Genomic DNA, 459417 nt, shown 5'->3' with positions numbered 1-459417 from the left:
CATGAGTGCACTTGGTTACTACATTACGCCCGCGCTTATCGGCGGTGCCAAGGATCAAATGATAAGTTCGGTTATTGCCTACTATGCGACGGGTGCTGCGAACTGGGGCATGGCAGGCGCACTCGGCCTAGTACTCCTGATAGCGACGATCCTGCTCTATATCGTCTATCTGCGGCTTTCTTCTGAGGAGGCTCGGACATGAAGCCGTTGACCATCGCAAAGCTAGTCTTCGGAGCAGCCGTCGTTTTCTTTCTGATGGCTCCCTTGATCGCAATCTTGCCGTTGGCCTTTACCAACAGCGTGTTCCTCAACTACCCGATCCCAAGCTTCTCTCTCCGGTGGTTTCACGAACTTCTCACGGCAGACGCCTGGCGCCGTTCGATCTTCAATAGCCTGGTAATCGGTGCTGGAACGACGGTCCTTGCTACTATTCTCGGGACAATTGGCTCTCTGGGTCTTCGCGGAAAGAAGATTTCGTTACTATTTGGGTTCATCCGTACTGTCTTCTTGCTGCCCATGGTCGTCCCAGCGGTTGTGCTGGGGGTAGGGATGCAGCTTATGTTCGCCCAGTACGGTCTCGCCAATACGTATCTCGGCGTCATCATTGCTCATTCGGTTCTCGCTATACCGTTTGTCGTGGTCAACGTGACGGCATCTCTGCAGGGGATCGATCATCGCTTGGAGCACGCTGCGGCGAGCATGGGAGCAGCGCCCCACGTGGTATTGCGAACCGTGACTCTTCCCCTGGCAATGCCGGGGATCGTTTCCGGTGCCGTTTTTGCGTTTGCAACGTCATTGGACGAGGTCGTCCTGACATTGTTCGTGGCCGGACCTAACCAACGCACCCTTGCCCGTCAGATGTTCTCTACAATCAGGGAGAATATCAGTCCGGCCATCGCTGCCGCAGCATTCGTCTTCATCGCAGGCACCGTCATCATCGCCTTGCTGGTGAACATTGGGAGGAGGGCACAGAACGCCTGAGCAGGTGCAAGCTTCTGCCTAGTCATCATTGACCAAGACACTGAGACCCACGGAGATGTCTTTCTGATCCCGCGCACCCCGGCGGAGCGGGAGAAGGCCAGAGCGACGGCTGAGACAGCAAAGAGATGGCTCATCTCGGTTCCTAAAGTTGGGAGCGACGCGCCGTCAGATCAGCAATCAGGGCATCCAGCGCAGCGCTGGTCTCCACTTGCTTCTCGAACAGGCCTTCCATCGCCTCGGGTGATCGTGAACGGCACCGGGGCCATAGCGAAGCCAGAACCTGTTGGGTTTTAGCGCGGTGGTTGCTAGTATTGCCTGAGAGACCGTCACCTGGTGGAGACCAAGCATGGCCAAAATGCCCGACCAAAAAAGTGGTGATAGTCCGGTCGGAATGCACACCGCGTCTGGCATCTCTGCTTCCTCAGCGAAGGGTGCGACCTCTCCAAACGCCCTTCATGCGATTGTCAGGTCTCTAGGACGCAATCTCACATTTGCAGTCATATTTGCCGCCTTGACCGCCGTGGTCTTAACGGTGCTGATAGCTATACTGGACTGAAATTTGTCTCCGCGCGGCCCGGAGGGACTCGAACCCCCAACCAAGCGGTTATGAGCCGCCAGCACGCTCCGCGCCAGCGGCCGGCAGTCGCCGTCAGGAACGCCGCAACTTTTTGGAACGCCTGTCGTCTGCAAGTTCTCTGCGATCATCTCCCGTCAGTCTCGTTCAGCCAGATTCCTCGTCATGCTGTCATATCTACTGACCCAGTTGGACCCACACCGCGCCGTTCCTACTGCGCCCGGAGAGACGCCAGTTGGGAAAGCTGGTCTGTCCTGCGGCCGGAAGTCGCGACCGGGTCAAGCCGTGCCCGCCCAACTTGCCGGGATAGCCCTCGGCGGATGACCACAACGGCTCAGCCGAAACCCGGCAAGTGCCCACGCCGAAATCGGAAGACGAGCGCCCCAGCGCACCGACCCTGAAAAGCGCACGCCGGATCCCCTGCAAGGAACCGTTCAATCGCGTGCAGGAGCAGTATTTAACTGTCGGGCGCACCATAACTATGTGATATTATTGACTTAATTAGAAGTAGGGGTTTCATTAGCGTTGCGGGGCGCGACCGGCAGCCGCCGGCTGCCCCGCCTTAAAGCTAGGAAAGGATGGTCCGATGGCAGGCGATCGCAGGAATAGCAGAAGGAGGCCGCCCAGAAAGACGAGCGCCGCGGAATACCGCCGAGACCCTGACGTTCCGGACCTCGAGTTGCGCATAGGCTCGAAGGGCCATCGCTCTTGGACGATGCTGGGCCGGTTCGGCGGCGCAGGGAACACCACTCGTCGAGTTGTGGGAAATGCCCACAAGATGTCGGTGAAGGAGGCCCGTGAATTAGTTCTCCATGGAAGGAGATGAATAGGGCAGGCGTCGATCCGGCCGCGGAAAAGCTCCGTGTCCGACTCGAAGCGGAAAGGCTGGGCCGAGCGACCTTCCGACAAGCCATGAGCGACTACGTGGCGTGGCTGCCTGAGCGGAAGCGCAACCGCAACGCCAAAAAGGATCAAGGGACACTCACGCGCGAGTTCCTCGATCCGCAGCGAAATCCCTGGATCGACAAGCCGCTCCGGGAGGTCACCGGTGTCGAGGTGCAGCGGGTGATCGAAGCGATCCGCGACCGCCCCGCTGCGGCCAGCGCCTACGAGGCATTCGGCTTGCTGAAGAGGTTCTTCGAGTGGGTGATCGCGCCTAAGCGCCGGGCCGAGCTTGGCGTCATGGAGTCGCCGCTGACCAAGCTCACTAACGAGGAGATGAAGCTCCAGAAGAACAAGCGGCATAGAAAACACGACGCCGATGAGGTCCGAGCCTACTGGGCCCGCGCCGAGACAACCGCCTATCCCTGGGGCGAGTACTTCAAAGCGCTCATGCTGACCGGCCAGCGTAACCGGGACGTCCGCTTGGTGCAGTGGTGTGAATTCGATCTTGAGAAGCGCACGTGGACGATCCCCGCGGTGCGCTTCAAATCCGACCGCGACGAACTCGTGATGCTCTCCGTGCCGGTGATACAACTGCTCGACCGCATCAAGAGGCGCCAGTCAGAGAATCATGGGCCCTTCGTGTTCTCTACCACGGACGGGTGGAAACCGATCCAGGGAGCCAGCAAGGCGACGGAGGTATTCAGGAAAAGGATGGGCGAGATCTATGCCGAGAAGCACGGCAAGCCAATGAAACACTGGGTCCCGGCCTGCTGGCCATGCGCGTCGGGACCGTAGTGGGGATCTCGAGGCGGTCGCGAGCCGCGTGGCCGACTGGGGCGCGGGGCGATAGCCCGACACGCAGCAGGCCGGAGGTCACCGGGAACGAGCCGCACCATTTCTCGATGCCGAGAGCGTAGATGTTTGCGATCACCAGTTCATGTCGGCCTTTTGAAGGACATGTCCTCGGATCCTTTGGTGCGACTGTTGTCGTGCATCGACCGGAGGACTCAGCAGGTCGATTTGGCGACAAACTGTTGTCACGCCTAGCGGAGGGCGCCCGACGTGCGATAGGACGTTTTCGCCATCGAAGCTGGATCGGAATCCGATGTTGTGATTTAGTCTGCAAGACTTTCAGTAGGATAGGAACCGCTGCCATTCCCAATCAGCGGGGCCATAACTCCCAATCGGCCGAGGTTTCCCGGCACCGCATCGGCTCCATCTGAATTTCCCGATCGGGAAATTTTTCCAAACACAGATCATCGGGCGCTCATGATTTTCCCGATCGGGAAAATTGTACTCGACAGGGCGGCTGATGTGCTGTTATTTTCCCGATCGGGAAATAAAGATGGCAAAACAAGTCAGAAGTCCAGCCGATATCGGCGCCCTAGTACGCAGCGCACGCAAGGAGCAAAACTTGCGACAGGACGAGCTTGCCGGGGTCTCTGGAGTTGGCCTAAGGTTCATCGTGGACCTCGAAGCCGGCAAGCCGACAGCTCAGATAGGAAAGGTTTTGCAGGTTCTGCAAACGCTGGGTTGTTCGATTGATATTCTAGCCCCCGGTGAACGTAGAAAATGACGGTTAGGGTTCTCAATGTCTGGTGGGGTGGTCGCATTGTCGGGCAATTCACCCAAGATAAGTATGGCGATATCGGCTTCGCATACGCTGAAGCTTGGCTTGATGACGAAAAGACGCCTCCACTGTCGGCCTCACTTCCGAAGCGTCCACAATGTTTTTCTCGCCGTGAATGCCGGCCATTTTTCGGCGGCCTGCTGCCAGAAGAAAGCCAGCGTCTTGTTGCGGCGCAGGCGTTGGGTGTTTCACCTGCCAACGACTTCGCGCTTCTTGATCGCTTGGGCGGCGACGTCGCCGGCGCGCTTCAGCTTTTGCCTGAAGATCAGGAACCCATCGGGGCAGAACCGATTGCGGATCAGCAAACGGCACCTCTGGATGAGGCAGGAATCGTTCGGATATTGGACGTACTTCCGACACGGCCGCTATTGGCCGGCCAGGAAGGCTTGAGGCTATCGCTTGCGGGCGCCCAATCAAAAGTTCCAGTTGTTCTAGTCGATGGCCAAGTCGCCCTACCGCTTCCAGGCCAGGCGACTACGCACATCTTGAAACCACCAATCGCGCGCTTTCCGGGGACCAGCGAGAATGAAGCCTTCGTGATGAGGCTTGCTGCCGCAATCGGGCTCGACGTTGCTCCCGTCGAACCGAGGTCCGCGAATGGTCGCCCTTTCCTTTTGGTCGAGCGATACGATCGCTACTGCGATGCCGACGGTGTGGTTCGCCGTATCCATCAGGAAGACTTTTGCCAAGCACTCGGTGTGCCACCTGAAACTAAGTATGCAAGCGAGGGCGGGCCGACCTTTAGGGATTGTTTTGAGTTATTGCGGCGGGTATCTGAGCGGCCGGGTCCGGACATCGCAAAGCTTTTGGATGCTGCGATTTTCAATCTCATTGTCGGAAATGCGGATGCCCACGGCAAGAATTTCTCGATCCTTTATGATGATCGTGGACCGCGAATGGCTCCGCTGTACGATCTGCTATCCACGGTGGCCTATCCAGACCTTTCTCCGAAGATGGCTATGCGAATCGGCAAACGCGCAACGCTTTCGGAAATGGACGCCGCTGGTTGGCAGGCTTTCTCGAAGGAGACAGGTGTCGGCTTACTCTTAGTACGCCGTCGGGTGAAAGAACTATCAGATGCCACAGGGGACGCGATTCCCCGATTGTCAGAAAAGATGTCTCCACTTGCCACAAATGCTGCGACGTTAGATCACGTAGCCGATTCGATCGCAGACCGTGCCAAACTCGTGGCCCTGAGCATCTAACTCAACAGCGCCAACCATCTCCGCAGGCATAACCCAAATATTGAGTTGTGACCCCGGTCGCAGCGCGTGCGGCCGGCTTGCGGTGAAACCTCCTAAAACCAGGCGTAGCTGCAGAGCAGCGTCGCGCGAGGGCTTTGTCAAGGTGAAAAGGGTGACGACGTCCCGAAGCTGGCCATGCTCAGAGAGGCAGCTCGCGAGCACACGGACGCGTTCCTTGTTGCCACCGACATGATTGATGCCGATCAGCGGGAGGCTACGCCGGGGATGCGCGAGCAGCCCTAGCGGACAGCGGTTCAAACGTCGGCCCCTCTTGGAGGACGTCAACGCCCGCGATAGTGTGCGAAAAAGTCTGGCTGGGGGCCGAATGGACACGCTCAACATCGCGTCGCTTGTATTCTTCATCGTGGTGTGGATTGCGATTGAGCCGCTATTGGCGCTCGGGTGGCCACGGCCCAACGATAGCTTGTCCGTGGATATGGTGCGGGTCCGAGCCGCGTGGATGCGCGAGACGCTGACCCGCGACAACAATTTCATCGGCGACGCCGCGATCCTGGGCCACACGATCAATTCCGCGTCCTTCTTCGGCTCAGCAAACCTGATCGTGATCGTGGGCCTCAGCGGCTCTTTGTTCATGGAGCCCAACTACGGAAACGGTGACGGCCTGATCGCTATGTTCGCGGCCAAGGACCCCGCATGGCTCTTCCAAACCAAGGTTTTGCTGATTATCGCCACACTCCTCAGAGGACTATCGGATTTCATCTGGGCGGTGAGGCAGCTGAACTACTGTCTGGCCGCAATCGGCGCCAGCCCGTCGCGACAAGAAGAGCGCGACATCGCGGCCTGGACCGAGGCGCTCACGCTGGTCCTGAACCCGGCGCTCCGATCATTTAGCGTCGGCGTGAGGTCGTACTACTTCACTGTAGCGGCGGCCTTCTGGTTCCTGGGTCCGCTCCCGTTTCTGATGGCGACGGTACTCGGCGTGGGCCTGCTGATTTGGCGCCAATCTTGGTCGGATACGGCGAAAGGGATCATGGCGATCCGCAAGCTGCTGGATTGACTTTGTGGCGGGTCACGGCCGACGGAGGGCAATAGTGGGAGAGCGCGAACGGAGCTTCTCTTCACCCCGCGCAGCCTGTCAAGCTTTGGGTGGAGACGATGCCGATGGGTCCGACTTCAAGGGCGACCTGGAAGCGGCGGAAAGCCTTTTCCGTTTTGGTGACCAAAACGATACCAGCCCGGGGGTTAGAGCCGCTCCGATCGGCGCCACGTCGCGAACATTACTGCTGGAGCCTTCATTCTGGACATTCATCGCCGTTTCCTCCTGCCTCACAACGTGCAGGAGGCGGGGCGGTTCACACACTGCCTATTTCCGAAGCGCTTTTCCATCGATTGAAAGATGGGCGCTTAGATCGAGCCAGGTCACCTTACGCTTTCAGGTTCCTGAGTGCTGGCGGAAGCAGTCCGGTCGAGAAATCCTGATAAGAGACAGGCCGAAAAAACGGTAGATCGCGAGAGTGCCCACGGAAGTGGATCTGCCGTCTGCTGTCGCCGGGTCGGGGCCGCCATGGACCATCGCCGGAGAAACTTCGACGCCGGTCCCGAACCCGTTCACGAACAGGCGCCCCGCGAGCATTTCAAGCTTCGGAACAAGACGACGAGCATCGGCTTCATCATCGTGATTGACGAACAGCGCGACCGTCAACTGCCCCTCCAGTGCGTCGATGACCGTCTCGATATCCGTGAAGTCCCGGCAATGCACGACGATGCCCGCGGCGCTGAATACTTCGTTTTGAAGTTCCTCATGTGCGAGGAAGCCCGACGCCGTTGTCTCGAAGAGCGCTGCCGCAATTGCGGATCGAGGGTACCGCTTTGGGAATGCGACTGTTTCGGATGTTGGTGCGGCTGTTTGCTGGAAGGGGCCGCGCGCCGTCGCACTGTACGACGACGGAATTGCTCCAACCGCTATTCCTGGCTCGATGCGCATGTTCAGATACAACCGGCAATCTCATTGCTGGTCTATGCCTGCGCGTTGTTTGTGACCTCCGTGTGTGATGTGGAGTGAGCATAGGAAATCCCGAGAGCGCTTCTGAGTTCTGACACTCCATAGGCCAGGACCAGAAGCAGCACGAGGATCGCAATCAAAAGCCAGACCCAACCGCGGTTACGATATCGGCGAGGAGTGGTGCGCAGGTCCAGATCGTTGTTCTCGCTATCCTTCGGCATACGGCTTCCCTGTAATATTTCTGGATCAACAAGCGGCGGACAAACCTGTTCCGATGATCAGACTTCAGTCCGTGCCGCGACCAAGTCACGTTCGGCTCGTAGGGTTGGTGTGGGACCTAAGTCCGGGAGCGGGTCCAGACTTCAGCCCGATGTGTCGTTGGCCATTTTCTCTATTTTCAATAGCATCGACGCAAGAATGCAATTTGGAGAAAGCAATGCGTATTTTGACTTTAGCATCTGTTGCGGCGTTTTCCGTCGCTGTTGCTGCTAGCCCCATTGGGTTTGCCGGTTTCGATACGAGCGCCTTTGCGAAGAGTGGAGGGAATGGTGGTGGAAATGGCGGCGGGAACGGCGGCGGCAATGGGGGCGGTAACGGCGGCGGCCAGGGTAACAGCGGCAACCACGGCGGCGGCAACAGCAATAGCAAAGCCGGCGGCCATAGCCAGACCGGGAACACGAAGTCGCAGGGCGGCCTCAAAGGAAAGTCAGGTGATGCCGGTAGCAAGGCGCAATCAACAAAGGGCAGCAAGGAGACTGTTGCCACGCGCGAAAAAAATACCTCGGCACAGCTAGCTGGTCTGAACTCCCTCAATCGGAGTTACAAGGCCTACATGCACACATCCGATCCCCGTATGACCGCGATCGCAGCCTACGCTATGGCCTATGCCCAATACGAGATCGACAACGGCACCGAACCCTCTGTCGACGATCCAGTTCTCGGCGACCAGGCTCTGGAGGACGCACTGGCGTCAGCAACGAAGAGCGGCGAAGTAAGCCCCGGTGTTCTCGAGCGGGCCAAGACCATCCTTGGAGTTGGCGAGGAAGACGGAAAGATCGATCAAATCCGAGCGTCGCTGGAGCAGTCTGAAGAGACAACTCCTGACGAATAAACGCCCATGAGGAAGGCGGTCGATGCCATTCAGCCTCGACCGCCCTTGATGCGGGAAAGGTCAACCCCTCCGCCGTCTACATCATTTGCTCTGTCATCGAGAGCAAAGGGCGCCATGAGAATGCCAATGACATTCCGGCTGACCACAGGATCATCGGAAGCATCACAGCGTCTGCGAACACTTTGCCCACGTCATCGGTGTCGAAGTCCCGTGCAAGAAGGACCGCGCCCCATTCCGACGTAGATTGCTCCGGGGCCGCCTGTTCGGCGGCGATACTCCCAAGCAGCGCGCTGGTAACGGCTTGCTCCGGCGTAGCGTAGTCACCTGAAATAATTGGGGTAGGGCTTATGCTCTCTTGTTTTTTGGGCATGGAAACGTACTCTGTTGACCACCGATAAAGGCCCGTGGTCGCGCGAAGTTGCATGACGGTTTTGTCAAATCCGACGCCCATTAACGCAGATCAGCCAAGCAGCCAGCTCTCAAAAAGAAGGCTCATTTGAGATGGGCCATCCAAGAGGGGGAATTAACAGGGAGTTGAGGGACTAGCGGCCCTCAGGTCGCACTATAAGGGATTCCTTGCGAAGGCTTCGTGGAATAAGATGCATTTCAACACGGGACCGGATGCTTAGACTTGCCCGAGTTGGCGCTAGTGAAGAGACGAGGCGGCCGCCCGCTGTATGCATCAGCCTGACACGCACGTGTCCTCACAAGGATGTTGCGGATGCCTGCAACACAAGTCTCGCAGACATTGAATGGCGATCTTCTTCGGCGACATCTCGCTGAAATCCTCAGCCGTAACGAATGGTCTCGAGACAAGCTTCGCGCCTTTCAACGAGAAAGACTTCAGTCGATACTACGACACGCCGTCCAAGCCTCTCCTTACTACCGTGAAACGCTCGGCGATCTCGTTGCCCGCAGGACAGCCTTCGGGGAGTACCCCATTCTCACCAAGCGCGCGTTGATGCAAAACTTTGACCGGATCGTAACCGATCCGCGATTGAGCAGGGGCGCTGTCGACGATCATCTCTCTGGCGAACACCCGGGCGCGGCGATGTTCGGAGAGTACCGTGTGGCTGCGACCGGAGGAACGAGCGGCGAGAGAGGATTCGCGGTGTTCGACCAAGAAGGATGGCTGTCGGCGATCGCAAACACGCTGCGCTTTCAAAAAATGGTTGGTATCGACGAGGATACGAACAGTATGGGAATATTCGCGTCCTCTCCCGTGCATATTTCACACCGAATAGGAGCGGAGATACGCGCCTTGCGCCCGTCAGCGCCGCGGCTCAATGTGTTAATGCCGCTGTCGGAAGTGGTTAGCGGCCTCAACACCTACCAGCCGCAAGTGATCTCGACGTATCCCTCGTATGTAAAGGTGTTGGCCAACGAGCAACTCGCGGGTCGTTTGCATATCAAACCGCGACTGATCCGGACGAGCGCCGAAACTCTGACAGAAGACGTGCGAAGACTTGCCGCCAAAGCATGGGGAGCCGTGATTGCAAACAGCTACACCTGCACCGAGGCGGGGGCCATGGGACATGAGTGTGAATTGGCCAATGGACTGCACTTGGCAGAGGACGCTTTTGTGTTTGAGGTGGTCGACGCGAATGGTCGCCCAGTTCCAAATGGAACCCGCGGCGCGAAATTGCTCGTCACAAGTTTGACCAACCGCGTTCTGCCTTTAGTGCGCTACGAAATTTCCGATGTCGTCACTCTTGCGACTGAACCGTGCCGGTGTGGGCTCCCGTTCTGGCGGATCGCTTCCATTGACGGTAGAGCGGAAGAGATGCTTCGTTTTGGGAGCGTAGACGGCGGTATGGTCGAGGTCCACGCTCATCGGCTCCGCTCACCTCTGACAGCGACCCCAGGTGTACGACAATATCAATTCGCCCAGCTGCCAGACGGACTGGAGATCACGATATCGCTTTTCCCAGAGACCGATCCTGACGTCGTTGGGGAGAGTATCCGCCGCTCCGTTGACGCAGAACTGGCAAAGGTGGGCGCGCGCGCTGGCAAGCTCCTTATCAGGACAGTGGATGTGATCATGCGCTCAGGCGCGGGCGCAAAGGAGAAGCTGGTCGTCACGCCTACCATATCAGATACGTGATCCCAGGCTGCCTCGATCCAAGGTGGCACCATGACTGCTGAGGCTAGGCATACGTGACGCCAGGGGTCATGGACCGCAAAGCGCCGAAGGCAGACGTCACGAAGTCGGCAGTAGAGTTCGCGCAGGAACCTCGTCACAATTAATTAGATGGAGTATTCTCGCCTTCTTGCAGGCACCGTGGGGATTGGATGTCGGGCGAAAGCCGTAGTGGAAAACGGTGCACGCTCGGCAGGATCATGGGGGACAGTACATTGGAGGGGTGCAACACAGAGGAAACAAGCGTCATCGCTAGGCAGCGGGTCGAAGTGTTGAAGCGCGAGCTTGCCGAGGCGCTCGAACAACAGACGGCAACAAGCGAGATACTGCGCGCCATCTCGACTTCGCCCACCGCTGTAAAGGCGGTGTTCGACACGATCGCGCAGCGTGCCGCCCGACTTTGCGGTGCTCAATATTGCCACGTGTTTCGCTATGATGGCGAATTGTTGCATTTCGTGGCGCATAACGGGCTGGAACCCGAAGCAGCTGTGCCTCCAGCCCCGCCGCATCGAGGCAGTACCGCGGGGCGTTCGATCCTCAGCCGATCGGTGGAGCAGATAGAGGACTGGCGCGTCGATCCCGAATACACGGCCCATATCGTCATGGGCGCTCAATCCTCGAACTATAGAAGCCTGGTGGCTGTACCGATCATGCGCGAGGATGCCCCGATCGGAACCATTGTCGTCGCACGGCCCGATCCTGGATTTTTTCCTGATCGCCAGATCGCACTTCTCAAGACCTTCGCAAACCAGGCAGGGATAGCGATCGAGAATGCTCGGCTGTTTACGGATTTGGAAGAGCGGAACCTCGAGCTTAAAGAATCACTGCAACAGCAAACGGCAACGGCGGATGTTCTCAAGGTCATCAGTCGGTCCGCTTTTGACCTCCAGACCGTCCTTGACACCCTTGTCGAATCCGCCGAGCGGCTGTGCGAGGCTCACGACGCGGCGATATTCCTGAAACAGGGAGACATGCTCCACCTGCAAGCACACCATGGCCCAATTCCAATCGACTTCCCTGGTTGGCCAGTATCACGGGGCTGGGCGACCGGGCGAGCCGTGGTTGATCGAAAGCCCGTCCATGTGCCTGATTTGACGGCCGTGCCCGACGAATTCCCGGACGGTTACAGCATGGCAGTCCGCATGGGCCATCGGACAATTCTGGCAGTTCCTTTGCTGCGGCAGGGCGAAGCAATTGGCGGCATCGCCATTCGTCGGACGGAAGTCAGGCCGTTTACCAAAAGGCAGATCGAGGTTGTCCAGACCTTTGCCGACCAGGCGGTCATTGCGATCGAGAACGTGCGGTTGTTCGAGGAAGTGAAGGCTCGAACGGCAGACCTATCCGAGGCGCTGGCGCAGCAGACCGCGACAGCTGACGTTCTGAAGGTCATCAGCCGCTCCGCATTCGATCTGCAGGCAGTCCTCGATACTCTGGTAGCGTCCGCTGCACGTCTTTGCGAGGCAGATATTGCTACGTTGACTCGACCGATGGGAGATGCCCACTACCCTGTCGCGGGTTTTGGATTTTCGCAGGAATTCGACCACTATTTTCGAGCCCTCCCGCTGGAACCGGGGCGCGGGAGCATCGTTGGTCGAACTCTCTCCGAGGTCCGACCGGTCCAGGTTGCCGATGTCCTTGACGATCCAGAGTACGCAATGCCCGAGGCCCAGAGGCTTGGCGGGTTTCGCACCGTCCTTGGGGTGCCGCTCTTGCGGGAAGGAAGTCCGATCGGAGTGCTCGCATTGACCCGCTCAATCGTACGGCGCTTCACCGACAAGCAGATCGAGTTGGCATCGACCTTCGCCGACCAGGCCGTTATCGCCATCGAAAACGTGCGTCTCTTCAAGGAGGTGCAGGCGAGAACGGAGGAACTGTCGCGGTCGCTCGAGGAACTCAAAACCGCGCAGGACAGGTTGATCCAGACGGAGAAGCTCGCCTCGCTCGGACAACTCACCGCCGGCATCGCGCACGAGATTAAGAACCCGCTGAACTTCGTCAACAATTTCTCGGCGCTGTCGGTCGAATTGCTCGATGAGCTTCGGCAGGTGTTCGACAGCATGGTAGCCGACGACGCGACGCGCGCCGAGATCGACGAGCGCACAGCGATGCTCAAGGGCAATCTCGAAAGGATCATCGAGCACGGCAAGCGGGCCGATTCGATCGTCAAGAACATGCTCTTGCACTCACGTCAGGGTGCAGGCGAGCGCCGACCAGCCGATATCAACACCATTGTCGAGGAGAGTCTCGGTCTCGCCTATCATGGTGCTCGAGCCGAAAAGCAGGGTTTCAACATCACACTGGAGAAATCGCTCGATCCCACAGCCGGGGAGGTTGATCTTTATCCGCAGGAGATTACGCGCGTGCTTCTCAATCTGATCTCCAACGGCTTCTATGCGACCAGCAAACGCGCCGCCTCAGAGCGCGGGGACAGCTATGAGCCGACGCTTGCCGCGACGACCAAAAATCTCGGCGACAGCGTCGAGATTACAATCCGCGACAATGGCCTTGGCATTCCGGCGGAGCTGCACGAGCGGATATTCGATCCTTTTTTCACGACCAAGCCTGCTGGCGAGGGGACGGGCCTCGGCCTTTCGCTCAGCCACGATATCATCGTCAAGCAACATGCCGGTTCGATCGAAATGGAGACGGAGCCTGGTCGATATACCGAGTTTCGCATCCGGTTGCCGCGATCGCGGCAGTGATTGCAATACCGGAGGGCAAATCATGAGCCTCCTTATACTGGTGGTCGATGACGAACCTGACATCGAATTGCTTTTCAAGCAGCAATTCCGCCATGACCTGCGCGCAGGTCGCTTCTTGATGGAGTTTGCTCGTTCGGCGGCTTCAGCACTCGAACGGATCGCAAATGCGGCCGACGTGACGCTCATTCTCATATTGTCCGATGTCAACATGCCGGGGATGAGCGGGCTCGAATTGCTGCCCAAGGCGAGGAGCTTGCGGCCTGACGTGCCGGTAATCATGATCACCGCCTACGGCGATCCCGAGACCAAGCGAAGGGCCATCCAAGACGGCGCAGAAGCGCTGTTGACCAAACCGATCGACTTTGCCGTATTACGAGAAGAAATCGACATGCGAATTGGGCGGGCCGCATGAGTACAAGCATACTCGTTGTGGATGACGAGCCGGACCTGGAGATGCTTCTCGTCCAGAAATTCCGGAAGGAGATTCTCGCCGGCACGCTGCGTTTCTTGTTTGCCCGCGACGGCATCGATGCGTTGGCCATGCTTGCGGCCAACAACGATGTGGATATCGTTCTGAGCGACATCAACATGCCGCGCATGGATGGTCTTTCCCTGCTGGCGAAGCTTCAGCAGAGGGACGAGGATTTGTCCACGATAATCGTTTCCGCCTACAGCGATATGGCCAATATCCGGATCGCGATGAACCGCGGCGCATATGATTTCGTAACGAAGCCGATCGATTTTCCCGACTTAGAGGCGACGATCGTCAAGACGATCCACCACATCGAGGCGTTGCGTGAGGCGCAGCGCAAGCAATCAGCGGCTGAGGCGGCGCGTGCATCGCTTTCCCGTTATTTTTCGCCGAATCTCGCTGAAAGCCTGGCCCGCAGCGCCGATTCTCTTGATCTTGGTGGAAGGCGGAGGGATGTTGCGTCGCTCTTTACCGATCTGACGGGGTTCACCACGCTGGTGGAAACGATCGAGCCGAACGTACTCGGGCAACTCCTCAACGATTACATCGTTGGTATGACCGACATAGTGTTCGCCCATGACGGTACCGTCGCCAAGATTATTGGCGACGCAATCCATGTGCTGTTCGGCGCACCTGTCGAACAACCGAACCATGCCAGTCGCGCGATCTCCTGCTCATTCGCTCTTGACGCCTTCGCACGGTCTTTCCGTGAACACTGGTGCAGCAAGGGAATAACCCTTGGTCATACTCGGATCGGTGCCCATTCCGGCACGGCAGTGGTCGGCAACTTCGGTGGAGGAAAGTTCTTCGAATACAGCGCCTATGGTGACACCATCAACGTTGCCGCACGCTTGGAATCGGCGAACAAGGCGCTTGGCACGCGTATCTGCGTGAGTGCTAGCCTCGCGGCAAGCATGCAGGGATTCTGCGGCCGCCCTGTTGGCGACCTCCTGCTCAGAGGCAGGGTGGAGGCGATCCGCGCGTTCGAGCCGCTTGAGGCCGAAAGTTATGCCGCCGACGCAACGCAGGCGTACATGGTTGCCTTCGAAGAATTGGAAACCGGCGATCCTCGTGCCGTAGCTTCATTCGCTGCCCTGGTTGCTCGCAACCCCGAGGACCCGCTTGCTGTCTTTCACCTGAAGCGGCTGATGAACGGCGAATTCAGCACGACCATCAACCTCAAAAATGTCCACTAATCGTCGAGCCCTTCACATGCCACCAATTTCCCCAACGGGCTCTAGCAATAGTGAATTTCCAATAGCAAGCAGGCCGCCGTCGAACTGAACGGTCCACGAAAGGCCTCGGGCAGCCGGCGGCAGTCGCATCCGCCAGATCAGGATCGGCAGCATCTACCCCGCCACCATGGGCATGCTGCCGACCTTCCTTGCCAAGATCGCCCGCAAGTATCCCGATGTCCGCATCCACATCGCGTCGGGCAATACCGGCGAGATCATCCGCGGCCTGGAGACCGGCCAACTCAATCTAGGCTTCATCCGCCCGGTGGAAAACATCGGCTCCTTGCGCTTCGTCTCGCTTGCGCATGAGCGCTATTACCTGGCGGTCGGCCATGCCAATCCGCTGGCAGCCAGGGACGAGATCACGATCGACGATCTGCGCACTCAGAAGATCATCGCCTTCAACCGGCAGAACCTGTCGTTTACATGGGTAATCGCGGCGCGATCTCCTCCTCATGTGAAGAGGACCCAACCGCTGGCCGCGATGACATCATCGACATCGCACGGTCGCTGGCAAGGGCAGGAGGACGCTCGTGACCTGCGACTACAAGACACCGTTCGACTTTGGCGAAGAGGTGATCATCTGTAGCAAAATCGTGCCATGACGGTTGGCTATTACCGCTAACGTCATTTTAGTTGCAATGTACGCTCTTGGCCGCATAGCGGACTTCATCGCCATTGCAGAGTATAGGCTCGACCGTTACGATTGCTGCGCTCAGGCTAAGCCAACCAAGAGTGGCGGCAAAACAATGCCGGCAAATGGATTCAAGAACCTGTCAGAACGAATAAGTAGCTTTCCAACGCCGGTAGCAGGGCTGGCGCTTGGCATCGCGAGCCTTGGCTTGTCGTGGGAAAATCTGCTTCCTGGCGTTGGGCTTGCCGAAACCGGTGCCGTGATTGCTGCGTTTCTGCTCATCCTGCTGAGCGTGCGGTTCGTCCTTCACCCGAAAACGCTTTCCCGCGACCTCGCCAATCCCGTGGTGGGCGGTGTAGTCGCTACCTATGCAATGGCGTGGATGCTTGTCTCGATAAGTCTCTGGCAGTCCAGTCATCTGGCCGGGGCGTTGCTATGGTTGTTCGGGCTGTGCATGCATGTTGTCTTCTTGGCGTTGTTTGCCAGAAACAGAATGGCGGTTCGGTTCGAACTGCCGCATATGGTGCCAAGTTGGTTTATTCCCCCGGTCGGCGTCATTGTCGCCGCCGTGTCCTATCGAGGCCCGCACGAAGGACCTTTGTTCTTGTTGGCGGTTACTGCATTGTACTTCGGAATGGTTATCTACGCGCTGATGCTGCCGGTAATGTTTTACCGGTTCATCTTTGCGGAGAACGTTGCGGTTACAGCGATGCCGACGCTTGCGGTCCTCGCGGCCCCGGCCAGCCTGTCGCTGACAGGATATTTGTCGTTGGTCGACGACCCACAACCATTGCCAGTTATTCTGCTGATGGGAATCTCGGTGCTGATGACTGCCATTGTGTATGTCGCGTTCGTACGATTGCTTGCGCTCCCGTTCTCGCCCGGGTTTTCGGCTTACACTTTCCCCTTGGTCATCGGGGCGACGGCGCTTTTCAAAACGGCCGATCAGCTAGAGGTCTGGCAAATCCGACAGAAACTAATCGACCAAACCCACGGGCTGGCGGTCTTCGAATTGCTGATTGCGACCGCAGTTGTCGTCTACGTGATTGCACGGTTCGGTCAATTCGCGTGGACACACTGGTGGCAAGTGCCTCAACCCGACTTGATGGAGGCATAGTCACGGAAAGATTGCCTAGGTAAGTCGGAAGCAACCGCACGAGCGTTGAGGGATAGCGAAGCCAGAACCTTGTTGGGTTTTAGCGCTGTGGTTGCTAGTATTGCCTAAGAGACCGTCAGCCGGTGGAGACCAAGCATGGCCAAAACGCCTCACCAAAAAAGTGGTGATAGTTCGGTCGGAATGCACACTGTGTCTGGCATCTCTGATCCCTCAGCGAAGGGTGCGGCCTCTCCAAACGCGCTTCACGCGATTGTCAGGTCTCTAGGACGCAATCTCACATTTGCAGTCATATTTGCCGCCTTAACCGCCGTGGTCATAACAGTGCTGATAGCTATACCGGACTGAAATTTGTCTCCGCGCGGAGTAAGTTACGCATGGTCACTCTTATGGCGTGCGCTTTCGGGGCTCTCGCCCTTGCAAGCATTCGAGTTGCTTCGTGCATAACACGCGCGAGCTCTAGGTGTCGGTCCGTGAAGGTGCACCCCGATCTTGGGTCAGCGGGAGCTGGAATTTTCCGAGGCTCAGGCTCAGTTCGGCGGGGGTGAAGGCTCAAGGAACGCAGGTGGATTGCGGTCGCGATCTCGATACCCCAAAGCTGTGTGAATCTGGCTGACTACCGCCGCGCCTTCGCCCACAGCTGCTGCTACCCGCTTGGTGGAGCCCGCTCTTACATCTCCAATGGCAAAAATGTTCGGTATGCTGGTTTCGAGGGCCAGAGCTGCGCGGCCCACCTCTTGTTCGACGAAGGGATCGAAAGCAGCTCCCGTTACGATGAATCCGGCGCGGTCCGTAGTAATGTGCGGGCATAGCCAGCCGGTGTTAGGATCAGCACCAATGAACATGAAGAGCTGGCGGACTTCGAATTCCGTCTCTCTTGCGGACTTCAAGTTTCTGATCTTCACTGCCAGAAGCGACGCATCCCCCGATAAGGAGGTTACCTCGCATCCGACGTGCATCACGACATTCGGGAGGGCGGCAATCCGCTCAATCAGGTAGGTCGACATCGTATCCGCGAGGTCCCTTCGTATCACCAGATGGAGACGGCTGACCTTGGGGGCCAAATAGGCGATTGCCTGACCAGCAGAGTTGCCCCCACCGACGACGACAATATCCCGGTTCTCACACCACTTTGCTTCGATGGGCGTTGCCCAGTACGACACCCCGGCACCCTCGAAGTCTGAGACATTCGAGATACTTGGTCTGCGATATCGTGCTCCAGATGCAACCACGACCGTTCTCGCCATTATTGCTCGCCGGTCGGTCGTGCGGAGATTGATTAGACCACCGCGCCGACTCCCGGGAACGGGCGGTGACATCTCAGAAATTCTCAAGGGCAGGGCAACTTCGGCGCCGAACTTCAGGGCCTGATTGAGTGCTCGACCGGCCAGGGCTTGGCCCGAGATACCGGTCGGAAAGCCCAGGTAGTTTTCGATGCGGGAAGAACTACCTGCTTGTCCTCCTGCAGAACGTTCGTCCAGGACGATAACGCTCAGGCCTTCAGAGGCGGCATAGACCGCCGCAGCCAGTCCTGAGGGACCCGCCCCGACGATCGCAGTGTCGTACACCATCTCCGGGTCCAGCTCCGGTGTAATCCCCAGACAGCATGCTACCTCCGCGTCGGTGGGCTTTTTCAGGACAGTCCCGTTTGGGCAGACCATGACCGGTAGATCGCTGGTCTGGATACCCAGGCGCTCCACCAGATCGTGACCCTCGCCATCGCTGGAGGCATCGACCACAACGTAGGGGTATCCGCTCCGAGAGAGGAAGATTTGAAGGGCACGCAAATCCGAGTTTCCATCGTGTCCAATCAGCACGGTGCCGGAATTCCCGGTGTCGATGAGCGCCACGCGTCGAAGAATGTAGGCCCGCATGATGATTTCGCCGACCTCGGCCGAGCCGATGATGAGCGCCTTGACGTGCGTGGCGTCAAAGGGGATGGCGACGCAACCATGGTGGCCAGCCCGTGAAGCCGCCATAGCAGGCCGCCCCGACAATTGATTGAGTTCGCCTGAGAAGTGGCCCACCCCATGCGACACGATTGCGGTCTCCGAGTGGGAGCCAATTTTCCCGAAGACATCAAGCCGCCCAGAAAGAACCAGCCAAGCCGGGACTTGCCGGTCACCAATCGATGAGACCTGTTCTCCAGGACCAAACGTCTTTGGCTCTCCGCTGGCGAATCTTTTGGCTACTTCTATCTGCAACGGGGTCAGGACGGGAAACAGCTGGGCTTGGCGAGAGTGGACGTCCATGCACTCAACCTCCTGTCTTAATAAAACTGCGGAATCGGTCCGACCTGAGGGGTCTGATCAGGAAGGTCAATCATTGTCTCATCCACGTAGCACCAACCCCAGCCTTCCGGTGGATCGTAGCCTTCGATGATGGGATGGCCCGTGCTCCGAAAATGCGCCGTCGCATGCTTGCCGATTGATTGATCGCAGCATCCAACGTGTCCGCATTCACGGCATAGTCGCAAGTGGACCCAAGCTTGCCCGGTTGCCAGGCATTCTTCACACCCCATAGTCTGGGGCCTGACGGATCGAACGGAGTTCTGATGGCTGCAACGCGTCATTTGAAATCCTATCCTATCGTTGGATCTCAGGTAACATACCTGAGAACGCTACTTTGGACAGTCATACGCAAGGGTTATGGTGACCGCTTCACTTGCCGTCCATCGAACCGAGACGGGTTAGACTGCCTCACTCGACCGTGTGCTACCCATTTGAAACGTAAGAATGCAGAAATTGCGAAAGACGAGCGCTTTTGGGTGAAGATTATGGGCAAACCCACGTTGGCTTTGCGGGTAAAGCCTTGGCCACGCGATTGGCAGTTCAGCACATGGCAAACCGGGGTAAAGTCGCGACGGAGCGCGAAGCGGTGAACGCCCCTGGTTGCCTCAGCTGCCTCATTATTGAACGCCGCCTTGACAAACGTGTGGTTGAAAGTCGTTGCTCGCGGACAGATTTTACTGTTGTTGTTTCGGCTGCCGCGTCTCGCGCGGCAGCCTTCAATATTAAAGTGCGCGGAGATCTTCAGCCGCTGTTTTACCAGAACGCCGATCCTGCTTCGGTTCGTAACTGACTTTCTGACCATCCTTAAGGCCTGAAAGCCCGGAACGCTCTACCGCCGAGATGTGCACGAACACATCGGGAGAGCCATTATCGGGGGCGATGAAACCATAGCCCTTTTCAGAGTTGAACCATTTCACTGTACCAGTAGCCAATGTAAGTCCTCGGTTGATTTGCGATTGGCAAAATAGTCACGAAGGCCCGTTTGGCAAGATGCACGGTTTAGTTTGGGGGAGTTGGCCCAACGGAAATATCCGAAGACGAGGGAACATGGACAAAACATTACGGGCGCTCAACCCGATTGGGGAGCGCCCGTATGTTTGCTAGCGACAAAAACCAACTGCGTGGCAGGCCGCTTGCTTGAGTCGTCCATCTATCGATGGAATCCGCGTCTCGCAACGCCAGTTACCGCAGCGCAGCTATGCATTGCCCGTCGTTTTCGTCCTCGCCGCCAACCACCGTCGTCAGAAGTCAACTACGACTGACCGAGCGCTGCGGTTGGCCGGTCCGTGATACACCGCCTCTATGTTGTTCCCGTCTGGGTCAAGCAGGAAGGCGGCGTAGTATCCTGGGTGATATGATCGTTCGCCCGGTTTACCGTTGTCGCTACCGCCGTTGGCGATGCCCGCGCTGTGGAATGCGTCGACAGTGGCACGATCCTTTGCCTGAAAGGCCAAATGATGCCGCCCAGTCAGCTCCCCGAGGGCAGCGTCGCTGTCTCGGGATGAAATGAAGAGTTCGTCAGCCCAGAAATAGTCATCGGCCTCACCACCAATTGGAATTTCGAGCACCTCTAACAGTGGGAGGTAAAAGGCGCGGCTTGCCGAAAGATCGGCGACGACCAATTGGATGTGATCGATTAGTCGGCCGCGATGAAGTTGGGCAGTGTCCATTTCGACGCCTCCAATTCGGCAAGATAACGAAACGGCAGGGTGCGGTTTCGGTTCCATGTTTCGCCGTGATTTCGGTGGAAGTCGACATCCCCTTATTGTCGTTGCCGCTCGAGCGCAGCGTTGCACGATTCATAAATCCCCAAGGGTGGCAGACGATCAGGGGCCGGTGGTCCAAGCGGTGAAAATCGGAAAGTGATCGGAGGTGTCGATCAGCGGCTGGTCGTCATCGAAGTTGCCGTTACTGGCCGCATCGTAGGTATTCAGGCTCCTGCCGCCGCCGCGCGTGCCGTAAGCCGTCAATTGAACCAATATCACTTGAGCGCGCTGCGTGATTATCAAGTTGGCCCCGGTTGCTTTGGAACAAACCCAACGCCAAATCCGAACACGCGGCCAATCTTTTCCAACGTTTCGAGCGTGGGGTTCGCGGAGCCGGCTTCGATCTCCGCAACTTGTCGCCTAGTAAGCGACAGCATCTTGGCAAATTCCTCCTGCGTCATGCCGAACCCTTTGCGGATCTCCGCCACAGCACCGGGCAGCCTCAGGTCCCCAGTTCGAGCACGCTTCGCAAGTGTTCTCCGGTTTTCAAGAATCTCCTCTTTCGTCGGCTTCTTCCATCGAGCCATTTAGCGGTCCTTCGCCATCATTGACACGCCGCCAGACCGCTGTCCGCCATCGCTAGACAGCTGCAGGGGCAGATCGGAAGCGCGCGAACCCCCAGCAAGGCTGAGGTGATCGGCCAGCTTTCGCCTTGCGTGCCCCTGGGGCATAAGATCCAAGAGGAAGGGTGGCCAGCTGCGGCTGTATCGATTTTCGAGGTCAACGGGATAACGGACTGACAAGGCACGATGGTCGCGGACCGTTTTGCCGGTCGCGAATTCCGCCGACGCCATCGTGACGAAATAATCGAGATCGTAATCGACGATCGACGCGCCCTGGAAGCCGGCCGCGTCGTCCTTGAATTCTAGGGTCGCGGCGTGATGCCACTCGTCATCAAAATGGGTTTGGAGCGTTAGGCGCATTAATTGACCCTTTTAATGGTTCAAATAATGCATTTCTAGAAATTATTCAACCCATCAAAGTGGGTTGAATGACTACCTCCAAAACTGCCAGCTACCTGTGCGAGGCTGTGAAACCTTTGAAACTACGCCAACTCTCCTACTTCAAAGCGGTGGCCGAGGAACTGCACTTCGGCCGGGCGGCAGCCAGGATGCACATTGCCCAGCCGGCCTTAAGCAATCATGTGATGTCGCTGGAAAGGGAGCTTGGCTGTCCGGTGTTCATCCGCTCGACGAGACGGGTGGAACTGACCAGGGCAGGGGAGACCTTTTACTATCGCTGTGTGCGGATCCTGAGCGACATCGACCTGACCACGGAACTGACCCGGGCAGCCGGCGGCAGTCGTATCCGCCAGATCAGGATCGGCAGCATCTATCCGGCCACCATGGGCATGCTGCCGACCTTCCTTGCCAAGATCGCCCGCAAGTTTCCCCATGTCCACATCTACCGCTGGCCCTGATGATATCGTCGACATCGCACGGTCGCTGGCAAGGGCAGGGCGGTAAGGCACCTTCCGCGACTTCGACGACTGTGTTCTTGCAGCTCTGAGCTGTCGCGGACAAGTCCGATTGGTCTGTTAGGACTTGAAGGTTAATTGCGGTATCAGTGGCCGCCTTATTATGGACGTGCTCAAAGATGAGACTGGAGGGAAGGTGCGGCCGAGGGAGTTTGACCGCACTGCGCGCGATCTCGTCGTCAATGGCTTCTGCTCTCCTGACGCCATAGAAAGTGCACTGCGAAGAAAGCCTTTGGCCAATCAAGGAGGGTGCAATGCAGCGAAGCGGCGAGCTCGATTTCAGAACGATGTCCAAAGCCGTTCGGGCGTGGTTTCTTTACTACGAAGAAAGCCCTGATGAGAGGGCGTCGAACGTGCTATCCAGCGCGGCGATAGAATTTTACAACGACGGCTATCGTAATGCTGAGGACATCGCAGCGATGCTGATCGGCACCTACGTCGGACTGTATTCGACGAGAGTTAACGCTCCAACCTCGCTGGCCATCCACTAGGTAATTTGGGCACTCGAAGCCGACATCGCGCGCTTTGCCAACTTCGACCGGATTGCCTCAAGTGATTTGACGCTGAGCGAAAATTGCCGGCAGAGCATCTCCTGTGTCCCGTCGTCAGGGGGCAACTTGCCTGCCAGCGCAACAAATATCTTTCCCGTCCTCCACGCGTCGAGCGAGCTCGAATGGACTGTTTTCCGCCTTAGGCCGTCTGGCATTTCTCGGTCGATGCCTAGCCATGCACTCAGACTTGTGACGCCAGGCGTCACGGGCTGGCGCGCGGGAAGGGCGTGCTTTGCCATACGGTAGGTACAAACTATCCGTCCTGGATATTCGATAATCGATGGGTCACCTTCGCCGAGCATAAGCAAGTCGCCAGTCATATCGTGGGCGACAACGAGCCTTCCGGCCAGCAAGTTCGCAATCTCCTCTTTGACTTCCGTGAATTTCGGGGCAGATCGCACCTTTCGGTCTCCTATCCCGTGCTTCACTCTCGCGAAATAGCTAATCGGGCGCTCGGGATTGATCAGCCAATGGTGCTCTCGCACGAACGCACCGTGACTAAACTCGCAAACGGAAATCTCTACGGGCCGCTGGTTTTTGTTACCGTCGCCTTCGATATCCAAAGCTAGGAAATCACCTTTGGCTAGCTCGGAGAGGCGAAGCATTCTGTATCCTGGGAAACATTTCGAGGGCGGCCAATACTTACAGAAAAAGTCTGCGGAGACCAACTGCCCTGACAGGCGGCCATGCGTCAGACAGCGCTGATCATGTTTTTGCCGTGGTCAAGATTCCACTGCGGGCCTTCGACAAGTGGCGCCGGAGAAGCGTCGACAGAGCCAGCGCCTTACGGATATGACGACACTCATTACGACATATGACGCCGCCGCCACTCGCGAGCTTCCTGGCGGCGATTGCCTAATCCGCAGCCGAGGACTAGGTGGCCTTCACGTTTCGGTGTTTTCACCATCATGTGTGTAACAAGGTCGGGCTTTCTCACGTAGTTCCGGTAAGTAGTATATTCAGTGGAATATATTGCTCCAAGCAAGCGGACCTAGTGTGTCACGTCAGGTGAGGAGAAGCGAATATGTTTACCAGACGTCTGTTGTTTCTTAGTGCGGGGCTCTCTGTCGTGGCATCGCGCTTTGGCTGGGATGAGGGAGAGGCAGTCGCAGCGCAATTCTTCCCTGTCTCACATTCCGATGCAGAGTGGAGAAAGATTCTCACGGCCGACCAGTACTCGGTGCTGAGGCAGGAGGGGACCGAGTATCCCTTCACCAGCCCACTGTTGAACGAACACCGCAAGGGCAATTTCGCCTGTGCGGGCTGCGATCAGAACGCCTTCTCCTCGACCACGAAGTTCGAAAGCGGCACCGGCTGGCCAAGCTTCTGGGCACCGCTCAAGGGGGCGGTATCGACTAGCCAGGACAGTTCAGGGAGCATTGTGCGTACCGAGGTTCACTGCAGCCGTTGTGGCGGCCATCTCGGCCACGTCTTCGACGACGGTCCAAAGCCGACCGGGCTGCGATACTGCATGAACGGCGTTGCCATGACTTTTCACCCGGCCTGATGCTTGCGAGATAGACTTATGCTCCTTTTCATCCTTGCCTATCTCGGCGGTGCGCTGACGATTGTCAGTCCCTGTATATTGCCGGTATTGCCTTTCGTTTTCGCGCGCGTAGGCCAGCCCTTCCTTCGCAGCACATCCAATGCTCGTTGGCATGGCAGCGACCTTGGCGGCCGTGGCAACACTTGCTGCGGTTGGTGGCGGTTGGGCGGTGCGGGCCAATGAGTACGGCCGCCTTACTACCGCGGCTGAATGAATGGGGCCGGACTGGAAATTGGACCGTCGGTGCAGAAGACCGGGCTGAACGATATGAACGGCAGCATCTATTACCGCTTCCACGCCCGAGACCTGCATCTGGTTCTCGGGCCGGGAGCGGACGGAAAACCAGTTCGGTTCCAGGTGATGATCGACGGCAAGCGTCCGGGTGACAGCCATGGTGTCGATATCGACTCGGAAGGAAACGGTACGGTGACAGGTCAGCGGCTCTATCGACCCGTGCGCGAAGCCGGATCGGTCGCGGACCACACGTTTAAAATTCGGTTCTTGGATCCAGGTGTCCAAGCTTATGCGTTTACATTTGGCTAGAGGAGATCGCTACGATGCACATTTCTGACAAGAAAGCAGGAAGTTCTCTGCGTCTCATTATTCTCGGCGCGGCGGTGTTTTCGAGTGTCGGCGCCTGTTTGGTACTGCCGGCGTCGGCCACGGAGGAGGCAACGGTGATCCCGGCGCCGGTCGAGGACGAGCCGGTCAGCGCCGCGTCCGAAACCGCCGTTCTCGCCGCAGGCTGCTTCTGGGGCGTCCAGGGCGTTTTCCAGCATGTGAAAGGGGTCGTGAGCGCGACCTCGGGCTACGCCGGTGGCCCGCAGTCCTCGGCACAGTACGAGACGGTCAGCACGGGCTCGACGGGGCATGCTGAATCCGTGGAGGTCGTCTTTGATCCAAGTAAGGTCAGCTACGGCCATCTGCTACAGATCTACTTTTCGGTAGCGCACGACCCAACGCAACTCAATCGCCAGGGGCCGGATACGGGCACCCAGTATCGCTCGGCGTTCTTCCCGCAGACCGACGCGCAGACCAAGGTCGCCAAAGCCTACATCGACCAGTTGAACCATGCCCGCGTCTATGATGCTGCGATCGTCACCAAGATCGAGCCAGGCAAGAGCTTCTATCCGGCAGAGGCCTATCATCAGAATTTTCTGACGAACAATCCGACCTACCCGTATATCGTGATCAACGATCTTCCAAAGATCGAGAACCTCAAGCGGCTATTTCCTGAGGACTTCCGGCGCGATCCGGTTCTGGTCGCAGCCGGTGGCAATTGACGGCGCGGGCTAGCCGAGCTTTACGGAGCGCGGATGCCGGAGGCAGTCAGCAATGGCAAAACGGCATCCACCATGAATTTCAAGGCCGCAGCGTCTTTCGCGTCGTCCAGTGATGCCTCGAACTCCGCGAGTTCTATCCCCGCGATCTGTTGTGCCGGAATCCTTTCAAAGATGCCACTCAACGGAAGAAGAAATCGATAGCTTCGTTCAGTTCGTGCGAAATATTCGACGCTTATAGGCGGCCACTCTGAAGCTGCGAGGCCGCGCGCTGAGCATCCGTGGGAATTTCAACAAATGAAAAGTACGCCGCCGAACGCAGTGCTCGGTGCCCGGATGAAACTGGTTGCGAGCTCTCGGCAACACCCAGGCCGACGAATACGAAGTTTTGTAGCATTTCCTAGGGCGTAGCCTTGGTGTAGATTTGTCCGCACAATCCAGAATCCCGATCAATCCCGCGGCAGTTTCCATAGAGGCAATCTACAGCTGAGCAGGCGACAGCGGGGAGAGAGGCTAGTTCAAGGTGGGACATGATTGTCGCTCGTCGACATATTACGCGACGATGGCCGCATTTCATCGCAATCGCTTTGTCCTTCTTTCTTGATTGCGGATTACCAAAGCTTGCGGTCGCAGATCCTGTTACTGACGATGGTCGCGCTTTGATGGCGGCAATCGGGAAGAACGATTATCTTGTCGCTCGCACGATCTTACGTCGCGGGAATGTTGACGGAAATGGATATGCTGACGGGCGGTTCAAGCGGAGCTTTTTGAAGGAAGCTTTGCTGACGCAGGCTGATGATCGTTTGATTGACCTGCTGATGGAGAATGGCGCGAACCAAGAGGGATGGGACTATTTCGCCGGTCGCTCCTCGGGTGCCTATGCTGTCGCCGTCGGAGGCGTCAAAAGACGCGGTGCAGAATCTACGCTTCGGATCATACGGGCGCTCAGGAGTAAAAAGTTCGAACATATCCGCGGGGTGAAAGAGAACGTAAGCCTCCTTTCAGTTAACGGGCTTCCACGCCCAGATTTTCTATCCATCGTTGACGAGTTGGCTGCCGATGGAGTTGACCTGAAGGGAGAGTTTCGCAACGGAACGCTCAAGATGGTTCGAGTTTTCGATACGGGCTTGGAGGCCACTTGGCCGGATCTTCTCAAGATAATTGATGTCAATGAGGCCGACGCATCCGGCAATACCATTGCGAGCGTATACGCCGGGGCCAATTGCACGGTGGAGAGTTGGCAGGAAGACAATCCAAACTGGTTTTGCAACGAGGATCCCGCCAGGTTGAGGAAGATTGAAACCGCCGTCCTTTCGCCAGCGTTTAAGGGAGACACTCTTCTCCAAAAGGCCGGAGGCTGGACGACGTTTGACCATCTGGGCTTCACATCCGGTCAAATTGGGAGGAATTGCTTCAGCATTCCACGCGACGTCAGTCCTGTTCAGGATGACATTCGGGACTTCCTGAATGCCACCTTTTCTACAGAACTGTCGCAGTGGACACCTGTGAAAGACCCGTCATGTTCGGTGCGCGTTTCTACCCTCATTTGCAAATGCCCGCGGCCGTAAGCCAGGTTTGCAAAAGATGCTTACCACGAGAGATGCCTTATCGCCCACCGGGCACCCTTGTGCCTATATTTTCAGCCCATGAGGCCAGTAACCTGGCCAGGCGTCTAGCCTACTCGGCGACCCACCACCGTTCTGAACGGTGAAGCACTGGACTCCGACGAGGAAATGCACCCCACTTCGGCAAACTGCAGAACCCACTATGTGGTCGGGGAGGGAAGCTGCATGTCGGCAATGTCTTCATGCTTGCCTTTGATCTTCTCTTCGATGGGCACGCTATCCGCAGCCCGGAACTCATCGCACGGCACAGTTGCGTGCAAACTCTTTTGGGGCACTGCACTGCGACTGACGGCAAGGGCAGTGACTGAAGCCAGGACCGCGGCCAGAAGAAACATGCGCTTCATTGGTATCGCCCCAAATTGCCAAAGACCTCAGGATACAATCGCGATGTGAAGAGCTCAAAGCGCAACATCCCGGCGCCCCGGGACACATCTGAAATGGAAAAGGCCCGACACATCATGCGCCGAGCCTTTCATTGGGCTGGTCACTAGTTGGGACTGGATTCCAGCTTGCGCTGACCGGCTGAATGGTCATCGCATTCCCAGAACTGCTGAGCCTGCTTTAGGTTCCCTGTGATGAGAAAGCGAAAGCCCGGCAGGGAGGGGTCCCGCCGGGCCTACTGTGGACCAGCATTTGGGCGATGCATTGATCCTTGTAGCGTGTTGGGATTTGCTACGGTGGGGAAAACTGATGGCGGCGGGAAAAGTTCCAGCTGGCTGCGAAAAGCTCGGTGAGCGTTATGATAATTCGAGATGAACGCAAAAGACGCAATTAAATCAATTAGATGTCGCGGATATATCAGGGCCGCGATTGCGACCATCGCCACAAGCATCCATTTGGACGCCGGCCTGCCTAGTTGAGGGCCACAGAATTGAATCTTGACCAGACGTGATCAGCGATCGGCTCCTTGATCCCCGCCACCAAGCCCTTGATACGTTGGGCATCGGTGGTTCCAAGCAAAGCGGAAGCGACTGATGAATTCGCAAGAGGAAATTGCAGGGCGGCGCTTGCCAAGCTGACGCCTGACTCCCGGGCAATTTCCTGCGCTGTCTTCGCAAAAGGCGCTAGAGGATCCGAGACGTCACGCTCTGCATTCTCCTCAAGAAGCGTTCCCCCGTTCAGAATCCCTGCAACGATCAGGGGCGTTGCTGTTCGCTGGCACAGTCCCAAGAGGCGAGTTCCGGCGGTCCGATCGATCAACGTGTAGCGGCCCGTGAGCATGATGCAGTCGAGCTTGGACCGCTGCATTATGTCAAGGCATACGCCGACATCGTTCACGCCGATGCCGAAGGCGGCAATGTCTCCATTCGCCTTTAGTTCGTCCAGCGCCTTGACACCACTTTCAAGGAACTTGGCAAGGTGCCGTCGATAGTCCGCGCGACCAAGGGTAGGGGCCTCGAGATCATCAGCCAGTAGAATGTCGATTGATGACAATCCCAACCTGGCCATGCTGAACTCGAAGGAGCGCATCACGCCTTCGTAGGAGTAATCGTACGCGATGTCGAAAGGCATCACATTCGAGGGACGCCCGCCGACCGGCGTCAGGATCTTGCCGACCTTGGTAGACAGGACGTAGGACGACCGTTCATGTGTTCTGAGGAAGTCGCCGAGCCGCCGTTCGGAAAGCCCCAGCCCGTATCCGGGAGCTGTGTCAAAATAGCGGATCCCGCAATCCCAGACCGCTTCCAGAACAGCCTCGCAATCCAGAACACTGCCGAGGTCGCCAATGCGGCTGGCGCCATACCCGATTTCTGACAGTCTGAGCGGCGAGGCGCCAAGTTGGCGAAACTTCATTGACGATTGATCCGAGGATAGCGCTGGTTGACCACCTCGGTCCCAAACTTTGGAATGTTGAAGCGGGTGTAGAGCCCGAAGTAGTAGCCGTCAAGGAATAGGCGATCTTCAACTCCGGAAAGGCGATATTGGACGTCGTCCGCTTCGTTTCCGGAAGCTGATAGTGAATGCAGTAGCGAAGACCGTCCTTGTGCAGATCCTACAATGCGTTCAAAGGGGTGTCTTTACGTGCCGTCCGCTGCATCCGGCGACCCACGGCGGCGATTGCCTTAGGTCGGGGCCATGACGACAGACTACGATCGCTGTTCGTCGAGTTGATGGCCGTATCAAGCGCGTTGAACCCACACACGCGGGGAGGCTACCTCCATCGAAGGTAGCTGCTCGTCGACCATGTTGCTTCCGGGCGCTGACCGTTGTGATAATGTCGCACCGGAGGCGCCGATGGACCACGATTTCATCGCATCGATCTACGAAGCAGCAGTCATTCCCGAGCTGTGGAAGGGTCGCGGACTGCTCGATCAACTGGCACGCCGCAGCCATGCCCACGACGGTGTTCTGATGGGCGTCCCGCCGGAAGGTGATGTCCGTTGGATCGGGAACGACTCCGCCGTTCCGAAGATGAAGGTCTACATCGCAGAGAACTGGGGCGCAAAGAATCCATATCTCCTGAGCGAGGAGCGAACCCGCAGGTTCTCGGAACCGCGATTCCTGATGGACACGGACATCATGACCTACGAGGAAATGATGGCGAGCGAGTACTATCAGGGCTTCATGCGACCGCATGGATGCTTCTGGCATGCCGGAACGGGCATAACTTCACCTTCTGGAGATATCATCAAGCTCTCGATCCATCGCAGTTTCGAGGAGGGCCCGCTCCCGAGCAAGGTCACCGCATCGCTGACGGAGATAAGGCCACACCTTGCTCGCGCCGCTCTCCTGGCGTCGCGGCTGAAGTTCGAGCAGATCAAGTCGACAGTCGACGCAATGGAAGCGCTTGGCATTTGGGCTGGTGCCCTCAAGAACGGTCGGCTGGTCGTAGCCAATCAGAGTTTCCAACGCCTGATCCCGAGTACCATGCGCGACTGTCGACATCGGCTGGTCATCGACCAGAAGACAGCCGACGCCCGCTGGGAGTCGCTGCTCGAAGCGGGCGTCACCAAATACGGCGGCTCCTTCCCGATCGCCGAACAGGAGGATCAGCTTGCAATGGTCGTCCACGCGCTTCCGATAGCCGGAGCCGCGAACGACATCTTCAATGCAGCCGATCTGCTGATGGCCATCACGCCCCTGTCGAAGGAGGCAACGGTCGACGAAGGCATTCTTGCTGGGCTCTACGACCTCACTCCTGCTGAAGCGTCCGTCGCCCGCGAGATCGGCCTCGGCAAGAGCGTCGACGAAGTGGCGAAGGCCCGCGCAGTCTCCGTGGGCACGATACGAACCCAGCTTCACTCGGTCTTCGACAAGACGGGTTCGAAGCGGCAGGCTGAGCTCGCTCGGCTGATTTTCGGACTCGCCAAGTGCGGCGACTGAAGCGTTCGTCTATCAAATGATATATGCGCGCCAACCCAGCTTTTGATAGCCTGCGCTGTGGTGGCTGGAGGGGTGCCCTTGCGGCGTTGACGAGGGATTTCGCCGGAAGGTGTCCGGCCACCGATTTGGACAGGAATGCCCGTGCTGGCCCGTTCGAGCTGTGGCCGTTCCGCGCGCCTCGTGGCGCCGTTTGTCGGTCCAGGTCGAACGCGGTTTTGCTTCTGCTGACAACTGGAGGTTATCATGAGACCGATCATTGCCTTGGCAGTGCTTGCTGCCGTCCCCACCATGGCCCTCGCTCAGGCTGCGCCCAAAGGCGCCGCGCCAATTCCGGCGGCCGAGATCAGGGAAATTGTTCTCCGGGAAGACATATAATTTCACCGAGAAAGGCCACAAGGGCGAGAAAGAACCGATCTCCTGGTACCTTGGCGCCGACGGCAAGATGCTGGGTTATACCGGAAACGGACCATCCCATGCCGCAGGCACTTGGTCGACAGCGGACGGGAAGCTTTGTGTCTCGGATCAGTGGGCCGGAGCATGGGGAACGAACCATTCCGACGAATGTCAGCTCTGGGCGCGCGATACCGCGAAGCCGAAGGTTCTATACCGCGCGGAGCCGAGCAAGGGCGGAAGCTGGACGAAGTTCACGCCGAAGCTGTCCAGCGGCGACACGATCACCCCGAAGATCGAGGCCTTGAAGGTAAAGCTGGCAAAGCAGTAGTAAACCGGACCTTCGCTCCCTGTCTTTTTCGGACGCGTGCGCTGGACTCCCGAAAACAAGGGAGTCTGGCGAATGTCCTAAGTCTCCTCATTCCGCTCCATGAATGGGTAACGCAGCTTCCCGGAACTGGGTCATCTACCGGTCGTGATCACCATCCGGAAGCGTGCCGCTCCACTCATCATCCGCTCATAAGCCTCTGCCGCCCGCTCCAGCGGCATCGTTTCGATCATCGGACGAACGTTGGCGAGAGCGCTGAATGCCAGGGTGTCTTCCGAGTCGCTCGACGTCCCGGATGGCCATCCCTGAATTCCGCGACGTCCGCCAATTAACAGGAATGGCGAGACTTCGATTGGCTCGGATGACGCGCCAAGCACGATCATCTTGCCATTGACCGCCAGCCCACCAAGCACCTCGCTCATCGCCTTCGAATTGGTGACGGTCGACAGGATCACGCGGGCTCCGCCCAGCTTTCCCAATTCGGCCGCAACGTCTTGGGTGGTGCTGTCGAGATAGCGATGAGCACCGAGCTCACGCGCCAATGGCTCCTTGTCGGCTCCCCGCGCGATAGCGACCGTGCGGCAACCCATTTTCGCGGCGAATTGTACGCCGAGATGACCGAGTCCGCCGATGCCGAGCACGGCAACCGTGTCGCCTGCCCGAACACCGCTGTTGCGCAACGCGTTGTAGGTCGTGATCCCGGCGCATAGCAGTGGAGCGGCCTCGGCTGCATCGAGCTCATCAGGGATTGCGGCTAGGGCTTCAAATGGTGCGATCATATACTCTGCATAGCCGCCGTCGTAACTGATGCCGGGAATTTGTGCGTTCTGGCAGGTTACGAAATCGCCGCGCCGACAGGACGGGCAATGCCCACAATGGCCGCCGTGCCAACCAACACCCACCCGTTGACCGGGCTTCCAGTTGGGCACGCGCTCACCGACCTTATCGATCACGCCGACCACCTCGTGACCAGGCACGCGTGGGTAGGCGATGCCGGGAAACGCTCCCATCACGGTGAAACTGTCACTGTGGCATACTCCGCATGCCTGAACCCTGATCAAGACCTGGCCAGCGGTCGGGGTCGGAATCTCGCGTTCGACCATTTGCAATGATTGATTTGCGGCTTTTACTTCAACACAGCGCATGCTCGGCATTGAACCCTCCTCAGATTTCGTTTTGCCAAGTTCCACGTGTCGCGACGTCGCCACAGCAACAGGCCTTGGTCCGCGTGGCGGCATCTAGCGCGATCGACAGCCTCTTCAATCTGGTGACTGGCGCAAAGTATAAGGACGAGGGAGCAACGAGGTGACGGTGACCAATGAACGCTGTCGTTCCTAGCCGAGACAATGCAACTATTGCAGGTCAGCAATACGCGCCTGTCCAGGACTAATCAACGCTACCTTCACCTGCGCCGTCGGCCAATGGAACCTGTTTCGCCGAACATCACTTGCAGGGTATCTTGCCTGTAAGCATAAGGGTTTTCATCGTAATTGTTCTCGAGACATAATGAAGATGGACGCTCCTGCCGATGTGCCATCATCCCGTAGCAAACCGGCTGCCTTCACTGGTGGGGCGGCAATCGGCGCACTTGGCGGTCTAATTGGACTCGGAGGCGCGGAGTTCAGGCTTCCTCTTCTGATCGGAGCTTTCAACTTTGCGGCCCTGGAGGCCGTCATCCTCAACAAGGCGATGAGCCTGGTTGTCGTGGCGTCGGCGCTTCCGTTCCGCGCGGCGACGGTACCGTTCAGCGAAATCGGTTCCCACTGGCCGATCGTGGTAAATCTGCTGGCCGGAAGCTTGGCGGGCGCATGGTTCGGGGCCGGATGGGCGACGCGCCTCAAGTCCGAGACCCTCTACAAGATCATCGCCGCGCTTCTGGTCGCCATCGCTCTGGTCCTGATCGTCGGTCACAATGCCACTGCAGGCGAGCCGCTTCTAACGGGTGGTGCCCAGCTAGTCGCGGGCGTCGTTGCAGGCTTCGTGATTGGTCTCGTGGCGTCCCTTCTCGGAGTAGCGGGCGGCGAACTGCTGATCCCGACGCTCGTGCTTTTGTTCGGTGCGGACATCAAGCTGGCCGGATCGCTGTCGCTCTCCGTCAGCCTGCCGACAATGCTCGTTGGCTTCACGCGATACAGCCGTGATCAGAGCTTTTCGGTACTGGGACGCAACAAAATGTTCGTGATGGTCATGGCGGCGGGATCGATCGTCGGCACGTTCATCGGCGGCTTGCTGCTGGGGATCGTTCCGAACGCGGTTCTTCTGCCCGCGCTCGCTGTCATCCTGCTTCTCTCCGCCGTCAAGGTCTGGCGGCACAGGTAGCCGTCAGATCGACTTCAACTGCACTCTCTGTTCGAGCTTGGCAGCGTCTTCCTTCGCTCGCTGTAGCGATCCGTGAGGTAGGACGAGGCGTCGCGGGTGAGCAAGGTGAACTTTACGAGTTCCTCGCAGACGTCGACAACACGGTCGTAGTAGGACGACGGCTTCATCCGTCCGTCGGCGTCGAACTCCTGATAGGCCTTGGCGACCGAGGACTGGTTGGGGATCGTGATCATCCGCATCCAGCGGCCGAGGATGCGAAGCTGGCCGACGGCATTGAATGACTGCGAGCCGCCAGATACCTGCATTACCGCGAGCGTCTTTCCCTGCGTTGGCCGCACCGACCCGACGGCAAGGGGAATCAAGTCGATCTGGGACTTCATGACGCCAGTCATCGCGCCATGGCGCTCGGGGCTGACCCATACCTGGCCTTCGGACCATTCGGAAAGTTCACGAAGTTCCTGCACCTTGGGATGGCTGACGGGAGCTTCATCTGGCAGGGGGAGGCCCTTGGGATCGAACACCCGAACCTCGCAACCCAGTCGCTCCAGCAGACGGCGCGCCTCGTGAGCGAGAAACCTGCTGTAGGAAACCTCACGGAGCGATCCATAGAGGATCAGGATGCGCGGCTTGTGTGTCGAGAACCGCGGGCGGAGCGCTTCGAGGTCAGGCTGGGGGAGATGCCGCTCCTCGAGAGCGGGGAATTCCTCAGACAACGCGCTTTCCCTTCTCGTCGAGAACCTTCTCGCCGTCTTCCTTGGTGAAGGCACCTTTGTGAGTGTCCGGCAGGATATCGAGCACAGCTTCAGACGGCCGGCTCAACCTCGTGCCGAGCGGCGTGACGACGAACGGACGGTTGATCAAGATCGGGTCCTTGAGCATGGCGTCGAGCAATTGGTCGTTGGTCAACGAAGGATTGTCGAGACCAAGTTCTTCGTAGGGCGTTCCTTTCTCGCGGATCGCCTGACGCACGGTGAGGCCCGCGTCTGCGATCATTTTCACCAGTTCGGCTCGTGACGGCGGCGTCTTGAGGTATTCGACTACACGCGGCTCGATGCCCGCATTGCGGATCATCTCAAGCGTGTTCCGCGACGTCCCGCATGCGGGATTGTGGTAGATCGTGACGTCCATGGTCATGTCCTTTCTGTGATGGTGTTTCGGGATACGGCGGGTGCGGCCTCGTACCAGCCCTTGGTGCGGTTCACGATCCAGACCACCGACAACATCACGGGGACCTCGATGAGGACCCCGACAACAGTCGCGAGCGCGGCTCCGGACTGGAAGCCGAACAGGCTGATGGCGGCCGCGACCGCAAGCTCGAAGAAATTGCTGGCTCCGATGAGCGCAGACGGACCGGCGACGCAATGCTGTTCGCCCGATATCCGGTTCAGCAGGTAGGCCAGTCCCGAGTTGAAGTAGACCTGGATCAGGATCGGCACCGCGAGCAAGCCGATGACGGCGGGCTGCGCTATGATTTGCTCGCCCTGGAACCCGAAGAGCAGGATCAAGGTGGCAAGGAGGGAGAGAAGCGAAAGGGGTTGCAGCCTTGCCAGCAAACTGTCCAGGGATCGCGTCGTGCCATCAGCAGTCAGGCGCTTACGAACGATCTGGGAGATGGCGACCGGGATGAGGATATAGAGGACCACCGATATCGCCAGAGTATCCCAGGGGACCGTGATCGCCGAAAGGCCCAATAGCAGTCCGACGATCGGTGCGAAAGCGACGATCATGATGGCGTCATTGAGGGCTACCTGTGACAGGGTGAAGTGGGGTTCGCCCTTCGTGAGGTTCGACCACACGAACACCATGGCGGTGCACGGCGCAGCCGCCAGAATGATCAGACCAGCAATGTATGAGTCAATCTGGTCGGCCGGGAGCAGTGGGCGGAAAAGCCATCCGACGAACAGCCAACCGAGAAGTGCCATCGAGAATGGCTTGACGGCCCAGTTGACGAAGAGGGTGACCCCGATCCCGCGCCAATAGCTGCCGACCTTCGCCAGAGAACCGAAATCGATCTTCAGCAGCATCGGGATGACCATCAGCCAGATTAATATCGCGACCGGGATGTTTACCTTGGCGACTTCGGCCGCACCGATGCCATGGAACACGCCAGGCATGACATGGCCGAGCGCGATTCCAACCACGATGCAGAGGAAGACCCAGACGGTCAGATATCGTTCGAACGTGGACATATCACTCGGCCTTTGCGGGTTTGACGGACGCGCCTTCGAGCGAACCGATCTGCCGGACATGCTGTTCGAGCGCCATGCGGTCGATGGAAGCCAGCGGCAGGTTGATGAAGGCGGTAATGCGGTTCTTGAGGAAGCGCGCGGCCTGCGCGAAGGCGCGTTGGATGTCGACCTCGCTTCCGACCACGGCGGCAGGGTCCGCGACGCCCCAGTGCGCGGTCATCGGGTGACCGATCCAGACCGGGCAGGCTTCTCCAGCGGCGCTGTCGCAGACCGTGAAGATGAAATCCATCTCGGGTGCTCCGGGTTTAGCGAAGACGTCCCAGCTTTTCGATGAGAAACCCGTCGAGGGATAGCCGAGGGCGTCCAGCTCCTTGAGCGCATGCGGGTTGACTTCGCCCTTGGGCTGGCTGCCGGCGGAGAATGCCCTGAAGCGACCAGCGCCTTCCTTGTTGAGTATGGACTCAGCGAGGATCGAGCGTGCGGAATTGCCCGTGCACAGGAAGAGCACGTTGTAAGTCTTGTCGGTCATGGTCGTGTTCCGTGGTTAGGTCGCAGGCCGCCTGGTCAGTTTCATGATCGTCGCCGACGCGGGACAGAGCCCCGAGAGCTGGCGGGTGGAAAGGATCGCTTGGGGAACTTGATCGCGGCCAATAGCCGTAAAGCCGAGGTGCTCGAAAAACCGTGCAGCGTTGGTGGTCGCGAGATAGACGGCGGATCCGTTTGGCGTTCGCGTGATCGTCATTGCCGCGAGGCGGCGGCCATATCCCTGTGACCTGAACGCCGGTAGGATCACCATAGACCGCAGGAGAACAGCATCGTGCGAGGCCGCTTCGATCCCGGAGTAGCCAATGATCTGGTTCTCGGTGTCAGCGAGCCGGAAGAATGATCGCCCCGGTTCGCCGATGTCGTCGATCGGTAGCCCAGCTGCCGCAAGACCGGTCGTCAGCTCGTCAGAAACACTGATCGGATCGAGTTTCAGTTCACGCACGGCCCGGTCTCCGGCAAACAGCAGGGTGTGAGGTCGGCGATCAGCGGAGCGCACAGCTCTGCATTTCCGCCGCAGCAGTCCTTGAGCAGAAAGAGCGTGAGTTCGCGGAAACCTTCCAGATCCGCCCGGTAGATGATGGACCTGCTGCGTCGCTCGCTCTTGACGATGCCCGCCCTCGAAAGGGTCGCAAGATGGGCAGACATGGTGTTCTGGGGGACATCCACCATTCGCGCCAATTCCCCGGCCGGAATGCCGTCCGGCTCGGACTTCACAAGCAAGCGGAAGGTTTCTAGTCTTGTCGTCTGCGCCAGGGCGGCAAGCGCCGCAATTGCCAATTTCGATTCCATATATCCAGAATAACGGATGTATTTTTAGTGTCAACTGCTACCTGCGGACACGCGGCGTACCGATACGTTCATCGACGAAATGGCGTCGCAACTAGTGTCTCGCCAAGCGTGATCTGCCGAGCTCTGCCACCGAGTTTGAGGGCCTTAAAGCGCCTTGGTCATTGACGGGTTAGACGATCAGCACTATGCGGTCCAGGCGTCTGAGAAAAGGATCCGAGCAGGCGTCACCGTCCGGTGAATAGCGCGGCGCCGGCAACGGCAACGCCCAACACTCCAGTCCGCACGTCAATGGGAACCGCGCCTGGACGGCACATTCCTTTCAATTACTCGTTCATCAGGCAGAAGAGAAAGAATGTTATCGTACAATCCGCTCGAAACCCAATCCTTTGACGCGTTCCTGTTCGACATGGACGGAACGATCCTCGATTCCAGTGCTGCGTCAGAGCGCGTCTGGGGAGGCTGGGCAAGGGACAACGGAATTCCGACACCGCCCTATCATGGTCGGCGGGTGGAGGACACGATGGTTGACCTGAGGGCTTCGGGAATTGATCCGAAAAGGGCCGCCGCCGAAATCACAGAACGCGAGCTCGCGGATCTCGACGGCGTTGTTCCAATCCCCGGAGCGCTCGAGTTCCTGACATCGCTTCCAAGTGGGAAATGGGCGGTAGTGACCTCTGCTCCGAAGGAGCTCGCATTGAGGCGTATTGCAGCCGCCGGCTTGCCGCAACCGATGGCCATCATTGCCGCGGAGAATGTAATTCGAGGAAAACCGAAGCCCGACCCGTTTCTTGCCGGCGCCGAACTTCTTTCCGTTTCTCCCACGCGATGCCTGGTCTTCGAGGATGCTGACGCGGGGATACATGCCGCGGAGGCTGCTGGTGCCTCTGTTGTTGTTATTACCCACACCAACAGTGCGACCCTCCAGAACCGGCCGGCCGTGCCTGACTACTTGGGTCTGCGTGCCCTGGTGGTGGGAGCGTCACTGGCAGTTGCGCGGACCCAGCGCTGAGTGCAATGACCGCGGGGAGCGCGGACCATAGGCTGTTACCGGGTTCGGCCAGCGATCACTTAGACAAACGTTGGCTCGGGATCTGGGTCGATCTTAAGGCGTTTCGCTCCCCGGGAGCGACCTTCAGGCCATTGGACGCCGAAACGCGTTGATCGCAGATTCTTTAGCTGTCAAATATTGGCTCCGGTGAAGATTTCGAACGGCAGCATATGCTGTGAGACGACTGGCGTGCGGTGCGTGTCCAGCGATCGGCGGCGAGGTCCAGGATGCAAAGCTGACAATCGGCGTCGACGTAGCCTTGGAGCGGGCTGGTACATATGACGGGTACGAAGACGGAGGGGACAAACGTTGATCTGGCTATGCCCTGCCAAGATGCTTCGGCCAGAATTCCTGATGTACTTTTGCGGCTTCGTCTTGAAGGTTCGTCGGACCAACCACGGTGACGACGCGCGCGCCGGTTTGCAAAATCGACCGGCTCGGCACGTTCAACCCGATCCCAGCGATCTCGCCAAGCCGCGTTTCCGAGCACGCAAACACCATGCGCCCGATACCCGACCAATAAATTGCCCCCGAGCACATCGCGCAAGGCTCCGTGCTGGTGTAAATCGTGCAGTGATCGAGAAAAGCAGTATCGTAGTGCTTCGCCGCCAGCTTAACCAAATTCATCTCGGCGTGGTTGGTCATGTCGTGGCCGGTATAGACACTGTTTTCAGCGCGCAGGATTATGTCGCCGTCCTTGACCAGCAGCGACCCAAACGGTTCGTCGCCGTGTTCCACCGCGGATTTCGAAAGTGCAATTGCCTCGTGCAAAAATGGCTCGTGGTTTTCCATCGAAACCTCCCCAAACACTAGAGCGGCTTGAATTTGACTTGAATCGAAGGGATTTCCAAGATGCTGCTAATGATCCTGGCGGATAATTTGGCGTTCCGCGCTTGGATGGGCGACACCGTGGGCGGGTAACGAGTGCCGATAGCCACCATGCTCTCCTTGAGAGGTTGCCTAGGCCGCATGTTGTCGATGATTTTGGTTTCCGCTCCCGCCCCGATAGTCAAAGACATGCCGACGTGATGCCCCATCACGTCAAGCTCTCTTCAACCGCGTATTCCTTTGCCCATTGTCATATCGGGTTGAATTGTTTTCTTGAGCTTTCACTTTAATCGCCTGATGGCAAAGTCACCGCCATCCAAGGCACACCTTGCAGAGGAAAATGACGACGGTTTAGGTGAAATCAAGGTCTCGAGCATACTGCCACGATGGTTCCAAGCGGCCATCCCATCGTCGCGCCGTTACGGCTGAGTACCGGTTGACGGATTTGCCGGAGCGGCGGCCGGCGGGGTTACGGGAATCACTGGCTTCGGAAAAGATCGAGAAATCGGGGGCGTTGTGGATGCTGTTGAAGTTGGGTCGGTTGCAGTGCCACCCCTCTGGATCCATGCAAATGCAGCTACCAAAATGATGGCGGCCAGAGCAATCCAGGGACCCCAGGCTCCGCCTCACGGCGAGGCAAACTCATCGGTTTTCCGCCAAGCGATCACGTCTACCCGGATATCGCACAAGCGCGGCAGTGTCCTATCTTCAAAAGTGGTTCTCCGAGGTGTCGTGCCGGCAGCTACCCATCCTTCCCAAACGGCATTCATTTCGTCAAAACCCATGAGATCCCGAAGCCAGATATTTGCTTGAATCAGTTCGTCCCTATCGGTGCCCGCCTCTTTGAGAAGGGCATCAATGCGATGAAGAATTTCGGTCGTCTGCGCACTTACGCTGTCCCCCGCGGCGGAGCTGGCGATCTGGCCGATAATATGGACTGTTTGGAGTGGCGACTCCTCGTCCACGGACGAGTGCTCGATAGCCATCGGCCGGTATCCTTGTTTCACTTGGCATGCCGGTTGCTGCCGAAGGTCAGATTGCAGCCATCGCGCCAGTTGAACAGGCTGTTTTATTTTTCGCGGCTATAACGGGTCGTTATGGGCGGTCCGCCATGGCGGTGTGCCGTGACACGAACTCGACAAGATAACGGACGCCCTCGGATGCCTCGGACTGGGCATAGAATCCAATCTCGATCCGCACTGCGCCAGGTAGGTCGGCGGCCTTGTCCAGCGCACGGCATCCCTCGGGGATAGTGGCTTCAAGCATAGGACCGACACCAATGCCGACCCTTACCGCCGTTGCCATCGCGACCAACGTTGAAGCAACGCATGCCGTCTTCCATTTTATGTTCCGCTGCGACAACGTCGCGATGGTGCGGACATTCCAGGGGCAGCTCTCATCAAACATGATCACCGGGAGCGGCCTGCTTGCGTCGACCACGAAATCCGATCTGACGACCCAGGTGAGATACTCGGTCCAGATCAGGATGGGTTTCCGATTGAGGACGGTGATATCGCAAACAACGATATCGAGTTTCCCTTCTTCAAACATCTCTGCCAGACGCCGGTTGGGCTCGACGATTATGTCGATGTCGACCTTGGGGTTCTGAGCCCTGAAGTCACGAAGGATATTTATCAGTCGACTGGCGGCGAAGTCCTCGACGACTCCGAGACGGATGCGCCCTTGAAGTATCTTTCCGGTGAGCCGACGGCCGACCTCGTCGGAAAGGACCACGATCTCTCGGGCGTAGGCCACCATGATCTGGCCGTGAGCGGTGAGCTCAAGTCCCTTGGACGACCGGGAAAAGAGCGTTACTCCGACGAGCTCCTCGAGCTTGCGGATCTGCATGCTCACTGCCGCTTGAGTTCGGTGCAATTTGGCAGCAGCGCCGTTGACCGTGCCGATTTCGGCGACCGTCAGGAACGCCCGCAACAAATATGAATCGAGATCAAGCATTAGGCGGGTTCTTCGTCTGCGTTAAACCAGCCGTGCGACGGTCTCCGTCTTCGGCTAAGCGTGGACATTGTACGATCTGAAGTTCATGCGCAACGGCCAGAAGCTTTGCCGTCGTCTGTAATGTCATAATCGCCCCCCACGTCCAGCTTATAAGGTTTTCTGAACGGACACGCTGCTGAATGCTGCAATGGGAGCGACTTGAGTATCAGAAATCGTTATAGGCCCTCACGAAATATCAAGGTTGTAAAGCCTTTTGGCTCGGCGAATGATGGCATCTCGGATCAAACGGGGGAGCTTATCTTGACGATTGACCAGGATTTTCTGGAGGACCTACGCCGTCGCTTCGGCAATGCCGCCGGCGGTGAAATGCAGGATCCACATTTTCGCGAAGTTGCTGCAAGCGTCTTCAAGGATGGCGACAGCCGCAAATGGCCGTTTGCCGATCCGGCGACCTTCCTTGGCGCGTCCTTCATCGAGAACGGCATCAGGCCGGAGGTTTTGGAGGCCCTCGATGTAGCTCTTATCGGCGTGCCAATGGACCTTGGCGTAACCAATCGAGCCGGATCACGGTTGGGCCCGAGGGCTGTCCGGGCGATCGAACGTGTCGGACCCTACGAGCATGTTCTTCGGGTCGCGCCGATGGGCAAGCTCAAGGTCGCTGATGTCGGTGACGTTCCGATGAGAAGCCGCTTTGATCTCGCCGGTTGCCACGCGGACATCGAGGCCTGCTACCGCATGGTCGCCAATACCGGAGTGATCCCCTTGTCCGTGGGGGGTGACCATTCCATTTCCGGCGCGATCCTCAAGGGATTTGCAAGCCGTACTCCCGTTGGAATGATCCACATCGATGCCCATTGTGATACGGCCGGGCCATATGAGGGCTCGAAGTTCCATCACGGCGCCCCGTTCCGGGAGGCTGTCCTCGCCGGTGTCCTCGATCCCAAGAGAACGATCCAGATCGGCATTCGAGGAGGAGCCGAATACCTCTGGGAATTCTCTTTCGCTTCGGGCATGACGGTTATACACGCCGAGGAAGTCGCGGAGATGGGCATCAAGGCCGTCATCGCGCGCGCCCTCGAGGTTGTCGGTTCCGGCCCGACATATATCAGTTTTGATGTCGACAGCCTGGATCCCGCCTTTGCGCCGGGAACTGGAACACCGGAGGTTGGTGGACTGCTTCCGAGAGAAGTTCTCGCCATGCTGCGCGGGTTCCGAGGCGTTAATCTCGTCGGCGGCGACGTGGTGGAGGTCGCACCGCAGTATGACGCGACTACCAATACTGCCCAGATAGCCGCACAGGTGCTGTTCGAACTGCTTTGCCTTGCCATGTTCAGTCCGTCCGCACGCAAGCGGGCCGCCTGAAACAGTCGGACCTGTCTTCAAAATCCAGAACCAAGAAAAAGGGAACATAAAATGAATATGAGCAAACTAGGAAGAGCCATCGCTGCTGCTGCCGCATTCACTCTGGTCGGACTGTCGGCACATGCCGACGACCTCGCCGACATCAAGGCCGCCGGCCAAATCAGTGTCGGCATTTTCTCTGATTTCCCTCCATTCTCGTCGGCCAGCGCCGACATGAGCCTCAAGGGATATGATGTCGATGTCGCCCAGAGCATTGCCGACAATCTTGGTGTGAAGCTCAACCTCGTAAGCGTCACCGGACAAAACCGAATTGCCTATCTGAACGACAAGCGCGTCGATATTCTGATGAGCGTCGGCTTTTCCAAGGAGCGTGCCGAGGTCATCGATTTTGCTGCTGCCTACGCCCCGTACTACATCGCGGTCATAGGCCCGGCAGCTGTCTCGATCAAAGGCAAGGATGACCTCGCCGACAAGACAATTGCGGTTAACCGCGGCACGCTCGAAGACACCTCGTTGACGGCTGCAGCACCGGCATCGGCAACGATCCAGCGCTTCGAAAACTACAATTCCGTCATACAGGCCTTCATTTCTGGTCAGACCGAGTTGATGGTGGTCGGAAACGATGTTGGAGCGCAGGTCCTGGCACGCCAGGACGCGTTGAAACCCGAGCAAAAGTTCCAGCTCTTGACGTCGCCTTCGCACATCGCCCTCCGCAAGGGCGAGGAGGGTCTCAAGAGCTCCGTCAATGACGTCGTTGCCAAGATGATCTCCGAGGGGAAACTCGACGCAAGCTCGAAGGCCTGGTTGAAGACGCCACTCAACCCTGAAAATCTCAAGGATTGATCGAAATGAGTGCTCTCCGCCGTGAAAGGATTGGCGATGTCCTATAGCCTTGGGTTCGACTGGCTCTGGGGCGGTGCGGGAGCGCTCGCATATGGTGCGGGCATGACGCTTTTCCTGATTGCCTGCACCACCGTCTTCGGGACGGTGCTCAGTGTCTTCGGTGCTGCTGCGCGAAGAGGTCGGTTCGGCTGGTTGCGACGGGCAGTTGGCATCTATGTTGAAGTGATCCGAAACACGCCGTTTCTTGTCCAGCTGTTCTTCATCTTCTTTGGCCTTCCAAGCATTGGAATCCATCTCGATCCTGTAACAGCGGCAATACTCGCCATGACCCTCAACATGGCGGCCTATACGACCGAGGTCATAGGCGCGGGCCTCGATGCGATCCCGAAAGGGCAAAGCGAAGCGGCCCTGGCGCTGGGGCTGAAGCCGAGACACGTGTTTTTCAAAGTCGTCCTGCCCCAGGCGCTAAAGGTAATCTTCCCGGCCCTGACAAGCCAGATCGTCATCATGATGCTGGAATCAGCCGTGGTCTCACAGATTTCCGTTCGGGAACTGGCGCAGGAGGCCGATCTTTTGCAGGCCCGCACGTTTCGTTCATTTGAGACTTATCTGGTCGTAACGATGATCTATCTTGCCATGTCGGCAAGCCTCAGGCGGTTGCTGATCGCTGGCGGTCGTCGGTTTCTTGGGGCGGGAATATCATGATCGAGTTCACGTTCTGGGATATTTTGCGCAATCTTGCCTTCGCGACTCGTTGGACGGTTCTCTTGTCGATCGCCGCCTTTGTCGGCGGGGCAACGGTCGGCATGGCAATCCTCTTTGCTCGGATATCGCAATCCTTTTGGCCACGGCGGTTCGCGTCAGGCTACATAGCGCTTTTCCAGGGAACACCTCTGCTCATGCAGCTTTTCCTGATGTTCTTTGGATTGCCCATGTTGGGATTCCGGATTGAGCCTTGGACGGCTGCCGTGTGCGGGCTGACGCTTTATGCCAGTGCCTATCTGGCCGAGATATGGCGCAGCGGTGTTGAGGCACTTCCGCGTGGCCAGTGGGACGCGGGCGCAAGCCTTGGTCTGCACCGCCTGCAGGAACTTCGGCTTATCATCCTGCCACAGGCTTTCCGGATAACTCGCGCGCCGACCGTCGGGTTTCTGGTGCAGCTGATCAAGAGCACCGCCTTGACGTCCATTCTCGGCTTTGAGGAACTGATGAGGACAGCAAATGCGATCAACAACGCCACGTTCGAGCCCTTCAAGGTTTACGGCCTCGTTGCTGCAATCTTCTTTGCCCTGTGCTATCCGTTGACCGAGTACGCGCGAAAGCTCGAGAGAGACGCCCCAATTCGTTGATAACGGCTTAGGGAGAGACCTTACGGATTTCCTGTATCGCACCAGCCATAGATTGGGACCATCCGTTAGCTGGGCTTCCTGCCGGCCTCTATTTTGCCGGCCTTGACTTTGCCTCCGCGCTCAACTCAGGCAGCATTTTGGCGATCGCGGCTCCTCGCCTAATCGAACGCATCGCAAGACATTTATGACGGCGTCCAACATGGGCGGAGGCGTCGCCGTCAGCCAATTTCTGGTACACGCCATCTGCGTCCGTTTCATCCCCTTGGCGACATTGCCGTTGAGCGACGCAAAGGGCTCCCGTGATGGCAGCCGCGACAATCGGATCTCCGTCATCTTCTCCGCTTCAGGTTACTGTCAGCAACCCTCTCCAAAACGCGCGCTTGCAGTGGAGTGGTGAAGCTGATGAAAATGCCCGGACATATGAGCTCGCTGCGGCCGAGGATCGGAAGCGTCCCGCTCTGCATACTGGCAAGCGGCTACATCCTCCTATTCTGCAACAACACGTTCTGGCGGAAGGCAACCGACTATCTCGGAAGCGGAAGCGGTTCGCTATGGGCGTTGTACCTCGCGATGCTGGCCCTGTTCGTCGCCGTAATTACTCCATTTTCGACCAAGTACCTCGTCAAGCCGGTTTTGATCTTCCTGATCCTCGTCGCCGCCTTGGCGTCCCATTTCACTGACACGTTTGGGGCGCTTTTCGACAGTGACATGATCCGCAACGCGATGGAGACAACGCCTGCGGAAGCGCAACACCTGATCACGTCCGAATTCATTGTTCACGTTGCCATCTTCGGGATCCTGCCATCTCTTGTGATCGTCTGGGCGAAGGTTGATCACCGCCCGTTCATGAGAAAGGTTTTCTGGAACCTGACAGCAATCCTCGCCTCACTCGCGATCTTCGGAATCTGTGGCGTGACCTACTCGCGGGAGTATACCGCTGCCGTCAGACAACGGCGAGACATCGCAAAGAGCGTCAATCCCGTCGCGCCGATTGTCAGCACCGCCCGCTACTTCATGAGCGCCGGGAAAGAGGCAGCACTCGTTGTTCAGACCGTCGGAGCAGACGCCACAGTCAAACCGTCAGAACCGCCGATCAACAAGCCGCGGGTTACGATAATTGTCGCCGGCGAGACTGCGCGCGCGGAGAATTTTTCGCTTGGTGGATATCCCCGCGAAACCAATCCGCGCCTCAAGGCCGCAAATGTCATCTATTTTCCAAATACAACCAGCTGCGGCACGGCTACCGCGACCTCTATTCCCTGCATGTTTTCGCGGTTCACTCGTGCGGATTTCACCCACGCAAAGGCTATGGCGAATGAATCACTTCTAGACGTGCTGGCTCATGCAGGAATTGGCGTTGCCTGGTTCGACAACAATACGGGCAGTAAGGGCGTTGCTGATCGTGTCCAATACCTCGACTTGGCGAATTCGAAAGATCCGCGATTCTGCCAGGGAGGCGAGTGCCTGGACGGCATCTTCCTGGACAAGCTTGATGGCTGGTTGGACCATGTCAAAGGCGATAGCGTTCTGGTACTCCATCAGCTGGGCAGCCACGGACCCGCTTACTATCTACGATATCCCGAACATCAAGGTAGGTTCGTTCCCGACTGCCGTACCCCTGAGCTTGGCAAGTGTTCGACCGGGAAGATCGTCAATGCCTATGACAATTCGATCCTCTATACGGACGACTTCATCGCGACCGTCATCGACCGCCTCAAGTCCCGTTCGGGCAAGATGGCGACGGGCCTGATCTACATGTCCGATCATGGGGAGTCCCTCGGCGAGAAGGGGCTCTACCTTCATGGAACACCGTACATGTTTGCTCCCTCGCAGCAGACGCACGTGCCGTTCCTAACGTGGTTTGACAACGACTTCAGTAAGTCGATGGATCTGGACACGGATTGCCTCCGAAGAGAGGCACTTGGCACGACGTCTCACGACAACCTGTTCCACAGCGTGCTCGGTATGATGAACGTGGAGACGTCGGTTTACGACAAGCGGCTCGACGTATTCGCAAAGTGCAGAAGTCGAAATTCGTGAACATCGTTTCCACGCGACAGCAACACAACAGATAGGAGCGCGATCGGGTGAATGTGCTTGTCGTCGAGGACAACATCGACATCGGGGACGCGGTATCGTCTCATATCGTGGCTGATGGGCATTGCGTTGACTGGTGTGTGAACCTGAAGGACGCTGCCTGTCGACTGACATCGAAGAAGTATGACCTGGTGCTTCTGGACCTGTGGCTGCCGGACGGCAATGGCCTATCCCTCCTGCGAGCTATCCGAAGGGAAGGTGACAAGACCCCGGTTATCATCATGACGGCGCAGGACCAATACAGCGATCGACTGGCGGGAATTGAGGGTGGGGCGGACGATTTCCTCGTCAAACCTTTCGACCTAGACGAACTCTCCGCACGAATGAAGAAGATCAGGCGATGAGGCGGGCGTATCACGCAATGAAATGGCCGTTTGGCAAAGCGCGCGCGAGTGAACTCGGCAGTTGCCGATCGGTCAATGTCCTTTGCTTTGCCGCTGTTGGCTACCGCAGGTCTCTTCCATTTCTTGCTTGAAGTCGGTGAGGACGACAGCGGGCTTGGGATCAGACTTTCCTCCTTTCGTCGAAACGCGCGGAGGATGTTGGCCTGCCTCTCGGACCTTCCTGGATCACGACGGCGATGGGGACGCCTCTGTGGAGTGGCGGTTGTTCAGTGCATTACCATGGGCACGGTTGGTCTTTCTGTGGTTTCACGCCGACCGGTCGAAGCCCTGTCCCTTCCTGTTTTGCTTGCAGGCGACTGGCTATCCAGCAACAGCCTGACGTTATAGGCCCGTGGCGACGTTGTGACCGGTCTTTGGCGGTCGGCAATGCAAGTTTTGCGAGCGGTCACGCCATGGTTTCGGGGGCAACCTATCTGGCACAGGCAATTGTCGCCTCCCGATTCCTAGGTGTGCCAGCTTAGTACGTGTGGTGCTCGCGGCTCTTTGGGCGTTCGCGTGCTTGCTCGCCTTCAGGCGTTGCATTCCGCCAGCGGTGTCAATGGCGTCGCTTTCAGGTAGCCGTCAGAATACCGTGACAAATTCGCGGCGCGCCGGGTGTGCAGGGGAAAAGCACGCCCTTTTGACATTGCTATACATTTGGAGCGGACATGACCGATAAGTCTAGCCGTCTTGTGCTGCATACAAATTCGCGTGACGAGGTGTTTGCCGACGAACGCAATGCTGTTGAGGATTTCTCATTCAACTCCACCGTCGCGAATGTCTTCGATGACATGGTGAGCCGCTCGGTCCCGTTCTACGGAGAGATGCAGCGGATGGTTTGCGAGTTGGCCCGGGACTTTGCTCAGCCTCAGTCCAACCTCTACGACATTGGTTGCTCGACGGCCACGACGCTCCTCGCACTCGACCATGTCGTCGACAACCACGTGGACTTCGTCGGTATCGACAATGCCCCGGAGATGCTCAAAAAAGCTGCCGAGAAGATCGAGGAGTCGGGAACAAACCGATCTATCGAGCTCGTCACAGGCGACCTTCACCGCGGCTTCTCCGTGGAAAACGCCAGCGTCGTGACGATGTTGTTAACTTTGCAATTTGTACGTCCGCTCTTCCGCGAGCGGGTCATGAAAACGATCTACGACGGTCTTAACGAACACGGATGCTTGCTGCTGATCGAGAAGTTGACCAGCGAGGACACGACCTTCAACAGGCTCTTCATCGACCACTATTACGACTTCAAGCGGCGTAACGGGTATTCCTCGATCGAAATATCAAAGAAGAGGGAGGCGTTGGAAAACGTTCTCATCCCTTACCGCCTCGAGGAGAACACCCAATTGCTCAAGGAGGTGGGCTTCAAGAGCACGGAAGTGTTCTTCCGTTGGTATAATTTCTGCGGCATCGTCGCGGTTAAGTGAGACAAGAAGCCATGAAGGATCTCATGCTGTCGATCGGGAATTTCTTTTTCAAGTATCGAAACCAGGCGTTTCCACTCATCATCGTCGCATTGTTTGTCGCTGTGCCGCCGGCCGCAACGGTTCTGGGCAGCGCGACGCTCGAACAGTGGAAAGACGCCGCCGCACTGCTCATCATATCCGCCGGTTTGATACTGCGCGCAACCGTGATCGGTTATGCCTATATCAAGCGTGGCGGCCTGAATAAGCGGGTCTATGCCAAGGACCTGGTCACGGAAGGCATGTTCGGTGTTTGCCGCAACCCGTTGTACGTTGGGAACATGCTCATCTACTCCGGGCTCTTCCTGTTCCACGGCAATCCAGTGGTCGTTGCCGTCGGATGCTTGTTGTTCGGGTTTATCTACCAGTGCATCATTTACGCGGAAGAGGAGTTCTTGGCCGACAAGTTCGGGGAGGCCTACAGCGCGTACTGCCGGGACGTCCCCAGGTGGGGGCTCAAGCTGAGTGCATTCTCGGCATCCACGGAAGGAATGGCATTCAATATCAGGCGCGTTATTGCCAAGGACTACTCGACGATGTCGTCAACGCTGATCGCGCTGTTGGCTACCGAGTTCTACAGGGTGGCGGCAGATTCCATATCGGATCAGGAGCTCTCTTATGCGATGGTACTTGTCGGGCTTTTCGTTGCGGTGATTGTGCTTACTGGTCTGGTGAGCTCGATGAAGAAAATGGGTGTCTTTGACGAACTGAAAGCCGCACGCTGAAATCTTCTTCGTGTGAGTTTCCTCGGGCCGAACTGCAGGGCTGGCTAAGGTTCTGGAGTTCGGTTTTGAGTTTTGGAGGCGCGCGAGAGTGTCCTCGCACTGGGCGATCTTGAAGACCGTATCGACTGGCCGGCTGCCGGTTTTCACCGACGAGCCGACGACGCCGAGCATTGTCTGCCTGCCAGGCGTTCTGTCGTGAACGGCTTCCACATATGGTACCCCCCGGGTGACGGTAACTGAGCGCTTAGGGGCAGCCGGAATGCGAAGGAACGTTAAAGTGCCCGGTGTGGTGCTACTAACCTGGTACTTTGAACAGCGCGCGTGCACGATCGACCAGCTTGCGCCCGACGGAGCGTCTCGGCATTTCAAAAATGATGTTGAAGAGGCGGCGGTAGCTGTCGTCGGGAGAGGTAAGTGCTGTAGCGCCGTGCCAGGCCGACGACGTGTTCTTGAAGAGAAAGCTGTGGTTGTCGGTGATACGAGCCGCAGTGCTCGTCTCGAAGTCCGCGAAATCGGGATTCATAGCTTCGATCTTCTTGCCGCCGAGTACCAGCGTGGCGCCCCCCCACTCGGGATTCCAATCATCGCTCGTATTGAAATAGAGAATATGCGTCCCGATCTTTGGTGGGGTGTCGAGATGCGGCGAGACCTCGGATCCCCGCGAGCCAACGTGCCAGGCATAGCGCGGGATGAATGTGGAAACTCCGAGCGCACGGCGAATGAAACGTTGGTATTCTTTGCTCGTCTCTAGTTCGTCCAAGAAACCCTGCCAGGCCGTGGGCAGTTGTTCGCGACCGACAACGCCACCCGCTTCCGCTGGCCTGTCTCTATGATAGATCGAGTCCTCGTAGGCCAGATAGTGGCGGTTGTGTGGGCGCTGACCATGAGATCGACGTATATTGTTGTGGTGTTCGAACAGCTCAAGCGATGGGAAGTTGGTATAGAGGGACTGAAATCCCTCCTGGGTCAAAAAGCCTCCAATGTTCTCCCAAGGAAAGGGTGCCCTTTTCCTGAACGCGTCAAGGTCGAACTGCCGCAGCAGTTCGTAGTCAATAAAAGTCCCCTTCATAAAATGCCCCTCCGCTGCCTCTTTCCCCAAACCAGTATTTCAAAAATTGCGTAAATTGCTGACCCGAACCTGAAGGGGGCGTCGTAGGATGTTGATTTGCTCGCGCTGATTCAGAATTGCTGCTGTTGCGGGCGAGGCTTCGGCTCATTCACTGGCGGATCAGCATATGCAGCATCGACTCCAGTGCGCGAACCTCGCCCTGAGGGCCCTGACGAGGTGAAGGTTGTTGGGGACATTCTTCCGATTCGGCTACGATCGCGATTTCGCTCGGCCCCTTGTCCGGAATGGACGGCCCAGGCGGAGAGTCCAAAGTCACTATATGCGGCGACCTGGCCTGCCCCTTGGCGGCCGCCAAGTAGAATTAACGATCATGGCGCGTCGCTTCTGGTGTGATGCCGTTCTGTGCGGTCGGCGTGTCTTCTGCGTGCAGTTCGAAATGTCGGCCATTTCCCGGAAAGTGACGTTCCTGAAACGGTTATATGGGTCAGGCGGTTGGTGGGCGTCATCTCGATGCGAACGGAGTCCCTCGGAAGCGATGGCGGGTGCCACGACAGGCGACCGTGTTTCGACCGGCCAAAGGCCTTTCGGCTTCTAGTTCTAAGAGATCGCCACCGCCGGGGCAGAGTTCGCCGATCTTCGAGGACGGCACCCCGTCGTACTGTGCAAGACGGATGGATTGGCGAGTCGGCCGAAAAATCCAGCCTAACCCCTTAGCCCGAAATGAACTTCCAGATTTTCCCAGCTCTTATCCATGGCATATGCTGCCGAAAGACGAGGGATACCCACATGGCCAAAATAGTAAGATAGCTGCCGCTCGGCGGCTTCTTCGTCGCGCCCAGCTATCCGACTGACGTACAGTGCTGAAGCAAGTCCCGTACGATCTGCACCTGCCTGGCAGTGAATCAGGATAGGCTTCGGAAGGCTTGCCATGAGCGCTACAAGACGGTCGGCCTGCTCAGGTGTGAGAACCTGGGAGGCCGACATCGGGTAGTCAACATGCTCGACGCCAAGTTTGCCCGCGGTCGCGAGTTCCGCGGAATACCATGTTCCCTTGTCGCCACTCGCACGCAAGTTGATGATCGATTTGATATCGTGGCTGGAGACATATCTCTCAAGTTGCCGGGGAGTTGGTTGAGCCGAGCGATACAATTGCCCTTCAATCACTGTGTGGAAATTGCCGGAAAGTTGAAGATAAAGCGGATAGCAACCGACCGCCGTTCCCACAGCAATCAGGCAAGCGAAAATCACCGAAGTACGTTTTGACATCAATGTTCCGCAGGTTTTGACAACTCACGGCCAAATGCCAGCCGAAGCTGACGGAGGCCTGAAGGACCGGGACTAGAGTGCTGGAAGCTGCACCGAAATCTTGACGCCAGGACTATTATCCTCAATCTCGATCCGCGCCCCGTGCAGATCGGCTATCGCCTTCACAAGGCTTAGTCCGAGACCGCTTCCCGGCCTCGTCCGGCTTTTGTCGAGGCGGTAGAGCCGTCGGAATACCTTGTCGCGCTCGGGGGCGGGTATACCGGGACCAGTGTCGGCTACCGTGATGACCGCGATCGGACCATCGCGCCGCAGGGAAACGTTGATAACGGTGTCCGGAGGGCAATGCGCAATGGCGTTCTCAACCAGATTTACGACCATTTGAACCAGCAGTTCGCGGTCTCCATTGATGTATGTCTCTCGGCACGGCTCGACGATCAGCCGTTGGTGATTGTCCTGCGCGACATCGGTGTAGACGTCCTCCACGAGATCAAGGAGTTCGCCGAGTCCTACCAAGCTGAAGCTCAGGCGGCGCGCGCCTGCTTCAATCTGTGAAATGCGCAACAGCGCTTCAAACGTCGCGTTTATCTGATCGCACTCGTCATGCGCCTCGTCGAGAAACCTCGCGACGTCATCTTGTTCGCCGTGTGCTTGGCGTGCCTCCTCCAGGGTCAGCCGCAGGCGGTTGAGTGGTGTCTTCAGTTCGTGTGCGATGTCCGCGCTAACCTGGCGCATGCCTTCGACCAGTCCTGCAAGCCGAACGAGTGCGTCATTGATCTGCTTGAAGACGTGGTCGAGATCATCATCTGCGTTTCGCAGCGGTATCCGGCTTTCCAGCTGCCCATTTGACACTTCCAGCATCGTCCGGGCAACGCCATCCAGGCGCTTTTGCGCCCGGCTTGCAAGGAATATGCCTCCGCCGACCGCCGCAAGGACAGCGAGGACCGCAGCCCAGATCAGGCTGACGAGCACCGTCCTCAGCATGGAGTCCATCTGCGCGAAGCTCCTGCCGACAACGAGCGTATTCTGGCCCAGTTTGGCTCCCTGCAGCCGGTAGACGGTGCTACCCTTCAAGCCGAGATCGGCCGATGTCACGGTAAAGACGCCCTCCGGAAGTATCGGCGCCTTGAAATTGCCAGCCAGTTTCTTCCCGGACCCATCAATCAAGGAGTAGACACCGTCGTCAGCCGGTTTGAGATTAGAATAGCTGTCGAGGGTGGTGACCAAGTCCTCAATGTCGTCAGGCGCATAGGTCGAGGAAACGACCTGGAACGTGTCGTTTAGCGCGGTGTCGAGCTGGGCGTTGAGGCCGTTGCGGAGCAGGTGATACATGATGCCACCAGTTGCTACCACTGTCAGGATGAACAGCAGCGCGAACGATAGCGCCAGGCGAAACGGCGTGCTTCGTCTGAGGTTAGTTAGGCGCATGCAGGCTATATCCGGTATGACGGACCGTGTGCAGCAACTGCGCTTGAAACGGCTTATCAATTTTGGCGCGAAGGCGGCTGATGTGCGTTTCAACGACGCTGGTTTTGGGATCGAAGTGGAAATCCCAGACCTTTTCGAGCAGCATGGTCTTCGTAAGCACGCGACCTTCTCCTCGCATCAGGACTTCGAGCAGTGTGAATTCCCTTGGTTGAAGCTCGATTGCCTGTCCAGCGCGCCTTGCCTGCCGTCGGATCAGGTCGAGTTCAAGGTCGGCCACCTTTAGGACCGTCTTCTGCTCTTGCACGGGAGGGCGTCGCAAGAGCGCATTGACCCTTGCGAGCAACTCCGAGAAGGCGAACGGCTTCACCAGATAGTCGTCGCCGCCCGCGTCGAGCCCCTCGACCCGATCATCCACGCCGCCGACCGACGTGAGAAACAGGGCAGGGGTGCTGACCCTGGCAGCGCGCAGCGACCGGACGATCGACAAACCGTCCAATCCCGGAAGCATGCGGTCGACGATGACGACATCGTACTCTTCCCGTTGTGCCTGGAAGAGGCCGTCTCGCCCATCCTTCATGACATCGCAAACATGTCCCGCCTCTCCGAAGCCCTTGGCAAGGAAGTCAGCTGTCTTGCGATCGTCTTCGATAACTAAAATCCGCATCAGATTCGCGTGCCATAGTTACCTGACCGCTGTCTGAACCATTGGCTTTTCGCCAATCTTTCGGAAAGCACACGGATCCGAAACGTGACGGATCTCGCGACCTTACGAAACCGTATGGTTGTGGCAAGGCGCCTGTATACGACGACGCATAGTGTCCCGCTACTGCCGCTCTGGGCAGCGGAGAAATCCTCAAAGGACACTCATCATGAAAACGATTGTTGCCGCCGCTGTTCTCAACGGGGTCGCTGCGCTTGGCTTCCTCGCTCTCTCCATTCCTGCGCATTCGGCCGTTCCCTGTGAAGAAATGCTGAAGGACATGCGCGCTGCCAAGGCCGGGGCGAAGCTCAGTGACGCAGACGTGCAAAAGGTCAACGACCTCGAAACGAAAGCGGTTGAACGCTGCAATGCAGACGATGACATCCGTTCGGACAAGTTCCTTGCCGACGCAATGAAGATCATGGGCAAGTAAAGGAGCGGGCAGATGAAAGCGCTGGCACAGACCGCCCCCGTAAACCGGGTCCCCGAGGTCACCATTGATTTCTGGTTGATCAAACTCATGGCCGTAACAATGGGCGAGACGGCAGCGGACTATCTCGCAGTCAACCTCGGCCTGGGCCTGACGGTGACGTCGGTCATCATGACAGTGGTCCTCGTCGCGGTCGTGGCAATGCAATTCGCACAGAAGCGCTATGTGCCTGCGAGTTATTGGGCGGCGGTTGTGCTGATCAGTATTGTCGGTACGCTTATCACGGACAATCTGGTTGATAATTTCGGGGTTCCGCTCGAGGCAACCACCATTGGATTGTCAATCGCACTCGCTGTGACGTTTTCGGTCTGGCTTGCGGTCGAACGCACACTGTCGATCCACACGATCTATACGATGCGACGCGAGGCGTTCTATTGGCTGGCTATCCTCTTCACATTTGCATTGGGCACGGCGGCGGGGGACCTGATCGCGGAAACGTTTGACTTCGGCTACCTGACCACAGCCCTCCTCTTTGTGGTGGTCATTTGCGTTATTACTGCGGGCTATGCCCTCGCGGGCCTTAATTCAATCGTGGCGTTCTGGCTTGCCTACATATTTACCCGCCCGTTGGGTGCCTCTTTGGGTGATCTGCTGTCACAACCACTTGAATACGGCGGGTTGGGCTTCGGAACGACCTACACGAGCCTGCTCTTCCTCGGGCTGATCGTCGGTATCGTGATCTATATGACGCTGTCCCAAAGCTCGAGCGAGCCGACAGAAGCAACCCGTTAACTGTCGCAAAAGGTAATCGTCGGTATGATTTGCCGGTTCAGGTGTTTGTCAGGCTGATGATGGATACGCGACAATCTCAGGCTTCATTCGTTGAGATTTGAATATGGCGCACATGGGCCAGTCCTCTTATACGCCAGCCCCTCCGGCTACGGCAGTACTCGCACTAATCGGCGCATGGTTCGCGTTGCTGGCCACGTTTTATCTCCATCCTTCCCTTGACGTCGAGGTGTCCTCGTTCTTCTTCACCGGCCCACTTTGTGAGGCAGCTCTTCCAGATTTTGTCTGCGGGTACTTCCCACTTCGTCGACTGCAGGTCGTCGAACACGTAAGGCAGATCCTGTACGTGCTTCCATACGCAGCAGCAGCGCTGATTGTCGTGGTCGGTGCGAGTGGCATTCTTTCAAGGGAAATTCGCAATCGCATTCCGATGGGCAGGCTGGTGGTTGCGATCGTAAGCCTTTGCTTGGGGCCGGGGCTAATTGTAAACGGGTTTCTGAAATCCTATTCGGGCAGACCTCGGCCTGTACAGACGAGCCTCTTCGGCGGCCCCTTCGATTTTGCAGCAGCCGGGACGTTCGTTGGCGAGTGTGCGAAGAACTGTTCCTTTGTCTCTGGCGAAGCCTCCGGGGCAGGGTGGCTGCTCTGTCTTCTCTTCCTGCTGCCGTCCCGTATTCGCCTGTGGGTTGGACCGCCATTGGTCGCAGGCTCGTTGATAATGGCAGGTTTGCGTGTCGCAGTGGGTGCACACTACGCGTCTGATGCCTTGCTTGGCTGGCTCTTGGCGATCATTCTCTTCATGGCATTGCTGATTGTCGAAGCCCGGATTGCCGACAAGCTGAAAGTCGGCTGGCCGCGGTGAACGCCCAGCCTATACGGCGCGGCGTGTTAATCCGGGAGTTCTGGCGGGTTCGCTCGAAAGCCTGTCGTAGCCGCTGCCGACAATCGATGGTCATATCGAGCTATCTCGCACACATGGGGTTTGTGCACACATGGGGTTTGTATTGAAGCACTCTCGCATTCAACAAACGGCTCGCATGTGCTAGGGACAGACTATGAAAATCCTGATCGTTGAAGACAATAAGGAACTTGCCGACTGGCTCGGCAAGGCGCTTCGGCAAGCCCAGTATGCAGTGGACATCGCCTTCGACGGCGAAGATGCCGAGTTGATGCTCAAGGTCGCGAGCTATTCGGTCGTCATTCTTGACCTCTCCCTTCCCAAGATCGATGGCATGACGCTGTTGAAACGCATTCGTCAAAATGGCGAGAAGGTGCCCGTGATTATTCTGACGGCCAATGCCAGCCTTGACGGTCGGGTGGCCGGGCTTGATGGCGGCGCGGACGACTACCTCGCAAAGCCCTTCGAAATCGCGGAACTGGAAGCCAGGATCAGAGCGGTCGTACGACGCGGGCAAGACAGGGCCGCGCCTGAAATCATGGTGGGCGATCTGAGATTTGCTGGCTCAACGCGTCAGTTCTTCATCGGCGGTGAACCGCTAGCCCTTACTCCGCGCGAACACGCGGTGCTGGAATACTTGGTTATGAAGGTGGGAACCACGGTGTCAAAGGCCACGCTGTCCGAAAGCGTATTCGGTTTCGATGACGAGGCCGACCCGACTGCAATCGAGATTTATGTTCACCGTCTGCGCAAGAAGCTTGAGAGAAGCTCAGCGCAGATCGCGACGTTGCGTGGTCTAGGCTATCTGCTCCGAGATGCACAGTGATATGCAGCTGGCGTGGTACAACTATCCGCGGTCGGTTTTCAGGCGGCTTCGCGAAAGCCTGCGAGCGCAACTGCTTGCGTGGGTGATCCTGACGCTCTTCGGCGCGATCTGTTTCAATCTTTACGACAGCTTCCGAACCGCAGACGCCGCATCGAAGCTTGTTACAGACCATACGTTGCTTGCCTCGGCCCGCGTCATCGCGGAAGCAGTGCGCGTTGACGCAGGAGGTACAGTTGAGGTTGATATCCCGCCTGCGGCAATCGAAATGTTCGATACCGGATACGGGGATCAAGTCTTCTACCAAGTCATTACGGCCTGGGGAAATCTCGTCGCGGGCTTCCCCGAACTACCGTTGCCGACCGTCGAGCGGGTAGGGCAGGATCGTGCCTTTCGTAACGCCGGGATACGAGCGCTGACGTTGAATCACCCGGTCGTTGGCCTCCCCAAAGACGGCGAAATCGCCGTGACGGTTGCGGTCACCCACAACGCTCAGTATGCGTTGCGGCGCCGTCTGTGGTTCTCGGATTTCACGAAGCAGGTTGTCCTCGTACTCCTCGCGGGCGTTGTCACGATTATTGGTCTCCAGCGTGGGCTCGCTCCCGTGCTTAGGTTGCGCGATGCGGTTCGTGAGAGGGGTCGAGATCGGCTCGACCCCTTGTCACCGTCGATGGTACAATCCGAGCTGCGCCCACTGGTTCTCGCGCTCAACGACCATATGGAGCGGGTCCAGAACCAAATGGCCGCTCAAAGGCGATTTGTCTCGAACGCAGCACATCAACTCCGCACGCCCCTTGCGCTCATTTCAACGCAGGCCAGCGTTGCGGCAAGGGAGAAAAATACAGAGCGCCGCGATGAGGCCCTGCAGGCGCTTCGCAACAGCACGCACCAGATATCGCGGCTTGCCAGTCAGCTCCTGACCCTGTCGCGGGCAGAGCCTGGAAGCAGACGGCCACGGACAGACGTTGTCGATCTCGTCGCCGTTGCAAGGGAGGTACTCGGCACGCAAGCCGAGGAAGCGCTTCGCCGTGGCATCGACATCGGGCTGGAGGAAAATGGTTCAGTCGATGTTGAGGGCGACGGCACCATGTTGCGGGAGATGCTGGTAAACCTCGTTGACAACGCCATCCGCTACACGCCTGCGCCTGGCCGGGTCACTGTGGGTGTAACGCGACAAAATGGGACAGCCGTGCTTCGTGTCGAGGACAACGGGCCGGGAATTCACCCAATGGAGCGCGAGCACGTCCTCGAGCGCTTCTATCGCATTATCGGCACCGAAGGGGAGGGAAGCGGCTTGGGGCTAGCCATCGTTCTTGAGGTTGCGACGGGTGCTGGTGGAACCGTTTGGCTGGATGGTGCCAAGGGTGGCGGACTGGTGGTAACGGTTAGGCTGCCTGCAAGAGCCAAACACTGAGCGTGTTAGCAGGCCCCAACATGCTCAGCCTCGCAGGAGACCAGGCTGACAGGGCAAGGTCGTCAAGTTGAAGGCCCTTCAGCCACCCGGAGGCTGGACTGTCCAACAGATGGTTGGCTAGGACCAAAAAAATAGGGCCATCGACAGTCGAGGCCCAAGGTGTGGAGGTTTGAAACCTCCAGAGGGGAACGGTCGGCGCATGGGATGGGAGGTATTACCCACGTTAACCACCGACTACACAACATATACGGGCATTCTGTCGATAAAGCAATGGACCGGATCCATCCCTGGGGAACTCTGCGCAGCTGAATAACACGCATAGGTAAGCATCGATCCGTCCTGGTTATCGATGCTGGCGCTGCATTGACGATAAGCGACGACACACTGCGCTTGTCTACGTCAGCAGGTGGCCCTTGCGGAGGGTTTATCAGAAAGGGTCCTACAAGGGGCTGGCTGCCCACGAGGAAAGATGCTGCCCCAGTTGCAGCGCTGGATCAGTGGGCGGGTCGGAGACCTCGTAGCTTTGATTCTTCAGACATGCCGTCGCCTGGCACCGAATTTGAACGACGACTCTCTGCGAAGGAGGAATCTCTAAGCGTTTACAGGTGTCTGATGATCGCCATCTATTGCTCTAAATCAACAGGTTATTGCGGTTGACGTAAGAAATAGATGAGGCCGGGCCCGTACGAACCCAGCCCCATGGTCCTTGGGAGGACTAGCTGCTTATTGCGTGTCGATGTGCTGTTGCGGCCGCCATTTCGCGAGCCTGTTTTCGATCAACGTCATGATGAATTCGGCGAAAAGCGTAACGACCATCACAAGCAGGATCGCGGCATACATTCCAGCAGCATCGAATGTTCCTTTTGCGATTGAAATCAGCTGGCCGATGCCGAACCGAGCTCCGACGAACTCGCCAACAATCGCACCGATAATCGCGAAGCCGAAGGATACGTGCAGGCTGGCGAAGATCCAGCTCATGGCGGAAGGAATCACGACTGTGCGCGTTACTTGCCAGTCAGATGCTCCCAGGATGCGAGCATTGGCAATCATGTTGCGATCTGCCTCGCGGACGCCCTGGAAGGCGTTGGCGAACACCACGAAGAACACCATGATGAAGGCGAGGGCAACCTTGGACGGTAGCCCAAGGCCCATGATCATGATGAAGATTGGCGCGAGAACAACACGCGGGATCGAGTTGATCGCCTTGATATAGACCGAGAAAATGTCCGACAGGAACTTGTTGCGGCCAAGGCCGATGCCGACGAATACGCCGGTGATCGATCCCGCGAAGAACCCGATCAGGGCTTCTTCCATTGTGACCCAGAGATTGTACCAGAGCGAGCCTTCGGTGGTCCCCTGGGTCGCCCATTCGTAGAGCCGCTGCATCACCTCGCTGGGGCTCGAATAGAAGAACGGATCTATCCAGTGCATGTTGGAGGAGAGCTCCCACATGCCGACGACGGCTACCAGGATAAATACCTGCCAGAAGAGAACGAGGTTCTTCCGGCGCTTTATGGCTTTCAGCGCAGTAGCTTCAATTTCGGCATCAGAGGTGCCGGCGGAGAAGATTGGCGCGGTTCGGGCCTCGAAAGTCGTGTATGCCATGTCTGATTTCCTCCCTTAGGCTGCTTCGCTTGCGCGCCTATAGCTGGTCTCGACCTCTTGCCGCAGGTCGTCCCAGATCGTCTTGCAGTAGTCGATGAAGGTCTGGTCATAACGGATCTCAGACACAACGCGCGGGCGGGGCAGGTCGATCGTGTAAACCGACTTCACGGTCGCCGGACCTGCGGTCAGCACGTAGACCTTGTCGGCGAGCGCGACGGCCTCTTCGAGGTCGTGGGTGACGAAAATGACCGACGCCTTGCGGTCCGCCCAAAGCTTCAGGAGTTCTTCGTGCATTACAGTGCGGGTCTGGACGTCCAAGGCCGAGAACGGCTCGTCCATCAGCAGGATTTCAGGTTCGTTGATGAACGTCTGCGCGAGCGAAACGCGCTTGCGCATTCCACCGGACAACTGATGGGGATAGTGATGGATGAACTTGGATAGCCCGACGCGTGCGAGCCAATCCTTTGCACCCTTCTCGGCTTCAGTCCGCGACTTGCCACGGAAGAGCGGGCCGGACATGACGTTGTCGAGGACATTCTTCCAGGGAAAGAGAGCGTCGGTCTGGAACACGAAGCCAACACGCGGGTCTATGCCGTTGATTGGGCCGCCCATCAAGCGAACTTCACCTGCACTAGGCTTCGCAAGACCTGTGACCAGATTGAGAGTGGTCGACTTGCCGCAACCCGTTGGGCCGACGACCGCAACGAACTCTCCGCGGCCAACCGTCATGTTGAAATCGCGCAGTGCCGTCAATGACTTTCCGGTCGGGGAAACAAAGCGACGGCTGACATTGATCAGCTCGATCGCGGGGATCTGCTTGTTGTCCTGATTCATGGTGATACCTGTGCGTGGTTTTGGGGGCGCACACGCGATGCCCAGGGTGGGAGCCACTTCCGACTGGACGGAAGTGGCGCAACGTGACTTACTTTACGTTCTTTACGAACTCAGTCGTGTAAGTCTTTGACAAGTCGATCTGCTTGCCTTTGACGTTCTTCGAGAATTCCGAAAGGACCGCCAGGACTGTCTTGGGGCCGTCTTCCGGCATCACGCCGTCTGGCGTGAACATTCCCTTGCCCTGGTCGAGTGCCTTGACGTACCCGTCCTTGTCGCCGACGTAGAAGTCCTTAGGCATCTTTTCAGCGATCTCGGCCGCCGAGTGCGTGTTGATGTAGCGGAGTGTCTTCACGAACGCATTGGCCAGCTTCTGGGCCTCGTCCTTGTGAGCATCCGCCCAAGAGGTTTCGACGTAGAACGATGCCGCCGGATAGGTGCCGCCAAGCGCCTGTCGCGTAGCCTCGACGGTTCGCATGTCGACGAGGACAGTTGCTTCTCCTGTCTTCAACATGCGCGAGATCGTCGGCTCGGTCGTCATCCCACCCTGGATCTGATCCTGCTGCATGGCGGCGATGAATGTCGCGCCTGCGCCTACCGGGATGGTGACGACGTCGCCGGGCTGCAACCCAGCCTTCGAGGCCATGTAGAGGGTCAAGAAATTGGTGGACGAGCCAAGGCCCGTTACGCCAAGGCTCTTACCTTTGAAGTCTGCCGGCGACTTGATGTCCGGTTGCTTCGTGGAGACGAGCTCAACTTCGCCTGGTGCCTGGCTGAACTGGACGATGGACTCGACGAACTTGCCCTTGGCCTGAAGGTCGACGCAGTGGTCGTAGAAACCAACAACGCCCTGGACGGCACCGGCTAGCAATTGGTTCTCGGCGTCGACGCCTGCGGCTTCATTCAGAAGCTCGACGTCCAGGCCTTCATCCTTGAAGTATCCGAGGGACTCGGCGAGCTTTGCGGGCAGGTAGATCTGCTTCTCGTAACCGCCAACCATGATGGTGATCTTGTCAGCGGCGCGGGCCGTGGATGCACCAAACGACGCGGCGGCGATCATTGCGGAAACAGCGATGCTATTAAAAAGACTGCGTGACGAACGCATTAAGGTCTCCTCCAGTATGAGTTACGCATCGCCTGTCATCACGATACAAGTGCTTCCTCCACGATGCAGCTCGTTGGTAGCCGCTCGAAGCTTTCAACTAGCTTTCAGTGGTTCGGCTAGCGCGATAGGGCCTTCGTAGAAAGGCACAATCTTACGAAAGCGTATAATCGTGGACAGAGTGCGGAGATTTTAAGGGCCGGTGTTATTTGCGATTGCCACGACCCCCGAGGCCTCGATGAGTTTTCGTTCCCGCCCAGAAAACATCACACGCCCGGCACGTGCCGGCCCAGGCCCCACACCTTTCTGATCAATCTCGATCGGTCAACGGATCGGGGAAAACGCATGGCGTTTCTTCTCAGCCGCATCGGACTCGCTTTCGAAAGGGTATCGGCGATAGATGGGCCAAGTTCCAGCATCCGATCGACTTCGACGAACGCGGCCCGCGACACCGACGCAGACCAAATCCCTACGAGATTGGCTGTTTTCTCGGCCACGTCGAGTGGTAATCCACTCGTTTTCAACGGAGCTCCGCGGTAGAATTCACGCGGCCATTTCAGTTCGGTGCGGGCTTGATGCCGCCGATGCCCATACTGGGCCGTTCGTTGTTGTAGGTTGATAGCCACTGCGTGGCAAATTTCGGTGCCCCCTCAATGCCTTCGATGATGTGTTGGTCGAGCCATTCATGTCGGACGGTTCGGTTATAGCGTTCGACATAGGCATTCTGCTTCGGCTTGCCCGGTTTGGATGCGGCTCAATGCAATCCCCCGTTTCTCCACCCATTCCATGAGCTTGCCGCGCCAGTCGATATCGATTTCAGCAGGACGACCGTGGGCGCTTTGGTTGCCTTCTAGCGACGGCAACATCAACGACTTTAAGACTGCTTTGTCTCGCGGTGACATGAGCCTCGTCGGCTGTAGCCGGCTGCCGACGGTTTGACGACGCTATCCCGCTCGTCGCCTTTGGCAACACTATCTCGAAGATCGCTCCCCGACCTTGATGGTTCTTGCCAGAAAGCTCCCCTCCAGCACGCTCTACGATACGGCGAGAAAGAGAAAGGCCCAAACCCATACCCGAAACTTTAGTCGTCGAGAATGGGACAAAGAGGTTCTGCAGCATAATCTCCTCGATACCAGGTCCCCGATCCCGTACTCGGATAGAAATACGATTGTCAGTACGCCGAGCGCTGATCGCGACAATCCGGTCTTCGGCGTCAAGATGCTCGCCCACCTCCAACGCATTGCGAACGAGATTGTAAACGACCTGTTCGAATTCAACTCTGCCGATTTTGCAAAGCAGCGGTTCCTCGTCGAAATCGAGTGCGAGTTCGAAACCACACTCTGCGAATAAAGCTTCCATGAGGGTGGCAACCTCACGTATCGCCGCAATTATGTCGGTGCAGGCGGTGTCTGTTGGCTTCGGGCTTACGAAGCTTCGAACATTTCTGATGATTTCGCTCGCTCTCTGCGCGTCTTTCACGTTCGAGGAAAGAATACTCGTCACGTTCGTCTGGGGTGTCGACATGGCATCCATCAACTTCACACCAGTTTGGCTGTTAATGAGAATGGCTGTCAGTGGCTGAATCAGCTCGTGAGCAATTGCCGCCGCCATTTCCCCAATCGCGTAGACTCGCGACGCATGTTCGTGCCGCTTTTCCAGTTCAAGGCGGTTTATATTCGCTTTTGCGAGTCGCTCGGCCTCTCGCAGGCGCCGCGTGACCTGGCCTTGGTGGAGAGCATAGGAAGACAGACCCGCTATAAGTATGGAGAATGTGGAGAAGACGTACAGCATGCTGTTGTCGAAAATCGCGTCCAAGGCGATTGGTTTTTCGACATTGATGCTCGTTTTCAAGAAATTGTCGTTTGGGTTTTGATATATATCGCCGATATAAACCTCAATACGGCGTTCTATTGTTGATAGTATAAGCGAATTGTTCCTTTTTGTGGATACATTGGAGAACAAAGTCAATTCTCCTGACGTCCAGGTAACCTTTGGGCAATTATCTACTAAAGATGGCTTGAGCATTTCTCGAGAATCGATCGTTATTATGACAGAGAAATGATTTTTGTAGTTACGGACGTGCTCAATAATGTAGTATTTGTTCTGTAATTTACTATCAACAACAACTTGCACTTGACCATGGTGGCCTCCTAAAGCCTCAAGCAGCTTTGCAGATTTCAGTATCGGGCTCTCCCTTTCGGTGGGCACTTGCACGATAGGTTTCAGTCGCACCTTCTCGTCCGGCTCCATTTCATACCACGCTATGCCAGATATTTGCGGGTACCGGGCGTGGAGGTTCTCCGCGAGATTCGTAAAAGACGCGATAGAACGGCTACGTGGAGCGTCCGCTACCATCGTAAGTGATTGCATGAAGCCAAAGTTCTGGCTGTTCCGACTAACTGCCAGACGCTCAAGGCTTTGGGCGTAGGAAGCAATGTTGTTCTCAACTTTGTCTATATGGAAAAATATCAATACTACTGTAACTAGAAACTGCAGAGCGACCCAAATCAGGATGGCGGGCAATGCCAAATTAACTGCGGTTCTCAATCGCTGGGAAGCAAACAAGCTTGCAATCTCTGAAGTTAGAATAAAGTTACAGGTCGTCGGGAGCGAAGGTGGCGCTGACGACGAATGCACGCATCGGTATATTTACCTAGATACAACCTCTAACAATTGCTGACTTAAGAATTTATTCTCGATGCGGCAGATGATGATGGAATGAAATGGCTCAGCGAAATCCTCGATCGTGAAGGGTCGGGGAAGGAGACTGTCCTTCATTGGTTTAAGAAGGTCGAGCAGGATATAGCCCGGCTTCAAAGGTCAGTCCGTCGACCTGCATACTCGGTAGTATCGCATCCCTCACCGATTCATCGTCCTCATTGAGATGCAGCGGATTTCGGCGGCGTCTCGGTGTCTTTCTTCCTCACCCAAGTCAGCTACCTATACGGATGCTAACATCTGAATATGGACGAACTCAGCAACGGACCGTGTGCCCAGTTTGGTGGAAATGTTGGCGCGATGTGCATCGACGGTTCGGGTGGAAATAGCAAGCACCTTCGCAATCTCTTTGGTGCCGAATCCGCGACACAACAAGTCGAATACCTCCCGCTCTCTCAGCGTGAGCTGATGCACCAGAAGGCTCGCTTCGTCGCGTTCCAGGAGTGTTTCCAGTTGTGCAAATGCTGGCTTGAGCGCTTCCCGTAGCTCGTCGCCACCAATGGGCTTGCATAGGAAATCGACCGCGCCGGCGCGAAATGCCGCTCGGCAACTCTCAAGATCTCTGGTTCCGGTGACGACAATGATGGGCCAGTAAATGCACGCCTTGGTCAACTCCGTTTGCAGTTCCAACCCACCCTTCGTCGGCATATGTAGATCAAGCAAGATACAGCCCGGCTTCAAATTCGGCAGACTGGAAAGAAAAGCGTTGCAGTCGGGAAAACCCATGGCGATCAACCCGTCGACGTGCAAATTCAGCAGTATCGCATCCCTGATCGATTCATCATCATCGATGAGATAGACCGGATTTCGCTGAACCATTTACGAATACCATCACAACTGCATTAAAAATGAAATCTCAGGAAGATACCGCGTTTCCATCTGCAATTGGTAGAGGCGCCGGGTAGGTAAACATACCGATGCGCATGTTGCTGAGCTGCTAAAGCCGTCTATTTGAGGGGACCGATCTCGGCGCGCCCAGCGTTGCGGCGCTTGCCTTTAGTCTTCGCGCATTGCTGAAGTTGGGTGGTAGCGTTGCAAGGGGACAGCAGCGTCACAAGACTTTCTGTTTGTAAGCTTGCACGACCGCCTGAACCCTGTTGTATGCATTCAACTTGCGCATAGCCGATTTTAGGTACGCGTTAATTGTTGATCCGGACAGGGACAGGATGATCGCAGTTTCTTCACTGGTCTTACCCGCCGCCGCCCAGCGCAGGCACTCGATCTCGCGTTGAGATAACGGCGATCTTTGTCTTGAGGCAACGGATTGCCTGAAGTAACTGTTAATTGCAGCAAGGCACTTCATCAGTACAGAATTGCTATTATGGTATTGATGCGGGTTTGACGTAAATATTAATAGATATTTACTGTCTTCCGGGTCGTATATGCAGAAAGCGTAAAGTTTGTTTCCCAAATTGGACATGATGAATACTGAATCGTTGCAATTTTCTATTCTGGTTTCTAGCTCCATTTCCATCGGCAACGTCGAAAACTTGACAAGATCCAGGAGTTTCGTTTGGAAAACGCTTTCCTTGCATATTTGAAGAATGGCGTCCTTTGACCAATCTGTGCCAATAAGCATGTCAGAAAAATTGGCAGTGCCAGCGTCGGGAAATTTGAGGACGGCATACGATCTGAAATGCTCCTCGTCGCATATCTTTTTTAGATCGGCGCAGAGCGTAGCAGTGCAAGGGTGCTTAACGAACAGCGTCATACGGAAATGCACCTAGTTACTTGGCCGGAATCCGCACCACACCCGCCATTCGGCTGTAGTCTGCAAAGGCGGCCCGCGTCTGAAGTAGCCCATCAAAAACCGCTTGGAAATGTTCTCTAAATTCGCATTTGAAATCTCCTTGCCGGTGGATGTGGCACAGCATTCTTACATCCCGCTTTCCCACTTGTATGTTCGTAGCTTTACCTACGTGGATCGGCGCGGCTTAGCGCGAACCTCTGCTGCTGTCTCAGCGCTCATCGGCGCGTTTGGAGCTGCTGGCGTCTTCTCTCATTGGCAGCCCCGGTGCAGTGGACTCGCCAAGACACCTCGGTTCCAGTCGATAAGGCCATGCACCGAAGTCTGTTCTACCAGGCGCTTAACCCCAATGGGTAAGGCCTTGCTGTCAGTTGCTCATCGGAGTGGCATTGAATTTCTCCTTGGTGAGCGGATCTGCGGTCTGAGCCCATAGCAGCCGGATCCGGACAGCTCGCCGTGCTTCAGAAGGAACTTCGCATACCCGCCACGCAAGATGCCCTCGCTTCTCGACTGATGACAATTCCGGGTGTCGGCGCAATTTGCGCCACAGCGCTGGAAGCATGAGCGCCGCCGCGGAGCAGGCTGTAGACTGCCGCGTCAATCACTCGGTGAGACCGGCTTTGCGCAGGCCGTCCACAACGCGCTCGAAATCGGCAGGGTTCTTGTAGGGCAGCACTTTGCGCCTGTGCTCCAGTGAATAATCAGGATTGATGCGGAACACTCCGTCCCACTCCTCGCGCGCCTCCGCGAAGCGGCCCAAGTGACCATAGCTCGCCGCTAGCAACACGCGTGAGATGTCGGTGCCGGGATTGCGCACAAGCCGACGCTTCAGGAAGGCAACGGCTTCCTCGTACCTGCCCAACTGAAACATCGCCTGCGCGTGGAAGTGCAGGAAGATGTCGGGATAATATGGATTCAGCGCAACTGCGCGCTCGAAACAGACGAGGGCCTCGTCGGACCGGCCCGCATAATGCAGAGCGTTGCCGAGGCTTTCATGGCCCTCGGCAAGATTGGGGGCAAGCGCGATCACGCGTTCAGCCTCGCGGATGGCCACGTCAAGTCGTCGCAGGTACAAGTTGGTGACGCCCAGCGCCCAATGCGCGTAGGGATATCGATCGTCGAGCGCGACCGCCTGCGTCGCAGAAACGATCGCCTGTTGCAGTGACTTCGAGGGCGATTGGCTCCACTGGTTGACGTAGGCCAGTGCCTGCGCCACGGCGAGGAACGCGTGGGCCGGGGCAAAGTTGGGGTCCAGATCGATGGCGCGCTGCAACAATTGCTGGCCCTCAACATTCTGCTCTCTCGTGAGCCGCCACATGTGTTCACGACCCCGCAGGAAGCAGTCATAGGCCTCCAGATTTTGTGTCTGCTCGGCCGCGAGGCGCTGCTGGTCTCCCGCCGTCAGCTTGAGTTCCAAAGCACCGACGATCTGCTGCGTGACGTCATCCTGCACCGCGAAGATATCGCTCAGGTCGCGATCGAAACGCTCAGCCCACTGATGCCCGCCAGTGGTCGCATCGATGAGCTGCGCGGTGATCCTTACCTTATTGCCTGATTTGCGAACGCTTCCCTCCAGCACGTAACGCACGTTGAGATTGCGCCCCACCTCCTGCACGTTCACGCTCCGGCCCTTGAAAGTAAATGATGAGTTGCGAGCAATGACAAACAGCTGCGACAGCTTCGATAGCGCAGTAATGATATCTTCGGAGATGCCGTCGGCGAAGTACTCCTGCTCGGCATCGCCGCTCATGTTGACGAAGGGCAGCACGGCAATCGAAAGCTCAGGCGGCGATTCGGCCGGAGCATGAGCCACGGCGCCTGCGCTTACTGCTGGCTTTGCCTCCGCAGCGGCACTGACCTGAAGCGAATAGACCCGGATGGGCTCGGCGATGTTCTTGAGCTGCATCACTCCAAGATCGCTGACGGAGAGATCGAGCCTCGCCTTGACCTGGCGATAGGCATCCTCGGACAGGCAAATGGCGCTGGGGGTCGCGATACCCTCGAGACGGGAGGCAATGTTGACGCCATCACCCATCAGGTCGCCATCGCTTTCCTCTACTACGTCCCCCAGATGGATGCCGATCCGGAACTCGATGCGCCGATCCTGCTGAACGCCGGCATTGCGCTCGGCCATGCCATTCTGTACCTCGATGGCGCAGCGCACGGCATCGACAACGCTGCGGAATTCGACCAGCGCTCCATCTCCGGTGCGCTTGATAACGCGGCCATTGTGCACGGCGATGGTTGGATCGATCAGGTCGCTGCGCAGTGCCCGCAACCTTGCAAGGGTGCGATCTTCGTCCTCGCTGGCGAGCCGGCTATATCCGACTACATCAGCGGCCAGAATTGCAGCCAGCTTGCGATTCTCGCTCATAGGGTCATCCCCCATCTCCACGATAGCAGGAAGACAGAGACAGGAGAACGTCCGCTCGGAGCGATCTCTTCTGAGATCAGGTTCTCTGGTGCATCTGCGACCTACAACCTGTTCGCCGACGATGTCTGCTTTGGAGCAACGGCAAAGCTTGCAGCAACGGACGCGTCAATCGTGGCAGGAGGCCGCAATTTTCCTGGCGGCAGCCTGGACAAGCCCGAGCCGTTTCAGCTCGAGGCGTGCGTCGGGAAGGGCGCGATGAGCCGGATTGACAGGTTCCGACTGGGCGATGACATCGGCGACGAAACCCGGAATATCGACGTTTGCGCTATCGGCGCCAAGGATGGCAGACGCCACCTCGATGAAGAGATCGTCTGATTTCCGAAGCCGCAATGCATGGCGTGGCTTTCCTCCACCCCGAAGCAGTGCGCTGAGCCACTTCCCGTCCCAGGAGGGCGAACTCGCATAAAGCTCGTGCCCCGAAAGCTCTGCCATCAATTCCCCCACGACGAGTTCGATGTCGCTTCCATCTTTCTGCAGGCGGTCGCGCGAAATACCGTGAATCTTTTCTGCATCTGCGGACCAGTCCGTCCATCCGGACTTCGGTTTGATCAGGAATGACCGCGAGCGCCCATCCTCGAAGACCCAGGCGATCTCGACGGGGTAGCTGTGCTTGCTGAGGGAGGAGGCTTCGAAGTCGAGGAATACGATCATCGCCAGTAGGTAGGGCGTGATGGAAATGGTCGCAATCCCGAGTCCGCTGTCGGAGCCCTTTCTCTTCGATCGGCAGATGGCTCGCCCTGCTCGAAGGCGTGCACGTCACTCACGACCATAGTTGGGGCACGTTAGCTCACCAGCAGTGTTTTTCGGTTTGCTGGTAGGGATGGGCAGCATTCTTGCGTGTCGCGTCCAGTGCCGGACTACCTATAGCCGAGTCGAAGCGGTTGGGCCCTGGCTGTCGCGGGGTTTGCCTAGCTGCTTGAGTTTGATGAGCTAGCATCGCACGATTTGAGCACAAGGCATCGATGGGTGCTTCGACCATCTCGGCGGTGCCGAAATCAAAACATCGTTTCTTGGCAACTCGCGATGCAGTTGAGTGTATTGCTGATTGTTAATAAAAGTATAAAGTGTATTGACTTCAAGTTGAATTTTCCGTTGCAAATCAATGCGCGATGAGCAACCCGTCAGACGTTATGCTCATTGGATAGACGGGCCTTTTCCACTTCCTCTAGCGGCAGAATGCCAAACGTGTGATGGACGGCCGGTTCATATTGGTTGTGAACTGCATCAACGCCCGCCGTGATCGCACTCCTCCATGACGGCCCTCGACCCCACGCCTCACGCAAAGCGGCAGCCAGTTCCCGACCATAGGCAGTTTCTTGCAGTGCCTCGAAAAGCATTCCGGCCTGGCGCAAGTCTTTGTCCTTCTTTGCCCGCCCACCGGCATCATTGAGGCGACGACCAGCGACAATCAGCTTATGGACCGCGAACCGCGACGGATCGGGCACAACGACTGAGACACCGGCACCATGCAGCAGGATCGTTCGGACCGGATCACGGATCAGGAAATCCATGTATCGGAGCGGTTCCGCCGCAGCTCCGCCGAGCGCGGGCATGTTCGCCGGTTGATCAGCGTATTCCTCCGATCCCCGGTTTGTCGTCAGGAACTCGACGCGGTAGCCGCTATCATTCCGGAAAGCATTAGAGCGGGGCGATCCGGATATGTGCGGGAGCGCCCGGAATGACGGATCGATCCCTTGCAGCAGTTCCACAACTGGCGGCATGGAATCTGCCACTTCTCCCGAGATCGCGTAATCTTGGGCAATGTCGGCATCACCCGTCAGGATCGCGGCCATTGGTAGGCGCACGCCAAGGTATGCCGCATAGCATTGAAAGGCGACCGTTCCCACCAAGACGCCACGAAGCCGGAAAAGACCGGCTGCAGCCAGCGCCTCGACGACCGCGCCCGTGAAACGATCCGGCGCGATCATACCGGCTTCGCGCGTCAGGGCTGATACCATTTTTCGCCGGTTCTGGTAATCGTCCTTTTCAGCCCTGAACGTTGCGACCCGAGCGGAGATTTCGGTATCGTCAGCAGGTCCGACATAACGCCGCTTTTGACCGCCCGCGCCGTCTGGTTCATCGAAATACCAGTATTTGCGATTATCGACTGTTACCGGGACGAAGCGACCCGTCGGAGGAAAGTCGGCCGACCATTGAGCATCGAACGTCCGCTGTTGGAGTTCCGCTACCATCGTGCGAAACATGAGGTCAATTTGCTTCATGAGATCGGCTCCTATACCAGTTCCACAAATCTAGTATAGCCAACTCGTTTGGGCAACCTGCATCGCCCAGCTGGCGGTCTATACTGTTTCCGCAAATCTAGTATAGTCGCCGTTTGGCCGCGCTGATGGACCTCGATCGGGTACTCAAGGATCGTGGCCGAACTCGCGGGTGCCGTCAAAGGCGATGTAGTCCTCATGGCCTACTCCCGGCCATGTCTCACGCCATTTGTATCGCGGCGCTGGGCCATTCTCCCCTTGGCCAAAGTGTCAACATTTGTCGTTCTTGTTCGTCGGCGGATTAGCGCTTCTTTCGGCGGCGTCCCCAAACAATTCGCCGTCAGTTCAAGAAAAATTCGTTGACCGTTTCAGCGAAATCAAGGGTTCCCTATTCTGTCAACTTATTAGCCCAAGATAACCGGTATCAAGTCCTCGGAGCTATGGATCCCAATGGGTTCGCGGCCCTTGGCGCACGAATTAATTGATGCAAATTAGCAACCTCTAATTTATAATCGTGCCTTGCGATGTTTGCGGCAGGGGGGCGTCATGAAAATTGGCCGGAGCATGCTTGCGGGTGCGGGCTTCCTAGCCCTTGGTTGTGTCCCAGGATGGGCTTGGGCTCAACAGGTAACGGGTACGCCAGGGTCTCCCGGAGCCACCACCACCATTACCGGAAAACAACTTCCCTCGCCCGATCCGAATTTTGGCGGCGCAATAAAGCAGAAGGCGTCGGAATCGACACCATGGTGGGCCCCGCGCATCGTGCCACCAAAAGGGGCGCCCAACGTGCTGCTCATCATGACGGACGATCAGGGGTTCGGTGCACCGAGCACCTTTGGTGGGGTGATCCCTACGCCCGCGATGGATCGCATCGCGAAGGAAGGGCTGCGCTTCACGAATTTCCACTCCACGTCGCTCTGTTCGCCGACGAGGGCTGCGCTGATCACCGGACGCAACCATCATTCGGTCGGCTTCGGGGTCGTGGGTGAAATCGCGACGGGGTATCCCGGCTACGATTCCATTATCCCGATCGAGAAGGGCACCATCGGCACCATCCTGAAGGAAAACGGTTATGCCACGTCGTGGTTCGGCAAGAACCACAATACGCCGTCCTATCAGTCGAGCCAGGCGGGACCCTTCAACCAGTGGCCGAACGGCATGGGCTTCGACTACTTCTACGGCTTCGTCGGTGGCGATGCTAGCCAGTGGCAACCGAACCTGTATCGCAACACCACAGCCATCTACCCTTTCGAAGGCAATCCGGGCTGGAACCTCGAGACGGCAATGGCCGATGAAGCGATCGGATACATCAAGCAATTGAAGGAGATTGCCCCCGGTAAGCCATGGCTCGTCTACTACGTGCCGGGCGCAACCCACGCGCCTCATCATCCGACGCCAGAATGGATCAAGAAGATCAGTGACATGCATTTGTTCGACGACGGCTGGAACAAGGTGCGGGAGACGATCTTCGCCAACCAGAAGCGGCTCGGCATCATGCCTCAGGATGCCAGGCTGACCCCTTGGCCGGACGGCCTGCCGCAATGGGATTCCTTGAGTTTCGATGAGAAGAAGCTGTTCATCCGTCAAGCGGATATCTACGGCGCCTATCTTGCCTATGCCGACCACGAGATTGGGCGCGTCGTCCAGGCGGTCGATGACCTCGGCGAACTCGACAACACGTTGATCATCTATATCGGCGGCGACAATGGGGCGAGCGCGGAGGGCATGGTCAACGGCACTCCGAACGAGTTCACGACCTTCAACGGTGTCTCGGTGCCGGTCAAGGACCAGTTCCTCTGGTATCCCTTCTGGGGCTCGGAGCGAACCTTCCCGCACTATGCGGCCGGGTGGGCCTGGGCGATGGATACACCGTTCAAGTGGGTCAAGCAGGTGCCCTCGCATTTCGGGGGAACCTCGCAGGGCGTCGTCATGTCGTGGCCCGGCCATATCACCGACGCCGGCGGCGTGCGCCGTCAGTTCCACCACGTGATCGATATCGTGCCGACCATACTCGAGGCATCAGGCATTTCGGCGCCGGACATGATCAATGGCATTCCACAGAGTCCGATCGAGGGTGTCAGCATGGTCTACACCTGGGACAAGGCCAACGCGAATACTCCGACACGGCACGAGACCCAATATTTCGAGATGCTCGGCAACCGCGCCATCTATCACGACGGCTGGGTGGCGGCGACGACGCCGGCCACGCTGCCATGGGAACTCAGCACCAAGACGCCGCCTGATGTGATTACCGGCTACAACTGGGAACTCTACAATGTCGTCGATGATCCGACAGAGGCCAACGATCTGGCGTCAGCCTCGCCCGACAAGCTGAAACAGATGCAGGACCTCTTCTACTCCGAGGCAAAGAAGTACAACGTGCTGCCGCTCGACAACTCGACGCTTACCCGCTGGAATACGCCACGCCCGAACCTCACGGCCGGTCGAACGGAATTCAGCTATTCCGGAGAACTGAGCGGCGTGCCAGCGAGTGCGGCCCCCGACATCATGAACAAATCCTACACAATCACCGCCGATGTCGATATTCCCGAGGGCGGTGCGGAGGGCATGATCGTCACGGAAGGCGGCCGCTTCGGCGGCTACGGCCTGTTCCTGAGCAAGGGCGATTTCGGCGTTGGCCGGGGCAGGGTGGTCTTCCTCTACAACTTGCTCGACCTCAAGCGGACCATGTGGGAAGGCCCCGAACTGGAAGTAGGCAAACACCGGGTCACCTTTGACTACAAGGCGGACGGCACCAATCTCGGTACAGGCGGCATGGGCGTCCTCTCCGTCGACGGAAAGGAGGTGGCCCGCAACTCCCTGGAACATGGCATTCCGGTGACTTTTCCCGAGGACGAGACCTTCGACGTCGGCCTTGATACGCGCACAGGCGTGGCGCTCTTGGAATATCGCTACGACACACCATTCAAGTTCACCGGCAAGATCGACAAGCTGACCTTTGAGCTCGGGAGAAGCAACCAATGAGCCTCAAGCACACGATCATCACCCTTGGCATCACCCTTGGTGTAGCCGCGAACCTCGGCATTCTGACGTCGTCGACGTCGATCGCCGAGGATGCCATCACCGCGCCAGCGACGAAGTCCATTGGCACCTCGAGCACGCAGAAGACGGAACTGGTTCCGTCGCTTATCGTAATGAACTCCGATGGTGCGACCTTAAAGGGCGACACGCTGACGCTGACGAGCATTTCCAACAACTCGATCCTGTTCGCCGACCGACCGGTGCGCTCCGCCGGACATGCGCTGACCACGCACTTGCTGGAAGAGTGGGCTCAGGGCGGAAGCTTCGAGAAGGATCCGCCAAACGCCACCGTCTCGGTGCTGAACAAGGACGCGTCGAGCGTTGAGGACGCCGTCGTCGTCTTGAAGGAACCGAAGCTCGAGGGCGCGAACCTGACGTTCAAAGTGGATATACTGGAGGGCAGCCTCGCCAAGGCAGATGGCCCGGCATCGATTTTCATCGACATTATTGGCATGCCGAGGACCCCGCGATCGTTTGCGGGTGTGGCACGACGAACTGCTTATCGGGGAGCATGGTACGGAGCGGCTGCCGCTGGTGCGGCCGCGGCCGCCTACGACCGTCCCTATTACCGGCCCTACTACCCGCCGCCAGCCTGCGGATACTATCCGCTGCCACCGTGCTAGTGTTGCCACGTCCTCGTGACCCAGCTGTCCGAGAGGAGGATCGGCGTGATGAACAGGGCACTGGCTGTCGCGGCCATCGGTGAAATTGTGACTGGCCTGGCGCTGGTCGCCATTCCCGCGCTCGTCGGTGAACTTCTGCTTGGGGAGGCCCTGGTCGGCGTGGCGGCGGCCGCCGCGCGTGTCGCCGGCATCGCGCTGATCGGACTGGGGATCGCCTGTTGGCGGAGCAAACCCCTTGAGGGCATGCTCTCTTACAGTATCCTTGTGACCTTCTATCTCGCCTATCTCGGTTTAGCTCACGGAATGACCGGTATTCTGCTTTGGCCAGCTGTGGTCCTGCATGCTGTCCTTTCGCTTTTGCTGGCACGTATCTGGTGGGGCGGTGCGATCAAGTGAGTTTCGCCGCGACAGTCTGGCCAAGCGGTATTTGAATGCGACCATCTCGACCCACGGTCGTGGCGGGTTCGGCTCAGTCGGCATGTTTACAGTCGCATATGTCCGTTTCTTCAAGCAAATTCTCGACCGGCTACTCAAGGATTGATCGAGCGAGCGGACACCAGTACGCCCGTGTTATTGTAGATAAACTCGGCCCTTCGGTTATTGTCCCGCTCCAACATGAACCAATCCAATGTTTCGACCTGGAAGGTCAGTATTCCGAAAACCGCTTTCCCGGTGGTGTCGCCTGATGCAGCCATGGGCACTTGTGTGTCATTGCCCAATGCGTCTCCGGGCGGTCCACCTGTATAGGTTCTACGGGTCCACTCCGACAGCTTTGTCCAAGCCTCCTCTGCCTGCTCACTGAAAGGTCCATGAAGCGTCGCCGTCCCCTTTAGACGAAGCTGCAATCTGGTTCGGCTGCAGAATCCAAGAACCGTGACACAGGCATTTGATTTTATCTCGCTCCACTTTCGGCTTCGAATGTCGGTATGGAACTCCAAGAGGCGGCCACGTCTGTCTGCCTTTCGCAGCACGACCATGCGTGCTTGCGGCCGCAACGATGTGTCGACCGAACACAGGCTCACCTGCCTGAAACTTGACTCTGGACTGAGGGCACCTTTCTCAAGTTCGCTCCACGCCGATGCTTCCACCTCGAGCAGGCTTGCTTCTTCTTCGATATCCAAATTATTGGCTCCTGCCAGAACCTTGGGGGCTCATGCTCGCTCTATCCTTTAATAGCGCGCCTGTGATCCGAGAAGAAAACAGTTCTTCGCGTGATTGTCGGTAGAAAAATTATGTCTTCGAAGACGCGCCTCAATGGCTTTTGAGATCGTGGCCGGCAGACAGTTCGTAATGGAACTGTCATAAATGGCGCGAGCTGATTCGACATGACCGAGATCACCGGCGCTCTTTTTGTCAGGACGCAACATATTGATGACAACTCCACTCCGACCGGCGCTTGGCAGCTCCCCTGAAGATACGGTCGAACAGGCAGGCGCACTGTGCTTTCGCCAGGTTGAGTCTGGTGGCGAGCCTGAGGTCTTGCTTATTTCCAGCCGTCGTACCGGAGACTGGGGTATTCCCAAAGGGCACATGGAATCTGGGGAGACTGCATCCGAGGGTGCCGTGCGCGAAGCTTTTGAGGAGGCAGGCGTTCGTGGCATCGTGACGAGAGATCCGGTTGGATCCTTCAGTTACCAAAAATCCGGAACCTCTTCGATCTTTCGTGTTCGCTTGTATCGCATTCGCGTTACCACGACCTTCGACGATTTTCCCGAGAAGGGTCAACGCATCCTACGTTGGCTACCCGCATCGATTGCGGCGAATGAGGTTGCCCATCCGGACTTGCGCCGTCTGATTTCGATCGCCCTTTCTGTCACTGACTGCCACACCAAAGTTTAGGAGCCTTGTTTCGGCGGGTAATGCAAAGCTGTTCAAAGCCCCCAGATGACAGCCTCTTCATGGCGCTTGATGAGGTGGCGGAGATCCTGAAAGCCGGTTCGGATGAAGGAGGCGAATTGTTCGACGGCGGGCGTCCTTGGGGCGTCCGTCCTCTTCAGGATCGCCAGCGCCCGCTCCGGGTGGGGAATGTTCACGGGCAGGGCAGTGATCGTCTTTTCCTTGCGTTGCGCGAAAACGACGCTGTGCGGCATCACGGTCAGCGCATCTGCCGATTTCAGATAGTTGATCACTGCCATAAGCGACCCGCCTGAATAGCGGATCTTGATCTCGGTCGCGCCGAAGGAGAGCAGCAGCGCGCGAAGGTCCGTCATCAGTGGACTTCCGGGCGGCGGGGCGATCCAGGGATAATCAAGCAGATGGCTCGGCTGCGGCCGGCGTTTCAAGAGCAGCGGATGCGTCACGCGGCAGGCAATGACGTTGCGGCCGGGCAGGATTTGCTGGAATTCCAGCCCGGAGCCCTCGTCGAGAATGTCGATCGGGCAGATGGCAAGGTCGATCTGGTCGGCTTTCAATGCGGCGCGCAGATCTGGGAAATAGCCGTAGCTTTGATCTATGCGCACATCGGGATGGTGTGCCTGGAATTCTGCGCAGAGCCCGGCGATCAGGGCATCCATGAAGAACGGCGTACCGCCGACGCGCACGACGCCGCTCTTGCCAACTCGGAAGCTTTCAAGGAGATCGGAAGCCTTGCGGGAGGCGGCCAGCATGACGAAGCCATGCTCTGCCAGTGCCAGGCCGAAGGGCGTCGGCTGCAGCGGTCGCCGGCCTTTGATGAACAGCGGTTCGCCGACGCGTTTTTCCAGCATGGAAAGTGTGCGCGATACGGCTGGCTGGGCGAGCCCGAGCAGGGCCGCGCCCTCCGTCACGCCGCCAGTCTTGACGACGGCAGCAAGCTGGATCAGGTGACGTTCATCGATCTTCATAACGATCTGTTATATTGAGCTGAAGCAAAATCATCAATCCATCCGCTTCCGGTTGTTATGATGGATTTATCAGACGGCGGAATGGGGAGGTGGAGCATGTCGTTGGGTGCCAAAGCGCTCACATTCAGCGAAGCGACATCGTCGGAAGCCTTCGCCGAGCGTTTTTCTACTGGTCCAGACAGCAATCTGCCGCGGCTGATCGCTGCCGCCGTAACCCATGTGCACGATCTCATCAAACAGTTCCGCCCGACCCAGGACGAGTGGCGCAAGGTCATCACCTTCCTGACGGAGGTCGGGCACGCGTCGGATGAGCGCCGCCAGGAATGGGTGCTGCTCTCCGACCTCATCGGCGCCTCCGCGCTGGTGGAAGAGATCAACACCCGCCGGCCGAAAGGCGCAACGCCGAACACCATTCGCGGCCCATTCTTTCGCAACGACACACCGGAGCGCGCCTGCGGATCCTCCATCTCGCTCGATGGCATCGGGGAGCCGCTCGCCGTCTCGGTACGGGTGAATGATCTCGATGGGCTGCCGATCGGCGGCGCCGAGGTCGTGACCTGGCAGGCCAATTCCGAGGGATTTTACGAGAACCAGCAGCCCGACCTTCAGCCCGAACACAATCTACGCGGCCTGTTCCACACGGATGCGCAGGGCCACTTTGACTACCGTTCTGTCGTGCCCTCGGGCTACGGTGTACCGGATGATGGTCCGGTCGGGAGACTTTTTGCCGATACCGGCTATCCGCTGCGCCGCCCGGCGCACCTGCATTTTGTCATCCGCGCCAAGGGATTCGAGACGATCACCACCCATATTTATGATGCCAGCGACCCGCATCTTTCCGAGGATGCGCTGTTCGGCGTGCGGCCGGAACTTGTTTCCCGTTTCGAGCCCGCCGACGTCGATGGTAGGCACGGCAAGGCCGCAGACCTCACCTTTGTCATGGTTCGCGCCAAGCCGGGGAGGGTGTCATGACCCAACCCTTTTCCTATGCCGGCAGCCCGGCCCGCATCATCTTTGGTGAAGGCGCGAGAAGCCAGGTGGGCCGGTGGATCGAGAAAACCGGCTGCAGGCGGGCACTCATTCTCTCGACCCCGCAACAGAGGGCGGATGCCGAGGCTCTGGCCCGTGAGATCGGCAACCTTGCCTGCGGCGTGTTTTCGGGTGCCACCATGCACACTCCGGTCGATGTGACGGAAGCAGCGGTGAAGGTGGCGGCTGAGACGCTGGCGGATTGTGTCGTCTCTCTCGGTGGCGGATCCACCACCGGCCTCGGCAAGGCGATCGCCTATCGAACCGACCTTCCGCAGATCGTCGTACCGACCACCTACGCCGGTTCGGAGGTCACGCCGATCCTCGGCCAGACGGAAGCCGGCCGCAAGACGACGATACGCGATGCGAAAATCCTGCCGGAGGTCGTCATTTACGATCCGGCACTGACCCTCGGCCTGCCGGTCGCCATGAGCATCACCAGCGGGCTCAATGCCATGGCCCATGCAATGGAAGGACTTTATGCGCAGGACCGCAATCCGATCTCGACGCTGATGGCGCTGGAGGGCCTGCGCGCCCTTGCCCGCAGCTTGCCGGAGATCGTCAACGCACCTCGCGATGTAAAAGCCCGCAGCGACGCGCTCTATGGTGCCTGGCTCTGCGGCACGGTGCTTGGCACGGTCGGCATGGCGCTGCACCACAAGATCTGCCACACGCTCGGCGGCTCGTTCGATACGCCGCATGCAGAAACCCACGCGGTCATGCTGCCACATACAGTCGCCTTCAACGCCACTGCAGCCGCTTTGGAACTTGCCCCAGCTGCGGAGATTTTCGGCGGATCGATCGGTGGCGGGCTCTGGGATTTCGCAAAGGCGATCGGTGCGCCGTTGTCCTTGAAGGAACTCGGGTTGAGCGCGGCCGATCTTGATCGCGCCGCGTCAATTGCGGTCGAAAATCCCTACTGGAATCCACGGCCGATCGACAAGACGTCGATCCGGGCCTTGTTGCAGGACGCCTTCGAGGGGAGGCGGCCGACAGAGTGATATTTGCATGCCGCTTTGCGCGCTCTTTGGGAGGAGAGGACAATGGGAGGAAGCATGTTTACCAGACGCGATTTTCTGAAGACGACGGCCGCCGGCGGGGCCGTTCTCGCCACATCGGGCCTTGCCGCCCCGGCGATCGCCCAGAACGTTGCGATCAAGCTCGGCTATGTCAGCCCGCAGACCGGCCCGCTCGCCGCCTTCGGCGAAGCCGACAAGTTCGTCATAGATGCCTTCCTGGCAACGACCAAGGGTATGGGCCTCAATTACGAGGTGGTGGTAAAGGACAGCCAGTCCAACCCCAACCGTGCGGCGGAAGTGGCAAAGGAACTGATCGTCGACACCGAGATCAACCTCATGCTGGTCTCCTCGACCCCGGAAACGACAAACCCGGTCTCGACCACTTGCGAGGCCGAGGAGATGCCCTGCATCTCGACCGTCGCGCCCTGGCAGCCCTGGTTCATCGGCCAGCAGGGCAATCCCGGCGACCCGGCCTCATGGAAGCCGTTCAACTATGCCTACCACTTCTTCTGGGGGCTCGAGGATATCATCGCCGTCTTCACCGGCATGTGGGGCCAGATAGAGACCAACAAGAAGGTCGGCGGCCTCTTCCCGAACGATGGCGACGGCAATGCCTGGGGCGACAAGGTGGTAGGCTTCCCGCCCGTCTTGGAAAAGCTCGGCTATGGGCTGACCGATACCGGCCGCTACCAGAACCTAACGGACGATTTTTCCGCACAGATCAATGCCTTCAAGCAGGCCGGAACCGATATCCTGACCGGCGTGATGATCCCGCCTGATCTCACCACTTTCTGGAACCAGGCCAAGCAGCAGGGCCTGAAGCCGAAGATCGCTTCGATCGGCAAGGCGCTTCTCTTCCCGCAAACGGTGGAGGCGCTGGGCGATGCCGGTCACAACCTGTCGACCGAAGTCTGGTGGACGCCGAGCCATCCGTTCAAGTCGTCGCTGACGGGCGAAACGGCTGCGACCGTTGCAGAGGCCTTCACCAAGGCGACGGGACGTCCCTGGACGCAGCCGATCGGCTTTGCCCACGCCCTGTTCGAGCTAGCGGTCGATGTGATGAAGCGCGCCGAGGACGTGGGCGATGGCGGTGCGGTGGCCAAGGCCATCGGCGAGACCAAGCTCGATACACTCGTTGGTCCAGTTGCCTGGGGCAGCGACAAGCTGCCGCCTTTTGTCCAGAAGAATATTGCCAAGACGCCGCTGGTCGGCGGCCAGTGGCGACTGAAATCGGGCGGCGGGTATGATCTCGTGGTTGTCGAAAACAGCCTGGCGCCGAATGTGCCGCTGGGCGGCAAGCTGGAGGCATTGGCCTAGGCTCTTCTCGGGGAGGAGGGGAACCGGAATTTTTGGATTTGCTCTTGCCTCTCCCCGCGCGGGGAGAGGTGGCCCGTCAGGCCGGATAAGGGGTTTTCCCGGAAAGCCACATAAAGAACCGAGAACGTGATGCCCATACTCGAACTCAACGCTGTATCAAAATCCTTCGGCGCGCTCGTCGTTGCCGAAAACATCGGCTTTTGCGTGGAGCCGGGCGAGGCGCTCGGCGTCATTGGGCCGAATGGCGCCGGCAAATCGACCCTCTTCAATCTGATCAGCGGCAATCTTTCCGTCGCGACCGGCTCCATCCACTTCGATGGCCGTGACGTCACCCGTCAGCCCCCGATGCAGCGCTGCCTGGCCGGCATGGGCCGTACTTTCCAGATCCCGCAGCCTTTCGATCAGTTGACTGTTTATGAAAACCTTCTTGTCGCTGGCGCTTTTGGTGCGCAGGCGAGGGAAAGCGAGGTCGCCGGTCTTTGCGCTGATATTCTCGTGGAAACCGGTCTGATTGCCAAGGCCAACATGCCCGCGGGCTCGCTTACCCTCCTTGAACGCAAGCGGCTGGAGCTTGCCCGCGCGCTCGCCACAAAGCCGAAGCTTTTGCTGCTCGATGAAATCGCCGGCGGGCTGACCGAGGGCGAATGCCGCCAGCTGGTTGCCACCATCAAGCGCGTGCATCAGCGCGGCATCGCCGTCATCTGGATCGAGCATGTGCTGCACGCCTTGACCGCAGTCGCCGAGCGCATCCTCGTGTTGAATTTTGGCCGGGTGATCGGGGTCGGCGATCCGGAGACGATCATGGCCTCCAGCGAAGTACGCGAAATCTATCTGGGAATGGAGGTCTGATGCCAAGCCTCGTCGAAACCCGAGCCCTCACTGCCTTCTATGGCGATTTCCAGGCAATCTTCGGTGTCGATATCAGGCTCGACGCCGGTGAGACCGTCGCCGTGATTGGCGCAAACGGCGCCGGTAAATCGACCCTGATGCGCTCGATCGCGGGCATCATCACCAATCGCGCCGAGATGATCCTGCATCGCGGCGAGCCGATCGGCGCGCTTGCCGCCCCCGATGTCGTGCGCCGCGGCATCGCGCTGGTGCCGGAGGGACGAAAGCTGTTTTCCTCTCTCACCGTCGAGGAAAACCTGCAGGTCGGCGCTTACGGCCGCTCGGTGGACGGTCCCTGGACCCTCGACAGCATCTACCGGCTTTTTCCAATCCTGAAAGAGCGCCGACGCAATCCGGCGACCGCGCTGTCTGGCGGCCAGCAGCAGATGGTGGCAATCGGCCGGGCGCTGATGTCGAACCCGGATATCCTGCTTTGCGACGAGCTGAGCCTCGGTCTTGCGCCCGTCGTCATCAAGGATATCTACGCCGCCTTCTCCAAGATTAGTGCCGCGGGCGCTGCCATCATCATCGTCGAGCAGGATATCGCCCAGGCGTTGAAGGTTGCCGACCGCGTCTATTGCATGATGGAGGGCCGCGTTACGCTGTCCGGTCAACCTGCGGAGTTCGATCGCGCCGATATCCATGCGGCCTATTTCGGAGCAGAGCCCAATGAGCTTCATTGATACGCTTCTGCAGGGTGTGCTGCTCGGCGGCCTTTATGCCCTTTTTGCCGCGGGCCTGAGCCTTGTTTTCGGCATTATGCGCCTCGTCAATCTGGCCCACGGCGACCTTATCGTGCTCGCGGCCTTCCTCATCCTTGTGATCGTCTCCACGCTCGGGCTCGATCCCTTCGTCGCCGCCGTTGTTGCAGCCCCGCTGATGTTCGCCCTCGGCTGGGTGCTGCAATATCACCTGCTGAACCGCACTCTGGGCAAGGATATCCTGCCGCCGCTGCTCGTCACCTTCGGCCTGTCGATCGTCGTCCAGAACGGCCTCCTGGAAGGGTTCACCGCCGATAGCCGCCGCATCTCGGCCGGTGCGTTGGAAACGGCGTCTGTCAGTCTCGGCAACATCAGTGCCGGTGTGATGCCGCTGATCACCTTCGCGTCCGCGATATTGGTCATTGTCGCGCTCAACCAGCTGATCTATCGCACAGCGCTTGGGCGCGCCTTCCGCGCCACCTCCGATGACGTAGTGACCGCAAGTCTCATGGGTATCCGGCCGAACTCGATCTTCGCCATCGCCACCGGGCTTGCGATGGTGATCGTTACGATCGCGGCGCTCTATCTCGGCACGCGCGCGAATTTTGACCCGACGGCGGGGCCGGCGCGGCTGATCTACGCCTTCGAGGCTGTCATCATCGGCGGGCTTGGGTCACTCTGGGGCACGCTTGCCGGTGGCATCATCCTCGGTGTCGCTCAGACCGTCGGCGCGGCTATCAATCCGGAATGGCAGATCCTTGTCGGGCATATCGCCTTCCTTCTCGTGCTTCTCTTCCGGCCGCGCGGCCTGTTTCCCCGAGCAGCGGACTGAGACGCCATGACCCCAGGTCTTGAAACGATGACGACCGAGATCGAAGCGCCCGCGGGCTGGCGGGTGGAAACGCGCACACGGCTTTCCACCATATTCGCCGTCATTTCCCTCGTAGCGGTCGTGGCGCTGACGGCGGCTCCCTTCCTTGTCTCGCGCGGGGTGATTCAGGATCTGTTCTTCATTCTCACCATGCTGGCGCTGGCGCAGAACTGGAACCTGCCTGCCGGCTATGCGGGTCTGATCTCCGTCGGTCAGCAGCTCTTTGTCGGGTGTGGTGCCTATGCTCTGTTCGGCCTGGTGATCCTTGCGGGTCTCGATCCCATCCTCGCCATCCCGCTTGCCGGTTTCTTCGCCATGATCATCGCCGTACCCACGGCCTTCTTCGCCTTCCGGCTTTATGGTCCCTATTTTGCGATAGGCACCTGGGTCATCGCAGAAGTCGGGCGGCTGCTTTTTGCGCAGTGGAAGATGCTCGGCGGCGGCACTGGCACCTCGCTGCCACGCGAAGCGACACGGGAGATGCTCGGCATCTCGCTGCTTCAGGACTGGTTCGGCATGCGCGCGTCCGCGGCTGCCGACGCGCTAGCATACTGGTTGGCGTTGGCGCTCGCGGCGCTGACGATCGCCTTCGTTTACAAGTTGCTGCGCTCCAAGCAGGGCCTCGGGCTCGCGGCCGTGCGCGACAACGAAACGGCGGCCCGAGCGCTCGGCGTCGATGCGCGGAAGCTCAAGACTGCGATCTACCTGCTGACGGCGTTTCTCACCGGCATCGTCGGCGCGCTCATCTACCTGCAGAAGGCGCGGATTTCGCCCGATGCCGCCTTCTCGCTCACCGATTGGACGGCCTATGTCGTCTTCATCGTTGTTATCGGTGGCATCGGCACGATCGAAGGTCCGATCCTCGGCGTCATCATCTTCTTTCTGCTGCAGAATGCCTTTTCGAACTACGGCTCCTGGTATCTGATGGCGCTTGGTGGGCTGGCCATCGTCACCATGCTTTTTGCGCCCAGGGGGCTCTGGGGGCTGATCTGCGACCGCACCGGTTGGCAACTCTTTCCGGTCCGCCGCCTGCTGAAGGGCGGACCACTCAGACAGGATGACAAGGGAGGGCCGAATGGCTGACATCACCACCGACGTTTTGATCATTGGAACGGGACCCGCGGGCTCGGCGACAGCCGCGCTGCTTGCTAGCTATGGGCTCGAGCCGCTGGTGGTCAACCGCTACCGCTGGCTGGCAAACACGCCGCGCGCGCACATCACCAACCAGCGCACCATGGAGGTTCTTCGTGATCTCGGCCGCGACGTGGAAGATGAGGCCTACATGTTCGCGACCGAGCAGGATCTGATGGGCCAGAACGTGTTCTGCACCGCCGTTGCGGGGGAGGAGATTGGCCGCATGCAGAGCTGGGGCAACCATCCGCTCTCGCGTGCCGAGCATATCCTGTCCTCGCCCGGGCGCATGAACGACCTGCCGCAGACCTATATGGAGCCGCTGCTCTTCAAGACGGCCTGTTCGCGTGGCGCGCAGTCGCGCATGTCAACCCAGTATCTGAACCATGTGCAGGATACCGAGGGCGTCACCACCACCTGTCTCGACCGGTTGACCGGCAAGGAAATCACCATCCGCTCAAAATTCCTGATCGGTGCCGATGGCGGCAACTCCAAGGTCGCCGAACATGCGGGTCTCTCCTTCGAAGGAAAGATGGGTGTCGCCGGCTCGATGAACATCCTGTTCGAGGCCGATCTTTCCCGCCATGTCGCCCATCGTCCCTCGGTACTTTACTGGGTGCTGCAGCCGGGCGCGGATGTCGGCGGCATCGGCATGGGGCTCGTGCGCATGGTGCGGCCGTGGAACGAATGGCTGATCGTCTGGGGTTATGACATCAACCAGCCGGCGCCTGAGGTCGACGAGGCCTTCGCGACCAAAGTTGTGCGCGAGCTGACGGGCGTTGCCGACCTCCAGCCCAAGATCAAGTCGGTCTCCACCTGGACGGTCAACAACATGTATGCGACGACGCTTTCGAATGGCCGCGTCTTCTGCATGGGCGATGCCGCCCATCGCCATCCGCCGTCGAATGGTCTCGGTTCCAACACCTCGATCCAGGACGGTTTCAACCTCGCCTGGAAGCTCGCCATGGTCATCAAGGGGCAGGCCGGAATGGGACTGCTCGACAGCTATCAGGCGGAGCGTGCGCCGGTCGCCAGGCAGATCGTCACCCGCGCCAACAAGTCGATTGAGGAATTCGGTCCAATCTTCAAGGCGCTTGGCCTGCTCGATTCCGTTGATCCGGTGAAGATGCAGCAAAACATGGATGCGCGCTGCGACGACACCGCCGAGGCCGAGCGCCAGCGCGCCGCAATCCGCGAGGCAATCGCCTACAAGGTCTATGAATTCGATGCCCATGGTGTCGAGATGAACCACCGCTATGACTCGACTGCTGTCGTCAAGGATGGCCAACCGGAACCGGCCTTCGGGAAGGACGCCGAGTTGCATTTCCAGCAGACGACATGGCCCGGCGCCCGGTTGCCACATGCCTGGCTGTTTGGTGCCGATGGTGGCAAGGTGTCGAGCCTTGATCTCACCGGCCACGGCGTCTTCACCATCCTGACCGGCATCGGCGGCGATGGCTGGGTGGCGGCGGCAAAGGCATTGTCGAAGGAATTCGGCCTGCCGATCACCGTTCACAAGATAGGCCCACGGCAGGCATGGCAGGATCTGACCGGTGACTGGGCCCGCATCCGCGAGGTCCGCGATTCCGGTGCTGTGTTCGTGCGGCCGGATCACCATGTTGCCTGGCGCGCAGATGCGGCGGTCGCCGATCCCGAAGGCGCCCTGCGCCGCGTGTTGAAGACCATCCTGGATCGGTGAGGTGATCATGAACGCCAAGGAAAAGAGCTATTTCACCGAGGAAAATTCCGTCGAGGTGGTCACAAGCCGAAACGCCGATGCGAAGAGCGCGCGCTTGAAGGAGGTGATGGAGGTCGTCACCCGCAAGCTGCACGAGGCGGTAAAGGAACTGGAGCCGACGCAGGAGGAGTGGATGGAGGCGATCCTCTTCCTCACCCGCACCGGCCATATGTGCAACGAATGGCGGCAGGAGTTCATCCTCCTGTCAGATGTGCTCGGCGTCTCGATGCTGGTCGATGCGATCAACAACAGAAAGCCCTCGGGCGCCTCCGAGAGTACCGTCCTTGGACCATTCCATGTCGCGGATGCGCCGGAACTACCGATGGGTGCCAATATCTGCCTCGACGAGAAGGGCGAGGACATGGTGATCAGCGGCCGCATCCTCGATACCGCGGGCCGGCCGATTGAAAATGCGGTCATCGATGTTTGGCAGGCGAATGACGAGGGATTCTACGACGTGCAGCAGAAGGGAATTCAGCCGGATTTCAACCTGCGCGGCATTTTCCGCACCGGTGCTGATGGACATTACTGGTTTCGCGCGGTGAAGCCGAAATACTATCCGATCCCGGACGACGGCCCGGTCGGCCAACTGCTTGGCCATCTCGGTCGCCATCCCTATCGGCCGGCCCACTTGCACTATATTGTCAAGGCAGACGGGTTCGAAACACTCACCACCCACATCTTCGATCCGGATGATCCCTATATCCATTCGGATGCGGTCTTCGGCGTCAAGGAAAGCCTGCTCGCAAAATTCTGCCTGATGAACGATCCTGTTCGGGCACACGAACTCGGGTTCCGGGATAAGTTCTGGCAGGTGGAACACGATTTCGTACTGGCTCCAAATCCGCGTCTATGAGCCGGAAGCGGGTCCCCGCCGCGGCAGTATTCACGACGATCGCGCTCTACCGCGCCTTTAGGCGAAGACACTGATGGAAGTGGCGCGCAACCTTCGTGCTTACGCGGCTTTACTCTCATGAGGGGCAGGAGTGCCTTTCGGCTTGCCATACAAGTCGATATTGGCATCGCCCCACTGCTTCAGGGCGAGGAGGATCGGCTCCATGCTGCGGCCAAGCGGAGACAGGCTGTATTCCACTTTCGGCGGCACCTGCGCATAGACCTTTCGTTCGATCAACCGATCCTCTTCGAGCTCGCGAAGCTGGTTCGTCAGCATGCGGGGAGTGACGTTCTGCAGCTGCCGCCGGATCTCGTTGAACCGAAGCGTGCCAGAAAGAAGGTGGAAGAGCACCACAGACTTCCATTTACCATCGATGAGGCCAATCGCAGCCTCGACCGAGCAACCCGGCGAGCAATCGAACCGGGAATGACGAACCTTGCCCATCTACAGTATCCTTCTTGATACTACGTGCATATTTTGTGCGTATTGCACTTTCGCGAATGTACGCCAGCTTATGCCTCATATCAAACAGCAAGAAGCAGGAGCTGAACATGAAGGCTGTGGCGTACAAGGCAGCAGGATCCATCGAGCGCAAGGATGCCCTGATCGACGTCGAACTTCCCCGTCCGACGGCGTCCGGCCGCGATATTCTCGTCGAAGTCAAGGCCGTGTCGGTGAATCCGGTCGACACCAAGATCCGCAGAAGCGTAAATCCTGCGCGCGATGAATGGAAAATTCTGGGTTGGGATGCCGTCGGCAAGGTTATCGAGACTGGCCCGGACGCGGGCGACTTCTCAGTCGGTGACGAAGTGTTCTACGCAGGCTCCCTGATCCGACCCGGCGCCAACAGCCAGTTCCACGTCGTCGACGAACGTATCGTCGGACTGAAGCCGAAGACGCTGTCCAATGCCGAGGCTGCAGCCCTGCCTCTCACGGCTATCACCGCCTGGGAAATGCTCTTCGACCGGCTCGACATCCGCAGGCTGGTGCCAGGCGCCGCCAACGCCATCGTCATTATCGGCGGAGCGGGCGGCGTGGGGTCTATCGCAATCCAGCTCGCACGCGCTCTGACTGATGTCACTGTCATCGCAACCGCATCTCGGCCGGAAACGCAGGAATGGGTGAAGTCGTTGGGTGCTCACCATGTGATCGATCATTCAAAACCGATCGCCGAACAGGTGGCCGCCCTCGGCATCGGTGCCCCGGCCTATGTCTTCTCGACGACAGAGACCAACCGTCATCTGAAGGAAATCATCGAGCTGATCGCTCCGCAGGGGCGCTTCGGCTTGATTGACGATCCTGAAACCCTGGACGTGACAGGTTTCAAGCGAAAGGCGGTCTCGATACACTGGGAGCTGATGTTCACGCGTTCGATCTATCAGACGGCAGACATGGCGGAGCAGGGGAAGCTGTTGAACGAGGTCTCCCGTCTCGTCGACGATGGCAAGATTCGCACGACCTTGACGGAGACACTATCGCCGATCAACGCAGCAAACCTGCAAAAGGCGCACGCCGGGATCGAGAGCGGTAAGACCAGGGGCAAGATCGTTCTTGAGGGCTTCTGAACCACCGTAGGGGATCTCCATGGTGGGATCCGCCACCCAGCCATGTCGAGCCAGATCTCGCCAGGGGCTGGGATGTTAGGTCTTACCAGACCTCATTTTCTACTGCAGGTGCATTGATCCACGCTTGTTCTTCTGGAGACCGAGAAGAGTTGGCGTCATAACCCTCCAGCAATTCATCGAGCGTATATTTGGGTTGACGCACCTTCATTATCTTAAGGGCACTCGATGCAGGTTCTGCGATAACCTGCCTTCCCTTTACCGAAACGATCATCTCTTGGCCCTCTGTTAGACCGAGCATGTTGCGAGCAGCGGCCGGCACAGTTAGGACCAACGAGCCGCCAGCCTTCTTTAGCTTGGAGGTTGTCGAAAAGTCTTTCCTCGCCGATTGACCTCTTGTTGTCGCCATTGGCTTCGCTTCATCAATTTAGAACATTTATACAACATTGGAATGAGTAGGTCGCAAGATGCGCAAGTCGGACGCGTGAATAGCGCTTCAGTGCCTCCATTTCCCACTCATGATACGGAAACAGCAGCAATAGTTCCGGCTTACTCAGTGAGGCGTTCGCCTTTCAAATCTGCTAAGACTCGAGGCGTTGCTGGGTCTGCTGGTCAAAGAAATGGACCTTTGACGTTGCGAAGGATAGTTTTACGCGCTGGTCAGGAACAAGCTCGACACGATCTCGGACCACCCATGTCAGCTCCTTTCCTTCCACATCGACGGCTATGTGAGTTTCCGAGCCAGTCGGTTCGACAACCTTTACGGTAGCTGCGACACCATCCTCGCCGCCCAACGAAATGTCTTCGGGACGAATTCCGAGTGTCACGGGCCTTCCGGCCGATGCACTGGGAGCGCGCGACAGGACTGCACGCGATCCGCCCGACAGGGTAAGTGCTGGGCTGGCTCCATGCTGCAGGGTTCCCTCCAGGAAATTCATCGCAGGCGAACCCAGGAAGCCAGCGACGAATACGTTCCGCGGTCGATCATATAACTCGAGCGGGCTGCCGATCTGCTCGACGCGCCCTCCTTGCAGAACAACGATCTTGTCGGCCATGGTCATGGCTTCGATCTGATCGTGCGTGACGTAGACGATCGTCGTTTTCAGCCGCTGGTGAAGCGCCTTGATCTCCGCGCGCATCTTGACACGGAGCTTGGCGTCGAGGTTCGAGAGAGGTTCGTCGAACAAAAACACCTTGGGATCGCGGACGATGGCGCGCCCCATGGCAACGCGCTGTCGTTGACCACCAGACAATTGCGCGGGCTTCCGCTCGAGCAGAGGCTGCAGTCCAAGGATGGCTGCCGCCTCGCTGACTTTTTTGTCGATCTCCGGCCGCTTCACACCTGCGAGCTCGAGGGCGAAGCCCATGTTCTGGGCAACCGTCATCTGCGGATAGAGCGCATAGTTCTGGAAGACCATCGCGATGTTGCGATCCTTTGGCTGCAGATCGTTGACGACCCTGCCGTCGATGCTGATCTGCCCAGACGAAATCTCCTCGAGGCCGGCGATCATGCGCAACAACGTCGACTTGCCGCAGCCGGAAGGACCGACGAGAATGACGAACTCGCCGTTGGCGATGTCGACGTCGACGCCGTGGATGATATCAACCGCCCCGTAGGACTTCTTGACGTTCTTGATGTTCAATCCGGACATTTCGGAACCCCTAAACTAGCGCTTTGCGCGAACGCGCAGCGCCTGATGCGGTTTGCGCGGGATGACGACACCGAAGGCAGCGTCCGGTTTTCCTCCGCGTGTCACCGCACCGTGGCGCACAGGATGCGTCACTGGAGCCTTGACCTTTTCGGCGGGAGTGATCGTCATTTCCCAGGTATCGATGAGGTCGACCTCGTAGCTGTCGCCGTCCATGGGCAGCCCGGACGACCAGATCACCGGCTGATGTTCGCCAAAGTAGATCAGACGGAAATCGCCGTCGCCATCACGCGCGCCAGACACGCGCGACCACGGCCACTGCGTGACCGGACCGATCGGGTCGAGACCATTCTTGACATCGGCGTCGAGAAGGTCGCGAAGGAAACCGATCCGCTTCCAGGCTTCGCCATGAAGCTCGCCGCCCTTCGCCCACCAGATCAAGTCCTCCGGATGGGAATAGGTCTCGCCGTGGCCCGTGTAGCCGCCGCGTGTCGCCGTGATCCAGTAGCGGTGAACGAGTTCCCGAGCAGTGAGGTTGCCCCAGGACTCCAGAATGTCGCCTTCATATTCGGGCTCGTCGTTCACCACGGGCTTGCCATAAGTGTCACGCCATTCCTGGGTACGCTTGACGTCCGGGTTCTGGATGCAGGTGTGGGTAACCCATGGCTTGCGATGATCGTAGTTCGAGTTGACGTCGCCATTGTGGATCGAGCGCAGGTGCTGGTAGGGATCGTTTTCCTCCAGAATGTGGAAGTAGCGATCCCACTGCGCCATCGGCTTGGTGTCGATCAGGAAGTCGTACTCGTTGGCAAGCGACCACCATACATTCCTGTAGGCCGACAGGCGCGCGGCAAGATAGGCGACGTAGCGGTAGTCCTGTTCGGCGGACATGTCCGCATAGCCCCAGCGGTCATACGGGTGGAACATGATGATGTCGGCTTCAATGCCCAGCGCGCACAAGGCTGCGACCTGCTTGTCGAAATGCTGGAAGAGGACAGGATTTGGACGGTCGAAGTTTTCCTTGCCATCGGCGCCATTCTCGAAGGAGGCATAAAGGGGCTCGTTGACGTTATAGGGATAGTCCTTCGGGAAGACGCCCATGCGGATCTTGTTGAACTTTGTCTTCTTCAACGTATCGAGGGTCTGCTGCTGCATCTCAAGCGGCTGGTGCGTCCAGGCATAGCAGGTCGTGCCAAACGAGAAGAAGGGCGTCCCGTCCGCGTAAGCGAAGTGGAACTTGTTGCGCACCCGGACAGGGCCATGGTTGCCCGACGAAGGTGCTGTGGCGACCAGGGCTCCAGTCTTTCCATCAAGCACCGCGGTCTGCGAGCGGGTGCGGAACGACCATTCGCCCTCGATATCAGGCATGAAGCGAACGCGATAGGTCCCATTGCCGTCGTAAAAGCCTGGAACCCTGACCTCCCGGCTCTTGTGCGTGAAGATGGCATCGAATGCCACGTCGAGATAGGGGTTGCCGTCGGAGGGACCTTGGAAAGAGGCCTCGAACACGCCCCATTTTTCGACTGTTGCATTGGACATTGAATTCTCTCCTCGTAGAATAAGCTTTCAGCCCTTGACCGCACCTGATGTGAGGCCGGACACGAAGTAGCGCTGGAACATCAGGTATACGATCGTCGCCGGCAGGACGGTCATGACGATGGCTGCGTTGAGTTGCCCGTAATTGCTCGAGAACTGCCCCTGGAAGGACATGAGGCCGAGTGGCAGCGTCCACATCTTCTGGTCTTGCAGAAGGACCAGTGCCATGGCGAATTCGTTCCAGGTGGAGACGAAATCAAGGATGAGCAGCGCCGCGAGTACCGGCAGACAGACCGGAAGGAATATCCGCCTGAAGATCGTGAAGTGCGTGGCGCCGTCGATGAGGGCGGCTTCCGACAACTCCTTCGGGATCCCCTTGAAGAAGCCGTGCAGGATGAAGACCTGATAGGGAACGCCGAAGGCGATATAGGGAAGGATGACGCCCGGATATGTGTCGATCAGCCCGAACGAATTCACCAGGGTGAAGAGAGGGGCGAGCATGACCTGGAACGGGATCATTGTGCCGAAGACCACAAGCAGCAATAGAGCCTTGCTGAACCTAAGCTTGATCTTGGCCAGCGCATAGGCCGCCATCGCCGACAGCATCAGGCCAAGCGGTACCTTGATGACGGTAATGATGACGCTGTTGAAGAACGAGTTGGCGAAGTTTCCCCGGCTCCAGGCGCCACTGTAGTTGTCGAAGGCAAGCTCGGTCGGCGGCACGAACGCGCCGGTACTTGTCACGGCGGCAGGCGTCTTCAGCGATGTGAAGACGATGAAGACGAACGGAGCGACCCAGATCAGCGCCACGATCACCAGTGCGATCCACAGGCCAATCAGAATGGGGTCACGCTTCATCGACGACGGATGCGCTTTGAGGTGCACAACGGCGGGATCGGTCGGAATTGCTGTCACGATTCAACCTCCTCGTGCTTCTGTGTCCATCGAAGGTAGGGAATGACGACCGTCATTGTGATCAGCAACAGAACGACCGAGATGGCTGCGCCGCGACCAAAATCAAAAATCTGCATGGCCTGCGTGAACGCCCATAACGCCAGCATCTGCGTGGATTGGGCCGGGCCGCCGCCGGTCAAACCATAAACAATATCAAAGGCCTTGAGCGACGAGATAATGGAAAGCACGAGCACGATGGTGATGGTCGGACGCAGGGCCGGCAGCGTCACGTGCTTGAACACGGCAAAGCGCCCGGCGCCATCGATGCGTGCGGCTTCGACAAGCGTCAGCGAAACGTTCTGCAGACCGGCGAGGAACAGGACCATCGAAAAGCCGACCGTCTGCCAGATATAGGCGACGAAGACGGAGTAGAGGGCGATGTCCTTGTTACCCAGCCAGTCCTTGATCCAAGCCTGCATGCCCCAGGACGTCAGCACCTGGCTGAACAGACCGAAGAACGGGTCATACATCCACTTCCACATGGTCGCCACAGCGATTGGGGCGATGATGACGGGAAGATAGAAGATGGCTCTGAGGCTGTTGCGTCCGAAGATCTTCTGATTGAGGCTAAGTGCAAGAAGTAGCCCGACCATTGGTGGAAAGACCAGACTCATCAAGGTCCAGATCACCGTGTTGCGGAAGGCAACCCAGAAGACAGGATCGCGCGTAAAGATTGCCGTGTAGTTGGCAAGTCCGACGAACTGGCGGTTCGCATCTAAACCGTTCCATTTCTGAAAGCTCAGAAGCACGACGTTCAGCATCGGATAGAGCGCGAATACCGCGTAGATCGCCAGGGCCGGAACGAGCAGAATGAGCGCTTGGGTTCGCGGATCGTGTGTCGTTTGACGTAGTGACATGTTCTCCTCCTGGCAGCGAAGCGACCCCGCCAGCTCATTGAACGGTGCACCAGCCGATCGACGGTCAGTCAGATCGGCTGGCGCTCTGGGAGGAACTAGGTCCGGCTGGCGATGAAGCTCTGGAGCTGCTTGGCAGCGTCTGCCGGCTCAACATTGCCGGAGGCGACTTCGTTGATGATGCGGAAATACTCCGTCGTAACATCAAGCGGGAAAGCCTGGTCACCGTTCATGTAGACGTTGCTGTACTTCTTGAAGATGTCGAGCCACTCGGCCTCAAGAGGCTTCTGGTTCGTGTACTTGACGTTCTTGTTGACCGAGATCGAGCTGATCTGGCCAACCAGATCCTGCTGAACCTTGTCGGACAGGAAGTAGTCGAGGAACTTGGCCGCCATGTCAGGGCTTTTGCTCTTCGTGCTGACATAGTTGTACTCGGCAAACCCATAGAGACGATCGGTGTTCGTCGGGAAGGGGAAGATGCCGTAGTCATCGAGGTTTGCGCCGCTGCCGTCGAGCTGGCCGACAAGCCAGTCACCTTCGAGCATCATCGCCGCACGCCCGGCCGTGAAGAGGCTATAGGACTGCTTGTTGTCGATGCCCATGAACGGCTGCAGTGTGTAGTCCTTCGTCCACTTGGCGAATTCGGCGAATGCGTCGGTTGCGCACTGCTCCTTCGTCCAATCGACCTTCATCGCCTTCAGAGCATCGTGCTTGTCGGCGCCGCACTTAGTTTCGAGGATAACGTCCATCAGGCGCATGACGTGCCAGTTGACGGTTCCGCCGAACGTGAAGGCAGGAATGCCCGCAGCCTTCAGCTTCTCTGCAGCGGCAAGGAGATCCTCATAGGTCTTCGGCTCTTCCTTGATGCCGGCCTGCTCGAAGAGCTTCTTGTTGTAATAGACGGCCTCGCCCTTGAAAGTGAACGGAACGCCATGCTTGCCGCCGGGGTAGAGATCGGCGAAAGCCGCGGCGGAGGGGAGCAGTTCGTCGTTCCACTTGTATTCCGTGTAGTACTTGTCGAGAGGCAACGAGAGACCGGCCTTCACGTATTCGCCGCCAAGGCCAAGCCCTGCCCAACTGAAATAGATGTCCGGGCCCTTGTCGGATCCCGCAGCCACACGCAATGCGGTCTTATGCTCGTCGACTGCGCGTTGGACGATTTCTACATGAGTTCCGGGGTTGGCGGCCTCGAAATCGCTGGCGATTTTCTTGAGGGCAACATTTGCGGCGTTGTTATCGAAGTTAAGCGTCCAGAGGGTGATGTCTTCGGCCAGTGCGGGCGTCGCCGACAGCGCGGCAACAGCCATTGCAACGATGCTCGCAGATTTCAATTTTGCAGTCAGGGTCAGCATTACCGTCCTCCTCTTGTAAGCTGAGGACCTTCTTACAGATAGTGATCGACATGTCAACTGGTATGATGAGCTAACCATCGTGCCGGGTTAGAAAGGCTGAAATTGCTTCGATCACGATGACCGCAGAGGCGGCTCCAGGATCGATATGCCCCAACACCCTGTCGCCCAGTCGGGAGGAACGCCCTTTTGCGGCAACCATGTCACGGGTTGCTTCGCAGCCATCGCGTGCCGCGCGAACCGCCGCGTCAAGGCATGCCGAGATGTTCGCCCCCGTCCGCCTCGCTTCCATCGCGGCGTCCGCCGCCGGCCTCCAGGCGTCGATCATGGTCTTCTCACCGGTCTCGGCCTTGCCCCTGTCCTGAATTCCCTGTGCCATCGCCCTGAAAGCATCCAGGAAGTCGTCGTCCGATAGCGTATGCTTGTCTTTAACGGCAGTTCCTGCACGCATGAATGCGGTCGCATACAATGGACCAGAGGATGCTCCGACTGCATTCAAGAATGCTTTGGCCGCGGTGTTGAAAAGAAAGGTCGGGGCGGCTTCGACCTCGTCGAGCTGGAGAACAGCCTTGGATGCCGCTTGCCAGCCGGCATCCATGGCGAGACCATGATCTCCATCGCCGATCACACCGTCCAGTTCGCACAGCCGGTCGCGATTCTTCGCGACTTCCTCCGCGGTCAGCGAAAACATTTGCTGCAGTTCTCTGGTCGCTATCGCCATCTGCTCACTTTCGAAACATTGCGCAGTCGCAGGGATGATCGATCAATTCCTGCAGCTCGTCGTCGAGGTGCATCACCGTGATCGATGCCCCGGCCATTTCGAGCGATGTGCAGTAGTTTCCAACAAGTGACGTGTGGATCAGCAGGCCGGCGTCTTCAAGACGGGCCTTCACGCGTCGCATCATGATGTAGAGCTCCATCATCGGCGTCGAACCGAGTGAGTTGACCAGCACCGCCACACGATCACCAGCCTCCGCGGCTCCCATCTCCCCAAGAATGCCGTCCAGCAACTGGTCGGTGACCTCGTCGGCCGATCTCAGTGGACCGCGAGCCACACCGGGTTCTCCGTGGATACCCATGCCGATCTCCATCTCGTCTTCGCCGATGAGGAAATTGGGCTTCAGCGTCTGCGGAAGCGAGCAAGGCGAGAGAGCAACCCCCATCGTATAGGTTCGGGAGTTCGCGTGACGAGCGACACGTTCGACATCCTCAAGGGAATACATGAGATCGCACGCCGCACCCGCCGCCTTGAATATGAAGACGTTACCCGCCACGCCACGCCGCTTGTCGCCCTGTTCGGGAGGAGCGGAAGCGACGTCATCCGTCGTCAAGACAGTTCGCACCTCGATGTCATCGAGACCGAGCAGTTCGGCCGCCATGTCGAAATTCATGACGTCGCCAGCGTAGTTCCCGTACATGAAAAGCACGCCGGCGCCACCATCTGCGGCCTTGGCACATGCGACGATCGGGTCGGGCGGTGGCGATGCGAAGACGTTCCCAATCGCCGCAGCGTCGGCAAGTCCCTTGCCCACATATCCGAGAAAGGTCGGCTCGTGTCCGGAACCACCCCCGATGACAAGACCGACCTTTCCATTTCGCGGGCCGTTCTTGGCGACGATTGCGCGAGGCATGTCTTCAACCGCGTACAGGTGCTCGGGATGCGCCGCCAGGACGCCCTCCAGCATTTCGTCGACGGCATCCGCACCGGAATTTATTAGTTTCTTGGTCTTCACGCCAACCTCCCCGATCGAGCTCCGGTACGATAGATGCAGCCGCCGCGCTCGAGGTCAATCGGACAGCGAAAGGATAGCGGTGCCGAACGGCGGCAGCCCGAGCTTCAGGCCGCCACATTCCACCGCCTGTTCGTTGCTTGTCACGTTGACGGCGTGGAGCTGCGAGCCCGCCGGGCCAATGCTGGCGAACGCAAGAACCCTGGAAGGCGAGCTCGAGATGCATTCTTGCCATTCTGTTCCCGCCAACGCTGCGAGCGCGCGAACGGCGCCGTACAATGGACGCGGATCGCCTTTTCTGCCTGGTTCATCCGCACCTGCGATCAATCCGAACGGTCCCGTCAGCGCAGAGAGCGTGAGGCACTCCAGATCCGCACCCAGAACGCTTGTCGCATAGGCTAGGGCAAAGGCAGCGGCAAACTGTCCATTGTGCCGAGGATCACGGTTGGCCATCGGGATACGCCCGCCCGACGGATTATCCATTGTACGGCTGCCGTAGGGATTCTGCCGCATCGGGATTGTCGAAGGACCGATCCGGTAGGGCTTGTCGCCGTAGATCGCACGCACCGAGCGGGTAATGAAGGGCAGGGCCTCCAACGTCTGCATCACGCTGAGATCGTCGGCCGCATGCACGATCGGATTCGTGCAATGGCTGATAAACGCAAGCTGCCCCTCCGGCACACGCTTGCGGTTGAGTTCGGTGAAGTAGCTGAGCATGCCGCCGCCGATCCGGATGCCCGCAAATGCGGCATGGGCAGCAGCGTAGACGTCTTCCAGCGGCGGACAGTCGGGCCATTTGCTTCCAGGCGGCGTCGACTGCCGATCGACGGAGGGCGAGATCATGATCGCGTCCGGCCTGAAGCCGGCCGAGCGCATGTCTCGTGCAATGGTCGCCGTTTCATCCGCCGGGGCTTGCCTGCACGGAAGCGCTATCTCCAACGTCGAGCGACCGGGATGCGTCGCGGCGATGTCAGCGAACCGCTTCAGCGCTTCCACCCCATGACCAGCACCTGGATCGAAATGGAAGAGCAGCTCCTGTGGGGCTATCTCCGCGAGGAAAGGTTGCGCGGACAGACAAGCCTCGGCCTCCTCGGGCGTGATGATCAGGCCGATCGCCGGCATCGCGCCGGTCCGTCCGCCAAGGCGGAGTTTGACCACTTCTGCCGAGGCGCCGGCCGTTGGGTGCCCCTCTGGGCGGCTGTCCTTGATGATCAGCGATATCTTCTGCCGGACGGGCTGACCAGCGGGTATTTGATAGGGCCAGGGAAGGGCAAGCGGTCTGACGTAGGTCTTGTAGGACGCATCCGACCAGTTTCTCTGGTCCTCCATCTCGAAGGTGTCGCCCTCCATCCGGCATTCGGCGCTGACGCCGGGCATCGCCACGTAGGTAATGGCGCGCATGTCCTTGAACGGCTGCCAAGGTTCGATGAAGTCAGGAAACCGCGTCACCTCCGTCGCGCCGTCGACGTGTTCTACCGTGGCGGGTGCGCCGCCCAAGCCTACGATCGGATGAAGAATGCAGAAGCCGCAGCGGTTGGTCTCGAAGCCGGTTTCCGACGCAGCTTCGGCTTCGAAGTCGAGGCGGTCGCTCTGTCCAACGATGCGGACGTCAACGACGAGACCGGTGTCCCCCGGCCCTTGGCATCGAGCGCGATAGGTTACTTCGAACGCACCTCCGTCGTGCTCGATCGCCAGATCTTCGATTTCCGGGCTGTAGGTACCCCAGTCGCGGTCACGAACAAGGTAGGAGACTGCCCGCAGCACCTCTGTTCCATCGTAACGGATCGTTCGAAGGTTACCGCCGACGAGGTCGACTTCGAGCTTTTTGGCACTGAGCCGGACCGGTGTCGTCTCGGCGTCACGGGTGCCGTAAAGAAGGAAGGGGTCGCCGGTCATCGCAGCATTGCTCCGACATCTACGGTCTGACCGCTGGCTGCGCTTTCATACGCTCCTTCGACAAGGGCAAAGGTCTTCAGATTGTCTGCCCCTGACGTCGAATGCTCCGCGCCCTGCTTCAGTTTGTCGACCCAGTGCTGCTGGATCGCGTAGACGCTTTCCTGGATGTTGTGCCAGGGGCGCGAGGCCCACGACAGTAGTATCGGAGATACGTCATCGGTCGCAGTCCCGTTGGCGTTTGTGACCTCGAGCTGGTAGCCTTGCGTCAGACGGATTGTTCCCTCGGAACCATCGATTTCGATCAATGTTTCGGGGAAGGGCTCCCTGGAAAGTTTCGTAGCGTAGCTGACGTCGACAATCGATGTCGCGCCGCTTTCGTGATCGAGGAGGATCGTCGCTACATCCTCGCCCTTGATGTTCGGGTTGACGCGTTTGGTCCTTGCGCTGACGGTGGCGACGTCGCCAAGGATGTAGCGAGCGATGTCCAGCGTATGGATCCCGAGGTCCTCGATGATGAACCGCTCTCCCTCAGCCAGATAGGGCTGGCCCGAAAAGACATCGTAGCCGGAACGGAAGGAGAAGCGGCCCCAGAATGGCGTTCCGATCGATCCCTCGTCCAGAACCTTGCGGACAGCCTGGATCGGCCTCTGCCAGCGAAAGTTCTCGTGGACCATCAGCGGAATACCTGCGGCGCGGCAGGCTGCAACCATTGCCTTGGCATCGGCGAGCGTCTTGGCGAACGGCTTCTGGCAGATCGCAGGCACCTTGTGCTGCGCCGCCATTTCAACAAGGATCCGATGGCTTTGAACCGTCGTGGCGATGTCGACGAAATCAAAGCCGCCGTCCGAGAACAAGGCGTTCGCGTCACTGTAGCGCCGCTCAATGCCAAACTGATCGCCGACGATCTTCAGCCTTTCAGGATCGCGATCGCAGATCGCAACGATCCTGGCGCCGTCGACATCGTTCCAGGCGTGCATCTGGTTGATCGCGAAGAATCCGCAACCGATCAATGCGCCGTTCAATTCAGACATTTCAACCTGCCTTTGCCATTTGCATCAGAGTAACGCGCTGTTGCAGGCGGCGCTGCGCCTGGTCGACGACAACAGCGATGATGATCACCAGTCCCTTGATGACCATCTGCCAGAAGGACGAAACGCCCATCATCACCAGCCCGTCTGACAGGATTCCGATGACGAAGGCGCCGATGATGGTCCCGCCGATAGTTCCGCGACCACCCGACATCGAGGTGCCACCAAGGACGGCTGCCGCGATCGCGTTAAGCTCGAAGCTCTCGCCCGTCGCCGGATGGGAGGCCATCAGCTCTGACGAGATGATGACGCCGACAATTGCCGCGCAGAGCCCGGAAAACATGTAGACGAAGATCTTCACGATATCGACGCGGATGCCCGACATGCGGGCTGCGCGTTCATTGCCCCCGACGGCGAAGATGTGGCGCCCGATCGGGGTGGAACGCGCGACGTAGGCAGCCAGCAACGCCAACGCAATCAGGATCCAGATCGATACCGGCAGTCCGAGGATGCGCCCTGCACCGAAGAAGTCGAAGCCGGTCGTTGAATATTCAGGGCGACCAACGAGGTTTGGAAAGGTCTGCCCGTCCGAGGAGAGCAGGGCGAGGCCCCGGGCAATGTAGAGCGTGCCGAGCGTCGCGATAAAGGGAGCGACATTCAGCTTGGTAATCAGCAGACCGTTGATGAGGCCAATCAGTAACCCGATCGATAGCGTGATCAGCACAATCTCGAAAAGGTTGAAGTAGATCGTATAGCCGATTGGAAGCTCGATGCCGTAGAGGATCAATCCGCCGGCCACCATGCCGCAAAGCCCGACGATCGATCCCACGGACAGGTCGATGCCGCCGGTGATGATCACGAAGGTCATCCCCATGGCAAGGAAGGCATTCAACGCCACATGCTTCGACATCAGGATCATGTTCGCCGTTGACGTGAAGTTCGGGGCGAAGATCGCAAAGAAGATGATAACCGCGAAAAGTGCGATGAAGGTTCTGAGCTTCATCAGAGTGAGAAGAACAGAGCCGTTCGCGCTGGCCTGTGCGGAAGTGGATGATGTGGCCGCCGTCATGACGCGCGTTTCCCTTGATGTCCGTGTCCCTTGGCCGAAGCCGCGATGATCGCGTCCTCCGTCGCCTCGGCCCTGTTAAAAACCTCGACCAGTTGGCCGTTGCTCAGAACTGCTATGCGATCAGAAAGCGCCATGACCTCTTCGAGGTCTGAGGTCGAGAACAGAATGGCTAGTCCTTCGGCCGCCAGCCGGCGCATGGTGCGGAAGACGTCAGCCTTGGCGCCGACGTCGATACCCCGGCTCGGCTCGTCCATGAGCAGGACCTTCGGATTGGTCATCAAGGCCTTTCCGATCACCACCTTCTGCTGGTTGCCACCCGACATCGACGTCACCTCGAAGTCCGGATTGGGCGCCTTGATCGATAGTTCCCGTATGGCGTCGCGAATGGCATCCTTCTCTGCCGTCGCATTGATGTGGAAAAACCGCGCGAAGCGGTTAAGGCTCGCAAGCGACAGGTTGCCGGCGATCGACAGGACCTGGACCAGGCCTTCCCGCTGCCGGTCTTCAGGGATCAGCGCCAGCCCCTTGCGGATTCGGCGGGTGACGTCGCGCGCGTGGATCTCTTCGCCATCAATGAAGATCTTCCCTGTCGAGTGCATGTGGCGTCCGAGCACGCACTCGAAGAACTCGCTGCGTCCAGCGCCCATCAGGCCATAGATTCCAAGGATCTCTCCTGATTTGACTGAAAGCGAGACATGATCGACAGCAAGGCCTCCCGTCGGTCGGGGGAGGCTGATGTCCTCCGCACGGAACATCTCCTTGCCGACCGCATGATCCACGGATTTTGCGAAGTCCTTGGCGTCGGAGCCGATCATGGAGCGCACGATCCAGCGCGTGTCGATGTCACGGACCACAGCCTGGCCGGTGATCTGGCCGTCACGCAGTACCGTGATGTAGTCTCCGATGCGCATCAGTTCTTCCAGCCGATGCGAGATGTAGACGATGGCGACGCCTTGAGCCTTGAGTTCCGCGATCACCTTGAAGAGGATTTCGACTTCCGCGGCCGAAAGCGCCGACGTCGGTTCGTCCATGATGAGGATGCGCGCATTGAGCGACATCGCTTTGGCGATTTCAACGAGTTGCTGCTGGCCGATGGGAAGGTCCTCGACCATCGTTTCCGCGTTGATTCCGGCGTCCAATCGTTTCAGAAGTGCGCTTGCCTTCTCGACCTGCGCCTTGTGGTCGATGCCGCGAAGGCCGCGGGTCATCTCGCGGGTCGCGAAGATGTTTTCTGCGACAGACATGTTGGCGAAGAGATTGAGCTCCTGGAAGATCATCCCGATGCCGTGCGCCTGAGCGTCGGCCGGGCTGTCGAAGGAGACCTGTTCGCCGTCAAGGATAATCTTGCCGAGCGTCGGACGCTCGACACCAGCGATGATCTTCATCAGCGTCGACTTGCCGGCGCCGTTTTCGCCGACCAGGACGTTCACCGCGCCACGACGAAGCTCGAGACTGGCGCGCTTGACTGCAACGATGCCCGAATAGACCTTCGACACGTCCTCGAGACGCAGGATGATATCGTCCCTGGATATCTCGCTCACGCTCATGATCCCACCGTCAGTTCCGAAGGTGTGACAAGCGGAGGCTGCCCTTCGCCAGGCAAGGGATATGCTCCAATCACGGTCACGGTCTTGCCGACCAGCCCGTCGCGCGGCACAGCGGCAAGGAAGGCCGCGTTGGCCTTCTCGTTGAATGCCTTGCCGAACTGGGCCCATTCGATCTGGTTTTTGAATTCGTTGAAATTGACGAAGTCCAGCGTGTCGCGCAAGGCGGTGCCGCGAAGTGCCGGGCCGATCTGGACCTTCGCGTCAGCCTTGCCGTCGCCGTTGGTATCGACATCAAGTGTTGCCGCGCGTGAGGCGGTATCAGCGGTGATCACCTTTCCGGTGAACTTGACCGCATAGGTCCAAGGTGAACTGCTTTGCTTGCGCGGATTGCCATATTTCTCACCGGCCTGATCCGGGCTGGAGGTCGCAAGCTGCGCGACGTCCTTCAGCTCTCCCGCCTTCTTTTCGAAGTAGGGAACGACCTGCGGCTGCCAGATCGCGTCGACCCTTGCTTTCGGATCAAAGGCGTCCTTGGCAGCGGCCGCGGCCTTTTCCTCCGCAGTCGGTGTCTTGATGATCTTGCAGCCAGGCAGCGCCGCAACAATCACCGCAGCGAGCAAAGCGCCCTTCATTCTCCACATGCGACAGGCCCCGATAACAGCAACAACGCGCAGAGGGCGCCATCGACGCCCTCTGCATTGGATTAAGCAACGATCAGTTCGTGAGGGCAAAAGTCTCAAGCTTGCCAGAGTTGTCGGAATTGATGAGAACGCAGTCCATCAACTGCTTCTCTTCCTTTGGCATCGTCTTGTTCTTGATGTAGGCGTCTGCCTGCTCGACCGCGAGCTGTGCCTGAGCGTAGGCAGGCTGCAGCACGGTGGCCTTGATGCCGCCAGCCCGGATCGAGTCACGGACATCGTTCGAGCCATCGAACCCGACGACAATCACGTCCTTGCGGCCGGCTGCCTGCAGGGCTGCGATTGCGCCCATGGCCATCGTGTCGTTGCCTGAGATCACGCCCTTGATGTCAGGGTTGGCTTGCAGGATGGTTTCCATCTTCGAATAGGCTTCTGTCTGGCTCCAGTTCGCCGACTGCTTGGCAACCAACTTCAGATCCGGATAGTCGTCGATGACGTCGTGATAGCCCTGGGAGCGGATACCGGCGTTCGTATCGGACTCCTTGCCGACCAGCTCGACATAGTTGCCCTTCTCACCCATCAGCTTGACGAATTCCTGAGCGCCAAGCTGGGCACCCTGGTAGTTGTTGGAGACGATCTGGGCGACAGCCACGCCAGTGGCATTGATTTCGCGGTCGATCAGGAAGGAGGGGATGCCTGCATCCTTGGCCTTCTTGACGGCAGCGACCGATGCATCCGCACCCGCGTTGTCGAGGATGATTGCCTTGGCGCCACGACCGATCGCCGTGTCAATCATTTCGGACTGCTTGTTGGCATCATCGTCATGGGTCATGACGAGAGCTTCGTAGCCAAGCTCCTTGGCCTTGGCTTCAGCCCCCACGGCTTCCGCCTTGAAGAAGGGGTTGTCATGGGCGGGCGTGATGATGGCGATCAAGTCCGCGGAGAAGGCCGGAATGGCCGTTCCGAGCGCCAGCGCACCAGCAAAGGCGGCAAGTGTCAGTCTGCGTGTCAGTCTCATAGTTGTCCTCCCGAGTATGAATGGACCCCAACTCCCATGGGGCGGTTAGAGGGGAGGCTGCTGCCTCCCCAATTTGCGTCAGGTGATGCGCCGGATGCTTTCGGCGATCTCCTTTGGTTCGAAGACTTTTTTCCAATCGTCGCGCATCAGGGCAGGGATTCCGAATTCGATGGCCTTGTTGCAGGCATCCGAAAACACGCCCTGGACCTCACCGAAGATCACCGCGCCGAGAACGTTCATGTGTCCAAGTAGGAAGTCGCGGGCAGCTTCTTCAGGAACGCCGCGCGCAACGCATTCGTCCATGGCCTGCTTCATGACGACGAGGAGCGAGGCGCAGACGGTCTCGGAAAGGCCCGGCTCCAGCATCGCCAACTGGTCGACGGTGACCCGGTGCGACCGCATGACCGGAGCCCAGATGACCTTGGCGATTTCTTCTCCAAGGCCATAGGCACTTTCCGGTCCCTGCATCAGGGCCGATACAATGTGCTGCTTCGCAAAGAGGCCACCAAAGTGGTCCTTCTTGGCCTGCATCTCGGTCTCATCATTGAAGATCGGCGGATGGCAGGGATGGGTGACGAAGTAGGTAAGGTCGTCCCGCTTCGGCAGATGGCCCGCGAAGGGAGCTGCCGCGTCGAGGGCTACGACCATGGTCCCCGGCTTCAGCTTGTCGACGATGCCCGAAGCCACCTTGCCAATCGCCGTATCGGGGACAGCCAGGATGACGACCTCTGCCCCTTCGAGACCAGCATCGGGAGCGACGCAATCGACGCCGAGATCGTCTTTCAACCGCGCCTTGCCGGCGTCGCTAACCTCGATATGGCGGACGTCGAAGCGCGAACCTTTCAAGTTCTTTGCAAGACGGTAGCCCATTTTGCCACCGGCGCCGAAGAGGGCAATTGTGGTCATGTTTCCTCACCTTTTCTGTGATCTGGATAGGAGCATAATCTGGTATGATGAGTCAATCACCATATCAGCGTAACATTAGTTGTGGGGCGCTTTCTGGGAGTCGAGCCGATCGATGGCCTCGACATTTCCCGCCGAGGCGCCCTTGGGGTCGAACTCGGCCGCAAGCCAGACATCGACGATCGACTTGGCGAGTTCGGGTCCGATGACGCGCGCACCCATGGTGATGATCTGGGCGTTGTTCGACTTGGCCGCGCGTTCAGCCGAGTAGGTGTCATGAGTAAGGGCGGCACGGATCCCCGGGACCTTGTTTGCGGAGATGCAAACCCCAATGCCGGTACCGCAGATCAGGATACCGCGGTGATGCTCACCGTCGACGATCGTCTGTGCGAGCTTCTGCGAGAGGTCAGCGTAGAAGCCGGACTGGCTCAGGTCGTGAACTTCCAGATCGGCCTTGCCGGCAAGGTGAGCGGCGATAACGTCGAGCAGCGGCTTGCCGGCGCTATCGGCGCCAATTGCGATCTTCATGGCAGTTTCCTTTCACTAGCGTTTAGGCAAATGGATCAGCGTTCGATCGCCGCGGCGACGCGGCGCAGAATGTCGAGATAACCGTCAACGGACCAAGCCGACCGGCCTATGAACAGGCCATCGATATGCGCCTGTGCGATCAGTTCCTCGCAGTTTTGCGGATTGACGCTGCCGCCGTAGAGGACAGGCACCTGGCGGCCCAGAACCCCCATGGCAACATCGGCGATTTTGCCATGGCGCTCAGATGCGTAGTCTGCCGTGGCCGGAATGCCATTGACGCCGATCGCCCAGACGGGCTCGTAGGCAAGCAGGACTTGCGCGTCAGCCATGTCGGCTACAGGTGCCAGGGCCGCCTCAACCTGCTTTCGCAAGACCGCGTCGGCCAGCCCGGATTGGCGCTGGTGCAATGTCTCGCCGATGCAAATCAGGGGCGTCAGGCCATGGCGAACGGCGGCAGCCACCTTGAAGCCGACGGTTTCGTCGGTTTCTCCGAAGTATTCCCGGCGTTCCGAGTGGCCAAGCTCCACCAGGTCTAGTTCGCAGTCCTTGAGCATCGGCGCGGAAACCTCGCCAGTCCATGCACCCGCATCCTCCCAGTGCATGTTCTGCGCGCCAACTTTGACGGAGGTGCCCGAAAGAGCTCGCTTGACTTCGCGCACCGCTGTGAAGGCTGGGATGACGAACCGCTGTATCAGGGGATCGCTGTCGCGATCGGCCTCCGCCAGGCGGCTGGCGAAAGCGAGTGCTTCCGCCAGGGTCTTGTTCATCTTGAAGCTTGTACCGACCCAAAAAGCCATTTCAGCTCGTCCTTCCGTCGCGGATCTGCGCGAAATAGCCGTCCGTTCCGATCTGCCCGCCCTTGAGCGCGATCTGGAGCCCGTCCGTTGGCGGGTAGCTTCCGTGCGCCAGGCAAAGCGGTGAACCGGGTGTCTGAGGAAGCGGGAGGAGGGTGGTCAGAGCCTCTACCTTCAGCTGTCTTAGGGCGTGGCTTGACGTATCGCCGCCGGCGATGACCGCGCGAGAAAGTCCTTCGCGCTCGACCATCTGGCGCAGTATCGTCCCTAGCGCTCGCCCAAGGGTGTGGCGGGCACCGGATATCCTGTCGATATCGCCGCCGACATCGGCCGCAGGGCCGAGGGCTGTATGGAGAATGACGCTCCGTCCCTCCTTGAGCCTCTCGACGCCATTTTGGACGGCCGCGTCGATCGCGCGTTCGCCGTCCTCCGATACGAGTGCCAGAGGATCGAGCGCAATGTCTGCGAAGCCGTCTTCCTTCGCCTGTCTGATCTGACGCTCAGTCGTGGGCGACACGCTTCCGGAAACAACCGCGAGGCGGTCGACCGGCCCAACTTCGGGAAAGTCCCAGGTTCCGGCAATGGCGCCGCTTTGTCGCCAGGCATTGAGAAGCGCGTACTCTATTCCGGACGACCCAGCGAGGAAGCTCCCGAACTGACCTGCCAGGCGAACGAGCTGGCGACCCGCGGCAGCTTGCGTCGCCTCCGAATCCACGTCGATGAGAAGAATTCCGCCTGCCTCCGCGGCCAATCGATCGACGCGCAGGTCGGCATCGGCCGACGCGATCGTTGCAAGGTCCGCCAAGGCAACAGGCAGTCGGGTCTGCTTGGACAGATGAACAGCCAGATCGGCCTCTCCCATAGGGGTGACCGGATGGCGGCTCATGACCGGGTGACGATCTATCCGATAGACGCTGCCCTGGTAGGCGGCAAAAAGATTGCCGAACGCCGTGTACCGCTTCAGTTGCGGTGCACCGACAACGACCGGCACGACGGTCTGCCCGAAAGTTTCGCGTCCAATGTCGATGGCTTTTCCGATGCTCCCTGTCTCGGGACTGGAGTCGAACGTCGAGCAGACCTTGTAATGACAGAAATTCGCCCGAAGCGACTTCAGCCATTCGAAGACCGGGGTGAGGTGCGACTGCATCCATTCCGGCGTCTGGCTGCGGCTCGTCCCGGCAAGACCGATCGCCTTGCAGTCCTTGAAGCGAGCAATCATTTCGGGCGAGGGGATGTCGAGAAAGAGTGCCGTTGCAACACCGTGCGAGGCCAACGCCTCCATGACGTCGGTTGAACCGGTGAAGTCATCGCCATAATAGCTCACGAGAAGGTCTTCCATCGCGGTCAGGCGCCCTTTCCGTCGCTGAACTTGGCGATCGAGGCAGCCAATTCAGGATGGTCCTGTGCGTAGGTCTCGAGCGGGATGCCGGCCACAGCCGCCTGCCAGGCCTGCTGCACAGCGCGGACGCCGGAGGCCGGGCCACCTGGATGGCTGACGATGCCACCGCCGCAGAGATAGAGGAGATCTGTGGTGCGGCCCGTTCGTTGATACGTCTCGGGCGCCTGGCCACCCCACTGGCCGGAACCGGCAACCGGCAGCGGGCAGTCGGATGCATCAAAGAGGGGCGTACTGACAGCCTTGAACGACGAAACGAAACTCTCGTCCGGCTCCCAATATTTGACCCTGATGCCGTTGATCTGGAACTGGTCGACGCCGAGCAGGCGCCAAAATTGCTGGTAGACCCGGAAGTCCATGCCGGCGCCGGGATGCCGCGTGAGCACGTCCCAACCGTTGCGGTGGGCATGCAGCACGAGATTTGACCGCTTTCGCAGGAAGCTCATGCCGCCGAAGCCGATCGAATTGATGTTGACGACGGCGCAGTTGCCGCCGGCCTTGGCGACGATGTCGTGATTGCGCATCATTTCGTCGGGGTCGGCGTGCGAGATGCCGAAGGCATACATCACCTTCTTGCCGGTCCTTTGCTCGTGATCAAGAATCCGCGGCATGATGGCAGCGACGCGTTCCTTGAGCGGCGAGTAGGCCGGGCTCATCAGCTTCTCGTCGTCCTTGATGAAATCGACACCAGATTCGATGAGTTCGCCGACGAGTTCTGCGGTTTCGTGCGGACGAAGTCCGAGCGCCGGCTTGACGATCGTTCCAATGATCGGGCGCCCTTCGACACCGGTCAGGCGGCGGCTGCCGGGAATGCCGAATTGCGGTCCGGGATGTGCTGCTCTGAAGGCTTCAGGCAGCTTCATGTCCACGATACGGATGCCGGTCATGCCCTTGATCGAATAGACGCCGCCGATCGCGATGGTCATCAGGGCTGACAGATCGGTTCCGATCGCATCGAGGGGAAAGGCGATGTCGACGTCGGCGCGACCAAGGCGCGTGCCGGGGGAAGCCTCGGGCCAGGTCGGCTGGGTGCTGTCATCAAGAGGGCGGATCGCCAGCACGCGCGCGGCGACACGCGACTTCAGTTCCTCGGTCTCTCCCGGGACCGGAACGAAGGTTCCCGTCGACTGATCGCTTGCGATCTTGTCCGCCATGGCCTCGATGCTGCCAGGGGTCTCGATGCGGTAAGTCAGCGTGATCATCATGAAGTGCCAGTTGCTCCTCTCGCCAGATCAATTTGTCATGGCGTCAACTTATGATCTGGTATAATGAGTATTCCATATGATGGGAAGCGAAATTTTACAAACGGAAATTGGGGCGCTTTGCGCAAAGCGCGGAAAGTAGTAGGAGGAGGTGATACTTGAGTCAGCGAGAGCTTATGAGCCAACCCATCGAACAGATCGTACGTCGGAAGCTGTCCGACGAGGTCTTTGATCGACTAGAGCGGATGATCACGTCTGGCGAGTTGCAGCCGGGTGACGAGATGCCTTCCGAGCGTGTTCTAATGGAGCGCTTTGGGGTTGGCCGACCGGCCATCCGTGAGGCCATGCAGTCGCTTGCCAACAAGGGGCTGGTCAACATTTCGCACGGAGAACGCGCGAGGGTTCTGAAGCTTACGGCCAGGTCCATATTTCAGCAGGTCGACCTGACGGCGAAGATCATGCTCTCGCAGTCGTCGGACTCGCTTGAGCATCTCAAGAGCGCGCGGATATTCTTCGAGCGCGGCATGGCACGCGAAGCCGCCCAGCGGGCCTCGGCGACAGACATCAGCGATCTTAGGGAGATCATAGAGCGCCAGCGCGACTGCCTTGGTCATGCCGAGGAGTTCATAAATGCTGACATGGGCTTCCACACCCGCATCGCGCAGATTTCCGGCAATCCGATCTATGTCGCTGTCAGCGAAGCGATGCTTGCTTGGCTGAAGGAATACCACACGGAAATGCTGATCTGGACGGGCAAGGAGAAGTTCACCTTGGCTGAACACGAGGAAATCGTGAATCGCCTGGAGGCCAATGATATCGACGGGTCGGAAACCGCGATCCTCAAGCACCTCGAACGCTCGAGTGCACTCTACGCAAAGTGAGGTTTTGCAGAGCCGCTATACGCGCAGACCTCTCCGGCGACCTCACATTGCCGACCAATCGCCTTGTGCCGATAGTCGATCGCGGTCCCACCTTTGAGCGCAAAGACCTTCTCCGCCGCGATAAGGGGCAAAAGCCTTACGGGTAGTGCGACTTGCGCGGTGTCCCGAGAGGTAGGTAGAGTGACGGTAGCCGTGCTCGCCGAGAGTCCGCGCGCCACATGCAATCCTCAAGCTCTCGGCTGACACCGAACTTGACCGTAAATCAAAACTGTCATTTTCGTTTTACGGCCATGATGATGCCTCGAGCACGAGGCGCGATGGACGAGCACTCGCTTAGCCCTGCTCTTTCCCGGCCAGAAACCTATTGACTATTTAGAACATATCATGAACATTCGCCTTTATGTCCAGGCGCAAAGGCGAGCTCACTCCGGCAGAAATCGACCGGACGTATCCACACCAGATAGAGCTGTTTGCCGAGCTGTTCCTCGGTAAACTCGAGCAGGCGGCGGTCTGCCACGCAAACCATCTGCCTGCGCGGACGTCAGGTCGAATGCGAGGATCGGAATTACAGTGTCTTTTGCTTCGCTGCAAAGCCGCACGCGGAGCGTTTGATGCAGGAATTTGGCGGCGAGCCGTTGGATCGGCGCGACAGGGGAGGGCGCAAACTGGATGAGTGGTTTAACGCCAAGCTACGCTATGGAAGTGATCTACTACGCGACGAGCACACGTTGCTCCGTTTCTTATTTGGCGCAGGCACTCTCAACGCGTCTTCTGAGTTCAGAGCCACCTGCATCGTAACACGGTTAATCGAAACCGGTGGACAAAGACCGCAGCTGGCTACCCGCTGAAAGTGGTGGCGTTAAAGTGAACCTTTAAGCAAGAGACCGAAGACGTGCCATGACATCGTTCAGATTCATTCATGCCGCCGACCTGCATTTGGGCAGTCCCTTCAAGGGGCTGTCGGTAAAGGATGAGCAGCTCGCGGCGCTCTTTTCGAGGGCGACCAGACAGGCGGTAACGCTGCTCGTCAGCCGTGCGGTCGAACTCGCCGTCGACTTCGTCGTCATTGCTGGAGACATCTATGACGGGGACTGGAAGGACAACAAGGTCGGTCTGTTCTTCAATCGTGAAATGGGTCGGCTGCAGCGGGCGGGCATTCCAGTCTACCTGATACGTGGAAACCACGATGCTGCGAGCGTGATCACCAAGACGATCACACTACCCGACAACGTGCACGAATTTGCAACGAGCAAGCCTTCCACCTTCCTCATCGACGAGAAGAAGGTCGCCCTCCATGGACAGGGTTTTACGGACCGGGCGGCATACGAAAATCTAGCAATCGGGTATCCTTCGGCAATTGCAGGCTGGTACAACATAGGAGTTCTGCACACCTCAATGACTGGGCGCGAGGGGCATGAGGCCTATGCGCCGTGCTCGGTCGACGATCTGCGATCGCGTGCTTACGATTATTGGGCGCTTGGCCATGTTCATGAATTTGAAATAGTCGCATCCGATCCTCTGGTTGTCTTCCCAGGCAATCTCCAGGGTCGAAGCATCCGTGAGCAAGGCGCAAAGGGTGCAGTACTTGTTACTGTCGATGATGGCATCGCAACCGTTGATCGCCTTATCGTGGACAGCGCCCGATTCATTTCAATCGGTATCGACGTTAGCGAAGACGATCTCGATGTCGATGTATTGAAGCGGATTGAGGAAGAAGCGATCCGCTTGTCGGCGGAATTCGACGGCAAGCCAGTCGCTGCACGCATCCGGATTTCTGGGGCCTGTGCCTTCTACGACGACCTGGCGCGTGATCGAGCGCAGTGGCAGGATGAGGTGCTCGCGGCATGCCAGCGGGCGTACAGTGACATCTGGATCGAGAAACTTGAGCTGCGGCTCTCCTCCTCGGTGCCCGTCGCGGCGACCCCCTTTGCAGGAATTGAGCTTTTCAGGGCGTTAGAGGATCATGGGGAAGATGCTATCCATGTCGATGAGATCCTGATGGAGATCTTGCCGAAGATGCCCGGAGGTCTCGCTACCAACGACAGCCCGCTTGGCCTGACAAATGTCGAACTGGTGAAAGAGGCACGTGAGCTGCTTCTGGCACGAATGGCGACGGCAGGCTGAATCATGCGCTTCGATCGGCTTGATCTTCTCCGATACGGCTCACTTTCGGACCGATCCATCCCGTTTCGGCCGGATGCAAAGTTGCACATCGTTTATGGACCGAATGAGGCGGGCAAGTCCACCTTACTCCGTGCCCTGTCTGATCTCTTGTTCGGCTTTCAGAACGAAGTTGCCGGATTGCACAAGTTCGAGCCATCCATCCTCAGAGTCGGCGCGAGCCTAACGCGACGTGACGGCGCATCGATCGATTTCCGGCGCCGCAAGGGTCGCAAGGCAACATTGGTCTCCAATTCGGAACAAGAGGTGCCTCTCGCGGACGATATTCTTTCTCCCTTTATTGGCGGGGTGAACCGATCAGTCTTTGAAAAGGCTTTCGGAATGGATTCTGCCAGGCTCCGCCACGGGGGAGAGGAGATGGCGACGGGAGATGGCGAGATCGGCCGCCTCCTGTTCTCGGCCGCTTCCGGACTGACGGGGCTCACCCAGCTGCGCAAGAGCTTGGACGGTGAGGCTGACGCGATCTTCTCTCAGCGAAAGTCGAAGGACCGGGCCTTCTATCAGGCGCTCGATCGTCACGAGGCTGCGCGGCAGTCCGAGAAAGTTCATGAGCTCCGTTCGCCCGACTGGAAGCGCCTCTCTGATGAAATCCGTGAGGTCGAGCGCCAGTTGGAAGAGCTTGGGCACGCGCGCCTGCGAACGAAAACGCGACTTGATCTTCTACAGAACCTGCGCATGCTCGAACCGCTTCTGACCGATGTCGATGTAGAGTTGGCCGGACTGGCGGAATTTGACGAGATCGCCGCAGTGCCGAAGGAGATCGAGCAGCAGCTCGAAAACCAACTGGAGCGTCTCCATGAACTCGCCGCGCGAGAAGCTGCTTCTCTTGCGACGAGCGAGCGCATTCGGGACGAGTTTGAGGCACTGCGGCTCGACCCTGCTGTTTTGAACCAGCGAGACCTGATCCACGAGCTTCTCACGGAGAAGGTGGCGTATTCTCAAGCGAAGGCCGATTTCTCGAGAGTCCGGGCAGAGGTAGCGGATTTCGATCTTGAGCTTGCTGGCCTTGGTCGAAGGGCAGGGCACCGGGGTTCGGTCGAGACGCTCATCCAGACACAGCCGGCTGATGCTCAAATCAATCGTCTCAATAGTCTTATCCGCGATGGAAACGAGCTGAAACGCACCGAGACGAGCCTACGGCAGCGCCTGGAAGACCAGACCTCGGAATTCAGCCGTATGCAACGAACCGAAAGCGGTGGCATGCTTCAAGATGTCGGGCCTCTACAGGAACGTCTTGGTGCCCTCCAGCCAGATATCCGATCGCTCGAACGGATTGACGAAATTGATACCGCGCTGGCAAGGGCACGCCAGGATATCAGCGAAGCGAAGGCTCGCCTGGCTCCTCCAGTCCAGGATCTCGAAGCGCTTCTGAAGCTCCCGCTTCCGGACGAAGTTGAATTGGAGAAACACCGCCCAAATCTTGTAGCAGCTGCCGACCGTGTGAAACGTGCCCAGGAAAAGCGGACAGAGCGCCGCTTGGAGCGCGAGGACGTAGTACAGCTCATTTCGGACCTCGAAGATGATCGGCAACTCATTACCCGTTCGATGATCGAAGAAGCGAGGGCTGTTCGCGATGCGGCCATTCAAGGACTTCAGTCTGGTAATCTCTGGGACGGCGCGTTGCCAGTGCTCGTTCGCGAGGCGGACAAACTGTCGGACGGTGCACTTTCGCAAGCTGAAAGAACCGCCCGCCACTCGGCGTTGACGCTGAGGCTGGCTCGACTTGATGGTGACATTGGTACCTGTGATATCGAACTCGAGGCCGCACGGGATCACCAGGAAGGTGTATTGGCCGCATTCACAGGACTTTTCGATCATGCAGGAATCCCGGTTCTCGAAATAGACCAAATGGGCAAATGGCTCCGCGGCATAAATGCCATCGCCAAGAAGCGCGAGAACGTCCGGGACCTGGAAGATCAGCTTCGCATTGTTCAAAGCCGGAATGTCCAAGTTACATCTGAACTTGCGAGCATCGCAGCAGCCATCCGGCTCGAAGCAAAGCTTGCCGGTCCGCTTTCCTCGAACGTCAGGCTCGTGGAGACAAAGCTGGCCGAACTGGCAAAGGCCTGGGATGAGCGGCGCATCGTCCGCGCCCGACAGGAGGCGCTGGAGGGCGACATCGCTGACGGTGAGCGCAAGATCGCTATCTTGGCTACGGAAGTTGATGAGTGGCGGTCGCAATTTGCTGAAACATGCGTTGCTTTCGGGCTTGATGGTGCTCCAACCTTGGAGATGGCTGAAGCTGCAATCCAGGTCTGGAAGGAAATCCCACGCTGTTACGCCGAAAGACAGAACAGACAGCGCCGTGTCGACGGCATGGCACGTAACATAGATCAATTCGAGGAGAAGCTGTCGGGCGTCTGCAAATCGATCGGTGATGATCTTTCCAAACTCGCTCCGTTACTCGCTGTCGATACCTTGCACAAACGAATGACCGACGCACAATCCGCCGAGGATCGTAATCGGCATCTCGCTACAAGCCGAGAACGAGTGTCCGCGGAACTTCAGCAGATAGCCGAAGAAAGCCAGTCGATCAGCCAGGATGTGGCTGCTCAGTTGGCTCGTCTGAATGTCGAGATAGACGGCAGGACACTTCTCGAGCGTCTCGGAAGGCGTCGTGCCGTGGTCGAGAAGCTTGACGACAGTCGGCGGAGGCTGTCGCTGCATTCCAGGGGCATCAGCGAAGACGACATCCGGATAAAACTTTACAATTTCGATCGAGTCGCCGCCGATTTGGAGATCGAGACGCTTGCGGCCGAGGATACCCAACAGTTCGACATGTTCGGCAAGCTCAAGGGAAGACTCGCTGAGCTGGCATCGACAAAAGAGGCGCTCGAGACCGGACTGAGCGCGGAGGAGGCTGCTTTCGACAAAGCATCTGCGGAACAAGAGACACAGGATCTGGCACGGCAGTGGGCAGTTCTGAGGCTCGCCTCAAAACTGCTATCAACCTCTTTGGAACGCTACAGGGAGTCACAGGCAGATCCGCTGCTCGCACGGGCAAGCGAGTACTTCTCCACATTGACGAATGGATCTTTCGTTCGCTTGGTGCAGGAATTCGACGATCAGGATGCGGTAAGGCTAAAAGCAGAACGATCCGACGGCGAGCGGCTTCCGACGAAAGCCCTCAGCGAAGGATCCGCAGATCAGCTTTACCTAGCGTTCCGCCTGGCGTTCATTGAGGACTTCTGCAGTCGCAACGAGCCACTTCCTTTCATAACAGACGATATATTTCAGTCCTTCGATGACGAGCGCAAGGCTTCCGGCTTGAAAACTCTTGCGTCCGGAGGACGGGCGTTCCAGCCGATCTTGTTCACGCACGAGGGCAAGATTGTCGAAATCGCGAATGACTTGCTGCGGGGTGATGTTGATGTCATCAGCTTCGATCGCGTCGCGTCTAGCCTGACAGACGCGTCGAGATGAATCGCTGCAATCCAGAACCCATGGTCAGAACCCGAAATCGTTCAGATCTTCGGCGTTCGCGCTATCCTCGATTCCAATGCGATCCGTCTCTCAATCCCTATCATCCACACGGATGTGGGCGGCACGCCTGCCAAGAAACTTCAAATGCCCCACCCTTCGATTAACATAATGTGTATTATAGTAATTGAGATTATAGTAAGGGCAGGGGGCATTCGCTAGCGAATGCCGCAAAACTCAGGGTTTCTTGCTTGCCTCCGAGCGGTTTGTTAGTTCCTTGATCCCAGTTCATTGTCGTCGAGCGGCAACCGGATACATCTGACGCCGCTCCGTCCACTGTCTTAAAAGCAACATCAGGAATGGAGAGATCGAGCCTGCGTGCGGGTTCGAGATCGTCATCTAGCTCGCGGCACACCATCTTTGCAAACCGTTGCGCTTCCAGCGATGGACTGGCGCGCACAGGACTGCGGTCTATATAGCGGTCCTGTTCGCGGCCTTGACTTCGCGCGTTTTGGCGTCAGCACCGATCAGGGAGCCGATCTTGTCGTCACAAAGTCAACGCATACTCAGCGAGGTATCTAATCACACAGCCGGTTTGATCTGAAGTTTCCATGGCATCTTGGGATCGTATGCTGATTCATGGATCGCTAGGCCGCTTCCTTCGATGTCCATCTGCATCGTGGCCACAAGCCAATCCGAAGGCATCACGCAGGGCAGGATGGCGATAAGCTCGTTCTCCGTGGACAGACCGCTGCGCGTCTGCTGGTCCTCGCGGTCCAGCGTCCAAAGGTACCGTTTCATAAGAATTCTTCAGTCCATGTTTTTCAGTCGGGCGGGCGGTTTACAAGCCGACACGTCTGAAAGCAAGGCACCGGTTGACCGAAGGCTCTTGTCGGCTTCTCGCCCTCATGACTGGTGCAACGGTGTCGCTTACCGACATCGGCAGTCGCCGTAGCACCTCGCTCGACCATCGCTCCTCCTCGCACCGGGTTTTCGGGAGGGCTTCTTCGTTGTCCCCGACAAGATTAGGGGCAAGCGCGCGGATATCGTATGTGAGGTCGACGTCTTCCGAAAAATCGTCTAATGGCGGGGTAGGCCCTCGAGTGCGAAGTCCGCCCCTGAAGACAAGGCTCTCACCGAGCACCGTGGCGTGGAGTGTTCGAAGCGCCCAGACGACCCCGCGTCCTTTTCAAGCAAGTGGACTGGACGCTTCGATCTATCTGACCCAATTGCGAGAACCTCTCGCTTGTCCGCGGATGAGAGCCTGGAAGTGATCAGGCATGCGCCGCCTTTCCGACGCTTCGTGCGAGCCAGGTCGGAAACTGGGGTGCTGCAGCAACAAGCTCGTTGAACGCCTCGGGGGGCAGTTTCCGCTTGATGCTCGAAAGAGCGTCCTCTGCTCGCTCCGGCCCCAGCCAGGCGAGCGCGCGTACAGCGACGCCGGCCGGCCGGCTAGCGAGCGACAACTGCCAGCGAGGGACGTGCTTGAGCTCGACCTTTTGGCTTCCAACGTTCATCGTTCGGCTGCGGCCAGAGGTCAGGTAGATGGAGCGAACCGGAACCTGCGTCGTGAGCCCAAGGGCATTGGCCGCCGCCGCTCCATTCGAAACGATGACCTCGCCACGTTGATGTGCGATTGCCTTGACCGCTTGCTCGACGGTCGGCGGCCTGCTTCCGAACCGGCCTTTGATAGTTTTCATATAAATACCACGCCCAGTCCTGATCAGTTCGCCACGCTCATGCAGGCGCGACAAAGCCTGGTCCACTGCGGCCCGGTTTCCGAGATGCAGGAGGCTTTTTGCGGACAGGGCCATACCCTCCGGCAATTGCTCGGCATAAGCAAGAATTTGAGATGTCAGTCGTCGCATGGTACATCTCCTGTCAGAAAAATATTCAAGTTTCGGACACTCTGCAAGTGAGTCGATCAATGCATTTTACGCCTCGCAAGTGGCGCGGCCGGGCAATCTGCGCTACCCTCTCAAACATTTCGGTGGGCCCGCCCGTGTTTGTTCTTTTGCGGGAGTCTCTATAGATAAGAGCGAGAGAATGGCTCAGGAGGGCCTCGACGATAACGGTCATCCACTTGCAGGCGCTGATCGCGCCCATTGAGAAGCGGGCGGAAGATGCCGCGAAATCTCCTGAGGATGCTGGCCGCCATCTCGTGGAGCTGGCATTGTATTCGCTGACGGTACTCTCGCCCCTGAATACGCGGGCGATGAAGAAGCTGAAGAAGCCGCATCCGCTTGAGTTCCAACTGTCCTGCTTACGTTCTCGGCTACCATGGCTGCGATAAGGCGGGGGCATGGTTGCGCTCACCGGTGCTTCACTCCTACATCCGAAAAGGCGTATGTCTGGGTCGGTTCCGGTATCTACTTTTGGCAAAACGATCCTGAGCGGGCGCTCGAATGGGCCACGGCCAAAGTTGGATCAGGTGCCTATAGCGAGCCGTTCGTGCTCGGTGCAATTATCGATCTCGGTAACTGCCTTGACCTGATTACCCGCAAGTACGCACCTGATCCAAACCAGCTACTCATGCTGAAAAGCCAGATCAAAGCTATCGGCGGCAAAATGCCGGTGAACTCTGATGCCAAGGGCGACAAGAATTCTGACAAGCTGGTTCGCAAACTCGATTGCGCCGTCATCAATTACGTTCACGAAATCGCCAAAGAGGCCGATCTCCCAATCTTACGGCGTTCGGTCAATCCAATCTGAGGATAGGTGGCTTCATGCATCGTCCTTGCAAGTGATAACCCATTGGGATCATTAGCAAGTCGCACTCCATTCTAGAACCCGCCCGGCTACAACCACTGTGGCGGAGGAGTAGGAATGTCCGTTTTGGCGCAAAGTTAAAATGTCACTTTGGGTCACCACACGGCACGACGACCAGCCGTTGACCTCTCTCAATCGGTTCGACTGATCCGCGCGCTTGCCTGAGCAAGGAAGGGCTTGAAAGCGGCTGCGATCTTCGCAAGAAATCCCTTGCTGAACGATCCCAAAATCTCTGCATTCGGGTCGTAGTAAAAGGACTGCTCGGCTATGTCGTGATTGAATTCAGAGACGGTAACCCACGCATCTTTCCACTCACGGATTCCAGCGCGGCGACATTCGAGCTGGGGAATCTCCAAGGCGGTTTGATCGGAACGGGGGGCGGTGCCTGAGATAGCCAATAAGATCAGGTTTGTCTGATTTCCTTTTGGGATTGCCAGAACCATGCAAACCGGGCGTGACTTTCTGCCCTCAGTTTCTCCCTTGTCGCGCTGCCATGTCCACAGATAAGGATAGCGGATGATCGAACCATTGGCCGGAGCCTCAGCCATTGATCTCGCTTCCTTCCGCTATCAGCCGGTCCAGTTCGGGACCGATCAACTTAGCCAATTCGGGGGGGGCTTCATGGGGGCCATAGACCCTGCGCGGATCACCTTTTTGTTTCATGGCCTCGAAATCGTCGTAGGTCATGAGGACGTAGCGGGCCTTGCGATGTTGAGTAATAGCGACTGGCTGGCGATCTGCCGCCATGGTCACGGTCTTAATATCGCGCAGTAATTCTACGGTTGAGAATTTTTCCATCGTGGGCCGCTCCTTCGAATTATGCGAAATATACGATTTATCTGATTATTTTGCAAGGGCAACGCTCGCTGCGCTACGGGTGCCGATGCTCGCTTGAAGACCGTCGATTTGTTGCGGCGACGAACCACGCGCGATCCGGTCGATCACGGACTGCCGGAACCCGGCCGATGGCCATGCGATCAAGCTGTGGCAACACCTGCCGGAGCATCGCGCCAGGCGCAGGCCGCGACATGCCAGGCGTAAAATGCATTGATCGGTTCACTTGCAAAGTGCCCGAAACTTGAATCCGACGGTCGTCGCGAGCCGAGCTCTCGCGTTGCATTCGGTGGGTGATGACACATCGATGGGAATCGTGAAGGAGGCCTGTCACAACGCCTGCTCTCATCCGAGGGCAAGCGAGAGGTTCTCGCAATTGCGTCAGATCGATCGAAGCGTCCAGTCCACTTGCTCGAAAAGGTCGTCTGGGTCGTCTGGGCGCGTCGAACACTCTACGCCACGGCGCTCGGTAAGAGCCTTGTCTTCAAAGGCGGGACTTCGCTCTCGAATGCCTCCGGCGCCATTCGACGATTCTCGGAAGACGTCGATCTCACATACGACATCCGCGCGCTTGCCCCTGATCTTGTCGGGGACAGCGAAGAGACGCTCCCGAAAACCGACCGGGCAGCTTTCCTAATCGTTCGAATCATCCAGCACCACTACGGTGTCGGCTATAGCCGCCACCGACTGATCATGCGTTATAAGTAATATTCCCCGCCTGATAGACAGCGACCTAATCAACTTCAAAATCTCGGCCTTCGTTCTTTCGTCCAGAGCGGAGGTGGCTTCATCAAAAATGAGTATGTCCGCATCGCGATAAATCGCTCTTGCGATCGCGAGCCGTTGGCGTTCGCCACCGGACAGTTTGAAACCCCGTTCCCCAATCTCGGTGTCGTAACCATCGGGAAGTCCTGAAACAAGATCGGCAATTTCCGTTGCTCTGATGGCTGCTTCCATCTTCGCCTGATCGGGGTCGGACGTTAGGCTAACATTGAAACCGAAACTCTCCCGAAACATCACCGTATCTTGCGGGACAACCGCGATCCTTCGTCGCAGTTCAAAGCCGTTGACCTCGTTGATATCCACGCCGTTCGCACCGATTCTGCCCCCGCTTAGGGGCAACGACTTCAAAATGAGGCGGACCAGTGTTGATTTTCCGCTTCCAGATTTTCCAAGCAGTGCAGTGATCTTGCCTTTTTCGATCCGCAAGCTGGCATTGCGGAGCGCCCACCGACCGTCAGTGTACTTATAGCTCACATCGTCGACGTCGATCGCCGAGATAGCGCCAACTGGGCCTAGGTGACGCTGATCTAAATCCTTCTGCTCCGCAAAAACCTCCAGAAACCGCTTCACAGATTCAAAGGACTGCCTGGTATCGCGGTAGGAGAAACTAAAGCCTTCCATCGTGCGGAAGAGCTGCAGGATGTAGGCGTTCGTGAGTACAAGAGCGCCGACGGACAACTCCCCTGCTGTGGAACGCGTAGCTGACAGCCACAGAGCGACCCCGAATCCAAAAAGCAGAACGGCGGATAGAGTGATACCAAGAAAGCCGCGGCTGGAATAGAATTTCCGGAAGCGCAGATGAACATCGTTCAACCGGTCACGATATGATTTGACGATCTCATTTTCGATGACGAGCGTCTTTATCCCTTCGGCGTTCAATATGGCATCACCAGCGGCGCCCTGGGCATCAATCGAGACGTTCAGGGCCATTTTTAGCCGTCTACTCGCCCATTCGGCACCAACGATGAGGGTTAGAACGTAGAGAGCAATCGTAGCAAGGATAATTGCGGATATGTCGGCATCAACAAATGTGAAGACGGCGACTGATGTGATCAGGATCTCAAAAAGCAACGGAGATAATTGAGTAAACACCATTCCGCTGAGAGTTTGCATCCCTGACAAACCTTGGCCGACGATGGAATCAAGTCTCCCCATTGAGCGGTTGACGTGAAAACTGACCGGAAGGTTCAGCAGATGTTGAAGGTAGGTTTCTCGGACCGAATTCAATATTTGATTCTCGGCGGGCTGATAGATGAGCCACCGCTGCTCATTCAGGAATTTGGAGATTCCGAGCGCGATGAGGGAGAACAGGACGAAGCTCAATGCTCCTGTGGATAGCGACCTTTCCGACGAGAGCGCGTCAATGGCTTTTGAAAAAAGCACCGGCGATGCTGCCTGCAAAACGCTCGCAAGGAAAGAAAGCATAACGCTGACAAAGAGGAATACGAAAATCGTTCGGCTGCGTTGGAGCTCAACAATGGAACGCAACAATGCTTTTGCTGCCGCCTTTTGATCGACACGCCCAGAAGAGGAATCTAAGGCAGATGAACTACCCGACTGCCGCGGAGCGATATTCATTGGCAAATAGTCCTTCCGCAATTTCAACGATAGGATCCGCGATGGGCGCTCTCGCTTCAAGGACCCGTGAAAGCGCTTTGCTGTGATGGATCAGACACTGCCGTAGTTCAGAACTTGCGAGTAGATCGGCGATCTCTCTTTCCAAGTGCGCGACGTCTTGTGGGTCATCGACCTTCAGGACATTGATCCGATCCACGAGTTGACTTCCAAAATACACCTTCCCATAGATTTCTCCGCTAAGGATCAACGGTGAGCCGCAGGCTATTACCTCGCGCGGAACCTGTGGCGTGTGGAATGTTATTGGGAAGCGATTTTCCAGAAACGCGACTGCGGAGCAAGATCGGATAAAACCTGACACCCGCCATGGAGCTATCGGCGGCAAGACAATAGAACGGCCCCGCATATATTGTTTCTCGGAAAGATACTTGAAAGCATGGGCAAACCTCTTTGGTGTGGCGCTCCACAAGGCCCGATAGGACACCTTGGTACCCTTGCTTGCCAGAGATTCGAGTGCGTCAATAAGGTTGTAGGTGCCCTTAACCTCTGCGATTTTCCCATAGGAGCCAATCGCGGGCTCATCATTTTCCAGGCCCGCTCGGTTCCACGCGACCAGCTTTTGATAGATGTCGTCATCGAAACCGTAGTTCGAAAACCACTCCTCCGACCTAGCGACAAGTGCCGGTAAATCGAGATCTTGGGAGGGTATGTAAAACGAGCTGTGCAGGGCTCTGCCCTTTGCTCTGAAGATGGCCTCTGTCCTGACGCCGGCTTGTTTCAATAGATTCTCAGTTTGAGCGTTCTTTCCCGTTATGACGGCCGCAATCTCAGACAGAAATTTATCATATGCAGTGCCCAAGGTCGCGACGTTGTGCAGCCGGCCGAGATCGCTGCCTGCATGCCTGAGGACCACCGGGATATTGTACATCCTTCCCAGCAATGATGCCGCGACACCGTAAGGTTCGAAGTACCAGCCGATGATTAGGTTCGGAACAGCGCGCTTGATGCTTTCAATGCCCGCGCCAAGCATTTGGGTTAGAAACGGAGGCGCCCACGGGACATAAGATTGAGTAGGAATGCGCTCCACACTATGGATTGTGCCGCCTCGCTGCTGAAAGCGTTCGATCTCGTCATCCGCTTCCATTGTCATCTGGCGGAACCCGTACTCCATTGCATCTGCATTGGAGATGACGTCGATGGAGTGCCCGGCATCTAGAAAATCACAGGCGGCGAGCCAGGTGCTGCGGGACACGCCCCCTTGAATGGGCGGAATTTTTCCCAAAAGGAGCACATGCATTTGAAATCTCCTCGGCCGCCCCACCTCGGCCATGTCGGCCGAGGTGGACGGCAAATGCATAAGCGTTTAGTGGACAGTGCAGCTCTGGCCAGAGCAACTGTTGCAACCGCTGCACCCTCTGCAGGCGACTGCGTCCGGATCACCATCGGGCCGCGGCCAGTAGGCCGCAGGAGCCGGTTCGTTGAACACCGCCTCGTAGTCAACGAGGAATGCGAGGTAGTGCTCTAAGGTGTTTTCCGACATCTGGCCTTCGACTTCAGGCACGTGGTGCAGGAACCTACCAGCTACAGCATCGCAGAAGGCGGCATATTCGCGAGTGAAGATGACGAAGGTATGCCACAATTCATCGACAGCGCCGGTCATGCCGTAGCGCTTGCCGTGCTGTGTCGCAGTCCCGCAAAGCGCCAGAAAGCGCAGCATTTCGCGTCGATGGTCCTGGGCGATTTCCATCGAAAGCCCTTCTTCCTTGCAATAGCGGGCAAGAATCGGTGCGAGGGCGAAGCCTTCGGCAACATCCGTCCGGCGGCGAGCATCTTCATTGAAGCCCTCGATAGTCGATGCATAGCCGACGACTTGTCTCGGTGGAGCTTCAGCATCAGCGCGTTGCGTCGCATCGGGGGCCTCGGCGACCGCATTGCAGTCTTCGATTGCTTCTTGAAGCATCGTTCAATCTCCTGATTCATCAAATCTCAAAGGTTAGCTCGTCAGTGTACGGTGCAGGATCCTCCACCACCGCAACCGCTGCACGCGCTGCACCCTCTGCAGGCGACAGCGTCCGGATCACCATCGGGCCGCGGCCAGTAGGCCGCAGGAGCCGGTTCGTTGAACACCGCCTCGTAGTCAACGAGGAATGCGAGGTAGTGCTCAAAGGTGTTTTCCGACATCTGGCCTTCGACTTCAGGCACGTGGTGCAGGAACCTTCCAGCTACAGCATCGCAGAAGGCGGCGTATTCGCGAGTGAAGATGACGAAGGTATGCCACAATTCATCGACAGCGCCGGTCATGCCGTAGCGCTTGCCGTGCAGTGTCGCAGTCCCGCAAAGCGCCAGAAAGCGCAGCATTTCGCGTCGATGGTCCTGGGCGATTTCCATCGAAAGCCCTTCTTCCTTGCAATAACGGGCAAGAATCGGTGCAAGGGCGAACCGATCTGCAATCTCGGCACGCCGCTGCGCATCTTCGACGTAACCCGGAATGACCTGTGCATGGCCGCTTGTGTGCGTACCGGAACTGTCTTTCTCCGGCGAGGCAACGGGCGATATGGGAGGCATGGCAGCAGCCAGCTCGCCTGAAATTCGCGTCTGTGTCATTTCTTTCCTCCTTCACTGACCTTCTCAGTGCAAGGGGATGTTGACACATCTTTTGAATTACGAAATGTCTATTTCAATATTTTAATGAAATAATTAGAATATAACTAGGATATATCCAGGTTATATACTTGCTTCTTCCGATGATTGTCAACAAATGAATGGTATAGTTCCGTAAGGTCTGAGGAATAATACTTCCGGAATTCTCTGTTCATTCTGTATATTTTTGCATATTCCCGTTTGATGACCATTGCTTTCATCTTGCCGATATACTCTGCGATCAAGGAGATATCTTCCCTCAGGTGAAAACTCTGGTATCGAAAAGGTCGCGTGCGCCTCAGCTCTCGAAGAAAACAGCCGTAGAAATGTTCCCTCATCAGCCGAGCTGCAAAGATCTCAAGAGCTTCGTCAACAGACTTGGCTGTAATATCGTTACCCTCAGCAATGTATTCAATAATACAGTCGTCGACAGATGTGTCTGCTGGCCTGCTTGCTATATTAATTCTCAAATTAAGCTGGTAGATGTGATAAAGTATATCATAGCTGTCGATCAGCGTATTTAAGCTGATCAGCGACGGCACAAAACCTCTTGATTTGTTGTACTCCACTAAGTCTTCCGCTGCCAAGCGGATCAGCGCCTCTCGGACCGGAAGGGCGCTAACTTTATGGAGTGTGGCCAGACTTTGAATATGGATAAAGGTGTTTGGCGGAAGTCGCCCGTCGAAGACTTGCTCTCTAATCGCGAGATACACATGGTGGTCAGCGCTATTCACTTTGATCCCCCTTTCAAGGCCTAAGGATCGCAAAGAGCGTTCAGCGTTGGTCAAAGCTCATAACTTGGAGCCGGGGCGCCAACCGATTGAATATTGTCTCAAGGATTTCCAGTTTTCATATCCGCAGAACTACCAATGCGAGTATAATTGACACCATTCGCGTACGGTGATGAGCTCCTGCATTCGGGAGAGATGGCATTGGGGTCCCTTCACCAATCGTTCCTCCTGTCCCAATCAACAAGGTCCACTCGCCCATCCACCGGTCCCGGTAGGGACGATGGTTGCCCATCGCCCCCCGGCCAGATCCGTACGTGCGGCACTACCGCATACGGCTCCTATCGGATGTCTTGACGGTGAGCCGAGCATCTGGATGCGGATGCACCAGCCGACATGGTGGCAGGTACTTGCGAAGCAGCCTTTGGAAACGATCCCAAGACAATCGGTTTCGCTGGCTTCGACGCATCAGAGCGTGTCGCCAAGCGCGACCAACTTCCCAGCGGAACCCACCCAGTCTTCTTAGATTGCCAGGAACCGCATGGTAGTTCAAATACCCCTGTAACACTTGCCGTAGCCACCGACCTACTACTGCCACCGGTTCATGGCGGCGTCGCATTAGCGTTCCCCGAATGGCCTCCAGCGTCGTGCGCATGCGCTTCTTGATCGTCAGACGGACAATCTTGAAGCCCCCATCATTGCGCCGTCTGCCACAGCAATGTGTGAATCCCAGAAAGTCGAAGGTCTCTGGCTTGCGGATACCACGCTCCCGGCAGTTTCGCGCAGCATACCGCCCAAAGCGTATTAGCCGCGTCTTTTCCGGGTGTAGCTGCAAACCAAACTGCGCGAGACGCTCCCGCAATGCTTGCATGAAACGCTGCGCCTCTCCTTCGTACTGGAACCCAATCACGCTGTCGTCGGCATAACGTACAATGATCACGTCGCCTTTAGCATCTCGAGTACGCCATTGCTGGACCCATAAATCCAATGCGTAATGCAGATAGATATTCGATAGCACCGGGCTAATTACAGAGCCCTGAGGAGTTCCTCGCGTTGATGCTACGCGACGGTCATCCTCAATCGTGCCCGCTTTCAACCATTTGTGGATCAGACGTATCAGCCGGCGGTCACCAACTCGATGCGACAGGAAACGAAGCATCCACTCGTGATCGATTTCATCGTAAAACGAGCGAATGTCTGCATCCAGTATCCAGTTGATCTTCCGCTTGTCGATCCCAACCCACAAGGCGTCCAGCGCGTCATGCTGTCCTCTTCCTTGTCGGAACCCATATGAGAAGCCGAGGAAGTCTTGCTCATAGATCGCGTTCAGAACCGTGGATACGGCCATCTGCACGACCTTTTCTTCCAGCGCTGCAATGCCGAGGGGACGGAGTCTTCCGTCATTCTTCGGAATGTAGACCCGTCGGGACGGTTGTGCACGATATGCACCGGATTGGATCTCCCGGTGCAGTTCGTGCACGCGCCCTTCGAGAGTCTTCTCATAGTCGTACCACGTCACTCCATCCACACCGCTCGCCGCCTGCTTGCGAAGCGCATGAAAGCTCTTCACCAATAGCGCCGGAGTGATGTGGTGCATCAACGCCGTGAAACGCATCTTCGGGTTCCGCTTGGCGGCTTCCCGTACACCTTCAATCCCCATCGAAGCGTGTCTTATCCGGCTCTGTGTCCGGCACGCTGGAGTCTCGAAGGCGTTCCCTCCGATTACACCCCTTCCCTCCGTTGCCTCCGCAGGATCGTCTCCTTTGTTCGGCAACATCTGCGGTACTATGGGCGTATCCGACTTCTCATCCGCGTTGACGACTGGATTGTGATCAACGACCTTCCCAGTCCCGTCCAGTCCATTCGCACTGGACACTGATGAGATCTCGCTGCTTCCGTATGAAAGACTTCCCGACATGCACAGGGTCTCCGACCGCGCGGGATCGGGGCATGGCTTGCGATTGACGCCATGCACCGTGTTGCCTTCCGCTTCGCTTAACAGCGTCGGCATCCCGAATTGATCATTTCGCGGCTCAATGGCCGGCCTGCCGGTTTCCCCTGTCAACGCTTCGACGCACACCTCGCGATGTGCCCCGCATGACTCGGGGTCAGAGTGATTCGCCACTTCTTCTCTGTATTGAACTTTCATCAACTATCTTTCATCGGCTTTGCAGCCGCACTAAGCGCGATTTTCGATGCGCATTGACGACGGCAATACCGATGAACGTGCGCGCATTGGTACCGAGATCCGGCTCTATCCGGCCGCAGTAGTCTTGGAGTTGAACGGCAGCAGGTCGACGATTTCGGCCGCTTCGCCCCGCTGCGGCAGCTAACTGGGGTGATACTCCTCGGCCTGCTGATGGCTCGGCATTCGCCGCCACCTTCGAAGATCAACAAAGCTGAGGGAGTAGAAGGGCAGGGGGCATGACTTGGGAATTGACCGTCGAGCAGATCGCGAGGACCTGGTGTCAGATCCGATCATCGATCTCGTCCGGGAGCTACACGCTGCCGAGAAGGGTAGTGAAGATTACGAGAAGCTGCGCGAGATCGTCAGGCAGCTTGCGCTCAAAGCCAACGGGGTTCTCTACCGGATTGCTGCGAACAGGACCGCCGCGCAATTGCCACCCGGCGCGTTCGCGGAGGAAGATGGAGATCCTGAGGAGAAGCCAATCGAGGGGGCACCCGATCGATTTCAGGATCGCTCTACACGGCAAAAGAACCCCGCAGTGTGAGCCGCGGGGTCAAGGCAGAGATAAGGAACGGAAGATGCCAGAGGGCTTCAAGGCCGTCTCCCGCAGCCTGTTGCACCCAGTGTCGTCGCCGGCGGAACTTGGCACAAGCTGCAATTTGCACCCGACGGCCGAAAGCATTACGTTGATATCAGGAACGGAGAGCGATCAACGATGCTGCTGCGGAAGTATCACGAGAACAAGGAAGCCCTGATGAACATCGGCAAAGAAGCTCTTGCCGAGAGGCGTCGGCTGGGCCTGCCGATCTCTGCCAAGGACCTCGAAAACGAGCGCAAGGATCGCGCCGAACACGAGCAGGAAGAGCGCATTCCCGCTGCCATGGGGCAGTGATCGCTTCATGCCGGAACTGTCGGCATCATCCTCGGAGGCCCGAACGGCTCCGGCAAATCCTCAGCGTTTGCGAAGCTCAAGCTCGAAGGTGTCTGGATCAACGCCGATGAGATCGCGCGGGCATTGCCCGAATCCGACGATAAGATCACATTCCCAGTGTGTGAGTTCATGCTGAACCGCGACTTTTGTGGCTCATCAAGCTAGCCGGCATGTCTGATCTGCGCGAGCAGTTTCTTTCAGAAGACTTCGGCCGGGGTTCGATAGCCAAGGCATTTGCGGGGTGTTGCGTTAAGCCGGTTGCAGATCTCGATCAGATCGGCATCTGTGACCGATAATGGATCGACCTCTCTCGAAAGCCATTTCCGGACGCGGCCATTGGTATTCTCGACGGTGCCTTTCTGCCACGGCGATTGCGGGTCGCAGAACATGGGGTAATCGCGGCGCGATCGTCCCAGGTCATTTCAAAAGATGATAGCTATCGGGGTGGTTGCTCCCGATAAGATGGGAAAACGGGCTCACGATTGGAACCGGGCCCAAACATCGAAGGAGAGCAACCATGGACCAATATATCGGGCCGACATACGCTTGCTTTCACATCGAATTGAAGCGCTGAGCAAAGACTGAGAACTCGCAATATAGCCGATCCGAATCCGTGCAATGACGATGTGCCCGGAGCTCATTCGACGCGTTTAAACATGCTTGACTCGCAATGCGCGATTAGACAACCAGGTTTGGGTGCCGATGCTCGCCTGAAGATACGGCCAATCCGTAAACTCCGTGCCACGGTCGAAGGTGATCGAGCGACGGGCTAGATGAGGTAGGGCCTTGAGGGCCTGTATGAGGCCGTCCATGACCGGACGTGACTGACGGTCGTTGTTACGCAGGAAGATCGCAAATCGGCTAACGCGCTCGACGAGCGACGTGACGTTGGCCTTTCCAAACTTCTTGCGGAACTGGATAAGATCACATTCCCAGTGCCCAAACTGTTTGCGGTCAGCGACAGTGTCGGGACGACGCAAAATGTTCAGATCCGAGCTAAAGCGTTGACCGTGCTTGCGTCTGGCATGTCTTGGCCTGCGCCTGGCACGACGCTCCGGCAGATGTCGCCACAGCTTGATCGCCTGGCCGTCGGCCGAGTATGCGAATTTGTAGATCGTCTCGTGGCTCACCGAGATCGGATGGTGCTCCAGGCGCATCCGACCGGCAATCTGCTGCGGTGACCAGCCGTCTACGATCCGCTCGATCACCGATTGCCGGACATGCGAGAAGCGCGCGAGCTTGCGCAGCTTTAACCGGCGATCACAGGCCATCTGATGCGCGGTCACGCAGTAGTAGCCGCTGAGATCAGGAACTTCCTTGTCGACGAATATGTTGCGCCGGACTTCGCGAAAGATCATCGAACGATGCCTTCCGAGCTTCTCTGCAATGGCGTCAATACTGAGCCCAGCCAACCTCCAACGGGCAATCTTACGGCGTTCGTCCAATCCAATCTGAGAGTAGGTGCGCTTCATTGCATCGTCCTTGCAATTGATAACCCATTGGGATCATTAGCAAGTCGCACTTCATTCTAGAACCCACCCGGCTACACCCCGTGTGGCGGCAAGGTTGAAATGTCCGCCGGTTTGCAAAGTAGAAATGTCACCTTGGGCGGGTCTTCAGCCATTTAGAAATGCGACACTCACCATGTCCACTTGCACTGAGGCAAGCCCCCGACCGGACCGGCTGGGCCAGGTTGCAAGGGAAGGGAGGGGGCGGGTGATAGACGCTATCGCGCCGGTTGCTTGGTCGTGATCGCTTCTTTGAAACAAGGCCGGCCGGACCATCCCGGTCATAGGCCCGCAGCAGTCGATGGACCTGACTTCGACTGAGGTCGAGCCGTTCGGCAGCCTGGACAACGCTTAGGCGTTGGTCACGGATCTTCTGGATAAGTTCAAGACGATGCAACTCTTTCTGCGACATGGTGATCAAACAAGACATCACGACTCCGACCGTTCATGGTCTCGACCAGGCTGAAGATCGTCATCCTTGCTCCCAACGTTGGATTTGACCAGTGCGTCGAAAGGCGAGACTGTCGCATCTCTAACTGGCCCAACTGTCGCATTACTAAATAGCTCTGTGACTTCTAATGTAAATGCAACAAGGGCTTAAAGGCTACTACAGGGCAGGGAGATCAGCCCCCGATCCGACCGGCTGGGCCGGGTTGAAAGGGCGGAGCGGGGGCGGGTGATAACATACCCCTTCGGCTTTAGCTTTCTCACTAGCAATTGTTCTTTTACCGCTCGATACTCGCTGGGACTTTCATGGCGCAGTTGGGGATCAAAGCCAGACGATGCTTCCGGAAATTAACCTGCAGGGGGACGTCGACATCGCCGCGCTGTCACCACTTCTTCGCGGCATGCTTCTTTCGGTTGCCTATGCTGACGGTGAGGGTGGCATAGGATTGACGGCGACCGGTGCCATGAACCGCAAGTTCGTGCATTGGGCCGCTGTTAACTTCCTCTGGCCAGGATTCACAGCCGAGGACCTCTACAGCATGAGCAAGGTGCTCAATGAAAGCGACATGCCGCCGCTTTGGGTCGTGCGCGACATGGCCCGTCATCTGAAGCTTCTTCGCCGGAAAAAGGATGTGCTGCTGCCAACCAGACGCGGCCGGGCGTTTTTGGTGAACCCGCAAGCGTTCTTCGATCTGGTCGCCACGGATTATCTCTATTCCTATGTCCACGCCACCGAGCGGGAAGAGGAGGTCCGAGCGCGGTTACGCTGGTGGCGCATGTTCCTCAATCTTCTCAATATCAAGGCCAGAGAAGGTTGCACGCCAATGGAGGTTGTGAAAATCCTCTATCCAGACCTGGCGCCTTTGTCGGACACCGAAATGACCCTAGAAGCCTGGGAGTTGAAATCCGATCTTCAGTATGGCGTCTTCCAACGCTTGTGCTGGCTCGGCTTGCTCTACGAGGCACGAGAGGGGCTCACTCTTTTCCAGGACGGATCCTTCCACAAGACGCCACTTTGGCCAGCTTGCCTGCAGTTGGAATCGGATACGCAAAGCGATATCGGCGTCCATTGACAATCTCTATTCTGCTGCTGGCTGCCTAATAACGCTTTCTCTCGCCGCGCAATCACTGCAGGATCATTCATGAAATCCGTCCTCCGCCCCGGCTTGCCGTCATTTGTTCACTTCACGCCTGAACACTTCAGCTGGGGTGCGGAAACCAAGGCATTTTCTCGGCGTACTGTTCAACCGATCGATCAGTGATCGTATCGATTCATCAGGAACTGACAGGACAGCAGTATCCCTCGGCAGGTAACGCCGAATCCGCCGATTCATGTTCTCAACCGAGCCTTTTTGCCAGGGCGCAGACGGATCGCAGAACCATGCATCGGTTCCCATTCCTTGCTTCAGTCGCCGCCAGGAGACGAATTCAAATCCGCGATCAAACGTCAAACTTTGCCGGGCATGCTTGGGCAGGGGGCTGAGCGCGTTGATGAGGCGCTCCATGATCGGCTTGGACTGCCGGTCGTTGTTCTTGAACAGCACGGTGAACCGGCTCGTCCGCTCAACAACCGTTGCCACATTGGCATTGCCCTGAACCCTTTCGAAGATCATGAGATCGGCTTCCCAGTGACCGAATTCCTTGCGATCGTTGATGGCTTCCGGCCGATGTTTGATCGAACGCTCATCTGGAAAGACTGGATTCTGCGGCTTGCGAGCATATCGCGGCCGGCGCTTTCTCCGCCGTTCCGGGAGAAGCCGCGCGAGTTGCTGCCGTTGTCCTTCTGGTGAATAGACATACCGGTAGATCGTCTCGTGACAGACGCTTGCCTTGGCCGCTGGTTCGATCTTCAGTCGTCCAGCAATCTGTTCCGGCGACCAGCCGGATTCCAACTTTCCGATCACTTCGTTCCGCAGATCCTCGCGACGAAAGAGCTTGCCGATCCGCCGGCGCCTGTCGCGCGCCATGTCGTTGGCGGTCATCGCCCAGTAGCCCTCGGCATCGGGGAATTCCTGATCGTGCCAGTAGTTGCGTTTGATCTCCCGGGAGATGGTCGCACGGTCCCGGCCGAGGCGTCTGGCGATCTCAGACTGGCTAAACTTCTGATCCAACATCCTGGAAATCGATCGGCGTTCGTCAAAACTCAAATGGGAAAAGGTACGGATCAAACTATGGCCCCCGAAAAGCAGGCAGCTTACGCCTTTGTTGCAGTTCGAGATAGAATGTACCCTCTTACAGCCCGTGTGGCGGCAAGGTTGAAATGTCCGCCGGTTTGCAAAGTAGAAATGTCACCTTGGGCGGGTCTTCAGCCATTTAGAAATGCGACACTCACCATGTCCACTTGCACTGAGGCAAGCCCCCGACCGGACCGGCTGGGCCGGGTTGCAAGGGAAGGGAGGGGGCGGGTGAGACGCACCCCTTCGGCTTTAGCTTTGAGACGATCCAATCGACCCGTCACTCGGCAGCTTGCTGCCGCAACAGAGCCGTCTCACGTCGCGCAATCACCGCCGGATCGTTCATGTAATCCGTGCGCCTTCCGGGCTTGCGACCCCTCGGCTTATAGCCATTTTTGTCACTGTTGCTCTTCACGACCGGCTGTTCCTGCTGGTCCTGACGCTCCTTGATATAGGCTAGGAGTTCACCCAGCCGCTTGTTCTCGGCAATCGCCGCATGCGTCACCCGCTGATCCTTGTCGAACACCGAGTAGGGCAGGCAATAGCCTTTCCAACGCACATCCAGCCGACCGTCCGCATAGGCGTAGGTCTCGACATAGCGACCGACTAAACCACGCGTCACCTCTGTCTCCTCCAGCATGATCCGCTTGCGCTCGAACGAGAACGTCAGCTGCGATCCGACGTAGCGCTGCTCGCGTTTGCAGAGGATCTCTTGCAATCGATCCGGCGCCAAATTCATCGGCCGGTGCAGGTCATCACACCGGGCAGGGACGATCGCAAACCGCGCGTTGTAGTCCTCCACGAAGTCCCGCAAGAACGCATTGCCGGCCTCCATGGTGTCGATGCCAGAAAGCCGCAGTTCTTTGACCAACCGATCCTGCAGCGTCCGGTTCATCCGCTCGACACGGCCCTTGGCCTGGCTCGAATTTGCGCAAAGAATCTCGATGTTTAGCTCGCACAGCGCACGCCCGAACTGGGTCATCCCCTGGCCACCCTTGGCGTCCTTTTTAGGGACCCGGAACACCGTGTGCTTGTCGGAATAAAAGGCGATCGGAGCACCGTGATCCTTCAGGTAAAGCTCGAGCGCCTCGAAATAGCTGAAGGTGCTCTCCGAACGCACGAAGCGCAACTGCATCAGCTTGCCGGTCGCATCATCGACAAACACCAGCAGCGAGCAAGCCGGCCCGCGGTCCTCGAACCAGCGATGCTCGGAACCGTCGATCTGCACCAGCTCGCCATAGGCCTCGCGCCGCAATCGTGGCTGATGAAACGTCCGCCGCTGCTTGCGCGACAACCACAGTCCAGCATCGACCATCCAGCCGCGCACCGTCTCGCGCGACACACGCAACCCATCACGCTCGGCCAGCTTCTCCGTCGCCAAGGTCGGCCCGAAATCCGCATAGCGCTCGCCAACCAGCGTTACCGCATAATCGCGAACGCCGTCGCTGATCCGGTTGTTCGACGGTCGGCCAATCGCCTTGTGCCGGATCGACGCCGCGCCGTCCGTGCACATCCGTTGCAGAAGCCGACGGACCTGGCGGGTGCTCAGATCAAGCACATGCGCCGCCGACACCATGGTCATCCGGCCGGCGATCACCTTCGACAAAACCTCGATCCGCTGCAGATCACGCTCGCTCATCGCTATCAATCCCATCTGCAATCTCCGCCGTCATCAAAAACGGGGAGAGAGTGACATTTCTACTTTGCAGAAACAGGACATTCTAACTTTGCGGCTACAGCCCGCAATCAGATAATCTATCTTATGGAACACCCGAGCGGTTTCATATCTGTTGCTTTTGGCGGAAAATCGAATGCCGAGTTTTCCCAAACTTAACGCCTTGGCTTTCTGTCCATGATGCGCTTGTTGTATTTCGCCACCAACGCTGGTGCGGCAGCAAATACGCGTTTCTCAATATCGTCCTTCTGCTTATCCGACACTGCGCCAGGGCTATGTTCGCTTAGCGCTTGAATGACTTGTGCACGAGATTGACCGTGCTCTCCGATGCTTTCGGCGATCACGCGATCCTCGACAGCTTTCCAGTCCACCCTTGCTGGTTCAGTAGTTGCGAGTTCTTGAGCCGCAATTTTGCCAAGTGTACTTCTCGCGCCAACCGACTTCTGCAATGCCACAATTCCGGTAACACGTTTTTGGAACTCCTCATCTTCATCGAAGCGCGGCGGAAAGCAGGACCGTTTGGCCACCTCCTGTGTACGCTTCTGAGCAAGGAACGACGGGACAGAGGGCTTTGGGGCGGCAATCTCCCCTTCCGTGAAAAGGTTGGGGAACAGCCGCTCGCGGTAGTCTAGCGGGAAGGCTAAGCGTACGGGTGTCTTCGGCGAAGCGGACTTCAGGAAACCATGATCGAGCAGCGCCTTCAATGTGTTCCGCGCAGTACGGTCGGGCGACTTCGTGATAAAGCCAATATCGCCGCGATTTATCGAGCCATGTTTGAGGACGGCTGAGATGACGTCCGGAGCACGCTTGTCGTCGATAACATCTTCTACCAATTTGCGGTAACGGCTTTCGAGCGTGTCAAAAGAGAATACAGCATTGGAAAACTGAATCTGGTCGAGGGCCACCGACAAGAACCATTCGCAATAGTCTTGCAGAGCCTTTGCGGACAGGTTTCCTCGACCGTCTCTATCGTTCATGCGTTGCTGGTCGGCATGATCCATCAGCCTTTTGTACTCGCCCTTGTCCTTCAGTCCACGGGCTAGACCACGCGAGATCGACCACAATCCTTTCCCGCCTACACCTGCTTCCTGAGCCATAGCGTGCGACATCAATCGGCTCACCCGACCGTTTCCGTCCATAAACGGATGGATGAAGTTAAGCCGGTGATGCGCGGCAGCGATGGCAACAATCTTGGTTGTCGCCCCCACCTGGGTGGACGCGTAGCGCTTGGAAAAGTAGTCCATGAACGCTTTGACATATTGAGAGGACGGCGGCTGGTGTCGACCGACGGAAACATCGTCGGCGCTCTTTGATCTGAACGCGCCTGGAACGATCTCGACCTTAGGTCCTTCACGGCCTTCGACGAAGCGGAATTCCTCCGGCATCTCCTCATAGAAGCGGCGATGTACCCAAACGATGAACTCGGACGATGTCGGTGGAGGCAATGTGCCATTTCTGTTCAAGCGATCGATTTCCCGCTGAACGATTACATGTGCCCTTGCTTCCAAGGCCAGCGGACGAGTGGCCTCTTCAATCTCAACGCCCGCTAGTGCTCGCTCGATGTCCTTGGGACGTGTATTGTGACCTTCGATCAAGTTTGAGTAGTAGCAGTTCATTACCCTTACGAGATCGGACAGTTCGAAGGCCGAGTCGTTGTGAAGGCCCTGGCCGAGCTTTCCAGATGCTGCCTGAATCTCCACAACGAGATCAGAGATCGAGGAAGGTATGCTATCCTCGAAAAAAGCCGGTTCAATGCGGGTTGGAACTTCTTCTGCCAATTCTTGCCGATCTTTGAAACTCTAAAACACGATGATATTTAGTGGGTTAACCTGCTTATTTCAAGAACATTGCCGATGTTGATTGCCGATTTTCGAAATTTGCCCCATGTTGGGATTTTTGCCGATCTTTAGCATCCATGTTACGAAGATAAATCAGCTACTTATCCTAGGTCACAAGGTGAGACTTGCCGATGTTTATTGCCGATCTTTTGCGTCAACAGCACCTACCTGACCATCCAAATGAACGCACCTGGCAGGCCGGTCGCCCAGACAGTGATGCTCTGTCGGGCGTGGAAAATCCTGCTGAATTATTCTTCATATCGTTCAGCGACGACTGTTGTGCCTTCCTTATTCCCCATGAGCGCTGCCCATCCATTGAGAGCGTTGTTATTGACAACAACGCCAGAGTGTTGTTATCAATAACAACATGAAGGCCAGACCGATCGCGAAACCGCGAACGGTGATCAATGACAAGACTTATTTTGAGGTCGTGTTATGGCACCTACCCAACCCGGTTCCGGGCAGCACGCACCCGTTCAAGTATCGGCTGGCCTTCGTTGTGAACGGTGAGTGCGTTCTCCGCTATGACAATGAGCGCGGGAAAGGCGATCACCGGCACTTGGGTAACCGCGAAGAAGCCATCGAATTTACGTCCCTTGAAGCACTTTACGATGCCTTCCAAGCTGACATGGAAAGGATGCTCAGATGACAACTTTGACTGTGCGCTTGAGTACCATAGCGGATGCCAAGGCTCGCTTTGTCGAGGCCGGAAGGCGGGCGCTTGCAGGGGAGACAGCAGAGGCCGTACCTTCGGTCAACTTCACCTCCTACGATGACATGCACCGAGTGCTCGCGCCTTCCCGCCTCGCTATCGTCAAGGCGCTCGCGGGACACGGGCCGCTGTCGATCCGCGAGGTCGCGCGTCGGGTCAACCGCGATGTGCAGGCCGTTCATCGTGACGTGACGACTCTCGTCAATGCTGGTGTCATCAACCGGACAGAGAATGGAATCGAGTTTCCCTATGATCGCATTCATTTCGAATACGATGTGAGCGCCGCAGCGTGATGAGGAAGTGTTGGCACTGATCGGCTACGCGCGTTTCCACCCGCGAACAAACGGTCGCGGCACAGCTCGACGCGCTACGCAAGGTCGAGTGTATCCGCATCTTCGAGGAAACCGCCTCGGGCGCGAACCACGATCGGCCGCCGCCCGGTTATCATGCCCCTGGTCCGATCCAGGCTCTTGGTGGCGACTACCATGACTTTGCACCATGGCTTGGGCGCGGCGCGAAATCAGGATGTTGGTACTGCCTTGGAAAACCGGCGGCGTTCGAGCGTTTCCGCCTCTAGTGCGAACCCCGCTCGCTCATAGAATCGGTCCGCAGGATTTGTGTTCAGGACGCTGAGCTTCGACTATGTTGGAGTCGATCTCGATGCGGCCGTCACCGAGGAAGCGTATCCGCTCGCCTGGCTGACACAGACCTTAGTTCGCATGGCCAATGGATGGCCCGCGCAGGATATCGACGCTCTGATGCCCTGGAACTTCGAGTCGAGCGTGGTCGGCTAACTGCTTACGGACGACGCGTCGATACCCCAAATGTTATCGTCGAATCCGCGGCTCGAGCCTCAACCAAAACATAGGCCCGGCAGTTTCTGTCGCTGATGGCGCCCAAATGCACTCCGCAGGCCGAGAGCAGTACGAAGTCGTAAGTCAGGGAACACTTCTTGCTCGGTTAATGACGTGTTCACCGAGTGGAGGCGTTTTGTAATGAGTTTGCACAGAAGGGATCATTTCGCTCGCCCCGAGGGATTACTGCTCGCGGGCATGCGTTTAGGCGACACGGTTACCGCATCAAAACGAGATCCGCTTTCCAACAGATAATGGGACGATCTTGCTGTCGCCAAAAGCGTTCGCCAGCGCGTTCATGGCTCGCCACCCGGTGCAATGGCCTGCAGCGATGGTGGCAAGGTCGAACGACGCCAACGCTTCGATGGTCGCCGGGATGATCCGCTCGTTCTGTCCGACAAGATGCAGCCCGCCCACGACGGCATGGAGCGGCACACCGGGAAGGCTCGACTTTGCGTGCGTCAGTACATTGATCACGCCCGCATGTGAGCAGGCGCTGAAAATGATCAGGCCTTTCCCGGTAACGTTGACGGCCAGGAAGCGCTCATCCATCATCAGCTCGTCCGACACCCATCCGCTGCCGTCCGTGGACTGCCGATATTGGCCGGGAAATCCCCGTTCGAAAGTGGTCACGCGCTGTATCTCGCCGCTCACGTAAGCCGATCCTTCCAATAACAGCTGCGGCTCCCTCGTATTGACTGTGGCAGCGCCGAAGGAGGCAAGTTCTTCCAAGCTGGCCACGTCTTCCATGAGGCGCAACGACCCATCTTGCCGCTTGAGGGCACGTTTTCCGAACATGTCCGGATGGACGTAGCAGGCGACTGGATTGCCCCCATTGCGGTCCCGGATGAGTTGCAAGGCACAAAGCATCGCTCCGCAATGATCCCAGTGGCCGTGCGATAGAACGATTGCCTCAACACGCCCAAGCTCGACGCCGAGGCGCGCGACGTTCTGCTCGAGAACGCGGTCTTCGGGACCGGTATCGAATAGTATAGTTCTCGTGACGCCTCCTTGATGAATGGTAACGAGACAAGCCAGACCGTGGGCCGCGCAACATAGGCATTTGCCGCCCATGATCCACATCCCACGACGCCGCCGCTCTATGGCCGCGACCTCCGTCTCCACAAATGAAGGCACCGTGGAAAGATTGTCTGTGAGATTGTCGACAAGAACCCGAACCTCGACGCTGTCAACCGCCACTAGCCCGTTCATCAGAGCCTCCGTGCCTCGAAATGTCTGTGGGACTGGTTACCAACCTGTCTGCGATTTTATCACTGAATGCGCGGTCCCCCAAACAAGGCGTCACGCCCGCGATGACGCCGGCGCGGGCCTTCTCGCGCTCAATACCAGGGACCGAAACAGGGCCACTCACCTCGACGATGCTTAGAGAAGAACCATAATCGAACCTCGTCGCGTGGCATCATCAGGGCGGTTTGCATCTTCAAGGCTGTGAGGCACCGGCGGTGCACCGACTTTCGTTTGTAGGCGGTGTTTAGACCGCATCTTTCGGAACGGTGCGTGATTGCTTAAAGTTACGCCGCGATGATTGGGGCGAGCGTTTCGATGACGAGAGCGGCGAAATTTCCGGCATGGGAGGATATGATTTGAACGAGACACAACACCTGTGGGAATGGCGCGAGAAGATCGCAAATCTCTACTACGAGGTACGTTCTAGCCCGGACGTGGTTGCTGCCTGGAGGCTTTGGTGCGACACCCGTTCGACCCTGTTTCGCGACCATCCTCAGTCGCCAATTGAATTGGCGGACCGCAAGACGTTCGAAGGGCCGACGACATTTTCTTATGATCCCTCGTTGCGCTTGACGGTACAGCTTGTCGCAGTCACGCCGGAACGGATAACCGTCGCAACAGGAGCGGATGGTGACCTGTCGATGCATGCGTTCTCTCGTACATCGGGGCTGGAGGCCAGATTGGGCGGCGAATTAACCCTTTACTGGATTGAAGGGTACGGCGGTGGCGTGTTCCTGCCGTTTGTCGACGCGACCTCAGGGACCGAGACATATGGCGGTGGCCGATATCTCCTCGACACCATCAAGGGAGCGGATCTCGGAGTTGTCCGTCCAGACGGCGCATTGATACTCGATTTCAATTTCTCCTATTTTCCTTCGTGCGCCTATTCTTCCCGCTATGTCTGTCCATTAGCGCCATCGGGCAATCGACTGAAAGGCGCGGTGAGAGCCGGTGAACGGCTACCTGTCTCGAAACGATAAGCGCCGGGGTCAGAGGCCTTGAATCTCCGTAGCCGGGCATTCAGAAGTCGTGACCGTGCGCGTATTTCCGTTTCGAATAATACCGTTGTGACAGAGATCTTTCACGCGCAATGCCAATGAACGGTATGAGCCGGTTTGAGGCGAGACTGCAGGAGAACGTCGTCGTTAACTGATGAGTTTGTATCCCGAGGGGCAGCGCGCTTTACGAGATCACGACCATGGTAGAACTATGGCTCCAGATTGGAGGAAACGCACCAATCGAGCTTATCGATTTCACTGTCCGTGGTGAGCCCGAGGTAGTTGACGTAGAACCCGACGATAAGGACTGCTGATTGGAAGCCCCTCGCCTCAGTTATCCCACGAATTGACCGCCGGAACGGTATTTTTTGTTTCACCCAAGGGAAGAGGCAAGCTGGAGGTCCAGCCTGCTCCTGACCTCACCCATACTGGCAAAGAGAGCGGCGAGAGCTTTCTCGGAAGCGATCGACCTCCGGCTGTTGGGGGTTACGCTGCCACTTCCTTGGCAAGTGTAGTTTTCACCCTTGGAACCACTTCTTCACCGAATAGCCTGATGCTCTGGACCAATTTCTCATGCGGCATCGTTCCGATGCTGTATTTCAGCTGGAACCGCTGAATGCCAAGGTTCTCGATAACCGGCGCAAGCTTTGCGGCCACGGTCTCCGGTGAGCCGACATACAGCGAGCCCTGATCGATTTCGGCTTCGTAGTCTCTCTCGCTAACAGGACCCCAGCCCCGTTCACGGCCAATACGATCTCGCATGGCGCGGAAATGCGGCCAGAACTCTGCTTTTGCAGCGGCATCGGTCTCGGCGATATAGCCCGGGGAATGAACACCAACGGGAATTGCCGGATGCTTTAGCTGCTCATTGGCGTTACGATATAGATCGACGAATGGCTTGAAACGATAAGGGCTCCCGCCGATGATGGCTAGCATCATCGGAAGTCCATACTGCGCAGCACGAATGACGGAATCTGGGCTTCCGCCAACGCCTAGCCACGTCTTCAGCGGGCCTTTCTCGACAAGGGGAAACACGCGCTGACCATTCAAAGGCGGCCGCGTCATCCCCGTCCAGCTAACTGGCTTCTGCTCAAGGAGCTGGGCGAAAAGCTCGACCTTCTCCTCAAACAGCTTGTCGTAATCGGACAACGAATACCCAAAGAGCGGGAAAGACTCAGTGAAAGACCCCCTGCCCAGGATGACCTCTGCGCGGCCGTTGGACGCTGCGTCGACAGTTGCGAACCGCTGATAAACGCGCACGGGGTCGTCCGAACTCAGCACCGTGACGGCCGAACCCAGCTTGATCCTTTCGGTCACCGTCGCAACGGCCGCAAGAACAGTTTCCGGGCTGGATATCGCGAAATCCTCGCGATGGTGTTCGCCGATCCCGAAGAAATCGATCCCAACCTGGTCGGCTGCTACGGCCTCCTTGATGACATTCCGGATGACCTGAGCATACGTTTCAGGCTGGCCGTTGGCGTCGTGTGTTACGTCCCCAAAGGTATCGAGGCCGAATTCTACATTTGACTTTGTCATGCTTGTTGTCCCACGGGCCAAGCCGACGCTAACCGCCGACGCCCAATCGTTTGGATTTTGGGGTCTTAGTTGGGGTGCCGCCTAGTAAAGCGGAATGGCGAAAAACTAGATCGAAATCATCGAAGATATAGAACAGGCTATGCGGCAGCCCCCAAGGTGCGCTTAGCACCTTGGGGTACACGATAGACAGCCTTCAAGCCGAACCGGAGGCCAGAGCTTCCTCGCTGGCTTTGACCACGGCATCCACTGTGATGCCGAACTTGTTGTAAACGTCGTCGATCTTTCCGGATGCGCCGAAGCTATGCATACCCACGAACCGACCGTTGAACCCGAGATATCGGTCCCAGCTATCCTGGACGGCAGCCTCTACAGCGACCCGCGCAGATCCGGCGCCGAGTACCTTCCCCTTGTACTCGGGCGTCTGAGCCTCGAACAATAGTCGGCATGGCATCGAGACGACGGCGGTCCGAATACCTCCGGCCTGCAGCCGATCCCGAGCTTGAACCGCCAGATGGAGTTCTGAGCCGGTCGCCATGATAGTCAGCTGACGCTCGCCTCCTTCCGCTTCCAGCAGCACGTACCCGCCTTTGGCTGACAGGTTTTCGCTTCCAGGGTCCCTGCGCAGCAATGGCATTGGCTGCCGGGACAGTGCGATGAGAGCAGCTCTGCGGGGAGCGTCGAGGATTGCTTCCCAGCATTCTGCCGTTTCAATCGGATCACCCGGGCGGTAAATAGCGAGCCCTGGGATTGCCCGAAGTGCGGACAGATGCTCGACTGGCTGATGGGTCGGCCCATCTTCGCCCAATCCGATAGAATCGTGCGTCATCACAAAGATCGAGCGGATTTCCATCATGGCGGCAAGGCGAATGGCAGGTCGTGCGTAATCAGAGAACGTCAGGAACGTGCCCCCGTACGGGATCAATCCCCCGTGAAGGGCGATGCCATTGATCGTGGCGGCCATACCATGCTCGCGGACGCCATAATGGATGTAGGAGCCCGCATACTGACCGGGGGCGATCTCGACCTGGGATTTGGCTTTCGTGTTGTTGGATGGCGTCAGATCGGCTGAACCTCCGATCAATTCCGGCAGGGCTTCAGCCAGATGATTAAGGACGGTGCCACTGGCTTGGCGAGTGGCCATATCCTTCTCGCTTGCCAGCAACTCACTTTTGGCCGCCTCGATCGCCTTGCGCCAGTCGTGCGGCAACTCACCTTTCATCCGGCGCGCGAACTCCGTGCGGATCTCATCGTTCGCGGTTTGGACGCGTACTGCCCACGCCATCCGCTGGTTTTGCCCCTTTGAGCCAATGGAGCGCCACGCCTCAAGCAGGTCACCTGGGATCTCGAACGGAGGCGACGACCAGCCCAGGAGCTTTCTTGCGCCCGCAATCTCTTCCTCCCCAGGCGCATCACTGTGCGCTTTCTGGGTACCGGCCTTTGTCGGGAAGCCGAAACCGATGATCGTCTTGCAGGCGATCATCGAGGGTCGGTCGGTGACCTTCCGCGCCTCGATGATCGCTGCCCTGATAGCATCGGTATCGTGTCCGTCGATCTGCAGGACATGCCAGTTGGCCGAACGGAAACGCGCCTGATGGTCATCGGACTCGGCGAGGCTGGTCGCGCCGTCGATGGAAATCGAGTTGTCATCCCAGAAATAGATGAGCTTCCCGAGTTTCAGGTGTCCTGCGAGCGCGATGGCTTCCTGGCTGATGCCCTCCATCAGGCAACCGTCGCCATGGAAGACGTAGGTGTAGTGGTTCGAAAGATCGTCGCCGAACTTTGCGTTCATGATCCGCTCGGCCAGGGCCATGCCGACCCCGTTGGCAAGCCCCTGCCCCAGTGGACCGGTCGTCGTTTCGATGCCTGTCGCGTGATGGTATTCTGGGTGTCCTGCTGTTCGCGAACCGATTTGGCGAAAATTCTTGATCTCATCGATGGTCATGTCCTCGTAGCCGGTCAGATACAGAAGGCTGTAGAGCAGCATCGAGCCATGACCGTTCGAGATCAGGAACCGGTCACGGTCGTACCAGTAAGGGTCCTTGCTATCAAACTTCATGAACTCAGAGAAAAGCACGGCCGCGATGTCTGCCATGCCCATTGGCATGCCGGGGTGACCGCTTTTGGCCCTCTGGACCGCGTCCATGGAAAGGAACCGAATGCAGTTGGCGAGCTTGCGGAGGTGGGGGTCTTTTGGCGCGGGAACAGATGCGGTCGTATCGGGCATGGGTATCTCCTAGTTCAGACCGAGTATCTCGCTTGGAGATAGGGCGAGGACGAAGAAGCGACAGAATGGTGACGCGTCAGCGACTATGGGTCACACATCAGAAGTGTACTGGCTGTCCCCGGAATGTGAAAACTGGAAGCTACGGGAACAGCCGCTCGGAAAAGCATTCTCAATTTACTTACGCATCTTCGCGGGCTTGCTGTTCACAACCAACGCGACGCCTCTCAGTTTGACCAAGCACCCGCCACAGGAGGCAAATATTTCACCGCGTCGGCTTGCGAACGCTAAGCATCACGCACATGCCGTTCCGGTAAAAATTGAATGCTTGGCAGGATGAGGTGGCGACGCACTGGTCCTGACAGGCAGCAAGACTGCCCCAGCGGCGCGTTACTCCGGCTTCCATTGATACCGTTCGGGATGGGCCTTAACCTTGGCTTCCGTAATGCTTCCATCTTTACGACCGGTGGGGTCGACATACATCGCCCTGGCGGCCATCAATGCGATGTAAAGTTCGGCTTCATCGGCGTCGAGGGTCGCCACAAACACGCGCTGTTCATCATCCGCCAGGGCAAGAAACCTCTCGTATTGATCAATCGCCTCGGGTTTGGCGCCGTCTCCAAAAGGCAGCCACTTGAGCCGAAGGCGTTGACGTAGGGTTGCCTCCTGCCGCTTCGTGCCTTCGCCATTGATGTGGTAGGTTTTGCCCTTTTCCAAAGTCATCTCGGTCAACCGAAGCTTCTTGGAGCTTTGTAGGGTAGAGCATTCAACGTTTATTCGATAGGGGCTTATCGAGAAGCGCGACAACTGGCCCGTCAGAGGCATCGTTTGCTGGCTGCCCCCCCGCTAGGGGACGCGGCGCGGTGCCTTCGCCCGTCGTCGACCGCATTGCCATATCGCCCAAGCATGTCACGAAGCCATTGGTTTTCGGCCATTAGTTCTTTTCTTCGCTCGTCAACGCCTGCCGAGCATTTCAACCGGTCTGCCTGCCTAGAATGAACTGGGCGCTTGTCATTGCAAGCAACTCCCGGGCCGACAGGCAAATTGATTCCCGTTCTACCTATTTCATCACCAAGGACTTCATCACCATCGTCCACTCCCCTCGGTTCGGCTTGCACGACGGCGTTATTCTTCCGAGAGTCACTTTCAGAGAACCTAGCCTCGCTTCCGGCCATCAGGTCATCGAGTTCTTGTATCCAGAGGTAATATTTCTCCCGCAAAGGATGGTCGTCGGCCAACGAAGTCAGCTTTGTTTGCGCTAAGCGCTTTTTATCTCGATGCAATCGGGTATCGATTCTCACTGTCCATCAACCTCGCTATGGAGAAGCAGAACATACAGTGAACATTGGCGGCGGTAAACCTTGAGTCTTGAGCGGATAGTTCAAAAGAATCCGACTCCCTGATTTTCTCTGCGGAAGTCGACGGCAACCCAAAGCTACGGCTAGGGCTGCTGCAGCGGGCGCTAAAGGGCTTTATCTTTCAGACGACAACAACAAGCTCGTGTCGGATGCTGGTCCGGCCACACCGAAATCACTTGGTCCGCTTGACTCCATACCCGCTATAACGCGCAAGCAGTTGCTTTAATTGCTCATTCTGCAATAGCAGTTTTTGAGCCAATTGAGATCTGAGCTCAGTTATTTCGCCATCCAGGTCTAACGCTACGGCCGAAAACGTGTTGGCGACCGACCCACCCTTGGATGAATTAGCCTTAGGAGCCGCGGCGGCGCGAGACTTGGGCGTTTTTTAGCCGCCTAAAGACCAACGGGAAGGGAGCGTCCCGTAAAAAGCTATCCGATGGCGGACATGTCGCACGCAGCCGTACTTTGCTACCCGTCCGTCGGCTGACGTCCATCTTTAGCTTCGGCGCGATTCCCCAATGGAAATCGCGCCTGCAGTTCCGAAAATCATGCGGCCTTAGAAGACAGGCTGGACGTTCTATAGGCGATGAGATCTTCGATCGTGATTAGCTGGAGACCGTGTCTTTCAGCAAACACTTCCAGCTCGGGTAGCCGAGCCATCGTTCCGTCGTCGTTTGCCACTTCGCAGATCACTCCGGATGGTGAAAGACCAGCAAGCCGGGCAAGGTCAACCGCTGCTTCCGTGTGGCCCGGACGAGAGAGAACGCCGTTTGGATGGGCTCTCAGCGGGAAGATATGTCCTGGACGCGCAAAATCCTCGGGACGAGAGCCGTCGGTGACGAGGGCCCGAACGGTCGCTGCGCGATCGGCAGCAGAAATCCCGGTTGTTGTTTCTGGGATATAGTCCACGGACACGGTGAACGCCGTTTTGAGCACTTCGGTATTGCGCGGAACCATCAGGGGAATATCGAGCTCGTCGAGCCTTTCGCCTTCCATCGCAACGCAGATGAGACCACGCGCGTTGTTCATCATGAACGCGATCGATTGAGGAGTGATTGCTTGGGAGGCAATCACGAGATCCCCTTCGTTTTCACGGTCGCGGTCATCGACAACAACGACGATCTCGCCACGCGCAATAGCGGCGATCGCATCATCAATCTTGGAAATTGCCATTCTCTTCTGCCTTTCAAGGGTTGCCGCGGTGAGCGGCGTGCATGGCCTTTAACAGCCACAATTTTCCCTTGGGCGAACAAGCATACAAGTCGTCGTCAAACACGACGACCCCTGCGTTGCTCTCTTCCATCCGGACTATGACCGTCGGCTCCGGCATCTCACCGGATCTGCTGACCCTTCGCTATCGCGAAGGCGCTCGCGGGCTCCGAGTTGCCTCGATACCGCCGGTGGGGAATTACACCCCGCCCTGAGAACATGCGTAACATAGACATTCACTGCATCAGTTCGCAAGAGAACGTCGCGATAAACTGCCGAACACTCCCTTCCGCACTCCGTAGTAGAAACCTTAGGGTCGGAATAGATTCTTGTACTGTGAAGGTTGCGACCGTAGATATTGCGGAGGCGCGGATACCTGACCTCCCAGCGCTGCGGCTGCATGCCAAGGCCAACGAGGGTCGTAGAGTGCGGCCCGTGCAATTGCGACCAGATCCGCGTCACCGGTGGCCACGATCGCCTCAGCTTGCACAGGCTCAGTTATCAAACCAACCGCCACGACCGGGATCTTGATTTCATTCTTGATGGCCCGCGCAAGTGGGACCTGGTAGTTAGGCCCGACTGGAATTGATTGCTTGGCATCCAGCCCGCCGCTCGATACGTGGATCGCGTCGCACCCCCTCGCCTCAAGCTCCTTTGCAAAGGCGATCACCTCCGCCAGTTTCAGCCCCCCCTCGACCCAATCCGTCGCCGAAACCCTCATCGTCACGGGCCTGCCCGCCGGAAATGCAGTCCTAACGGCATCGAAGACTTCGAGAGGAAAGCGCATTCGATTTTCGATCGACCCGCCATAGTCGTCAGTTCGCCGATTGGACAACGGTGAAAGGAATTGATGCAGAAGATAGCCATGGGCACCGTGGATCTGGACAGCGTCGATGCCGATACTGGCGGCACGTTTTGCCGACGCGACGAATGCGTCGCGAACACGCTTTAGTCCCTCCTGATCGAGCGCTGTAGGCGGCACGTACTCCGGAAGGAATGCCATGCAAGAAGGCGCTTCAGTTTGCCAACCATTATCGTGGTTTGGCGGGATCTGCTTGCCTCCCAGCCATGGGATATCTGTCGACGCCTTGCGACCGGCGTGGGCAAGCTGAATAGCAATCGGCACATCCGAATATCGGCGCACTCCATCCAGCGTCCGAGCTAGGGCAGCTTCGGTTGCGTCATCGTAGAGACCGATATCCGCGAATGTGATCCGCCCTTCTGGCACTACAGCGGTAGCCTCGATGGTCAGCAAACCCGCGCCGGAGAGCGCAAGCTGCCCCAAGTGGATAAGGTGCCAGTCAGTAGTGCATCCATTCTCCGCTGAGTATTGACACATGGGCGCGATGACGATGCGGTTCGCAAGCTCCAGCCCGGCAACCCGGAAAGGGGAAAACAGAACAGGGTTTGGCATTGGGTCTCCTTGATCAGGGAAATTCCATTTCAAGAGGTCTACTTTCAACGGCTTCCGTTGAGCGGGCTTTTCAATAACATATTGTCTTTGAGTTGCCACTTCCCGGCCGCAGAAATGGCACTCCAGTTTTGACGCTGGCACTTGGCTCATAGCATTCATATACTCGCCGCTCCGACGCTATCCCTGCGATCGGTCTGCCTCTCTACGTTAGCTCACCGCTTGCTACTCATTTCTTGACGATCCACACACTGCGGACCTTCCACGATGAGCTTCTGCTGAAGAGGCCACCGTCGACTGCCTCTCGCTTGACGAAATTTCTCAGCATCACTACAAGTTCTAAGGGTATCGCCAACTTGAGATACAGATAGTTCTCTATCCTGGAGGCCCCAATGCGCCGAGTGACTTCTCAACAAGTTCAAACCCGAATTTTTGAGAAGTTGATGGATCATGCGCACATTAAATTTGGGCATCCTAGCTCATGTGGATGCAGGCAAAACTAGCCTTACGGAACGCCTCCTTTTCGATACAGGTGCAATCGCCAAACTCGGCAGTGTCGATGGCGGCAACACCCAAACAGACAGCCTCGCCATAGAACGACAACGCGGGATAACCATCGCTGCGGCTGTAGTGTCGTTCCGGATCAACGATCTGGACGTCAATTTGATCGACACTCCCGGTCACCCAGATTTCATCGCCGAAGTCGAGCGAATATTGAGGTTGCTCGATGCGGCCATTGTGGTCGTATCGGCCGTCGAAGGCGTACAAGCTCAGACGCGAGTGCTGGTACGCGCCCTGCAGCGACTTGGCATTCCGTTCCTTGTCTTTGTTAACAAGATCGACCGGATGGGAGCGCGTTACCTCGACGTCGTTGCAGACATCGCCAAGCAATTGGCGGTGCGGCCGATAGCGATGATGGAAGCGAGGGATATCGGAAGCCGCGTTGCGACCGCTAAATCAATCGATGTCAGCCACGATCCGGGTTTTTCGGCCCTTTGCGAGATGCTCACCGTCAATGACGACTGCCTGCTTCGCGACTTCGTTGCTGCTTCGGAGCGGTTGACGCCAGCGCGGCTTACCAAAGCCCTGGCAGATCAGGTCGCCAATGGCCTGATTCATCCGGTGTACTGCGGGGTCGCAATGACCGGCACCGGTGTGTCGGAACTCCTCTCAGCAATCGAGACACTTTTGCCCAGCAGAACCCCTTCTCCTGACGGCCCGGTAAAGGGAAGCATCTTCAAAATCGAGCGCGGTTGGGGCGGAGAGAAGCTCGCCTACCTTAACCTGACTTCAGGCACGGTAGCCGCGCGTGGACATCTTCAACTGCCAACTGGCAACGCTAAGGTAACGAGCATCCAGGTTTTTGGCGAAGGAAACCTGCATAGACACGAATATGCACGCGCCGGTCAAATCGCCAAGATTGGGGGCCTAACCGACGCGCGGATCGGGGATGAAGTTGGAGCAGACGGTCGCTCTTATCTCGAAGGGCAATTCGCACCACCGACACTGGAGACCCAGGTCTCACCGCAACGACCGTCGGAAAGCCGCGCTTTATGGGTTGCCCTGCAACACCTGTCGGAACAGGATCCATTGATCAACCTGCACACAAATGAAGATGCGAGTGAAATGTATCTGTCGCTTTATGGCGAGGTTCAGAAGGAAGTCATTCAGTCAACGTTACTTGCAGACTACGGAGTTGACGCGGTGTTTCAGGAAAGTACGGTCATCCTTGTCGAGCGGCCGATAGGGACAGGACGCGGACTTGAAGTCATCTTCAAGGAGCCCAACCCCTTTCTTGCAACGATTGGCCTACGGGTCGAGCCACGCCCGGAAGGGACAGGCAATAGTTTCGCGATGGAAGTGGATGTGGGACAAATGCCCGCTGGGTTTTACCGAGCCATCGAGGAGACGGTATCCGAGACCCTAAAGGCTGGCATCCATGGGTGGCAGGTAATCGACTGTCATGTCGCGCTCACTTCGGTCCGACATCACTCGCCGTCTAGCACTGCGGCTGATTTCCGAGGGCTTACACCACTCGTTTTGGCGGCAGCTCTTACTTCCGCGCAAACGATCATCTGCGAGCCCATAGAGCGTTTTCGGCTTGAGGTCCCCGTAACCGCATTACCCAACGTGCAGGTCGCACTCGCAAAATCAGGAGCATCGACCGAGGAAGCGCTGATTGAAGGTGGTATCGCCCAATTGCGAGGCATGGTTACCTCCGCTCAGGTCCAGGCTTTGCGACGGGTCCTGCCCGGATTATCCGGCGGTGCCGGGATTTTGGAAAACGCGTTCGATCATCACAGCCCCATTGCGGTCCGGCCTCGTGCTCGCGCTCGCACGGGCGCAAACCCCTTTGATCGCATCAACTATCTTCGGGCGATCCATTGAGACACTCGCGGGAGCGGACAGTTCTGCTATCAGAGTACTGGAAACAGCCAACTGGTGACGACCAATATGGTCCACCTTGCCAGGGAAGGGGTAGCGATCCCCGCACAACGAAGCAGGATCAAAAACTTCGACGCGCTATTTGCCAAATGCGTGTGGTGGAAACCGGGAGCGGTATAACCAGATAACATGCTCAAAGCTGCCCTGCGCTCGCGCGCAGGGGTATTGGTTTGTGATGACGCCGCACGGCGGCCCTTGTGGCCTGAGTTTCGACAATCTTCTGAGGCTCCAATTCGGATCCCTCTTGCATCTATGGCAAAGTGATCCAAGGGGCTGAACGCATCGTCAAGATCAGCCGCCGAGTACGAATCGAGAAAATGCCAGAGAGTTTCGAGCATCCTCGTCCATTTTCGTTTCGTCTGCGCCGTCGGTGAGGTCGCGCCAGACCCTGATATCAGATCCGATCGTTCCACCGGTCTTTACGAACGGCTCCATGACCACAGCGCCGGTATAGTTGATCTCGCGAAGTGCCAGGCCGACCTCGTGCCAAGGAATTCTTCCTTTACCGGGCACTCGACGGTTGCTTTCACCCGTATGGAAATGTCCGAGCAGCGGGCCGGCGGTGCGGATCGCCTCGCCGAAGCTGTCCTCCTCGATGTTCATGTGGAAGGTATCGAGCATCACTTTAACATTCGGCTTCCCGACATCCTTCACGAATGCGACACCCTCTGCGGCGGTGTTGAGAACGTGGTTCTCGAAGCGGTTCAGGACTTCGATGCAGAGGTTAATTCCCAAGTTGGCGGCGAAATCCGCAATGCCGTGAATACCCTCGACTCCGCGAGCCCGGTCGCCCTCCTTGTCGACTGGCTTCGAGTAGTCCACCGGCCAATAGGAATGCAGCGCGCCGCCGATCGTCTTGATGTCAAGCTTTGCGACGTTTGTAAGCGTTTGCTCGAAGAATGCCTTTCCCGCCTGGCGCACCGCAATGTCCGGTGATGAAAGGTTCTTGGATTTCGAAGGCCCGATCCCGGCCGTGAGGACGATGTTATTGTCCGTGGCGGTCCGTCTGATTTCTGCCAGTTCGGCGTCGCTGTATTCATTGATATGGTGCGCAGCTACCTCGATGACGTCGAAGCCGAGTTTGGCTACCTTCTCGACGTAGGGGCCGAATTTTGCGCTCCACTCGTGTTCCCAGTAAGAGTAGTAAATTCCGTGTTTCATAGGAGTCTCCAATGTAGTAGATCCCGCCGAATGTCCCTGGCGGGGTTGGCAGTGGCCGACCGCAGCTACCTCCGGTCGGCCTTCGCGGATCAGTTGTTCTCGATGCGGAGGTCCGGCTCGGCGCTTCCCGCTACGATCGCAAGTCCGTTCGGCAGATCGTTCTCTTCGACCTTCCGATCGATCTCCTTCGGATCGAGGCCGTAGCTCCGCCAGCGGTTCTGAAGTCTCTGCCGCAGGTGATCCTCGTCCACGTCGACGAATACGGTGAAGTCGAAAATCTCCTTCAACTTGTCCCAGGGCGGCTGGCGCGCCAGCAGGTAGTTGCCTTCGCAGACAATGATGTTCGTCGACCGGGGAATTAGATTGCCGCCAGCCCGCGCGATCTCGATAGAGCGGTCGAATACCGGAACGGCAACGACGTCGTCCTCGTTGGCCTTCAAGCGCTTGAGCATGTGACGCAGACCATGGGCATCGAAGGTGTCGATTGCCCCCTTGTAAGGCCGGCGCCCCATCTGCTCCAGGACGACATCGTCATAGTGGTATCCGTCCATCGGAAACAGGGCTGCGTTGAGGTGATGATCCTTGTTGATAATCTCCACGGCGCGCTCCGCGAGCGTGGATTTACCTGAACCGGGTGCGCCCGCTACGGCTATCAGAACTCGCCGACCGTTGCTTTCGTTGAAGCGTTGCGCCGCGATCTTCGCGATATTCCGCGCGTTTCCTTCAATCTTGCTCAAGGATTTCCTCCCGTTGCCACTTCGCACTTTCCGCTACCAACGCCGTGGGGGCGCTGACCATTGCGAAGTCATGCCAGTTGGTATTGTGCGGCTTTGTTGCGCAGGAAAGAGAGGCCATTGCCCATGACTTCCTCCTCGTCACGCGCAACCGGCCGCCAGGTCGATATGTCGCCGGCCATCTCCGGCGGCATGCTGACGAAACTCTCCAGGGTAAGCGCGCCCTTGAAGCCGATCGCAGACAAAGCGGCGAAGATCGGATCCCAAGGCACGTTGCCTGCACCGGGGGTCCCGCGATCGCTTTCCGAAAGATGCATGTATTTGAGGTGATCGCGCGCGGCCAGGATGCCGTTTGCGGCCCCCTTCTCCTCGATGTTCATGTGGAACGTATCGAGATGGACGAACACGTTGTCCACACCGATGCGTTCGACCAAAGCCACGGCTTGTTCGGCCGAGTTGACAAGATGGTTTTCGTACCTGTTCACGGCTTCAACGCCGAACTGGATGCCCTGGGATTTGGCATGCTTCGCGGCCGCCTCGAGCGCACGCGTGACGTTGTCGTACTCCGCCTGTGTCGGAGGAGCTCCAGTGCGTTCGTTGGTACCGCCGTAGGTGACGCCCGTAAGTGCCTCGGCGCCCATCTCGGCCGCCTTGTCTATCGCCACCTTCAGGTGCCGGACGGCGGCGTCCGGCCTTGCCGAGGCCCATGCCGCTTCCGGCAGTACGAGCGAGCATGCTGCACGCAGGCCATGTTTTTCCAAAAGGTCGCGAGTGTGCTTGGCATCGACCGACGGCGCGTCAGCAAGTGGAATCTCGATAAATTCCATCTTGTACTTGGTAGCACCGGCAATGGCCCGCTCCGCGCCTGCGCGGTCCCAGTTCATAGTCCACATGCTCGCATGAATTCCAAAACCTTGCACGGTCATCCCTTCTTTCTGCGTGATGCGATGTACGTTGAAACGATAGTTCTTGCGGCCATGACGACGATCATCAGCACGCCCCAGAGCGCCGTTGCCAGATGCTGGTTTGCACCCATCAGGTTCAGACCCGACGAAAGGAGCTGGAGCACGATGAGAGCGACAAAGACCGGCAATACGCGACCGAAACCGCCGAACGGGTCGATGCCGCCGAGAAACGCGGCGAGCACGGTGATCAGCAGATAGGACTCGCCGTGGCCGACGCGGACCGAATTGAAGCGGGCGAGCATTATCACACCTGCGACGGCGCACATCAGACCCGACAGCGTGTAGACCCGCACCAGTATGCGACGCGTATTCAGGCCGGAGTATCGAGCCGCCTCGATGTTTGAGCCGATCATCAGCAGGCCGAAGCCGAGCTTGAAGCGCGTCAGCAGAAGCTGCCAGATCCCGACGCAGGCTATGAAAATCAAGAGCGGAATAGGAAGTCCGAAGATCGACCCGTGTCCGATAGGAGCGATGAAGCTCGGAAATCCGGACACGTCGCCGCCTCGGGTGAGGAACTCGCCAAGCCCGCGCAAGAAGATCATCATCGACAGCGTGACAAGGATCGGGTGGGCCCGCGTGTAGGCAATGGCAGCGCCGGTCATGAGGCCCGCGGCGCCGCCCGTCGCCAGCGCAGCAAGGACGCCCAGCAGGAATGCAGCCGGCGAGGCATCTACGCCGCCGTACGATTGCATGACCCAGGCGGCGGCCAGTCCAGATAGGTTTGCGGTGAACGTCACCGAGAGGTTGATCCCGCCGGTCAAAAGTGGCAGCAGCATCGCGAGCGTCAGAAGCCCGAGTTCGGGAAGCTGGAATGCCACCGATCCGAAGGTTGCCGACGAAATGAAGTTGTTGGCGGCCAGTCCGAAGATCACCATCACTGCTAAGAATGCGATCGCCGGGCCGGTCATATCCGCGCCGAAGGTGGCGTTGAACTTTTGAGCGATGGCTTTCATGAGTGCGAGCTCCCCCTTTTGGCGTTGCTTTTCGCGAGGAATGGCAGAAGTTTGTCGATGCGCGCGGAAGAGAGCGTGATGGCAATGAGGATGATTGCGCCGACGATCATCTTGAACGCGAAGGGCGACACGCCCATCAGGTTGAGCCCGTTTTGCGTGATCGAAACCATCAAGACGCCGAGGACGCAGCCAATAACGGATCCCTTACCACCACCCAGCCGCGCACCACCGAGAACCGTGGCGGCGAGGACGTCGAGTTCGCGACCATAAAGCGCATTCGGAACAACTTCCTCGGCGTAGTGAGCCTGCATCAGGCCGGCGATGCCAGCCATCAGGCCAAGCCATCCAAACGAGATGTAGTGCATGGCGCCGATGTTGATTCCGAAGCGACGTGCTCCTTCAGGATTGTCGCCGAAAGCGTAAAGCTGGCGGCCGATCGTCGTCCTCGAGATCATAAACCAGGTCGCAAAGCAGCAGAGGATCATCACCACCACCGGAAGTGTGAGTTCGACCCACGATCCATCGGCCATCTCGTGTTCAAAGAACACGACGCGCGTCGTCAGCCATTCCGGCAGATCGTAGATCGACACGCCCTTGGTGAAGAACATCAGGAGTCCGAAGAAGATGTTGAAGGTCGAGATCGTCGCTACGATCGAGATGATGTGAAGCCGGTAGACCAATGCGGCATTGATCAGCCCGAGGCCGATCCCAACCGCCCCCGCGATGATGAAGCCTTCCGCCCAGTTGCCGCCACCCAGCGCGCCAAGCGCCAGCGCGGTGAGGTATTGGACCACAGATGCGGCAACGGCGAAGGAGATGTCGATCCCGCCAGAAATCAAGACGACTAGAAGTCCGACGGCAAAGATGATGTTGACGGCCGAGACGTTCAGCACATCAAAAGCGTTCGAGATCGTAAGAAAACGCTCCGTGCCAAAAGACAGCCCGATGCAAAGCACGACCATGACCGCCAGAAGTGTGAATTCGGTTGTGTGTCCAAGGATCAGCCTACGCATAGACGGCAGACTCCAGTTCGCTGAGCGACAACTGTCGCGGATCATAGGTCGCGTGGATCTTGCCCTCGACCATGTGAATGATGCGGTCCGCATTGAAGTAGACCTCGGGCGGCTCGTCGGAGATCAGAATGATCGCCAGCCCCTGAGCCGCAAGCTTGCGCACAATGTCGAAGATGCCCGCTCGCGCGCCGACGTCGACGCCTACGGTTGGGGCGTCCAGGATGAGAATCTTCGGGCCGATCGCGAGCCACTTGGCGATCGCCACGCGTTGTTGGTTGCCGCCTGACAAAGTCCGGATGGGGTCGTCTGGCGTTCCAATCTTGACGCCGAGCGCCGAGATCCAATGGCTGACAACGCTCGCTTTCTTGGCCGGCGAGATCATTCCGCCGGACAGCAGTTTATCAAGCGATGCCATAACAAGGTTGTCGGCGATCGACTGTGGCTGATTGAGGCCAAGCGACAAGCGGTCTTCCGAAAGGTAGGCAACACCAGCACGAATGGCGTCTCGATTGGAACCGAACCTGACCCGCTCACCTTCGATGGTGACCTCGCCCGCCTGTGGGCGGTGCATCCCGAAGAGCGTAAGAGCTAGCTCGGTGCGCCCTGCTCCGAGAAGGCCGGTGATCCCGAGCGTCTCTCCTCGGCGAAGATCGAACGAAATATCCTCGAACTCGCCGGCTCGCGTCAGTCCCCGCACGGAGAGCACGACCGCCTCGTTGTCGTGATCGGTAGCGATAACGGAACTGTCGAAGTTCCTGCCGGTCATCAGTTCGGTTACTCGTGACTGCGTCATCCCCTCGACTGGGAAGACACCAACGAGCGCCCCGTCGCGGAGCACGGTCATTCGGTCGGATATTTCGAGGACTTCCGCAAGACGGTGCGACACGAAGACCACCGCCACTCCTGAAGCGGAAAGGTTGCGGACGATGTCAATGAGATAGTCGGTTTCCGATTGGGTCAGCGACGCCGTCGGCTCATCCATGAAGACGAGCCGGGCTTCGCCCACAAGGGCGCGCGCTATCGCAACGATCTGGCGCTGCGCGATCGGCAACTCCTTGAGTGGGAGATGAATGTCGATGCTCACCCCAAGGCGAGCGAGTGCCTTCTCAGCCGCGTCCTCGATGGCACGCTTGTCGACAAGCCCATATTTGCCGTTGACTGCGTACTGGAAGCCTATGTTTTCGGCGACGCTCATTTCGCCGAACAGCGCCAAGTCTTGCCAGATCACCTGAATCCCGAGCGATTGCGCCAGAGTGGGTGTCATGGCCGAGATCGGGTTGCCGTCGAAATAAAATTCAGCACCGTCCTGTGGCTTGTAGACGCCGGTAATCACCTTGATGAGCGTGCTCTTACCGCATCCGTTCTCGCCAGCGAGACAGTGGACTTCTCCGGGGTTGACCTCGAAGGACACACCATTCAGCGCGCGTACGCCGCCAAAGGTGACCTTGATGTTCTTGAGTAAAAGCAGCGGTTCGACGCTCATGGAATATCCTCCTGTTCAACCGCTGCTTCAGCGGTCGGCCCCAGGTTTTGCATTGTCCGTAAGGAGGTCGCGGGGAATATGTCCCCGCGACCTCAGGGCGTGGGTCCCGGGAGGATTAAAGGCCCATGCCAACGAGCTTGTCGATGCTGTCCTTGTTGATGGCCAGCAGTTGGTCGACGATGATGGTGTTGCCCTCGGGATTGATCTTTCCAAGGCCCTCAATGTCGTCGCCAGCCTTCGGCGTCTCGCCCTTGGAAATTCGGTCGGCAAGCGTCACGAAGACCTCGCCAGCCTGCTTCGGGTTCCACATGAAGCCGCCCGTCAAAGCACCTGATTTGATGAGCTTTGCTCCCTGCCCTGGAGAGAACGGACCGATGACGAATACCTTTCCGTCCTTGCGGCGCTCTTCCACCGCGCGACCTGCGCCAATCGGACCCTGCGAGCCGAATGCCAGGAAGCCCGTGAGATCGGCATTGGCCGCCATAAGGTCGAGAGCGGTCGAGCGACTCTTGTCGACGTCTTCGGCAACACCATAGCGGTCGCCCACCAGCTTCATGTCGGGATAGTTGGCCTTGATATAGGCGATCGCCGCGTCGGCCCAAGCGTTGTGCAGCGGAACGGTCAAGGAGCCGACGAACACCGCATAGGAGCCCTTGCCGCCCATCTTCTCGGCCAGGAGCTTGCCATGTGCTTCGCCGAAGCCCTTGGCCGAAGCGAGTTCAAAATCCCAGTCGGCACCGACCTGCTTGGGCGATTCATGCGTGATGACCTTGATGCCGGCCTCCTGCGCCTTCTTGAGAACCGGCTCCAGTACCTTCGCGTCATTCGGCACCACGCCGATATAATCAACCTTCTGCGCGATCAGATCTTCGATGGCGCGGACCTGGAGTGCCGGGTCTGCACTGGTCGGCCCAACCATAAAGCCTTCGACGCCGAGCTTGGCACTTTGTTCCTTGATCCCAGCTTCCATGGCATTGAACCACGGGATGCCGCCGATTTTAACGACGACGCCGATCTTCGGACCAGCGAAGGCGGTGGATGCCAGAAGTACAAGCGACAGACCAAGCGTCGCGGCTAGCATTTTTCTCATTGGATCTTTCCTCCTCCAATAGTGCTGACAAGCAAGATCCGTTCACAGGAACGGTAGCGCTCCCGCGTTGAACGTTTCGGCTCCGACCATCGGAACCTCCTCCCTGTCACCTCCTCTAAGTGACTTGCCATCGTGCACAATCGCTCTTGCAATTGAGCACCATCGATGGTGCAATAACATTAACACGGAACGGACTTTCGTCAAGAGGACCATTGATCTAGAGAAACGGACCGGTGGAGGAGTCTGCGGATGACGGAAAAAGAGCAAAAGAAAGCAACAATTTACGATCTTTCGGTGATCTCGGGCGTAACCGCCTCGACTGTAGCCTCCGTCCTCAATGGCACGTGGCGGAAGCGGCGGATATCGGAAGAAACAGCCGAAAAGATCCTGTCGCTCGCAAAAGCGCACCGTTACACCGCCAATCGCCAGGCTCGGGCGTTGAGAAGTTCCCGCTCGGGACTGGCCGGACTGCTCTTGCCTGTTTACGACACCCGCTTCTTTTCCTCGATGGCTCAGACCTTCGAGGCGCAGGCACGCAAGCGCGGATTACTGCCGGTGGTGGTCTCCGGCCGGCGCGATCCTGAGGAAGAACGGCGCACCGTAGAGTCGTTGATCGCGTATTCGATTGATTCGCTATTTATCGCAGGCGCCACTGATCCGGACGGCGTCCATCAGGTGTGCGCCCGTGCGGGATTGCCGCACGTGAATATCGACCTTCCCGGCAAGTACGCACCGTCGGTGATCTCGGACAACCGACGGGGTGCAGAAGCGCTGACCTCGGCAATTATCCGCCACGCTGAAGGAATGGGGCCACTCGGTGCTGAGGACGTATTCATGTTTGGCGGCCGCGACGACCATGCCAGCCGCGATCGCATCCTGGGCTTTCATGCGGTGAAGCGTTCTATTTTTGGGGTGGATACCGAGGGCGATATCGAGACCACGGGATACTCGCCGGGCATGACACAGCTTGCCTTCGAGCGGTTCTTCGAACGCCATGGCAGGCTGCCGCGCTGCTTCTTCATTAACTCGTCCATAAATTTCGAGGGGTTGCTGCGCTTCATGAGCCGCCACGACGGGGTAGCATTCGAAGATATCGTGGTCGGATGTTTCGACTATGACCCGTTTGGTTCATTTTTGCCGTTTCCGGTCTATATGATCAGGCCGAACACAGCTGATATGCTTGAAAGAGGCTTCGAGCTTTTAGAAGAGCAGGACACGACCCCACAGCTCGTGATGATCGAGCCACAGCTGGTTCCGCCGCGAACTGCGTTGGAAGGGCCGCTCGACGCTTTGAAGGATCCGATTGCGGTACATGACCTCGCGCGTCGATGACGTGGTGAAACGTCTCGATCCGTGGGAGGTGGGAAATCGCCACGCTTTGCGGATGGGTGCCGCCTTCAAAGGCCACGTTTGGTGCGAAGCCGCCGTTCGAGGAATGCAGACATGGGCCGTGGCTGGCTTGCGACAATTGCCGCCATGGGGGCTAATGCACTGAGATGGACGACCTCGCTACCAGGCGATGCAACGTCTCGCACGGTGCCCATAACAGAAAGCATTTGAACAAACGAATACCCTAGCATGTGGTAAGACCTGTACGAATTGCGGTCGCAATCGGTTCTTTGTGGCGTCTTGTTGATCTCGCCGGCTAGTGTGTTGCAGCGAGATTTTCTGCACCAATTGAAACGGGAGGAGAGTAAATTGCGTCGTTCAGGGTGGTCGATTCTCGCTGTTCTACTCGCAATCCTCATAGCGATAGCCGTTACATGGGCATCACTTGCATTGTGGTATCGCCTTCCCGTTTCGGAGTTGGCCAGAGGCTTTGCCGCCGGGCTATTCGTTCTTTTTGGGTTGTTCACAATCACGAGATTGTTTGGCCCGTGGCGTTTCAAAGCCGTCGTCATATTCGCAGCGACGTTCGCACTTGTCCTGGTCTGGTGGCATACGATCAAGCCCCTCAAGAATGCATCCTGGGCACCCGATGTCGCTCGACAGGTCACAGGCGAATTCAACGGCGACCTGCTGACACTGACAAATGTGCGGGATTTCGAGTGGCATGGCAGTACTGACTTCCTCGAGCGCTGGACGACGCGCTCCTACGACATGGGCAAGCTTCGGACAGTCGACCTGTTCATGTCCTATTGGGCCGGGCCAGAGATTGCCCACGTGATTTTTAGCTTTGGTTTTGAAGGTGGCGAGCAGCTTGCGTGGTCGATCGAAGTCCGTCGCCGGGTTGGAGGGGCATTCTCGCCCGTCGCCGATTTGTTCAAAAGCAATCCTTTGGTGATCATCGCAGCAGACGAGCGGGATGTCGTGGGCGTCCGTTCGAACGTCCGTCGCGAAGATGTGCAAATCTACCGCCTGAAAGCATCCCCGGAACAGGCACGTGCGCTCCTGCGCGAGTATGTTGCCGACGCCAATGCCCTTGCCGCGACGCCGGCTTTCTACAACTCGCTTACGAGCAATTGCACGACGACGGTCGTCAAGATGATGCGCGTGGTTGGAGGCACCGTTCCCTTCGACTGGCGTCTCATCGTCAATGGCTATCTCCCGGACTACGCCTACGATCATGGGGCGTTGGATATGTCAGTGTCGCTCGCCGAACTCAGGACCGCCGCTCATATTGACCAGCGGGCGCGGGTCGACGCATTGTCGCCGCACTTCTCAAAGTCGATACGCGTCGGCGTACCTTCGCCACCGCCGGCGGATCCGCAATAAGCGAGAGACGTGCCATTGTTTCGATCGCGCCTGGAAGCTGCCGAAACCTCGAAAGGAGGAATAGCTTCACGTCGCGGTGACGCAGGTTGGCCAGCGAGACAACACTCCTGGCTTGGGAAGAATGCTTGAGGCCGTGACCTCCCAAGTTACAGGCTAGCGGTCAGCGTTGGAAGGTAAGATGGATGGTTCCGCTCGGCGCCGTTTCAGCTTTGACGTCGTAGCCAGTCTCCAGACCGCGTAGATCGTCCCATAGGCGTACGCCGCGACCGAGCAGGATCGGCGCAATTGCAACATGAAGGCGATCGACAAAACCTGCTCTCAGAAAGTCACGAACAACAGTCGGCCCACCGCCGATCCGCACATCCTTGCCGCCCGCCGCCGCGACAGCCTGCTGGAGCGCATCAACCGGAGTGGTATTGATGAAATGGAAAGTGGTACCACCGGCCATCTCTATGGAGGGGCGAGGCTTGTGTGTGAGAACGAAGACCGGAACTCGGAAGGGCGGCTCCTCGCCCCACCAGCCACGCCAGTTCGGATCGTCGGGGAAGTTGTGGAGCCCGAACATGCCGGCGCCCATGATCTCGGCGCCCACGTTGGCGAAATATTCCTTCGCGTAGTCGTCATCGACGCCGATGGTCCCGGCTCCGCTGGTATCCTTGAGCACGCGCTCACGGAAAGTTCGCGTCGCCACATATGCGCCGACCAGGCGCGGCCAGTCCTCCCCGAACGGGACTTCTGGCGTTTGATCCGTCGTGGTTGCAAAACCATCGAGCGAGATCATGAGATCGACACGAACTGCCATGGGAGCTCTCCTTGCGAGTGGTTGCACCCTAGCCGCCCCAAGCCAGGGCATCGATACTAAGGCAGATGCCTTTATAATTGATCATTATACTAAGGCAAGTGCCTTATTGTCCTTGACCACCACTCCGATGCGTCATAACAATTCGCATGCCCTATCATTCGACCCCACTCGACCTTGCCTTTCATGCTCTCAGCGATCCGACGCGTCGCGCGGTCGTATCACGGCTGGCTGATGGCGAGGTGCCGGTCAGCGTTCTGGCCGAGCCATTCGACATGGCGCTGCCCTCCTTCGCCCAGCACCTCAAGGTACTGGAAGATTGCGGACTGATCGCCAGCGAGAAGCGCGGGCGCAGCCGCTGGTGCCGGTTGGTACAGGCCCGCTTCGACGAGGCGGCGGACTGGATGATAGCGGAGCGCAGGCGCTGGACCGAGCGGTTGGATCGTCTGGAGGTCTATCTGGACAAAGCGGGAGAGGATGATTGATGAAGACCATGGCAACCCTGTTTGACACCTGGTCGCTTGATCGGGAAATTGTGCTGGTGAAGCTGCTCAATCACTCGCGTGACAAGGTCTTTGCTGCCTGGATGGACCCCACGGCGCTTGCCGAATGGTACGGTCCGGCCGGCCTCAGGATCGAGAGCCATGAGGCCGAGATCCGTGAGGGTGGGCTCTGGCGGTTCGACATGGTGGGCGTGTTCGAAGGCCAGGAGCAGCGCTTCCCGAATCTGATGCGCTTTCTGGAGATCGTGCCGAACGAGCGAATCGTGATGGACTATGGCACGCCCGACCCGGACGACCCCGACCGCTTCCGCGTCACGGTGACCTTCGATGAGCAGGCCGACGGCAAAACCGTGCTGACCTTGCGCCAGCTCCACCCCAGCCCCGTACGGCGTCGGATCGTTATCGGCTTTGGCGCAGTCGAATACGGACTGCAAACCCTGGATGGCCTGGCAGCCTGGCTCGACCGCTGAGCGTTTGGCCAATTTGTGCCTCAGTCGCAATTGACTGGGGCTGCCACGAGCCTTGCCCGGAGACAATGACCGCAATGGGCCCGGAAGGAAATCAGCCACGGAGGGCCTGTTTGACGGGAGATTCCCTCACGTCAATCCTTGGCTAGTGCACGCGCATCTTGGCCGCGGTTACTGCTTCCAGAAACCTTGCACGCGCTACTTCGGCGTCGACGCGACCGGCAAGGGCACCTCGGCAGGCATTTCGCGCCTGCAGGAAGGGCATCGTTTCACAGTCCTCCCAGCTATCTTTCAGAAACAGGACGGCGTCGAAGGCGCTCGATACGAATTCGCTACCTCGCGAGCCCACCGAGATTTGAACGGGCTTCTCCCACTTGACGATTGACATGACGACCTCCCTACTGGCTCTAGCGACGGGCAAACGTTCAATTCGTGGAAGAGTTCCGTGACCCCTGGAGCGGTCACCTATGCTGCATCTCCGAGGGCGCGGACAGCCGACGAGAAGTATCGCCGACCGCCCACGCCTCGTGTGCTACCCAGCCCCATCCAATGATCAGCAGATGCTACCCTGTTCCCGGCCTTCTCCCTACGTGGTCCAGGTAGCAGTGGTGCAAAAGGAGAGAGTCTCCTGCCTGTTGAATTGGTTAGGCTGTGGCTATCCTGTTGATAGGTGGTGGATCGTCTGCTGCTAACCGAAACTGCCCACGCTCCGGTTGTCGAGATGGCGCTGCGGGAGGGACGCCTTAGCGTGTGCCAGGTAGCAAGTTCTGGCGCCCGTCCGGAGTGAGCTTCTGGCCCGTGAGCAGTCATCCGGCGTTGGCGCCTTTGCATTCAACTGTCGTCGTCAAACATGCTGACGCAGGAGCGAAAGGCTGTTTTACGCCACGCCGGCGGTTCGCCCCTTTTGTGGGACCGAATATCTTGGTTGTTCGTTGCTAGAATGCCGCGTGGCTTCGCCAGAGAACATACAGGCTGACGCAAAATATCACCCATCTGAAGACCTGCGCTAGGACGTTCCTGTAGTTCGCCAGTCGCGTGGCGGCAATCGTGCCGATGATACCGCCACCGATGCCACCTAGAATGAAATAGCCCGCAGTAAGCCAATCGACAAAGCCCGACGCGGCATAGTTCACGGCCGTCGCCAATCCGAAGGTGCCGACCGCGAGCAGCGAGGTTCCAATCGCGTTTATGAGAGGCATGCCGGTCGCGACGAGGAGACCGGGCACAATAAGGAAACCGCCCCCTATTCCGAAAAGGCCGGAACATCCGCCGGCAAAAAGCGCAATCAGGCTTGTCTTCCCGTGTGTCCGTATCGTCAGCGACTGCGCGGTAACATCCGCCCGGCTCCTCGTCCTTCGCATCATGAAACTGACGAGCATCATCAGGAGGCCGAACATGAAGAGCAGGTTTTGGCCGTCGATGAGCTTCCCCAGACTGGAACCCAGGTAGGCACCGAGACATCCGGCGATCGCAAAGATCAAGGCGCATCGCCACCAGACATGACCCTTCACCGCATGGCCGGCCAGGTTGAGATACGCACTGGCCGAAACAGCGAGAGCCCCTGTGCCAATCGCGGTGTGCACATCGCGCATCCCGACAACATACACCAGCAGCGGCGTGGCGAGGATTGATCCGCCTCCGCCAATCAAACCGAGAATACAGCCGATCAATGATCCTGAGCCGAGAGCAAGCATAAGTTGCAGGAGACTGCCATCCACCTTGTTACGCGCCCCACGCCGATCCGGAAAATGCATCGAGGGGAATTTTTAGATAACGATGGCCGTTCTCCTCGATCGGAGGCAGTTCCCCTCCCCGTAAATTCACCTGCAGCGCGTGCAAGATAAGCTTCGGCATGGGCAGGATCCTGTCGCGGGCTTCCCGCAAGCCGATGAAGTCACTTCGCGATTGGCCGGCGACATGCGGGTTCTTCCTACGCTGATCTGCAACCGAGCTTTCCCAAAGTGCCTGACGTCCTTGGGGCATGTAGTCATGGCCGGTGAACAGGCGTGTCTCCTCCGGCAGGCTCAGGATGTCCTGGATTGACTGCCACAGGCTGGCTGCGCTGCCGCCCGGAAAATCAGCGCGGGCGGAGCCGCTATCGGGCATGAACAGTGTATCATGGATGAAGGCTGCGTCGCCCACGACGTAGGTAATCGACGCCAGGGTATGGCCGGGCGAATGCATGACGCGGACCTCGAGCTCGCCGATGTTGAATGTGTCACCATCACGAAAGAGCCGATCCCATTGCGAACCGTCGCATGCGAAATCATGCCAGTTGTAGATATCTTTCCAGATCTGCTGCACTGCCGTCACATGCTCACCGATCGCCGTCGGCGCTCCGGTTTTTGCCTTGAGATAACTGGCTGCCGAAAAGTGGTCCGCATGAGGATGAGTGTCCAAGATCCACTCAAGCTTCAGGTCGTTGCCCTCGATGTAATCGAGGATGATGGTCGCATTGATCGAAGCGGTCGTGCCGGACTTCTCATCGAAATCCAGCACCGGGTCGATGATGGCGCAGTTTCGCGTTTTGGGGCACGAGACGACATACTGGATACTGCCAGTGCGCGGGTCGTAAAATCCGGCGACCTCAGGTTTTTGCATGGGGGCTGCCCTCCGGTGCTGCTCCACGCGCAAAGAAGATCGCCCGGCTCGGATCGACGTCGTAATCCTTTTCGAAGGTCGTCGCGTCAGTTGCGATTGTTGCCACTGAATCGAGAATGAACTGCACCTTCTCGTCCGGTAGCAGCACACTAAAGTTCAGCCGGACAAAGCCGGGCTTCTTTAGTTCGTCTCCCGAGAGAATGGCCTGTCTGATCTCCTCGGACTGCTGTTCATCGATCGACAGCAGTCGGTGGACATAAGGCCCTGCACAAGCGCAGCCACCGCGCGCCTGGATTCCGAAGCGGTCACTGAGCATTCGCGTCACCAGTTGCTGGTGGACGTAGCCGCCCTTCCCGTTTCTCACTCTGAAGGAGAAAATCGGCAGCCGATCGGCATTCGACAGACCGAGCAACTCCAGTTGCGGGACGTCCTTCCAGGCTTGGAGTGCACGTCGTGCAAGCTCGCGATTGCGTATCGTCATCGCATCAGCCCCGATCGCATCCTTGACGATGAATGCGAGGGCCGCACGGATATCACCGACCACATTCGGTGTACCGGCTTCTTCGCGCGATTCGAGACTGTCGCTATAATCATGCGTCTGCGGCGAGACGAACTTCACCGTGCCACCACCCGGCCAGGTCGGTTTCTTCGTCGAAAGCCCGTCGCGCCGAAGGATCAGGATTCCGGAGGCACCTGGGCCACCGATGAACTTGTGCGGCGAAACAACGATCGCGTCGATTTCCGCATCGGCGGCAGGTGACATGGAAATCGGCACATAGGGACCGGCCCCCGCATAGTCCCAAATCATCTTTGCGCCAGCAGCCTTGACCATCGCAGTAATCGCCGCGACGTCGCTGGTGATGCCGGTGATGTTTGAGGCAGCGGACAGCGCGCACACCACCAAATCGGCGTTACCGTGCTTGAGCGCATCTGTCAGCAGCGACAGGTCAGGTCCGCCCGATGGACTCTCGGCTATCTCGACAACCTCGGCACCACTTTCCCGCCAGGGCAGGATGTTCGAGTGATGCTCGTAAGGGCCGACAACAATGCGAACGTGCTTACCAGCCGAAACCGCCTCGGCAATGCCATAGAGCTTGACGAGGCGATTGATGCCAGACGTCGCGCCTGAGCCCGTGAAAATTACTGCATGTTGTTCACTCGCCCCACAGAATTCCCCGATCATCGCGCGTGCTTCCCGGCGCATACGGGTCATGAACCCTCCGCAGTAGGAAGCCTCCGTGTGACTGTTGGCATAGTAGGGAAGGATGTCTTCCAGGATGAAACGCTCGATTTGGTGGAGCGCGCGACCGGATGCAACGTAGTCTGCATAGACCAGTTCCTTCGCCCCGTACGGCCCGTCGATCGTCGCATGCGATCCGACCAGCCCTTCCCGGAGGTTGTCCACGAGGCCGTTGCGTTTCAAACTTCGGCGAAATCTGGAAATTGGGGATTCAGTCTGTCGTGCCGCAGGTTGTGCAAAGTCCACGATCGTTCTCCTTCGCCTCGGGGCGTTGACACCGATCGTATCCTCCTTCAGGCTCAAAAAAGTCACCTAATTTTCGCTAATTTCTGTAAAAGACGTATCATATGAACGAAGAAGCTACAAAAATTGACGATTTTGATATGAAGATACTGAGTGCGATGCAGCACGATGCCAATCTCTCGCAGCGCGATCTCGCGGAGAAGATCGGCTTGTCTCAAAATGCCTGCTGGCGGCGACTGCAACGTCTTCATTCCATCGGCCTGATCAAAGGCGCACACTGCGATATCGATCTCCAGGCGCTGGGGTTAGACCTCACCGTTTTCGTGATGATCCGGACGCGCCACCATTCGAAGGAATGGAGCGAAGGATTCCGCGCGCATGTCGAGGGCCTGCCGGAGGTAATCGACTTTTATCGGATCGGCGGGGATTGGGACTATCTGATCAAGGTCATCACCAAAGGCATGTCCGGCTACGACGCATTTTATCAGAAACTGATCACGAACTTCGACCTTGCAACGGTGACAGGCTTCTTTTCCATGGAAGCGATCATCAACAATCGGCCGGTCGAGTTGAGAAAACTGACCTCCAAGGCCCCGGGATCCACCCCGCCGAAAGTGACCCCGACGCGTGACCGCCTCTAGTGCCTCGGCAACGGACTGACTTCTTCCGCCGGTGTTGCTTTCGCACCGCAAACATCCCCGTGGAGGAAGAAAACGATCAACATTTTCGACCGCAAAAGGACCTCCATTTTGCGGGGCAAGGCAGCGACGCAGGCTCACCCTGCTTCTCCTTCGACGCCGACCGCCTTGCAGAAAGCGGCAGGAAGGTGCCGCCCAACCTCCCCGCCCGTCCCGGGTCTCGCCAAACTCACTCGCACACCCTGGGCTGTCTCGCCCGCCGCGGGTAGGGACAAGGCGTTGCCAGAACGGCGGCGTCCGCCAGCCGTCGGTTGGACGTCCGGCGGTGAGCGAAGTTGAAACGGCACCGAAGGAGAGCCTATTCAGGCGAAGCGATTACCCCTTCGATTCGACGAGGATCACCAGAGACTCCGGCACCACCCCGTCGAAGGCCATCGCATCAGCGGCGGCCTTGCTCTGCATCGCCGCCTGCAAGCCATCCATATCCGCAACGTCCATCATCAACGCCACGCGAGTCGGATCCTGAGGATCAACAAACGTTCGGATGTTGGTAACCCCGAGCGGACCAAAAAACTCCTCCCGCTTTGGTGAGGTGAGCCAGTGTTTCGCGCCCTTTGTGATGTTGTGATAGCCAATAATCGTCGGCATGGCATCCTCCCTGCGACGACGACGGCGGCCGGATCAAGGGCCGCGGTCCATCGCGCAAAGCTACTGTGCCCTGTTTTTGCTGGGTTGTGAATTGGTGGCGGTGGGATGACGGAGTTCCACGTCGCAGAGTTCGTTATGAAAGCCACCCGCAGGATCAGTCGTCTGGTGGCGAATGAAATCCAGATGGCAGGAAGGATCCAGCCGAGGGGACTTCGATATCGTTCCGAGACGAAGCGGATGGTCGGCGAACGCTGAACGCGGCGGCTATCGCCCTGAATCCGATCGGGCGATAGGCAGGATCGTCGCCCGGTTCGCCAAGGTCCTTCGATTTCGGATCTTTCAACGCACTGTCCTCCGGACCCCGCAACGACAAGGTCAGATAATACCAGCCTTCCTCTATGCCCGCCACGGAAGAGGCTGCTGTCCGATGCCTTAGTGTCTCCATTGGACAGACCAACCCGCCACGGTAACCTTGACGACGCGCTGACCGACCCAATTCTCTTCGCGAAGAGAGTGGAGGTGCCCCGATCTTCCGAAGGCAACGCAGACCGTTTCCGGCTTTGTCAGGAGCACATGGAAGCTGCGTTTTCGGCCCTGTTCGACGCCGCGATCCAATCTCGAAGAGGTGACCGCCGTGTTCGTCAAGTTGGCTGACAATCATAAGCAGGCCCTTCTTGCCAACCGCGGTCTGGCGCGCCAACTTTTCGGCTTTGAACAAAGCGCAAGAGGTCGAAACCTGGTGCCGGATCGCCCCTTCAACTATTGCTTCTTGCTGCCAGAGATTTGCTTCTAGCCGCCAGCCATCTTGCTGGTGCTGTCTCGACTATCCATTTGTCGATGCAACGGTGGGGAAGCGCCTGCCGACCTTCCGACCTCCTAAGGAGGAAAGTAGATGATTAGTCTAGCGTCGAGCCGCGTATACCGCAAAAGCCGAGTTACATGGTGACGTCGATCTTTGCTCCTCTCGGATATATGCCGCTCCCCGGGCCTGTCGGAACAGCAATTGCATGGTCTCTAATATAATTTGCGGTTGGGAGGCTGGGTGTAATGAACTGGCACAAATCCGATAGTTTCGCTCCACTGATCCTCGTGTTCCATGGTCAACAAAAATACAGGCAGATCCGTTCGCTTCGGCAAATGGCTGAAGTTCTTATTGCCGCCTGGCCCTCCTTTGACGGTGAGGAATACCTGACGGCTGCGAAAATTTGCCTGGATGCGCACCTTGGCACCTGCTCGGTGAACGAGGCACGGATCGCGTTGATTCGTGCTGCCGCAGAAGCAAATATACCGGTCATCACCGTCGTGCCAACAATCTGCGACGAGCAGTCTTCAGTTGTGGAAGGCGGCGTTTCGTTAGTGAAAGGGGTTCATTCCGCATAAGATTAAACCACGATCGGCTTTGCCCCGACGGTACGCTCCGTTGCTCCGTGCACGCTATCCCTCCACGCAATAAATCGCCGGACAACGCCATAAGCCTACGGAATCTTCCGGTAAATCCAAAGCTGGGCCGGAGGAATATTTCGTACCATGAACGCCAAATGGCGCACCTCGTGGCCGGCGGGAAGTGCCACGACCGGAGACAATAGGCCGTAGGTTATTTGAACAACCGGTCTCCCGACGGGAACGCGTTCCAACAGATCGAGGACGAGTGCCAGCCTCCGATCCACAGGCAGGTGCAAAAGCGGGATGGCGGAGATGACGCAATCAAACTTGGCGGCTCGTTTCTCACCCAGCGTTAGGTCGAGTGCAAAAGCGTCGCCGCATCGAATATCGACCTGTGGGAAAAGACTTCGCAGATGCTGACAGAACTCTGGCGAGTACTCGATGGAGGTAAGGTTTTGTGGTGCGATGCCGCGTGCCAGAATTGCTTTGGTAATCACGCCTGTGCCTGGACCGAGTTCAAGTACGGGTAGCCCAGAACCGAGATGCACAACGCTAGCCATCTTTCTAGCTGTCACGGTGGAGGTCGGCGCAATTGCACCGACAGAAGTTCGATCACGTTTCCAGCCCTTTAAGAAAGCAATTTCATCCCTGAACTTAAGTCCGACACGCTTCCGCATACTCATTCAACTGTCCCTTCATTCGTTACGAAGCCTCATCACGAGCCGTCAGCTGCGAGGCCAAAATGCGCTTGTGAAAATCTTTAGGAGGCGCCGGACACGAGCTGTGGCACCGAGAGGGGCTTCGCGTTGTCGTCAAGAATTTCGAACCGGTAACGATTGTCTTCGTCGCACGATACCGAGTAGGTCAGCCTGTCGACGACGTTGTTTTCGGCGTCAAAGGTAAGAACCTTGGGCTTAAGTTCCGTGATCTTGTGCTCGGCGAGATAGATCGAATTGCAGATGATAATCTGGTCCCCGGGCTGGCATGTGCGGGCGGCGGCACCGTTTAGGACACAGCATCTGGATCCGCGCACACCTAAAATGACGTATGTGGAGATGCGGGCGCCGGAGTTCTTGTTCCAGATTTCCACAAACTCCATCGGAAGGATCCCGGCCTCTTCGCAGTGAGCGGGGTCGAGTGTGATCGATCCGTGGTAATTGAGATTTGCCTCAGTCACATGGATCCCATGGAGCTTCCCGGCCACCAATTTTCGCATTTTGCCCCTTCGCTATCGGTCTTGCCCGCTCCGACCGCTGTCGGCTGTCCGGCACTGTAAAGCAGCCGTCGGAAATTGGAGGCTCGCGTCAGAGACTCAAGAAATAACTTCCAACCAGCTAATTAAGTGGGTGCTATCGGATTGGAGGCGTCGTTAACAGGCCAGAATATGTCGTTTGGGTACGGTTAGGCAATTATTGCGCATGCCAACGACGCCTAGTCGGCGGGCGCCAGTTTGCTTGCCGCTCAGCAACTCGAAACACTTTCCGTTCGCGCGAGCGTTGATCGTTGATCGTTGACCTCGCCTCACGCCCTCATCGAGACATGTGCAAGCCCCTGCGTAACTGGGCCGCCACTATTGATCCACCTGTCGCAAATTCAGGGAAGGCCAAGGAAGCCATCCAGAGGGCTCTTGAAGGATTTGTTCTTCGAGGTCTCGAAGGATGAACGCACCCGACCACCATGAGGCTCGGGTGCCCTCCCTCAGCAAGCCAAGGCGCGCTTTGCTAGATGCTCTGGGGCGGTGCGAAGAAGCAGTTGAGGTAATCTTCGTTAGGGTGAAGACAGACATGAAACTCCCCGTCTCCCGAAGGTAACTCGTCGCCGTAGGGCACGAAAAACATGTGTGGTCGTTTGGCGAGGAAGTGGTCGCCCGGATGCAGGATAATTGAGAAGCCACCGCGCATCTTTCGAACGCGTTCGCGCGGAATAGCATCGCAGTCGCCACCCTGGCCACGCCCCCTGCAGCAAGCTGGAGGGTAGGTCCAGCCGGATTCGGCGTCGTGCGCGTCGGAAGAAATACTCGACATTGCACCGATGAGGATGGTTGCAGCTATCATTGTGAACGACGACGCGGTCATCTGACCCTCCCCCCGATCGTTCAGAACATCGCATTTTACGCCCAAGATGGAGAACGAACAATTCCCGTACCCTGTGTGCAAGAGTTTTGGGATCCGGTTGGACGAGCCGGGGGTAAAAGCCTGTTCCACCCCGACTAGAGGTTTTCGCCACCCTCTAAGCTGTCGACGAACCGAGAAAGGGCTTCCGGCAGCATCTGCCCGTTCGCGGTGGAGAGCGGGGGGTATTCCAGCATGAGTTCCGGTCCGAGTGGGGCGATTCCGAACGCAGGCTCTGTGACGCGAGCGGAGTATTAGCTGCGTGTGATCGCAACTACCCTCTCCTGCCTGCTGTGAGCCGTGATCCACCGCTCCGCCGCATCCCGATGTCGAAACGATGCAAGCTCCAACCGAACTCTCGACCTAGCGGCTGCTTTTGACAGACCAGATTGCAATACCCATCAAAGCAAGTCCGGACATTTGAACGAGTGAAAGCGAATGGCCATAGATTTTCCAATCGATCACAAAAGCCGTCATGGGATATACAAACTGCAGTGCGGCAGTTCGACCGGTGCTTAGGCGAGCAAACCCGGCAAACATTACGACATAGGCAAGACCCGTATGGATCGCACCCAGCCCTGCTAGCCAGGCAATTGTGTCCAAATGGCTCGGCCACCCGTGTAGAACTGGCCACCAAAATGTAAGGACAGCGCCAACTAGACACTGCCACCAAGCGAGGGCGAATGAACTTACGGATCTCATCACTTTCGTCAGCAATGGAACCCAGGCGTAGACAAACGAGCCCGACAGGCTCATCAGCAAACCATAGAAATACTCTTGATGCCGCGTGCCCGTACCCATCACGTCGGTCGTCAGCACCAATCCAGCGAATGCCAAGAGCGCCGCGCCCACCTGCTTTCGGGACACCTTTTCCCGAAGAAGCCACACACCGAGCGCCATCGTCCAGAATGGCTGGATATGGAATACGACAGTGGAAACGCCGATTGACGTACGTGGAATCGCGGCGAAATGGAGCGCCCAGCTAATAATCATCAGAACGCCCGTCGCGACAGCGCCGAGTAGGTCCCGTGCCTGCAGCCTGGTTTCAGCCAACCGCCCACTCAACGCGCCCCACGAAAGCAGAGCAAGAAACCCAAAAAAGCATCGAAATGCTACCGTAGTGAGCGGGTCTTGGTTCGCCTGGAGCACGAAGATGCCCACCGTCCCAAGGATCAGCCCGCCAAGCACAATAAGGATCGTGCCCTGGCGTTCCCGTGAGTCACCCGGGACGGCCAAACCGGCAGATGTTGCAAGTGATGTGAGACCCCGTGTGTCCATCGGAAAATAATGGCGCTGGATCGATATCCAGAAAAGCGAATATCTGTTACAAGTATCATTCGATAATCGAATGGACGGTGAGATGAACGATCTCCAGATTGATTGGCTTAGAACCTTCGTGGCAGTTGTCGACACGGGCTCCATCACGGCAGCATCCCGTCAGGTTTCCCGCTCCCAGTCGGCAGTCAGTATGCAACTCAAGAAGCTCGAGGAATGCGTAGGGAGTTCCTTGCTAAACCGGGGGCCACGCCACCTGTCTCTGACCCCTCCCGGCTTCGATTTACTCGCTTACGCCCGACAACTGATCGAATTGCACGGCCGCGCCCAGATCGCGATGCGCGGATCAACGGTTTCTGGGAAGGTCGCCGTCGGTGTCCCTGACGACTACGTCGCGAGTTACTTCGCGCCAATTTTGCGGACCTTCGCCAACCGTTTTGCCGAAGTAGAAATATCAGTCGTTTGCGAGCCATCGAGTTCGCTATTGCCAAGGATCGACCGTGGTGATTTGGATTTGGCACTCGTGACACGCGATATGGCGACCCGAGGGGAGCCAAATCGCGGCATATTCCTTTTCTACGAACCCTTGGTGTGGGTTGCGTCAGACCAACATGAGGCATGGCGGAAAAACCCGCTGCCCTTGGCTTTGCACGAACTGGGAAACCGCTTCCGTGGCGAAGTTTTGGCAGGCATCGCGGCACTTGGGCGGGACTACCGTGTAGTCTATAGCTCACATAACCTAACGGGACAGTTGGCGGTAGTAGAGGCAGGTTTGGCCGTTGCCGTGCTCGCACGATCCAGCGTTCCCAGCCATTTCAAGTTACTGGATACTCGCCATGGTCTGCCGGAGCTGCCTAAAATGGAGGTAGCCTTGGTTCGCAGCAAAGACTCTAAGCGCTCTGCGGCGGTCGACGCTATGCACAGCGAGGTCCTTCAAGTGTTGAATTTCCAGCCTTGATTTTCCGTGTCCGTTGGCAGCATGGCGCCAGGATGACGCCCCCGAGAGGTGCTGTGGCTCGATGGCGGCATTTTCCGATATGGCTGGATTGTTTAACCACAACTTGATCGAAGGACCATCGATAACCATGACATGATGGACCCGCTTGCCTGTTGACCAAAGCCTCAAGAAGCGTGTGAGACATGGTCGTTTCCGGGGCAACTTTCGTGATGACCGGAGACCACCCATAACGCCAGGTCAGAGCACCGCTTGCCTCCCCGCGATTGCCACGCCTTATTGAAAACGGCGTTCAAAATCACAATCTCAAAGTGATGATTGGAGCCTGACGGATGCTATACCTAACTCTCGCCCTCAGCTTTTGCATTTTAACCAGCACATACTTCGTCGGACGTTTGTACGCCGCAAAGACCCGGTTGGTCGAAAAGGCAATTGAGGAAACGATTGAGCGCAAGCTGTCGACATCCCCGATAAGCGCCGAGCTGCACCGCCTGCGGGAAGAGAACGGAGTGATGCGCAACCTTCTGATCGACATGGTGGAAAACGAGGCTTCGCTAGCCGACGCAACCACAATGTCAGAGGTGGAAAGGACACGCGCGGCAAACGCTCGAACACTCCGGCGCCGGGAGGTTTTCGGTGAGGCGATACTCGTGCTTCAGCAGACCAATGGAGGGCGACCCCCAAGCAGACAGCCGACTGAACGGGCCTAAAGGCAGGCCTGGTGTGAACGTCATCCATCCGCCAATCTAAAAGGGTGGCTCTCACTTGGAAGCCAATCGTCATACCCCGGAAGATGGGCGATAAACTGTCAGGCCTATCAGCCCGTCCAGGCGTATACGTCCGCTGGCTCTGCCACACCCTTAAGCACGAATGAACCAACATTCCTAAACCCTTTCGGTACCTGTGCTGCGAATGGCCTTGATGCCAGAAGGCTGTAGCCGACCGTATCTGCAACTTTTTCGATCCGGGCCGCTTCGTTGACTGCGCGGCCGATCGCCGTGAAATCGAGGCGGCGGGAGGCACCTATGTTGCCGTAGAAAACCTCGCCAACGTGCAGAGCGATATCGACCAACAGCTGCGGCTCCTCTTCATCGTTGCGCCTTGCATTCAGCAATTGATTGGCTTTCATGGCCATCCGAGCCGACGACAAAGCACGGCCACAAGCCTCGGAGGGATCGTCGATGTCAGCAGGGAAAATCGCCAGCAGGCTATCACCCATAAATTTGAGGATCTCGCCACCATTCTCCTCCACCGGCCCGGCGATCGCCTCGAAGTGTTCGTTCAGCCAGCCGACGATCCTCTCCGGTGGCCACCGCTCGTTCAAGGACGTGAAGTCTTTTAGATCGGCAAGCAGGATTGCTGCGTATATCGAGGCGCCATCTCCACGACGGGTCTGTCCGCTGAGAATGCGGCCACTGGTTCGCGTCCCGGTGTAGACGGCAAGCATGTCGGTCGCAACGCGGGTGGTTGCAACTCGGCAGCAAGTCAGTGCCAACGCGGGCATCAAGCGTTCGACGTCTGCAATTTGCTGTTCTGAAAATCCGCCGGGTCCATCGACTGCTATCGAGAAGCCCACGCCACCAAGGGCAGTCTCTCCAGGAAACTCCGCAAGCTTGATCAAGTACTCAGTCGCGCCGAGCTGTGCCAATTCGTCAAACAACGGAAAGCTATTGGTTTCGTTCGCCGGCAGGCTCCACCGGCCGTAGAGAAGGTTATTCGACAGCAGATGGAAGATCGGTGAGCGCTCGAACATCTCCTGTCCCGCGTCATCGTGCCCTTGGATGTCAACGGACATGACCGAGTGTGGCGACCACGCGACCGAAAATCCCTTCTGCATCGGGTCGATGGATGGCATTGCAATCGAGGCGCGGACAATCGGATAACCTAAAGCGACCAATCTTGGCCCAAGTCCCTCCATGATCTGCTCGACGCTCCGGCTGGATAGGCCCTCCCCGATGATCCAGTCGATCAGCTCCTGCAAACCCTGCACGAAAAATCCTCCATCATCGCGCATCCACCATAGGCTGGCACTGGATGCCCGGTCGAGAAGGCAAACGAAATCCAAAAGAAAAAAAGGAGGCTTTCCGACGAGGCGGGCGGTCGTAGAAGCTACCTTCGAAAGTTCTCCGCGCTTGCGGGCCTTTACCGTCGTGGAAGGCCAGAACCAGGTTTCCTCGCCTATTGCTGCCGCCTCATAGGGATGCGCGCCTCTTCGCGAGATTGATTGGCGGGTCGCGGTTTGCGAATGGCTGCGCGGTCGGCCAAAGCAAAAAGGCCGACGCGTCTTTCGCGTCGGCCCCAGTCTGCCGGTTAAGCCGTCGTGAACGGCACGGCTACGAAGGTCGTGTTATTGCCGCGCTGTATCAGCAGCAGCACTGACTTCTTCTTGGCCTTCGCAACATCCGCAACTGCGTTCTTGGCTCCACTGGCATTCTGGATTGTCTTGTCGTTGACTGACAGAATGACGTCACCGGCTTTCAGCCCCGCCGAGGCTGCCGGTTTGTCAGGCGATACGTTGGCAACGACGGCACCTTGGACGTCCTGGGAGAGGTCCAGCCGCTCACGAACTTCCGGCGTCAGGTCGACAAGTGCGACACCAATCCGCGGACCGGCTGGGATCGCCTGTTCGGAGCCTTTGGGAGCAGCAAGCTGAGCCATTCCGTCGTCGCTGCTGCCGATCTCGACCGTGAGGTCGACGCTCTTACCAAAACGCCAAACCGTAACGGTTTTCTTGTCACCAGGGGTAAGATCCGCCACGAACTGCGACAGGTCCTTTGGTGTCGACACCGGCTTTTCGCCAACCGCCGTAATGGCATCGCCCTGCTTGATACCGGCGCGAGCGGCGGGCGAGTCTTTCGAGACGTTTGCAACAAGCGCACCAGCCGGATTTGCCAGATCGATCGCGTCCGCAATTTCCTGCGTCACCGGCTGGATCTGGACACCGAGGTAGCCGTGATCGACGGAACCGGCGTTCTGAGAATTTGCGACAACCACCTTTGCCTGATCGGCCGGAACGGCGGATGCGGCAAATGCAGATGACGTTTCGAGGGAGATGGAGGCCGCGCCGATCATAATGGCCACGCCCAGAAGAGCCGCAGATCTGCGGCGATTGACAATGCTTGTCACGATTTCAGTCCTATTAAATTGCTTCACCGCGTAAAGCCTCTCAGTGAAGCTCAACACTTGGCGAGGATATGAAGCCAGCCAATTATGTTTTCAAATTAAAAGTATATTACAATTTCATTGCCAATAAGTAATGTACTAAAATAGTTTATTACTTGATGGCAAGCTTTTGCAACTGGAGCGATGTATTAGCCTTTAGGAAGCTGGCGCTGCATCGTCCGCCCTGGTCGCAAGGGTTTCGCCACAAGGGGGCGGGCACCTCCAAGACGCTGCGGTCGCCGTTCACCGCGCACGGCCAAGGGCGAAATGACCTCCCGCTGCCTCCTTGTCCTGATCCGCGCTGCACGAGTTTCGCCGAATTCACGGAACCGGGACTTCCAGTCCAGTTTTGATGCGATCCATCGCGACAAACGTCCGGAAACGTTTGACGTTGTTGTTTCCGAAAAAGAGCCGCCGGGTCAGGGATTCATATTCCTTCATGGATGGTACGACGATGAGGAGGATAAAATCCGCTTCGCCCGTCACATAGTAACACTGCTGGATTTCGGGGGTCGCCGCGAATTCCCGCTTGGCGCTTTCGATTTGTTCTGCGGTCTCGCTGATCACCTCCACTTCGACGAAGATTGTGATCGGATGCCCCAGCGCTGCGGGATCGACGATCGCGACATTCGCCTTGATCACACCGGCTTCCGTCATCTTCTTGATCCGGCGTTGAACGGCTGGAGCCGACAGATTGACCGCTTCGCCGATCATTCTCTGCGGCGTGAGGTTGTCCTTCTGGAGGAGGGCGAGGATTTTGCGGTCGAAGTCATCCAAAATGATCTTCTGCGCCAGCGCACCCATACTTCTTCGCTCCCCTGGACGAAACAAACTTGCAAATCAGACCCCAATATTCAGCGCACGATGCGGAGGCAATGCAATATATTTTCCCCTCGAACCCGAGCGAGGCCCCCATGTTTCTCATAAATTCGAATAGCGCCTACAAGTCTCCGCTGGACCCACGGGACGCGGAAGCTCTCGGCCCGGTGGCTGCCGCGGAGGTCGAGAGGTTCCTGTCGCACCGCCAAAACAACGCGAAGACGCCCTTGGTGTCCCTCGGCGGCCTTGCTCGCAAACTCGGGGTGTCGAGCATCCATATGAAGGACGAAGGCTTCCGGCTCGGCCTTGGCAGCTTCAAGGCGCTTGGCGGTGCCTACGCGGTGATGCGTCTTGTGCTCGAGGAGGCAAGCAAACGCCTTTCCAGGCAAGTCGATGTAACTGAACTTGGTTCACCGGAGGTCCTGGCCGTGGCAAAAACCATGACGGTTGCCTGTGCCACCGACGGCAACCACGGACGTTCCGTGGCCCAGGGGGCGCAGATCGTCGGCGCACGTGCCGTGATTTTCGTTCACTCGGGCGTCAGCGACCAACGGGTGGCGGCCATCGCAGGATTTGGCGCCGACGTGTGCCGCGCCGAGGGAACCTACGACGACTCTGTCAAGGAAGCGTCCAGGGTTGCGATCGAGCGTGGCTGGACAATCGTGTCGGATACGTCCTGGCCTGGCTATGAGCGCATTCCAAGCCTTGTAATGCAGGGCTACACCGCGATATTCCGCGAGGCACTCAGGGATTTGCAGGACCCGCCGACCCATGTTTTCGTTCAGTCAGGGGTTGGCGGCATCGCTGCTGCGGCAGCCGGCTATCTCGCGCTTGTCATGGGGGACACACGCCCGATCTTCACAGTTGTTGATCCCGAACGTGCAGCATGCATCGTCGAGAGCGCCAAGGCCGGGCATCCGGTGACGGTTGACCACGGTGAGCCGACAATCATGGCCATGCTCGAATGCTACCAGCCGTCCCTGGTAGCCTGGCGCATCCTTTCGCGTGTGGCAGACGCGTTCATGACCGTAGACGAACACGACGCAGTCACCGTCATGAAGAGGCTGGCCCACCCGGTCGGGGGAGACCCCGCCGTCGTGGCGGGCGAAAGCGGTGGCGTTGGCCTGGCCGGATTGATCAGGGCCATCGGTGATCGGCAGATCAAGGCTCATTTGCGGCTTGGAGATCGATCGCGCGTCCTCGTGATCAACACCGAAGGAGCGACCGATCCGCTCAAGTATGAGGCGATCGTCGGGGAAGCACCCGGATCGGTTTTGGCGAAAAACGCAGGGGCGGCGGCATGACTGGATCATCGGTAAATGAGGAACGCTTGCTCGGACGTCTGCGTGAACTCGGCTCCATCGGCAGAGACAAGGATGGCCGCCTTGTCAGGCTTGCGGCGTCCGACGCGGACAAGCACGGCCGGGATCGCTTGATCGCCTGGATGCAGGAAGCCGGGCTCGATGTCGCAGTCGATCGCATCGGCAACATCTTCGGCATCTGGGCGCCGATACAGGCCGACGATACAGCAAAACCGCTGATGCTGGGGTCTCATATCGATACTGTGATCAATGCAGGGGTGTTTGACGGCTGTTACGGTGTCCTTTCGGGACTGGAAGTCGTAGAAACTCTGAAATCGGAGGGCTTCAATCCGAACCGACCTATCGCGATTGCTGCATTTACCAACGAAGAAGGCGTGCGCTATGCGCCTGACATGATGGGGTCGCTGGTCCATGTCGGCGGACTTGATGTCGATGAAGCGCTTGCCACCGTAGGCACCGATGGCTCTGTCCTTGGTGAGGAGCTTGCCAGGATTGGCTATGACGGACCACGAGAGCCCGGCTTCCTGCAACCGCACGCCTATATCGAACTCCACATTGAACAAGGGCCGATCCTCGAGCGCGAGGAGACCACGGTTGGGGCCGTCGAGAACCTGCAGGGCATTTCCTGGCAGCGAGTAACCATCGAAGGAGATGCCAACCACGCAGGCACGACACCCATTTCCATGCGCCGCGATGCCGGCTTGGCAGCAGCGCGCGTCATCACCTTTCTGCGCGACCGGGCGAAGGCATCTAACACCCCTACGGTCGCCACAGTCGGGTGCATCGAGTTCGAGCCAAACGCAATCAACGTGATCCCCTCGAAAGCGACATTCACGGTTGACCTGCGCGATCCCGATGAGGAGAAACTGTTGGCGGAAGAAGCTGCCTTGGCAACATACCTCGATACGGTTGCGGACGATGAGCAGGTCACAATCACCACGAAACGTCTGGCAAGATTTCAGCCGGTGACTTTCGACAGCGGCATTGTGGCGGCGGTCGTGGAGGCTGCGACGGCCCGCGGATTGAAATCGAAAAGGATGACATCAGGCGCAGGGCACGATGCTCAGATGATCGCCAGGATCGCACCCTCGGGGATGATTTTCGTACCGAGTATCGGCGGCATCAGCCATAACCCCAAGGAATTCACGCCCAATACCGATCTGGTCGCAGGAGCCAATGTGTTGCTTGACGTGGTCCGCAATCTCACCGCACCGGAGAACTGATCTGATGACCGACGTTGAGACGCTCCATGCCGAAATGAGTGAGTGGAGGCGACACCTCCATGCCAATCCAGAATTCGGTTTTGCGGAGCAAGCCACGGCTGCGTTTGTCGCCGACAAACTTAGAACATTTGGCCTCGATGAGGTCGCTGAAGGCGTCGGTGGTACCGGGGTTGTCGGAACCCTCAAGCGAGGGACCGGCAACCGCGCCATTGCGCTGCGAGCCGACATGGACGCCCTGCGCATCACCGAGCAGGGTGACATGCAACATAAATCCCGCAACTGCGGGCTGATGCACGCCTGTGGTCACGACGGTCACACCGCTATGCTCCTCGGAGCCGCGAAGTTGCTTGCCGCAGAAGGCGGTTTCGACGGGACGGTCCGCTTCATTTTCCAGCCGGCCGAGGAATGGGGCAAAGGCGCCCTCGCGATGATGTCCGATGGTCTTTTCGAGAAATATCCGTTTGATGAAATCTATGGCATCCACAATATGCCGGGTCTTCCTGTTGGCTATTTCGAGACAAAACCCGAAGAATTCATGTCGGCGGAGGACAATTTCGAGATCACGCTCAAGGGCGTCGGGGGACACGCCGCCCGACCGCACTGGGGCAGCGAAGTCCTGGTCGCCGCCTGCGCCATCGTCACCAATCTGCAGACGATCGTCGCGCGGCGCATCGACCCCGCCGACATCGGCGTCGTATCCGTCACTGAGCTCATCACCGACGGCACCAGGAATGCCCTGCCCGGCATGGCACGCATTCTCGGTGATGCCCGCAGCTTCCGCAGGGAGATCAGCGAGCGCATCGAGCAGCAGATGCGGATTATCGCGCAAGGCACTGCGCTTGCCTATAATGTCGAGGCCCATGTCCGTTACACGCGTGAATTCGTTCCACTTATGAACGACACCGCCTTGGCTGCCGAAGCCATGGCCGTGGCAGTGGAATTATATGGCGCGTCGAACGCAAGGGTCGCATCAAAACCGATGACGGGATCAGAAGATTTCGCGCAGTTCCTCAGCCGGGTGCCTGGGTGCTTCGTGTTCCTCGGCAATGGCGAAACATCGGCTCCGCTCCACAATCCGAATTATGACTTCAATGACAACGGCCTTGTCCATGGCATGCGATTTCATGCAGCAATAGCGCGTCGACGCCTAGCAAATTGACCAATGCGACGGCAGTTGCAGGCAAATTTTGCCATCCCGGATCTAGCGCCTTGCCACAGAAGACGATGATGGCAACGTGCGACGAAGTGACGTTGGTCCGCCGGTCTTTCCGGGCCCAACGCGGGCGACCTCAATCCGAAAAATCGAGCCAAGGGCCCTGCGGTCGTTCTCTGCCTGGACCGAGAAAGAGTCGGTGAAAAGTGCGTTTTGTACCATGTGCGAGGAACGATGAACCCGGCGCGCAATTTCCCGTCCGTTCAAGTCGGCTCGCTTCCCTTTCTCACCAGTTCGTCACCGAGCCATCCCGGCGTTTCAGATGAGGCGCCTCCCAGAATTCAAAACTCTGCCTTGCAATCAACGCCTCGTTCACTTCGACCCCCAGGCCGGGCGCATCGGAAACTGGATAGCAGGCAGCCTCAAGCCGTGGCTGGACCGGAAAGAAGTCAGAATTGTCAAAACCCAGATGCGTCTCCGCGGGACTCGCCCGCGTTTCCAACCAGGCAAAATTCGCAACAGCGGCGCAGAAATGGATCGTGGCAGCCGTGCATACCGGGCCGAGTGGATTGTGCGGCATCATGTCAACATAGTGAGCCTCGCTCCAGCCGGCGACCTTCATCGATTCAGTCAGACCGCCGACATTACAGACATCAAGGCGATTGAACTGGTGAATGTCGCGCTCGATGAAGGGCAGGAACTGCCACTTCGACGAGAACTCCTCGCCGATCGCAAACGGAACATCGGTCATTCGACGCAGCGCCTCGTAGGCGCCCGGTGTTTCGTCGCGGATCGGCTCCTCGAGGAAGTCGAGTGTACCCTTCGGCATCTTCTGGCAGAAGCTTGCAGCTTCAGCGACCGTCAGGCGGTGGTGATAATCGATGCCCAGCACGATTTCCTCGCCCAGTGTTTCCCGAGCTTTGACGCACCATTTCGCTGTCATCGCGATATGTTCGCGGGGCTCGTAAATCTCCCTGTGCTCGTGACCCGAGGGTGAAAGTCGCATGGCCCTCCATCCATGCTCGACCAGCATCTGTGCCTGCTCGATCATCGCTGGCCCCGGCTCCGCGAAGGTCGTCGCAAAGGTCGGTATCCGGTCGCGCTGCTTGCCGCCGAGCAACTCGTAGACGGGCACGCCAAGCGCTTTGCCCTTGATGTCATGGAGCGCGATGTCGATCGCCGAGATCGCGGCCTGCAATACGCGACCGCCCTCGAAATACTGGCTGCGATACATCTCCTGCCAGAGCGCCCCGATCTTGAACGGGTCGCGGCCACGCAAGAATTCCGCATAATGTTCCAGCGCACCGACGACCGCCTTCTCGCGGCCGGAGAGTCCACTTTCGCCCCAGCCGAAAATCCCGTCATCGGTCTCGACCTTCACCAGAAGCTGGTTGCGAATGCCAACCTTGACGGCGTAGCTCTTGATTGCTGTGATCTTCATGTCCGTTCTCCGGTTACCAGTGCCAGAGCGTGCCGTCTTCGAGACGGTTCACAGGCAGATAGGCGCGCTGATATGGATATTTCTCGGCAAGCTTTTCATCGATATCGACACCGTGGCCGATCGCATCGCCCGGATGAAGATAACCGTCATCCAGGCTCCAGGCACTCGGGAACACCTCAAGGATTTCCGGCAGGTAGCCCGAATATTCCTGGATGCCGAAATTCGGCACCCAGAGGTCGAGATGCAGGTTGGCGCCGAGGCAGATCGGCGACATGTCCATTGCGCCGTGGCAGGCAGTGCGGACATTATAGACGCTGGCGAAATCCATGATGCGCCTTTGGGCGGTCACACCGCCGGCATGTACCGTGGTCGTCCTGATGTAGTCGATCAGCTGCTCTTCCATCAACAGCCGCGCGTCCCAGATCGTGTTGAAGACTTCACCCACGGCAAGCGGTGTCGTGGTGTGTTTGCGGATCAGACGGAAGCCCTCCTGATACTCGGCCGCCACCGTGTCTTCCAACCAGAAGAGCCGTGCAAATTCGAGGTCTTTACCCAACCGCGCCGCTTCGATCGGCGTGAGGCGGTGGTGGCTGTCATGCAGGAGCTCAATATCCCAGCCATGCGCCTCGCGGACCGCCTTGAAGAGTTCGGGAACATAGCGCAGATATTTCGACGTCGACCATGTTTCCTCGTGAGGAATGGCATCGTCTGCAGCGTTGTTGGTGACCGACTTCTTGCCGGTGCCATAGACGTCAGGCAGCCCGGGAATGCCGACCTGAACGCGGATCGCCTTGTAGCCCTGCTTAATTCGCTTGCCGACCGCTTCGACCGCTTCGCCAATATCAGTGCCCTGCGCGTGTGTGTAGCACAGCACCTTCTCGCGGCTGGCGCCACCCAGCAGCTGGTAAAGCGGCATGTTGGCGGCTTTCGCCTTGATGTCCCAAAGTGCGGTATCGATACCGGCGATCGCCGCCATCGTCACAGGACCGCGGCGCCAATAGGCTCCCTTGTAGAAATACTGCCAGATATCCTCGATGCGGCTTGGATCGCGGCCGATGAGCAATGGTGCAAGATGATCCTGAAGATAGGCTACGACGGCCTTTTCACGACCGTTCAGAGTGGCGTCGCCGACCCCTGTCAGCCCCTCGTCGGTGAAGATCTTGACGGTGACGAAATTGCGTCCGGGCGAGCAGACAATGATTTTGACGTCGGTAATTTTCATGACTTATCCGTTGGCTGAAACTGTACGTGCGGGGTCGTAGCGGAACCGGTTGTGAATGCGCCGGTTGCGCGGGTCGGGATGAGGAATGGCGGAGAGCAGCGCGCGGGTATAGTCATGCGCCGGATTGTTGACGACCTGATCGGTGTCGCCCGCCTCGACGATCTTGCCGCGATACATCACAGCAACGCGGTCGCACATGTAGCGGATAACCGACATATCGTGCGAGATGAAGACGTAGGAGAGACCGAGCTCGTCCTGCAACTTCATCATGAGGTCAAGCATCTGTGAGCGCAACGACACATCGAGTGCCGAGGTTGCTTCATCGGCAACGATCAGCCGCGGCTTGAGCGCAATCGCCCGCGCAATACCGATACGCTGTCGCTGACCGCCGGAAAAAGCATGCGGGTAGCGTTCACGCCAGGCCGGTTCGAGGCCGACTTGCTGCATAAGTTCCGAGACCCGATCATCGAGGGATCTGCCCTTCACGCCAGCGAGCTTCAGCGGCTCGGCAATGATCTGGCCGACCGTCTTGCGTGGGCTGAGCGATCCGACCGGGTCCTGGAAGATCATCCGGATATCGTGGCGAACATCCTTCAATGTCGTTTTGTCGGCCGAGCAAAGATCGACCGTGCTGCCGTCAGCGCGGCGGTAATTCATAGCGCCGGCTTGCGGATCGTAAATGCGCAGCAAGCAACGTCCCATTGTCGTCTTGCCCGAGCCGGATTCACCGACGATGCCGAGGGTTTCACCGGCACGAACGATCAGCGACACGTCGTCCACTGCCTTCAGGCCGGATGGGAAAGTCAGCGACAGGTTCTCGACCGCGAGTAGCGGCGGCGCGCCAACGGGGATTTCGGATCGTGACAGCCGAACTTCCGCCTTCTTCTCCAACTTGACGACCGAACCGATCAGGCGGCGCGTGTAGTCGTCCTTTGGTGCGTGGAAAATCTGCTCCACGGAGCCACGCTCCATCACCTTGCCGCGATACATCACCAAGACTTCGTCAGCGATTTCGGCAACGACACCCATGTCGTGGGTAATGAAGAGCACGGCCATGCCGTGGCTGTGCTGCAGTCGTTTGATCAGATCGAGAATTTCGGCCTGGGTGGTGACGTCGAGTGCTGTCGTCGGCTCATCGGCGATCAGAACCTGGGGATTGCAGGCGAGCGCCATGGCGATCATGACCCGCTGGCGCATGCCTCCGGAGAATTCGAAAGTGTAGCGGTCGATTGCGGTTTCAGGGCGCGGTATTTCGACCTGGCGCAGCAACTCGAGAACGCGGTCGCGCTGCGCCTTGCCGCGAATGCCGAAATGTATGCGCAGCGCTTCGCCGATCTGCGCGCCGATACGATGGACGGGCGACAGTGAACTCATCGGCTCCTGGAAAATCATGGCGATCTCCTTGCCACGAACGCCGCGAATTTCCTTGCCGCGCGGGTCGAGCTTGGCGAGATCCACCGATGTGCCGTCTCCCCGCGTCAATACGATCGAACCATCCTCGATACGACCGGGTTTATCGACGATCTGCAGGATGGAGCGCGCCGTAACCGATTTCCCGGATCCGGATTCGCCGACAACACAGAGTGTCTTTCCGCGCTTCAGCTCGAAGGACACGTCGTCGACCGCCTTGAACAGACCCGTGCGCGTCGGGAAGTAGGTTTTCAGGTTGTCGACCTTGAGGAGTGTATCTTTGTTCATGGTCATGACACCGACTCGTAGGGATCTGCGGCATCGCGGAGGCCGTCGCCGAGGAAGTTGAGGGAAAGCACCGAGATGACAATTGCGGCAGCCGGCGTGAACAGGAGCCAGGGCGCTTGAGCGACCGCACGGATGTTCTGCGCCTCCTGAAGGAGCACGCCCCAGGAAATGATCGGCGGCTGTAGACCGACGCCGAGGAACGAGAGTGCGGTTTCAGCCAGGATCATCGAGGGGATCGCCAGCGTCAGTGTGGCGATGATGTGGCTCATGAAGGACGGCACCAGATGGTGGAAGATGATGCCGAGCTCGCTCATGCCGTCGAGACGTGCGGCAATCACGAAGTCCTCATTGCGCAGAGAGAGAAACTTGCCACGCACCTCCCGCGCCAGGCTCGTCCAGCCAATCAGCGAAACGATCAGGGTGATGACGAAATACGTCCTGAGCGGTGGCCAGCCAACGGGGATTGCTGCCGCCAGCCCCATCCATAGCGGGATCGTCGGGATCGAGCGCAACAGCTCGATGAAACGCTGGATGGCGATATCGGCCCAGCCCCCGAAAAATCCGGATATGCCGCCGATCGTGACGCCAAGAATGAGGCTCATGAAGACCCCGACAAGGCCGATCGAGAGGGAGATCTGGGCACCATGGACCACGCGCGAGAAGATGTCGCGTCCGAGGCGATCTGCGCCAAAGATGTACATGCTGTCTCCCGGCATCGGGTTGGTGAGGCCAAAGAGCTTGGTCCTCATAGGGATGAAGCCGAGGAGAGTGTATGGTTGCGCCGCAGGTACGAAAAAGCCGACCGGGATCGGCTTGGCAGGATCCGGGGTGAACTCACGCCGCATGGATTCTGTGTTCAACGTCATCTTCAGCTGATTGACGTGTGGGCGCAAGGAGCCGTCCAAGAGAAGCGATATGCCCTGTGGAGGGGCGTAGGTGAAACGCGCATTGGTCGCGTTGGGATCGAACGGCGCGATGAAATCCGCGAAGGCAGCGACGAGATACATGAACACGATGACGACAAGGCTTGCCAGCGCGATCTTGTGCTTCTTGAATTTCAGCCAGAAGAGCCGCCATTGGCCGGCAACGGCAATATCACTGCGGTGAAGGTCGAGCGATGTGCCGGTCTCCGGCGGGAGCTGAGTGATGTCTGTCATTGGAACCGGATCCGCGGGTCAGTGATGGCGAGCAGGATGTCGGAAATCAGCGTGCCGATAATGGTAAGCACCGAAATCAACAGGATGAGCGAGCCAGCGAGATACATGTCTTGTGCAAGCAAGGCGCGCAGCAGCAGCGGTCCCGTCGTCGGCAAGCTCATGACAACCGAGACAATGATCTCACCCGAAATAACGGCGGGCAGGATCCAGCCGAGCGTCGAGATCAGCGGATTGAGTGCAAGCCGCACCGGGTAGCGAATGAGAAGCTCGAATTCGGACATGCCCTTGGCGCGGGCCGTCGTCACATAGGGCTTGGACAATTCGTCGAGCAGGTTGGCGCGCATGATGCGAACGAGTGCTGCAAGCGAGCCGAGGCCGATGACGAGCACGGGCAGCCAGACGTGTTTGGCAAAATCGCCAAGCTTGGCAAAACTCCAGGCCGCGTCGACGAAAGCGGGCGAAAACAGGCCGCCGACACTTTGGCCGAAATAGGCCGACATGACGTACATTGCCGAAAGCGCCATCAGGAAGTCAGGCACGGCGAGAAAAAAGAAGGCAAGGAAGGTCGCTGAATAGTCGGAGATCGAATACTGGCGCACGGCCGACAGGATGCCGATCGGAATGGCGATCGCCCATACGAAGCAGAGCGTCAGGAAGGACAGGAGGAGCGAGAAGCCAAGGCGGCCCCAGATCAATTCGGTGACCGGCTTGCCGAGCTCGAATGAAATCCCGAAATCGCCATGCATGAGGATCCCGGCCATCCATTTGTAATATTGGAAATACATCGGTTGATCGAGACCGTAGCGCTCACGCATGGCGGCAACCGTGCCCTCTTCGACCGCCCCACCCTGGCTTGCCCAGTCGGCCATCAGAGTCGTGAGATAATCACCGGGCGGGAGTTGGATGATGATGAAGGCGATGATGGAAACGGCAAGGAGTGTCGGTATCGCGAACACCAGCCGTTTGGCGATATAACGGAGCATGATTTCTGACCGCTCGATAGGATCGAAGGGGCGGACCGGGGGGAAGTTTCCCCGCCGGCCCGGAGGAGTTTAGTTAGCCGGCTTGTCGAAGTACCACTGGGTCAGCGTCGGGGCCGGATGCCAGAGATTGCCGGTGATCGGAATGCCGTTGACGACATTCTTCAGGTTCTTCGACACCATCATGTATTTCGGCATGGGGCGCGAAATGCCGATGTTGAGGAAGTTGTCAGCGGAAAGATTGAGGAATTCCTTCATCTTCTCGCGGCGATCGTTGTCGCCTACGGCAGCGTTGACCTTGTCGTAGGCTGCCATGAGAGCCTTGATCTCGGCTGGAGGTTCCTCGCCCGTGGCGTGGTTCGAATACCATTCGCTCCACTTCATCGCGAAGAAGATGTCTGCCTTCTGGAACGGCATGTAACAACGCGGGTCGGTGTAGACCTCAGACAGGCCGCCAACGCAGTTCCAGATATAGGCGTCCTGCTCGTTTGCTGGCCACATGGTGTTCAAGCGAGCGCGATCCGTGGTCCGCAGCTGGATGTCGATCCCGACGTCCTTGGCGTATTTCTGCACCATCTGCATCACGTCGGGATAGGAGAGCCCGAAAACGTCCGCCACCATGAAGTTGATGGTGAAGCGCTTGCCGCTGTCGTCGAGACGGAAACCTTCCGCGTCTTTCTTCGGCATGATCTTGTCGAGCATGTCGTTGGCAAGCTTCGGATCAAATTCCGTGTATTGCTTGGCTTCACGCTCGTTGAAAAGCTCGTGCTCGGGCTGCGTCGCCACCTGCGCCGGGGCGCCCTGGCCGACATAGACGAGATCGATAATCTCCTGTCGGTTGATTGCGTGGCTGAGCGCGATGCGGAAATCCTTGTTCTGGAAAAGCTTGCGCTTGGTGTCGTCGGTCGAGTTGAGATTGAGCAGGATGACGGCATCATTGGCCGGCAGGTCCTTCACGTCGACAAAGCGATAATTGCCGCTTTCCTGGCCATCGAAGAGCACCGACTTGAAGGTCGAATTATTGATGTGGCGGAACGCGAAATCGAACTCGCCCGAGGTCATCTTCAGCGCCATCAGCTGTGGGTCGTCGAGCTTTGCCCAGGTGACGCCGTCGATATAAGGCAGCTGGTTGCCCTCAGGATCCACCTTCCAATAGTAGGGATTGCGGGTCGCGACGACGCGTTCGCTGTCGGCATAGGGTACCGTCAGGATCCAAGGGTTCATCGTTGGCAGCTGGAGGTTTTGCCAGTAAGGCGGCTGGAAGGTCAGGGAGACCTTCGAGTTGAACAGCGCCACCCAATCGCCTGCAGCCGGATTGGCTTTCAGCAGAGCGGGGATGCCGTCCTTGTTATACTTCTCGTGGAACTGGCTGAGGTAGTGCTTGGGGTAGATGACCGGCAGATGACCCTGGCCGTAGGCGAGCTGCTGCAGGAACAGGCCATAGGGGCTGTCGAATTTGAATTCGACTGTCAGGTCGTCGATCTTGCGCACTTTTACCGGTTTGCCCGCGACCGTAAAGGTCGGGTTCTTGGCCGGCGAAAGCGCGTCGTTCATGAACACGTCTTCGTACCAGAACATGATGTCATCGGCCGTGAAAGGCTGGCCGTCGCTCCACTTCAACCCCTTGCGAAGCTTGAAGGTATAGGTGGTGGCATCATCCGATGCGGTGAATTCCTCCGCCAGCGAAGGTATCACCTTCTGCCAGGCCGGATCCCAACGAACGAGCAGTTCATTGGCGATGGTGCGGGTCAGATTGTACTGGTCGCCATTGGCGAGAATGGTGGTGCGCAGCGTGCCACCGTATTTGCCTATTCCATCAACCATAGCTTCGACGAAGGGATGCTCAGGAAGGCGATCGGCAACGGCTGGCAGCTTGCCGGCCTTCACTTGCTCGTCGAGCATTGGCGCCTGTTTGAAATCCACCGCAAAGGCAGGAGCTATCGCTCCCAAGAGCGCCGCACTCAACAACCCCGTCGATAGGACGAGGCCACGCAGCTGTTGCTGGTAACCCATTCTTTTCCTCCTGATAACCGGCCCTCTCCGCCGACTGAAAACGAAAGCCAGGTCGGCAATCGCGTGGAGCGAAAACTTTCAGATCGTACATTATATGTCAATCGGAATGTACAAACAATTTGAAGAGGTATTGGCAAACCGGGGGAAAGTGTATTAAAAGCAGTCTTATGACCACGATAACGCGAATGCCCCAGACAATGCCTGACGGTGACGAGTTGACCGAGGAAAATGGCGCGTCCATCTACGAGCGCCTGCGCGATGACATCATCCATGGCCGCGTCAAGGCTAACGAGCGCCTGAAGGTCGCCGAGCTTGCCGCGCGTATGGGCACCTCCACCAATCCGGTGCGAGAAGCATTGCAGCAGCTGCGCGGCGAGGGTTTCGTGGTGATGATGCCCAATCGCGGCGCCCGAGTGCGGCCGATTGACGAGGAGTTCGTCAGAGATATCTGCGAAATAGAGGTGTTGATCGAGCCGGCGCTGACGCGCTGGTTTGTCGGGGTTGCGACGCGAGCAGATGTCGATGAACTGGAGCGCATTCAGGCCGAGATCGAGGCCCTGAATTTCTCTGATGAGCTGAAACACTCAAATCTGGACATGCAGTTTCATCGGCTGATGTACGACCGGCACTACAACAGGCACGCTGTCGATCTCTGGATTCGCCATCGTCAGATTTTATGGGCGATAAGTCGCGGCTTTCCCACCTCCCTGAGCCGCCAGTCGAACGTTCTTGAGGAGCATCGCGAGCTCATCGGATGCATCAAGGAGCAGGATGCGGACGGGGCGGCGAACGCTATTGCCAAACATGTTGGTGGATCAGGACGGCACATCATCGAGCGCATGCGGCTCAACAAGCAGCGGTCCTGATTTGGCCGAAGCTCGCGCAATCGCGCCGGGCCGGGGCCGTCATGGTTGTTGCGCCTTTCGATGATGGGAAATGGCCCTCGCATGTAATTGCGATCGGGACGCTGACCTTGTCCACGCGCCGACCGTTCGTTGGCTTGAGGCAGACCATGGCTGTCGCTCATGACGCGAGGCGCCTTCGGCAATACAGGGCAAGTCCTTGATGCACGCGTGATCACGAGATAACGTATACGTCACCGAAAACATTCCTGAAGTCCAATGTCATCGAATTCCGACCGGGTAGACGTTGCCCATCGCACTCTCCGACAGGCCATAATCGAACAGGCGCTGAAAGCCGGAACCAGGCTGCCAGAAGACGAGATTGGCAGGCACTTCGCAATGAGCAGAACCTTGGTTCGCGCCGTGCTGGCGAAACTGCAGGCCCAGGGGCTCGTCGACACCTACCACAAGCGAACTGCCACGGTTGCCCAGCCGAGCCTCGACGAGGCGCGCAATGCCTTTGCTGTTCGGCGCGCGCTTGAACGGGAGGTGATGAAGGCGGTGATCGCGCGTTGGAGCCCGGTAGTCGAGAAGATCCTCTCCGATCACGTGCGGGAAGAAGAGGCCGCCCATGCCAAGGGGGATGTGCGCCTCTCGACCCGGCTAGCCGGCGAATTCCACCTCAAGCTTGCGGAACTCTCGGGTAATGCGCTGCTCGAACGATATCTCTCCGAACTCGTATCCCGCTGTTCGCTGATCCTGGCCATGTACAGCCGGCCGCACTCGAGCGAGTGCGCCATCAGCGAACATTCCGGACTGATCGGCGCGCTCAAGAAGGGGGATATCGCTGCGGCTGAGCATCTGATGGACGACCACCTGTCATCGGTTGAAAGCAGGGCCCTGCTCGAGGACGATACCGCGGCGGAACTGGATCTCGGCTCGATCCTGTCGCGCTTTTCCGCCCGCGGCAGCGGCTAGGCTGCCGCTTTTTCAATCATGTATACATGATTATGCATTTTATGTAGACATTCCGAATGCCGGGCGACGACACGCTTGTACGTGATGGTGTCCACGGTTTTCCTCGAATGAATACATATATCTAGCCACTCTGTGCTGCCCGGAAACCTTTTCCGATACAATCTGGCATCATTGTTGCATACATGATTACGGATATCATGTAGCCAAGAAGCGGGTGGATATGCCAAGATGACGACGTGCAATCCGGACCTGCCCGAGCCGGTCGCCGCCGAAATGAAGGCCGCAGAAGCTGCGATCACCAGCGGCAAACTGAAGCCGTTTGCCGGCGAGATCAAGGACCAGAAAGGCACGGTAAAGGTGACCAAGGGCCAGGAACTGGCGGATGCCGATATCAAGGGCATGACCTGGCTCATCGAAGGCGTGCAGGGAACCCTGCCGCAGAACTGATCGTCGCACGACGATCGATTGACAAGCCGTCTCCCCGATCCCGACGGATTTGGATTGATGATACAACAAAGAAATCAAGGGAGATCCCGGTGACCGAAACACTTTTTACAAACGCCAAGCTCGCCGACGGCACGCTCAACGACATTCTGGTCTCCAACGGCCGCATCTCTACCATTGCTGCTGCTGGGTCGAGCCCCGGCTCTGCGCGCACGTTCGATATTGCCGGTGCGCTTCTCGTCCCGGGCTTCGTTGAGGGCCACATCCATCTGGACACGAGCTTCTACGGCGACAAATGGATTCCGCATAAACCTTGCACCAACGGGTTTGACGTGCATGAGCGCGTCGCCTTCCAGGCCGAGAACTTGGCAGCCGCCGCACCGATGGACGAGCGTGCCCGCAGCCAGCTCGACCTCTGCATTTCGAACGGCGCGCTGCAGATGCGCAGCCATGTCATGGTCGATGGCTCGGTCGGGCTGAAATCGCTCGAAACCATCCTGGCCGTCCGCGAAGAATACAAGGACATCATCGACATTCAGCTCGTCGCCTTCCGGCAGAGCGGTATCCTGACGAGCCCCGGCACGCGCGACCTGATGGACGAGGCGATTGGCATGGGAGCCGATCTGGTCGGCGGGCTCGATCCGCTGTCCTTCGATCGTGATATCAAGGGGCATCTCGACGTGGTCTTCGGAATTGCCGAAAAACGGGGTGTCGATGTCGACATACATCTCCACGATGCCGGCACGATGGGGGCCATGACGATCGAGGAGATCTGCGCGCGGACCGCAGCGCTCGGCATGCAGGGGCATGTCACCGTCAGCCACGCCTACGGGCTTGGGGACCTCGCCCCGGATGCCGCAAAGAAGATCGCTGCCGTCATTGCAGAAAGCGGCGTCTCGATCATGACCAACGCTCCAGGAAATCACAATTTCCCGCCGGTCGCATTGCTGCGGGCCGCCGGCGTCAATGTTTTTTCAGGCAATGACAATATCCGCGATTCGTGGTGGCCCTTCGGCGATGGCGACATGCTCCGTCGGGCAGAGATCATCGCCTATCGCTCCGGCTTCTATACCGATACCGAGCTCTCCGCGGCTTTCGATGTGGTTACGACAGGAGGCGCCAAGGCGCTCAATCTTGAAGGCTATGGCATCGCCGTCGGCGCCAAGGCTGATTTCGTGACACTCGCCGCCGATCACATTCCGGAGGCAGTTGTCGCCGTCCCCAAGCCGCGACGCGTCTTCAAGCAGGGTCGGCTGGTGGCCGACAACGGCGCAGTGGTCCGCTGATGCAATTTTCAAGCAGGCAGACCAAAACGGGCGGCGCGCGATCGCGTGATGGCATGGTGACAACACCACATTGGCTGGCCAGCGAAGCCGGTGCCCGGGTGCTTTCACGCGGCGGGAATGCGATCGAGGCGCTGGTCGCGGCTGGAGCAGCACTTTCGGTCGTCTACCCGCATTTCTGTGGTCTCGGTGGAGACGCCGTCTGGATGGTCTCCGACGAGGCCGGCGATGCACGGACGTTCCTCGGTATAGGCCAGGCGGCAGATGTTGCCGTCCCCGGCAACACGATCCCATTGCGCGGCGCTGCCTCGACCTTGACCACCGCCGGCCTGGTCGACAGCTGGGACAAGGTGCTCAGCTATTCCGCAACCGCTTGGGGTGGCACCGAGAGCCTGTCGGGATTGCTGGACGATGCGATCGCCCTGGCCGGAAACGGTTATGCCGTGAGCGCGTCGCAGGCATTCTGGTTCGATTTTCGCGCCGCCGAATCCGACGCGTGGCCGGGATTTCGCGACCTTTTCAGGCGGGACGGCATCCAGTGCCAGCCGGCCCTGGCGAGGAGCCTTGAAGCGATCGCCAGCAACGGCGCCCGCGAATTCTACGAGGGGGCGCTCGCCGGCCGCATCGCAAGCGGTCTTGCTGCCGCCGGCTCGCCGCTTACTGCTGCCGATCTTGCTGCGACAAACACCCAGGTCGTTGCGCCCGTGCGACTATCCTATGGTGAAACAGTGCTTTTGGCGCCGCCACCCCCGACCCAGGGCGTGACCACACTCGCTATCATGGGCGTGCTCGCTCATCTGTTACCGGCAGACAAGGCGGTCGACAGTGCATCCTATTATCACCTGCTGGTAGAGGCGGTGAAACAGGCATTTCGCGACCGGCATCTGATTGCTGATCCAGCATTCGGTCACGATGTCTCCGGGGCACTCCTTAATCCCGATCGACTTGCCGGGAAGGCCGCCGCAATTGACGCCACCCGTGCTGCCGCCTGGGCGCATCCCTATCGGCAGGGCGACACGTCCTTCCTGGCCGCGGTCGATTCCAGGGGGCGGGCAGCCTCCATGCTTCAAAGTATCTATTTCGATTGGGGCAGCGGCGTCCTTGCCGGCGATACAGGCATTCTCTGGCAGAACCGCGGCGCCGCCTTCAGCATTGATCCCATAAGCCCGAACCGCTACGGGCCCGGAAAGCGTCCATTCTACACCCTCAATCCCGGCCTGGCGCTGAAGGGCGGCCGCCCGCATCTGGTTTATGGCACGCAAGGTGCCGACGGTCAGCCGCAGACGCTGGCACTGCTGTTGAGCCTCCTCATCGACCATGGCCTCGATCCCCTGGCGGCCCTTTCCAGGCCACGCTTCCTGCTCGGTCGTACCTTTTCCGATAGCCGCGACAACCTGAAGATCGAGGAGAATATTGGCAGTGAGGTGATCGCGGCGCTTGCCTTGATGGGCCATGAGGTCACGACGATCGCTCCGCTCAGTCCGCTCGGCGGTCAGGCAGGTATCATCCGCATCAGTGGTGACGGCATGTTGGAAGCAGCTCACGACCCTCGCAGTGACGGCGGGGCGATCGGCCTATGAGCACTGCAAGCGACAGTCCGCTCGACCTGCTTATCCGCAATGTCCGGGTGAAGGAGCATGGCGGACTCGTCGATATCGCTGTTCGCGGCAACCGGATCGTAGCGATCGAGCCCGGGTTTCGTTGCGAGGCTGTCGAGGACTTCGAAGGCGATGGCGCTTTTGCGTTTGGTGGATTCGTCGACACGCATGTCCATCTGGACAAGGCCTGCATCCTCGATCGTTGCTCGATCTGCGAGGGAACACTTGCTGAAGCCGTGCGACAGACCTCCAGCGCCAAGGCAGACTTCACCGAGGCGGACGTCTATGATCGCGCCGCCCAGGTCGTCGAAAAGGCGATCTCGCACGGCACTGTACGGATGCGAACCTTCGTCGAGATCGATCCGCGCGCAGGCTTTCGCTCCTTCGAGGCAATCAAGCGCATCAAGACGGAATACGCTTTTGCGATTGATATTGAAATCTGCGCGTTCGCGCAGGACGGTCTCACGAACGAGCCGCAGATGCTGGACATGCTCGACCGGGCGCTCTCAGAGGGGGCTGATCTCGTTGGTGGCTGCCCCTACACTGATCCCGATCCAGTCAGGCATGTGGACCTGATCTTCTCCCTCGCTGTCAGGCACGGCGTCGCAGTGGATTTTCATCTCGATTTCCATCTGGATCCCGGCCAGAGCGATTTGCCGGCTGTTATCGCGGCCACAGAGCGCCATTGCTGGCAAGACCGGGTCGCAATCGGCCACGTCACCAATCTTTCGGCCATGCCGCTGGCCGATGTCATTCATATCGCCGACAAACTTGCTGCAGCGGGCATCGCGCTCACCGTTCTTCCGGCGACAGATCTCTTCCTCACTGGCCGCGGGCACGACCGGCTGGTGCCGCGTGGCGTCGCACCGGCGCACGTCATCGCGCGGCGGGGCGTCGTCACCTCAATCGCCACCAACAACGTCATGAACCCTTTCACTCCCTATGGCGACGCCTCGCTGATCCGCATGGCAAATCTCTATGCCAATATCGCACAGCTTTCGCGGGACGACGACATGCGCTCGGTTTTTGAAATGGTAGGGCAATCGGCAGCAAGGCAGCTCGGCGTTCCGCACGGCCTTTTGGTCGGCGGTGACGCGACCATCGTGCTTGTCGATGCGGTCGGCCCGATGGCGGCTGTGCGCGAGGTCGGCCGTGTCCTCGCCGGCTGGAAGAATGGCCACATGAGTTTCAACAATGGTCGAGCTCGGATCCGCAGACGTTCACTTGTGTGAACGCGGTACCAATGCCGACCGTGTAACCGTCTTGTGCCTGTGTGGCTCTGAGCCTGCTGGCCTGGAAACAAATCAGACGGAGGGTTCAAGGGGACGCCGTTCCGGCGCCAATGTGCCAGCTATTGGATAACAGTAGAATTGACGCTATATAACGTCAGTATCAATGGCATGTATGGGAGTTTTGGATATCATGGGTCTTGCTCGGTATGCAGACGGCGGCCTGTTCTCGCCCCGCAAGATCGCGCAAGCATTGCGCACGACCAGCGAGGAAATCGCGCTGACCGCTGGACTTGGCAAGGATGCCATCCAGCGTAAGGATCGCATTCGTTCCGACAAGACGCAGAGGCGACTACGCGAGGTCACAGAAGTCATCAACAAGGTCGAGCCCCGGTTCGGTTCGGCTCTGATGGCTTATGCCTGGTATCGCTCGGAGCCTTTGTCGGGATTTTCTGGTTTGACGGCAATGCAACTGGTGCGTGATGGACGCGCGAACGACGTCCTTGACTACATCGATGCAGTCGATGCGGGCGTTCACGCCTGACTTGCCGATGCACTTTAAGGGCACCCTTTATCGCGCGCTCAACCCGGTCTACGCGCAAGACGCTTTGTCCGGGCGTGGAGCGGAACTCTATCGCGGACGGTTCAACCGAAAAGGAACCCCGGCGCTCTATACGTCTCTTTCGGTAATTGCCGCGCTACGCGAGGCCAATCAGGTCGGCAGCTTGCAGCCGACCACGCTGGTATCTTACGACGCTGACATTGAGCGTGTTTTCGACTGCCGGGACGAGGTTGCTCTGCGAAGCGAAGGAATGGACGCCAGCATGCTTGCTGATCCGGCATGGCGCGATCAAATGAGGAAACACGGGGAGGCATTGACGCAGGCGTTCGCCCGCGCACTCAGCCAGGCGGGTTTTCACGGATTGCTAGTGAGGAGTTTTGCGCACGGGGCAACTGACAATGATCTCAACCTTGTCCTCTGGCAATGGAGCGCCGCGTTACCCAGTCGGGTGACGCTCATCGACGACGAACATCGTCTGTCGCCTTAGCTAGGCTCAGCTGATCGCAATCGCATTGGTGTATGACTTGAACGACGCAACGTTCGATCGGGCTCAATAGCGGATCCGCCGCCAACCGGCTTCAGGTCTTCTGTCGGCCATAGAGCAAAAGCATGCTCACGATCACTACGCCGTAGATCAGCTGGCGACCCGCTTCTTCAATTTGCATTACCGAGAGGATCGACTGCAGTAGGGTAATAAGGATCACGCCTGCCACCGTACCGAGGTAGGTCCCTTTTCCACCAAGTACATGGGTTCCACCAAGGACCACGGCCGCGATTGACGGCAGAAGATAGGCGTCGCCCATCGACTGTGAGGCTTTTGACGCATAACCGGCCAGCAAGACTCCACCAAGTGCGCTGAGCGAACCCGAGATGACAAAGGCGATCATGGTAACACGCCGGGTATCGATGCCCGACATATAGGCCGCCCGTTCGCGGTTTCCGATCGCATAGAGCGATCGACCGAAGGTCGTTCTGGTCAACAGGAAAACCGCCAGTATGCCAACGGCAAGCCAGACAAGAACGCCGTTGGGGACAGAGGGGATGGTGTATCCGGTCGCGAGAAATCGCATCGCCCGAGAGGCAGAATCCTGCGGCGAGAACCCGCCCGTGTAGACGACCATCAGTCCCTGCACGACGGCGTTGGTCGCGAGCGTGATGATCATAGAGGGAATGCGCAGGTAGGCGACGGCAAGTCCGTTGACCAGACCAATCGCTGCCCCGCATGCAATTCCGAATGGAATTGCCAGGAGTGATCCGCCTGCGCCGTAAGCCGTCGCAGCACAGGCCATCATCGCGCCAGCGGTCACTGTCCACGGAACGGACAGATCAATCTGCCCGAGCAGGATTACCATCATCATCCCCGTCGCGATCACGCCGAGGAAAGAGGCCACCTTCAACTGTTGCAGGAGGTAATCGGGCGAGAGAAAATTCGAAGAATAGATCGATCCGCCAAGCAGCAGGAGCAGGATGCAACCGAAGGCGATCGCCACCGCGGGATCTCTTCCCCGCAGCCGACGAGGAATTATTGAATGCCGCATGCCGAAAGCATCTTCGCTCATTGGAACCATTCCAGTCGATTGCGTACACGGGCCAGCCCGATCGAGCCAATGCCGATCGCCAGCATCAACACGATGCCCTGGAACAGAGGCTGCCAGAGTGGGTCGAGATCAAAGACGAAAAGAAGATCGCCGATCGTGCGGAAGGCAAGCGCCCCGAACACGGCGCCGACGGCACTGCCCTTTCCCCCCGCCAGAGACACGCCTCCAAGGACAACTGCGGCAATCGAGTAGAGCGTGTAAGCATTGCCGCTCGCAAAGGCCGCCTCGCCTGTATAGGAGAAGAAGGTGAGATAAAGTCCGCCCATGGCCGACAAGAGCCCCGCAAGGGCATAGGCCAGAAGCTTAGCCCGCTTGAGCGGCATGCCGGACATATAGGCAGCATACTCCGAAGACCCGGCGGCGTAAGCTGCGCGCCCGTAAACCGACCTGCTGAACGGAATCCAGACCAACAGTATCGTGGCAGCGAGAACGATCAGGCTAGTGGGCAACACCCCGAACATCTTGGAGGTAAAGACGTCAGCAAGTGTCTCGTTAACGGAGCCGCCCGGCGTTGGGCGCAAAAGTAGCGCAAGCCCGAAAAAGATAGCACTGGTGGCGATGGTCGTGACGATCGGCTGCAGTCTGCCGAAGATGATGATCAGACCGTTCAAGGTGCCGCAGGCCAGACCCGCCGCCAGCACGGCGACGATGCCGAAGCCCGTCTGCAGCGGTGTGCCGACGACAAGCCAGGATGCGAGACAGTTGCACAGAACCAGAACCATCCCGGCCGAAAGGTCTATGCCTGCCGTGATCACCACGAGACATTGCGCCATCGCGACGAAGGCGAGGAGCGTTGCCTTGTTGGACGCTGTCTGCACAACGTTTGGTGTGAAGCCCGCTGGATGGTTGGAAACATAGATGACGAACATCACCACAAAGAGGGCCGCGGCAAGAAGCGTTCCTTTATGAAGCTCGTACCGGAATCGCCATTCACCGACCTTTCCCGTGTTCACAGTGTTGGCCCCCGCTCCACCTGTTTGGCAGCGATGTTCAACGCACTGCCGATCAACGCGCGTTCGTTGATATTGTCACCTTCAAGCATGCTGGCGATCGTGCCGTCGTACATCACAAGGACTCGATCACAGCAACCAATCAGTTCGTCGTAGTCGGTGGAATAGAAGATAATTGCCGCGCCACCGTCCGCAAGCTTTCGCAGCAGCTGGTAGATCTCCTGTTTGGTCCCGACGTCGATGCCGCGTGTGGGATCGTTCAGCAGTATGATCCGGGGCCGGTTCATCAGCCATTTGGCAATGACAACCTTCTGCTGGTTTCCACCGGACAGATTGCTGACCGGCATGTCGATGTTCGCCGCCTTGATGGCAAGGAGCTTCAAGAGTTCGCCAACGCAAGCGGCCTCAGCGCCGCGATCGATGACACCTTTCCGCGAAACGCTACCAAGGGCCGCTATGGAAAGATTCTCCCGCACTGTCATGGGCAGCATCAATCCCTCGGTCTTTCGATCTTCCGGGATGAGAGCAATGGAGGCTGCCTGCGACTTCGCCTCCTTGGGACTGGTCAATCGCACACTGCGACCATCGATCCTCACGTCGCCCCTGACGTCGCGAAGCACGCCGAAAAGCGCCAGCAGGAGCTCACGTTGACCCTGCCCGTCCAGGCCGCCCACACCCACAATTTCGCCCGGGCGCGCATCGAATGTAATGTCAGTCAGACGATCCCCCCAGCACAAGCCAGAGCAGGAAAGGACGGGCGGCCTCGAAATCTCGACGCCCGGCTTGGCTGGAAACACACTTTTGTATTCCCGACCGATCATCAGCTCAACAACCTGCTGATCGGTCTTTGTCCCGGCCTTGTAGGATTCGATGCTACGCCCGTTCCGGAACACGGTACAGTCGTCGGCGAGTTCTGCAATTTCATGCATGCGATGCGAAATATAGACGAGCGCCAATCCCTCCGATCGCAGTCGCTTCAGGACACTGAAGACCTTGTCGACATCTGACTTGCTCAAGGCGGAGGTCGCCTCGTCCAGGATCATCAGCCGAGGGCTGCGTGCGAGAGCCTTGGCAATCTCGACCATTTGCCGACGGGAAAGCGGAAGGTCCTTGACCAGCGATGACGGATGAATGTCGAAGGCGCCGGCGCGCGAAAGCGCCTCCTCGGCGATCCGTCGCTGGGCGCCGCGGTCGATCATCCCGAAACGCGTGGGCGGATTGCTGATGACGATGTTGTCGGCGACCGAAAGGTCGGGAATGAGCGACAGCTCTTGAAAGACCGAAACGATCCCTGCCGCATTCGCCATCGCAGGCGACGAGAAAGATACCGCCTTGCCATCCAGCAGCATTCGGCCGTCGTCGGGTGCCGTCACCCCGGCCATGATTTTGATCAGCGTCGATTTTCCTGCACCGTTCTCGCCGAGGACGGCATGGATCGCGCCGGGTCGAATTGCAATATCGGCTTCGTTGAGGGCTATGACGCCGCCGTAGCGTTTCGATATGCCTTCCATGCGCAACAGTGGTTCTGACAAGATCACCCTCCCATCGGGTGCATTTCGCCTGTGACTGCGAGCACGCATGCCCGCAGTCAATCCCATGAGCACTTGCTGCTATTGGTTTTCCTTGGTCTGCCCCATGATTTCTTGCGCCGTGAAATTGATGCCGCAAGTTGGGAAGGAGTTGCCGACGAAAAAGTTGTCGGACTGATCAGGGTAATAGTCCTGATCCTTCTTCAAGTCGGGATGCGACACGAGTGCCGTCGGCAACTTGACGGCTTGGGGGACCACCTGGCCCTCAAGAGCTGCGATGGCAGTCTTTATGGCGACAGCAACCTGAGCTGGCCCTGTCCCGGCTGACGAGCAAACTAGCCCCTCGCCCGCATGAGCGGCGCAAAGCTTTCGGAAGCCATTTTCGGTCTCGCCGCCGAACGGAACGAAGGGGTGCTTCGCGTCGATCATCGCCTGAACGACACCGGTGTCGCCACCCTGGGCGGTAATCCCGTCAAAGGGTCCATTTGTCGCTATAGCATCTGCTGTCGCCTTCTGGGCAACGCCGTCATCCCATTTGCCGACGACTTCGGTCACGTCGAACTTCTTGCCGGAGGCTGCCAGTGTTTCCTTGATGCCATTATGGCGGTCGGTATCAACGGACGTGCCAGCGACACCCCTGACTTCCAAAATCTTGCCGCCGTTCGGCAGGTGTTTGACAAGCCACTCGGCCCAGGTGACACCAAGGCCCTTCTGATCGACGTTGACGTTGATCGCGTCTTTCGTGTCCAGGGTGTTGTCGAATGCGACGAGCACGACGCCAGCTTCCTTGGCTCTCTTGATCACGGGGCCAAAGGCTGTCGGGTTTTGGGCATTGACGACGATCGCATCATAGCCGGCGTCGATGAAGTTGTTGATCGCTGAAATCTGCGCCGGCACGTCCTCTCCGGTTGAGACAACCTTGAACTCCTTCAACTTCGCCTTGACGTCCGGTTGCGCCGCATACGCCTTTGCAGTCTGGACCATCTGGATGCGCCATGTGTTGGCAATGTAGCCGTTGGCGAGCGCGATGCGGTAAGGACCTTCCTTTTTCGGATACTGCAGAAACTGAGTATCGGAAGCCCAAGGCGTCATGCAGCCTGGATCAGCTGCTGGTCCGTTCACAACTTTCGGTTCTGCATATGCAGCGCCGCACAACAGCGCAAGGATCGGTGCGGAAACTGCCGCAACGCGCGCAGAATTCGCTTTCACGTTTTTAAGCATGGATGTCCTCCTCCAGAGGCGGACGCAGCCGCCCTCCAATATCCTCAACCTCCAGTATTGTCATTGGTACGCTTGGTCCGAAAAGGCTCCACCCTGCCCTTTGCGGAACGATCGAAACGTTAACATACGTGACAGCGCTGTCAAATTCTATTTGATAGCGCTGTCAATTGTGGAGTATCACTTTGTTCTGCTTGTTTCTCGCTGCTCTGTGACCTTTTGTATTTGGACAATGCTTTTATGCGCCGAATAACTCTCGACGATGTTGCTAGCCTGGCGGGTGTCAGCCCGATCACGGTTTCGCGCGTGCTCCGCAAGCCGGCAACGGTCTCGGAAACCTTGCGGCTACGCGTTATCGAGGCCGTCGAAAAGCTGGGCTATGTGCCGAATGTGGCGGCAAGCAGACTTGCCTCATCGCGCACCCACACGATCGGCGTGATCGTGCCGACGCTCTATAATGTCATCTTTGCGGAATACCTGTTTGCGCTGCACGAAGTTCTAATCGCTGCAGGTTTCCAGGTCGTCGTGGTCAACAGCAGGTACTCGGAAGTGGAGGAGGAGAATGCGATCAAGGCGCTCCTTGGTCAGCGGGTGGAAGCGATCATCATTGCAGGTATTCACCATACGGCACTGTCACGCCAGCTTTTGGTCCAGGCGCGACTTCCGGTTGTGCAAACTTTCGAATTGTCCGACGATCCAATAGATCTCAACATCGGCATGTCACAGGAGCATGCGGGCCACGTTGCAACCCGCCATCTCATTGATCGCGGGTTCCGACGGATTGCGTTCCTGACAGGCAATCTCGACCATCGCGCCCAGTCACGCTTTGACGGGTATCACAATGCGATGCAGGAAGTTGGCCTGAAAAGTCTGGAAATGATTGCGCATAGACCGCGCCACAGTTCGGTGGCGCTCGGATCCGAGCTCTTTGGCGAGATGGATGACCGCGGCGATCTGCCAGAGGCGATATTTTGTACGGACGACAACCTGGCTCTTGGCGCAATGCAGGAGTGCAGGAAGCGGCGCATCCGCGTGCCGGACGATATTTCGATTATCGGTTTTCACGACCTCGAATTCTCAGCCTGCGCAGCACCGTCCCTTTCCTCGATCGCCACCCGCCGTTACGAAACCGGCAGGCTTGCTGCCGAGAAGGTTCTCCTGGCGCTCGATGCAGCAACAAAATCCGGACCCGAACAAATCGACATGGGATTCGCGCTTGTCGTGCGCGAAAGCACTTCTAGCGACCTTGTCTTCACGAACCGGACGAGCAATTCGAGTGCCGGCGCGATCAGGCCACCCAACGAGGGCGAGCAGTCCGACGATTGAATCGATGCAAATTGCATCCCAACGCCGTTTTCGGGTTTTGCAGCAGTTGGCCCGTTACGGCAACTGATCGAGCTATAAGGTCTTGGCAGAAACTTATAACGGCAATCCGAGCGGACTTGCCAACGAGAGGCCGCGGCGCGGATACGGAACGTCAACAATGAAAGAGATCGACATCAGCTATCGATTCATGTTCGCTGAGCTTACTCAGCGAACGCTCGACGCGCAATTTGTGGCGGATTTCCCGTTGGAGGGATGGTTGCGTGAGGGGGCATCGCCACGCAGGAAGAGCGAGGCGATGCTCAACCTTGGGCTAATGAAGAGCACCAGCCGTGGGCGCATTGACATATGTGACAGGCGCTCCGGGAAACCGAGCAATCAATATCCGGGTCAGTTCCTCCTGAGTGCGATGACCGCGATTGAAGAGGTCGACTGCCGCGCTGCAGATTACTTCCGACGTTCTGTCATCTGGTTTGGCCCGGTAATGTCGGTACCAGGATTGAACGGACAGCGAGAGCACGGCCAAATCGGCTTCGAGGATACACGAGACTAGCATTCCTTACCTCCCCCCAAGAGTTACACGAGCTGCTCGGCCAGAACCTGTGCGAGCATCTCCAGGCTCCGGCCAGTTCGAGTGGCGACCGTCAAGGCGCGCCCGGGCGCTCATTGCGACGTGATGGTCTGTCGTCCGTCGCTCGCAAGATGCGCAACAATCGCGCGCCGGATTTCGCTAATCGTATCGAAGACCATGTTGTCCAGATCAATGACGCTGAACCGGACAGCGATGAACTTCAGACGAGTTTCTACGGGAACAGCGATCCCGACTTCCTGACCATTGAAAACGACAGCCTGTTTCTGCATGACAAACCCCGAGGCACACACCATCGCGCGGACCATAAGCAATTTTCGGTGATGGATTTACGACGGGTCAGACCGACGGTGCGGCTCGATATCGGGTTGAAACGCGATGGCGCACCCGCTGCACAATTGCGAATAAAGAAACGCTCGGACGCAATGTCTTATCCTCCTCAAGCGTCGTCAACCAACACTGAGTGCAAGTACCAAATTTTGATATTGGGCACCTCTCCCATAACAAGACTTATCCGAGAAAAGTCAGATAAGCAACTGAAATAGTGTAATTTTTAGCGGGTTGAATTATATGATAATTGCCGCATCTGCGAAGCAGAAATGACGTACGTGCGTCCAAGTGCGGTGGCAATATTGTCGGAGCGGCCGTATGTGTCACCGCGTCACCGAGCAAAACTGCTTCCTGAGGGCGCGACGCGGATTGAGCTCCCGAAGGCTCCCGTAGTCTTGCGGATCGCCGGCAACTTGTGCTGAGCTAAAATGCAGACGCACCTACCAGTATTGACGAAAGTCACCCGTGGCTGACTGTAGCAGTGTGAGCGGATATCGGCCGGGGTGATGGACAAGCGCAGTCATGTTGATTGGCCGGTCCCGCTCGTCAAAGGCGATTTGATCGACAGTGAGCACGGCCGAAGGTAACGGGAGTTCGAGCATCGCAGCTTCGGCTGGATCCGCCAGTCGCGCACTGAGTGTCGTTTGCCCCCGCCGCGGCTGGATACCGTAGACTTCGCGCAGCTCGGTATAGAGCGAGCGATTTGCGACCGTCCAGTCCATGCCGGTCAATCCCGGCGCGCGGGAGGCCGCTATCCAGTCGGTCTGGAGGACGACCGGCACGCCGTCAAGTAGCCGCAGGCGCGACAGCACGATCACATCCGATCCGGGAGGCAAGAGCAGCGGCCGGGTGATGTCAAGCGACGCCTTTACGACCTCCATCGCAAGCAGGCGATGTCCGGGCACGCGACCACTTGCCAGTGCGGTGCTCGTAAAGCTTCTGAGGACCTCGAGTTCAAATCCTCCTCCATTTTCCGCAACATACAAGCCCTTGCCCGGCTGACTTTGAACAACGCCCTGGCGGATCAGTTCGCGCACCGCATGCCGCACCGTGATGCGACTAACATCGTAAAGTGAAACGAGTTCACGTTCGGAGGGCAGCTTGCCGCGCAATGGCACCTTCCCTTCCCGGATCGTAGCCAGCAAGTCTTCGTAGACCTGCTGATGAAGCGGACGAGGGTCGGCCCGATCGATTGCCGCATGCCTCTTTCGCGCTGCCACCGGTTCACGGGTCTTCACGTTGCGTTCGCTCCCTTGGTCGGTGCTTGTATTTGCTTTTGCATCTTTGCCCACAAGGGACAAAAGAGTCCAGTTGACATGACTGGTCATAACCAGTCCTACTAGGTCAGGAACCAGAGAGTTCCGCACCGCTCAAGTGTGATAAAGACAGGAACAGCCCATGTTGAAGAAATGCCTTACTGCAGTTGCAGTCTATGCCGGCCTATGGGCCAGTGCCGCGCATGCGGAAAGCATCTCCGTATTCTGCGCACCAACCGAATTCGAACTTTGCACCAAGGTTGCCGACGCCTGGAAGACAAAGACAGGCAACGAAGCAAAAATTAACAAGATGCCGGCTCTCCTCGACGACGCGATCCCGCTCTATCAGCAATTGCTGGCGGCAAAGTCCAAGGATATCGACGTTCTGTTTCTCGACGTCATCTGGCTCGGGATGTTCAAGGCCAACCTGCTTGATTTGAAAACCATGATTCCTGCGGCCGACCAGGACAAGCATTTCACTTCCACGCTCAACGCTGCCAAGCTGGACGGCAACCTGGTCGCGATGCCTGCCTACATGGACGTGGGCCTGATGTTCTATCGCAAGGATCTCCTGGAAAAGTATGGCAAGCAGCCTCCCAAGACCTGGGATGAGCTTGCTGCGACCGCAAAGGAAATCCAGGACAAGGAGCGCGCCGCCGGCAACGCCAAGATGTGGGGCTACGCCTGGCAGGCAAAGAGCTATGAGGGCCTGACCTGCGATGCGATCGAACTCATTGCATCAAATGGCGGCGGCACGATCATATCCGACGACGGCAAGGTTACGATCAACACGCCGCAAGCCGCCGAAGCCATCGAGAAGGCCAGAGGCTGGATCGGTTCGATCAGCCCGGAAGGCGTTCTGAACTACGATGAGGAAGCGTCACGGGCAGTTTTTGAATCCGGCGACGCGGTATTCCATCGCAATTGGCCCTATGTCTGGGGTACATCGCACAAGGAAGGCAGCTCGATCATCGACAAGGTTGGCGTCATGCCGCTTCCGGTTGGCAAGGAAGGCCAGAAGTCCAGCGGCTGCCTGGGGCCCATGTATTATGGCGTCTCGAAATACAGCGCCAAACCTGAGGTCGCAGCCGACTTTGTGAACTTCATCACGGGTCCGGAGATGCAGAAGATGCGTGCCGTGGAGGCGACCCTCAACCCTTCGATCCAGTCGCTTTATAGCGATCCGGAGGTGCTGGAAAAAATTCCGTTCCTGAAAGACAACCAGCAAGCCTTCGCCGATAGTGCGGTCCGTCCGTCCGGCTACACCGGCACCAGCTACAACCGTGTCTCTCAGGCCTTCTATCGCGCCACCCATGACGTGCTGTCGGGCAGTGGCGATGCCAAAGACAGCTTTGCATCGCTGGCCAAGCGCCTGGAAAAGCTCAAAGAAAGCCGCTGATTGAAGGAAAGTTGCGGGAGCCTCAGCTCCCGCAACCTTTGCAGCCGGCGCTCTGTGCCGGTCGAGCCCCCATGCGCAAGCCAAGGTGAACGATGGCATCGGTTTCGATGGAGTCCGTTTCGAAGAGTTTCGGAACACACAGTGTCATTCATGATGTAGACTTGAAGATCGACGATGGTGAATTCGTTGTCTTTGTCGGCCCCTCCGGATGCGGAAAATCCACGCTGCTGCGCATCGTGGCGGGCCTGATCTCAGCCTCGTCTGGAACGGTCAAGATTGGTGGCGACGATGTCACCGATGTCCCCGCTTCGAAGCGCGGTGTTGCCTTTGTTTTTCAATCCTATGCGCTCTACCCGCATATGACGGTGGCGCGCAACATTGGTTTCGCACTCGAGACCATGGGCATCCGACGCGATGCGATTGCTCAAAAGGTGCAACAGGTCGCGCGTATGCTCAAGGTTGACCATCTCTTGAGCCGGCGACCGAGAGAGCTGTCTGGAGGTCAGCGCCAGCGCGTGGCGATTGGACGGGCATTGGTGCGCCAACCCGAGATTTTCCTGTTCGACGAGCCGCTTTCCAATCTGGATGCGGACCTGAGAATGGAAATGCGCATGGAGATCGCCAAGCTTCATGACGATCTCAAGACGACGATGATCTACGTCACGCACGATCAATCAGAAGCCATGACGCTTGCAGACCGGATTGTTGTCCTCAATCACGGCAGAATAGAGCAGATCGGCACACCTTCGGAGCTGTATCGTCAGCCCGGCAATCGGTTTGTTGCGGGTTTTATCGGCAGTCCGCGCATGAACTTCCTTGCCGTCGAGACACAGCCAGAGCATGACGATGAGCACATCGTCGGCCCGGGCGGCCTGGCAATTGGGCGATCGCCAAGCGATGCAATTCCGGTTGCCGAGATAGGCATTCGGCCGGAGGCGTTGCGCCTGGTACCAACGGGAACCGGGCGTCTCGATTGTATGCTCGAGCGGGTCGAAGACCTCGGACACGAACACTTCGCCTATTGCCGGGTAGGGAGCGGCACACTCTGGGTTGTTCGCCTGCCCGCGGCACCAAATACCGACGCGATCGGCAAGCCGGCTGCACTGACTTTCGACGATCATTCGCTGTTTTTCTTCGCCGCCGACGGCAGACGACTTTTGCCGTCGGCCGAACCATTCGGTGTCAGGAGCGCTCTATCATGAGTGCACGCCTTGCCCGCCGCGATCACCTTGCTGCCTGGCTCTTCCTCGTGCCGGTCATTGCCTCAATGCTGCTTGTCGCCGTATGGCCGTTAGGACGGACATTCTTCTTCGCTTTTACGGACGCCTTTCTCGACGATCCCAGCGTCTACTCCATGGTCGGCATCGACAACCTCGTCGAGGTTTTCAATGACCACACCTGGTGGCTTGCCGTCAGGAACACACTGACCTTCACGGTCATCTCGGTGGCAATTGAAACAGCGCTGGGATTGGCTATCGCTCTCCTTATCAACGAGGCCATACCCGGCCGGGGACTTGCCCGCGCTGCGATCCTTGTCCCGTGGGCCATTCCGGTCGTGGTGTCCACCAAGATCTGGGAATGGATGTTGAACGACCAGTTCGGTGTCATCAACAAGCTACTGGAAGCCCTTGGGTTCATCGACCATGGTGTGGCATGGACTGCGAGTGGTTCGCTGATCATGGGGGTGGTCATTTTCATTGACGTATGGATGACGACCCCTTTCATGGTTTTGCTCATTCTCGCGGGCCTGCAGATGATCTCCCAGGAAATATTCGAAGCCGCCGAAGTGGACGGCATTCCTGCCTGGAAACGCTTCTGGTCGATCACCCTCCCGATGCTGCGACCCGCGATAGGAGTAGCCGTGTTGTTTCGCACACTCGATGCCCTGCGCATGTTCGACCTTTCCTACGTTCTGGCGGCCAGCAATGAAAAGGTCATGACAGTGTCGATCTACGCACGCGACCGTCTGATCAGCTTCCAGGAACTCGGTGTCGGCTCCGCGGCCTCGACCTGGGTTTTCCTGTTGGTTGCGCTGGTCGCGATCATCATCATCGGCGCCTTGCGCCTCGACAGGGCAGCGGGGCATTGATCATGACCGACCTTTTTCTTGTACGCCCGGCCCGAAAGTCGAGCGCCTATTACAGGGCCCGGCGCCAGGTGTTGCGGGTACTGCAAATCCTTGCCCTATCGCTGGTGCTGATCTACACGCTGTTTCCCTATTACTGGGCCTTCGTTTCGTCGACGAAACAGGGCGCGGCACTCTACCGTTCGGTCCTGCTGCCAGCGCTCGACTTCACCTATTACCGGGAGTTGATCAACAACCCGGTGTTCATCGGATCACTCCTGAACTCCGCCTATGTCGCCGTGGCAACGACCTGCCTGTCCCTTGTGATCGGTATCAGTGCGGCCTATGCGCTCGGACGCATCGACTTTCCGCAGCGTCGGGCTGTTTTGATGATTATCCTGATGATCTCGATCTTTCCGCAGGTGGTCGTGCTTTCGGGCATGTTTGAGCTCATCAACTGGCTCGGGCTCTTCAACCGTCCAAGCGCGCTCATTCTGACATACCTTCTGTCAACGGTGCCGTTTACGACGTGGATTCTCACAACCTTCATTCGCGAGTTCCCGCGCGAGTTGGAGGAGGCCGCGATCGTTGATGGTTGTTCGCACCTTCGTATCCTCCTGAAGATACTGCTGCCGCTGATGGGACCGTCACTTGCAAGCACGGGCATCCTCGCCTTCATTCTTGCATGGAACGAATTCCTCTTTGCCTTGACTTTCACGCTGACGGACGAAAATCGCACCGTGCCGGTCGCGATCGGATTGATCGCCGGCACCAACCGTTACGAATATCCCTTCGGACAGATCATGGCTGCCTCGGTGACAGTCACGTTGCCGCTGATCGCGGTCGTGCTCATTTTCCAGCGGCGCATCGTTGCGGGGCTGACGGCCGGTGCCGTGAAGGGATGACGATAAAGGGACCAATTACATGGATATGCTTGTCAAGCTCTACGATCTCAAACCGGACACCTCCCTCGATGCGAAAATGGAACGGCAAGGTGTCACGATCCGTCGCGTCTTGCCGCCTGAACTGAAGGCTTTGACCGATTGGATTACGCCCCGCTTTGGAGCCGGGTGGTCTTGCGAAGCGACCACGGCTGCAATGCGGCAGCCGCCGACGTGCTTCATCGCAATCCAGAACGGAAGACTGATCGGCTTTGCCTGCCACGACGCAACAGTGAAGGGCTTCTTCGGCCCGACTGGCGTCGATAGTGCAGTCCGTGGCCAGGGGGTTGGCCATGCGCTGCTTTTGACGACGTTACTTGATATGTATGCACAAGGGTATGCCTACGGCGTCATCGGTGGGGCAGGACCCATGGACTTCTACCGCCGAAGCGTTGGCGCCGTTCCGATCGAAGGATCCGTCCCTGGAATATACAGGGGCATGTTGGCCGAGGCAGAGCCAGATGAAATCTCGCAATCGCACGGCCAACCTTCATAGATGCGCGCCCAAAGTCCTTGAGCGGCTCATGCAAGCCAGGGTGTGGGCCGCCCCAAGGTTACATGAACTCCCTTGAACTGGGAATATTCGTCGAAGCCATAGCGTCCAAGTTCGCGTCCCAGTCCGCTCTTCTTATAGCCCCCGATCGGCAGCTCCGGCGTCCCGTCGATAACACTGTTGATCCAGCAGCGACCAGCGCGAATGCGGCGGATACTTTGCAGCGCGTTTTCGAGGTTGGTTGACCAGACGCTCGCTGACAGGCCGAATTCGGTACTATTGGCAAGTGCGATCGCCTCTTCGGCTGTCTTGAAGGTCAGTGTTGAAAGCACGGGCCCAAAAATCTCCTCACGAGCGATCGACATGTCCGGCTTGACGCCTGCAAAGACCGTCGGTGGGTAATACAGTCCAGTCCCCTTGCCTACCCTTTCGCCGCCAAGAAGAAGTTCCGCGCCGGAGGCAATCCCTGCCTCGACGTAAGCATGCACCTTTTGTGCATGCGCCTCCGAAATCATCGCGCCGATCTTGGTGCGCTCGTTCAACGGATCCCCGAACGCTACCTTCCGTGAAATGCCGAGCAACCGATCCATCAAGGCATCCCGGATATCCTCCTGAACCAGCAGCCGGCTCCCGGAAATGCAGCATTGGCCGGCATTGTGATAGACGCCGTAAGCGATGCCGTCGGCCGCTGCCTCGAGGTCCGCATCGGCAAAGACAATCTGCGGCCCCTTGCCGCCAAGCTCCAGCCCCACCCGCTTGACGCTACGAGCGGCGATTTCGCCGAGCTTCGTGCCAACGCGCACGGAACCAGTGAACGCCACCATGTCGATGCCTGGATCCTCCGCGAGCACCTGGCCAGCCGGATCGCCAAAGCCTGTGACAACGTTGAAGACGCCGTCCGGAATGCCAGCTTCGCGCGCAAGTTCCGCCATGCGGATCGAGGTGCCGGAGGTGAATTCCGAGGGTTTCAGGACGACCGTGCACCCAGCGCCGATCGCCCATGGCACGCGCTCCGAGGCAATGATGAAGGGGAAGTTCCATGGCGTGATGATGCCGACGACGCCTGCCGGTTCGCGCAAGACGAGGCCAAGCCGGTCGTCGCCAATATTGTTGTGCGTCTGTCCCTCAAGCGCCCGGGCCTGGCCGGCTGCATAGGACCACAGATCCGCGCAAAATCCGATCTCGCCCCGAGCCTGGACGATTGGCTTGCCGACCTCGAGGCTCTCGATCAGCGCAAGTTCTTCCTGGTGGGCAAGAATGAGATCCGCCACCTTGAACATCAGTCGCGACCGCTCGGCGCCCGACATGCGCGGCCAAGGACCGGTGTCAAACGCCCGCCGCGCTGCTGCGATTGCCAAGCGAACGTCGTCCGCCGACGCATCCGGCCATGTTGCGACCACGATTCCGGCATGGCCGGGGCTCACCCGATCGATGGTCTTGCCCGAGGCAGCATCAACAGACTTGCCATCAACGAGCATGCGGTAACGGTATTTGGATCCCAGCCGCGGATCACTGGAATCAGGCACGATAAAGTTAGACAGCATCATTTCTCCCCGGCCAGACATCACGGTCGGCCTTTTCATCCACTTCCGGTCTTCAATGACCCGGACGCATTCGTTTAAGTCGTATGGCGCAGCATGGAATGGCCCCGCTGGTCTAGTCCTGACGTGCAACCACCGGCAGCGAACCGTCGTCGTGCAGGCGGCCATCAGTCTGTCGAGCTGCTGCCACGAGGCGGCGCTGTGCCCGGATCGCATGCCATTGCTGGTCGATAAGGACGCCGATGAGGATCACGCCACCCATCACGGCAAAGTTCAACGACGACGGGATGCCGAGCAAGTTCACAAGGTTCTGCAATTCCTGAAGCAAGACTGTACCAAGCACGACACCGACGATCGATCCCTCGCCGCCGCGCAGCGAAAACCCGCCAAGCACGGCAGCGGCGATCGCATAGAGCTCGTAGAACTGTCCATGGCTCGCCGGTGAGATCGAGCGCGTGTACATGGCAAAATAGATCGCCGAGAGCGCCGTGAGCAATCCGCAGATGACATAGGCCGACATGATCATTCGGCCGGTGCGGATGCCTGAATAACGGGCCGCTTCCTCGTTCTTGCCGATTGCGTATAGATAACGCCCGAAGACAGAGCGGTGCAACACCACCCACATGACCACCGTGATGATGGCGAGCGCAATGAAGGTGTTTGGAACACCATAGAAGCGGCCCGCGGTCAGGAATTCGAGGTCGGGGAAATTCTGGCCGAAGGCAAATCCCGCCGTCCCGTCGGCAGTATAGAAGCGCGCGGCCCCACGATAGATCAGCAAGCCGCACAAGGTGACGACAAAGGGTTGCAGATTGAGCCTGGTAATCAGCCAGCCATGAATGGCACCGATGACCGCCCCAAGCACGAGGATGAGCGGCAGCGCCAACATCCAGGACATGTCCTGGACAGCAATGAAATCGATGAAAAGGACGCCAAGAAGCGCGACGAGCGAACCCACGGAAAGCTCGATGCCGCCGGTAATGATGACAAAGGCCTGGCCGATCGAAAGGATGCCAAACAGTCCGATCAGGTTGGCGGTGTTCGCCAGATTGATCGGCAGCAGGAAGCGCGGATTGATGATGGCGACGACGATGCCGACGACGACAATCAAAAGCAGCAGTCCAAGGTCTTTCTTGATCATTCGAGATCCGTTCCCCGATACCTATGATGGCCGCAGCCGCTATTTTACTCTCTTGCCGACGGCAAGCAAAAGGACGCTTTCCTGGCTGAAGTCATCCTCTTCCAGAATCCCGGCGATCTGGCCCTCATGCATGACGGCAATGCGGTCGGAAACGCCGATCACCTCTTCCATGTCGCTTGAGATCATCAGGATGGCGACGCCAGCATCGGCAAGGGCCCGCATCAGCCCGTAAATTTCATTCTTCGCCCCGATATCGATGCCGCGCGTTGGCTCGTCGAAGATCATCACCTTCGGGTTCATCGATAGCCATTTGGCAAGCACCACCTTCTGCTGATTGCCGCCCGACAGAGTGCCGGTCCGGGTCGAAACCGAGGGCGCCTTGATGCCAAGGCGAGCGCGTTGCTTTTCAGCCGCCGCCGTTTCCCGGTCGGCAGACAGCATGTGGCGGTTGGCAAGATTTGGAAGGTCGGCAAGGGTAATGTTCTGGGCAATCGGGAAATCAAGAAGAATGCCGTTGCGCTTGCGATCCTCCGGCACCAGGAAAATCCCGCGAGCCACGGCAACGCGCGCGGAGCCGACCGCGATTTGCTGTCCGTCCTGCAGAATGGCTCCGCCGTAACTCCGGTCAATGCCGAAGAGCACCCTTGCAAGCTCGGTGCGCCCCGAGCCGACAAGGCCGGCAAGTCCGAGGATTTCTCCATACCTGATGTCCAGATCGACAGGGCGGGATGGATAGGCCTCGGTGCGCACGCCGCTTGCCGTCAGCGCAACCGAGCCGGGCGCGCGTTGCGGTTTGGCGGTGCGCGCCGCAAGCACCCGGCCAATCATCAGCTTGACCATCTGGTCGTGCCCGATCTCGGCCTTTGCAAGCGTACCGACGAGCGTGCCATCGCGTAGCACGACCACGCGGTCGGCGACGCGCTCGACCTCGTGGAGGCGATGCGAGATGAAAATGACGCTGATGCCATCTGCTTTCAGCGACTTGATGATGCTCAAAAGCCGCTCGGTTTCGGCCAACGGAAGGCTGGATGTGGGCTCATCGAAGATGACGAGCCTCGCGTTGATCGACAATGCCTTGGCGATTTCCACCATCTGCTGCTCGGCAAGCGAAAGCGACGCCACGGGCGTGTCGGCGGAAAAATGCGCCCCCACGCGCTTCAGGAGCGGCCTTACCATCTCCCTCAGTCGATCACGATCGACGAGCTTGAGAGGCCCGGCCTTCAGTGGTTCGCGGCCGAGGAAGATATTGGCGGCGACGTCGAGGTTTTCGAAGAGATTGAGTTCCTGGTGGACGAAGGCGATGCCGGACGAGATGCTCGATTCCACGGTAAGCGAACGAAGCTCCGCCCCGTCGAGCAGGATCGTGCCCCGATCGGGCGCAATCACGCCGCCGAGGATCTTCATGAGCGTCGACTTTCCGGCCCCGTTCTCGCCGACGAGGCCGATCACCTCGCCCGGCATGATGTCCATTGACAGGCCGTCAAGTGCGACGACGCCCGGATAAGTCTTGCCCACACCGGAAAGCGAAAGGAACGGTGTCGCGGGCGCGTCCGGTGACGGGATATCGGAGCTGTGGTTCATCGCCTGTCCATGGCTTCTAATGCTGTCGGCACAACACGTCACTTACGGCGGCGACTGGCGCCACCGCCGCAAGGAAGGATCACTTGCCGGCCATGGCCTTCAGGTTGGCAGCATACTTGTCGACATCATCCTTGCCGATGATGACCGTCGGGATGATGATCAGACCGTTGGCTGGAACGCCAGACTTGTCGCCCTTGAGATAGGCTGCCATCAGCTTCATGCCCTGATAGGCCCATTCGAACGGCTGCTGCACGACGGTCGCCGCAATTGTGCCTTCCTTGACGCCACCAAGCGTGATCGGATCGTCATCGAAGCCGACGACGGTGATCTGGCCGAGTTTGCCTGCGTCACGCAGCGCCTCATAGATGCGTGGCGTGTTGTAGGAATAGAAGCCGACCATGCAGGTCACGTCGGGGCTGGCAACCAGCGCATCCTCGACGTTCTTCTTGGCACGGGTCTGGTCGATGTCGTCGCCGCGAACGTCAGTCAGCTCGATCTTCGTCCCCTTCAGCCCGTCCTTCATGCCCTGGATGCGTTCCTTGGCATTGTCGGCGCCAAGAAGTCCGACGAAGCCGATGCACTTACCGCCATCAGGCATTGCCTTCTTGGCGATTTCAGCGGCCTGCTTGCCAGCATCGACGTTGGACGAGCCGATATAGGCGACACGGTTGGTCTGGGGCGCGTCGCTGTCGGTGGTAAAGAGTGCGGTCTGCGAACCGATCTTGTTCAGGCCGTCCGTCTGGGTCTTAGGATCGACGGCGGAAACCATGACGCCTTTGACACCAGCGCTCACAAGGTCTTCCATCAGGCGCTGTTGAACGGCGACTGACGCCTGTTCAGGATATTTCAGCTGCATGTCGTAGTCTGGCATCTCGCCCTGAGCCTTCTTCACGCCGGCCTCGGCAGCCTTCCAGAAGTCGGAAGCCCCGTTGACCACGAAGGCCAAGGTCGGCTTGTCGGCGGCATGGGATACCGCAACAGGCGCGGCAGTCAGCATCAATCCGGTGAAGAACAAGGCTGCATTGCGTTTCAGCTGATTCATAATACACCTCCCGAAGGGCCGCAGTAGCAAGGGCCCGATTGCAACTTGCGGCCGGCCGGATGCGCGCCCCCTCCTAGGGCAGTCGCAAAGCGACGAATGGCATAGGGTTCCGATCGCTCCATGACGGTATACAAGAATTTTAATTAGTAAATAGTATTATCAATGCAGATCAAAACATTTCATAGAATGGTAGCGGGAAATGCATTTTTGCGTTCGGATATCGCCACCAGCGGCTCACAAGTATGTCACTTCATGCGATTGCTAACGCGGACTGATCAGTGGTAATATTAATTACCAATGGTGAGCAAATGAACACCTTGACCAAATATGGGTAACGGACCTCCACGGATGCGAAAAACCAAGATCTTGGACGAACACGAGCCCGCGGCAAGGAAGCCTGCACGCAACCGAAAGGCCTCTCGCCCCGAGCGCGTGACAATGATGGATATTGCCAAGGCGGCCGGTTGCTCGCAGGCGGCCGTTTCCTTCGTGCTCAACAACACACCCGGCACCCGCATCTCGCAGTTGACCCGCGAGCGCGTGTTTGAGGCAGCGCGGGCACTTGGCTATATGGGAGCGACATATGCAACGCCGACCTCTTACTCAGGCCTGGACAATGTGATCGGGTTTGCCGTCGACCAGCTCGCGACCAGCCCGGAAGCGATCGTTGCGATTGAAGGCGCGCGGCAAGCCTCATGGAACGCCGGCAATGTCCTGTTGGTGACGCAAACGCTCAGCGATCCCGTCATGGAGCCGAAGGCCATAAAAGCGTTGACGAGCGGCGGCATATCGGCGCTCATCTACATGACGATCTATACGCGCGAGGTTGAGCTTCCCGCCTATTTTTACAAGCTCAACATCCCGACGGTGCTGCTCAACTGTTATACCGCGGATTACGCCTTCCCTTGCGTTGTGCCGAGCGAGATTGCGGGAGGACAGAGTTCCACCCGACATCTGATCGCCCATGGACACCATCGCATCGCCACGATCACCGGCGAAATCTGGATGCAGGCTGCGCAGGATCGTCTTACCGGATATCGCCGCGCGCTCGCGACAGCCGATATTCCCTTCGATCCCGAACTGGTCATCGAAGGCGACTGGTCGGCCAGCGCCGGCTACGCTGCGACAATGAAGCTGCTGGCTTTGAAGGAGCCGCCAACAGCGATCTTCTGCCAGAATGACAGAACTGCGATCGGTTGCTACGAAGCCCTCAAGGATGCGGGTCTTCGCATTCCACAGGACATGTCGGTTGTGGGTTACGACGACGAAGACATCTCGCGACATCTCGTTCCCCCGCTGACGACGTCTGTCCTTCCCCATCTCGCCATGGGCCAATGGTCGATCGAACATCTCAATCCGGAAAGCCTTCCTGGCAAGAAGCGGTATCCGATTACGAAGCTCGAATGCTCTCTCGTCAAACGTCACTCTGTCGCGGCACCTCCGGTCAAAAGGCCAAAAATCCACCACAGCGAGCAAAACGCGCAATAGAGCAGTCGGCTGCAATCCCAGCAAATGTGATCAGATCACTTCCCCCACTCACAAAGGCTCCTCATCGAGGCGGTTATTGCGCGACGAAAGCCGCCCAATCCCCCGGTTTGACCAACCCTGGAAAGTGGCGGGCGGTGAGGATGCCATCCATCTTCGCGACGGGTTCGACAGCCGCTTCGCCGGAACGGGCAAGTTCCTGTCCGGTTATGGACTGTCTGCCGGTCCCGGTCCGGATCCGGCTTCGCCGTTGCCGATCTCGACCGGTTGAAACAGGTTCCCAATCTCGTCGCCGCCGCCACCAGTTAAGCCGCACACCAACATCGTCAGGTTTCCGGCTCAGGCCCGCCAGCGCAGCAGCCTGGCTTCTGCCGCACCGGCGAGCCTGTTGAGTGAAAACCCGACAAGGCCGAGAATGATGACGCCGACCATGACAAGTGCCATGTCGAAGCGCTCGCGCCCAGCAATGACAAGGCCGCCGATGCCTGGACCGACCGCAAGAAAATACTCCGCCCCGACGGTCGCCAGCCACGAATAGATGAGGCCGAGATGGATGCCGGTCGCAATCGCCGGGAGAGCTGAAGGCAGGCAGATCCTGGCAACGCGCTGCCAGGGTCGAAACCGCAGCGCCCGACCGACCTCCACCAGCTCTGAAGGCGCGTCCTTGATACCGTCATAGGTGTTGAGGGCTATGGGAATGAAAGCTGCAAGAGCGACAAAGACCACCTTCGCCTGCTCGCCGAAACCGAACCACACGGAAATGAGCGGTATCCAGGCAAGCAGAGAAATTTGCTTCAGGCCGTTGAAGGTCGGCATGACCAGCCTGTCTCCGATCCTCGTCACGGCAACGAGCGTGCCGAAACTGACGCCGAGGATGCAGCCAATCAGAAAACCTGCGATATTGCGCAACAGACTGGCTGTGAGCTGGCCCGTCAGACCATTGTCGATGATCTCGCGCTTGGCGGTCAGGACGACATCTTCGATCCCTGGCAGAAAGCGGGGATCAACGAGCCCGAGGCGGCTGGAGGCCTCCCACACGGCGAGAAGAAGAAGAGGAAGGGTGAGGCCACGTCTGATACGGACAAGCCTCGTTGACGCTTCGGCCATCGTCAAAGTCCTTCTTTCTTCCAGCGCTGGATGAAGACCTCGGCGCCATTCAGGCCCTTGTCCATGGCAAAGCCTATGAGCCCGATCACGATCATCGCGATGATCACGGTATCAAGCCAGAACATCTGTCTTCCCCAAACGAGCAGGTAGCCGAGCCCTTCGGATGACGCCAGGAGCTCGACCCCGACAAGCGAAGTCCATGCGTGCGTAAGGCCATAGCGGATACCGGTAAAAATGGAAGGAATTGCGCCCGGCAGTACGATCAGGCGAAGCGTCTGCCACCGGCTGAAACGCAGTGCCTTGCCGACTTCCAGGTATTTGCCGGGAACACTGCGGATGCCGGAGAAGGTATTGAGCGTGATCGGCACGAGAGCGCCCTTGGCGATGATGATGATCTTCAGTGTCTCCTCGATGCCGACCAGCAGCATCAGAAGCGGGATCCATCCAAGCGTCGGGATCTGTGCGAAGGCTAGGAACGTCGGCTTAATATAGTCTTCCAAGCGCGCAGACAGGCCCATGGCGATGCCGAGACCCAATCCCAACCCCGCGCCGATGGCGAAGCCGAAGACAACGCGGCGCAAGCTGACTGCGGCATGGTAAAGCAGCTCCCCGCTCATGATCATGTCACCGGCGGTCTGCAGTACATAGGACGGCGCCGGAAGGATCTGCTCTGGCAGCCAGCCTCTCGCGGAGGCGAGCCACCAGAGGGCAATCAACAACATGGGAAGAAGCAAGGCCGAGAGCGAAGAGAACCGTCCCTTGAAAAACCTGCGCCCGTTCGGGATGCCGTCATCGCCGGCGATTTCAAGAGGGATTGCCATCAGCCTGCTGCTCCAATGCTCTGCTTACGAGGCGACCGGCTTGCCGTCAGCGCCATAGGCTTGCCAGAAGTGCTGCAGGTTGAACCGTTCAATGGCGCTTTTGAGGTAGCGAGGCTCGAACCAGCCCTCAAGATCGACATCACGGCGGATGAGGCCGAATTCCTTGCTCTTCGCCGCCTGCTCCTTGTATTGCGACACTAGCAGGTCATCGATCAGCGGCGAGTTGCGGTAGGCGAGCGTGTCACCCTTGAAGTACTCCTCCAGAATTGGAACTGGCGTTCCCGACTTGTGCCACAGCTCGAGAAGTGCGGTGCGGTTCGGCTCGTCCGACGACCATTGCGCCGCCTTGACGAAAGCATCGACGACCCGCTGGGTTATGTCGGGATGGGCATCGATGAACGCCTGGCGGCCGATGACGCCGGCATTGCGGCCGAAGCGCGGATCGTCCCCCTTGGTGGTATAGATGATATCGGCTGCACCCTTGGTGGCGAGGTTGATCAGCTGCGTATCGCCGAATGCGGCGTCGATGTCCTTGCTGGTCAAAGCAGCAACCGTGCCTGCGCTGTCGAGATTGACGACCTGAACGTCGCGCTCCGTCAACCCATTAGCCTCCAGCACCTTGATGGCAGCCAGATGACCGTTCGTGCCGCGCTGGAGGGCTATCTTGCGGCCCTTCAGATCCGCGATAGATTTAATGCCGCTATCTTTGGCGACGGCGAGATAGAGCGGCTTTCTCGCTCCGCTTGCCAGGAGATACCTGGTCTTCAGCCCGTTGGCACGGCCGATCAACGAGGGAAGATCACCCTGGTAGGCGAAGTCGAGCTGATCATTCGCAAAGCCTTCGTTGACGGCAGGGCCTGCGCCCTTGAAGAAGGTCCATTCAATCTTGATGTCCGGATCCTTGGCAAATTCCTTCTCCAGAAATTCGCCCGCCCGGGCGGTCGCGGCAGACGTGCCTTCCGCGTAAGGACGATTGTCGACGCCAATCGCGGCATAGCCGACATGAATGACCAGCGGTTCCTCGGCGTGGACCGTGGCCGGGGCGGTCGCGAGCATCAGTGCGAGGCCGGCGACCACGCGTGGCAGAAAGGCGCGTTTCATAGTTTCTCTCCGTTTTTTGAAGCTTATCTGGCGAGTGCGACTGCACGTTCGACGTGGCTGCCGTCATCGGCTGATTTCAACCCCTTGGGCTGCGTGCTTTCGCCGGTCGCATGAAGGCTCTTCAGGACCCGATCGCGCACGTTTGCAATATCGCTGGATGTACGCCGGCGTGGGCGCGCCAGCTTGACCGGAACCACTTCGCGGATTCGGCCAGGACGCGGCGACATGACGACGACGCGATCCCCGAGATAGACCGCCTCTTCCACGTCATGCGTCACCAAAACCATCGTGATGTTTTCCTTCGCCCAGATCTCCTGCAGCTCGTCCTGCAGGCGTGCCTTGGTGATGGCGTCGAGTGCCCCGAAAGGCTCGTCGAGCAGAAGGACGTTCGGCCGGCTGACCAGGCCACGGGCAATGCCGGCACGCTGCGCCATTCCCCCGGACAATTGATGCGGGTAGACATTGGCAAAACGGGAAAGCCCGACAAGCTCCAGATGTTCGCGCACAAGCTCTGCCTTTCGCGCCTTGGTCAGCTTGCTGTTCAGAAGGCCAAGAGAGACGTTTTTCTCGACCGTCAGCCAGGGGAAGAGGCGCGGTTCCTGGAAGACGATGCCCCGATGAAGGCTGGGTTCGACGACTTGCTCGTCCGCATGGCGGATGGTGCCGGATGTCGCGATATCCAGGCCTGCAAGGAGACGCAACAGCGTCGACTTTCCGCAGCCGCTGGCACCGACAACAGTGATAAACTCGCCCTGGGGAATATCTAGATTGATGTCGTCGAGCGCGATCAGCGGCTCCCCGTCGATCTGGAACTGCCGGGTTATGTGCTCGGCTGTGAGATGGGGGCGGTTCATGTCGATCACCCCTACTCTGCCGCGGCCTGAACGCGCGCCGGGTGCCGGGGCGTGCTAAGGCCAAGATTTTCGCGCAACGTCCTGCCCTGGTATTCGGTGCGGAACAATCCGCGGCGCCGCAGTTCCGGCAACACGAGCTCCACGAAGTCCCTTAGCCCGACGGGCAGATGCGGCGGCATAACATTGAAGCCGTCTGCCGCCCCGGTCGTGAACCAGTGCTCCATCTCATCCGCGATCCTGCTCGGCGTGCCGACGACCTGCCAATGGCCACGCGCGCCTGCGATCCTCAGATAGAGCTCGCGGATCGTCAGGTTTTCGCGCCTGGCAAGATCAAGAAGCAACTTTTGCCGGCTCTTGCTTGCGTTCGTGTCCGGGAGGTCCGGGATGGGACCGTCGAGAGGATATTTCGAGAGATCAACGCCACCGGTCATGCCGTTCAACATCGACAGGCCGACCACCGGATGTATGAGATCCTGAATTTCCTGGAATTTCGCCTCAGCCTCTGCCTGTGTCCGGCCGACGACCGGGAAGATCCCCGGCATGACCTTCAACTCTTCCGGCCCGCGTCCGTATTTGGCAAGTCGGTTCTTGAGATCCTTATAGAAGCCGCGAGCATCCTCGATTGTCTGATGCGCGGTGAAGACAACCTCTGCGGTACGCGCGGCAAGCTCCTTGCCCGGTTCCGACGAGCCTGCCTGTACGAGCACTGGCTGACCCTGAGGCGCACGGGCGACGTTCAGTGGCCCGCGAACCTTGAAGAATTTGCCCTTGTGATTGAGGATATGCTGCTTGTCCGGATCGAAGTAGATGCCGCTTTCCTTGTCGCGCAGGAATGCGTCTTCCTCCCAGGTGTCCCACAGTCCGCGCACGACATCGGCAAACTCTTCGGCCCGCTCGTATCGCTCCGCATGTGCATAATGCTCATCACGACCAAAATTATGCGCTTCGTGCTCGCTGGACGAAGTGACCAGGTTCCAGCCCGCTCGGCCGCCGCTGATGTGATCGAGCGAGGCGAATTTTCGCGCGATATGGTAGGGCTCGTTGTATGAGGTGGAAGCTGTGGCGACGAATCCGATGTGCTTGGTCACCGCCGCCAGAGCCGACAGCAAGGTAATCGGCTCGAACTGCGCCACATAGCGGACAGCTGTCCTGCTCAATGCCTCTATGTCCGTCCCGCGCGTTCCAACGCCGTCAGCCATGAAAATGAGATCGAATTTCGCCGCTTCAGCCAGCTGCGCAAGCTCGATATAGTGAGCAATATTGGAACCGGCGTCCGCCTGCGCCTCCGGGTGCCGCCACGCAGCCACGTGATGGCCCGTCGGATAGAGGAAGGCGCCAAGTTTGAGCTGTGGTCGCGCGGCACTCATGTGTGTCTCCTTGGTGAGGGAGACGATAGGCTAGCAGCAACAATTAATATCTATAGAAATAGTATTCTATTTCCTGTGTCGATGCGAGATTTTTGCCGCGGGCAATGGCGCCTTTTGAATGACGATGTTCTGCCGTCGCACCGGTCGGAAAGATATTGCGTCGATAGCGCCGCTGGCGCAATTGTCGCCTTCGAAAAGAATTTCTCTGCGTAAAATCAATCAGATATTTCTGGACCGAAAAGCCAGCAAGCGGCGATCGGACGCAGAAGTACCTGCGCCTGGGCCATTGCGGCGCTCTCGGCGGCCTTCGAGTTGACCGACGGCCGCGAGGCCGGCCGCAGCTTCATTGACAGCCTTCAACTGCTCTATCCCGTCGCCAATATCGGTGACGCGCGCTTTTTTGCGACAGGGAGCGGGGCTATTTCCGTGCTCGGCAGGTTCGTCCATGAACCATCAGCCATGTGTAGGAGGTGGCGTCCCTGCCCCTGGACAGATCCGGACCAGCATCCATTTTTGCACCTGAGGTGCAAATGCGATGGCTTGGAAGCCGGTCGTTTAGCGTGACGACTAAGCAGTATCTTCCGAAATGCGCATGTCCTTGCAGGGACCGGCCGAGCGGCGCTCGATAATGCGCGAGGCGATATTGATGCGGCGAGCGGGGTCGCCTGGTCGCCGCGGCGTCTCGATGCGCTCAAGCAGGAGGCGCAGGCCGACCGCCCCGCACTCCTGACCCTCCATTCGCACGGTGGTTAGCGGCGGCGAGATTTGTGTTGCCGGGGAAAAGTCACCGAAACCGACGACAGAGACGTCGTCGGGAATGCGATAACCCTGACCGAGCAATTCGGAGACAACGGTCAGGGCAAGACCGTCATGGGCACAGAAAAACGCCGTCGGCCGCACGCCGCTCTCCTTCAGCGCGCGAAAAGCATCGGCGAAGGCCCCCTGTTCGTCGAACTGCATCACATGAAGCGCGACATCGGGATGACTTTCGGCGATCTCGCGAGCGCCATAGAAGCGCTCACGGCGTCCCCTGTATCCGGGCGCACCGGACACGTAGGCAATCGAGCGATGGCCGAGATTGATCAGATACTGAATGACCGCCTGGCCTGCCTCATGGTCCGTGCCAGTGATCTGATCGGCCTGCTCCAACGGGTCGATCCAGCCGAACCGGACGATCGGAATGCCGGTCGCCGTGGCAGCCGCAATCGCCTCGCGATCATGGGGGCCGACGAGAAGCAGCCCGGCGCAGGCAAGGGCCAGATCTTCCAACTGACGAGCGCTATGCGTCCAGTGCACGCGCAAACCCATGCCGAGCCTTTGGGCTTCGCCCTGCATTCCATTCTGGACCTGCATGTAGAGCTCGCTGTTGACTGGATCGAGATCGTGAAAAACAACGGCGATATCGTTGGAACCCGCCTGGGCCGCCGGTTTGGCATAGCCAAGACGTACGGCCATCTCGCGAATGCGCTCGCGCGTTTCCTCGCTGACGCCGCTCTTGCCCGCCAGTGAACGCGAGACCGCATATTTCGAGAGGCCTACCTCCCGCGCGATCGTCTGCAACGTTACTCGTCCCCTGCTCCCCACTCCGCACCTCTGCGTTGTCGTTCCATCTTCGCTTCGCCTACACTGCCTCAGCTGAAAAAGCAAACTTCATCGATAACGAAACATAACGCTTTACCTAACAGTATCCAAGTGTAATCTTCCCGTCATCCAAGCCTGGGAGCAGAACAACAATAAAGGGGCGCGGATCTTTGGAGGAGATATCCATGATCAAGCTGAAACGTCGTGCGTTTCTGGCCGGGACCTCGGCCGTTCTGATTTTGCCTGCACTGCCGGCGCTTGCGACCGGCTACACGGAAGCGGACGTCCTCAAGGAAAAGGTTTCGAGCGGCGCGCTGCCACCGGTCACGGATCGGCTGCCGGCAAACCCGCTCGTCGTCAAACCGGTAGAAAGTGTCGGAAAATACGGCGGCGACTGGAATATGGCACTGGTCGGCGGCGGATCGCTCTCCATGCTCTTCCGCTATCAGGCCTATGAGCCGCTGCTTCGTTATACGCCGGATTGGTCAGGCGTCACCCTCAACGTCGCGGAAGCCTTCGATGGCGATGCCGAATCCAAGGTCTATACGATTCGCCTTCGCAAGGGCATGAAGTGGTCGGATGGCCAGCCCTATACGACGGCCGACGTCAAGTTCTGGTATGATACAGTCCTGACGGACAAGCGCGTCGCCGTTACCAGCCAGGGCCACTGGAAGACAGCCGGCAAGCCGGCCAAGCTTGAAGTGGTCGACGAACAGACCTTCAAGGTGATCTTCGAAAAACCTAACGGTATGTTTCCGCTCCAGGTGGCCTGGGCCAACAACGACCACACGACCCGCTGTCCGAAACACTATCTCGAACAGTTCCATATTGACTACAATCCGAAGGCCGACGAACTCGCCAAGCAACGCGGTTTCGAAAGCTGGATCGCAGCCTTCCAGGCGGCGTCCGGGTTTCAGGATGACAACGCATTCTTCCTCAATTCCTCGAAGAAGCCCTGCCTCAACGCCTGGATGTTCACAACCGCGCCCGGCGAAAATACCGAACGCGTCATTGCTGAACGCAACCCCTTCTATTGGAAGGTCGATACCGCGGGCAATCAATTGCCCTATATGGACCGGATCGTCTACCAGATGGTGGCGGATCCGCAGGTATTGCTTCTCAAGGCCATGCAAGGCGAGATTGACCTGATGGACCAGTACATCGCGACGCCGAATAATAAATCGGTGCTTTACGATGCCCGTGAGCAGGGCGGCTACGACTTCTACACGCTTTCCTCGACAGAGGCCAACGTGATGAACTTCATCTTCAACCTGAACCATAACGACGCGACCAAACGGAAGCTTTTCCGGAACAAGGACTTCCGCGCGGCTCTTTCGACGGCGCTTGATCGCCAGACGCTGATCGATGCCGTCCTCGTCGGCCAGGGTGCGCCGGCCCAGCCCTCGATCAAGCAGGGAGATCCGCTCTATAACGAGCAGCTCGCCACGCAGTTCACCTCGTATGATGTCGACAAGGCGAATGCCATGCTCGACCAGATCATACCGAAGCGCGATGACCAGAACTTCAGGTTGGACGACCAGGGTCGGCGCCTGACGATCATCTTCGAGATCGACCAGGCTCGTGCGATCTTCCTCGATCTCTTCCAGTTGGTCATCCCGATGTTCCAGACAGTCGGTATTGATGCGCAGATGCGCACGATGGACCGGTCGCTTTGGGAAACACGCGTCCGCCAGGGCCGCGATTTCGATGCCACGGCCCACCAATTCGGCGCCAATGGCGGTGTGGCCGCAATGCTCGACCCGCGCTACTACGTGCCGACGGATTCAAACGCGATGTATGCCCCGGCCTGGCAGCTCTGGTATCTCGACCGAAACAATGAAAATGCGGAAGAACCGCCGGAAGAGACCAGGAAGCTGCTCGAGCTTTACGACAAGCTGAAGGCGACCGCCGACCCCGCAGGTCAGCAGGAAGTCATGAAGAAGATCCTGCAGGGTGCTGCCGACAACTTCTACGTCTTCGGTATTTCGCAGCCCCCGGACGGCTACGGCATCGTCAAAAACAACATGAAGAATATCACGCGGACCATGCCGAATTCCTTCGGTTGGCCCACACCCGCTCCCACCATGCCGGAGCAATTCTACAAGGCCTGACGGTCGTTCAGGATCAGACATGTATCCGACGCCGGCCGACCTGGGCCGGCGGCAGATCGCTCGTTGACTTTTTGCCAAACGATTGGATGAACCGATGCTCGACGCCAGAAGACAAAACACCGGAACGCTCCGGACACCGGACTGGTTCAAGGACGCGACCCGCTGGACCCAGCTGACCTTCGTCGAGGACGACCCGGAGAAGTACGACCCCGCCTTCTGGGTCGACGTCTTCAAGCGCACGAGATCCAATGCAGTCTGCCTTAGCGCCGGCGGCTACATCGCCTACTATCCGAGCGAAGTGCCCTATCACTATGTCAGCAAATATCTCGGCGACAAGGATATCTTCGGCGCGCTCGTCGATGCGGCCCGCAAGCTCGACATGCATGTCATGGCTCGTGTCGACCCACACGCAATCCATGACGATGCCGCCAGGGCCCATCCGGAATGGGTGATGATAAATGCCGACGGGACGCCGCGCCGCCATTGGGCCTATCCCGATGTCTGGGTGACCAATGCCTATGGCGACTACAATACCGTCTTCATGCCCGAGGTCGTCAAGGAGATCGTCCGCAAATACGATATTGATGCGGTCTTTGCCAATCGCTGGCAGGGGCATGGCGTCGACTATAGCGAAGACAGTGCCCGCCGCTTCAAGGACATGTTCGGCCATGACCTGCCAAAAAAATCGGATGCGGAAGATCCGGCTTGGCAGGCCTGGGTACAGTGGCGCCGCCGGGTCCTCACCGACATGATCGCCCAATGGGACGATGCGGTAAAGGCGATCCGCCCGCATGCGAGCTTCATTCCGAACATGGGCGGTGCTTCGCTGATGGAATTCGACCTGTCGGTCATTGCCCGCCATTGCCCCTTCCTCGTTGTTGACCACCAGGGCCGCAAGGGCCTGGAACTCGGCTGGTCGGCCGGACGCAACGGCAAGCGCATCCGCGCCACCTTTCCGGATCGTCCTGTCGTCCTCATCACCTCGATCGGTCCGGAGGAGGAATATCGCTGGAAGGATGCCGTCACGTCCGGCGAGGAGATGCAGCTCTGGATCAATGACGGCACAGCGCATGGCCTCTATGCCTGGTTCACCAAGTTCAACGGGGTGGTCCCGGACGAGCGCTGGGTCGAGCCTGTCGCCGACGCCTTCGCCCTGCAGGCGGCAGTCGAGCCGGTGCTCGAAAGCATGAAGCCCGCCGCCGAAATCGCCGTCATCGACCCCTCCACGACGTTGCGCCACTGGGCACCGGAGGAGCGGCCCAACGCCGAAAAGCACGATCTCGGCTTCTACCATGCCCTGGTCGAGGCCCGCCTGCCCTTCGAGCTTCTCTCGGACCAGGTTCTGACGAAGGAAAATCTCGACCGTTTCAAGCTCATTATCCTCGCCAACGCCTCCTGCCTGTCGGACGAGCAGAACGCTGCGATCCGCGCCTATGCCGAACGCGGCGGCAGCGTGATCGCTTCCTACGAGACCTCGCTGCGCGACGAAACCGGCAGGCAGCGCCAGGAATTCGGTCTCTCCGAGTTGTTCGGCGCCAAATTCGTCTCCGGACCGCGTGGCATCGTCAAGAACACTTATGTGGCTCTCGCCGGTGATCATCCGATCAACGAAGGCTACGAAGGCGCCGAACGCATCATGGGCGGTACACGGCTTCTCCACGTCGAGGCCACGAACGGCTCCAAGACCCCGTTCCTCTACGTGCCCGACTTCCCGGATCTGCCGATGGAAGAAGTCTATCCGCGCAAGGCGCCGGAGGGTGCCGCGGTCATTGCGCGCGAGACAGGCACGGGTGGCCGCGCAGTCTATATTCCCTGGAACATCGGCGAAATCTTCTGGGAGGTCTTTGCCGTTGACCATGCCCGGCTGATCGCCAATGCCGTCCACTGGGCACTCGGCAAGACGCCGCGCGTCACTGTCATGGGTCCTGGTGTCGTTGATCTGGCCCTTCGTGAAAATTCCGACGGCATCGCGCTCAGCCTCTTCAACCTCACCAATCCGATGATGATGAAGGGACCGATCCGCGAAAATTACCCTCTGGCGGCGCAGACCGTTTCGGTGAAAATTCCTGCCGGCAAGTCAGTGGCGCGCGCCTGGCTCGTCGTTGCCGACCGTGCCGCAAACGTCAGCGTCAAGGATGGCCGTGCACAGGTGGAGGTGCCGGGAATCGAGCGGCTGGAGGTGCTGCACCTCTCCTGGAAATGAGGTGCAGTGCGCAGAGGAGCGCTTTCGGCCGCTGCCGGCCGAGAGCGGATGAATATCCGACGAAGGCGCAGGGGCGCTCTCAACGGGAGGAGATACATTCCGATGCTTGGCTATATCTTCAGGCGCGTGCTGTACATGATACCGACCCTGTTCGGCATGTCGCTGATCTCGTTTCTGATCATCCAGCTACCGCCGGGTGACTATCTCACCTCGATGATCGCGACGATGAGTGACAGCGGCCAGGCCGTCGATCCGGCGCAGATCGAACGGTTGAAACAGATCTACGGCTTCGACGACCCCTTCTACGTCCAGTACCTGAAATGGATGTGGGGAATTGTCAGCCGCGGCGACTTCGGCTGGTCCTTTGAATGGAACCAGCCCGTCTCGGGCCTGATCTGGGCGCGCATGGGCTCAACGCTGGTCATCTCGCTGCTGAGCCTCCTCTTCGTCTGGATCGTATCACTGCCGATCGGAATCTATTCCGCCGTGCGCCGCCATTCCATCGGTGATCACGTCTTCACTTTTTTCGGCTTCATCGGCCTTGCCGTGCCAAACTTCATCCTGGCGCTGACGCTGATGTATATTGCCTACAAGTATCTTGGCCTGAGTGTTGGCGGGCTGGTCTCGCCCGAATATGCAGAGGCACCCTGGAACCTCGCCAAGATCGGCGATTTTCTCACCCATCTCTGGATTCCGATCATCATCATCGGCGCATCCGGAACGGCGGCGATGATTCGCATCCTGCGCGCCAACCTGACAGACGAACTGCACAAGCCTTACGTCATTACCGCCCGCGCCAAGGGCCTGCCGGAATACAAGGTCATCCTCAAATATCCCGTTCGCATCGCGCTCAACCCCTTCGTGTCGGCGATCGGTTGGGTGCTGCCGCATCTTGTCTCGGGCGTGACGATCACGGCTATCGTTCTCAACCTGCCGACCTCCGGCCCCCTGCTTTTCCGGGCGCTGGTCGCGCAGGACATGTACCTCGCCGGCAGCTTCATTCTCCTGCTCTCCGCGCTGACCCTCGTCGGCATGCTTTTGTCGGATCTGCTGCTTGCGCTGCTCGATCCGCGCATCCGGTTCGATTGAGGAGAGGCCGATGAGCACGCACGAAACGTTCGGAACCCATACCGGCCCTCTTCATATCGTTGCCGATGGTCCGTCGATCAGCCCACTGAAGCAGGGCAAGACGGTCTCGACCGCCGCAGTCGGTCCCTGGCGGTTGATCGCCGGCAAGCTGATCCGCCAGAAGGTGGCGATGGTCGCCGGCGTTATCATTCTCCTGCTTTATCTCGTCGGCCTCTTCGCAGAATTCCTGGCCCCCGGGCTGCCTTCGACCTCCAAGCCGCAATTTACCTATGCGCCGCCGCAGGGCCTGAGTTTCTTCGTGACCAGGCCCGACGGCAGCTCCGAGTTCAACATTCATGTGAAGGGCTACAAGGTCGAGATCGACAAGGTGGCGCTCAGGCGCACCTTCGTCGTCGACGATACGAAGGTCGTGCCGATCGGCTTCTTCGTCAAAGGCCCGGCCTACAAGCTCTGGGGCCTCATCCCGATGAGCAGACGCCTGATCGGTCCGATCAACCCGAACGATCCAATGTATCTCCTCGGCGCCGACCGCCTCGGCCGCGACGTGCTCTCGCGGCTGATCTACGGCACCCGCGTCTCCATGTCCATCGGGCTTGTCGGCGTTGCCATGTCGCTGATCCTGGGTGTCGTACTTGGCTCGATCTCCGGCTTCTTCGGTGGCTGGGTCGATACACTGATCCAGCGCATCATCGAGGTGGTAAGTGCCATGCCGACCATTCCGCTCTGGCTTGGGCTCGCGGCGGCGATCCCGCTGACATGGTCGCCGGTCAGTGTTTATTTCGTCATCACGATCATCGTCTCGCTGCTCGGCTGGACAAGCCTTGCCCGCGAAGTGCGCGGGCGTTTCCTGGCCCTGCGCAGCGAGGATTTCGTGACTGCGGCAAGGCTCGACGGATCAAGTGAAGCGCGGCTGATCTTCCGCCATATCCTGCCATCGCTGACGAGCCATATTCTCGCCGTCGTGACGCTCGCCGTGCCGACGATGATCGTCGCGGAAACATCTCTCTCCTTCCTTGGCATCGGTCTGAAGCCGCCTGTGGTCAGCTGGGGCGTGCTGCTGCAGGACGCTCAAAACATCCGCACGGTCGCCACCGCACCCTGGCTGTTGATCTGGCCGTCACTGGCAGTGGTCGTCGCGGTGCTCTCGTTCAACTTCTTTGGCGACGGCCTGCGCGACGCCGCCGACCCCTATGACAATTGAGGAGGAAGCAATGACCGACCTTCCCGATGATGTTGTCCTGTCCGTCGAAAATCTCTCGATCGATTTTCGGCTGCGCACCCATATCCTGCACGCCGTCGAAAATGTGAGCTTCCAGCTCAAGCGGGGCCAGACACTTTGCCTCATTGGTGAAAGCGGCTCCGGCAAGAGTGTCACCGCCCGCTCGCTGCTGCAGATCGTCGACAGCCCCGGACGGGTTGTCGGCGGCCGGATCCTGCTTCGCAATGGCAGCGCCATCACCGATATCGCGACGCTTTCACCTGCCAGCAGCGCCATGCGGGCAATTCGCGGCCGACGCATCGGCCTGATCTTCCAGGAGCCGATGAGTTCCCTGTCACCGGTCCACACCATCGGCTCGCAGATCGTCGAAGCCGTACGCCTGCACAGCACCCTCGACAAGGCGGCGGCGCGCGCCCGTACAGTCGAACTGCTGCGCCAGGTCGAAATCCCGAATCCCGATAAGATGGTCGATCGCTATACGTTTGAATTCTCGGGCGGCATGCGCCAGCGCGCCATGATCGCCATGGCACTTGCCGGCAATCCCGATATCCTCATCGCCGACGAGCCGACGACGGCGCTCGACGTCACGACCCAGGCTGAAATCCTCGATCTCATCAAGCGCCTGCAGGTGGAGCGTGGCATGGCGATGCTGCTTATCACCCATGACATGGGCGTGGTCGCCGAAGTCGCCGACGAGGTCGCTGTCATGCGTTTCGGAAAGATCGTCGAGCGCGGTCCGGTCGACCCGATCTACCACGCGGCCGAACATCCCTATACGCGCCAGCTCCTCGCCTCGACAGTCAAGCTCACCCATCACGTCGAAGGGAGGTCGCCGGCAATCGCGCTGTCGGCTGAGGCGCCGAAGCCGGTCCTTTCGGTGCGCAATCTCGGCAAGACCTTCGGCTGGCAGGGCAGCGCCAACACGCTTCGTGCCGTCGACGACGTCAATTTCGATCTCTATCCGGGCGAAAATCTCGGCATCGTCGGCGAAAGCGGCTCCGGCAAGACAACGCTCGGCCGGCTCATCCTGCGCACTGTCGAACCGACCACTGGCAGCGTCATCTACCGCGGCAAGGGCGGAGAGGAGGTCGAGGTCACGAAGCTCGGCAAGAAGGAACTGCGCGGGTTCCATCGCGAGGTACGGCTGGTCTTCCAGGACCCCTTCGCCTCGCTCAACCCGCGAATGACGGTAAAGGAGGTGATCGGCGATCCCCTCATCGTCAACGGGCTCGCCAAGGGCAAGGCGCTGGAACAACGGGTCGCCGAGCTCATGCGGCTCGTCGGTCTCGATCCATTGGGCATGGAGCGTTATCCGCATGCGTTCTCCGGCGGTCAGCGGCAGCGTATCGGCATTGCCCGCGCACTGGCGCTCGATCCGCGCATCATCATCGCCGACGAGGCGACATCGGCACTCGATGTCTCCATCCGCAGCCAGATCCTCGATCTGCTGCTCGATATCCGCCAGCGCCTGAATCTCAGCTTCATCTTCATCTCGCACGACATTTCCGTGGTTCGCTACTTCTGCGACCGCGTCGCCGTCATGCATCGTGGCAGGATCGTGGAACTCGGCGAAGCCGAGCAGATTTGCACCGCACCGCGGGAAGCCTACACCAAGAGCCTCATCTCCGCCGTTCCCAATCCCGACCCGCGCGACAAGCGCATGCTGCACCGGCATCGCTTCATTGCGCCTGCCAATGCATAAGGACCTTCCAGTGCCGAAATTCTCCGCCAATCTCTCCTTTCTCTACCAGGACCTTCCCTTCCTCGACCGCTTTGCCGCCGCCGAAAAAGACGGCTTCTGCGCGCTCGAATATCTCGGTCCCTACGCCGAGCCGAAGGAGAAGGTCGCAGACGCCCTGAAAGCAAGCGGTCTGAAGCAGGCGCTCTTCAATGTGCCCTCCGGCGACTGGGCTGGCGGCGAGCGCGGCATTGCCTGCCTGCCTGATCGCATCGACGAATTCCGCAACGGCGTCACGCTCGCACTCGACTATGCCAAGGCCCTCGACTGCCCGCAGGTCAACGTCATCTCCGGTCTCGTGCCGAAGGGCGCCGATCCCCAAGTGCTGGAGGGGGTTCTGGTCGACAATCTGAAATATGCCGCTGCACGCGCGGCTGATGTCGGCGTGAAGCTGCTGATCGAGCCGATCAACTTGCGCGACATTCCCGACTTCTTCCTGTCGACGACGGAACATGCCGAACGGATCCTCGACAAGGTCGGCTCCGGTAATCTCTACATCCAGTACGATTTCTACCACATGCAGATCATGCAGGGTGACCTGATCGCGACCTTCACGCGGCTGCGCGACAGGATCGCGCATGTCCAGATCGCCGACAATCCCGGCCGCAATGAACCGGGCAGCGGGGAGATCAACTACCGTTTCATCTTCTCCGAACTCGACCGCCTTGGCTACGACGGCTGGGTCGGCTGCGAATACAAGCCGAAGGCCGGCACCAGCGAAGGCCTCGGCTGGATGAAACCCTATCTCGAGCCAGCCGAAGTGGAGATGATATGAATATCGGATTTATCGGACTGGGTGTCATGGGCCGCCCGATGGCGGAGCACCTGATCGATGCCGGCCATACTCTGCATCTGAGCCGAGTGAAGGAAAACTCCCAGCAGCTCGTCGCCAGGGGTGGCAAGTCCGCAGCCAGCGCAAAGGCGGTGGCGGAAGCCTCCGACATCGTCATCCTCATGCTGCCGGATACACCCGATGTTGAGGCGGTGCTTTTCGGTCCGGACGGCGTGGCATCCGGCCTGACCGAGGGCAAACTCGTCATCGACATGAGCTCGATCTCGCCGGTGGCCACCAAGGCTTTTGCCCGTCGCATCGAGGCACTCGGCTGCGACTATCTCGACGCGCCCGTTTCCGGCGGCGAAGTCGGCGCCAAGGCCGCCTCCCTGACGATCATGGTCGGCGGTCAGCAGCATGTCTTCGAGCGCGCTCGACCGCTGTTCGAGAAGATGGGCAAGAATATCACACTGATCGGTGGTGTCGGCGATGGCCAGACGGCCAAGGTCGCCAACCAGATCATCGTTGGACTGACAATCGAGGCGGTTGCTGAAGCCCTTCTCTTTGCCCGGTCCGCCGGTGCCGATCCGGCCAAGGTTCGCTCTGCTCTGATGGGCGGCTTTGCTTCCTCGCGTATCCTCGAGGTACATGGCGAACGCATGGTCACGGAAGCCTTCGAGCCGGGGTTCCGCATCCGTCTGCACCGCAAGGACATGACACTGGCCGTCGACGCTGCCCGCGCCCTTGACCTCTCGCTGCCGAACACCGCTGCAACGCAGCAGCTGATGAACGCCGCGATTGCCAATGGCGACGGCGAGCGTGACCATTCCGCCCTCATCCGAACGCTGGATCTTCTTGCCGGAGGTCCGCGCTAAAGGAACCGCTCAAAACTAACCCCGGACATCATCGTCGTTTGCCCCGACCGGAGCAGGTCTTCGGACGCCGAAGGCATGTCCGGACTTGATTGAAAAGGACAGGACAATGCTCAGAAACGATATCCAGTTCCCTTATGGCGCGGTCTATTTCCGCAAGTCCAACCCGCCCCCCGAAGATTGGGAGCGCGACTACACGACGGCCCGTGAAGACGGCCTCAATATCTTCCGCCACTGGTTCATGTGGAGCGCGATCGAAACCGCACCCGGCATCTACGACTGGGAGGAATACGATCGCCAGATGGACCTTGCCGCAAAGAACGGCATCAAGACGGTCATTGCCGAACTGATCCATGCCGTGCCCGACTGGGCGGTGCGCAAATATGCCGATGCGCTTCAGGTCAATGCCGACGGCACGAAACTTGGATCCTACATGGGCGTCTCGGCGGCCACCGGCGGCTTTTCCAACAATGGCGGCGGCGCGGGCGCCTTAACGCTCAACTGCCCGGAGGTAAAGGAAGCGGCCGGCAAATTCCTGACGGCGCTTGCCTCCCGCTACAAGGATCATCCAGCGATCTACGGCTACGATGTCTGGAACGAGTGCAACTATTCCGCCGATGTCGATTACAGTTCCTACGCCAAGGCTGCCTTCCGCATCTGGCTGGAGAAGAGATATGGCAGCCTGAAAGTGCTGGCGAAGGCGTGGAATCGCTACAGCTATGCCGATTGGGCGGATATCGAGCCGCCGGCTCATATGGCGCCTTACCCCGAATGCATCGACTGGCTGCAGTTCAAGCGCGACAATTTCTACGACCAGATGCAGTGGCGCATCGACACCATCCGCGCCGTCGATCAAAAGAACGTCATCGCCGCACACGGCATCTCCGGCTCGATCCCCAACATGGCGTCGAACGGCTGCGACGACTGGCTTGCCGCCTCCAAGGTCGAGGTCTACGGCTTCACCTGGATTCAGGCCCGCAAGGGTACTGAGCCCTGGAAGACCTGGTACGGTGTTGACATCAATCGGGCCGCGGCCCGCGGCAAGCCCTTCTGGCACGCCGAGCGTCAGGGCGGGCCGCTCTGGCTGCAGCCCCAGGTGATCGGCCGCGACAAGGAGGACGGCCGCGTTGCCGAGCCCGAGGATATCCGCATCTGGAGCATGACGTCGCTTGCCGGAGGCGCGCGCGGCGTGCTCAACCTGCGTTGGCGCCCACTGCTCGACGGTCCGCTCTTCGGCGCCTTCGGCGCCTATGGCATGGATGGTTCGCGCACGTCCCGGTCGGAGATGCAAAGCGCCATGGCAAAATGGGCGAACGACCCGGCGCGGGCCGCTCTCTGGGAAGCCAAGCCTATACGCGGCGAGATCGGCATCCTCGTCGTGCGCGAGACCCAGGAATGGGATTATCTGCTGAATTACGACCGCAAGGAAAAGCCCTATCCGGAGGCCATGTGGGGCGCCTATCGCGCCTTCCTCGACAGCGGACTCCAGCCGGACTGGGTACACATCGACGATATCGACGCCTATGATTTCCTCTATTTCCCCTACCCCATCATGTTCACCGCGAAACAGGCGGAGCAACTGAGAGCCTGGGTGGAAAAAGGCGGTACGCTGATCGCCGAGGCGTGTCCCGGTTATTTTGGCGATCGCGGTCGTGTGGGCACCTTGCAACCGAACCTTGGCCTCGACGCGGTCTTTGGTGTGCATGAGGAAACAGTCGAGTTCATGCCCGATATCGGGGACCGCATCCATTTCGACATGGACGGCCTTGCGGTTGACGGCGGCGGTCTCCTGCAATCCTACCGCCTGACCGATGGGACCGGCCGCGGCCATTTCACGGACGGCCGCCTTGCCATCGTCGAGAACACATACGGCAAGGGCCGCACGCTGTTGATTGGTACCAATCCCTCGGTCGCCTATTACCGTACCGACGGAAAGAAGAACGGCGCATTCTTCGCCGCCCTGCTGGCCTGGAGCGGCCGCGCGAAGCACGTGACACTTGATAACAGCAATCTTTTTGCCAGAGTACACGAGGGTGAGAAAGGCAGCTTCCTCTGGCTGGTCAATCCAACACGGACATCTCAGTCAACGAAAGTGAAGCTCGCCGAAGGCCTGGGCCAGCCCGACTTCGCCGGACCTGTCTGGCCGGTCGACCATATCCATGGTGGCGGCAATATCGAGGTGTCGGCTCGCGACGTGTTGATCCTCCCTCTCCGTCCGAAGTCCGTTTCGCAATGGTAGCCGGGTCTTTGGCTGCCGCAGGTCGGCCAGCAGTTCGAGGAAGTCGCACGGTGGGCCTGTTGTATATCGGCCCATGACGATCTTGCCCCCGCGTCTTTTCGCTGATCGGAAGGACGCGCCGGTGCCCTATCGAACATCGGCGCGATCGCCGTCCTTCTCTACGACCTATAGTCTGGCGCCGTCACATCAAGTCTGCGCTTGAGGCTTTCCAGGTGCAGGCGGGCGCTTTCTGGGTCGCCTTCCCGCATCTGCTTTGCAGTGGCAGCGGCAATTTCCGGCTTCACCGGCAGTAAGGGTCGTCCTGTGCTCATGGCCTTCAACTGAGCCTCCGCCGCCCGCTCGAGATAATAGAGATCGTCCCAGGCCTCCGCGATGTTAGGCGCGCAGACCATGACGCCATGGTTTTTCATGAAGAGAATATCCTTGTCGGCAAGAACGGTTGCCAGACGATCGCCTTCCCGCTCATCGAGCGCAAGACCGTGATAGTCCGTGTCAACCGCGGTGCGTCCATAGAACTTCAACGCGGTCTGTCCGGCCCAGACAAGCGGTTCCCCCTCGATCATGCTGAGCGCCGTCGCATTCGGCATATGGGTGTGAAATGCCGCGCCAATGCGCGGCGCCATCTTGTGCAGGCGGGCATGAATAAAGAAGGCCGTCGCCTCCGGTTCACCGTCGCCGGACAGCACATTGCCTTCGAAATCGCAAATCAGGAGACTGGAGGCCGTTGCCTCCTCGAAGGCCCAGCCGAGCCGGTTGACAAGAAAGAGGTCGGCATGTCCCGGCACAAGAGCGGAGAAATGATTGCATATCCCCTCTTCGAGGCCATGCCGTGCGGCTGCCCTCAGACAGGCGGCCAAATCCACACGCGCCTGCCATACCTCCTGCGTGTCGAGGTCGGTGTTTCGCAGTATTGCCGGCGCCGACTGTCCGCGCTTGAGTTCATGGGCCATGACAAAATCTCCCTAAAAACAATTGGCCCTATTCCATCCAGCCTGCGGCGGAAAGCAAGTCGGGAAGCTCGTCAAGTCGGGCAATAATTGCGTCTGGCGCGTAGTCGGCAAGCGGCTTGCGGCCGGTTCCGCGGTCGACCCAGACCGTTTTGAAGCCAAGCTCCCTCGCCGCAGCGAGATCGAGATGAGGGCTCGCACAAACATGAACCAGTTGTTGCTTTTCGACGCCGAGCTCTTGCCACGCATATTGGAATATCTGTCTTGTCGGCTTGTAGGCTCCGGCCTGCTCCGCCGTGATCACCCGATCGACCCAACCGCCGAGTTGCGCGACATTTCCGGCTATGATCGCATCGTCCGTATTGGAGATAATGGCAAGTTTGAACCCCGCCGCCTTCAGTCTGGCCAATGTCTCAACCACCTCCGGAAAAGGCGGCATGCGGCTGATGGATGAGGTGAGAAGATCCGCGTCGCCGGGCGATACCTCGAGGGAGAATTCCTTCATCGCGAGCGCAAGTGCGGCCGCGCTTACATCCTGGAACGAACGGTGTGGACGCTCCGCCTCGAGCCGATGCTCGTGCCGGTCGTACACGGCAATGAAGGCATCCCGGTCGATAGATTGCTTATTTCCCGCGAGAATCCTGTCCATTGCCGCAAGCAACCCTTCGTCCCACTGGATGAGGGTGCCATAGCAATCGAAGGTCAGCCATTTCGGGTGCGGTCCTGAAAGTGTCATCTCGGTCTCCTGGTTGTTTCCAAGCAGGATTGACATCGGACGCGATCATTTGGAAATTAAATGTCACCATATTTATTATTGGAAACTCAAATGAGCTTCGGTTTCGACCTCGACCTTCTGCGCACTTTTGCCGCCGTCGTCGAGACAGGCGGGTTTACACGGGCGGCTGAGCGCGTTCACCTCACGCAATCAACGATCAGCCAGCAGGTCAAGAAGCTCGAGACCAATCTTGGACGCACGCTTCTCATCCGCGACCGCGCCTCGGGCCGTGTGCGAACGACGGAGGAGGGTGAACTGCTGATGAGCTACGCCCGGCGGATACTGTCGATCTTGGCGGAGGCAGACGAAGCTCTGGGCCGCTCGGTCCCGGTTCCGAAGACCGTGCGGCTCGGCGTTCCGGAAGACTTTGCCGGGCGGCGGATGATTGACCTGCTCTCCGGCTTTGCGCGGACCACTTCACATACGAGGCTCGATACGATCAGCGGCTGGAGCTTCGAGTTGCGAAGGCTTCTTCAAGCGGGAGAGCTCGATCTAGCCCTTATCAAGCGCGAGCCGGGCGATGGTAGCTGTATCGCCAAGTGGGAGGAACCGCTAAGTTGGGTGGGTAGCCGAACCCTTTCCGGCGGGACCGATCCGATTCCGCTTGCGGTGTTCCCACCCGGGTGCATCTATCGCGAAAGGGCCATCCGGGCAATTGAGGAAAGCGGACGACGTTGGCGTATCGCCTATTCGAGCCAAGGCCTGATGGGAGTTCAGGCGGCCGTTGCATCCGGCCTCGGCATCAGCTTGCTTCCGGTCGATGCGATACTGCCCGAGCATCAGCCGTTGAACGGTGCTGACGGTTTTGCGGAGGAACCTGCGTCCGAACTTGCGCTAATCGCGGCCACAAGGAAGCTGGAACCGGCGGTCAAGGAGACGGCCGATTTTCTGATAGCGAATCTGACCGCGCTGAGGCGAAGCTCCAAAACGCCGATCGCCCGCGTGAACTGATTTCGGCCTGATTGCTGTGAGCACACACCAGGCCGTTTCGCGCACTCGGACCGAAACATCGGGCTTCACCCGCCGGGAAAGACGATACCGTATAAGACCTGGCGATACCGGCAAACACGGGATCGAACACCGGCCACCGGCAACGTCGCACTTTGCTGCGCAGGATCGAAGAGGTTTCAACTAGCAAACAAGCTCGAACACCTCGATCTGTTCGAAGCGGCCCTTGGCTTGCGCCAGTCCCAGAGACCGAAAACGGAATGCGTCTCCTGCCTTTGCGCTGATCGCCCCGCTTGCGAGGATAGAGGTGCCGAACTGCTTGTTCATGCCTTCGAGACGGGACGCCACGTTGACCGTATCGCCCATAGCCGTGTACTGGCGACGGGTCCGCGCACCAACGCTGCCGACAACCGCCGGCCCGGTATGAAGACCGAACCGTGTGATGAATTCCGGGCGCCCCGAGGCTCGGTTAGCCATATTGAATTCATCGATCGCCGCCTTTAGTGCCAGGGCGCAACGACAGCCGTTCTGCACGTGTTGAGGATCCGGCACCGGTGCGTTCCACATGCCGAAAATCGAGTCACCCAGATATTGGACGATAACTCCGTTGTGCTGCTCCACGATATCGTTCATCAACTGAAAATAGGACGAGAGCAGCGCAGTAACGCTTTCCGGGGAATACTGCTCAGAAATTGTCGTAAAATCCCGGATGTCGGTAAAAAGCAGGGTGACTTCCTGACGCGAGGCAACCGCGGTTTCGACTTTCCCGGCGCTGACGATCTTGCGTACAAGTTCCCGCGGCACATAGAGAGAAAAATTGCGGATCGCGTCACGTGCTGCGGCAAGTGCGTTTGCGAGAATGTTGATCTCGGCGATCATGGAGCGGTAGGCTCCCTGTCCCTTGAAATCCAGATCCCCAATTTGCCTGGCTTCGGCAGCCAGAGAAAAGAGCGCATTGCTGATGAGCCGCGCGACGACGAGCGCTGCCACAATACCCGCAATAAGAACACCACCGGCAATCATCAGCGTCTTGATCAGCAAGCGGTTGCTTGGACCGACAAAATCGTCGACAGGTGCCGCAATGACGAGCGTGTTGCCCTTGAGCAGCCCGGAAAACTCGACCGGCGAGATCTGGGCCATGTATGGCACCCCCGCAACCGAAAAATGCGCCACGCCTCCCCTGGTGCCGGCTTCCGTCAGCAGCAGTTGCCTGACTGCGTCGAAAGCCGGATCCCCTGAATACGGTGCAGCAACTTCATCGCGCGACGTATTGGAGAGCGTTTCGAGGATTAGAGCCATGATCGTCGGGTCAGAGTGGACGATCAGGCGCCGGTGATCGTCGAAAACATAGCCACGTGCATGTGTCGATATCGCTTCCTCGTTCAGCAGGCTGCTGATGGTTTCCAGAAGCACGTCTGCGCCCGCCACGACGCGCCTGTCCTTTTCCATCGGCGTGGCGAGCGTCAGGCTCAGTGATTGCGTCGCGGCGGTGACATACGGGCCAACCGAGGCGGGCCCATCTTTTGCAACGGCAGCGCGATACCAGAGCCGTTGCCGAGGATCGTAAGTCACGTTTTTGCTGTCGCGCTCGGCGAGCAGGTTGCCGTTGACATCCAGGAACCTCCAGGCGGACGTCATTCCTTCAGCGGATTGCCCAATTGTGATCAGCGCAAATGCTGTGCCGGACGGTGCTGAAAGGACTTGGCTCCATTTCGGATTGGTGAGGACACTGGCTGCCTGAATAAAGGAACCGTCCGGATAGCCGGCATACAAGCTGTCCAGTTTCGGTGACCCCTGCAGCGCCTTCAGCAGGAAGTCGCGCTTTGCGTCGAGCTCCGCCGGCGGCGCCGATACCATTGGTGCCAGGGCGGAGCTTGTCTCAATGGCGGAATAGCCGCTGTCGAAGACGCTGCGATAGTGATCGAGTGCATGCAAGCTCAACAGCCGCATCTTCTCCTGCGCGGCATCGATCGCGGATGACCGCCCATGTTGGTATGTAAGCCACATCAGCGGCGTGCAGACGCTTACGAGCAGGAGTACGATCACGATGCTGAGGTGCAGGCGTAGCGGCTGGGACCAGGGCATCTCGGGATCGCTTCGCGAGGAAGACACTTTCACTTCCTCCACCTCAAGCCAACCTTTCTAAATCCTGTCGTGTCTTTGCCCTTGGCCATTTCTGAGGTCGCCGTATCCGTTTCACGGCCTTATCTTTCACCGATTTCGGGCCTGAGCAAGATGGATCGGCCACAGCTTCTCAGGCGTTCTTCGCTGTGGCGAATGTTATGCTCGCGTCACTCACATTGGCAACGTGCGAATAGGCTGCCTGACCGGCTGCCGCCACATCTCCACGCATGATCGCCGTCACGATGACATCGTGCTCGTCATAGGATTTGGCCAGGCGGCCGGGCAGGCGGAACTGCGCCCGGCGGAACGGTGCCAGTCGTGCGCGGGTTTGCGTCGCCAATTCGAAGATGTGCTCGTTATGGGCCCCACGATAAAGGCGAGTGTGAAACTCCGTGTTGTGCGCAGCATAGCCTTCTTCGGCTCCAGCGTGCACCAGTTTTGCCGAGGCCCGATGCTCGAGTTCGAGGGAGCGCCGCTCATCGACCGTCATGCGTTCGGCCGAGAGCCGTGCGCAGATGGCCTCCAATTCCGACATCGCCTCGAACATCGAATGCAGATAAGTCTCCGTCACGTTCGCGACGACGGCACTGCGGTTGGGCTCACGATCGACCAGCCCCATGGCGCCAAGTTCGCGCAGCGCCTCCCGGACCGGCGTGCGGGAGACATCGAAGCGGGCGGCCAGCGAGATCTCATCCATCCTCTCGCCGGGAACGAAAAGGCCGGTCACAATCATATCCGCGATGGCGCGAACCATCTGCTCGACGGTTGTGCCCGCCCTGATTACCTGCCTGCGCTTGATCTCTGTCACGATCCTGATTCTTGCTGCGTCAACTGCATACAGATGCGGCCGGTTGACCGATAAGTCAATTATCTTCTTGTTTATAGAGGCATTGTGTTGCCCCAGCGAGCTTTTGTGAAGGACCCGACGACAAGGCGGATGAGTGAATAGTAATCAAAGACTAAATTTTGGTCATTCTTGCGGTAAAACTGCATACAGTTTGGACAAGCAAAACAGTGCGGCTAATATTGGTGCGATAATTCAATCACTTAGAATATGGCACGGTCATTGCATACACTTTTCTGCAACGTTTTTTTCGAACCGGCCCTGGCCGCAAGGAGCATTCCGATGACCAATCTCCTTTCCATGAACCGCCGCCACTTCCTGCAGGTTTCCGCCGCCGGAGCACTCGCCTTGACGCCGGGCCTGCTGTCGGGCCGCGCTCTCGCCCAGACCGCACTCACCGTTGGCTTCATCTATGTCGGCCCCAAGGACGACTACGGCTACAACCAGGCCCATGCCGAAGGGGCGGCGGCGCTGAAGGCCCTGCCGGGCGTCACGATCGTAGAAGAAGAGAATGTCCCCGAAACCGTCGATGTCCAGAAGACGATGGAGTCGATGATCAACCTCGATGGCGCGACACTGATTTTCCCGACGTCGTTCGGCTACTTCGACCCGCATATGCTGGCGATGGCGGCAAAGTACCCGGATGTGCAGTTCCGCCATTGCGGCGGCCTCTGGCAGGAGGGCAAGAACCCTGCAAACACGGGTTCGTATTTCGGCTATATCTTCCAGGGCCAATACCTGAACGGGGTCGCGGCTGGCTACACGTCGAAAAGCAAGAAGCTCGGCTTTGTCGCGGCCAAGCCCATTCCGCAGGTGCTGCAGAACATCAACGCCTTCCTGCTCGGGGCACGCTCGGTCGATCCGTCGATCACCTGCCAGGTCATCTTCACGGGCGAATGGTCGCTTGCAGTCAAGGAAGCAGAAGCGACCAACGCGCTGATCGACCAGGGCGCGGATGTTATCACCTGCCATGTCGACAGCCCGAAGGTTGTTGTCGAGACGGCAGCCGGTCGCGGCGCCTTCGTCTGCGGCTACCACGCAAACCAGAGCCCGCTTGCTCCTGAAAAATATCTGACCGGCGCCGAATGGGCGTGGGGCAACGTCTACACCGATTTTGTCAAGAAGGCCCAGGCCGGCGAAAAGCTCGGCAATTTCGTGCGCGGTGGCCTCAAGGATGGCTTTGTCAAGATGAGCCCGCTCGGACCTGCCGTGCCAGCCGAAGGACGGACGAAGTTCGACGCAACGCTTGCCGAAATGATGACCGGCAAGTTCTCCGTCTTCAAGGGGCCGATCAAGGACAACAAGGGCAACGTCGCCGTCACGCCCGACAAGAGCTATGCCGAAGATGCCATCGAGCTCGAGAGCATGGCGTATCTCGTGGAAGGCGTCGTCGGATCCACGGCCTGATCCGGAGGGAGAAGCGTCATGACAGTCGAGGCGAATACCTCCGCAATAGCCATCGCTTCCCAACGATCGTCCGTTGTTAGACCCATCCTTGAGTGGGTCGCACGGCGCGCAGAACCTGTCGCCATCAGTTGCGGCGCGATCCTGATCGGGCTGGCGCTCTTCTCCATCTTCATTCTCGTGATCGGCAAATCGCCGGTCACCTTGTTCCAATTGATGTACACAGGCGGCTTCGGCAGCTGGTTCTCGATCCAGAACAGCCTCAGCCGGGCCGCCCCCCTTCTCCTGACGGCGCTTTGCGTCGCCTTGCCGGCGCGTCTCGGGCTCGTCATCATCGGCGGCGAGGGCGCGGTCGTATTGGGTGGCGTTGCTGCGGCGGCGGCCGCATTGCCGTTCGTCGGAACGCTGCCCGCCTTCCTTGTTCTGCTGCTGATGGCGGCGGCGGCGATGCTCGTCGGCGGCATCTGGATCGGTCTTGCAGGCTTCCTGCGGCACTATCGCGGGGTCAACGAGACCATTTCCTCGCTGCTGCTCGCCTATATCGCCATCGCCCTCATGAACCAGTTCGTCGAAGGACCACTGCGCGATCCGGCGAGCCTTAACAAACCCTCCACCACCCCCCTGCCCGCCGAATACATGCTCGGCAAGATACCCGGAATGGATGTGCACTGGGGGCTCGCAATCGGCGTCGTCGCCTGCATCATCTCGTGGGTGCTGATCGAGGTCACGAGCTATGGCTTCGCGGCGCGCATCGCCGGCGGCAATGTTCGCGCCGCGCAGATACAGGGGTTGCCGGTCGGCCGCCTGATCGTCGGCTTCACGGCGATCGCCGGCAGCTTCGCCGGTCTTGCCGGCATGATCGAGGTCGCCGCCGTCCAAGGCAGCGCCAATGCCTCGCTGGCGGCGGGCTACGGCTATACCGGCATCCTCGTCGCCTTCCTGGCGCGGCACAATCCACTGGCGATCATTCCGGTCGCCATCCTGCTTGGCGGCATCGATGCGTCGGGCGGCCTCATCCAGCGCCGGATGGCCATGCCTGACGCAACGGTCCTGGTGCTGCAAGGCACTCTCTTCGTCGTCATCCTTTTTTGCGAGACCTTCTACGGTCGCTTCAAGATCTTCAATCCCGACCTCTGGAAAAGGAGCCCATGATGGAAGCGAGCGGCATCGGCATCTGGGGTGTACCCCTCGCCATCTTTGCGGGCGCGATCCGCGTCTCGACACCCTTCATCTTCGTCAGCCTCGGCGAGACCATCACCGAACGCTCTGGCCGCATCAACCTTGGCCTCGAAGGTACGCTGGTCTTCGGGGCCATGACGGCCTACGCGGTCGCCGTGCTTACCGGCTCGCCCTGGCTCGGCGTGCTGGCGGCCATGGGCTCCGGAACCGTCTTCGGCCTCGTGCACGGATGGATCTGCAAGTGGCCGAAGGTGAACGACATCGCGATCGGCATCGCCATGATGCAATTCGGGCTGGGACTGGCCTTCTTTCTCGGCAAGCCCTTCATTCAGCCGGCAGCACCGCATCTGCCGTCGATCCCGCTCGGTGTGTGGTCCAATCTTCCGCAGGTTCAGGCGGCACTGAACATCAATGTGCTCTTCATCGTGGGCGGCGCGCTGGCACTCTTCCTGTGGTGGGGGTTCAAGAACACCCGTGTCGGTCTCGTATTGCGCGTTGTCGGCGACAGCACCGATGCGGCACGGGCGATGGGGATCGATCCGGATCGTGTCCGGCTGCTCGCCACCGGCGTCGGCGGGTCGCTCGCCGCCTTGGGCGGGGCCTATCTCTCGCTCTACTATCCCGGCTCCTGGAACGAAGGCATTTCTTCCGGACAGGGCCTGATGGCGGTGGCGCTGGTGATCTTCGCGCGCTGGAACCCGATCGGCTGCTTCCTGGCCGCCCTTCTCTTCGGCGGTGCGGGCGCACTGGGTCCTGCCTTGCAGTCGGTCGGCGTCACGCAGGGCTACTACCTGTTCTACGCGGCTCCCTACGTGCTGACGCTCGTCATCCTCATTGCCACGTCCTCACCAACACGTTCGCTCGCCGGTGCCCCCGGCGCATTGTCGCTCACGAAATAGGGGATCTGCCATGAATGGTCTCGGCGGCCTTAACAAATCCGAACATGGCGTCGGTATCGGCCTGGTCCAGCTTCAGCTACCCGTTACGGTCACCAGGGAGGACCTTGCAAGGCAGAAAGAGGTTATCGTCGACCTCGTCGGCAAGGCCCGTCGCAACCAGGCAGGCATGGATCTCGTCGTCTTCCCCGAGTATGCGCTGCATGGCCTGTCGATGGACATCAATCCCGAGATCATGTGTTCACTCGACGGGCCGGAGGTTGCTGCCTTCAAGAGAGCCTGCCGCGCAAACCGCATCTGGGGCTGTTTCTCGATCATGGAATTCAATCCGGATGGGATGCCGTACAATTCGGGCATCGTCATCGACGACAGAGGCGAACTGAAACTCCATTATCGCAAGATGCATCCATGGGTGCCGGTCGAGCCCTGGGAGCCTGGCAACTTCGGCATTCCGGTGATCGAGGGACCGAAAGGCGCGAAGCTCGCACTGATCATCTGCCATGACGGGATGTTTCCGGAGATGGCCCGGGAGTGCGCCTACAAGGGCGCGGAGATCATGATCCGGACAGCGGGCTATACCGCTCCGATCCGCGACAGCTGGAAGTTCACCAACCAGTCAAACGCCTTCTGCAATCTGATGGTGACCGCCAGCGTCTGCATGTGCGGTTCGGACGGCACGTTCGACTCCATGGGCGAAGGCATGATCTGCAATTTCGACGGCACGATCATCGCCCACGGCACGTCCGGTCGCCCGAACGAGATCATCACCGCCGAGGTCCGCCCTGACCTGGTGCGTGAGGCGCGGCGCAGCTGGGGCGTCGAGAACAATATCTACCAGTTCGGCCATCGCGGTTATGTCGCCGTCGCCGGCGGCGCGGGGGACGCGCCTTACAGCTACATGCACGATCTCATCGCGGGCCGGTACCGGTTGCCCTGGGAAGGTGAGGTCAAGGTCGTCGACGGCACGTCCTGCGGCTTCGACAAGCCGGCGCGGCGCTATGGCGAAACTTTCAAACTTGCGGGCGAATAGGAGAAGACGATGGATGCGATGGTCGAAAACAGGGGACACTACATCAATGCCGATCCCTATGCCTGGCCCTACAACGGCGCGCTGAGGCCGGACAACACGGCGCTCGTCATCATCGACATGCAGACGGATTTCTGCGGTCCAGGCGGCTACGTCGATCATATGGGTTATGATCTTTCGCTCGTGCGGGCACCGATCGAGCCGATCATGAGGGTCCTTTCGGCCATGCGCGCCAAGGGCTATCACATCATTCACACCCGGGAGGGTCATCGGCCCGATCTCGCCGACCTGCCGGCGAACAAGCGCTGGCGCTCGCAGCGTATTCACGCTGGCATCGGCGACGCCGGCCCTTGCGGCCGCATCCTCGTTCGCGGGGAGCCGGGCTGGGATATTATAGACGAGCTGAAACCGATCGAGGGCGAGACGATCATCGATAAGCCCGGCAAAGGCTCTTTCTGTGCCACGGATCTGGAGTTGATCCTCAACCAGAAGCGGATCGAGAACATCATCCTGACAGGCATCACCACCGATGTCTGCGTTCACACGACGATGCGCGAGGCCAACGATCGCGGCTTTGAGTGCCTGCTGCTCGAGGATTGCTGCGGCGCCACCGATCATGGCAACCACCTCGCGGCCATCAAGATGGTGAAGATGCAGGGCGGCGTATTCGGATCTGTGTCCAACGCGGCTACCCTGATCGAGGCCCTTCCCTGATGCCCTCCTTGCGTGCTCATGTCTTTCGCGTCCCGGCAGGCAGTCCGGACGATGTCTCCGGTGTCGAAGCCCTGTTTGCCGGCCGAATTGACGCTTCCGACGTGGTCGCCGTGCTTGGCAAGACCGAGGGCAACGGCTGCGTCAACGACTTCACCCGCGGCTACGCCACACGCAGCTTCGAGCGGCTGTTCGATGAACAGAATGTAGAAGGCGTCTCAATCGTCATGTCCGGCGGCACGGAAGGCGCGCTCTCGCCTCACTGGACCATCTTCACGCGCAAACAGGTCGAGGAGCCTGGAGAAGGGGCTCTGGCAATCGGCGTGGCGCGCACCCCTGCCCTGCCGCCTGAACAACTCGGTCGCTGCGAGCAGGTCCGCATGGTGGCGGCGGCGGTTAAAGCCGCCATCCGGGATGCCGGGATCGAGGACACCGCCGATGTCCACTTCGTACAGATCAAATGCCCGCTGCTGACCTCTCAGCGGATTGCCGATGCGGAATCAGCCGGCAAGACGACGGCGACGCGCGATACGCTGAAATCAATGGCGCTGTCACGCGGCGCGTCGGCACTTGGCGTTGCCGTTGCACTTGGCGAGGTGGACATCGACGCCATCGACGACAGTGACATCTGTAGCCGCTTCGATCTCTATTCCCGATGCGCCTCGGCTTCTTCAGGCGTCGAGCTCTTGGATCATGAGGTCATCGTACTCGGCATGAGCGCAAAATGGTCCGGGCCTCTCACCATCGACCATGCCGTCATGCGGGACGCGATAGACACTGGATCCGTCCGCGCTGCCTGGGATCGTCTGCCGGCGGAAGGAAGGCTCGCGGCGGTGCTGGCCAAGGCCGAGCCGGACCCGTCCGGTCACGTTGGTGGCAAGCGCCATACCATGCTGAACGATTCCGATATCGCCGGCACACGCCATGCCCGCGCGTTTGTGGGCGGCGCGCTCGCCGGCGTCTTCGGCATGACCGACTTATACGTATCGGGCGGTGCCGAACATCAGGGACCGCCAGGTGGCGGGCCGGTCGCAATTATCGTCGAAAAAGGAGACCTGAAGTGAGCATCGTACGCGACACGCCTCTTCCCCAGGCTGGCAAGGCCGTCGGCATCCAGACGCTCGACATGACGATGCGGTTTGCCAGTTTCACGGCGCTCGACCACGTATCGATCGATATCCCAGCCGGAACCTTCCATGCGCTCCTCGGCGAGAACGGCGCCGGCAAGTCAACGCTCGTCAAGTGCATCATGGGCTTCTACCATCAAACCTCGGGTTCGCTCTCCGTCGATGGGCGCGAAGTGGCGATCGCCTCCCCCAGGGATGCGGCAACCTATGGGCTCGGCATGGTCTACCAGCATTTCACGCTGGTGCCGTCGCTGACGGGCGCGGAAAACCTCGTCATCAGCCGGGCTGCCGTGCCCGCGGTGATCAACTGGGCCAAGGAGCGTAGGGATCTTGCAGCCTTCATGGAGCACATGCCGTTCAAGATTCCGCTCGATCGCCCCGTCAGCGAGCTGGCCGCTGGCGAAAAGCAGAAGCTCGAAATCGTCAAGCAGCTCTATCTCGGCCGCAGTTTTCTGGTGCTCGACGAACCGACATCCGTGCTGACGCCAGCCGAGGCGGACGAAATGCTCGGACTGGTGCGCGGCATGACGGATCGCGGCGAGCTGACCGTGCTGATGATCTCACACAAGTTCCATGAGGTTACGAAGTTCGCCGACGCAGTTTCGATCCTGCGGCGCGGCAAGCTGGTCGGCGGCGGAGGGGTCGACCAGCTGTCGACCGCAGAGATGGCATCGATGATGATTGGCGACGTCAAGCTCGCCCAGCTCGATACACGCGTGCCAGTGTCTGAGATGGCAAAGCCTGTTCTCAAGGTGGAAAAGGTCAAGGCGCCGGATCGCTCGGGGTTGAAAACCATTGAAATCGACACCCTGACGGTTCGCTCCGGCGAAATCGTCGGCATTGCCGGCATATCGGGCAACGGCCAGAAGGAGCTGACGGAGATCCTGGCCGGCCAGCGGCCGACCGAGGCGGGCAGCGTGCTTGTCAACGGCGACGCCTACGGCGCGACCCGGCCGGAGACGCGCCGGAACAATGTGCGCTTCATTCCCGAGGAGCCCCTGCACAATGCCTGCGCGCCCCGCATGACGGTCAGCGAGAATCTTGCCTTCCGTACATTCGATCTGAAAAACGACGGAAAAGATGCGATCTGGCTCAACAAGGGCAGGATGAAGAAACGCGCGACGGATCTGATCACCGATTACAAGGTCAGGACCGCTTCCTCCGCCTCGCCGATCGCAGCCCTTTCCGGCGGCAATGTGCAACGCGCGGTGCTGGCGCGTGAACTGACCGGCGAAGTCGATCTCCTGATCGTCGCCAATCCTTGCTTCGGCCTCGATTTCTCAGCTGTCGCGGAAATCCGCGCCCGCATCATGAGGGCGCGCAACTCCGGTGCGGCCGTGCTGCTGCTGTCGGAGGATCTCGACGAGCTGTTGGAGATGTCCGACCGGATCATGGTCATCTCGGACGGCAAGCTGGTCTACGAAACCCCGGCGCGCGCTGCCGATATCTCGGTCATCGGCGCGCATATGGCAGGACATCACTAATGCCAGACATCAAGGCACAACCTTTTGCCTTTCCGGCCAGGCCCGACCAACTGGCGCTCATCGTCATCGACATGCAGCGTGACTTTGCCGAGCCAGGCGGTTTCGGCGCAAGCCTCGGCAACGATGTCAGCCGCATCACCAGGATCATTCCCGACGTCAAACGGCTGATTGAGGGATTTCGCGAGGCCGGCCTGCCTGTCATTCACACCATGGAGTGCCACAAGCCGGATCTTTCCGATCTGCCCCCCGCCAAGCGCAACCGCGGCGCTCCAACCCTTCGGATCGGCGATGACGGGCCGATGGGACGGATCTTGATTGCCGGAGAGGCCGGTACTGCGATCCTGGCGGAGCTCGCCGCCGTCGACGGCGAAATCGTGATCGAGAAGCCGGGCAAAGGCGCATTCTACGCGACCGAACTCGGCGAGATCTTGAAAGCGAGGGGCATCAGCCAGCTTGTCTTTGCCGGCGTCACAACCGAGGTCTGCGTTCAGACGACCATGCGCGAAGCCAATGATCGCGGATACGAATGCCTTCTCGCCGAAGAAGCAACCGAGAGCTATTTTCCCGAGTTCAAGGATGCCGCCATCGCCATGATCCGCGCCCAGGGCGGGATCGTTGGATGGACTTCACATGTGGACGACATATTGGAGGCGATTGGTCATGCCTGAGACGACACGCGAGCTTCTGACGCTAGGTGGCTGGAAAGAGCTAACTTTCTCTCCATTTCGAGAGGACGTTACGATCCACTGGATCCGCCCTTTCGAAAACGATCAGCCGGGGGTCGCCCTTTTGAAATACGAGGCCGGAGCCTCCGTACCGCGGCATCGACACGAGGGGCTCGAAACCATCCTGGTCCTGGAAGGCACACAATCCGATGAGGCCGGCGACTATGGGCGCGGCAGCTATGTCGTGAATGCGGCTGGAACCGAGCATTCCGTCTGGAGTGACACCGGCTGCGTGGTGCTGATCCAATGGGATCGGCCCGTTAGGATACTGGAAGAGGAAATAGCATGACCGGCGCACCGGCTTTCGACATCGCATCGCTGCACGCATTCTACGCTTTGGGTGGAAGCCCCGACACGATCATTGGCCGGGTGTTTGCGCGCCTGGCCGAAGTCAACGATCCTGGTATCTTTCTTCATCTCTCAGATCGCGAAGCGCTGCTTGCCGAAGTGGAAGCGCTGGGTCCGTTTGATGCCGAGGCCAAGCCGCTCTGGGGCATCCCCTTTGCCGTGAAGGACAACATCGATGTCGCCGGCATGCCGACAACGGCTGCCTGCCCTGACTATTCCTATGTAGCGGCTGTTGATGCGACCGTCGTTCGCTTGCTGAAGCAGGCCGGGGCCCTCGTCATCGGCAAGACAAACCTCGACCAGTTCGCAACAGGCCTCGTGGGCGTCCGCTCGCCCTACCCGATCCCTCGCAACGCCATCGACGCCAACCTCGTTCCCGGCGGCTCCAGCTCCGGCTCGGCCGTCGCCACCGCCCAAGGGATCGTCAGTTTCGCGCTCGGAACGGATACGGCCGGCTCCGGCCGTATCCCCGCAGGACTTAACAACATCGTCGGCCTCAAGCCGAGCGTCGGCGCCCTTTCGACGGCGGGGGTCATACCGGCCTGCCGCACGCTCGACTGTGTTTCCATATTTGCCCTTACCGTCGATGATGCATGGCGTGTCTTCGACACCACCGCGCGCTACGACGCGGCGGATGCTTACTCGAAGGACATACCCGCATCCGGCTATGGCTCGCTTCCGCCGGTCCTTTGCATCGGTGTTCCTGCAAAGGCAGACCGCCAGTTCTTTGGCGACGCCCGCATGGAGGCTTCGTACGAGAGCGCGCTCGCGATGCTGACGATGCTCGGTCATCGCGTGGTCGAAGTGCCGTTCGGAGATTTCTACAAGGTTGCCAATCTGCTCTACGAGGGCGCCTGGGTGGCGGAACGCTATGCCGCGGTGAAGGCCTTCTTCGATGCCAACGAAACGAGCTTCCATCCGGTCACACGCAAGATCTATGGTGGCGCGAAGGCGCTGAGCGCAGCCGATGCCTTCAATGGTCTCTACGCCCTTCAGGCTCTAAAGCAGACAGTGCAGCCGATCATCGATTCTGTCGATCTCTTCTGTGTGCCGACGGCCCCGAGCCACTATACGCTGGCCGACCTTGCTGCCGAACCGATTCGCGAGAACTCGCGGCTTGGGACCTATACCAATTTCGTCAATCTGCTCGATATGTGCGGGATCGCCGTGCCGACTGGCAAGCGTGCCGACGGCCTCCCGGCGAGCGTGACCCTGCTGGCGCCGTCCGGCCGGGATGGCCTGGCGGCCTCCCTTGCCCGAGAGATCCACCAAGCAGCCGGTGTCAGTCTGGGAGCGACAAGCTGGTCTCTGCCACCGGCTTTTCCGAAACCGGCGAGAATTGATGAGGATGGGATGATCGATCTCGTTGTCGTCGGTGCGCATCTCTCCGGCATGCAACTAAACGTCCAACTGCGCGACCTCGACGCCGTGTTCTCTCGGCAGGCGCAGACATCGGATGCCTACAGGCTCTATGCCCTTGCCGGCCAGGTGCCCGCCAAGCCGGGGATGATCCGTGTCGAGGCCGGCAGAGGCGGCCGCATCGACGTGGAAGTCTGGCGCTTGACGCCCGCTGCCTTCGGGCAATTCGTGGCGGCAATACCCTCGCCGCTCGGGATCGGCTCAATCAGTCTGTCAGACGGAACTGTGGCTAAAGGCTTCCTTGTTGAGCCCGCAGGGATAACAGGGGCCACCGACATCACCAACTATGGCGGCTGGCGCAACTATGTGGCGGCGGACACCGACCGGAGAGCGCGAAGCGCAGGCTGATCAATCCCGGCAATTGTGGATCGCAGAGCCGGGCAGTTCTCACCATGTGTTACGGCAGCGCCAGCTGCCAAGACAACCGGCCGCGTTGCCACGACGCCAATGCGGCCGCTCTCTGCCTCCGTTTCGGAGGTAACCGCGGTCGGTTCAACCGGCAGCAATGATCTTGTGGCCACGGGCGCAGGTAAGCATGGAGGTCAGCAATTGCTGCGGAGCAACAACGATTGCCACTTGCAATGTTTATAAAAATATCTATCACTAAACATATTGCTAAACATGAGAGTTGAGGAGTTCATGTAGGCATTCTCGCAAATGGGTGAACTTGCGCGGTCGGCGGGGAGCCGGCCTTTGGTTCTGGGAGGAACTTATGCAAAAGAAATCGAAAGCCCTTCTCGGGCTGGCCTCGGCGTTCATCATCTCGTCGGCGCTGCCCAATCTCGCCAAAGCCGACCAGTTGACGCTCTGCTGGGCCGCATGGGATCCGGCAAACGCACTGGTCGAACTCTCCAAGGATTTCACCGCCAAAACCGGCACTGAAATGAAGTTCGAGTTCGTACCGTGGACGAGCTATGCAGACCGCTTCCTCAATGAACTGAACTCCCATGGCAAGCTCTGCGACCTGATCATCGGCGACAGCCAGTGGATCGGTGGCTCGGCTGAAAACGGCCATTACGTCAAGCTCAACGACTTCTTCGACAAGGAAGGCATCAAGATGGATGACTTCGTGCCGGCGACGGTTGTCGGCTATTCGGAATGGCCGAAGAATACGCCGAACTATTGGGCGCTGCCCGCCATGGGCGATGTGGTCGGCTGGACCTACCGCAAGGACTGGTTCGAGCGGCCGGAACTGCAGAAGGAATTCAAGGCAAAGTATGGTCACGATCTCGCGGCGCCAAAGACCTACGACGAGCTGAAGCAGATCGCCGAGTTCTTCCAGAAGCGCGAGATCGATGGCAAGACCGTCTACGGCGCCTCGATCTATACGGAGCGCGGCTCTGAAGGCATCACGATGGGCGTGACCAACGTGCTCTACGATTGGGGCTTCCAATACGACAACCCAGACAAGCCCTACGAGATGGAAGGCTTCGTCAATTCGCCCGATGCGGTCAAGGGACTGGAGTTCTACAAGGCGCTCTATGACTGCTGCACACCGCCCGGCAGTTCCAACGTTTACATGGTTGAATCCGCCGACGCCTTCAAATCCGGCCAGGTGGCCATGCAGATGAACTTCGCCTTCACATGGCCGGGTCTCTACAAGGATGAGAAAGTCGGTGGCGACAAGATCGGCTTCTTCCCCAACCCGGCGGAAAAGAAACATTTCGCCCAGCTTGGCGGACAGGGTATCTCGGTCGTCTCCTACTCCGACAAGAAAGACGCGGCACTGCAGTACATCAAGTGGTTCGCCCAGCCTGAAGTGCAGGCCAAGTGGTGGCAGCTCGGCGGCTACTCGTGCCTGAAGTCAGTTGTGAACGCCCCGGACTTTGCGTCCAGCCAACCATATGCCCAGGCATTCCTGGACTCGATGGCGATCGTCAAGGATTTCTGGGCAGAGCCAAGCTACGCAACCCTCCTGCAGGACATGCAGAAGCGCGTTCATAACTATGTCGTGGCCGGCAACGGCACTGCTCAGGAGGCGCTCGATGGCCTCGTGAAGGACTGGACCGAAGTCTTCAAGGACGACGGCAAGATCTAGTGTCCGGCTGGACGCAAAACATTCTTGCCAGAATGGCGGCCCGGATTGCCAAGACTGCCGGGCCGCCACGTGTCTCACATACGCAAAGACCAGGTGACACCTTGAACATTTCATCTTCCTCCATGGTCGAAAAGGCAGCTGACGCGACTGCGAGGGCGACGCCGACATCGGTCGCACGCCGTGTCCGAGGACTATCCGACCGAGCGATTGCCTGGTTGTTCATTGCACCGGCCATCATCCTGCTTCTCGCCATCAACATCTTCCCGCTCATCTGGGCGATCTATCTGTCGTTCACGAACTATCGTGCCAACCGCCCGAATGCGCCTGTTCTGAACGTCGGATTTAGCAACTACCAGCGTGTCCTGAACGACCCCGATATCTGGCAGGCCATGCAGACGACGGCGCATTTCGTGTTTTGGACGATCCTGCTGCAGACGGTTATCGGCTTTACGCTCGCCTATCTGATCGACCGCAAGTTTCGTGGCCACGCGTTCTGGACGACGCTCATCCTGATACCGATGATGCTGTCTCCGGCTGTTGTCGGAAATTTCTGGCGCTTTCTCTACGAGCCGCAGATTGGTCTTTTCGCCTACGCGGTTTCGCTCATCACCGGCATTCCGACCGCCGACATACAGATGCTCGGCAGTGTCACGCTGGCGCCTTGGGCCATCATCATTGTCGATACCTGGATGTGGACGCCTTATGTCATGCTGATCTGCCTCGCGGGCCTGCGATCCATCCCGGACTACATCTATGAGGCAGCCGAGGTCGACCGTGCCTCCCCATGGCGGCAATTCTGGTCGATCACCGTCCCGATGGCCCTGCCTTTCATCATGCTCGCCGTACTGTTCCGCGGCATCGAGAACTTCAAGATGTTCGACATGGTTACACTGCTGACAGGTGGCGGCCCGGGTTCGACCACCGAAGTGGCCTCGATCACCTTGAAGCGTACGGCCTTCGAGAGCTGGGCGACAGGGCGGGCGTCTGCCTTCGCCATCATCCTCTTCGTTGCCGTGTTCGGCCTCGCCAACATCTACGTCAAGGCACTTAACAGGGTGAAGCAACGATGAGCTCCGTCACCTCAGCCCATTCCGTCGTCGAACCGAGCCGGGCCAACAAACGGATCGCCGGCACCATCGTGATCCTCTACGCCCTGATCACCATGATCCCGCTCGTCTGGATCTTCCTGACCAGCATCAAGTCTCCGCCGGACTCCATCAGCTATCCTCCGAAGATCATCTTCACACCGACGCTGGAAGGCTACTGCAACCTCCTGACAACAAGGACGCGGCAGACGCCGGAATACATCGCCTCCCTGCCCGCGCCGACCGGCACCTGCGACGAGGTCACCCGCAAGCGCAACATGGTGATCGCCGGTCCTTCGAATTTCCTGCCGCGCTTTGCCAACTCGCTGGTGATTGCCTTCGGCTCGACATTCCTGGCCGTCTCATTGGGAACGCTGGCCGCCTATGGCTTCTCGCGTTTCAGGGTCCCCCTTGCCGACGACCTGTTGTTCTTCATCCTGTCGACACGCATGATGCCGCCGATCGCCGTCGCCATCCCAATCTATCTCATGTATCGGGAGCTTGGTCTTTCCGACACGGCGCTGGGCATGATCCTGCTTTACACCGCGGTCAACGTCTCCCTTGCAGTCTGGCTCCTGAAGGGCTTCATCGACGAGATCCCACGGGAGTACGAGGAGGCAGCGATGATCGACGGCTACACGCGGCTGCAGGCTTTCTGGAAAGTCGTCCTGCCGCAAGCAACGACCGGCATTGCCGCCACCGCGATCTTCTGTCTGATCTTTGCCTGGAACGAGTATGCCTTTGCGGCACTGCTGACATCGGGCGAAGCCCAGACGGCACCGCCCTTCATTCCGACCATTATCGGCGAGGGCGGTCAGGACTGGCCGGCGGTCGCGGCGGGAACAACGATCTTCCTGATCCCGATCCTCGTCTTCACCATTCTCCTGCGCAAGCAGCTCTTGCGTGGCATCACCTTCGGAGCGGTCCGCAAATGACCCACCTCATAGAAACACCGCGCCCCCCATCCCGCCCGAAGCGCCCGTTCTTTCTGCGTCGCGGTCCAATGGAAAATATCGCAACCGCGTTGATTGCCATCGGCTTCCTCATGCTTTTCCAGCCATTCCTGTTGGTGCTCTACACCTACTCGCTGGTGACGCTGCTTGCGGGAACGGCCATGTTCATCATCGTCTCGAAGTTTCCGGAGTGAGCCATGGCGGACATCAGAATAGAAAATCTCCGCAAGCAGTTTGGCAGCTTCGTTGCTGTGCAGGATTCAAGCTTCACCATCCATGACGGCGAATTCCTGGCACTGCTTGGTCCGTCCGGCTGCGGCAAGACGACGACGCTGCGCATGATCGCCGGTCTGGAACTGCCGACCAGCGGCAAGATCTATCTTGACGGCGAAGACGTCACCTTCAACCGCGCCAGCGCGCGCGATATCGCTTTCGTCTTCCAGCTCTTCGCGCTCTATCCGCATATGAACGTGCGCAAGAACATCGCCTTTCCGCTGCTGTCGCAAGGCATGCCGAAGGCCGAGATCCGCCAGCGCGTCGAGGAAACCGCGCGGCTGCTGCAGATCGATCATATCCTTGACCGGTCGGTCTCCGGACTTGCCGGCGGCGACCGGCAGCGTGTGGCGCTTGGTCGCGCCATCGTGCGCCGTCCCAAATGCTTCCTGATGGACGAACCGCTGGGGACGCTCGACGCCGAATTTCGCGAGGTCATGGTTCACGAACTTCGTGAACTGCACAACCGCATTCAAGCGACGACGGTGTACGTCACCCATGACCAGCATGAGGCGATGGCGATGGCCGACAAGATTGCCGTCATGAACCATGGGGTCATCGAGCAATTCGGTACGCCCCAGGAAATCTACAGCAAGCCCGCCACCATGTATGTCGCCGATTTCATCGGCTCGCCGTCGATGAATTTCATGCGCTTCACCTCGGGGCTGCAGACAGGCGCGCGATCCGTCTCGCTGCATGGGGTCGATGTCGCCGTTCCCGAGGTGCACCAGGACCTGGCCGAGGCCGAATTGGCACTCGGGGTTCGGCCTGAGCATATTCGCCTGAGCGATACGTCGCCCTTGAGGGGAGCGGTTTATGGCAGCGAATACCTCGGGACCAATCAGGTCGTGACGATCGAGACGTCGAGCGGCGTCATCAAGGCGCGAGTTCCGGCAAACCGCAACTTCCGTATCGGCGAGACGGTCGGTCTTGACTTCAATTCGGCCAAGCTCGCGCTGTTTGACTGCCAGTCGGGCCGCGCCATTGCTTCGGCACTCTACTCGGAGGCCGAGCATGGCTGACATCGTCCTCAAGGGCCTCGACAAGCGTTTTGGCGACACGCAGGCTCTGTCTGATCTCAACCTTTCAATCCGCGATGGCGAGTTCGTCGTCCTGCTTGGGCCGACCGGTGCCGGCAAGACGACGACGCTGCGCCTCATCGCCGGCCTGGAACGACCGGATAGCGGTCGCATCGAGATCAATGGTCGCAACGTCTCGGGCGAAGCGCCCGCCGAGCGCGACGTCGCCTTCGTCTTCCAGCAATATTCGCTCTATCCGCACATGACGGTTTACGACAACCTCGCCTTCCCGCTGCGAGCGCCTGTGCGCAAGCTGGGGGCTGAAGAGATCGACCGTCGCGTGCGCGAAATTGCGCGTATGGTCCGGATCGACCACAAGCTTGAGAACCGTTCGACGCGTCTGTCGGGCGGCGAAATGCAGCGTGTCGCGATCGGCCGGGCGTTGGTACGTCGGCCCGCCATCTACCTGATGGACGAGCCCCTCTCGTCGCTCGATGCGAAGCTGCGTGCCGAACTGCGCCTGGAACTCAAGCGGATCCAGGAGGAACTCGGTTCTACCTTGCTTTACGTGACCCACGACCAGGTCGAAGCCATGACGATGGCGGATCGGATCGGCATTGTTGCTGGAGGCAGGCTGTTGCAGGTCGGGACGCCGCGTGAAATCTACGGCAATCCCACCAGCCTCGATGTCGCTGCCCGGCTTGGCCAACCGCATATCAACCTGCTGCCCGCCGATCTCCTGCCAGGCGCCAATCCGCCGCCAGGTACCAGGACGATCGGTGCGCGAACCGAGCATCTCGATATCATGGTCGAAAAGAATGCCAATGCCGAAATCGACTGGATCGAGCACCTTGGCGACCAGAACCACCTTCACATCCGGGTGCGCGACCACAAGCTCGTCACACTTGCCGATCCATATCTCGCAATCCGGCCGGGTGATCGAATCAGCCTCACTTTACGCGATCCGCTCTATTTCGACGCCAGCGGCCAGCGTCTGGGCTAGAATTGAACGATACAAAACACACTGCATAAAAGACGGGTCTCTCTCCATGAAACATTTCTTCAATCGCCGGGAAACCATTGTTACCGAAGCCCTCGATGGTCTGCTCCTGACAAGCAGTGCCGGTCGTCTTGCCCGTCTCGATAGCTTCCCCGACATCAAGGTGATCCTGCGCGCGGATTGGGATAAATCGAAGGTCGCGATCATCTCCGGCGGCGGCGCGGGTCACGAGCCCTCGCATGCCGGCTTCGTCGGCAAGGGCATGCTGACAGCAGCTGTATCGGGCGAGATCTTTGCTTCGCCGAGCGTCGATGCCGTGCTGACGGCCATCCGTGCGGTAACGGGCCCCAAGGGCGCCCTGCTGATCGTCAAGAACTATACGGGCGACCGGCTCAACTTTGGCCTCGCTGCCGAAAAGGCCCGTGCCGAAGGCTTCGATGTCGAGATGGTGATCGTTGCCGACGATATTGCCATCCCCGAAATCAACCAGCCCCGCGGCGTTGCCGGTACCTTGTTTGTGCATAAGATCGCCGGCTACCACGCCGAAGCAGGAGCCGGCCTGAAGACGGTCGCCGCACAAGCGGCTGCCGCAGCCCGAGATATCGTTTCACTCGGCATGTCGCTTTCGACCTGCAGCGTTCCCGGTCAGGCGCATGAGGATCGGCTCGGCGCCAATGAAGGGGAGCTTGGCCTCGGCATCCATGGCGAGCCCGGTGTCGAGCGGATCGCCTTGCAACCGGTTGTCGACCTTGTCGCGACGATGACCGAGCGACTGGCCGCAAGACTGGATGGTGCACATGACCACGCACTGTTGATCAACAACCTTGGCGCCGTGCCGCCGCTTGAGATGGGCGTCATTGCCAATGCCGTGTTGTCCTCGCCGGTCACGCGTCGCGTGCGCCTGATCGTCGGACCGGCGCCGATGATGACCGCGCTCAACATGAACGGTTTTTCGCTTTCGCTCATTCGGCTGGACGCTGCTCGCGAAGCCGCGCTGAAGTCCGCAGTCGGGCCGCATGCCTGGCCACCCGTCGCCGAACGGCACGAGATCGCCATCGTTCCCGCCCCGGATAAGATATCTGGCCGGGATGAAGTGGCCTCGGCCAGCGATGACAGCCGGAGCCGTCGCCTTTTGACGGCGGTCTGCGAGCATCTGATTTCCCTCGAGAGCGAGTTGAACCGCCTCGATGGCCGCGTCGGTGATGGCGATACCGGTTCCACCGTGGCAACAGGGGCGCGTAGCGTTCTTTCCCGCATCGACACGCTGCCGCTGAAGGATGCTGGCGCCACCATGGCCTCGATCGGTGAGATCCTGAGCACGAGCATGGGCGGCTCCAGTGGCGTACTGCTCTCGATCTTTTTTACGGCCGCCTCCAAGGCCATGGCGGAAAAGGCTGATATAGCCGCTGCCCTGCTTGCCGGGCTCGATCGGATGACGTTCTATGGAGGAGCCGGCATCGGCGATCGTACCATGGTCGACGCGCTGGCGCCCGCACTCGCGGCCTTGGCATCAGGTGATGTCGCGGCCGCGGCGAAGGCTGCGGCTACCGGTGCTCAATCGACAAAGGCGATGCTGAAGGCGAAGGCCGGTCGCGCCTCCTATGTCGGTGAGAAGGATCTGGAGGGAGTGCCGGATCCGGGGGCTGTCGCTACGGCGGGCGTGTTCGAAGTCGTTGCAGCGCTGGCATGAATTGGCGATTGGAGGATATCGGATGCAGGCAGAACCGGTTCTTCTTACGGGATTGATCGAGACTTGCCGGGCAACGATTGCGGCAAACAGCGAACATCTCTGCGCGCTTGATCGGGCGATTGGGGACGGTGACCACGGAACGAATATGCGCCGTGGCTGCGACGCAGTCAGCGCCGAGGAAGCCTCTGTTGCAACTCTTCCCTTGCCCGACGCGCTTGAAAAGATCGGACTGACGCTCGTTATGAACATCGGTGGCGCGGCCGGCCCTCTCTATGGCACACTGCTCATGGAGATGGGTCGCGAGCTCCGTGCATTGAACCAGAACCAAGATTTTCCAGCGGTACTGAGGCAGGCAATTGATGCGGTCGCCCGTCGAGGCCGCTCGCATGCCGGGGACAAAACCCTTCTCGATGTTCTCTATCCGGTTCAGGACGCACTCGCGCATTGTTCATCTTTGACGGACATCGCACGTCAAGCCGAAGTTGCTGCCGAGCGGACGTCTGCCATGAGGGCGATGCGCGGCCGGGCTTCCTATCTCGGCGACCGGTCAATCGGCCATGTCGATCCGGGCGCTTCAAGTTGTGCGCTTCTGACAACCGCGATCTGCCGCTATCTCGAGGAGCACCGCAGCGCATGAATGCGAAGACGCCAAACGTCGGAATTGTAATTGTCTCCCACTCGCCGCTCATTGCGCGTGGCACCGCCGATATGGTGCGGCAAATGGTGGGCGACAGCGTGCCGCTCGCCTGGTCCGGTGGCAACAGTCACGGCGAGTTGGGAACGGATGCCGGCGGAATTCTCAAAGCCATCGAAGAGGCCTGGTCGGACGCCGGCGTAGCCGTCTTCGTCGATCTGGGTGGAGCTGAAACCAACAGCGAAATGGCAATCGAAATGCTCGGCTCGCCCCGGTCCAAGCGGGTATCGATCTGCAACGCCCCTATCGTTGAAGGAGCCGTTATCGCCGCTGCCGAGGCCTCCGGTGGCGCCTCACTGACCAAGGTGGTCGCAACGGCAGAGGAGCTCTCACCCTGATGAGCAGTGGATTGCGCATAGGAACCCATGAGGCAGGGCAGGTCCATGCCAGTTGCCAGACGGAGGTCGAGGTCAAGCATGGCGTCGGACTGCATGCCCGGCCTTCGGTGACGTTCACGCGGCTGGCAAAGTCGTTCCCCTGCTCCATCGAGGTCGCTGTCAATGGCAGCGACGTCTGGCTGAACGGCAAGAGCATCATCAAGATCATGGGCGCCAAGATCCGCAAGGGCTCGGTGCTTAAGATTCGCGCCGACGGAATCCTCGCCGAAGAAGCGATCCGGGCATTGAAGGGCCTCGTCGAGCGCAATTTCGATGAGGAAAAGAAGCATGGCCGCCCCGCTTAGATTGAAAGGCACGAGCGCGGCGCCAGGTGTTGCCAACGGACCGGCCTTCGTCGCCGAACCAATGGCCCCTGCCCCGTCACCGCCATCAAGCATCTCCGGCCATGCCGAACTCGCCAGCGCAGTCGACACCGCCATCCGCGAACTGCGGGACCTTGGCACCGGGGCAGACTCCGAGGGCGGCGACATCGTCGAGTTTCAGATTGAGGTGCTCCGCGATCCAACGCTGACCGAGATGGCCGGCGCGCGTATCGATGCGGGTGAAAATGTAGCTTTCGCCTGGATCGGAACGCTCGATGGTTACATCCGGGAACTGGAATGCTCGGAAGAAGATCAACTAAGGGCGCGTGCCGTCGACATTCTGGACATCAAGAACCGCGTCCTCTCCGTACTCACCGGAACGCCCGTCGACGACTTTCCAGCCGGATCCATCTATGTCGGAAAGGACATGGAGCCCAGCCGCTTCCTCGCCCATGACTGGTCGGCAGGCGGCGGTATCGTTCTCTTCGGAGGGAGTGCCGTCGGCCATGTCGCCCTGCTTGCCAAATCCCGGTCCGTTCCGATGGTAATCGGTACCGGCCGCTTCGCGACGGAGGAAGGGCAACACATGGGAGTCGACGGTGATTCAGGTATTGTCATTCTTAAGACAGCCAAGGACCATGCGACGTCGACGCAAGTCAGCCGTCCGCCAACAAGCACCGCACCGCCACTCGACAGCGGAATCCTGCATACCGCGGACGGAGCGCAGGTCCTCTTGTCCGTCAATGTCAATGCTCCTGACGAAATCGATGCGATCCCGGTCGCGACAACCGCCGGAATAGGGCTGATGCGCTCGGAGTTCGCGGTGACGTCGCTCGGTGATGCCGCAAACGAAGAAAAGCAATTTGAGATCTATCGCCGCCTCCTGGATTGGGCGGATGGCCGGTCCGTGACAATCCGTATGTTGGATATCGGTGGCGACAAGCCGCTCTCCGGCCTCACGGAAATGTCCTCGTTGCGCGGCATTCGTCTTCTTCTAGCCCGGCCCGAAATTGCGCGCGTTCAAGCTCGCTCGCTTTTGCGCGCCGCGGTCTTCGGCAATCTTCGCATCATGCTGCCGATGGTGACATTTCCGTCTGATGTCGACGATATCAGGCAGATCTATCGCGACGAATCCAGCCTGCTCGCAAGCAGGGGTGTGCCGCACCGTATTCCCCCGATCGGCATGATGGTGGAGGTCCCGGCGGCGGCCCTCATGCTCGATCAATTCGAAAATGCAGACTTCTTTTCGTTTGGTACAAATGACCTTTCGCAATACCTGGTCGCTTCCGCACGCGAGCAGGCCGACTTTGCTCGTTATCAGGCCCGCGCAGTGCCCGCAGTGCTGCGCCTCGTGGCACGGGCGGTCAAGCTTGCCGGCAAAAAACCAGTCAGCATTTGCGGAGACATGGCCGGCGATCCATCCCGTATCTCTGATCTTCTCGCCGTCGGTCTGCGGCATTTTTCCGTGGCGCCAGATCGGCTTCCCACGATAAGATCGGCCATAGTCGGTCTGAATGCCGATGGAACAAGGGCAGCCGGAGAATAGGGATGGCGCGCGAAGACACCGAAGACGCCATTATCGCCTATAAGAATATTCTGGCGCAGATCATCGAAAACCGGCCTTCGGGAACCCGTCAGCGGCTGGCGACGGAACTCGGCAAGCATCGCAGCTTCGTCACCCAGATAACCAGCCCCATTTATGCGACGCCTCTTCCTGCGCGTCATCTTGCGACGATCTTCCGGGTTTGCCATTTCAGCGCCGCCGAACAGGAACGCTTTCTCGACGCTTATCAGATCGCCCATCCCGGCAAACTGCCGGAATTAGGCGCCTCGGAGAAATTGCGACACCTTTCCATCATGGTGCCTGACTTCGGTGACGAACGACGCAACCGGCTGCTTGAAGAGGCAATCACCGACTTGGTGCAAAAGATCGCTGCAATTTCGGGATCGCCGGATTGAACGGACCATTGCGCGCGACGAGGCGCTAGATGATCATCGCCTTGGGAGGGGCTTGATGAAGAAATTCATGAATACAGCGGAAACAATGGTCGCCGAAAGCCTCGACGGGTTCGTGCGCGCCCATGAGGACTTCGTTGTGTTCGGCGCTGATCGTAAATTTGTCCGCCGTTGCCACCTCGTTCCGGGCAAGGTGGCAATCATCTCCGGCGGTGGCGCGGGTCACGAACCAATGCATATCGGTTTCGTCGGTCGCGGCATGCTCGATGCAGCATGTGTCGGGCATATCTTCACTTCTCCTACTCCGGACCAGATCGTTGGCGCGATCGAGGAAACGGATACCGGGGCTGGCTGCCTGCTCGTGGTGAAGAACTACGACGGCGATGTCATGAATTTCGAAATGGCGGCAGAGATGGCATCGAGCCGCCACAAGATTGAAATGGTGATCGTGAGCGACGACATCGAAACGGCGCGGACGCAGGACGGGCGCGGCCGACGCGGTGTTGCCGGTACCGTGATCGTTGAGAGACTTCTCGGCGCTGCGGCCGAAAAGGGAATGGCGCTCGCCGAATTGAGAGCCCTTGCCGGTGATCTTTCGCACCGCGTCAGATCGATGGGTGTCGCTTTGACTGGCGTAACGGTTCCTCACACGCAGCGATCAACCTTTGCGCTCGGCCCGAGTGAGATAGAAATGGGCGTTGGCATTCACGGGGAACCAGGCCACGAGAGAGAGCCCTTCTCCAACGCAGATGCCATCGTCACGCATCTGAGCGCGACAGTCTTCAACGAAGTCGCCCCGGTTGCGGACAAGGCATTGCTTTTCGTGAATGGCCTTGGCGGCACGCCACCGGCCGAACTTTATCTCGCCTACAATACTGCCCACCGCTTCATGACGGATCATGGCCTGAGGATCGTACGCTCGCTCGTCGGCACTTACGCCACCTCCCTCGATATGCAGGGCCTTTCCGTCACGCTCGCCATCCTCAGTGAGGAAGAACTTCTCCTGTGGGATTCGCCCGTTGCGACGGCGGCGTTGCGCTGGGGGTGCTAATTTAGGCTCGAGCAATTGCTCCCGTGGAACTGGGCCGTCAAGCAAATTGCACCGAATGGGGCGGAGCCCCCTACATTCAGAACCTCAGGACATCATCGTGAGACACGGAACCACAGAATTTTCCGGCGTTAGGTAGCAAAGACCACCAAAAGCAGCTTAGGCATCCGATTTACTACAGAAATTACCGACGTTATGGAGCAAGCGCCACATGCGTCAGGCGGCGCGTTGGGAGCGGCAATGCGCCCACGCTGTCGCCTCTACCGACGCGGTCTTACCAGTGTTTCTGGGGTTATCAGATGCAGCCGCTCGTTTTCTTTCGCCAAACTCTCGACATCGCTTGAAAAACCACTTCTACTGAAAAACAGGTAGTGCTTGCCCGTCGCTCCTTCCCCGTAAGTCGTTTTCTCGGATCGCTCACGCAACAATCGGACGTGGCCAAGGTCGATCACGCGCGATCGCCATTTGCATTCGCCATAGAAAAATGCACCATCCAACAATCGCCCCGCGACATCGATGTCGAAATCGGCGTGACCCCAAATCTGGCCAACCTCCTGCGTCGGAACCGCAAGGACCTCCTGCAGATGAAGCCTTGCAAATTGAAGGGTGATCGGTTCGAACGCAATCCCCATATATTCGGAGAACCGAGCCTCCACGACGCGGTCGTAAACCTCCTCGCCAAACCCGCTGCTGATCGCGCTCAGGTTTGGTCGCACGAAACGATGCCAGAACGACATCAGGCTGTCTGCAACGCGATAGCGGCGGTTTCGGCCCTTTTCGTCGGCATCCAGCGATTTCGAATTTTCGATCAAATCAAGCGCGAGCAGTTTTGCCAGGTACGGCCCAATACCGTCTGCTTTGACACTCAGTCGGTTTGCGATCTCCGACTTAGTGTTGCAACCGTCAGATATAGCCGCAACCACGCTTGAGTAAAAGGACGGCTCTCTGAGTTCGGTCTGCAGCAGCGTGTTCGGTTCGTCGATCAGGGTGCCTGTCTCTGTGAGCAAGAGTTTGATGACGTTGTTGCGGAGCGGTTCCTGAGCGTCGCAAAGCTGAAGATAGTAGGGAATGCCGCCGAAAATCGCATAGGTTCTGATAATGTCGACGGCCGTGTACTCCGGGAAAAACTTGGCGACGTCGACAAGGGGCAAGGCCTTCATGTCGAGCGACAGGGTTTTTCGCCCGTAAAGCGGGTTCCGTTCCGCCAACAGGTCTTCCATTTGAGAAATGGCAGAGCCGCAAAGGATCAGTTTCATCGCCCCATCTGCAAGTGCGCCGGAATCCCAGAATTTCTGCACGATCGATGGCAGTGCTGGCTCGTTATCAAGCAGATAGGGAAATTCGTCGATCGTGACGATCAATCCCGGATGCTCGCCGGCACGCTCGGCAACATAGTGCAGTACCCCCTCCCAGCTTGACAGGGCTTCGAGCTGTGGCTTTGATCCGATTGCCTTTCCGACATCGGATTTGAACTGTTCCAGGTTCAAAAGTGATGAGACGCGGGTCGCCTGAAAGTAGATTTCTGGGCGGTTCTTGGCGGCCTCCCGAAGGAACCGCGATTTGCCGATCCGCCGTCGGCCAAATACGATGATGAGGGAAGGTCGTTGCGAATCCAATTCGATCCGCACCAGCTTGAGTTCACGTTCGCGCCCGAGAAACTGCATATGCCTTCCTTATGGTAATTATAATTACCGTAATCGTGATTACCTTAATCGTGTTTACCTTATTGACGATCAGTTTGTCAAGTTCTGCGCGCTACAGGCTCTCCAAACCGCGTTCGAAGTGCGTGCCTTTACGGCGGCCGGTTTTGAAGATCCGGTAACCGGCAGCTTAAATGCAGGCATCGCTCAATGGTTGATTGGCAGCGGCATCGCTCCTTCGTCATACATTGCCAGCCAGGGTAGCGTCCTTGGACGGGAAGGACGTGTTTATGTGGAGCTGGTCGAAGATCGGATTTGGATCGGTGGCGACGTCACGACTTGTATCGAGGGCGTCGCAGCCGTCTAATTTGAACGCCCGCCAACGAAATTACAGCCTCCGCGGCCTCGGCCGTATGGTTACCGCACTGCCGTATATCGCCAGAGAGAATCGTGCAGTCTCGGTTGGCTTGGTGGAACGCCTCGGAGGCAATAAAAGGGGTCAGTCTCTTACTGCACCCGAACGTTGCTTCGGTCGAAGAAGTGCAGTCTCTCTGCCTTGGCGGCAATCCGCACCGGGGCGTCGATCTCTATTCTTGATCGGCCCGCGACACGAAAGACAACATTGGCGCCGGTCGGCAGCGTTGCGTGAACGTAGCTTTCAGCGCCGATCAGTTCGACAGCGGCGACGCGCGCCTCGGTAATAAGGGCTGCGGGTTCTGCGCCTTCCGCCAGATAGAAATCCTCTGGGCGGATGCCGATGGTGGCGGTCTCGGCTGGAAGAAGGTCCGGGTTGCTCAATGTCAGGCTCGGATTGTCGGTCGAAAACAGGTTCATCGCCGGCGAGCCGATGAAGGTCGCGACGAAGGTTGTTGCGGGTTTCTCATAGAGCTCGATCGGTGTGCCGACCTGCTCGATCAGGCCGCCGTTCAGGACGACCAGCCGGTCGGCGAGGGTCATCGCCTCCATCTGGTCATGCGTGACGTAAACGCTGGTGGTTGCAAGTGTCCGCTGAAGGCGCTTGATCTCGACCCGCATCTGTACGCGCAGCTTGGCGTCGAGGTTGGAGAGCGGCTCGTCGAAGAGAAAGGCGGCGGGCTCGCGAACGATCGCCCTGCCCATCGCCACGCGCTGGCGCTGGCCACCTGAAAGCTGGCGCGGCTTGCGCTCAAGGTAGGGCTCGATCTCGAGCGAAGCAGCCGCCTTGGCAATGCGCCTGTCGATCTCGTCCTTTGGCGTGTTGCGGTTCTTCAAGCCATAGGCGAGGTTCTGGCGCACGGTCATATGCGGATAGAGCGCATAGTTCTGGAAGACCATGGCGATGTCCCGCTCGGAGGGCTCCAGCTCGTTGACCCTACGCCCGCCGATCCCGATCTCGCCGGCAGTGATACTTTCCAGCCCGGCGATCATACGCAGCAGCGTGGACTTGCCGCAGCCCGAGGGGCCGACGAGGACGAGGAGTTCGCCGTCGGCGATGTCGAGCGACACGCCCTTGATCACGTCGATGCCGCCGCCATAGGACTTGCGGACGTCGTTAAGCTTGATTCCGGCCATTATTTCTCCGTTTCCACCAGACCTTTGACAAACCAGCGCTGCATGAGCACGACGACGAGGACTGGCGGGATGATTGCCAGGATCGCCGTCACCATCACGAAGTTCCACGGGGTCGCCGCATCTGCAAAATCCACCATCTTGCGCAAGCCGATGATGATCGTTGTCATGCGCGCGTCGTTGGTCACGAGCAGCGGCCAAAGATATTGTGTCCAGCCGTAGATGAAGAGGATGACGAAAAGCGCGGCGATATTGGTGCGCGATAGCGGCAGCAGGATATCGCGCATGAAGCGGAAGGGACCGGCGCTGTCGATACGTGCCGCCTCGACCAGCTCGCCCGGGATCGTCAGGAAGAACTGCCGGAACAGGAAAGTCGCCGTCGCTGACGCCATCAGCGGCAGCGTCAGACCGGCGTAGGTGTCGATCATGCCGAGATCGACGATCACCTTGTAGGTCGGCAGGATACGGACTTCGACCGGCAGCATCAGCGTGATGAAGATCATCCAGAAGAAACCCATGCGGAAGGGAAAACGGAAGAAGACGATCGCGAAAGCCGACAGGAAGGAAATCGCGATCTTGCCGACCGCAATGACGAAGGAAACGACGAAGGTGTTCCAGAGCATCCGCTCGAGACTGACACCGACGGTGCGTTCGACACCACCGAAGAGCGCTTCGCCGTAATTTCCGGAGAAGTGCGCACCCGGCAGCAGCGAGATCGGCGGTCGCAGGATCTCCGCCGAGCTCATCGTCGAGGCGACGAAGGTGTAGTAGATCGGAAAGGCGACGATGACGATGCCGAGGATCAGCATCAGGTGGCCGAGAAGCGTGGCCAGGGGACGTTTTTCGATCATCAGCCTTGCTCACCCATAATGAACGCGGCGTTCCACGAAGCGGAACTGGAAGGCGGTCAACGCGATCACGATTGCCATCAGGATGACCGATTGCGCCGCCGAGGAGCCGAGGTTGAGATTGACGAAGCCATCGTTGAAGACCTTGTAGACCAGCGTTTCGGTCGCCCGTGCCGGACCACCTCCGGTAACCGCGTGGATGATGCCGAAAGTGTCGAAGAAGGCGTAAACGGTATTGACCACAAGCAGGAAGAAGGTGGTCGGCGCCAAGAGCGGGAAGACGATCGTCCAGAAGCGCCGGCTGCCGCGCGCACCGTCGATCGCCGCCGCCTCGATCAGCGATTTCGGGATCGCCTGCAGCCCGGCCACGAAGAAGAGGAAATTATAGCTGATCTGCTTCCAGGCGGCCGCGACAATCACCAGCAGCATGGCCTGGTTGCCGTTCAAGAGTGGATCCCAGCCGAAGCCGTTTCGGCGCAGCAGATAGGCAAAGGTGCCCATGGCGGGATTGAACATGAAGAGCCAGAGCATGCCGGCAACGGCGGGCGCGACGGCATAGGGCCAAATCAGCAGCGTCCGATACAAGCCCTGCCCGCGCACCACCTTGTCGGCGGCGGTCGCAAGCGCGAGCGCCAGGACCATGGACAGCAACGCCGTCGAGATGCTGAAGACAACGGTTACCTGCAGCGAGTTCAGATAATTCTCGTCAGAGAGAACCGCCCGGAAATTGGCGAGGCCGACAAAACCGCTCTTGAGTCCGAAGGGATCCTCGCGCTGCGTCGACTGGTAGAGCGCCTGGCTTGCCGGCCAGAAGAAGAAGACCACGGTAAGCACGATCTGAGGCGCGACCAGGAGATAGGGAAGGATCTTGTTGGGAAAAACAACACGCTGCAAATGAGGCTCCTGACAAACGGTAGTAACCGCCCGCGGCTTTGACCACGGGCGGCAAGAGACGTCTGTTAGTTGCCCAGGGCTTGCTGGATCGCCGCATTGCCTCGCTCGACCGCCTTGTCGAGGGCCGCTTTGGCATCCTGCTTGCCGGCGAGCATGGCCTCGAATTCCTCGTTCATGATGTCGCGGACCTGAGGCAGGTTGACGAGACGAACGCCCTTGGAATTTTCGGTCGGCGCCTTGCCCATCATCTGCAGGATCGGCGTTTCGCGAGCAGGGTTCTTGTCATAGAAGCCGGACTTCTTCGTGTCCTCGTAGGCCGCCATGGTGACCGGCATGTAGCCCGAAACCTGATGCAGTCGCGCCTGGATCTTGGTCTGGGAGAGGAAATGGAAGAACTCGGCGATGCCCTTGTATTCCGCATCCGACTTGCCGGCGAAGACCCAGAGGCTCGCGCCTCCGGGGATCGTATTTTGCGGCCGCCCCTCCCCATCATAATAGGGCAGTTGACCGATGCCGTAGTTCATCCCCGACTTGACGATGTCGCCGAGGCCACCCGAGGATTCCGTCATGATCGCGCATTCGCCGGAGGTGAAGAGTTGCTTTGCCTCCGAGGTCCTGCCGCCGTATCGGAAGGTGCCGTCCTTGGCGAGATCGGCGATCGCCTGGAAATGCTGGACGAAGAGTGGCGAGTTGAATTCGAGCTTCACATCCGTGCCGCCAAGCCCGTTTTCGTTGGTGCCGTAGGCGACGTTGTTCCAGGCGGCAAGGTTTTCCGTCTGGATCCAGGTCAGCCATGTTGAGGTGAGTCCGCAAGGGGCTGCGCCGCTCGCCTTGATCTTCTTTGCTGCCTCGAAGACATCAGGCCAGGTTTTCGGCGGCGTCTCCGGATCGAGGCCGGCTTTCTTGAAGACATCCTTGTTGTAGTAAAGGATCGGCGAAGAGGAGTTGTAGGGGAAGGACAGCATCGTGCCGTCCGGCTTCGAGTAATAGGCGACGATGCCGGGCAGATATTCAGTCTTGTCGAACTTGTAACCGCCCTTCTCCAGCACCTGGGCAGCCGGCATGACGGCGCCCTCTGCCCCCATCATGACGCCGCTACCGGCGTCAAAGACCTGCAGGATTGCCGGTGGCTGCTTGGCGCGGAAGGCGGCGATGCCGGCGTTCAGGGCTTCCGGATAGGTGCCCTTGAACACCGGGACGATCTTGTACTCGCTCTGGCTCTCGTTGAACTCCTTGGACAGCTTTTCGACGACCTCGTTATTGGCGCCTGCCATGGCATGCCACCATTGCAGTTCGGTCACCGCAAAGGCGTGCTGGGCACCGGCCGAAAGGGCCGCGGCTGCGACGGAAACGAAAAGTAGACGTTTGGACATAATTCCTCCCTGTGGTTTTGGCGATCGTCTGCGACCTTTTCCGGACGATCCTCCTCGATCGTTCCGGAAATCCTCTTCTGTCTTTTCCCGAAAGCGGCGAACTCCTAATGCAAAGCTGTGCAATCGAGGAGAACTAGGACGCTTTCGCAATCTGTCGAGCATCGGAGCGAAGATCGCCTCAAAGGCCGGCGATACTCCTCAAATCCTCGATCGCGCCTGGCGCGGCGGCAAGCACCGGCGCGCCTTTCGTGAGCATCTCGCCCTGTGTCGGGAAAGGGTGGTACCAGCCGCCCGCCTCTTTCACCAGGCAATAGCCGGCCATGCAGTCCCAGGCATGCATGTAGGGCTCGTAATAGCCAACCAGCCGGCCCGCCGCGACATAGGCGAGCATCAGCGCGCCGGAGCCGTTGCGCACGAAATTGCCGCCGGCGTCCAGCAGGCTTTCGACCATCTTCCCGACAAAGGCCGGCGTGACGTAGTTGTTGGCACCGATTCCCGTCACCGCGTTGCGAATGTTGCGCGAGGGGTCGAGCGTCAGCGTCTTGCCATTAAGCGTCGCACCCATGCCTGATGCTGCGGCATAGAGTTCGCCGTGGCAGGGCGCGGAAATGACGCCAAGCACCGGAACGTCGTCGTGCAGAAGGCCGATCGAAACACACCAGTTCGGCATGCCGTTGACGAATGGGCTTGTGCCGTCAATCGGATCGACGACCCAGGTGAAGCCCGAGGAGCCATGTTCGAGCCCATACTCCTCGCCGAGGACACCGTCGCCCGGATAGGCTTGATGAAAGCGGGCGCGGATCAGGTTCTCGACTTCGCGATCGGCGATCGAAACGACGTCCTGGGGGTCGCGCTTGGTCTCGATGACGAGGGTTTCGCGCTTCCTGAAATAATCGAGCGCCACTTCGCCTGCCTCACGGGCAACCGCCTCAGCAAGCGCGAGACGGGCTTCGAGACCGGAGATGACATGCGACGTCATGAACTAATATCCTTCTTGTCAAAACGGGATTGGGGTCAACCGATAATGGCGATGCCACGGCTCTTGAAGCCGATCGTCACTTCCGTTCGCGGCGCGAGCGCCTGTTCGACAGCCGGGTCGACGACGAAAAGCGTACCGTTGCTCGTCTTGACCTCGTATTCGACACGGTCGCCAAGATAGGCGGCATGGGTGATCTCGCCATTGAACGATCCATCGGAGGTACGCGGCGCAAGGGTGATGGCGTTCGGACGAATGGCGAGCTGCGCCGGTCCGGTGCGGATGTTACGGCCAGCAACCCGATGCTGCAGCCCCTCGACGCTGATCGTCGCGCTGTCGCCCTCGACGCCGACGATGTCGCAGGGCAGCACGTTGGCCTCTCCCATGAAGTCGGCGATGAAGGCGGAGGCCGGCGCGTCGTAGAGGTCGCGCGGCGCACCAGCCTGTGCGATCTGGCCATCCTTCATGACAATGATGCGGTCGGAAACGGCAAGGGCTTCGTCCTGGTCATGCGTGACATAGACCGCGGTGAAGCCGAGACGCTGCTGAAGATCGCGGATCTCAGTGCGCACCCGCCGGCGAAGGCGGGCGTCGAGATTGGAAAGCGGCTCGTCGAGCAGCAGGACCTGCGGCTCCAGCACCAGGGCGCGGGCGACGGCGACGCGCTGTTGCTGGCCACCGGAAAGCTCGGCCGGCAGGCGCTGGCCCATGCCGGCGAGACCGACCAGCTTCAACCCCTCCTCCGCCCGCTCGCGGGCCTCCTTGCGGCGAATGCGGGAGGATTCGAGGCCATAGGCGACATTATCGAGCGCCGTCATGTGCGGAAACAGCGCGTAGGACTGGAACACCATCGAGACGTCGCGCTCGTTAGCCGGAAGGGCCGTGACATCCTTGCCGCCGATCAGGATCCGGCCGGCCGAGGGATGCTCCAGTCCGGCCAGCATGCGCAGCGTCGTCGTCTTGCCGCAGCCCGATGGTCCGAGCAGCGTGACGAGCGTACCCGGCTCGATGGTCAGCGATAGATCAGGGATGGCTGTGAAGGCACCGAAGGTCTTGCGGACATTTTCGAAGACGACGGAACCGGCGGCGGTATTGCTCATGCGGTTTTCTCCTGACCGAGAGGCGCGGAAGCGGCTTTACCGGCAAGCGCGACGCGGTTTTCGCGCCACAGCCGGCGCTCGCCGACGAGAAGCTGGAAGCCGGCGATGATGGCGATCATCACCAGGATAAGCGCCGAGGAATAGGCGATCGCCACGCCGTATTCGCCGTTCTCGACAAGGCCGACAATATAGGCGGTGGACATGTTGTACTTCGCGCTGACCAGAAAGATGACCGCGCTGATCGAAGTGATTGCGCGGACGAAGGAATAGACGAGTGCTGCGGTGATTGCTGGCCGAAGCAGCGGCAGGATAACCCTGCGGATGGTGCGGAAGCTGTCGGCGCGCAGTGTCAGCGACGCCTCGTCGAGGCTCTTGTCGAGCTGGCTCATGGCCGCCACGCCGCCGCGCACGCCGACCGGCATGTTGCGGAAGACGAAGCAGGCGACGAGGATCAGCGCTGTGCCGGTCATTTCGAGCGGCGGCAAGTTGAAGGCCATGATGTAGCTGATGCCGATAACGGTGCCGGGAATGGCAAAGCTCATCATCAGCGCAAATTCGAAGAGGTTGCGGCCGACGAACCGCTGACGAACGATCAGATAGGCCGTCAAGAGGCCGACGGCTGCTGTCAGCGGCGCGGAGATCAGGGCGATCTCCATGGTCGTCCAGAAGGAGTTCCAGGCGACGCCCGTCCAGGCAATGCCGCCGTCGTCGCGCCAGCCGATCGAGAAGGCCTTCACGTAGTGCTCGACGGTAAGCGTGTTGTCGAGGCCCCAGGTGCGGACAAAGCCGCCGAAGAGGATCATAGCGTAGACGACGATGGTAAAGATCATCCAGGGAATGACGATCGCATGCACGCCGATCGAAAGCCCGCGCGGCAGGGCGATATGGGCGCCCGAATCCCCCTTGCCCGTAACGGTCGCGAAACTCTTGCCGGCGAGCCAGAAGCGCTGCGCGATGAAGGCCGACATGGTGAAGAGAAGCAGGATCATCGCAAGGACGGCGGCCCGTGACGGATCGTTCTGCGAGCCGACGACGGCGAAGAAGATCTCCGTCGACAGCACGCCATGGCTGCCACCAAGCACCATCGGATTGCCGAAATCCGCCATGCTCTCGATGAAGGCGATCAGAAACGCGTTGGCGAGGCCGGGCTTCATCAGCGGCAACGACACCCGCCAGAAGGTGCGCCAGCGGTCGGCACGCAAGGTTTGAGACGCCTCCTCCATCGAGGGGCTGACGCCTTCCACCACGCCGATGAGCACGAGGAAAGAGATCGGCGTGAAGGAAAGAACCTGGGCGATCCAGATGCCCGTCAGCCCATAGAGCCAGCGGCCCGGTTCCGCGCCAAGAAGAGTTGCCACCGTTTGGGTGACGACGCCGGCACGCCCGAAGAGCAGCGTCAGCGCCAGACCGACGACGAAGGGCGGCGTGATGATCGGCAAGATCGTCAGCAGCCTTAACCCCTTCTTGAAGGGGAACCGCGTGCGCGTCGCAACCAGCGCAAAGCAGAGGCCGAGAAGCGTCGCGCCGCTGGCCGTCAGGATCGCGAGCCAGAGTGTGCGCCAGGCGACGCCGCACCGATCGCCACCAACCACGCAGTCGAGACTCCAGACTGACGAGTCCTGAATATTGGTCACGAACCCGCTCGGATCAAAGGACCCGTCGAAGGCCTGAAAGGCGCCGACGAACATGCTGCCTACCGGGTAGAAGACAAAGATTGCGACCAGCACGATCAACATGACGATGGCGCCGACAAGAAAGGCATCACCTTTCATGACGCCGCGTTCGGCAAGCCCGAAGGAAAAGAGAAGCACGAAAACGATGCCGGCAAGGATGGCGCCGGCACCCATCGAGGGCTGCCCATCGTTGAGCGTACCGAAAAGCACTTCGCTGATCGTCCAGCTCCAGCCGGAGAAGGTAATTGCCAATCCCTGCAGCGCCAGGAAGGCAAAGCCGAGGCCACCTGCCACGGCAAGCAGCCGACCGCGGCGGATCGGATCGGACATCAGGCGCGCCGAGCCTCCCGCCAACAGGAACGCAAGGGCGCCGGCAAGCCACCAGCGTCCGTGCATCAATATCTGCAAAACGCCAGGCGCGGCGGCAGGGTCAGCTGGAAAGCCCGAAAGCCAGCCGAAGCTGTAAAAGCCACCTTCGATCCGGTACCACGGAAAGAGAACGAAGGCAGCAAGGCCGAGAAGAAGAGCGACATCGAGCCGTCGATTGCTATGTGTCATGGTCGGGTCCGCGTCTTCATCCGGTTTCAGTTTTGCCTTCGGGCCGAACATAGTCCGGCCCGGGCACGGGCGAAGTCAGGTTCAGTTCGCCTTGGCGCCGATCTCCTTGTCCCAGCGAGCAAGAAGCGCCTTGCGAACATCGGGATCGCCGTATTTCGCGAAATCGTAATCGATGAGCTTGATGTCCTCGAACTTCGGCGCCTCCTTCGGCACCTCGGCGGATTTGTTGGACGGAAGCTGATAGGACTTCGCCTCCTTCATGTGCGACTGCGCTTCGGCGGAAAGCGCCCAATCGTACCATTTCTTGGCGTTTTCCAGGTTCTTGGCGCCCTTGACGATCGACATCGAGCCGATTTCGTAGCCCGTGCCTTCGCATGGCGCGACGGCCTTGACCGGGAAGCCCTCGACGGTCTGGGCGACCGCGTCGTGCATGAAGACGATACCGATGGTGGATTCACCGCGCGCGGCCGCCTTTACCGGCGCCGAACCGGACTTGGTGTATTGAGAAACATTGGCGTTCAGCTTCGAGAGATAATCGAAAGCCTTGTCCTCGCCCATGATCTGCACCAGCGTGGCAAGCGTGTTATAGGAGGTGCCGGACGAATTCGGATTGGCGATCTGGATCTCACCCTTGTAGCTCGCATCGAGCAGGTCAGCCCAGCATTTCGGCTCCTTCAGCCCCTTCTTGGCAAGGATTTCAGAGTTGTAGCCCCAGCCGAGCGCGCCGGCATAAACGCCGACGGTGCGGAACTTGGCGCTCTCGGCCTGCTTCTTGGCCCAGTCTTGGAGCTGATCGAAAAGCGGCGACTTGTATTCCTGGGTCAGGCCTTCGGCGGCTGCCTGGAGATGGGGATCGCCGGTGCCGGCCCACCAGATATCCGTCTTCGGGTTGCGTGCCTCGGCACGGATCTTCGCATAGGTCTCGCCAGCCGACAGGCGAACCATGTTCACCTTTATGTCGGTCTGCTTCTCGAACAGAGCCTTCATCAGGTCGCAGACCTGCGAATCTGCCGAGCAGATGACATTGAGATCGCCGGCGGCATGAGCCGAAAAGGCAACAAAGGATATACCCGCGGCAAGCAATGCCGCGGCCAACTTGACCGGTCGCATGATTTCCTCCTGGTTGTGACGGCGCCTCCACGCCGCTCGCTTTTGCAAGCGTGTGCAGAGCTTGCATACGGGCAAAATAACTGTCAACTCGTTTTTCGCAAAACTGTCATAAAAGTCTTCGTGCAAGACCGCTTGCACGCACGTGCAACAAACGGCTAAGAAAAGACCGTGCGGGAGGGAAAGGTGCGGTCCAAAATTTTCGTTAGTGCACAGGAAGTCGCCGAAAGGGCCGGCGTATCGCGTTCCGCCGTCTCGCGAACCTTCACCCCGGGAGCGAGCGTCTCGGCAGAGACGCGCGAACGGGTGCTGCGGGCGGCAGAGGAGCTCGGCTACCACGTCAACCATCTTGCCCGAGGCCTGATGCGCAACGAAAGCGGCATCGTCTGCCTTATCGTTTCCGAGGTCGCGACGCCGTACCGGTCGGCGCTGCTCAGGGAGCTGACGCTGCAGCTGCAGAATGCCGGCAAGGTGGCGATGTTCATCAACACGGATCGCTCCGACGGCAGCGTCGACCGGGCGCTGCAACAGGCCATCCGTTATCGCGCCGATGCATCGGTCATTCTTTCCGGACTTCCCGACAAGTCGATAACGCAGCTTTGTCTGCGCAATGGCCAGCGCCTGGTGCTGATCAACCGCGACGACGATCAGCCTGGCCCGCTCAGGATCAACCTCGACGACGACGAGGCCGGCGGACGCATCCTGACTGCCTTTGTGCGGGCCGGCTGCCGCCGGCTTGCCTTTGCCAATTCCGAAGCGGGGACGCCTAGTCTCATGGGGCGCGAGCGCGGATTCGTTGCCGGCGCGCGCGCGCTTGGAATGGATGTCATCGTCGAACGTCACGGCTGGACGGGCTATGAGGCCGGGCGCGTTCTCGCCCATCGCCTGCTGACGGCCAAGGAGCGGCCCGATGCCGTCTTCTGCGCCACCGACCTTCTGGCCTGCGGTTTCATGGATGCGGCACGCCACCAGTTCGGCATATCCATTCCGGACGAACTCTGCGTCGCCGGCTTCGACGATATCGAGCAGGCTTCCTGGTCATCCTACGAACTGACGACATTCGCACAGCCGGTCGCCGAAATCGCTTCAAGGGCCGTCGAATGGTTGACCAAGTTCGAGCGGGAGGACGGCCAAGGCGACGTTCAGTCCATCAGGTTGAAGGCCGAACTGCTTTGGCGAAAGTCTATTCGCGCCAGGAAGTCATGACACCGCTACCGGCACTGCGAGCATGCTGCGCAGACGCGCAACGTCGCCCATACCGGCTCGGGGCTGGCGCCGCGACATGACGTCCTGACCACGATCGTCCCCCACAAAAGGGGTCGGCCCTTGATGCGGGCGGTCGAACACCGGATGGCGAAGGTCGACAGCGACAAGGACGATATGGTGCCGGCATCCCTTGTCCGGCCAGGCGAGAGGCAAGGGGTCGTCCATGCCCATTGGCGCAGAACCGTCAGCTTATCACGAGATGTCCTGGCGAAACGGTTCGATATTCGCGCCGTCCAGCCTCGTATTCGACAGGCCGGATCGGGCTCTTCAGCTCCTCGACAACAGCCATTCGTTTCTGGCGGCGACGGTCCGGATCCGGCACCGGAACCGCGGCCATGAGTTTCTTGGTGTAGTCGTGTTGCGGGTTGCCGAAGACTGCCGCGCGCGGGCCGATTTCGACGATCTCGCCGAGATACATGACCGCCACACGGTGGCTGACGCGTTCGACGACCGCCATGTCATGCGAAATGAACAGGAAGGCGAGATCGAGGTTGTGCTGCAGATCGAGCATCAGGTTGATGACCTGCGCCTTGATGGACACGTCGAGTGCCGAGACACTTTCATCAGCGACGATGACCCTCGGTTTAAGTGCCAAGGCCCGGGCGATACAGACGCGCTGTCGCTGGCCGCCAGAGAATTCATGCGGGTAACGTGTTGCCATATCCGGTGTCAGCCCGACCTTCAGGAGCATGTCAGCGACGACGTCCTTTGCCTCTCTTGCTGTGCCCATCTTGTGCTCGAGGTAGGGTTCGGCAATCGCCTGGCCGACGGTCATGCGTGGGTTGAGCGATGCAAACGGGTCCTGAAAGATCATCTGCACAGACTTGCGCATATCGCGCATCCCGCGCTTGTCGAGAGCGAGCACGTCGCGTCCTGCGACCAGCACGGATCCCGAATCCGGTTCGATCAGCCGCATGATGGCGCGCCCTGTGGTCGATTTGCCACAACCGGACTCGCCGACCAGCGACAGCGTCTCGCCGGCGAAAAGGTCGAAGGAAACGTTCTCCACGGCATGCACGCGGCCGCTCAGTCGTCCAAACAGCCCCGAGTGGATGTCGAACCGCTTGGTGAGCCCCTTCACCTCAAGGATCGGCTTGTCCTTGGATACGGTGTCAGGCACTTCGACCTGCTTGTCCGTTTCACCGGTTGCGGTGTTGACAACAGGAAAGCGCAATGGCCGCGCATAGGCCTGCATTGATCCAAGCACCGGGACGGCAGACAGCAGGGCGCGGGTGTAGGGATGCTTTCCACGGTGGAAGATATCGGCGGTGGCACCGGTCTCCACCTGCTCACCGCGATACATGACGACTGTGCGGTCAGCAATTTCGGCAACGACGCCCATGTCGTGAGTGATGAACAGGACCGAGGTCCCCTGCTCGTCCTGCAGCATCTTGATGAGATCGAGGATCTGCCCCTGGATCGTTACGTCGAGTGCCGTCGTCGGTTCGTCGGCGATCAGGAGCTTTGGCCTGGAAGCCAGAGCCATGGCGATCATCACGCGCTGGCGCATGCCGCCGGAGAAGCGATGCGGGTATTCATCGAAACGAGATGCGGCGGACGGGATGCGGACCTTTTCCAGCAACCGGATCGTCTCCGCCTTCGCCTCGGCCTTCGACATCGCCTGGTGGCACAGCAATGCCTCCGAGATCTGGTCGCCAATGGTAAAGAGCGGATTGAGGCTCGTCATCGGTTCCTGAAAGATCATCGAGACGTCGTTGCCGCGGACCTTTCGCATCTCATTTTCGGAAAGCGACAGCAGGTCGCGGCCACCCAGCATGATTTTGCCCTCGATGCGGCTCGAATCGGGCTGCAGGAGCCGCATGATCGAGAGCGACGTGACACTCTTGCCCGAGCCGCTTTCGCCGACGATCGCGACCGTTTCTCCCGGTGCCACAGAGAAGGAAACATCCCGCACGACGGGTTTTAATCCGCCATCCACCAGAAACGAGGTGGTCAGGTTCTGGACAGACAGAACCGGATCGACGGACCTTGCAGTGCTTGTCTCTGTGGCGCTCATGATCGTTCCCTTCCTTCTATCGTTTGTCGCCTGTCGGTCCTCAGTCCGGCCAGCGCAGCATGCCGTCAAATCGATGCTTGCTGCGGTTTTCGAACGGCGTGGCGATGATCTCGTTCGAGGCACGAGCCTTGTTGAGCTCTTCTGCAAGGCGGACGGCGACGATCTCTTCCTGGCCAGGGTGCAGGTTGCAGGGATCGAGATAGAAATGCTGATGCTCGACCTCATGGTCGCGCACGATGACCGGCGGGTTGCCTTGCGACAGAGCGGCAGCGAGATCCCAGGCGGTGATGTGTGCCTCCGTCGGCGATATGACCACCCGCAAGCGGTCAAGCGGATTGTTGGTAGGATCGGGCTCGATCAGTGCCGTCACGCCTGGGCGATCGTCCAGTTCGTTCTTCCAGAGGTTCAGGCAGGCGGTCTCACGTTCCCGGATAGCCGCATGATCGCGCTTTTCCCAAGCTTCTAGCGCAGCCATGACGCCATAGACGCTTTCCTTGCCGACTTTCATGCCGCGGCCGATCCCCATGTTCTGCAGGAAGGCGCTGCGCACCAATTCCTTCTTGCCAGCGACGATGCCGGAGGTCGGGCCGCCGAGGAACTTGTGGCCGGAATAAAGCGCGATATCGGCTCCTTGCGCCAGGAAGAGCTTGAGATCGTATTCGGAGGCCGCATCAACGATCACCGGAACGCCCTTCGCGTGGGCGATCTCGACAAATTCGGTAAGATGAAGCAAGCCGTAGTCGACAACATGATGCGACACGACATAGACGGCCGCCGCCGTTTTCTCGGTAATGGCATTTTCCATATGGAAACGATGCGTCGAGGTTGCCTGCCCAATCAGGACGACCTTGCCCCCGGCGAGGCGGATGGCCTGATCAACCGGCGCGCCGTAACTGACAACATGGCCCATCTGCACGAGGACTTCGTTCTTCTCGGGAGAGACATCGGGCAATTTCTCGATGGCCAGGAGATTGTCGCCGGTGATGGCGCCGGCGACGGCGAGGCTTATGCCGGCCGAGCACGATGCGGTGACAAAGCCAGATTCACCACCAGTCAGCCGTGCGATGACGCTGCTTGCCTTGCGTTGCAGGTCGTTGATCTCGACGAACTGCGGCAGGATCGCTGCCATCGCCTCTATCGCTTCCGGCACGACGATCGATGCGCCGAGGCTTGTCATGGTGCCGGACACGTTGATGACCGGGCGCAGGCCGATCTTGGTGCGGATATCATCGGACATTCTATTTCTCCAGAGTGGCGGCAGGTTGGGAATTGCCATCGACAGTTATGCCATAGTAATGTAATAGCTTCTCGTTATCAGACGAGGAGCGTTGAATTGGACACCAAGACCTCATCCGCAGCCCCCCTCTATGAGGCCGCATCGATCGAGGCGGCCGACGCAAAAGGCGCGCGGCGCTCTCGCGTCAGCGGTATTGATCGTGCCTTGCAGGTAATTGATTATCTTTACGAAACCGGTTCCCCAGCGGGTGCTTACGCGATTGCCAAGGCAGTCCGGGCTCCGCTTTCCACCGTCTACGTTATCATCGACGACCTGGTCGAAAAGAACATGCTGGCTCGCAACTCGGATGGGTCGATCTGGCTTGGTTCGCGCCTCTATCATTATGGCCTCGCCTATGCCCGGTCGCTGGACTTCATGAGCGTTGCCACGCACGAGATGCACGATCTCTGCCGGCAAGCCGGCGAAACCGTGCAGGTCTGCGGTCGCGACGGCGATTACATGCTTGTGCTTGCGATGGCGGACGGCCCAAGCCATTTTCAGGTTGCCTCGCGTGTCGGAACGCGCGTGCCATTGAACTGGACGGCGTCCGGCAGGCTTCTTGTCGGCCACCTGCCCGAGAACGAGCGGGTAGAATTGTTCAAGCGCTGCGCCCGCACCTCGCCGACCGGGCGCGCTGAGATCGATGCGCGCACGCTTTCTGATGCCGCAGGCAAGGCTTTCGGGGAGCGACTGTCTATCCAGGTCGCCGAGTCGGACTACGCGGTTGCCTGCATCGCTTCGCCGGTCTGCGACCGGGAAGGCCAATGCGTTGCCACCATTTCGATCGTCCTGCCCGAACAGAAGGTTCTGTCCGACGAAAGCCATTACACCGAACAGGTGCGAGCTTCGGCGGAGCGGATCGAGAAGTTGATGGGATGGCGCAACCACTGACCTGACCTCCTCAGTCGTTGAGCGAGACGATCGCCTCGATCTCGACAGTGATGTTGCCTGGCAGGGAGCCGAAGCCAACGGCGGAGCGAGCATGCTGGCCGGCCTCGCCGAAAACCTCGATAAGGAGGTCCGAGCATCCATTGATGACGCTTGGATGGTTTTCGAAGTGCGGCACGGCGTTGACCATGCCGAGCAGCTTGACCACCCGCTTCACCCGGGAGAGGTTGCCGAGCGCGTCGTGCATGACGGCCAGCAGGTTGATGCCGGTGAGCCGTGCATGCTGATAGGCTTCTTCGGTGCTCACTTCGCTGCCAACCTTGCCGGCGTGCAGATGACCGTCCGCTTCCCGCGGGCCCTGACCCGACAGATAGAGGATGTTGCCTTCGCGAACATGGGTAATGAAGTTGGCGATGGGCGGGGGAGCTGATGGCAGCGTAATGCCGAGCGCCGCGAGGCGCTCGTAGGGTGTCTGTACCGCTGCTGCGGCCTCTGCTGGGGACGTGTCCACGTCTGCTCCTATCATGCGGTTTGGACCTTCCGTTCAGCGCCACGAATAGCCGTGGCTGTGACGGACGAGCTTGCGGGCACGCGGGATATAGCGGCTGGCCGCGATCGCCTCCGATCCGATCACCGCATATCGCGGTTCAAACAGCTTCTGCAGGCGGGAAACGTCGCCGTTGGAGTCGGTCGCTTCGAGATCGGCATCGATGAGGTCGAAGATCGTGAAATCCGCCCTCTCGCCAACGCAAAGACGGTTTTCCATCGACAGCTTGATGACCGAGGCCGGTGCGTGCGTCACAGCCTCCACGACCTTGTCGAAGGGCATGCCGACGGACAGGAGCTTCGACATGGTGGTCGCGAGGTCCCAGACCGGGAAATTCATCGAATGACCATGCAGGTCGGTCGAGATGGAGAACGGCAGAAGGCCGCGTGCGATGGCTGCTTCCGCCACCTTGAAGGAGAAGGATGCGCCGCCATGGCCAATGTCGAGGCGAATACCTTCGCCAGCGCAACGTTCGGCGAGATTGAAGAGGTCCTCGTCTTCCATGATGCTCGACCCGGCCTTGCCGTTGAAGCAATGGGTAACGACGTCTCCGGGACCGAGGATCTCAAGCACTTCATCATAGAGCGCCGGCGGCTCGCCGACATGGACCATCATCGGGATCTTGAGGATCTTGGCGATCTTCTTGCCGAGCTTGACAGGCGTGACACCCCAGGAACCGGTGATGACATGGCTCGCCCGTACCTTCAGGCCGACGATGTGTTCGCTATTCTCAGCATAGCATTCAAGAATGCGGTCGAGGTCGATGTCTCTGATATCGCGCAGCTCGGCGACGCGGTTGCAGGCGACAAGGCCGATCGAGCCAAGGTTCAGGAAAGCCTTGATGCGCTCTCTCGACGGCTCGATGATATATTCGCGGAAGCCGTGGAAGTTGGCTTCCCCCGCTGATCCGGCATCAACCAGCGTCGTGACGCCTCGCTCGGCGCCGCATTCCGACGGACGGATCGAAATGTCGGTGCCGCCATGCCAGATATGGACGTGAAGATCGACCCAGCCGGGCGAGATCCAGGCTCCCTTGGCGTCGACGCGCGCGGCATCTGCTGGCGCGGCAAGCGACGGGCCGATTGCCGAGATCCTGCCGTCTGCGCCGACAAGGATGTCCGTCGTGCTGCTGGAGGGGGAAGCCGCGCCGAAAGCCATGGGCTTTACCTTGGTGATGAGGAGCGGCTTGCCCGCTTTTTCACCGGTCATTCTAAAGGTCCTTTCGAAGTCTTGGATCGAGCATGTCCCGTAGACCGTCGCCAACCATTTGCAGCGACAGTACGGAGAGGATGATGGCGAAGCCCGGGAAATAGGTCATCCAGTCGGCCTGGCCGATATATTGACGGCCGGCTGCGATCATGGTTCCCCAGGTCGGGATTTCGGGGCTGACGCCGAGGCCGAGGAAGGAAAGTCCGGCTTCGGCCAGCATGGCGCTGGCAAAGAGGAAGGTGCCCTGCACCAGGATCGGCGACAGAAGATTGCGAAGCACATGCCGCGTCATGATATGGAAGGTGGAAATGCCGAGCGCCTGCGCGGCCTCCACATAGGGTAGCTCGCGGATGACCAGGGTCGAGGCGCGAACGATACGCGCCAGGCGCGGCGAGTAGACGATCGACAGGGCAACGATGACCGTCGTCAGCGATGGCCCGAGAGCTGCGACAAGCGCGATAGCCAGGAGAATGTCGGGAAAAGACATCATCGCGTCGATCAGGCGGGCGATCGGCGTATCGAGTTTCTGGAAGAAGCCGGCGAGCAGACCGAGCGTGACACCGATCAATGCAGAGAGCACGACAACGGCGGCGCCGACCAACAGCGACAGCCGCCCGGCATAGATGGTGCGTGAAAACACATCGCGGCCGAACTCGTCGGTGCCAAACCAGAACATTTCACTCGGTGGCTTGAGCCGGTTGACGATCGACAGCTTCGAGGGAGAGTACGGCGCAATCCAGGGCGCGAATGCCGCCAACAGCACGAAGATTGTGAGCACGATGATGCCGGCGGCGACCGTCTTGCGTCTCAACAGGCGGCGAAGAAATTTGCTGCGCTCGGCTGCGGCGGGTCTCTCGGTGGTGGTTACGATATCAGCCATCAGTAGCGCACCCTTGGATCGACCAGCAGATAGAGCATGTCGATTGCGAAATTGATGAGGACGTAGAGGCCGGCAATGACCAGCAGTGCGCCCTGGATGACGGGGTAGTCGCGTCTGAGAACGGCAGAGACGACGAGATTGCCGACCCCCGGAAGGCCAAACACGGTCTCCGTTACAACAGCACCTGAAATCAGCACGGCGGCAGTGAGGCCAAGCACTGTCAGGATCGGGATCAAGGCATTCTTCAGCGCATGCTTGAGGACAACCTTGCGTTCGACCAGCCCCTTGGCGCGCGCGGTGCGAATGTAATCGTCGCCGAGCACATCAAGCATCGAGGCGCGCGTGAAGCGCAGGATCAGCGCCGAGGAGACAAGGCCGAGGGCGAAGGAAGGCAGCGTCAGGTGGTACATGCGCTCAAGAAAGGACGCGCCGGGGCCGCCGTATCCGGAGACAGGAAACAGGTTCAGGCGCACGGCGAAGAACTGCATGAGAATGAGGCCGAGCCAGAAGCTCGGGATGCTTGCGGCCAGCATGGCGATGGTGGTCGACAACTGATCTATGAACGAGCCGCGTCGGTAGGCGGCATAGATGCCGATCGGCAGTGCGACGACACTTGCAATCAGGAGCGAGAAGATCGTCAGGAAGAAGGTAGGTTCTGCGCGTTCGAGAAGCGCCGAGGTCACCGGCATGTTGAGGAAGATCGACTGGCCAAGATCCCCCTTCAGAAGCTGTCCTATATAGAAGAAGTATTGAACAACGATCGACTGGTCGAGACCGAGGCGCGTGCGCAATTCGGCAACGTCCTGTGTTGTTGCATCAGGGCCGAGCATGACTGCGGCGGGGTCGCCGGGCGTCACACGCACGATCACGAAGACAATCGTGACGACGAGAAACATCACAACGATCATGCCAAGAAGGCGCTGAAGGATGTAGCGTATCATGGAAAGCGGCTCCTGTGTCCAAACACAGCACGATCGTGGACGGATGCCGGCCTCAGGACCAGCACCCGGCGCGCGAGGTTACTTCTTGATCGATGCGTTCCAGAAGTATGGCCAGGGGGCGGGATCGACACCCTGAAGCTTCGTTGACATGGCCGAGACGGCGTTGAAATCGCCAATCTTCATGAACGGCACCTCGTCGTACATCGCCTTCTGGACGTTGGCCCAGAGTTCAACGCGCTTCTTTGGATCGATCTCGGTGGTGAACGCATCGACGGCACTCTTGCGCGCCGGCGTGTCCCACCATCCAGGCGAGCTCGGAGACAGGGAGCCGATCAGGGCCGGTTCCGGAAGGAACGGGCTGTGGCTGATATAGATGTCCCACAGCGCCTTGTCGGTGCGGCGCTGTGTCAGCGTCGCCCAGTCGACAACCTGGAGGTCCACCGTAAAGCCCGCCAGCTTCAGATATTCGGCCGCGACCTGGGCCATCTTGTAGTGGAACTCGTACTGGCGGCTGGTCAGGATGCGGATGGGCTCGGCGTTGTAGCCTGCCTCCTTGGCAGCCGTGGCTGCGCCTTCCGGATCCGCGACATTGTAGTTGCCTTTGACACCTGCGTCCGTGCTCCAGGCGAAGTTGCCAGGATAGATGTTGCCATCCGCCGCGTAGAAGTCCGTACCGCCGAAGGCGGCTCCCATCATGTCTTCCATGCTGAGCGCCTGGCGTATTGCCTTGCGGATCGCAACGTTCTTTGTAACGCCGGCAGCGGTGTTAAAGACGAATACCGGATAGCCAAACGGCTTCAGGAGAAGCGGCTGGGTTGCCGTTGACGACTTGAGTTTGTCGTAGGATTCGACCGGCAGGGAGTCGATATAGTCGTATTGGCCAGAGACGGCGGCCTCGACGCGGGTGTTGGCATCCGGCACCGGTACAAAGCGGATTTCGTCGAGATACTGATGGCGGGCGCCGCCATAACCATCACTGTCGCCGGAGCGCGGCTTGTAGTCATTGAAGCGGACGAGCTGGATATATTGGTCAGCCTTACGCTCCTTCAGCATGTATGGGCCGGTGCCGATGAAGTCCGTCATCGTGTCGGCCTGCTTTTCCGCGGGAATGATGATCGCAGCGGAGTTGTTGAAGGCAAGCAGCGAGACCAGTGGAGCGTAGGGCTGTTTCAGCTTGATCGTGACGGTCGATGCGTCGGTTGCAGTGATAGATTCGACAAAGCCAGCGGCCTGTTTCCCGCGTGAAGCAAGCTTGGTCCAACGGTTGAGCGAGGCAACGACGTCGTCAGATGCCATGTCGCTGCCGTCATGAAACTTGATGCCCGTGCGCAGCTTGATCGTGTAGGTCTTCCCGTCGGCGCTAACCTCAGGAAGGCTTTCGGCCAATAGCGGCGTTACGGCCCACTTCTTGTCGAACGTATAAAGCGTCTCGAAGATATGCTGCGTGACGATACCGACAAGGTCGGCTGTCGAGGTCATCGGATCGAGTGTGGGCGGTTCGCCAATCGTAGCGACGTTAATTACGCCGCCTTTTTCCTGCGCCAGCAGAAAAGACGGTGTTGCGATCAACGCCGTGGCGACAAGGAATGCGAGCTTCATTCTCATATCTATCTCCCGTTTTGTTCCACAATTATGGTATATGCGCTTTTATAAAAGAATACATGGAGCGATGGTGGTGTCAATGGCGGGACACGACACGAGTAGCGTCAATGCATTCGTGGAGGTGAGCGGAGCAAGTCGAAGGACGCCGCAGTTGGAACGCAGTTCGGCGGCACTCGCATGGCCGAGAAGGTCGTCACCTACTGTAAGGCCATGTGGAAACGGATGAAGCCGCACCATCCGGAGCTATTCCGCACCGACACGCCGAATCCGTGGCACGGCGTGACGCTGAAGCGCAGGAAGAAGCAGACCAATGGCCACGTAAACCGAGAGACGGTCTATGCCTTTGCGAGTTCCCCCACCGTCGTCTCCCCAACTGAGAGCCCCGCTTGGTCTTGCACTTCCGCGGGGCTTTTTTTGGCCGGAGTTCAGCCGCTTGAAACGACTATTATTGTGCCGTTGGCTACAGAGCCGTGACGTCAAGAGTCGTTTGAAGGCCACCACAATCATCGGGTGGCGGTTCCAAGCGAAAAACCTGCGTCGGGCGGCTTTTTGTCGCCCGATGCGCTGCTTCAAAACGGAGACCGGAATAGCTGCCTTTATGCAGCGCGTGCCCCGCCACGTAGATGTCCCTTTGAAGCTCTAATGTAACGGAATCCATCCGGGAATCGTGCACGTGGCTTGGCCATCTCTATCGCTACGGTCGAACGGTAGCATTGACGTAATCGGGCGGCAAACGCAGTAGAGCGCCCCACCAAGGGCGCCCGTGCTATGATCACGGGGCCCGCACCCCGATTGCGGGCCGCTTGCATTCCTCCGAAGAGGGTTAAGTCTTTGAAGAGGTACTAGGTCTCGAGTAACTCTACCTCGCGCGAAGCCTACCTCTAAGGTCTATTTACGGAACTTTAATGTGAAATACGTATTGACTAGGTGCGTATTTTACTCACATAAGAGGTCCATGCACACGGTCACAGAACTCTGGTCTTTCCGCAAGGCTGCTCTGGCAGCCGGGATGTCCGAACAGGACATAGAAGCTCTGGTCGATCATCTGTCAGAGAACCCTGATGCGGGAGACGAGATGGAAGGCACCGGTGGGTGTAGAAAGCTACGCTGGGCCATTAGAGGAAATAACAAAGGTAAGAGCGGCGGTGTTCGAACCATCACGCTGTTTTCCGGGGAGAATCTTCCTGTGTTCCTGATCACCGCCTTTGGGAAAGGTCAGAAATCCAATCTCACCAAGGGCGAGCGGAACGATCTGAAGAAAATATCTGACCGTGTGGTCCAAGAATATTCAAGACGGGTTTTACCGATCGCAGTAGGAGAATGACAATGAGCAAGAAGGTATTCGATCAAATCGCAGAGGGCTTGAATGAGGCTTTGGCCGTTGCTCGCGACGAAGCCGAACCTTACAAGCTCCATGTGCCGGCCGAGATCGATGTCAAGGCCATACGTGTGCGCACGGGTCTGACGCAGAAAGATTTCGCGTCGACGTTCGGGTTTGGCTTAGACCAACTCAAGCAGTGGGAACAGGGCCGTTCGCGGCCTGTGCAGGCGATGAGGGCATATCTCCTTCTGATCAATTCTGAGCCGCACAAGATGGTTCAGGCTCTCAGGGAGATCAATATCGCATCGCACGACGTCCCTATGAGACGCGCTGCCTGCTGAGTAAGCTGGGCAATACACAACCAATTAGGAACGAGTCATACCCCGCCTCCTGGCGGGGTATTTGTTTTAAGGCCTATAGCGACTTTTCGCTCTTCCCGTTGGCTCGTCGATCTTGCCGGACAACACCTCTCCTCGGGTAGCGACCTTGTTGACGGTGTCGAGGACCGTATCCAGCTTACCGCCGAAGGACTCAACGACGCGATCAATCCGCTTGTTTGAGCGATGCTGGTCTTGTTCTCGCTGACCTTCTCAAGCATTTGAGACTGCTGGTACTGAAGCGGAGCAATCTGGCCAATCTGGGTATTCATCCCGTCCATGGTCACTTGGTAGATCTTCTGACGCTCCTTGCGATCGAGAGCTTCGCGGTCGAACCGGTCTGCAAGCTCGCGCTGAGTTTGCTTCAGATCGTCCACGGTGTTGTTAAGATTGGCCCATACCACGCCGATACCCACCATGCATGCCAATGGTGAGAACCACGGCAAAACCGAGGATGACAACCAAGGCCCGCCAGTCGAAGCCAGAGAAGGCAGCAAGACCGAACCCACCGCCACCGAATGCCGTGCTAGCCCAGCCGAGGATGTTGGATTTCTTCCTGACGGTCTTGTCCACTGCGACCGGTACAGTCTCCTTCTCCTCGACGACAGGAGCCTCGGAGAACGCCGCCATCTTCGTCGAGACACCCGAGAGGGCCAAGAGGGCTCTATGCAGTGTCGCGCCGAATGCTGCCTTACCACGGGCCCTACGCCATGACGGCCTGGGCAAGAATATCAGACCCTGGCGAACGGCTTGACTATATCCTCCTCGAACATCCGGAGGCCTCTAGAAGAGGCCTCCGTTCCTGTCGTTCGAGGTTCCTTGTATGCAGATGGGAGGGCACGCTCCTGCAGCCGAAGCCCGGGCCCAGGCCTGTCCCGGCATGCCCTCCCAAGGTCGCCTTCCAAACTTTCACATCGGCGGCACGATGCCGTGGGTGCCGACAACGACGCGAAGGGCGGACATCGAGCCATCGGCAGCCCGTTCTGACGGAATGAACACTGTCGCACCGCTCTTGATGTCGCTCTCGGTCGCCGGAGCGAAGGTGACGACGGGCGTGCCGTCCGGGATGGAGATTTTCTTCTCACCGCCCTTGTACTTTACCGTCACGGTTCGGCCGTCGACCGATTTGACCGCATCGGCCACGGTCGCGTTGGTCATCGAACTGTTTGGCTTCAGGTCCCAGGCATAACTGCCCTCGCCGGTGCCTTTCATGGCGGCAGGGAAAATCAGCACTTCGAGTGCGCCATCACCACCGTCGGCGGTGGGCAGGGACGCGATGCCAACGAAATCGCCTGGCTTGATGTCGTCAATCGATGCCTTGGCGACGCTCGAAACCTTCCAGCCATCCTTGAGCATGATCTTGGCATCGGTGCCTTCGCGTGTCTTCACCGACAGCGTGCTGCCCTCGAGGCCTTCGACCGTGCCACGGACGCGGATCGGGTCCGCAGCGTTTGCCGAAAAGCCCACGGTGACGGCCATCAGCGCGCCTGCAAGCAACGTAAAGCCGGTTTTGAAAATAGGGGACATCTGCTTTTCCTTCTTGAAACCCTGACATCGAAACGGCCGGCGGATGCGGGTTGAAACCGTCGGCTTTCTCGAGGCGCTGCCAACAGGCCGGCCCCGCGAACATCAAATTCCGGCGTACCATTCGTAGCCGCGGTCTTCCCAGAACCCACCATTGCCGCCATAAAGACCAGACAGATCGGCGAGCGCCTCGATGCGCATCAGGTATTTTGCCTGCTTGTAGCCGAGCTGCCGCTCGACCCGGAGCCTGAGCGGCGCGCCATGCGGCACTTCGAGGTCCCGGCCATTCATCGCATAGGCGAGGATAGTTTGCGGATGGAAGGCATCGACGAGATCGATGCTCTCGTAATACCAGCCGCTGTTGTCGAGTGTTTTCTCGTATTCGTCGGCGCAATGGAAAACGATATAGCGCGCCTCTGGCTTCAGGCCGACCTGATGCAACAGGGCGCCGAGCGGAACGCCGGTCCACTGGCCGATGGCGCTCCATCCCTCGACGCAGTCGTGTCGGGTGATCTGGGTTCGCGACGGCATCGCTTTCAATGCGGCGAGCGAGAAAGCCGCCGGACGCTCGACCAGACCGCCGACCTGCAGCTGCCACGTCTGGAACTTCCGGCCGAGCAGCTCCTGATATTGCGCCCCGTCCGGCATGCTCGTGCCATTGGCTCGAAAGGTCGGCGAGATGTCCGCCATGGTGAATTCGCGCGCGAGTGCGTCATCTCCGATCAGCAGGCGCTGCGTGCGCATCGTCAGGCCCTCGGCGATCTTCAGGACCGACTGCACTTTCGGGTTTTCGACCAACATGTCGCAGCCGCTGAGACCAAGCGCCGATGCGCCAAGCGTCGAGCCAATCAGAAATCGGCGGCGGGTTATGAGGCTGCTCATCGCTTTGGCTCCGTCTGGATCGCGTAGCGACCGGTGATCATCGAACGCATGTTGTTAAAGACGCCGGACACCAGAACCATCGCAACGTGGACGACAACGAAGGCAACGAGTGAGCTGGCGGTAATGAAATGCAGCGTCCGGGCCGACTGACGACCGCCAAAAAGATCGATGAGCCATGGTGCGAAAGCATCGAACCCCGGTGACATGGTGAGGCCGGTGGCAATCATCAGCGGCAGAGCCACGAAGATTACCAGCAGATAGGTCAGCTTCTGCAAGGCATTGTAGCTGCGCGCTTTTTCGCCCCTGGGGAAACGCAGTCGGGCATGGTCGACAATCTCCTGCGCCAGATGCGCGGGGGCCAGTTCGTCAGTCGTCGGCAACAGGTCGCGGCGGAAATGGCGGGTAAGAAGACCGTAGCCCAGGTAGATCAGGCCGTTGACGACAAACAGCCATGCAAAGAAAAAGTGCCACCGGCGCCCGGTTGCGAGATCCTGGTAGCTCGGGAGCGTGATCCAGGCGGGGAACCCGCGCGCAGTGGGTTCGCCATCAACATCCGATACCCCGAGCGTTCCGGTCGTGTCGAATGACAGCCCGCCGACGCGAGTGACACCCCGGACGGAATCCCCCTCTTCCACCGCCTCCAGGGAGAGGAAGGATGGATCGCTGTCAGCACCATATTGGCCCCAGTAAAGGGCCGGATGGGCATTGAAGATCTGCAGCCCGCTGAACAGCAGGACTGTCATGCACAACACGTTAAGCCAGTGCGACAGGCGCACGGTCAGGCTGTGGCGACGGATCAGCCTTCGTCCGCTCGTCATGCCAAGATCAGCAGTTTCCATTGATCGCGTCCTCACAGCAGTCGTCATCTTGCTATACGGCGCCACCCCTGCCGGAGTTTCACCGGCAAAGGCGCCACCTGATCACTTCATCGCATCGCAGCTTTTCATCATTTCGGTCTTCTTCATGCTGTCCTTCTCCATGCCGGCCTTGTGCATGCAGTCGGCCTTGCTCATGCCCATCTTCATGCTGTCTGTTTTCATGGAGCCGGTCTTCATGCTGTCCATTTTCATCGTGTCGGACTTCTTCATCGTGTCCGTGCCCGTCTGTGCGCTGGTCCCGCCAGCGGCAAGGAAAAGACCGAGAAAGACCGTGCCTGCAGTGACGGCGAAAGGACGAATGCTCATGCTGGTTCTCCCAGGTTGCGTGGTCGCCGCAGGATGCGACGACGGTCACATCGGCTCCTTCGGCCGTAGCGCTGACCGGTTACAGGCATCACGGTCATGTGATCGTGAAAATTCTGTCGCTTCAGTTTTCTCGCTTTTCCTTTCGCCCGCGTGTAACGGTTTCCTCATCTGGCCGTATGAGTGCTCATAGACATGAAGCAATTGACCGAGCCCGAGCTGAAAGCCCTGATGCTCTTGTCCCTCGATGGCGACGAGGCGGCATATCGCTGTCTGCTCGAGATGCTGCGGCATCTGCTTGCAAGCTACTACACGCGACGGCTCTACCGCTCAGCCTCGGCCGACGTTGAGGACCTTGTCCAGGAAACACTGCTCGCCCTGCATCAACGCAGGATCACCTACGATCGGGGCAGGCCGTTCACGGCATGGTTCTTCACCATCGCGCGCCACAAGCTGGTGGATCACCACCGCAGGACGGGTGGACGTTCCTATCTCGGACTGGAGATGGTCGAAGACATGGTGGACGCCTATAGCGAGGATGCGATCGCGGCGGGCATGGATATCGACCGGCTACTGAAAAGCCTGCCGGCATGGCAGGGTGAGATGATCCGGGATGTCAGGCTCAAAGGACATTCCGTCGCCGAAACTGCGGCAAGCAGCGGGCGCAGCGAAGCCATGGTCAAGATCAGTGTGTTCCGCGGTATACAGGCAATGGCGGCGAAATTGAAAGGCGAAGGTAAGTGACGACCGATGACCTCATCAACGCTCTGGCAAGAGACTTGCGGCCGGTTTCGCCGGGTGCGCTCGGGCGGCTGCTGGCATTGGCTCTGGCGCCTGGTCTTGTGCTGTCGGCGGCCCTGATGTTCTTTGCGCATGGCTTGAGGCCCGACCTGTCGACAGCGCTTGATCTGCCGGCCTTCTGGGTCAAGTCCTTCTATCCGCTGTTGCTGGCGCTAACCGGCATCGGCGCGCTGATGATCGTCGCTCGACCGGGTGGCGTTCCACGCAGCTGCGGTATTGCCGCTCTTGTCATCTACCTGATCCTGGTCGCACTTGGCCTGTGGCAATTGCATGCATCTCCCGCAAGCGACTATCCGGCGTTGATATTCGGCATTTCCTCCTGGTTTTGCCCGATCATCATCCTTGGTGCGGCCCTTCCGGTCTTCGCCGCCAATATCTGGTTCCTGCGCCGCGCGGCCCCGACCCATCTTCGTCTGGCGGGATTTGTCGCCGGCATCACGGCTGGGGCTGTCGGTGCCTGGACCTATTCCTGGGGCTGCATCGAAAACGGACTGCCTTTCGTAGCGCTCTGGTACACGCTCGGCATCGTCCTGTGCGGCATCCTCGGCGCGTTGACATCGCGGTCGCTACTGCGCTGGTAAGCCAAGCCGGACTGGAGGTTCAGAAAACTTCTTAGTGCGATGGAATCGGCGAGAAGCAATCGCGCGGGGGCTTAACAGGAATTCGAAGGCTCCAGATTGGCCCCGGGCAAGCGCTGCACCGCTATTCCTGCATCTGTGTGTGCGACGAAGGAAAACTGCCGCAACTCGATCCCGGCCTTTGAGCGAGACATGGCCAAAAAGCAAAAAGCCTGCCGCGGGAGGAGGTGCGGCAGGCTTTTCGAAAAGAACCGAACAGCAACTGGGAGGAGGAGTGTCGCTGTTCCTTCAGACGCCCTGGGAGGAGATTGGCCGTCTGAAACTCGAAGCATTGCGGGAGGAGGTGCATTGCTTCGACAGCTCCAACACTACATCGTTCGGCGGCAGTTTCCATGCCTTATGTTGCACTGCAGCTATGCAAATGATGCAAGCTGGTAAGACTGGCGATGACTATAGGGCCTGAACCGACCTCAGCTATCGCGATCGACGCAAAAACGCCCGCGTTACCAGCGGGCGTCGGGCAGTCTTGGAGACGGAAGGTGTGCGCGGTCAGCGGGCGACCGCTGCGCGGGCAACGCTGCGGATGTCGGCGCGGTCGATGCCAAGGTCCTGCAATTCGCGGCTGGACATACGGCCGAGTTCGTTGACAGTCTGACGGAACTTGCGCCAGTTGTTGAAAGAGCGTGCTACGTTCATGATAATCCCCTTTCCTGAGGGCTAATGACGTCAGCAACCTTGCTTGGCTCCGGCGTCGTTTCGATGGTTGAGATATAGGTGGTTCAATCGGTTTAAAACAGTGACAATACCTCACCTCACCTATGCGTGTGGTGCATAGGATGATCTTTCGCTTTCAGAATATGCTTGTTTTTTAACCCCACGGGCGAGCCCGTTTCGCTGGAAGACGCCAGGGACGATGGTCGCTTTTTCAGGCCGCCGAGCCAGCTGGCAAATATACCTGCTGCCCATTAAAGAGGCTGCGCGCCCTGATCGACTGTCCTCGGCTCCCCATGCCAATCTCGGTTCGCAAAATCGGTGGAAGTGATCCTGTGGGAGTGCTCGAAGGGCGCTCCTTGGACCACGCCGGAGGCTCCCGCTGTCCGCTGACGAGGTCAGCGATCTTCGTGGAAATGAAGCCTGGTTGAATTGCCCTGGCGGTGACCGGCTACGGCGCGGTTTTCTCCTCCAGGACATACCGGAAGTCACAATGTGTCGCGCCTTGCATGATGGTCTGCGTTCGAGACATTTTGATGCGAGTATCGTAGCCTTTGCAGAAGACGGCATCCCGGTTACAGGACAGGAGATGGCCTATGTGGCCGAGCCCCATCTCGCGGTAGGTTACGGCATAACGACAGCGCAGGACGTTGTAGTCAAACACCTTGTCATCCGCCCGCACGACCTCGATTTCAAGGGCGTCATCTTGCGTCCAAAGGCTTTGCAGCGCCTGAAACGTCAACAGACTGGTGCCTTCCTCCGTCGCGTCTGCGAATTCACGGGCGGCCCGCATCGCCGCCTTGCTTACAGCGGCATCGATGATCGCCTGTGCCTCCGCTTCGCCCAGCCGCTGCCTCAACTCATCATAGATCGGCGCGATAATGGCCGCTTCGATCTTGCGCCGCTGGAGGATGCCCATTGGTTTTGGCGCTTCTGCAGTCGCTGGGTCCGGGCAACTTGTCTCTTCATTTGGCAAATCCGACATGCCGGGTTCCCTTTGCTTCGTCTGTCTAGGGTGGTGGGCGCGACCTTGCCACACGCTGCCAATCACGTTCAAGGCTCGATGTAGCAGTCAGGGCAGCGTCGAGCGCTGTACGTGGCAATGAAAGAGCGCGGTTTCGCCATCGGTTCTGTAAAGCGCTGCGCTCGATTTCCGCGGCAACGACAAAAATAAGACGGAGCGATTGCCGATGCCGTCCGCGGTGCCGTCATGACCAAGGCCTACCTCGCCGTCAAGCTCTTGCAAGCGCTTGCAAATCTTGACGCGACGGTGCTCTCCTGGTTTGGCTGCCCTTCCCCCGATGATACTGAAATTATTCGAGTCATGGTATCAAGAGCCGTTTTCGGGCGTCAGCATCAGATGAGGTGGAAAAGGAGCAGGCTCATCGCAGCTACAGGCCGCAAATGGCGTATGGCGGACCTGCGGCAGACTACGTCCGCGTTTTGAGGTCCGAGCACGAAATTCCGGAGCACCGTCGTCGCGTTGGTAGGTTCGATTGATTCGAAAAATAAGAATCCTCTAATATGAGGTGGCCTGCCCCAGGAACCCATGTTAGGTTTTTGCCAGAAACAACGGAGCAGGACATGGGCATCTTCGATAATGTGATTTCCGGGCTGACTGCGCTTGAGGCAAGCATCGCAGCGATCAATGCAAAACCGCTTCTGGTCGATGCGCAACCGATTCCATCGCGGATAAGCCTGCGAAGCCGGGTGCGGTCGAACCCCGGCAAGGGCGGGAAACGCAAGCGAGCTTCGTCAAAGAAGCCCGCCGAGGCCCGTCGCTCCGATTAGATCTGGCCAGCCTAGGTGTTTGCCTGACGGCAGTTCGAGCGCATGTCCAAAGTGTACCCATGACGTGTACGCATGTCGTTTGCCCTCGCTATTTTGATCTATAACGAGGCGCGCAAAGCGAGTACATTTCCGATACATGGGCATCCTCGACGTTGGTGATCGTTCGTATCGGCAGTCTATCCGCGATTGGCTTCGTCGCCTCGAAACGAGCGATGACGCCAAGGCGATGGCGGTGCAGGCTGCTTTCATGGCGGTTGACATAGCCATCCTCGCGTTTTTCGTCCTCGGGCCCTATCTGCGAACGGGACCGTCCTACCTGATCATCGATTACGCGATTGCGGCGTGGATCATTCTCGAGATGGTGGCCCGCGCCGTCGCAGCCCCCTCAGTCGGCGCATGGCTCGTTCGACCGATGACATGGGTCGACCTGATCATTCTGGCGACCCTGCTCTTCCCGTCCCTTCTCTTCAATTTCGCCTTCCTCCGGGTCATGCGCCTCTGGGCGCTCGGCCGTAGCCCCCTTCTTCTGGCAGGATTGCGTCGGATTGGTTGCAGCGAATTCGTTGAGGTTCTGCGCGCGATCCTGAACTTCCTGGTCTTCCTCTTCCTGATCACGGGATTCGTCTACACGTCGTTCTTCTACGACAGAAACGGTGAGGAAGGCTTCGTCGACGCCCTCTATTTCACGGTCGCAACTGTCACAACGACCGGCTTCGGCGACATCACGCTGCCCGGAACCCTCGGAAAGCTCACGTCGGTGGTCACCATGATCGTCGGCATCTCGCTTTTTGTACGGCTGGCGCAGGCGGTCGTGCGTCCGCACAAAGTCACGTTCCCGTGCCCCAGATGCGGCCTGCAGCGGCACGATACCGATGCCGTGCATTGCAAGGCCTGTGGGGAGGTCCTGAATATCCCCGACGAAGGAAACTGAAGGGCCTTGCCGACGGCAGGGTTTCGAGGCGGATTTCGAACCCGGGGCGACATGCGGGCGATGTCTGTCCGAGAAAGGACGCGACGTGGTCAGTCCGAGGCGATCTCGATCGAGGAGAGAAGCGTTGAGCGGGCGGTCTTCAGATGCTCGGCACAGGCATGCCGCGCCTGTTTGAGGTCGCCACTCTGAAGGGCAGCGATATAGGCCAGATGTTCCTCGACCGCGACGTGATTGCGCTGTCGCTCGTCTTTCTTGCTCCATTGATAGTGATAGTGGAAAATGACCGACATCACGCCCTGGATATTGATGAAGAACCGGTTGGGGGCGATGCCGTGGACCAGCTTATGGAACCGGTGGTCGAGATCGGAGAAATCGCGGTAGCGCCAGCTGATTTCGGCCAGCATCTCCCGATGCTCCTGTTCGAGGAACGCAAGCGTGCGCCATGCGGCATGGTCGGGCGGTAGCGCCATGAAGCGCTCCACTGCCCGGATTTCCATGAATTCGCGCATGTCGAAAAGCTCGGCCACGAAGTCCACCGTCAAACCGAGGGCCTTCCAGCGTCCGCTGCTCTGCCGCTCCAGCAGGCCGAAATGGCTGAACGTGTTGAGGCATTCGCGGATGGCAGACGTGGAGACCCCAAACTGGCGGGCGAGATCGAGCGCATTGATGCTCTGGCCAGGACTGCAATCTGGCCCCACCATCCAGGTCATGAACTTGCGTTCCACGATCTCCGCGAGCGGCCCGAGATCAGTCCCTGCCTGATAGTCCTTGGCGCACGGCAGGCGCAGGAGCACTTTGGAGCGCCCGTCGAGCGCGACGATACCGCTGCTCGAAAGCTCCGCCAGCACGGCGCGCAGCGTCGTCCGGCTGACGCCGAGTTCGGCCGCCAGGACCGGCTCAGACGCAAGCTTTGATCCCGGCGACTTGCGTGCGAGTACGTCAAGACATTGATTGAGCGTCCGTTTGTAAAGCGTGTTCGTCTTCATGCCGCCCCCCGACGCTTTGTCTTTTACAATGATTTTTTTATAAAAAAAACAGATTGCCCGTCCAAATAATGTCTTTTATACAAAAAAAACAGACCAGCTGTGTGGAAGGAGGAGTTCATGCACGCGGACAATGGATGCGAAGCGCATCCTCACACCCTTTTCTGTTGCTGTCTTCTTCTGGGCACCGGCCGCCTCCCGGTGTTCGGCCTATGACGGGGCTCATCCTTCAATTCGGCACGAGCCGCTTCCTTCAGGCGCATGTGGATCTTTTCCTGCACGAGGCACGGGACGCGGGTCAGGAGGTGCCATCGGTCGTCATCGTGCAGACCTCGGGCTCTGCCGAGCGGGCCGGTCGGCTTGCGGCCTTTTCCGATCCGGCGGGCTTTCCTGTCGTTCTTCGCGGCCTTGAAAACGGCATGGCCACCGAGCGTCGCGTGGCGGTGAAAAGCGTATCGCGCGGCCTTTCGACCGCCGGCGACTGGGCCGAGATCGTCGATCTCTTCGCTCACGAAGCCGATTTTGTGGTCTCCAACACCGGTGACTCAGGCTATGCGGTCACTCCCGGCGAGGCGTCCACCGGCCTTTCTGCTGACACGCCGCTTGTCTCGTTTCCCGGCAAGCTCCTTCAGCTTCTCCATGCCCGCTGGCAGCGCGGCGGGCGTCCGCTGACGGTGCTGCCCTGCGAACTCGTCAACCGCAACGGACCGGCGCTAAGGGCCATTGTCCGCGACCTTGCGGCGACGGCCAGCGCCCCTGCGGATTTCCTGAGGTTCCTCGACCAGGAGGTGGTTTTCGCCAACACCCTCGTCGATCGCATCGTCTCCGAGCCGCTGCAGCCGGCGGGCGCGGTGGCGGAGCCTTATGCGCTCTGGGCGATCGAGCGGACGCCGGGCCTGCGCCTGCCCTGCACGCATCCGTCCATCGTGCTGACGGACGACCTCGAACCCTACGAGCGGCTCAAGCTGCATATTCTCAATCTCGGCCACAGCGTCCTTGCCGATATCTGGCAGCGCGACGGCCGGCCGGAGCATGAGACCGTTCGTGCCATCCTGGCAGTGCCTGCCGTCAACACCCGCCTCGACGCGATCTATCGCGACGAGGTCTTGCCCGGATTCTCCGCACGCGGGATGGAGGATGCGGCGCGCGCCTATGTCGCCACCACCATGGACCGCTTCCGCAATCCCTATCTCGACCACCGCATCGCCGACATCGCTGGGAATCACGCGCTGAAGGTCGAACGGCGTATCGCGGCCTTCCTCGACTGGGCCGGTACGCCAGCGCCGGTTCTTTCCTCGATCGTTTCCCGGCAGAAGGCGACGGCATGAGCTATACATTCGACTTTTCCGCCCTCCTGCCGTACTGGCCGGTGTTCCTGCAGGGGGTCTGGCTTACGCTGAAGCTTTCTGCGCTCGCAACAGTCCTGGGTTTCGTTGTCGGCACGCTCTGCGCCATCGCGCGGGCGGACGGTCCTTCCTGGCTGAAATTTCTGGTAGCGGTCTACGTCGAGACGATACGCAACACACCGCTGCTGGTGCAGATCTTCCTGGTCTATTTTGGCTTCGCCTCGATGGGCTTGAAGGTATCGGCGAACACGGCAGCCGTCGCAGCCCTTGTGGTCAATGTTGGTGCCTATACCTGCGAGATCGTGCGGGCGGGCCTCGAGTCCATTCACAAGTCCCAGTTGGAAGCCGCCGAATGTCTTGGGCTGACGCGCACCCAGACCTATTGGCACGTCATCGTGCGTCCTGCGATCGAGCGTGTCTATCCGGCACTGACCAGCCAGTACGTACTGCTGATGCTCGCCTCGTCGATCACATCGCAAATTTCCGCCGAGGAACTGACGGCTGTGGCAAACCGCATCCAGTCGGACACGTTCCGCTCCTTCGAGACCTATATCGTCACGGGGGCTCTCTACATCGCCTTGTCCTTCGTGGTGCGGGTAGCCTTCATCCTGTTCGGCCTCGTTATTTTCCCCCGTCGGCGCAAGCTGGGCACGGCCATCTGAGGAAGGAACAGGACATGTCGCTCACGCCCGTCCACATCGAATTCATCGCCGTCGGGGCGCTCTGGACCATCGGTCTTTCAGCAATCGGCTTCATCGGGGGTTCCGTCCTGGGCTTTTCCATGGCGCTCGCCCGGATTTCGCCAAGCCCGCTGCTGCGGCGACTTGCCAGCGGCTATATCCAGATCGTGCAGGGCACACCGCTGCTCGTCACGCTCTTCCTCTTCTATTTCGGCCTTGCCGTCATCGGCCTCGATAGCCTGCCGGCCATTGTCGCCGCCGGCCTTGGCCTTGTCATCTACTCTTCTGCCTTCCTTGCGGAAATCTGGCGCGGCTGCCTTGAATCTGTGCCGAAGACCCAGTGGGAGGCGGCCGAATGCCTGGCGCTCAGCCGCTGGCAACGCATGACCCGGGTGATCCTTCCGCAGGCCATGCGCATCGCCACGGCGCCGACCGTCGGCTTCCTCGTGCAGATCGTCAAGAACACCTCGCTGGCCTCGGTTGTCGGCTTCGTCGAGCTCGCCCAGGCCGGCAAGCTTGTCAACAACACGATCTTTGAGCCTTTCACGGTGTTCATCGTCGTCGCCGCCTTCTACTTCGCCATCTGCTACCCGCTCTCGGCCTGGAGCCGCAGCCTTGAAAGGAAACTCAATGTCGGCCGTCGTTAGCCTCAGCAACGTGCACAAAAGCTTCGGGGCCGTGAAGGTCCTGAAGGGTGTCAGTTTCGATATCGGCGCCAGCGAAGTGATCGCGGTGATCGGTGCTTCGGGCTCAGGCAAGTCGACTGCGCTACGCTGTATCAACGCACTCGAGACCATCGACAGCGGTGAGATCCTCGTTTGCGGCCACAAGGTCCACGACGCTGCACTCGACCGGCGGGCGCTGCGTCGCGATGTCGGCATCGTCTTTCAGAGCTATAACCTCTTCCCGCATCTGACGGTGGCGCAAAACATCATGCTCGCGCCCGCCTGCGTCAAGAACATGGGCAAGGCTGAAGCGCGCGCGCTTGCCGAGCAGGTGCTGGCGAAGGTTGGCCTCCTGGAGAAGGCCGACAATTACCCCGAGCAACTTTCCGGCGGCCAGCAACAGCGCGTCGCCATCGCCCGTTCGCTCGCCATGCAACCGAAGCTGATGCTCTTCGATGAGGTGACCTCGGCACTCGACCCGCAGCTCACCGGCGAGGTGCTTCGCGTCATGGAGGATCTCGCCCGCGCGGGCATGAGCATGATCCTCGTCACCCACGAAATGGCCTTCGCCCGCAAGGTGGCGAGCAAGGTGATCTTCATGCACCAGGGCAAGGTCTGGGAAACAGGCCCCGGCGCGATGCTGGATAATCCGCAGACCAAGGAACTAAACGAGTTCCTGAGCAACGGCCTCTAATTCGATCGAAATGTCTCAAGGAGGAGATTAAATGATGAAACGCAGAACCCTGATGACCAGCGCTTTGGCGCTCGCTCTCTTTGGTGCCGTCCCGGCAATCGCCATCGCCGATACGCTTGCCGACATCAAGGCACGCGGCACGCTGCGCGCGGCCATCGACCTCGGCTCACCGCCCTTCGGCATGCAGGACGCCAACATGCAGCCGACGGGCTCCGAGGTGGAAAGCGCAAAGCTGCTCGCCGATCACCTCGGCGTGAAGCTCGAAATCATCGAGGTGACCAGCCCGAACCGCATTCCCTTCCTGCTCACAAACAAGGCCGACGTGGTCGTCGCTTCGCTCTCCATCAGTGAGGAACGCAAGAAGGTGATCGATTTCGCCGATCCGCACGGCGTCATCCAGGTCATCGCAGCTGCTCCGAAGGGCCTTGAGATCAAGGGCTTGGAAGAACTGGTGGGCAAGGATGTCGCAACAACCCGCGGTACGACCAACGACAAGGTAGCCACAAGCCAGGCAACGGGAGCCAACATCGTGCGTTATGACGACGACGCGACCCTCGTCACCGCACTCGTCTCCGACCAGAACAATATCATGATCTCCGCTCCGCAGATCATGAATGCCGTCAACGAGCGCCGGACGAACGACCCGCTCGAGGTCAAGTTCGTGCTCAAGGTCAATCCCTATGCCGTTGGCCTGCGCAAGGGCGACGATGCGCTGAAGGCGGCGGTCAACGACTGGGTCAAGACCGATCTCGCCAACGGAAAGCTGAACGAGATCTACAAGAAGTACAACAACGTCGACCTGCCGGCGGAAATGCCGAAACCGTAAGCGGACAGCGGGGCGGCCGACCCACGGTCGCCCATGCACCTCCCGCGTCCGGTCGGGCTGCCGACTGATGATGAGGCGGAAGGACCTTGTCGATATGCCCGGCGGCTCTGTGGTGCCGTCCAAACCTTCAGACAATCAGGATGAACTTCATGAAAGCGCTTCTCTGCGAAGAACCCGGCCGTCTTTCGCTTGTCTCCCGTCCGGCACCGGCACGCGGCGCTGGCGAGGTTCTCGTGCGCATCCGCCATGTCGGCATCTGCGGGACCGATTTTCACATCTTCGCCGGCAAGCACCCCTTTCTCGAATACCCGCGCGTCATGGGCCACGAACTTTCCGGTACGGTCGAGGAAGCCCCTGAGGGCAGCCGTCTCAAGACGGGCGAACACGTCTATATCGTGCCCTATCTCTCCTGCGGTACATGTCATGCCTGCCGGAAGGGGCTGACGAATGCCTGCCAGTCGATCCGCGTGCTGGGCGTGCACTGCGACGGCGGCATGGCCGAATATGTTTCGGTGCCCGAGGCCAACGTGGTGCCGACGGGCGGTATCGCGCTTGAAGATGCGGCGATGATCGAATTCCTGGCGATTGGCGCGCACGGCGTCAAGCGCGGCGCGATTAACGCCGCCGACCGCGTGCTCGTTACCGGATCCGGTCCGATCGGCATGTCGGCGATCATTTTCGCCAAGACGCGCGGAGCGCATGTGACTGTCATGGACACGCGCGCCGACCGGCTCGCCTTTGCCACAGACCGGCTCGGCGCTGACGCTGCAATGCTCGCCGATGCCTCCGCCGAGGCGGAAGCGAACCGCCTGACCGGCGGCGACGGTTTCGATGTGGTGGTCGACGCGACCGGGAGTGCCGGCCCCATCGAGCGGGGTTTCGGCTTCCTCGCCCACGGCGCGCGCTATGTGCTGCTCTCCGTCGTACGGCAAGACATCACATTCTCCGACCCCGAATTCCACAAGCGTGAGGCGACGCTTCTGGCCAGCCGCAATGCCCAGCCGGACGACTTTGCCGAGGTCGTGCGCCAGATCGAGGCCGGCAAGGTGCCGACCCGTGCCCTCAATACGCATCGGGGACGCCTGGAAGATGGCGCGGCCCTGCTGGTGGAATGGGCCCGTCCCGAGGCGGGCGTCATCAAGGCGATCCTGGACGTTTGAAAGCATCGACGAATTTCAAGCGCGAGCGCGGGTCCCCGACGGGCTGTCGCCGAAGCATCGAATGCCTGCGACAGCAGCTGTGAGGCAGCGACAAGATCATGGGCGCAACCGCATGGACTGCGTCGCAGTTGTATCTGCGACCTGACAGGTGCAGAGTACGCAATGAATAGCCGGAGATAAAAACCGGCCATGTGTTTCAACCCGTGAACAAGCAGCCGCGGACTATGGAACTCGTACTCGCCACCGGATTGATCGTCTTCAAGGTCGCGTTGCTTATTGCGATGCTGCTGCTGCTGCCTCTGCCTCTCACCTGGCTGGAACGCAAGATCGCCGGACACATGCAGCAGCGGATGGGGCCGATGCGGGTTGGGTGGCATGGGCTGCTGCAGCCTATGGCGGACGGAATCAAGCTTCTGACCAAGGAGGACCACATTCCCGCCGAGGCCGATCGCTTGCTGTTCAAAATGGCTCCCATCCTGGCGCTCGCTCCGCCCTTTGTCGTCTTCGTCGCGATCCCCTTCGGCGAATCCGTCTCGGTGCTCGGCAACGAGATTTCCCTCTATGTCTCCGACATGAATGTCGCGCTTCTCTTCGTCTTCGCGGTGCTGGGGATCGAGGTCTATGGCGTTATCTTCGGTGGCTGGGCGGCCAACAGCAAATACGCCGTCCTCGGCAGCCTCAGGACTTGCGCGCAGATGATCAGCTACGAGATCCCGATGGGGTTCGCGGTGATCGGCGTGGTCATGCTGGCGCAATCCATGAGCCTGTTGGAAATCGTGCGTGCGCAGGCCGATGTGTGGAACATCGTTTACCAGCCGATCGGCTTCTTCGTGTTTTTTGTCGCCGGCCTGGCCGAAGCCCAGCGCATTCCTTTCGACCTGGCGGAAGCGGAAGGCGATCTCGGTGCCGGGTTCCATACCGAATACAGCGGTATCCGGTTTGCGTTGTTCATGGTGAGCGAATATGCCATCGTCCTTTTGGTGTCGGTCCTGGCGGTGATCCTTTTCTTTGGCGGCTGGAACGGCGCGCTCATCCCCTTGCCACCGCTCCTGTGGTTCGCGCTCAAGGTCGCATTCTTCGTCTATATGTTCATCTGGTTCCGTTTCACCTTCCCACGCTACCGCTACGACCAGCTGATGGCGATCGGATGGAAAGTCTTGCTTCCTCTCTCGATGGCGAACATAATTATCACGGGTCTTGTCTTCCTTTAGGGGCCATAGCGGCTCGGTAGTGAGGCAGCGATGTCGCACGCGCAGGACAGAATTGGCACATGGATCGGCTGGGCGTTCTTCGCCGACCTGGCGAAGGCTTTGGCTCTGACCTTCGGTTACATGTTTTCCAAACCGGTAACCATGCAGTACCCGGACAAGGAGAAATGGCTTCCCTATTCACGCTACCGTGGGCATCACTTCCTGAAGCGTGACGAAGAGGGTGAGATCAAGTGCGTGGCCTGCGAACTCTGCGCGCGCATTTGTCCATGCGACTGCATCGAAGTCGTCCCCTACGAGGATGAGAAGGGCAAGCGTCATCCGGCGAAATTCGAGATCGATACGGCACGGTGCCTCTTCTGCGGCCTGTGCGAGGATGCCTGTCCAGCAGACGCGATCGCGCTTGGCCAGCAATACGAATTCTCCAGCTTCTCTTCGCGCGAGCTTGTGATCGGGCGTGACGATCTGCTTGCCAAGCCGGGCAAGGCAGCGACTGGCGGCAGCGTGGTGGCTGCGCGCCTCAGTGTCGAACCGAAGGTCCTGGTCGAGACCGGCGGGCGGCAGGGGTACAATTGGTGGCGTAATATCCGACGAACGTGAAAATGCGCCAGCCGTCAAGGCAAAGCGCGCAGAGAGGAGGCCCACATGCATGTGCGCCAGATCTTGAACAGCAAGTCTCCCGAGATCGTCTCGGTTACACCCAACCACACGATGGTGGAGGTCCTGAGGTTGTTTCGAGAAAACAACATCGGCTTCGTAATCGTCGCCCGTTACCCGGGGGAATGCCTGGGAACGGTGTCGGAGCGGGACTGCTGCAATGCCGTCGCCAAATATGGCACCCAAGCACCCGCCATGCGCGTCAGCGAGATCATGAGCCAGCGTGTGGCGACCTGCTCCACAGACGATTTACTGCCTCTCGTGATGGCGATCATGACCGAGCGGCGGACGCGCCACGTTCTCGTCATGGAAGGCGACAACATCGCCGGCATCGTCAGCATCGGCGACGTGGTCAAGTACAGGCTCGAGGAAGCGATGCGCACGGAGCAGGATCTGCAGGATTACATCTGCGGGGTCAGCTATCATTGACAAGGCGCGCCAGGGCTAGAGGCGGCCACCGGTCCTGCCCTTTGCGTTGTCTTCGGGGTCAGGTGCGAGGACGGCGGCTGCGGTTCCATTGGCCACCCGCGCCTTTCGAACCTCCACCGGACACGGGTATTCGCCCCGCTGCATCAGGCTGTTGAGGCGCAACGCGCTGTAGTTTTCAGGAACGAACACAAGGTTCTTTGGGAAGCGCCTGTTGACCTTGAGCTTTGCAGTCAGCTCGCCTTGGGCTGAGCGCACGACAAGCTGATCGCCATCGGAAAGGTCCAACTCCTCGGCATCCTGTGCGCCCATCTCGACATAGGGGTCATCTGCGACCGTATTCAGGATTTCCGATCGTTCGGAAAGATATCCATTGTGGAACAGGCAGTTGCCGGTGACCAGCATGAGACGGTCGGATTGAGCGGAAGCAGGCGCCGGGGCGAAGAACCCGCCAGCCGGTGGTGGCGCAAGTCCCCCTTTGGTGAACGCTCCGTCTGCGCCAAGGCCGTCCCAGTTCAAGCCCTCGTAAGCAGGAACCAGCCTGGCAATCTCGTCGAAAATCTCGCGTTGGATCGATGGTCGCAGTGAGTGGCCACGAAGTGCCGCGACGAAGTCGAAGATCGCCAGATTGCCGCGTGCCTCGCCGACGGGTTCATGGAACTTGCAGACCTTCTGGAGCCGGCCCTCATTGTTGGTGAAGGTCCCGGTCTCCTCGCCGTAACTCGCGGCCGGCAGCACCACCTCGGCCATGCCGACAGTCTCGGTGAGAAACGCATCCTGCACGATCAGGAGCTCGGCGGCACGAAGGGCCTGCTGTACGTACGCACGGTCGGGATAGGACCCAAGTGGGTCGCTTCCGGCAATATAGAGCGCGCCCATCTGCCCCTTGTCGCAGAGGCCGAGAATCCCGTCGAAATCCGAGCCGGGCTCGGACGGTATCTCAGTGCCCCAGCTCCGTTCGAGTGTTGTGTGTGTCTGATCGTCAGCGACCGGGCGCAGCCCCGGCAGAGTTGCCGGCAGCACGCCCATATCCCAGGCTCCAAGCTGGTTGGCGCGGTCGAAGAGAAACTGCATCGCCAGTCTTTTGCCAAGCAGGCGGACAAGCTGCATAAGGTTTGAGAGTTGCTGCAGTGTGTCACGTGCTGTCGACGACCTCAGGAGCTCGGCGCTGACAAGCAGTGTGACGCTCTGCGCGTTGAGCAATGCCCGCACCAGACGAAATACCTCATCGCCAATGGCCGCCGGCGGTCCGCCGAGGTTCGCGGGAACGGCGCCCAGCAGGTTCGCATCAGCCGCTGCCATGAGCCCAGCCACCACCCCAGCGAGACCTGGCCCCTCACCGCCCGGTGACACACGCACGACCGCCCTGGCGTCGGCGTCCAGTCGGGATGGCCGGGCAGAAAGCATGAACAATCCGGTCTGTCGCCGCCGCGCAGCGTCCCGCAGGAGGTATTCGGTGACCGGGTTTTCCTCGGTCGGGTTGCCACCGATGACAAGCACGCAATCGTTGCCGATCACGTCGGCCAGCGGCGCGCGGCTGTAGTGGCCGGTGACCAACGCAGCGAGCGGATCGTAGGGTGTCGACCAGCGCGAGGAACAGTCCATGTTGTTGGTCCGGAAGACCGTGCGCATCATTTTCTGGAATTGATAAAGCGTCTCGTTTGGAAGGCGTGGCGAGGCAAGCCCGCCTGCGGCCTTTCCTTCGACTGCCGAAAGGCGCCGTTTCAGGTGGTCCCCGGCCTCTTCCCAGGAAACTGCGACAAGGGCGCCATCACGGCGGACCATCGGTCGCCTGAGCCTCTCCGGGCTTGTGACGAAATCGAGGCCAAAGCGCCCGCGCACGCAGAGCGTTTCGCGGTTGACCCCCTGGTCCCATTTTGAGCGCACGCGCATGAACTCGCCCTTGCGCGTGCCAACTGTCAGCTGGCAGCCGGTACCGCAATGCGGGCAGATGGTGTCGGTTTCGGCCAGATCCCAGGGCCGCGCCTTGTAACGATAGGGGAAGCTCATCAGCGCACCGACCGGGCAGACTTCGATGCAATTGCCGCATTGGTCGCAGCTCGCGAGACTGCCCTCAAACCCGGTTACGGCAGTATCCATGCCTTTCTCGACCGTGCCCAAGGCGACCGCGCCGACCACCTCCTCGCACATCCGCACGCACCGCTGGCACTGGATACAGCGATTGACATTCATGATGACGACGGGGCTCAGACGGATATCTTCGGAATGGAACACGCGTTTGGCATCGCGAAAACGGCTTTCGCGTGGCCCATAGGCCATCACCTGGTTCTGCAGTTCACACTCGCCGCCCTTGTCGCAGATGGGGCAGTCGAGGGGGTGATTGGCGAGCAGCATGTCGAGCATGGACGAACGTGTTTCGTCAATCAGCGGCGTGTTCGTTCGCACGACCATGCCGTCTGTGACCGCGGTGGCGCAGGACGGCTGCAGCTTGCGCTGTCCTTCGATTTCGATCAGGCACATCCGGCACGAGGCCAGCGGCGGCAGCCGCTTCATATAGCAGAAAGTCGGGATGTCGATACCCAGACGCTGAGCCGCCTGCAGCACCGTAGACCCGGCCTCCACGTCCAGTGTCTGGTCATTGATCGTGACGCGAACCATGGCTTCCTCGCGGTCTTCTCCCGATGCACCCTAGTGGTACGGGCACCTGTGCTCCTTGATATGGACGTCGAACTCGTCGCGGAAATGCTTGAGCGCAGCCCGCAGTCCCATCGCCGCCCCGTCACCCAGCGCGCAGAACGTATTTCCGAAAATTCCTTTGCACAGGGCGTCCAACTGCTCCAGATCACCGGGCTCACCCTGCCCCGCCTCGACCCGGCGCAGTACTTTCACCGCCCAGTCCAGCCCTTCACGGCATGGAGTGCATTTGCCGCAGGATTCGTGATGGAAGAACTCGACGATCCGTGTGGCGACCTTGACCATGCAGGTCGCATCATCGATCACGATCACTCCGGCCGAGCCGAGCATCGAGCCGGCGGCAGCAAGCGAGTCAAAATCCATCCCCACATCAAGCCCGCTCTCCGGTATGACCGGCGCCGAGACCCCGCCCGGGATCACCGCCTTGATCCTGCGTCCCGGCAACGGGCCGCCGGCGTGGCTCTCGACGAGTTCCCGCAGCGGTATGCCCATCGGCAACTCATAGAGACCGGGTTTCAACACCTGTCCGCTGACGCAATAGAGCTTCGGGCCGGGGCTCTTGTCCGGTCCGATCTCCCGAAACCACCTCGAGCCACGCATCACGATATGCGGCACGCAGGCAAGCGTCTCGACATTGTTGATCACCGTGGGGCTGGCATATAGCCCCTCGACTGCCGGAAACGGCGGTTTCAGGCGAGGCTGGGCGCGTTTACCCTCGAGCGAGTCGAGCATCGCGGTCTCCTCGCCGCAAATATAGGCGCCAGCACCGCAATGGATATGCACGGTGAAATCGAAATCGGCGCCCAGGATTTTCCGCCCGAGGTAGCCTTTATCGTGGGCCTCGGCGATCGCCTGCTCCAGGCGACGGATCGCTGTCACATACTCTCCGCGAACGTAGACATAAGCGGTCTTGGCGCCAATCGCGTATGCGCTCACCGCCAACCCCTCCACGAGCTGGTGTGGGTCGCGCTCCATGATGATGCGGTCCTTGAAGGTACCGGGCTCGCCCTCGTCGGCGTTGCAGCAGAGATATTTCGGCTTGCCTGTTTGCTTCGGGACGAAGCTCCATTTCATCCCCGTCGGGAAACCGGCACCGCCGCGACCTCGCAGGTTTGCCTCCTTGACGAGGTCGATGACCTCGTCGGGGGCGTGCTCGCGCAGCGCCTTCTTCAGCGCCTGGTAGCCGCCGCCGGCTTCATAGGTCGACAACAAATGACCATCCTGCACGTTGACATTCTTGAGGAGAACCGGCTCGAACATGGCTTTACTCTCCCGGCGGCCGCGCCGAAGCGGGCTCAATGGCTGCCGCTCGCGACACTCCTGCCCGAAGACTGTCGAGCAGTTGATTCACCCGCGCGTCATCCAGCTTGCCATGGTAGTCGTCGCCAACCTGCATTACTGGAGCCATCTCGCAGGCCCCGAGGCATTCAACGGTCGAAAGCGTGAACAGCCCGTCCGGGGTCGTTTCTCCCTTCCTGATCTGCAGCACCGTTTCGAGATGTTTCAGCAGGTTCTCCGAGCCGCACAGCATGCAGGAAACATTGTCACAGAGCTGCAGGTGGAACAGGCCAACCGGTTCGGTATGGAAGAGCGTGTAAAAAGTTGCCAGCTCGTAAACCCAGATCCGCTCGACGCCGAGGATGTCGGCGATCTCCTCGAGCACGGGGCCTGGCAGATAACCATGTTCTTTCTGCGCGATCAGAAGCGCGGGCATGATCGCTGAGCGCTGGTTCGGATACCGCGCTGCCGCTGCTTCTATTTTTTCGCGCATGCTCATTGCATCCAGGTCTCCAGCTACTTGTCTACCTCCGCCATCACCGGGTCGAGGCTACCCAGCACGGCTATCATGTCGGCCAGGTAGTGTGCGTTGGTCACCCCGAAGAGCCCCTGCAGATTGACGAAGGACGGGGCGCGGACTTTCATGCGGAACGGTTTCGGCGACCCATCGCTGATAATGTAGAAGCCCAATTCACCCTTTGGCGCCTCGATCGCCGAATAGACCTCGCCCTTGGGTACGTCAAAGCCGTAGGCCGACAGGTCGAAATGCTGGATCAGGGCCTCCATCGAACAATGCACGCGTTCCTTGTCCACGGGGAACGCGATCGTCGGCATGTCGATCTGGAACGGGCCGTCCGGCATCTGGTCGAGGCATTGTTCGATGATCGCGATGCTTTCGCGCATCTCGTCAACGCGGCACCGCCAGCGCGCATAGCAATCGCCCTCGTTGCGGGTGATGACGTTGAAGGCGAGCCTTTCATAAATCTCGTAGGGCTCGTCGCGGCGGATATCCCAGTCGACACCTGAGGCCCGCAGGTTCGGGCCACTCAGACCAAGATCGATCGCATCCTCGCCGGAGATCACGCCGATCCCCTTCGTGCGCTTGAGAAAGACCCTGTTATCTTCGAGCAATCGCTCATAGTCGCGGATCCGGTTCGGGAAGATGTCGCAGAACTCCCTGATCTTGGGCAGGAAGCCGTCGGGCAGATCCTCACGCACTCCGCCAACCCTGCAAAAGGACGTGTGCATGCGCGCACCGGTAATCATCTCCAGCAAGTCCATGATCATTTCGCGCTCACGCATGACGTAGAGCAGCGCAGTCATTGCACCGAGATCCATTGGCAGCGCACCCGTGATCAGGAGATGACCGGAAATCCTTGCCAGTTCTGCCATCATCACGCGGATATACTGAGCGCGGATCGGCGCTTCGATGCCGAGGAGCTTCTCCACCGCCAGCGCGAAGGCCAGGTTGTTCGACGGCGGACAGAGATAGTCGAGCCGGTCCGTCAGCGGGAAAATCTGGGTGTAGGTGAAGCTCTCGGCGAGCTTTTCGGTGCCGCGATGGAGGTAGCCGATGTGCGGGTCCACGCGCTCGACATACTCGCCGTCCAGTTCGAGAACGAGCCGGAGCACCCCGTGAGTGCTGGGGTGCTGCGGGCCGAGATTGAGAAGCACTTCCTTGGTGTGGAGCGCTTCGCCTTGCGGCCTGCTGAGCTCGGTGACTTCGGTCATCTCAACCCTCCGGCGTAGAACGGCCTCCTTATGGGATGTCCCTGGTGGCGATGTCCGGCTGCGTCGGCGGCGGACCTTCGGCACCGAAGGGATTCAGTTTGTCCTTGTAGCCCCTCAAGGGGAAATCCTTGCGCTGGGGAAAGCCCTCGAAGCCTTCCCACATGTAGATCCGGCGCAGATCGGGATGGCCCTCGAACTTGATGCCGTACATGTCCCAGGCTTCGCGCTCATGCCAATTGGCCGTCCGCCAGATGCCCGTCACCGACGGAACGCTGGGCGGATCACCAAGGCGGCATTTGATGCGCACGCGCCATTTGTTCTCCAGCGAATAGAGGTGGTACACGGCCTCATAGCGTGGCAGCTCGGGGTAATGATCGACGCCGCAGATATCGGACAGGAAATTGAACTGCAGCGCCGGGTGCTGTTTCAGAAATCGGCAGAACTCAACAATCATTTCCGGTGGAACGGCAAAGGCATGAATGCCGTGCCTGGCGCCGAGATCCTCGATTGCGGCGTTGAAATGTTCGATGACCAGAGCGGGATTGAAAGACGACTTGACGCTCATGAGGCTGCAATCCGATCGAGAGGCGTCCCGGCCAGCGCGCGGGATTTCTTGATCTTCTCCTGAAGCAGCAGGAAACCGTGCATCAGCGCCTCGGGTCGAGGCGGGCAGCCGGGGACATGCACGTCCACCGGCACGAAGGTTTCCGATCCCTGCACCACCGCATAGGTATTGTAGACCCCGCCCGAGATCGCGCAGGTGCCCATCGCGATCACCCAGCGCGGCTCCGGCATCTGGTCATAAAGCCGGCGCACGACGGGAGCAAATTTCCGGGTCACGGTCCCGGCGATGATCATCACGTCGGATTGGCGCGGCGAAGGCCGGAACACCACGCCGAACCGGTCGAGGTCGTAACGCGCGCATCCTGCCGAGATCATCTCGATGGCGCAGCAGGCAATGCCGAAGGTTTCTGGCCACAGCGCCGAGCGTCGGCTCCAGCCGATGATGCTGTCGGCAGTCGTGAACAGCACGCTGTCGCGGATCGCATCGCCTACGCCTCCCATTCCAGCGCTCCCTTCAGCCAGGCGTAGGCGAAACCCACGATCAGCAGCAACATGAACACGAACATCTCGACATAGCCGACCAGACCGATGTCCTTCAGGACGACGGCCCAGGGAAAGAGAAACATCGTCTCGACGTCGAAGACCACCAGCAGGATCGCCAGCATGAAGAACTGCACCCTGAAACGGCCGCCGGCGGCCTCGCCGGCCGGGTCCATGCCGCATTCATAGGCTACGTTCTTTGCAGGATAGGGATTGGATGGCCGCAGCAGTGACGAGACAAAAAGCGTTGCTCCCGTCACCAGAGCAACTCCGGCGACCATGACGAGGACTGGCAGGAATTCCATTGCAGTCATAGCCATATCGCATTGCTGCGGTCGCCCACCGAGGGTTCTTTTCAGGCCGCCGCCGGCGCCAGTTCGGAACCGGAGGTGCGGTCGCAAAGGAAGCGACTTTGGCAATCCTTTCTAGAATTGTCAGTGTATTCCGTCGGGTGGATCATTGCAAATTCAATAGATCAGCCGCCAAATACCGAGTGCTGGGCAAGCCTCAGAAACCATGCCGGAAACAGGCCAATTCCTATGGTGCCGGCGGCGGTAAAGGCAAGCGTGGCGCGCAACAAGGGAGACAGTGCGGGGGAAAACGCCCTTTTGGGTTCGCGCATGTAGATCAGCATGGCGATGCGGATATAGAAATAGGCCGCCACAACACTGAGCAGTACTGCGCTCACCGCCAGTATGACGAACCCTTGCTCGACCAGCGCGACAAGCACGTAGAACTTGGCAAAGAATCCGGCCGTCGGTGGAATGCCCGCCAGTGAGAACAGATAGAGTAGCATCAAAAGCGCCAGACCGGGATGCGACTTGGAAAGACCGGCATAGTCATCGATAGTCTCGCCCGAGAAATCGCCGTTGCGCATCATGATGATAGTGCCGAAAATGCCGAGATTCATGAACGAGTAGATCAGCAGGTAGAGCATCACGCTGGCGATCCCATCTGCGCCGCCGGCGACCACGCCGAATAGGGCGAAGCCGGCATGGGCAATGCTGGAATAGGCGAGCAGGCGCTTGAAATTATCCTGCACCAGCGCTGAGAAACTGCCGAGCGCCATCGTCGCGACCGCGATGACAGCGACGATGATCCAGGCATTTGAGGCTGCGACCAGCGGGTTGAGAAACACACGCAGGATCACCGCAAAACCCGCCGCTTTTGGTCCGACAGACATGAAGGCGGTGATGGTTGTCGGCGCCCCTTCATAGGCGTCCGGCAACCACATGTGGAACGGAACCGCGCCGACCTTGAAGACCAGCCCCGCAACAATGAAGACGACAGCAAGCAACAATCCGGGATCGGGCCGGGCACCGGTCACAGCCGCAGCGACCCCATCCAGTTGCGTCGTGCCGGTCAGCCCGTAGACCAGCGAGACGCCATAAAGGAAAATCCCGGTCGAGGCCGAGCCAAGGATCACATATTTCAGCGCTGCTTCGTTCGACCGCCGCTCTTTGCGCAGGAAGCCGGTCAGAACATAGGTGCAAAGCGCCATCAGTTCGAGGCCAACATAGATCGACAGGAGATCGATCGCCGAGGCCATGATCATCATTCCTGAAAGCGCAAGGAGCAACAGGACATGATACTCGCTGTTCGCGATGCCTTCGATCTCCGCATATTTTCTGGAAAGGAGGAGTGTCAGAACGGTGGCCAGATAAAAGACCATCTTGAAAAAGACCGAAAAACGGTCGGCGATGAACATGCCCGTGTAAGCGGGGCGCACCTCGCCGGCGAGCATGATCGTCAGGACAGCGGCTGTCAGTACCACCGTGACGGATGCCGAAAGAAGGAATTGCTCCTGCCCTTTCCGGACAAGCTGTCCGAGGATGAGGAGGATGCAGGCCCCTGTGACGACCACGATTTCGGGCAGGCTTGCTACAATCGACTGCAAGAGCGCGGCAGCAGTCATTGGACACTCCCCTCACCGTGCACATATAGCATGAGCTGCTTCACCGAAGCGTCGATGATGCCGAGAAAGGGCTTTGGATAAAAGCCGACCCAGAGCACGAAGAGCGCCAGCGGCAGGATCGCCGCCATCTCGCGGGCGTTGACATCGCGTATCTTGACCTTCGCACCGACGTTTGCCGGACCAAGCGCAACTTTCCCATACATGCCGAGCAGGTAGGCCGCGCCCAGCAAGGCGCCAAAGACGGCGGCCGCACCGACGACAAGGTTGGCCGCAAAGCCACCTGACAGCACGAGCAGTTCGCCCACGAATGAATTAGTTCCCGGGAGCGCCATAGACGACAGCGTGAACAGCAGGAAAAACGCGGTATAGACAGGCGCTGCCTTCATCAACCCCCCATAATCCGCGATGCTGCGCGTATGTGTCCGCTCGTAGATCAGGCCGACGAACAGGAACAGCGCGCCCGTCGTTACGCCGTGATTGAACATCTGGAGGATGGCGCCCTCTAGCCCGCGCAGGTTCAGCGTAAAGATCCCCAGTGTCACGAAGCCCATGTGACTGATGCTTGAATAGGCGACCAGTTTCTTGAGATCATCCTGCGCCAGCGCAAGCAGCCCGCCGTAGACGATCGCAAGGGCCGAAAGCGCCAGCATCAGCGTGGAATAATACGCCGACGCTTCCGGTAGCATCGGCAGAGAGAACCTGAGGAAACCGTAGGCACCCATCTTCAGGAGCACGCCGGCAAGGATGATGCTGCCTGCCGTCGGGGCCTGGACATGGGCGTCCGGCAACCAGGTGTGGAGCGGAACCATGGGTACCTTGACTGCAAAGGCGACCAGGAAGGCGAAGAACAGCCACGACTGGATCCGGAACGGCAAATCCTGCGCTGTCAGCGCGAGGATGTCGAAGGTCTCGCCGCCATTGAAATAGAGCACGATGACGCCGATCAGGAAGAGGACGCTGCCGGCCAAGGTGTAGAGGAAGAACTTGAATGCCGCATAGACCCGGCCCTCGCCACCCCAGACGCCGATGATGAGGTACATCGGGATCAGCATCGCTTCCCAAAAGACATAGAACAGGAACAGGTCAAGCGCGCAGAACACTCCGAGCATCAGCGCCTGCATGGCTAGCAGGCTGACCATGAACGCTTTCACCCTCCGGTCAATCGCGACCCATGAGGCGATCACGCAGATCGCGCCAAGGAGCGCGCTCAGGAATACGAAAAGCGCGCTGATCCCGTCCACGCCCAGCGCATAGCTGATCCCAAGCGCGGGCACCCAGAGGTGTCTTTCGGTGAACTGCATCGCGTGCGTCGTGGTGTCAAAACTCGCAAGCATGATGATGCAGAGGACGAGGTCGAGGATGGCGATGCCCAGTGCTGTCCATCTGATGGCATCTTCACTGCGCAGAAGCGTCAGCACCCCTGCCCCGATGGCGGGCGTGAATACGATGAGGCTGAGCAGCGGCAACCCCATGGACGCCCCCTACCGCCACGCCACGGCGAGAATGACGGTGGCTGCGATCACACCGACAATCATCGCCAGTGCGTAATGGGTCACGACGCCCGTCTGGAGCCGCCGCAGCGCCCCGCCACCGCGCAGGATCGAGTGGGCGACGCCGTTCACGACGCCGTCCACGGCGACGACATCGATCCGCAGTCCTGCCCGTGCCGCGCGATTGAGAAGAGGCAGCGCTGCTGTCTCCGACGCGTTGCTCACCGCCTGCTCGTAGCGCGCGAGCGGCTTTTCGGCGAACCACATGAATGCCCGCGCGCCCTTGCGATAGAACCAGTCGGTGTCGAGGCTGATCGTATTCTCGGGGTCGAGCGCCCTGAGGAACAGTATAAAACCCAGGGCGGTAAACATCAGTATGCCGAGGCTCTCGGTGACATGGGAGCCCGTATAGGGTTCGAAGTCGACCGGATATGGCAGGAGCGCATAGAGCGGCTGCGGAAAAACCCCGATCGCGATGCAGAGCACCGCCGCCATGGCCATCGCGACCAGCATGTTTGCTGGCGGTTCCCGCGCCTGAAGCTTCCGGTCCGTACCGAAAAACATGTAATAGGGAAGCTTGAGCCCGGTGTGCAGGAAAGTGCCGGAGGACGCCATGGTCAGGGCCAGCACCACGAGCGCCCGATGATCCTTGCCCGCAGCGGCAATCACCATCGACTTGGTCACGAAGCCCGAGAAGAATGGAAATGCCGAGATCGCGAAAGCACCGATCATGTAGAGTGCAACGGTTACCGGCATGCTCTTGTAGAGCCCGCCGAGTTCGGTCAGCTTGCGCCTGCCCGTAACATAGATCACCGCCCCGGCGCCCATGAACAGTAGGGACTTGTAGAGGATGTGCGCGAAGGCATGACTTGTGGCCCCGTTAACCGCCATCTCGGTTCCGATCCCGATGCCGGCTACCATGTAGCCCACTTGACTGACGATGTGATAGGCCAGCAGGCGCCGGCAGTCGTTTTCCAGGACCGCATAGACGACGCCGTAAAGCGCCATCGCGGTGCCAAGCCAGACAAGAAGCTCGGTTCCTGGAAAGGCACGGGCGAGCACATAGACCGCGGTCTTCGTGGTAAAGGCGCTCATGAACACCGCTCCCGTCACGGTCGCCTCGGGATAGGCGTCTGTCAGCCAGGCGTTGAGCGGCGGTACGGCAGCGTTGAGCAGAAACCCTGCAAGGATCAGGTAAGTCCCGGTGCTCATTTCCCCGATCGGTCCGAAGAGGAGCGATCCTGTTGAATGTCCATGGAGAATGATACCGCCAAGCAGGACGACGCCCCCCGTGACATGGACCATGAGGTACCGGAAACCGGCGCCGATGGCTCGCTGACCGCCCTGTGCGAAGACCAGATAGGCCGAAGCAAACGCCATGATTTCCCAGAACAGGTAGAGGGTCAGGTAGTCGCCGGCAAACACCACGCCAAGCGAGCTTCCGACGTAGACGAACGCCGCGACGTGCTGGCCGGGGTGAGACAGGTGCAGGGCGTAGACCGTTCCGATCAGAGCCATGATCGCAAAAACGGTGGCGAAGACGATGCTGAGCTTGTCGACCCTGGCAATCAGGATGTCCTGCCCCAGGAACTGCGTCGCCCCATAGCTGCCCGGCTGCATTGTGACTACTGCAAGCAGGCCCAGCAGCGGGACCAGCACCAGATAGATCCTGCGGATCGGATCCTTAAGGAAAGGGATCGGGGCGGCACCAAGAACGAACAGCAGGGCGGGATGGGCGAAGTCAATCATAATAGTCCTCGCGCCGCATGAGCCCACCCTGATGGCCGAGGAACTTGGAAACGAAGATCAGCAGTACACAGGATACGAATCCGTAGACGGCCGACCAGCCCGGCAGGCGGTCCCAGAGGTATTCTGCGTGTTCGCGCGGGACCAGAAAGTCCGCGATGACGATCAGAACAAGCGCAATGTAGAACAGCCGGCGTCGCTGGCTGGCATATCTCTCCTCGCCAAAGAAATCGATCACGCGCTTGATCATTTGACAACTCCTTCCGCCAGAGCGAGGAAATAGTTGGGAAAGACGCCCATCGAGACAGACAGGATCGCGGTTGCGACCAACGGGATCGTCATCATCGGAATTTCCCGGACCGTTTCCGGGCTCCCCTCCGCCTCCGTCCTGAAGAAGGCGAGATAGGTCACTGGCAGGAAATAGGCGGCGTTCAGAACCGAACTCACCAAAAGCACGATCAGGAAGGCAACATCCCCCGCCTGCATAGAGCCCAGCGTCAGATACCATTTGCTGACGAAACCCGCGGTCGGGGGCACCCCGATCATGCTCAGCGACCCGACGAAGAACGCTCCCATCGTCCAGGGCAGCTGGCGGCCGATCCCGGCCATGTCGCTGATGTTGCGCTTCCCCGACGCGCAATAGATCGACCCGGCGCAGAAAAACAGGGTGATCTTGGAGAAGGCGTGCGCCGCAATGTGGATGATGCCGCCGACCATGGCGACCGGCGACAGCAGAACCGCGCCGAGCACGATATAGGAGAGCTGGCTGACCGTCGAATAGGCGAGCCTCGCCTTCAGGTCGTCCCGCGTGAGCGCGTAGACAGACGCCATCAGGATCGTGAACGAGACCAGATACGCCGTGGCGATGCCGAGATGCAGACTGCCCATCAGCCCGGTGCCGAAGACGTGAAAAACCACCCGCAATACGCAAAAGACGCCCATCTTGACGACGGCCACGGCATGCAGGAGCGCGCTGACCGGTGTCGGCGCTACCATTGCGGCTGGCAGCCAGGCGTGCATCGGCATAACCGCAGCCTTGGCGAAGCCGAAGAGATAGCAGAAGTAGACCACCGTCAGCAGCGCTGCAGTAGCATTAACCCCCGCCAGCAGACCACCCGCCACAAAGTCGAGCGATCCCGCAATCGAGTAGGTCAGCGCCAGAGCGGCCAGAAGTGCGCTCTTCGAGGCGCCCATCAGATAGACGAGGTATTTGCGGCTGCCCGTCCATGCCGCTTCGTCCTCGTGGTGATAGACGAGCGGGTAGGTAACGAGGCTGAGCACCTCGTAGAAGATCACCAGTGTGAACAGATTGGCCGCGAAGGCGCCGCCGGCGGCGGCCGCAAGGCTGCTGGCGAAGCAGGCGAAGAACCGGGTCTGCGCGTGCTCCTTCAAATGTCGCATGTAGCCGATGGAATAGATCGCCGCCGCGATCCATAACAGCGATGAGACGGTGGCAAACACCATGCCGAGCGCGTCGACCCGGAAGGCAAAGTCAATCCCCGGCAGGATCTCGAACAGGCGCAAGTCGATTGTCCCGCCGGAAAGCACTGTTGGCGCCATCGAGGCGACAATCGTAAACATGGCGACCGCCGCGATCGGCGAGACGGCGTCGCGGAATTTCTCGCGGTTGTTCAAAAGGAGAATCGCAAGGGCCGCCAGACCTGGTATGGCGATGGCAAGCAGCGGCCGGATCGATGTCACCGGGTCCAAACCGCTATCCTTTCATCATCGTCACATCGTCGACCTTGAGAGTGGATTTGTTCCTCACAAAGGCGACCAGGATGCCAAGGGCGACTGCAACTTCCGCCGCGGTGATCGCGATGACGAAAATCGCGAAAACCTGGCCGCGGAAATCGCCATGCTGGCGCCCAAATGCGATGAAGTTGATGTTGACCGAGTTGAGCAGCAGCTCCAGCGACATCAGCACGACCAGGATGTTGCGTCTCAGCAAGACGCCGGCCGCCCCAATCACGAAGACGACCACTCCGAGCAGGATGAACCAGGAGAGCGGAACCATTATCGCTCGTCCTTTCTCGCCAGCACGATCGCCCCGACCAGGGCGGCCAGCAGGATGACGGAGGCTGTTTCAAACGGCAGCAGGTAGTCGGCGAAAAGTGCTGTGCTAAGTTGCCTGACCGTGTCGTCGCTTGATATTGCGGGGGGCAACGCAACCGAAAAGCGGCTGCTCCAGAGCACCAACGCAAGCATCTCGATCCCAAGCAGGACCAGCAGCACAAGAGCGGGCAGGTTGGGGCCCGGCAAGAACCGCTGCAACACGGCTTCGCGTACATCGATCATCATGATCACGAACAGGAAGAGGACCATGATCGCGCCGACATAGACGAATATCTGGATGACGGCGGGCAACGGTGCGTCAAGCAGGATGAATATTGCCGAGATCTGCAGGAAGCAGGCCATCAACGCCAATGCGCTATGAACGGGATTGCGCGCCACGACCACAATGAGGGCCGCAATCACGCACACCGTCGCGAACAGAAGAAAAAACCCCTGACCCATCGACGCGACCCTCCCACGCAAACTGTCACCCAGCGCGAGATGGCCGGATTTGAGATAGTTGCGCACCTCAGGTGCATTTATAAATTGTGCCCTAGTCTCGGATCTTTCACAAGATTATTGTCATGGTGGCAGAAAACCCGGGCCCAACCCGCGTAGGGCGAACAATGCTCAAGAGAACCACTGGCCGGGGAGCCACCGGTTCCGTCACCGGCGCGCTCTGCGTCGCTGCGACGCGCCAGAAAACTTTGTCTTGCCGCTGGCTCAAAACCGAAGCACATCATCGGAGCTGGTCAATCGCGGGGTGAGGTTCACGCAACCCATATCTGAGGCTTGACGAACGCGATATTGGTTGCACCTCAGCGAGCCTCTGGAAGGCACTCGATGTGCTACAGATCCTGCTTCATCACGCCGTGATCTGGGTGGGCGTTTGCACCGCCCGACAGCAGCGTCGCGATCCACTTTCCAGATGGCGTGCCTGCGCAATAGACGATGAAGGCGATCAGAATAGGCACGCCGATGAAGGCACCGGAGATGCCCCACATGAAGCTCCAGAAGAAGACTGCGAAAATGACGGCGAACGGAGATATTGCCAGCGACGCACCGGTAAGACGCGGCTCCAGATAGCTCCCGATGATGAACTGGATCACGTTCAGACTTGCGAAAATCAAGACCACGGATTGCCATTTCTCGAATTGGGCAATGGCAAACAGCGTTGGGAGCGCGGTTGCGACAAACGGTCCGAGGAAGGGGATGTAGTTGAGCGCGAATGCGATCGCGCCCCAAGCGGTCGCAAGTTCAAGCCCCGCACCCAGCGCAAACAGCCAGACCACCAGTCCGGTCAGGATACTGGCAAACGTCCGCACGGTCATGAAGCGACGCAGCTTGGCACCAATCACGCGATTGGCAGTCAGGATACGCATTCCGTGAGGTTGCGCTGCGGGAGAGACAAGGCGTTTGTTAAGGTCCTCGACCTCGAGGAGGCCGAGCATGACGAAGATGAAGACCAGCAGCGCAAAGCCGGCGAAGCTGTTCAAGCGGCCGGCCATTCCCTGCACGAAACCAACGAGCCAGGCAACATCGAAACGGTCGGCCAAGGGACCAGCGACCGCAAGGCCCCGCTCCTCCAGCCAATTTGTCCAGTCGACATAGACCGCCTGGAAACGGTCAGCATTGACGAACAGCCATTGCGCGAGCTTGCCAAACCCCCACGCTACCGCAGACCCGATCGCGATGATAACGGTCATTGTGACGATCAGCGTTATCAGGAGGGCGACGAGCTTGGGAAGCCAGCGCTGCAGGGCGGCCTGGCATGGCCAGACCAGGGCTATTACAAAGAGCGAAAAGATCAGGGGCGCAAAGATCGATTGGGCGACATAAAGCAAAGCGAGCACCAAAATACCGGTTGCTATCGAACCGATCATGCGACCACCGCCCGCTTCCTGCATGCTCGCCCCTTGAATAGTGATAGAGTTTCCGGATGCCGGCCGATGATAGCGGAGCTCGACGGCAAATTGAATACTTCGCGCAGAACTGGAATTTATCTACCGCAACTGCTGCGGATAGCTTAGAACAATGACGTGCTTCGGCTCATGCATGTTGCCACAGGAGCGACCGGACCGCTTGTCTTTGTTGTTGACCCTTTTGATAAGCTTGGCAGAAGATTAGGTCGAGCCCGTGTCCTCAATCCGTTTGTCGGTCATTGTTGTCATCCTGTTGGCTCTCGTCGGTTGTGGCGGACCGCGTGCGGTCCTTGGCCTCCCCGTCGCATCATCATCAGGCGCAGAACCGCGAGCCATCGTTCCGATCTATGTCGCGACCAACCGCGCCCGATCCAATAATCTCTCCCTGCCATACTCGGCTGAGCGGTCGAAAACATTGAATTTTGCAGAAATCGACGTTGGGATTCCGCAAAACCATGTCGCCGGCCGCGTCGAGAAAAGTGGCAGGACCCCCGATCCGAGAAGACACTTTTCGGCAAGGACCTATCAGCCAATTGCCGGGCGAGAGGACTTCATCCGACGGCTGAATGCGGCGCTGGCGCAGAAGGCGCCCGAAAACCGTGAGATCTTCATCTTCGTCCACGGTTACAACAACAACTTCGCCGACAGCGTCTTTCGAAACGCCCAGATCAGCTACGACTTCGATGTCAAATCGGTCTCTTTGCATTACGCCTGGCCGTCAGGCGCGTCGATACCGCTCTACGTCTTTGATCGTGACAGCGCCCTTGTTGGCCGGCGTGGCCTTGCCGAAACAATCGAGATCGCAGCCGAAACCAATGCGAAGAGAATAATCCTGGTTGGTCATTCCATGGGCGCCTATGTCGTCACCGAGGCCCTGCGCGATCTCGCCCTCAGGGGGCGCACCAGTGCATTGAAGCGGCTGGGTGGCGTGGTTCTTGCTGCGCCCGATATCGATGTCGACGTGTTCCTGAGCCAGCTTGACGACATTGGGGACATACCGAGACCGTTTACAATCATTGTCTCGCGCCGTGATCGCGCGCTCGGGTTTTCCCGGCGATTGGCAGGCGGCCGTCCGCGCGTCGGCAGTGGCTCCGAGCTCGCCGTCCTTCAGGCGAGAGAGATCGCGGTCATCGATGCCTCTGCTGTTGATGGCGGCACACACAGCGTCTTTGCGAGTTCACCGACGCTGATGGACATGGTCAACAACGATACTTTGATGCGTGGTCTTATCAGAGATGACGAGCCCCCGGCCGGGCAGACAATGCTTGCCGACGGCGCATCGGTGATCGAAGGCGCTGCATCGCTGATCGTTTTTCTGCCAAGCCGCATTCTCGGCGGGATCACACAGGCAGCCGCCAGCCAATAGCCATCGTGCCGGATTGCCGGCGCGATACGCTTTGCCCCAGGTTCGCTTGCTTCAGTAACTGCAGGGCCGATCGTTGCCGAATCCGCCCCTGCACGCTGGCCGCAGCGCAAAGTCGGCATTGTGAGCGCCATACCCGACCGACCCCGTCGTTCTGGGAGCCTCCGAGCTCGTCGAACACGCCGTCGCGACGCCCGCGACGGCAAGCACTATTCCCAGGCACATCATTTTTCGAAGCGTTTTCATTGCATCCACCCCTACGTAGCCTGCCACCAGTTGTGACAGAAACTAGTTCGCGGCGGGATCGGGGAAACGGCACGTCAGATCAACACTTCGGCATCGAACGCTGCCAAGGCGTCTTTCTGCAGCCGCAAGGCCCCCCTTCACCAGTTTGGCACGGCGTATGCATGACCCTTGCCGGGGTTCCTTTGTCAGGAGGGAAAAATGACGGCTTTGGTTAGCGATATCGTCAGCGCCACTGGTCAGCTTGAAGCAGCGATTCTCGATGCGACCACTGCAGATCCGGACATTCTGGTCTGCTCCAAGTCCTTGAGAGAGAAAGCAAAATTTCTCCCGCAGGTTTTGGTGGAGCACTACCCGGAACTCTTCTGGATCGAGAGCGAGCTGCGCGGCGTATTCGAGGCCTGCTCTGATGCTGTTGATCGCAAATCGGTCAATCCGTTGGTCGCAAAAGCGGCAATCTCGATCGCGGAGGAATACCGGCAGGTTATCGATGAGGTGAGGCGAAACAACTGACGGCTCACGAGAGCCGGCATCAGTTCGGATTGCCTATCACAATCGCGTCCAGATAAGCGAGACGCAGATCACCTTCATCGTGCAGCCGCGCATACGCACGGTGTCGCCGCTCAGGGTCAGTACGCCAGTGAATGTCTTCTTGCTCTCGGGCTCGACGATGCTGCCGGTGAAATTGCCGTTGCTGCCTTTGAATGATCCTATGCGCCTTCCCGCATTATTGCCGGTTTTCATGGTAATGCAGTAGCCTTGGGCGCATTCGTCGATGGTCGCGGTGGTGCCGACTTGTGTCTTCCAGTTACCCACAACAGGCTCTTGAGCCAGAGCGGTGAAGGCCACGAGCGCCATTGGCGCGGTGATCAGTGCCAGCCTTAGCATGGTTTGCTCCCCTTCTTTGGAAATCAGGGTGAGGCCGTGGGAGGCCTAAAGCGTTCCACTATACGCCCCGATGGCGCCCCGCTCCAGCGCTGCGTGCTCCCCATGCTGTCTCGGCAGGTCATGCGCCCGGGACTGGTGTTAGGCAGACCCGGGCGATTGTTGCTGTCGGCTCAGCCTTCCAGCCACCTCACCTGTTCCGGTGTGAGCTTGATGTCGAGCGCCGAGAGGCTGTCTTCCAGTTCGGCGATAGTGCGCGGCCCGATCAGGGGAATGACCGGGAAAGGCTGGGCGATCACATAGGCGAGCGCGATATGGATCGGGCTGCGGCCGAGCTTGGCTGCCAGCTCGATGGCCTTGTCCCGGCGGTCGAAATTGCGATCCGAATACCAGCAACGGACGATTTCTTCATCGTCGTGCTTGCCGCGGCCCGCACGGTCGGTAAAGAAGCCGCGGCCCTGGCTCGACCAGGCGAAGTTCGGGATCTGCTTTGCGTTCAGCCATTTCTTCCAGTCGTCGTCGGAGGCCGCCACGCATCCAGCCCAGATCGGATCAAGCATTTCGGCAAGCGAGAAGTTGTTGGATAGGGCAGCCGGCGCCGTCTTGCCGTTCTTGGCCGCATATGCTGCAGCTTCGTCCATGCGTTCCCGGGTCCAGTTCGACCCGCCGAAGATGCCGCGGATCCGACCGCGCCTGACTTCCGCGTCCATGGCATCGACAAACTCGCCGACCGGAATATCGGTGTTGTCGCGATGCATGAAGTAGATGTCGACGTAATCGGTCTTCAGTCGGTTCAATGACTGATCGAGCTGCTTGCCGATCACATCGGGATAGCAGAGTGGGGAATGAACGCCCTTCCCGATCAGCACGATCTCGTCGCGCGGAACTTTCCGGCTCGTATGCCAGTCACCAAAGATGGCCTCCGTCTTGCCGCCGCCATAGACGAAGGCCGTGTCGAAGACGTTGCCGCCTGCCTCGTAGAAGGCGTCGAGGGTCAGCGACGCGGCAGCGAAATTCGGGAAGAACTCGAAGCCGAGAGTGACGACCGAAGCAGGCTTGGAAATGCCGGGGATCTGCCGCTGCGGAATACTGCTGCCGCGCCGAACGACACCGCCTGCAAGGTTCGTGGTCCGCCTGTCTGACTTCTCGACCCCATATTCCAGGCCAATCGAGGCGCGCCATTGATCGAGAACGCGCAGGTTTCCGATGGAATCGCTCCAGCCCATGCCGGGTGCTCGGAATTCCTTTTCGCCGGCGCGGATTGCATCGCCGGCTGCGTCTACTTCAAAGGAATAGAGCCAGCGGTCTTCCTTGACCTCGACGGTCTGCTGCTCGCTGCCCTTGAAGATCTCGATCCGGCCGACGCCGCCCTTGTGACCGGAGGCAAACCAGAAGTCCTTGACCTCGATGCGACCCTCCGAACCGATGATGCGAAGCGTGTTGTCCTGTTGCGCCATGATGGAGCAGGACACTTCGGCGATAACGCCGTTCGGAAATTTCAGGACCGCGGAGGCCCATTCATCGACACCCGACTGACCGAGATGACCGACACCGGAGACCTTGTCCGGTTCGAGGAACGGTTTGCCCTCGGCAGCACCCGCAATCAACCGCGCCATGGAGACAGGATAGCCGCCAACGTCGAGGATGCCGCCACCTGCGGTATCATTGGAAAAGAGACGATGTTCGGGTTTGAACGAGCCCATGTTGAAACCAAAGCTCGAACGGATGATCCGTACAGTGCCAATGACGCCGCTCTTGACCAGTTCGACGATCTTGGCGGTCTGCGGGTGAACCCGATACATGAAGGCTTCCCCGGCGAAGACGCCAGCCTTTTTGGCTTCATGATAGATCGCATCGGCATCGAATGCGGAAAGCGCAATTGGCTTCTCGACGAGAACGTGCTTGCCTGCCCGGATCGCCTTGATCGCCCATTCAGCATGGCCGGTATGAGGGGTCGCGATATAGATCGCGTCGATCTCTGCATCCGTCAGAAGCGCGTCATAGCCTTTGACAATCCGGGCGCCTGGGAAGTTTTCGGCAAGCCCCGGCTTTTCCGGATTGCGGGTGGCGATGGCAACGAGCTTTCCGGTGCGCGAATGGGCGATACCGTCCGCGAAGGTGCGGGCGATCGTACCCGGGCCGATGATGCCCCAACGGATCGGTTGGTCTGTGCTCATGGGAATTCCTCTTTCATTGAATAGGTCTTGGGATGAGGTGGCAGTCACCGGAGGCGGTTGCCGGCGCTGTCGAACAGGAAGCTGCGGTTGGCGCTCAGACCGACAGTCAGCGTGTTGCGATTGCCGGCCGCCCGCGATTCGGGACGCTCGATGATCAGCTGTTCGCCTGCCGCCGTGGTCGCATAGATGTAACTGGTGTTGCCGAGGTGTTCAGCGACATCGATCGTAACGGTAAGATCCGCATCGCCCTGCCCCGCGTCGACGAAGTGCTCCGGGCGCAACCCAAGCGTTACCGACTGACCAGCCTCGAGCGGGCCTGTTACCGACATGGTCAGACGAACATTCTTGTCACCGGTGACCGCAACGGTGACGCCTGCAGCATTCCGTTCCAGGATTTCGGCCTTGAGGAAGTTCATTTTCGGCGAACCGACGAAACCGGCAACGAACTGGTTGGCGGGATCATCATAAAGGTCGAGCGGCGCGCCCACCTGCTCGATCTTGCCGGCCCGCAGGACGACGATCTTGTCGGCGAGCGTCATCGCTTCGGTCTGGTCGTGGGTAACGTAGATCATCGTCGTACCGAGCTGCTTGTGCAGTCGTGATATCTCGACACGCATCTGCACCCGCAGTTCGGCATCCAGGTTCGACAGCGGTTCATCGAACAGGAAGACCTGCGGTTCGCGCACGATGGCACGGCCGATGGCGACGCGCTGGCGCTGGCCGCCGGACAGTTGCTTCGGCCGTCGCTGCATCAACTCGTTGATCTGCAGGATGTTGGCCGCGTGCTTGACGCGCTTTTCCGTATCCTGCTTCGGGTTGCCGTTCATGCGCAGGCCGAAGCTCAGATTTTCCTCGACAGTCATGTGCGGGTAGAGCGCGTAGGATTGGAAGACCATGGCGATGCCGCGCTCGGCAGGTTCGACGTCATTGACGACCTTGCCGCCGATATTGATCTCGCCGCCCGTGATATCCTCAAGGCCCGCGATCATGCGAAGCAATGTCGACTTGCCGCAACCGGAAGGGCCGACGAAGACGACAAATTCGCCGTCCTTCACTTCAAGATTGGCGCCATGGATGATTTCCAGCGCGCCGAAGCGCTTGACGACATTTTTCAACGAAAGTTCCGACATCAGGCGTTCCCCGATTATTTGACTGCGCCGGCCGCGATGCCGGCGATGAAGTGGCGTTGCAGGAACACAAAGACGACCAGGATCGGGGCTGTCAGCATGATCGCACCCGCCATGATGCCTCCCCAGGACACCTTGGTCAGGCCGATCAGCGTTCCAAGGGCCACAGGCGCCGTCATCATTCCGGGCTTGGAGTTGATGAGGAGCGGCCAGAGGTAGTTGTTCCAGGAGTGCAGGAAGAGGATGATGGCCAGCGCGGCCATCGTCGGCCTTGCAAGTGGCAGGGCGATGCGAAGGAAGATTTGCCACTCCTTGACGCCCTCGACACGTGCGGCATCGAAGAGCTCGCCGGGCATCATCGAAAACGCCTGACGCATGAAAAGAACGCCGAGGGAATTGAAGAGCGGCGGGACGATCAGCGCGATCCACGTGTTCGCCAGCCTGAATTCGCGGGCCACCATGATGAACTGCGGGATGACGACGACGGCAAAGGGTAGCGTGATGGTCCCAAGAATGATGCCAATCACGATTGACCGCCCGACGAAGCGGTAGCGCGCCAGCGCCCAGCCGGCCATCGAAGTGAGAAGCACCGACAGGAACGTATAGATCGCCGCGACGCCGATGGAGATGAACATTGCGCGGAGGAAGTCGGTGTCCGCCTGCAGGTTTTTAAAGTTCTCGACGAAGTTGGTCGACGGCCAGAGAACAATCTCGGGGCTGAAGATGCCGAAATCCGACATCGTGGAGAAGACGAACATCATCCATAGCGGAAACAGCCAGATGAGGGCGAGCGGCGTCAGGACGGCATGAAGAGCGATCTGTCGCAGCAGCAGGGATTGAGACTTCGATCTCATTTGGGTTCCCTTCCGATCCAGAGGTTGAGCAGCGAAATCGCCACCGCCAGAGCTGCCATCGTGTAGGCGACAGCGGAGGCGTATCCGAAATTGAGAGAGCGGAAACCTTCACGATAAAGCAGCAGGCCAAGCGTTTCGGTTCCACCGCCCGGGCCGCCGCGGTTGGTGATCAAGAATGGCTCGGTAAAGAGCTGCATCGTGCCGATGACCGACAGGATGACGCAAAACAGGATGATCGGTTTCAGGAGCGGCAGGGTGATGTGGAAGAACTGCTGTGTCTTGCTGACGCGATCGAGCGTTGCTGCCTCGTAGACGTCGTCTGGAATGGATTGCAGGCCGGCAAGTATGATGATCGCGTTATAGCCTGCCCAGCGCCAGGTCACCGCGATGATGATCAAGGCCATGGCGGCGTTGGCATTGTCGAACCAGGAGACCGCCGGGAGGCCAACCAAGGTGATGATCTTGTTGATGATCCCGAAATCGAAGCTGAACATCAGGCGGAAGACTGCGGAATAGGCCACTTCGCCGACGACGACGGGTGCGAAAAACGCAAAGCGAAACAGGGGCCGCGCCTTTAGAAGCGGGGAGTTCAGCAGGACAGCCATGACGGTCGCAATCGTGATCATGACCGGCACCTGGATGACCAGGATGATCAGCGTGTTGTAGAGCGCGTTGTAAAAGGCAGGGTCACCAATGAGACGACCCCAGTTAACGCCGGGACTGAATTTCCAGGGGTTGACACGGGTATTCTGAAACGAGGTCAGAAACGAACTGATGATCGGCCATATCCAGAAGGTGGCAAATACCAAGAGATAGGGCGCAAGAAAAGCGTAGGCGTTCCGGTTCCGGATCGGCATTCTATTCTCCTCACAGACGAGACGAGCCATCCCTGAGGATGGAGGCCGGGCGCCAAGCGACGCCCGGCACCGTTACTCATTTCGCAAGGGGAAGACCGGTCGCCGTCGCGATCTGTTTTGCGGCGTCGTCAAGCGCGGCCTTCGCATCAGGATAGCCGCCGGCGAAGTACTTGGTCTGCGCTGCCCTGTAGATCGAGTCCGCATCCGTCTGGAACGGCGTCCCGCGGCTTGGAACGATCTTCGGCAGGGTCGAAAGGATATCGGCCCATACCTTCTGGTCGTGCCAGTAGGCCTGTGGTTCGTTGACGAACGGATCCTGGACTGCGGTCAACAGCGACGGGACGAGGCCGAAGGATTTCAGCATCGTCACCTGGCCCTCATTGGTGCCAAGTGCGTAGTTGATGTAGGTCCAGGCTGCTTCCTTGTTCTGGGAATTGGCAGCGATCGCAAGCGACGAGCCGCCGAGATTCGCAGCATGCGGTCCATCGGGCGTCAGGCTTGGCATCATGTAGACGCCCCACTTGCCGGAAAGGTCGGGCGAGCCGGAGCGAATGGTGCCTTCATACCAGCCGCCATACATCTGGCTTGCCACCTTGCCAGCGGTATTGGCCTGGATCTTCTCGTCCCAGATGGCTGCCGTCAGCGTTCCGGCGTCCTTCATCTGCTTGACTTTTTCGAGTGTCGCAACGCAGGCGGGCTGATTGATGGTAATCGTCTGGCCGTCCGTCGAGAAATAGCCGCAGCCCTGCTCGTTGGAAATCATCCGGAACCATTCGCTGTCGCCGTTGAAGTCGGCTTGCGCCATGACGACGCCCGGATTGGCCGCGGAGATCTTCTTGCCAGCCGCAATGAAATCGTCCCAGGACTTGATCGTCGACGGATCAACGCCGGCCTTTTCATAGAAATCACGGCGATAGAAAACGGCGACCGGACCGGAATCCCACGGCATGGCGTAAGCGACATCACCGACTTCAAGCTCCGTGCGCTTGAAATCCGGGAATTTCGCCTGGATTTCGGGAGTGTAGCCCAGCTCTTTCAGATTGGCGAAGCAGTCTGGGAAGCGGCTCCAGAAGATTTCCGCCTCGAAGTTTTCCACGCTGACGATGTCGGGCAGTCCTTCGCCACCGGCGGCGCAGGCGGCCAGCATCTTGTCGAAGACCTGCTGGTTGCCGAGATCCTCGACCGTGACCTTGATGTCAGGATGCTGCTTGTTGAAGCCTTCGAGCGTGGACTTCAGCGCCGATGCGGCGATGTTCCAGCTCCAGATGGTCAGATTGCCCGACTGCTGTGCGAAGGCAGAACCGGAAGCAAGAAGTGCGACTGCAGCGGTCGCACCGATGAGTTTGAAGCGCATTGAAAATCCTCCCTTTTCAATTGCCGTCCCTTAGCGAACGCGGCTAGACTATCTACAAGGGAGCCGCTGTCTCCTAAAAAGGGAACATGGACTTGGCGGAAAGTAAGATCGTAAGGCGGGCAGTCTATCAGCCGGGAGCGAGCAGCATCGAGGGTTTGCCGACCGCCCTTCAGATGTTTCACAACCATCCACCAGTGATGCTCATGCCTCATTGGCATGTGCAGGTCGAAGTGAATTATATCATGCAGGGTAGCGTGCACTACCGCATGAACGGCCAGAAAATCTCGATGAAGGCGGGCGATATGTGCCTGTTTTGGGGTGGGCAACCGCACCAGATGGACGATTGTTCCGAGGACGCAATCTATGCCGGCGGCCACCTGCCACTGGTCTATTTCTTCCGTATGCGCCTGCCGATCAACATCTCCAGCCGACTGATGAAGGGTGAGATCCTGTTCACCTCGGCAACTGATGCGGCCGACCTCGAGAACTTTCCGCGCTGGGTGCGCTATACCAAATCCGGCGATCCCGCCAAGGCTCAGCACGCCGTCGACGAGATGCTGTTGCGGGTGGAGCGAATCGCACTCGAACCCTATTCCATGATCCCGACCCTCGGGCCGACGGATGCCGACGATATCGAGCAATGCTACCCGCAATCGTCGCGAAGCGTGGCGCGTATGTGCGACTTCATCGCTGTCAACTTCCTGCAGGAAATCGATTCGGTCGATATCGCTCGCGCCGCCGATCTTCATCCGAAATATGCGATGAACCTGTTCAAGAAGACCACAGGCATGACGCTCAGCAAATATGTCAATCTGCTGCGTCTGTCACGGGCGCAGGCAATGCTGATGAACGATGAGGCGAATGTCTTGCAGGTCGCGATGGACAGCGGTTTCGGGTCGATCAGCGCCTTCAACAAGTCGTTCCGCCATATCGCCGGGATGTCGCCTTCCGATTTTCGTCGCGATGCGCGCATGGTCACGCAGTATGCGCCCTAGTCCATGGCCTCACAGATTTCGTGTCGTGGCAAACACATTGTAGACAAGCTCGGCGGAGGCCGACAGTTCACGTTCCTTGAGCTTGATGAGGCCGAAACCCGGAACGGAGATGTCTCCCTCGATCTGCAGCGCCTTGACGAGACCATGCCTCTCGAGGAGCGCGGCAACAGGCTCGGCGAAGATGCCAAGCCGCTGGCTCTGCAGGATCAACAGCATGGTCAGGAGCGCATCAGAGGTCGAAACGACGCTGGCCGGTACGATGCCATGGCGCCGGATGAAATCATCAATGACCTGCCTGAGGAACGAGCCATGCGGCTGCAGCACCCAGCTCTGGTGCCGGAGGTCGTCCTCGGTGACGACAGGTTTTGCCGAGAGCGGATGATCCACCGCCACGATGACGCGCAGCGTCTCCTGGCCAACAGGCAGATAATCAAACCAGAGTGGGTTCATGCCGCTCGGAATTCGGCAAACGGCAAAGTCGAGCCTCCTGCTCAGCACGTCCTCGAGCAGCACGTCGCTGCTTCCTACAGCGATGCTGATGTCGATTGTCGGATGGGTCTGGAAGATACGTTTGAGCGCGGGGGCGACATAGTCGGCGGCTGGCGTCATGATCGTTCCGAACGCGACGCTGCCGCCCTGCCCGGCTGCGGCGACCACCATTTCGTATTCGGCGCGCTGCGCCTCGGAGATCAACATCTTGGCGTGGCGAACGATTACCTCTCCTTGAGGGGTGGGGATAAGTCCACGGTTGTGTCTCTCGAAGAGCTGGTGTCCGGACATTTGCTCCAGCTCGTTCAATGTCCTCGACAGTGCCGGCTGCGAAACGCCGAACATTTCTGCAACGACACCGAGCTTTCCGTGCTCGCTGAGCGCCACGAGCATCTTCAGGTGGCGTAGCCTGAAACCATCCAATCCCATGCTTGCCTCACTTGATATAAGGAATTTGCATATCAAAATGCGAAAGACTGATTATACATTCCTGTATCGATCAGCTAAGTGCATGACAACAACGGCGTCAAAGCAAGGAAATTCATCGTGGTTGAGAAGACACCTTCCCCGAATCAGAACGCAATTCAAGAGCAGGACGGATCGCGCCAGCTTCGCTCGAAGGCCTGGTTCGACAATCTCGCAAACCCTGACATGACCGCGCTCTACCTCGAGCGCTACATGAACTTCGGTCTCAGCCAGGAAGAGCTGCAGTCGGGTCGCCCGATCATCGGTATCGCGCAGACGGGCTCTGACCTGTCGCCGTGCAATCGTCACCACATCGAACTCGCCAAGCGCGTTCGCGAAGGCATCCGTGACGCTGGCGGTATCGCCATCGAGTTCCCGGTCCACCCGATCCAGGAAACCGGTAAGCGCCCGACGGCGGGCCTCGACCGCAACCTTTCCTATCTCGGTCTCGTCGAGGTTCTCTACGGCTACCCGCTTGACGGCGTCGTTCTGACCATCGGCTGCGATAAGACGACGCCGGCCTGTCTAATGGCCGCGGCAACCGTCAACATTCCGGCGATCGCGCTGTCGGTCGGCCCGATGTTGAACGGCTGGTTCCGCGGCGAACGCACGGGCTCGGGTACGATTGTCTGGAAGGCACGCGAAATGATGGCGCGTGGCGAAATCGACTATCAGGGCTTCGTCAAGCTCGTCGCATCCTCCGCGCCCTCGACCGGATATTGCAACACGATGGGCACGGCAACCACGATGAACTCGCTTGCCGAAGCACTCGGCATGCAGTTGCCGGGCGGCGCCGCCATTCCGGCCCCCTATCGTGACCGTCAGGAAGTTTCCTATGAAACCGGCCTGCGAATCGTTGAAATGGTTCGGGAAGATCTGAAGCCTTCCGACATCCTGACCAAGGAAGCCTTCATCAACGCGATCAAGGTCAACTCCGCGATCGGCGGCTCCACCAATGCTCCGATCCATCTCAACGCACTTGCCCGCCACATCGGCGTCGAGCTCACGGTCGACGATTGGCAGACCTACGGCGAGGAAATCCCGCTGCTCGTCAACCTGCAGCCGGCTGGCGAATATCTCGGCGAGGACTACTATCACGCCGGTGGCGTTCCCGCTGTCATGGGCGAACTGATCAAGCATAACCTCCTCAACACCGGCGCAATGACCGTCAACGGCAAGACTGTTGGCGAGAATTACACCACGGCGACGATCGAAGACGACAAGGTGATTCGCCCGTTCGAGCGTCCGCTTAAGGAGCGCGCCGGCTTCCGCGTCCTGCGCGGCAACCTCTTCTCGTCGGCAATCATGAAGACGAGCGTGATCTCGCCCGAGTTCCGTCAGCGTTATCTCTCCAACCCGAATGATCCGGAAGCCTTTGTTGGCCGCGCTGTCGTCTTTGACGGACCGGAAGATTACCATCACCGCATCGACGATCCGTCACTGGCGATCGACGCTTCGACGGTCCTCTTCATGCGCGGCGCCGGCCCGATCGGCTATCCGGGTGCGGCCGAAGTCGTCAACATGCGCGCTCCGGACTACCTCCTGAAGCAGGGGATCAGTTCCCTGCCCTGCATCGGCGATGGTCGCCAGTCCGGAACGTCCGGATCGCCCTCCATCCTCAACGCTTCGCCAGAAGCGGCAGCAGGCGGTGGGCTTGCTCTCCTCAAGACCGGCGACCAGGTTCGTATCGATCTCAAGAAGGGTAGCGCCAACATCCTCATCAGCGACGAGGAGCTCGCCGAACGCCGCAAGGCGCTCGAGGCGGCCGGGGGCTACGTCTATCCGGAGAGCCAGACGCCCTGGCAGGAAATGCAGCGTGCCTGTGTTGGTCAGATGGAAACCGGTGCCGTGCTCGAGCCTGCCGTCAAGTATCAGCGTATCGCTCAGACGAAGGGCATTCCGCGCGACAACCACTAAGTCGTTGGCGCGCGGGCGAGAGCGCGTGGCGCCGAAGACAGTCTGATCGAGTACAATGGGCGCGACGCTGTCTCCGGCATCGCGTCCATTTGTGTTTCCGGTCGAGAATCCTTGGTTTTGACCTTGTCGTCAGGCACCGATTGTGATCGATTTTCGCGGCCGCTGGGTTGGAGGGCGGCCGGTTCGTTTTTCATTTTGAGCGCGTCCATCGCTCGCGTGACGGAACATGACGATGTCTTATACTCTTCTGGACTCTGCTGCCGCCGGTGGCTTGTTTGTAGGTCGTGCCTGGAACCCTGGTGTCCAAGGGCCGAGCGTCGTGGCGGTTCGGGATGGCCAAGTGGTCGATATCACCTCCAAGGCCGTGCCGACGCTGAGCGCACTTCTGGAGCAGGCCGACGCCGCAGCAGTTGCCCGTAGTGCACAAGGCCCTGTGCTCGGCACGCTGGAGGAGATCGCTGCCTCGGGCATCGGCACGCCCGACCTGTCGCGCGTCCATCTGCTTGCTCCGGCTGACCTTCAAGCTATCAAGGCCTGCGGCGTGACGTTTGCCCAGTCGATGATCGAGCGGGTCATCGAGGAGAAGGCCGCCGGAAACCCGGATCGTGCAGCAGCCATCCGGGAGCGCGTCAGCACGCTCATCGGCGGTAGCCTCAACAACCTGAAGGCCGGGTCGCCGGAAGCTGCCAAGGTCAAGCAGGCGTTGATCGAGGAAGGCATGTGGTCACAATATCTCGAGGTCGGCATCGGGCCCGACGCCGAGGTGTTCACGAAGTCGCCGGTGCTTTCTTCCGTCGGCTGGGGGGCCGATGTTGGCCTGCATCCGATCTCGACCTGGAACAATCCCGAACCCGAGATCGTGCTTGCCGTGAATAGTCGCGGGGACATCAAGGGTGCAACGCTTGGCAACGACGTCAATCTGCGCGACGTCGAGGGCCGCTCGGCGCTCCTGCTCGGCAAGGCGAAGGATAACAATGCTTCCTGCTCGATCGGCCCGTTCATCCGGCTGTTCGACGAGACCTTTGGCTTCGATGACGTGCGCAGCGCAGAGCTCGACCTCAAGGTTACCGGGACTGACGGTTTCGTCCTGCACGGCAAGAGCTCGATGTCGAAGATCAGCCGCGACCCGACTGACCTCGTCAAGCAGACCTGCGGCGCCCATCATCAGTATCCGGACGGCTTCATGCTGTTTCTGGGAACGCTGTTTGCCCCGACGCAGGATCGCGATGCGCCGAATCAGGGCTTCACCCACAAGGTTGGCGACGTCGTCGAAATCTCTTCGGCGGGTCTCGGCTCGCTCGTCAACACGGTGAGGCTTTCGACCGAGTGCCCGCCCTGGAGCTTCGGGATTACGGCCCTGATGGCAAGCCTTGCAAGGCGCGATCTGCTGTAGGTTTTGAAGACGCGGTGCGGGCAGGCGCCGCTGAAATCTTGCGCCGGACGGGCGGGCTACCTGTTCCGGCGGAACTGATCACATATATGCTTCTAAAACAGGGTCGAAGCGTTGAGGATGCCATGAAGAAGAGAGCTCTTGTACTGGTTGGAGCATTCCTTCTTGCTGCATGCACGGCTGCAAAGGATTTTTCATCGCCCGGCCTCGAGCCGATTCCCGGCAGTGTCACCTATGGCGGCCAGCCACGCACCAAGCTGACGAAATCCCCGCCCGGATCGACGTTCCCCCACAACTTCATAGATCAGTGGGGTCAACAGGTCGATGAAACCTACATGATACAGCCCGACAGGTCTTTGAAGATCGTCCACAGGGAGTTCCGGCCAATTCGCTTCCACCGGTGAGCAATGTTGACACGGGGCCTTAGCGAAGGCCGTAGCCTGGCGATACTTGTGAGCGAGCCCTGGCCGCATGTTCGGACTGGAGTCACATTCTTGTCAGATGATATTACCCAAGTAGGAAGAACTACCAATTGAATTTGGCCCATGCCTAATACACATTTATGGGAGTGCTATACCGGAGATCGAGCGATGATCGCCACGCCGGCCCGGTCATGGAAACGCGTATGATGAATGCAAAGACACCAAATGCCATCGATACCTATGTCGGTTCTCGCGTGAGGATGCGCAGGCAACTCCTAGGTCTCAGTCAGGAAAGGCTTGCCGACCAGATCGGTGTTACGTTCCAGCAGGTGCAGAAATACGAGAAGGGTCTGAACCGGATCGGTGCCAGCCGGCTGCAACGGATTGCCGAGGTCCTGAGTACGTCGCCGAGTTTCTTCTTCCAACAGAATGAATCCGAGCCAGTGAGCCTGGTTGAGACGAATGTCGCGGCTGACCCCGTTGCCGAATTCCTGCATTCGAAGGAGGGGCTCGCACTTAACCGCGCGTTCCTGAAGATCACCGATGCGCAGCTGCGCGAAAAAATCGTCGCCTTAGTCAAGGCCATGGCGCAGGCGCAGGAAGGGCGTGACGTATCAGGTGAGCGAGGAAAACACGGCGAAACCTTCGCCTGAGCAATCAGGCTCATGTGATGTAGGGCCGGCCGGCAAGATGCAATTCCGCCTGTCATCCCGTGCGTTGTTCGGGCGGTCGGGCAACTTATGCTCGCTCTTCCCAAACCCTTGCAAGCTCAACCAGAGTGGCGACGGCCCTTTCCATGTCCTGCCTGCTGATCCATTCGCGTGGTGAGTGGAAGGCGTGTCCGCCTGCAAATATGTTCGGACATGGCAGCCCCATGAAGGAGAGACGCGAACCGTCAGTTCCGCCTCGAATACTGCCGCGGACCGGCGACATTCCGGCGCGGCGGATCGCTTCGATGGCGTTTTCCACGATCTGCGGGTGGCGATCGAGAACCACCTTCATGTTGCGATACTGCTGCTTGACGGCGAACGTGTAAGACGAGCCCGGATAGTCCTTCATCACCTCCCGCACGATCGCTTCCAGACGCTTCTCCTTGTCGGCGAGGCCGCTTTCTTCGAAGTCCCGGACAATGAGGCTGATAGCCGCCTTTTCCATCGATCCGCTCAGACCGGTCGGATGGATGAAGCCTTCCCGTCCGTCGGTCGTTTCCGGTGCGATATTCCTGGGCAACCGATCTATGATCGCACCGGCGATCTTGATGGCGTTCTCCATCCTTCCCTTGGCAAAGCCTGGATGGATGGCGACGCCTTCGATGGCAATTTCCACACCGTCGGCCGAGAACGTTTCGTCTTCTATGTGTCCGGCTGTCTCCCCATCCATCGTATAGGCAAACTGCGCACCAAGCTTGGTCAGGTCGACCTTGTCAACGCCGCGACCGATCTCCTCATCGGGCGTGAAAAGCAGCTTGATCGTTCCGTGCCTGATGTCGGGATTGTCCATCAGGATTTGCGCCGCCGTCATGATTTCGGCGATGCCGGCCTTGTCGTCGGCACCGAGCAGCGTCGTCCCGTCGGTTGTAACGATATCGTTGCCGATCTGGTCATTGAGCGCCGGATTCTCAGTAACGCGAATGACCTGCTTCTGGTCGCCGGAGAGCTTGATATCGCCACCGCCATAGTTGTGCAGGACTTTTGGCCTCACATTCGTTCCCGTGAAATCTGGTGCCGTGTCCATGTGCGAGCAGAAGCAAATGACCGGGACTGTCTTGTCGGTATTCGATGGAATGGTCGCATAGACATAGCCATGCTGGTCGAGGTGAGCATCGGACACGCCAATCCCCAGCAACTCGTCCACGAGCAATCGACCCAGGTCCTTCTGCTTGGCTGTCGACGGCTGTGTTGGTGATCCCGCATCCGATTGAGTGTCAATAACGACGTAGCGGAGGAAACGATCGAGGACAGTGTCGGTCATGGCGGCTCCGGTTTGTGTTTGGCGACGCACGGGTATAGCCTTCCAGGAGAGGTCTTGAATAGTGGTCTTCGACGCCCATGTTCGACCGCACGTTGGCGAAACCGGGGGTCCTGCCGTCCAGCGAATGCCAGTGTCAGACCTAAGTCCGATGGAACCTTGAGACGTCCGACTTAGTTCCTAAGCCGTAACGCAAAAATCAATTATGGTTGGAGTGGAAGATGAGAAAAATTATCCTGATTGGTGCATTTATGGGCGCGTTGGCCTCGTGCACCGCGACCGAGAAGGGAACGGCGATCGGCGCCGGTTCGGGAGCCATCATCGGCGGTGCAGTCAGCAATAGCTGGGAAGGTGCGGCCATTGGTGCCGTGGCCGGCGGCGTGGCGGGTGCCCTGATTGGACGCTCTACCGAACATCGCGGCTACTGTGTCTATCGTGACCGGTATGGCCGCAGGTATGAGGCGCGCTGCTAGGCGCATGCCCGATGACCGCCTCCTCCTCAAGAGGCGGTCATTTCCATCATGACCCCGCTAGTGGGCACTTTGTTGTTTTGCCCGCGCGACGATCTGCGTCGGGTTGACGAACTGCAGCGCGAGGACCAGCCAGAACAGTGTCGTGACCATGTAGACCACCGCCATCGCATCGATGGACTGGGCTGCCCGGACGCCTGACGCGAAGACGGCGTAGTAGAGGGAGACGACGAGTGTTTGGGTCGTGGGGCCGGCAATCAGGAAGGTGAGTTCGAACATCGCGATGGTTCGAACCAGAACCAAAAGTAAGGCGGCCAGCATTCCCGGCAGGAGCAGCGGTAGCAAGATCCGCAGGAAGAGGCTCGTCGTTCCTGCACCGAACACGCGGGCTGCCGCTTCGATACGCGGGTCTATCTGCTCGATGAAGGGGATCATCACCAGGACCACAAAGGGCAGCGAAGGCACGATGTTGATCAGCACGACACCCCAGAATGTGCCGCCGAGGCCGAGCCGATAGAGGACGGTTGCAAGCGGAATACCGTAGGTCAGCGGCGGGATCAGCAACGGCAACAGGAATAGCAGGACGACAAGGCCCTTTCCGGGAAAGTTGCGCCTCGCGAGCGCATAGGCGGTCGTGACGCCCAGAATTCCAGAAATGATGACGACGGTGAAAACGATCTCGAAGGTGACGAGAACGACACTGGAAAGCTGAAATTCCTTCCAGGCACTGAAGTACCAGCGTGTCGTCCAGCCGGCCGGTAGCCATGTGCCAAGCCAGCGCGTCGCAAACGAATTGACAATGACGGCTGCGATGACGGCAAGCAGGTTTAGCACAAAAAGGATGGCAAGCGCCCAAATGGCGAAACGCCAGATCTTCGAGGTGAGGCCCTGATCTCGGATCATGATTAGCCTTTCGTGCCGCCGGCGGGGCCGCGGTAGAAGAGTGAGCGTATGGCGAGAACCGTCAGCACGACAGCGAGCTCCACGGCACCCATGATGAGCGCGATCGCCGAACCGAGCGAATGATCATATTGCTCGAAGGCGGCCTGATAGGCGGCAATGGAGATGACACGCGTCGGCCCTGCCGGCGCACCCAGAAGCACGGCGGAGGGAAAGACAGCGAAGGCCTGGACGAAGGCAAGGCAAAAGGTGACGGCTAGGCCCGGAACCAGAAGCGGCAGGAAGACGCGGAAGAAGCGCTGCCGTGGCCCTGCGCCCAATGTTGCGGCTGCCTGTTCAATCGCGGGATCGATACCGGTGACGTAGGACAGCGTGAGCAGGAAGGCAAACGGAAAGCCGGTGATCAGTAGCGAGGCAAAGACGCCCCAGTAATTGTTCGTCAGCTTCACGGGGCTGTCGAGGATGCCGAGCAGCAGGAGCGTATGATTGAACCAGCCACGCGGTCCGAGAAAGGTCAGCAGTCCGTCGGCCACGAAGACCGTGCCAAGGGTGATTGGCAAGACGAGAATGGTCGTCAGCAGGCGCTGTCGGCGCATCAGACGCACGCGCAGGGCAACCGGCACCGCGAATGCGAGGTTGATTATGGTTACCGGCAGGGCCAGCCACATGGTCGCAGCGATCGTTTGGTACTGGAACGGATCGCTGAAGAATTTTGTGTAGTTGGCATACCAGGCGCCCTCTTTCGGCATGAGTGAATCGGCCAGGCCATAGAGGAAGGGGTAGACGAACAGCGCGATCATGAAGATCAGGCCTGGCAGAAGCAGCAGCGTCGTGCCGTCAAGCCCACGAGCGGCAAGTCGAGTTTGCAGCGAGGGCTGGTTCATCCCGCCGCCCCCGAAAAGACCAGGGCCCGACCGGCAACCGGCTGCAGCCTCGTCGATGCGCCGCGGCCCAGCGGCTCGTCCGCCCGGAAATAGAGTTCCGAACCGTCGCCTGCCCGCGCCATGCCGAAAAATGCGCGTCCGCGATACTCCATGCTGCTGACGGTGGCGGCGATCCCCTCGCCGCTGGACGCGACAAGATCCTCCGGACGGACGGACAGGATGGCTGCGTCACCTGCCTTGAGGGGCGAACGCATCGTGCCGACGAGGCGAGCGCCGGCGACCTCGATCTCAGCCTCATCGCCGGACACGCGCGTAATACGGCCGGGAACACGGGTTCTGAAGCCCATGAAGTCGGCGACATCAACGTTGACAGGCCGCTGGTAAAGATCCTGGGGCGAACCGATCTGCTCGATATGACCCTGGCTCATGACCACGATGCGGTCGGCAAGCGACAGCGCCTCGTCCTGGTCATGCGTGACATAGATGGTGGTGGACCCGATCTGGTCGTGGATACCGCGAATTTCGGCGCGCATTTCAAGCCGGAGCTTCGCATCAAGATTGGATAGCGGCTCGTCCATCAGGACGATTGGCGGGCGAATGACAATGGCGCGCGCGATTGCGACACGCTGCTGCTGCCCGCCAGAGAGCTGGCCCGGCAATTTGTCGGCTTGGCTTTCGAGGCGAACCAGAGCCAAGGCATCGCGGACGCGCTGGTCGGCCTCGGGACCCTTTATGCCCTGCATGGCAAGCCCGAAGCCGACGTTCTTTCGGACAGTCATGTGTGGAAACAGGGCGTAGCTCTGGAAAACCATCCCAAAGCCGCGGCGCTCCGGTTCGAGCTGGTCGATGCGCGTGCCACCAAGGCGGATTTCGCCACCCGTCAGTGCAAGCAAGCCGGCAATGCAGTTCAGCGCGGTCGACTTGCCGCAGCCGGATGGACCAAGCAGCGCCACGAACTCGCCGGGCTCGATCGCAAGATCGATGCCATTCAAGGCGTTGAACGCCCCGAAGGCGCGACGCATTCCGTCGAGTTCCAGGCGCGCGTTCTTGCGCGTCGATGCTGCGGCATTCGATACCGAGGTCAAACCAATCTCCATCTGCAGAATGAGGTGGCCGGCCAGGGACGAAATCCCGGCCGGCTGATGCTGTTCGATCAGCCCTTCTTGGCGCCGATCTTCTCGTCCCAGATGCGGAAGGCTTCGACCAACTGCTTCGGCTCCAGCGGAACCTCCAGGGGATTGTTGGCGATCCAGTCGGCATATTCCGGTCGACCGAATTCCTTGAGGGTGTCCTGGCTTTCCTGCGGCGCCATGTCAATTGTGACGTCCTTGACGGCCGGACCCGGATAGAAGTAGCCGGCGTCGTAGGCGATTGCCTGCTGCTTGGGCTGCAGGACGTAGTTGAGGACGTCGATCAGCACGCCGATCTTCTCGTCGGACACGCCCTTCGGGATCACCGCGTAGTGGGCGTCGGTGACCCAGTGGAAGCCATCGAGCTTCTGCACCTTCGCTTCAGCCGGAACGATGCCGAGCGCGCGCGGATTAATGTCCCACCCGGTCGTCGAGACGACGATGTCGCGGGTTCCCTCGCCAAGCTCCTTCATCACCTGGCCAGTGCCGGTCGGATAGTATTCGATGTGTTCGCCGAGTGCTGCGAGATAGTCCCACGTCTTTGACCAGCCCTTGGCGGGATCACGCGGGTCGCTGTCGCCGAGCAGATAGGGCAAGCCCATGAGGAAGGTGCGGCCGGGGCCGGAATTGGCCGGGCGAGCGTAGATGAAGCGGTTCTTGTTGGCCTTTGCCCAGTCAAGCAGCTCCTGCGCCGACTTTGGCGGCGTGGGCACCTTGTCAGGCATGTATTCGATGAGGGGACCGGACGGGTAATAGGTGACGACGACGCCCTGATCCTTGGCAAGGGCCTGCATCTTGAAGGCCTGCGGCTGCAGGATTTGCTCGAGATTGGGAAGCTCGGACTTGTGCGCCCCGAGATCGATCCAAAGTCCCTGGTCGAGTCCGGCCGAAAGTGCATCCGTGCCTGTCAGGACGAGATCGATATCGACCTTGCCGGCTGCCTGCTGCGCCTTGATCTTGCCAGGGAGTTCCGGCGCCGGTGCCTTTGTGAAGGCGAAGCTCGAGACCCATTCCGGCTTCTCCGCGGCATAGGCCTCGAACATGCCCTGCGTGAGCGCGAGGTTGCCGGCGACATCCGCGATCGTGATGGTGACCGGACTTGCCGGTTTCTTGGCCTGTGCAAAGACCTTCAACGGCAGCATGCTCGCGACGGCGGCGCCTGCGGCGGTGCCGACAAATGTTCTGCGGGTGACTTTCATATTGTTTCTCCTCCTCTTGTTGCCGGGCACCGCAAAACGTGGTGCTGCGCGTCCCCGAACCGATCGTTGCAGGGATCGGCACCTTCTCTTAGATGTCTGAAACATCTGAAATGATTGCCGAAAACACCATTCCTCCCGGTGCAGCTTGGCAGTCGCGATAAATTGATATACTAGTATTCACGAACGAGTCAATGTCAGGGCCGCACGTAATGCAGGCAACAGTTGTTTCCACTCCCGCGACCCTGCCTTCCGGGGCTGAGAGGCCGGCGAAGCTTCGTCGCGTGACGACCGCAGATGCCATCTACGACAGGCTGTACGCCGACATTCTTGCTCTGCGTATGCGACCTGGAATGCAACTGCAGGAAAAGCGCATTGCCGAAGAGTTCAACGTCAGCCGCACACCCGTGCGTGAGGCGCTGCTTCGACTGTCGGAAGGCGGGCTTGTCGATATCTATCCGCAATCGGGCACCGTCGTGTCGCGCGTGCCCGTCGCGGCCATCCCGGAGGCAGTCGTCGTTCGCAAGTCGCTTGAGGGTACCACGGTGGAACGTGCGGCCGAGATCGCTACAGCTGCCGATATCAGTCGCCTGGATGGCATCATCTCACGACAGAGATCACTGGCCGCACTCGGCGACCCCTCGGCGTTTCACGAAGAGGATGAGGCGTTCCACGAGGCGATTGCCAGCATCGCTGGATATCCTGGGATCTGGACGATCCTCAAGACGGTCAAGGTGCAGATCGACAGGGCGCGTCGGCTGACGCTGCCGGTTCTTGGCCGGATGGACAATGTCGTGCACGAACACGAACTCATTCGCGATGCTATTGCGGCCCATGATCTTCAAGCAGCGCGCGCGGCAATGATGCATCACCTCAGCGCCGTCATACCCGATGTCGCCGAGCTTCGAACGCAGTATCCAGATTACTTCTGCTGAGCCGATCAGCGGACAACGACAAGACGATCCCAAGGAGGAAGTGCATGCGCCAGGGTTGGAGATGGTTTGGGCCTGAGGCTCCGGTGACACTTGATGAGGTGCGCCAGACCGGAGCGACGAATATTGTTTCGTCCCTGCATCAGGTTCCGATCGGGCGCGCGTGGACTGAGGCTGAAGTGCGTGAGCGGCAGGCGATGATCGAAACCACGCCGGCTGGGCGCTCGAGCCTGACATGGTCCGTCGTCGAGAGCATCCCCATTCCCGATGCGGTCAAGCGCAATGGCGGGCGGGCAAAGGCGGAAATCGAGGCCTGGATTGCCAGCCTGGAAGCTGTTGCCGCCTGCGGTATTGCAATTGTTTGCTACAACTTCATGCCCGTCGTCGACTGGACGCGCACCGAACTCGACCATGTGATCGATACCGGTGCCACCGCCATGCGCTTCGATCACGAGAAGTTTGCTGCCTTCGATCTGTTTGTACTACAGCGCGCAGGTGCCAAGGAACAGTACAGCGCCGAGGATGCGGCGCGGGCGCGCGAAGTGTTCGACACGATGAGCGAAAGCGAAATTGCGGAGATCACCCGGATCATCACATCTGCCCTGCCCGGCTCTACGACCGAGCCATTGACGATCCCGCAGTTCCGCGAAAAGCTCGCCGCCTATGCCGGGATCGATGCCTCCAGGCTGCGCCAGCACCTCATTGAATTCCTTCAAGCAGTGACACCGGCTGCCGAAGCGCGTGGCGTGAAGCTGACGCTGCACCCCGACGATCCGCCGCGCTCGCTGTTTGGCCTGCCGCGTATTGCATCTACCGCGGATGACTATGCCGCACTCTTCGATGCCGTGCCCTCTGAGGCAAATGGCATGTGCTATTGCACCGGCAGCCTCGGCGTTCGTGCAGACAACGACCTGGCCGCAATTGCCCGGCGCTTTGCCGCCCGGATCCATTTCGCGCATCTGCGGGCAACCAGGCGCGAGGGCGACGGCCGTACCTTCCATGAGAGCGCCCATCTGGAGGGTGACGTTGATATGGTCGCCGTCCTGAAGGAGCTTGTTGCGGAGGACCGGCGGCGTCAGGCAGACGAAACGATCGTTTTCCGTTCCGACCATGGTCATCGCATGCTCGACGATCTCAACAAGAACGTGACGCCAGGCTACCCGGCAATCGGGCGTCTGCGCGGTCTGGCCGAGCTCCGCGGCATTCTCCATGCGCTGGGGGCGGCGCCGTCGTGACGGTGGCCGCATCGCATTGAGGATCTTTTAAGCGCTTGTTGCGGGGGTGAAACGGCGGATCGTCCGGCACGCCGCATCTCCCGCATCGGGAACAAACTTGGGCACGGCTCATTTCTCTTCTTGCAGAGAGGAGAAACGACATGACGTACGACCCCAATGATCCCAACCGCAATCCCGACACAGATCATGATCTGCGCACGCCACCGGTGCGTCGCAGCTCGAGTGCCTGGATCGGATGGGTTGCGGCGATCGCTGTGATCCTCGTTGCGGCGTTTGCTATCACGGAATGGTTCGACCGGCCGGGTACCGACATGAACCCGACGGCTTCGACGACTGAAACTCAGCCGGTGAAGCCGCCGGTAGCGCCCGCCGCGCCGTCAAGTGAGCCGGCAACACCAGCCCCGGCCAATCCTTCGACCGGCGGCACGACACCGCAATAACCATGACCGGAATCGGGAGCCTTACCGTTCCTCGTAGGCTTCCCTTTTCTGATCGCACTCTGGTCGGTTTCAGCCGGCCGCGGCTCTCCTGGCCACGTCTTGGGTCGCGACCGAGAGGGCGTGTTGTCCGGCTCCCCGGAGCCAGGTCCACGCACCATCAGTGTGTCGCTGCGCGCTTTCTGGAGGCGGCGAGGATGTAGTCGTCAGCAATATCGGCGATTGCCATTGCGATTTCCGTCGACGAAAAGCCGTCGAGTTTGTCGCCCTGGATGATCAGATAGACGGCTTGCTCGATCTTCTCCCTGCAGGCGGAAAGCCTGTCGGCGTGACTGATTACTATAGGACGTAGTTCCATTGCCCTCTCCGGTCGTTCTTGATCTGTGTTGAATGCTGACATTGGTTAAGCGGTGCACCTGTTGACAACCGAGACGCTGTCGCAGACGCCCACCCATCGCTCAGTTCAGCGAAATGGCTTTGCCACCAATCATCTCCGCTGGAGCGATCGGCGATCGAAGCTTCAACTTAACCGTGCCTCGACCATAGTCGCAAAAGTTCAAAGCGGCTCGTGAAATCGACGTGACACGACCATAAATTGTATCGCCAAAAATATGTACCGCCCACGGTCAGTGTTGTGCTGCATCAATACTGTTGCTTGACCGCTTTGACCTTGATCTCATTTGCGCGACAGGGATAAATTCGCAACGGCGGGGGAAAAATTTGGGCGATCAGCAATTAGCTTCTTGAAATAATTTACTCTTGGTTGTATTTTTTCAGAGTTCAAAGATATTGCCAGTCTGACACGAGGAAACGGTGAGCGCCATGAAGGCCAAGACTCCAAACGCCATTGATGCCTATGTGGGCGAGCGTGTCAGGTTGAGGCGGAAGCTACTTGGCATGAGTCAGGTTAGCCTTTCAGAATCGCTTGGGATTACGTTTCAACAGCTCCAGAAATACGAAAAAGGTGTCAATCGCATAGGTGCGAGCCGGCTGCAGCGGATTGCGGAGGTCCTTGGCGTGCCTATTGGCTTCTTTTTCAATGAAGAGGGGGCGCATACGGCAGGTCTGCAGTTGAGCGCTGAGACCGATGAAGTTGCGCATTTCATCGCCTCGAAGGAGGGGTTGGCGCTAACGCGCGCCTTTATCGCGATCGAAGATCCGAACATTCGTCGAAAGCTGTTGGCGCTTGCAAGGAGCCTTGGCTCCTCGCAATCGGGCACGGATTCGCATGAGGGCTGGGAACGCGCGGACGAAACACGAGGATAGGCGGTGCTGCACCTCCAGACATTTGGCGAACTGCGGCTGACAGATGAAGCGGGCAATGCAGTCGGCTATCCCGCCAAGGCACTGTTGACGATGGCGTATCTCTTCACGTGCAAGGGTCATGCGCTCACACGCCAAGAGGTGGCTTCGTTTCTGTGGTCGGATGCCGAAGCCGATCAGGCCGGTCTCAATCTGCGAAAGCTGATTTCCCGTATTCGACAAATCGATGACAGCGTTGCCGCGCCACTTCGGATCACCTCGGCCTCCGTCGAACTGCGGGCGGAACTCCTGACCGTTGATATTGGAATACTCGATGAGGCAAAATCGCCGATGGACCGGCTGAAAGCAAGTAGCGATCTGCTTCAGCGTGAATTCGTCGGCAATGTTCGCTCAGCCAGCAAAGCGGTCGACCACTGGATCGCGCGGGAGCAGCGGAGCCACAGGGCCAAGTTGCGCCAGACGCTCCTCGATGCGGGCTCGGCTGCTCAGTGTGCCGACGATTATCGCGCCGTGTCGGGCGCTGCTTTACAGCTCCTGGAACACGACCCGTCCGACGAGCAGATCCGGGCGATCCTCCGCGGGCTGCCGGGAGTAGCCGACCCGGACCTACTGCCTCGGGGCGAACGCCAAGCGAGAAGCTATTTCGTGTCAGCGGAGGCGCAGAATGCGACCACTCGTGAGGTGGAACCTCGAGCCGCTTCGAGCCTGCCGCGGCTGGTTCTGCTTCCACCAACGTCCCAGGGTAACGTCGTCGGTCTGTCGCTTGCCGCCGCGCTGATCGAAGATGTCACGATCGAGCTATGCGGCCTCCGAAACATTTCCATCGTTGCGCCTCACACTGCGGAGCAAATCCGTCGTGACTCTGACAAGGCGGCCATGATTGCCCGCCACTCGATCTCCTATCTTCTCGATACAAGATTTTCGGGCGAAGGCCTCTATGCGCAACTGGTCTATTTCCCGACGGACGAAATCATCTGGGCCGTGAGATTTCCCATGACCGCGGCAACGCTGCCAACCCAGCGACGGCTCATGGCCCAGCACTTGTCATTATCCGTCGTGGATGAGCTTGCCAGGAATGAGGAAGCCCGGCTTAGCCTGGAGGCGAACCCGCAGGCATATCACTCCTACCTTGTCGGCGCGAGCCTGATGGGCAAGCTGACCTTGCCGCACATTCGCAGGGCGAGAGCGGCCTTCAAGGAGGCGCTGAAATATAATAAGGATTTTTCACCAGCGTTTACCGGCCTGGCGCGGACTTACACCAGCGAGTGGCTGGTGACGGCGCAGGGTAACGAGGAGCTCTTGGGCCTTGCTGAACAGAGTGCGTTGAAGGCCATCGAGCGGGACGAAGCTTTCGCCGGCGGCTACCGCGAACTCGGCGTGACAAAGCTTTATCTCGGCGACGTCGATCAGAGCGTGGCGGCGCTCCGCCACGCGGAAGAATTGAGCCCTCATTTCGCCGACGTGATCTATAGCCACGCCGACACACTTGTTCATGCCTCGCGTCCCAAGGAGGCATTGGCCAAGATCGAGAAGGCGATCTCGCTGAATCCAATTTCGCCTGACAGCTATCTTTGGTGTGCCGCAGGCGCGAGCTACTTCCTCGAGCGGTACAACGACGCCATTGCCTATGTGGAAGCCATGAAGGACAAGGAGCCGGCTTACCGCATTGCTGCTGCGAGTTGTGCAATGATTGGCGATCGCAGGCGGGCCCAGTTTTATCGGCAGCGTGCGCAAGCGCTGAACCCGGTCTTCGACCTGGAAAAATGGCTTTCTGTCATTCCGTTCAAGGAGCAATGGCAGAAGGATCTCTACAGAGAAGGGCTTTTGAAAGCTGGATTTTGACACCAACGAAAGGAAACGTCATGTCAAGGGCAGTAGTATTCGGCATTGCAGGGGATGCGAAACTTTGGATTGCCGACCTCGATGCGGGGACCGTCAAGCCACTCGATGGGGCAACCGGTGATCTGGCGAAGGTCGCGGATCTGCGCAAGTCAGGTGCCTCCGTCGTCAAGAAGGTGGATTTCGCAATTGCGGTTTCTTCGGCGAAAGCGGCGTTCTCCGGTCACGTCGAGCCGAACCCCTGACGAGCATCAAGCTGGCCGCCTATTCCGACCGCACGGTTCCACCCTCTGAGACGCTGGCCCGAACCGCGCCACTACTCGCGAACTTTGGTATAACACGCGTGGCGCGCCACACCGGCTTGGACAACATCGGCATCCCGGTGTGGTGCGCTTATGTCCCCAATGGGCGGTCGATCGCGATCGCCCAAGGCAAGGGTCTGACCGACGACGATGCCAAGGCTTCGGCCGTTATGGAAGCGCTTGAGCGCGTCGTTGCCAACAGGCCGGCCATTGCGACGCTTTGCGCCTCGGCGAACGATCTGCAGGAGGAGGGATTCTCTTTTGACACGCTTGCTTGCCTGATCGGTCGGCATGAGGACGACATTCGGCTCGATGAACAGATTGACTGGGCGCTTGGCAAGGATCTCCTGACCGATCGGGACGTGTATGTTCCCTTTGAGGCGGCACTTCTGGACCGCACCCGCCGCAATCGCTTCTGGATGTCTTCCGATGGTCTTGCCTCCGGCAATACGATGGAAGAGGCCACCCTGCACGGACTCCTTGAGCGTGTCGAACGCGACGCATTTTGCCTCTGGCAGGTTGGCGCCGTTGAGGATCGGCTTTCGCGCTGCATTGATCCGGCAAGCTTCGAAGATCCATGGCTCGATGACCTCGTTCGAAAGATTGAGGCGGCCGGTCTTGTCGTTCGCCTGTTCGATATGACCAGCGATATAGCTGTGCCCTGCTTCACGACCGTCCTCGGGCCCGCGGAGCGACGGGGCGACAATATTCGCTTTGTCGAGGTGACGGGAGGAAGCGGTGCGCATCCCTCCCCTGTCCGCGCGGCCATTCGGGCAATAACAGAAGCCGTTCAGTCGAGGATAACATTCATCAGCGGCGCCCGCGACGACCTGTCGCCGGACGAGTTTCAAAGGCCTGTGCCTGCGGAGACCTTGTATGCCCTCGATGCCATCCCAGTCGCCTGGATCGCTGCTGCGCGCTACGATGACAAACCGCACCTCGACAGGATCCTCGATGCCTTGCGGGAGCGACAGATCGCGCCAGTGATAGCGCTACCACTCAGCGACCCCGCCTTGCCCTTCCATGTCGTCAAAGTCTTCGTTCCAAGCCTCGAAAACCCCGAGGGCGCGCGGGCGCGTCGCTTTGGCGCCCGCGCGATCGCAAAGGCGCTGTTTTCATGAAAGTCATCTTTGTTGGGCCAAGTCTCCCGGACGCAGCGACGCTGGCAGGAGATGGGGTCACCGTATATCCGCCCGCCGTTCAAGGTGACGTGTTGGCCGCAGTGCGGAGAGGCGCGCGAGTCATCGGCATCGTCGATGGCGGTTTCGAATACACCGCGCCTGTCTGGCACAAAGAGATCCTTTTTGCACTGTCACGGCAGGTCCGTGTGTTCGGTGGTGCAAGCATGGGGGCGCTTCGCGCGGCGGAATGTAAAGTCTTCGGAATGGTTGGCGTTGGCCGGATCTACGGCGAATATGCCTCGGGAGCGACGGTGGACGACGCCGATGTAGCGCTGCTGCATGGACCCATGGAACTTGCATATCGGGCGTTGACCGTGCCGCTGGTGAATGTCAGGTCGACACTCGATAAGCTGGAGGGCCGGCAGATGCTGACGCATGAACTTCGCGTAGCGCTCGAAGTCGCTGCTGTCGATTTGTTCTTTAAAAAGCGGACCTGGAGGGCGATTGTGGCAAATGCGGACGTTTCCGCCGATCGGCAGGAACTCCTGTCGTTGCTGCGATCGAACGAGGTCGATCAGAAACGGGCGGACGCTCTCGCTCTGCTGGATGCTGTCCGAGTGGCGGACAATGACTGCTCGACCCCGGCTGAGTTGGCGTGGCAATTCAACGAGACCTTTGTCCGCTCGGAAGAGCGATAATTTGGAAACTGTCTGCTGTAATGCAACAATAAAGTGTGTCACGGGGTTTTCACGGGCCATTTGCGCGCACACTGAATATTCTCCGATGGTTCGAGGGAGAATAGATATGAGTGCAGCATCGGCAAACGGATCGGTGGTACTAGACGGCAGTGAGCGATCTTCTGAGGACTTGGATGAGCTCGTCGCACTGGCGCGTATGATCGCCTATGCGAAATATGCCGCTGGAGATGCCGATCTGGTGGGGGCTATGGACTACCTTGGCATGGCGCTGAATGAGGTTCTGCGTGAAATTGGGGACGGTCCGCATGAGGGCCTGGCGGACGTGATGGCGTCCAAAGCGGCGACATGCCTGAATTGACATGAATTGAGGGGACGGTGGGGATGGGGCCGGCGCGTTGCGTCGGCCCTATTTCAATTTCTTGGAATAGACGCAGAGCTTTTCGGAGTGTTCATAGTCGTTGCTCTTGTAGTACTCCGCAACGCCGCCCGTGCTGCGCGAGACGAGCCAAACGTGGACATAGCCCATTGCGCGCGCGTCCTCCTCCAATGTGTGCAGGAGGCGGGAGCCGATCCCGGAGCGCTGGTAGCGTGGTCTTATCGCTATTTCCGCGACGTGGATCCCCCGTCCCATGACAGAGGTGTGCGGCAGGCCGAAGGCGAAGCCGACGGGTCGTTCGGCATCGAACGCGGCCACCGCCAGGCACATCGGCGTCGTTGTCAGTTCGTCTATGCGTGAGATTGCGTTCTGAAGGCACCACTCCTCGTGCCAGGGCGGCCTCGCGTAGGCTTCGACGATGATGTCAGCATTGAGGAGTGCTTCATCCCGGGTCACGCGTCTATAAATTATCGGCATTCATACACTGTCGCCATCACCGCGCACGACACGCTTGATGGCGCCTTCCTGTTCACTCCACCCCAGAGCGTTAAAGCATAGGCCAAACGACCCGTGTTGTGACTTCATCGTGACACGCGTTTTGCGCGAACCCCAGGGCGACCTGCAAGCCAATGCTTTGTGCCGGGTCCTGCCCGGCAAAGAAAGGGCGCTTCGTGAAAGACTGAGCGCCTTTTTCCTTTTGACATTTGCTGTTGCTCGCCCGAAACAGCGTATGTTGTGGCGCGAGGAGAAACCGCAGATGAACGATAATGTCATTCAATTCCGTCGACGAAAGCCGCCCCGGCCACCCCGGCCAGGCCTTCGCAAGCTCGCGATCGCCGCAGCAATTCTTGCGCTGTTCGTTGCGGCGTGGGGGTATTTCACCCTGTTCAGCCCGCCGGTCTGACATCGCGTCGCGCTGGTGCGGGTTGGCGTTTGACGCTGGCAGCACAAGAACATGGCCTGATGTGCAGGCCGCATCGTTCGGCAAAACTCTCTCATCCAGGCATTTGATCTGAGGCAAGGCGCGCTACTCTTTTAAATGGAGTGGTGCGCAAAACTCGTGCAGGCCGCATAGTTTCGCCCGAAGTGCCTTGTCATGAGAACCGCACAGATCGCGGAAGCGAGAGATTCCAATGAAATTGCCCGTAATTGACAATATCGATCGAAAGATTCTCCGATTGCTCCAGAGCGAGGGTGATCTCAGCCACGCCGCGCTGGCCGAGCGGGTCGGGGCATCGAGCGCGTCGTGCTGGCGCCGCATCAGGGCGCTGGAGGCGGCGGGCATGCTGGGGCGGACTGTCAGGCTCGTGAGCCCCGAAGCCGTTGGCCGTGGGCTGACCGTGTTCTGCCAGGTGCGAATGAAGACGCATGATCCGGCTGCAAGAGATGATTTCGAGCGCTTCGCAGAGAGCCATGAGGAAGTGCTTGAATGCTATTCGATGTCTGGTGATTGGGACTATCTGTTGCGCGTAGCCGTCGCCGATGTCCAGGACTACGAGCGTCTCCTCATGCAGGGTATTCTGACGCACCACGCAGTGGCGACATCGTCGTCGCATTTCGCCTTGAAGCGGGTGAAGTACTCCACTTCGGTTCCAGTCTGAGCCGGTCGCTTTTCTCTGGTTACTCCGGCGAGGCCTGTTGTTCCCCTCAGCAATGTTCGGACCTTGGTCCTAGGAGGGCCGGACTAACGTCCGGTGGTGGTCAAGGAAAGGTCTGATGTCAACGATTGCGAATTGACGGTCGGGTCGACCCGTGGGCAAAATTGGTAAGGGTTGAGCGGCTAGCATTTGCAATGCCGCGCGGTTTATCTGGGCCCCAGCCCAAGATGGCTGACAGCGCCGGCTGGCTGGATCGCGACCAGGAAAACCATGGAATGCAAGGGAATGGTGATGCTCTCACGACGTAGCTTTGTTGTGGCTCTATGCTCGATGTCAATCGGCCTGTCGCTCGCGGCAATGCCGTTCAAGGTCGCGGTTTCGGGCGGCTCGTTCAAGCTCAGCCTCCAGACTGCCGAGGCCGCCAAAGGCGGCAACGGCAATGGAAACAGCGGCGGCAATGGCGGTAACGGCAATGGAAACGGCGGAGGCAATGGCGGCGGTGGCGGCAACGGTGGCGGAAATGGAAACGGGGGCGGAAATGGCGGTGGCAATGGCAATGGGAATGGCGGGGGAAACGGCAACGGCGGGGGGAATGGTAACGGGAACAGCGGCGGTAGGTCCAATGGCAGCGCCACGACCGGAACAGGCTCGTCGGTTGATGTTGATACGGACAACTCGTCAATAGAGGTTCGCCACCGCGACGGCATGAGCGAATTCATCCGGAACGGCCGTTACATCATGAAGGACGCCCGTGGACGCACGATCGTCAATCGGCGGGCAACCTCAGCAGATGAGGCGCGCCTTGAATCCTTCATTCACTGATTGCCCCGCCCGTCGGTGGCATCGCGCAGCGCTATAGCCGCTTCCGTTCGGTTGGCGACCCCGAGCTTGGCCATGATCTGCGTCATGTGATGTTTGACGGTCTTTTCGTGCAGATCGAGCTGCCTTGCCACGTGCTTGTTGCTCAAGCCGGAAGCGACCAGCTGCAGGACCTGCAGCTCACGGGCGGTCAACGCCTCCAGGGCCGATGGTGTTTTCGGTGCGGGTGAAGAGCGACTGGAAAGTAGCCGCGCAGACAGCGCCGGCGCGACATAGCTTTCACCAGCTGCCACGCTGCGGATAATCTCTGCAAGCGCCCTTGAACCGACCCCCTTCAACACATAGCCCTTTGCGCCGCTATTCAATGCCGCCGTGACATCATCGCTGGATTCGGAAACCGTAAGCATGACAATCTTTTGTGATGGTACGGTTGTCAGAATGGGAAGGATCGCGTTCAACCCACCGCCAGGCATGGAAATGTCCATGAGCAGGACATCGGGCTGGAGGGTTTCGGCGACCCTGATTGCATCGTCCTTCGTGCTTCCTTCCGCGACAATCTGAAATCCATCTATCTCGGACAGGCTCCGGGATACCCCTTCCCTGAACAATGGATGGTCATCTATGACGGCGACGCGAATTCCTGCTGTCATGACTGGGCAATCTCCTCGCTGCTGAGCGACATGCTGACTATGGTACCTTGTGCGGATGTTCGGAGCTGGAAGGTGCCGCCCAGGCTTTCAATCCGCTCTCGCAGTCCTGCAAGGCCAAGGCTGGCAGGGCCGACATCGTCGGGATCAAAGCCGGGGCCGCCGTCGGAAACCTCGATGCTGATGCGGTCACCTTCCATGCGTTGCACGACCCGTTGTTCTTTGCCGCCGCCGTGACGGTAACCGTTGTTCAACCCTTCCTGCACAAAGCGATATACGCAGATCTTGGCGGAGGGCGAAAGATTTTCGGGCGTCTCCGCTACCGATAGTTCAACGCTTGAGCCGGTTCGCTGCTCATGCGCGCGCACACTGCGCTCCAGTATCTCCGTTAGGGTTGCGGCTTCGATCTGCGGCAACACCAGCCCATTGCAGATGGTCCTGATCTCATGCATTGCCTCGTCCAGGCTTTCCTTGATGGCTGCAATTTCACCCTCGCGCCTGGATGCCGGTGTTGAGGGATCGACCAGCGCATTGCTGTCCAGGCGCAATGAGGCAAATGCAACAAGCTGCGCTGGTCCGTCATGGAGATCTGCACCAATGCGCCGCAGGTGGCTTTCGTTGAGGGCTGTGGCGCGTTGGGACGCACGCTGGACGCGCCTGCGCAAGGCCTGGTTCTGGGATAGCAACGCTGAAAGGTCATCCACGCGCCGCCTTAGAGCATGCCGCTGATCATCGATGGTTCGGCTGCCTCTCAACGCGATCGCCGACAACACGATAAAGAATGCAAGCGTGAAGGCGGCGACGGCCATCCAGCTGTGCAATCGCGCCTCATTGAGGCTGCGCTCGAAATCATTGGCTATTTCATAGAATTCGGACACGGCGACAACCTGTCCGGACCATGGCTGCAGAACGGGGTTGTAGATTTCGAGCAGGGGTTTGCCGCTCGCCCGCTCGACCTCGTCTTCCGCATCTTCCAGACGATTGAACTGGGCGACCATCTGGCCGGAAAAGGCCGCCTTGAGGTCGTCGCTCAACGCGAAGCGCTTTCCTTGCATGGTTTTGTCGTTTGAATAGAGAACCGTGCCGTCCGCGCGCCAAAGCCGGAAGGAGATCAGGCGGTTTCCAAGCGCCCCCTGCTCCAGCGTCTCGTCTAGCGCGCGGGAAACACTATCGTCGAGCTCTTGGGCCGTCAGCATGTCAGGCAGGAGGGGGGCAATCACACTGTCGACGTAGAGGGCGGTGGATGCCGCCGAGTTGCGGGTCACCGCGTCTTCGATCAGACTGCTCACGAATGCGCCGACCAACACCATCGCCACCAGCGACACGGCGCCTCCGGTGAACAGGAACTGCCTGGCCAATGATTGCGAATTCCATCGTTTTATGAGTTCACGGGGCCGCACGAGATGTCTCGGGATCGGCCGCCAAAATTGCGTGGCGGCACTTCAGTTGTTTCGATCGTAACCTAGCTTCATCCAGCGGCGGGTCAAACGATATCGCCTCGCAGCCCCCAGGTTTCCGACCTTTGGTCTCCTTTTGGCTAGGACCTAGGTCCTATCCGGTTAAGCAAAGGTCTGACCGCCATGGAGCCTGCGCGGGACGCAGGCTATCGTCGTTGTGATCTGGAACGCGGCATGTCCGCGTCCGGCCGGAAGGCTGGCGTCTTGCCTGCCGCGAGCAGCTTGCCTTTCCGGACATAGGAACAAAAGACGGCAAAACGGTTTTAGACCGGGAGGTTGATATGAGCATTTCAAGTATTCTTGGACGCAGCGTTATAGCGCTCACAATTGCGGTTGTACCCGCCGGTGGCGCTTTCCTGGGATTAGAGGGCATCGCCTACGCAAAGGGTGGTAACGGCAACGGAGGCGGCAACGGAGGCGGCAACGGCAACGGAGGCGGCAACGGGGGCGGCAACGGCAACGGGGGCGGCAACAGGGGCAACGGCGGCGGGGGGAGCCACGCGGGCGGCAATTCCGAACACGGGAAGAAATCCGATACCGTTGGCTCACACGGCTCGCATGCAAAGAGTAAGGACGACACCCGGAGAGATCACCCGACGTTGAAGTCGTTCTTCACACACGAGAAGAAGGCGGCAACGACGACCAGGACCAGAACCGCCACAACGACAAGAACGAAGGCCGCCAAATCCGAGTTTGCCGGGCTGAACTCGCTGAACAGGAATTACCACGCCTACTTGCATTCGAACGATCCGCGAATGGCGGCGGTTTCGGCCTATGTGATGGCCTATGCAGAATTCGAGGCCGAGAATGGGCCGGATGCCATCCCTACGGACCCTGCTCTTAGCGACGAAGCCCTTCGCGAAGCACTCTCGAGCTTTACCAAGGGCGGCGAAGTGAGTGACGGGGCTCTCGAGCGAGCAAAGGACATCTTGGGCGTAGGGCCCGCCGTTGGCAAGATTGATCAGGTTCGTGACACTCTTCCAGTGGAGGAGCCTGCGCCGGAGCCCGTCGAAAGCGCGCCTGTGGAGGATGAGGCGCCGCCACCGCCGGTGACGGTCATCGTCGAGCAGCCCTGACGCTTTCAAAACTTGGCCACCGCACGGACACAACGCGCCGTGCGGTGGCCCAAAAATGCAGGTTGCACCAGCCACGGGCTCGGCAACCACTACTTAGATCGAGCCAGGGATGGCTCGGACGGGGCAGCGCCGCCGCTCTTCGCCGCCTGTTCCAAGGCGCATCGGTGCCTTCTGAACCTTCACCTTCTTGATCCGGGATTGCTTCTGTCGCGCTAAAGGCGTGTCTCTCAAGGCAGTTCCTTTCGCCGTTTGTGAACAGCTACAGGCGGAATCGGTCCTTTTCACCTTCTCATGTAACTCGACGGCGGCCGGCCGCGGCACGGCTGGGTCAACCTCGTCCTCATATGTGCAGCCTCCGTCAGCCGACCACATAAGGGAGCCAGTGACGGGTTTGCCGAATCTCGCGAATCGAGCTAGTTCTGTAACTACGCAAAAAGAGCGAATTATCGCTATAGAGCGAAACAATTATTGAATTAACTGTTCATCAACCGTATCGGCGCTTAGGCTATTGGAACGAACTGAGGAAAGAATCGTGAATCGCCACTTAAGCAGCCTCGACTTCATGCAGAGCTTTTCCACCAAATTGGAGCTCGCCCTGCAAAATCTTTCGATGGCACAGTATCCACCGGATGCGCGCCGCGAGATGCGGAAATTTTCCTCGTCGGAAGTCGCAGCGCTCCTGGATGTCTCGGAAGCCTATATCAGGCAGATCGTTCTGAAGGACAAGGGTCCCTCGCCCGAGACGACGTCAAACGGCCGCCGCATGTACACGCTCGAGCAGATCCTCGAGCTGCGACTGATGCTGGCCGGAAAGGGTCGCAAGAAGTGGATGAACCCGCGCCGTGTCGAGGGCGAGGAATGCCAGATCATTGCGGTCACCAATTTCAAGGGCGGCTCCAGCAAGACATCCACGACCATTCATCTTGGTCACTACCTGGCGCTCAAGGGCTACCGGGTATTGGCGGTCGATCTCGACCCGCAGGCGTCGCTTACAAGCCTGCACGGCGCGCTTCCGGATTTCGATCCGCGCGAGGACGAAACGCTCTATGCGGCCATTCGCTTCTCGGATCCCAAGCCGACGAAATCGCTGGTCCACACCACGCATATTGCCGGCTTCGACGTGATCTGCGCCGGGCTCGACCTGACAGAGTTTGAAACGGCTGTTGCTCTCGAGATGCGCAAGAATGGCGGCACGAGCTTCCTTCTGCGGGTATCTCAGGCCCTCGAGCAGGTTGCGGATGACTATGACGTAATCCTGATGGATTCCGCGCCTTCCCTGAACTTCCTTACTCTGTCGTCGCTGACCGCTGCCACCGGCGTCATCATACCGGTCCCGGCACACATGCTGGACGTCGATTCGACGGGGAAATTCCTCGAGCTTGCCTCGTCCTACATGCAGATATTGAGCGAGATGGGGAGTTCGGCCCAGTGGGATTTCGCGAAGTTCCTCGTGACGAAATTCGAAGCCAACGATCACCCGCAGGCCAACATGACCGCGTTGATGCGACAGGTCTTTGGCGAAGACCTGCTGTTGAACATGGTGACGAAGTCAACGGCTGTTGCTGATGCATTGACGTGGAAGCAGAGCCTCTATGAGGTGCAGCGTTCGCGCTTCTCGGCACCGAAAACCTATGACCGCGCAATGGAATCGATCAACGCGGCCAATGCCGAGATCGAGAAGTTGCTTTGGGCAGCATGGGGGCGCGAATGAGCCGCAAGGATTCGCGTGGCATGTTTGCCAATGTGCTCGGTCAGCTTGAGCAACCGAGCGCAGCGCCGGCCGCAAAGCCGACAACATCTCCACACCTTCTCAAGGTCGCCGCAGGCGTCAGGCAGATACAGGAAAAGGGCGAGGTTCTCGACAGGCTCCTCAAGGACGGCGACCATATTGTCGAGGTCGACCCCGATGACGTTGCTCCCTCCTCGATTCCCGACCGCTTCGATGGCGCTTATGACGATGCGGCCATTGATGAGATTGCGACGTCCATCAAGGAGCGTGGGCAGATTGTCCCTGGCTTGATCAGGCCGCACAAAGGTGATGGGCTGCCATACCAGATCGTGTTCGGAAGACGGCGTTTGGCTGCCGTCAAGATGCTTGGACTGAAGTTCCGCGCTATTGTCCGCGAACTCAGCGACGAAGAGGCAATCGTCTTCCAGGGTGAAGAAAACGCCAATAGGAATGACCTTTCCTTTATCGAGAAGTGTGCATTCGCACTGTCACAGGAGCAGGCGGGATATCGGCGCGACGTAATCTGCGCGTCGCTGGCGACCGGAAAGTCGCACGTGTCGGAGATGCTGCGGATTGCAACGGCTATCCCCCGGGATGTTCTGCTCGCGATCGGCTCGTCGCCCGAGATCGGCCGTCGTAGATGGATCGAGTTTGCGGATGCCTTCGCCAAGCGCCAGGACGGAGTGGCGCGCGTCAAGCAATCGCTTAGCGAGGACAAGCTCGTCGCCGGGAAAGATCGCTTCGCTGTCGCATTAGGTGCGCTGAAGGCTGAGCAAGCGCCGGCTGCCGCGCGGCCTTCCGTCACCGAGATACGTGCAAATGGCTTTCTTCTGGCGACCGTAAGCTACGCGAAGACCGGCCCGAAGATGAGCTTCACCAAGGCTGTTCCGGATAGTTTCGTAGACTTTTTGAACGATCGTATGGAGGCGCTTCACAGCGAATTCGTGCAGTCAACACAACGCAAAAGCAAAGGATAACGCCGCAAAAGAAAAAAGCTCCCGAACGTTGCCGTAACGGAAGCCCTTCTCATAGGTTAGCAGCTAGAGAATCGCATTTCCGGGAATCCCTGTCAAGTGTGGGCACCAATCTGGTGAGTGGATTTCTTTTGCCTTCAACAAGGTGAAGGTGATGGAAACAGGAAGTGTGACGACGCCCTTTGGGCAGCGTCCGATGACGCTTGGCATGCTCGCGAGCCAGAAGGCAGCAAGCGAGCTTCAGGCTGATCAATCGGTCGACAAGTGGAAAATCTACAGGTCACTGTGTGCAGCCAAGCCCTTGCTTGGAGTGACAGATCGCGCGCTTGCCGTCCTCAATGCACTGCTCAGCTTTTATCCGAAGAACGTCCTGTCGGAGGAAAACGGCCTGGTGGTCTTTCCGTCAAACGAACAGCTTTCGCTGCGCGCACACGGCATGGCGGAGCAGACGATCCGCCGCCACCTGGCGGTCCTGGTCGAAGCGGGGTTGATCATCCGCAAGGATAGCCCAAATGGGAAACGCTATGCCCGCAGGGCGAAAGAGGGTGAGGTCTCAGAGGCATTCGGCTTTTCATTGGCGCCGCTGATCGTGCGTGCCGAGGAGATCGAACGCCTCGCATCGGAAGTGACGGCCGAGCGGCTACATATGCAGCGACTGCGTGAGCAACTCAGCCTTTGCCGCCGCGATGTGGCCAAGCTCATTGAGACCGCGATGGAGGAACAGCTGGCAGGAGATTGGGAAACCGCGTTCGCCTATTTCAGGGAGCTGGTAGGTTCCATACCACGCACGGCGACGGCCGAGCAGCTTTCCGCTGCACTCGAAACGATGGAAACGCTGAGAGACGACATCACTAGCAGACTGGAAACATTACTAAAAGCAAAGAAAACGAGCGGCAATCACGATCAAAATGAGCGTCACATACATAATTCAAACCCCGACTCTACTTTTGATCTTGAACCAGCTTTCGAAACGAAGCAGGGGGCAAACTCGGAATTCATGATTGAGCCGAAAACCGTGGCGTCGACGCGGAAACAGAAAAGTGACGCTGGACGCATAGCCAGGGTTCAGAGCCAGGCGGCCAACGATCGCCCGGACCTTAAATCCTTCCCCCTCGGGCTGGTCCTCCAGGCTTGCCCCGACATGGTGAGCTACGGCCCGGGTGGTTCGATTGCAAATTGGCGAGACTTGATGGCGGCTGCGGTCGTTGTGCGGGGAATGCTCGGTGTAAGCGAGTCGGCCTACGAGGAGGCTGCTGCCACGATGGGACCGGAGAACGCCGCCACGGTCATGGCGTGCATCCTCGAACGTGGCGGGCATATCAACTCCGCGGGTGGTTATCTGCGAGACCTGACCCGTCGCGCCGAACGAGGTGAATTCTCGATCGGTCCGATGTTGATGTCGCTGGTGCGAGCACGCGGCGGCGGAACACGGCGGGCGGGATAGCACGTTCATGCAAGCCTGACATTGTTTCGCGGGACGTGCTGTTTCGGAAAGCGAAGCGGTTCGCGGGGACAGAAATCCGTTCGAGGCAGCGGATTGGGCCGGTCGGAAACAGCGGCGTGGGAGCGGGGAAAAGGTGGGGGTAAGAAATTTTGGGTAAGCACGTGCCTTTGCTGAAGGGGCATTACTTGGCTCCGCAATTAAAGATGATCATCTCGGTCGGGCTTGTTGGCATCGACGGCGTGTCGAAGCGTTGCGAAATTGCCAAGGTCGACCGGTCTCTCGATGGGGCCCGTCTCAACGATTTTGGCCTCTCCCTCGAAGAAGCCAAGGAGATACAGCGGCGCCTACAACAGGAACTGACGCAGTTTCAGGCGGATCAAGCCGGCCAGCGAGATCGGAAGTGCCAAGACTGTAACCGCCGTCGGTCAGTCCATGATAGTAGGTACCCTACGATCCATTCGCTCTTTGGCTCTTGCCAAGTGCGTGTGCCGCGGTGGTGCCGCTGTGCATGGGAAGCGTCGAGACCCTGTTGAATGGCCGAGCTACCCCCGAGTTGGAGCGCATCCAAGCCGAACTGGGGTCCCGGTTGTCATTTCGAGAAGCAGCCCGTGCACTTGATATCTTTGTGCCGGCCACGCGGCCTCATAATCATCGAACCGTGAGCAACCGGCCGGCTAAGGTTGCCGATCAGATCGAAAAGTGGGATGTCGCAGGCCCCTATCGTATCAGTCGCGCCGGCAAGTCTCCCGTTTCCGTTTTCATAAAAGAGCACGTGACAACAGTCGCAACGCGTCATAACGCCAGCGCTCGCGTGAGGTCGTCGTGTTCGAAGGCGCTGGCCATGCGGTTGATCTCGGCCGACCGGGCACCAACGGCCATGGCTGTCTCGCGCCATGTTGAAGTCACGGTCGCGACGTCTTTGATGACTACACGTGCCTGCGCCAGCGTGAGCGCGAAATATTCGGAAGCCTGTTCGAGAAGATCAAGGGAGCAGGTGCCCTCGTCGAGGTCAATGTTCGTAGTCAGCACCCGCGCTTTAAGATCCGTAGGCACCGGATTGAGATCATAGGCGGGCGAGAGCGACCATCCGGCCTTGCCAAGCCAGAGGAAGCCGTGGTTACGCAGATGATCGTCGACATTGGAAATCAGCACATTGAAGACGACCCGCCGATAGAGCGCGTGAGTGTCCCTCTTTCCCTGGGAGCCATGCCGGGCCAGGGCGTCGACAATTTCGGGGTAACTGCTACGGTCGCCGTCCTTGGCGCCCATCATCGCCATTGCGGACAGGAATGGGATGCGGATCACGCCATCGCGATCGAAGCGTCGCGATAGCATCACTGACTTGCCGGCCACTTTGACAAGTTCGTGTCGTGGAGTGGCAATGCGGGCTTGGCCGGCCAGCCGCAGCGCAATCTCCTCCCAGGTTTCCATGCTGTACTCGTCCGTCTCCTTCGGAAACTTGGCGATGGAGAGATGGCCGTGTTGGTCGACGACCGACGCCTTCGGCCGCGCACCTCCGAGGGAGGAGCCGGGCGCGAAGATGAGTTGAAGGTCTTCGTCCGTTTCCTCGTCCCGCAGAATCCGCTCGGTGATCTGAAGTAGGCGGCCAAGCTCTATTAGGGCCGGCACGCCGGCTCTGACAGGCGCCTGGAAGATATCCTCGCCGACCCAGCGAAACCGCAGCGCGCCGAGCCGCGTCTCATCTGCGACCCCGAGCAGGTAGTCGCTTTCCGCGAGCGTGCGCACGGCGCGGCCCTCGCGATCGGCAAAGCGACGCTCGGCGCGCTGCATGAGGCGGCGGCCCCACGTATCTGGCGCGGAGTCGCCGATCGAGCCGAAGGTTGCTAGTCCGGCAGGAGGAGCGAAGGCGCCGCGCGTCAATGCAAGTGCTGGCTCCAGCGAGAAGCGGTGCGGATCCTCAAGCCATGTATCTTCGTACTCGAAAAGAATAGTTTCCGCGCCGCGGACGCGATTGCTCCTCGCCAATCCGATCGGGCGCGTGCGACCATGCAGATCGATGTGCACCTCGAAGTCAGCCATCGTGGGGCGATCGGGTTGGCCGCCTAAGATGAACGTGCTTGGGCAGATCGGCACTGGCCAATGCCTGTCCGACACTGTCGTTGCTGATGTCGGCGATTTGCCCCAGACCTTCGAGCAGACCGAGGGCCTGAAGGACGCCAGCATAGATGCCGATGCTGACATTGGTGTCGCCGGCTTCGACCCTTTGCAGGGTTGAGCGGGATGTGAAAGCACGCTGCGCCACGACCGCCATAGGCAGTTTGCGACGGCGGCGGGCGTCGTGGATATCCGCGCCGAGCTTCCGCAGGGCGCGGCGCACGGCCGCTGGAGGGTTATGGGGAGTAGGCATTTGAAACCTTCGCGCTACAGATTAGCGGGATATGTAGCACGAAGATTACAATATTTCTAGGTGATTGGAATCTGTTGTGGCGTTTCCCGGCAGTGGAAACTACCTAGGTGAGGTTGGTGGACGTCTCACCCTAATTTACAAACTGCCTGCAAGTTGATCGCCGACCACATAAACCGCTGCATTATCCGACACCTCGCGTAGCCCCTTGTAGGACGCGTGTCTCAGCTTGCCGTCATGCGTCCTGGCGCGATACTCGATCTCGGCAATTAGCGTCGGCTGGACCCATAGGAGGTTCTTTCGACGCCCGTCCTATTTCACCGGCGGCGTCTTGCGCTTTATGCGATCGAGCGCCTTACGGCGTGATCAAATTGGCATGGTTCGCGATCGTCCTTCATCCGCAGACTGCCGCGCATCGAATGTGCGAAGACCTGGGCGGCGTCGACGGCAAGTGCCCTTGAGAGGAAAAGGGCGACATGCGGTGCAAATCGCGAGGTTCTGCTTGAGGCGAGCAGAGGAACGCGTCCCTGTCAGGCGAGATTGGGAGGAGATACGGGCACTCGTCTGGATCCGGAAAAAAATTGAGCAACCGCTTCATGGGCGAGGCAGTTGCCACCCGGCCCTGCCCGTGGTCTCGGGCATGCGTTGGGGCGAAAGTGGCAAGTTCCTTTGTCCTCTGGATGACCGAGCCGTGTCGTCATCGGTTCCGCGCTCCCCGTTTCGGCCCATGGCACTGCATGAGGCGGGCCTCGGCGGGGTCCGAGCTTTGCAGCGCGACTGCGACCGAACGGCACAGGCGGATAAACATATATTGCCAATATATCTTATGATGGTTACGTCACCTTTGTCGACGGAACAAATTTTGGAGACCATGATGACGCAAACATTGACCGAGGCCACGAAGGCAATTGTCCGCGCAACAGCGCCTGCCCTCGCAAGTCACGGGACCGAAATCACGGCGGCCATGTATAAGCGGCTGTTTGAGAATGCCGAGGTCCGCAACCTGTTCAACCAGTCGAACCAGGGAGAAGGCGGGCGCCAGACGAAGGCGTTGGCGCAGGCGATCCTCGCTTACGCCCAGAACATTGACAATCTCGCCGTACTCACCTCAGCTGTTGAACGGATCGCCCAAAAACACGTCGGCCTGCACATCCGGCCCGAGCATTATCCCCATGTCGCGACGGCCCTCCTGAATGCGATCAAGGATGTCCTCGGCGAGGCGGCGACGGATGAAATCCTCAACGGATGGGGCGAGGCCTTCTGGTTTCTGGCCAATATTCTGATCGAACGTGAAGGACAGATTTATAATAGTCTTCAAGCGTCCGAAGGCGGCTGGAATGGATGGAGGCAGTTTGCCGTCGTGTCGAAGCGCCGGGAGAGCGACATCATCACATCGTTCGTGCTGCGACCGGTTGATGGCGGGGCGGTGATCAGTCATCGGCCTGGTCAGTATCTGACATTTCGGTTCGATATTCCGGGTCTTCCTCCGCAGCATCGAAACTACAGCATTTCTTCTGCGCCCAATGCCGAGAGCTACCGCATCTCGGTCAAGCGAGAGACGCATGGGCTGGTATCAAGGTTCCTTCATGATCAGGTTGAGGAAGGCGCGGTCATCGAGGTTGCCCCTCCTACGGGAGATTTCCATTTGCCGACTGGGCAGGAAAGGCCCGTCGTGTTGCTGAGCGGCGGTGTCGGTCTGACGCCGATGGTGAGCATGCTGGAGACCATTGCAAACGATGGACGCGAGGTTCCCGTGCATTACGTCCATGGTGCCGAGAACGGTCGTGTCCATGCGATGGGATCGCATGTCCGCGATATTGCCAAGGACCGGGAGCATCTCAAGACGACAATTTTCTACGGAAGCCCGCATGCGCAGGATCAGAGGGGCGTTCACTTCGACCACGATGGCCTCATCACGGTTGAATGGCTGGCAAGGAACACGCCGATCGCAGAGGCCGACTTCTATCTCTGCGGCCCGCGGCCCTTTCTCGCCGTCTTTGTGAACGGGCTCGCAAAGGCCGGTGTCCCGCAGGATCGTATTCACTACGAGTTCTTCGGTCCGGCCGACGAATTCGCTGCTGCATAGGTTTTCGGAAATGCAAGGCGACCGGCGACGGCCGCCTTGCTATTTGATATACGTTGCCGATATCTTTTATGCGATTGCGCCGATTTTTCCGGGAGGATCTGGTGATGCGTTTGACCGTTTACTCCGACTACGCGTTGCGGCTCATGATGTATCTTGCGCTCAAGGGAGAGCGGCTGTCGACGATTGCGGAAATCGCCGAAGCTTATGATATTTCAAAGGCGCATCTGATGAAGATCACCCACGAACTCGGGCAAAAGGGCCTGATCGACACTGTACGAGGTCGTCACGGCGGCATGCGGCTTGCACGTGCAGTCGAACAGATCGGCGTCGGTGAGATCGTGCGGGCCTGCGAACCCGACTTTGCGATCGTGCCGTGCATGGAAAATGGTACGGAGATTGTCTGTGTCGTGCAGCCTGCGTGCGTATTGAAGAGGGCGCTCGCTTCGGCGGCTGCGGCATTTCTCGATGTGCTCGATGGCTACACGCTTGCCGACCTGACCCGACCAGCCGTACCATTGCGCCGCCTGCTCGCGCTGCCGGAGGCGGAAGCCCACGCAGGGCACCCGGGATGACAACAGGATCGCAAGGACCGTTTGCTCGGCAGAAGCACACCGGATGATATCGCCATCGTCGGACAGGACGGCATCGCCATGGCGGCGCAAGGCTGCAATAACCCGACGACGCTAAGTAAAGACCACGTCGCCTTCATCGATGCAGTCATGGGAGCTTGTCGAGTGCCACGATGCTCAGCTGCAAGGCCCGTTGCATCACCCTCACCTTCACGGACCGCTGGGGCTCGACATCGTGAAACCTCTCCCGCGACATTGTTTCAGAGATGAAATTTAAGCCTGGCGAGATCGCGTGATCACCAGATCTTCGGCTTCTTCTTGGCTCATATTGAGCACGGTCTTGCCAGTTTCGAAGCTGAAGCCATTGCGCCCGAAGGCCGCCATTTCCTTTGCGCTGCGCTCCCGATCGACGTCGCCACGACGAAACGGTCCGAAGCCACGCTTGCGCGCAAAATGCACGGCTGCGAGCAATTCATCCGCCTCATCAAGTGCGGCAGTAATGACCTCTTGATCGACGCCCTTTTGTGTAAGGGTCTGAGCGATGCGCCGTTTCGACCGGCCACTGCGAACACCAGAGCGCGTGCTGATCTCGGCATAGCTGATGTCGTTCAGGCCGCCATTGTCATAGGCGAAGGTCACGGCCGATTCTGCAACCGCTCTGAGCTGCATTTCGGTGATGTTCTCGAATTTGTGCTTCGCCTTCCGGATGATGGCATCGTACAGCTGTCTTTCGGTCATCATTCGCCGCTCGAGCCGATAGATGGTGGAGTTTCGGGCCCAACTCAGCATCCGTGCACTGGGAACGTCTGATGGTGCTTCATCATTGCTCACGATTCAGTCGCACCCCTGGTGCTTACCTGTGAGAGAAGCCAGGTCGTGAACGCCACGCCGAGGGCATGTTCGCGCTTACCGTCTGGCATCACGACATAATAGCTGTTTTCCGTCGCCATCGGCCGGTCAAAGACGATTTGCAGCTTTCCAGCACTCAACTCTTGTTCGATGAGATAGAGCGGTAGAAGCGCGAACCCCATCGCCATCGTAGCCGCCTCGATGATCATCGAAAACTGGTCGAACCGATTGCCGCGATAGGAAGGATCTGCGTCGACGTCGCAAAATTCGAACCATTGGCGCCAGAGTCGCGGGCGTGTAGCCAGATGCAGCAGGGGCCTGAGCATGAGCTCGGCCGGGGTTGCAACCGGATCCGCTTGTAAAAGGGTTGGGCTGGCAACGGGAACGATCTTCTCGTCGCAAAGGAAGGTGCAGGTCGCCCCTGCCCAGATTGGCTGGCCGTAATGGATGGCGAGATCGACGTTTTCCTGCTCGAAATCGAAAGGCTCGGAGCGCGATGTTATGTCAACGAGGGAGCCGGGATGGGCAGCCAGGAAGTTCGGCAGCCGAGGCGTCAGCCAACGACTGCCGAACGTCGGCAAGGTCGCAATCGAAAGCGTCGCAGTCGCATCGGCGCCCGATGCTGCACGGATCATCATCTCTTCTGTCTGATGGAGGAGCCGTCTTGCCTCAGGCAGCAGCCTTCGTCCGGCTTCCGACAGGATTGCCCGCTGGCGGACGCGTTCGAAGAGAAGGACCCCCAACTGGGTTTCCAGGTCCTTGATCTGGCGGCTGATGGCGCTTTGCGTCAGATGAAGTTCAAGAGCGGCGCGCGTGAAATTGCCGTGTCGGGCGGCAGATTCAAAAGACTGCAGCGTTGTCAGGTCGGGCGTCAGCTTTCGGGGCAAAGTCATTCCAAAACCGCATCATCTAAGCTTGATTTATTGTTATTCATGTACTCCACGCGCGATATGATCGCAATCCAGAATGAACTCTTCCAACTATGGCGCGTGAGGCAATAAATGTTGACCAGAAGTTTCGTTTCCTCCTGCAGCATCCGCTCTGCATTCTCGGCGGCAATGTCGGCCATGTATCGCACCGAGGTGCCCGCTTACGGCACCCTGATGGACATTGTTGCAAAAGTGAATGAGGCCACGCTTGCAGCCGATCCAGCCCTCAGGCGCAGGTTGGAAGAAACGGATTCCCTCGAGCGTGTTTCCGAAGAGCGCCACGGCGCCATCCGTCTCGGAACTGCCGACGAACTTGCGATGATGAGACGCGTCTTTGCCGTCATGGGCATGTTCCCGGTCGGCTATTACGATCTCAGCGAGGCAGGCGTACCAGTCCATTCCACCGCTTTCCGCCCGGTCGGCGATGTAGCGCTGAAGCGCAACCCTTTCCGTGTTTTCACCTCGCTGCTGCGCCTCGACCTGATTGCCGACGATGAACTGCGCGCCGAAGCCGAGACGGTCCTGCAGAAGCGTCATATCTTTACCGCTGGCGCCATCGAACTGACTGAAAGGGCCGAGCGCGAGGGCGGTCTAGGCGAGGACGATGCCAAGCGCTTCGTCGCAGAAGTGCTGGAGACTTTCCGCTGGCATCATCAGGCGAACGTTGATCTCGCCATGTATAGGCGCTTGCATGATGCGCACCGGCTTATAGCCGACGTTGTCTCCTTCAAGGGACCGCACATCAATCACCTGACACCCCGCACGCTTGATATCGACGACGTGCAGCGGTTGATGCCGGAATATGGCATTGCGCCGAAGGCAGTTGTCGAAGGTCCGCCGAGCCGTCGTTGCGCGATTCTGCTGCGGCAGACGTCGTTCAAGGCCCTCGAGGAAGCCGTCTCTTTCAAGGATGCGGGCGGGAACTGGCAGCAGGGCACGCATACCGCGCGTTTTGGGGAGATTGAGAGCCGCGGCATCGCCCTGACACCGAAGGGCCGCGCCCTCTACGACAAGCTCTTGGCGGATTCGCGCAAGGTCGTGCGCCCCGCGGCCGATGGCTCGAACGCTGCGGCTTACGAAAAAGCACTCGCCGAGGCTTTCGCGCCTTTCCCGGACAGCTGGGCCGAAATTCGCGACCAGGGTCTTGGCTACTTCAGCTACTCACTCACGCCGAAAGGCCGGAGCGCGATTGCCTCGGCTGATGCCAGTGTCGATCAACTTGTGGCGGAAGGCCTCATCTGCTTCGACCCGATTGTCTACGAAGACTTCCTGCCCGTCAGTGCGGCGGGCATCTTCCAGTCCAACCTCGGGGACGAGGCTGCGCAGGAGTTCACTGCAAGCCCCAATCAGCAGCGCTTCGAGCGGGACCTCGGCGCCTCGGTTCTCAACGAATTCGATCACTATGCTGATATCGAGGCGCAATCAATCGCCGAATGCCGGGCCCTTCTGACCGCGGCGCAGGCGGCCGAGTAGGCCAACAGACCGAACCAGCAACCATTCAAAACGTCAAAGAGTGCACAAATGACCATCGCAGCAAGAACAGTGAATGTGGCCCAAGAAGCCGTCGGGCTCCTCGACAAGATCGGCGTCGACAAGGCGCTCTACACAGGCGGCGACCTGGCCTCCTACAGCCCGGTCACGGGCGAGCAGCTCGCGGCTTTGAAGACAGACAGCCAGGACGCGGCGGGCGCCAAGATCGACAAGGCTGCGCGCGCATTCCAGACCTGGCGCCTTGTCCCGGCGCCGAAGCGCGGTGAGCTTGTCCGCCTCCTGGGCGAAGAGTTGCGTGCCGTCAAGACGGAGCTTGGTCGACTGGTATCGATCGAAGCCGGCAAGATTCCGTCCGAAGGCCTGGGGGAAGTACAGGAGATGATCGACATCTGCGATTTCGCGGTCGGTCTTTCCCGCCAGCTCTATGGTCTGACCATCGCAACCGAACGGCCGGGGCATCGAATGATGGAAACCTGGCATCCCCTCGGTGTTGTCGGTGTCATCTCTGCCTTCAACTTTCCTGTCGCAGTCTGGGCCTGGAACGCTGCTCTGGCGCTGGTCTGCGGCAACGCGGTCGTCTGGAAGCCTTCCGAAAAGACGCCGCTGACCGCACTTGCATCGCAGGCCATCCTGCAGCGCGCCATTGCCCGCTTCGGTGATGCGCCAGAGGGTCTGAGCGAAGTGCTGATCGGCGACCGTGCGATCGGCGAGGTCCTGGTCGACCATCCGAAGGTGCCGGTGGTTTCGGCGACGGGTTCCACACGTATGGGACGGGAAGTCGGTCCTCGACTTGCTCGCCGCTTTGCCCGTTCGATCCTGGAACTCGGCGGCAACAATGCCGGCATTGTCTGCCCGTCTGCCGATCTCGACATGGCGCTGCGCGCAATTGCCTTCGGGGCAATGGGCACGGCCGGCCAGCGCTGCACGACACTTCGCCGCCTGTTCGTCCACGAGAGTGTTTATGATCAACTCGTACCGCGCCTGAAAAAGGCCTATGCCAATGTCTCTGTCGGCAATCCGCTTGAAAGCACGGCTCTGGTCGGTCCCCTGATCGACAAGCTTGCCTTCGACAATATGCAAAAGGCGATCGGCGAGGCGAAAGCCCATGGTGGCACGGTCAACGGCGGTGAGCGCGTCGCGATGCCCCACGACAAGGCCTATTACGTCAAGCCGGCGCTGGTGGAAATGCCGTCGCAGGTCGGGCCGGTGCTGGAAGAGACCTTCGCGCCGATCCTCTACGTGATGAAATACTCCGACTTCGACAGCGTTATCGAAGACCACAATGCCGTCGGCGCGGGGCTTTCCTCGTCGATCTTCACGCTGGACCTGCGTGAAGCGGAGCGCTTCCTGTCAGCCGATGGATCCGATTGCGGTATTGCAAACGTCAACATCGGAACATCAGGCGCTGAAATCGGTGGCGCATTCGGTGGCGAGAAGGAGACCGGTGGTGGCCGCGAGTCCGGTTCGGATGCGTGGAAGGCCTACATGCGCCGTGCAACCAACACGATCAACTATTCGAAGGCTCTGCCGCTGGCGCAGGGCGTTTCCTTCGAGATCGAATAGGTGTTGCCATGACGATCGATGTGAAGATTGAAGAGGCGGGCTTTCGTCCCGCCTCGAGGATATCTGCCATAGGCGTCTCGGAGATCCTGCAGATCGGGGCGCGCGCCGCTGCCATGAAACGGGACGGCAAGCCGGTCATCATCCTTGGAGCCGGTGAGCCTGATTTTGAAACGCCAGACCATGTCAAGCAGGCTGCATGGGACGCAATGCAGCGCGGCGACACAAAATACACGGCGCTCGACGGCACGCCGGCGTTGAAGGAAGCAATCCGCACCAAGTTTTTGCGCGAGAACGAAGTTTCCTTCGAGGTTGGCGAGATAACCGTTGCCACCGGCGCCAAGCAGATCCTCTTCAACGCGATGATGGCAACCGTCGATCCCGGCGACGAGATTATCATTCCCACGCCCTACTGGACGTCCTATTCCGATATCGTTCAGATCTGCGAAGGCAAGCCGGTGCTTGTCCCATGCGATGCGCAGAGCGGCTTCCGGCTGACCGCCGAAAAACTCGAAGCGGCGATCACGCCGCGGACGCGTTGGCTGCTGCTGAATTCGCCGTCCAATCCGTCCGGTGCGGCCTATAGCGCAAAGGACTATCGCCCGTTGCTGGATGTACTGCTCAGGCATCCGCATGTCTGGTTGATGGTCGACGATATGTATGAGCACATCGTCTATGACGATTTTCGGTTCGTCACGCCGTTGCAGCTGGAGCCGCGCCTGCGTGAGCGCACGCTGACGATCAACGGCGTCTCCAAGGCCTATGCCATGACCGGGTGGCGTATCGGCTATGCAGGTGGCCCGAAGGCGCTTATCAAGGCTATGGCCGTGGTGCAGAGCCAGGCAACGTCCTGCCCATCTTCGATCAGCCAGGCTGCCGCCGTTGCCGCACTCAACGGGCCGCAGGATTTTCTTGCCGAGCGAACGCAGAGCTTCAAGCGGCGCCGCGATCTCGTCGTTTCCGGTCTGAATGCAATTGATGGGCTCGATTGCCGCGTTCCCGAGGGCGCCTTTTATACCTTCTCCGGATGTGGCGGCATTCTCGGCCGGACTGCCCCAGGCGGCCGCAAGATCACGTCGGACAGCGAGTTTTGCGCCTATCTGCTCGAGGAGGCGAATGTCGCTGTCGTTCCGGGCTCGGCCTTCGGCCTGTCGCCGTACTTCAGGATCTCCTACGCTTCAGCGGAAGCGGACCTGAAGGAAGCCCTGGAGCGAATCGCAGCGGCTTGCAGGCGGCTCGGCTGATCGTCTGAGCGAGACAGGGGCGCCATTTTCCCGCCACAAGGCAAAGTGAATTGAGTTTGGCTTTCGTTGCCAGGCAGACAACGCAAAAGCGCCCGGATCATTTCCGGGCGCTTTTTCCTGTCCGCTTTGATCGGACGATCAGCCGGCGATCTTTTCGCCGTACGCCTTCTGCGCATAGTGGTGGCCGAAGCGGCTGTCGAGGAATGCGTCGAGACCAATATCTTCCTGGCGGATGAAACCCTTGCCAGGCAACTCACCCTTGGCCAGCATGTCGAGCACGGCGCAGATGCTGCAGGCGGTGGTGATCTGGATCGCACTCATCATGCGGCCGGCGACAACAGCGCTGTAGACCTTGTTGGCATAGGTTTCCTGCACGAGACGGCCGTTCGTCCAACCGGACACAGTGACGAAGACGATGACGACGTCCTGCATCGTCGACGGCAAGGCGTGCTCGAGGATGTCCTTGAGAACTTCGCGGCGATGACGAAGGCCGAGGTCGCTCAGCAATGCCTTCATGATCGCGGCGTGGCCGGGATAGCGGATCGTACGATAGTTCAGCGTGCGAACCTTGCCCTTCAGCGTCTCACACAGCGTGCCGAGACCGCCGGAGGTATTGAAGGCCTCGTAGGTCACGCCGTCGAGGGAGAACTCTTCCCGCTCTTCCAGAGCCGGCACTTCGATGAGCTGGCCGTCGACGATCGCCTCGCAGGGCTCGATGTACTCGTTGATGACGCCGTCGGTGCTCCAGGTCAGGTTGTAGTTCAAGGCATTCGAGGGATACTGCGGCAAGGCGCCGACGCGCATGCGAACACTGTCGAGCTTGTCGAAGCGGCTCGCAAGATCGTTGGCGACGATCGAGATGAAGCCCGGCGCCAGGCCGCATTGCGGTATGAACGCGGTGGATGCACCGGCGGCAATTGCCTTGACGCGGCGGGTGGATTCGACGTCTTCGGTCAGATCGAGGTAGTGCACGCCGGCCTCGGCCGCAGCCTCGGCGATGGCAATGGTCAGATGGAACGGGGCGGCACTCAGCACGGCAAACTTGCCGGAAAGGAGTTTGACCAAGGCTGCGTGGTCGGCAATGTCCACTTCCGCCAGGCTGAGCGCGGCGTTGGTCTCCATGTGATCCAGCTGTTGCTTGCTGCGGTCGGCAAGCGTGACGTGGTAGTCGCCGGAATGGATGAGAAGACGGGCGATCGTCGAGCCGATCTTGCCAGCGCCGATGACGACAATGTTTTTCATATGCGTTCCCTCATATTGGTTCGAGAAATCTTTATGCCCCCTTTATTCCTGTCGGTTTGGTTGATTCACAGCGCGAGAATGATAAAATCGACTGGAATTCTTTGGCATATCGCCGGCTGGATTGATCAATATGACGATGAGTGACAAGGATCGGCAGCTTCTGTCGATTCTCAGCGAAAACGCCCGGATGCCGACCGCCATGCTGGCCCGCAAACTCGGCCTGTCGCGCACAACAGTGCAGGCCAAGATCGAGCGCCTGGAGCGCGACGGTGTCATAGCAGGCTATGGCGTGCGGCTATCGGATAACTTCGAGAGCGGTCAGATAAAGGCCCACGTGCTGATCACCCTTGCTGCCAAGGCGCTCGGACGCGTCACCCAAGAGCTGCAGGCCATTGCGGACGTCCGCTCGGTCCATTCGGTCAGCGGTAGCTTCGACATGATCGCAATCGTTGCCGCCGGCTCGATCAGCGAGCTCGATACCGCCATCGACAAGATTGGTGATATCGACGGCGTCGAGAAAACCCTCTCTTCGATCATCCTGTCGACGCGCATCAACCGCTAAAGGGCACCTGCATCTCGCGGTCAGCCTGGATTGCCCAAAACACTAGACGCGGTAGGTGACGGCCGCTCCGGTGAGACCAGCACCGGCTGCTGCAAGAAGAAGGGTTTCACCCTCCCTGAGAGGCCGGGCGGCTGCATCCAGCGACAAGGTGAGCGGGATCGTCGCGGCGGAAGAGTTTCCGAACCGGTCCAGCGAGCAGACGGTCCGTTCGGGCCCGATCCCGAGATTGGTTGCAACAGCCTGAAATATCCGGACATTGGCCTGGTGCGGTACAAATCGGGTGATCGCTGCAGCTTCCACGCCAGCCATGTCGAGCGTCCGCTGCGAGGCGGTGCTCATCATCTCGACCGCCCGGGAAAACACCTCACGCCCGTCTCGCATCGTCATCAGATAGTCCGTGGCGGCGCGCCCCGGCGCGAAGGGCTTGTTGCTGCCGCCGGCGGCAATCGAGATCAGGTCATAGTTGCTGCCCTCGGAGCAGAGTTCAGTGCCGAGAATTCCGACGGTAGGATCGCTCGAGGGCGTCAGCACGACTGCGCCCGCCGCGTCGGCAAACAATACGCAACTGGCACGCTCGGCCGGATTGATGCGGCGACTGAGAATATTGGCGGCAACAACAAGAACCGGCCTCCCCTGGGTGCGAACGAAAGCGTCGGCGAGTGTCAGGGCATAGAGAAAGCCGGAGCAGGCGCCGGCCAGGTCGATCGCGCCACAGTGCTCTAGTCCAAGCCTGTGTGCCACGAGTGGCGCCGTCGGTGGCAGCAGCTGATCCGGCGTGGAGGTTGCCAGGAGCATCAGGCCGACCTCGGATCGATTGATCCCGGCATTGTCGAGGGCCATGGCTCCGGCTTCGGTGGCGAGGCCGCTGAGGGTGTCGCCCTCTTCTGCCCAGTATCGGGTGCGGATCCCGGTGCGACGCTCGATCCAACCGGTTTCGAGCCCGAGGGATTGCTCGATTTCGGCGTTTTCGACACAGCGACCCGGAACAGCGTGCCCAAAGCCTGCGATGCGCGCGGAGCGGACCTTCATCATGCTGCCGTTCCGATCAGTTCGTCCGCTGCCTCGTCTATGGCGTCATAAAGGCGATCAATTTCGGTTTCCGACACGCAATAAGGCGGCATGAGGTAGATGACGTTTCCAAGTGGCCGGATGAGCAGGTGGCGGTCGCGGAAGAAGCTGCGCAAGCGCGGTCCTATGTCGGCTAAATATCCTTCCGAGCGGACAGCCATGTCCAGCGCCGCAATGGTGCCGGTCTGGCGGACGTTCATGAACCGCCGATCATTGGCAAAGCGTCGCAGCGCCTTCTCCTGCAGGGCAGCGAGGTGATCTATGCGCGCCTGAACCGGCTCTTTCGCCCAGATCTCCAGGTTGGCGACCGCTGCCGCGCATGCAATCGGGTTGGCAGTGTAGGAACTCGAATGGAAGAAGGTCTTGCGGCGGTCGGTGGAAACATGCGCGTCAAAGATCTCGCTTGTGCAAAGTGTGGCAGCGAGCGGCATGGCGCCCCCGGTCAGTCCTTTTGATGTGCAGAGGATATCCGGACAAATGCCTGCCTGATCGCAGGCAAACAGGGTGCCTGTCCTGCCCCAGCCGGTCATCACTTCGTCTGCGATGAAAAGCACATCGTGGGAGCCGGCGATCTCCCTGAGCTTGCCGAGCAAGGATGGCTCAAACATCTTCATGCCTCCGGAGCCAAGTACCAGTGGCTCAATCAACAAAGCCGCGACCTGGCCGGAGCAACAAAGGAGGTGAAAGGCATCAAGCGTCCGTTGCTCCGAACCGGGCTCCGGAAAGGCAAGTCGATCGACGCCGAACAGCAGAGGCTCGTAGGCGGCATTGAAGACGCCCCTTTCGCCGACGGACATCGTTCCGATCGTGTCGCCATGATAACCGTGCTCCATGACGACGATCCGATCGCGGCGCCTGCCGGTGTTGTGGAAGAAGCCAAGCGCCATCTTCAACGCAACCTCGACCGCCGTCGACCCGCTGTCCGAATAGAAGACGTGCTCAAGCCCGGCCGGACTTACCTTGATCAGACCACGGGCGAGTTCTTCGGCAGGGGCATGCGTGTATTCGGCGAAGATGACCTGGTCATAACTGTCGGTCGCACGGCGGATCGCCTCCATGATCGTCGGATGCCGATGCCCGTGGGTGATGACCCACCATGAGGAGATCGCATCAAGAATGCGACTGCCGGCTTCGTCGATCAGATAGGCGCCTTCCGTCTCTATGACCTTTTTCATCGGCGGCTCGAGGCCGTGCTGTGTAAATGGATGCCATACAGGGGAACGCGTCATGACGTTGAACTCCGAAAGACCGACACGTCGAAGCCGCGATGAAAGGCTGCCATCAGGCCGTCGTGGGTAAGTGGGTCGGTCGGCTCCAGCCGTCCCAATTCCCGAGCACCACTCATGTGGATGATGATCCTCTGGGTTTCGGCGTTTTCCTTGCCCATAAAGGCAATGCCGAAGATGGGCACACATCGGCGCTGCAGCGCTTCTACGGATAACAGCGTATGGTTGATGGTGCCGAGCGAGGTTCTGGCGCACAGGATGACGGGTGCCTGCCAGCGAGCGAAGATATCGGCAAACAGGATTCCTGATGTCAGTGGAACGAGAACGCCACCAGCGCCCTCAATGACAAGCGGATGTGGGAGCGCCGGGAGTTCAAGCGCGCCGGGTTCGATCGTTACGTCATCAAGCGCTGCTGCGTGGTGGGGGGATGCTGGTGTCTTTAGCCGGTAGGCCTCGGGGAGAATCCGTTCGGGCGGAACGTTGCCCAGTCGGGCGACTGTTTCTGCGTCGGTCTCCTCGTCCAGTCCCGACTGGACAGGTTTCCAGTAATGCCCTTTGAGTGCGCAGGTCAATGCGGCAGCGAAAACAGTCTTGCCGATGCCGGTGTCAGTGCCGGTGACGACGAAGCGCGACGTCATTGCTGCTCCTTTCGCATGACAACGGCCAGCCTCTCGAACAGCCGCGAAATTGTCTCCGGTTCGACGTTGAGGGTGATGGAGATGCGCAAACGCGCCGTGCCCTCTGCCACGGTTGGTGGGCGGATGGGTCTGACGTCGAAACCCTCGGTCCGCAAGCCTTCGGCGATCCGCACCGCGCGACGATTGTCGCCGACAAGAATGGGGAGGATCTGTGAGCCGCTGGATCGCATCCCGATCGTCCTTTCCATCTCGCAATTGGCAAGAGAGACAAGTCCGGCGAGCTTGTCGCGTCGCTCCGGTTCATCGTCGAGGATCCTCAATGCCTCCCGAACTGTCGCAGCCATCAGCGGGGATGGTGCCGTTGAATAGATGAAGTTGCGGGCGCGATTGACGAGGAAATCGCAGAGGACTGCCGGTGCAAGGACAAGCGCGCCCGACGCACCAAGCGCCTTGCCACAGGTGTGCAGCGTTATGCAGTTTTCTGGATGCCCGATCTGCTCCGCCAGGCCGCGTCCTCCCTTTCCGAAGACCCCCGTCGCATGTGCCTCATCGATGACGAGGAAACCATCATGGAGCCTCGCAAGTTCGGCCAACTCGCGAAGCGGCGCGCGATCCCCGTCCATCGAGTAGAGACTTTCGACAGCGATCCAGGGTCGGCCGGTGCCGCCGGCTTTGCGCCATGATCGGATGGCGTCGGCGACGGCGTCGACATCGTTGTGTGAGGTCGCGATCGATGGCGCTCGGCTGGCAGAAATCCCTTCATGAGCGCTGGCATGGATGAGCGCATCATGAAGGATGATGTCCTGGCGCTGTGGCAAGGTTGAGAACAACGCCACATTGGCAGCATAACCGTTGGCGAAGTAGAGCGCCCGTTCTGCCCCGAAATACGCGGCAGCCTCCCGCTCCAGCGCGTCATGCTCCGGATGATTGCCACGTAGCAGGCGCGAACCCCCGGCCCCCACTGCCACGCCGCGGTCCAATGCAGACCGAAGCGCATCTCCTAGCCGCTGCGATTGCGCAAGACCAAGATAGTCGTTCGAGGCGAAATCCGCGCCGGAAGCGGCGACAAGGCTGCGGCTCCTTCCCTTGCGATCAAGGCCAGCGAGCTTGCGCTCATAGACTGCAAGGCCCCCGGCACTCACTCTACCCGTTCCAGCTGTTCGGCCTTCAACCCCAGGCGGCGAAAGAGAGCCGCGTCGTGATCCTCACCGGGATTGTCCGCTGTCAGGAGGGTTTCGCCCACAAAGATGGAATTGGCGCCCGCAAAGAAACAGAGCGCCTGCATCTCGTCCGACATATCCGTTCGTCCCGCAGACAGTCGAACGTGGGAAGCAGGCATCAGGATGCGTGCCAGTGCAACCGTCCGAACGAATTCGATTGGATCGATCGGCTTTGCATTGGCGAGCTTTGAACCCGGGATCGGGATCAGCATATTGATCGGAACGCTCTCTGGCGGCGCCGGAAGATTGGCAAGCGTGACAAGCATCGAGATCCGATCTTCCGCCGTCTCGCCCATTCCGAGAATGCCGCCGGCGCAGACCTTGATGCCCGCCTGGCGGACATTGGCAAGGGTATCAAGGCGATCTGCGAAGGTCCGGCTTGTGATGATCTCGCTATAGAAGCGCTCCGAGGTATCGATGTTGTGATTGTAATAGTCGAGGCCGGCATCCGCGAGCCTTGCCGATTGCTGCGGCGTCAGCATGCCGAGCGTCATGCAGGTCTCCATCCCGAGCGCCCGCACACCCTCGACCATAGCGACGATCGAATCCATGTCCCGGTCCTTGGGGCTGCGCCAGGCGGCGCCCATGCAATAGCGCGTTGCACCCCCTTCCCTCGCCTTTCGCGCTTCGGAAAGTACGCGGTCGACCTCCATCAGTTTTGAAGCCTTGAGGCCGGTCGGATAATGGGCCGACTGGCTGCAATAGCCGCAGTCTTCGGCGCATCCGCCGGTCTTGACGGACAGGAGACGGCTCATCTGTACGGCATTGGGATCAAAATTGGCTCGATGGATGCCGTGGGCGCGAAAGAGAAGGTCGTTGAAAGGCAAATTATAGATAATTGTGGCGTCGGATGCGGTTATATGCTCCCTATTGCCGTTCGCCGCGTTTGGACAGTCGGTATGTGGCTGCATTTGACTAAAACCTTTGCGCTGCGGGATGTCGAGTCGTAGATAGAAATAAAAATTATCTATAATAATTTCCTGCGACGTTAGGCAAGTGCGTTTTTCAGTCCGCGGGAGGTAAATTGGGGATCCGGCTCTGGTGCTCCAGTGTCGGCTAGCGCCTGATTGGCTGACAAGCTTCGCGTTTTCGATGCCACTCTCACAAATCAGGCTGCATTCCAGCGCGCAACAGGGATTGCGATCGCTCGGCCGATGCGCGTCGCTATTGTCCGAGCTCGGAGCGCAGGCTACCGCTGAGCAGGAAACGCGCGGGGAGCAAGTGAGAACGGAGGCTAGCCGACGATTGCAAATCGCTCGCGAGCGGCATGCTGCATTCGCCGCGACGGGCCGCCGATCCATTGCACATGCCGCTCCAGCGCGGTCACGGCATTCTCGACCTTGCCGGCGCGAAGAAATGCGAGAATGCTGCGGTGGTCCGTATCGATTCGCGGTTCCCAGTCGGTGAGCCAGGTGGCGAACAAGAATCGGGCGCTCGCCGCATGCAGGTCGTCAATGGCAGAAAGCAGACGCGGCATTTCGCAGGGTTCGAGGATGAGCTTGTGAAACCTGCGATTGGCCTCTTCCCAGGTGCGAACGTCGCGCGCATTGTCACCGTCGATCGTTGCCTGCTCGGCCTGGTCGAGACGCGAAGGCGTCAGGTGCTCTGCCGAGTGGCGCAGTGCAAGGCCCTCGAGGGCGGCGCGCATCTTCGCGACCTCCTGCACCTCCTTTAGATCGAAGGAGGCAACACGAACGCCGCGGCGGGGTTCGCTGACGGCAAGGCCTTGTGCCTCCAGACGGCGCAGGGCCTCGCGCACGGGAACGTGCGAGGATCCGAATTCCTCGGCTATGTGGTCCTGCTTCAGTTTCGAGCCGGGCGGCAAGGCGCCCGTCACGATGCGCTCCGCGAGCGCGCGACTTATGCGGCCGGCTATCGTGTCGTCGTTATGAATAGTCATATTTTAGAGATAGTTCCTGCGCTCGATGCTGTCGAGATGCGTATCACCGACTGCTGTGGATTGGTAGGTTGGCCCTGCAGCGGTTCCTGGCGGTTTTGACGCCATGCGGCAATGGTTGCAAAGTTCCGGCACGAAGATCGGCAATGCCAGGCCCTGATTGTTTGTCCATTCGACACCAAAGGTGGGGTCATCGCTGCGGAAGTTGTCTGGCCATGACGCGGGACAATCTCTTGTTCGTCCAACGCCTTCTTGCAATGATTGTGTTGGATGCAGGGAAGCGCGGGACGACCGAAGGGTTCCTTGTCGGATATCGGGGTCACGCTCGGGCGTTGTCGTCAGGATCCGTTCCGCACAGCGCGGTGAAGGCTTCCTCGTCGTTGGCGGTAACAGCCGCGGGCGCAAGCTTTGCGGCGTTTGCCTGTAGTCGGCGAACTCCACGCTCCGACGGCGGGCCGTGCCGGGCGGCGATAACATTTCGTCCTGGAAATAAACACTTGGGCACGCCAGATGGCGCGCTCGTGCGTATGATGGTGGCTTCACCGTTGCGTTTGCGGAGATTCTCTTGCCGATGAGCGGCGCGCGGGCCTGCGTCATCTGAAACGTGGCGCCATGGCGGGCTGACCTCCTGTGGTCACGTCGGCACTGTGGTTTGCGCGTGGTTGGTGTTGCACCTGCTGCCGCTTGTGTGCGGGCGTCGCACTTGGCGGCTGCGCGGGCCAGGCGTGAAGGCGGCGGCGTTACCTACAGGCCTTCGCGCGCCGGGCAAGCATGAGAGGGCTTTTCGCGAAGAGCCGAGGTGGTGAGCGACAATGCGGTCGGCGCCTTCGGGGACGATGGTTGGTGCATGCAGGATGATTGGGCCTTGTCGCAGGGCTTGGCTCGGACATGAAGGGATCAGCGACTGGACTTGCCAAGTCTCTCGGCGCTGCCTGCCTGTCTGGCGCTCGCATTGGCCGGAAGACCGTCGGGGGGGGGGGGGGCAGCATCAGGAGATGCCCTGACCATCGGTTGCTGCCAGCCTCGCAGTGTCCGGGTTCGAGCGGAGTTCCCCGCGGGGAACAATGGGCCAGATGACGTGTCGTGCCGCTATCCACCGGCGCGAGGGGTAGTATCAGTTTGAAAGGCATCCTTGGCGTTGTCGCAGGCCTTTGCTCGGACATGAAGGGATCTGCGAATGGCCTTGCCAAGGCGCTGGGAGCTGTCTGCCTGTCTCGCGCTCGCATTGGCCGGAAGACCGTCGGGGTGCAGCATGAGGAGATACCCTGACCATCGGTTGCTGCCAGCCTCGCAAGGTCCCGATCAAGCGAAGTTCCCCGCGGGGAACAATGGGCCAGATGACTGATCGGTCGGCTATCCACCGGCGCGAGGGGAAGTATCGGTTCGACAGGAATCGTTGGGCGTCGTCGCAGGGCTTGGCTCGGACATGAAGGGATCTGCGACCGGAGTTGCCAAGTCCCTCGGCGTTGCCTGCCTGTCTCGCGCTCGCATTGGCCGGAAGATCGTCAGGACGCAGCATCAGGAGGTGCCCTGACCATCGGGTTGCTGCCAGCCTCGCAGGGTCCCGACCATGCGGAGTTCCCCGCGGGGAACAGTAGGGTCAGATCATTTGTCGCGCCGCTGATCCACCGGCATGAGGCGCAGAATCATCTCAAAATAACTGCGGCGTGATTGGTGTGCCTTGGTGACAATTCGCCGATGATCGGGCGATTGTTGTTGACAAAGCACGGTCTTGTCCGAGATTCTGTGGGCAGGTTTCAGCATTTGCGCCGCTCGCAGGAAGCGGCGCAAGGACATTTTCTGGATGCCGCAGCCGTCATTGAGGCAATTTCAGCAGCATCCTTCGGCATTGGCTTCCCGCCCTGCAAATAGCATGTAGCGGAACCAAACTGGTCATTGGCTGCCGTAAGTGAAAATATGTACGGTTGGTCAATGATTTAGCGGCGGCGCAACGACTGTGTCAGCAGACGCTGCGAAAGCGATCAACGCATGTGGAGAGCACTTCTTCCCCCGGTCGTTTCCACCAGTTCGCTGCCGAAAAGATTTCGACTTCCTGCGCTCCATGATAACCGGCAGCCTCGATGGAGCGTCGGATCCCCTTGAGATCGATCACGCCGTCTCCCATCATGCCGCGGTCCAGCAACAGGTCCGTGGTCGGAACCAGCCAGTCGCAGATGTGGTGTGCCAGGATCCGGCCCGACGCCCCGGCTCGGGTGATTTGCTGCTCGAGTTTCGGGTCCCACCAGACGTGATAGACGTCGATGGCCACACCGACGCCGTTGCCGAGAAGGTCACAGATATCGAGTGCCTGCTCAAGTGTGTTCACGCAGGCGCGGTCGGCGGCATACATCGGATGCAGCGGTTCGATCGCAAGTGGTATGCCGGATGCGCGTGCGTGCGGAAGGATCGCGCCGATCCCGTCTGCAACCATATCGCGCGCGTGGGCGATATCCCTGGACCCCGCAGGCAGGCCTCCGACGACGAGAACCAGGCAGTCGGCGTTGAGAGCAGCTGCCTCATCGATCGCCCTCTTGTTGTCGTCGATTGCTGCAGCTCGCCCCGCAGCATCCGCGGCGGGGAACATGCCCCCGCGGCAAAGCCCGGTCACCTGCAGTTGGTTGTCGGCGACGATCCGGGCAGCTTCCGACAAGCCGATCTTATGCACCTGATCACGCCAGGGAGCGATCGCAACAATATCCTGCTTGAGGCAGGCCTCGACCGCCTGCTTCATGTCGTACTGCTCTCGCACCGTCGCGAGGTTGATGGAAAGGCCATTGACTGCCATTTTTGATATTCCTCCCTCACCTCGCGATGCGAAGTGCATGCCGTGATTTTCAGATGCCTGCAGTCGCCAGGATCGTCTTCATCCGGCTGACGGCGAGATCCGGATCCCGCAGGACGCGGGCCTCGTCGGCAAGTCGGAACAGTTCCGCCAGATGCACCATCGAGCGCGTGCTTTGCTGGCCACCCAGCATCTGGAAGTGATTCTGGAAACCATTGAGGTAGGCCAGGAAGACAACGCCCGTCTTGTAGAACCGCGTCGGTGCCTTGAAGATGTGCCGTGACAGGGGCACGGTCGGCGCCAGGATCTCGTGGAATCCGGCGAGATCGTCTGCGCCAAGCTTCTGAAGGGCAGCGCTTGCCGCGGGTGCGATGGCATCAAAAATGCCGAGCAGGGCGTGTGAGTATCCTTTCTCGTCGCCGGCGATAAGCTCCGCGTAGTTGAAGTCATCGCCCGTATACATCTTGACCGCCGGATCAAGCTTTCGACGCATGACGATCTCTTTCTCCGCGGAGAGGAGGGAGATCTTCACGCCGTCCACCTTGGTTGCGTGGTCATTGATGATGGCGACGGCCGTTTCCATGGCCTGCATATCATCACGCGAACCCCAATAGCCGGCGAGCGCAGGATCAAACATATCGCCAAGCCAATGGATGATCACCGGCTGCCGGACCTGCCGCAAGATGCGATCATAGACACGCACGTAATCCTCGGGGCTCTTGGCGGCGGCCGCAAGCGCGCGGCTTGCCATGAGGATGATCCGCCCGCCCTGTCCTTCGACGTAGGCGACCTGCTCCTCATAAGCCTGGATGACATCATCGATGCTAACGCCAGGGCCTGGTGGCAGATGGTCGGTGCCGGCGCCATAGGCGATGAGGGCATCCGGGCGCCTGCGCGCTGCCGATTGGACATTGGCGATGAGTTCCTTGGCGCCAGCCCAGTCGAGCCCCATGCCGCGTTGGGCGGTGTCCATCGCCTCGGCAACGCCGAGGCCGAGATCCCAAAGATACTCCCGGAATGCAACGGTGCGTTCCCAGTCGATGTTGCGGTCGAGCCATGGATCGTTGTCTGCCAATGGATCGACGACCACATGAGCGGCCGCGTAGGCGACACGGTTGAAGGCATGGCCGCCGGCCGGGCGTTCCGGCGCGGCAAGCGGTGCGTTGGCGATGGCATAATCCTCCAGCGTGCCGCCGGAGACGGGAAGGCGAAGTGACTTTGCCATGGCCGTCAGGCAACCTTGCGCACGGAGGTGTCGGCGAGCGAGGGAACATCCACCCAGCGGCGTTCCTTCCAGCTCTGGTGCGCCAGTTCCGCAAGCTGAACACCCTTGGCGCCCTCGCGCAGCGTGAACCTCCACGGCGCGTCTTCGACGACGTAGCGCAGGTAGTCTTCCCACTGCGCCTTGAAGCCGTTGTCGAAAACCTGGGTTTCCGGAACCTCGTCCCATGTCCTGTAGAAGTCGATCGTCTGCGGCTGATCGGGATTCCAGACAGGCTTCGGTGTGTTGACCCGATGCTGCGTCCAGCATTTGGTCAGACCGCAGACGGCCGAACCATGTGTTCCGTCGACCTGGAAGGTCACGAGGTCGTCACGACGCACGCGAACCGCCCAGGAGGAGTTGATGTGGGCGACGATGCCGCCCTCGAGTTCAAAAGTCGAATAGGCTGCGTCGTCGGCATCTGCCCTGTAGGTCTTGCCGTTCTCGTCGACGCGGCTCGGGATATGGGTGGACGCGTAGCAGCTGACGGCCTTGACCTCGCCAAAGAGGTTGTCCAGCACGTAGCGCCAGTGCGGCAGCATGTCGAGGATCATGCCGCCACCATCGGCCGCGCGATAGTTCCAGGATGGACGCTGAGCCTTCACGCCCCAGTCACCCTCGAATACCCAGTAGCCGAACTCGCCGCGTACCGAGAGTATCTTGCCGAAGAAGCCGCTGTCCTTGAGCAGCGCGATCTTGCGCAGTCCCGGCAGGTAGAGCTTGTCCTGCACGACACCATTTTTGACGCCGCGCTGTTCGGCAAGCGTCGCAACGGAAAGCGCCTCCTCGAGCGTCTCCGAGATCGGCTTTTCGCAATAGACATGCTTGCCGGCCTCGATTGCCTTTTTCAAGAGCGAGACGCGCATTTGCGTCGAGCCTGCGTCAAAAAAGATCCTGTTGTTCGGATCCGCAAGGGCGCTGTCGAGATCAGTGGTCGTGCGCGTCAGACCGTGCTTGTGGGCAATGGCCTCGATCTTGTCGGCGTTGCGTCCGACGAGGATCGGATCGGGCATCAGGCGGTCGCCGTTGGAAAGCTCAAGGCCCCCCTGCTCGCGGATCGCGAGAATGGAGCGCACCAGATGCTGGTTATAGCCCATGCGGCCGGTGATCCCATGCATGATAATGCCAAGCGAAATCGTCGCCATCTGCGTCTTCCTCCCGTAAATAACTATTTAGTTACATAAGTGCCATGTGCTCCCCATGCTGTCAACCCGGCCCGTTGCTGGCGACCAAGAAATGGCGCAGGCGCCAGCCCCCACAAAGTTCCTGAAGCTCGCTCTTGCTCGTTGCAACGCCTGCGCACAATCACGCGGATGGGCCCGACCGCCGGGATGCAATCTGCTGGATATAAATGACGGAACCGCTTATGCGGTAAGCAAGGTGATTGTTTGGAACGCTCGCAAGTCAGGCCAATGAAGGCAATTTCAGGCACCAATCTCGAACAGGCAAAATCGCACAACCGACGCGTCGTGATCGAAGCGGTCCGGACGAATGGACCGTTGTCGCGGGCGGCCCTCTCCCGGTTGACGGCGCTCAGCACGCAGACGGTATCGAACATTGTCGAAGAACTCGAACGGTCCGAGTTGCTGAAGGCCGAAGCCCCGAAGAAGGCGGCGCGGGGACAGCCGATCACGCCCTACTCGATCAATCCGGACGGTGCCTACTCCATTGGCCTGGAGCTGGAGCGGGATCGTGCGGTTGGCGTGCTGACCGATCTTTCCGGACGTGTCCGTGCCAGGATCGACAAGCCCGTCGACAGGCCGACGCCGACCGAGGCGATGCCGATCCTCGGCGGTATCGCTGACGAACTGCAACGGAACTTTCGCTTCGATCGCGCCCGCCTGCTGGGTGTCGGCATCGCAATGCCGGGGCGGTATGCGGCCGAAGGTGTGACATCGCTGAGCCCGGTGACGCTTCCCGGCTGGCAGGGTTTCCCCGTGGCCCCGGAACTTGCCCGACTTGTTGGTGTCCCGGTTCTCGTCGAGAACGATGCCACCTCTGCTGCGATCGGCGAGCGGCTCCACGGCGTCGCTCGGGGCTTGAGCAGCTTTGTCTATCTGTTTCTCGGCGGTGGTATAGGGGCCGGCATGTTTCTCGACGGCCATCTCTACAAGGGAAGCCGCAACAATGCTGGCGAAATCGGCCATATGATCGTGGTGCCGGATGGGCTGGCCTGCGTGTGTGGCAAGCGTGGTTGCCTCGACCGCTATGTCTCGCTCGGCGCGGCCTACGAATATCTCGACATTGGCGACCCCAGACAGCACGATCCTGAAACTCTTGCCGCCTTGATCGCGCAAGGGGACAGTCGGATTGATGCCTGGGCAGAAGCTGCCGCGAAGCCCATGCGTCAGACAATCGATGTTCTGGAATTGGCCTTCGACCCGCAGACGATCGTGCTTGGCGGTTCGATGCCCCCGTCACTGCTGCAGCGCCTCGCTCGTCAGCTGGATCCGTTGCATACCCCGGTCAATCCCGGGGAGGAACGAAACCTGCCGCGCATCATGATCGGTGCGACCGGCAGGGACACGGCGCTTCTGGGCGCCGCGGCACTGCCGATCTTCTCGGAAACGAACCCGCAGTTCGATGTCCTTCAAAAACCTCTGGGCTGACAACCTCACGGATAGGCGTACAGGACCGGCATCAATCCCGCGACTGCCTTGAAGCGCTCCCAGGACTTGTCCGCGGGCTTTGTCCAGGCGCTCTCGGCAAGTGCCGAGATCCGCGGAAACACCAGGCGGTCAAAGACCGCGCGATCGGTCATCGGCTCCGACCAGATGCAGGCCTGGATGCCACGCAGCTTCTTTTTCTGCTCCTCGCTCCAGCCTTCGACCGGGTCGAAATTGTAGAGCTTCTCCGGCTCCGACCACCCGGCCCAGCTGGCGCCCGGCTCGTCCCAATCGGGGCTGTTTGCCATGTCGAGATAGTAGACCTGCCCAGGGCAGACGACCATTTCGTAGCCCTGACCGGCGAGCGCCGCCGAAACTTCGACACTGCGCCAGCCGCAGAGATAGCTCTTTGCCTTGTCGATGACATTGCCATGCGCTGCCTCTTCCCAGCCGCCGGTGATGCAGCCCTGCTCGGCGAGGAACTTCTGGATCCGGGCGAGGAAAATCGATTGCAGAACCGCGGCTCCCGATCCGTCTATGTCGTCGGCGCCGTGAGTATTGGTGATGACGTTGAGCCGCTTGGCATGTGCTTTGGCCACTGCATCTCCGCCAATCTCGCGCAGACGCGCCAAGGCCTCCGGCGAACCCGACCAGGCGCCGAGGGGCACTTCATCGGCGCCGATATGGATCGTCTTGAAGGGAAAGAGCTCGATCAATTCGCGGAAGATCGTTTCCAGAACCTCGTAGGTCTTCTCGCGTGCCGGGTTCAGGCAGTTGTCGGGGAAGCCCTGAACCGAATGGTAGCTCCCGGCTTCTTGCGGGTCGCGAAGTTCCGGGATTGCCTGTTGCATGGCATAGCAATGTCCAGGGACATCGATCTCCGGCACGACCTCGATGCCGAGCTCCTTGGCGTGCGCGACGATCTCGCGTACGGCCGCCTTGGTGTAGTAACCACCGGTGCGGGCCGCGCCAGAGCCGAGAAGCGGCGGAATGGGAAGGCCGTGTCCCCGCCAGGCGCCGACTTCGGTCAGGGCAGGATAGGCGTCGATCTCGATCCGCCACGCCTCGTCGTCCGAGAGGTGCCAATGGAAGCGGTTGACCTTGTTCCAGGCGAGAATGCTGAGCAGCTTCTTGATTTCAGCCTTGCCGTAGAACTGACGGGCAACATCGAGATGAAGGCCGCGCCATCCCATGGATGGCTCGTCGCGGATCTCGCCTTCGACCGGAAAACGGAAGGCGTGCGGATAAAGGAGCGCACCACGCCAGACCTGGCCAAGCGTGATCAGGCCATAGAGCAGGCCGGTCTGTGTGCCGGCGGAAATGTGTACGGTCTCGCTCGAGAAGGACACGCGATAGGCTTCTGGCGCCAGGCCCTCGACGACGTCAAGCATCACGGGCATTCCGCCTTCCGAGGCAGGACGAACGATCCCTTCGACCGCAAAGAGCTGTTCGACGAGGCCGGTAAAGGCAGCTGCCGCCGCAATGGCCGGGGGATTGCCGGCATTGAGCGCAAAGCCGGGAGGAACCGAGCGCTTGCCTGATACCGACACCACGTCAGGCCACGGGACGATCGCGACAGGCACAGGCGGATTGACCGGCACGGGATAGATTTCTGCGCCACGCTTCAATGGGGCATTGTTGGCAAGCGAGCGGGTCGGCTCGACAGATAGTGCAAGCGTGCCGCCGTCGGCGAACGCCACATAGGCACCGGTTGCCCCATCCGTCCAATGCTGGAACGGCCAGCTGAGAGCGGAGATGGTCAGCGTCCAGGTCTTGCCCGCCTCAAGCTCGAAATTCTCGGGCGGAAGAAATTCGGTGAAATTTGATAGCCGGCGGCCGATCGTGCCCCCCTCGATGTGAACAGCCGGATCCACCCGTCCCGGACCGCTGATGCAGAGGGTGAAGTTGGCAAGGGAATTCGATGAAAGGTTCTTGAGGTTGAGCGTGTAGGCCTGGTCTCGTTCGTCCGAAGCGGGCAGCCATGAGGTTTCGAGCCGCAGGGCGGGTTGGCGCTGTATCGACATCATCATCTCTTGATAGGGTTAGGGACTATGTTGTTCCGATTTGATCAATCAATTTGATTTAATCAGCTTGCGTTGGCGATCGTCAATCGGCAGAAGGAATTATTGCGGGCCCGGCAACGGCCCGTGTGCCAGGCGCCACGAAGGGACCGTCACCCGCTGCAAGTGGTGAGATACAACTTGCGGCGTGTGATATCGTGATGTCGGTTAGACCGGCTTTGCCGCGTCCGGATGGGCAGCCTTGAACGCCGGCAGTGCGTTGCACGCGTCGACAATGCGAACGACGCGAGGAAACGCCGACATTTCGATACCCCAGCGACGGGCGTTGTAGACCTGCGGCACCAGGCAGAAATCGGCCATCGTCAGTGCGTCTCCAAATGTGTAGCGACCGGTCGTCGGCTCATCGAGCATCTGTTCCACCGCGTGCAGTCCGCTGCCGATGAACCTGGTCATCCACTCGGCTCGGGCGCCCTCCTCGCCAGTCAGGTGAGCGACGTGCGAGACGACATTAAGGTTGCAGATCGGATGAATATCCATCGCAACGGCATAAGACAGCGCCCTCACCCGCTGCCGCCCCACGGCGGTGTCGGGCAGGAACCCGCTTTCGGGATAGGTCTCGGCAAGGTATTCGATGATGGCCAGGGATTGGGTGAGCGTGTGTCCGCCGATGCGCAAGGTGGGGACCAGACCCTGGGGATTGATTTTCAGGTAGTCAGGATCCTTGTGCGCCAAGGCAAGCAGGTCGATCGGGACGGTCTCGAAGGCAAGCCCCAGCACATGAAGCGCGATGCGGACCCGGTAGCTGGCCGAAGAGCGCCAGTAGTCGTAGAGCACGATCCCGGTCATTGCCGCTCGTCCCCGGCGTAGCGTCGTACGGTCTGCTCGATCGCGCCGAAAATCGATGCACCGTGCTTGTCCTTCATCTCGATGCGAACCCTGTCGCCGAAGTGCAGGTAAGGCGTTTTGGGGCCTCCGTGCTCAATGGTCTCGATCATTCTGATCTCGGCGATGCAGGAATAGCCGTCTCCGCCTTCAACGATCGGCTTGCCGGGGCCGCCGTCACGCTTGTTGGAAACCGTGCCTGAACCGATGATCGAGCCTGCCGCCAGCGGGCGTGTTTTCGCCGCGTGCGAAACGAGCTGTCCGAAGTCGAACGTCATGTCTCTGCCGGCGTTGGCGCGGCCAAACGGAATGCCGTTCAAGCTGATGAGCAATGGAAGATGGACCCTGCCGTCCTTCCAGGCGTCGCCGAGTTCGTCCACTGTCACGGCGACGGGCGAGAAAGACGACGAGGGTTTCGACTGGAAGAAGCCGAATCCCTTGGCGAGCTCATCGGGAATGAGACCGCGCAGCGACACGTCGTTCACGAGCATCACGAGCCGGATTGCTTCATGTGCCTGCCGAGACGTTGCGCCCATCGCAACATCGTCGACGATAACGGCAACCTCGCCTTCCATATCGATGCCGAAGCGCTCATCGGCGGCAAGGATCGGGTCGCAAGGGGCGAGAAAGTTGTCGGAGCCGCCTTGGTACATCAGGGGATCGGTCCAGAATGTCGTCGGCAAGTCGGCATTCCGGGCCTTTCGCACCAGCTCGACATGGTTGACGTAGGCCGATCCGTCCGCCCACTGGTAGGCGCGTGGCAGTGGGGAATGCACATGGCGCGGATCAAAGGGCTCGGATGGCACTGAGCCGGCCTCGAGGCTTTCGGCGAGGCGGGTAAGTTTTGGCGCGGTTGCCGGCCAGTCGTCCAGCGCTGCCTGCAGGGTGCGGGCGACCTCGCCCGCATCGGCAAACTGTGTCAGGTCACGGGTGACGACGATCAGCCGGCCGTCGCGCGAACCGTCTTTGAGCGTGGCAAGTTTCATGTGATCCTCCGCGTTCGCGCCTACTTGATGCCAGGCGTCCCATCGAAACGGCGCTCCAGACCATCCCAGCAATCAATATAGTCATCCTGCAGCGTCTCCAGTTCCGCGGCGTATCTTGTCAGCTGCTGCGGGAAGCGCGTCTCGAACATGAACGCCATCGTGTGATCGAGCTTGACCGGCTTCAGCTCGGAGTTGGACGCTTTTTCGAAGCCGGAGGCATCCGGCCCATGTGGCAGCATCATGTTGTGCAGGCTCATTCCTCCTGGGACGAAGCCCTTTTCCTTGGCGTCGTATTGTCCATGGATCAGCCCCATGAACTCGCTCATGATGTTGCGGTGATACCAGGGCGGCCGGAACGTGTGCTCGGCAACGAGCCAGCGGGGCGGAAAGATCACGAAGTCGACATTTGCCGTCCCTTCTTCGCCACTCGGCGCCGTCAGGACCGTGAAAATCGACGGGTCCGGGTGATCGAAGAGAATGGCCCCGACCGGGGAGAAAGTCCTTAGGTCATATTTGAAGGGGATGTAGTTTCCGTGCCAGGCGACGACGTCGAGCGGCGAGTGGTCGATCTCGGTCACATAGAACTTGCCGCACCATTTCACATGCACGCGGCACGCCGTCTCCTTGTCCTCGAAGGCGGCGACCGGCGTCTTGAAGTCGCGGGCGTTCGCCAGGCAGTTGGCGCCGATCGGTCCACGATCCGGCATGGTGAACTTCGCTCCGTAGTTTTCGCAGATGTAGCCGCGCCACTCGGGCCCGTCGCCGAGACGTGAAACCTTGAACATCATCCCACGGGGGATGAGGCAGATTTCCGCCGGTTCGAGCTCCATGACGCCCATCTCGGTGAAGACGCTGATGGCGCCAAGTTGCGGAACAATGAGCAGTTCCCCGTCGGCATTGAAGAAATAGTCATCCACCATGTCCGCATTGAAGGCATAGGCATGCGCGGCCATCCCGACCTGGGTCATGACGTCGCCGGCTGCCGTCATCGTTCGGATTCCGGCAAGAAAGTCGGCGCTTACCACTGGAGCCGGGATCGGATCCCAGCGCAGTTGACCAAGTGGCAGGGAGTGATCGTCGAGACATGGCGCCGATTTCCAGAAGGGGTAGCTCGCATTGGCGAAGCGGCGCGTGTGGCGAACGCTTGGCCTGATGCGATAGAGCCAGGAACGCTCGTTTGTTCCTCTCGGAGCCGTGAATGGCGAGCCGGACAGCTGCTCGGCATAAAGGCCATAGCTGCATTTTTGCGGGCTGTTCTGGCCCTGCGGCAATGCCCCTGGCAGCGCCTCCGTCTCGAAGTCGTTGCCGAACCCCGGCATGTAGGCCAGCATGCTGGTCTCCGCCCGCGCACGGGAACCTGGTGCTTCGGTGGTGTCCATGCTTGCGTCTCCTCCGTCTATATAGTTACAAACGTAACCGTCGATTTTGTAACTATCAAGGAGCAGCCATGGAGAGTGGATTTGAGCTCGACGGCTTCATTCCCTACCGGCTCAATCGGGCGTCGGAACTCATCAGCCTGTCATTCGCGCGCCAGTACAAGCAGGAGTTCGATCTGACCCGGCCCGAATGGCGCACGCTTGCCGCACTCGGCAGTGTCGGCGCAATGACGGCAAAGGACATCGGCGCCCATTCACACATGCACAAGACCAAGGTGAGCCGGGCCGTCCATGCGCTTGAGCAGCGCCATTGGCTGAAGAGAATTCCGAGCTATACAGACAGACGTTTCGAAGAGATCGAACTCACGGCGCTCGGGCGCGAATACTACCGCAGGATCACAGTCCTTGCGCACAAGTACCAGGAGACGGTATGCCTGAAGCTTGGCGAAGAGGCGATCCGCCACCTCGACCTCGCGCTTTCGGCGATCGAGGCTTCCGCAGGACTGCGGCGCAAATCGAAATGAATCTATGAGCCGCTGAGCGGGTAGCCTTCGAAGTGCTTCAACGTGTTGAGCACGATCGAGGTTTTCACGTGCTGGACGGATTCGTGCGGCAACAGAACGTCGTTGACGAACCGCGAAAGGCCCGACAGGCCGCGCGTCGCCACCTTCAGGTGATAGTCCATCTCGCCCGTCAGCGCATAGGCCTCCAGGACCTCTGGCAGGCCGTTGACCAATTGCTGAAAGCGGCGGGCATTGTCGCGATTATGGGTTGCCAGCGTGACCGAGATGACGACCAGCAGATTGAGCCCCAGCCTGTCCGGATCGAGATTTGCCTGATAGCCGCGAATGAAGCCCTCTGCCTCCAGCCGCGTTCGCCGTCGCGAGCATTGGGAGGCCGAGAGGCTGATGCGTTCGGACAGTTCGATATTGGTCAACCGTCCGTCTCTTTGAAGTTCGGCGAGGATCTTCAGGTCGAAACCATCCAGCTGCTCAGACATTGTACGATTATCTCGTCCTATGCACATTCCGTGCGGATATTTGGCCATAAGCCACCACAATGCAAGCACATTGCACAAGGACAGGTCCATAATTTGCATCCAACTGGCTACAGCCTCAGGAGGAGCAAATGGGCCCCTATCCGCACGACGCACCGCCGTCTCAGATCACCGTTGACAATCCTGCCGGCACGGACGGGTTCGAGTTTGTCGAATTCGCACATCCAGCGCCCGAGAAGCTGGCGGAACTGTTCGACCGTATGGGATATCGCGCCGTCGCCAGGCACAAGAGCAGGAACATCACGGTCTGGCGTCAGGGCGACATCAACTACATCGTCAATGCCGAGCCGGGCAGCCATGCCATGCGCTTCGTCGAGGATCATGGGCCCTGCGCGCCGTCGATGGCGTGGCGTGTCGTCGATGCCAAGCATGCCTTCGACCATGCCGTTGCCAGGGGCGCGACACCCTACGAGGGCAAGGACAAGACCCTCGACGTGCCAGCGATCGTCGGTATTGGCGGCTCGCTTCTCTACTTCGTGGAGCGCTACGGCGCGAAGGGCTCGGCTTATGATCTCGAGTTCGACTGGCTGGCCGAGCGTGATCCGCGGCCCAAGGGTGTCGGCTTCTTCTATCTCGACCACCTGACCCACAACGTCTATCGCGGCAACATGGACAAGTGGTGGGACTTCTATCGCGAACTCTTCAACTTCAAGCAGATCCACTTCTTCAATATTGACGGCCGGATCACGGGGTTGATGAGCCGTGCAATCACCTCTCCCTGTGGCAAGATCCGTATTCCGCTGAATGAATCGAAGGACGAGACCAGCCAGATCGAGGAGTATCTGAAGAAGTACAGAGGCGAAGGCATCCAGCACATTGCCGTCGGTACCGACGCCATCTACGAGGCGACCGACAAGCTTGCCGAAAACGGCCTGCGCTTCATGCCGGGTCCTCCGGAGACCTACTACGATATGTCACGCGAGCGCGTTCATGGACATGACGAGCCGATCGAAAGAATGGCCAGGCATGGCATTCTGATCGACGGCGAAGGCGTGCTCGACGGCGGCACGACGAAGATCCTGCTGCAGATCTTCTCGAAGACGGTGATTGGTCCGATCTTTTTCGAGTTTATCCAGCGCAAGGGCGACGAAGGTTTCGGCGAAGGCAACTTCCGGGCGCTTTTCGAATCGATCGAAGCCGACCAGATACGCCGCGGTGTCATCAAGCCCGCTGCCGCCTAGCGGAAATGAACTTGTGAATTAGTGGCCGTCTGGGGCAACAGCCTCCGGCGGCACTGTTTCCAGCAGGTTCTTGCGATGGAAGATGAACAGGCCGGCGACGACGATGATCGTGCCGCCTGAGATCACATAGAGATCCGGAACGTCGCCGAAGAACAGATATCCGAGCGCAATCGCCCAGATCAGAAGGCTGTATTGAAGGAGCGCCAGCAGGGATGCCGGGGCGAGCTTCAGCGAACGCGTGATCAGGAGGTGCGCACAGGATGCAACGACGCCGAGGGCGAGCATGCCGGTGAGCTCGACCGGGCTTGTTGGCTGCCAGGCGCCGATGGAAAGCACCGCCCCGACGACGAGTGCGGCGACCATCTGCCAGGTAACAAGGGTCGTGTCACTGGTGTTGCGGAGGTATCGGTTGAGCACCAGGGCCATCGAAAAGGACAGGCTGCCGACAATGCCGAAAAGTGAGGGCAGCGACAGCATCGCCGAGGACGGACGCAGCGCGATCACCACGCCGCAGAAGCCGACGAAGACTGCCAGCCAACGACGCCAGCCAATCCGTTCGTTGAGGAAGAAATGCGAGAGCGCGGCGACATAGATCGGTCCGGCCATGTAGAAGGTCATGACGTCAGCGAGCGGCAGGTAGGCGACGGCGGCGTAAAACAGGCCGACATCGACTGTTGCAAGGAGCACGCGAAGAAGCTGCAGCCCCTTCTGCTCTACCCTGAACAGTTGGGCTGGGCCCTGCCTGGCAATCAGGGGTCCCAGGACGATGAAGCATCCGAGCGAGCGGATCAGCAACACCTGGCCGACAGAGAAGCTTGTCACGAGCCACTTGCCCATCGCGTCATTGAGCGCGAAGAGAAAGTCCCCGAGAAGCATCAGAACAACGCCCAGTAGCACGAAGTTCTTGAGGCCCGTCGCGGTAGGCTGCGGTTGCATGTCGGAATTCCTGTTGCCGGTCGCCGCATCGCGGCAGCCGGGGGCGTCGCGCATATCAGCGGGAGTGTCAAGCCACGGCAGAGGGCTATTCGGTCTTGCCGCGCAGCATTTCGATGATTGCAGAAAAATCGCGTGCGCCATTCCCCTGCTTCTCAAAGAGCGCATAGAGCTGAGAAGCTTCGGCGCCGAGCGGCGTCGAGGCGCCGGTCGACAGTGCCGCCTCCTGCGACAGGCGCAGGTCCTTCAGCATCAGCGCGGCCGCAAAACCAGGCTTGTAGTCATTGTTCGCGGGCGATGTCGGAACCGGTCCCGGGACAGGGCAATAGGTGCTGATCGACCAGCATTGTCCCGACGAGGTCGAGGCGACGTCGAACAGCGCCTGATGCGAAAGACCGAGCTTTTCGCCAAGGGCGAAAGCTTCGCAGACGCCGATCATCGAGATGCCAAGGATCATGTTGTTGCAGATCTTCGCTGCTTGCCCTGCGCCCGCGTCCCCGCAATGGACGATTTTCCTGCCCATGGCTTCGAGGACCGGCTTTGCCTTCGCAAACGCCTCGTCCGATCCGCCGGCCATGAAGGTCAGTGTACCTGCGGCCGCCCCGCCGGTGCCGCCGGACACAGGTGCATCGAGGGAAAGGCAACCGGCATTGCTTGCCATTGCGTGCGCCTTGCGGGCGCTGTCGACATCAATCGTCGAACTATCGATGACAAGCGTCCCGGCGGGGATGGAGCGAAGGATGTCAGTCCAGGCGCTGAGCACATGCTTGCCCTGCGGCAGCATCGTCACGACGATCTCGGCGTCCGAAACAGCCTGGCTGATATGGCCTGCCGCCTTCACCCCGTGCTCTTCCGCAGCCTGCAGGACGGGGGCGGCGAGGTCAAAACCGGTGACTTCATGGCCAGCCTTGACGAGGTTGGCGGCCATCGGTCCGCCCATGTTGCCAAGCCCGATGAATGCAATCCGTGCCATGCCGTTCTCCTATCTGTTGTCCGCCAGGATCATCGCAGCTGCCTTTTCGGCGATCATGATCGTCGGCGAATTGGTATTGCCCGACGTGATGGCCGGCATCACGGAGGCGTCTGCAATCCGGAGCTTCGCCAACGCCCGGAACCTGAGGCGAGGATCGACGACACTTTCGCGATCGGAACCCATCCGGCATGTTCCGACAGGGTGGAAAATCGTCGTGCCAATATCCCCGGCTGCCTGCGCCAGTTCCGCGTCCCTTTGGTAATTCGGGCCAGGCCTGAACTCCTCGGGCCGGAACCGCGCAAAGGACGGCTGCGCGACGATCTTCCGTGTCATGCGTATCGCGCGAATAGCTATGTCGCGATCTCGTTCGGTCGAGAGATAGTTCGGACTGATCGTCGGCTGGAGAGCAAAATCCGGGCTCGCCACATGGACCGAACCGCGACTTTCGGGTCTGAGGTTACAGACGCTCGCGGTGATGGCAGGAAAAGGGTGAACTGGATCGCCGAACTTGTCGAGCGACACCGGCTGCACATGGTATTGAAGGTCCGGTGTCTCCTTGTCGGGGCCGGAGCGGGTGAAGATGCCAAGCTGGCTTGGCGCCATTGCCATCGGCCCTGAACGTCTGATCAGATATTCCAGGCCGATCTGAGCCTTGCCGATGAACCTTGTTGCCTTCTCGTTCAGCGTCGCAACGCCGGTGACCTTGTAGACCATACGAAGCTGCAGGTGGTCCTGGAGGTTCTCGCCGATGCCTTTTACCTCGGCAATGACCTCCACGCCCGCGCTTTTCAGCACCTCTCCTTGGCCCAGACCGGACAGCTCCAGGATGTGTGGCGAACCGATCGCGCCCGCCGCGAGGATCGTTTCCCTCGTCGCGTAGGCGCGCTTCGTGGTGCCCGCATGCTGATAATCGACGCCCGTGACAGCGCCATCCTCGATCAGCAGCCGGCGCGCCTGCGCCTTCGTCAGAACTGTCAGATTGCCTCGCCGCATGGCCGGGCGCAGGAAGGCCTTGGTCGTATTCCAGCGGATGCCGGACCGCTGGTTGACGTCGAAGTAGCCTGATCCCTCGTTGTCGCCGGTGTTGAAGTCGGGCGTTTCCGGAATGCCGGCTTCCCTGGCGGCGGCCTGGAACGCATCGAGTACCGCCCAGCGAACGCGGGCTTTTTCCACCCGCCACTCGCCGCCTGTTCCATGCATCTCGGTCTCGCCGCGATAGTAGTCCTCCGATTTGCGGAAGAACGGAAGCACGTCGTCCCAGCCCCAGCCCGAGCATCCCATCTGCCGCCAGAGATCATAGTCGCGTGCCTGGCCGCGCATGTAGATCATGCCGTTTATCGAGGATGAGCCGCCGAGCACCTTGCCGCGCGGATAATTGAGGGCGCGCCCGTTCAATCCCTGCTGCGGAACCGTCGTGAAGCACCAATCGGTGCGCGGGTTGTTGATGCAATAGAGATAGCCGACAGGAATATGGATCCAGTGGTAATTGTCGCTGCCACCGGCCTCCAGCAGCAGAACGCGCGTGTTGTGATCCTCGGACAGCCGGTTGGCGAGAACGCAGCCGGCGCTGCCGGCACCAATGATGATGTAGTCGAAGCGATCCATGCAAATGCCACCCCGCAGGTTAGCGGCGGTAGACGAAGCCAAGCTTCCGACCGAGACGCGACGCATAAAACTCGCCGATGATGCCGCGGCGGAAGATCAGCACGCAAACCATGAACACCACACCTGTGATGATCGTCACCGGGAATTCCGATGTTGCAAGGTAGTTTTCCAGCGTGACGACAAGGCCCGCGCCAAACAGCGGACCGATCAGGGTACCAATACCGCCAAGCAGGGTCATCAGGATCACCTCGCCGGACATCTGCCAGGCGACATCGGTCAAGGTCGCGAACTGGAAGACGAGGGATTTTACTGCCCCGGCCAGGCCCGCGAGTGCCGCCGACATAACGAAGGCGCCCAGCTTGTAGCGCGCGACGGAATAACCGAGCGATATCGCCCGCTGCTCGTTCTCGCGGATCGATTTCAGGATCATGCCGAACGGCGAATTGATGAAGCGCCAGATAATCAGGATGCCGACGACGAAGACGGCCAGCACGAAATAATACATGTTGGTCGAACTACTGAGATCGAGGACGCCGAACAGATGACCGCGCGGCACGGACTGGATACCGTCCTCGCCATGCGTGAACGCCGCTTGCAGGCAGAAGAAGAAGAACATTTGCGAGAGGGCAAGCGTAATCATCGCGAAATAGATACCCTGACGGCGGATCGCGAAGAAACCCATGACGAGGCCGAGGATGGCAGCACCTGCGACGCCGACCAGGATGCCGAGTTCCGGCGAAAACCCCCATTCCTTCACGGCATGGGCGGTAAAATAGGCAGCCCCGCCGAAGAAGGTCGCATGACCGAACGACAGCAGGCCGGTATAGCCGAGCAGCAGGTTGAAGGCGCAGGCAAACAGCGCAAAGCACAAGAGCTTCATCAGGAAAATCGGGTAGAAGAAGAACGGCGCCAATAGCAGGAGCAGCAGGCCGATGATCAGGAATGCCGCCTGTACCGATAGCGCGGTGCGGCTTTTTTCCGGACGGATTGTTTCGGTGATCTCTGTCATCGTCAGGCATCCCGGCCGAAGAGGCCCGCGGGCCTGATGAGAAGAACAATTGCCATGATGACGAAGATCACGATGTTGGACGCCTCCGGATAGAAGACCTTGGTCAGGCCTTCCGCGATGCCGAGTACATAACCGGTGATGATCGCGCCCATGATCGAGCCCATGCCACCGACCACGACGACGGCGAACACGACGATGATCATGCTGGAGCCCATCAACGGCGACACCTGATAGATCGGCGCGGCCAGTACACCCGCAAAGGCTGCAAGACCGGCTCCAAGTGCGTAGGTCAATGTCAGGAGAACCGGCACGTTGACGCCGAATGCCTGGACGAGCGTTGCATTCTCGGTGGCGGCCCTGAGATAGGCGCCGAGCTTTGTCTTCTCGATCAGGAGCCAGGTGCCGAGGCAGACCACAAGCGACACGACGACCACCCAGCCGCGATAGATCGGCAGGAACATGAAGCCGAGGTTGACGGCGCCGGCCAGGGCAGCGGGTTGCGCGTAGGGTTGGCCGGATGAGCCGTAGAGGTAACGGAAGGTGCCTTCGACCGTCAGGGCAAGACCGAATGTGAAGAGCAGCCCGTAGAGTGGGTCCAGATCATAGAGCCGACGGAGGAACAAGCGTTCGATCACCGCGCCGGCCAATCCGACGATCACGGGGGCAAGGATCAGCGATGGCCAGTAACCTATGCCGGCATAGGCAAGCAGAAGGTAGGCGGCGAAGGCGCCGAGCATGTATTGCGCGCCGTGCGCGAAATTGATGACGCGCAACAGGCCGAAGATGATGGCGAGCCCGAGGCTCAAGAGCGCGTAGAATGAGCCGTTGATCAGACCGATCAGCAACTGGCCCATGAACGCCTGCAGGGGAATGCCGAAGATCATTGTCATTCAGATCACACTCCCAGAACCTTGTGCAGCGTATCCATCCGCTGGGGCAACTCGCCCACCGGGAACTCCGAAACCATCTGCCCGTGATCCATAAGATAGAAGCGATCGGCGATCCGGCTAGCGAAACGGAAATTCTGCTCGACAAGCAGGATCGTCATGCCCCGCTCCTTCAATTGCCTCAGCACTTCGCCGATGCGCTGGACGATGACGGGCGCCAGCCCCTCCGTGGGTTCGTCGAGCAGGAGCATGCGAACACCGGTGCGCAAAATGCGGGCGATTGCCAGCATTTGCTGCTCACCGCCCGACAGCTTCGTGCCCGCACTGTTGCGGCGCTCGTAAAGGTTTGGAAACAGCTCGTAGATCTCCTCGACCGTCATGCCGCCCGAGGCAACGACTGGCGGCAGCATCAGATTCTCGGACACCGTCAACGTCGAGAATATGCCGCGCTCCTCCGGCACGAAGCCGATACCGCGATGCGCCGTCTTGTGTAACGGCACCTGCATCATGTCCTTACCTGCGAATGTCAGCTTGCCCTTGCGGGTGCGGACGATGCCGGTGATGGTGCGCAGCGTCGTCGTCTTTCCGACGCCGTTGCGGCCAAGAATGGTGACTGTCTCACCCTCGCCGACCCGCATGTCGACACCGTGCAGGATGTGGCTTTCGCCGTACCAGGCGTTGAGCCCCTGGACGTCCAGAAGTGTCGCCATCAGCCCTCCTCCGAGCCCATGTAGGCCTGGCGAACCCGCTCATCGGCGCTGACGGTCGCATAGTCGCCTTCGGCAAGGATTTCGCCACGCTGCAGCACGGTCACATGCTGGCAGATGTTGGCGACGACGGACAGATTGTGCTCGACCATCAGGACGGCGCGGTCGCGCGCCACCTCGCGGATCAGAGCGGAGACGACGCCGACATCCTCGTGCCCCATGCCGGCCATCGGTTCGTCGAGAAGGAGCACTCTTGGATCAAGTGCCAAGGTCGTTGCGATCTCAAGGACGCGCTTGCGGCCATAGGAAAGATCGGCGGCGATGGCGTCGCGCTCCTTGAAGAGGCCGACCTTCGCAAGCAGCTGTTCGGCGCGATCGTTCAATGCGTCGAGTGCTGATAGTGGGCGCCAGAATTGCGTTGACAGCTTGTTGGGCCGTTGCAGCGCCACCCGCACATTGTCGAGAACGCTGAGATGTGGAAACACGGCCGAGATCTGGAATGATCGCACCAACCCCATGCGCGCCACCTTGTCGGGTGCCGTTCTCGTGATATCAGTACCCATCAGCGTGATGGTGCCCGATGTCGGCTGCAGGAACTTCGTCAGCAGGTTGAACACCGTCGTCTTTCCCGCGCCGTTGGGGCCGATCAGGGCATGCACGCTCGCGTCATGGACGTCGAGATCAACATTCTTGACGGCAGTGAAGCCGCCGAAGTCACGACGCAGGCCGCGAGCGGAAAGGACCACCCGCGGCATAGCGTTCGATTGGGTCGCGGAAACCGCCATCGCCTAGTTCACCAGAGCGCAGCCGCTCTTGGCGGGATCGATATAGGCTTCCTTGCCCGGGATGGTCGCGAGAACGTTGAAGTAGTCCCACGGTTCCTTGCTGTCGGCCGGCTTCTTGACCTGCAGCAGGTACATGTCGTGGATCATGCGGCCATTCGGGCCGACGGTGCCACCGCGAGCGAAGACGTCGTCGACGGGCAGTTCGTGCAGCTGCTTGGCAACGGCCTCGGTGTCGTCGGTGCCGGCCTTGTCGATCGCCTTGAGATACTGGAGCACGGCCGAATAGGTACCGGCGTGGATCATGTTCGGCATCTTGCCGGTGCGGGCGAAGAACTTCTTGCCGAATTCGCGGCTCTTGTCGTCGAGGTTCCAGTAATAGCCTTCCGTCAGCGTCAGGCCTTGCGCTGCCTCGAGCCCCAAGCCGTGAACTTCGGCCAGCGTGAAGAGCAGTGCCGCCAGATGCTGGCCACCCTGAGTGATGCCGAACTCGGCAGCCTGCTTGATGGCGTTGGACGTATCAAGACCGGCATTGGCAAGGCCGATCACCTTGGCGCCGGAGGATTGTGCCTGCAGAAGGAAGGACGAGAAATCCTGGTTCGACAGGGGATGGCGGACAGAACCGACGACCTTGCCGCCGGCGGACTTGACGAAATCGCTCGTCTGCTGCTCCAGGGAGTAGCCGAATGCGTAGTCGGCCGTCAGGAAGAACCAGCTGTCGCCGCCTTGCTTGACGAGCGCTCCGCCGGTGCCGACGGCAAGCGCATGCGTGTCATAGGCCCAGTGGAAGCCGTAGGGCGAACAGGCCTTGCCGGTGAGATCCGTGGTCGCGGCCCCGGTGACGATGTTGATCTTCTTCTTTTCCTTCGCGATCGCCTGAACCGCGAGCGCCACTGACGAGGTGGTCAATTCCATGATCGCGTCCACTTGCTCCGTGTCGTACCACTGGCGGGCAATGTTGGAGGCGATGTCAGGCTTGTTCTGGTGGTCGGCGTCGACAATCTCCACCGGCACGCCAAGCACCTTGCCGCCGAAATCCTCGACCGCCATCTTGGCCGCCTCGACGGAGGACTTGCCGCCGAAATCAGCGTAGACGCCGGACTGGTCGTTCAGGATGCCGATCTTCACCTTGCCGTCGGATGCACCATCGGCAAGCACGGCAGTGCTGCTTGCAAGCAGGAATGCCAGCGACGCAATGAGATTCTTTCGCATATGTCTCTCCTCCCAGAGATTGGCCAGAATGCGGATCTGTTCAAATTTGGCCAGCCGCCCTCCTCAAGGCCGCCAGCGCATGCCCCACGATCATGGAATTGCACCAATCAGGCAAGGCCGCTTTACAACTAATTCCAAACAGTATCTGTTCGTTTTTGAACAGAACTATTGGTCTGTCGCGGTTCCCCAATGAATGCAGATCGTTAGGGCGCTTTCGTTGGAACCTAGGGCGGACGACGACGACGTGCAGGCTGGGGCGCATTAGACGAAAGACCAATATCGAACGGCTGGATGATGCAAGCGCCGATTTGGGGGATCCGAATGAACAATCCGCCGCAATTTACATGGGATGACCTGCAGTTCTTTCTCGCGGTTGCCCGCACCGGACAGCTGTCGACTGCGGCGCGGCAATTGCGCACCAGCCACGCCACCGTGTCGCGCCGCATCGACCGGCTGGAGTTCGCGCTCAAGGTCAAGCTCTTCGAACGCAACCCTCGCGGCTATGTGATGACGGCGATGGGCGCCCGCTTCGTCGAAACCGCCGAGAAGATGGAGCAGGAGACCGAACGGTTGCGCGCCGACCTCACCGACGGCGCAACGACCCAACGCGGTGTGGTACGCCTCAGTGCGCCCGAGGGCTTCTCCAATTTCTTCTTCGCGCGTGTGTTGCCGCAGTTCGTCGCCCGGCATCCGAATTTGTCGCTCGAACTTGTGACGATCCAGCAGATCATGTCGCTGTCGCGCAAGGAGGCCGATATCACCGTCGTTCTCGATGAGCCGAAGGGCGGACCGTATTTCTCCGACAAGCTCACCGACTACCACCTTCAGGTCTATGGCTCGCGGGACTATCTGCACCGAAGCGCGCCCATCACCTGCCGCGACGACCTCCTGGGGCACCCGTTCATCAGCTACATAGAGGAAATGATCTTCGCCCCTGGCCTCGACTATCTTGGCGACGTGCATCCGCGCATCAAGCCGCAGTTCCAGAGCTCGAGCATCTTTGCGCAGCTGACGGCGACCAGAAATGGTCTTGGGCTTTGCGTGCTTCCCTATTTCTTCGCAAGTCGCTACCCCGAACTCGAGCGGGTTCTGCCTGAAGAGGTCGATCTCAGGCGGCACTACTGGATCACCTGCCATCGCGATCTTCGCCAGTCGCCGCGGGTGCGTGCGGTCATCGATTTCCTGCGCGAGGCGGTGACCGGCGAGGACGTCAGGTTCATTCCGCCCTGGGTGAAGCGATAAGGCGCCACCGAGCAGTGTTCTTGGCGAGTTGACCCATTCGACGGCCGGGTCTATGCCCGAAGGATGTTGGTGCCAGCAGGTGAATGAGGAGAAGTGACCATGCAGCATACCCGCGAGATCTTTGATTGGGCCGATCCGTTTCGCCTTGTCGAGCAGCTGACCGACGAGGAGCGCATGGTGCAGGAGACGGCGCAGGCTTATGCACAGGACAAGCTGGCGCCGCGCGTGCTCGAAGCCTTCCGTCACGAGAAGACCGATCCGGAGATCTTTCGCGAAATGGGCGAACTCGGACTGCTCGGGCCGACGATCGCGCCGGAATATGGTGGCGCCGGCCTGGGCTACGTCGCTTACGGTCTGATTGCCCGCGAGGTTGAGCGCGTCGACAGCGGCTACCGCTCGATGATGAGCGTGCAGTCGTCCCTCGTCATGGTGCCGATCGACGCCTTCGGCTCCGAGGCGCAGAAGCAGAAGTACCTGCCGAAGCTTGCGACCGGCGAGTGGATCGGCTGCTTTGGCCTCACCGAACCCAACCACGGCTCAGATCCGGGCTCGATGGTGACGCGGGCGAAAAAGGTTGATGGCGGCTACAGCCTGACCGGCGCCAAGACCTGGATTTCCAATGCCCCGATCGCCGACGTATTTGTCGTCTGGGCCAAGACCGAAGACGGCGTCATACGTGGCTTCATCCTCGAGAAGGGCTGGAAGGGCCTGTCGGCGCCGGCGATCCACGGCAAGGTCGGCCTGCGCGCCTCGATCACCGGTGAGGTGGTGATGGATGAGGTGTTCGTACCGGAGGAGAACCTGCTGCCCAACGTCTCGGGCCTCAAGGGCCCGTTCACCTGCCTGAACTCGGCCCGCTTCGGCATTGCCTGGGGGGCGCTCGGCGCTGCCGAGGACTGCTATGCCAGGGCACGTCAATATGTGCTCGACCGCAAGCAGTTCGGCCGGCCGCTGGCTGCCAACCAGCTCATCCAGAAGAAGCTCGCCGACATGGTGACCGAAATCGCGCTCGGCCTGCAGGGCTGCATCCGGCTCGGCCGCATGAAGGAGGACGGGCACCCGCCCGTGGAACTGACCTCCATCGTCAAGCGCAATTCCTGTGGCAAGGCCCTCGACATCGCAAGGCTGGCGCGCGACATGCTCGGCGGCAATGGCATTTCCGACGAGTTCGGCATTGCCCGCCATCTCGTCAACCTCGAGGTGGTCAACACCTATGAGGGAACCCACGACGTCCACGCCCTTATCCTCGGCCGCGCCGTCACGGGCATAGCCGCCTTCGCCAATTGAAACAAGTAAACCATCGCGCAAATTGAAACCTGCGCGACAATGTGCAAGCTTCCCATGACCGCGTTTAGATTGTGCGCGGCATGGGGGATTGCACATGCTTTTGCTTCTTGCATTTCTGATTGGAATTATCGCGGGTCTCAGGGCCATGACGGCGCCTGCCGCCGTTGCCTGGGCCGCTGCTCTCGGCTGGCTTGACGTTTCGCAGACGCCGCTTGCCTTCATGGGATACCGTTGGGCCCCATGGGTGTTCACCCTGCTCGCTGTGGTCGAGCTGATCACCGACCAGCTGCCCTCGACCCCGTCCCGCAAGGTTCCGATGCAATTTGCCGCTCGCTTGATCATGGGCGGGCTGGCGGGCGCCACGATCGGTGTTACCGGCGTCTCACTCATTGGCGGACTGATCGCGGGCGTCGTTGGCGCAGCGATTGGCACGTTCGGTGGAGCGGCGGCTCGTGGTAAACTCGCCGCCGCCTTCGGCAAGGATACACCGGCAGCGCTGATCGAGGATGCGGTTGCGATCATCGGCGCGCTCATCATCGTGGGAGCAGTGTGATGCCTAGTTTCGACGCCATCGTCATCGGGGCCGGCCAATCCGGTCCCTTCCTCGCCGCGCGCATGGTCGCGAAGGGCATGAAGGTGGCGTTGATCGAACGCAAGTTCCTCGGCGGCACCTGTGTCAATGCCGGCTGCATGCCCACCAAGACGCTGGTGGCAAGTGCCCGTGCCGCCCACATGGCGCGGCGCGGCGCGGACTTCGGCGTGGTGCTTCCAGGTGGCGTGGGTATCGACATGACTGTCGTGCGCAAGCGTGCCGAAACCGTGACGATGAACGCCCGCAACGGCCTGATCAACTGGTTCGCCGGAATGGACGGCATGACCGTCATCTATGGGCATGCCCGCTTCGAGGACGCCCATAGCGTGACCGTCAACGGCGAGATCCTGACGGCCCCAAAGATCTTCCTGAATGTCGGCGCGCGGCCGACCATTCCCGATATGCCCGGGATTGGCGGCATAGACTACCTGACAAGCACCTCGATCATCCATCTCGACCGTCTTCCGAGGCACCTTGCTGTCATCGGCGGCAGCTATATCGGGCTTGAGTTCGCGCAGATGTATCGCCGGTTCGGCGCTGAGGTGACGGTGATCGAGCGCGGGCCGAAGCTTGCTTCGCGTGAGGATGCCGACATTTCAGACGCGATCGCTGACATCCTGCGCTCGGAAGACATTGCCGTACATACGGATGCCGACGGGATCGGATTTGCCAATACGGCCAACGGCATCAGCGTCAGCATCGGCAATGGTCAGCCGGCCATTGAGGCGAGCCACGTGCTGGTTGCCACCGGGCGCACGCCGAACACCGACGACCTCGGTCTTGACAAGGCAGGCGTCGCCACCGACCGGCGCGGTTACATCACCGTTGACGACAAGCTTGCCACCAATGTCGAGGGGATCTTCGCGCTCGGCGATTGCAATGGCCGAGGCGCCTTCACCCACACATCCTACAATGACTTCGAGATCGCTGCCGCGAACCTTCTCGACGGCGAGGATCGCAAGGTCAGCGATCGCATTCCTGCTTATGCGCTCTATATCGACCCGCCGCTCGGCCGCGTCGGGATGACCGAGAAGGAAGCACGGGCGTCGGGCCGCACCATCATGATCTCCACACGGCCGATGAGCCGTGTCGGCCGCGCCAACGAGCGCGCCGAGACCAAGGGCTTCATGAAGGTGATCGCCGATGCCGAAACGCAGCAGATCCTGGGTGCTGCAATCCTCGGGATCGAAGGCGACGAGGCGATCCACGGTTTCATCGACGCGATGAATGCCAAGGCGCCCTATCCGGTGCTGAAATGGGCGGTGCCGATCCATCCAACCGTGTCAGAACTCATTCCGACATTGCTCGGGGATTTGAAGGCGGTCTAGCAAATCGCCGCGGCGGCCGGTCTGGGGTGAGAGCCGCAATCCATGATCTCTCGCCCACTCGAAATCTTCGGTTACGTCGTCGCGGAGGGTTATTGGAGTGAGGTGCGCCACTCGATATCCCTTATGACCACGGTGGGCGCACGCCCAGCAATCCGGGCAACACCGTCCCCTGCCCGTGATCGCCTCAGGCCGCCGCGACCAGATGCCGATCGCCGATGTCCGTCAGCTGATTGTAGACCGGCTGGTATCCGAGCGGCCGGATCGGGCTTTTGATCTCGCGCGCCGCTGCGTCATAAAGCCGGCGCTCTCGGCGTGGATCCGGAACCGGCACCGCGCTGAGCAGCTGGCGCGTATAGTTGTGCCGCGGGTTTTCGAAGATCTGCCGGCGGGTTCCCACTTCCACGAACTGGCCCATATACATCACCGCCACGCGGTGACTGATCTGTTCGACCACGGCCATGTCGTGGGAGATGAACAGATAGGCAATGCCGGTCTCGTTCTGGATATCCTGCAGTAGATCAAGAACCTGCGCCTGGATCGATACGTCGAGCGCCGAGACGCTTTCGTCCGCGATGATGACCTTCGGTGACAGCGACAAGGCGCGCGCAATCGAGATGCGCTGGCGCTGGCCGCCGGAAAATTCGTGCGGATAGCGATTGATCTGATCCGAAGACAGGCCAACCCGGCGGAACAAGTACTCCACCCGGTCCTTGAGCTCGGAGCCCTTGGCAAGGCCATGGATTACCAACGGCTCGGCCACGAGATCGCCAACGCGATAGCGCGGATCGAGCGAGGCATAGGGATCCTGGAACACCATCTGCACGTCGCGGAGGATCGGCTTCATCGCCCGGCGACCGAGCCCGCTCGTCTCCTGTCCCGCAACCCGGATCGAGCCTGTCCACGGGATCAGGTTCATCAGCGCCTTGCCGGTCGTCGACTTGCCGCAGCCGCTTTCACCGACCAGCGAGAGTGTCTCGCCCTTCGCGATCTCGAAGCTCAGGCCCTCGACCGCATGGACGCGGCTCACCGGACGCTGGAGAATGCCGCCCTTGATGTCGAAACGCACGGTGAGATCCCTCACCTCCACCAGCGCCCCGTCGGTCCGTGCCGCAGCCTCCGTGGTCGCGGAGACAGGAACGGCGGGGATCGGTTTTGCTCGCTTCGGCGTGTCGATGCCGTGCATTTCCCCGAGCGTTGGAACCGCCTCGAGCAGCATCTGCGTGTAGGGCGCGCCCGGTTTTTCGAAGATGTCGTGCACGGTGCCGTATTCCACGGCTTTGCCATTCTTCATCACCAGGACATGGTCGGCCATTTCCGCGACGACGCCCATGTCGTGGGTGATCATGATCACCGCCGTTCCATTCTCCTTCTGCAGGTGGCGGATCAGGCTCAGGATTTGCGCCTGCACCGTTACGTCAAGCGCCGTGGTCGGTTCGTCGGCGATCAGGATATCGGGGCCTTGCGACAGCGCGATCGCGATCATCACACGTTGACGCATGCCGCCTGAAAGTTCATGCGGGTATTGGCTTAACCGCCGTGCCGCGTCTGATATCTGCACTTGTTCCAGAAGCCGCAGGGCCTCGGCCATGGCTTCGGCATGGCTCATCGGCCGTTGCGCCGTGATCGCTTCGACGAGCTGGCGCCCGATCGTCAGGACCGGATTGAGCGAGGTCATCGGCTCCTGGAAGATCATTCCGATTTCCTTGCCGCGTAGCTTGCGCAGTCCCTCGTCGTCGAGCGCGAGGACATCACGGCCCTTGAACAGCGCCAGGCCGGAAGCGACCCGTGCCATCGGCTTCGGCAGCAGCTGGATCAGCGACAGTGCCGTCATCGACTTGCCGGAACCGCTTTCGCCGGCGATGCACAGCGTTTCGCCGCGCATGAGATCGAAACTCAGGCCGTCGACGACGGTCTTCGCGCCCATGGGGGTCGCCACCTGTGTCACGAGATCGCGAACAGAAAGTAGCGGTTCTGAGGATGTCTTGTGCGTCGTCGTCATGGCTTGCGATCAATAAGGGTGAAAGAAGCGGAGCCGCGTTTGAAACGCGGCTCCGCATGGCTTATTCGAACACGATCCGCGGGAAGTAGAACGACACGACCCAGTTCGGCATGTCGACGATTTCGCTGATGCGCAGGTCGCCGCAGACCGAGCAGAGCATATAGGCGTCGTCGGCGGAGAGGTTGTAAAGCTTGCCGAGCAGATCGACCATGTTGGAAACGGCGGCCTTGGCCCCATCCATCAGGTCCGCTCCGATCCCGGTCGTCACCTCGTAGCCCTTGGCGTCGAGATGACGGGTCACCGGGCCGGGCGTGGTGAAGCGCGGCATGGACAGCTTGGCGCCCTTGACGAGATCCAGCGTCACCGTGAGGTTCATCTGGCTTTCGATCGCCGTGCCGCAAACCTCGCCATCGCCCTGTGCAGCGTGCGTGTCGCCGATCGAGAACAGGCCGCCAGCGACTTCAACCGGCAGGTAAAGCACAGAGCCGGAGGACAGGTCCCGAATGTCGAGGTTGCCCCCCACCCGCCGCGGCGGAACAACCGAATGACGCCCTTCTTCCGCCAGCGCCAGCCCGATCGTGCCGGCGAACGGTTTCAACGGCACGCGGCCGTTCTTGCCGAACATAGCCGGCTCCATGCTGACGGGATCGTATTTCCACACCGTCAGTGCCGGGCTGGTGAACTGATCCGCCAGAAGTCCGAAACCCGGAATGATCCCCGTCCAGCCGAAGCCGGAAGGCTCGAACTCGTGGATGGTGATCTTGACCGCGTCCCCGGGCTCGGCCCCGTCGATATAGACGGGACCGGTGACCGGATTGACCTTCGAGAAATCCAGCGTCGCGACATCGGCCGCGGTGCTGTTGGCATTGAAGTGCCCGCTGCCGCTATCCATGCATTCGAAGCGGATTGTCGAGCCCGGCGCGACTTTCTCGACAGGCGGGATCGAACGATCCCACCCGAAGTGATGATGCGCGCCGTGGATGGTGTAGTTACAGTTATTGCACATCTTTGGCGTAAACCTGCTCGTAGTTGATGGGGATGTGGACCGGATCGACGAAAATCGCGTCCGGACCACCGAGCCGCTCGGAGCGGATGGTGAATCGCTGCTCGTTGAAGACTGGTGCCCACGGGGCATCCTTCATGATGTCGAGGAAGATCGACCGCCAGGCTTCCTCGCGTTCAGCCTTCTTGGCCGGATCGGTGATCGAATCGGCCGCGGTTGCGCGCTCTTCCAGTGCCTTGTTGCAGTAGTAGGACCAGTTCCAACCACCCTTGACCGCGCCCGAGCAGCCGAGGATCGGGCCGTAGAAGTTGGACGGATCCGGGAAGTCGGCGATCCAGGCCATGCCGCCCGACCAGACCATCGGCGCCTGGTCCGGCTCACCGCCGGCGGCAATGACATTGGCCTGGGCCAGCGACTTGATTTCAGCCTTGATGCCGATGGCGGCGAGATCCTGTTGGATCGCCTGGGCGATGCGAGGCTGCGGGTCGGTGTTGTAGACGTAGAGTTCGGTTTCGAATCCGTCCGCCAGACCGGCTTCCGCCAAAAGCTTCTTGGCGCCCTCCACGTCGTACTTGTAGCCTTCGAAGTCCTTGGCGAAGCCCGGCATGGTCGGCGGCAGAGGCTGGTTCGCCGGAACGCCGCGGCCGTTGATGATGCGGATGATGCGATCCTTGTTGATCGCCATGTTGACGGCCTGACGCACCTTGACGTTGTCGAAGGGCTTCATCGTCGTCTTCATGGTGACGTAGCCGGTGTGCAGCTGACCGCCCTCGACAATCAGCTTGGCATAGGTCGGGTCGTTCTTCACCTCGAGGAACTTCGCCGGCGGAATGCCGTCGCCGGCGACGTCGACCTCGCCTTTCTGCAGGCGCAGAAGTGCCACAACCGGCTCCTGGCCAACCTCAAAAGTGATCTGGTCGAGCTTCGGAAGGCCAGCGTTCCAGTAATCCTTGTTGCGCTCGAACACGAGCTTCTGGCCGAGCGTCCACTCGCCAAGCTTGAACGCGCCCGTACCGACCGGATGCTTGCCGAAATCGGCGCCCCATTTTTCGACTTCTTCCTTCGGGACGACAAAGGAGAAGTTGATCGCCATGACGTGCAGGAAGGTGGCGTCCGGACGGGTCAGTTCGAACTTGATCGTGTAGGGATCAACGACAGTGACGCCCTCCAGCGACTTGGCCGAACCGTCGGCCATCTTGTCGAAGCCCTTGATCGAGCCAAAGAAGCCAGCGCCGGGGCTCTGGGTCGCCGGGTTGGTGACGCGGTCCAGCGAATATTTCACGTCCTCGGCAGTCATTTCGCGGCCGTTGTGGAACTTCACGCCCTTGCGCAGCTTGAAGGTGAAGGTCTTGCCGTCGTCGGAGATGGTGTAGTCCTCGGCGAGATCTTTCCGAAGTGTGGAAGTGCCGGGTTCGTAGTCCATGAGACCGTCGAACAGGCTCTTGATCATCGACCAGTTCTGCCAGTCATAGCCGATGGCCGGATCGAGCGTCGACACGTCGTCCTTGTAGGTCACGACCATCTGGCCGCCCTGTTTGATGTCATCGGCGTGTACCGCCGTCATGCCCGCTGCGGCAATGGCAAAGAACGCCACGCCTGCAAGAAGTGTCTTACGCATTTGCAATTCTCCTCTGGTTTTTTTGTACCTGTTCACGTTATCCGCCGACGATCGTCAGCGAAGCTTGATGCGCGGATCGATCATCGGGGCGATGAGGTCCGCCATGAGATTGCCGACGACGATGGCCAGGGCCGAGACCAGCGTGACTCCCATGATGATCGGAATGTCCACCCGCTGGATCGCCTGCCAGGCAAGCTGGCCGATACCGGGCCACCCGAATACGCTTTCGACGACGACGATGCCCGACATGAACATCCCGATGTCGATTCCGATCATCGCGATTACCGGCAGAATGGCATTGGGCAGCGCGTGGCGGAAAATCACCGTGGCGCGGCCAAGCCCCTTGGAATGAGCCGTGCGGATGAAGTCCTGGCGCAGCACCTCGATCATCGAGGAACGCATCATGCGCGCATACCAGCCCGCTCCCAGCACTCCGAGAGTGAGCGACGGAAGCACCAGATGCGAAAAGGTGCCGTAGCCGCCGATCGGAAACCAGCCGAGCTGCACGGAAAAAACGTAGAGCATCAGGATGCCGATAACGAATTGCGGCGCCGAAACGCCGACGAAGGAAAGGAGCATCAGCCCGTTGTCGAGCCCCGAGCCACGGCGCAGCGCCGAGACGAGACCCATGGCGATGCCGAGAATGAGTTCGCAGGTGATCGCCCCTGCCATCAGAAGCAGGCTTGCCGGCAGGCGCGAGGCGATCAGCTCTACCACCTCGGTTTTCTGCAGGTAGGAGCGGCCGAAATCGCCGTGCAGCAGTCCGGTCGCATAGCGCAGATACTGCTGGTAGAATGGCAGGTTGAGCCCGAGTTGCTGACGGATGCTTTCCACTGTCTCGGCCGTCGCGCTGCGCCCGGCGATCTGGCGGGCCGGATCGGCCGGCAAAAGGTAAAGCAGCACGAAGGTGACCAGACTGATGCCGACCAGAATGAGCGCCGATTGCAGCAGGCGGCGGGCGATGTAGGAGATCATCAGTGGTGCCCCTGCTGAGTCGGGTCGAGGATGTCGCGCAGGGCATCGCCGACGAGATTGAACGCGAGCGCGAGCAAGATGATCGCAAAACCCGGAATGAAGACGAGCCAGGGCGCGCTGGTGAAATAGGTCTGGTTCTCGAAGATGATGTTGCCCCAGGAGGCCGTCGGCGGCTGGACGCCGATGCCGAGGTAGCTGAGCGTCGCCTCGAGCAGCACCGTCGTTGCAATGCCGAGCGTCGCATAGACGACGATGGTCGATAGCAGATGCGGGAAAATGTGGCGGGTGAGGATGCGGAAAGTCCCTGCTCCGAGCGCCCGTTCAGCCTCTACGAAATCCCGCTCGGCAAGCGAACGCGTTTCCGTGTAGAGCACGCGGGCGATCTGCACCCAGTTGACCATGGCGATCACCATGGCAACGATCAGGAGGCTCGGGCGGAAGATCGCCGCAAGCACGATGGCAAGCAACAGCGCCGGAAATGCCATCATCAGATCGGTGAAGCGCATCAGCACAGTACTCACCCAGCCCTTGAAATAGCCGGCAGTGATACCGACCGCCGAGCCGATGAGGACGGAGACGCCGTTGGCGATGACGCCAATGATCAGCGAGGTGCGCGCGCCGTAGATGATGCGGCTCAAGAGATCGCGGCCGACCAGATCGGTGCCGAACCAGAACTGCGCGGTCGGCGCGAGCGGCGCGCCCTCGAGCGTCAGTCCTTCGAAGAACTGTTCATCCGGATTGTAAGGAACGATCCATGGCGCAAACACTGCGGCGAAAACGATCAGCGCAATGACGATCAGCCCGAAAACGGCAAGTTTGCGCTTCAGGAGGCGGCGAAAGACGCCAGGTGTCGGGGCAACAGGGACGGAGATGGCGACCTCAGCCACGGCGCTTGCCCTCGTTCAACCCGGTTTTCTCCAGAATGATTTGAGCGACCTCGTCGATCGTTCGGCGTTCGTCCATCGCGCGGCGGCGAAGCAGCGCATAGGCGGCGTCGGCCGGCAGCCGCTCCCGCACCATCAGGATCGCGGTGGCCGCGGCAAGGTTTTCCCGGTTCGCCAGACGTTCGGAGAGCGTTGCGACCTCGCTTGCGAGCGACTTGCGGCGTTTAAACGCATGCGTGGCAATGACCAGCGCGCTATAGACGCCCGAGCTGCCGATCGGCTTCAGCAGCTGCGCGTCGGCGCCGTGGCTGACGGCCCAGGTGATCCGTCCCGGTGCTTCGCTGCCGATCAGGGCGATCGTCGGAATGGGCGCCTCGCCGGCGCTCCAGGGAAACTGCTCATCATAGCCCATGTCGGCGTCGAACATCAGCACGTCGAAATCCTGAAACGACTGTTCGGCCGCAAGCTCCGGCCAGACGGTCACGGCGCTGACGCCGATACGCGCGAACTGGCGTTCCAGCGCCTCGGTATTGGCGTGTTGGCGGTGCAGGATCAGCGCTCTTAGGCCTTCGAAGGAAGGCGTCATGAAGCCATTGTTCATTAGACGAGTCTCAGCTGTGGTCGGGACGGAGTCGTCGCGGTTTCGATTGCGGGAACGGCAAGCGCCGAGCGGATGAGGAAGGGATCCGGTGCGATCGCGTCGCGTCCTTGCCGGACGATATCATAACGGCCGCCGGCAGTCGCCCGAGCGACATGCGCGACCACGTGAATGTGGTTGTTGGCCGGGTCGATCCGCAACGGGCCGAAGGGCGTTTCGACCGCGCGTGCCTTGACCGCTTCGAGCACATCGAGTGCCGCCGCCTCGCCTGCGACCTCGATCCCGGCAGCGATCAGCAGAACCGCCGAATAGGCCTGCGCGAAGAAGGCCGATATGCCGGCGGCGCGAGCGTCTTCTGGAAGTCCCGCGAGAAAGCGCGCGTTCTCCTGCGTCTCCAGCGTTTCGAAATAGGTGGCTGTGGTGTAGTGCCCTTCGGCCGCGGGCATGATCTTGACGATCTCGTTCTCACCGAGATTGCAGCTCAGCACCGGGCGACGGCCCGGCGCGAAATCGCCGTCGCGCTCGCCGAGCGCGCGATAGGCGCGCAGGAAAGCGTAGGATGACGGTCCAATCAGCGAATTGAGGATGAAATCCGGCTTTTTGCGGTGAATTTCATCGATGATACGGTCGATATCGGCGTCGCCGAGCGGAACGTGCCTTTCGCCGAGGACCTCGCCACCGGAACGCAGGATCACATCACGAGCAATACGGCAGGTCTCCCAGCCCCAAATGTAGTTTGAGCCGAGGAGGAAACCCCGGCGGCCGAAGGCAGGAAGGGCGAATTCCAGAAGCGGTAGAATGTGCTGGTTGGCGCAGGCACCGACATAGACAACATTCTCGTTCGCCTCGAACCCCTCGTAGACGCAGGGGTACCAGAGGAGTGCCTGCGTCTTTTCCAGGACCGGGATGACCTCTTTGCGGCTCCAGGATGTCGTGCAGCCGACAATATGTCGGACCTCGCCACCGCTCACCAGCTCGGCGGCAAGCGCAGCATAGCGATCGGTATTTCCCTTCGGATCGGCAGCGCTGGCCTCAAGCCGGAACGGCAGGCCGGTGCGTGCATTGACTGCGGCGATCCCGGCCATTGTGCCAGCGTAGCCCTGCTCACCCAGATCCGCGTAGGGACCGGAGCGGGAAAACAATACGCCGACCTGAACAACCGTCCGAGTGTCCAAAAAGCACCTATGAACGAAAAAACCCCACGCGGGATGTCATCCCGGTGAGGCCGAACCGCCTGATTTTTTTCGATGTTCGGAATTGATAGCGCCCTTTATATAGGGCCGTCAAGTATAGGCGAAGCAAGGATTGAAGTGACGACAACCATTCTGAGGGCCAGAAACTGTGCTCCCGGTCCTATATGCCGATGATAGCCTCAGCGCATTTCGGCGTCATCTCTTGACCCGCCGCCCAAACGACGAAATCAATCATGAAACCGGGCTGGAAAAGAGCCGCCCCGGCGCGTTTCCAAGCGAGCGACGATCCGATATCGTTGGGACCGAGGTCCTGCGGGAGCTCCACAGTTTGATCGATGTCTTGGGTCACGTTTACCCTGCGGCCAAGGCGCATAGTCGCTCACGGCGCGAACGCCATGGTGGAGGAGAACGATCGTCATGAATTGCCATGCCTCGCCTGTCGATCGACCGATTTGCAGCCCCGGAAGATGTCCACTCCGGCAAAGCCGCGTTCGAGCAAGATCTTCACGCGGTGTCAGACGGATGCCGGCTTCATGAACCAGAAAGCGCCCCAGCCGGGATCTCATGTTCCCGTCCTGCCCAGCCTTGCCGATTTTCATCCGCTGAGCGCCGCAGAAACGAAGGTCGTGGCACATCTGCAGCTCGGAGACTTCGACCGATTGGGCGACGGTCTGCGGCCGGAACAGGAAGATCCCGAGCGGACGGTGCGGGCGGACCTGTTGCGCTATCTCATCCTTGGCGACGGTGCCTATCGCTTGCATGAGAAGGGGTTGAGGCTGAGCGGAGCCTGGATCATTGGCATTCTCGACCTGGAGGGGTGCCGGATACCGCGCGACATCGGTCTCAAGGATTGTCACTTCGACGCCTCGCCGGTGCTGCGCTCGGCGGTTATCGACAATCTGTTCCTGGACGGTTCGGCCCTGCCCGGCTTGCAGGCCGACAGGTTGGAGGCACGGGGGGTCATTTCGCTTCGCGGCGCGATTGTTACCGGTGAAATCCGCCTTCCCGGCGCGCGGATTGGCGGTAGCATTGAGGCTGATGGCGTTTCGATCGCTTCGCCCGGCGATATGGCGTTCGACGCCGAGGCATTGGAAACACGCGGTGGTATCCTGTTGCGTGGCGCCAATGTGCGTGGCGGCATCAATCTTTCGGCGGCGCGCCTGGGGGGCGACGTCAATGCGGTCGGCGCACAGATTGAACGCCCGGGCGAAGTCGCATTGAACGCAGACGCGATCGTGGCAGGGGGCGACCTTGCCTTGCGTGGGGCGACCATCGTCGGCGAAACGCGCCTGCTCGGTGCCCGCTTCGGAGGTGACGTCAATTGCACCTCCGCATCATTTTCGCAGCCGGACGGCAATGCGCTGCGGCTCAATCGCGCCATCATCGACGGCGCATTCTTCCTGCGACAAGGTGCATCCGTCGAGGGTGCGCTCGACCTCACTGCGACGACGATCGGCGCGATCGATGACGATCAGAGCAGCTGGCCCAAGACTGGCGACCTGCTTTTGAACCGCTGCCGGTACGGTGCTTTCATTGGAGGACCAGCCGATGCGGCAAGCCGGCTCGACTGGCTATCGCGTCAGACGCCAGAACGGTGGAACGCGGACTTCTGGCCGCAGCCCTACGAGCATCTGTCGATGGTATTGCGGGAAATGGGCCATGACGAGGATGCCCGTGCGGTCTTGATCGCCAAGGAGCGACTGCAGCGGCGTGCGCGCCGAGCGCGTGCCAAAAATCCAATCTTGCGGGCAAGCCTGGCGATTGTCGACGGTGTGCTTGCCGTCACCCTTCGTTACGGGCGGCAGCCTCTGCTGGTGCTGGTCTGGCTGATGCTCTTTTGGGCGATCGGCACGGGTGTCTTCGCATTCGCCTATCGCGACGGTGCGATGAAACCGAACAATCCCATCGTTCTGCGTTCCCCCGAATGGACGATGTGTGATCTCCCGCGAACCGAAATCCGCTATATGCCATCAACCGGACAGGACCTGGCTGGACGTGCCGCGGTCGGGGAAGACCAGCTCACTTGCTTCCGCAATCAGCCGGAAGCGGCCAGCTACCCGGAGTTCAATGCGCCAATGTACTCGCTGGATGTACTCCTGCCGGTAGCGTCCATCGGTCAAAGGGAATACTGGCGACCGGATTCGATGAAACCAAACGGCGCGTTCTCCTTGAGATATTTTTTCTTCCAGTCCGTCATCGGCTGGGCCCTCAGCCTTCTGGCTGTCGCTGGTTTCTCCGGTCTGGTGAAATCACACTAAAATAGCCGGACGCGACTCGCTATCAAGGCTGAAGATGCGTGAGTTCCTCACCAAGCTGTCGCAACGGCAGCACCTCGATTTCGTTGTTGAGAGGATAGGCCTCGGACCCTGGGTAAACGACGATGCGGCGATCGGGCTTCAGTTCCAGACAGGCGTTATGAAAGCCGCGTTCCACTTTCGGAGTGAGACTTCGCTTGATCTCGATTGCCCAACGGCGCCCGCCGGGCAGAGTGACAACGAGGTCGACCTCGGCGCCGGCAGCGGTACGATAGAAGTTCGCATGTGCGCCCACTGGCATAGCGGCATGAAGCGTTTCGATCACGAATCCTTCCCAACTGGCGCCGGCGATCGGGTGCCCGAGAATATCCTCGAGCGTTGTCAATCCAAGTAGACTGTGGAGCAGCCCGGAGTCGCGAACGTACACACGCGGCGACTTTACCAGGCGTTTGCCCGCATTGTTGTGCCAGGGTTCGAGCCGACGCACCAGAAGCAGATCCACCATGAGATCGAGATAGGAAGCAACAGTCTTTCCGTCGACGCCAAGTGCGCGGGCGAAGTCTGCCGCATTGAGAAGGCCGGATTGATGGTGCGCGAGCATTGTCCAGAATCGGCGTAGCGTTTCGGCAGGGATCCTTGGTCCAAGAAGCGGAATGTCCCGTTCTAGGTACGTTCGAATGAAATCAAGGCGCCACCGCCGGCTAACAGCATCTGTCCTGGCCAGAAGACTTTCAGGAAACCCACCCCGGTTCCACAGCGTATTGAGCTCAGTCGTGTGGACCTCGAGGCCGTCAATTGGGGCAAGCTCCAAATATGCTATCCGTCCAGCCAGGCTCTCGCCGGACTGTTTCAGGAGATCGATTGAGGCCGAGCCGAGCAAAAGGAAACGGCCGCTGCGCAATCCCTTTCGCCGCCCCTTGTCGATTAGTCCACGAAGAGCCTGGAAGAGGTCCGGAAGGCGGTGGACCTCGTCGAGAATAACCAGTTTATCCTCGTGACCGGAAAGGTAGAGCTCCGGTTCGGAGAGCTTGGCTCGATCGGCGTCCGACTCCAGATCGAGATAGATCGACGGCCGCTGTTCGCCTATTTCCAATGCGAGCGTTGTCTTTCCTACCTGTCGAGGTCCCAGCAAAGCGACGGCCGGATTGGAATCGATGAGCTCAATGAGTTCTAATGTTTTTCGCCTGCGGATCATCCTTGCAATTATGGAGTTCAGATCCAGAAATGCAAGGTTAAATATCGAGATGGGAAGGGAGACATGCGATTCAGATCCCTAGGCAAGCGACAGCACGCTAACGATCTCAAGTCGTGAAGTGGCGCCAGAGCGAGTCATATCCGCGGGGCGCGCGCGTCCGCTGCGCCGGGTTGCAACGTTGTAGCAGCTCGACGCCTGCTGCACCGACCGATGGCGTGATTGCTCCTCCGCCTCGGTGAGAGGACGCGATCTTCCAGATGTTCCGCTTTCAAGAACTATAGTGCGCTTTGCATCTCTCGGCAGAGAATCCCAAAGTTCAGCTTTCCTAAAGAGTTGGGATTTTCAATCCGCGGCCGCCGCAGCCGGAGGTTTGCTGTCTGGGTCGACCCGATCGACACCAAAAAGCTGACGCTTGACCGCCTCCCTGACCGTTTGAACGTATATATAGAGGAGTGGAATTATCAGGAGGCCGAGGACCGATCCGACCACCAGGCCGCCGAGAACCGTCGTGCCGATTGCCTGCCTGCTGCCTGCTCCCGCACCTGTAGCCACGACCAGCGGCACCACGCCAAGCACAGATGCCATCGCAGTCATCAGCACTGGCCTGAAGCGCTGTGACGTGCCATCGGTCGCCGCTTCCATGATGCTCAGCCCTTCCTCCCGGCGCTTCTTGGCGAACTCCACGATGAGAATCGCATTTTTGGCGGCCAGTCCGACCAGCAGCAGCAGGCCAATTTGGGCATAGATGTTGAGGTCGATACCACCAATCAGAAGGCTGCCCAACGCCCCCAGAACGGCCACTGTCACGGACAGCATCACTGCAAGCGGGACGCTCCAGCTTTCATATTGGGCAACGAGGAAGAGGTAGGTGAAAAGGATCCCTGCAATCAGGATGATTGTTGTTTGGTTACCGGCCTGCTTCTCCTGAAGCGCCATGCCCGTCCATTCGTATCCGAAGCCGGGTGGCAGCTTTTGCGCAGCGAGTGTCTCCATGGCGTCCAGGGCGGCGCCTGTACTCGTTCCCGCGGCAGCCTGTCCGTTGATCGCCGCGGACGGGAAAAGATTGTAGCGGCTGATGGAGTTGGGTCCGTAGACGGTAGAAATGGAAAGCAGTCCCTGTAGCGGAATAAGGCTCCCCGACTGGCTTCGCACTCTGAGCCGTTGAATGTCCTCGATGCGGGTTCGAAAACTCGGTTCGTCCTGAAGGCGAACCTGGTATACGCGCGAAAAAATGTTGAAGTCGTCGACATAAGACGATCCCAGGTGGGCTTGCAGCGTGTTGAAGATCGTGGCGGGCGAAACCCCGTAAAGCTCCGTGCGCTTCCTGTCGATATCGAGATAGACCTCGGGAACGTCGGCGGAAAAAGTGCTGAAGACACTGGTCAATGTCTTCGTCTGGTTTGCTGCGATAATCAGGCCCCTCATGACTTCGGCGAGCTCCGCCTGGCTTTGCCCGGCCCGCGCCTGAAGTCGGAAGTCAAAACCCCCAGTCGTCCCGAGACCCGGAATTGCAGGCGGATTAAACGGCACGACCGAGGCGGTCGAAATCGCGGCGAACTCCGCGCGCAATCGGTTCATGAGAGCAAAGACGCTTTGATCGGCCCCCCGTTCATTCCAGGGCTTCAGCGCGGAAATGATCATTCCCGAATTGGAGCCGCCGCCCCCAACCATGCTTGCGCCGGCAATTCCGATCGTATTTGCAACGCCCGGCGTGCGTTGAAGCACGGAACTGACGACCGCAATTGTCTGCTGCGTGCGTTCGAGCGAAGCGGCGTTCGGCAATTGCACATTCATGAAGAGATAGCCCTGGTCTTCCGAAGGAACAAAGCCGGTCGGAAGGATGCGATAGAAACCGTATGTACCGCCCACGATGACAGCAAAAACCAGCGCGCTGAGGGCAAGCTTGCGGGCAAAGAGATCGAGCAACCGCAGATAAAACCGCCGTGAAGCATCCAGTCCCTGGTTCACCTTGACAAAAAACCGCGAGCGGCTCTCGGGAGTGGGGCGCAGCATCAGAACGCAAATTGCCGGACTGAACGTCAGCGCGTTGATCGTTGAGAAAGTGATCGTGACCAGGATGGTGACCGCAAATTGCCGATAGAGCTCACCGGTTATTCCGGCGAGAAAGGCGACCGGCACGAAGAGAGCGGCCAGCACCAGTGTGGTGGCGACAATCGGGCCCGTGACCTGGTCCATGGTGCGGAGTGTCGCCTCGCGCACGTCGACGCCGGTTTCGCTCATGACGCGCTGGACGTTTTCCACGACGATAATCGCGTCGTCGACGACCAGAGTGACGGCAAGGATCATGGCGAACAGCGTGATTGTATTCGCTGAATAGCCCATCACGTAAAGCACGGCAAAGCCGCCTATCAGCGAAACGGGAATCGTCAACGTGGGAATGACCGTCGCACGCCAGTCCTGCAGAAAAAGGAAGACGACCGCCACGACAAGCACAAAGGTGATTGCCAGCGTAATGAAAATTTCCTCGATGGTTTGGCGAACGAAAGTGGTCGTGTCGAAAACGACCGTATATGCGACGTCGTCAGGAAACTGCTTCGACAATGTTTGCAGTTCCGCAAGGACGGCGGCTGACACGGCGAGCGCATTTGCATCCGGAGATTGATAAACGACAACCGTGGCACTCGGCTGCCCGTTCAGGGTTGAGGCCGTGTCGTATGATTGCGCTCCGAGCTCCACCCGGGCGACGTCGCGAAGACGGACGATCGCTCCGTCTCTGTTGGTGCGGACGATGATGTTGCCGAACTCTGTTGCGTCCGCAAGCCGTCCCTGGGCCTGGACCGTCAATTGCAATTGCTGGCCAGTCGGCGATGGAGGAGATCCTAGCTGGCCGGCGGATGCCTGCGCGTTCTGGCCCTGGATGGCCGCGGTCAAGTCGGATGCCGTCACCCCAAGCGCCTGCATCCGATCGGGGTTCATCCAGACGCGCATGCTGTAGACGGGACCAAATACGCTGGCTTCCCCGACGCCCGGCAGGCGTGCGATCGCATCTCGGATACTGACCGTCGCGTAGTTGCTGATGAAGACGTCGTCCTTGGTCCCCTTTGGGGAATAGACCGCAAAACCGAGAAGCATGCTCGAGGAGCGACTTCTCACCGAGACGCCTGTTTGGGAGACCGCAGCAGGAAGGCGTGGTGTCGCCATTGCGACGCGATTTTGTACGTTGACTTGGGCAATCGCCGGGTCTGTCCCTGCCGCAAATGTGACCGTCAGACTATAGCTGCCGTTGTTGGTGCTCGACGACGACATGTAGAGCATGTCTTCGACACCATTCACCTGATCTTCGATCAGTGCCCCCACACTGTCAGTCATGACACTGGCACTCGCACCCGGATAACTTGCCGTCACCTGGACTTCGGGCGGGGTGATCTGCGGAAACTGCGCGACGGGTATCTGAAGGAGGGAGACGAGTCCTGCGATGATCATGACGATCGCAATAACCATCGCGAACCTTGGCCGGGCAATGAACGGCGCGGATATATTCATTGCGGCGTACCGGATGGTGACAGGACGGGAGTGGCAGAGGTCAGGTTGTTGTCATCAGGGGATATCTGAGTGACGGTCACGGCCAAGCCCTCGGAGACATTCTGCAGGCCCTCGACGATCAGCTTCTCGCCGCCTTTCAAGCCGTCGTCCACCTCCCAGTTTGCTCCCACTTGTTGGGAGACTTTTATGCGTCGAAGCGCGACCTCGTTCTTTTCATCGACGAGCAACACAAACTTGCCCTCGCGATCCTGCTGGACTGCTCCGAGCGGCACAACCGGGCGCCGCGTCTTTTCCCTTTCCGAAATTATCACCGTTACGAACTGGCCCGGGGTGAGCAGGAGCTCCGGATTGGGAAACAGCGCTCGAATTGCCAGTGTTCCCGTTGATTCGTCGATTTCGTTTCCGAAAAACTCGATCTTGCCGGGTTCCTTGTACTGCTGACCGTTGGATAGTCGCAGGGTAGGCTCGTACCGCTTTGCAAGATCGTCCTTGCTGGCACCTCCGGCAGCCGCACGCAGTTCAAGGATCGATCGGTCGCTGACAGAGAATACAACGCGGATCGGATCCAGCTCGACAATGCGAGCCAGTGTCACCGAACTGCCGCTGACGAAGCTGCCGACCGACAACTCGGCCGCCCCTATGCGCCCCTTGATCGGTGCGGTTATCCGGGTGTAGCTGAGATTAAGTTCGGCTTGGCCCACGCGCGCCTGCGCCGACATCACGGAAGCCTGAGAGGTTTCGACCGCGGCCTGGCTTTCTTCCAGCGTTGCACGCGATACGGTCTGTGTGGTCAGTGACTGATTTCGCGCAAGTCGACGCTGGGCGTCAGCGAGGGTCGCCTGCGCACTCGCAAGGGCAGCCTTGGCATCTGACAGGGATATTTCCATGGATCGAGGATCGATAAGGAAAAGGTCCTGATCCTTTTGGACGACCTGGCCTTCGTCGAAAAGGCGCTTGTCCAGGAAACCTTCGATCCGCGATCGAATATCGACGGCATTAACCGCTTCCACGCGCGCGACGAATTCGTGCTTGGGCGAAACATCTTCCACCGGAACGCTGATAACGCCAACCGATGGGGCAGCCTGTGCCAATGCACCCTCAGGCGCGGCCATCCAGGCTGCAAGCACGATCAACAGGCAGGCTGGCGGAACACGACATGACAGTTTCATCGACCAGTCTCCAGCAGAACCGAGATGGCTTCTTCAACTCCAGGCACTTAAAAGTAGGTATCAGATCGACCGCAATTCACAAATGCTACCGTTAGTCGCTGAAATCGGCAAGTCCCGGGACATCCAGGCTTGGAACGCTGATGGCGACCTGACGACGATGTCGTCGACAACAAGCCCTTCACGCATCCCGACTGGACCGATAAGCGGCCATGGGCCAAGGGCGACGGCAGCTTCGGCAATCCAACGGCATTCAGCAGCAGAGAAGGCGCCGTTGGGGCCAAAGGTGCGGATCAGCGCACAGGACAGGATGATCGCGAACAGGAGATGACAAGCGCCTGAAGCCAGGCCCCGGCACGCGGGTTCCTGCACGCAGGCAGAAAGCCGTGCGAGGTATCCTTCACTGAACCAAAGCAGAAAGTGCTGTGATCCGGCTTTTGCTGGCGGCATCAGGAAGCCTCAATCGGGCCGGTCCCTGTCTCGAATGCGTGTGGAAGGACGGTGAAGAGCCTGGCCTGGGAGACAGCAAGCCCTTCACCAAAGGCGTGGCCCGGAGGAAGGGCTCCGTGCGTGGCCATGGCTCAAACCTCCCAATCGCGAAAAGGTTCCGTCGGTCGTGAAAAATTCTCAGCAGACGACTGGGCGCCCCGTCATGAAAGGTTTTCTTCAGCAGCCCGCTCGCCGCGGTCTGAGCCTTGACCTGCATCCATATCCTTCGGCTCACCTTGATCTGGTTGTCCCGCAGTTCGGTCCCACAAGTAGGGCTGCCTGGCGCCGCATCGCAGGAGTATCGTGTGGGGAAAAGCACCCACATGGTTGACGCTACTCACCGTTGCGGTCGATCAGATGGCATCATCACAGGTTCGCCGAATCAGCAACTTTCAATATCGCCTACATGTTTATGCAGCATAAAACTGTATTTATCGGCCTTGCTTTCGATAAATCGCGCAACAAAAGATGTTTATTTATCCCTTGACTTAGTAATTTAAATTCCAAACTATAAGCACGGTTCTAGCTTACTTCACTGATGTCCGGAGGCGATGTCGTATTACATCGGGACACATGCAGTAACTCCGAACTAAGCCTGGGAGGAAGTTTCATCTTAATCGAGGAACTTTCATGGCACCGAATAAGAGCCGGGTTTCGGCTATTTGCGCATCTCCGGGACTGCCCGACGTCATAGGTTCAAGTTTGTTGGGAGATTCCTCGATGTGTTTCGTTGACACGAAACGCAAGGAGGAATCATTGGTAGATTTCATCGGTCGAACCCTCCCCACTGTTGTCATTTGCGAAGTGGCAAATGACGCTGACCTTGCAGTCGGCAGGGCCGTGCGTCGGCTGTCAAATGCCGAGCGGGATAGCTCGTTCAAGGTCATCTACGCGGTGGATCCCCTGATCGCGCGCCGGATCGACGAAATCTACGTCGATGGCATGCTAAACATCGTCTTCACCAACGACGACGATCAGCAGATCTATAAGGCGATATCGCTTGTTGCGCAGGGTGGCCACTACATCAGCGCGGCTGTCTTCAACAGCTTGTCGGCGCTCGATATTCGCAGTTTTCATTCCCTGATCAATAGCGGACCCGAGAGGATCGAGCGTCTTTCCGAGGGCAATCTCAGCGCCAGAGAGGAAATCGTGCTGAAGCTTTTTGCATATGGATTCAGCACGAAGGAAATTGCCGCCGAAATCCATGTGAGCACCAAAACGGTCGAGACATACAAGGCACGTGGAGCCGACAAGCTCAGCCTTTCCAGCCGGGCATCCATAGTAAAATATGGCGCATCGAGAGGCTGGTTCGACATATACAATACTTAAATCGCGCGCGTAAATAGAACGTACTATAGATGCTGCCGTCTATTCTACGGATCAATACAATTGCGCCTAAATATAAAATCGGATTTTCGCATTTTCCCTACATTTATTCTGTTTTTCCCGACTTCATTTCTTTTGTCGCGGGCATAACATTCTCTTGCGCCTGACGAGACTCGAGACTTGCCTAAAAAGCAGACGCTGCCGGATTCCGCAGCGAGAGTTTTTAGTGATCGTAAAACGGGGACATGACATGTCGAGAATAAGCATTATTGGCATCGGATATGTCGGTGCCGTTTCGGCTGCCTGTCTCGCGGAGGACGGTCACACTGTTGTCGCGGTTGACACCGATCCCTCGAAAGTGGCCAAACTCAATGTGGGTGAGCCGCCAATTGTCGAAGCTGGACTGGCGACGCTGCTGGCCCGAAACGTCAACCGTGGACGGCTCTCGGCCACGACAGATGTTTGCGCGGCAGTGGCCAATACTGACATAACATTCATCTGTGTGGGAACACCCAGCGCCGCCGAGGGCTCAGTTGAGCTCAACTATGTCAAGCAGGCGTGCAGCGATGTTGCCGGTGCCTTGCGCAAAAAGAACTCATTCCACTCCGTTGTCCTGCGTTCCACGATTGTACCAGGGACAATGGAAGAGACCTGCATACCGATCCTCGAGATGGTTTCGGGCCTGACGGCAGGGAGGGATTTCGGGGTTGGCTATTATCCTGAATTCCTTCGTGAAGGCACAGCCATCGATGACAACTACAATCCGGGCCTTATCGTTTTTGCCGCCCTCGACACCACGACTGAAAACATCCTGCGCGAGCTGAACGCTAGGCTTGCCTGCGTGTGCAGCGTCGTGCCGCTGTCGACCGCGGAAATGATCAAATATACCAGCAATTCGTGGCGCGCGGCCAAGATCACCTTCGCAAACGAAATCGGCAACATTGCCAAGAGCTGTGGGATCGACGGCCAGTTGGTCATGAAGGTTCTCTGCTCCGACAGCAAGGTGAGCATGTCGCCCTATTTCATGCGACCGGGGTTTGCTTTTGGCGGTTCCTGCCTGCCAAAGGATGTGCGCGCGCTGCGTCATGTCGCGCATAAAGGCGGTGTTGCGACGCCAATGCTGGATTCGGTCCTTGAGGCAAACACTCGCCAAATCGAGAGAGCCGAGAATCTCGTCCACAACAGCGGTGGCAGATCCGTCGGAATGGTCGGAATAAGCTTCAAGGCAGGGACGGACGATCTGCGGGAGAGCCCGCTTGCCGAGCTCGCATCACGACTGATTTCCAAGGGCTTCGGCCTGAAGGTCTACGACCCGAGCGTCCGTGTTGCCTATCAGAGCGAGCTTGGTGGATCCGGGCGCGGCGACGGCAAGGTTCCCGACCTTAAGGAACGACTGGTTGCCGGGATCGAAGAACTGATCGACGAAGCCGACGTCCTTTTGGTCGGCAATCGCTACGAAGAGACGATCGAGCCATTGGCAAGAGCTGCCGTGGCCAAAAGTCTTGTCGACCTCACGCGCCTCAGGCCGGATTTGCGGTCAGGCGGCTTCTACGAAGGCATTTGCTGGTAGGAGAGACCCGTATGCTTGTGCTTGGTCACATCCTCTACATGCTAGTTTTCGTGAGTATCGCGATTGCCGTACCAACCCACCGGCTTGCGGAGAATGCCGGCCTGGCGCTGACAATCGGCACACTGGGTATCTGGCGTTATGGCTGGGGTGCGGTGAATTTCGCAAGGGCGAAGCTCTTCATTCACTTCGCGCATCCAGCCCGACGAGCAGCTGCAGTCAAGGAATACGGGGCAAGAAACAGACCGGCTCACGCTTTCTTTGTCGTCACGACCTACAAGGTTGATGTCGCGGTAACAGTGCGTGTCTACCGCGCGATTTTTCGGGCTGCAGCCGCATCCCGGGGCGGCGCCACCGTCGTTGCCTCTGTCGTGGACGTTGCTGACGAGCGTTTGGTTCGGCGAATATTTTCGTTGATGCCGCAAAACGCTAGAGCCATTCATCTGATCGTTGACCGAATACCGGCGACCGGCAAGCGCGATGCCTTGGCCGCTTCCTTGCGGATCCTTTCGAGGCAATGCCCCACAGACGATGACATTGTGGTCTTCGTCGACGGTGACAGCTGCCCACCGGAAGATGTTGTGGAGGCATGCGCGCCCTTCTTCGTTGATGACAGCCTGGGCGCGGTTACGACCGACGAAGATTGCGAAATCAACGATTCAAAGCTCTTTCGCGACTGGTTCAATCTGCGCTTCACGCAGCGCCACATGATGATGTCTTCGATGGGCCTATCTAGGCGCGTTCTGACCTTGACCGGACGCCTGTCGATATTCCGTGCGTCTCTCGCCTGCAATGCCGATTTTATCGAGAGCATTCAGTACGATTCGCTTGAGCACTGGCGTCTTGGCAAAGTCCCCTTTGTCACTGGTGACGACAAGTCGACGTGGTTCTGGCTGTTGAAGAACGGCTATGAAATGGCCTACCTGCCCGACGTGCGCTCTGTTTCGATGGAAAGCCAGCCGAAGCCGGGGTTTGTGGGTTCCGCTGTGGCATTGATGCTGCGCTGGTTTGGCAACATGCTGCGAACCAATGGCCGAGCATTGGCTCTTGGGCCAAGACGCATTGGCTTGTTCACCTGGTGGTCGCTTCTCGACCAGCGCATCTCCATGTGGACTACCCTCTTCGGCCCGGTAGCGGTACTCATGTCGACACTCTTCGTCAGTCCGCTCGTCCTGCCGATCTATGTCGCGTGGGTCATGTTCACGCGGTACATAAACTGCTGCCTGCTGGCGACATTCCGACCGTCCTTCCCGATATCCTATCCATTCCTTCTTTATTTCAGCCAGATTTGTGGGGCGCTCGTCAAAAGCTTCGTGTTCTTTCGTCTCGATCGACAGAGATGGACACGTCAAACAGCCGAAGCCTCACACCGCATTCCATCCGCCTCCGAGCGCCTTCGCGGGCTCTCATCGACCTACGTACACATCCTCGCAAGCGGGTGGCTGTTGTTCGCTGCCTTTATGATTTCAAACGCCAAGATCTGATTTGGAGTTTCTCATGACGACATTTGATCAACGTGAACACAATGATAGCCCGCCGCCAGCGGACGCGGAACGCGACAGTTTGCTCGATTTTGCGGATGGCAACGAACATCCGCGCGTCAAACTGCCCTTCTCGGTGACCATCGACGGGCGATCATATGAGGGCTCAGCACTGTCCATGGTCGCGGCCCGCGTGACGGGAATCGTCGGAGCAAATTGGCCGGGCGCCCACAAATTGGCGATCTTTCGCTTCAATTTTGGGAGCTTCTGGATGTCTCTTCCGATCGACGTGACGGTTTCTGCTGCTGACAGCAAGACCGGAGCAGTTACTCTTCGCTATCGCGATCCGACCGGCCAGCATATGCCGCAACTGCGTTACATCCTGAATTCCTGGCTTGCTGGCGACCACGTCGACGTTAACGGGATGCTGGTGGCCGAAAGCAGTCTGCCGAAAGGCAAAAATACCGCACACAAAGTCGCCCAGTCTGGCTCATCGCGCCTTTCGAAGCTGCTCGGCACATGCGTCGTCGCAGCCGCGTCGGCCGCGCTATTTGTCTTTGCAGCATCGGTGCTCAGTGACCGCCTTTTCGTGACGGACGTCGAGGCACCGGCCATCGCTTACAGGCAGGGTTCGACGATGACCGCAACAACGGGCGGTCAGCTTGATTTTATCGACACTCATGCCGCAGTCGGCAAGCCCGCATATTCGATCCTTGCGTCAACCGGCGTTGCGGTAACGGCTACGATGCCTTGCGACTGCGATGTTGAGACAGCCGGTCTTGCGAAGGGTGGGACCGTGATTGCCGGTCAGCCGGTTCTCTTCGTCAGCGAGCCGGGAGCGCCGATGGTCGTTCGCACGTCCTTCACGGGCTCCGACTTCCGCCATGTTGCGGACGGCGCGAAAGTGACGATTGAAACCGCCGATGGCGGCTCTGTTCCTGCGAAGGTCGAAGTTGATCGCGAAGCCATTGGCGATGGCCAATCAGCATCGGTAGTTCTGGTTCCACTGCAACCCGTGTCCGGACTGCAGCCAGGATCACCTGTTGCCGTCCGTCTAGACGCTACCCCGCAATGGCTGCGAACCATTCGCAGCGGCATCTCGTTTGCGGCCGAGCAAACCGTAGGAGGTGCACAATGAAACACATACATCCCCTTATTCTCTGCGGCGGCTCCGGGACGCGTCTCTGGCCGCTGTCCAGGGCTCATCAGCCGAAGCAGTTTCAGCCCATTAACGGCGACGGCACGCTGACGTTCTTCCAAAGCACCGTTCAGCGCCATCGTACGCAAATGTTTTCTGATCCGATCGTGTGTGTGAATGCGCGACACGTGGAAACAGTGGGCCGTCAGCTTCGCGAAATACAATGCAAAGCCAGCATCCTCACTGAGCCGGTAACTCGAAATACCGGGCCGGCCGTTCTTGCCGCGTCGCTTTACCTTATGGCCGCCGAGCCTGATGCCGTTCTCATTGTCCTCCCTTCCGATCACGTGATTCAGGGCGACCTGAATCGTGTCATCGCGCGGATGCACCGTGCGGCTTTCGATGGAATGATCGTGACCTTCGGTATCCATCCGACCTATGCGGAAAAGGGATACGGCTACATCATGGATGGCGGCGAGTTTGACGATTATCCCGGCCTTCACAGGGTTGAACGCTTTATCGAAAAGCCGAGCGTCAATGTTGCCCAGTCGCTGATTGACACCGGCTTTGCGTACTGGGCTTCCGGTATCAGCATGTTCCGGGCCGATAAACTTGTCGATGAATATCGACGGTACGACCCAGCCACACTTGATGCAGTCACCCGCGCATTGACGGCGGCTTCGCCGTTGGCCGCTGAAACCGGGCTGCTTCTGGAAGAGCATTTCTTTGCGCAGGCCGTCAGCCAGCCAACGGAAATGGCTGTGTTCGAAAAATGCAGGGATATCGCACTTGCCCCAACTGTAATCGAATGGGACGACGTAGGAGGATGGACCTCCATCCATTCGATCGGCTTGAAGAACGAGAGCGGCAACGTCACATCGGGCGATGTTGTCTTGCTGGACACCCGCGGCTCCCTGGTTCGCGGCAGTGATCGCCTGGTTGCCGTGGTTGGCATGAATGACGTCGTCGTCGTTGATACCGATGACGCCCTGCTGGTCACCAACAGGGCCAGTGCGCAGGATGTCAAGAAGATCGTTGAACATCTCGTTTCGCTCAAGCGTCGCGAGGCAGAAAGCCACCGCAGTCAGGTCACGGAATGGGGCGGCATGAAGACCATGCAGGCGGGTGCGGGTTTTGCAATGGATCTGCTGACGATTGATCCAGGAAAGCAGGTGACCCTGATTGGGGAAGAAGGCGTGTCGCGGGTGCTCGTGGTGATCCGCGGCAGCGTCAGCGTGAATGGCAACCGGTCTCAGGAACAGCTCACCGCCGGCTTGTCGGCGATGATCGATTCGGCAACGGGCGTAACGCTTTTCAACCATGCAGATGGTGCTGCGGAAATCGTCGAGATCAGCTGTGGAACGGTGATGGCCGGTGTCGTCGCGCCCTCTCTGACACAGTTCGCGACCGGCGTAAGGATGGCCGACTATGCCTAGCTGGTTGAGGGTAGCCTTGATGTTCAGCGCCATAGGTGCGGCAACGTCGTCATCGGCGACGGACGGCGGACCTGCACAGAAGCAGCAACCGCTCCTGGCCCTGGTACAGGACGCCCGTGACCTCTCCGTCGCGGCGCCTGATGTCTTCCAGCGCGCTGCGGCTTTTGGCGAGGTTCACGCGCTCCCAGCACTCAAACAGCCAGACAGCGTCCCTGCTTCAAGTCGCCAGAAGAGGATCAGCCGATCTGCCGTCGACATTCTTGTGCGCCGCATCGGTCCATCAGCCGGCGCCGGTTTCATGGAGACGGTTCTGGCTGCGCAGCCGCCTGACGGGATCGGTGCGGTCGTCATCGAGAGCGGCTCGTTCCGGCTTGGCGATGTCAGGCGTGAACTGGAAGCGCTTGGCCACGCCGGACATCTCGAAGCAACGCCCGGTGGATACATTGCACACACGCCAATCTTCATCTGGAATGGCGCAGAGTTGAAGATAACGCCCGGCGAAATTCTCAAGATGGACAATGCCAAGGGCGCGTTCATGGTGAACGCCGGTTCGCTCACGGTTGATCATGCAACATTGCAAGGCATTGGCCGGGGCGCGTCGACATTTCGGGCCTTCGTCCTGACCACCTTCGGCGGCACCACAACAATTGATCGCAGCAATCTCGTCAGCCTTGGCTTCGACGCGTCAGCTGAAACCGCAGGCATTGCATTTGCCCGACAGCAATTTGCGAATGCCGCCAGGCCTTCGATCGTGCAAGGCAGTCTGTTCCAGGATGTCGCGGGCCTCAGCCTGATCGACGTCAACGGCTTGAATATTCTGGGTAATCGCTTCATTGACAGCCCAACGACGGCAATCATCCTGAGAACTGCGCGCGACGTGCACATCGCTGGAAACATTATTGTCGGCGACCGCGGCTCGCATGGCATCAAGGTGATGAGCAGTTCGAGCGGCGTCACGATCAATGACAATCTCGTCGTGGGCGGTGCGGGCAACGGAATTTTTGTGACCGACGGCGCGACGTCGGTCGCGATCTCCAACAACATCGTTGCCCTGTCGGCACTGACCGGCATCGGTGTTGATACAGCAGCCTGCGTCACAGTGCAGCAAAACGCCGTCATCAACAATGGTTCCAAGGGCGTTGCCATGCGCACGGCGCTTCACAGCCACGTTCGTCAAAACCACCTCGTAGGCAATGGCTTTGCAGGCCTTTCGGTCGACGACCAGTATCACGGCATGCCGCTCGAAGTATCCCGCAATGCGTTCAGAGAAAACCGAGCGGGCCTGGCTGGATCAGGGGTCGGATCCGTGGTTCTGGTGGGAAATGATTTCGACAGGCAAATGCCGCGCCTCGGCGTCGGTGAATTTGCCGGTAGCGTCGGCCAATTGCTGGCTTTCGACGCGTCAAGGCAGCCTGGCGAATTTCGTCTTGCGGGAAAAACAATCGACAACCAGCCAGCTCTCGCGGCGTTTTCCGCTGTCGACCTTGCTGCCTGCGCAGGAAAGGGGGGATGAATCAGAATGGTATTCTCCTCCGAAGTCTTCCTGTTTCTCTTTCTGCCAGTTTTCCTGGCGGTCTATTATTTGACGCCCATGCGGGGCCGCTCGGTCACGATCCTTTTGGGATCCTATGTCTTCTACGCGTGGTGGCGTATGGACTTCCTTGTTCTTTTGTTCGGAACGACCGTCTGGGTTTACACCTTTGCGATCCTGGTCGAGCGCAATCTCGGTAGCCGCCATGCCAAGCTCTTCCTAACCATTGGGATTGTCGGGTGCCTGGCTGTGCTCGGCATCTTCAAATACCTCAATTTCTTTATCGACAGCTTCGCCCAGTTGATGGGAACCGATGCGCACGGCCTTGGCGTTCACTGGCGCCTCATCCTTCCGATCGGCATCTCTTTCTATATCTTCCAGTCGATCAGCTATCTGGTCGACGTCTATCGGCGTGACACGCCTGCAACCCGCAATTTCATCGACCTCGCCGCATACAAGGCCCTCTTTCCGCAGCTGATAGCGGGCCCCATCTTGCGCTTCAGGGATCTCGCCGGCCAGTTCCAGTCGAGGCAGCATACGCTCGAGAAGTTCACGGACGGCACGTCCCTGTTCGTCATAGGCCTTGCAAAGAAGGTGCTGCTTGCCGATCCCATCGCGCCCATTGCCAACACCGTTTTTGCAAGCTCGCATCCGACCATGGCCGAGGCCTGGCTCGGCGCGATCGCCTACGCGATGCAGCTGTATTTTGACTTTTCGGGATATAGCGACATGGCAATCGGCCTCGGGCTGATGATCGGTTTCCAGTTCCGACCAAACTTTGACAACCCCTACATCAGCCGCAGCATAACCGAATTCTGGCGTCGCTGGCACATCAGCCTGTCGAGCTGGCTTCGTGACTACCTTTACATTCCGTTGGGCGGTAGTCGGCTCGGCCCGACGCGCACCTATATCAATCTGGTTCTGGTCATGCTGCTTGGCGGCCTGTGGCATGGAGCAAACTGGACGTTCGTGCTTTGGGGTGGATGGCACGGCGGATGGCTTGCGCTTGAGCGTGCGACTGGCTGGAACAGGATCGCCGACACCAGGTGGATCGCCCTGCCAGGGACCTTGCTGGTCGTGTTGTTGGGCTGGGTGATGTTTCGCGCCGACAGCGTGGCCGATGCTTTTGCCCTTTACGGCGGCATGCTCGGTCAAAACGGGCTGGGAATTCGTGCCGACACGCTTCTCGATGTCACGCATGAGGCAATGTTGACGCTGGCCGTTGCGTGTTTCGTGGTGGCCATCGAGCCGATGATGGGATCGCTCAGGCAAACAAACATTGCAGCACCGGCAGGTGACGGCGCCGCCGTGATGCGCCAGTCGATCGTCATGCCACTGCTGCTTTCCTTGCTCGCCACGGTCACCATTCTGAAGCTCGCGGAATCCAGCCAGACTCCCTTCCTCTATTTTCAATTCTGAGGGTGGTGCCATGTTTGAACGCGCAATACCGATTACAAAATTCCTGCTTCCCGCCTTGCTGTTCGGCTATGCGGCCTTCGCCAATGTCGACATCCGAGATAAGATTGCCGGCGCCTTTTCACGGCTGCCAACCGATGGCGGCTCCCTGAGCCACGGCATGCTCGGAGACGGGCTCGACGCGCTCTACAAGACTGAGCTTCCCCATCGGGAACTCGCGTTCGATCTGATCGGTGCAGCCAGGTACATGGTCCTTGGGGAAGGCCGCCGCGGCGTTATCGTCGGAAAGGAGGGATGGCTGTTTTCGGACGAGGAATTTCGCGGTGCCGCGAGCGCTGAAGCCGGTATCAGCGACGCCACAAGGGAAATAGCCAAGATCGCGGCGACGTTGCGCTCACACGGCGTACGCCTGATTGTTGTTCCGCTTCCAGCCAAGAACGATGTCTATCGCGAGCACCTTGCAGATCCTCGTTACGCCGAGATTTCCCGGGATCGCTATCTGGACTTCACCCGTGCCATGGCTTCGGCGAATATTGAGTTTGCAGACGCAAGAGCGGCGCTTCTTGAGATGAAGTCGAGGGGATCCGTTTTTCTGAAGACCGACACGCATTGGACGCCGCTTGGTGCCAAGGCCGTCGCCGACGCTACCGGGGCCAGGGCGGGTGTTTCCCCCATGGCGCAATATGCACTGAATGATGCCCCAGTCGAGGACGTGCGGGGCGACCTGGTCAAATTCGTCACCGGCAGGGCGCTTGCGGCTGCGATCGGGCTGGCTGATGAAAGCATCACGCCGCAAACAGCGTCGCAAACCGGGTCCGACGCGCTAAATGACATTCTGGCAGACGAGAGCTTTCCAACGGTTCTGGTCGGGACAAGTTACAGTGCCAACGAGGCTTGGTCATTCGCTTCTTATCTTGAAGCGGCATTGGGATCGAACGTCCTCAATGTCGCCGAGGTCGGTCGAGGACCGGTTTTTCCAATGCACAAGTTCTTGTCCAACGCAAACGGCACGAGTTGGCCAGAGACCGTCATATGGGAATTTCCGATCCGCTACTTGACCGATCCGGCGTTGTGGAAGTCGGACGATCTCAAGACGAAGGAGTAACAGGATGCTCAGGACCGCGAGTCTGATCGCTCTTGGCATCGCGATATGCATCGCTGGCAGCGACGCTGGCGCGGTTACCCAGTCGGGCGCGGTTACCCAACCCAAGAACACCAAGGTTGAGACCAGGAAATCGAAAGCCGACGAACGCCGTTATCGACGCGGATTTAATCAGGGAGTAACGCGCACCGATCAGCTCAACAGCGCCCAGCTTCAGGGAATCCGCAAGCGCATGATAGGCCACCGAAAAGTGTCCTACAGGGAGCTTCAATTGTTGGCGGATCGTGGCGATGGCCTGGCAGCGCTTTACGTCGCAAAACGGCTCTCGACAAATCCCGCCCATAACGCGGATACCATCCACTACTATACAATCGCCTGCACCACCGGCAGGGCGGGTGCGGTTGCGCCGCTTGCAAGACAGCTCAAGAGCGCCAGCGATGGTGTCAGCAAGGTCCGCCTTGACCAGGCAGAGGCGACACTGCTTCAGCACGCCGCGCGCAGGAACCCCGTCGCAATCGACGCGCTTGTCAAATTCTATGCCGCCGGGGAGCCGTTCGGCACCAACCCGCAGGAAGCCGAACGACTGCGACGCGAGGCCGCAAAGGGTGGCGACAGCAAAGTCGCGCTTGATTTGGCCATCGCAATGATCTCGGAAGGTCTGCTGGACGAAGACGAAAAATCCGAGGCCCGCAGATATCTGGCGATCGCCGAAAAGTCACCTGAACTGAGTGTCAAGACAGTAGCCGCGGCGGTGCTCCGGCAACTCGACGCTGCGCCCGTCAACCCGATCGAGGTAAGTCAATGAGGCATCCTCTGACAAAATCGTCGCGGTGGCCCTGCGCTGTCCTATGCGCACTGGGCGTTTTGGTGCTGGCCCATACCGCCAAGGCGGAATCGAACTTCGGCTGTGCGAACCTTGAGACCGACAAGCAACTGAGCGTCGTGGAAGGCAGGCAGGGGTATTTTTATCGGACGATCGCGGATCTGCGAATGGAGCAGCAACTTTCCGAGCATACGGCCAGTCAAATGGCCGCACTCTCGGAGGCTCTGGAAGCAGGAGGAACGACGCTCGTTTATGTGCCAATTCCGACCAAAAGTCTGGTGATGCCCGAATATCTGCCGCGCGAGGCCGGCGACTATGGTTTTGACTACGACGTGGCAAAGCGCGTCTATGACGATGTCATCAAGCGCCTTCGCGACCACGGGGTGGTGACGGTCGATGTTCTCGGTGCGATGAAGCGCGCAGGAGGCCAGGAGCCGCCGTTCTTTCAAGCGGACTTTCACTGGACCTCTTCAGGAGCTCGTGCGGCGGCAGATGAGATTGCGGCCGCAATCCAGCAACTTCCGGGCATTGATGATCTCGCGAAGGCTTCATTCGAGACCAAGCCCGCAGGGCGGCAGGCAATCATCTCAACGATGCGCCGCCTGCTGCAGGCAAACTGCAAACAGGCCCTGCCGTTGCCGGAAACCGATGCGTTTACGACCACTGAGGTGGCAGCCGGAGATGCCGGGCTCGATATCTTTGGAGACGGCACTTCGAAGGGCGCTGTTGCGCTGGTGGGAACGAGCTACTCGGATCTGGCTGCATCAAACTTTGCGGGCTTCCTCTCGCAAGCGCTCTCCTCCCCGGTTACGAATTATTCGATCTCGGGCGGCAACCAGTTCGGATCAATTACATCCTATCTGACCTCGAAGACCTTCGCGCAGTCGCGACCGCGCTTTCTCATCTGGGAAAACCCGATCTACAACAGTCTCGGAAAATTTGGTGATGCGCCCCTGCTCGAGTTGAGGACGGCGGCTGGCCAGAGTTGCCACGAGATCGAGCCCGACGAGATTTCAACCGTTGGCGACAGTACTCTCGAAATCGCCCTTCAGGATGGCGGCAAAATTCCGGATTCGGCAGTAATATACGTGTATTCCGGCGATGACCGCAGTCGACAGGCAACCCTGCGCTTCCGATTGAATGACGGCCACATGTTCGAGAGCAGCATTCGGCGTGCGGACAGGATGATCTCCACCGGGCGGTATTACTTTCCTGTGCGCTACTTTGGAGTACAGGCATCGCAAAAACTGAACCTTGAGTTTGATCGCATGTCGGCGAAGGAAGTGTCGGTCGGCATCTGCAACACAAGAGGAGGATAATCTGATGGATAGGGCTCGTGCCTTTGGAATATTCGCCGCAGGAACTCTTCTGGTTGCCTCAACCTACTCAGCTGGGCTAGCCCAGGACTCTGGCCTCTACGGCAAGCCGATGGATCCGAATTCGTCCTTCATTCGGGTTCTTGACGCAACGGCCTCTTCAGCCATCATTGCGGGGGCATCCATCGAGAATTTTAGCGATGGCGTCTCACCCTACGTCAACGTGAAGCCGGGCGAAGTAGAGATGTCCCTGGGGGCCAAGACAGCCAAGGTGACGGCCGAACCCGGAAAATACTACACATACGCCGCCCTGGCAGATGGGCAGACGAAGCTTTACACGGATGCGGTCAAGGACGATCCGTCGAAGGCACAGGTTTATCTCTACAATCTAAGCGATTTGAAAGCGGTGGATCTCGTGGTTCCGGCAGCCAAGGCCACCGCACTGAAGGCAGTGGCGCAGGGAGACGCTCAAAGCGTATCGCTGAGAGCACCACTGAGCTTGAGCTTTGCCATCCAGGAAGGCGGGAAGACTGTAGCGGAAACCAGCAAGGTCGATCTCAAGAGGCGCTCGGGCTTCACGATTGTTCTTTCCGGCAGCGCCGGCAACTACCGCGTCATCGCATTAGAAAATTACCTGAACCAATAGGAGATCCAATCGTGACCGGGCGTTTGCGTTTCTCAGTTCTGTGGATCAGCCATCTCAGTGTGGCAGCGGGCGTGGTTGCCGTTTTGGGGGCCGCATCCGCTGCTGCAAAGCCGGTCGCCGTTGAGTTTCTGCCTCCGGCGATTGAGTTGAAACCCATTTGCGAACAGCGCTCACAGGACAGCGATGTCGTCGGTCGCTGGCTTGCCTGGGACAGAAAGGCGCTGCCGAAGCAACAGCCTTGGCTTGTTCTGAGGGAGGCTCAGCGCCTGCGCGACATCGACCCGCAACAGTATTTTCCGATCATAAAACGGATGATCGAACTTCTGCCCACGATCGACCCCGGAATGAAGGCAGACGATGTCGCCGCTGAGGAGATTACACTCTACCTGCGCGCCGGAAAGACTGACGAGCTGCGTCAGAGCAAGATGGTCGAACAGTTGATCAATCGCGCAGAGGCGAACACCCCGAAGAGCCTCTATCTTGCTGCTGAACTGATGCTTGATGGTGTAAGCGCAAAGCGGGATGAGAAGAAGGCGCTTTCCTATCTCGTGGCAGCCGCCTACGGCGGCAACCCAAACGCCCTTCTGGAGCTGGCCAAGAGAAATCTCGAGGGTCAGCAGATCCAGGGCTGGAGTGTCGATCCGTCGCTGGCCGTAACGATGGCCTTTGGCGCGATGGTTGGTAAGCTCGACAACGGAATATGTGATCGTGTCACGCGCATCGCCCGGGAGTATGAAAAGGGAGAAGTGGTCGCCGCCGATCGCCGTATTTCTGAGGCGTGGTTGCGGTTTGCGGCCGATCTTGGAGATGGAAACGCAGCCTGGAATGTTGCCCGTTACCATCTCGACAGCTCCGAGATTACCAAGGACAACAATCTACTGATCCACTATCTCCAATTTGCCGCTGACAAGGGTGTGGTTGCCGCGCAGTCTGAACTCGGGCACCTCTATGAGGTCGGGGCGATTGTTCCAAAGGATCTGGCCAAGTCCGAGTATTACTATCAGCTTGCCGTCGCCGCGGGCCATCGAAACAGCCTGATCAAACTTGCAAATCTCTACGAAGATTCCGATCAGCAAGGCGCGCGCGAAAAATACCGCCACGCATTGAATGAACTCGCTGCACTCCCGGACCCACCGGGCTGGACTTTTGCCAAGCTTGGCAATCTCGCCATCGAGGAAAGCGGCTACTGGCGGGCAGAGAAAACAGCGACCGACTTTTTCGAAAAGGGCGCCGAGCGCCGGGATATGACATCAATCCGCAGTTTGGCCCTGATCCGTCTTCAACACAGTGCCACCGACGGTCAGTTCGACGAGGGCATAAATCTGCTTCTCGAATTGCTTGATAGCTATGGCCGGACGGACACGATGGCCGACCTTCGAGATGCCTACCTTTGCCATGCCCCCGACGGTCCGCAGATCGAGAAGGCCCAATACTGGTCGGCGAATGCCAAAGAGGCACTCAATGCCGGGTGGTCCGTCAAGACCATCGGAGATCTCGTCGAGCATCCCAGCACCGCCGAAACGGCGAGCCTGCAGTCGGGCGCCTTGAACGGGCAATCCAATTTCATCGCGGGGTATCTCTGGTACCTCAAGACCTCGAAGGCTACCCCGGAGGCGATCGGCGAATGGGAAAAACGCGTTGCGCAAAATCCCGACGCAAAGACCGCCTACGCCGTTTTAATGCTGCAGGCGGACGACGGCGTAGACAACAAGAAGGCTGCCTTGAAAATGCTGCTGGAAGCGGCGCAAGCCGGGGGCCGGGGCGCAAAGACAGCCGCCGCCGATCTTATCCTGACCTCTCTTGGTCAAGACGCGAAACTGGTTAAGACGGCGGGAGATTTCCTTCATGCCGAAGCGGCAGGCGGATCGGGAGCCGCCATGCAGCTTCTTGCAACAAAGTCGGGCCCGTCAACATCGGCTGCCGACGTCTACCGGGAGTATAGCGACGCTATCGAAGCTCGCGGTGATACGGAGGCAATGATCTTCGCGGCCGGACAGGTTTCCGACGTCGAACAAAAGCGGAGCTATCTTGCCCGGGCGACGGGTAGAATCGATTGCTCTTTCGACTCGGCACTTTCGATGGCCAGCGCCTATTTCTCCTTCAATCAGGCGGCGGACGCCGTCAAATGGATGACGGTTGCAGAGGCGTTTTCTGCAGGAAAGCCGTGGAGATCAAGACTGCTCGGCGAGACGTTCCAGCGGATCCCACAGCCCGATATGCAGACCAATGCCATGCGGCTGTTTGAAGTCGCGGCCTTGGGCGGCGACGCAAAGGCCCAGCAGTATCTGCTGAAGGCCTACCTGGACGCCGCGGGCGCCAATTACTCCCAGGAAAAGGCGGTCGACCTGATGGTGGCCACGATCAGCAAGGCTTCGCCTGCGCAGATTCTTGACAGCTTGTCGCGGCTTGAGAGGTCACACAAGGCCATACAACAGCAGGTGTTGGCGCGCGTGAACCTGGCGACACTGTTTCACGATGCAGCCGCAGCCGGCGATCCCGTGGGCATGAGGGAATTTGGCAAGCTCCAGCTTGCCAGGATGGACGGTCCCGAAGACGCGGTGGTCGCCCAGGATATGTTCCAGAAGGCAGCTGGCAAGGGTGACGTTGAAGCGATGGTGCTGCTTTCCAGAAATTACGCGTTCGGTATTGGCACCACCCCATCCCTCTCGCTGGCCAGGACGTGGCTCGAAAAGGCAGCAAGCCTGGGCAACAAGGAGGCCAAGGAAATGCTCGTTGTCATGACAATGAAGGCCAATTGACATGCCAACCATTCGGTTTTGGACACCATGCGAAGGTGACGTCGATCGGCGCCGAAAGTGGCAGTTGCCGTCTATCATCATGACAATGGGCCTGCTTGCTGCACCGCCCTACGCGCTGGCGGCCGTAAAATGCCCCAGCGTCGGAAAGCCTGTGGTCAGCCTGGAGTTGGGCAGCCGATATGAAAGCAATGACAAGTCTCGTTCCGACATCGACGAGAATGCAGATGCGGCCGTCGACAAGGCGTTGAAGCCGATCGACGTCTATGTCAGGAGCCTGGCAAATCTTTCCGACCAGTCGCCGAAGTCTTCGACGCGGGACGAAACGAACCGCTGTTTGTATCGTGCGCTGTCGAGTTGGGCGGATGCCGGCGCACTTTCCGACCTCGGCACGCTCAATGCCAAGCTTGCGATCTCGCCGCGAGTGGCGGGAATGGCAATATCCTACCACGACGCAAAGGCCGTCACGCCGCCCGACGACGAACAGAAGAAGGCGATCGAAACCTGGCTTCAGTCTCTCGGCGTGGAGCTCATGACATTCTTCGATGAAGACGCGCCGAAAATGGCTTCGCGAAACAATTTACGGGCCTGGGCAGGCCTCGCCGTCGGCCAGATCGGCGTTGCGACAGACAATGACCAGCTTTCCAATTGGGGCGCAAAGACGAATGAGATGGTCATCTGCTCGGCAGACGATGACGGCGGACTGCCCTTGGAGATGAAGCGGGGCGACAAGGCGCTCCATTACCAGCTTCATGCGGTGGGTCCTCTTGTCGTCAATGCGGCACTCCTCAATGCGAAGTTCAACGACAGTTTCAGCGTGTGCCAGGGCAAGCTCGACCGGATCGTTGATTTCACGCTGTCCGCACTCCAGAAGCCAGAGCTGGCTGCGGCCAAGGCAGGCACTGAACAGACATTTTCGACTGGCAAGGAAAAACTCGAACCCTTCCAGATCGCATGGCTGGAGCCCTATCTGAAGTTTCGGCAAAGTGAGAAAGCGACACGGCTCGCCGAGCGCTACCGGCCGCTATCCAATTCGAACCTCGGCGGAAACTTGACCAGTCAGTATTCCGCGAAGTCGAAAAAATGAGTGCAGGATAGCTGGAACCCCCTGTTTTACCACGACTGACGGTCAAAGGCGGGCTTGCAATCTATCCTCAAAAACCAATCGATAGGGAGGTCGCGTTGAAAAAGCACCTGGTATTTGGGATCGCGTTCAGTGCCGTGGCCGCACTCACCTTTAATCCGGTTCTTGCTGCTCCGCCCACGGCCCCGCAACAACAAAGCGCATATGTTGCGCCTGACAGTCAATCCAGGCTCAGTCCGAAGGCCTGCGCAAAGCTGATTGCAAAAGCGAAAAACTCAGGCAAAAGCAATGAAATCATACTGAGAAGAAAGATGCGGCTTGAGGCACGAGGCTGCGTTTTCTGACGTCGGCCAGCGTCCATGTTTTCCGCGATCTGCGGTGTGAATATCCCGCGGCCGGCCCCTGTCAGCACGGCGTCTTGGCACGCCCGCTGAGGCGCCACCATCCCCTCAGGTGGACCTGACGGTGCCAACGGCGTAAGATGCCGCCAATGCTGAGGGGCTCTCCGAAGGACGCACGCACGTGGCTATCTTCATGGACCGGCATGATCTTGCGGGGACATCCGCCGAAGATATAGCCGAGGCGCATCGCAGGGATCTGGCTGTCGAGGATCGGTATGGGGTGAAGTTCCTCACCTATTGGTATGACCAGCGGCGCGGAACGGCGTTCTGCCTGATCGATGCGCCGGACGCCGAGACCGCGCAATGCGTGCATCGCGAGGCACATGGATTTATCGCCGGTGAAGTGGTCGAGGTGGCGTTGTCGGCGGTCGAGGCATTCCTTGGGCGCATTCACGAGCCCGAGCAGAAGGCCGGCCAGCCCGGTGCCGAAAGGGATGCCGGGCACAGGGCGATCATGTTTACCGATATCGTGGGCTCGACGGAGATGACATCACGCCTTGGCGACCGCATGGCTGCGGAACTGGTGCGAGCGCATGATGCGATCGTGCGCCGTTGCCTGGCACAATGCGAGGGTCGGGAAGTGAAGCATACCGGCGACGGGATCATGGCCTCGTTCGTTTCGACGCACGCCGCCGTTGGCTGTGCCATGAGCATCCAGCGCGAATTCACCAGCTATAACAGCGATACGCCGGAACCCATTCACGTTCGTATCGGCCTTGATTGCGGCGAGCCGATCGAAGACAGCCACGATCTCTTCGGCTCGACGGTGCAGCTCGCCGCTCGGCTCTGTGCGGCAGCCGGAGTCGATCAGATACTCGTATCGGAGAATATCTTCAGGGAGCACGGAGCCTCCGATCTTTTCGCCAACGCAGCGCGCCGACGTCTCAAGGGCTTTTCGAAGCCGGTGCTGGCATTCGAATGCGCCTGGAGCGACGCCGAGGGAGTTCGGTCGGACTAGGTAAATCGCCATATCGATGTCGGCGCCGCACGCACGTTCGAGCCGAATGAACGCAACAGAGCCTGCGAAAACGTCGCCCTACCCCATCACGATCTGCAGTTTCACGTCACTCGGACGCGCTTCGACGGCGCGATCGAAGGCGGCAATGGAATCCTCGAAGCTGAATGTCTCCGAGATCAGCGGCTTGAGATCGACACGACCGGAGCCGAGCAGCGCAATCGAACGCTCGTATTGGTGTGCGTAGCGGAACACGGTCTCGACGCGGATTTCCTTTGTCGAGGCCGTCGAGACATCGAAGCCGATCGGATTGACCGGCAGACCGACGGCGACGATGACGCCGCCTGGACGGGGCAGCTCCATGATGGTTTCCCAGGCCTTTGTCGAGCCGGAGCATTCGAAGATCACATCGGCGCCCCAGCCATCCGTCAGGCGTGCCACTTCCTCGACGAGGTTCCTCTCGCGGATATTGACCGGGATGACACCCTGATATTGGGCGGCAATGTCGAGCTTTGGTTGGGCCAGATCGGCAACGACAGCGCGAGCACAGCCGCCGGCAAGAGCGGCAATCGCCACCATCGTGCCGATCGGGCCGGCACCAAGCACGACGGCCGTATCGCCAGGGCTGATCTTCGCCTTGGCTGCGGCCTGCATGCCGACCGCGAAGGGCTCGACCATCGCGCCTTCGGCGAAGCTGACGCCATCAGGAAGCTTGTAGGTATAATTGGCCGGATGCACGACTTCTGATGTCAGCACCCCGTGGACCGGCGGAGTGGCCCAGAAGGTAACGGCCGGGTCGACATTGTACATTCCAAGGCGACTCGCCTTGGAGTTGGGGTCGGGGATACCGGGCTCCATGCAGACGCGGTCGCCGACATTCAGATGCGTGACGCCGGCGCCGACCTCGACGACGGTGCCGGCCGCTTCGTGTCCGAGCACCATCGGTTCGTTGACGATGAAGGGACCGATCTTGCCATGGGTGTAGTAATGCACATCGGAACCGCAAACCCCGACGGTGTGGATCCTGATCTTCACCTGTCCCGGGCCTGTCTCCATTGGCAAATCGATGTCGCGAAGCGCGAGTTCATGCTGGCGCTCGAGCACCAGCGCGCGGACTTTGGCCATTTGTGTGTTTCCTTCCCGGTTGGCGCCCGCTCTTGTCTGGGCGCGGCGGCTTTGGACGGACTATATGATCCGAAGCCTTCGCATTCAATCGGATCTAGAAGGCTTTTGCTCAATAAAAGTTCAAATGCTCATTTGCTTGAGGTCGGATATCACCCGGACCTGACGAGATTTATCGCTGACGATGGTCCACCGGGAACCGCCGATCAATTCATTTCTAGAAACTGGGCGCTTGCCTGAATTTTCCTCGATCAGTGGTTGGAAGCTTGGGTGATCTTTATGCGGTGCTTATATTTGTAGTCGTTTATCACGCTCGAACCTTTATCCCGTCTGAGCCTATGAACGCGGAGCCAGGCGACCCACGAAACCGGCTGGCGACAGCGACAGTCCTGGCCGGTCCCCGGACCCGCCCGCACGAACGACAAGAGAGACTTCATGGACCTTTCGATGATCATCCGTCCCGAGCACACCTTCATCGGTGTGTCTGTGGCGACGAAATGGAAGGCGTTGGCGAATATTGCTGAGAAAGCCGCCATCGCCTTCCATGTCGAGGAGAGGAAGATACTCCAGGCTCTGGAGAGCCGTGAGAGCCTTGGATCGACGGGGATCGGCAATGGTGTCGCCGTTCCGCACGCTGTCGTCGAAGGGCTGACACATCCGCGTGGCTTGCTCGTGCGCTTTGCGCGGCCACTCGATTTCGAGGCCGTCGACGACGTGCCGACAGACATTGCCTTCGCGCTTCTGTTTGGCGAGGCCAACCGCGGCGAGTATCTGAACGTGCTGGCGGCTATAGCGCGTCAGCTGCAGGCGCCGGGGGTTCTTGCAGCCATGCGCAAGGCCAGGACCGTCGAAGAACTCTATTCTGATTTCCTGGCGGATTCGCGTCTTTGACGAACCGGTAGATCTCTCCGATTTGGCTCGGTGTGCCAGCGCCGCGGGCCCCAGGCTGCCGCCCGGACCCGGCAGACAGGATCGCACCGAATGCCTCTCGGCCATAGTTCGCCTCGTTGCCGGCGACAGCCTCGGCTTCTCGCCGCTCGGCGGACCCGCCAGCCGGTGCATCCGATCCGATTCCGGCAGTATCGATGAGGATAAGCGACCGCAGACGGGCCGTGTTCAAGTGGTGCACCTGAAGGTCCGGCGTGCCCAAGGGAGCAAGTCCATTTCCAAAGTGGCTTCCAAATGGGATGCCATTCCTGAGTTGAGGGAGGAACAGAAACATTCTTCGTTTCATTATACGACTGACTTGGTAGAGTTTCGGCCATCAACGAAGGAGGTTTCCATGCAGTCCATAAGGATCACACGGCTTCTCGCGGCTGTGGCGCTGGCAGGCAGCGTCGCAATCGGGGCTGTCGCTCCCGCACTCGCGGATCAGACGCTTCTCAACGTATCCTACGATCCGACGAGAGAACTGTATAAGGATTTCAACGCTGCCTTCGCTGCGAAGTGGCAGAAGGACACCGGTGAAGCGGTCACCGTCAAGGCTTCTCATGGTGGGTCTGGCGCACAGGCGCGTTCTGTCATCGACGGGCTTGATGCCGATGTCGTAACCCTCGCCCTCGAGGGCGATATCGACGCGATTGCCAAGAAGACTGGAAAGATCCCTGCCGACTGGAAGACCAAGTTCCCGAACAACTCGACGCCGTACACCTCCACGATCGTCTTCCTTGTGCGCAAGGGCAATCCGAAGGGCATCAAGGACTGGGCTGATCTGGTGAAGGATGATGTCCAGGTCATCACGCCCAACCCGAAGACGTCGGGTGGCGCGCGCTGGAACTTCCTGGCCGCCTGGGCATGGGCCAAGCAGGCCAATGGCGGCGATGACGCCAAGGCACAGGAATATGTAACAAAGCTCCTGCAGCATGTCCCGGTACTCGACACCGGTGCGCGCGGCGCAACAACGACTTTCGTGCAGCGCGGCCTCGGCGACGTCCTCCTTGCCTGGGAGAACGAGGCCTATCTCTCCCTGGAAGAACTCGGTCCTGACCAGTTCGAGATCGTCACCCCGGCATTCTCGATCCGCGCGGACCCCCCGGTCGCCGTCGTTGACGGCAACGTCGACAAGAAGGGCACCCGCAAGCTCGCTGAAGCCTATCTGAATTATCTCTATTCGGACGAAGGCCAGAAGATTGCTGCCAAGCACTTCTACCGGCCGATCAAGCCCGAAGCTGCCGACAAGGCAGACATTGCGCGCTTCCCGAACCTGAAGCTGGCGACAATCGATGATTTCGGTGGCTGGAAGGACGCTCAGCCGAAATTCTTCGGCGATGGCGGCGTATTTGACCAAATCTACAAGCCGGCACAATAATACGTCGCATGAAAGCATATAGCCCCACGCGGTGGCGGTTCAGACGGCCGAGCGTCATTCCAGGCTTTGGAATGGCGCTCGGCCTTACCTTGACCTGGCTCACCCTTCTGATCCTCATTCCGCTTTCGGGCCTTGCCTGGCGGTCGAGCGAGCTCGGCTGGACAAAATTCCTGGCCATCGCCTTCGATCCTCGAACGTTGAGTGCTCTACGCATCAGCTTTGGAACCGCCTTCGCAGCCGCCTGCCTCAATGCCGCCTTCGGCGTCGTTCTGGCCTGGGTGCTCGTGCGCTACCGCTTCCCTGGCAAACGCATCATAGATGCCATGGTCGATTTGCCGTTTGCATTGCCGACCGCCGTGGCCGGTATTGCGCTCGCAACACTTTATGCGCCGAATGGCTGGATCGGCCAGTTCCTGACACCACTCGGCATCAAGATCGCCTTCACGCCGCTTGGTATCGTCATTGCCCTGGTCTTCGTCGGCCTTCCCTTCGTCGTGCGGACGGTCCAGCCCGTCATGGAGGAGATCGACAAGGAGGTGGAAGAAGCTGCCGCAACGCTTGGCGCCACGCGTCTGCAGACGATCTTCCGCGTTTTGCTGCCGGGCCTCGCCCCACCTGTCCTGACGGGTTTTGCGCTCGCCTTCGCCCGCGGCGTCGGCGAGTATGGCTCGGTGATCTTTATTGCCGGCAATCTTCCGTTCCGGTCGGAGATTGCGCCGCTTCTGATCGTTATCAAGCTCGAAGAATATAATTATGCAGCTGCGACGGGCATCGCGGCCGTGATGCTGGTCATCTCGTTTGCCATGTTGCTGATCATCAACCTCATCCAGAGCTGGAGCAGACGGAGATATGGTTATGGCACTTGATACCAGCGCTCCGACAAAGGTGCGCTCCGCCGTTACCGAGCACAGGTTCGCGCGGTGGACGCTGATCCTTGTCTCTCTCACGTTCCTGACGCTGATCCTGCTTCTGCCCCTGGCAGCCGTTTTCGTCGAAGCCTTCCGAAAGGGGGCGGGACCGTTCCTCGAGGCGCTTCAGGACGAGGAGACCTTTTCCGCCATTCGCCTGACCCTCATCGTCGCGGGTGTCAGCGTGCCTCTCAACCTGTTTTTTGGAGTGGCGGCCGCCTGGGCGATTGCCAAGTTCGAGTTCAAGGGCAAGGCTCTTCTGACGACGTTGATCGACCTGCCCTTTTCGGTCTCGCCGGTCGTTTCGGGCCTGGTCTTCGTCCTGTTGCTTGGTGCCAATACCTATCTTGGTCATTGGCTGAGCGCCTACAACATCAAGATCCTGTTTGCCGTTCCGGGGCTCATTCTCGCGACCATGTTCGTCACCTTTCCCTTCGTGGCGCGCGAGCTGATCCCCCTGATGCAGGAACAGGGGACGGGTGACGAAGAGGCGGCGATATCGCTCGGTGCCAGTGGCTGGCAGACCTTCTGGCATGTGACCTTGCCGAACATCAAATGGGGTCTGCTCTACGGCGTGCTGCTCTGCAACGCCCGCGCCATGGGCGAGTTCGGTGCCGTTTCTGTGGTCTCCGGTCACATCCGGGGACAGACGAACACCATGCCGCTGCAGGTGGAAATTCTCTATAACGAGTACAATTTCACCGGCGCGTTTGCCGTTGCCACCCTGCTTGCCTTGCTTGCGCTCGTGACCCTTGTTTTAAAGACGCTGCTCGAGATGCGATACAGTGAAGAAATCGCCGCCAGCCGACGGCACTGAAGGAATTAGAATGGAAGTTCGCGTACAAAACCTGCGCAAGGAATTCGAACGCTTTCCCGCGCTGCACGACGTCTCGCTCGACATACACTCCGGTGAACTCATTGCGCTGCTCGGACCGTCCGGTTCCGGCAAGACGACCTTGCTGCGTCTTATTGCCGGTCTCGAGAGCCCGACGGAAGGGTCGATCTATTTCGGCGACGAGGATGCGTCGAAAAAGACCGTGCAGCAGCGCAATATCGGCTTCGTGTTCCAGCATTATGCCCTCTTCCGGCATATGACCGTGCTCGACAATGTCTCCTTCGGCCTGAAAGTGCGCGATGGTGCGCGGCGTCCGCCCAAGGCTGAGATCCGCAGGCGGGCTCTGGAGCTTCTCGACCTCGTTCAGCTCTCCGGCCTGGAGAAGCGCTATCCGGCCCAGCTTTCCGGCGGCCAGCGTCAGCGCGTGGCGCTTGCGCGCGCCATGGCGGTTGAGCCGAACGTGCTTCTGCTTGACGAGCCCTTCGGCGCGCTCGACGCCCAGGTCCGCAAGGATCTGCGCAAATGGTTGCGCGAGATCCATGATCGCACCGGCCACACCACCGTCTTCGTCACGCACGACCAGGACGAGGCAATGGAGCTTGCCGACCGCGTGGTTGTCATGAGCCAGGGCGCGATCGAGCAGATCGGAACACCCGACGAGGTGTACGACAACCCAAACTCGCCCTTCGTCTTTGGCTTTGTCGGACAGTCGAACTGTCTCGACGTGCGGGTCAATGGCGGCGAGATCTGGTTCGAGGACCGGCCGCTCGGGCTGAAGGTCGAGAGCGAAGCGGATGGAGACGCCCAGCTTTACTTCCGGCCGCACGATATCGAGTTGCGGGACGGCTGCGGCGGTTGCATCGCCGGTCTGCTGACGACAAGCCGGCGCGTTGCCGGCACGCGCCACATCGAGGTCGACATCGGCAAGGGACATCCGCCCATCGAACTCGAACTGTCGCCTTCGCAGGCAGGGGCGCTCGATCGGACGCGGATCGCCTTCAGACCGACACGGTGGAAGTTGTTCCGGCCGGCTGCATAGTGACGGTCCACGCGGGCGATAGCGGCACGAATCAGCATGCCGCGCGGGCCGATTTCGGTGGTTGCATCCGCCTGGCGGTCATTACCGGCGATGGAAGATCTCTTTGTTTTCGGGGGGCGGCAGCAATGCGAATCACCCTGCGCAGCCGGGCGAAAGGCACCCAAATCAAATTGTGATACTAATTGGGTTTGAAATTTACCTGAAACGCAGGTAAAAAAGCGATCACTTAATCGAGAAGGGCTTACTACTCTAAATAGGGGGCACCTGACATTGAGGGCGCATACATCGTTGGGAAAATCTCTCGCCGGGATTTTGCTCGCGGGCGTGGCTGCTGTAGGCTGCACGACCGCACAGCAACCGGCTTCGAAGGTGGTGAGCGAAGCCACCAAGCCCAGGAATGCGGCGCACGCGGCGCAATCAACCAAAGTTACCTTCAATTATACGGCCAAGGATCGCGATTGCCTGAAGCGGGCAATGTACTTCGAATCCGAGCATTCTGATCGCGACGGCTACATGGCGGTCGGAACCGTGGTCATGAACCGTCTGACGTCGGGCGCCTATCCCGATTCAATCTGTGGTGTCGTTGCCCAACAGAGACAGTTTGCACCTGGCGTGATGACGCGCGAAGTTGAGCCTGTGGCCGAGATTGAACTGGCAGACGCCGCTGACGCAATCTTGCGTGGCGAACGGCATCCGGGCGTCAAGGACGCGATGTTCTTTCACACGGACGGTCTGTCGTTTCCATATCGCAACATGCACTACGTGACGATTGCCGGCGGCAATGCGTTTTACGAGAAGCGTGGCCGGGACGGCGAGCTGCAGACGCCAGCACCCTTGCCCGCATATGAAGTTGCAATGAACTATCTGCCGGGCCGCAGCAGGATGCCGGCGCAGTTCGAGGCGCTTGTTCCGACGACGGTCCCTGTGCCGATCCCGATGCCCGGGACCGTGGCGACCTTGGGAACGGAACCGGCTCCTCCGGCACCGACGGAAGCTGTCGTGCCTGTCAGCACCGACGCGGTGATACCAGTCGCCATTCCGACGCCGAGGCCGGACCTCGATAACGCCGTTCTGCGCGGCAGCCTCGCCCACGGCTGAGGCTGCTCGCTCTACTTCGCCCTGGTTCCATCGGCATCGAAGACGTGCAGATGCTGTGCGGGGAACGACACGTTGATTGTCGGGCCGGATGTCAACGCGGCCCGGTCGAGCGTGAAGATCTTGAATGGCAGGCCGTGCAGCGACAGGTGCAGGATGATGCCGAAACCGGTCGGCTCGACCAATTCGACGTTCGCGTTCAGACCGCCTTCGCTTGTAATCACAACATGCTCTGGACGTATGCCGAGCGTGACTTTAGCACCGTTTGTCAGCGATAGCGGCGCAGCGAGCGGGACAACCGTTCCGTCCTTCAGGCGGACCCCACCGTCTGTATAGGTCGCGTCCAGGAAATTCATGCCTGGCGAGCCGATGAAGCCGGCGACGAAGAGGTTGGCGGGAGTATCGTAGAGTTCGAGCGGGCTGCCGACCTGCTGCACGACACCGCCATGCATGGCAACGATCCTGTCGGCGAGCGTCATCGCCTCGATCTGATCGTGGGTGACATAGATCGAGGTCGCCTTCAGGTCGCCATGCAGTTTCTTGATTTCCGCGCGCATCTGTTCGCGCAGGCGCGCGTCGAGGTTCGACAGCGGCTCATCGAAGAGGAAGGCTTTCGGCTGGCGCACGATGGCACGGCCCATGGCGACGCGCTGGCGCTGGCCGCCCGAAAGCGCCTTCGGCCGGCGTTCGAGCAGCGGGTCGAGGCCGAGCTTGGAGGCGGCAGCACCGACGGCGCTGGCGATCTTTTCCTTGGCGGTTTTGCGAAGCTTCAGGCTGTAGCTCATGTTGCCGGCGACATTCATGTGCGGATAGAGCGCGTAGGACTGGAACACCATGGCGATGTCGCGGTCCTTCGGATGCAACTCGTTGACGCGATTGCCGGCAATGCGGATCTCGCCGCCGGTAACGTCCTCGAGGCCAGCGATCATGCGCAGCAGGGTGGACTTGCCGCAGCCCGACGGGCCGACAAGCACGACGAACTCGCCGTCCTTGATCCTGAGGTCGACGTCATGCAGCACCTTGACGGGGCCATAGGCCTTCTTGACGTTCTGGATATCGATCGATGCCATTTTGATTAACCCTTGACCGCGCCGGCCGTCAGGCCCTGGACGAGATAACGCTGGATGAGCAGGAAAAAGAGACCGGCCGGGATGAGCGCGAGCACGCCCGCCGCCATCATCTGCCCGAAATCCACGGAGAATTTGGAAACGAAGGTCAAAAGCCCGACCGGGAAGGTCGCCGCGTCGTTGCCGTTGATCAGCATGAGGGCAAAGAGCAGTTCGCTCCACGCAGCGGTGAAGACAAAGCCGAGCGTTGCGGCGATGCCGGGCAACGTCAGCGGCAGGATGATCTGCCGGAAGGCCGTAAACTGCGTTGCGCCGTCGATCATCGCTGCCTCCTCGAGATCCTTCGGTATGCCGTCGAAGAACGACTGCATCAGGAAGGTGGCAAAGGGCACGTTGAAGGCGGTGTAGACGACGACGAGACCGGTCAGGCTGTTTGTCAGGTGCAGTGGCGTCAGGATCTTGAAGATCGGCGCAACCAGCATGACAAGCGGGAACATCTGCGTCAGCAGCATCAAGGCGACGATCCAGTACTTCGCCCGGAAGTTGAAGCGCGACAGCGCATAACCCGAAAGCGAAGCGCAGATTGTCACGACGACGGCGGTCGAGGCCGACACGATCAGGCTGTTCTTGAAGAAGGTCGGGAAGGCACTGTGCTGGATGACGAAGGCATAATGCTCAAAGGTCGTCCGCGAAGGCCACATCCGGACGCCTTCCGTATAGAGCAGGTCGTTCGGCGTCACCGACACCTTGAAGAGCCAGAACAGCGGAAACAGCGCAAAGACGATGTAGCAGAGAATGGCCAGGCGATGCGCAATGGTGGGGAGAAGGGATCGCTTCATGGCATCAATCCTTGTTCAGCAGGGTCTGCCGCAGCAGGATGATCAGCATCGAGTAGGCGAGCAGCAGGACGAGCAGCACCAGTGCGATTGCCGAGGCATAGCCGAAGTCCAGGCGCTTGAAGGCCTGCGTGAAGATGTAGCTCGCGACGATCTGTGTCCGGTCGGCCGGCCCGCCGCCGGTCATGACGACGATCAGGTCGGCGAAGTTGGAGACCCAGACGGTGCGCAGCAGCACGGTGATGGCAATCGTCGGCGCGAGGAAGGGCAAGGTGATCGAACGAAACCGCTGGAACCAGCCGGCGCCGTCGATGGAGGCTGCCTCATAGAGATCGCGCGGGATCGCCTGCAGTGCGGCAAGCAGGGTGATCGCAAAGAAGGGGATGCCCCACCAGACATTGGCGATAATCGGTCCCCACATCGCATGTTGCGGATCGGAAAGGATGTTGGCGGGCTCGCTCATCAACCCCAGCGCAAACAGCCAGTGCGGGATTGGCCCGATCACGGGATTGAATAGCCAGGCCCAGTTCAGACCGGCGAGGAAGGATGGGACAGCCCAGGGCAGAAAGACCAGAGCCTGCACGACACCCCTGCCCCAGAACGGCTTGTCGAGTAGAAGCGCGAGGATGAGGCCGAAGATGAACTGCAGCAGGACGGAGGCGCCCGTCCACAACAGCGTATTCTTCAAGGCACCGTAAAAAGCGGCATCTTGCGAGAGTGCACGGAAATGGTCGAGCCCGATGAAGCCGCCCGAAAAGGGATTGAGCAGCTGGATGTCACGAAACGCGTAGGACACCCCGATCACCAGTGGGACCAGCATCACCGCAATGATCAGGACCAGCGATGGCGCACTGTAGAGATAGGGTTCGGAGGCATCGGCGACGCGCTTCAGCCAGGGGCGTCTGTCCTGGCGCCTTTCCAGCGTATCGGCAGTCATGGTCATCAGACAAAATCCGTTTGCGGCGCTTGTTGCGCCGTCGCAAGACAGGGAAGGAGGCGGCGGACAGGTCCGCCGCCGGTGGTCCGTTACTTCTTGGCTAGGAACTTCTGCTGTGCCTTGGTCAGATAATCTGCCCACTGGTCAGCCAGTTCCTTCGGCGTGATGTCGCCGAGAAGCGCCTGCTGGGTCGTCTTGATCGCGAGCGAATCCTTGAAGAAGGCGAACTCTTCGAGGTAGGTCGGCATCACGGTCGGAACGATATTCGGATCGGCCAGCTCCTCGAACCAACCCTTGAACTGATCGCCCGCATAGAAGGGATCCTTCTCGGCCGAGGTATGAACCGGAAGTGCGCCCGTCCGCTTGTTCCACTCGATGTTGCCCTCAGGCGATTCAAGTGTCTCGATCAGCTTCCAGGAGAGATCCTTGTTCTGGCTGGTGGTGAACATCGACCAGCCGGCAAAGCCGATTGTCGTGAAGCCCTTGCCGCTCGGGCCGACCGGCATCTTGGTGACGCCGAAATCTTCCGGCTTCATGCGCTGGGCAACCGCGATTAGCGCGTCCGGATCCTGGTCGAGCATCGCGCAGGTGCCTGAATAGAAGCCGGCGACGGTTTCATTGAAGCCCCAGTTGACGCTGTCCTTCGGCGTCAGGCCCTTCTTGTAGAGATCGACAACCCATTCGAGACCCTTTGCCCAGCCTTCGCTGTTCATGGTCGAGGTGCCGTCCTCGTTGAAGAACTTGTTGGAGCCCGCCATCGTCGCGCCGAACATCACCCAGCCGTTCAGGCCGCCCGGACCACCGCGCAGGCAGTAACCGGACTTGCCCGGGAGCTTGGAGACCTTTTCGGAAGCTGCGACGAAATCGTCAAGCGTCTTCGGTGGCTCGGAAACGCCCGCTTCCTTGAAGAGGTTCTTGTTGTAGAACAGCGCACGCAGGTAGAAGCCGTAGGGCAGCATGTAGGCGGTGTTCTTGACGTCGCGGCCGAGTTCAAGGGCGCGCGGCGTCAGGCCCTTGGTGTGCTCCCACTTGGCAAGGTAGGGCTCGAGGCTTTCGAGCATGCCGTTGTTGGCATAGAGCGAAAGCCAGGTGTCGGGCATTTCCATCACGTCTGGCGTGTCGCCGGCCGAGACCATGGTCGCGAACTTCTGGAAGGCTTCGTTCCAGGGCAGCGAGATGATGTCGACCTTGGTGCCGGGGTTTGCGGCCTCGAACTTGCCGACGATCGATTTCAGGGTCTCGGTTCGTTCGGGGCTGGTGATGACCTCGACCAGTTTCAGCGTGGTATCGGCGAGCGCCGTACCGGCCATCATCGTGGCGAGTAGAGTGGCGGTGATCAGTCTTTTCATGCTTGCTCCCCCTTTTCAGGTTTTTCAGGTTGTCAACTCAAGAGGCGACCGCCAATGCCGCCTCGATGTCCTTCCACAGCGCCTCAGTTCCTTCGAGGCCGACGTGAAGGCGTACTGACCGCGCATGGATCCCGAAGGTATGCGCGGAATTCGGTTGCGCCTTCTGCTGAAGGACGACCTCGCCTGGTACGATCAGGCTTTCATGCCCACCCCAGCTCACTCCCAGTTTGAAGAGCTTGAGGTGATCGGCGAAGGCGCGGATATCGACGCCCTCGCGGAATATGAAGGAAAACAGGCCCGACGTGCCGTTGAGGCCAGCCGGCAGCCGGTTGCCAAGGCCCGGATGGCAGACGGTCTCCACCACGTCGAGTTCCTGCAGGCGCCTGGCGATCGTCATCGCGGCCGCCTCATGCGCCCGCATGCGGATCGGTAATGTGCGCAGGCCGCGGATCAAGAGCCATGCGTCAAACGGCGAGAGCTTGCCGCCGAGATAGGGATAGGCCTCTGCCTTGATGCGGGCAATCATCTCCTTGGAGCCGGCAACGACACCGGCCACGACGTCGCTGTGGCCGCCGAGATACTTCGAGGCCGAATGGATGACGATATCGACGCCAAGTGAAATCGGCTGCTGGAAGTATGGGCTCGCCCAGCTATTGTCGATCATGGTGACGACGCCATGCTTCCTGGCAAGGGCTGCGAGCGCGCCGACATCATGGGCTTCCATCACCCAGCTCGTCGGACTTTCCATGTAGAAGACCTTGGCGCCGGGCAGCGCCTTGGCTACAGCCTCTTCATCGCGACCATCAACATAGGTCACCTCGACCTTCATGCGCTTCAGGATCGTGCCAAACAGGCGGAAAGCATCGGGATAGACGTGCTTGACCGCAACGATCCGGTCGCCCGGCTCGACGAAGGAGAGCACCGCCGAGGAGATCGCCGCCATGCCGCTTGCAAAGCCGAGCGCATCTTCAGCGCCCTCGAGCTTTGCCAGCATTTCCTCGAACATGCGGACGGTCGGGTTGAGGCCGCGCGTATAGATCGGCCGGACCTTTTCGCCCCGATAGGAGGAGATCATGTCGTCATAGTCGGAAAAGGTGAAGAGTGACGTCTGAAAGATCGGTGGCACGACAGCTTCGGCGAAGTTTCCTTCGTCGTGTGCTGTGATGAGCGAGGCAAGATCGAACGCGTCTGCGCCGTTGTTCATTTCGACATTTCCTTGATATCTTCCTCGACGACCCCGAGGATTTTCAGTGTCTCTTCACGCGCGGCCTCGGCGTCCCGGGCAGCGATCGCGTTGAAGAGCGTGCGGTGAAAGGGAAACGAGCGGCGGGCGAAGTCCTCGCGCTCGAAGGGATGCTCCCAGAACTGCCAGAATGTCTCGCGCATCTGCTCGAGAAGCTGGCGGAAAAGCGGATTGTGGGTGGCATCGTAGATGGCAAGATGGAAGGCAAGGTCTTCAGGCCCCGACGTGCCCTTCTCTATGTGGACGCGTTCCATCTCGTTGAGGTTCTGCTCGATCAGGATGAGATCCTTGTCGGTCCGCTTGCGCGCGGCGACCATGCAGGCCTCGCACTCGATCCCGCGACGCACCTCGAGCGTTTGCAAAAGAGCGTTACGCAGATGGCCGGTATCAAGCGACAGCGGCATGTGGATTGTCGCCTTCGAAACAGGTTTCAGCAAGTAAGTGCCGCTGCCCTTTCGTGTTTCGATGACGCCGAGCGCCTGGAAATGACGGATCGCTTCGCGGATCGTCGAACGGCCCACCATCAGCGCCGCCATCAGCTCGCGCTCCGCCGGCAGGCGATCGCCTGCCCTCAATTGCGCGCTCTGAACATACTCGGCCAGTGCGTCGGTCACCTGACGTGCCCGATCCATGGCCGGAAGCGGCCGGATAACCGGCCTGTCGCTGCGTGGTGCCTTCATGGTTCCCCAGAATTCTTATAGGCAGTCGACCTGAAATTGGTCTGACATCTTAGCATTTCCAAAAAGCAGCGGAAACGTCAAGGGCAAGTCGGAAGTTAAAGAGCGGATTCTAGATTCTCCCAAGATACGGATCTCGGAAATAGAGGTCGTGGCGAAGGTCAGCGACCCTTACACAAACCTTTAAAAGGCAGACCTCACAGCAGACGCTGAAGGCGCGTGTCAGTCCTTGCCCACCGAGCGGTGCAAACCCGCCGCAGAGCTACGGCCGACGATCCGACGGGTTATCAAGCACCGCCAGTTCAGCCTCGGTTGGAACCTCGTTTATCTCGAACATCCTTCGTGGGCGTTCCCGCCATTGCTCCAGGTCGCCCTCACTCCGGAGGACAACGGCAACCATCGCCGCGGACGTCCACTTCGTCCTTCGCCATCGGCCATGTATTGAATGACCTCACACCGAAACGTCGCGCGCGAAAACCCGGAGAAAGAAAAACCACAGCGCCTGCTTGACTAGTAGCAAGTTCCAGCGTCCTTGCAGTGTCGGTATCGCCCTGAACGATTGCGACGAAATCTCGCAAGAAGGTAGCAACCGCCACACCTCATAGGTGGAATTCAACGCTTGGGGCTGAAGCCACCCGTATCATCATCGCTTACGATTTTCGGCCGCTCGTGTCGGCTTGAAATGCTGTAGTCATTCCGATCGTAGTGCACGCGAAGTGTCTGAGCCGGCCGATTGCCGTTCAAGAATTTGTCGAGTTCAGCAGTACGGGATTTGGATAGCCGGACTTTGTCAGCAAACTGCGGCCACCGGTCTACGGCCGTTCGCACCTGCTCTATAACATACCGAGCGTCTTGATCCGAGATCGAAGCCCCTCTGGCGACCGCCAAGAGGTGAGACATGCCAGGGTTTCTACCTTCCCCAGCTATTGCCGCGCTGTGCTCTCCGCCTGGTCCGGACGAAAAGGTAAGATCGTATGCAGGTGCTAACGACCAACGACCATTCCCGTCCATAAGGAATGCGTGGTTCTTCGCATGGTCGTCGCGATTCTTGGCATATACATTGAACACCATGTTTCGAAACATCTTGAGGACTTCTGCGGCGTCGCGGGTCATCATATGGGTAAGCTTGTGAAGTTGCTCATAGTTGAGAGAGGCCTCGCGATGGCTGGCATTCAACAGACCGCTTGCCGTGTGCATGTGAAGCCTACCGGCGGGTATCCTGTCAAAACGCTTCGTCGCAAAAAGCCGCCTTCCCTTCCGGGTGTCGAATAGCTGGGTGTCGGCCATCTCCAGCCCTGCAGCTGCCGCCATGAGCGCATAGGCTTTTTCTTCGGCACCCATCTCCCCCGGATCGTTAGAACCGGGCGCTTTGACCATCCATCTTTCAAATCCCGAATCCAACGGCTGGCCGTAGTCCAAAACACAGCTATTCTCGGCCTTGTTGAAGCCGGTCATGATCTTTGGTCGTGCACCCGCTGATCCACCTTGCGCGCCCTGCAAGCTATCGATGTCAGCGACGTCCATTTCTGTCTGTACCAACTCCACTTGATCAGCGAACCAGTCGAGGTCAGCGTCGGTCGGTTGTTTCCGATCGTCCGGCAAATCGGGAACGTATGTCAGCGCGCCCATTCCCGTTCTTCCCACTGCCGAGAGACGGTCGATGGGAGTGAGCTGCGTATAGTCGATGCCCGCTCGCTGGAAACGGCGGTCGAGCAATAGACGACCCCAACCATCAGGCAGGCTGTCGTTGAAGAGCCCATGGAGCCCGTCAAACGGATCGCGAGGCGCTGCAATCAATCCAGTGGCGGCCATCATATGGAATGGCGAAATCGAAAGGGGCGCTGCGAGAAACTCTGCCGAGTACTCGAAGTAGGCCCTCCGTTCCTTGCCGCTCCAAGCGAGCGTGCCGAGCTTCTTCTCATTCCCTTCGAGATTCAGATAGACGCTCATCTGCTGGACTGGTTTGAACTTCATTTCCTGCGCACCCGCTGCTTAAGAGGACGATCAACGACATCATCGATATTCTGCGGCGGCCGACTCGGAAACAATCGCTCGAACTCAGCCTCGGCCTCAAGGGCGAAGGCGATTTTCACGAGACTCTCGAGGGAGATTTTCCCACTTTCTTCAAATAGTCTCAACGACCCGTACGAGACATTCGATCTTGCCGCAAGTTCCCGCTGGGTCAGTCCGTGCTCGATCCGCCGGCGCTTCATTCTTTCCGCCAAGCCTCGAATAACTTCCATCGGGGACGACATGTTAAATGCGAACATATTATCACCTAACCGCATTATCTGGGAGTTAATGCCAATATAGTAGCATTTAAATATATTGCAAGTCGATGATCTGATCGATCGCTCTGGTATGGTCCGCCGGATATTCAGGATCATACGAATACGACAACGTTCTGTTCGCCGATCCCGGCGAGATCCCGTCGTATCGCGATCCTACAGGGAATTGAACATGGTCTCCGACAACCTGCCGTCCGGTCATTCCGCTCCGGCAGCCGACAGCAGACCCACATGGCGCGGGCGCCTGGCAAGCCAGAAATGGCCCTTGCGCGAATTGCGCCCACTCAAGGCGGAGGTCGAACCGGAAGCCGTCGAGTTGATCCTCAACTCGACCTCGGCTGTGCGCTGTGCTGGAAAAGACCAAAATGCGGAATGCGGCAGCGCATACATATCGACGCCGGGACGCCTGTGTGTGGCATTTGCGACGACGGCTTGCCGCGGCAAGAACCTGCATTGCATTCATTGCATCCGAAGTCGGCCTGTCACTTCGGCCGACTCATCATGCTGCGAGTTGCGGCCGGAAGACCACGTCGGCCCAGTAATTCGCAGAATCATAGGTGCTGGTCGGGAAGAGACCCGCGGTCGCGGACCCACCATAGCTATAGACACCGTTGCCACCCGCGGCGGCACTTGAGAGGGCCGTCAGAGGACCGTTCGTGACGCCGCTGGTGAAAAACCCGTCGGTCGCCACATAGGCACCGGTCGTGTGGTAAGACGCCACATAGGTAGTGTTGGCGGTGATGGTAACCGGGGTTGCAAAGTTCACCGTCTGCCAGCCGCTGCCGGTGGTGCCGGAATAGGTGGCGGTGGCGAGCTTGGTGCCTGCCGTGGTCCACAGATCGACGACGTTCTGGCCATTGTCGTTGGCGCTTCGGTAGAACTTGATGCCGGTGATATCACCGGCAACATTCGCCTGGAACTTGACGCCGAGTTCGAGTTGCTGGCCATCGTTGAGGTTCGTCTGGGCCGGTGTGCTGGTGGCACTGAACAGACTGTAGGTGGTGGGGGCTGCGGCCGTATTGATGCTGAAGGTCTCGCTGGTGGCGAGGCCTGCAATGTCGGTTGCCGTCACCTTGATGTCTGACGTGCCTGATGTCGTCGGCGTACCGCTGATGGTGCGCGTCGAGGCATTGAAGCTCAGCCAGGTGGGAAGCGCGGTGCCGTCGGCAGATGTTGCCGTGTAGGTCAGCGTGTCGCCGCTGTCGACATCGGTGAAGGTGCCGGCCGGCAGCACGAACGAGAAGGCAGTGCCGGCCGTGGCGTTCTGGGTGGCGGTCTGGGCCGCCAGAACAGGCGCGTCGTCAGCACCGTGGATGGTGATCGTCAGCGAGGCCGTGGCGGTGGCGCCGGCGGCGTCACGCATGGTGTAGCTGAAGACCTCGTTCAGCGTGTTGGTCGATTGCCGCAGCGCCTGCACCGCGGAGTTGGTCTCGTTGATCGTGTAGCTATAGGCGCCCGTCGCATCGATGAGCAGGCTGCCATAGGTGCCGGCAAGTGCGGTGCCGAGCGTGCCTGTTGTCGCGCCGAAGCTGACCGCCGTGACGGTCTTGGTGTCGTTTTGATCCGGATCGGTGTCGTTGGCAAGCACGTTGCCGCTGGCGACAGAACCGCCTGAACCATTGGCAACACCACCCTTCTCGGTCGCATCGCCAGCGTCGGCAACCGCCGTCGGCGTCGTGTTGCCCGCTATCGTCGTGGTAATATTGAAGGTCTCGCTGGTGGCAAGGCCGGCAATGTCGGTTGCCGTCACCTTGATGCCTGACGTGCCTGTCGTCGTCGGCGTACCGCTGAAGGTCTGCGTCGCGGCGTTGAAGCTCAGCCAGGTGGGAAGAACCGAGCCGTCGGCAGAGGTTGCCGTGTAGGTAAGCGTGTCGCCGCTGTCGACATCGGTGAAGGTGCCGGCCGGCAACGCGAACGAGAAGGCGGTGTTGACCGTGGCATTCTGGGTGGCGGTCTGGACCGCCAGAACCGGCGCGTCGTCGGCGCCGTGGACGGTGATCGTCAGCGCGGCCGTGGCCGTGGCGCCGGCGGCGTCACGCATGGTGTAGTTGAAGATCTCGCTCAGCGTGTTGGTCGACAGCCGCAGCGCCTGCACCGCGGAGTTGGCCTCGTTGATCGTATAGGTATAGGCGCCCGAGGCCGCGAGGACGAGACTGCCATAGGCACCGGCAAGTGCGGTGCCGAGCGTGCCTGCTGTCGAGCCGAAGCTGACTGCCGTGACGGTCTTGGTGTCGCCGGCGTCCGGATCGGTGTCGTTGGTCAGCACGTTGCCACTGGCGACAGAACCGCCCGAGCCATTGGCAACGCCGCCCTTCTCGGTCGCATCGCCGGCATCGGCAACCGCCGTCGGAACCGTGTTTTGAGTCGCCGGCCGGAAGACCACATCGGCCCAGTAATTCGACGCCTGGTAGGTGGCATTCGGGAAAATGCCTGCCGTGGCGGATCCGCCATAGCGGTAGACACCGTTGCCACCACCTGCAGCACTCGACAGCGCCGTCAGCGGGCCGTTCGTTACAGCTGCCGTGAAATAGTTTCCGGTCGCCACATAGGCACCGGTCGTGTGATAGGACGCGATGTACGTGGTATTGGCGGTGATGGTGACCGGGGTTGCAAAGCTCACCGTCTGCCAGCCGCTGCCGGTGGTGCCGGAATAGGTGGCGGTGGCGAGCTTGGTGCCTGCCGTGGTCCACAGATCGACGACGTTCTGGCCGTTGTCGTTGGCGCTTCGGTAGAACTTGATGCCGGTAATTGTACCGGCAACATTCGCCTGGAACTTGACGCCGAGCTCGATCTGCCTGTTGTCATTGAGGTTCGTCTGCGCCGGCGTGCTGGTGGCACTGAACAGGCTGTATGTGGAAGGCACTGTCGTGGTGATGCTGAAGGTCTCGCTGGTGGCGAGGCCTGCGATGTCGGTTGCCGTTACCTTGATGTCTGACGTGCCTGATGTCGTCGGCGTACCGCTGAAGGTGCGCGTCGAGGCATTGAAGCTCAGCCAGGTGGGAAGAGCGGTGCCGTCGGCAGATGTTGCCGTGTAGGTCAGCGTGTCGCCGCTGTCGACATCAGTGAAGGTGCCGGCCGGCAGCACGAACGAGAAGGCAGTGCCGGCCGTGGCGTTCTGGGTGGCGGTCTGGGCCGCCAGAACAGGCGCGTCGTCAGCACCGTGGATGGTGATCGTCAGCGAGGCCGTGG

Annotated in this window: 426 protein-coding genes, 1 tRNA gene, 18 pseudogenes and 1 riboswitch (1 of these 446 only partly in view); of the genes and pseudogenes, 208 read left to right on the top strand and 237 right to left on the bottom strand. The window is 59.2% G+C overall.

Annotated elements, in window-relative coordinates; genetic code table 11:
- Both IB244_RS02195 and IB244_RS02190 read left to right on the top strand, forming a co-directional pair.
- Positions 1 to 202 carry the end of an ABC transporter permease gene (locus IB244_RS02195; RefSeq protein WP_192303024.1) on the top strand. 977 nt of this gene lie to the left of the window's left edge, so 202 of the gene's 1179 nt are visible here — the last part of the coding sequence; its start codon lies beyond the left edge, outside the window; the stop codon is at positions 200 to 202.
- Complete coding sequence (locus IB244_RS02190; protein WP_169682366.1) at positions 199 to 981, top strand: ABC transporter permease; 783 nt, start codon at positions 199 to 201, stop codon at positions 979 to 981. Before IB244_RS02195 ends, IB244_RS02190 begins: the two co-directional genes overlap by 4 nt.
- Before the next feature lie 568 nt (positions 982 to 1549).
- Here IB244_RS02190 and IB244_RS02185 read toward each other — a convergent pair.
- Positions 1550 to 1622, bottom strand: a tRNA-Ile gene (locus tag IB244_RS02185).
- Positions 1623 to 2467: 845 nt separating this feature from the next.
- Between IB244_RS02185 and IB244_RS02180 the strand changes: the two genes are divergently transcribed.
- The 4 genes from IB244_RS02180 to IB244_RS02165 all read left to right on the top strand — a co-directional run bounded on the left by IB244_RS02180 (position 2468) and on the right by IB244_RS02165 (position 6332).
- Positions 2468 to 3235: a tyrosine-type recombinase/integrase gene (locus IB244_RS02180; protein ID WP_192303022.1), complete on the top strand. Its 768-nt coding sequence runs from the start codon at positions 2468 to 2470 to the stop codon at positions 3233 to 3235.
- Between the two features lie 550 nt (positions 3236 to 3785).
- Positions 3786 to 4016 (top strand): helix-turn-helix transcriptional regulator, encoded by a 231-nt coding sequence (locus IB244_RS02175; protein ID WP_018859659.1) that lies wholly within the window; start codon positions 3786 to 3788, stop codon positions 4014 to 4016.
- Positions 4013 to 5275 (top strand): type II toxin-antitoxin system HipA family toxin, encoded by a 1263-nt coding sequence (locus tag IB244_RS02170; RefSeq protein ID WP_169682370.1) that lies wholly within the window; start codon positions 4013 to 4015, stop codon positions 5273 to 5275. Before IB244_RS02175 ends, IB244_RS02170 begins: the two co-directional genes overlap by 4 nt.
- A 364-nt stretch (positions 5276 to 5639) precedes the next feature.
- The gene (locus tag IB244_RS02165; protein ID WP_169682372.1) at positions 5640 to 6332 is read left to right on the top strand and encodes a DUF599 domain-containing protein; all 693 of its coding nucleotides are present in this window, start codon (positions 5640 to 5642) and stop codon (positions 6330 to 6332) included.
- A 375-nt stretch (positions 6333 to 6707) separates the two neighbouring features.
- On the opposite strand, the gene IB244_RS02160 is transcribed toward IB244_RS02165, so the two are convergent.
- Both IB244_RS02160 and IB244_RS02155 read right to left on the bottom strand, forming a co-directional pair.
- Positions 6708 to 7271 carry a hypothetical protein gene (locus IB244_RS02160; RefSeq protein ID WP_409564040.1) on the bottom strand — a complete coding sequence of 188 codons (564 nt, stop codon included), beginning with the start codon at positions 7269 to 7271 and terminating at the stop codon, positions 6708 to 6710.
- Between the two features lie 20 nt (positions 7272 to 7291).
- On the bottom strand, positions 7292 to 7498 hold the full coding sequence (locus tag IB244_RS02155; RefSeq protein WP_169682374.1) for a hypothetical protein: 207 nt from the start codon (positions 7496 to 7498) through the stop codon (positions 7292 to 7294).
- Positions 7499 to 7713: 215 nt separating this feature from the next.
- Here IB244_RS02155 and IB244_RS02150 point away from each other — a divergent pair, with 215 nt between their 5' ends.
- A complete protein-coding gene (locus IB244_RS02150) occupies positions 7714 to 8388 on the top strand; it encodes a hypothetical protein (RefSeq protein ID WP_169682563.1) in 675 nt (224 codons plus the stop codon).
- A 76-nt stretch (positions 8389 to 8464) separates the two neighbouring features.
- Here IB244_RS02150 and IB244_RS02145 read toward each other — a convergent pair whose 3' ends face one another.
- A complete protein-coding gene (locus tag IB244_RS02145; protein WP_169682376.1) occupies positions 8465 to 8758 on the bottom strand; it encodes a hypothetical protein in 294 nt (97 codons plus the stop codon).
- Between the two features lie 351 nt (positions 8759 to 9109).
- On the opposite strand from IB244_RS02145, the gene IB244_RS02140 reads away from it, so the two are divergent.
- The 6 genes and pseudogenes from IB244_RS02140 (at position 9110) to IB244_RS02115 (ending at position 16688) form a co-directional block, all read left to right on the top strand.
- A complete protein-coding gene (locus tag IB244_RS02140; RefSeq protein WP_210258306.1) occupies positions 9110 to 10492 on the top strand; it encodes a phenylacetate--CoA ligase family protein in 1383 nt (460 codons plus the stop codon).
- Positions 10493 to 10680: 188 nt separating this feature from the next.
- Positions 10681 to 13230 (top strand): GAF domain-containing protein, encoded by a 2550-nt coding sequence (locus IB244_RS02135; protein ID WP_169682378.1) that lies wholly within the window; start codon positions 10681 to 10683, stop codon positions 13228 to 13230.
- Positions 13231 to 13252: 22 nt separating this feature from the next.
- The gene (locus IB244_RS02130) at positions 13253 to 13642 is read left to right on the top strand and encodes a response regulator (RefSeq protein WP_169682380.1); all 390 of its coding nucleotides are present in this window, start codon (positions 13253 to 13255) and stop codon (positions 13640 to 13642) included.
- Positions 13639 to 14898, top strand: coding sequence for an adenylate/guanylate cyclase domain-containing protein (locus IB244_RS02125; protein WP_169682383.1), 1260 nt, complete (start codon positions 13639 to 13641; stop codon positions 14896 to 14898). The genes IB244_RS02130 and IB244_RS02125 overlap by 4 nt, the downstream gene beginning before the upstream one ends.
- 97 nt (positions 14899 to 14995) lie before the next feature.
- Positions 14996 to 15358 (top strand): annotated as a pseudogene (locus IB244_RS02120) (LysR family substrate-binding domain-containing protein); the annotation flags it as partial.
- Between the two features lie 187 nt (positions 15359 to 15545).
- Entirely contained in the window at positions 15546 to 16688 is a 1143-nt protein-coding gene (locus tag IB244_RS02115) for a TDT family transporter (protein WP_246734275.1), read from the top strand.
- 527 nt (positions 16689 to 17215) lie between these two features.
- On the opposite strand, the gene IB244_RS02110 is transcribed toward IB244_RS02115, so the two are convergent.
- Together IB244_RS02110 and IB244_RS02105 are read right to left on the bottom strand one after the other, a co-directional pair.
- Positions 17216 to 18937 carry an NAD(P)/FAD-dependent oxidoreductase gene (locus tag IB244_RS02110; RefSeq protein ID WP_169682385.1) on the bottom strand — a complete coding sequence of 574 codons (1722 nt, stop codon included), beginning with the start codon at positions 18935 to 18937 and terminating at the stop codon, positions 17216 to 17218.
- A gap of 17 nt (positions 18938 to 18954) precedes the next feature.
- The gene (locus tag IB244_RS02105; RefSeq protein WP_169682387.1) at positions 18955 to 19257 is read right to left on the bottom strand and encodes a UBP-type zinc finger domain-containing protein; all 303 of its coding nucleotides are present in this window, start codon (positions 19255 to 19257) and stop codon (positions 18955 to 18957) included.
- Positions 19258 to 19448: 191 nt separating this feature from the next.
- Here IB244_RS02105 and IB244_RS02100 point away from each other — a divergent pair, with 191 nt between their 5' ends.
- A complete protein-coding gene (locus IB244_RS02100) occupies positions 19449 to 19766 on the top strand; it encodes a hypothetical protein (protein WP_169682359.1) in 318 nt (105 codons plus the stop codon).
- On the opposite strand, the gene IB244_RS02095 is transcribed toward IB244_RS02100, so the two are convergent.
- The 5 genes from IB244_RS02095 to IB244_RS02075 all read right to left on the bottom strand — a co-directional run bounded on the left by IB244_RS02095 (position 19699) and on the right by IB244_RS02075 (position 21665).
- Entirely contained in the window at positions 19699 to 19908 is a 210-nt protein-coding gene (locus tag IB244_RS02095) for a cold-shock protein (RefSeq protein WP_062368753.1), read from the bottom strand. The genes IB244_RS02100 and IB244_RS02095 overlap by 68 nt on opposite strands.
- 309 nt (positions 19909 to 20217) lie before the next feature.
- Positions 20218 to 20646 carry a VOC family protein gene (locus IB244_RS02090; protein WP_169682389.1) on the bottom strand — a complete coding sequence of 143 codons (429 nt, stop codon included), beginning with the start codon at positions 20644 to 20646 and terminating at the stop codon, positions 20218 to 20220.
- 156 nt (positions 20647 to 20802) lie between these two features.
- Positions 20803 to 20985, bottom strand: a complete 183-nt coding sequence (locus tag IB244_RS02085; protein ID WP_192241454.1) for a hypothetical protein — start codon at positions 20983 to 20985, stop codon at positions 20803 to 20805.
- Positions 20982 to 21269 (bottom strand): helix-turn-helix transcriptional regulator, encoded by a 288-nt coding sequence (locus IB244_RS02080; protein WP_169682391.1) that lies wholly within the window; start codon positions 21267 to 21269, stop codon positions 20982 to 20984. The genes IB244_RS02085 and IB244_RS02080 overlap by 4 nt, the downstream gene beginning before the upstream one ends.
- The gene (locus IB244_RS02075) at positions 21270 to 21665 is read right to left on the bottom strand and encodes a hypothetical protein (RefSeq protein WP_246733729.1); all 396 of its coding nucleotides are present in this window, start codon (positions 21663 to 21665) and stop codon (positions 21270 to 21272) included.
- Positions 21666 to 21781: 116 nt separating this feature from the next.
- Between IB244_RS02075 and IB244_RS32725 the strand changes: the two are divergent.
- Positions 21782 to 22150 (top strand): annotated as a pseudogene (locus IB244_RS32725) (LysR family transcriptional regulator); the annotation flags it as partial.
- A 323-nt stretch (positions 22151 to 22473) separates the two neighbouring features.
- Positions 22474 to 22710 carry a hypothetical protein gene (locus IB244_RS02065; RefSeq protein ID WP_025659606.1) on the top strand — a complete coding sequence of 79 codons (237 nt, stop codon included), beginning with the start codon at positions 22474 to 22476 and terminating at the stop codon, positions 22708 to 22710.
- Here the strand turns inward: IB244_RS02065 and IB244_RS02060 are convergent.
- Positions 22707 to 23375: an exonuclease domain-containing protein gene (locus IB244_RS02060; RefSeq protein ID WP_169682394.1), complete on the bottom strand. Its 669-nt coding sequence runs from the start codon at positions 23373 to 23375 to the stop codon at positions 22707 to 22709. The two genes, IB244_RS02065 and IB244_RS02060, sit on opposite strands and share 4 nt — an antisense overlap.
- Before the next feature lie 419 nt (positions 23376 to 23794).
- Here IB244_RS02060 and msrB point away from each other — a divergent pair, with 419 nt between their 5' ends.
- The 5 genes and pseudogenes from msrB (at position 23795) to IB244_RS02040 (ending at position 27164) form a co-directional block, all read left to right on the top strand.
- Complete coding sequence (gene msrB / locus IB244_RS02055; protein ID WP_169682396.1) at positions 23795 to 24277, top strand: peptide-methionine (R)-S-oxide reductase MsrB; 483 nt, start codon at positions 23795 to 23797, stop codon at positions 24275 to 24277.
- An 18-nt stretch (positions 24278 to 24295) separates the two neighbouring features.
- Positions 24296 to 24512, top strand: a pseudogene (locus tag IB244_RS33050) (cytochrome c biogenesis protein DipZ); the annotation flags it as partial.
- A 4-nt stretch (positions 24513 to 24516) separates the two neighbouring features.
- Positions 24517 to 24859, top strand: a pseudogene (locus tag IB244_RS02050) (cytochrome c biogenesis protein DipZ); the annotation flags it as partial.
- A 14-nt stretch (positions 24860 to 24873) separates the two neighbouring features.
- Positions 24874 to 25599 carry a peptide-methionine (S)-S-oxide reductase MsrA gene (gene msrA / locus IB244_RS02045; RefSeq protein WP_169682398.1) on the top strand — a complete coding sequence of 242 codons (726 nt, stop codon included), beginning with the start codon at positions 24874 to 24876 and terminating at the stop codon, positions 25597 to 25599.
- A gap of 527 nt (positions 25600 to 26126) precedes the next feature.
- On the top strand, positions 26127 to 27164 hold the full coding sequence (locus tag IB244_RS02040) for a hypothetical protein (protein WP_169682400.1): 1038 nt from the start codon (positions 26127 to 26129) through the stop codon (positions 27162 to 27164).
- Between the two features lie 197 nt (positions 27165 to 27361).
- On the opposite strand, the gene IB244_RS02035 is transcribed toward IB244_RS02040, so the two are convergent.
- Positions 27362 to 27565 (bottom strand): hypothetical protein, encoded by a 204-nt coding sequence (locus IB244_RS02035; protein WP_169682403.1) that lies wholly within the window; start codon positions 27563 to 27565, stop codon positions 27362 to 27364.
- A 508-nt stretch (positions 27566 to 28073) separates the two neighbouring features.
- Complete coding sequence (locus tag IB244_RS02030; RefSeq protein WP_169682405.1) at positions 28074 to 29015, bottom strand: aldo/keto reductase; 942 nt, start codon at positions 29013 to 29015, stop codon at positions 28074 to 28076.
- A gap of 441 nt (positions 29016 to 29456) precedes the next feature.
- Here IB244_RS02030 and IB244_RS02025 point away from each other — a divergent pair, with 441 nt between their 5' ends.
- From IB244_RS02025 to IB244_RS02020, 3 genes are all read left to right on the top strand, one after another.
- On the top strand, positions 29457 to 30545 hold the full coding sequence (locus IB244_RS02025) for a helix-turn-helix transcriptional regulator (protein WP_169682407.1): 1089 nt from the start codon (positions 29457 to 29459) through the stop codon (positions 30543 to 30545).
- 243 nt (positions 30546 to 30788) lie between these two features.
- Entirely contained in the window at positions 30789 to 30920 is a 132-nt protein-coding gene (locus tag IB244_RS32720) for a hypothetical protein (protein ID WP_281419557.1), read from the top strand.
- A complete protein-coding gene (locus IB244_RS02020) occupies positions 30898 to 31266 on the top strand; it encodes a DUF995 domain-containing protein (protein ID WP_246734274.1) in 369 nt (122 codons plus the stop codon). Before IB244_RS32720 ends, IB244_RS02020 begins: the two co-directional genes overlap by 23 nt.
- Positions 31267 to 31397: 131 nt before the next feature.
- Here the strand turns inward: IB244_RS02020 and IB244_RS02015 are convergent, their stop codons facing one another.
- Positions 31398 to 32417 carry an alcohol dehydrogenase gene (locus IB244_RS02015; protein WP_169682412.1) on the bottom strand — a complete coding sequence of 340 codons (1020 nt, stop codon included), beginning with the start codon at positions 32415 to 32417 and terminating at the stop codon, positions 31398 to 31400.
- Positions 32418 to 32631: 214 nt separating this feature from the next.
- Here IB244_RS02015 and IB244_RS02010 point away from each other — a divergent pair, with 214 nt between their 5' ends.
- Positions 32632 to 33582 carry a sulfite exporter TauE/SafE family protein gene (locus IB244_RS02010; protein WP_312867195.1) on the top strand — a complete coding sequence of 317 codons (951 nt, stop codon included), beginning with the start codon at positions 32632 to 32634 and terminating at the stop codon, positions 33580 to 33582.
- 3 nt (positions 33583 to 33585) lie between these two features.
- Here IB244_RS02010 and arsH read toward each other — a convergent pair.
- From arsH to IB244_RS01980, 6 genes and pseudogenes are all read right to left on the bottom strand, one after another.
- A pseudogene (arsH, locus tag IB244_RS02005) lies at positions 33586 to 34295 on the bottom strand (arsenical resistance protein ArsH).
- Positions 34288 to 34716 (bottom strand): arsenate reductase (glutaredoxin), encoded by a 429-nt coding sequence (gene arsC / locus IB244_RS02000; RefSeq protein WP_192303020.1) that lies wholly within the window; start codon positions 34714 to 34716, stop codon positions 34288 to 34290. Before arsC ends, arsH begins: the two are co-directional and overlap by 8 nt.
- Complete coding sequence (gene arsB, locus IB244_RS01995) at positions 34713 to 35771, bottom strand: ACR3 family arsenite efflux transporter (RefSeq protein WP_169682416.1); 1059 nt, start codon at positions 35769 to 35771, stop codon at positions 34713 to 34715. The genes arsC and arsB overlap by 4 nt, the downstream gene beginning before the upstream one ends.
- A 1-nt stretch (position 35772) precedes the next feature.
- On the bottom strand, positions 35773 to 36300 hold the full coding sequence (locus tag IB244_RS01990; RefSeq protein WP_169682419.1) for an arsenate reductase ArsC: 528 nt from the start codon (positions 36298 to 36300) through the stop codon (positions 35773 to 35775).
- Positions 36301 to 36315: 15 nt separating this feature from the next.
- The gene (gene arsN2 / locus IB244_RS01985; protein ID WP_169682421.1) at positions 36316 to 36759 is read right to left on the bottom strand and encodes an arsenic resistance N-acetyltransferase ArsN2; all 444 of its coding nucleotides are present in this window, start codon (positions 36757 to 36759) and stop codon (positions 36316 to 36318) included.
- Positions 36747 to 37106, bottom strand: coding sequence for a helix-turn-helix transcriptional regulator (locus IB244_RS01980; RefSeq protein WP_169682423.1), 360 nt, complete (start codon positions 37104 to 37106; stop codon positions 36747 to 36749). The genes arsN2 and IB244_RS01980 overlap by 13 nt, the downstream gene beginning before the upstream one ends.
- Positions 37107 to 37458: 352 nt before the next feature.
- Here IB244_RS01980 and IB244_RS01975 point away from each other — a divergent pair, with 352 nt between their 5' ends.
- Positions 37459 to 38115 carry an HAD-IA family hydrolase gene (locus tag IB244_RS01975; protein ID WP_169682425.1) on the top strand — a complete coding sequence of 219 codons (657 nt, stop codon included), beginning with the start codon at positions 37459 to 37461 and terminating at the stop codon, positions 38113 to 38115.
- 357 nt (positions 38116 to 38472) lie between these two features.
- Here the strand turns inward: IB244_RS01975 and IB244_RS01970 are convergent, their stop codons facing one another.
- The 3 genes from IB244_RS01970 to IB244_RS01960 form a co-directional block, all read right to left on the bottom strand.
- Entirely contained in the window at positions 38473 to 38946 is a 474-nt protein-coding gene (locus IB244_RS01970; protein WP_169682428.1) for a nucleoside deaminase, read from the bottom strand.
- 662 nt (positions 38947 to 39608) lie between these two features.
- Positions 39609 to 39968: a Rid family hydrolase gene (locus IB244_RS01965; RefSeq protein ID WP_169682429.1), complete on the bottom strand. Its 360-nt coding sequence runs from the start codon at positions 39966 to 39968 to the stop codon at positions 39609 to 39611.
- Positions 39969 to 40077: 109 nt separating this feature from the next.
- Positions 40078 to 40938: a LysR substrate-binding domain-containing protein gene (locus tag IB244_RS01960; RefSeq protein WP_169682431.1), complete on the bottom strand. Its 861-nt coding sequence runs from the start codon at positions 40936 to 40938 to the stop codon at positions 40078 to 40080.
- Positions 40939 to 41238: 300 nt separating this feature from the next.
- Between IB244_RS01960 and speB the strand changes: the two genes are divergently transcribed.
- The 8 genes from speB to IB244_RS01920 all read left to right on the top strand — a co-directional run bounded on the left by speB (position 41239) and on the right by IB244_RS01920 (position 49163).
- Positions 41239 to 42300: an agmatinase gene (gene speB, locus IB244_RS01955; protein WP_113161497.1), complete on the top strand. Its 1062-nt coding sequence runs from the start codon at positions 41239 to 41241 to the stop codon at positions 42298 to 42300.
- Positions 42301 to 42357: 57 nt separating this feature from the next.
- Positions 42358 to 43143, top strand: a complete 786-nt coding sequence (locus tag IB244_RS01950; protein WP_192303132.1) for a transporter substrate-binding domain-containing protein — start codon at positions 42358 to 42360, stop codon at positions 43141 to 43143.
- A 36-nt stretch (positions 43144 to 43179) separates the two neighbouring features.
- On the top strand, positions 43180 to 43848 hold the full coding sequence (locus IB244_RS01945; protein WP_169682437.1) for an amino acid ABC transporter permease: 669 nt from the start codon (positions 43180 to 43182) through the stop codon (positions 43846 to 43848).
- A complete protein-coding gene (locus IB244_RS01940) occupies positions 43845 to 44492 on the top strand; it encodes an amino acid ABC transporter permease (RefSeq protein WP_169682438.1) in 648 nt (215 codons plus the stop codon). The genes IB244_RS01945 and IB244_RS01940 overlap by 4 nt, the downstream gene beginning before the upstream one ends.
- A 402-nt stretch (positions 44493 to 44894) precedes the next feature.
- Positions 44895 to 46532 (top strand): phosphoethanolamine transferase, encoded by a 1638-nt coding sequence (locus tag IB244_RS01935; RefSeq protein WP_169682440.1) that lies wholly within the window; start codon positions 44895 to 44897, stop codon positions 46530 to 46532.
- Between the two features lie 47 nt (positions 46533 to 46579).
- Positions 46580 to 46933, top strand: coding sequence for a response regulator (locus IB244_RS01930; RefSeq protein ID WP_169682443.1), 354 nt, complete (start codon positions 46580 to 46582; stop codon positions 46931 to 46933).
- A 707-nt stretch (positions 46934 to 47640) separates the two neighbouring features.
- Positions 47641 to 48402, top strand: a complete 762-nt coding sequence (gene cmoA, locus IB244_RS01925) for a carboxy-S-adenosyl-L-methionine synthase CmoA (RefSeq protein WP_062370145.1) — start codon at positions 47641 to 47643, stop codon at positions 48400 to 48402.
- An 11-nt stretch (positions 48403 to 48413) separates the two neighbouring features.
- On the top strand, positions 48414 to 49163 hold the full coding sequence (locus IB244_RS01920; protein ID WP_169682445.1) for a methyltransferase family protein: 750 nt from the start codon (positions 48414 to 48416) through the stop codon (positions 49161 to 49163).
- Positions 49164 to 49458: 295 nt separating this feature from the next.
- On the opposite strand, the gene IB244_RS01915 is transcribed toward IB244_RS01920, so the two are convergent.
- The 4 genes from IB244_RS01915 to IB244_RS01900 all read right to left on the bottom strand — a co-directional run bounded on the left by IB244_RS01915 (position 49459) and on the right by IB244_RS01900 (position 53587).
- Entirely contained in the window at positions 49459 to 50232 is a 774-nt protein-coding gene (locus tag IB244_RS01915) for a 2OG-Fe(II) oxygenase (RefSeq protein WP_169682448.1), read from the bottom strand.
- A 702-nt stretch (positions 50233 to 50934) separates the two neighbouring features.
- A complete protein-coding gene (locus IB244_RS01910; protein WP_192303017.1) occupies positions 50935 to 51498 on the bottom strand; it encodes a dual specificity protein phosphatase family protein in 564 nt (187 codons plus the stop codon).
- Between the two features lie 72 nt (positions 51499 to 51570).
- Positions 51571 to 52923, bottom strand: a complete 1353-nt coding sequence (locus tag IB244_RS01905; protein ID WP_192303015.1) for a sensor histidine kinase — start codon at positions 52921 to 52923, stop codon at positions 51571 to 51573.
- Positions 52910 to 53587 carry a winged helix-turn-helix domain-containing protein gene (locus IB244_RS01900; protein ID WP_018859085.1) on the bottom strand — a complete coding sequence of 226 codons (678 nt, stop codon included), beginning with the start codon at positions 53585 to 53587 and terminating at the stop codon, positions 52910 to 52912. The genes IB244_RS01905 and IB244_RS01900 overlap by 14 nt, the downstream gene beginning before the upstream one ends.
- 205 nt (positions 53588 to 53792) lie before the next feature.
- Here IB244_RS01900 and IB244_RS01895 point away from each other — a divergent pair, with 205 nt between their 5' ends.
- The 5 genes from IB244_RS01895 (at position 53793) to IB244_RS01875 (ending at position 57977) form a co-directional block, all read left to right on the top strand.
- On the top strand, positions 53793 to 54056 hold the full coding sequence (locus IB244_RS01895) for a hypothetical protein (RefSeq protein WP_169682450.1): 264 nt from the start codon (positions 53793 to 53795) through the stop codon (positions 54054 to 54056).
- Positions 54057 to 54068: 12 nt separating this feature from the next.
- A complete protein-coding gene (locus IB244_RS01890) occupies positions 54069 to 54845 on the top strand; it encodes a hypothetical protein (RefSeq protein WP_192303013.1) in 777 nt (258 codons plus the stop codon).
- A gap of 112 nt (positions 54846 to 54957) precedes the next feature.
- Complete coding sequence (locus IB244_RS01885; protein ID WP_246733730.1) at positions 54958 to 55704, top strand: phosphatase PAP2 family protein; 747 nt, start codon at positions 54958 to 54960, stop codon at positions 55702 to 55704.
- A 193-nt stretch (positions 55705 to 55897) separates the two neighbouring features.
- A complete protein-coding gene (locus IB244_RS01880) occupies positions 55898 to 56566 on the top strand; it encodes a response regulator (protein ID WP_018859089.1) in 669 nt (222 codons plus the stop codon).
- Position 56567: 1 nt separating this feature from the next.
- Positions 56568 to 57977, top strand: coding sequence for a sensor histidine kinase (locus tag IB244_RS01875; RefSeq protein WP_169682456.1), 1410 nt, complete (start codon positions 56568 to 56570; stop codon positions 57975 to 57977).
- Between the two features lie 723 nt (positions 57978 to 58700).
- Here the strand turns inward: IB244_RS01875 and IB244_RS01870 are convergent.
- From IB244_RS01870 to IB244_RS01860, 3 genes are all read right to left on the bottom strand, one after another.
- A complete protein-coding gene (locus IB244_RS01870) occupies positions 58701 to 59582 on the bottom strand; it encodes an ABC transporter permease (RefSeq protein WP_018859091.1) in 882 nt (293 codons plus the stop codon).
- 15 nt (positions 59583 to 59597) lie between these two features.
- Positions 59598 to 60416: an ABC transporter ATP-binding protein gene (locus IB244_RS01865; RefSeq protein WP_169682458.1), complete on the bottom strand. Its 819-nt coding sequence runs from the start codon at positions 60414 to 60416 to the stop codon at positions 59598 to 59600.
- An 88-nt stretch (positions 60417 to 60504) separates the two neighbouring features.
- Positions 60505 to 61518 (bottom strand): ABC transporter substrate-binding protein, encoded by a 1014-nt coding sequence (locus tag IB244_RS01860; RefSeq protein ID WP_029792636.1) that lies wholly within the window; start codon positions 61516 to 61518, stop codon positions 60505 to 60507.
- A gap of 303 nt (positions 61519 to 61821) precedes the next feature.
- Between IB244_RS01860 and IB244_RS33045 the strand changes: the two are divergent.
- Positions 61822 to 62018: pseudogene (locus tag IB244_RS33045) on the top strand (glycosyltransferase family 25 protein); the annotation flags it as partial.
- A 53-nt stretch (positions 62019 to 62071) separates the two neighbouring features.
- Here IB244_RS33045 and IB244_RS01855 read toward each other — a convergent pair.
- From IB244_RS01855 to IB244_RS01825, 7 genes and pseudogenes are all read right to left on the bottom strand, one after another.
- Positions 62072 to 62315 (bottom strand): annotated as a pseudogene (locus IB244_RS01855) (integrase core domain-containing protein); the annotation flags it as partial.
- Positions 62316 to 62331: 16 nt separating this feature from the next.
- On the bottom strand, positions 62332 to 64080 hold the full coding sequence (locus IB244_RS01850; protein WP_192303011.1) for a sensor histidine kinase: 1749 nt from the start codon (positions 64078 to 64080) through the stop codon (positions 62332 to 62334).
- Positions 64081 to 64455: 375 nt separating this feature from the next.
- Positions 64456 to 65052: a response regulator transcription factor gene (locus IB244_RS01845; RefSeq protein ID WP_025659561.1), complete on the bottom strand. Its 597-nt coding sequence runs from the start codon at positions 65050 to 65052 to the stop codon at positions 64456 to 64458.
- A 232-nt stretch (positions 65053 to 65284) separates the two neighbouring features.
- Positions 65285 to 65944, bottom strand: a complete 660-nt coding sequence (locus tag IB244_RS01840) for a helix-turn-helix domain-containing protein (protein ID WP_049809254.1) — start codon at positions 65942 to 65944, stop codon at positions 65285 to 65287.
- A gap of 637 nt (positions 65945 to 66581) precedes the next feature.
- A complete protein-coding gene (locus tag IB244_RS01835; RefSeq protein WP_192303008.1) occupies positions 66582 to 68354 on the bottom strand; it encodes an adenylate/guanylate cyclase domain-containing protein in 1773 nt (590 codons plus the stop codon).
- Positions 68355 to 68519: 165 nt separating this feature from the next.
- Positions 68520 to 69065: a transcriptional regulator gene (locus IB244_RS01830; protein ID WP_192303007.1), complete on the bottom strand. Its 546-nt coding sequence runs from the start codon at positions 69063 to 69065 to the stop codon at positions 68520 to 68522.
- Between the two features lie 470 nt (positions 69066 to 69535).
- Positions 69536 to 70636 carry a GSU2403 family nucleotidyltransferase fold protein gene (locus tag IB244_RS01825; RefSeq protein WP_169682466.1) on the bottom strand — a complete coding sequence of 367 codons (1101 nt, stop codon included), beginning with the start codon at positions 70634 to 70636 and terminating at the stop codon, positions 69536 to 69538.
- 543 nt (positions 70637 to 71179) lie between these two features.
- Here IB244_RS01825 and IB244_RS01820 point away from each other — a divergent pair.
- From IB244_RS01820 to IB244_RS01810, 3 genes are read left to right on the top strand one after another with little or no spacing between them, the layout of a single operon-like run.
- The gene (locus IB244_RS01820) at positions 71180 to 73618 is read left to right on the top strand and encodes an arylsulfatase (protein WP_169682468.1); all 2439 of its coding nucleotides are present in this window, start codon (positions 71180 to 71182) and stop codon (positions 73616 to 73618) included.
- Positions 73615 to 74298: a hypothetical protein gene (locus IB244_RS01815; RefSeq protein ID WP_169682470.1), complete on the top strand. Its 684-nt coding sequence runs from the start codon at positions 73615 to 73617 to the stop codon at positions 74296 to 74298. Before IB244_RS01820 ends, IB244_RS01815 begins: the two co-directional genes overlap by 4 nt.
- A gap of 48 nt (positions 74299 to 74346) precedes the next feature.
- Positions 74347 to 74694, top strand: coding sequence for a hypothetical protein (locus tag IB244_RS01810; protein WP_169682472.1), 348 nt, complete (start codon positions 74347 to 74349; stop codon positions 74692 to 74694).
- A 134-nt stretch (positions 74695 to 74828) separates the two neighbouring features.
- Here IB244_RS01810 and IB244_RS01805 read toward each other — a convergent pair whose 3' ends face one another.
- Entirely contained in the window at positions 74829 to 75419 is a 591-nt protein-coding gene (locus IB244_RS01805; RefSeq protein WP_169682474.1) for a pyridoxamine 5'-phosphate oxidase family protein, read from the bottom strand.
- A 250-nt stretch (positions 75420 to 75669) separates the two neighbouring features.
- Between IB244_RS01805 and IB244_RS01800 the strand changes: the two genes are divergently transcribed.
- Entirely contained in the window at positions 75670 to 76137 is a 468-nt protein-coding gene (locus IB244_RS01800) for an NUDIX hydrolase (protein WP_169682477.1), read from the top strand.
- Between the two features lie 32 nt (positions 76138 to 76169).
- On the opposite strand, the gene IB244_RS01795 is transcribed toward IB244_RS01800, so the two are convergent.
- The gene (locus tag IB244_RS01795; RefSeq protein WP_192303005.1) at positions 76170 to 77120 is read right to left on the bottom strand and encodes a LysR family transcriptional regulator; all 951 of its coding nucleotides are present in this window, start codon (positions 77118 to 77120) and stop codon (positions 76170 to 76172) included.
- Positions 77121 to 77216: 96 nt separating this feature from the next.
- On the opposite strand from IB244_RS01795, the gene IB244_RS01790 reads away from it, so the two are divergent.
- The 9 genes from IB244_RS01790 (at position 77217) to IB244_RS01750 (ending at position 86670) form a co-directional block, all read left to right on the top strand.
- A complete protein-coding gene (locus IB244_RS01790; RefSeq protein WP_169682481.1) occupies positions 77217 to 78092 on the top strand; it encodes a dioxygenase in 876 nt (291 codons plus the stop codon).
- Positions 78089 to 79150 carry a maleylacetate reductase gene (locus tag IB244_RS01785; RefSeq protein ID WP_192303003.1) on the top strand — a complete coding sequence of 354 codons (1062 nt, stop codon included), beginning with the start codon at positions 78089 to 78091 and terminating at the stop codon, positions 79148 to 79150. Before IB244_RS01790 ends, IB244_RS01785 begins: the two co-directional genes overlap by 4 nt.
- A gap of 54 nt (positions 79151 to 79204) precedes the next feature.
- Positions 79205 to 80485 (top strand): ABC transporter substrate-binding protein, encoded by a 1281-nt coding sequence (locus IB244_RS01780; RefSeq protein WP_169682485.1) that lies wholly within the window; start codon positions 79205 to 79207, stop codon positions 80483 to 80485.
- Positions 80486 to 80614: 129 nt separating this feature from the next.
- On the top strand, positions 80615 to 81334 hold the full coding sequence (locus IB244_RS01775) for an ABC transporter ATP-binding protein (protein WP_169682487.1): 720 nt from the start codon (positions 80615 to 80617) through the stop codon (positions 81332 to 81334).
- Complete coding sequence (locus IB244_RS01770; RefSeq protein ID WP_192241426.1) at positions 81334 to 82056, top strand: ABC transporter ATP-binding protein; 723 nt, start codon at positions 81334 to 81336, stop codon at positions 82054 to 82056. The genes IB244_RS01775 and IB244_RS01770 overlap by 1 nt, the downstream gene beginning before the upstream one ends.
- Complete coding sequence (locus IB244_RS01765) at positions 82043 to 82906, top strand: branched-chain amino acid ABC transporter permease (RefSeq protein WP_192303001.1); 864 nt, start codon at positions 82043 to 82045, stop codon at positions 82904 to 82906. Before IB244_RS01770 ends, IB244_RS01765 begins: the two co-directional genes overlap by 14 nt.
- A 6-nt stretch (positions 82907 to 82912) precedes the next feature.
- Positions 82913 to 84028, top strand: a complete 1116-nt coding sequence (locus IB244_RS01760) for a branched-chain amino acid ABC transporter permease (protein WP_192302999.1) — start codon at positions 82913 to 82915, stop codon at positions 84026 to 84028.
- Positions 84021 to 85775 carry an FAD-dependent oxidoreductase gene (locus IB244_RS01755; protein WP_192302997.1) on the top strand — a complete coding sequence of 585 codons (1755 nt, stop codon included), beginning with the start codon at positions 84021 to 84023 and terminating at the stop codon, positions 85773 to 85775. Before IB244_RS01760 ends, IB244_RS01755 begins: the two co-directional genes overlap by 8 nt.
- Positions 85776 to 85782: 7 nt before the next feature.
- Entirely contained in the window at positions 85783 to 86670 is an 888-nt protein-coding gene (locus IB244_RS01750; protein WP_192302995.1) for an intradiol ring-cleavage dioxygenase, read from the top strand.
- A 99-nt stretch (positions 86671 to 86769) separates the two neighbouring features.
- Here the strand turns inward: IB244_RS01750 and IB244_RS01745 are convergent, their stop codons facing one another.
- A complete protein-coding gene (locus tag IB244_RS01745) occupies positions 86770 to 87153 on the bottom strand; it encodes a winged helix-turn-helix transcriptional regulator (RefSeq protein WP_169682499.1) in 384 nt (127 codons plus the stop codon).
- A 107-nt stretch (positions 87154 to 87260) separates the two neighbouring features.
- Here IB244_RS01745 and IB244_RS01740 point away from each other — a divergent pair, with 107 nt between their 5' ends.
- On the top strand, positions 87261 to 88274 hold the full coding sequence (locus tag IB244_RS01740) for a zinc-binding alcohol dehydrogenase family protein (RefSeq protein WP_192302993.1): 1014 nt from the start codon (positions 87261 to 87263) through the stop codon (positions 88272 to 88274).
- Positions 88275 to 88356: 82 nt separating this feature from the next.
- Here the strand turns inward: IB244_RS01740 and IB244_RS01735 are convergent, their stop codons facing one another.
- The 19 genes from IB244_RS01735 to oiaX form a co-directional block, all read right to left on the bottom strand.
- On the bottom strand, positions 88357 to 88680 hold the full coding sequence (locus IB244_RS01735; protein ID WP_192302991.1) for an AbrB/MazE/SpoVT family DNA-binding domain-containing protein: 324 nt from the start codon (positions 88678 to 88680) through the stop codon (positions 88357 to 88359).
- 172 nt (positions 88681 to 88852) lie between these two features.
- A complete protein-coding gene (locus IB244_RS01730; protein WP_192302989.1) occupies positions 88853 to 89923 on the bottom strand; it encodes an ABC transporter ATP-binding protein in 1071 nt (356 codons plus the stop codon).
- A 15-nt stretch (positions 89924 to 89938) separates the two neighbouring features.
- Positions 89939 to 91459 (bottom strand): DUF5060 domain-containing protein, encoded by a 1521-nt coding sequence (locus IB244_RS01725; protein ID WP_192302987.1) that lies wholly within the window; start codon positions 91457 to 91459, stop codon positions 89939 to 89941.
- Between the two features lie 27 nt (positions 91460 to 91486).
- The gene (locus IB244_RS01720) at positions 91487 to 92371 is read right to left on the bottom strand and encodes a carbohydrate ABC transporter permease (RefSeq protein WP_169682509.1); all 885 of its coding nucleotides are present in this window, start codon (positions 92369 to 92371) and stop codon (positions 91487 to 91489) included.
- Complete coding sequence (locus IB244_RS01715) at positions 92368 to 93267, bottom strand: carbohydrate ABC transporter permease (RefSeq protein WP_169682511.1); 900 nt, start codon at positions 93265 to 93267, stop codon at positions 92368 to 92370. Before IB244_RS01715 ends, IB244_RS01720 begins: the two co-directional genes overlap by 4 nt.
- Before the next feature lie 95 nt (positions 93268 to 93362).
- On the bottom strand, positions 93363 to 94616 hold the full coding sequence (locus IB244_RS01710) for an extracellular solute-binding protein (protein WP_169682514.1): 1254 nt from the start codon (positions 94614 to 94616) through the stop codon (positions 93363 to 93365).
- 70 nt (positions 94617 to 94686) lie between these two features.
- The gene (gene dhaL, locus IB244_RS01705) at positions 94687 to 95334 is read right to left on the bottom strand and encodes a dihydroxyacetone kinase subunit DhaL (protein WP_169682516.1); all 648 of its coding nucleotides are present in this window, start codon (positions 95332 to 95334) and stop codon (positions 94687 to 94689) included.
- 4 nt (positions 95335 to 95338) lie between these two features.
- Positions 95339 to 96346 carry a dihydroxyacetone kinase subunit DhaK gene (locus IB244_RS01700; RefSeq protein ID WP_169682518.1) on the bottom strand — a complete coding sequence of 336 codons (1008 nt, stop codon included), beginning with the start codon at positions 96344 to 96346 and terminating at the stop codon, positions 95339 to 95341.
- Between the two features lie 54 nt (positions 96347 to 96400).
- Positions 96401 to 98239, bottom strand: coding sequence for a hypothetical protein (locus tag IB244_RS01695; RefSeq protein WP_192302984.1), 1839 nt, complete (start codon positions 98237 to 98239; stop codon positions 96401 to 96403).
- Positions 98236 to 99270: a Gfo/Idh/MocA family protein gene (locus IB244_RS01690; RefSeq protein ID WP_192302982.1), complete on the bottom strand. Its 1035-nt coding sequence runs from the start codon at positions 99268 to 99270 to the stop codon at positions 98236 to 98238. Before IB244_RS01690 ends, IB244_RS01695 begins: the two co-directional genes overlap by 4 nt.
- A gap of 1 nt (position 99271) precedes the next feature.
- Complete coding sequence (locus tag IB244_RS01685) at positions 99272 to 100336, bottom strand: ABC transporter permease (protein WP_062370025.1); 1065 nt, start codon at positions 100334 to 100336, stop codon at positions 99272 to 99274.
- Positions 100333 to 101883: a sugar ABC transporter ATP-binding protein gene (locus IB244_RS01680; RefSeq protein ID WP_192302980.1), complete on the bottom strand. Its 1551-nt coding sequence runs from the start codon at positions 101881 to 101883 to the stop codon at positions 100333 to 100335. The genes IB244_RS01685 and IB244_RS01680 overlap by 4 nt, the downstream gene beginning before the upstream one ends.
- Positions 101880 to 102524, bottom strand: coding sequence for a DUF2291 family protein (locus IB244_RS01675; protein WP_192302978.1), 645 nt, complete (start codon positions 102522 to 102524; stop codon positions 101880 to 101882). The genes IB244_RS01680 and IB244_RS01675 overlap by 4 nt, the downstream gene beginning before the upstream one ends.
- Positions 102525 to 102597: 73 nt before the next feature.
- Positions 102598 to 103539: a D-ribose ABC transporter substrate-binding protein gene (locus IB244_RS01670; protein WP_192302976.1), complete on the bottom strand. Its 942-nt coding sequence runs from the start codon at positions 103537 to 103539 to the stop codon at positions 102598 to 102600.
- A 78-nt stretch (positions 103540 to 103617) separates the two neighbouring features.
- The gene (locus tag IB244_RS01665; RefSeq protein ID WP_112665658.1) at positions 103618 to 104445 is read right to left on the bottom strand and encodes a phosphogluconate dehydrogenase C-terminal domain-containing protein; all 828 of its coding nucleotides are present in this window, start codon (positions 104443 to 104445) and stop codon (positions 103618 to 103620) included.
- Positions 104446 to 104520: 75 nt separating this feature from the next.
- Complete coding sequence (locus IB244_RS01660; RefSeq protein ID WP_192302974.1) at positions 104521 to 104970, bottom strand: RpiB/LacA/LacB family sugar-phosphate isomerase; 450 nt, start codon at positions 104968 to 104970, stop codon at positions 104521 to 104523.
- Between the two features lie 35 nt (positions 104971 to 105005).
- Entirely contained in the window at positions 105006 to 105767 is a 762-nt protein-coding gene (locus tag IB244_RS01655; RefSeq protein ID WP_112645406.1) for a triose-phosphate isomerase, read from the bottom strand.
- Position 105768: 1 nt separating this feature from the next.
- Complete coding sequence (locus IB244_RS01650; RefSeq protein ID WP_192302972.1) at positions 105769 to 107103, bottom strand: four-carbon acid sugar kinase family protein; 1335 nt, start codon at positions 107101 to 107103, stop codon at positions 105769 to 105771.
- A gap of 5 nt (positions 107104 to 107108) precedes the next feature.
- On the bottom strand, positions 107109 to 108365 hold the full coding sequence (gene oiaX / locus IB244_RS01645; RefSeq protein ID WP_192302970.1) for a 3-oxo-isoapionate-4-phosphate decarboxylase OiaX: 1257 nt from the start codon (positions 108363 to 108365) through the stop codon (positions 107109 to 107111).
- Between the two features lie 173 nt (positions 108366 to 108538).
- On the opposite strand from oiaX, the gene IB244_RS01640 reads away from it, so the two are divergent.
- From IB244_RS01640 to IB244_RS01630, 3 genes are all read left to right on the top strand, one after another.
- Positions 108539 to 109243, top strand: a complete 705-nt coding sequence (locus IB244_RS01640; RefSeq protein ID WP_018859272.1) for a transcriptional regulator NanR — start codon at positions 108539 to 108541, stop codon at positions 109241 to 109243.
- Positions 109244 to 110140: 897 nt separating this feature from the next.
- The gene (locus IB244_RS01635) at positions 110141 to 111367 is read left to right on the top strand and encodes an exonuclease SbcCD subunit D (RefSeq protein WP_192302968.1); all 1227 of its coding nucleotides are present in this window, start codon (positions 110141 to 110143) and stop codon (positions 111365 to 111367) included.
- A 3-nt stretch (positions 111368 to 111370) separates the two neighbouring features.
- Positions 111371 to 114847, top strand: coding sequence for an ATP-binding protein (locus tag IB244_RS01630; RefSeq protein WP_192302966.1), 3477 nt, complete (start codon positions 111371 to 111373; stop codon positions 114845 to 114847).
- 579 nt (positions 114848 to 115426) lie between these two features.
- Here the strand turns inward: IB244_RS01630 and IB244_RS01625 are convergent.
- Positions 115427 to 115645, bottom strand: coding sequence for a hypothetical protein (locus IB244_RS01625; protein ID WP_192302964.1), 219 nt, complete (start codon positions 115643 to 115645; stop codon positions 115427 to 115429).
- Positions 115646 to 116118: 473 nt separating this feature from the next.
- Positions 116119 to 116712: a DUF6088 family protein gene (locus IB244_RS01620; RefSeq protein WP_192302963.1), complete on the bottom strand. Its 594-nt coding sequence runs from the start codon at positions 116710 to 116712 to the stop codon at positions 116119 to 116121.
- Positions 116713 to 116927: 215 nt separating this feature from the next.
- Here IB244_RS01620 and IB244_RS31875 point away from each other — a divergent pair, with 215 nt between their 5' ends.
- Positions 116928 to 117137 (top strand): hypothetical protein, encoded by a 210-nt coding sequence (locus tag IB244_RS31875; protein WP_210334213.1) that lies wholly within the window; start codon positions 116928 to 116930, stop codon positions 117135 to 117137.
- The gene (locus IB244_RS01615; RefSeq protein WP_246734273.1) at positions 117125 to 117556 is read left to right on the top strand and encodes a hypothetical protein; all 432 of its coding nucleotides are present in this window, start codon (positions 117125 to 117127) and stop codon (positions 117554 to 117556) included. The genes IB244_RS31875 and IB244_RS01615 overlap by 13 nt, the downstream gene beginning before the upstream one ends.
- A gap of 188 nt (positions 117557 to 117744) precedes the next feature.
- Here the strand turns inward: IB244_RS01615 and IB244_RS01610 are convergent, their stop codons facing one another.
- Entirely contained in the window at positions 117745 to 118161 is a 417-nt protein-coding gene (locus IB244_RS01610) for a hypothetical protein (RefSeq protein WP_192302962.1), read from the bottom strand.
- Positions 118154 to 118411 (bottom strand): type II toxin-antitoxin system Phd/YefM family antitoxin, encoded by a 258-nt coding sequence (locus tag IB244_RS01605; protein WP_192302961.1) that lies wholly within the window; start codon positions 118409 to 118411, stop codon positions 118154 to 118156. The genes IB244_RS01610 and IB244_RS01605 overlap by 8 nt, the downstream gene beginning before the upstream one ends.
- 363 nt (positions 118412 to 118774) lie before the next feature.
- Between IB244_RS01605 and IB244_RS01600 the strand changes: the two are divergent.
- Positions 118775 to 119065, top strand: a pseudogene (locus IB244_RS01600) (nucleotidyl transferase AbiEii/AbiGii toxin family protein); the annotation flags it as partial.
- A 15-nt stretch (positions 119066 to 119080) separates the two neighbouring features.
- On the opposite strand, the gene IB244_RS01595 reads toward IB244_RS01600, so the two are convergent.
- The 6 genes from IB244_RS01595 to ltrA form a co-directional block, all read right to left on the bottom strand.
- Positions 119081 to 120808 carry an ABC transporter ATP-binding protein gene (locus IB244_RS01595; RefSeq protein ID WP_192302960.1) on the bottom strand — a complete coding sequence of 576 codons (1728 nt, stop codon included), beginning with the start codon at positions 120806 to 120808 and terminating at the stop codon, positions 119081 to 119083.
- Entirely contained in the window at positions 120780 to 122102 is a 1323-nt protein-coding gene (locus tag IB244_RS01590) for a hypothetical protein (protein WP_192302959.1), read from the bottom strand. Before IB244_RS01590 ends, IB244_RS01595 begins: the two co-directional genes overlap by 29 nt.
- Before the next feature lie 66 nt (positions 122103 to 122168).
- On the bottom strand, positions 122169 to 122765 hold the full coding sequence (locus tag IB244_RS01585) for a glycine-rich domain-containing protein (RefSeq protein WP_192303158.1): 597 nt from the start codon (positions 122763 to 122765) through the stop codon (positions 122169 to 122171).
- A gap of 41 nt (positions 122766 to 122806) precedes the next feature.
- Positions 122807 to 123409 (bottom strand): glycine-rich domain-containing protein, encoded by a 603-nt coding sequence (locus tag IB244_RS01580; RefSeq protein WP_192303156.1) that lies wholly within the window; start codon positions 123407 to 123409, stop codon positions 122807 to 122809.
- Between the two features lie 104 nt (positions 123410 to 123513).
- The gene (locus IB244_RS01575; protein WP_192302958.1) at positions 123514 to 124179 is read right to left on the bottom strand and encodes a GntR family transcriptional regulator; all 666 of its coding nucleotides are present in this window, start codon (positions 124177 to 124179) and stop codon (positions 123514 to 123516) included.
- Between the two features lie 319 nt (positions 124180 to 124498).
- Positions 124499 to 126322, bottom strand: coding sequence for a group II intron reverse transcriptase/maturase (gene ltrA, locus IB244_RS01570; protein WP_192303130.1), 1824 nt, complete (start codon positions 126320 to 126322; stop codon positions 124499 to 124501).
- Between the two features lie 280 nt (positions 126323 to 126602).
- Between ltrA and IB244_RS01565 the strand changes: the two genes are divergently transcribed.
- Together IB244_RS01565 and IB244_RS01560 are read left to right on the top strand one after the other, a co-directional pair.
- Positions 126603 to 126905, top strand: a complete 303-nt coding sequence (locus IB244_RS01565) for a hypothetical protein (protein ID WP_210334197.1) — start codon at positions 126603 to 126605, stop codon at positions 126903 to 126905.
- 171 nt (positions 126906 to 127076) lie between these two features.
- Positions 127077 to 127253: a hypothetical protein gene (locus IB244_RS01560; protein ID WP_192302954.1), complete on the top strand. Its 177-nt coding sequence runs from the start codon at positions 127077 to 127079 to the stop codon at positions 127251 to 127253.
- Positions 127254 to 127978: 725 nt separating this feature from the next.
- On the opposite strand, the pseudogene IB244_RS01550 reads toward IB244_RS01560, so the two are convergent.
- Together IB244_RS01550 and IB244_RS01545 are read right to left on the bottom strand one after the other, a co-directional pair.
- Positions 127979 to 128764 (bottom strand): annotated as a pseudogene (locus IB244_RS01550) (IS30 family transposase); the annotation flags it as partial.
- A 253-nt stretch (positions 128765 to 129017) separates the two neighbouring features.
- Positions 129018 to 129230, bottom strand: a pseudogene (locus IB244_RS01545) (helix-turn-helix domain-containing protein); the annotation flags it as partial.
- A 352-nt stretch (positions 129231 to 129582) separates the two neighbouring features.
- On the opposite strand from IB244_RS01545, the gene IB244_RS01540 reads away from it, so the two are divergent.
- A complete protein-coding gene (locus IB244_RS01540; RefSeq protein WP_192302952.1) occupies positions 129583 to 130320 on the top strand; it encodes a hypothetical protein in 738 nt (245 codons plus the stop codon).
- A 99-nt stretch (positions 130321 to 130419) separates the two neighbouring features.
- Here the strand turns inward: IB244_RS01540 and IB244_RS01535 are convergent, their stop codons facing one another.
- The 3 genes from IB244_RS01535 to IB244_RS01525 form a co-directional block, all read right to left on the bottom strand.
- Positions 130420 to 131415, bottom strand: a complete 996-nt coding sequence (locus IB244_RS01535) for an IS30 family transposase (protein WP_192302950.1) — start codon at positions 131413 to 131415, stop codon at positions 130420 to 130422.
- Between the two features lie 286 nt (positions 131416 to 131701).
- Positions 131702 to 133075: an ISNCY family transposase gene (locus tag IB244_RS01530; protein ID WP_192302948.1), complete on the bottom strand. Its 1374-nt coding sequence runs from the start codon at positions 133073 to 133075 to the stop codon at positions 131702 to 131704.
- A 176-nt stretch (positions 133076 to 133251) separates the two neighbouring features.
- Positions 133252 to 134874, bottom strand: a complete 1623-nt coding sequence (locus tag IB244_RS01525; protein ID WP_192302946.1) for a Fic family protein — start codon at positions 134872 to 134874, stop codon at positions 133252 to 133254.
- Positions 134875 to 135065: 191 nt separating this feature from the next.
- Between IB244_RS01525 and IB244_RS01520 the strand changes: the two genes are divergently transcribed.
- From IB244_RS01520 to IB244_RS01500, 5 genes and pseudogenes are all read left to right on the top strand, one after another.
- Positions 135066 to 135305 carry a hypothetical protein gene (locus IB244_RS01520; protein WP_192302944.1) on the top strand — a complete coding sequence of 80 codons (240 nt, stop codon included), beginning with the start codon at positions 135066 to 135068 and terminating at the stop codon, positions 135303 to 135305.
- Positions 135302 to 135583, top strand: coding sequence for a DUF6516 family protein (locus tag IB244_RS01515; protein WP_192302942.1), 282 nt, complete (start codon positions 135302 to 135304; stop codon positions 135581 to 135583). Before IB244_RS01520 ends, IB244_RS01515 begins: the two co-directional genes overlap by 4 nt.
- Positions 135580 to 135939: a helix-turn-helix domain-containing protein gene (locus IB244_RS01510; RefSeq protein WP_192302941.1), complete on the top strand. Its 360-nt coding sequence runs from the start codon at positions 135580 to 135582 to the stop codon at positions 135937 to 135939. The genes IB244_RS01515 and IB244_RS01510 overlap by 4 nt, the downstream gene beginning before the upstream one ends.
- Before the next feature lie 10 nt (positions 135940 to 135949).
- A pseudogene (locus tag IB244_RS01505) lies at positions 135950 to 136079 on the top strand (recombinase family protein); the annotation flags it as partial.
- 253 nt (positions 136080 to 136332) lie between these two features.
- Positions 136333 to 136440, top strand: a pseudogene (locus IB244_RS01500) (transposase domain-containing protein); the annotation flags it as partial.
- A gap of 285 nt (positions 136441 to 136725) precedes the next feature.
- Here the strand turns inward: IB244_RS01500 and IB244_RS01495 are convergent.
- Entirely contained in the window at positions 136726 to 137712 is a 987-nt protein-coding gene (locus IB244_RS01495; protein WP_210334196.1) for an MBL fold metallo-hydrolase, read from the bottom strand.
- A gap of 377 nt (positions 137713 to 138089) precedes the next feature.
- Here IB244_RS01495 and IB244_RS01490 point away from each other — a divergent pair, with 377 nt between their 5' ends.
- Positions 138090 to 138728 carry a DUF1684 domain-containing protein gene (locus IB244_RS01490; RefSeq protein WP_192302939.1) on the top strand — a complete coding sequence of 213 codons (639 nt, stop codon included), beginning with the start codon at positions 138090 to 138092 and terminating at the stop codon, positions 138726 to 138728.
- Between the two features lie 504 nt (positions 138729 to 139232).
- On the opposite strand, the gene IB244_RS01485 is transcribed toward IB244_RS01490, so the two are convergent.
- From IB244_RS01485 to IB244_RS01465, 6 genes are all read right to left on the bottom strand, one after another.
- Positions 139233 to 140282: an LLM class flavin-dependent oxidoreductase gene (locus tag IB244_RS01485; RefSeq protein ID WP_192302936.1), complete on the bottom strand. Its 1050-nt coding sequence runs from the start codon at positions 140280 to 140282 to the stop codon at positions 139233 to 139235.
- Positions 140283 to 140475: 193 nt separating this feature from the next.
- Positions 140476 to 142506, bottom strand: coding sequence for a transketolase (gene tkt / locus IB244_RS01480; RefSeq protein ID WP_192302934.1), 2031 nt, complete (start codon positions 142504 to 142506; stop codon positions 140476 to 140478).
- Positions 142507 to 142768: 262 nt separating this feature from the next.
- On the bottom strand, positions 142769 to 142909 hold the full coding sequence (locus IB244_RS33040; protein ID WP_409564039.1) for a PAN domain-containing protein: 141 nt from the start codon (positions 142907 to 142909) through the stop codon (positions 142769 to 142771).
- On the bottom strand, positions 142894 to 143235 hold the full coding sequence (locus IB244_RS01475; RefSeq protein WP_169684281.1) for a hypothetical protein: 342 nt from the start codon (positions 143233 to 143235) through the stop codon (positions 142894 to 142896). Before IB244_RS01475 ends, IB244_RS33040 begins: the two co-directional genes overlap by 16 nt.
- 1172 nt (positions 143236 to 144407) lie before the next feature.
- Positions 144408 to 145034 carry a 3,4-dihydroxy-2-butanone-4-phosphate synthase gene (gene ribB / locus IB244_RS01470; protein WP_192302932.1) on the bottom strand — a complete coding sequence of 209 codons (627 nt, stop codon included), beginning with the start codon at positions 145032 to 145034 and terminating at the stop codon, positions 144408 to 144410.
- Positions 145035 to 145148: 114 nt separating this feature from the next.
- A riboswitch (FMN riboswitch) is annotated at positions 145149 to 145293 on the bottom strand.
- 87 nt (positions 145294 to 145380) lie between these two features.
- Positions 145381 to 146484, bottom strand: coding sequence for an NADH:flavin oxidoreductase/NADH oxidase (locus IB244_RS01465; RefSeq protein WP_192303127.1), 1104 nt, complete (start codon positions 146482 to 146484; stop codon positions 145381 to 145383).
- A 447-nt stretch (positions 146485 to 146931) separates the two neighbouring features.
- On the opposite strand from IB244_RS01465, the gene IB244_RS01460 reads away from it, so the two are divergent.
- The gene (locus IB244_RS01460) at positions 146932 to 148869 is read left to right on the top strand and encodes an elongation factor G (protein WP_192302930.1); all 1938 of its coding nucleotides are present in this window, start codon (positions 146932 to 146934) and stop codon (positions 148867 to 148869) included.
- Positions 148870 to 149217: 348 nt separating this feature from the next.
- Here IB244_RS01460 and IB244_RS01455 read toward each other — a convergent pair whose 3' ends face one another.
- The 7 genes from IB244_RS01455 to IB244_RS01425 all read right to left on the bottom strand — a co-directional run bounded on the left by IB244_RS01455 (position 149218) and on the right by IB244_RS01425 (position 156325).
- Positions 149218 to 150087, bottom strand: coding sequence for a sugar phosphate isomerase/epimerase family protein (locus IB244_RS01455; protein ID WP_112645794.1), 870 nt, complete (start codon positions 150085 to 150087; stop codon positions 149218 to 149220).
- An 89-nt stretch (positions 150088 to 150176) separates the two neighbouring features.
- Positions 150177 to 150824: a nucleoside triphosphate hydrolase gene (locus tag IB244_RS01450; protein WP_192302928.1), complete on the bottom strand. Its 648-nt coding sequence runs from the start codon at positions 150822 to 150824 to the stop codon at positions 150177 to 150179.
- Between the two features lie 68 nt (positions 150825 to 150892).
- Entirely contained in the window at positions 150893 to 151741 is an 849-nt protein-coding gene (locus IB244_RS01445; protein WP_192303125.1) for a sugar phosphate isomerase/epimerase family protein, read from the bottom strand.
- A gap of 2 nt (positions 151742 to 151743) precedes the next feature.
- Positions 151744 to 152739, bottom strand: coding sequence for an ABC transporter permease (locus tag IB244_RS01440; RefSeq protein WP_192302926.1), 996 nt, complete (start codon positions 152737 to 152739; stop codon positions 151744 to 151746).
- On the bottom strand, positions 152736 to 153752 hold the full coding sequence (locus IB244_RS01435; RefSeq protein WP_169679627.1) for an ABC transporter permease: 1017 nt from the start codon (positions 153750 to 153752) through the stop codon (positions 152736 to 152738). The genes IB244_RS01440 and IB244_RS01435 overlap by 4 nt, the downstream gene beginning before the upstream one ends.
- Positions 153745 to 155235: a sugar ABC transporter ATP-binding protein gene (locus IB244_RS01430; RefSeq protein ID WP_192302924.1), complete on the bottom strand. Its 1491-nt coding sequence runs from the start codon at positions 155233 to 155235 to the stop codon at positions 153745 to 153747. The genes IB244_RS01435 and IB244_RS01430 overlap by 8 nt, the downstream gene beginning before the upstream one ends.
- A 115-nt stretch (positions 155236 to 155350) precedes the next feature.
- Positions 155351 to 156325 carry an autoinducer 2 ABC transporter substrate-binding protein gene (locus tag IB244_RS01425; protein WP_025662254.1) on the bottom strand — a complete coding sequence of 325 codons (975 nt, stop codon included), beginning with the start codon at positions 156323 to 156325 and terminating at the stop codon, positions 155351 to 155353.
- 249 nt (positions 156326 to 156574) lie between these two features.
- Here IB244_RS01425 and IB244_RS01420 point away from each other — a divergent pair, with 249 nt between their 5' ends.
- Positions 156575 to 157657, top strand: a complete 1083-nt coding sequence (locus tag IB244_RS01420; RefSeq protein ID WP_169679631.1) for a LacI family DNA-binding transcriptional regulator — start codon at positions 156575 to 156577, stop codon at positions 157655 to 157657.
- A 387-nt stretch (positions 157658 to 158044) separates the two neighbouring features.
- Entirely contained in the window at positions 158045 to 159040 is a 996-nt protein-coding gene (locus IB244_RS01415) for a DUF4105 domain-containing protein (RefSeq protein WP_409564045.1), read from the top strand.
- 160 nt (positions 159041 to 159200) lie between these two features.
- Here IB244_RS01415 and IB244_RS01410 read toward each other — a convergent pair whose 3' ends face one another.
- The gene (locus IB244_RS01410) at positions 159201 to 159842 is read right to left on the bottom strand and encodes a dihydrofolate reductase family protein (protein ID WP_192302920.1); all 642 of its coding nucleotides are present in this window, start codon (positions 159840 to 159842) and stop codon (positions 159201 to 159203) included.
- Positions 159843 to 159988: 146 nt separating this feature from the next.
- On the opposite strand from IB244_RS01410, the gene IB244_RS01405 reads away from it, so the two are divergent.
- Complete coding sequence (locus IB244_RS01405; protein ID WP_025662250.1) at positions 159989 to 160324, top strand: ArsR/SmtB family transcription factor; 336 nt, start codon at positions 159989 to 159991, stop codon at positions 160322 to 160324.
- Complete coding sequence (locus tag IB244_RS01400) at positions 160324 to 160812, top strand: SRPBCC family protein (protein WP_192302918.1); 489 nt, start codon at positions 160324 to 160326, stop codon at positions 160810 to 160812. The genes IB244_RS01405 and IB244_RS01400 overlap by 1 nt, the downstream gene beginning before the upstream one ends.
- 142 nt (positions 160813 to 160954) lie before the next feature.
- Here the strand turns inward: IB244_RS01400 and IB244_RS01395 are convergent, their stop codons facing one another.
- From IB244_RS01395 to IB244_RS01380, 4 genes are all read right to left on the bottom strand, one after another.
- Positions 160955 to 161197, bottom strand: coding sequence for a DUF982 domain-containing protein (locus IB244_RS01395; protein WP_192302916.1), 243 nt, complete (start codon positions 161195 to 161197; stop codon positions 160955 to 160957).
- A 547-nt stretch (positions 161198 to 161744) separates the two neighbouring features.
- The gene (locus tag IB244_RS01390; RefSeq protein WP_192302914.1) at positions 161745 to 162563 is read right to left on the bottom strand and encodes a sulfite exporter TauE/SafE family protein; all 819 of its coding nucleotides are present in this window, start codon (positions 162561 to 162563) and stop codon (positions 161745 to 161747) included.
- Entirely contained in the window at positions 162532 to 163410 is an 879-nt protein-coding gene (locus IB244_RS01385) for an MBL fold metallo-hydrolase (protein ID WP_192302912.1), read from the bottom strand. The genes IB244_RS01390 and IB244_RS01385 overlap by 32 nt, the downstream gene beginning before the upstream one ends.
- A complete protein-coding gene (locus tag IB244_RS01380; RefSeq protein WP_025662245.1) occupies positions 163397 to 164896 on the bottom strand; it encodes an aminotransferase class V-fold PLP-dependent enzyme in 1500 nt (499 codons plus the stop codon). Before IB244_RS01380 ends, IB244_RS01385 begins: the two co-directional genes overlap by 14 nt.
- Positions 164897 to 164997: 101 nt before the next feature.
- Here IB244_RS01380 and IB244_RS01375 point away from each other — a divergent pair, with 101 nt between their 5' ends.
- The gene (locus tag IB244_RS01375) at positions 164998 to 165534 is read left to right on the top strand and encodes an Lrp/AsnC family transcriptional regulator (protein ID WP_025662244.1); all 537 of its coding nucleotides are present in this window, start codon (positions 164998 to 165000) and stop codon (positions 165532 to 165534) included.
- Between the two features lie 372 nt (positions 165535 to 165906).
- Here IB244_RS01375 and IB244_RS01370 read toward each other — a convergent pair whose 3' ends face one another.
- Positions 165907 to 166179: a hypothetical protein gene (locus tag IB244_RS01370; protein ID WP_018855691.1), complete on the bottom strand. Its 273-nt coding sequence runs from the start codon at positions 166177 to 166179 to the stop codon at positions 165907 to 165909.
- 1047 nt (positions 166180 to 167226) lie between these two features.
- Here IB244_RS01370 and IB244_RS01365 point away from each other — a divergent pair.
- Positions 167227 to 167559 carry a DUF982 domain-containing protein gene (locus IB244_RS01365; RefSeq protein WP_025662243.1) on the top strand — a complete coding sequence of 111 codons (333 nt, stop codon included), beginning with the start codon at positions 167227 to 167229 and terminating at the stop codon, positions 167557 to 167559.
- A gap of 95 nt (positions 167560 to 167654) precedes the next feature.
- Here the strand turns inward: IB244_RS01365 and pmtA are convergent, their stop codons facing one another.
- The 4 genes from pmtA to IB244_RS01345 all read right to left on the bottom strand — a co-directional run bounded on the left by pmtA (position 167655) and on the right by IB244_RS01345 (position 170951).
- Positions 167655 to 168245 (bottom strand): phospholipid N-methyltransferase PmtA, encoded by a 591-nt coding sequence (gene pmtA, locus IB244_RS01360; protein WP_025662242.1) that lies wholly within the window; start codon positions 168243 to 168245, stop codon positions 167655 to 167657.
- A 77-nt stretch (positions 168246 to 168322) separates the two neighbouring features.
- Positions 168323 to 168778 carry an aspartate 1-decarboxylase gene (panD, locus tag IB244_RS01355; protein ID WP_025662241.1) on the bottom strand — a complete coding sequence of 152 codons (456 nt, stop codon included), beginning with the start codon at positions 168776 to 168778 and terminating at the stop codon, positions 168323 to 168325.
- 505 nt (positions 168779 to 169283) lie between these two features.
- On the bottom strand, positions 169284 to 169637 hold the full coding sequence (locus IB244_RS01350) for a hypothetical protein (protein WP_051420122.1): 354 nt from the start codon (positions 169635 to 169637) through the stop codon (positions 169284 to 169286).
- Positions 169638 to 170036: 399 nt separating this feature from the next.
- Positions 170037 to 170951: a DMT family transporter gene (locus IB244_RS01345; RefSeq protein WP_192302910.1), complete on the bottom strand. Its 915-nt coding sequence runs from the start codon at positions 170949 to 170951 to the stop codon at positions 170037 to 170039.
- 82 nt (positions 170952 to 171033) lie between these two features.
- Between IB244_RS01345 and IB244_RS01340 the strand changes: the two genes are divergently transcribed.
- Positions 171034 to 171906, top strand: a complete 873-nt coding sequence (locus IB244_RS01340; RefSeq protein ID WP_025658568.1) for a LysR family transcriptional regulator — start codon at positions 171034 to 171036, stop codon at positions 171904 to 171906.
- Positions 171907 to 172720: 814 nt separating this feature from the next.
- Here the strand turns inward: IB244_RS01340 and IB244_RS01335 are convergent.
- From IB244_RS01335 to IB244_RS01325, 3 genes are all read right to left on the bottom strand, one after another.
- A complete protein-coding gene (locus IB244_RS01335) occupies positions 172721 to 173893 on the bottom strand; it encodes an adenylate/guanylate cyclase domain-containing protein (protein WP_025658566.1) in 1173 nt (390 codons plus the stop codon).
- A 320-nt stretch (positions 173894 to 174213) separates the two neighbouring features.
- Complete coding sequence (locus IB244_RS01330; protein ID WP_192302908.1) at positions 174214 to 175029, bottom strand: PDZ domain-containing protein; 816 nt, start codon at positions 175027 to 175029, stop codon at positions 174214 to 174216.
- Between the two features lie 357 nt (positions 175030 to 175386).
- Complete coding sequence (locus tag IB244_RS01325) at positions 175387 to 175869, bottom strand: Lrp/AsnC family transcriptional regulator (RefSeq protein WP_192302906.1); 483 nt, start codon at positions 175867 to 175869, stop codon at positions 175387 to 175389.
- Between the two features lie 110 nt (positions 175870 to 175979).
- Here IB244_RS01325 and IB244_RS01320 point away from each other — a divergent pair, with 110 nt between their 5' ends.
- From IB244_RS01320 to IB244_RS01310, 3 genes are read left to right on the top strand one after another with little or no spacing between them, the layout of a single operon-like run.
- Positions 175980 to 177188, top strand: a complete 1209-nt coding sequence (locus IB244_RS01320) for a diaminopropionate ammonia-lyase (RefSeq protein ID WP_192302904.1) — start codon at positions 175980 to 175982, stop codon at positions 177186 to 177188.
- Positions 177185 to 178429 carry a Zn-dependent hydrolase gene (locus IB244_RS01315; protein WP_192302903.1) on the top strand — a complete coding sequence of 415 codons (1245 nt, stop codon included), beginning with the start codon at positions 177185 to 177187 and terminating at the stop codon, positions 178427 to 178429. The genes IB244_RS01320 and IB244_RS01315 overlap by 4 nt, the downstream gene beginning before the upstream one ends.
- A 4-nt stretch (positions 178430 to 178433) precedes the next feature.
- On the top strand, positions 178434 to 179588 hold the full coding sequence (locus IB244_RS01310) for an amidohydrolase (protein WP_192302901.1): 1155 nt from the start codon (positions 178434 to 178436) through the stop codon (positions 179586 to 179588).
- 280 nt (positions 179589 to 179868) lie between these two features.
- Here IB244_RS01310 and IB244_RS01305 read toward each other — a convergent pair whose 3' ends face one another.
- From IB244_RS01305 to IB244_RS01280, 6 genes are all read right to left on the bottom strand, one after another.
- Complete coding sequence (locus tag IB244_RS01305) at positions 179869 to 181023, bottom strand: mandelate racemase/muconate lactonizing enzyme family protein (protein WP_192302898.1); 1155 nt, start codon at positions 181021 to 181023, stop codon at positions 179869 to 179871.
- A gap of 13 nt (positions 181024 to 181036) precedes the next feature.
- The gene (manD, locus tag IB244_RS01300; protein WP_169679683.1) at positions 181037 to 182245 is read right to left on the bottom strand and encodes a D-mannonate dehydratase ManD; all 1209 of its coding nucleotides are present in this window, start codon (positions 182243 to 182245) and stop codon (positions 181037 to 181039) included.
- Between the two features lie 3 nt (positions 182246 to 182248).
- A complete protein-coding gene (locus IB244_RS01295) occupies positions 182249 to 183949 on the bottom strand; it encodes an ABC transporter ATP-binding protein (protein ID WP_192302896.1) in 1701 nt (566 codons plus the stop codon).
- Positions 183946 to 185100 carry an ABC transporter permease subunit gene (locus tag IB244_RS01290; protein WP_192302894.1) on the bottom strand — a complete coding sequence of 385 codons (1155 nt, stop codon included), beginning with the start codon at positions 185098 to 185100 and terminating at the stop codon, positions 183946 to 183948. Before IB244_RS01290 ends, IB244_RS01295 begins: the two co-directional genes overlap by 4 nt.
- Positions 185097 to 186083: an ABC transporter permease gene (locus IB244_RS01285; RefSeq protein ID WP_018855673.1), complete on the bottom strand. Its 987-nt coding sequence runs from the start codon at positions 186081 to 186083 to the stop codon at positions 185097 to 185099. Before IB244_RS01285 ends, IB244_RS01290 begins: the two co-directional genes overlap by 4 nt.
- A 69-nt stretch (positions 186084 to 186152) precedes the next feature.
- Positions 186153 to 188093, bottom strand: a complete 1941-nt coding sequence (locus IB244_RS01280; protein WP_192302893.1) for an ABC transporter substrate-binding protein — start codon at positions 188091 to 188093, stop codon at positions 186153 to 186155.
- A 185-nt stretch (positions 188094 to 188278) separates the two neighbouring features.
- Between IB244_RS01280 and IB244_RS01275 the strand changes: the two genes are divergently transcribed.
- The 8 genes from IB244_RS01275 (at position 188279) to IB244_RS01240 (ending at position 195516) form a co-directional block, all read left to right on the top strand.
- The gene (locus IB244_RS01275; RefSeq protein ID WP_245267907.1) at positions 188279 to 188959 is read left to right on the top strand and encodes a GntR family transcriptional regulator; all 681 of its coding nucleotides are present in this window, start codon (positions 188279 to 188281) and stop codon (positions 188957 to 188959) included.
- Between the two features lie 255 nt (positions 188960 to 189214).
- Entirely contained in the window at positions 189215 to 189913 is a 699-nt protein-coding gene (locus IB244_RS01270) for a GntR family transcriptional regulator (RefSeq protein ID WP_192302892.1), read from the top strand.
- Positions 189914 to 190141: 228 nt separating this feature from the next.
- Positions 190142 to 190360 (top strand): hypothetical protein, encoded by a 219-nt coding sequence (locus tag IB244_RS01265; protein WP_192302891.1) that lies wholly within the window; start codon positions 190142 to 190144, stop codon positions 190358 to 190360.
- 89 nt (positions 190361 to 190449) lie between these two features.
- Entirely contained in the window at positions 190450 to 191643 is a 1194-nt protein-coding gene (locus IB244_RS01260) for an amidohydrolase family protein (protein WP_192302890.1), read from the top strand.
- A 53-nt stretch (positions 191644 to 191696) separates the two neighbouring features.
- Positions 191697 to 193220, top strand: a complete 1524-nt coding sequence (locus IB244_RS01255; RefSeq protein WP_246734270.1) for a gamma-glutamyltransferase family protein — start codon at positions 191697 to 191699, stop codon at positions 193218 to 193220.
- The gene (locus IB244_RS01250) at positions 193217 to 194470 is read left to right on the top strand and encodes an amidohydrolase family protein (RefSeq protein ID WP_192302886.1); all 1254 of its coding nucleotides are present in this window, start codon (positions 193217 to 193219) and stop codon (positions 194468 to 194470) included. The genes IB244_RS01255 and IB244_RS01250 overlap by 4 nt, the downstream gene beginning before the upstream one ends.
- A gap of 190 nt (positions 194471 to 194660) precedes the next feature.
- Positions 194661 to 195011, top strand: a complete 351-nt coding sequence (locus IB244_RS01245) for an antitoxin Xre/MbcA/ParS toxin-binding domain-containing protein (RefSeq protein WP_025658548.1) — start codon at positions 194661 to 194663, stop codon at positions 195009 to 195011.
- Between the two features lie 7 nt (positions 195012 to 195018).
- Positions 195019 to 195516: an RES family NAD+ phosphorylase gene (locus tag IB244_RS01240; protein ID WP_192303123.1), complete on the top strand. Its 498-nt coding sequence runs from the start codon at positions 195019 to 195021 to the stop codon at positions 195514 to 195516.
- A gap of 91 nt (positions 195517 to 195607) precedes the next feature.
- Here IB244_RS01240 and IB244_RS01235 read toward each other — a convergent pair whose 3' ends face one another.
- The 4 genes from IB244_RS01235 to IB244_RS01220 all read right to left on the bottom strand — a co-directional run bounded on the left by IB244_RS01235 (position 195608) and on the right by IB244_RS01220 (position 200327).
- Complete coding sequence (locus IB244_RS01235) at positions 195608 to 196588, bottom strand: ABC transporter permease (RefSeq protein ID WP_169679700.1); 981 nt, start codon at positions 196586 to 196588, stop codon at positions 195608 to 195610.
- Entirely contained in the window at positions 196585 to 197580 is a 996-nt protein-coding gene (locus tag IB244_RS01230; protein WP_112824505.1) for an ABC transporter permease, read from the bottom strand. The genes IB244_RS01235 and IB244_RS01230 overlap by 4 nt, the downstream gene beginning before the upstream one ends.
- Positions 197577 to 199115 (bottom strand): sugar ABC transporter ATP-binding protein, encoded by a 1539-nt coding sequence (locus tag IB244_RS01225; RefSeq protein ID WP_192302884.1) that lies wholly within the window; start codon positions 199113 to 199115, stop codon positions 197577 to 197579. Before IB244_RS01225 ends, IB244_RS01230 begins: the two co-directional genes overlap by 4 nt.
- 72 nt (positions 199116 to 199187) lie before the next feature.
- Complete coding sequence (locus IB244_RS01220; RefSeq protein WP_018855660.1) at positions 199188 to 200327, bottom strand: sugar ABC transporter substrate-binding protein; 1140 nt, start codon at positions 200325 to 200327, stop codon at positions 199188 to 199190.
- Between the two features lie 237 nt (positions 200328 to 200564).
- On the opposite strand from IB244_RS01220, the gene IB244_RS01215 reads away from it, so the two are divergent.
- On the top strand, positions 200565 to 201650 hold the full coding sequence (locus IB244_RS01215; protein ID WP_192302882.1) for a LacI family DNA-binding transcriptional regulator: 1086 nt from the start codon (positions 200565 to 200567) through the stop codon (positions 201648 to 201650).
- 157 nt (positions 201651 to 201807) lie between these two features.
- Positions 201808 to 202200, top strand: a complete 393-nt coding sequence (locus tag IB244_RS33035) for a hypothetical protein (protein ID WP_025658541.1) — start codon at positions 201808 to 201810, stop codon at positions 202198 to 202200.
- Between the two features lie 110 nt (positions 202201 to 202310).
- On the opposite strand, the gene IB244_RS01205 is transcribed toward IB244_RS33035, so the two are convergent.
- Both IB244_RS01205 and IB244_RS01200 read right to left on the bottom strand, forming a co-directional pair.
- Complete coding sequence (locus tag IB244_RS01205) at positions 202311 to 202508, bottom strand: hypothetical protein (protein ID WP_025658540.1); 198 nt, start codon at positions 202506 to 202508, stop codon at positions 202311 to 202313.
- Positions 202509 to 203006: 498 nt separating this feature from the next.
- Positions 203007 to 203786 carry a GntR family transcriptional regulator gene (locus IB244_RS01200; protein WP_192303121.1) on the bottom strand — a complete coding sequence of 260 codons (780 nt, stop codon included), beginning with the start codon at positions 203784 to 203786 and terminating at the stop codon, positions 203007 to 203009.
- 178 nt (positions 203787 to 203964) lie between these two features.
- On the opposite strand from IB244_RS01200, the gene IB244_RS01195 reads away from it, so the two are divergent.
- The 5 genes from IB244_RS01195 (at position 203965) to IB244_RS01175 (ending at position 208723) form a co-directional block, all read left to right on the top strand.
- Positions 203965 to 205221, top strand: a complete 1257-nt coding sequence (locus tag IB244_RS01195; protein ID WP_025658538.1) for an ABC transporter substrate-binding protein — start codon at positions 203965 to 203967, stop codon at positions 205219 to 205221.
- A gap of 92 nt (positions 205222 to 205313) precedes the next feature.
- Positions 205314 to 206423: an ABC transporter ATP-binding protein gene (locus IB244_RS01190; protein WP_192302880.1), complete on the top strand. Its 1110-nt coding sequence runs from the start codon at positions 205314 to 205316 to the stop codon at positions 206421 to 206423.
- A complete protein-coding gene (locus IB244_RS01185; RefSeq protein WP_192302878.1) occupies positions 206420 to 207310 on the top strand; it encodes a carbohydrate ABC transporter permease in 891 nt (296 codons plus the stop codon). Before IB244_RS01190 ends, IB244_RS01185 begins: the two co-directional genes overlap by 4 nt.
- Positions 207311 to 207312: 2 nt before the next feature.
- Positions 207313 to 208191 (top strand): carbohydrate ABC transporter permease, encoded by an 879-nt coding sequence (locus tag IB244_RS01180; RefSeq protein WP_025658535.1) that lies wholly within the window; start codon positions 207313 to 207315, stop codon positions 208189 to 208191.
- Between the two features lie 19 nt (positions 208192 to 208210).
- Positions 208211 to 208723 (top strand): GNAT family N-acetyltransferase, encoded by a 513-nt coding sequence (locus IB244_RS01175; protein ID WP_025658534.1) that lies wholly within the window; start codon positions 208211 to 208213, stop codon positions 208721 to 208723.
- Between the two features lie 26 nt (positions 208724 to 208749).
- Here IB244_RS01175 and IB244_RS01170 read toward each other — a convergent pair whose 3' ends face one another.
- From IB244_RS01170 to IB244_RS01155, 4 genes are all read right to left on the bottom strand, one after another.
- Entirely contained in the window at positions 208750 to 210264 is a 1515-nt protein-coding gene (locus IB244_RS01170; RefSeq protein ID WP_192302876.1) for an aldehyde dehydrogenase family protein, read from the bottom strand.
- A 112-nt stretch (positions 210265 to 210376) separates the two neighbouring features.
- Complete coding sequence (locus IB244_RS01165) at positions 210377 to 211402, bottom strand: ABC transporter permease (protein WP_192302873.1); 1026 nt, start codon at positions 211400 to 211402, stop codon at positions 210377 to 210379.
- A 39-nt stretch (positions 211403 to 211441) separates the two neighbouring features.
- The gene (locus IB244_RS01160; RefSeq protein ID WP_169679735.1) at positions 211442 to 212983 is read right to left on the bottom strand and encodes a sugar ABC transporter ATP-binding protein; all 1542 of its coding nucleotides are present in this window, start codon (positions 212981 to 212983) and stop codon (positions 211442 to 211444) included.
- 79 nt (positions 212984 to 213062) lie between these two features.
- Positions 213063 to 214025: a sugar-binding protein gene (locus tag IB244_RS01155; RefSeq protein ID WP_169679738.1), complete on the bottom strand. Its 963-nt coding sequence runs from the start codon at positions 214023 to 214025 to the stop codon at positions 213063 to 213065.
- Positions 214026 to 214463: 438 nt separating this feature from the next.
- On the opposite strand from IB244_RS01155, the gene IB244_RS01150 reads away from it, so the two are divergent.
- Both IB244_RS01150 and IB244_RS01145 read left to right on the top strand, forming a co-directional pair.
- Positions 214464 to 215513, top strand: a complete 1050-nt coding sequence (locus IB244_RS01150; protein ID WP_246733568.1) for a LacI family DNA-binding transcriptional regulator — start codon at positions 214464 to 214466, stop codon at positions 215511 to 215513.
- A gap of 76 nt (positions 215514 to 215589) precedes the next feature.
- A complete protein-coding gene (locus IB244_RS01145) occupies positions 215590 to 215781 on the top strand; it encodes a hypothetical protein (protein ID WP_192302871.1) in 192 nt (63 codons plus the stop codon).
- 68 nt (positions 215782 to 215849) lie between these two features.
- On the opposite strand, the gene IB244_RS01140 is transcribed toward IB244_RS01145, so the two are convergent.
- The 6 genes from IB244_RS01140 to IB244_RS01115 form a co-directional block, all read right to left on the bottom strand.
- Entirely contained in the window at positions 215850 to 216617 is a 768-nt protein-coding gene (locus IB244_RS01140) for an ABC transporter permease (RefSeq protein WP_192302869.1), read from the bottom strand.
- A 2-nt stretch (positions 216618 to 216619) separates the two neighbouring features.
- Positions 216620 to 217438, bottom strand: coding sequence for an ABC transporter permease (locus IB244_RS01135; RefSeq protein ID WP_192302868.1), 819 nt, complete (start codon positions 217436 to 217438; stop codon positions 216620 to 216622).
- Between the two features lie 24 nt (positions 217439 to 217462).
- Positions 217463 to 218539, bottom strand: coding sequence for an ABC transporter substrate-binding protein (locus IB244_RS01130; RefSeq protein WP_192302866.1), 1077 nt, complete (start codon positions 218537 to 218539; stop codon positions 217463 to 217465).
- Positions 218540 to 218562: 23 nt separating this feature from the next.
- Positions 218563 to 219393, bottom strand: coding sequence for an ABC transporter ATP-binding protein (locus IB244_RS01125; RefSeq protein ID WP_192302864.1), 831 nt, complete (start codon positions 219391 to 219393; stop codon positions 218563 to 218565).
- A gap of 11 nt (positions 219394 to 219404) precedes the next feature.
- Positions 219405 to 220760: an LLM class flavin-dependent oxidoreductase gene (locus tag IB244_RS01120; protein ID WP_192302862.1), complete on the bottom strand. Its 1356-nt coding sequence runs from the start codon at positions 220758 to 220760 to the stop codon at positions 219405 to 219407.
- A gap of 567 nt (positions 220761 to 221327) precedes the next feature.
- Complete coding sequence (locus IB244_RS01115; protein ID WP_192302860.1) at positions 221328 to 222344, bottom strand: LacI family DNA-binding transcriptional regulator; 1017 nt, start codon at positions 222342 to 222344, stop codon at positions 221328 to 221330.
- Between the two features lie 182 nt (positions 222345 to 222526).
- On the opposite strand from IB244_RS01115, the gene IB244_RS01110 reads away from it, so the two are divergent.
- The 8 genes from IB244_RS01110 (at position 222527) to IB244_RS01075 (ending at position 234584) form a co-directional block, all read left to right on the top strand.
- Entirely contained in the window at positions 222527 to 224452 is a 1926-nt protein-coding gene (locus IB244_RS01110; protein WP_192302858.1) for an ABC transporter substrate-binding protein, read from the top strand.
- A 94-nt stretch (positions 224453 to 224546) separates the two neighbouring features.
- A complete protein-coding gene (locus tag IB244_RS01105; protein WP_192302856.1) occupies positions 224547 to 226655 on the top strand; it encodes an alpha-amylase family protein in 2109 nt (702 codons plus the stop codon).
- A gap of 102 nt (positions 226656 to 226757) precedes the next feature.
- Positions 226758 to 227744, top strand: coding sequence for an ABC transporter permease (locus IB244_RS01100; protein ID WP_018855635.1), 987 nt, complete (start codon positions 226758 to 226760; stop codon positions 227742 to 227744).
- A 10-nt stretch (positions 227745 to 227754) separates the two neighbouring features.
- Positions 227755 to 228945, top strand: coding sequence for an ABC transporter permease (locus tag IB244_RS01095; RefSeq protein WP_192302854.1), 1191 nt, complete (start codon positions 227755 to 227757; stop codon positions 228943 to 228945).
- Positions 228946 to 228955: 10 nt separating this feature from the next.
- Positions 228956 to 230665 (top strand): ABC transporter ATP-binding protein, encoded by a 1710-nt coding sequence (locus IB244_RS01090; protein WP_192302852.1) that lies wholly within the window; start codon positions 228956 to 228958, stop codon positions 230663 to 230665.
- A gap of 10 nt (positions 230666 to 230675) precedes the next feature.
- Positions 230676 to 231476 (top strand): 2-oxo-tetronate isomerase, encoded by an 801-nt coding sequence (gene otnI / locus IB244_RS01085; RefSeq protein WP_192302850.1) that lies wholly within the window; start codon positions 230676 to 230678, stop codon positions 231474 to 231476.
- Positions 231473 to 232348, top strand: a complete 876-nt coding sequence (locus IB244_RS01080) for a 2-hydroxy-3-oxopropionate reductase (RefSeq protein WP_192302848.1) — start codon at positions 231473 to 231475, stop codon at positions 232346 to 232348. The genes otnI and IB244_RS01080 overlap by 4 nt, the downstream gene beginning before the upstream one ends.
- 106 nt (positions 232349 to 232454) lie before the next feature.
- Positions 232455 to 234584, top strand: coding sequence for a beta-galactosidase (locus IB244_RS01075; RefSeq protein WP_192302846.1), 2130 nt, complete (start codon positions 232455 to 232457; stop codon positions 234582 to 234584).
- 158 nt (positions 234585 to 234742) lie between these two features.
- Here IB244_RS01075 and IB244_RS01070 read toward each other — a convergent pair whose 3' ends face one another.
- Both IB244_RS01070 and IB244_RS01065 read right to left on the bottom strand, forming a co-directional pair.
- Entirely contained in the window at positions 234743 to 235534 is a 792-nt protein-coding gene (locus IB244_RS01070; protein WP_192302844.1) for an aldolase, read from the bottom strand.
- Between the two features lie 28 nt (positions 235535 to 235562).
- Positions 235563 to 236267 (bottom strand): haloacid dehalogenase type II, encoded by a 705-nt coding sequence (locus tag IB244_RS01065; protein ID WP_192302842.1) that lies wholly within the window; start codon positions 236265 to 236267, stop codon positions 235563 to 235565.
- 90 nt (positions 236268 to 236357) lie between these two features.
- Here IB244_RS01065 and IB244_RS01060 point away from each other — a divergent pair, with 90 nt between their 5' ends.
- Entirely contained in the window at positions 236358 to 237257 is a 900-nt protein-coding gene (locus IB244_RS01060) for a LysR family transcriptional regulator (protein ID WP_192240174.1), read from the top strand.
- A 180-nt stretch (positions 237258 to 237437) separates the two neighbouring features.
- Here IB244_RS01060 and IB244_RS01055 read toward each other — a convergent pair whose 3' ends face one another.
- Positions 237438 to 239366, bottom strand: a complete 1929-nt coding sequence (locus IB244_RS01055; protein ID WP_192302840.1) for an adenylate/guanylate cyclase domain-containing protein — start codon at positions 239364 to 239366, stop codon at positions 237438 to 237440.
- Positions 239367 to 239508: 142 nt separating this feature from the next.
- Entirely contained in the window at positions 239509 to 240186 is a 678-nt protein-coding gene (locus tag IB244_RS01050) for a GntR family transcriptional regulator (RefSeq protein WP_169679779.1), read from the bottom strand.
- 318 nt (positions 240187 to 240504) lie between these two features.
- Between IB244_RS01050 and IB244_RS01045 the strand changes: the two genes are divergently transcribed.
- The 23 genes from IB244_RS01045 to IB244_RS00935 all read left to right on the top strand — a co-directional run bounded on the left by IB244_RS01045 (position 240505) and on the right by IB244_RS00935 (position 263001).
- A complete protein-coding gene (locus IB244_RS01045) occupies positions 240505 to 241629 on the top strand; it encodes a BMP family ABC transporter substrate-binding protein (RefSeq protein WP_192302838.1) in 1125 nt (374 codons plus the stop codon).
- A gap of 18 nt (positions 241630 to 241647) precedes the next feature.
- Positions 241648 to 242778: an ABC transporter permease gene (locus IB244_RS01040; RefSeq protein ID WP_192302837.1), complete on the top strand. Its 1131-nt coding sequence runs from the start codon at positions 241648 to 241650 to the stop codon at positions 242776 to 242778.
- A complete protein-coding gene (locus IB244_RS01035; RefSeq protein WP_192303119.1) occupies positions 242778 to 243704 on the top strand; it encodes an ABC transporter permease in 927 nt (308 codons plus the stop codon). Before IB244_RS01040 ends, IB244_RS01035 begins: the two co-directional genes overlap by 1 nt.
- A 10-nt stretch (positions 243705 to 243714) precedes the next feature.
- Entirely contained in the window at positions 243715 to 244731 is a 1017-nt protein-coding gene (locus IB244_RS01030) for a formamidase (RefSeq protein WP_192302836.1), read from the top strand.
- 9 nt (positions 244732 to 244740) lie between these two features.
- Positions 244741 to 245442, top strand: coding sequence for a cysteine hydrolase family protein (locus IB244_RS01025; RefSeq protein ID WP_192302835.1), 702 nt, complete (start codon positions 244741 to 244743; stop codon positions 245440 to 245442).
- A complete protein-coding gene (locus IB244_RS01020) occupies positions 245442 to 246503 on the top strand; it encodes a ring-opening amidohydrolase (RefSeq protein ID WP_192240168.1) in 1062 nt (353 codons plus the stop codon). Before IB244_RS01025 ends, IB244_RS01020 begins: the two co-directional genes overlap by 1 nt.
- Positions 246500 to 248050: an ABC transporter ATP-binding protein gene (locus IB244_RS01015; protein ID WP_192302834.1), complete on the top strand. Its 1551-nt coding sequence runs from the start codon at positions 246500 to 246502 to the stop codon at positions 248048 to 248050. The genes IB244_RS01020 and IB244_RS01015 overlap by 4 nt, the downstream gene beginning before the upstream one ends.
- Entirely contained in the window at positions 248050 to 248718 is a 669-nt protein-coding gene (locus IB244_RS01010) for a cysteine hydrolase family protein (RefSeq protein ID WP_192302833.1), read from the top strand. The genes IB244_RS01015 and IB244_RS01010 overlap by 1 nt, the downstream gene beginning before the upstream one ends.
- Positions 248711 to 249064: a cupin domain-containing protein gene (locus IB244_RS01005; protein WP_025658502.1), complete on the top strand. Its 354-nt coding sequence runs from the start codon at positions 248711 to 248713 to the stop codon at positions 249062 to 249064. The genes IB244_RS01010 and IB244_RS01005 overlap by 8 nt, the downstream gene beginning before the upstream one ends.
- The gene (atzF, locus tag IB244_RS01000; RefSeq protein ID WP_192302832.1) at positions 249061 to 250890 is read left to right on the top strand and encodes an allophanate hydrolase; all 1830 of its coding nucleotides are present in this window, start codon (positions 249061 to 249063) and stop codon (positions 250888 to 250890) included. Before IB244_RS01005 ends, atzF begins: the two co-directional genes overlap by 4 nt.
- 364 nt (positions 250891 to 251254) lie before the next feature.
- Positions 251255 to 252580: an ABC transporter substrate-binding protein gene (locus IB244_RS00995; RefSeq protein ID WP_018855614.1), complete on the top strand. Its 1326-nt coding sequence runs from the start codon at positions 251255 to 251257 to the stop codon at positions 252578 to 252580.
- 101 nt (positions 252581 to 252681) lie between these two features.
- The gene (locus IB244_RS00990; RefSeq protein ID WP_192240164.1) at positions 252682 to 253650 is read left to right on the top strand and encodes a carbohydrate ABC transporter permease; all 969 of its coding nucleotides are present in this window, start codon (positions 252682 to 252684) and stop codon (positions 253648 to 253650) included.
- A complete protein-coding gene (locus IB244_RS00985; RefSeq protein WP_025658499.1) occupies positions 253647 to 254600 on the top strand; it encodes a carbohydrate ABC transporter permease in 954 nt (317 codons plus the stop codon). The genes IB244_RS00990 and IB244_RS00985 overlap by 4 nt, the downstream gene beginning before the upstream one ends.
- Entirely contained in the window at positions 254597 to 254812 is a 216-nt protein-coding gene (locus IB244_RS00980) for a hypothetical protein (RefSeq protein WP_192302831.1), read from the top strand. Before IB244_RS00985 ends, IB244_RS00980 begins: the two co-directional genes overlap by 4 nt.
- Positions 254813 to 254815: 3 nt before the next feature.
- The gene (locus IB244_RS00975) at positions 254816 to 255913 is read left to right on the top strand and encodes an ABC transporter ATP-binding protein (RefSeq protein WP_169679810.1); all 1098 of its coding nucleotides are present in this window, start codon (positions 254816 to 254818) and stop codon (positions 255911 to 255913) included.
- Positions 255906 to 256913 carry an ABC transporter ATP-binding protein gene (locus IB244_RS00970; protein ID WP_169679814.1) on the top strand — a complete coding sequence of 336 codons (1008 nt, stop codon included), beginning with the start codon at positions 255906 to 255908 and terminating at the stop codon, positions 256911 to 256913. The genes IB244_RS00975 and IB244_RS00970 overlap by 8 nt, the downstream gene beginning before the upstream one ends.
- Positions 256914 to 256959: 46 nt before the next feature.
- Positions 256960 to 258600, top strand: coding sequence for a dihydroxyacetone kinase subunit DhaK (locus IB244_RS00965; protein ID WP_192302829.1), 1641 nt, complete (start codon positions 256960 to 256962; stop codon positions 258598 to 258600).
- Between the two features lie 22 nt (positions 258601 to 258622).
- Positions 258623 to 259237: a dihydroxyacetone kinase subunit DhaL gene (gene dhaL, locus IB244_RS00960; protein ID WP_169679821.1), complete on the top strand. Its 615-nt coding sequence runs from the start codon at positions 258623 to 258625 to the stop codon at positions 259235 to 259237.
- A complete protein-coding gene (gene dhaM, locus IB244_RS00955) occupies positions 259234 to 259632 on the top strand; it encodes a dihydroxyacetone kinase phosphoryl donor subunit DhaM (protein ID WP_018855606.1) in 399 nt (132 codons plus the stop codon). The genes dhaL (IB244_RS00960) and dhaM overlap by 4 nt, the downstream gene beginning before the upstream one ends.
- On the top strand, positions 259632 to 259976 hold the full coding sequence (locus tag IB244_RS00950; protein ID WP_018855605.1) for an HPr family phosphocarrier protein: 345 nt from the start codon (positions 259632 to 259634) through the stop codon (positions 259974 to 259976). The genes dhaM and IB244_RS00950 overlap by 1 nt, the downstream gene beginning before the upstream one ends.
- A complete protein-coding gene (locus IB244_RS00945; protein ID WP_192302827.1) occupies positions 259960 to 261540 on the top strand; it encodes a putative PEP-binding protein in 1581 nt (526 codons plus the stop codon). Before IB244_RS00950 ends, IB244_RS00945 begins: the two co-directional genes overlap by 17 nt.
- 2 nt (positions 261541 to 261542) lie before the next feature.
- A complete protein-coding gene (locus IB244_RS00940) occupies positions 261543 to 261953 on the top strand; it encodes a hypothetical protein (protein ID WP_192302825.1) in 411 nt (136 codons plus the stop codon).
- A 55-nt stretch (positions 261954 to 262008) separates the two neighbouring features.
- Positions 262009 to 263001, top strand: a complete 993-nt coding sequence (locus tag IB244_RS00935) for a dihydroxyacetone kinase subunit DhaK (protein WP_192302823.1) — start codon at positions 262009 to 262011, stop codon at positions 262999 to 263001.
- A 257-nt stretch (positions 263002 to 263258) separates the two neighbouring features.
- Here the strand turns inward: IB244_RS00935 and IB244_RS00930 are convergent, their stop codons facing one another.
- A complete protein-coding gene (locus IB244_RS00930) occupies positions 263259 to 264662 on the bottom strand; it encodes an ATP-binding protein (protein WP_192302821.1) in 1404 nt (467 codons plus the stop codon).
- Between the two features lie 112 nt (positions 264663 to 264774).
- Between IB244_RS00930 and IB244_RS00925 the strand changes: the two are divergent.
- Positions 264775 to 265005: pseudogene (locus tag IB244_RS00925) on the top strand (phenazine biosynthesis protein PhzF); the annotation flags it as partial.
- A 140-nt stretch (positions 265006 to 265145) separates the two neighbouring features.
- Here the strand turns inward: IB244_RS00925 and IB244_RS00920 are convergent.
- The 8 genes from IB244_RS00920 to IB244_RS00885 all read right to left on the bottom strand — a co-directional run bounded on the left by IB244_RS00920 (position 265146) and on the right by IB244_RS00885 (position 274718).
- A complete protein-coding gene (locus IB244_RS00920; protein ID WP_192302819.1) occupies positions 265146 to 266189 on the bottom strand; it encodes a sn-glycerol-3-phosphate import ATP-binding protein UgpC in 1044 nt (347 codons plus the stop codon).
- The gene (gene ugpE, locus IB244_RS00915; protein ID WP_025658489.1) at positions 266189 to 267037 is read right to left on the bottom strand and encodes a sn-glycerol-3-phosphate ABC transporter permease UgpE; all 849 of its coding nucleotides are present in this window, start codon (positions 267035 to 267037) and stop codon (positions 266189 to 266191) included. The genes IB244_RS00920 and ugpE overlap by 1 nt, the downstream gene beginning before the upstream one ends.
- A 9-nt stretch (positions 267038 to 267046) precedes the next feature.
- Entirely contained in the window at positions 267047 to 267928 is an 882-nt protein-coding gene (gene ugpA / locus IB244_RS00910; RefSeq protein WP_062369364.1) for a sn-glycerol-3-phosphate ABC transporter permease UgpA, read from the bottom strand.
- Positions 267929 to 267993: 65 nt separating this feature from the next.
- Positions 267994 to 269301, bottom strand: coding sequence for a sn-glycerol-3-phosphate ABC transporter substrate-binding protein UgpB (ugpB, locus tag IB244_RS00905; RefSeq protein WP_210334192.1), 1308 nt, complete (start codon positions 269299 to 269301; stop codon positions 267994 to 267996).
- 178 nt (positions 269302 to 269479) lie between these two features.
- Positions 269480 to 270280: an inositol monophosphatase family protein gene (locus IB244_RS00900; RefSeq protein WP_169679839.1), complete on the bottom strand. Its 801-nt coding sequence runs from the start codon at positions 270278 to 270280 to the stop codon at positions 269480 to 269482.
- A gap of 35 nt (positions 270281 to 270315) precedes the next feature.
- A complete protein-coding gene (locus tag IB244_RS00895; protein ID WP_169679842.1) occupies positions 270316 to 271377 on the bottom strand; it encodes an ABC transporter ATP-binding protein in 1062 nt (353 codons plus the stop codon).
- The gene (locus IB244_RS00890) at positions 271374 to 273608 is read right to left on the bottom strand and encodes an ABC transporter permease (protein ID WP_192302817.1); all 2235 of its coding nucleotides are present in this window, start codon (positions 273606 to 273608) and stop codon (positions 271374 to 271376) included. Before IB244_RS00890 ends, IB244_RS00895 begins: the two co-directional genes overlap by 4 nt.
- An 81-nt stretch (positions 273609 to 273689) precedes the next feature.
- Positions 273690 to 274718, bottom strand: coding sequence for an ABC transporter substrate-binding protein (locus IB244_RS00885; protein WP_192240155.1), 1029 nt, complete (start codon positions 274716 to 274718; stop codon positions 273690 to 273692).
- Positions 274719 to 274901: 183 nt separating this feature from the next.
- Between IB244_RS00885 and IB244_RS00880 the strand changes: the two genes are divergently transcribed.
- Positions 274902 to 275921, top strand: coding sequence for a LacI family DNA-binding transcriptional regulator (locus tag IB244_RS00880; protein WP_169679850.1), 1020 nt, complete (start codon positions 274902 to 274904; stop codon positions 275919 to 275921).
- Here IB244_RS00880 and IB244_RS00875 read toward each other — a convergent pair.
- Genes IB244_RS00875 through IB244_RS00865 form a run of 3 tightly spaced genes read right to left on the bottom strand, consistent with a single transcriptional unit; the run spans position 275916 to position 279235 of the window.
- Positions 275916 to 276152: a hypothetical protein gene (locus IB244_RS00875; protein ID WP_192302815.1), complete on the bottom strand. Its 237-nt coding sequence runs from the start codon at positions 276150 to 276152 to the stop codon at positions 275916 to 275918. The genes IB244_RS00880 and IB244_RS00875 overlap by 6 nt on opposite strands.
- Before the next feature lie 13 nt (positions 276153 to 276165).
- Positions 276166 to 277998 carry an ABC transporter ATP-binding protein gene (locus IB244_RS00870; RefSeq protein ID WP_192302813.1) on the bottom strand — a complete coding sequence of 611 codons (1833 nt, stop codon included), beginning with the start codon at positions 277996 to 277998 and terminating at the stop codon, positions 276166 to 276168.
- 40 nt (positions 277999 to 278038) lie between these two features.
- Positions 278039 to 279235 (bottom strand): aminotransferase class V-fold PLP-dependent enzyme, encoded by a 1197-nt coding sequence (locus IB244_RS00865; protein WP_192302810.1) that lies wholly within the window; start codon positions 279233 to 279235, stop codon positions 278039 to 278041.
- A gap of 96 nt (positions 279236 to 279331) precedes the next feature.
- On the opposite strand from IB244_RS00865, the gene IB244_RS00860 reads away from it, so the two are divergent.
- A complete protein-coding gene (locus IB244_RS00860) occupies positions 279332 to 280165 on the top strand; it encodes an IclR family transcriptional regulator (RefSeq protein WP_113160713.1) in 834 nt (277 codons plus the stop codon).
- A 10-nt stretch (positions 280166 to 280175) separates the two neighbouring features.
- Here IB244_RS00860 and IB244_RS00855 read toward each other — a convergent pair whose 3' ends face one another.
- The 5 genes from IB244_RS00855 to IB244_RS00835 form a co-directional block, all read right to left on the bottom strand.
- Complete coding sequence (locus tag IB244_RS00855) at positions 280176 to 280688, bottom strand: RidA family protein (RefSeq protein ID WP_192302808.1); 513 nt, start codon at positions 280686 to 280688, stop codon at positions 280176 to 280178.
- Between the two features lie 18 nt (positions 280689 to 280706).
- Positions 280707 to 281918: an amidohydrolase/deacetylase family metallohydrolase gene (locus IB244_RS00850; protein ID WP_192302806.1), complete on the bottom strand. Its 1212-nt coding sequence runs from the start codon at positions 281916 to 281918 to the stop codon at positions 280707 to 280709.
- Between the two features lies 1 nt (position 281919).
- Positions 281920 to 282798, bottom strand: coding sequence for an ABC transporter permease (locus IB244_RS00845; RefSeq protein ID WP_192302804.1), 879 nt, complete (start codon positions 282796 to 282798; stop codon positions 281920 to 281922).
- The gene (locus IB244_RS00840) at positions 282798 to 283739 is read right to left on the bottom strand and encodes an ABC transporter permease (RefSeq protein WP_192302802.1); all 942 of its coding nucleotides are present in this window, start codon (positions 283737 to 283739) and stop codon (positions 282798 to 282800) included. Before IB244_RS00840 ends, IB244_RS00845 begins: the two co-directional genes overlap by 1 nt.
- Positions 283740 to 283817: 78 nt before the next feature.
- On the bottom strand, positions 283818 to 285344 hold the full coding sequence (locus IB244_RS00835) for an ABC transporter substrate-binding protein (RefSeq protein ID WP_192302800.1): 1527 nt from the start codon (positions 285342 to 285344) through the stop codon (positions 283818 to 283820).
- A 174-nt stretch (positions 285345 to 285518) separates the two neighbouring features.
- Between IB244_RS00835 and IB244_RS00830 the strand changes: the two genes are divergently transcribed.
- From IB244_RS00830 to IB244_RS00820, 3 genes are all read left to right on the top strand, one after another.
- Positions 285519 to 285815, top strand: a complete 297-nt coding sequence (locus tag IB244_RS00830; RefSeq protein ID WP_169679872.1) for a hypothetical protein — start codon at positions 285519 to 285521, stop codon at positions 285813 to 285815.
- Positions 285816 to 286296: 481 nt separating this feature from the next.
- Entirely contained in the window at positions 286297 to 286665 is a 369-nt protein-coding gene (locus IB244_RS00825; RefSeq protein ID WP_192240146.1) for a type II toxin-antitoxin system RelE/ParE family toxin, read from the top strand.
- Positions 286666 to 286667: 2 nt separating this feature from the next.
- Complete coding sequence (locus IB244_RS00820) at positions 286668 to 287003, top strand: helix-turn-helix domain-containing protein (RefSeq protein ID WP_018855581.1); 336 nt, start codon at positions 286668 to 286670, stop codon at positions 287001 to 287003.
- A gap of 35 nt (positions 287004 to 287038) precedes the next feature.
- Here IB244_RS00820 and IB244_RS00815 read toward each other — a convergent pair whose 3' ends face one another.
- From IB244_RS00815 to IB244_RS00790, 6 genes are all read right to left on the bottom strand, one after another.
- Entirely contained in the window at positions 287039 to 287458 is a 420-nt protein-coding gene (locus tag IB244_RS00815; protein ID WP_169679876.1) for a hypothetical protein, read from the bottom strand.
- A complete protein-coding gene (locus tag IB244_RS00810) occupies positions 287424 to 287696 on the bottom strand; it encodes a hypothetical protein (RefSeq protein WP_018855579.1) in 273 nt (90 codons plus the stop codon). The genes IB244_RS00815 and IB244_RS00810 overlap by 35 nt, the downstream gene beginning before the upstream one ends.
- A 252-nt stretch (positions 287697 to 287948) precedes the next feature.
- Positions 287949 to 288566: a hypothetical protein gene (locus IB244_RS00805; RefSeq protein WP_018855578.1), complete on the bottom strand. Its 618-nt coding sequence runs from the start codon at positions 288564 to 288566 to the stop codon at positions 287949 to 287951.
- 102 nt (positions 288567 to 288668) lie between these two features.
- Entirely contained in the window at positions 288669 to 289445 is a 777-nt protein-coding gene (locus IB244_RS00800) for a molybdopterin-binding protein (RefSeq protein ID WP_192240145.1), read from the bottom strand.
- Positions 289442 to 290284 carry a cytochrome b/b6 domain-containing protein gene (locus IB244_RS00795; RefSeq protein WP_192302798.1) on the bottom strand — a complete coding sequence of 281 codons (843 nt, stop codon included), beginning with the start codon at positions 290282 to 290284 and terminating at the stop codon, positions 289442 to 289444. Before IB244_RS00795 ends, IB244_RS00800 begins: the two co-directional genes overlap by 4 nt.
- Positions 290285 to 290365: 81 nt before the next feature.
- Positions 290366 to 290629 carry a hypothetical protein gene (locus IB244_RS00790; protein ID WP_025658451.1) on the bottom strand — a complete coding sequence of 88 codons (264 nt, stop codon included), beginning with the start codon at positions 290627 to 290629 and terminating at the stop codon, positions 290366 to 290368.
- 192 nt (positions 290630 to 290821) lie between these two features.
- Here IB244_RS00790 and IB244_RS00785 point away from each other — a divergent pair, with 192 nt between their 5' ends.
- Both IB244_RS00785 and IB244_RS00780 read left to right on the top strand, forming a co-directional pair.
- Positions 290822 to 291370: a sigma-70 family RNA polymerase sigma factor gene (locus IB244_RS00785; protein ID WP_018855574.1), complete on the top strand. Its 549-nt coding sequence runs from the start codon at positions 290822 to 290824 to the stop codon at positions 291368 to 291370.
- Positions 291367 to 292008 (top strand): DUF1109 domain-containing protein, encoded by a 642-nt coding sequence (locus IB244_RS00780; RefSeq protein ID WP_192302796.1) that lies wholly within the window; start codon positions 291367 to 291369, stop codon positions 292006 to 292008. The genes IB244_RS00785 and IB244_RS00780 overlap by 4 nt, the downstream gene beginning before the upstream one ends.
- A gap of 546 nt (positions 292009 to 292554) precedes the next feature.
- Here IB244_RS00780 and IB244_RS00775 read toward each other — a convergent pair.
- Together IB244_RS00775 and IB244_RS00770 are read right to left on the bottom strand one after the other, a co-directional pair.
- A complete protein-coding gene (locus tag IB244_RS00775) occupies positions 292555 to 292701 on the bottom strand; it encodes a DUF1127 domain-containing protein (RefSeq protein WP_018855572.1) in 147 nt (48 codons plus the stop codon).
- A gap of 466 nt (positions 292702 to 293167) precedes the next feature.
- Positions 293168 to 293635, bottom strand: a complete 468-nt coding sequence (locus IB244_RS00770) for an L-2-amino-thiazoline-4-carboxylic acid hydrolase (RefSeq protein ID WP_192302793.1) — start codon at positions 293633 to 293635, stop codon at positions 293168 to 293170.
- Positions 293636 to 294300: 665 nt separating this feature from the next.
- Here IB244_RS00770 and IB244_RS00765 point away from each other — a divergent pair.
- Both IB244_RS00765 and IB244_RS00760 read left to right on the top strand, forming a co-directional pair.
- Complete coding sequence (locus tag IB244_RS00765; protein ID WP_192240142.1) at positions 294301 to 294507, top strand: hypothetical protein; 207 nt, start codon at positions 294301 to 294303, stop codon at positions 294505 to 294507.
- A 136-nt stretch (positions 294508 to 294643) separates the two neighbouring features.
- Positions 294644 to 295438, top strand: a complete 795-nt coding sequence (locus IB244_RS00760; RefSeq protein ID WP_192302791.1) for a potassium channel family protein — start codon at positions 294644 to 294646, stop codon at positions 295436 to 295438.
- A gap of 89 nt (positions 295439 to 295527) precedes the next feature.
- On the opposite strand, the gene IB244_RS00755 is transcribed toward IB244_RS00760, so the two are convergent.
- Positions 295528 to 296424 (bottom strand): GntR family transcriptional regulator, encoded by an 897-nt coding sequence (locus tag IB244_RS00755; RefSeq protein WP_169679888.1) that lies wholly within the window; start codon positions 296422 to 296424, stop codon positions 295528 to 295530.
- 209 nt (positions 296425 to 296633) lie between these two features.
- On the opposite strand from IB244_RS00755, the gene IB244_RS00750 reads away from it, so the two are divergent.
- From IB244_RS00750 to IB244_RS00710, 9 genes are all read left to right on the top strand, one after another.
- On the top strand, positions 296634 to 297749 hold the full coding sequence (locus IB244_RS00750) for a mannitol dehydrogenase family protein (protein ID WP_192240140.1): 1116 nt from the start codon (positions 296634 to 296636) through the stop codon (positions 297747 to 297749).
- Positions 297746 to 298429, top strand: coding sequence for an amino acid ABC transporter permease (locus tag IB244_RS00745; protein WP_025658443.1), 684 nt, complete (start codon positions 297746 to 297748; stop codon positions 298427 to 298429). Before IB244_RS00750 ends, IB244_RS00745 begins: the two co-directional genes overlap by 4 nt.
- A gap of 14 nt (positions 298430 to 298443) precedes the next feature.
- Positions 298444 to 299094, top strand: a complete 651-nt coding sequence (locus tag IB244_RS00740; protein ID WP_169679892.1) for an amino acid ABC transporter permease — start codon at positions 298444 to 298446, stop codon at positions 299092 to 299094.
- Positions 299078 to 299806, top strand: coding sequence for an amino acid ABC transporter ATP-binding protein (locus tag IB244_RS00735; RefSeq protein WP_192302789.1), 729 nt, complete (start codon positions 299078 to 299080; stop codon positions 299804 to 299806). Before IB244_RS00740 ends, IB244_RS00735 begins: the two co-directional genes overlap by 17 nt.
- 34 nt (positions 299807 to 299840) lie before the next feature.
- The gene (locus IB244_RS00730) at positions 299841 to 300632 is read left to right on the top strand and encodes a transporter substrate-binding domain-containing protein (RefSeq protein WP_312867191.1); all 792 of its coding nucleotides are present in this window, start codon (positions 299841 to 299843) and stop codon (positions 300630 to 300632) included.
- 149 nt (positions 300633 to 300781) lie between these two features.
- Complete coding sequence (locus IB244_RS00725; RefSeq protein ID WP_169679896.1) at positions 300782 to 301792, top strand: zinc-binding alcohol dehydrogenase family protein; 1011 nt, start codon at positions 300782 to 300784, stop codon at positions 301790 to 301792.
- Positions 301793 to 302016: 224 nt separating this feature from the next.
- Entirely contained in the window at positions 302017 to 303003 is a 987-nt protein-coding gene (gene nuoH, locus IB244_RS00720; protein WP_025658438.1) for an NADH-quinone oxidoreductase subunit NuoH, read from the top strand.
- Between the two features lie 30 nt (positions 303004 to 303033).
- Positions 303034 to 303600, top strand: a complete 567-nt coding sequence (locus IB244_RS00715; protein ID WP_025658437.1) for an NADH-quinone oxidoreductase subunit I — start codon at positions 303034 to 303036, stop codon at positions 303598 to 303600.
- A 45-nt stretch (positions 303601 to 303645) separates the two neighbouring features.
- Entirely contained in the window at positions 303646 to 304086 is a 441-nt protein-coding gene (locus IB244_RS00710) for a CBS domain-containing protein (protein WP_025658436.1), read from the top strand.
- 15 nt (positions 304087 to 304101) lie between these two features.
- On the opposite strand, the gene nuoG is transcribed toward IB244_RS00710, so the two are convergent.
- The 15 genes from nuoG to IB244_RS00635 form a co-directional block, all read right to left on the bottom strand.
- Complete coding sequence (gene nuoG, locus IB244_RS00705; protein WP_192302787.1) at positions 304102 to 306702, bottom strand: NADH-quinone oxidoreductase subunit NuoG; 2601 nt, start codon at positions 306700 to 306702, stop codon at positions 304102 to 304104.
- 30 nt (positions 306703 to 306732) lie between these two features.
- Positions 306733 to 307998, bottom strand: a complete 1266-nt coding sequence (gene nuoF, locus IB244_RS00700) for an NADH-quinone oxidoreductase subunit NuoF (protein ID WP_192302785.1) — start codon at positions 307996 to 307998, stop codon at positions 306733 to 306735.
- Between the two features lie 4 nt (positions 307999 to 308002).
- On the bottom strand, positions 308003 to 308515 hold the full coding sequence (gene nuoE / locus IB244_RS00695) for an NADH-quinone oxidoreductase subunit NuoE (protein WP_192302783.1): 513 nt from the start codon (positions 308513 to 308515) through the stop codon (positions 308003 to 308005).
- A gap of 17 nt (positions 308516 to 308532) precedes the next feature.
- Positions 308533 to 309747, bottom strand: a complete 1215-nt coding sequence (gene nuoD / locus IB244_RS00690) for an NADH dehydrogenase (quinone) subunit D (RefSeq protein ID WP_192240133.1) — start codon at positions 309745 to 309747, stop codon at positions 308533 to 308535.
- A gap of 28 nt (positions 309748 to 309775) precedes the next feature.
- Positions 309776 to 310312 carry an NADH-quinone oxidoreductase subunit C gene (locus tag IB244_RS00685; RefSeq protein ID WP_169679906.1) on the bottom strand — a complete coding sequence of 179 codons (537 nt, stop codon included), beginning with the start codon at positions 310310 to 310312 and terminating at the stop codon, positions 309776 to 309778.
- Positions 310309 to 310812 (bottom strand): NuoB/complex I 20 kDa subunit family protein, encoded by a 504-nt coding sequence (locus IB244_RS00680; protein WP_025658428.1) that lies wholly within the window; start codon positions 310810 to 310812, stop codon positions 310309 to 310311. Before IB244_RS00680 ends, IB244_RS00685 begins: the two co-directional genes overlap by 4 nt.
- Positions 310800 to 311165 carry an NADH-quinone oxidoreductase subunit A gene (locus IB244_RS00675; RefSeq protein WP_025658427.1) on the bottom strand — a complete coding sequence of 122 codons (366 nt, stop codon included), beginning with the start codon at positions 311163 to 311165 and terminating at the stop codon, positions 310800 to 310802. Before IB244_RS00675 ends, IB244_RS00680 begins: the two co-directional genes overlap by 13 nt.
- Positions 311166 to 311326: 161 nt before the next feature.
- Positions 311327 to 312766: an NADH-quinone oxidoreductase subunit N gene (locus IB244_RS00670; RefSeq protein ID WP_192302781.1), complete on the bottom strand. Its 1440-nt coding sequence runs from the start codon at positions 312764 to 312766 to the stop codon at positions 311327 to 311329.
- Complete coding sequence (locus tag IB244_RS00665) at positions 312763 to 314238, bottom strand: NADH-quinone oxidoreductase subunit M (RefSeq protein WP_192302779.1); 1476 nt, start codon at positions 314236 to 314238, stop codon at positions 312763 to 312765. Before IB244_RS00665 ends, IB244_RS00670 begins: the two co-directional genes overlap by 4 nt.
- Positions 314239 to 314247: 9 nt before the next feature.
- Positions 314248 to 316005 (bottom strand): Na(+)/H(+) antiporter subunit D, encoded by a 1758-nt coding sequence (locus IB244_RS00660; RefSeq protein ID WP_192302778.1) that lies wholly within the window; start codon positions 316003 to 316005, stop codon positions 314248 to 314250.
- Positions 315998 to 316252 (bottom strand): hypothetical protein, encoded by a 255-nt coding sequence (locus IB244_RS00655; protein WP_169679914.1) that lies wholly within the window; start codon positions 316250 to 316252, stop codon positions 315998 to 316000. The genes IB244_RS00660 and IB244_RS00655 overlap by 8 nt, the downstream gene beginning before the upstream one ends.
- A complete protein-coding gene (locus IB244_RS00650) occupies positions 316249 to 317712 on the bottom strand; it encodes a monovalent cation/H+ antiporter subunit D family protein (RefSeq protein WP_192302776.1) in 1464 nt (487 codons plus the stop codon). Before IB244_RS00650 ends, IB244_RS00655 begins: the two co-directional genes overlap by 4 nt.
- Positions 317713 to 317716: 4 nt before the next feature.
- Positions 317717 to 318019: an NADH-quinone oxidoreductase subunit NuoK gene (gene nuoK, locus IB244_RS00645; RefSeq protein WP_018855546.1), complete on the bottom strand. Its 303-nt coding sequence runs from the start codon at positions 318017 to 318019 to the stop codon at positions 317717 to 317719.
- Entirely contained in the window at positions 318019 to 318519 is a 501-nt protein-coding gene (locus IB244_RS00640; RefSeq protein WP_192240127.1) for an NADH-quinone oxidoreductase subunit J, read from the bottom strand. The genes nuoK and IB244_RS00640 overlap by 1 nt, the downstream gene beginning before the upstream one ends.
- Before the next feature lie 386 nt (positions 318520 to 318905).
- Positions 318906 to 319964, bottom strand: a complete 1059-nt coding sequence (locus IB244_RS00635; protein WP_169679920.1) for an AI-2E family transporter — start codon at positions 319962 to 319964, stop codon at positions 318906 to 318908.
- Positions 319965 to 320193: 229 nt separating this feature from the next.
- On the opposite strand from IB244_RS00635, the gene IB244_RS00630 reads away from it, so the two are divergent.
- The gene (locus tag IB244_RS00630) at positions 320194 to 321345 is read left to right on the top strand and encodes an alpha/beta fold hydrolase (protein ID WP_312867190.1); all 1152 of its coding nucleotides are present in this window, start codon (positions 320194 to 320196) and stop codon (positions 321343 to 321345) included.
- Positions 321346 to 321786: 441 nt separating this feature from the next.
- Complete coding sequence (locus IB244_RS00625; RefSeq protein WP_169679922.1) at positions 321787 to 322098, top strand: hypothetical protein; 312 nt, start codon at positions 321787 to 321789, stop codon at positions 322096 to 322098.
- A 36-nt stretch (positions 322099 to 322134) separates the two neighbouring features.
- Here IB244_RS00625 and IB244_RS00620 read toward each other — a convergent pair whose 3' ends face one another.
- From IB244_RS00620 to IB244_RS00595, 6 genes are all read right to left on the bottom strand, one after another.
- Positions 322135 to 322473 (bottom strand): DUF2147 domain-containing protein, encoded by a 339-nt coding sequence (locus IB244_RS00620; protein ID WP_192240125.1) that lies wholly within the window; start codon positions 322471 to 322473, stop codon positions 322135 to 322137.
- 170 nt (positions 322474 to 322643) lie between these two features.
- Positions 322644 to 324647 (bottom strand): aldo/keto reductase, encoded by a 2004-nt coding sequence (locus IB244_RS00615; RefSeq protein ID WP_192302774.1) that lies wholly within the window; start codon positions 324645 to 324647, stop codon positions 322644 to 322646.
- A gap of 44 nt (positions 324648 to 324691) precedes the next feature.
- Positions 324692 to 325777, bottom strand: coding sequence for an ABC transporter ATP-binding protein (locus IB244_RS00610; protein WP_192302772.1), 1086 nt, complete (start codon positions 325775 to 325777; stop codon positions 324692 to 324694).
- A gap of 14 nt (positions 325778 to 325791) precedes the next feature.
- A complete protein-coding gene (locus tag IB244_RS00605) occupies positions 325792 to 326628 on the bottom strand; it encodes a carbohydrate ABC transporter permease (RefSeq protein ID WP_025658414.1) in 837 nt (278 codons plus the stop codon).
- Complete coding sequence (locus IB244_RS00600; protein ID WP_025658413.1) at positions 326625 to 327485, bottom strand: carbohydrate ABC transporter permease; 861 nt, start codon at positions 327483 to 327485, stop codon at positions 326625 to 326627. Before IB244_RS00600 ends, IB244_RS00605 begins: the two co-directional genes overlap by 4 nt.
- 76 nt (positions 327486 to 327561) lie before the next feature.
- Positions 327562 to 328839, bottom strand: coding sequence for an ABC transporter substrate-binding protein (locus IB244_RS00595; RefSeq protein ID WP_018855536.1), 1278 nt, complete (start codon positions 328837 to 328839; stop codon positions 327562 to 327564).
- An 86-nt stretch (positions 328840 to 328925) separates the two neighbouring features.
- Between IB244_RS00595 and IB244_RS00590 the strand changes: the two genes are divergently transcribed.
- A complete protein-coding gene (locus tag IB244_RS00590) occupies positions 328926 to 329834 on the top strand; it encodes a helix-turn-helix domain-containing protein (RefSeq protein WP_018855535.1) in 909 nt (302 codons plus the stop codon).
- A gap of 9 nt (positions 329835 to 329843) precedes the next feature.
- Here IB244_RS00590 and IB244_RS00585 read toward each other — a convergent pair whose 3' ends face one another.
- Positions 329844 to 330752, bottom strand: coding sequence for a LysR family transcriptional regulator (locus IB244_RS00585; protein ID WP_025658411.1), 909 nt, complete (start codon positions 330750 to 330752; stop codon positions 329844 to 329846).
- 117 nt (positions 330753 to 330869) lie between these two features.
- On the opposite strand from IB244_RS00585, the gene IB244_RS00580 reads away from it, so the two are divergent.
- The 4 genes from IB244_RS00580 (at position 330870) to IB244_RS00565 (ending at position 335170) form a co-directional block, all read left to right on the top strand.
- A complete protein-coding gene (locus IB244_RS00580) occupies positions 330870 to 332705 on the top strand; it encodes an IlvD/Edd family dehydratase (RefSeq protein ID WP_192302770.1) in 1836 nt (611 codons plus the stop codon).
- A 232-nt stretch (positions 332706 to 332937) separates the two neighbouring features.
- Positions 332938 to 334098: a fumarylacetoacetate hydrolase family protein gene (locus IB244_RS00575; RefSeq protein ID WP_192302768.1), complete on the top strand. Its 1161-nt coding sequence runs from the start codon at positions 332938 to 332940 to the stop codon at positions 334096 to 334098.
- 122 nt (positions 334099 to 334220) lie between these two features.
- A complete protein-coding gene (locus IB244_RS00570; RefSeq protein WP_192240122.1) occupies positions 334221 to 334499 on the top strand; it encodes a hypothetical protein in 279 nt (92 codons plus the stop codon).
- A 224-nt stretch (positions 334500 to 334723) separates the two neighbouring features.
- The gene (locus tag IB244_RS00565) at positions 334724 to 335170 is read left to right on the top strand and encodes a helix-turn-helix domain-containing protein (RefSeq protein ID WP_192303115.1); all 447 of its coding nucleotides are present in this window, start codon (positions 334724 to 334726) and stop codon (positions 335168 to 335170) included.
- 85 nt (positions 335171 to 335255) lie between these two features.
- Here IB244_RS00565 and pepT read toward each other — a convergent pair whose 3' ends face one another.
- Positions 335256 to 336488: a peptidase T gene (pepT, locus tag IB244_RS00560; RefSeq protein ID WP_192302765.1), complete on the bottom strand. Its 1233-nt coding sequence runs from the start codon at positions 336486 to 336488 to the stop codon at positions 335256 to 335258.
- A 218-nt stretch (positions 336489 to 336706) separates the two neighbouring features.
- On the opposite strand from pepT, the gene IB244_RS00555 reads away from it, so the two are divergent.
- The gene (locus IB244_RS00555; RefSeq protein ID WP_169679932.1) at positions 336707 to 336958 is read left to right on the top strand and encodes a YMGG-like glycine zipper-containing protein; all 252 of its coding nucleotides are present in this window, start codon (positions 336707 to 336709) and stop codon (positions 336956 to 336958) included.
- A 57-nt stretch (positions 336959 to 337015) separates the two neighbouring features.
- On the opposite strand, the gene IB244_RS00550 is transcribed toward IB244_RS00555, so the two are convergent.
- From IB244_RS00550 to IB244_RS00535, 4 genes are read right to left on the bottom strand one after another with little or no spacing between them, the layout of a single operon-like run.
- Positions 337016 to 337858 (bottom strand): ABC transporter permease, encoded by an 843-nt coding sequence (locus IB244_RS00550; protein ID WP_192302763.1) that lies wholly within the window; start codon positions 337856 to 337858, stop codon positions 337016 to 337018.
- A 2-nt stretch (positions 337859 to 337860) separates the two neighbouring features.
- Positions 337861 to 338739 carry an ABC transporter permease gene (locus tag IB244_RS00545; RefSeq protein ID WP_169679934.1) on the bottom strand — a complete coding sequence of 293 codons (879 nt, stop codon included), beginning with the start codon at positions 338737 to 338739 and terminating at the stop codon, positions 337861 to 337863.
- Positions 338736 to 339836: an ABC transporter ATP-binding protein gene (locus IB244_RS00540; protein ID WP_169679936.1), complete on the bottom strand. Its 1101-nt coding sequence runs from the start codon at positions 339834 to 339836 to the stop codon at positions 338736 to 338738. The genes IB244_RS00545 and IB244_RS00540 overlap by 4 nt, the downstream gene beginning before the upstream one ends.
- Before the next feature lie 56 nt (positions 339837 to 339892).
- Positions 339893 to 341068, bottom strand: coding sequence for an extracellular solute-binding protein (locus IB244_RS00535; protein WP_018855524.1), 1176 nt, complete (start codon positions 341066 to 341068; stop codon positions 339893 to 339895).
- A 209-nt stretch (positions 341069 to 341277) separates the two neighbouring features.
- On the opposite strand from IB244_RS00535, the gene IB244_RS00530 reads away from it, so the two are divergent.
- From IB244_RS00530 to IB244_RS00520, 3 genes are all read left to right on the top strand, one after another.
- Positions 341278 to 342000 (top strand): GntR family transcriptional regulator, encoded by a 723-nt coding sequence (locus IB244_RS00530; protein WP_169679937.1) that lies wholly within the window; start codon positions 341278 to 341280, stop codon positions 341998 to 342000.
- 44 nt (positions 342001 to 342044) lie between these two features.
- Positions 342045 to 343232: a mannonate dehydratase gene (uxuA, locus tag IB244_RS00525; RefSeq protein ID WP_192240120.1), complete on the top strand. Its 1188-nt coding sequence runs from the start codon at positions 342045 to 342047 to the stop codon at positions 343230 to 343232.
- A 140-nt stretch (positions 343233 to 343372) separates the two neighbouring features.
- Positions 343373 to 343672, top strand: coding sequence for a hypothetical protein (locus IB244_RS00520; protein WP_192302761.1), 300 nt, complete (start codon positions 343373 to 343375; stop codon positions 343670 to 343672).
- A 157-nt stretch (positions 343673 to 343829) separates the two neighbouring features.
- Here the strand turns inward: IB244_RS00520 and IB244_RS00515 are convergent, their stop codons facing one another.
- The gene (locus IB244_RS00515) at positions 343830 to 344027 is read right to left on the bottom strand and encodes a hypothetical protein (protein ID WP_018855520.1); all 198 of its coding nucleotides are present in this window, start codon (positions 344025 to 344027) and stop codon (positions 343830 to 343832) included.
- Positions 344028 to 344491: 464 nt separating this feature from the next.
- Between IB244_RS00515 and IB244_RS00510 the strand changes: the two genes are divergently transcribed.
- The 6 genes from IB244_RS00510 (at position 344492) to IB244_RS00485 (ending at position 349250) form a co-directional block, all read left to right on the top strand.
- Complete coding sequence (locus IB244_RS00510; RefSeq protein ID WP_192302759.1) at positions 344492 to 344935, top strand: helix-turn-helix domain-containing protein; 444 nt, start codon at positions 344492 to 344494, stop codon at positions 344933 to 344935.
- 3 nt (positions 344936 to 344938) lie between these two features.
- On the top strand, positions 344939 to 346774 hold the full coding sequence (locus IB244_RS00505) for a peptide antibiotic resistance protein (protein WP_192302757.1): 1836 nt from the start codon (positions 344939 to 344941) through the stop codon (positions 346772 to 346774).
- Positions 346775 to 346794: 20 nt separating this feature from the next.
- Entirely contained in the window at positions 346795 to 347016 is a 222-nt protein-coding gene (locus IB244_RS00500; RefSeq protein ID WP_112666691.1) for a hypothetical protein, read from the top strand.
- A gap of 11 nt (positions 347017 to 347027) precedes the next feature.
- Positions 347028 to 348194, top strand: coding sequence for a YcaO-like family protein (locus IB244_RS00495; protein WP_192303113.1), 1167 nt, complete (start codon positions 347028 to 347030; stop codon positions 348192 to 348194).
- Positions 348191 to 348892, top strand: a complete 702-nt coding sequence (locus IB244_RS00490) for a TfuA-like protein (protein WP_192302755.1) — start codon at positions 348191 to 348193, stop codon at positions 348890 to 348892. Before IB244_RS00495 ends, IB244_RS00490 begins: the two co-directional genes overlap by 4 nt.
- Before the next feature lie 106 nt (positions 348893 to 348998).
- Complete coding sequence (locus IB244_RS00485; protein WP_169679947.1) at positions 348999 to 349250, top strand: hypothetical protein; 252 nt, start codon at positions 348999 to 349001, stop codon at positions 349248 to 349250.
- A gap of 48 nt (positions 349251 to 349298) precedes the next feature.
- Here IB244_RS00485 and IB244_RS00480 read toward each other — a convergent pair whose 3' ends face one another.
- Both IB244_RS00480 and IB244_RS00475 read right to left on the bottom strand, forming a co-directional pair.
- The gene (locus IB244_RS00480; RefSeq protein WP_192302753.1) at positions 349299 to 349745 is read right to left on the bottom strand and encodes a GNAT family N-acetyltransferase; all 447 of its coding nucleotides are present in this window, start codon (positions 349743 to 349745) and stop codon (positions 349299 to 349301) included.
- A gap of 70 nt (positions 349746 to 349815) precedes the next feature.
- A complete protein-coding gene (locus IB244_RS00475) occupies positions 349816 to 350289 on the bottom strand; it encodes a hypothetical protein (RefSeq protein WP_192302751.1) in 474 nt (157 codons plus the stop codon).
- 112 nt (positions 350290 to 350401) lie between these two features.
- Between IB244_RS00475 and IB244_RS00470 the strand changes: the two genes are divergently transcribed.
- Together IB244_RS00470 and IB244_RS00465 are read left to right on the top strand one after the other, a co-directional pair.
- Positions 350402 to 350869 (top strand): Lrp/AsnC family transcriptional regulator, encoded by a 468-nt coding sequence (locus IB244_RS00470; RefSeq protein WP_018855511.1) that lies wholly within the window; start codon positions 350402 to 350404, stop codon positions 350867 to 350869.
- A 288-nt stretch (positions 350870 to 351157) separates the two neighbouring features.
- Positions 351158 to 351688 (top strand): hypothetical protein, encoded by a 531-nt coding sequence (locus tag IB244_RS00465; RefSeq protein ID WP_192302749.1) that lies wholly within the window; start codon positions 351158 to 351160, stop codon positions 351686 to 351688.
- Here IB244_RS00465 and IB244_RS00460 read toward each other — a convergent pair.
- On the bottom strand, positions 351682 to 352335 hold the full coding sequence (locus tag IB244_RS00460; RefSeq protein ID WP_025658390.1) for a LuxR C-terminal-related transcriptional regulator: 654 nt from the start codon (positions 352333 to 352335) through the stop codon (positions 351682 to 351684). The genes IB244_RS00465 and IB244_RS00460 overlap by 7 nt on opposite strands.
- Positions 352332 to 353657 carry a sensor histidine kinase gene (locus IB244_RS00455; RefSeq protein WP_409564044.1) on the bottom strand — a complete coding sequence of 442 codons (1326 nt, stop codon included), beginning with the start codon at positions 353655 to 353657 and terminating at the stop codon, positions 352332 to 352334. Before IB244_RS00455 ends, IB244_RS00460 begins: the two co-directional genes overlap by 4 nt.
- Before the next feature lie 413 nt (positions 353658 to 354070).
- On the opposite strand from IB244_RS00455, the gene IB244_RS00450 reads away from it, so the two are divergent.
- The 5 genes and pseudogenes from IB244_RS00450 to IB244_RS00430 all read left to right on the top strand — a co-directional run.
- Positions 354071 to 354865, top strand: coding sequence for a hypothetical protein (locus tag IB244_RS00450; protein WP_192302745.1), 795 nt, complete (start codon positions 354071 to 354073; stop codon positions 354863 to 354865).
- A gap of 532 nt (positions 354866 to 355397) precedes the next feature.
- Positions 355398 to 356576, top strand: coding sequence for a plasmid partitioning protein RepA (gene repA, locus IB244_RS00445; protein ID WP_025658386.1), 1179 nt, complete (start codon positions 355398 to 355400; stop codon positions 356574 to 356576).
- A complete protein-coding gene (gene repB / locus IB244_RS00440; protein ID WP_192302743.1) occupies positions 356573 to 357571 on the top strand; it encodes a plasmid partitioning protein RepB in 999 nt (332 codons plus the stop codon). The genes repA and repB overlap by 4 nt, the downstream gene beginning before the upstream one ends.
- Positions 357572 to 357722: 151 nt before the next feature.
- A complete protein-coding gene (gene repC, locus IB244_RS00435; RefSeq protein ID WP_192302741.1) occupies positions 357723 to 359012 on the top strand; it encodes a plasmid replication protein RepC in 1290 nt (429 codons plus the stop codon).
- A gap of 185 nt (positions 359013 to 359197) precedes the next feature.
- A pseudogene (locus IB244_RS00430) lies at positions 359198 to 359775 on the top strand (ISKra4 family transposase); the annotation flags it as partial.
- Positions 359776 to 359804: 29 nt separating this feature from the next.
- On the opposite strand, the gene IB244_RS00425 reads toward IB244_RS00430, so the two are convergent.
- From IB244_RS00425 to IB244_RS00415, 3 genes and pseudogenes are all read right to left on the bottom strand, one after another.
- On the bottom strand, positions 359805 to 361052 hold the full coding sequence (locus tag IB244_RS00425) for a type II toxin-antitoxin system HipA family toxin (RefSeq protein ID WP_192302739.1): 1248 nt from the start codon (positions 361050 to 361052) through the stop codon (positions 359805 to 359807).
- Positions 361045 to 361380 (bottom strand): helix-turn-helix domain-containing protein, encoded by a 336-nt coding sequence (locus tag IB244_RS00420; protein ID WP_026371549.1) that lies wholly within the window; start codon positions 361378 to 361380, stop codon positions 361045 to 361047. Before IB244_RS00420 ends, IB244_RS00425 begins: the two co-directional genes overlap by 8 nt.
- 135 nt (positions 361381 to 361515) lie before the next feature.
- Positions 361516 to 361737 (bottom strand): annotated as a pseudogene (locus IB244_RS00415) (ATP-dependent DNA ligase); the annotation flags it as partial.
- A 514-nt stretch (positions 361738 to 362251) separates the two neighbouring features.
- On the opposite strand from IB244_RS00415, the gene hmpA reads away from it, so the two are divergent.
- The 3 genes and pseudogenes from hmpA to IB244_RS32865 form a co-directional block, all read left to right on the top strand.
- On the top strand, positions 362252 to 363463 hold the full coding sequence (gene hmpA, locus IB244_RS00410) for an NO-inducible flavohemoprotein (RefSeq protein ID WP_192302737.1): 1212 nt from the start codon (positions 362252 to 362254) through the stop codon (positions 363461 to 363463).
- Positions 363464 to 363567: 104 nt separating this feature from the next.
- Complete coding sequence (locus IB244_RS00405) at positions 363568 to 364035, top strand: RrF2 family transcriptional regulator (protein ID WP_018855499.1); 468 nt, start codon at positions 363568 to 363570, stop codon at positions 364033 to 364035.
- A gap of 15 nt (positions 364036 to 364050) precedes the next feature.
- Positions 364051 to 364271: pseudogene (locus tag IB244_RS32865) on the top strand (LacI family transcriptional regulator); the annotation flags it as partial.
- Between the two features lie 34 nt (positions 364272 to 364305).
- Here the strand turns inward: IB244_RS32865 and recX are convergent.
- Genes recX through IB244_RS00390 form a run of 3 tightly spaced genes read right to left on the bottom strand, consistent with a single transcriptional unit; the run spans position 364306 to position 365950 of the window.
- A complete protein-coding gene (gene recX / locus IB244_RS00400) occupies positions 364306 to 364863 on the bottom strand; it encodes a recombination regulator RecX (RefSeq protein WP_192302735.1) in 558 nt (185 codons plus the stop codon).
- Entirely contained in the window at positions 364860 to 365774 is a 915-nt protein-coding gene (locus IB244_RS00395) for a LysR family transcriptional regulator (RefSeq protein WP_192302733.1), read from the bottom strand. The genes recX and IB244_RS00395 overlap by 4 nt, the downstream gene beginning before the upstream one ends.
- Positions 365771 to 365950 carry a hypothetical protein gene (locus IB244_RS00390; RefSeq protein WP_018855496.1) on the bottom strand — a complete coding sequence of 60 codons (180 nt, stop codon included), beginning with the start codon at positions 365948 to 365950 and terminating at the stop codon, positions 365771 to 365773. Before IB244_RS00390 ends, IB244_RS00395 begins: the two co-directional genes overlap by 4 nt.
- Here IB244_RS00390 and IB244_RS00385 point away from each other — a divergent pair.
- The 3 genes from IB244_RS00385 to IB244_RS00375 are packed head-to-tail and all read left to right on the top strand — an operon-like array spanning position 365883 to position 370105.
- Positions 365883 to 367283 carry a VOC family protein gene (locus IB244_RS00385; RefSeq protein WP_192302731.1) on the top strand — a complete coding sequence of 467 codons (1401 nt, stop codon included), beginning with the start codon at positions 365883 to 365885 and terminating at the stop codon, positions 367281 to 367283. The two genes, IB244_RS00390 and IB244_RS00385, sit on opposite strands and share 68 nt — an antisense overlap.
- A gap of 48 nt (positions 367284 to 367331) precedes the next feature.
- Complete coding sequence (locus IB244_RS00380; RefSeq protein WP_169679969.1) at positions 367332 to 368864, top strand: aldehyde dehydrogenase family protein; 1533 nt, start codon at positions 367332 to 367334, stop codon at positions 368862 to 368864.
- An 8-nt stretch (positions 368865 to 368872) separates the two neighbouring features.
- The gene (locus tag IB244_RS00375) at positions 368873 to 370105 is read left to right on the top strand and encodes a pyridoxal phosphate-dependent aminotransferase (protein WP_192302729.1); all 1233 of its coding nucleotides are present in this window, start codon (positions 368873 to 368875) and stop codon (positions 370103 to 370105) included.
- Positions 370106 to 370243: 138 nt separating this feature from the next.
- Here IB244_RS00375 and IB244_RS00370 read toward each other — a convergent pair whose 3' ends face one another.
- Positions 370244 to 371347: a saccharopine dehydrogenase family protein gene (locus tag IB244_RS00370; RefSeq protein ID WP_192302727.1), complete on the bottom strand. Its 1104-nt coding sequence runs from the start codon at positions 371345 to 371347 to the stop codon at positions 370244 to 370246.
- 130 nt (positions 371348 to 371477) lie between these two features.
- Here IB244_RS00370 and IB244_RS00365 point away from each other — a divergent pair, with 130 nt between their 5' ends.
- The gene (locus IB244_RS00365) at positions 371478 to 371909 is read left to right on the top strand and encodes an Lrp/AsnC family transcriptional regulator (RefSeq protein WP_112646901.1); all 432 of its coding nucleotides are present in this window, start codon (positions 371478 to 371480) and stop codon (positions 371907 to 371909) included.
- Between the two features lie 42 nt (positions 371910 to 371951).
- On the opposite strand, the gene IB244_RS00360 is transcribed toward IB244_RS00365, so the two are convergent.
- From IB244_RS00360 to IB244_RS00315, 10 genes and pseudogenes are all read right to left on the bottom strand, one after another.
- Positions 371952 to 372941, bottom strand: a complete 990-nt coding sequence (locus IB244_RS00360; protein ID WP_192302725.1) for a beta-ketoacyl-ACP synthase III — start codon at positions 372939 to 372941, stop codon at positions 371952 to 371954.
- Positions 372938 to 374206: an adenosylmethionine--8-amino-7-oxononanoate transaminase gene (locus IB244_RS00355; protein ID WP_192302723.1), complete on the bottom strand. Its 1269-nt coding sequence runs from the start codon at positions 374204 to 374206 to the stop codon at positions 372938 to 372940. The genes IB244_RS00360 and IB244_RS00355 overlap by 4 nt, the downstream gene beginning before the upstream one ends.
- Positions 374203 to 374841: a dethiobiotin synthase gene (bioD, locus tag IB244_RS00350; protein ID WP_192302721.1), complete on the bottom strand. Its 639-nt coding sequence runs from the start codon at positions 374839 to 374841 to the stop codon at positions 374203 to 374205. The genes IB244_RS00355 and bioD overlap by 4 nt, the downstream gene beginning before the upstream one ends.
- A complete protein-coding gene (locus IB244_RS00345) occupies positions 374838 to 375983 on the bottom strand; it encodes an 8-amino-7-oxononanoate synthase (RefSeq protein ID WP_192302719.1) in 1146 nt (381 codons plus the stop codon). The genes bioD and IB244_RS00345 overlap by 4 nt, the downstream gene beginning before the upstream one ends.
- Positions 375980 to 376912, bottom strand: a pseudogene (gene bioB / locus IB244_RS00340) (biotin synthase BioB); the annotation flags it as partial. The gene IB244_RS00345 and the pseudogene bioB, both read right to left, overlap by 4 nt.
- Positions 376913 to 377295: 383 nt before the next feature.
- On the bottom strand, positions 377296 to 377961 hold the full coding sequence (locus IB244_RS00335) for a GntR family transcriptional regulator (protein ID WP_025658367.1): 666 nt from the start codon (positions 377959 to 377961) through the stop codon (positions 377296 to 377298).
- A 1602-nt stretch (positions 377962 to 379563) separates the two neighbouring features.
- Complete coding sequence (locus IB244_RS00330; protein ID WP_192302717.1) at positions 379564 to 379749, bottom strand: hypothetical protein; 186 nt, start codon at positions 379747 to 379749, stop codon at positions 379564 to 379566.
- 169 nt (positions 379750 to 379918) lie between these two features.
- Positions 379919 to 380743 carry a sugar phosphate isomerase/epimerase family protein gene (locus tag IB244_RS00325; RefSeq protein ID WP_192302715.1) on the bottom strand — a complete coding sequence of 275 codons (825 nt, stop codon included), beginning with the start codon at positions 380741 to 380743 and terminating at the stop codon, positions 379919 to 379921.
- A 49-nt stretch (positions 380744 to 380792) separates the two neighbouring features.
- Entirely contained in the window at positions 380793 to 381965 is a 1173-nt protein-coding gene (locus tag IB244_RS00320) for a dihydrodipicolinate synthase family protein (RefSeq protein WP_192302714.1), read from the bottom strand.
- 5 nt (positions 381966 to 381970) lie between these two features.
- Positions 381971 to 383146, bottom strand: coding sequence for a Gfo/Idh/MocA family protein (locus tag IB244_RS00315; RefSeq protein WP_192302713.1), 1176 nt, complete (start codon positions 383144 to 383146; stop codon positions 381971 to 381973).
- 267 nt (positions 383147 to 383413) lie between these two features.
- Here IB244_RS00315 and IB244_RS00310 point away from each other — a divergent pair, with 267 nt between their 5' ends.
- Positions 383414 to 384610, top strand: a complete 1197-nt coding sequence (locus tag IB244_RS00310) for an ROK family transcriptional regulator (RefSeq protein WP_192302712.1) — start codon at positions 383414 to 383416, stop codon at positions 384608 to 384610.
- A 5-nt stretch (positions 384611 to 384615) separates the two neighbouring features.
- Here IB244_RS00310 and IB244_RS00305 read toward each other — a convergent pair whose 3' ends face one another.
- The 4 genes from IB244_RS00305 to hmgA form a co-directional block, all read right to left on the bottom strand.
- Positions 384616 to 386637, bottom strand: coding sequence for a beta-N-acetylhexosaminidase (locus IB244_RS00305; protein ID WP_192302711.1), 2022 nt, complete (start codon positions 386635 to 386637; stop codon positions 384616 to 384618).
- A gap of 198 nt (positions 386638 to 386835) precedes the next feature.
- Positions 386836 to 387474 (bottom strand): maleylacetoacetate isomerase, encoded by a 639-nt coding sequence (maiA, locus tag IB244_RS00300; protein WP_192302710.1) that lies wholly within the window; start codon positions 387472 to 387474, stop codon positions 386836 to 386838.
- Entirely contained in the window at positions 387471 to 388496 is a 1026-nt protein-coding gene (locus IB244_RS00295; protein ID WP_192302709.1) for a fumarylacetoacetate hydrolase family protein, read from the bottom strand. The genes maiA and IB244_RS00295 overlap by 4 nt, the downstream gene beginning before the upstream one ends.
- Positions 388497 to 388516: 20 nt before the next feature.
- Positions 388517 to 389875: a homogentisate 1,2-dioxygenase gene (hmgA, locus tag IB244_RS00290; RefSeq protein WP_192302708.1), complete on the bottom strand. Its 1359-nt coding sequence runs from the start codon at positions 389873 to 389875 to the stop codon at positions 388517 to 388519.
- 68 nt (positions 389876 to 389943) lie between these two features.
- Here hmgA and IB244_RS00285 point away from each other — a divergent pair, with 68 nt between their 5' ends.
- Positions 389944 to 390396 carry a MarR family winged helix-turn-helix transcriptional regulator gene (locus tag IB244_RS00285; protein WP_192302707.1) on the top strand — a complete coding sequence of 151 codons (453 nt, stop codon included), beginning with the start codon at positions 389944 to 389946 and terminating at the stop codon, positions 390394 to 390396.
- Positions 390397 to 390398: 2 nt separating this feature from the next.
- On the opposite strand, the gene IB244_RS00280 is transcribed toward IB244_RS00285, so the two are convergent.
- On the bottom strand, positions 390399 to 390872 hold the full coding sequence (locus IB244_RS00280) for an Lrp/AsnC family transcriptional regulator (protein ID WP_025658357.1): 474 nt from the start codon (positions 390870 to 390872) through the stop codon (positions 390399 to 390401).
- Between the two features lie 128 nt (positions 390873 to 391000).
- On the opposite strand from IB244_RS00280, the gene hppD reads away from it, so the two are divergent.
- Complete coding sequence (gene hppD / locus IB244_RS00275; RefSeq protein WP_018855471.1) at positions 391001 to 392110, top strand: 4-hydroxyphenylpyruvate dioxygenase; 1110 nt, start codon at positions 391001 to 391003, stop codon at positions 392108 to 392110.
- A gap of 18 nt (positions 392111 to 392128) precedes the next feature.
- Here the strand turns inward: hppD and IB244_RS00270 are convergent, their stop codons facing one another.
- From IB244_RS00270 to IB244_RS00235, 8 genes are all read right to left on the bottom strand, one after another.
- The gene (locus tag IB244_RS00270) at positions 392129 to 393046 is read right to left on the bottom strand and encodes a DMT family transporter (RefSeq protein ID WP_192302706.1); all 918 of its coding nucleotides are present in this window, start codon (positions 393044 to 393046) and stop codon (positions 392129 to 392131) included.
- Positions 393047 to 393131: 85 nt separating this feature from the next.
- On the bottom strand, positions 393132 to 394016 hold the full coding sequence (gene mmsB / locus IB244_RS00265; protein WP_192302704.1) for a 3-hydroxyisobutyrate dehydrogenase: 885 nt from the start codon (positions 394014 to 394016) through the stop codon (positions 393132 to 393134).
- A gap of 9 nt (positions 394017 to 394025) precedes the next feature.
- A complete protein-coding gene (locus tag IB244_RS00260; RefSeq protein WP_169680002.1) occupies positions 394026 to 395621 on the bottom strand; it encodes a GMC family oxidoreductase in 1596 nt (531 codons plus the stop codon).
- 19 nt (positions 395622 to 395640) lie between these two features.
- Positions 395641 to 396630, bottom strand: a complete 990-nt coding sequence (locus IB244_RS00255; protein ID WP_169680004.1) for a branched-chain amino acid ABC transporter permease — start codon at positions 396628 to 396630, stop codon at positions 395641 to 395643.
- Positions 396631 to 396632: 2 nt separating this feature from the next.
- Positions 396633 to 397520, bottom strand: a complete 888-nt coding sequence (locus IB244_RS00250; RefSeq protein ID WP_025658351.1) for a branched-chain amino acid ABC transporter permease — start codon at positions 397518 to 397520, stop codon at positions 396633 to 396635.
- A gap of 5 nt (positions 397521 to 397525) precedes the next feature.
- Positions 397526 to 398227 (bottom strand): ABC transporter ATP-binding protein, encoded by a 702-nt coding sequence (locus IB244_RS00245; RefSeq protein WP_169680007.1) that lies wholly within the window; start codon positions 398225 to 398227, stop codon positions 397526 to 397528.
- Entirely contained in the window at positions 398227 to 399009 is a 783-nt protein-coding gene (locus IB244_RS00240) for an ABC transporter ATP-binding protein (protein WP_113113106.1), read from the bottom strand. The genes IB244_RS00245 and IB244_RS00240 overlap by 1 nt, the downstream gene beginning before the upstream one ends.
- Before the next feature lie 3 nt (positions 399010 to 399012).
- Positions 399013 to 400218 carry an ABC transporter substrate-binding protein gene (locus IB244_RS00235; RefSeq protein WP_018855463.1) on the bottom strand — a complete coding sequence of 402 codons (1206 nt, stop codon included), beginning with the start codon at positions 400216 to 400218 and terminating at the stop codon, positions 399013 to 399015.
- A 321-nt stretch (positions 400219 to 400539) separates the two neighbouring features.
- On the opposite strand from IB244_RS00235, the gene IB244_RS00230 reads away from it, so the two are divergent.
- From IB244_RS00230 to IB244_RS00215, 4 genes are all read left to right on the top strand, one after another.
- On the top strand, positions 400540 to 401460 hold the full coding sequence (locus IB244_RS00230; protein ID WP_113113108.1) for a LysR family transcriptional regulator: 921 nt from the start codon (positions 400540 to 400542) through the stop codon (positions 401458 to 401460).
- Between the two features lie 99 nt (positions 401461 to 401559).
- A complete protein-coding gene (locus IB244_RS00225) occupies positions 401560 to 402747 on the top strand; it encodes an acyl-CoA dehydrogenase (protein ID WP_192240087.1) in 1188 nt (395 codons plus the stop codon).
- A gap of 94 nt (positions 402748 to 402841) precedes the next feature.
- Positions 402842 to 403300 (top strand): membrane protein, encoded by a 459-nt coding sequence (locus tag IB244_RS00220; RefSeq protein ID WP_018855460.1) that lies wholly within the window; start codon positions 402842 to 402844, stop codon positions 403298 to 403300.
- On the top strand, positions 403300 to 404667 hold the full coding sequence (locus IB244_RS00215; RefSeq protein WP_192302702.1) for an FAD-containing oxidoreductase: 1368 nt from the start codon (positions 403300 to 403302) through the stop codon (positions 404665 to 404667). The genes IB244_RS00220 and IB244_RS00215 overlap by 1 nt, the downstream gene beginning before the upstream one ends.
- 184 nt (positions 404668 to 404851) lie before the next feature.
- Here the strand turns inward: IB244_RS00215 and IB244_RS00210 are convergent, their stop codons facing one another.
- The 7 genes from IB244_RS00210 to IB244_RS00180 form a co-directional block, all read right to left on the bottom strand.
- The gene (locus IB244_RS00210; protein ID WP_192302699.1) at positions 404852 to 406666 is read right to left on the bottom strand and encodes an ABC transporter ATP-binding protein; all 1815 of its coding nucleotides are present in this window, start codon (positions 406664 to 406666) and stop codon (positions 404852 to 404854) included.
- 61 nt (positions 406667 to 406727) lie between these two features.
- Positions 406728 to 407672: an acetamidase/formamidase family protein gene (locus IB244_RS00205; protein WP_025658344.1), complete on the bottom strand. Its 945-nt coding sequence runs from the start codon at positions 407670 to 407672 to the stop codon at positions 406728 to 406730.
- Complete coding sequence (locus IB244_RS00200; RefSeq protein ID WP_192302697.1) at positions 407662 to 409287, bottom strand: ABC transporter substrate-binding protein; 1626 nt, start codon at positions 409285 to 409287, stop codon at positions 407662 to 407664. Before IB244_RS00200 ends, IB244_RS00205 begins: the two co-directional genes overlap by 11 nt.
- Before the next feature lie 54 nt (positions 409288 to 409341).
- Positions 409342 to 410262, bottom strand: a complete 921-nt coding sequence (locus IB244_RS00195) for an ABC transporter permease (protein WP_192302695.1) — start codon at positions 410260 to 410262, stop codon at positions 409342 to 409344.
- Entirely contained in the window at positions 410262 to 411149 is an 888-nt protein-coding gene (locus IB244_RS00190; protein WP_192302693.1) for an ABC transporter permease, read from the bottom strand. The genes IB244_RS00195 and IB244_RS00190 overlap by 1 nt, the downstream gene beginning before the upstream one ends.
- Positions 411142 to 411747 (bottom strand): ANTAR domain-containing response regulator, encoded by a 606-nt coding sequence (locus IB244_RS00185; protein WP_192302691.1) that lies wholly within the window; start codon positions 411745 to 411747, stop codon positions 411142 to 411144. Before IB244_RS00185 ends, IB244_RS00190 begins: the two co-directional genes overlap by 8 nt.
- Positions 411747 to 412919 (bottom strand): transporter substrate-binding protein, encoded by a 1173-nt coding sequence (locus IB244_RS00180; protein WP_281419537.1) that lies wholly within the window; start codon positions 412917 to 412919, stop codon positions 411747 to 411749. Before IB244_RS00180 ends, IB244_RS00185 begins: the two co-directional genes overlap by 1 nt.
- Before the next feature lie 551 nt (positions 412920 to 413470).
- On the opposite strand from IB244_RS00180, the gene IB244_RS00175 reads away from it, so the two are divergent.
- Positions 413471 to 415195 carry a hypothetical protein gene (locus tag IB244_RS00175; RefSeq protein WP_192302688.1) on the top strand — a complete coding sequence of 575 codons (1725 nt, stop codon included), beginning with the start codon at positions 413471 to 413473 and terminating at the stop codon, positions 415193 to 415195.
- A gap of 22 nt (positions 415196 to 415217) precedes the next feature.
- Here IB244_RS00175 and IB244_RS00170 read toward each other — a convergent pair whose 3' ends face one another.
- The 4 genes and pseudogenes from IB244_RS00170 to IB244_RS00160 form a co-directional block, all read right to left on the bottom strand.
- Positions 415218 to 416387: an ATP-binding protein gene (locus IB244_RS00170; protein WP_192302687.1), complete on the bottom strand. Its 1170-nt coding sequence runs from the start codon at positions 416385 to 416387 to the stop codon at positions 415218 to 415220.
- A gap of 78 nt (positions 416388 to 416465) precedes the next feature.
- Positions 416466 to 416645: pseudogene (locus tag IB244_RS33030) on the bottom strand (hypothetical protein); the annotation flags it as partial.
- Between the two features lie 84 nt (positions 416646 to 416729).
- Positions 416730 to 419891 carry an efflux RND transporter permease subunit gene (locus tag IB244_RS00165; protein WP_192302686.1) on the bottom strand — a complete coding sequence of 1054 codons (3162 nt, stop codon included), beginning with the start codon at positions 419889 to 419891 and terminating at the stop codon, positions 416730 to 416732.
- On the bottom strand, positions 419888 to 421060 hold the full coding sequence (locus IB244_RS00160) for an efflux RND transporter periplasmic adaptor subunit (protein ID WP_192302685.1): 1173 nt from the start codon (positions 421058 to 421060) through the stop codon (positions 419888 to 419890). The genes IB244_RS00165 and IB244_RS00160 overlap by 4 nt, the downstream gene beginning before the upstream one ends.
- 1242 nt (positions 421061 to 422302) lie before the next feature.
- On the opposite strand from IB244_RS00160, the gene IB244_RS00155 reads away from it, so the two are divergent.
- The 15 genes from IB244_RS00155 (at position 422303) to IB244_RS00085 (ending at position 440527) form a co-directional block, all read left to right on the top strand.
- Positions 422303 to 422875: a helix-turn-helix transcriptional regulator gene (locus IB244_RS00155; RefSeq protein WP_192302684.1), complete on the top strand. Its 573-nt coding sequence runs from the start codon at positions 422303 to 422305 to the stop codon at positions 422873 to 422875.
- A 247-nt stretch (positions 422876 to 423122) separates the two neighbouring features.
- Positions 423123 to 424442, top strand: coding sequence for a nucleotide sugar dehydrogenase (locus IB244_RS00150; RefSeq protein WP_192302683.1), 1320 nt, complete (start codon positions 423123 to 423125; stop codon positions 424440 to 424442).
- 11 nt (positions 424443 to 424453) lie between these two features.
- Entirely contained in the window at positions 424454 to 425923 is a 1470-nt protein-coding gene (locus IB244_RS00145) for a glycosyltransferase (protein WP_192302682.1), read from the top strand.
- A 13-nt stretch (positions 425924 to 425936) separates the two neighbouring features.
- Complete coding sequence (locus IB244_RS00140; protein ID WP_192302680.1) at positions 425937 to 427058, top strand: hypothetical protein; 1122 nt, start codon at positions 425937 to 425939, stop codon at positions 427056 to 427058.
- Positions 427055 to 428494, top strand: a complete 1440-nt coding sequence (locus tag IB244_RS00135) for a mannose-1-phosphate guanylyltransferase/mannose-6-phosphate isomerase (protein ID WP_192302678.1) — start codon at positions 427055 to 427057, stop codon at positions 428492 to 428494. Before IB244_RS00140 ends, IB244_RS00135 begins: the two co-directional genes overlap by 4 nt.
- A gap of 19 nt (positions 428495 to 428513) precedes the next feature.
- Entirely contained in the window at positions 428514 to 430007 is a 1494-nt protein-coding gene (locus IB244_RS00130; protein ID WP_192302676.1) for a right-handed parallel beta-helix repeat-containing protein, read from the top strand.
- A gap of 6 nt (positions 430008 to 430013) precedes the next feature.
- Positions 430014 to 431444 (top strand): MBOAT family O-acyltransferase, encoded by a 1431-nt coding sequence (locus IB244_RS00125; protein ID WP_192302673.1) that lies wholly within the window; start codon positions 430014 to 430016, stop codon positions 431442 to 431444.
- Between the two features lie 10 nt (positions 431445 to 431454).
- The gene (locus tag IB244_RS00120; protein ID WP_192302671.1) at positions 431455 to 432546 is read left to right on the top strand and encodes an alginate O-acetyltransferase; all 1092 of its coding nucleotides are present in this window, start codon (positions 431455 to 431457) and stop codon (positions 432544 to 432546) included.
- Between the two features lie 4 nt (positions 432547 to 432550).
- Entirely contained in the window at positions 432551 to 433348 is a 798-nt protein-coding gene (locus IB244_RS00115) for a hypothetical protein (protein ID WP_169680051.1), read from the top strand.
- 62 nt (positions 433349 to 433410) lie between these two features.
- A complete protein-coding gene (locus IB244_RS00110; RefSeq protein WP_192302669.1) occupies positions 433411 to 434685 on the top strand; it encodes an alginate O-acetyltransferase AlgX-related protein in 1275 nt (424 codons plus the stop codon).
- 4 nt (positions 434686 to 434689) lie between these two features.
- Positions 434690 to 435328, top strand: coding sequence for an alginate O-acetyltransferase AlgF (locus IB244_RS00105; RefSeq protein ID WP_192302667.1), 639 nt, complete (start codon positions 434690 to 434692; stop codon positions 435326 to 435328).
- Positions 435329 to 435339: 11 nt separating this feature from the next.
- Entirely contained in the window at positions 435340 to 438087 is a 2748-nt protein-coding gene (locus IB244_RS00100; RefSeq protein ID WP_192302665.1) for a tetratricopeptide repeat protein, read from the top strand.
- 64 nt (positions 438088 to 438151) lie between these two features.
- Positions 438152 to 439171, top strand: a complete 1020-nt coding sequence (locus IB244_RS00095) for an alginate lyase family protein (protein WP_169680059.1) — start codon at positions 438152 to 438154, stop codon at positions 439169 to 439171.
- Positions 439172 to 439266: 95 nt separating this feature from the next.
- Complete coding sequence (locus IB244_RS00090; RefSeq protein ID WP_169680061.1) at positions 439267 to 439512, top strand: hypothetical protein; 246 nt, start codon at positions 439267 to 439269, stop codon at positions 439510 to 439512.
- 178 nt (positions 439513 to 439690) lie between these two features.
- Positions 439691 to 440527: a nickel-binding protein gene (locus IB244_RS00085; RefSeq protein WP_192302663.1), complete on the top strand. Its 837-nt coding sequence runs from the start codon at positions 439691 to 439693 to the stop codon at positions 440525 to 440527.
- 78 nt (positions 440528 to 440605) lie between these two features.
- On the opposite strand, the gene IB244_RS00080 is transcribed toward IB244_RS00085, so the two are convergent.
- Positions 440606 to 441649, bottom strand: a complete 1044-nt coding sequence (locus tag IB244_RS00080) for an NAD(P)-dependent alcohol dehydrogenase (RefSeq protein WP_169680065.1) — start codon at positions 441647 to 441649, stop codon at positions 440606 to 440608.
- A 432-nt stretch (positions 441650 to 442081) separates the two neighbouring features.
- On the opposite strand from IB244_RS00080, the gene IB244_RS00075 reads away from it, so the two are divergent.
- From IB244_RS00075 to IB244_RS00050, 6 genes are all read left to right on the top strand, one after another.
- Entirely contained in the window at positions 442082 to 442537 is a 456-nt protein-coding gene (locus IB244_RS00075; protein ID WP_018855421.1) for a PTS sugar transporter subunit IIA, read from the top strand.
- Between the two features lie 391 nt (positions 442538 to 442928).
- A complete protein-coding gene (locus IB244_RS00070; RefSeq protein WP_018855420.1) occupies positions 442929 to 443954 on the top strand; it encodes a sulfate ABC transporter substrate-binding protein in 1026 nt (341 codons plus the stop codon).
- An 8-nt stretch (positions 443955 to 443962) separates the two neighbouring features.
- Positions 443963 to 444820 carry a sulfate ABC transporter permease subunit CysT gene (gene cysT, locus IB244_RS00065; RefSeq protein ID WP_025658308.1) on the top strand — a complete coding sequence of 286 codons (858 nt, stop codon included), beginning with the start codon at positions 443963 to 443965 and terminating at the stop codon, positions 444818 to 444820.
- Entirely contained in the window at positions 444810 to 445679 is an 870-nt protein-coding gene (cysW, locus tag IB244_RS00060) for a sulfate ABC transporter permease subunit CysW (RefSeq protein ID WP_192240061.1), read from the top strand. The genes cysT and cysW overlap by 11 nt, the downstream gene beginning before the upstream one ends.
- A 10-nt stretch (positions 445680 to 445689) precedes the next feature.
- Positions 445690 to 446736, top strand: a complete 1047-nt coding sequence (locus IB244_RS00055) for a sulfate/molybdate ABC transporter ATP-binding protein (protein WP_169680071.1) — start codon at positions 445690 to 445692, stop codon at positions 446734 to 446736.
- A gap of 270 nt (positions 446737 to 447006) precedes the next feature.
- Positions 447007 to 447834, top strand: a complete 828-nt coding sequence (locus IB244_RS00050) for a cell wall hydrolase (RefSeq protein WP_192302661.1) — start codon at positions 447007 to 447009, stop codon at positions 447832 to 447834.
- A gap of 11 nt (positions 447835 to 447845) precedes the next feature.
- Here the strand turns inward: IB244_RS00050 and IB244_RS00045 are convergent, their stop codons facing one another.
- The 9 genes from IB244_RS00045 to IB244_RS00005 all read right to left on the bottom strand — a co-directional run.
- Positions 447846 to 448901, bottom strand: coding sequence for an ABC transporter ATP-binding protein (locus IB244_RS00045; protein ID WP_025658304.1), 1056 nt, complete (start codon positions 448899 to 448901; stop codon positions 447846 to 447848).
- A gap of 5 nt (positions 448902 to 448906) precedes the next feature.
- Positions 448907 to 449737, bottom strand: a complete 831-nt coding sequence (locus IB244_RS00040; RefSeq protein ID WP_192302659.1) for a carbohydrate ABC transporter permease — start codon at positions 449735 to 449737, stop codon at positions 448907 to 448909.
- 4 nt (positions 449738 to 449741) lie between these two features.
- Positions 449742 to 450677 carry a carbohydrate ABC transporter permease gene (locus IB244_RS00035; protein ID WP_018855413.1) on the bottom strand — a complete coding sequence of 312 codons (936 nt, stop codon included), beginning with the start codon at positions 450675 to 450677 and terminating at the stop codon, positions 449742 to 449744.
- A gap of 83 nt (positions 450678 to 450760) precedes the next feature.
- Positions 450761 to 452020: an ABC transporter substrate-binding protein gene (locus tag IB244_RS00030; protein ID WP_025658301.1), complete on the bottom strand. Its 1260-nt coding sequence runs from the start codon at positions 452018 to 452020 to the stop codon at positions 450761 to 450763.
- A 37-nt stretch (positions 452021 to 452057) separates the two neighbouring features.
- Positions 452058 to 453224 (bottom strand): PLP-dependent transferase, encoded by a 1167-nt coding sequence (locus tag IB244_RS00025; protein ID WP_169680076.1) that lies wholly within the window; start codon positions 453222 to 453224, stop codon positions 452058 to 452060.
- Complete coding sequence (locus tag IB244_RS00020; protein WP_025658300.1) at positions 453221 to 453943, bottom strand: FadR/GntR family transcriptional regulator; 723 nt, start codon at positions 453941 to 453943, stop codon at positions 453221 to 453223. Before IB244_RS00020 ends, IB244_RS00025 begins: the two co-directional genes overlap by 4 nt.
- A gap of 609 nt (positions 453944 to 454552) precedes the next feature.
- Complete coding sequence (locus IB244_RS00015; RefSeq protein WP_192302657.1) at positions 454553 to 455914, bottom strand: type II toxin-antitoxin system HipA family toxin; 1362 nt, start codon at positions 455912 to 455914, stop codon at positions 454553 to 454555.
- Complete coding sequence (locus IB244_RS00010) at positions 455911 to 456210, bottom strand: helix-turn-helix domain-containing protein (protein ID WP_246734267.1); 300 nt, start codon at positions 456208 to 456210, stop codon at positions 455911 to 455913. The genes IB244_RS00015 and IB244_RS00010 overlap by 4 nt, the downstream gene beginning before the upstream one ends.
- Before the next feature lie 517 nt (positions 456211 to 456727).
- Positions 456728 to 459417, bottom strand: a 2690-nt coding sequence (locus IB244_RS00005; RefSeq protein ID WP_192302655.1) for a DUF4082 domain-containing protein, incomplete at its 5' end; no start/stop codon positions are given.

It is taken from the genome of Rhizobium sp. RHZ02 (genome assembly GCF_014851575.1).
In the GTDB taxonomy this organism is placed as follows: domain Bacteria; phylum Pseudomonadota; class Alphaproteobacteria; order Rhizobiales; family Rhizobiaceae; genus Rhizobium; species Rhizobium altiplani.
The sequence above is the reverse complement of the archived record's forward strand: the minus strand, read 5'-3'. Positions and strand labels throughout refer to the sequence as shown.

What these genes read in the sequence shown, in the direction of transcription:
- IB244_RS02190 (WP_169682366.1), top strand. Translation starts at nt 199, where the DNA reads ATGAAGCCGTTGACCATCGCAAAGCTAGTCTTCGGAGCAGCCGTCGTT.
- IB244_RS02180 (WP_192303022.1), top strand. Translation starts at nt 2,468, where the DNA reads ATGAGCGACTACGTGGCGTGGCTGCCTGAGCGGAAGCGCAACCGCAAC.
- IB244_RS02175 (WP_018859659.1), top strand. Translation starts at nt 3,786, where the DNA reads ATGGCAAAACAAGTCAGAAGTCCAGCCGATATCGGCGCCCTAGTACGC.
- IB244_RS02170 (WP_169682370.1), top strand. Translation starts at nt 4,013, where the DNA reads ATGACGGTTAGGGTTCTCAATGTCTGGTGGGGTGGTCGCATTGTCGGG.
- IB244_RS02165 (WP_169682372.1), top strand. Translation starts at nt 5,640, where the DNA reads ATGGACACGCTCAACATCGCGTCGCTTGTATTCTTCATCGTGGTGTGG.
- IB244_RS02155 (WP_169682374.1), bottom strand. Translation starts at nt 7,498, where the DNA reads ATGCCGAAGGATAGCGAGAACAACGATCTGGACCTGCGCACCACTCCT.
- IB244_RS02150 (WP_169682563.1), top strand. Translation starts at nt 7,714, where the DNA reads ATGCGTATTTTGACTTTAGCATCTGTTGCGGCGTTTTCCGTCGCTGTT.
- IB244_RS02145 (WP_169682376.1), bottom strand. Translation starts at nt 8,758, where the DNA reads ATGCCCAAAAAACAAGAGAGCATAAGCCCTACCCCAATTATTTCAGGT.
- IB244_RS02140 (WP_210258306.1), top strand. Translation starts at nt 9,110, where the DNA reads ATGCCTGCAACACAAGTCTCGCAGACATTGAATGGCGATCTTCTTCGG.
- IB244_RS02135 (WP_169682378.1), top strand. Translation starts at nt 10,681, where the DNA reads ATGTCGGGCGAAAGCCGTAGTGGAAAACGGTGCACGCTCGGCAGGATC.
- IB244_RS02130 (WP_169682380.1), top strand. Translation starts at nt 13,253, where the DNA reads ATGAGCCTCCTTATACTGGTGGTCGATGACGAACCTGACATCGAATTG.
- IB244_RS02125 (WP_169682383.1), top strand. Translation starts at nt 13,639, where the DNA reads ATGAGTACAAGCATACTCGTTGTGGATGACGAGCCGGACCTGGAGATG.
- IB244_RS02110 (WP_169682385.1), bottom strand. Translation starts at nt 18,937, where the DNA reads ATGGACGTCCACTCTCGCCAAGCCCAGCTGTTTCCCGTCCTGACCCCG.
- IB244_RS02105 (WP_169682387.1), bottom strand. Translation starts at nt 19,257, where the DNA reads ATGACGCGTTGCAGCCATCAGAACTCCGTTCGATCCGTCAGGCCCCAG.
- IB244_RS02090 (WP_169682389.1), bottom strand. Translation starts at nt 20,646, where the DNA reads ATGGACACTGCCCAACTTCATCGCGGCCGACTAATCGATCACATCCAA.
- IB244_RS02080 (WP_169682391.1), bottom strand. Translation starts at nt 21,269, where the DNA reads ATGGCTCGATGGAAGAAGCCGACGAAAGAGGAGATTCTTGAAAACCGG.
- IB244_RS02075 (WP_246733729.1), bottom strand. Translation starts at nt 21,665, where the DNA reads ATGCGCCTAACGCTCCAAACCCATTTTGATGACGAGTGGCATCACGCC.
- IB244_RS02065 (WP_025659606.1), top strand. Translation starts at nt 22,474, where the DNA reads ATGCAGCGAAGCGGCGAGCTCGATTTCAGAACGATGTCCAAAGCCGTT.
- IB244_RS02060 (WP_169682394.1), bottom strand. Translation starts at nt 23,375, where the DNA reads ATGCTTCGCCTCTCCGAGCTAGCCAAAGGTGATTTCCTAGCTTTGGAT.
- msrB (WP_169682396.1), top strand. Translation starts at nt 23,795, where the DNA reads ATGTTTACCAGACGTCTGTTGTTTCTTAGTGCGGGGCTCTCTGTCGTG.
- msrA (WP_169682398.1), top strand. Translation starts at nt 24,874, where the DNA reads ATGCACATTTCTGACAAGAAAGCAGGAAGTTCTCTGCGTCTCATTATT.
- IB244_RS02040 (WP_169682400.1), top strand. Translation starts at nt 26,127, where the DNA reads ATGATTGTCGCTCGTCGACATATTACGCGACGATGGCCGCATTTCATC.
- IB244_RS02035 (WP_169682403.1), bottom strand. Translation starts at nt 27,565, where the DNA reads ATGAAGCGCATGTTTCTTCTGGCCGCGGTCCTGGCTTCAGTCACTGCC.
- IB244_RS02030 (WP_169682405.1), bottom strand. Translation starts at nt 29,015, where the DNA reads ATGAAGTTTCGCCAACTTGGCGCCTCGCCGCTCAGACTGTCAGAAATC.
- IB244_RS02025 (WP_169682407.1), top strand. Translation starts at nt 29,457, where the DNA reads ATGGACCACGATTTCATCGCATCGATCTACGAAGCAGCAGTCATTCCC.
- IB244_RS32720 (WP_281419557.1), top strand. Translation starts at nt 30,789, where the DNA reads ATGAGACCGATCATTGCCTTGGCAGTGCTTGCTGCCGTCCCCACCATG.
- IB244_RS02015 (WP_169682412.1), bottom strand. Translation starts at nt 32,417, where the DNA reads ATGCCGAGCATGCGCTGTGTTGAAGTAAAAGCCGCAAATCAATCATTG.
- arsC (WP_192303020.1), bottom strand. Translation starts at nt 34,716, where the DNA reads ATGACCATGGACGTCACGATCTACCACAATCCCGCATGCGGGACGTCG.
- arsB (WP_169682416.1), bottom strand. Translation starts at nt 35,771, where the DNA reads ATGTCCACGTTCGAACGATATCTGACCGTCTGGGTCTTCCTCTGCATC.
- IB244_RS01990 (WP_169682419.1), bottom strand. Translation starts at nt 36,300, where the DNA reads ATGACCGACAAGACTTACAACGTGCTCTTCCTGTGCACGGGCAATTCC.
- IB244_RS01980 (WP_169682423.1), bottom strand. Translation starts at nt 37,106, where the DNA reads ATGGAATCGAAATTGGCAATTGCGGCGCTTGCCGCCCTGGCGCAGACG.
- IB244_RS01975 (WP_169682425.1), top strand. Translation starts at nt 37,459, where the DNA reads ATGTTATCGTACAATCCGCTCGAAACCCAATCCTTTGACGCGTTCCTG.
- IB244_RS01970 (WP_169682428.1), bottom strand. Translation starts at nt 38,946, where the DNA reads ATGGAAAACCACGAGCCATTTTTGCACGAGGCAATTGCACTTTCGAAA.
- IB244_RS01965 (WP_169682429.1), bottom strand. Translation starts at nt 39,968, where the DNA reads ATGGCTATCGAGCACTCGTCCGTGGACGAGGAGTCGCCACTCCAAACA.
- IB244_RS01960 (WP_169682431.1), bottom strand. Translation starts at nt 40,938, where the DNA reads ATGCTTGATCTCGATTCATATTTGTTGCGGGCGTTCCTGACGGTCGCC.
- IB244_RS01950 (WP_192303132.1), top strand. Translation starts at nt 42,358, where the DNA reads ATGAGCAAACTAGGAAGAGCCATCGCTGCTGCTGCCGCATTCACTCTG.
- IB244_RS01945 (WP_169682437.1), top strand. Translation starts at nt 43,180, where the DNA reads ATGTCCTATAGCCTTGGGTTCGACTGGCTCTGGGGCGGTGCGGGAGCG.
- IB244_RS01940 (WP_169682438.1), top strand. Translation starts at nt 43,845, where the DNA reads ATGATCGAGTTCACGTTCTGGGATATTTTGCGCAATCTTGCCTTCGCG.
- IB244_RS01935 (WP_169682440.1), top strand. Translation starts at nt 44,895, where the DNA reads ATGAAAATGCCCGGACATATGAGCTCGCTGCGGCCGAGGATCGGAAGC.
- cmoA (WP_062370145.1), top strand. Translation starts at nt 47,641, where the DNA reads ATGACCGATAAGTCTAGCCGTCTTGTGCTGCATACAAATTCGCGTGAC.
- IB244_RS01920 (WP_169682445.1), top strand. Translation starts at nt 48,414, where the DNA reads ATGAAGGATCTCATGCTGTCGATCGGGAATTTCTTTTTCAAGTATCGA.
- IB244_RS01915 (WP_169682448.1), bottom strand. Translation starts at nt 50,232, where the DNA reads ATGAAGGGGACTTTTATTGACTACGAACTGCTGCGGCAGTTCGACCTT.
- IB244_RS01910 (WP_192303017.1), bottom strand. Translation starts at nt 51,498, where the DNA reads ATGTCAAAACGTACTTCGGTGATTTTCGCTTGCCTGATTGCTGTGGGA.
- IB244_RS01905 (WP_192303015.1), bottom strand. Translation starts at nt 52,923, where the DNA reads ATGCGCCTAACTAACCTCAGACGAAGCACGCCGTTTCGCCTGGCGCTA.
- IB244_RS01900 (WP_018859085.1), bottom strand. Translation starts at nt 53,587, where the DNA reads ATGCGGATTTTAGTTATCGAAGACGATCGCAAGACAGCTGACTTCCTT.
- IB244_RS01895 (WP_169682450.1), top strand. Translation starts at nt 53,793, where the DNA reads ATGAAAACGATTGTTGCCGCCGCTGTTCTCAACGGGGTCGCTGCGCTT.
- IB244_RS01890 (WP_192303013.1), top strand. Translation starts at nt 54,069, where the DNA reads ATGAAAGCGCTGGCACAGACCGCCCCCGTAAACCGGGTCCCCGAGGTC.
- IB244_RS01885 (WP_246733730.1), top strand. Translation starts at nt 54,958, where the DNA reads ATGGGCCAGTCCTCTTATACGCCAGCCCCTCCGGCTACGGCAGTACTC.
- IB244_RS01880 (WP_018859089.1), top strand. Translation starts at nt 55,898, where the DNA reads ATGAAAATCCTGATCGTTGAAGACAATAAGGAACTTGCCGACTGGCTC.
- IB244_RS01875 (WP_169682456.1), top strand. Translation starts at nt 56,568, where the DNA reads ATGCAGCTGGCGTGGTACAACTATCCGCGGTCGGTTTTCAGGCGGCTT.
- IB244_RS01870 (WP_018859091.1), bottom strand. Translation starts at nt 59,582, where the DNA reads ATGGCATACACGACTTTCGAGGCCCGAACCGCGCCAATCTTCTCCGCC.
- IB244_RS01865 (WP_169682458.1), bottom strand. Translation starts at nt 60,416, where the DNA reads ATGAATCAGGACAACAAGCAGATCCCCGCGATCGAGCTGATCAATGTC.
- IB244_RS01860 (WP_029792636.1), bottom strand. Translation starts at nt 61,518, where the DNA reads ATGCGTTCGTCACGCAGTCTTTTTAATAGCATCGCTGTTTCCGCAATG.
- IB244_RS01845 (WP_025659561.1), bottom strand. Translation starts at nt 65,052, where the DNA reads ATGGTTCAGCGAAATCCGGTCTATCTCATCGATGATGATGAATCGATC.
- IB244_RS01840 (WP_049809254.1), bottom strand. Translation starts at nt 65,944, where the DNA reads ATGACGCTGTTCGTTAAGCACCCTTGCACTGCTACGCTCTGCGCCGAT.
- IB244_RS01835 (WP_192303008.1), bottom strand. Translation starts at nt 68,354, where the DNA reads ATGAGCGAGAATCGCAAGCTGGCTGCAATTCTGGCCGCTGATGTAGTC.
- IB244_RS01830 (WP_192303007.1), bottom strand. Translation starts at nt 69,065, where the DNA reads ATGATCGTATTCCTCGACTTCGAAGCCTCCTCCCTCAGCAAGCACAGC.
- IB244_RS01825 (WP_169682466.1), bottom strand. Translation starts at nt 70,636, where the DNA reads ATGAAGCAAATTGACCTCATGTTTCGCACGATGGTAGCGGAACTCCAA.
- IB244_RS01820 (WP_169682468.1), top strand. Translation starts at nt 71,180, where the DNA reads ATGAAAATTGGCCGGAGCATGCTTGCGGGTGCGGGCTTCCTAGCCCTT.
- IB244_RS01815 (WP_169682470.1), top strand. Translation starts at nt 73,615, where the DNA reads ATGAGCCTCAAGCACACGATCATCACCCTTGGCATCACCCTTGGTGTA.
- IB244_RS01810 (WP_169682472.1), top strand. Translation starts at nt 74,347, where the DNA reads ATGAACAGGGCACTGGCTGTCGCGGCCATCGGTGAAATTGTGACTGGC.
- IB244_RS01800 (WP_169682477.1), top strand. Translation starts at nt 75,670, where the DNA reads ATGACAACTCCACTCCGACCGGCGCTTGGCAGCTCCCCTGAAGATACG.
- IB244_RS01795 (WP_192303005.1), bottom strand. Translation starts at nt 77,120, where the DNA reads ATGAAGATCGATGAACGTCACCTGATCCAGCTTGCTGCCGTCGTCAAG.
- IB244_RS01790 (WP_169682481.1), top strand. Translation starts at nt 77,217, where the DNA reads ATGTCGTTGGGTGCCAAAGCGCTCACATTCAGCGAAGCGACATCGTCG.
- IB244_RS01785 (WP_192303003.1), top strand. Translation starts at nt 78,089, where the DNA reads ATGACCCAACCCTTTTCCTATGCCGGCAGCCCGGCCCGCATCATCTTT.
- IB244_RS01780 (WP_169682485.1), top strand. Translation starts at nt 79,205, where the DNA reads ATGTTTACCAGACGCGATTTTCTGAAGACGACGGCCGCCGGCGGGGCC.
- IB244_RS01775 (WP_169682487.1), top strand. Translation starts at nt 80,615, where the DNA reads ATGCCCATACTCGAACTCAACGCTGTATCAAAATCCTTCGGCGCGCTC.
- IB244_RS01770 (WP_192241426.1), top strand. Translation starts at nt 81,334, where the DNA reads ATGCCAAGCCTCGTCGAAACCCGAGCCCTCACTGCCTTCTATGGCGAT.
- IB244_RS01765 (WP_192303001.1), top strand. Translation starts at nt 82,043, where the DNA reads ATGAGCTTCATTGATACGCTTCTGCAGGGTGTGCTGCTCGGCGGCCTT.
- IB244_RS01760 (WP_192302999.1), top strand. Translation starts at nt 82,913, where the DNA reads ATGACCCCAGGTCTTGAAACGATGACGACCGAGATCGAAGCGCCCGCG.
- IB244_RS01755 (WP_192302997.1), top strand. Translation starts at nt 84,021, where the DNA reads ATGGCTGACATCACCACCGACGTTTTGATCATTGGAACGGGACCCGCG.
- IB244_RS01750 (WP_192302995.1), top strand. Translation starts at nt 85,783, where the DNA reads ATGAACGCCAAGGAAAAGAGCTATTTCACCGAGGAAAATTCCGTCGAG.
- IB244_RS01745 (WP_169682499.1), bottom strand. Translation starts at nt 87,153, where the DNA reads ATGGGCAAGGTTCGTCATTCCCGGTTCGATTGCTCGCCGGGTTGCTCG.
- IB244_RS01740 (WP_192302993.1), top strand. Translation starts at nt 87,261, where the DNA reads ATGAAGGCTGTGGCGTACAAGGCAGCAGGATCCATCGAGCGCAAGGAT.
- IB244_RS01735 (WP_192302991.1), bottom strand. Translation starts at nt 88,680, where the DNA reads ATGGCGACAACAAGAGGTCAATCGGCGAGGAAAGACTTTTCGACAACC.
- IB244_RS01730 (WP_192302989.1), bottom strand. Translation starts at nt 89,923, where the DNA reads ATGTCCGGATTGAACATCAAGAACGTCAAGAAGTCCTACGGGGCGGTT.
- IB244_RS01725 (WP_192302987.1), bottom strand. Translation starts at nt 91,459, where the DNA reads ATGTCCAATGCAACAGTCGAAAAATGGGGCGTGTTCGAGGCCTCTTTC.
- IB244_RS01715 (WP_169682511.1), bottom strand. Translation starts at nt 93,267, where the DNA reads ATGTCACTACGTCAAACGACACACGATCCGCGAACCCAAGCGCTCATT.
- IB244_RS01710 (WP_169682514.1), bottom strand. Translation starts at nt 94,616, where the DNA reads ATGCTGACCCTGACTGCAAAATTGAAATCTGCGAGCATCGTTGCAATG.
- dhaL (WP_169682516.1), bottom strand. Translation starts at nt 95,334, where the DNA reads ATGGCGATAGCGACCAGAGAACTGCAGCAAATGTTTTCGCTGACCGCG.
- IB244_RS01695 (WP_192302984.1), bottom strand. Translation starts at nt 98,239, where the DNA reads ATGACCGGCGACCCCTTCCTTCTTTACGGCACCCGTGACGCCGAGACG.
- IB244_RS01690 (WP_192302982.1), bottom strand. Translation starts at nt 99,270, where the DNA reads ATGTCTGAATTGAACGGCGCATTGATCGGTTGCGGATTCTTCGCGATC.
- IB244_RS01685 (WP_062370025.1), bottom strand. Translation starts at nt 100,336, where the DNA reads ATGACGGCGGCCACATCATCCACTTCCGCACAGGCCAGCGCGAACGGC.
- IB244_RS01680 (WP_192302980.1), bottom strand. Translation starts at nt 101,883, where the DNA reads ATGAGCGTGAGCGAGATATCCAGGGACGATATCATCCTGCGTCTCGAG.
- IB244_RS01675 (WP_192302978.1), bottom strand. Translation starts at nt 102,524, where the DNA reads ATGTGGAGAATGAAGGGCGCTTTGCTCGCTGCGGTGATTGTTGCGGCG.
- IB244_RS01670 (WP_192302976.1), bottom strand. Translation starts at nt 103,539, where the DNA reads ATGAGACTGACACGCAGACTGACACTTGCCGCCTTTGCTGGTGCGCTG.
- IB244_RS01665 (WP_112665658.1), bottom strand. Translation starts at nt 104,445, where the DNA reads ATGACCACAATTGCCCTCTTCGGCGCCGGTGGCAAAATGGGCTACCGT.
- IB244_RS01660 (WP_192302974.1), bottom strand. Translation starts at nt 104,970, where the DNA reads ATGAAGATCGCAATTGGCGCCGATAGCGCCGGCAAGCCGCTGCTCGAC.
- IB244_RS01655 (WP_112645406.1), bottom strand. Translation starts at nt 105,767, where the DNA reads ATGGCTTTTTGGGTCGGTACAAGCTTCAAGATGAACAAGACCCTGGCG.
- IB244_RS01650 (WP_192302972.1), bottom strand. Translation starts at nt 107,103, where the DNA reads ATGGAAGACCTTCTCGTGAGCTATTATGGCGATGACTTCACCGGTTCA.
- oiaX (WP_192302970.1), bottom strand. Translation starts at nt 108,365, where the DNA reads ATGATGATCACGCTGACTTACCGCATCGAGACCCCTGGCAGCATCGAG.
- IB244_RS01640 (WP_018859272.1), top strand. Translation starts at nt 108,539, where the DNA reads ATGAGCCAACCCATCGAACAGATCGTACGTCGGAAGCTGTCCGACGAG.
- IB244_RS01635 (WP_192302968.1), top strand. Translation starts at nt 110,141, where the DNA reads ATGACATCGTTCAGATTCATTCATGCCGCCGACCTGCATTTGGGCAGT.
- IB244_RS01630 (WP_192302966.1), top strand. Translation starts at nt 111,371, where the DNA reads ATGCGCTTCGATCGGCTTGATCTTCTCCGATACGGCTCACTTTCGGAC.
- IB244_RS01625 (WP_192302964.1), bottom strand. Translation starts at nt 115,645, where the DNA reads ATGAAACGGTACCTTTGGACGCTGGACCGCGAGGACCAGCAGACGCGC.
- IB244_RS01620 (WP_192302963.1), bottom strand. Translation starts at nt 116,712, where the DNA reads ATGCGACGACTGACATCTCAAATTCTTGCTTATGCCGAGCAATTGCCG.
- IB244_RS01615 (WP_246734273.1), top strand. Translation starts at nt 117,125, where the DNA reads ATGGCTGCGATAAGGCGGGGGCATGGTTGCGCTCACCGGTGCTTCACT.
- IB244_RS01610 (WP_192302962.1), bottom strand. Translation starts at nt 118,161, where the DNA reads ATGGCTGAGGCTCCGGCCAATGGTTCGATCATCCGCTATCCTTATCTG.
- IB244_RS01605 (WP_192302961.1), bottom strand. Translation starts at nt 118,411, where the DNA reads ATGGAAAAATTCTCAACCGTAGAATTACTGCGCGATATTAAGACCGTG.
- IB244_RS01595 (WP_192302960.1), bottom strand. Translation starts at nt 120,808, where the DNA reads ATGAATATCGCTCCGCGGCAGTCGGGTAGTTCATCTGCCTTAGATTCC.
- IB244_RS01590 (WP_192302959.1), bottom strand. Translation starts at nt 122,102, where the DNA reads ATGCATGTGCTCCTTTTGGGAAAAATTCCGCCCATTCAAGGGGGCGTG.
- IB244_RS01585 (WP_192303158.1), bottom strand. Translation starts at nt 122,765, where the DNA reads ATGCTTCAAGAAGCAATCGAAGACTGCAATGCGGTCGCCGAGGCCCCC.
- IB244_RS01580 (WP_192303156.1), bottom strand. Translation starts at nt 123,409, where the DNA reads ATGACACAGACGCGAATTTCAGGCGAGCTGGCTGCTGCCATGCCTCCC.
- ltrA (WP_192303130.1), bottom strand. Translation starts at nt 126,322, where the DNA reads ATGAAAGTTCAATACAGAGAAGAAGTGGCGAATCACTCTGACCCCGAG.
- IB244_RS01560 (WP_192302954.1), top strand. Translation starts at nt 127,077, where the DNA reads ATGCTGCTGCGGAAGTATCACGAGAACAAGGAAGCCCTGATGAACATC.
- IB244_RS01540 (WP_192302952.1), top strand. Translation starts at nt 129,583, where the DNA reads ATGCTTCCGGAAATTAACCTGCAGGGGGACGTCGACATCGCCGCGCTG.
- IB244_RS01530 (WP_192302948.1), bottom strand. Translation starts at nt 133,075, where the DNA reads ATGGGATTGATAGCGATGAGCGAGCGTGATCTGCAGCGGATCGAGGTT.
- IB244_RS01520 (WP_192302944.1), top strand. Translation starts at nt 135,066, where the DNA reads ATGTTTATTGCCGATCTTTTGCGTCAACAGCACCTACCTGACCATCCA.
- IB244_RS01515 (WP_192302942.1), top strand. Translation starts at nt 135,302, where the DNA reads ATGAAGGCCAGACCGATCGCGAAACCGCGAACGGTGATCAATGACAAG.
- IB244_RS01510 (WP_192302941.1), top strand. Translation starts at nt 135,580, where the DNA reads ATGACAACTTTGACTGTGCGCTTGAGTACCATAGCGGATGCCAAGGCT.
- IB244_RS01495 (WP_210334196.1), bottom strand. Translation starts at nt 137,712, where the DNA reads ATGAACGGGCTAGTGGCGGTTGACAGCGTCGAGGTTCGGGTTCTTGTC.
- IB244_RS01490 (WP_192302939.1), top strand. Translation starts at nt 138,090, where the DNA reads ATGGGAGGATATGATTTGAACGAGACACAACACCTGTGGGAATGGCGC.
- IB244_RS01485 (WP_192302936.1), bottom strand. Translation starts at nt 140,282, where the DNA reads ATGACAAAGTCAAATGTAGAATTCGGCCTCGATACCTTTGGGGACGTA.
- tkt (WP_192302934.1), bottom strand. Translation starts at nt 142,506, where the DNA reads ATGCCCGATACGACCGCATCTGTTCCCGCGCCAAAAGACCCCCACCTC.
- IB244_RS33040 (WP_409564039.1), bottom strand. Translation starts at nt 142,909, where the DNA reads ATGGAAGCCGGAGTAACGCGCCGCTGGGGCAGTCTTGCTGCCTGTCAG.
- ribB (WP_192302932.1), bottom strand. Translation starts at nt 145,034, where the DNA reads ATGGCAATTTCCAAGATTGATGATGCGATCGCCGCTATTGCGCGTGGC.
- IB244_RS01465 (WP_192303127.1), bottom strand. Translation starts at nt 146,484, where the DNA reads ATGCCAAACCCTGTTCTGTTTTCCCCTTTCCGGGTTGCCGGGCTGGAG.
- IB244_RS01460 (WP_192302930.1), top strand. Translation starts at nt 146,932, where the DNA reads ATGCGCACATTAAATTTGGGCATCCTAGCTCATGTGGATGCAGGCAAA.
- IB244_RS01455 (WP_112645794.1), bottom strand. Translation starts at nt 150,087, where the DNA reads ATGAAACACGGAATTTACTACTCTTACTGGGAACACGAGTGGAGCGCA.
- IB244_RS01440 (WP_192302926.1), bottom strand. Translation starts at nt 152,739, where the DNA reads ATGAAAGCCATCGCTCAAAAGTTCAACGCCACCTTCGGCGCGGATATG.
- IB244_RS01435 (WP_169679627.1), bottom strand. Translation starts at nt 153,752, where the DNA reads ATGCGTAGGCTGATCCTTGGACACACAACCGAATTCACACTTCTGGCG.
- IB244_RS01430 (WP_192302924.1), bottom strand. Translation starts at nt 155,235, where the DNA reads ATGAGCGTCGAACCGCTGCTTTTACTCAAGAACATCAAGGTCACCTTT.
- IB244_RS01425 (WP_025662254.1), bottom strand. Translation starts at nt 156,325, where the DNA reads ATGAGAAAAATGCTAGCCGCGACGCTTGGTCTGTCGCTTGTACTTCTG.
- IB244_RS01420 (WP_169679631.1), top strand. Translation starts at nt 156,575, where the DNA reads ATGACGGAAAAAGAGCAAAAGAAAGCAACAATTTACGATCTTTCGGTG.
- IB244_RS01410 (WP_192302920.1), bottom strand. Translation starts at nt 159,842, where the DNA reads ATGGCAGTTCGTGTCGATCTCATGATCTCGCTCGATGGTTTTGCAACC.
- IB244_RS01405 (WP_025662250.1), top strand. Translation starts at nt 159,989, where the DNA reads ATGCCCTATCATTCGACCCCACTCGACCTTGCCTTTCATGCTCTCAGC.
- IB244_RS01400 (WP_192302918.1), top strand. Translation starts at nt 160,324, where the DNA reads ATGAAGACCATGGCAACCCTGTTTGACACCTGGTCGCTTGATCGGGAA.
- IB244_RS01395 (WP_192302916.1), bottom strand. Translation starts at nt 161,197, where the DNA reads ATGTCAATCGTCAAGTGGGAGAAGCCCGTTCAAATCTCGGTGGGCTCG.
- IB244_RS01390 (WP_192302914.1), bottom strand. Translation starts at nt 162,563, where the DNA reads ATGCATTTTCCGGATCGGCGTGGGGCGCGTAACAAGGTGGATGGCAGT.
- IB244_RS01385 (WP_192302912.1), bottom strand. Translation starts at nt 163,410, where the DNA reads ATGCAAAAACCTGAGGTCGCCGGATTTTACGACCCGCGCACTGGCAGT.
- IB244_RS01375 (WP_025662244.1), top strand. Translation starts at nt 164,998, where the DNA reads ATGAACGAAGAAGCTACAAAAATTGACGATTTTGATATGAAGATACTG.
- IB244_RS01370 (WP_018855691.1), bottom strand. Translation starts at nt 166,179, where the DNA reads ATGCCGACGATTATTGGCTATCACAACATCACAAAGGGCGCGAAACAC.
- IB244_RS01365 (WP_025662243.1), top strand. Translation starts at nt 167,227, where the DNA reads ATGAACTGGCACAAATCCGATAGTTTCGCTCCACTGATCCTCGTGTTC.
- pmtA (WP_025662242.1), bottom strand. Translation starts at nt 168,245, where the DNA reads ATGAGTATGCGGAAGCGTGTCGGACTTAAGTTCAGGGATGAAATTGCT.
- panD (WP_025662241.1), bottom strand. Translation starts at nt 168,778, where the DNA reads ATGCGAAAATTGGTGGCCGGGAAGCTCCATGGGATCCATGTGACTGAG.
- IB244_RS01350 (WP_051420122.1), bottom strand. Translation starts at nt 169,637, where the DNA reads ATGACCGCGTCGTCGTTCACAATGATAGCTGCAACCATCCTCATCGGT.
- IB244_RS01345 (WP_192302910.1), bottom strand. Translation starts at nt 170,951, where the DNA reads ATGGACACACGGGGTCTCACATCACTTGCAACATCTGCCGGTTTGGCC.
- IB244_RS01340 (WP_025658568.1), top strand. Translation starts at nt 171,034, where the DNA reads ATGAACGATCTCCAGATTGATTGGCTTAGAACCTTCGTGGCAGTTGTC.
- IB244_RS01325 (WP_192302906.1), bottom strand. Translation starts at nt 175,869, where the DNA reads ATGGGTGCGCTGGCGCAGAAGATCATTTTGGATGACTTCGACCGCAAA.
- IB244_RS01320 (WP_192302904.1), top strand. Translation starts at nt 175,980, where the DNA reads ATGTTTCTCATAAATTCGAATAGCGCCTACAAGTCTCCGCTGGACCCA.
- IB244_RS01315 (WP_192302903.1), top strand. Translation starts at nt 177,185, where the DNA reads ATGACTGGATCATCGGTAAATGAGGAACGCTTGCTCGGACGTCTGCGT.
- IB244_RS01310 (WP_192302901.1), top strand. Translation starts at nt 178,434, where the DNA reads ATGACCGACGTTGAGACGCTCCATGCCGAAATGAGTGAGTGGAGGCGA.
- IB244_RS01305 (WP_192302898.1), bottom strand. Translation starts at nt 181,023, where the DNA reads ATGAAGATCACAGCAATCAAGAGCTACGCCGTCAAGGTTGGCATTCGC.
- manD (WP_169679683.1), bottom strand. Translation starts at nt 182,245, where the DNA reads ATGAAAATTACCGACGTCAAAATCATTGTCTGCTCGCCCGGACGCAAT.
- IB244_RS01295 (WP_192302896.1), bottom strand. Translation starts at nt 183,949, where the DNA reads ATGACCATGAACAAAGATACACTCCTCAAGGTCGACAACCTGAAAACC.
- IB244_RS01290 (WP_192302894.1), bottom strand. Translation starts at nt 185,100, where the DNA reads ATGACAGACATCACTCAGCTCCCGCCGGAGACCGGCACATCGCTCGAC.
- IB244_RS01285 (WP_018855673.1), bottom strand. Translation starts at nt 186,083, where the DNA reads ATGCTCCGTTATATCGCCAAACGGCTGGTGTTCGCGATACCGACACTC.
- IB244_RS01280 (WP_192302893.1), bottom strand. Translation starts at nt 188,093, where the DNA reads ATGGGTTACCAGCAACAGCTGCGTGGCCTCGTCCTATCGACGGGGTTG.
- IB244_RS01275 (WP_245267907.1), top strand. Translation starts at nt 188,279, where the DNA reads ATGCCCCAGACAATGCCTGACGGTGACGAGTTGACCGAGGAAAATGGC.
- IB244_RS01270 (WP_192302892.1), top strand. Translation starts at nt 189,215, where the DNA reads ATGTCATCGAATTCCGACCGGGTAGACGTTGCCCATCGCACTCTCCGA.
- IB244_RS01265 (WP_192302891.1), top strand. Translation starts at nt 190,142, where the DNA reads ATGACGACGTGCAATCCGGACCTGCCCGAGCCGGTCGCCGCCGAAATG.
- IB244_RS01255 (WP_246734270.1), top strand. Translation starts at nt 191,697, where the DNA reads ATGGTGACAACACCACATTGGCTGGCCAGCGAAGCCGGTGCCCGGGTG.
- IB244_RS01250 (WP_192302886.1), top strand. Translation starts at nt 193,217, where the DNA reads ATGAGCACTGCAAGCGACAGTCCGCTCGACCTGCTTATCCGCAATGTC.
- IB244_RS01245 (WP_025658548.1), top strand. Translation starts at nt 194,661, where the DNA reads ATGGGTCTTGCTCGGTATGCAGACGGCGGCCTGTTCTCGCCCCGCAAG.
- IB244_RS01240 (WP_192303123.1), top strand. Translation starts at nt 195,019, where the DNA reads ATGCACTTTAAGGGCACCCTTTATCGCGCGCTCAACCCGGTCTACGCG.
- IB244_RS01235 (WP_169679700.1), bottom strand. Translation starts at nt 196,588, where the DNA reads ATGAGCGAAGATGCTTTCGGCATGCGGCATTCAATAATTCCTCGTCGG.
- IB244_RS01220 (WP_018855660.1), bottom strand. Translation starts at nt 200,327, where the DNA reads ATGCTTAAAAACGTGAAAGCGAATTCTGCGCGCGTTGCGGCAGTTTCC.
- IB244_RS01215 (WP_192302882.1), top strand. Translation starts at nt 200,565, where the DNA reads ATGCGCCGAATAACTCTCGACGATGTTGCTAGCCTGGCGGGTGTCAGC.
- IB244_RS33035 (WP_025658541.1), top strand. Translation starts at nt 201,808, where the DNA reads ATGAAAGAGATCGACATCAGCTATCGATTCATGTTCGCTGAGCTTACT.
- IB244_RS01205 (WP_025658540.1), bottom strand. Translation starts at nt 202,508, where the DNA reads ATGCAGAAACAGGCTGTCGTTTTCAATGGTCAGGAAGTCGGGATCGCT.
- IB244_RS01195 (WP_025658538.1), top strand. Translation starts at nt 203,965, where the DNA reads ATGTTGAAGAAATGCCTTACTGCAGTTGCAGTCTATGCCGGCCTATGG.
- IB244_RS01190 (WP_192302880.1), top strand. Translation starts at nt 205,314, where the DNA reads ATGGCATCGGTTTCGATGGAGTCCGTTTCGAAGAGTTTCGGAACACAC.
- IB244_RS01185 (WP_192302878.1), top strand. Translation starts at nt 206,420, where the DNA reads ATGAGTGCACGCCTTGCCCGCCGCGATCACCTTGCTGCCTGGCTCTTC.
- IB244_RS01180 (WP_025658535.1), top strand. Translation starts at nt 207,313, where the DNA reads ATGACCGACCTTTTTCTTGTACGCCCGGCCCGAAAGTCGAGCGCCTAT.
- IB244_RS01175 (WP_025658534.1), top strand. Translation starts at nt 208,211, where the DNA reads ATGGATATGCTTGTCAAGCTCTACGATCTCAAACCGGACACCTCCCTC.
- IB244_RS01170 (WP_192302876.1), bottom strand. Translation starts at nt 210,264, where the DNA reads ATGCTGTCTAACTTTATCGTGCCTGATTCCAGTGATCCGCGGCTGGGA.
- IB244_RS01165 (WP_192302873.1), bottom strand. Translation starts at nt 211,402, where the DNA reads ATGATCAAGAAAGACCTTGGACTGCTGCTTTTGATTGTCGTCGTCGGC.
- IB244_RS01160 (WP_169679735.1), bottom strand. Translation starts at nt 212,983, where the DNA reads ATGAACCACAGCTCCGATATCCCGTCACCGGACGCGCCCGCGACACCG.
- IB244_RS01155 (WP_169679738.1), bottom strand. Translation starts at nt 214,025, where the DNA reads ATGAATCAGCTGAAACGCAATGCAGCCTTGTTCTTCACCGGATTGATG.
- IB244_RS01150 (WP_246733568.1), top strand. Translation starts at nt 214,464, where the DNA reads ATGATGGATATTGCCAAGGCGGCCGGTTGCTCGCAGGCGGCCGTTTCC.
- IB244_RS01140 (WP_192302869.1), bottom strand. Translation starts at nt 216,617, where the DNA reads ATGGCCGAAGCGTCAACGAGGCTTGTCCGTATCAGACGTGGCCTCACC.
- IB244_RS01135 (WP_192302868.1), bottom strand. Translation starts at nt 217,438, where the DNA reads ATGGCAATCCCTCTTGAAATCGCCGGCGATGACGGCATCCCGAACGGG.
- IB244_RS01130 (WP_192302866.1), bottom strand. Translation starts at nt 218,539, where the DNA reads ATGAAACGCGCCTTTCTGCCACGCGTGGTCGCCGGCCTCGCACTGATG.
- IB244_RS01125 (WP_192302864.1), bottom strand. Translation starts at nt 219,393, where the DNA reads ATGAACCGCCCCCATCTCACAGCCGAGCACATAACCCGGCAGTTCCAG.
- IB244_RS01120 (WP_192302862.1), bottom strand. Translation starts at nt 220,760, where the DNA reads ATGAGTGCCGCGCGACCACAGCTCAAACTTGGCGCCTTCCTCTATCCG.
- IB244_RS01110 (WP_192302858.1), top strand. Translation starts at nt 222,527, where the DNA reads ATGATCAAGCTGAAACGTCGTGCGTTTCTGGCCGGGACCTCGGCCGTT.
- IB244_RS01105 (WP_192302856.1), top strand. Translation starts at nt 224,547, where the DNA reads ATGCTCGACGCCAGAAGACAAAACACCGGAACGCTCCGGACACCGGAC.
- IB244_RS01100 (WP_018855635.1), top strand. Translation starts at nt 226,758, where the DNA reads ATGCTTGGCTATATCTTCAGGCGCGTGCTGTACATGATACCGACCCTG.
- IB244_RS01095 (WP_192302854.1), top strand. Translation starts at nt 227,755, where the DNA reads ATGAGCACGCACGAAACGTTCGGAACCCATACCGGCCCTCTTCATATC.
- IB244_RS01090 (WP_192302852.1), top strand. Translation starts at nt 228,956, where the DNA reads ATGACCGACCTTCCCGATGATGTTGTCCTGTCCGTCGAAAATCTCTCG.
- IB244_RS01080 (WP_192302848.1), top strand. Translation starts at nt 231,473, where the DNA reads ATGAATATCGGATTTATCGGACTGGGTGTCATGGGCCGCCCGATGGCG.
- IB244_RS01075 (WP_192302846.1), top strand. Translation starts at nt 232,455, where the DNA reads ATGCTCAGAAACGATATCCAGTTCCCTTATGGCGCGGTCTATTTCCGC.
- IB244_RS01070 (WP_192302844.1), bottom strand. Translation starts at nt 235,534, where the DNA reads ATGGCCCATGAACTCAAGCGCGGACAGTCGGCGCCGGCAATACTGCGA.
- IB244_RS01065 (WP_192302842.1), bottom strand. Translation starts at nt 236,267, where the DNA reads ATGACACTTTCAGGACCGCACCCGAAATGGCTGACCTTCGATTGCTAT.
- IB244_RS01060 (WP_192240174.1), top strand. Translation starts at nt 236,358, where the DNA reads ATGAGCTTCGGTTTCGACCTCGACCTTCTGCGCACTTTTGCCGCCGTC.
- IB244_RS01045 (WP_192302838.1), top strand. Translation starts at nt 240,505, where the DNA reads ATGACCAATCTCCTTTCCATGAACCGCCGCCACTTCCTGCAGGTTTCC.
- IB244_RS01040 (WP_192302837.1), top strand. Translation starts at nt 241,648, where the DNA reads ATGACAGTCGAGGCGAATACCTCCGCAATAGCCATCGCTTCCCAACGA.
- IB244_RS01035 (WP_192303119.1), top strand. Translation starts at nt 242,778, where the DNA reads ATGGAAGCGAGCGGCATCGGCATCTGGGGTGTACCCCTCGCCATCTTT.
- IB244_RS01030 (WP_192302836.1), top strand. Translation starts at nt 243,715, where the DNA reads ATGAATGGTCTCGGCGGCCTTAACAAATCCGAACATGGCGTCGGTATC.
- IB244_RS01025 (WP_192302835.1), top strand. Translation starts at nt 244,741, where the DNA reads ATGGATGCGATGGTCGAAAACAGGGGACACTACATCAATGCCGATCCC.
- IB244_RS01020 (WP_192240168.1), top strand. Translation starts at nt 245,442, where the DNA reads ATGCCCTCCTTGCGTGCTCATGTCTTTCGCGTCCCGGCAGGCAGTCCG.
- IB244_RS01010 (WP_192302833.1), top strand. Translation starts at nt 248,050, where the DNA reads ATGCCAGACATCAAGGCACAACCTTTTGCCTTTCCGGCCAGGCCCGAC.
- IB244_RS01005 (WP_025658502.1), top strand. Translation starts at nt 248,711, where the DNA reads ATGCCTGAGACGACACGCGAGCTTCTGACGCTAGGTGGCTGGAAAGAG.
- atzF (WP_192302832.1), top strand. Translation starts at nt 249,061, where the DNA reads ATGACCGGCGCACCGGCTTTCGACATCGCATCGCTGCACGCATTCTAC.
- IB244_RS00995 (WP_018855614.1), top strand. Translation starts at nt 251,255, where the DNA reads ATGCAAAAGAAATCGAAAGCCCTTCTCGGGCTGGCCTCGGCGTTCATC.
- IB244_RS00985 (WP_025658499.1), top strand. Translation starts at nt 253,647, where the DNA reads ATGAGCTCCGTCACCTCAGCCCATTCCGTCGTCGAACCGAGCCGGGCC.
- IB244_RS00980 (WP_192302831.1), top strand. Translation starts at nt 254,597, where the DNA reads ATGACCCACCTCATAGAAACACCGCGCCCCCCATCCCGCCCGAAGCGC.
- IB244_RS00975 (WP_169679810.1), top strand. Translation starts at nt 254,816, where the DNA reads ATGGCGGACATCAGAATAGAAAATCTCCGCAAGCAGTTTGGCAGCTTC.
- IB244_RS00970 (WP_169679814.1), top strand. Translation starts at nt 255,906, where the DNA reads ATGGCTGACATCGTCCTCAAGGGCCTCGACAAGCGTTTTGGCGACACG.
- IB244_RS00965 (WP_192302829.1), top strand. Translation starts at nt 256,960, where the DNA reads ATGAAACATTTCTTCAATCGCCGGGAAACCATTGTTACCGAAGCCCTC.
- dhaL (WP_169679821.1), top strand. Translation starts at nt 258,623, where the DNA reads ATGCAGGCAGAACCGGTTCTTCTTACGGGATTGATCGAGACTTGCCGG.
- dhaM (WP_018855606.1), top strand. Translation starts at nt 259,234, where the DNA reads ATGAATGCGAAGACGCCAAACGTCGGAATTGTAATTGTCTCCCACTCG.
- IB244_RS00950 (WP_018855605.1), top strand. Translation starts at nt 259,632, where the DNA reads ATGAGCAGTGGATTGCGCATAGGAACCCATGAGGCAGGGCAGGTCCAT.
- IB244_RS00945 (WP_192302827.1), top strand. Translation starts at nt 259,960, where the DNA reads ATGGCCGCCCCGCTTAGATTGAAAGGCACGAGCGCGGCGCCAGGTGTT.
- IB244_RS00940 (WP_192302825.1), top strand. Translation starts at nt 261,543, where the DNA reads ATGGCGCGCGAAGACACCGAAGACGCCATTATCGCCTATAAGAATATT.
- IB244_RS00935 (WP_192302823.1), top strand. Translation starts at nt 262,009, where the DNA reads ATGAAGAAATTCATGAATACAGCGGAAACAATGGTCGCCGAAAGCCTC.
- IB244_RS00930 (WP_192302821.1), bottom strand. Translation starts at nt 264,662, where the DNA reads ATGCAGTTTCTCGGGCGCGAACGTGAACTCAAGCTGGTGCGGATCGAA.
- IB244_RS00920 (WP_192302819.1), bottom strand. Translation starts at nt 266,189, where the DNA reads ATGGCCGGAATCAAGCTTAACGACGTCCGCAAGTCCTATGGCGGCGGC.
- ugpE (WP_025658489.1), bottom strand. Translation starts at nt 267,037, where the DNA reads ATGATCGAAAAACGTCCCCTGGCCACGCTTCTCGGCCACCTGATGCTG.
- ugpB (WP_210334192.1), bottom strand. Translation starts at nt 269,301, where the DNA reads ATGTCCAAACGTCTACTTTTCGTTTCCGTCGCAGCCGCGGCCCTTTCG.
- IB244_RS00900 (WP_169679839.1), bottom strand. Translation starts at nt 270,280, where the DNA reads ATGACGTCGCATGTCATCTCCGGTCTCGAAGCCCGTCTCGCGCTTGCT.
- IB244_RS00895 (WP_169679842.1), bottom strand. Translation starts at nt 271,377, where the DNA reads ATGAGCAATACCGCCGCCGGTTCCGTCGTCTTCGAAAATGTCCGCAAG.
- IB244_RS00890 (WP_192302817.1), bottom strand. Translation starts at nt 273,608, where the DNA reads ATGACACATAGCAATCGACGGCTCGATGTCGCTCTTCTTCTCGGCCTT.
- IB244_RS00885 (WP_192240155.1), bottom strand. Translation starts at nt 274,718, where the DNA reads ATGCGACCGGTCAAGTTGGCCGCGGCATTGCTTGCCGCGGGTATATCC.
- IB244_RS00875 (WP_192302815.1), bottom strand. Translation starts at nt 276,152, where the DNA reads ATGGGCATGGACGACCCCTTGCCTCTCGCCTGGCCGGACAAGGGATGC.
- IB244_RS00870 (WP_192302813.1), bottom strand. Translation starts at nt 277,998, where the DNA reads ATGAGCGCCACAGAGACAAGCACTGCAAGGTCCGTCGATCCGGTTCTG.
- IB244_RS00865 (WP_192302810.1), bottom strand. Translation starts at nt 279,235, where the DNA reads ATGTCCGATGATATCCGCACCAAGATCGGCCTGCGCCCGGTCATCAAC.
- IB244_RS00855 (WP_192302808.1), bottom strand. Translation starts at nt 280,688, where the DNA reads ATGATAGGAGCAGACGTGGACACGTCCCCAGCAGAGGCCGCAGCAGCG.
- IB244_RS00850 (WP_192302806.1), bottom strand. Translation starts at nt 281,918, where the DNA reads ATGACCGGTGAAAAAGCGGGCAAGCCGCTCCTCATCACCAAGGTAAAG.
- IB244_RS00845 (WP_192302804.1), bottom strand. Translation starts at nt 282,798, where the DNA reads ATGGCTGATATCGTAACCACCACCGAGAGACCCGCCGCAGCCGAGCGC.
- IB244_RS00840 (WP_192302802.1), bottom strand. Translation starts at nt 283,739, where the DNA reads ATGATACGCTACATCCTTCAGCGCCTTCTTGGCATGATCGTTGTGATG.
- IB244_RS00835 (WP_192302800.1), bottom strand. Translation starts at nt 285,344, where the DNA reads ATGAGAATGAAGCTCGCATTCCTTGTCGCCACGGCGTTGATCGCAACA.
- IB244_RS00830 (WP_169679872.1), top strand. Translation starts at nt 285,519, where the DNA reads ATGGCCGAGAAGGTCGTCACCTACTGTAAGGCCATGTGGAAACGGATG.
- IB244_RS00825 (WP_192240146.1), top strand. Translation starts at nt 286,297, where the DNA reads ATGCACACGGTCACAGAACTCTGGTCTTTCCGCAAGGCTGCTCTGGCA.
- IB244_RS00820 (WP_018855581.1), top strand. Translation starts at nt 286,668, where the DNA reads ATGAGCAAGAAGGTATTCGATCAAATCGCAGAGGGCTTGAATGAGGCT.
- IB244_RS00815 (WP_169679876.1), bottom strand. Translation starts at nt 287,458, where the DNA reads ATGGTGGGTATCGGCGTGGTATGGGCCAATCTTAACAACACCGTGGAC.
- IB244_RS00805 (WP_018855578.1), bottom strand. Translation starts at nt 288,566, where the DNA reads ATGTCCCCTATTTTCAAAACCGGCTTTACGTTGCTTGCAGGCGCGCTG.
- IB244_RS00800 (WP_192240145.1), bottom strand. Translation starts at nt 289,445, where the DNA reads ATGAGCAGCCTCATAACCCGCCGCCGATTTCTGATTGGCTCGACGCTT.
- IB244_RS00795 (WP_192302798.1), bottom strand. Translation starts at nt 290,284, where the DNA reads ATGGAAACTGCTGATCTTGGCATGACGAGCGGACGAAGGCTGATCCGT.
- IB244_RS00790 (WP_025658451.1), bottom strand. Translation starts at nt 290,629, where the DNA reads ATGAGCATTCGTCCTTTCGCCGTCACTGCAGGCACGGTCTTTCTCGGT.
- IB244_RS00785 (WP_018855574.1), top strand. Translation starts at nt 290,822, where the DNA reads ATGAAGCAATTGACCGAGCCCGAGCTGAAAGCCCTGATGCTCTTGTCC.
- IB244_RS00775 (WP_018855572.1), bottom strand. Translation starts at nt 292,701, where the DNA reads ATGAACGTAGCACGCTCTTTCAACAACTGGCGCAAGTTCCGTCAGACT.
- IB244_RS00770 (WP_192302793.1), bottom strand. Translation starts at nt 293,635, where the DNA reads ATGGGCATCCTCCAGCGGCGCAAGATCGAAGCGGCCATTATCGCGCCG.
- IB244_RS00765 (WP_192240142.1), top strand. Translation starts at nt 294,301, where the DNA reads ATGGGCATCTTCGATAATGTGATTTCCGGGCTGACTGCGCTTGAGGCA.
- IB244_RS00760 (WP_192302791.1), top strand. Translation starts at nt 294,644, where the DNA reads ATGGGCATCCTCGACGTTGGTGATCGTTCGTATCGGCAGTCTATCCGC.
- IB244_RS00755 (WP_169679888.1), bottom strand. Translation starts at nt 296,424, where the DNA reads ATGAAGACGAACACGCTTTACAAACGGACGCTCAATCAATGTCTTGAC.
- IB244_RS00750 (WP_192240140.1), top strand. Translation starts at nt 296,634, where the DNA reads ATGACGGGGCTCATCCTTCAATTCGGCACGAGCCGCTTCCTTCAGGCG.
- IB244_RS00745 (WP_025658443.1), top strand. Translation starts at nt 297,746, where the DNA reads ATGAGCTATACATTCGACTTTTCCGCCCTCCTGCCGTACTGGCCGGTG.
- IB244_RS00740 (WP_169679892.1), top strand. Translation starts at nt 298,444, where the DNA reads ATGTCGCTCACGCCCGTCCACATCGAATTCATCGCCGTCGGGGCGCTC.
- IB244_RS00735 (WP_192302789.1), top strand. Translation starts at nt 299,078, where the DNA reads ATGTCGGCCGTCGTTAGCCTCAGCAACGTGCACAAAAGCTTCGGGGCC.
- IB244_RS00730 (WP_312867191.1), top strand. Translation starts at nt 299,841, where the DNA reads ATGAAACGCAGAACCCTGATGACCAGCGCTTTGGCGCTCGCTCTCTTT.
- IB244_RS00725 (WP_169679896.1), top strand. Translation starts at nt 300,782, where the DNA reads ATGAAAGCGCTTCTCTGCGAAGAACCCGGCCGTCTTTCGCTTGTCTCC.
- nuoH (WP_025658438.1), top strand. Translation starts at nt 302,017, where the DNA reads ATGGAACTCGTACTCGCCACCGGATTGATCGTCTTCAAGGTCGCGTTG.
- IB244_RS00715 (WP_025658437.1), top strand. Translation starts at nt 303,034, where the DNA reads ATGTCGCACGCGCAGGACAGAATTGGCACATGGATCGGCTGGGCGTTC.
- IB244_RS00710 (WP_025658436.1), top strand. Translation starts at nt 303,646, where the DNA reads ATGCATGTGCGCCAGATCTTGAACAGCAAGTCTCCCGAGATCGTCTCG.
- nuoG (WP_192302787.1), bottom strand. Translation starts at nt 306,702, where the DNA reads ATGGTTCGCGTCACGATCAATGACCAGACACTGGACGTGGAGGCCGGG.
- nuoF (WP_192302785.1), bottom strand. Translation starts at nt 307,998, where the DNA reads ATGTTCGAGCCGGTTCTCCTCAAGAATGTCAACGTGCAGGATGGTCAT.
- nuoE (WP_192302783.1), bottom strand. Translation starts at nt 308,515, where the DNA reads ATGAGCATGCGCGAAAAAATAGAAGCAGCGGCAGCGCGGTATCCGAAC.
- nuoD (WP_192240133.1), bottom strand. Translation starts at nt 309,747, where the DNA reads ATGACCGAAGTCACCGAGCTCAGCAGGCCGCAAGGCGAAGCGCTCCAC.
- IB244_RS00685 (WP_169679906.1), bottom strand. Translation starts at nt 310,312, where the DNA reads ATGAGCGTCAAGTCGTCTTTCAATCCCGCTCTGGTCATCGAACATTTC.
- IB244_RS00680 (WP_025658428.1), bottom strand. Translation starts at nt 310,812, where the DNA reads ATGGGAGGCGTAGGCGATGCGATCCGCGACAGCGTGCTGTTCACGACT.
- IB244_RS00675 (WP_025658427.1), bottom strand. Translation starts at nt 311,165, where the DNA reads ATGACTGCAATGGAATTCCTGCCAGTCCTCGTCATGGTCGCCGGAGTT.
- IB244_RS00670 (WP_192302781.1), bottom strand. Translation starts at nt 312,766, where the DNA reads ATGACTGCTGCCGCGCTCTTGCAGTCGATTGTAGCAAGCCTGCCCGAA.
- IB244_RS00665 (WP_192302779.1), bottom strand. Translation starts at nt 314,238, where the DNA reads ATGGGGTTGCCGCTGCTCAGCCTCATCGTATTCACGCCCGCCATCGGG.
- IB244_RS00660 (WP_192302778.1), bottom strand. Translation starts at nt 316,005, where the DNA reads ATGATTGACTTCGCCCATCCCGCCCTGCTGTTCGTTCTTGGTGCCGCC.
- IB244_RS00655 (WP_169679914.1), bottom strand. Translation starts at nt 316,252, where the DNA reads ATGATCAAGCGCGTGATCGATTTCTTTGGCGAGGAGAGATATGCCAGC.
- nuoK (WP_018855546.1), bottom strand. Translation starts at nt 318,019, where the DNA reads ATGGTTCCGCTCTCCTGGTTCATCCTGCTCGGAGTGGTCGTCTTCGTG.
- IB244_RS00640 (WP_192240127.1), bottom strand. Translation starts at nt 318,519, where the DNA reads ATGGGTCAGGGGTTTTTTCTTCTGTTCGCGACGGTGTGCGTGATTGCG.
- IB244_RS00635 (WP_169679920.1), bottom strand. Translation starts at nt 319,964, where the DNA reads ATGCAGGAAGCGGGCGGTGGTCGCATGATCGGTTCGATAGCAACCGGT.
- IB244_RS00625 (WP_169679922.1), top strand. Translation starts at nt 321,787, where the DNA reads ATGACGGCTTTGGTTAGCGATATCGTCAGCGCCACTGGTCAGCTTGAA.
- IB244_RS00620 (WP_192240125.1), bottom strand. Translation starts at nt 322,473, where the DNA reads ATGCTAAGGCTGGCACTGATCACCGCGCCAATGGCGCTCGTGGCCTTC.
- IB244_RS00615 (WP_192302774.1), bottom strand. Translation starts at nt 324,647, where the DNA reads ATGAGCACAGACCAACCGATCCGTTGGGGCATCATCGGCCCGGGTACG.
- IB244_RS00610 (WP_192302772.1), bottom strand. Translation starts at nt 325,777, where the DNA reads ATGTCGGAACTTTCGTTGAAAAATGTCGTCAAGCGCTTCGGCGCGCTG.
- IB244_RS00605 (WP_025658414.1), bottom strand. Translation starts at nt 326,628, where the DNA reads ATGAGATCGAAGTCTCAATCCCTGCTGCTGCGACAGATCGCTCTTCAT.
- IB244_RS00600 (WP_025658413.1), bottom strand. Translation starts at nt 327,485, where the DNA reads ATGCCGATCCGGAACCGGAACGCCTACGCTTTTCTTGCGCCCTATCTC.
- IB244_RS00595 (WP_018855536.1), bottom strand. Translation starts at nt 328,839, where the DNA reads ATGCGCTTCAAACTCATCGGTGCGACCGCTGCAGTCGCACTTCTTGCT.
- IB244_RS00590 (WP_018855535.1), top strand. Translation starts at nt 328,926, where the DNA reads ATGGACTTGGCGGAAAGTAAGATCGTAAGGCGGGCAGTCTATCAGCCG.
- IB244_RS00585 (WP_025658411.1), bottom strand. Translation starts at nt 330,752, where the DNA reads ATGGGATTGGATGGTTTCAGGCTACGCCACCTGAAGATGCTCGTGGCG.
- IB244_RS00575 (WP_192302768.1), top strand. Translation starts at nt 332,938, where the DNA reads ATGTCTTATACTCTTCTGGACTCTGCTGCCGCCGGTGGCTTGTTTGTA.
- IB244_RS00570 (WP_192240122.1), top strand. Translation starts at nt 334,221, where the DNA reads ATGAAGAAGAGAGCTCTTGTACTGGTTGGAGCATTCCTTCTTGCTGCA.
- IB244_RS00565 (WP_192303115.1), top strand. Translation starts at nt 334,724, where the DNA reads ATGAATGCAAAGACACCAAATGCCATCGATACCTATGTCGGTTCTCGC.
- pepT (WP_192302765.1), bottom strand. Translation starts at nt 336,488, where the DNA reads ATGACCGACACTGTCCTCGATCGTTTCCTCCGCTACGTCGTTATTGAC.
- IB244_RS00555 (WP_169679932.1), top strand. Translation starts at nt 336,707, where the DNA reads ATGAGAAAAATTATCCTGATTGGTGCATTTATGGGCGCGTTGGCCTCG.
- IB244_RS00550 (WP_192302763.1), bottom strand. Translation starts at nt 337,858, where the DNA reads ATGATCCGAGATCAGGGCCTCACCTCGAAGATCTGGCGTTTCGCCATT.
- IB244_RS00545 (WP_169679934.1), bottom strand. Translation starts at nt 338,739, where the DNA reads ATGAACCAGCCCTCGCTGCAAACTCGACTTGCCGCTCGTGGGCTTGAC.
- IB244_RS00540 (WP_169679936.1), bottom strand. Translation starts at nt 339,836, where the DNA reads ATGGAGATTGGTTTGACCTCGGTATCGAATGCCGCAGCATCGACGCGC.
- IB244_RS00535 (WP_018855524.1), bottom strand. Translation starts at nt 341,068, where the DNA reads ATGAAAGTCACCCGCAGAACATTTGTCGGCACCGCCGCAGGCGCCGCC.
- IB244_RS00530 (WP_169679937.1), top strand. Translation starts at nt 341,278, where the DNA reads ATGCAGGCAACAGTTGTTTCCACTCCCGCGACCCTGCCTTCCGGGGCT.
- uxuA (WP_192240120.1), top strand. Translation starts at nt 342,045, where the DNA reads ATGCGCCAGGGTTGGAGATGGTTTGGGCCTGAGGCTCCGGTGACACTT.
- IB244_RS00520 (WP_192302761.1), top strand. Translation starts at nt 343,373, where the DNA reads ATGACGTACGACCCCAATGATCCCAACCGCAATCCCGACACAGATCAT.
- IB244_RS00515 (WP_018855520.1), bottom strand. Translation starts at nt 344,027, where the DNA reads ATGGAACTACGTCCTATAGTAATCAGTCACGCCGACAGGCTTTCCGCC.
- IB244_RS00510 (WP_192302759.1), top strand. Translation starts at nt 344,492, where the DNA reads ATGAAGGCCAAGACTCCAAACGCCATTGATGCCTATGTGGGCGAGCGT.
- IB244_RS00500 (WP_112666691.1), top strand. Translation starts at nt 346,795, where the DNA reads ATGTCAAGGGCAGTAGTATTCGGCATTGCAGGGGATGCGAAACTTTGG.
- IB244_RS00490 (WP_192302755.1), top strand. Translation starts at nt 348,191, where the DNA reads ATGAAAGTCATCTTTGTTGGGCCAAGTCTCCCGGACGCAGCGACGCTG.
- IB244_RS00485 (WP_169679947.1), top strand. Translation starts at nt 348,999, where the DNA reads ATGAGTGCAGCATCGGCAAACGGATCGGTGGTACTAGACGGCAGTGAG.
- IB244_RS00480 (WP_192302753.1), bottom strand. Translation starts at nt 349,745, where the DNA reads ATGCCGATAATTTATAGACGCGTGACCCGGGATGAAGCACTCCTCAAT.
- IB244_RS00470 (WP_018855511.1), top strand. Translation starts at nt 350,402, where the DNA reads ATGAAATTGCCCGTAATTGACAATATCGATCGAAAGATTCTCCGATTG.
- IB244_RS00465 (WP_192302749.1), top strand. Translation starts at nt 351,158, where the DNA reads ATGCTCTCACGACGTAGCTTTGTTGTGGCTCTATGCTCGATGTCAATC.
- IB244_RS00460 (WP_025658390.1), bottom strand. Translation starts at nt 352,335, where the DNA reads ATGACAGCAGGAATTCGCGTCGCCGTCATAGATGACCATCCATTGTTC.
- IB244_RS00450 (WP_192302745.1), top strand. Translation starts at nt 354,071, where the DNA reads ATGAGCATTTCAAGTATTCTTGGACGCAGCGTTATAGCGCTCACAATT.
- repB (WP_192302743.1), top strand. Translation starts at nt 356,573, where the DNA reads ATGAGCCGCAAGGATTCGCGTGGCATGTTTGCCAATGTGCTCGGTCAG.
- repC (WP_192302741.1), top strand. Translation starts at nt 357,723, where the DNA reads ATGGAAACAGGAAGTGTGACGACGCCCTTTGGGCAGCGTCCGATGACG.
- IB244_RS00425 (WP_192302739.1), bottom strand. Translation starts at nt 361,052, where the DNA reads ATGGCTGACTTCGAGGTGCACATCGATCTGCATGGTCGCACGCGCCCG.
- IB244_RS00420 (WP_026371549.1), bottom strand. Translation starts at nt 361,380, where the DNA reads ATGCCTACTCCCCATAACCCTCCAGCGGCCGTGCGCCGCGCCCTGCGG.
- hmpA (WP_192302737.1), top strand. Translation starts at nt 362,252, where the DNA reads ATGACGCAAACATTGACCGAGGCCACGAAGGCAATTGTCCGCGCAACA.
- IB244_RS00405 (WP_018855499.1), top strand. Translation starts at nt 363,568, where the DNA reads ATGCGTTTGACCGTTTACTCCGACTACGCGTTGCGGCTCATGATGTAT.
- IB244_RS00395 (WP_192302733.1), bottom strand. Translation starts at nt 365,774, where the DNA reads ATGACTTTGCCCCGAAAGCTGACGCCCGACCTGACAACGCTGCAGTCT.
- IB244_RS00385 (WP_192302731.1), top strand. Translation starts at nt 365,883, where the DNA reads ATGTTGACCAGAAGTTTCGTTTCCTCCTGCAGCATCCGCTCTGCATTC.
- IB244_RS00390 (WP_018855496.1), bottom strand. Translation starts at nt 365,950, where the DNA reads ATGGCCGACATTGCCGCCGAGAATGCAGAGCGGATGCTGCAGGAGGAA.
- IB244_RS00380 (WP_169679969.1), top strand. Translation starts at nt 367,332, where the DNA reads ATGACCATCGCAGCAAGAACAGTGAATGTGGCCCAAGAAGCCGTCGGG.
- IB244_RS00375 (WP_192302729.1), top strand. Translation starts at nt 368,873, where the DNA reads ATGACGATCGATGTGAAGATTGAAGAGGCGGGCTTTCGTCCCGCCTCG.
- IB244_RS00370 (WP_192302727.1), bottom strand. Translation starts at nt 371,347, where the DNA reads ATGAAAAACATTGTCGTCATCGGCGCTGGCAAGATCGGCTCGACGATC.
- IB244_RS00365 (WP_112646901.1), top strand. Translation starts at nt 371,478, where the DNA reads ATGACGATGAGTGACAAGGATCGGCAGCTTCTGTCGATTCTCAGCGAA.
- IB244_RS00360 (WP_192302725.1), bottom strand. Translation starts at nt 372,941, where the DNA reads ATGATGAAGGTCCGCTCCGCGCGCATCGCAGGCTTTGGGCACGCTGTT.
- IB244_RS00355 (WP_192302723.1), bottom strand. Translation starts at nt 374,206, where the DNA reads ATGACGCGTTCCCCTGTATGGCATCCATTTACACAGCACGGCCTCGAG.
- bioD (WP_192302721.1), bottom strand. Translation starts at nt 374,841, where the DNA reads ATGACGTCGCGCTTCGTCGTCACCGGCACTGACACCGGCATCGGCAAG.
- IB244_RS00335 (WP_025658367.1), bottom strand. Translation starts at nt 377,961, where the DNA reads ATGACTATTCATAACGACGACACGATAGCCGGCCGCATAAGTCGCGCG.
- IB244_RS00325 (WP_192302715.1), bottom strand. Translation starts at nt 380,743, where the DNA reads ATGGCAGTCAATGGCCTTTCCATCAACCTCGCGACGGTGCGAGAGCAG.
- IB244_RS00320 (WP_192302714.1), bottom strand. Translation starts at nt 381,965, where the DNA reads ATGGCAAAGTCACTTCGCCTTCCCGTCTCCGGCGGCACGCTGGAGGAT.
- IB244_RS00315 (WP_192302713.1), bottom strand. Translation starts at nt 383,146, where the DNA reads ATGGCGACGATTTCGCTTGGCATTATCATGCATGGGATCACCGGCCGC.
- IB244_RS00310 (WP_192302712.1), top strand. Translation starts at nt 383,414, where the DNA reads ATGAAGGCAATTTCAGGCACCAATCTCGAACAGGCAAAATCGCACAAC.
- IB244_RS00305 (WP_192302711.1), bottom strand. Translation starts at nt 386,637, where the DNA reads ATGATGATGTCGATACAGCGCCAACCCGCCCTGCGGCTCGAAACCTCA.
- maiA (WP_192302710.1), bottom strand. Translation starts at nt 387,474, where the DNA reads ATGACCGGGATCGTGCTCTACGACTACTGGCGCTCTTCGGCCAGCTAC.
- IB244_RS00295 (WP_192302709.1), bottom strand. Translation starts at nt 388,496, where the DNA reads ATGAAACTTGCCACGCTCAAAGACGGTTCGCGCGACGGCCGGCTGATC.
- hmgA (WP_192302708.1), bottom strand. Translation starts at nt 389,875, where the DNA reads ATGGACACCACCGAAGCACCAGGTTCCCGTGCGCGGGCGGAGACCAGC.
- IB244_RS00285 (WP_192302707.1), top strand. Translation starts at nt 389,944, where the DNA reads ATGGAGAGTGGATTTGAGCTCGACGGCTTCATTCCCTACCGGCTCAAT.
- IB244_RS00280 (WP_025658357.1), bottom strand. Translation starts at nt 390,872, where the DNA reads ATGTCTGAGCAGCTGGATGGTTTCGACCTGAAGATCCTCGCCGAACTT.
- hppD (WP_018855471.1), top strand. Translation starts at nt 391,001, where the DNA reads ATGGGCCCCTATCCGCACGACGCACCGCCGTCTCAGATCACCGTTGAC.
- IB244_RS00270 (WP_192302706.1), bottom strand. Translation starts at nt 393,046, where the DNA reads ATGCAACCGCAGCCTACCGCGACGGGCCTCAAGAACTTCGTGCTACTG.
- mmsB (WP_192302704.1), bottom strand. Translation starts at nt 394,016, where the DNA reads ATGGCACGGATTGCATTCATCGGGCTTGGCAACATGGGCGGACCGATG.
- IB244_RS00260 (WP_169680002.1), bottom strand. Translation starts at nt 395,621, where the DNA reads ATGGATCGCTTCGACTACATCATCATTGGTGCCGGCAGCGCCGGCTGC.
- IB244_RS00255 (WP_169680004.1), bottom strand. Translation starts at nt 396,630, where the DNA reads ATGACAGAGATCACCGAAACAATCCGTCCGGAAAAAAGCCGCACCGCG.
- IB244_RS00250 (WP_025658351.1), bottom strand. Translation starts at nt 397,520, where the DNA reads ATGACAATGATCTTCGGCATTCCCCTGCAGGCGTTCATGGGCCAGTTG.
- IB244_RS00245 (WP_169680007.1), bottom strand. Translation starts at nt 398,227, where the DNA reads ATGGCGACACTTCTGGACGTCCAGGGGCTCAACGCCTGGTACGGCGAA.
- IB244_RS00240 (WP_113113106.1), bottom strand. Translation starts at nt 399,009, where the DNA reads ATGGCGGTTTCCGCGACCCAATCGAACGCTATGCCGCGGGTGGTCCTT.
- IB244_RS00235 (WP_018855463.1), bottom strand. Translation starts at nt 400,218, where the DNA reads ATGCGAAAGAATCTCATTGCGTCGCTGGCATTCCTGCTTGCAAGCAGC.
- IB244_RS00230 (WP_113113108.1), top strand. Translation starts at nt 400,540, where the DNA reads ATGAACAATCCGCCGCAATTTACATGGGATGACCTGCAGTTCTTTCTC.
- IB244_RS00225 (WP_192240087.1), top strand. Translation starts at nt 401,560, where the DNA reads ATGCAGCATACCCGCGAGATCTTTGATTGGGCCGATCCGTTTCGCCTT.
- IB244_RS00220 (WP_018855460.1), top strand. Translation starts at nt 402,842, where the DNA reads ATGCTTTTGCTTCTTGCATTTCTGATTGGAATTATCGCGGGTCTCAGG.
- IB244_RS00215 (WP_192302702.1), top strand. Translation starts at nt 403,300, where the DNA reads ATGCCTAGTTTCGACGCCATCGTCATCGGGGCCGGCCAATCCGGTCCC.
- IB244_RS00210 (WP_192302699.1), bottom strand. Translation starts at nt 406,666, where the DNA reads ATGACGACGACGCACAAGACATCCTCAGAACCGCTACTTTCTGTTCGC.
- IB244_RS00205 (WP_025658344.1), bottom strand. Translation starts at nt 407,672, where the DNA reads ATGTGCAATAACTGTAACTACACCATCCACGGCGCGCATCATCACTTC.
- IB244_RS00200 (WP_192302697.1), bottom strand. Translation starts at nt 409,287, where the DNA reads ATGCGTAAGACACTTCTTGCAGGCGTGGCGTTCTTTGCCATTGCCGCA.
- IB244_RS00195 (WP_192302695.1), bottom strand. Translation starts at nt 410,262, where the DNA reads ATGATCTCCTACATCGCCCGCCGCCTGCTGCAATCGGCGCTCATTCTG.
- IB244_RS00185 (WP_192302691.1), bottom strand. Translation starts at nt 411,747, where the DNA reads ATGAACAATGGCTTCATGACGCCTTCCTTCGAAGGCCTAAGAGCGCTG.
- IB244_RS00175 (WP_192302688.1), top strand. Translation starts at nt 413,471, where the DNA reads ATGAACCAGAAAGCGCCCCAGCCGGGATCTCATGTTCCCGTCCTGCCC.
- IB244_RS00170 (WP_192302687.1), bottom strand. Translation starts at nt 416,387, where the DNA reads ATGATCCGCAGGCGAAAAACATTAGAACTCATTGAGCTCATCGATTCC.
- IB244_RS00165 (WP_192302686.1), bottom strand. Translation starts at nt 419,891, where the DNA reads ATGAATATATCCGCGCCGTTCATTGCCCGGCCAAGGTTCGCGATGGTT.
- IB244_RS00160 (WP_192302685.1), bottom strand. Translation starts at nt 421,060, where the DNA reads ATGAAACTGTCATGTCGTGTTCCGCCAGCCTGCCTGTTGATCGTGCTT.
- IB244_RS00150 (WP_192302683.1), top strand. Translation starts at nt 423,123, where the DNA reads ATGTCGAGAATAAGCATTATTGGCATCGGATATGTCGGTGCCGTTTCG.
- IB244_RS00145 (WP_192302682.1), top strand. Translation starts at nt 424,454, where the DNA reads ATGCTTGTGCTTGGTCACATCCTCTACATGCTAGTTTTCGTGAGTATC.
- IB244_RS00140 (WP_192302680.1), top strand. Translation starts at nt 425,937, where the DNA reads ATGACGACATTTGATCAACGTGAACACAATGATAGCCCGCCGCCAGCG.
- IB244_RS00135 (WP_192302678.1), top strand. Translation starts at nt 427,055, where the DNA reads ATGAAACACATACATCCCCTTATTCTCTGCGGCGGCTCCGGGACGCGT.
- IB244_RS00130 (WP_192302676.1), top strand. Translation starts at nt 428,514, where the DNA reads ATGTTCAGCGCCATAGGTGCGGCAACGTCGTCATCGGCGACGGACGGC.
- IB244_RS00125 (WP_192302673.1), top strand. Translation starts at nt 430,014, where the DNA reads ATGGTATTCTCCTCCGAAGTCTTCCTGTTTCTCTTTCTGCCAGTTTTC.
- IB244_RS00120 (WP_192302671.1), top strand. Translation starts at nt 431,455, where the DNA reads ATGTTTGAACGCGCAATACCGATTACAAAATTCCTGCTTCCCGCCTTG.
- IB244_RS00115 (WP_169680051.1), top strand. Translation starts at nt 432,551, where the DNA reads ATGCTCAGGACCGCGAGTCTGATCGCTCTTGGCATCGCGATATGCATC.
- IB244_RS00105 (WP_192302667.1), top strand. Translation starts at nt 434,690, where the DNA reads ATGGATAGGGCTCGTGCCTTTGGAATATTCGCCGCAGGAACTCTTCTG.
- IB244_RS00080 (WP_169680065.1), bottom strand. Translation starts at nt 441,649, where the DNA reads ATGGCCAAAGTCCGCGCGCTGGTGCTCGAGCGCCAGCATGAACTCGCG.
- IB244_RS00075 (WP_018855421.1), top strand. Translation starts at nt 442,082, where the DNA reads ATGGACCTTTCGATGATCATCCGTCCCGAGCACACCTTCATCGGTGTG.
- IB244_RS00070 (WP_018855420.1), top strand. Translation starts at nt 442,929, where the DNA reads ATGCAGTCCATAAGGATCACACGGCTTCTCGCGGCTGTGGCGCTGGCA.
- cysT (WP_025658308.1), top strand. Translation starts at nt 443,963, where the DNA reads ATGAAAGCATATAGCCCCACGCGGTGGCGGTTCAGACGGCCGAGCGTC.
- cysW (WP_192240061.1), top strand. Translation starts at nt 444,810, where the DNA reads ATGGCACTTGATACCAGCGCTCCGACAAAGGTGCGCTCCGCCGTTACC.
- IB244_RS00055 (WP_169680071.1), top strand. Translation starts at nt 445,690, where the DNA reads ATGGAAGTTCGCGTACAAAACCTGCGCAAGGAATTCGAACGCTTTCCC.
- IB244_RS00045 (WP_025658304.1), bottom strand. Translation starts at nt 448,901, where the DNA reads ATGGCATCGATCGATATCCAGAACGTCAAGAAGGCCTATGGCCCCGTC.
- IB244_RS00040 (WP_192302659.1), bottom strand. Translation starts at nt 449,737, where the DNA reads ATGAAGCGATCCCTTCTCCCCACCATTGCGCATCGCCTGGCCATTCTC.
- IB244_RS00035 (WP_018855413.1), bottom strand. Translation starts at nt 450,677, where the DNA reads ATGACCATGACTGCCGATACGCTGGAAAGGCGCCAGGACAGACGCCCC.
- IB244_RS00030 (WP_025658301.1), bottom strand. Translation starts at nt 452,020, where the DNA reads ATGAAAAGACTGATCACCGCCACTCTACTCGCCACGATGATGGCCGGT.
- IB244_RS00025 (WP_169680076.1), bottom strand. Translation starts at nt 453,224, where the DNA reads ATGAACAACGGCGCAGACGCGTTCGATCTTGCCTCGCTCATCACAGCA.
- IB244_RS00020 (WP_025658300.1), bottom strand. Translation starts at nt 453,943, where the DNA reads ATGAAGGCACCACGCAGCGACAGGCCGGTTATCCGGCCGCTTCCGGCC.
- IB244_RS00015 (WP_192302657.1), bottom strand. Translation starts at nt 455,914, where the DNA reads ATGAAGTTCAAACCAGTCCAGCAGATGAGCGTCTATCTGAATCTCGAA.
- IB244_RS00010 (WP_246734267.1), bottom strand. Translation starts at nt 456,210, where the DNA reads ATGTTCGCATTTAACATGTCGTCCCCGATGGAAGTTATTCGAGGCTTG.